417 protein-coding genes, 14 tRNA genes, 3 rRNA genes, 2 other RNA genes, 6 pseudogenes, 1 riboswitch and 1 other annotated feature (2 of these 444 only partly in view) are annotated in these 458,175 nt (G+C 55.3%); of the genes and pseudogenes, 233 read left to right on the forward strand and 209 right to left on the reverse strand.

Annotation, left to right across the window (positions count from 1 at the left end; genetic code table 11):
• From JZ655_RS00805 to JZ655_RS00815, 3 genes are all read right to left on the reverse strand, one after another.
• Positions 1-721 carry the 5' portion of a sugar phosphate isomerase/epimerase family protein gene (locus tag JZ655_RS00805; protein ID WP_040077906.1) on the reverse strand. 29 nt of this gene lie to the left of the window's left edge, so 721 of the gene's 750 nt are visible here — the first part of the coding sequence; its start codon is at positions 719-721; its stop codon lies beyond the left edge, outside the window.
• Between the two features lie 101 nt (positions 722-822).
• Positions 823-1,839 carry a LacI family DNA-binding transcriptional regulator gene (locus tag JZ655_RS00810; RefSeq protein WP_207292768.1) on the reverse strand — a complete coding sequence of 339 codons (1,017 nt, stop codon included), beginning with the start codon at positions 1,837-1,839 and terminating at the stop codon, positions 823-825.
• A 60-nt stretch (positions 1,840-1,899) separates the two neighbouring features.
• Positions 1,900-2,562, reverse strand: a complete 663-nt coding sequence (locus tag JZ655_RS00815) for an OmpA family lipoprotein (protein ID WP_040077908.1) — start codon at positions 2,560-2,562, stop codon at positions 1,900-1,902.
• Between the two features lie 216 nt (positions 2,563-2,778).
• On the opposite strand from JZ655_RS00815, the gene JZ655_RS00820 reads away from it, so the two are divergent.
• Positions 2,779-5,058, forward strand: coding sequence for a molybdopterin guanine dinucleotide-containing S/N-oxide reductase (locus tag JZ655_RS00820; RefSeq protein WP_242637327.1), 2,280 nt, complete (start codon positions 2,779-2,781; stop codon positions 5,056-5,058).
• On the opposite strand, the gene JZ655_RS00825 is transcribed toward JZ655_RS00820, so the two are convergent.
• Both JZ655_RS00825 and tag read right to left on the reverse strand, forming a co-directional pair.
• Positions 5,027-5,467, reverse strand: a complete 441-nt coding sequence (locus JZ655_RS00825) for an N-acetyltransferase (protein ID WP_046886262.1) — start codon at positions 5,465-5,467, stop codon at positions 5,027-5,029. The two genes, JZ655_RS00820 and JZ655_RS00825, sit on opposite strands and share 32 nt — an antisense overlap.
• Positions 5,445-6,026: a DNA-3-methyladenine glycosylase I gene (gene tag / locus JZ655_RS00830; protein WP_207292770.1), complete on the reverse strand. Its 582-nt coding sequence runs from the start codon at positions 6,024-6,026 to the stop codon at positions 5,445-5,447. The genes JZ655_RS00825 and tag overlap by 23 nt, the downstream gene beginning before the upstream one ends.
• A gap of 185 nt (positions 6,027-6,211) precedes the next feature.
• On the opposite strand from tag, the gene JZ655_RS00835 reads away from it, so the two are divergent.
• From JZ655_RS00835 to dppF, 11 genes are all read left to right on the forward strand, one after another.
• Complete coding sequence (locus JZ655_RS00835) at positions 6,212-6,916, forward strand: autotransporter domain-containing protein (RefSeq protein WP_207292771.1); 705 nt, start codon at positions 6,212-6,214, stop codon at positions 6,914-6,916.
• Positions 6,917-7,151: 235 nt separating this feature from the next.
• Positions 7,152-8,354: an L-lactate MFS transporter gene (locus tag JZ655_RS00840; protein WP_040077914.1), complete on the forward strand. Its 1,203-nt coding sequence runs from the start codon at positions 7,152-7,154 to the stop codon at positions 8,352-8,354.
• Positions 8,355-8,616: 262 nt separating this feature from the next.
• Positions 8,617-10,308 (forward strand): kdo(2)-lipid A phosphoethanolamine 7''-transferase, encoded by a 1,692-nt coding sequence (gene eptB, locus JZ655_RS00845; RefSeq protein WP_207292772.1) that lies wholly within the window; start codon positions 8,617-8,619, stop codon positions 10,306-10,308.
• A gap of 90 nt (positions 10,309-10,398) precedes the next feature.
• Positions 10,399-10,475: transfer RNA gene (locus tag JZ655_RS00850), tRNA-Pro, on the forward strand.
• 31 nt (positions 10,476-10,506) lie between these two features.
• Positions 10,507-10,641: non-coding RNA, RtT sRNA (locus JZ655_RS00855), on the forward strand.
• A 31-nt stretch (positions 10,642-10,672) separates the two neighbouring features.
• Positions 10,673-10,807, forward strand: a non-coding RNA gene (locus JZ655_RS00860) — RtT sRNA.
• 624 nt (positions 10,808-11,431) lie between these two features.
• A complete protein-coding gene (gene dppA, locus JZ655_RS00865; protein WP_207292773.1) occupies positions 11,432-13,039 on the forward strand; it encodes a dipeptide ABC transporter periplasmic-binding protein DppA in 1,608 nt (535 codons plus the stop codon).
• Positions 13,040-13,198: 159 nt separating this feature from the next.
• Positions 13,199-14,218: a dipeptide ABC transporter permease DppB gene (dppB, locus tag JZ655_RS00870; RefSeq protein WP_040077917.1), complete on the forward strand. Its 1,020-nt coding sequence runs from the start codon at positions 13,199-13,201 to the stop codon at positions 14,216-14,218.
• Positions 14,219-14,227: 9 nt separating this feature from the next.
• The gene (dppC, locus tag JZ655_RS00875) at positions 14,228-15,130 is read left to right on the forward strand and encodes a dipeptide ABC transporter permease DppC (protein ID WP_046886256.1); all 903 of its coding nucleotides are present in this window, start codon (positions 14,228-14,230) and stop codon (positions 15,128-15,130) included.
• A gap of 10 nt (positions 15,131-15,140) precedes the next feature.
• Positions 15,141-16,124, forward strand: a complete 984-nt coding sequence (gene dppD, locus JZ655_RS00880) for a dipeptide ABC transporter ATP-binding protein (protein WP_040077920.1) — start codon at positions 15,141-15,143, stop codon at positions 16,122-16,124.
• Entirely contained in the window at positions 16,121-17,134 is a 1,014-nt protein-coding gene (gene dppF, locus JZ655_RS00885; protein WP_046886255.1) for a dipeptide ABC transporter ATP-binding subunit DppF, read from the forward strand. Before dppD ends, dppF begins: the two co-directional genes overlap by 4 nt.
• Before the next feature lie 54 nt (positions 17,135-17,188).
• Here the strand turns inward: dppF and coaA are convergent, their stop codons facing one another.
• Positions 17,189-18,139, reverse strand: coding sequence for a type I pantothenate kinase (coaA, locus tag JZ655_RS00890; protein WP_207292774.1), 951 nt, complete (start codon positions 18,137-18,139; stop codon positions 17,189-17,191).
• Between the two features lie 306 nt (positions 18,140-18,445).
• Between coaA and JZ655_RS00895 the strand changes: the two genes are divergently transcribed.
• From JZ655_RS00895 to rpoC, 13 genes are all read left to right on the forward strand, one after another.
• A tRNA-Thr gene (locus JZ655_RS00895) sits at positions 18,446-18,521 on the forward strand.
• Positions 18,522-18,529: 8 nt separating this feature from the next.
• Positions 18,530-18,614, forward strand: a tRNA-Tyr gene (locus JZ655_RS00900).
• A 117-nt stretch (positions 18,615-18,731) separates the two neighbouring features.
• Positions 18,732-18,806, forward strand: a tRNA-Gly gene (locus JZ655_RS00905).
• 6 nt (positions 18,807-18,812) lie between these two features.
• Positions 18,813-18,888: transfer RNA gene (locus JZ655_RS00910), tRNA-Thr, on the forward strand.
• A gap of 118 nt (positions 18,889-19,006) precedes the next feature.
• Positions 19,007-20,191, forward strand: coding sequence for an elongation factor Tu (tuf, locus tag JZ655_RS00915; RefSeq protein ID WP_040078350.1), 1,185 nt, complete (start codon positions 19,007-19,009; stop codon positions 20,189-20,191).
• Between the two features lie 229 nt (positions 20,192-20,420).
• Positions 20,421-20,804, forward strand: coding sequence for a preprotein translocase subunit SecE (secE, locus tag JZ655_RS00920; RefSeq protein ID WP_003862342.1), 384 nt, complete (start codon positions 20,421-20,423; stop codon positions 20,802-20,804).
• 1 nt (position 20,805) lies between these two features.
• Positions 20,806-21,351, forward strand: a complete 546-nt coding sequence (nusG, locus tag JZ655_RS00925) for a transcription termination/antitermination protein NusG (protein WP_003862341.1) — start codon at positions 20,806-20,808, stop codon at positions 21,349-21,351.
• 155 nt (positions 21,352-21,506) lie between these two features.
• Entirely contained in the window at positions 21,507-21,935 is a 429-nt protein-coding gene (gene rplK / locus JZ655_RS00930; RefSeq protein WP_008503452.1) for a 50S ribosomal protein L11, read from the forward strand.
• Positions 21,936-21,938: 3 nt separating this feature from the next.
• On the forward strand, positions 21,939-22,643 hold the full coding sequence (gene rplA / locus JZ655_RS00935) for a 50S ribosomal protein L1 (protein ID WP_040077680.1): 705 nt from the start codon (positions 21,939-21,941) through the stop codon (positions 22,641-22,643).
• 289 nt (positions 22,644-22,932) lie between these two features.
• Positions 22,933-23,430 carry a 50S ribosomal protein L10 gene (rplJ, locus tag JZ655_RS00940; RefSeq protein WP_001207203.1) on the forward strand — a complete coding sequence of 166 codons (498 nt, stop codon included), beginning with the start codon at positions 22,933-22,935 and terminating at the stop codon, positions 23,428-23,430.
• Between the two features lie 66 nt (positions 23,431-23,496).
• The gene (rplL, locus tag JZ655_RS00945; protein ID WP_000028882.1) at positions 23,497-23,862 is read left to right on the forward strand and encodes a 50S ribosomal protein L7/L12; all 366 of its coding nucleotides are present in this window, start codon (positions 23,497-23,499) and stop codon (positions 23,860-23,862) included.
• Positions 23,863-24,181: 319 nt separating this feature from the next.
• The gene (gene rpoB, locus JZ655_RS00950; RefSeq protein WP_040077679.1) at positions 24,182-28,210 is read left to right on the forward strand and encodes a DNA-directed RNA polymerase subunit beta; all 4,029 of its coding nucleotides are present in this window, start codon (positions 24,182-24,184) and stop codon (positions 28,208-28,210) included.
• A gap of 76 nt (positions 28,211-28,286) precedes the next feature.
• The gene (rpoC, locus tag JZ655_RS00955) at positions 28,287-32,510 is read left to right on the forward strand and encodes a DNA-directed RNA polymerase subunit beta' (protein WP_040077678.1); all 4,224 of its coding nucleotides are present in this window, start codon (positions 28,287-28,289) and stop codon (positions 32,508-32,510) included.
• A gap of 59 nt (positions 32,511-32,569) precedes the next feature.
• On the opposite strand, the gene JZ655_RS00960 is transcribed toward rpoC, so the two are convergent.
• The 10 genes from JZ655_RS00960 to JZ655_RS01005 form a co-directional block, all read right to left on the reverse strand.
• Positions 32,570-32,887: a PTS lactose/cellobiose transporter subunit IIA gene (locus tag JZ655_RS00960; RefSeq protein ID WP_046887175.1), complete on the reverse strand. Its 318-nt coding sequence runs from the start codon at positions 32,885-32,887 to the stop codon at positions 32,570-32,572.
• 2 nt (positions 32,888-32,889) lie between these two features.
• Positions 32,890-33,195, reverse strand: coding sequence for a PTS sugar transporter subunit IIB (locus JZ655_RS00965; RefSeq protein WP_035890299.1), 306 nt, complete (start codon positions 33,193-33,195; stop codon positions 32,890-32,892).
• A gap of 180 nt (positions 33,196-33,375) precedes the next feature.
• Positions 33,376-34,917 (reverse strand): sensor domain-containing diguanylate cyclase, encoded by a 1,542-nt coding sequence (locus JZ655_RS00970; protein WP_207292775.1) that lies wholly within the window; start codon positions 34,915-34,917, stop codon positions 33,376-33,378.
• 327 nt (positions 34,918-35,244) lie between these two features.
• Complete coding sequence (gene thiH, locus JZ655_RS00975) at positions 35,245-36,378, reverse strand: 2-iminoacetate synthase ThiH (protein ID WP_207293796.1); 1,134 nt, start codon at positions 36,376-36,378, stop codon at positions 35,245-35,247.
• A complete protein-coding gene (thiG, locus tag JZ655_RS00980; protein ID WP_207292776.1) occupies positions 36,378-37,145 on the reverse strand; it encodes a thiazole synthase in 768 nt (255 codons plus the stop codon). Before thiG ends, thiH begins: the two co-directional genes overlap by 1 nt.
• Complete coding sequence (gene thiS, locus JZ655_RS00985; RefSeq protein WP_040077671.1) at positions 37,146-37,346, reverse strand: sulfur carrier protein ThiS; 201 nt, start codon at positions 37,344-37,346, stop codon at positions 37,146-37,148.
• Positions 37,330-38,085, reverse strand: coding sequence for a HesA/MoeB/ThiF family protein (locus JZ655_RS00990; protein WP_046887171.1), 756 nt, complete (start codon positions 38,083-38,085; stop codon positions 37,330-37,332). The genes thiS and JZ655_RS00990 overlap by 17 nt, the downstream gene beginning before the upstream one ends.
• Positions 38,078-38,713, reverse strand: a complete 636-nt coding sequence (gene thiE, locus JZ655_RS00995) for a thiamine phosphate synthase (RefSeq protein WP_207292777.1) — start codon at positions 38,711-38,713, stop codon at positions 38,078-38,080. The genes JZ655_RS00990 and thiE overlap by 8 nt, the downstream gene beginning before the upstream one ends.
• Entirely contained in the window at positions 38,713-40,608 is a 1,896-nt protein-coding gene (gene thiC / locus JZ655_RS01000; protein WP_207292778.1) for a phosphomethylpyrimidine synthase ThiC, read from the reverse strand. The genes thiE and thiC overlap by 1 nt, the downstream gene beginning before the upstream one ends.
• 80 nt (positions 40,609-40,688) lie before the next feature.
• Positions 40,689-40,797: riboswitch (TPP riboswitch) on the reverse strand.
• 53 nt (positions 40,798-40,850) lie between these two features.
• Positions 40,851-41,348 carry an Rsd/AlgQ family anti-sigma factor gene (locus JZ655_RS01005; RefSeq protein WP_040077665.1) on the reverse strand — a complete coding sequence of 166 codons (498 nt, stop codon included), beginning with the start codon at positions 41,346-41,348 and terminating at the stop codon, positions 40,851-40,853.
• Positions 41,349-41,444: 96 nt separating this feature from the next.
• Here JZ655_RS01005 and nudC point away from each other — a divergent pair, with 96 nt between their 5' ends.
• From nudC to JZ655_RS01035, 6 genes are all read left to right on the forward strand, one after another.
• Entirely contained in the window at positions 41,445-42,218 is a 774-nt protein-coding gene (gene nudC, locus JZ655_RS01010; RefSeq protein ID WP_207292779.1) for an NAD(+) diphosphatase, read from the forward strand.
• A gap of 40 nt (positions 42,219-42,258) precedes the next feature.
• Complete coding sequence (hemE, locus tag JZ655_RS01015; RefSeq protein WP_207292780.1) at positions 42,259-43,323, forward strand: uroporphyrinogen decarboxylase; 1,065 nt, start codon at positions 42,259-42,261, stop codon at positions 43,321-43,323.
• A gap of 9 nt (positions 43,324-43,332) precedes the next feature.
• Positions 43,333-44,004 (forward strand): deoxyribonuclease V, encoded by a 672-nt coding sequence (gene nfi, locus JZ655_RS01020; RefSeq protein ID WP_207292781.1) that lies wholly within the window; start codon positions 43,333-43,335, stop codon positions 44,002-44,004.
• A 41-nt stretch (positions 44,005-44,045) separates the two neighbouring features.
• A complete protein-coding gene (locus JZ655_RS01025; protein ID WP_040077660.1) occupies positions 44,046-44,636 on the forward strand; it encodes a YjaG family protein in 591 nt (196 codons plus the stop codon).
• A gap of 186 nt (positions 44,637-44,822) precedes the next feature.
• The gene (gene hupA, locus JZ655_RS01030; protein ID WP_002445246.1) at positions 44,823-45,095 is read left to right on the forward strand and encodes a nucleoid-associated protein HU-alpha; all 273 of its coding nucleotides are present in this window, start codon (positions 44,823-44,825) and stop codon (positions 45,093-45,095) included.
• Positions 45,096-45,106: 11 nt separating this feature from the next.
• A complete protein-coding gene (locus tag JZ655_RS01035; RefSeq protein ID WP_207293797.1) occupies positions 45,107-45,799 on the forward strand; it encodes a DUF1481 domain-containing protein in 693 nt (230 codons plus the stop codon).
• 47 nt (positions 45,800-45,846) lie between these two features.
• Here the strand turns inward: JZ655_RS01035 and purD are convergent, their stop codons facing one another.
• Positions 45,847-47,139, reverse strand: coding sequence for a phosphoribosylamine--glycine ligase (gene purD / locus JZ655_RS01040; protein WP_207292782.1), 1,293 nt, complete (start codon positions 47,137-47,139; stop codon positions 45,847-45,849).
• Between the two features lie 15 nt (positions 47,140-47,154).
• Positions 47,155-48,744, reverse strand: a complete 1,590-nt coding sequence (purH, locus tag JZ655_RS01045; RefSeq protein WP_046887164.1) for a bifunctional phosphoribosylaminoimidazolecarboxamide formyltransferase/IMP cyclohydrolase — start codon at positions 48,742-48,744, stop codon at positions 47,155-47,157.
• 560 nt (positions 48,745-49,304) lie between these two features.
• On the opposite strand from purH, the gene JZ655_RS01050 reads away from it, so the two are divergent.
• The 8 genes from JZ655_RS01050 to aceK all read left to right on the forward strand — a co-directional run bounded on the left by JZ655_RS01050 (position 49,305) and on the right by aceK (position 60,567).
• A 16S ribosomal RNA gene (locus tag JZ655_RS01050) occupies positions 49,305-50,846 on the forward strand.
• An 85-nt stretch (positions 50,847-50,931) separates the two neighbouring features.
• A tRNA-Glu gene (locus tag JZ655_RS01055) sits at positions 50,932-51,007 on the forward strand.
• Between the two features lie 183 nt (positions 51,008-51,190).
• Positions 51,191-54,096: ribosomal RNA gene (locus JZ655_RS01060) — 23S ribosomal RNA — on the forward strand.
• A 71-nt stretch (positions 54,097-54,167) separates the two neighbouring features.
• Positions 54,168-54,283 (forward strand): 5S ribosomal RNA (rrf, locus tag JZ655_RS01065).
• Together the 16S, 23S and 5S rRNA genes with 1 tRNA gene alongside form the textbook arrangement of a ribosomal RNA operon.
• Before the next feature lie 207 nt (positions 54,284-54,490).
• Entirely contained in the window at positions 54,491-55,420 is a 930-nt protein-coding gene (gene metA, locus JZ655_RS01070; protein WP_040077655.1) for a homoserine O-acetyltransferase MetA, read from the forward strand.
• A 270-nt stretch (positions 55,421-55,690) separates the two neighbouring features.
• Entirely contained in the window at positions 55,691-57,292 is a 1,602-nt protein-coding gene (gene aceB, locus JZ655_RS01075) for a malate synthase A (RefSeq protein WP_207292783.1), read from the forward strand.
• Between the two features lie 156 nt (positions 57,293-57,448).
• Positions 57,449-58,753 (forward strand): isocitrate lyase, encoded by a 1,305-nt coding sequence (aceA, locus tag JZ655_RS01080; RefSeq protein WP_207293798.1) that lies wholly within the window; start codon positions 57,449-57,451, stop codon positions 58,751-58,753.
• A gap of 56 nt (positions 58,754-58,809) precedes the next feature.
• The gene (gene aceK, locus JZ655_RS01085; protein ID WP_207292784.1) at positions 58,810-60,567 is read left to right on the forward strand and encodes a bifunctional isocitrate dehydrogenase kinase/phosphatase; all 1,758 of its coding nucleotides are present in this window, start codon (positions 58,810-58,812) and stop codon (positions 60,565-60,567) included.
• On the opposite strand, the gene JZ655_RS01090 is transcribed toward aceK, so the two are convergent.
• Together JZ655_RS01090 and iclR are read right to left on the reverse strand one after the other, a co-directional pair.
• A complete protein-coding gene (locus tag JZ655_RS01090; RefSeq protein WP_046885558.1) occupies positions 60,525-60,947 on the reverse strand; it encodes an ASCH domain-containing protein in 423 nt (140 codons plus the stop codon). The genes aceK and JZ655_RS01090 overlap by 43 nt on opposite strands.
• Complete coding sequence (iclR, locus tag JZ655_RS01095) at positions 60,948-61,772, reverse strand: glyoxylate bypass operon transcriptional repressor IclR (protein ID WP_207292785.1); 825 nt, start codon at positions 61,770-61,772, stop codon at positions 60,948-60,950.
• Positions 61,773-61,965: 193 nt separating this feature from the next.
• Between iclR and metH the strand changes: the two genes are divergently transcribed.
• The 5 genes and pseudogenes from metH to rluF all read left to right on the forward strand — a co-directional run bounded on the left by metH (position 61,966) and on the right by rluF (position 69,092).
• Entirely contained in the window at positions 61,966-65,649 is a 3,684-nt protein-coding gene (gene metH, locus JZ655_RS01100; protein WP_207292786.1) for a methionine synthase, read from the forward strand.
• A 182-nt stretch (positions 65,650-65,831) separates the two neighbouring features.
• Entirely contained in the window at positions 65,832-67,463 is a 1,632-nt protein-coding gene (locus JZ655_RS01105; protein WP_046885556.1) for a Na/Pi cotransporter family protein, read from the forward strand.
• Positions 67,464-67,558: 95 nt separating this feature from the next.
• Positions 67,559-67,852, forward strand: coding sequence for a type II toxin-antitoxin system CcdA family antitoxin (locus JZ655_RS01110; protein WP_207292787.1), 294 nt, complete (start codon positions 67,559-67,561; stop codon positions 67,850-67,852).
• Positions 67,852-68,168 (forward strand): annotated as a pseudogene (locus tag JZ655_RS21525) (CcdB family protein). Before JZ655_RS01110 ends, JZ655_RS21525 begins: the two are co-directional and overlap by 1 nt.
• Positions 68,169-68,222: 54 nt before the next feature.
• Positions 68,223-69,092 carry a 23S rRNA pseudouridine(2604) synthase RluF gene (gene rluF, locus JZ655_RS01120; RefSeq protein ID WP_046885554.1) on the forward strand — a complete coding sequence of 290 codons (870 nt, stop codon included), beginning with the start codon at positions 68,223-68,225 and terminating at the stop codon, positions 69,090-69,092.
• Here rluF and JZ655_RS01125 read toward each other — a convergent pair whose 3' ends face one another.
• From JZ655_RS01125 to rtcR, 3 genes are all read right to left on the reverse strand, one after another.
• Positions 69,093-69,365: a YjbD family protein gene (locus tag JZ655_RS01125; protein ID WP_207292788.1), complete on the reverse strand. Its 273-nt coding sequence runs from the start codon at positions 69,363-69,365 to the stop codon at positions 69,093-69,095. It abuts the gene before it with no gap.
• Positions 69,366-69,414: 49 nt separating this feature from the next.
• A complete protein-coding gene (panS, locus tag JZ655_RS01130; protein ID WP_046885553.1) occupies positions 69,415-70,359 on the reverse strand; it encodes a ketopantoate/pantoate/pantothenate transporter PanS in 945 nt (314 codons plus the stop codon).
• A gap of 111 nt (positions 70,360-70,470) precedes the next feature.
• Positions 70,471-72,045, reverse strand: coding sequence for an RNA repair transcriptional activator RtcR (rtcR, locus tag JZ655_RS01135; RefSeq protein WP_207292789.1), 1,575 nt, complete (start codon positions 72,043-72,045; stop codon positions 70,471-70,473).
• 438 nt (positions 72,046-72,483) lie between these two features.
• Here rtcR and JZ655_RS01140 point away from each other — a divergent pair, with 438 nt between their 5' ends.
• From JZ655_RS01140 to JZ655_RS01150, 3 genes are read left to right on the forward strand one after another with little or no spacing between them, the layout of a single operon-like run.
• Positions 72,484-73,611, forward strand: a complete 1,128-nt coding sequence (locus tag JZ655_RS01140) for a slipin family protein (RefSeq protein WP_207292790.1) — start codon at positions 72,484-72,486, stop codon at positions 73,609-73,611.
• Positions 73,612-73,615: 4 nt separating this feature from the next.
• Positions 73,616-74,842, forward strand: a complete 1,227-nt coding sequence (locus JZ655_RS01145; protein ID WP_207292791.1) for an RtcB family protein — start codon at positions 73,616-73,618, stop codon at positions 74,840-74,842.
• 4 nt (positions 74,843-74,846) lie between these two features.
• Positions 74,847-75,635, forward strand: coding sequence for a nucleotidyltransferase domain-containing protein (locus JZ655_RS01150; RefSeq protein ID WP_207292792.1), 789 nt, complete (start codon positions 74,847-74,849; stop codon positions 75,633-75,635).
• Positions 75,636-75,670: 35 nt separating this feature from the next.
• Here the strand turns inward: JZ655_RS01150 and lysC are convergent, their stop codons facing one another.
• Entirely contained in the window at positions 75,671-77,020 is a 1,350-nt protein-coding gene (gene lysC / locus JZ655_RS01155; RefSeq protein WP_207292793.1) for a lysine-sensitive aspartokinase 3, read from the reverse strand.
• A gap of 374 nt (positions 77,021-77,394) precedes the next feature.
• Between lysC and pgi the strand changes: the two genes are divergently transcribed.
• From pgi to psiE, 6 genes are all read left to right on the forward strand, one after another.
• Entirely contained in the window at positions 77,395-79,044 is a 1,650-nt protein-coding gene (gene pgi / locus JZ655_RS01160) for a glucose-6-phosphate isomerase (protein ID WP_207292794.1), read from the forward strand.
• 364 nt (positions 79,045-79,408) lie between these two features.
• Positions 79,409-79,651, forward strand: a complete 243-nt coding sequence (gene yjbE / locus JZ655_RS01165) for an exopolysaccharide production protein YjbE (RefSeq protein WP_040077635.1) — start codon at positions 79,409-79,411, stop codon at positions 79,649-79,651.
• A 63-nt stretch (positions 79,652-79,714) separates the two neighbouring features.
• Positions 79,715-80,353 carry a YjbF family lipoprotein gene (locus tag JZ655_RS01170; RefSeq protein ID WP_040077634.1) on the forward strand — a complete coding sequence of 213 codons (639 nt, stop codon included), beginning with the start codon at positions 79,715-79,717 and terminating at the stop codon, positions 80,351-80,353.
• Positions 80,350-81,087 carry a capsule biosynthesis GfcC family protein gene (locus JZ655_RS01175; RefSeq protein ID WP_207292795.1) on the forward strand — a complete coding sequence of 246 codons (738 nt, stop codon included), beginning with the start codon at positions 80,350-80,352 and terminating at the stop codon, positions 81,085-81,087. Before JZ655_RS01170 ends, JZ655_RS01175 begins: the two co-directional genes overlap by 4 nt.
• Entirely contained in the window at positions 81,087-83,183 is a 2,097-nt protein-coding gene (locus tag JZ655_RS01180) for a YjbH domain-containing protein (RefSeq protein ID WP_207292796.1), read from the forward strand. The genes JZ655_RS01175 and JZ655_RS01180 overlap by 1 nt, the downstream gene beginning before the upstream one ends.
• Before the next feature lie 223 nt (positions 83,184-83,406).
• Positions 83,407-83,817, forward strand: a complete 411-nt coding sequence (gene psiE / locus JZ655_RS01185; RefSeq protein WP_040077630.1) for a phosphate-starvation-inducible protein PsiE — start codon at positions 83,407-83,409, stop codon at positions 83,815-83,817.
• A gap of 86 nt (positions 83,818-83,903) precedes the next feature.
• On the opposite strand, the gene malG is transcribed toward psiE, so the two are convergent.
• The 3 genes from malG to malE form a co-directional block, all read right to left on the reverse strand.
• The gene (malG, locus tag JZ655_RS01190) at positions 83,904-84,794 is read right to left on the reverse strand and encodes a maltose ABC transporter permease MalG (protein ID WP_040078625.1); all 891 of its coding nucleotides are present in this window, start codon (positions 84,792-84,794) and stop codon (positions 83,904-83,906) included.
• Positions 84,795-84,808: 14 nt separating this feature from the next.
• Positions 84,809-86,353 carry a maltose ABC transporter permease MalF gene (gene malF / locus JZ655_RS01195; RefSeq protein ID WP_207292797.1) on the reverse strand — a complete coding sequence of 515 codons (1,545 nt, stop codon included), beginning with the start codon at positions 86,351-86,353 and terminating at the stop codon, positions 84,809-84,811.
• A gap of 123 nt (positions 86,354-86,476) precedes the next feature.
• Entirely contained in the window at positions 86,477-87,667 is a 1,191-nt protein-coding gene (gene malE / locus JZ655_RS01200; protein ID WP_046885542.1) for a maltose/maltodextrin ABC transporter substrate-binding protein MalE, read from the reverse strand.
• Positions 87,668-88,036: 369 nt separating this feature from the next.
• Here malE and malK point away from each other — a divergent pair, with 369 nt between their 5' ends.
• From malK to ubiA, 5 genes are all read left to right on the forward strand, one after another.
• Positions 88,037-89,146 carry a maltose/maltodextrin ABC transporter ATP-binding protein MalK gene (malK, locus tag JZ655_RS01205; RefSeq protein WP_207292798.1) on the forward strand — a complete coding sequence of 370 codons (1,110 nt, stop codon included), beginning with the start codon at positions 88,037-88,039 and terminating at the stop codon, positions 89,144-89,146.
• Between the two features lie 70 nt (positions 89,147-89,216).
• On the forward strand, positions 89,217-90,554 hold the full coding sequence (locus tag JZ655_RS01210) for a maltoporin (protein WP_154298841.1): 1,338 nt from the start codon (positions 89,217-89,219) through the stop codon (positions 90,552-90,554).
• A 113-nt stretch (positions 90,555-90,667) separates the two neighbouring features.
• Positions 90,668-91,594, forward strand: a complete 927-nt coding sequence (malM, locus tag JZ655_RS01215; protein ID WP_207292799.1) for a maltose operon protein MalM — start codon at positions 90,668-90,670, stop codon at positions 91,592-91,594.
• 179 nt (positions 91,595-91,773) lie between these two features.
• Positions 91,774-92,271, forward strand: coding sequence for a chorismate lyase (ubiC, locus tag JZ655_RS01220; RefSeq protein ID WP_207292800.1), 498 nt, complete (start codon positions 91,774-91,776; stop codon positions 92,269-92,271).
• A 13-nt stretch (positions 92,272-92,284) separates the two neighbouring features.
• Positions 92,285-93,154, forward strand: a complete 870-nt coding sequence (gene ubiA / locus JZ655_RS01225; protein ID WP_040077623.1) for a 4-hydroxybenzoate octaprenyltransferase — start codon at positions 92,285-92,287, stop codon at positions 93,152-93,154.
• Positions 93,155-93,208: 54 nt separating this feature from the next.
• Here ubiA and plsB read toward each other — a convergent pair whose 3' ends face one another.
• Positions 93,209-95,629: a glycerol-3-phosphate 1-O-acyltransferase PlsB gene (plsB, locus tag JZ655_RS01230; RefSeq protein WP_207292801.1), complete on the reverse strand. Its 2,421-nt coding sequence runs from the start codon at positions 95,627-95,629 to the stop codon at positions 93,209-93,211.
• Positions 95,630-95,783: 154 nt separating this feature from the next.
• On the opposite strand from plsB, the gene JZ655_RS01235 reads away from it, so the two are divergent.
• The 4 genes from JZ655_RS01235 (at position 95,784) to JZ655_RS01250 (ending at position 98,602) form a co-directional block, all read left to right on the forward strand.
• A complete protein-coding gene (locus JZ655_RS01235; protein ID WP_207292802.1) occupies positions 95,784-96,152 on the forward strand; it encodes a diacylglycerol kinase in 369 nt (122 codons plus the stop codon).
• 109 nt (positions 96,153-96,261) lie between these two features.
• Positions 96,262-96,870 (forward strand): transcriptional repressor LexA, encoded by a 609-nt coding sequence (gene lexA, locus JZ655_RS01240; RefSeq protein WP_040077619.1) that lies wholly within the window; start codon positions 96,262-96,264, stop codon positions 96,868-96,870.
• A 60-nt stretch (positions 96,871-96,930) separates the two neighbouring features.
• Entirely contained in the window at positions 96,931-98,250 is a 1,320-nt protein-coding gene (gene dinF / locus JZ655_RS01245; protein ID WP_207292803.1) for an MATE family efflux transporter DinF, read from the forward strand.
• Between the two features lie 142 nt (positions 98,251-98,392).
• The gene (locus tag JZ655_RS01250) at positions 98,393-98,602 is read left to right on the forward strand and encodes a CsbD family protein (protein ID WP_046885537.1); all 210 of its coding nucleotides are present in this window, start codon (positions 98,393-98,395) and stop codon (positions 98,600-98,602) included.
• Between the two features lie 63 nt (positions 98,603-98,665).
• Here JZ655_RS01250 and zur read toward each other — a convergent pair whose 3' ends face one another.
• On the reverse strand, positions 98,666-99,181 hold the full coding sequence (gene zur, locus JZ655_RS01255; RefSeq protein ID WP_207292804.1) for a zinc uptake transcriptional repressor Zur: 516 nt from the start codon (positions 99,179-99,181) through the stop codon (positions 98,666-98,668).
• Between the two features lie 112 nt (positions 99,182-99,293).
• Between zur and JZ655_RS01260 the strand changes: the two genes are divergently transcribed.
• The 4 genes from JZ655_RS01260 to pspG all read left to right on the forward strand — a co-directional run bounded on the left by JZ655_RS01260 (position 99,294) and on the right by pspG (position 102,738).
• On the forward strand, positions 99,294-99,782 hold the full coding sequence (locus tag JZ655_RS01260; RefSeq protein ID WP_207292805.1) for a cupin domain-containing protein: 489 nt from the start codon (positions 99,294-99,296) through the stop codon (positions 99,780-99,782).
• A 171-nt stretch (positions 99,783-99,953) separates the two neighbouring features.
• Entirely contained in the window at positions 99,954-101,279 is a 1,326-nt protein-coding gene (locus JZ655_RS01265; protein WP_207292806.1) for a conjugal transfer protein TraF, read from the forward strand.
• Between the two features lie 82 nt (positions 101,280-101,361).
• A complete protein-coding gene (dusA, locus tag JZ655_RS01270) occupies positions 101,362-102,357 on the forward strand; it encodes a tRNA dihydrouridine(20/20a) synthase DusA (RefSeq protein WP_207292807.1) in 996 nt (331 codons plus the stop codon).
• 138 nt (positions 102,358-102,495) lie between these two features.
• A complete protein-coding gene (gene pspG, locus JZ655_RS01275; RefSeq protein ID WP_040077608.1) occupies positions 102,496-102,738 on the forward strand; it encodes an envelope stress response protein PspG in 243 nt (80 codons plus the stop codon).
• Positions 102,739-102,923: 185 nt separating this feature from the next.
• Here pspG and JZ655_RS01280 read toward each other — a convergent pair whose 3' ends face one another.
• Positions 102,924-103,907, reverse strand: coding sequence for a quinone oxidoreductase (locus JZ655_RS01280; protein ID WP_207292808.1), 984 nt, complete (start codon positions 103,905-103,907; stop codon positions 102,924-102,926).
• A 66-nt stretch (positions 103,908-103,973) separates the two neighbouring features.
• On the opposite strand from JZ655_RS01280, the gene dnaB reads away from it, so the two are divergent.
• The 6 genes from dnaB to JZ655_RS01310 all read left to right on the forward strand — a co-directional run bounded on the left by dnaB (position 103,974) and on the right by JZ655_RS01310 (position 109,733).
• A complete protein-coding gene (gene dnaB / locus JZ655_RS01285) occupies positions 103,974-105,386 on the forward strand; it encodes a replicative DNA helicase (protein ID WP_040077606.1) in 1,413 nt (470 codons plus the stop codon).
• A gap of 145 nt (positions 105,387-105,531) precedes the next feature.
• The gene (gene alr, locus JZ655_RS01290; RefSeq protein ID WP_207292809.1) at positions 105,532-106,611 is read left to right on the forward strand and encodes an alanine racemase; all 1,080 of its coding nucleotides are present in this window, start codon (positions 105,532-105,534) and stop codon (positions 106,609-106,611) included.
• 117 nt (positions 106,612-106,728) lie between these two features.
• Positions 106,729-107,922 (forward strand): aromatic amino acid transaminase, encoded by a 1,194-nt coding sequence (tyrB, locus tag JZ655_RS01295; RefSeq protein ID WP_046885564.1) that lies wholly within the window; start codon positions 106,729-106,731, stop codon positions 107,920-107,922.
• Positions 107,923-108,118: 196 nt separating this feature from the next.
• Complete coding sequence (aphA, locus tag JZ655_RS01300) at positions 108,119-108,832, forward strand: acid phosphatase AphA (protein ID WP_040077604.1); 714 nt, start codon at positions 108,119-108,121, stop codon at positions 108,830-108,832.
• A gap of 128 nt (positions 108,833-108,960) precedes the next feature.
• The gene (locus JZ655_RS01305; RefSeq protein ID WP_040077603.1) at positions 108,961-109,377 is read left to right on the forward strand and encodes a secondary thiamine-phosphate synthase enzyme YjbQ; all 417 of its coding nucleotides are present in this window, start codon (positions 108,961-108,963) and stop codon (positions 109,375-109,377) included.
• Between the two features lie 2 nt (positions 109,378-109,379).
• Positions 109,380-109,733: an MmcQ/YjbR family DNA-binding protein gene (locus JZ655_RS01310; RefSeq protein WP_046885533.1), complete on the forward strand. Its 354-nt coding sequence runs from the start codon at positions 109,380-109,382 to the stop codon at positions 109,731-109,733.
• Positions 109,734-109,736: 3 nt separating this feature from the next.
• Here the strand turns inward: JZ655_RS01310 and uvrA are convergent, their stop codons facing one another.
• The gene (gene uvrA, locus JZ655_RS01315) at positions 109,737-112,559 is read right to left on the reverse strand and encodes an excinuclease ABC subunit UvrA (RefSeq protein WP_040077600.1); all 2,823 of its coding nucleotides are present in this window, start codon (positions 112,557-112,559) and stop codon (positions 109,737-109,739) included.
• 247 nt (positions 112,560-112,806) lie between these two features.
• Here uvrA and ssb1 point away from each other — a divergent pair, with 247 nt between their 5' ends.
• Positions 112,807-113,337: a single-stranded DNA-binding protein SSB1 gene (gene ssb1 / locus JZ655_RS01320; RefSeq protein ID WP_006177466.1), complete on the forward strand. Its 531-nt coding sequence runs from the start codon at positions 112,807-112,809 to the stop codon at positions 113,335-113,337.
• 70 nt (positions 113,338-113,407) lie between these two features.
• On the opposite strand, the gene JZ655_RS01325 is transcribed toward ssb1, so the two are convergent.
• A complete protein-coding gene (locus tag JZ655_RS01325) occupies positions 113,408-113,689 on the reverse strand; it encodes a YjcB family protein (protein ID WP_207292810.1) in 282 nt (93 codons plus the stop codon).
• Positions 113,690-114,235: 546 nt separating this feature from the next.
• Between JZ655_RS01325 and JZ655_RS21305 the strand changes: the two genes are divergently transcribed.
• The 3 genes from JZ655_RS21305 (at position 114,236) to JZ655_RS01335 (ending at position 117,526) form a co-directional block, all read left to right on the forward strand.
• Positions 114,236-114,496 (forward strand): hypothetical protein, encoded by a 261-nt coding sequence (locus tag JZ655_RS21305; RefSeq protein WP_242637290.1) that lies wholly within the window; start codon positions 114,236-114,238, stop codon positions 114,494-114,496.
• The gene (locus tag JZ655_RS01330) at positions 114,489-115,598 is read left to right on the forward strand and encodes a GGDEF domain-containing protein (protein ID WP_242637291.1); all 1,110 of its coding nucleotides are present in this window, start codon (positions 114,489-114,491) and stop codon (positions 115,596-115,598) included. Before JZ655_RS21305 ends, JZ655_RS01330 begins: the two co-directional genes overlap by 8 nt.
• 386 nt (positions 115,599-115,984) lie before the next feature.
• The gene (locus tag JZ655_RS01335; protein WP_207292811.1) at positions 115,985-117,526 is read left to right on the forward strand and encodes an EAL domain-containing protein; all 1,542 of its coding nucleotides are present in this window, start codon (positions 115,985-115,987) and stop codon (positions 117,524-117,526) included.
• Here JZ655_RS01335 and soxS read toward each other — a convergent pair.
• Positions 117,519-117,845: a superoxide response transcriptional regulator SoxS gene (gene soxS, locus JZ655_RS01340; RefSeq protein WP_040077595.1), complete on the reverse strand. Its 327-nt coding sequence runs from the start codon at positions 117,843-117,845 to the stop codon at positions 117,519-117,521. The genes JZ655_RS01335 and soxS overlap by 8 nt on opposite strands.
• Before the next feature lie 98 nt (positions 117,846-117,943).
• Here soxS and soxR point away from each other — a divergent pair, with 98 nt between their 5' ends.
• From soxR to JZ655_RS01360, 4 genes are all read left to right on the forward strand, one after another.
• On the forward strand, positions 117,944-118,414 hold the full coding sequence (gene soxR / locus JZ655_RS01345) for a redox-sensitive transcriptional activator SoxR (protein ID WP_040077594.1): 471 nt from the start codon (positions 117,944-117,946) through the stop codon (positions 118,412-118,414).
• A 260-nt stretch (positions 118,415-118,674) separates the two neighbouring features.
• Complete coding sequence (locus JZ655_RS01350; RefSeq protein WP_207292812.1) at positions 118,675-119,346, forward strand: glutathione S-transferase family protein; 672 nt, start codon at positions 118,675-118,677, stop codon at positions 119,344-119,346.
• Positions 119,347-119,648: 302 nt separating this feature from the next.
• Positions 119,649-120,998 (forward strand): guanine/hypoxanthine transporter GhxP, encoded by a 1,350-nt coding sequence (gene ghxP, locus JZ655_RS01355; RefSeq protein ID WP_040077592.1) that lies wholly within the window; start codon positions 119,649-119,651, stop codon positions 120,996-120,998.
• Between the two features lie 153 nt (positions 120,999-121,151).
• Positions 121,152-122,798, forward strand: coding sequence for a Na+/H+ antiporter (locus tag JZ655_RS01360; protein ID WP_046885529.1), 1,647 nt, complete (start codon positions 121,152-121,154; stop codon positions 122,796-122,798).
• Between the two features lie 19 nt (positions 122,799-122,817).
• Here JZ655_RS01360 and JZ655_RS01365 read toward each other — a convergent pair whose 3' ends face one another.
• A complete protein-coding gene (locus tag JZ655_RS01365; RefSeq protein WP_046885528.1) occupies positions 122,818-123,705 on the reverse strand; it encodes a LysR family transcriptional regulator in 888 nt (295 codons plus the stop codon).
• Positions 123,706-123,806: 101 nt separating this feature from the next.
• On the opposite strand from JZ655_RS01365, the gene JZ655_RS01370 reads away from it, so the two are divergent.
• Both JZ655_RS01370 and JZ655_RS01375 read left to right on the forward strand, forming a co-directional pair.
• A complete protein-coding gene (locus tag JZ655_RS01370; protein ID WP_207292813.1) occupies positions 123,807-124,217 on the forward strand; it encodes a CidA/LrgA family protein in 411 nt (136 codons plus the stop codon).
• Positions 124,210-124,899: an LrgB family protein gene (locus JZ655_RS01375; protein WP_207292814.1), complete on the forward strand. Its 690-nt coding sequence runs from the start codon at positions 124,210-124,212 to the stop codon at positions 124,897-124,899. The genes JZ655_RS01370 and JZ655_RS01375 overlap by 8 nt, the downstream gene beginning before the upstream one ends.
• A 26-nt stretch (positions 124,900-124,925) precedes the next feature.
• On the opposite strand, the gene JZ655_RS01380 is transcribed toward JZ655_RS01375, so the two are convergent.
• Together JZ655_RS01380 and JZ655_RS01385 are read right to left on the reverse strand one after the other, a co-directional pair.
• Positions 124,926-126,206: an ABC transporter substrate-binding protein gene (locus JZ655_RS01380; RefSeq protein ID WP_207292815.1), complete on the reverse strand. Its 1,281-nt coding sequence runs from the start codon at positions 126,204-126,206 to the stop codon at positions 124,926-124,928.
• A 108-nt stretch (positions 126,207-126,314) separates the two neighbouring features.
• Complete coding sequence (locus JZ655_RS01385; RefSeq protein ID WP_207292816.1) at positions 126,315-127,610, reverse strand: Gfo/Idh/MocA family protein; 1,296 nt, start codon at positions 127,608-127,610, stop codon at positions 126,315-126,317.
• Positions 127,611-127,657: 47 nt separating this feature from the next.
• On the opposite strand from JZ655_RS01385, the gene JZ655_RS01390 reads away from it, so the two are divergent.
• Positions 127,658-129,226, forward strand: coding sequence for a hypothetical protein (locus tag JZ655_RS01390; RefSeq protein ID WP_207292817.1), 1,569 nt, complete (start codon positions 127,658-127,660; stop codon positions 129,224-129,226).
• A 205-nt stretch (positions 129,227-129,431) separates the two neighbouring features.
• Here JZ655_RS01390 and actP read toward each other — a convergent pair whose 3' ends face one another.
• From actP to acs, 3 genes are all read right to left on the reverse strand, one after another.
• Positions 129,432-131,081, reverse strand: coding sequence for a cation/acetate symporter ActP (gene actP, locus JZ655_RS01395; protein WP_046885523.1), 1,650 nt, complete (start codon positions 131,079-131,081; stop codon positions 129,432-129,434).
• Positions 131,078-131,392: a DUF485 domain-containing protein gene (locus tag JZ655_RS01400; RefSeq protein ID WP_046885522.1), complete on the reverse strand. Its 315-nt coding sequence runs from the start codon at positions 131,390-131,392 to the stop codon at positions 131,078-131,080. Before JZ655_RS01400 ends, actP begins: the two co-directional genes overlap by 4 nt.
• Positions 131,393-131,524: 132 nt before the next feature.
• Entirely contained in the window at positions 131,525-133,483 is a 1,959-nt protein-coding gene (acs, locus tag JZ655_RS01405) for an acetate--CoA ligase (protein WP_207292818.1), read from the reverse strand.
• A gap of 419 nt (positions 133,484-133,902) precedes the next feature.
• Between acs and gltP the strand changes: the two genes are divergently transcribed.
• Entirely contained in the window at positions 133,903-135,216 is a 1,314-nt protein-coding gene (gltP, locus tag JZ655_RS01410; protein WP_046885520.1) for a glutamate/aspartate:proton symporter GltP, read from the forward strand.
• A 31-nt stretch (positions 135,217-135,247) separates the two neighbouring features.
• Here the strand turns inward: gltP and JZ655_RS01415 are convergent, their stop codons facing one another.
• The 3 genes from JZ655_RS01415 to fdhF form a co-directional block, all read right to left on the reverse strand.
• A complete protein-coding gene (locus JZ655_RS01415; protein ID WP_046885519.1) occupies positions 135,248-135,922 on the reverse strand; it encodes a tetratricopeptide repeat protein in 675 nt (224 codons plus the stop codon).
• Between the two features lie 115 nt (positions 135,923-136,037).
• Positions 136,038-136,190: a Hok/Gef family protein gene (locus tag JZ655_RS01420; RefSeq protein ID WP_040077580.1), complete on the reverse strand. Its 153-nt coding sequence runs from the start codon at positions 136,188-136,190 to the stop codon at positions 136,038-136,040.
• Between the two features lie 286 nt (positions 136,191-136,476).
• Complete coding sequence (fdhF, locus tag JZ655_RS01425; protein ID WP_207292819.1) at positions 136,477-138,624, reverse strand: formate dehydrogenase subunit alpha; 2,148 nt, start codon at positions 138,622-138,624, stop codon at positions 136,477-136,479.
• 243 nt (positions 138,625-138,867) lie between these two features.
• On the opposite strand from fdhF, the gene JZ655_RS01430 reads away from it, so the two are divergent.
• Complete coding sequence (locus JZ655_RS01430) at positions 138,868-139,599, forward strand: response regulator (protein WP_040077577.1); 732 nt, start codon at positions 138,868-138,870, stop codon at positions 139,597-139,599.
• Here the strand turns inward: JZ655_RS01430 and JZ655_RS01435 are convergent.
• From JZ655_RS01435 to JZ655_RS01460, 6 genes and pseudogenes are all read right to left on the reverse strand, one after another.
• Complete coding sequence (locus JZ655_RS01435) at positions 139,564-140,607, reverse strand: carbohydrate kinase family protein (RefSeq protein ID WP_207292820.1); 1,044 nt, start codon at positions 140,605-140,607, stop codon at positions 139,564-139,566. The genes JZ655_RS01430 and JZ655_RS01435 overlap by 36 nt on opposite strands.
• Complete coding sequence (locus JZ655_RS01440; protein WP_040077576.1) at positions 140,607-141,467, reverse strand: ketose 1,6-bisphosphate aldolase; 861 nt, start codon at positions 141,465-141,467, stop codon at positions 140,607-140,609. Before JZ655_RS01440 ends, JZ655_RS01435 begins: the two co-directional genes overlap by 1 nt.
• Before the next feature lie 10 nt (positions 141,468-141,477).
• Positions 141,478-142,163: pseudogene (locus tag JZ655_RS01445) on the reverse strand (D-lyxose/D-mannose isomerase).
• Between the two features lie 120 nt (positions 142,164-142,283).
• Positions 142,284-143,225 (reverse strand): ABC transporter substrate-binding protein, encoded by a 942-nt coding sequence (locus JZ655_RS01450; RefSeq protein ID WP_046885513.1) that lies wholly within the window; start codon positions 143,223-143,225, stop codon positions 142,284-142,286.
• Between the two features lie 31 nt (positions 143,226-143,256).
• A complete protein-coding gene (locus tag JZ655_RS01455; protein ID WP_040077573.1) occupies positions 143,257-144,252 on the reverse strand; it encodes an ABC transporter permease subunit in 996 nt (331 codons plus the stop codon).
• A gap of 2 nt (positions 144,253-144,254) precedes the next feature.
• The gene (locus JZ655_RS01460; RefSeq protein ID WP_040077572.1) at positions 144,255-145,769 is read right to left on the reverse strand and encodes a sugar ABC transporter ATP-binding protein; all 1,515 of its coding nucleotides are present in this window, start codon (positions 145,767-145,769) and stop codon (positions 144,255-144,257) included.
• Positions 145,770-146,081: 312 nt separating this feature from the next.
• Between JZ655_RS01460 and JZ655_RS01465 the strand changes: the two genes are divergently transcribed.
• Positions 146,082-148,364, forward strand: coding sequence for an ATP-binding protein (locus JZ655_RS01465; RefSeq protein WP_207292821.1), 2,283 nt, complete (start codon positions 146,082-146,084; stop codon positions 148,362-148,364).
• 69 nt (positions 148,365-148,433) lie between these two features.
• On the forward strand, positions 148,434-148,754 hold the full coding sequence (yjdP, locus tag JZ655_RS01470; RefSeq protein WP_207292822.1) for a DDRRRQL repeat protein YjdP: 321 nt from the start codon (positions 148,434-148,436) through the stop codon (positions 148,752-148,754).
• 122 nt (positions 148,755-148,876) lie between these two features.
• Here the strand turns inward: yjdP and phnP are convergent, their stop codons facing one another.
• The 15 genes from phnP to JZ655_RS01545 form a co-directional block, all read right to left on the reverse strand.
• Positions 148,877-149,635, reverse strand: coding sequence for a phosphonate metabolism protein PhnP (gene phnP / locus JZ655_RS01475; RefSeq protein WP_040077570.1), 759 nt, complete (start codon positions 149,633-149,635; stop codon positions 148,877-148,879).
• Between the two features lie 12 nt (positions 149,636-149,647).
• The gene (phnO, locus tag JZ655_RS01480) at positions 149,648-150,082 is read right to left on the reverse strand and encodes an aminoalkylphosphonate N-acetyltransferase (protein WP_207292823.1); all 435 of its coding nucleotides are present in this window, start codon (positions 150,080-150,082) and stop codon (positions 149,648-149,650) included.
• On the reverse strand, positions 150,075-150,626 hold the full coding sequence (phnN, locus tag JZ655_RS01485) for a ribose 1,5-bisphosphokinase (protein WP_154298836.1): 552 nt from the start codon (positions 150,624-150,626) through the stop codon (positions 150,075-150,077). Before phnN ends, phnO begins: the two co-directional genes overlap by 8 nt.
• Positions 150,623-151,759 carry an alpha-D-ribose 1-methylphosphonate 5-triphosphate diphosphatase gene (gene phnM / locus JZ655_RS01490; protein ID WP_207292824.1) on the reverse strand — a complete coding sequence of 379 codons (1,137 nt, stop codon included), beginning with the start codon at positions 151,757-151,759 and terminating at the stop codon, positions 150,623-150,625. Before phnM ends, phnN begins: the two co-directional genes overlap by 4 nt.
• Positions 151,756-152,436: a phosphonate C-P lyase system protein PhnL gene (gene phnL / locus JZ655_RS01495; RefSeq protein WP_207292825.1), complete on the reverse strand. Its 681-nt coding sequence runs from the start codon at positions 152,434-152,436 to the stop codon at positions 151,756-151,758. Before phnL ends, phnM begins: the two co-directional genes overlap by 4 nt.
• Before the next feature lie 9 nt (positions 152,437-152,445).
• On the reverse strand, positions 152,446-153,201 hold the full coding sequence (gene phnK, locus JZ655_RS01500) for a phosphonate C-P lyase system protein PhnK (protein ID WP_040077563.1): 756 nt from the start codon (positions 153,199-153,201) through the stop codon (positions 152,446-152,448).
• The gene (phnJ, locus tag JZ655_RS01505) at positions 153,198-154,043 is read right to left on the reverse strand and encodes an alpha-D-ribose 1-methylphosphonate 5-phosphate C-P-lyase PhnJ (protein WP_040077562.1); all 846 of its coding nucleotides are present in this window, start codon (positions 154,041-154,043) and stop codon (positions 153,198-153,200) included. Before phnJ ends, phnK begins: the two co-directional genes overlap by 4 nt.
• Positions 154,036-155,100 (reverse strand): carbon-phosphorus lyase complex subunit, encoded by a 1,065-nt coding sequence (locus JZ655_RS01510; protein WP_207292826.1) that lies wholly within the window; start codon positions 155,098-155,100, stop codon positions 154,036-154,038. Before JZ655_RS01510 ends, phnJ begins: the two co-directional genes overlap by 8 nt.
• Positions 155,100-155,684: a phosphonate C-P lyase system protein PhnH gene (phnH, locus tag JZ655_RS01515; RefSeq protein WP_040077560.1), complete on the reverse strand. Its 585-nt coding sequence runs from the start codon at positions 155,682-155,684 to the stop codon at positions 155,100-155,102. The genes JZ655_RS01510 and phnH overlap by 1 nt, the downstream gene beginning before the upstream one ends.
• Complete coding sequence (gene phnG / locus JZ655_RS01520) at positions 155,681-156,133, reverse strand: phosphonate C-P lyase system protein PhnG (protein WP_207292827.1); 453 nt, start codon at positions 156,131-156,133, stop codon at positions 155,681-155,683. The genes phnH and phnG overlap by 4 nt, the downstream gene beginning before the upstream one ends.
• Entirely contained in the window at positions 156,134-156,859 is a 726-nt protein-coding gene (phnF, locus tag JZ655_RS01525; RefSeq protein ID WP_207292828.1) for a phosphonate metabolism transcriptional regulator PhnF, read from the reverse strand. It abuts the gene before it with no gap.
• A gap of 20 nt (positions 156,860-156,879) precedes the next feature.
• The gene (gene phnE, locus JZ655_RS01530; RefSeq protein ID WP_207292829.1) at positions 156,880-157,659 is read right to left on the reverse strand and encodes a phosphonate ABC transporter, permease protein PhnE; all 780 of its coding nucleotides are present in this window, start codon (positions 157,657-157,659) and stop codon (positions 156,880-156,882) included.
• 158 nt (positions 157,660-157,817) lie between these two features.
• Positions 157,818-158,834, reverse strand: a complete 1,017-nt coding sequence (gene phnD, locus JZ655_RS01535; protein WP_207292830.1) for a phosphonate ABC transporter substrate-binding protein — start codon at positions 158,832-158,834, stop codon at positions 157,818-157,820.
• Positions 158,835-158,857: 23 nt separating this feature from the next.
• Complete coding sequence (phnC, locus tag JZ655_RS01540; protein WP_207292831.1) at positions 158,858-159,646, reverse strand: phosphonate ABC transporter ATP-binding protein; 789 nt, start codon at positions 159,644-159,646, stop codon at positions 158,858-158,860.
• 240 nt (positions 159,647-159,886) lie between these two features.
• Complete coding sequence (locus JZ655_RS01545) at positions 159,887-160,222, reverse strand: zinc ribbon domain-containing protein YjdM (RefSeq protein WP_040077554.1); 336 nt, start codon at positions 160,220-160,222, stop codon at positions 159,887-159,889.
• A 598-nt stretch (positions 160,223-160,820) separates the two neighbouring features.
• On the opposite strand from JZ655_RS01545, the gene crfC reads away from it, so the two are divergent.
• Together crfC and JZ655_RS01555 are read left to right on the forward strand one after the other, a co-directional pair.
• Positions 160,821-163,172, forward strand: coding sequence for a clamp-binding protein CrfC (gene crfC, locus JZ655_RS01550; RefSeq protein WP_207292832.1), 2,352 nt, complete (start codon positions 160,821-160,823; stop codon positions 163,170-163,172).
• Positions 163,169-164,047 carry a diguanylate cyclase regulator RdcB family protein gene (locus tag JZ655_RS01555; RefSeq protein WP_046885498.1) on the forward strand — a complete coding sequence of 293 codons (879 nt, stop codon included), beginning with the start codon at positions 163,169-163,171 and terminating at the stop codon, positions 164,045-164,047. Before crfC ends, JZ655_RS01555 begins: the two co-directional genes overlap by 4 nt.
• 31 nt (positions 164,048-164,078) lie before the next feature.
• Here JZ655_RS01555 and kdgT read toward each other — a convergent pair whose 3' ends face one another.
• The gene (kdgT, locus tag JZ655_RS01560) at positions 164,079-165,074 is read right to left on the reverse strand and encodes a 2-keto-3-deoxygluconate transporter (protein ID WP_040077550.1); all 996 of its coding nucleotides are present in this window, start codon (positions 165,072-165,074) and stop codon (positions 164,079-164,081) included.
• A gap of 653 nt (positions 165,075-165,727) precedes the next feature.
• Between kdgT and proP the strand changes: the two genes are divergently transcribed.
• Entirely contained in the window at positions 165,728-167,230 is a 1,503-nt protein-coding gene (gene proP, locus JZ655_RS01565; protein WP_046885497.1) for a glycine betaine/L-proline transporter ProP, read from the forward strand.
• A gap of 30 nt (positions 167,231-167,260) precedes the next feature.
• On the opposite strand, the gene JZ655_RS01570 is transcribed toward proP, so the two are convergent.
• The 15 genes from JZ655_RS01570 to JZ655_RS01640 all read right to left on the reverse strand — a co-directional run bounded on the left by JZ655_RS01570 (position 167,261) and on the right by JZ655_RS01640 (position 181,897).
• Entirely contained in the window at positions 167,261-168,214 is a 954-nt protein-coding gene (locus JZ655_RS01570; protein WP_207292833.1) for a nickel/cobalt transporter, read from the reverse strand.
• 485 nt (positions 168,215-168,699) lie between these two features.
• On the reverse strand, positions 168,700-169,038 hold the full coding sequence (locus JZ655_RS01575; RefSeq protein WP_023293487.1) for a 5-fold beta-flower protein: 339 nt from the start codon (positions 169,036-169,038) through the stop codon (positions 168,700-168,702).
• Between the two features lie 221 nt (positions 169,039-169,259).
• Positions 169,260-172,376, reverse strand: coding sequence for an HsdR family type I site-specific deoxyribonuclease (locus JZ655_RS01580; protein ID WP_207292834.1), 3,117 nt, complete (start codon positions 172,374-172,376; stop codon positions 169,260-169,262).
• Between the two features lie 115 nt (positions 172,377-172,491).
• The gene (locus JZ655_RS01585) at positions 172,492-173,667 is read right to left on the reverse strand and encodes a restriction endonuclease subunit S (RefSeq protein ID WP_207292835.1); all 1,176 of its coding nucleotides are present in this window, start codon (positions 173,665-173,667) and stop codon (positions 172,492-172,494) included.
• Complete coding sequence (locus JZ655_RS01590) at positions 173,664-175,220, reverse strand: type I restriction-modification system subunit M (protein ID WP_207292836.1); 1,557 nt, start codon at positions 175,218-175,220, stop codon at positions 173,664-173,666. Before JZ655_RS01590 ends, JZ655_RS01585 begins: the two co-directional genes overlap by 4 nt.
• Before the next feature lie 203 nt (positions 175,221-175,423).
• Positions 175,424-177,292: a DUF262 domain-containing protein gene (locus JZ655_RS01595; RefSeq protein ID WP_242637292.1), complete on the reverse strand. Its 1,869-nt coding sequence runs from the start codon at positions 177,290-177,292 to the stop codon at positions 175,424-175,426.
• Between the two features lie 70 nt (positions 177,293-177,362).
• Complete coding sequence (locus JZ655_RS01600) at positions 177,363-177,674, reverse strand: hypothetical protein (protein WP_207292837.1); 312 nt, start codon at positions 177,672-177,674, stop codon at positions 177,363-177,365.
• Positions 177,675-177,732: 58 nt separating this feature from the next.
• The gene (locus JZ655_RS01605; RefSeq protein ID WP_032165642.1) at positions 177,733-178,446 is read right to left on the reverse strand and encodes a helix-turn-helix transcriptional regulator; all 714 of its coding nucleotides are present in this window, start codon (positions 178,444-178,446) and stop codon (positions 177,733-177,735) included.
• Positions 178,447-178,548: 102 nt separating this feature from the next.
• Positions 178,549-179,298, reverse strand: a complete 750-nt coding sequence (locus JZ655_RS01610; RefSeq protein WP_000257250.1) for a YaaW family protein — start codon at positions 179,296-179,298, stop codon at positions 178,549-178,551.
• 143 nt (positions 179,299-179,441) lie between these two features.
• A complete protein-coding gene (locus JZ655_RS01615; protein WP_155025207.1) occupies positions 179,442-179,825 on the reverse strand; it encodes a hypothetical protein in 384 nt (127 codons plus the stop codon).
• A gap of 77 nt (positions 179,826-179,902) precedes the next feature.
• Positions 179,903-180,142 carry a DeoR family transcriptional regulator gene (locus JZ655_RS01620; protein WP_042080396.1) on the reverse strand — a complete coding sequence of 80 codons (240 nt, stop codon included), beginning with the start codon at positions 180,140-180,142 and terminating at the stop codon, positions 179,903-179,905.
• The gene (locus tag JZ655_RS01625; protein WP_057060184.1) at positions 180,121-180,585 is read right to left on the reverse strand and encodes a lecithin retinol acyltransferase family protein; all 465 of its coding nucleotides are present in this window, start codon (positions 180,583-180,585) and stop codon (positions 180,121-180,123) included. Before JZ655_RS01625 ends, JZ655_RS01620 begins: the two co-directional genes overlap by 22 nt.
• Positions 180,586-180,643: 58 nt before the next feature.
• On the reverse strand, positions 180,644-181,072 hold the full coding sequence (locus JZ655_RS01630; protein WP_026080582.1) for a DUF2787 family protein: 429 nt from the start codon (positions 181,070-181,072) through the stop codon (positions 180,644-180,646).
• Between the two features lie 47 nt (positions 181,073-181,119).
• On the reverse strand, positions 181,120-181,551 hold the full coding sequence (locus JZ655_RS01635) for a hypothetical protein (RefSeq protein ID WP_017382949.1): 432 nt from the start codon (positions 181,549-181,551) through the stop codon (positions 181,120-181,122).
• Complete coding sequence (locus JZ655_RS01640; RefSeq protein ID WP_207292838.1) at positions 181,544-181,897, reverse strand: hypothetical protein; 354 nt, start codon at positions 181,895-181,897, stop codon at positions 181,544-181,546. The genes JZ655_RS01635 and JZ655_RS01640 overlap by 8 nt, the downstream gene beginning before the upstream one ends.
• A 444-nt stretch (positions 181,898-182,341) precedes the next feature.
• Here JZ655_RS01640 and JZ655_RS01645 point away from each other — a divergent pair, with 444 nt between their 5' ends.
• On the forward strand, positions 182,342-183,613 hold the full coding sequence (locus JZ655_RS01645; RefSeq protein ID WP_207292839.1) for a site-specific integrase: 1,272 nt from the start codon (positions 182,342-182,344) through the stop codon (positions 183,611-183,613).
• Between the two features lie 72 nt (positions 183,614-183,685).
• A complete protein-coding gene (locus JZ655_RS01650) occupies positions 183,686-185,611 on the forward strand; it encodes a DUF927 domain-containing protein (protein ID WP_207292840.1) in 1,926 nt (641 codons plus the stop codon).
• 42 nt (positions 185,612-185,653) lie between these two features.
• Here JZ655_RS01650 and JZ655_RS01655 read toward each other — a convergent pair whose 3' ends face one another.
• Positions 185,654-186,841, reverse strand: coding sequence for a tyrosine-type recombinase/integrase (locus tag JZ655_RS01655; RefSeq protein WP_207292841.1), 1,188 nt, complete (start codon positions 186,839-186,841; stop codon positions 185,654-185,656).
• 376 nt (positions 186,842-187,217) lie between these two features.
• On the opposite strand from JZ655_RS01655, the gene JZ655_RS01660 reads away from it, so the two are divergent.
• Positions 187,218-188,747 (forward strand): SNIPE associated domain-containing protein, encoded by a 1,530-nt coding sequence (locus JZ655_RS01660; protein WP_207292842.1) that lies wholly within the window; start codon positions 187,218-187,220, stop codon positions 188,745-188,747.
• Between the two features lie 802 nt (positions 188,748-189,549).
• Here JZ655_RS01660 and JZ655_RS01665 read toward each other — a convergent pair.
• Positions 189,550-189,625, reverse strand: a tRNA-Phe gene (locus JZ655_RS01665).
• 169 nt (positions 189,626-189,794) lie between these two features.
• On the opposite strand from JZ655_RS01665, the gene JZ655_RS01670 reads away from it, so the two are divergent.
• A complete protein-coding gene (locus JZ655_RS01670; protein ID WP_040077547.1) occupies positions 189,795-190,640 on the forward strand; it encodes an AraC family transcriptional regulator in 846 nt (281 codons plus the stop codon).
• Positions 190,641-190,675: 35 nt separating this feature from the next.
• Positions 190,676-191,266, forward strand: a complete 591-nt coding sequence (locus JZ655_RS01675; RefSeq protein WP_207292843.1) for a LysE family translocator — start codon at positions 190,676-190,678, stop codon at positions 191,264-191,266.
• Here the strand turns inward: JZ655_RS01675 and JZ655_RS01680 are convergent.
• The 5 genes from JZ655_RS01680 to aspA all read right to left on the reverse strand — a co-directional run bounded on the left by JZ655_RS01680 (position 191,263) and on the right by aspA (position 196,856).
• The gene (locus JZ655_RS01680) at positions 191,263-191,838 is read right to left on the reverse strand and encodes a transcriptional regulator (RefSeq protein WP_040077545.1); all 576 of its coding nucleotides are present in this window, start codon (positions 191,836-191,838) and stop codon (positions 191,263-191,265) included. The two genes, JZ655_RS01675 and JZ655_RS01680, sit on opposite strands and share 4 nt — an antisense overlap.
• A gap of 46 nt (positions 191,839-191,884) precedes the next feature.
• Positions 191,885-193,591: a protein-disulfide reductase DsbD gene (locus tag JZ655_RS01685; protein WP_207292844.1), complete on the reverse strand. Its 1,707-nt coding sequence runs from the start codon at positions 193,589-193,591 to the stop codon at positions 191,885-191,887.
• Positions 193,567-193,890: a divalent cation tolerance protein CutA gene (gene cutA, locus JZ655_RS01690; RefSeq protein ID WP_207292845.1), complete on the reverse strand. Its 324-nt coding sequence runs from the start codon at positions 193,888-193,890 to the stop codon at positions 193,567-193,569. The genes JZ655_RS01685 and cutA overlap by 25 nt, the downstream gene beginning before the upstream one ends.
• A 113-nt stretch (positions 193,891-194,003) precedes the next feature.
• Complete coding sequence (locus JZ655_RS01695; protein ID WP_207292846.1) at positions 194,004-195,305, reverse strand: anaerobic C4-dicarboxylate transporter; 1,302 nt, start codon at positions 195,303-195,305, stop codon at positions 194,004-194,006.
• A 114-nt stretch (positions 195,306-195,419) separates the two neighbouring features.
• Positions 195,420-196,856, reverse strand: coding sequence for an aspartate ammonia-lyase (gene aspA, locus JZ655_RS01700; protein ID WP_040077541.1), 1,437 nt, complete (start codon positions 196,854-196,856; stop codon positions 195,420-195,422).
• A gap of 335 nt (positions 196,857-197,191) precedes the next feature.
• Here aspA and JZ655_RS01705 point away from each other — a divergent pair, with 335 nt between their 5' ends.
• A complete protein-coding gene (locus JZ655_RS01705) occupies positions 197,192-197,662 on the forward strand; it encodes an FxsA family protein (protein ID WP_040077540.1) in 471 nt (156 codons plus the stop codon).
• Positions 197,663-197,692: 30 nt separating this feature from the next.
• Here JZ655_RS01705 and yjeH read toward each other — a convergent pair whose 3' ends face one another.
• Positions 197,693-198,934, reverse strand: coding sequence for an L-methionine/branched-chain amino acid transporter (gene yjeH, locus JZ655_RS01710; RefSeq protein ID WP_207292847.1), 1,242 nt, complete (start codon positions 198,932-198,934; stop codon positions 197,693-197,695).
• Positions 198,935-199,112: 178 nt separating this feature from the next.
• Here yjeH and JZ655_RS01715 point away from each other — a divergent pair, with 178 nt between their 5' ends.
• The 3 genes from JZ655_RS01715 to JZ655_RS01725 all read left to right on the forward strand — a co-directional run bounded on the left by JZ655_RS01715 (position 199,113) and on the right by JZ655_RS01725 (position 201,577).
• Positions 199,113-199,406 carry a co-chaperone GroES gene (locus JZ655_RS01715; protein WP_003855929.1) on the forward strand — a complete coding sequence of 98 codons (294 nt, stop codon included), beginning with the start codon at positions 199,113-199,115 and terminating at the stop codon, positions 199,404-199,406.
• A gap of 39 nt (positions 199,407-199,445) precedes the next feature.
• Positions 199,446-201,092, forward strand: coding sequence for a chaperonin GroEL (groL, locus tag JZ655_RS01720; protein ID WP_040077537.1), 1,647 nt, complete (start codon positions 199,446-199,448; stop codon positions 201,090-201,092).
• A gap of 131 nt (positions 201,093-201,223) precedes the next feature.
• Complete coding sequence (locus JZ655_RS01725; protein ID WP_040077535.1) at positions 201,224-201,577, forward strand: DUF4156 domain-containing protein; 354 nt, start codon at positions 201,224-201,226, stop codon at positions 201,575-201,577.
• Between the two features lie 129 nt (positions 201,578-201,706).
• Here the strand turns inward: JZ655_RS01725 and yjeJ are convergent, their stop codons facing one another.
• On the reverse strand, positions 201,707-202,510 hold the full coding sequence (yjeJ, locus tag JZ655_RS01730) for a YjeJ family protein (RefSeq protein ID WP_242637293.1): 804 nt from the start codon (positions 202,508-202,510) through the stop codon (positions 201,707-201,709).
• Positions 202,511-202,620: 110 nt separating this feature from the next.
• On the opposite strand from yjeJ, the gene JZ655_RS01735 reads away from it, so the two are divergent.
• A protein-coding gene (locus tag JZ655_RS01735) for an IS3 family transposase (RefSeq protein ID WP_160435769.1) occupies positions 202,621-203,768 on the forward strand; the annotation gives its coding sequence in 2 pieces (ribosomal slippage) (positions 202,621-202,858 and positions 202,858-203,768; 1,149 coding nt in all).
• Positions 203,769-204,008: 240 nt separating this feature from the next.
• Here the strand turns inward: JZ655_RS01735 and epmB are convergent.
• Positions 204,009-205,037, reverse strand: coding sequence for an EF-P beta-lysylation protein EpmB (gene epmB / locus JZ655_RS01740; RefSeq protein ID WP_207292849.1), 1,029 nt, complete (start codon positions 205,035-205,037; stop codon positions 204,009-204,011).
• A gap of 40 nt (positions 205,038-205,077) precedes the next feature.
• Between epmB and efp the strand changes: the two genes are divergently transcribed.
• The 3 genes from efp to ecnB all read left to right on the forward strand — a co-directional run bounded on the left by efp (position 205,078) and on the right by ecnB (position 206,092).
• Entirely contained in the window at positions 205,078-205,644 is a 567-nt protein-coding gene (gene efp / locus JZ655_RS01745) for an elongation factor P (protein WP_040077524.1), read from the forward strand.
• Between the two features lie 60 nt (positions 205,645-205,704).
• On the forward strand, positions 205,705-205,836 hold the full coding sequence (locus JZ655_RS01750) for an entericidin A/B family lipoprotein (protein WP_072056347.1): 132 nt from the start codon (positions 205,705-205,707) through the stop codon (positions 205,834-205,836).
• A gap of 109 nt (positions 205,837-205,945) precedes the next feature.
• Positions 205,946-206,092, forward strand: a complete 147-nt coding sequence (gene ecnB / locus JZ655_RS01755) for a lipoprotein toxin entericidin B (protein WP_039055654.1) — start codon at positions 205,946-205,948, stop codon at positions 206,090-206,092.
• Between the two features lie 19 nt (positions 206,093-206,111).
• Here ecnB and JZ655_RS01760 read toward each other — a convergent pair whose 3' ends face one another.
• Positions 206,112-206,726 (reverse strand): helix-turn-helix transcriptional regulator, encoded by a 615-nt coding sequence (locus JZ655_RS01760; protein WP_207292850.1) that lies wholly within the window; start codon positions 206,724-206,726, stop codon positions 206,112-206,114.
• Positions 206,727-206,994: 268 nt separating this feature from the next.
• On the opposite strand from JZ655_RS01760, the gene sugE reads away from it, so the two are divergent.
• Complete coding sequence (sugE, locus tag JZ655_RS01765; protein ID WP_040077522.1) at positions 206,995-207,312, forward strand: quaternary ammonium compound efflux SMR transporter SugE; 318 nt, start codon at positions 206,995-206,997, stop codon at positions 207,310-207,312.
• Here sugE and blc read toward each other — a convergent pair.
• The 5 genes from blc to frdA all read right to left on the reverse strand — a co-directional run bounded on the left by blc (position 207,309) and on the right by frdA (position 211,216).
• Positions 207,309-207,839, reverse strand: a complete 531-nt coding sequence (gene blc, locus JZ655_RS01770) for an outer membrane lipoprotein Blc (protein WP_040077521.1) — start codon at positions 207,837-207,839, stop codon at positions 207,309-207,311. The two genes, sugE and blc, sit on opposite strands and share 4 nt — an antisense overlap.
• Positions 207,840-207,922: 83 nt before the next feature.
• Positions 207,923-208,282 carry a fumarate reductase subunit FrdD gene (gene frdD, locus JZ655_RS01775; protein ID WP_040077519.1) on the reverse strand — a complete coding sequence of 120 codons (360 nt, stop codon included), beginning with the start codon at positions 208,280-208,282 and terminating at the stop codon, positions 207,923-207,925.
• Between the two features lie 10 nt (positions 208,283-208,292).
• Positions 208,293-208,688, reverse strand: coding sequence for a fumarate reductase subunit FrdC (gene frdC, locus JZ655_RS01780; protein ID WP_040077518.1), 396 nt, complete (start codon positions 208,686-208,688; stop codon positions 208,293-208,295).
• Between the two features lie 10 nt (positions 208,689-208,698).
• A complete protein-coding gene (locus JZ655_RS01785) occupies positions 208,699-209,433 on the reverse strand; it encodes a succinate dehydrogenase/fumarate reductase iron-sulfur subunit (RefSeq protein WP_207292851.1) in 735 nt (244 codons plus the stop codon).
• Positions 209,426-211,216, reverse strand: coding sequence for a fumarate reductase (quinol) flavoprotein subunit (gene frdA, locus JZ655_RS01790; RefSeq protein ID WP_207292852.1), 1,791 nt, complete (start codon positions 211,214-211,216; stop codon positions 209,426-209,428). Before frdA ends, JZ655_RS01785 begins: the two co-directional genes overlap by 8 nt.
• Positions 211,217-211,525: 309 nt before the next feature.
• Here frdA and epmA point away from each other — a divergent pair, with 309 nt between their 5' ends.
• Positions 211,526-212,503 carry an elongation factor P--(R)-beta-lysine ligase gene (gene epmA / locus JZ655_RS01795; protein ID WP_040077514.1) on the forward strand — a complete coding sequence of 326 codons (978 nt, stop codon included), beginning with the start codon at positions 211,526-211,528 and terminating at the stop codon, positions 212,501-212,503.
• A gap of 38 nt (positions 212,504-212,541) precedes the next feature.
• Here the strand turns inward: epmA and mscM are convergent, their stop codons facing one another.
• The 3 genes from mscM to rsgA all read right to left on the reverse strand — a co-directional run bounded on the left by mscM (position 212,542) and on the right by rsgA (position 218,000).
• Complete coding sequence (mscM, locus tag JZ655_RS01800; protein ID WP_046885479.1) at positions 212,542-215,865, reverse strand: miniconductance mechanosensitive channel MscM; 3,324 nt, start codon at positions 215,863-215,865, stop codon at positions 212,542-212,544.
• Positions 215,866-215,881: 16 nt separating this feature from the next.
• Positions 215,882-216,850: an archaetidylserine decarboxylase gene (gene asd / locus JZ655_RS01805; protein WP_040077511.1), complete on the reverse strand. Its 969-nt coding sequence runs from the start codon at positions 216,848-216,850 to the stop codon at positions 215,882-215,884.
• Between the two features lie 97 nt (positions 216,851-216,947).
• Positions 216,948-218,000: a small ribosomal subunit biogenesis GTPase RsgA gene (rsgA, locus tag JZ655_RS01810; protein WP_040077510.1), complete on the reverse strand. Its 1,053-nt coding sequence runs from the start codon at positions 217,998-218,000 to the stop codon at positions 216,948-216,950.
• A gap of 107 nt (positions 218,001-218,107) precedes the next feature.
• Between rsgA and orn the strand changes: the two genes are divergently transcribed.
• From orn to JZ655_RS01830, 4 genes are all read left to right on the forward strand, one after another.
• A complete protein-coding gene (gene orn / locus JZ655_RS01815) occupies positions 218,108-218,653 on the forward strand; it encodes an oligoribonuclease (protein ID WP_207292853.1) in 546 nt (181 codons plus the stop codon).
• A 205-nt stretch (positions 218,654-218,858) separates the two neighbouring features.
• Positions 218,859-218,934 (forward strand) — tRNA-Gly (locus JZ655_RS01820).
• A 32-nt stretch (positions 218,935-218,966) separates the two neighbouring features.
• Positions 218,967-219,042, forward strand: a tRNA-Gly gene (locus JZ655_RS01825).
• Positions 219,043-219,074: 32 nt separating this feature from the next.
• Positions 219,075-219,150 (forward strand) — tRNA-Gly (locus JZ655_RS01830).
• A 268-nt stretch (positions 219,151-219,418) separates the two neighbouring features.
• On the opposite strand, the gene queG is transcribed toward JZ655_RS01830, so the two are convergent.
• Positions 219,419-220,558: a tRNA epoxyqueuosine(34) reductase QueG gene (gene queG, locus JZ655_RS01835; RefSeq protein WP_207292854.1), complete on the reverse strand. Its 1,140-nt coding sequence runs from the start codon at positions 220,556-220,558 to the stop codon at positions 219,419-219,421.
• Here queG and nnr point away from each other — a divergent pair.
• From nnr to hflC, 9 genes are all read left to right on the forward strand, one after another.
• A complete protein-coding gene (gene nnr, locus JZ655_RS01840; RefSeq protein ID WP_207292855.1) occupies positions 220,557-222,083 on the forward strand; it encodes a bifunctional ADP-dependent NAD(P)H-hydrate dehydratase/NAD(P)H-hydrate epimerase in 1,527 nt (508 codons plus the stop codon). The genes queG and nnr overlap by 2 nt on opposite strands.
• On the forward strand, positions 222,076-222,537 hold the full coding sequence (gene tsaE / locus JZ655_RS01845) for a tRNA (adenosine(37)-N6)-threonylcarbamoyltransferase complex ATPase subunit type 1 TsaE (protein WP_207292856.1): 462 nt from the start codon (positions 222,076-222,078) through the stop codon (positions 222,535-222,537). The genes nnr and tsaE overlap by 8 nt, the downstream gene beginning before the upstream one ends.
• 16 nt (positions 222,538-222,553) lie before the next feature.
• Entirely contained in the window at positions 222,554-223,888 is a 1,335-nt protein-coding gene (amiB, locus tag JZ655_RS01850) for an N-acetylmuramoyl-L-alanine amidase AmiB (RefSeq protein ID WP_207292857.1), read from the forward strand.
• A 9-nt stretch (positions 223,889-223,897) separates the two neighbouring features.
• Entirely contained in the window at positions 223,898-225,745 is a 1,848-nt protein-coding gene (gene mutL, locus JZ655_RS01855) for a DNA mismatch repair endonuclease MutL (RefSeq protein WP_207292858.1), read from the forward strand.
• On the forward strand, positions 225,738-226,688 hold the full coding sequence (miaA, locus tag JZ655_RS01860) for a tRNA (adenosine(37)-N6)-dimethylallyltransferase MiaA (RefSeq protein WP_207292859.1): 951 nt from the start codon (positions 225,738-225,740) through the stop codon (positions 226,686-226,688). The genes mutL and miaA overlap by 8 nt, the downstream gene beginning before the upstream one ends.
• Before the next feature lie 85 nt (positions 226,689-226,773).
• Positions 226,774-227,082 (forward strand): RNA chaperone Hfq, encoded by a 309-nt coding sequence (gene hfq, locus JZ655_RS01865; RefSeq protein WP_032616179.1) that lies wholly within the window; start codon positions 226,774-226,776, stop codon positions 227,080-227,082.
• 77 nt (positions 227,083-227,159) lie between these two features.
• Complete coding sequence (gene hflX / locus JZ655_RS01870) at positions 227,160-228,440, forward strand: ribosome rescue GTPase HflX (RefSeq protein ID WP_207292860.1); 1,281 nt, start codon at positions 227,160-227,162, stop codon at positions 228,438-228,440.
• Between the two features lie 64 nt (positions 228,441-228,504).
• The gene (hflK, locus tag JZ655_RS01875) at positions 228,505-229,758 is read left to right on the forward strand and encodes an FtsH protease activity modulator HflK (protein WP_046886389.1); all 1,254 of its coding nucleotides are present in this window, start codon (positions 228,505-228,507) and stop codon (positions 229,756-229,758) included.
• A 2-nt stretch (positions 229,759-229,760) separates the two neighbouring features.
• A complete protein-coding gene (gene hflC / locus JZ655_RS01880; protein ID WP_046886390.1) occupies positions 229,761-230,759 on the forward strand; it encodes a protease modulator HflC in 999 nt (332 codons plus the stop codon).
• 68 nt (positions 230,760-230,827) lie between these two features.
• Here the strand turns inward: hflC and JZ655_RS01885 are convergent, their stop codons facing one another.
• Positions 230,828-231,136 (reverse strand): hypothetical protein, encoded by a 309-nt coding sequence (locus tag JZ655_RS01885; RefSeq protein WP_046886517.1) that lies wholly within the window; start codon positions 231,134-231,136, stop codon positions 230,828-230,830.
• A 347-nt stretch (positions 231,137-231,483) separates the two neighbouring features.
• Here JZ655_RS01885 and JZ655_RS01890 point away from each other — a divergent pair, with 347 nt between their 5' ends.
• The 4 genes from JZ655_RS01890 to rlmB all read left to right on the forward strand — a co-directional run bounded on the left by JZ655_RS01890 (position 231,484) and on the right by rlmB (position 236,667).
• Positions 231,484-232,782, forward strand: coding sequence for an adenylosuccinate synthase (locus JZ655_RS01890; protein ID WP_040077496.1), 1,299 nt, complete (start codon positions 231,484-231,486; stop codon positions 232,780-232,782).
• A 183-nt stretch (positions 232,783-232,965) separates the two neighbouring features.
• A complete protein-coding gene (nsrR, locus tag JZ655_RS01895; RefSeq protein WP_040077495.1) occupies positions 232,966-233,391 on the forward strand; it encodes a nitric oxide-sensing transcriptional repressor NsrR in 426 nt (141 codons plus the stop codon).
• A gap of 38 nt (positions 233,392-233,429) precedes the next feature.
• Positions 233,430-235,871 (forward strand): ribonuclease R, encoded by a 2,442-nt coding sequence (gene rnr, locus JZ655_RS01900; protein ID WP_040077494.1) that lies wholly within the window; start codon positions 233,430-233,432, stop codon positions 235,869-235,871.
• 64 nt (positions 235,872-235,935) lie between these two features.
• A complete protein-coding gene (rlmB, locus tag JZ655_RS01905) occupies positions 235,936-236,667 on the forward strand; it encodes a 23S rRNA (guanosine(2251)-2'-O)-methyltransferase RlmB (protein ID WP_023334255.1) in 732 nt (243 codons plus the stop codon).
• Positions 236,668-236,752: 85 nt separating this feature from the next.
• Here the strand turns inward: rlmB and JZ655_RS01910 are convergent, their stop codons facing one another.
• Complete coding sequence (locus tag JZ655_RS01910; RefSeq protein ID WP_207292861.1) at positions 236,753-238,042, reverse strand: MFS transporter; 1,290 nt, start codon at positions 238,040-238,042, stop codon at positions 236,753-236,755.
• 193 nt (positions 238,043-238,235) lie between these two features.
• Between JZ655_RS01910 and JZ655_RS01915 the strand changes: the two genes are divergently transcribed.
• Positions 238,236-239,858 (forward strand): isovaleryl-CoA dehydrogenase, encoded by a 1,623-nt coding sequence (locus JZ655_RS01915; protein ID WP_207292862.1) that lies wholly within the window; start codon positions 238,236-238,238, stop codon positions 239,856-239,858.
• A 3-nt stretch (positions 239,859-239,861) separates the two neighbouring features.
• On the opposite strand, the gene JZ655_RS01920 is transcribed toward JZ655_RS01915, so the two are convergent.
• The 3 genes from JZ655_RS01920 to bsmA form a co-directional block, all read right to left on the reverse strand.
• The gene (locus tag JZ655_RS01920) at positions 239,862-241,787 is read right to left on the reverse strand and encodes a methyl-accepting chemotaxis protein (RefSeq protein ID WP_207292863.1); all 1,926 of its coding nucleotides are present in this window, start codon (positions 241,785-241,787) and stop codon (positions 239,862-239,864) included.
• 171 nt (positions 241,788-241,958) lie between these two features.
• Positions 241,959-242,246, reverse strand: coding sequence for a DUF1471 family protease activator YjfN (gene yjfN, locus JZ655_RS01925; protein ID WP_046886395.1), 288 nt, complete (start codon positions 242,244-242,246; stop codon positions 241,959-241,961).
• Positions 242,247-242,382: 136 nt separating this feature from the next.
• Positions 242,383-242,712 carry a biofilm peroxide resistance protein BsmA gene (bsmA, locus tag JZ655_RS01930; protein ID WP_207292864.1) on the reverse strand — a complete coding sequence of 110 codons (330 nt, stop codon included), beginning with the start codon at positions 242,710-242,712 and terminating at the stop codon, positions 242,383-242,385.
• Positions 242,713-242,850: 138 nt separating this feature from the next.
• Between bsmA and yjfP the strand changes: the two genes are divergently transcribed.
• Positions 242,851-243,582: an esterase gene (yjfP, locus tag JZ655_RS01935; RefSeq protein WP_207292865.1), complete on the forward strand. Its 732-nt coding sequence runs from the start codon at positions 242,851-242,853 to the stop codon at positions 243,580-243,582.
• 130 nt (positions 243,583-243,712) lie between these two features.
• Here the strand turns inward: yjfP and yjfY are convergent, their stop codons facing one another.
• Positions 243,713-243,988 carry a DUF1471 family protein YjfY gene (yjfY, locus tag JZ655_RS01940; protein ID WP_207292866.1) on the reverse strand — a complete coding sequence of 92 codons (276 nt, stop codon included), beginning with the start codon at positions 243,986-243,988 and terminating at the stop codon, positions 243,713-243,715.
• Between the two features lie 345 nt (positions 243,989-244,333).
• On the opposite strand from yjfY, the gene rpsF reads away from it, so the two are divergent.
• The 5 genes from rpsF (at position 244,334) to JZ655_RS01965 (ending at position 246,853) form a co-directional block, all read left to right on the forward strand.
• Positions 244,334-244,729, forward strand: a complete 396-nt coding sequence (gene rpsF / locus JZ655_RS01945) for a 30S ribosomal protein S6 (RefSeq protein WP_040077485.1) — start codon at positions 244,334-244,336, stop codon at positions 244,727-244,729.
• Between the two features lie 6 nt (positions 244,730-244,735).
• Positions 244,736-245,050, forward strand: a complete 315-nt coding sequence (gene priB / locus JZ655_RS01950; protein WP_006178996.1) for a primosomal replication protein N — start codon at positions 244,736-244,738, stop codon at positions 245,048-245,050.
• 4 nt (positions 245,051-245,054) lie between these two features.
• On the forward strand, positions 245,055-245,282 hold the full coding sequence (rpsR, locus tag JZ655_RS01955) for a 30S ribosomal protein S18 (protein WP_000135199.1): 228 nt from the start codon (positions 245,055-245,057) through the stop codon (positions 245,280-245,282).
• Positions 245,283-245,323: 41 nt separating this feature from the next.
• Complete coding sequence (gene rplI, locus JZ655_RS01960) at positions 245,324-245,773, forward strand: 50S ribosomal protein L9 (RefSeq protein WP_040077484.1); 450 nt, start codon at positions 245,324-245,326, stop codon at positions 245,771-245,773.
• A 150-nt stretch (positions 245,774-245,923) separates the two neighbouring features.
• Positions 245,924-246,853: a DMT family transporter gene (locus JZ655_RS01965; protein WP_207292867.1), complete on the forward strand. Its 930-nt coding sequence runs from the start codon at positions 245,924-245,926 to the stop codon at positions 246,851-246,853.
• A 42-nt stretch (positions 246,854-246,895) separates the two neighbouring features.
• Here the strand turns inward: JZ655_RS01965 and JZ655_RS01970 are convergent, their stop codons facing one another.
• Positions 246,896-247,537, reverse strand: a complete 642-nt coding sequence (locus JZ655_RS01970) for a LysM-like peptidoglycan-binding domain-containing protein (RefSeq protein WP_207292868.1) — start codon at positions 247,535-247,537, stop codon at positions 246,896-246,898.
• Between the two features lie 231 nt (positions 247,538-247,768).
• Between JZ655_RS01970 and bamJ the strand changes: the two genes are divergently transcribed.
• Entirely contained in the window at positions 247,769-248,389 is a 621-nt protein-coding gene (bamJ, locus tag JZ655_RS01975; RefSeq protein ID WP_040077480.1) for a BamJ family beta-barrel-assembly machinery protein, read from the forward strand.
• A gap of 307 nt (positions 248,390-248,696) precedes the next feature.
• On the forward strand, positions 248,697-250,106 hold the full coding sequence (gene cycA, locus JZ655_RS01980) for a D-serine/D-alanine/glycine transporter (RefSeq protein ID WP_040077479.1): 1,410 nt from the start codon (positions 248,697-248,699) through the stop codon (positions 250,104-250,106).
• A gap of 62 nt (positions 250,107-250,168) precedes the next feature.
• Here cycA and ytfE read toward each other — a convergent pair whose 3' ends face one another.
• Positions 250,169-250,831: an iron-sulfur cluster repair protein YtfE gene (gene ytfE / locus JZ655_RS01985; RefSeq protein ID WP_207292869.1), complete on the reverse strand. Its 663-nt coding sequence runs from the start codon at positions 250,829-250,831 to the stop codon at positions 250,169-250,171.
• Positions 250,832-251,074: 243 nt separating this feature from the next.
• On the opposite strand from ytfE, the gene JZ655_RS01990 reads away from it, so the two are divergent.
• Entirely contained in the window at positions 251,075-252,724 is a 1,650-nt protein-coding gene (locus JZ655_RS01990) for a methyl-accepting chemotaxis protein (protein WP_207292870.1), read from the forward strand.
• 7 nt (positions 252,725-252,731) lie between these two features.
• Here JZ655_RS01990 and JZ655_RS01995 read toward each other — a convergent pair whose 3' ends face one another.
• From JZ655_RS01995 to JZ655_RS02005, 3 genes are all read right to left on the reverse strand, one after another.
• The gene (locus JZ655_RS01995) at positions 252,732-253,697 is read right to left on the reverse strand and encodes a DMT family transporter (protein ID WP_046886402.1); all 966 of its coding nucleotides are present in this window, start codon (positions 253,695-253,697) and stop codon (positions 252,732-252,734) included.
• Between the two features lie 75 nt (positions 253,698-253,772).
• Entirely contained in the window at positions 253,773-254,597 is an 825-nt protein-coding gene (locus JZ655_RS02000; protein WP_207292871.1) for an AraC family transcriptional regulator, read from the reverse strand.
• Positions 254,598-254,678: 81 nt separating this feature from the next.
• Positions 254,679-255,527, reverse strand: a complete 849-nt coding sequence (locus tag JZ655_RS02005; protein WP_207292872.1) for an SDR family oxidoreductase — start codon at positions 255,525-255,527, stop codon at positions 254,679-254,681.
• 89 nt (positions 255,528-255,616) lie between these two features.
• Between JZ655_RS02005 and JZ655_RS02010 the strand changes: the two genes are divergently transcribed.
• Complete coding sequence (locus tag JZ655_RS02010; protein WP_040077471.1) at positions 255,617-255,997, forward strand: winged helix-turn-helix transcriptional regulator; 381 nt, start codon at positions 255,617-255,619, stop codon at positions 255,995-255,997.
• 33 nt (positions 255,998-256,030) lie between these two features.
• On the opposite strand, the gene JZ655_RS02015 is transcribed toward JZ655_RS02010, so the two are convergent.
• Positions 256,031-257,974 carry a bifunctional 2',3'-cyclic-nucleotide 2'-phosphodiesterase/3'-nucleotidase gene (locus JZ655_RS02015; protein ID WP_046886405.1) on the reverse strand — a complete coding sequence of 648 codons (1,944 nt, stop codon included), beginning with the start codon at positions 257,972-257,974 and terminating at the stop codon, positions 256,031-256,033.
• A gap of 189 nt (positions 257,975-258,163) precedes the next feature.
• Between JZ655_RS02015 and cysQ the strand changes: the two genes are divergently transcribed.
• On the forward strand, positions 258,164-258,904 hold the full coding sequence (cysQ, locus tag JZ655_RS02020; protein WP_046886406.1) for a 3'(2'),5'-bisphosphate nucleotidase CysQ: 741 nt from the start codon (positions 258,164-258,166) through the stop codon (positions 258,902-258,904).
• On the opposite strand, the gene JZ655_RS02025 is transcribed toward cysQ, so the two are convergent.
• A complete protein-coding gene (locus tag JZ655_RS02025) occupies positions 258,898-259,455 on the reverse strand; it encodes a YtfJ family protein (protein ID WP_040077468.1) in 558 nt (185 codons plus the stop codon). The genes cysQ and JZ655_RS02025 overlap by 7 nt on opposite strands.
• A gap of 328 nt (positions 259,456-259,783) precedes the next feature.
• On the opposite strand from JZ655_RS02025, the gene JZ655_RS02030 reads away from it, so the two are divergent.
• Positions 259,784-259,990, forward strand: a complete 207-nt coding sequence (locus tag JZ655_RS02030) for a DUF1107 domain-containing protein (RefSeq protein ID WP_012015808.1) — start codon at positions 259,784-259,786, stop codon at positions 259,988-259,990.
• A 66-nt stretch (positions 259,991-260,056) separates the two neighbouring features.
• Here JZ655_RS02030 and paeA read toward each other — a convergent pair whose 3' ends face one another.
• Together paeA and msrA are read right to left on the reverse strand one after the other, a co-directional pair.
• Positions 260,057-261,394, reverse strand: a complete 1,338-nt coding sequence (paeA, locus tag JZ655_RS02035) for a polyamine export protein PaeA (protein WP_207292873.1) — start codon at positions 261,392-261,394, stop codon at positions 260,057-260,059.
• A 193-nt stretch (positions 261,395-261,587) separates the two neighbouring features.
• Positions 261,588-262,229, reverse strand: a complete 642-nt coding sequence (gene msrA / locus JZ655_RS02040) for a peptide-methionine (S)-S-oxide reductase MsrA (RefSeq protein ID WP_040077466.1) — start codon at positions 262,227-262,229, stop codon at positions 261,588-261,590.
• A gap of 223 nt (positions 262,230-262,452) precedes the next feature.
• Between msrA and tamA the strand changes: the two genes are divergently transcribed.
• The 5 genes from tamA (at position 262,453) to JZ655_RS02065 (ending at position 269,125) form a co-directional block, all read left to right on the forward strand.
• On the forward strand, positions 262,453-264,186 hold the full coding sequence (gene tamA, locus JZ655_RS02045) for an autotransporter assembly complex protein TamA (RefSeq protein WP_207292874.1): 1,734 nt from the start codon (positions 262,453-262,455) through the stop codon (positions 264,184-264,186).
• Positions 264,183-267,959, forward strand: a complete 3,777-nt coding sequence (gene tamB / locus JZ655_RS02050; RefSeq protein ID WP_207292875.1) for an autotransporter assembly complex protein TamB — start codon at positions 264,183-264,185, stop codon at positions 267,957-267,959. The genes tamA and tamB overlap by 4 nt, the downstream gene beginning before the upstream one ends.
• Positions 267,960-267,961: 2 nt before the next feature.
• Entirely contained in the window at positions 267,962-268,306 is a 345-nt protein-coding gene (locus JZ655_RS02055) for a gamma-glutamylcyclotransferase family protein (protein ID WP_040077463.1), read from the forward strand.
• A 223-nt stretch (positions 268,307-268,529) separates the two neighbouring features.
• Entirely contained in the window at positions 268,530-268,781 is a 252-nt protein-coding gene (locus tag JZ655_RS02060) for an AbrB/MazE/SpoVT family DNA-binding domain-containing protein (RefSeq protein WP_040077462.1), read from the forward strand.
• A complete protein-coding gene (locus JZ655_RS02065; protein WP_207292876.1) occupies positions 268,775-269,125 on the forward strand; it encodes a type II toxin-antitoxin system ChpB family toxin in 351 nt (116 codons plus the stop codon). Before JZ655_RS02060 ends, JZ655_RS02065 begins: the two co-directional genes overlap by 7 nt.
• Positions 269,126-269,161: 36 nt before the next feature.
• On the opposite strand, the gene JZ655_RS02070 is transcribed toward JZ655_RS02065, so the two are convergent.
• Together JZ655_RS02070 and ppa are read right to left on the reverse strand one after the other, a co-directional pair.
• Positions 269,162-270,745: a methyl-accepting chemotaxis protein gene (locus JZ655_RS02070; RefSeq protein WP_207292877.1), complete on the reverse strand. Its 1,584-nt coding sequence runs from the start codon at positions 270,743-270,745 to the stop codon at positions 269,162-269,164.
• 254 nt (positions 270,746-270,999) lie between these two features.
• The gene (gene ppa / locus JZ655_RS02075; RefSeq protein ID WP_040077459.1) at positions 271,000-271,530 is read right to left on the reverse strand and encodes an inorganic diphosphatase; all 531 of its coding nucleotides are present in this window, start codon (positions 271,528-271,530) and stop codon (positions 271,000-271,002) included.
• Positions 271,531-271,839: 309 nt separating this feature from the next.
• Between ppa and ytfQ the strand changes: the two genes are divergently transcribed.
• The 5 genes from ytfQ to JZ655_RS02100 all read left to right on the forward strand — a co-directional run bounded on the left by ytfQ (position 271,840) and on the right by JZ655_RS02100 (position 278,032).
• Positions 271,840-272,796: a galactofuranose ABC transporter substrate-binding protein YtfQ gene (ytfQ, locus tag JZ655_RS02080; protein WP_046886414.1), complete on the forward strand. Its 957-nt coding sequence runs from the start codon at positions 271,840-271,842 to the stop codon at positions 272,794-272,796.
• 46 nt (positions 272,797-272,842) lie between these two features.
• Complete coding sequence (gene ytfR, locus JZ655_RS02085) at positions 272,843-274,345, forward strand: galactofuranose ABC transporter, ATP-binding protein YtfR (protein ID WP_040077456.1); 1,503 nt, start codon at positions 272,843-272,845, stop codon at positions 274,343-274,345.
• A gap of 13 nt (positions 274,346-274,358) precedes the next feature.
• Entirely contained in the window at positions 274,359-275,381 is a 1,023-nt protein-coding gene (gene ytfT, locus JZ655_RS02090) for a galactofuranose ABC transporter, ATP-binding protein YtfT (RefSeq protein ID WP_040077455.1), read from the forward strand.
• Entirely contained in the window at positions 275,368-276,369 is a 1,002-nt protein-coding gene (gene yjfF / locus JZ655_RS02095; protein ID WP_040077454.1) for a galactofuranose ABC transporter, permease protein YjfF, read from the forward strand. The genes ytfT and yjfF overlap by 14 nt, the downstream gene beginning before the upstream one ends.
• A gap of 94 nt (positions 276,370-276,463) precedes the next feature.
• Positions 276,464-278,032, forward strand: coding sequence for a methyl-accepting chemotaxis protein (locus tag JZ655_RS02100; protein ID WP_046886416.1), 1,569 nt, complete (start codon positions 276,464-276,466; stop codon positions 278,030-278,032).
• Here the strand turns inward: JZ655_RS02100 and JZ655_RS02105 are convergent.
• On the reverse strand, positions 278,007-278,360 hold the full coding sequence (locus JZ655_RS02105; protein WP_052452801.1) for a LysR family transcriptional regulator: 354 nt from the start codon (positions 278,358-278,360) through the stop codon (positions 278,007-278,009). The genes JZ655_RS02100 and JZ655_RS02105 overlap by 26 nt on opposite strands.
• A 250-nt stretch (positions 278,361-278,610) precedes the next feature.
• Positions 278,611-279,609: a class 1 fructose-bisphosphatase gene (gene fbp / locus JZ655_RS02110; protein WP_040077452.1), complete on the reverse strand. Its 999-nt coding sequence runs from the start codon at positions 279,607-279,609 to the stop codon at positions 278,611-278,613.
• Positions 279,610-279,808: 199 nt separating this feature from the next.
• On the opposite strand from fbp, the gene mpl reads away from it, so the two are divergent.
• The gene (mpl, locus tag JZ655_RS02115) at positions 279,809-281,179 is read left to right on the forward strand and encodes a UDP-N-acetylmuramate:L-alanyl-gamma-D-glutamyl-meso-diaminopimelate ligase (protein WP_046886418.1); all 1,371 of its coding nucleotides are present in this window, start codon (positions 279,809-279,811) and stop codon (positions 281,177-281,179) included.
• 47 nt (positions 281,180-281,226) lie between these two features.
• Here the strand turns inward: mpl and JZ655_RS02120 are convergent, their stop codons facing one another.
• The 3 genes from JZ655_RS02120 to yjgA all read right to left on the reverse strand — a co-directional run bounded on the left by JZ655_RS02120 (position 281,227) and on the right by yjgA (position 283,192).
• A complete protein-coding gene (locus JZ655_RS02120; protein ID WP_207292878.1) occupies positions 281,227-281,550 on the reverse strand; it encodes a DUF5862 family protein in 324 nt (107 codons plus the stop codon).
• A 247-nt stretch (positions 281,551-281,797) separates the two neighbouring features.
• Positions 281,798-282,121 carry a DUF5862 family protein gene (locus JZ655_RS02125; protein ID WP_052953290.1) on the reverse strand — a complete coding sequence of 108 codons (324 nt, stop codon included), beginning with the start codon at positions 282,119-282,121 and terminating at the stop codon, positions 281,798-281,800.
• Between the two features lie 519 nt (positions 282,122-282,640).
• Positions 282,641-283,192, reverse strand: coding sequence for a ribosome biogenesis factor YjgA (gene yjgA / locus JZ655_RS02130; RefSeq protein ID WP_040077448.1), 552 nt, complete (start codon positions 283,190-283,192; stop codon positions 282,641-282,643).
• A gap of 95 nt (positions 283,193-283,287) precedes the next feature.
• Here yjgA and pmbA point away from each other — a divergent pair, with 95 nt between their 5' ends.
• Both pmbA and cybC read left to right on the forward strand, forming a co-directional pair.
• On the forward strand, positions 283,288-284,640 hold the full coding sequence (pmbA, locus tag JZ655_RS02135; RefSeq protein WP_207292879.1) for a metalloprotease PmbA: 1,353 nt from the start codon (positions 283,288-283,290) through the stop codon (positions 284,638-284,640).
• A 51-nt stretch (positions 284,641-284,691) separates the two neighbouring features.
• Entirely contained in the window at positions 284,692-285,078 is a 387-nt protein-coding gene (gene cybC, locus JZ655_RS02140; protein ID WP_040077446.1) for a cytochrome b562, read from the forward strand.
• 70 nt (positions 285,079-285,148) lie between these two features.
• Here cybC and JZ655_RS02145 read toward each other — a convergent pair whose 3' ends face one another.
• Positions 285,149-285,304: a Hok/Gef family protein gene (locus tag JZ655_RS02145; protein WP_040077445.1), complete on the reverse strand. Its 156-nt coding sequence runs from the start codon at positions 285,302-285,304 to the stop codon at positions 285,149-285,151.
• A gap of 417 nt (positions 285,305-285,721) precedes the next feature.
• On the opposite strand from JZ655_RS02145, the gene JZ655_RS02150 reads away from it, so the two are divergent.
• The 10 genes from JZ655_RS02150 (at position 285,722) to JZ655_RS02195 (ending at position 294,390) form a co-directional block, all read left to right on the forward strand.
• On the forward strand, positions 285,722-286,060 hold the full coding sequence (locus tag JZ655_RS02150; RefSeq protein ID WP_154298914.1) for a PRD domain-containing protein: 339 nt from the start codon (positions 285,722-285,724) through the stop codon (positions 286,058-286,060).
• 11 nt (positions 286,061-286,071) lie between these two features.
• A complete protein-coding gene (locus JZ655_RS02155) occupies positions 286,072-286,434 on the forward strand; it encodes an SFCGS family glycine-rich protein (RefSeq protein ID WP_002437459.1) in 363 nt (120 codons plus the stop codon).
• A gap of 2 nt (positions 286,435-286,436) precedes the next feature.
• Positions 286,437-286,736 (forward strand): DUF4312 family protein, encoded by a 300-nt coding sequence (locus JZ655_RS02160; RefSeq protein WP_040077441.1) that lies wholly within the window; start codon positions 286,437-286,439, stop codon positions 286,734-286,736.
• A gap of 22 nt (positions 286,737-286,758) precedes the next feature.
• Positions 286,759-287,535: a DUF4311 domain-containing protein gene (locus tag JZ655_RS02165; protein WP_040077439.1), complete on the forward strand. Its 777-nt coding sequence runs from the start codon at positions 286,759-286,761 to the stop codon at positions 287,533-287,535.
• Between the two features lie 13 nt (positions 287,536-287,548).
• Entirely contained in the window at positions 287,549-288,190 is a 642-nt protein-coding gene (locus JZ655_RS02170; RefSeq protein WP_006179056.1) for a DUF4310 family protein, read from the forward strand.
• A gap of 42 nt (positions 288,191-288,232) precedes the next feature.
• Positions 288,233-289,366: an amidohydrolase/deacetylase family metallohydrolase gene (locus tag JZ655_RS02175; protein ID WP_207292880.1), complete on the forward strand. Its 1,134-nt coding sequence runs from the start codon at positions 288,233-288,235 to the stop codon at positions 289,364-289,366.
• Complete coding sequence (locus JZ655_RS02180) at positions 289,350-290,468, forward strand: DgaE family pyridoxal phosphate-dependent ammonia lyase (RefSeq protein WP_207292881.1); 1,119 nt, start codon at positions 289,350-289,352, stop codon at positions 290,466-290,468. The genes JZ655_RS02175 and JZ655_RS02180 overlap by 17 nt, the downstream gene beginning before the upstream one ends.
• Positions 290,465-291,205: a 2-dehydro-3-deoxy-phosphogluconate aldolase gene (dagF, locus tag JZ655_RS02185; protein WP_207292882.1), complete on the forward strand. Its 741-nt coding sequence runs from the start codon at positions 290,465-290,467 to the stop codon at positions 291,203-291,205. The genes JZ655_RS02180 and dagF overlap by 4 nt, the downstream gene beginning before the upstream one ends.
• A gap of 118 nt (positions 291,206-291,323) precedes the next feature.
• Positions 291,324-292,460 carry a lactonase family protein gene (locus JZ655_RS02190; protein ID WP_207292883.1) on the forward strand — a complete coding sequence of 379 codons (1,137 nt, stop codon included), beginning with the start codon at positions 291,324-291,326 and terminating at the stop codon, positions 292,458-292,460.
• A gap of 19 nt (positions 292,461-292,479) precedes the next feature.
• The gene (locus JZ655_RS02195; RefSeq protein WP_207292884.1) at positions 292,480-294,390 is read left to right on the forward strand and encodes a BglG family transcription antiterminator; all 1,911 of its coding nucleotides are present in this window, start codon (positions 292,480-292,482) and stop codon (positions 294,388-294,390) included.
• On the opposite strand, the gene nrdG is transcribed toward JZ655_RS02195, so the two are convergent.
• The 5 genes from nrdG to treR all read right to left on the reverse strand — a co-directional run bounded on the left by nrdG (position 294,387) and on the right by treR (position 301,775).
• On the reverse strand, positions 294,387-294,851 hold the full coding sequence (gene nrdG / locus JZ655_RS02200) for an anaerobic ribonucleoside-triphosphate reductase-activating protein (RefSeq protein ID WP_040077432.1): 465 nt from the start codon (positions 294,849-294,851) through the stop codon (positions 294,387-294,389). The two genes, JZ655_RS02195 and nrdG, sit on opposite strands and share 4 nt — an antisense overlap.
• 210 nt (positions 294,852-295,061) lie before the next feature.
• Positions 295,062-297,200 (reverse strand): anaerobic ribonucleoside-triphosphate reductase, encoded by a 2,139-nt coding sequence (gene nrdD, locus JZ655_RS02205; RefSeq protein ID WP_207292885.1) that lies wholly within the window; start codon positions 297,198-297,200, stop codon positions 295,062-295,064.
• A gap of 373 nt (positions 297,201-297,573) precedes the next feature.
• A complete protein-coding gene (treC, locus tag JZ655_RS02210) occupies positions 297,574-299,229 on the reverse strand; it encodes an alpha,alpha-phosphotrehalase (protein ID WP_207292886.1) in 1,656 nt (551 codons plus the stop codon).
• A gap of 54 nt (positions 299,230-299,283) precedes the next feature.
• Positions 299,284-300,702 (reverse strand): PTS trehalose transporter subunit IIBC, encoded by a 1,419-nt coding sequence (gene treB, locus JZ655_RS02215; RefSeq protein ID WP_046886521.1) that lies wholly within the window; start codon positions 300,700-300,702, stop codon positions 299,284-299,286.
• A gap of 125 nt (positions 300,703-300,827) precedes the next feature.
• Positions 300,828-301,775: a trehalose operon repressor TreR gene (treR, locus tag JZ655_RS02220; protein WP_207292887.1), complete on the reverse strand. Its 948-nt coding sequence runs from the start codon at positions 301,773-301,775 to the stop codon at positions 300,828-300,830.
• Between the two features lie 491 nt (positions 301,776-302,266).
• Here treR and mgtA point away from each other — a divergent pair, with 491 nt between their 5' ends.
• Positions 302,267-304,975: a magnesium-translocating P-type ATPase gene (mgtA, locus tag JZ655_RS02225; protein ID WP_207292888.1), complete on the forward strand. Its 2,709-nt coding sequence runs from the start codon at positions 302,267-302,269 to the stop codon at positions 304,973-304,975.
• Between the two features lie 203 nt (positions 304,976-305,178).
• On the forward strand, positions 305,179-307,563 hold the full coding sequence (locus JZ655_RS02230; RefSeq protein ID WP_207292889.1) for a beta-N-acetylhexosaminidase: 2,385 nt from the start codon (positions 305,179-305,181) through the stop codon (positions 307,561-307,563).
• A 36-nt stretch (positions 307,564-307,599) separates the two neighbouring features.
• On the opposite strand, the gene JZ655_RS02235 is transcribed toward JZ655_RS02230, so the two are convergent.
• On the reverse strand, positions 307,600-308,532 hold the full coding sequence (locus tag JZ655_RS02235) for a hypothetical protein (RefSeq protein WP_242637294.1): 933 nt from the start codon (positions 308,530-308,532) through the stop codon (positions 307,600-307,602).
• 41 nt (positions 308,533-308,573) lie between these two features.
• Here JZ655_RS02235 and JZ655_RS02240 point away from each other — a divergent pair.
• A protein-coding gene (locus tag JZ655_RS02240) for an IS1-like element IS1A family transposase (RefSeq protein ID WP_242637262.1) occupies positions 308,574-309,271 on the forward strand; the annotation gives its coding sequence in 2 pieces (ribosomal slippage) (positions 308,574-308,823 and positions 308,823-309,271; 699 coding nt in all).
• Between the two features lie 11 nt (positions 309,272-309,282).
• Here JZ655_RS02240 and JZ655_RS02245 read toward each other — a convergent pair.
• The 5 genes and pseudogenes from JZ655_RS02245 to pyrL all read right to left on the reverse strand — a co-directional run.
• Positions 309,283-309,837, reverse strand: a pseudogene (locus tag JZ655_RS02245) (lytic polysaccharide monooxygenase); the annotation flags it as partial.
• A 182-nt stretch (positions 309,838-310,019) separates the two neighbouring features.
• Positions 310,020-310,406 carry a 2-iminobutanoate/2-iminopropanoate deaminase gene (gene ridA, locus JZ655_RS02250; RefSeq protein ID WP_040077424.1) on the reverse strand — a complete coding sequence of 129 codons (387 nt, stop codon included), beginning with the start codon at positions 310,404-310,406 and terminating at the stop codon, positions 310,020-310,022.
• Positions 310,407-310,469: 63 nt separating this feature from the next.
• The gene (gene pyrI, locus JZ655_RS02255; protein WP_040077423.1) at positions 310,470-310,931 is read right to left on the reverse strand and encodes an aspartate carbamoyltransferase regulatory subunit; all 462 of its coding nucleotides are present in this window, start codon (positions 310,929-310,931) and stop codon (positions 310,470-310,472) included.
• A gap of 12 nt (positions 310,932-310,943) precedes the next feature.
• The gene (gene pyrB / locus JZ655_RS02260) at positions 310,944-311,876 is read right to left on the reverse strand and encodes an aspartate carbamoyltransferase (protein ID WP_207292890.1); all 933 of its coding nucleotides are present in this window, start codon (positions 311,874-311,876) and stop codon (positions 310,944-310,946) included.
• A 34-nt stretch (positions 311,877-311,910) separates the two neighbouring features.
• Entirely contained in the window at positions 311,911-312,015 is a 105-nt protein-coding gene (gene pyrL / locus JZ655_RS02265) for a pyr operon leader peptide (RefSeq protein ID WP_072039576.1), read from the reverse strand.
• On the opposite strand from pyrL, the pseudogene JZ655_RS21310 reads away from it, so the two are divergent.
• The 6 genes and pseudogenes from JZ655_RS21310 to JZ655_RS02290 all read left to right on the forward strand — a co-directional run.
• Positions 311,995-312,072, forward strand: a pseudogene (locus JZ655_RS21310) (hypothetical protein); the annotation flags it as partial. The gene pyrL and the pseudogene JZ655_RS21310 sit on opposite strands and share 21 nt — an antisense overlap.
• Positions 312,073-312,218: 146 nt before the next feature.
• Entirely contained in the window at positions 312,219-312,671 is a 453-nt protein-coding gene (locus JZ655_RS02270; RefSeq protein WP_207292891.1) for a YhcH/YjgK/YiaL family protein, read from the forward strand.
• A gap of 321 nt (positions 312,672-312,992) precedes the next feature.
• A complete protein-coding gene (locus JZ655_RS02275; RefSeq protein WP_207292892.1) occupies positions 312,993-313,901 on the forward strand; it encodes a dihydrodipicolinate synthase family protein in 909 nt (302 codons plus the stop codon).
• Positions 313,902-313,915: 14 nt separating this feature from the next.
• Entirely contained in the window at positions 313,916-315,883 is a 1,968-nt protein-coding gene (locus JZ655_RS02280; protein ID WP_207292893.1) for a YjhG/YagF family D-xylonate dehydratase, read from the forward strand.
• A gap of 350 nt (positions 315,884-316,233) precedes the next feature.
• Entirely contained in the window at positions 316,234-317,613 is a 1,380-nt protein-coding gene (locus tag JZ655_RS02285; protein ID WP_046886434.1) for an MFS transporter, read from the forward strand.
• 12 nt (positions 317,614-317,625) lie between these two features.
• Complete coding sequence (locus JZ655_RS02290) at positions 317,626-319,245, forward strand: glycoside hydrolase family 43 protein (protein WP_207292894.1); 1,620 nt, start codon at positions 317,626-317,628, stop codon at positions 319,243-319,245.
• A 4-nt stretch (positions 319,246-319,249) separates the two neighbouring features.
• On the opposite strand, the gene JZ655_RS02295 is transcribed toward JZ655_RS02290, so the two are convergent.
• From JZ655_RS02295 to argL, 3 genes are all read right to left on the reverse strand, one after another.
• Complete coding sequence (locus tag JZ655_RS02295) at positions 319,250-320,008, reverse strand: IclR family transcriptional regulator (protein ID WP_207292895.1); 759 nt, start codon at positions 320,006-320,008, stop codon at positions 319,250-319,252.
• A gap of 182 nt (positions 320,009-320,190) precedes the next feature.
• On the reverse strand, positions 320,191-321,195 hold the full coding sequence (gene argF / locus JZ655_RS02300; RefSeq protein WP_207292896.1) for an ornithine carbamoyltransferase: 1,005 nt from the start codon (positions 321,193-321,195) through the stop codon (positions 320,191-320,193).
• The gene (gene argL / locus JZ655_RS21570; RefSeq protein WP_242637295.1) at positions 321,165-321,260 is read right to left on the reverse strand and encodes a putative translational regulatory protein ArgL; all 96 of its coding nucleotides are present in this window, start codon (positions 321,258-321,260) and stop codon (positions 321,165-321,167) included. The genes argF and argL overlap by 31 nt, the downstream gene beginning before the upstream one ends.
• Positions 321,261-321,358: 98 nt before the next feature.
• On the opposite strand from argL, the gene rraB reads away from it, so the two are divergent.
• The 5 genes from rraB (at position 321,359) to JZ655_RS02325 (ending at position 324,944) form a co-directional block, all read left to right on the forward strand.
• Positions 321,359-321,784: a ribonuclease E inhibitor RraB gene (gene rraB, locus JZ655_RS02305; RefSeq protein WP_040077411.1), complete on the forward strand. Its 426-nt coding sequence runs from the start codon at positions 321,359-321,361 to the stop codon at positions 321,782-321,784.
• 45 nt (positions 321,785-321,829) lie between these two features.
• Complete coding sequence (gene miaE, locus JZ655_RS02310; protein ID WP_040077410.1) at positions 321,830-322,588, forward strand: tRNA isopentenyl-2-thiomethyl-A-37 hydroxylase MiaE; 759 nt, start codon at positions 321,830-321,832, stop codon at positions 322,586-322,588.
• 19 nt (positions 322,589-322,607) lie between these two features.
• Complete coding sequence (locus JZ655_RS02315) at positions 322,608-323,324, forward strand: topoisomerase II (RefSeq protein WP_207292897.1); 717 nt, start codon at positions 322,608-322,610, stop codon at positions 323,322-323,324.
• A 108-nt stretch (positions 323,325-323,432) separates the two neighbouring features.
• Positions 323,433-323,517 (forward strand) — tRNA-Leu (locus tag JZ655_RS02320).
• A gap of 164 nt (positions 323,518-323,681) precedes the next feature.
• Entirely contained in the window at positions 323,682-324,944 is a 1,263-nt protein-coding gene (locus JZ655_RS02325) for a tyrosine-type recombinase/integrase (protein WP_207292898.1), read from the forward strand.
• Positions 324,945-325,033: 89 nt separating this feature from the next.
• Here JZ655_RS02325 and JZ655_RS02330 read toward each other — a convergent pair.
• Positions 325,034-326,181 (reverse strand): IS3 family transposase gene (locus JZ655_RS02330; RefSeq protein ID WP_160435769.1). Its coding sequence is split into 2 segments (ribosomal slippage): positions 325,034-325,944 and positions 325,944-326,181, totalling 1,149 coding nucleotides; the frame shifts between segments, so codons are not numbered across the junction.
• Between the two features lie 72 nt (positions 326,182-326,253).
• On the opposite strand from JZ655_RS02330, the gene JZ655_RS02335 reads away from it, so the two are divergent.
• Genes JZ655_RS02335 through JZ655_RS21580 form a run of 6 tightly spaced genes read left to right on the forward strand, consistent with a single transcriptional unit; the run spans position 326,254 to position 333,425 of the window.
• Positions 326,254-326,901, forward strand: a complete 648-nt coding sequence (locus JZ655_RS02335) for a hydrolase (protein ID WP_207292899.1) — start codon at positions 326,254-326,256, stop codon at positions 326,899-326,901.
• A gap of 59 nt (positions 326,902-326,960) precedes the next feature.
• Positions 326,961-327,170 (forward strand): DUF1427 family protein, encoded by a 210-nt coding sequence (locus JZ655_RS02340; RefSeq protein ID WP_046886469.1) that lies wholly within the window; start codon positions 326,961-326,963, stop codon positions 327,168-327,170.
• Positions 327,167-327,424: a DUF1427 family protein gene (locus JZ655_RS02345; protein WP_046886470.1), complete on the forward strand. Its 258-nt coding sequence runs from the start codon at positions 327,167-327,169 to the stop codon at positions 327,422-327,424. Before JZ655_RS02340 ends, JZ655_RS02345 begins: the two co-directional genes overlap by 4 nt.
• A gap of 26 nt (positions 327,425-327,450) precedes the next feature.
• Positions 327,451-327,819, forward strand: coding sequence for a response regulator transcription factor (locus JZ655_RS02350; RefSeq protein WP_207292900.1), 369 nt, complete (start codon positions 327,451-327,453; stop codon positions 327,817-327,819).
• A gap of 56 nt (positions 327,820-327,875) precedes the next feature.
• The gene (locus JZ655_RS21575; RefSeq protein ID WP_425352460.1) at positions 327,876-330,458 is read left to right on the forward strand and encodes an ATP-binding protein; all 2,583 of its coding nucleotides are present in this window, start codon (positions 327,876-327,878) and stop codon (positions 330,456-330,458) included.
• An 18-nt stretch (positions 330,459-330,476) separates the two neighbouring features.
• Entirely contained in the window at positions 330,477-333,425 is a 2,949-nt protein-coding gene (locus tag JZ655_RS21580; protein WP_425352461.1) for a GAF domain-containing sensor histidine kinase, read from the forward strand.
• Here the strand turns inward: JZ655_RS21580 and JZ655_RS02360 are convergent.
• From JZ655_RS02360 to JZ655_RS02375, 4 genes are all read right to left on the reverse strand, one after another.
• Positions 333,417-334,034 (reverse strand): response regulator transcription factor, encoded by a 618-nt coding sequence (locus JZ655_RS02360; protein ID WP_207292901.1) that lies wholly within the window; start codon positions 334,032-334,034, stop codon positions 333,417-333,419. The genes JZ655_RS21580 and JZ655_RS02360 overlap by 9 nt on opposite strands.
• Before the next feature lie 198 nt (positions 334,035-334,232).
• Positions 334,233-334,619 carry a VOC family protein gene (locus tag JZ655_RS02365; protein WP_207292902.1) on the reverse strand — a complete coding sequence of 129 codons (387 nt, stop codon included), beginning with the start codon at positions 334,617-334,619 and terminating at the stop codon, positions 334,233-334,235.
• A gap of 1 nt (position 334,620) precedes the next feature.
• Entirely contained in the window at positions 334,621-335,778 is a 1,158-nt protein-coding gene (locus JZ655_RS02370) for an MFS transporter (protein ID WP_207292903.1), read from the reverse strand.
• Positions 335,775-335,957 (reverse strand): hypothetical protein, encoded by a 183-nt coding sequence (locus JZ655_RS02375; protein ID WP_207292904.1) that lies wholly within the window; start codon positions 335,955-335,957, stop codon positions 335,775-335,777. The genes JZ655_RS02370 and JZ655_RS02375 overlap by 4 nt, the downstream gene beginning before the upstream one ends.
• Before the next feature lie 86 nt (positions 335,958-336,043).
• Between JZ655_RS02375 and JZ655_RS02380 the strand changes: the two genes are divergently transcribed.
• Together JZ655_RS02380 and JZ655_RS02385 are read left to right on the forward strand one after the other, a co-directional pair.
• A complete protein-coding gene (locus tag JZ655_RS02380) occupies positions 336,044-336,814 on the forward strand; it encodes a DeoR/GlpR family DNA-binding transcription regulator (protein WP_207292905.1) in 771 nt (256 codons plus the stop codon).
• Positions 336,815-336,876: 62 nt separating this feature from the next.
• Entirely contained in the window at positions 336,877-337,485 is a 609-nt protein-coding gene (locus JZ655_RS02385) for an ATP-dependent Clp protease proteolytic subunit (RefSeq protein ID WP_040077345.1), read from the forward strand.
• On the opposite strand, the gene JZ655_RS02390 is transcribed toward JZ655_RS02385, so the two are convergent.
• From JZ655_RS02390 to JZ655_RS02455, 14 genes are all read right to left on the reverse strand, one after another.
• Entirely contained in the window at positions 337,482-337,913 is a 432-nt protein-coding gene (locus JZ655_RS02390; protein WP_207292906.1) for an IrmA family protein, read from the reverse strand. The two genes, JZ655_RS02385 and JZ655_RS02390, sit on opposite strands and share 4 nt — an antisense overlap.
• Before the next feature lie 11 nt (positions 337,914-337,924).
• Positions 337,925-338,404 (reverse strand): hypothetical protein, encoded by a 480-nt coding sequence (locus JZ655_RS02395; protein ID WP_207292907.1) that lies wholly within the window; start codon positions 338,402-338,404, stop codon positions 337,925-337,927.
• A gap of 53 nt (positions 338,405-338,457) precedes the next feature.
• A complete protein-coding gene (locus JZ655_RS02400; RefSeq protein ID WP_207292908.1) occupies positions 338,458-338,940 on the reverse strand; it encodes a coiled-coil domain-containing protein in 483 nt (160 codons plus the stop codon).
• A 10-nt stretch (positions 338,941-338,950) separates the two neighbouring features.
• Positions 338,951-339,652, reverse strand: a complete 702-nt coding sequence (locus tag JZ655_RS02405) for a hypothetical protein (RefSeq protein ID WP_207292909.1) — start codon at positions 339,650-339,652, stop codon at positions 338,951-338,953.
• Positions 339,653-339,675: 23 nt separating this feature from the next.
• A complete protein-coding gene (locus JZ655_RS02410) occupies positions 339,676-341,211 on the reverse strand; it encodes an SUMF1/EgtB/PvdO family nonheme iron enzyme (protein WP_207292910.1) in 1,536 nt (511 codons plus the stop codon).
• Entirely contained in the window at positions 341,201-342,382 is a 1,182-nt protein-coding gene (locus tag JZ655_RS02415; RefSeq protein ID WP_207293800.1) for an ABC transporter permease, read from the reverse strand. Before JZ655_RS02415 ends, JZ655_RS02410 begins: the two co-directional genes overlap by 11 nt.
• A gap of 31 nt (positions 342,383-342,413) precedes the next feature.
• Positions 342,414-343,100 (reverse strand): ABC transporter ATP-binding protein, encoded by a 687-nt coding sequence (locus JZ655_RS02420; RefSeq protein ID WP_242637297.1) that lies wholly within the window; start codon positions 343,098-343,100, stop codon positions 342,414-342,416.
• Complete coding sequence (locus JZ655_RS02425; RefSeq protein WP_207292911.1) at positions 343,100-345,055, reverse strand: vWA domain-containing protein; 1,956 nt, start codon at positions 345,053-345,055, stop codon at positions 343,100-343,102. Before JZ655_RS02425 ends, JZ655_RS02420 begins: the two co-directional genes overlap by 1 nt.
• 9 nt (positions 345,056-345,064) lie before the next feature.
• Positions 345,065-346,030 (reverse strand): hypothetical protein, encoded by a 966-nt coding sequence (locus JZ655_RS02430; protein WP_207292912.1) that lies wholly within the window; start codon positions 346,028-346,030, stop codon positions 345,065-345,067.
• 6 nt (positions 346,031-346,036) lie between these two features.
• Entirely contained in the window at positions 346,037-348,688 is a 2,652-nt protein-coding gene (locus JZ655_RS02435; protein ID WP_207292913.1) for a putative virulence factor, read from the reverse strand.
• Positions 348,688-351,690: a virulence factor SrfB gene (locus tag JZ655_RS02440; RefSeq protein WP_207292914.1), complete on the reverse strand. Its 3,003-nt coding sequence runs from the start codon at positions 351,688-351,690 to the stop codon at positions 348,688-348,690. The genes JZ655_RS02435 and JZ655_RS02440 overlap by 1 nt, the downstream gene beginning before the upstream one ends.
• Positions 351,691-353,106: an SrfA family protein gene (locus JZ655_RS02445; RefSeq protein WP_207293802.1), complete on the reverse strand. Its 1,416-nt coding sequence runs from the start codon at positions 353,104-353,106 to the stop codon at positions 351,691-351,693. It abuts the gene before it with no gap.
• 264 nt (positions 353,107-353,370) lie between these two features.
• The gene (locus JZ655_RS02450) at positions 353,371-354,588 is read right to left on the reverse strand and encodes a VWA domain-containing protein (protein ID WP_207292915.1); all 1,218 of its coding nucleotides are present in this window, start codon (positions 354,586-354,588) and stop codon (positions 353,371-353,373) included.
• Positions 354,589-354,839: 251 nt separating this feature from the next.
• A complete protein-coding gene (locus tag JZ655_RS02455) occupies positions 354,840-355,136 on the reverse strand; it encodes an SH3 domain-containing protein (protein ID WP_207292916.1) in 297 nt (98 codons plus the stop codon).
• A 201-nt stretch (positions 355,137-355,337) separates the two neighbouring features.
• Here JZ655_RS02455 and JZ655_RS02460 point away from each other — a divergent pair, with 201 nt between their 5' ends.
• Positions 355,338-356,459: a ribosomal protein uL16 3-hydroxylase gene (locus tag JZ655_RS02460; protein WP_207292917.1), complete on the forward strand. Its 1,122-nt coding sequence runs from the start codon at positions 355,338-355,340 to the stop codon at positions 356,457-356,459.
• Positions 356,460-356,508: 49 nt separating this feature from the next.
• Here the strand turns inward: JZ655_RS02460 and JZ655_RS02465 are convergent, their stop codons facing one another.
• Entirely contained in the window at positions 356,509-356,694 is a 186-nt protein-coding gene (locus JZ655_RS02465; protein WP_207292918.1) for a DUF2767 domain-containing protein, read from the reverse strand.
• Between the two features lie 193 nt (positions 356,695-356,887).
• Here JZ655_RS02465 and JZ655_RS02470 point away from each other — a divergent pair, with 193 nt between their 5' ends.
• The 3 genes from JZ655_RS02470 (at position 356,888) to foxA (ending at position 360,480) form a co-directional block, all read left to right on the forward strand.
• Positions 356,888-357,121, forward strand: coding sequence for a DUF2171 domain-containing protein (locus tag JZ655_RS02470; protein WP_040077340.1), 234 nt, complete (start codon positions 356,888-356,890; stop codon positions 357,119-357,121).
• Positions 357,122-357,269: 148 nt separating this feature from the next.
• Positions 357,270-358,250, forward strand: a complete 981-nt coding sequence (locus JZ655_RS02475; protein ID WP_207292919.1) for a helix-turn-helix transcriptional regulator — start codon at positions 357,270-357,272, stop codon at positions 358,248-358,250.
• 121 nt (positions 358,251-358,371) lie between these two features.
• On the forward strand, positions 358,372-360,480 hold the full coding sequence (gene foxA, locus JZ655_RS02480) for a ferrioxamine B receptor FoxA (protein WP_207292920.1): 2,109 nt from the start codon (positions 358,372-358,374) through the stop codon (positions 360,478-360,480).
• 37 nt (positions 360,481-360,517) lie between these two features.
• Here foxA and JZ655_RS02485 read toward each other — a convergent pair whose 3' ends face one another.
• Positions 360,518-361,933, reverse strand: coding sequence for an aminotransferase-like domain-containing protein (locus JZ655_RS02485; protein WP_207292921.1), 1,416 nt, complete (start codon positions 361,931-361,933; stop codon positions 360,518-360,520).
• A gap of 177 nt (positions 361,934-362,110) precedes the next feature.
• On the opposite strand from JZ655_RS02485, the gene JZ655_RS02490 reads away from it, so the two are divergent.
• Positions 362,111-362,302, forward strand: a complete 192-nt coding sequence (locus JZ655_RS02490) for a DUF1127 domain-containing protein (protein WP_040077337.1) — start codon at positions 362,111-362,113, stop codon at positions 362,300-362,302.
• Between the two features lie 24 nt (positions 362,303-362,326).
• Here JZ655_RS02490 and JZ655_RS02495 read toward each other — a convergent pair whose 3' ends face one another.
• A complete protein-coding gene (locus JZ655_RS02495; RefSeq protein WP_040078604.1) occupies positions 362,327-362,581 on the reverse strand; it encodes a DUF4282 domain-containing protein in 255 nt (84 codons plus the stop codon).
• Between the two features lie 103 nt (positions 362,582-362,684).
• Positions 362,685-364,076 carry a MocR-like pyridoxine biosynthesis transcription factor PdxR gene (pdxR, locus tag JZ655_RS02500; RefSeq protein WP_207292922.1) on the reverse strand — a complete coding sequence of 464 codons (1,392 nt, stop codon included), beginning with the start codon at positions 364,074-364,076 and terminating at the stop codon, positions 362,685-362,687.
• Positions 364,077-364,178: 102 nt separating this feature from the next.
• Between pdxR and JZ655_RS02505 the strand changes: the two genes are divergently transcribed.
• The gene (locus JZ655_RS02505; protein ID WP_040077335.1) at positions 364,179-364,655 is read left to right on the forward strand and encodes a carboxymuconolactone decarboxylase family protein; all 477 of its coding nucleotides are present in this window, start codon (positions 364,179-364,181) and stop codon (positions 364,653-364,655) included.
• Here JZ655_RS02505 and JZ655_RS02510 read toward each other — a convergent pair.
• Positions 364,645-365,544, reverse strand: a complete 900-nt coding sequence (locus JZ655_RS02510) for a LysR family transcriptional regulator (protein ID WP_207292923.1) — start codon at positions 365,542-365,544, stop codon at positions 364,645-364,647. The two genes, JZ655_RS02505 and JZ655_RS02510, sit on opposite strands and share 11 nt — an antisense overlap.
• Positions 365,545-365,644: 100 nt before the next feature.
• Between JZ655_RS02510 and JZ655_RS02515 the strand changes: the two genes are divergently transcribed.
• The 5 genes from JZ655_RS02515 (at position 365,645) to JZ655_RS02535 (ending at position 370,490) form a co-directional block, all read left to right on the forward strand.
• Positions 365,645-367,054 (forward strand): aldehyde dehydrogenase family protein, encoded by a 1,410-nt coding sequence (locus tag JZ655_RS02515; protein ID WP_207292924.1) that lies wholly within the window; start codon positions 365,645-365,647, stop codon positions 367,052-367,054.
• 134 nt (positions 367,055-367,188) lie between these two features.
• The gene (locus JZ655_RS02520; RefSeq protein WP_046886484.1) at positions 367,189-367,791 is read left to right on the forward strand and encodes a YcxB family protein; all 603 of its coding nucleotides are present in this window, start codon (positions 367,189-367,191) and stop codon (positions 367,789-367,791) included.
• Between the two features lie 110 nt (positions 367,792-367,901).
• Complete coding sequence (locus tag JZ655_RS02525) at positions 367,902-368,372, forward strand: MarR family winged helix-turn-helix transcriptional regulator (protein WP_040077330.1); 471 nt, start codon at positions 367,902-367,904, stop codon at positions 368,370-368,372.
• Positions 368,369-369,436 carry an HlyD family secretion protein gene (locus JZ655_RS02530; protein ID WP_207293803.1) on the forward strand — a complete coding sequence of 356 codons (1,068 nt, stop codon included), beginning with the start codon at positions 368,369-368,371 and terminating at the stop codon, positions 369,434-369,436. The genes JZ655_RS02525 and JZ655_RS02530 overlap by 4 nt, the downstream gene beginning before the upstream one ends.
• Positions 369,426-370,490 (forward strand): DUF2955 domain-containing protein, encoded by a 1,065-nt coding sequence (locus tag JZ655_RS02535; protein WP_040077328.1) that lies wholly within the window; start codon positions 369,426-369,428, stop codon positions 370,488-370,490. Before JZ655_RS02530 ends, JZ655_RS02535 begins: the two co-directional genes overlap by 11 nt.
• On the opposite strand, the gene JZ655_RS02540 is transcribed toward JZ655_RS02535, so the two are convergent.
• From JZ655_RS02540 to JZ655_RS02555, 4 genes are all read right to left on the reverse strand, one after another.
• On the reverse strand, positions 370,481-370,648 hold the full coding sequence (locus JZ655_RS02540) for a tautomerase family protein (protein WP_242637298.1): 168 nt from the start codon (positions 370,646-370,648) through the stop codon (positions 370,481-370,483). The genes JZ655_RS02535 and JZ655_RS02540 overlap by 10 nt on opposite strands.
• A gap of 129 nt (positions 370,649-370,777) precedes the next feature.
• A complete protein-coding gene (locus JZ655_RS02545) occupies positions 370,778-372,046 on the reverse strand; it encodes a DUF445 domain-containing protein (protein WP_207292925.1) in 1,269 nt (422 codons plus the stop codon).
• A gap of 4 nt (positions 372,047-372,050) precedes the next feature.
• Complete coding sequence (locus tag JZ655_RS02550) at positions 372,051-372,716, reverse strand: LysE family translocator (RefSeq protein WP_233801860.1); 666 nt, start codon at positions 372,714-372,716, stop codon at positions 372,051-372,053.
• Between the two features lie 45 nt (positions 372,717-372,761).
• Positions 372,762-373,505, reverse strand: a complete 744-nt coding sequence (locus JZ655_RS02555) for a helix-turn-helix transcriptional regulator (protein ID WP_046886487.1) — start codon at positions 373,503-373,505, stop codon at positions 372,762-372,764.
• Positions 373,506-373,622: 117 nt separating this feature from the next.
• Here JZ655_RS02555 and JZ655_RS21320 point away from each other — a divergent pair.
• Positions 373,623-373,745, forward strand: a pseudogene (locus JZ655_RS21320) (hypothetical protein); the annotation flags it as partial.
• A gap of 104 nt (positions 373,746-373,849) precedes the next feature.
• Positions 373,850-375,220, forward strand: coding sequence for an NAD-dependent succinate-semialdehyde dehydrogenase (locus JZ655_RS02560; RefSeq protein ID WP_040077323.1), 1,371 nt, complete (start codon positions 373,850-373,852; stop codon positions 375,218-375,220).
• A gap of 55 nt (positions 375,221-375,275) precedes the next feature.
• Here the strand turns inward: JZ655_RS02560 and JZ655_RS02565 are convergent, their stop codons facing one another.
• Entirely contained in the window at positions 375,276-375,821 is a 546-nt protein-coding gene (locus JZ655_RS02565) for a YfaZ family outer membrane protein (protein WP_207292926.1), read from the reverse strand.
• 546 nt (positions 375,822-376,367) lie between these two features.
• On the opposite strand from JZ655_RS02565, the gene JZ655_RS02570 reads away from it, so the two are divergent.
• Complete coding sequence (locus JZ655_RS02570; RefSeq protein WP_207292927.1) at positions 376,368-377,060, forward strand: hypothetical protein; 693 nt, start codon at positions 376,368-376,370, stop codon at positions 377,058-377,060.
• Between the two features lie 225 nt (positions 377,061-377,285).
• Entirely contained in the window at positions 377,286-377,765 is a 480-nt protein-coding gene (locus tag JZ655_RS02575) for an Hcp family type VI secretion system effector (RefSeq protein WP_207292928.1), read from the forward strand.
• A gap of 35 nt (positions 377,766-377,800) precedes the next feature.
• Here the strand turns inward: JZ655_RS02575 and yjiA are convergent, their stop codons facing one another.
• The 14 genes from yjiA to hpaG form a co-directional block, all read right to left on the reverse strand.
• Positions 377,801-378,754 (reverse strand): GTPase, encoded by a 954-nt coding sequence (gene yjiA, locus JZ655_RS02580; RefSeq protein WP_207292929.1) that lies wholly within the window; start codon positions 378,752-378,754, stop codon positions 377,801-377,803.
• Between the two features lie 10 nt (positions 378,755-378,764).
• The gene (locus JZ655_RS02585) at positions 378,765-378,968 is read right to left on the reverse strand and encodes a YbdD/YjiX family protein (RefSeq protein ID WP_003856610.1); all 204 of its coding nucleotides are present in this window, start codon (positions 378,966-378,968) and stop codon (positions 378,765-378,767) included.
• Between the two features lie 96 nt (positions 378,969-379,064).
• Entirely contained in the window at positions 379,065-381,218 is a 2,154-nt protein-coding gene (locus JZ655_RS02590; RefSeq protein WP_207292930.1) for a carbon starvation CstA family protein, read from the reverse strand.
• Positions 381,219-381,433: 215 nt separating this feature from the next.
• Positions 381,434-382,321: a helix-turn-helix transcriptional regulator gene (locus JZ655_RS02595; protein ID WP_207292931.1), complete on the reverse strand. Its 888-nt coding sequence runs from the start codon at positions 382,319-382,321 to the stop codon at positions 381,434-381,436.
• A 205-nt stretch (positions 382,322-382,526) separates the two neighbouring features.
• Complete coding sequence (locus tag JZ655_RS02600) at positions 382,527-383,039, reverse strand: 4-hydroxyphenylacetate 3-monooxygenase reductase subunit (RefSeq protein WP_207292932.1); 513 nt, start codon at positions 383,037-383,039, stop codon at positions 382,527-382,529.
• A 17-nt stretch (positions 383,040-383,056) separates the two neighbouring features.
• Positions 383,057-384,619: a 4-hydroxyphenylacetate 3-monooxygenase, oxygenase component gene (gene hpaB / locus JZ655_RS02605; protein ID WP_033144556.1), complete on the reverse strand. Its 1,563-nt coding sequence runs from the start codon at positions 384,617-384,619 to the stop codon at positions 383,057-383,059.
• A 177-nt stretch (positions 384,620-384,796) separates the two neighbouring features.
• Positions 384,797-385,723 (reverse strand): 4-hydroxyphenylacetate catabolism regulatory protein HpaA, encoded by a 927-nt coding sequence (gene hpaA, locus JZ655_RS02610; protein WP_207292933.1) that lies wholly within the window; start codon positions 385,721-385,723, stop codon positions 384,797-384,799.
• Positions 385,695-387,041 carry a 4-hydroxyphenylacetate permease gene (gene hpaX, locus JZ655_RS02615; RefSeq protein WP_207292934.1) on the reverse strand — a complete coding sequence of 449 codons (1,347 nt, stop codon included), beginning with the start codon at positions 387,039-387,041 and terminating at the stop codon, positions 385,695-385,697. Before hpaX ends, hpaA begins: the two co-directional genes overlap by 29 nt.
• 21 nt (positions 387,042-387,062) lie before the next feature.
• On the reverse strand, positions 387,063-387,860 hold the full coding sequence (hpaI, locus tag JZ655_RS02620) for a 4-hydroxy-2-oxoheptanedioate aldolase (RefSeq protein ID WP_046886498.1): 798 nt from the start codon (positions 387,858-387,860) through the stop codon (positions 387,063-387,065).
• A 9-nt stretch (positions 387,861-387,869) separates the two neighbouring features.
• Positions 387,870-388,673, reverse strand: a complete 804-nt coding sequence (hpaH, locus tag JZ655_RS02625) for a 2-oxo-hept-4-ene-1,7-dioate hydratase (protein ID WP_015572593.1) — start codon at positions 388,671-388,673, stop codon at positions 387,870-387,872.
• A 129-nt stretch (positions 388,674-388,802) separates the two neighbouring features.
• Positions 388,803-389,183, reverse strand: a complete 381-nt coding sequence (locus JZ655_RS02630; protein WP_040077311.1) for a 5-carboxymethyl-2-hydroxymuconate Delta-isomerase — start codon at positions 389,181-389,183, stop codon at positions 388,803-388,805.
• A 9-nt stretch (positions 389,184-389,192) separates the two neighbouring features.
• On the reverse strand, positions 389,193-390,044 hold the full coding sequence (hpaD, locus tag JZ655_RS02635; RefSeq protein ID WP_040077310.1) for a 3,4-dihydroxyphenylacetate 2,3-dioxygenase: 852 nt from the start codon (positions 390,042-390,044) through the stop codon (positions 389,193-389,195).
• A 1-nt stretch (position 390,045) separates the two neighbouring features.
• The gene (gene hpaE, locus JZ655_RS02640; protein ID WP_046886500.1) at positions 390,046-391,512 is read right to left on the reverse strand and encodes a 5-carboxymethyl-2-hydroxymuconate semialdehyde dehydrogenase; all 1,467 of its coding nucleotides are present in this window, start codon (positions 391,510-391,512) and stop codon (positions 390,046-390,048) included.
• Positions 391,509-392,786 (reverse strand): 4-hydroxyphenylacetate degradation bifunctional isomerase/decarboxylase, encoded by a 1,278-nt coding sequence (gene hpaG, locus JZ655_RS02645; protein ID WP_207292935.1) that lies wholly within the window; start codon positions 392,784-392,786, stop codon positions 391,509-391,511. Before hpaG ends, hpaE begins: the two co-directional genes overlap by 4 nt.
• A gap of 270 nt (positions 392,787-393,056) precedes the next feature.
• On the opposite strand from hpaG, the gene hpaR reads away from it, so the two are divergent.
• Both hpaR and tsr read left to right on the forward strand, forming a co-directional pair.
• Positions 393,057-393,497, forward strand: coding sequence for a homoprotocatechuate degradation operon regulator HpaR (hpaR, locus tag JZ655_RS02650; RefSeq protein WP_207292936.1), 441 nt, complete (start codon positions 393,057-393,059; stop codon positions 393,495-393,497).
• An 86-nt stretch (positions 393,498-393,583) separates the two neighbouring features.
• Positions 393,584-395,248 (forward strand): methyl-accepting chemotaxis protein, encoded by a 1,665-nt coding sequence (gene tsr, locus JZ655_RS02655; RefSeq protein ID WP_207292937.1) that lies wholly within the window; start codon positions 393,584-393,586, stop codon positions 395,246-395,248.
• Positions 395,249-395,286: 38 nt separating this feature from the next.
• On the opposite strand, the gene JZ655_RS02660 is transcribed toward tsr, so the two are convergent.
• Both JZ655_RS02660 and JZ655_RS02665 read right to left on the reverse strand, forming a co-directional pair.
• Positions 395,287-396,648 carry an MFS transporter gene (locus JZ655_RS02660; protein WP_207292938.1) on the reverse strand — a complete coding sequence of 454 codons (1,362 nt, stop codon included), beginning with the start codon at positions 396,646-396,648 and terminating at the stop codon, positions 395,287-395,289.
• A 213-nt stretch (positions 396,649-396,861) separates the two neighbouring features.
• Positions 396,862-397,776 (reverse strand): GntR family transcriptional regulator, encoded by a 915-nt coding sequence (locus tag JZ655_RS02665; RefSeq protein WP_207292939.1) that lies wholly within the window; start codon positions 397,774-397,776, stop codon positions 396,862-396,864.
• Positions 397,777-397,921: 145 nt separating this feature from the next.
• Here JZ655_RS02665 and JZ655_RS02670 point away from each other — a divergent pair, with 145 nt between their 5' ends.
• Positions 397,922-398,944, forward strand: coding sequence for a zinc-binding alcohol dehydrogenase family protein (locus JZ655_RS02670; RefSeq protein WP_207292940.1), 1,023 nt, complete (start codon positions 397,922-397,924; stop codon positions 398,942-398,944).
• Between the two features lie 80 nt (positions 398,945-399,024).
• On the opposite strand, the gene opgB is transcribed toward JZ655_RS02670, so the two are convergent.
• The 9 genes from opgB to JZ655_RS02715 all read right to left on the reverse strand — a co-directional run bounded on the left by opgB (position 399,025) and on the right by JZ655_RS02715 (position 406,489).
• Positions 399,025-401,316, reverse strand: coding sequence for a phosphatidylglycerol--membrane-oligosaccharide glycerophosphotransferase (gene opgB / locus JZ655_RS02675; protein WP_207292941.1), 2,292 nt, complete (start codon positions 401,314-401,316; stop codon positions 399,025-399,027).
• Between the two features lie 274 nt (positions 401,317-401,590).
• The gene (locus tag JZ655_RS02680; protein WP_207292942.1) at positions 401,591-402,073 is read right to left on the reverse strand and encodes a YjjA family protein; all 483 of its coding nucleotides are present in this window, start codon (positions 402,071-402,073) and stop codon (positions 401,591-401,593) included.
• A gap of 76 nt (positions 402,074-402,149) precedes the next feature.
• On the reverse strand, positions 402,150-402,887 hold the full coding sequence (gene dnaC, locus JZ655_RS02685; protein ID WP_040077299.1) for a replicative helicase loader DnaC: 738 nt from the start codon (positions 402,885-402,887) through the stop codon (positions 402,150-402,152).
• Positions 402,884-403,429 carry a primosomal protein DnaT gene (gene dnaT, locus JZ655_RS02690; RefSeq protein WP_207292943.1) on the reverse strand — a complete coding sequence of 182 codons (546 nt, stop codon included), beginning with the start codon at positions 403,427-403,429 and terminating at the stop codon, positions 402,884-402,886. Before dnaT ends, dnaC begins: the two co-directional genes overlap by 4 nt.
• A gap of 107 nt (positions 403,430-403,536) precedes the next feature.
• Positions 403,537-403,965 (reverse strand): organic hydroperoxide resistance protein, encoded by a 429-nt coding sequence (locus JZ655_RS02695; RefSeq protein ID WP_040077297.1) that lies wholly within the window; start codon positions 403,963-403,965, stop codon positions 403,537-403,539.
• A gap of 82 nt (positions 403,966-404,047) precedes the next feature.
• A complete protein-coding gene (locus JZ655_RS02700; protein WP_207292944.1) occupies positions 404,048-404,500 on the reverse strand; it encodes a MarR family winged helix-turn-helix transcriptional regulator in 453 nt (150 codons plus the stop codon).
• Between the two features lie 41 nt (positions 404,501-404,541).
• Positions 404,542-405,183 (reverse strand): TetR/AcrR family transcriptional regulator, encoded by a 642-nt coding sequence (locus JZ655_RS02705; RefSeq protein WP_207292945.1) that lies wholly within the window; start codon positions 405,181-405,183, stop codon positions 404,542-404,544.
• A 65-nt stretch (positions 405,184-405,248) separates the two neighbouring features.
• Positions 405,249-405,722, reverse strand: coding sequence for a threonine/serine exporter (locus tag JZ655_RS02710; protein ID WP_040077294.1), 474 nt, complete (start codon positions 405,720-405,722; stop codon positions 405,249-405,251).
• Positions 405,713-406,489: a threonine/serine exporter family protein gene (locus tag JZ655_RS02715; protein WP_046886512.1), complete on the reverse strand. Its 777-nt coding sequence runs from the start codon at positions 406,487-406,489 to the stop codon at positions 405,713-405,715. Before JZ655_RS02715 ends, JZ655_RS02710 begins: the two co-directional genes overlap by 10 nt.
• 365 nt (positions 406,490-406,854) lie before the next feature.
• Here JZ655_RS02715 and JZ655_RS02720 point away from each other — a divergent pair, with 365 nt between their 5' ends.
• On the forward strand, positions 406,855-407,589 hold the full coding sequence (locus JZ655_RS02720) for a helix-turn-helix transcriptional regulator (protein ID WP_040077291.1): 735 nt from the start codon (positions 406,855-406,857) through the stop codon (positions 407,587-407,589).
• Positions 407,586-408,221, forward strand: a complete 636-nt coding sequence (gene bglJ, locus JZ655_RS02725) for a DNA-binding transcriptional activator BglJ (protein WP_046886514.1) — start codon at positions 407,586-407,588, stop codon at positions 408,219-408,221. Before JZ655_RS02720 ends, bglJ begins: the two co-directional genes overlap by 4 nt.
• A gap of 32 nt (positions 408,222-408,253) precedes the next feature.
• Here bglJ and JZ655_RS02730 read toward each other — a convergent pair whose 3' ends face one another.
• The gene (locus JZ655_RS02730) at positions 408,254-408,712 is read right to left on the reverse strand and encodes a YbaK/EbsC family protein (protein WP_046886515.1); all 459 of its coding nucleotides are present in this window, start codon (positions 408,710-408,712) and stop codon (positions 408,254-408,256) included.
• Between the two features lie 329 nt (positions 408,713-409,041).
• Between JZ655_RS02730 and JZ655_RS02735 the strand changes: the two genes are divergently transcribed.
• On the forward strand, positions 409,042-410,385 hold the full coding sequence (locus JZ655_RS02735) for a PTS sugar transporter subunit IIC (RefSeq protein WP_040077289.1): 1,344 nt from the start codon (positions 409,042-409,044) through the stop codon (positions 410,383-410,385).
• A 314-nt stretch (positions 410,386-410,699) separates the two neighbouring features.
• Here the strand turns inward: JZ655_RS02735 and fhuF are convergent, their stop codons facing one another.
• Entirely contained in the window at positions 410,700-411,488 is a 789-nt protein-coding gene (fhuF, locus tag JZ655_RS02740; RefSeq protein ID WP_207292946.1) for a siderophore-iron reductase FhuF, read from the reverse strand.
• A gap of 151 nt (positions 411,489-411,639) precedes the next feature.
• On the opposite strand from fhuF, the gene JZ655_RS02745 reads away from it, so the two are divergent.
• A complete protein-coding gene (locus tag JZ655_RS02745; protein WP_040077286.1) occupies positions 411,640-411,870 on the forward strand; it encodes a DUF1435 domain-containing protein in 231 nt (76 codons plus the stop codon).
• Positions 411,871-411,898: 28 nt separating this feature from the next.
• On the opposite strand, the gene JZ655_RS02750 is transcribed toward JZ655_RS02745, so the two are convergent.
• The 4 genes from JZ655_RS02750 to rsmC all read right to left on the reverse strand — a co-directional run bounded on the left by JZ655_RS02750 (position 411,899) and on the right by rsmC (position 413,398).
• Positions 411,899-411,984: transfer RNA gene (locus JZ655_RS02750), tRNA-Leu, on the reverse strand.
• Between the two features lie 33 nt (positions 411,985-412,017).
• Positions 412,018-412,103: transfer RNA gene (locus JZ655_RS02755), tRNA-Leu, on the reverse strand.
• Between the two features lie 33 nt (positions 412,104-412,136).
• Positions 412,137-412,222, reverse strand: a tRNA-Leu gene (locus JZ655_RS02760).
• Positions 412,223-412,369: 147 nt separating this feature from the next.
• Positions 412,370-413,398: a 16S rRNA (guanine(1207)-N(2))-methyltransferase RsmC gene (rsmC, locus tag JZ655_RS02765; protein ID WP_207292947.1), complete on the reverse strand. Its 1,029-nt coding sequence runs from the start codon at positions 413,396-413,398 to the stop codon at positions 412,370-412,372.
• 101 nt (positions 413,399-413,499) lie between these two features.
• Here rsmC and JZ655_RS02770 point away from each other — a divergent pair, with 101 nt between their 5' ends.
• From JZ655_RS02770 to JZ655_RS02805, 8 genes are all read left to right on the forward strand, one after another.
• Positions 413,500-413,913, forward strand: coding sequence for a DNA polymerase III subunit psi (locus JZ655_RS02770; protein ID WP_207292948.1), 414 nt, complete (start codon positions 413,500-413,502; stop codon positions 413,911-413,913).
• Entirely contained in the window at positions 413,882-414,325 is a 444-nt protein-coding gene (gene rimI / locus JZ655_RS02775; RefSeq protein WP_040077283.1) for a ribosomal protein S18-alanine N-acetyltransferase, read from the forward strand. The genes JZ655_RS02770 and rimI overlap by 32 nt, the downstream gene beginning before the upstream one ends.
• Positions 414,326-414,341: 16 nt before the next feature.
• Complete coding sequence (yjjG, locus tag JZ655_RS02780; RefSeq protein ID WP_040077282.1) at positions 414,342-415,019, forward strand: pyrimidine 5'-nucleotidase; 678 nt, start codon at positions 414,342-414,344, stop codon at positions 415,017-415,019.
• Between the two features lie 90 nt (positions 415,020-415,109).
• A complete protein-coding gene (prfC, locus tag JZ655_RS02785; protein ID WP_046885054.1) occupies positions 415,110-416,699 on the forward strand; it encodes a peptide chain release factor 3 in 1,590 nt (529 codons plus the stop codon).
• Between the two features lie 304 nt (positions 416,700-417,003).
• Positions 417,004-417,621: a molecular chaperone OsmY gene (gene osmY / locus JZ655_RS02790; RefSeq protein WP_046885053.1), complete on the forward strand. Its 618-nt coding sequence runs from the start codon at positions 417,004-417,006 to the stop codon at positions 417,619-417,621.
• 126 nt (positions 417,622-417,747) lie between these two features.
• Positions 417,748-417,909: a DUF1328 domain-containing protein gene (locus tag JZ655_RS02795; RefSeq protein WP_046885052.1), complete on the forward strand. Its 162-nt coding sequence runs from the start codon at positions 417,748-417,750 to the stop codon at positions 417,907-417,909.
• Between the two features lie 136 nt (positions 417,910-418,045).
• Complete coding sequence (locus JZ655_RS02800) at positions 418,046-419,116, forward strand: patatin-like phospholipase family protein (protein WP_207292949.1); 1,071 nt, start codon at positions 418,046-418,048, stop codon at positions 419,114-419,116.
• On the forward strand, positions 419,113-419,895 hold the full coding sequence (locus tag JZ655_RS02805; protein ID WP_207292950.1) for a TatD family hydrolase: 783 nt from the start codon (positions 419,113-419,115) through the stop codon (positions 419,893-419,895). Before JZ655_RS02800 ends, JZ655_RS02805 begins: the two co-directional genes overlap by 4 nt.
• Before the next feature lie 97 nt (positions 419,896-419,992).
• On the opposite strand, the gene JZ655_RS02810 is transcribed toward JZ655_RS02805, so the two are convergent.
• The 6 genes from JZ655_RS02810 to JZ655_RS02835 are packed head-to-tail and all read right to left on the reverse strand — an operon-like array spanning position 419,993 to position 425,751.
• Positions 419,993-420,259 carry a DUF202 domain-containing protein gene (locus JZ655_RS02810; protein WP_207292951.1) on the reverse strand — a complete coding sequence of 89 codons (267 nt, stop codon included), beginning with the start codon at positions 420,257-420,259 and terminating at the stop codon, positions 419,993-419,995.
• Positions 420,256-420,645 carry a YidH family protein gene (locus tag JZ655_RS02815; protein ID WP_046885049.1) on the reverse strand — a complete coding sequence of 130 codons (390 nt, stop codon included), beginning with the start codon at positions 420,643-420,645 and terminating at the stop codon, positions 420,256-420,258. Before JZ655_RS02815 ends, JZ655_RS02810 begins: the two co-directional genes overlap by 4 nt.
• Positions 420,629-421,510, reverse strand: coding sequence for a MurR/RpiR family transcriptional regulator (locus tag JZ655_RS02820; protein ID WP_046885048.1), 882 nt, complete (start codon positions 421,508-421,510; stop codon positions 420,629-420,631). Before JZ655_RS02820 ends, JZ655_RS02815 begins: the two co-directional genes overlap by 17 nt.
• 55 nt (positions 421,511-421,565) lie before the next feature.
• Positions 421,566-422,432: an aldose epimerase family protein gene (locus JZ655_RS02825; protein WP_207292952.1), complete on the reverse strand. Its 867-nt coding sequence runs from the start codon at positions 422,430-422,432 to the stop codon at positions 421,566-421,568.
• 2 nt (positions 422,433-422,434) lie between these two features.
• Positions 422,435-424,195, reverse strand: a complete 1,761-nt coding sequence (locus tag JZ655_RS02830) for a sulfatase (protein ID WP_207292953.1) — start codon at positions 424,193-424,195, stop codon at positions 422,435-422,437.
• 14 nt (positions 424,196-424,209) lie between these two features.
• Positions 424,210-425,751: a PTS transporter subunit EIIC gene (locus JZ655_RS02835; RefSeq protein WP_207292954.1), complete on the reverse strand. Its 1,542-nt coding sequence runs from the start codon at positions 425,749-425,751 to the stop codon at positions 424,210-424,212.
• Positions 425,752-425,907: 156 nt separating this feature from the next.
• On the opposite strand from JZ655_RS02835, the gene JZ655_RS02840 reads away from it, so the two are divergent.
• The 5 genes from JZ655_RS02840 to deoD all read left to right on the forward strand — a co-directional run bounded on the left by JZ655_RS02840 (position 425,908) and on the right by deoD (position 432,556).
• Positions 425,908-427,131 carry an anaerobic sulfatase maturase gene (locus tag JZ655_RS02840; RefSeq protein ID WP_046885044.1) on the forward strand — a complete coding sequence of 408 codons (1,224 nt, stop codon included), beginning with the start codon at positions 425,908-425,910 and terminating at the stop codon, positions 427,129-427,131.
• 1,141 nt (positions 427,132-428,272) lie between these two features.
• Positions 428,273-429,052 carry a deoxyribose-phosphate aldolase gene (gene deoC / locus JZ655_RS02845; RefSeq protein ID WP_040077277.1) on the forward strand — a complete coding sequence of 260 codons (780 nt, stop codon included), beginning with the start codon at positions 428,273-428,275 and terminating at the stop codon, positions 429,050-429,052.
• A 54-nt stretch (positions 429,053-429,106) separates the two neighbouring features.
• Positions 429,107-430,429 carry a thymidine phosphorylase gene (gene deoA, locus JZ655_RS02850; protein ID WP_207292955.1) on the forward strand — a complete coding sequence of 441 codons (1,323 nt, stop codon included), beginning with the start codon at positions 429,107-429,109 and terminating at the stop codon, positions 430,427-430,429.
• Positions 430,430-430,482: 53 nt separating this feature from the next.
• Complete coding sequence (gene deoB / locus JZ655_RS02855) at positions 430,483-431,706, forward strand: phosphopentomutase (RefSeq protein WP_040077275.1); 1,224 nt, start codon at positions 430,483-430,485, stop codon at positions 431,704-431,706.
• Positions 431,707-431,836: 130 nt separating this feature from the next.
• Complete coding sequence (gene deoD / locus JZ655_RS02860) at positions 431,837-432,556, forward strand: purine-nucleoside phosphorylase (RefSeq protein WP_040077274.1); 720 nt, start codon at positions 431,837-431,839, stop codon at positions 432,554-432,556.
• A gap of 59 nt (positions 432,557-432,615) precedes the next feature.
• On the opposite strand, the gene lplA is transcribed toward deoD, so the two are convergent.
• Together lplA and JZ655_RS02870 are read right to left on the reverse strand one after the other, a co-directional pair.
• Positions 432,616-433,632, reverse strand: a complete 1,017-nt coding sequence (gene lplA / locus JZ655_RS02865) for a lipoate--protein ligase (protein ID WP_207292956.1) — start codon at positions 433,630-433,632, stop codon at positions 432,616-432,618.
• A 38-nt stretch (positions 433,633-433,670) separates the two neighbouring features.
• On the reverse strand, positions 433,671-434,315 hold the full coding sequence (locus tag JZ655_RS02870) for a YtjB family periplasmic protein (RefSeq protein WP_040077271.1): 645 nt from the start codon (positions 434,313-434,315) through the stop codon (positions 433,671-433,673).
• Positions 434,316-434,433: 118 nt separating this feature from the next.
• Here JZ655_RS02870 and serB point away from each other — a divergent pair, with 118 nt between their 5' ends.
• From serB to nadR, 3 genes are read left to right on the forward strand one after another with little or no spacing between them, the layout of a single operon-like run.
• Positions 434,434-435,402 (forward strand): phosphoserine phosphatase, encoded by a 969-nt coding sequence (gene serB, locus JZ655_RS02875; protein ID WP_207292957.1) that lies wholly within the window; start codon positions 434,434-434,436, stop codon positions 435,400-435,402.
• 11 nt (positions 435,403-435,413) lie between these two features.
• The gene (gene radA / locus JZ655_RS02880) at positions 435,414-436,796 is read left to right on the forward strand and encodes a DNA repair protein RadA (protein ID WP_046885038.1); all 1,383 of its coding nucleotides are present in this window, start codon (positions 435,414-435,416) and stop codon (positions 436,794-436,796) included.
• Positions 436,797-436,831: 35 nt separating this feature from the next.
• Positions 436,832-438,064 (forward strand): multifunctional transcriptional regulator/nicotinamide-nucleotide adenylyltransferase/ribosylnicotinamide kinase NadR, encoded by a 1,233-nt coding sequence (gene nadR / locus JZ655_RS02885; RefSeq protein WP_040077267.1) that lies wholly within the window; start codon positions 436,832-436,834, stop codon positions 438,062-438,064.
• A gap of 90 nt (positions 438,065-438,154) precedes the next feature.
• On the opposite strand, the gene JZ655_RS02890 is transcribed toward nadR, so the two are convergent.
• Positions 438,155-439,156, reverse strand: coding sequence for a zinc-binding alcohol dehydrogenase family protein (locus tag JZ655_RS02890; RefSeq protein WP_207292958.1), 1,002 nt, complete (start codon positions 439,154-439,156; stop codon positions 438,155-438,157).
• Positions 439,157-439,264: 108 nt separating this feature from the next.
• Here JZ655_RS02890 and JZ655_RS02895 point away from each other — a divergent pair, with 108 nt between their 5' ends.
• Entirely contained in the window at positions 439,265-440,164 is a 900-nt protein-coding gene (locus JZ655_RS02895; RefSeq protein WP_207292959.1) for a LysR family transcriptional regulator, read from the forward strand.
• Between the two features lie 76 nt (positions 440,165-440,240).
• Here the strand turns inward: JZ655_RS02895 and ettA are convergent, their stop codons facing one another.
• Entirely contained in the window at positions 440,241-441,908 is a 1,668-nt protein-coding gene (gene ettA, locus JZ655_RS02900; protein ID WP_040077264.1) for an energy-dependent translational throttle protein EttA, read from the reverse strand.
• Between the two features lie 219 nt (positions 441,909-442,127).
• Between ettA and sltY the strand changes: the two genes are divergently transcribed.
• Together sltY and trpR are read left to right on the forward strand one after the other, a co-directional pair.
• A complete protein-coding gene (sltY, locus tag JZ655_RS02905) occupies positions 442,128-444,065 on the forward strand; it encodes a murein transglycosylase (RefSeq protein ID WP_207292960.1) in 1,938 nt (645 codons plus the stop codon).
• A gap of 56 nt (positions 444,066-444,121) precedes the next feature.
• Positions 444,122-444,451, forward strand: a complete 330-nt coding sequence (gene trpR, locus JZ655_RS02910) for a trp operon repressor (RefSeq protein ID WP_040077262.1) — start codon at positions 444,122-444,124, stop codon at positions 444,449-444,451.
• Here trpR and yjjX read toward each other — a convergent pair.
• Positions 444,442-444,957, reverse strand: coding sequence for an inosine/xanthosine triphosphatase (gene yjjX, locus JZ655_RS02915; RefSeq protein WP_046885036.1), 516 nt, complete (start codon positions 444,955-444,957; stop codon positions 444,442-444,444). The genes trpR and yjjX overlap by 10 nt on opposite strands.
• Before the next feature lie 49 nt (positions 444,958-445,006).
• Here yjjX and gpmB point away from each other — a divergent pair, with 49 nt between their 5' ends.
• A complete protein-coding gene (gene gpmB / locus JZ655_RS02920) occupies positions 445,007-445,654 on the forward strand; it encodes a 2,3-diphosphoglycerate-dependent phosphoglycerate mutase GpmB (protein WP_207292961.1) in 648 nt (215 codons plus the stop codon).
• Here gpmB and robA read toward each other — a convergent pair.
• Positions 445,651-446,520, reverse strand: a complete 870-nt coding sequence (gene robA, locus JZ655_RS02925; protein ID WP_040077258.1) for an MDR efflux pump AcrAB transcriptional activator RobA — start codon at positions 446,518-446,520, stop codon at positions 445,651-445,653. The genes gpmB and robA overlap by 4 nt on opposite strands.
• A 213-nt stretch (positions 446,521-446,733) precedes the next feature.
• Here robA and creA point away from each other — a divergent pair, with 213 nt between their 5' ends.
• The 4 genes and pseudogenes from creA (at position 446,734) to creD (ending at position 450,731) form a co-directional block, all read left to right on the forward strand.
• A complete protein-coding gene (creA, locus tag JZ655_RS02930; protein WP_207292962.1) occupies positions 446,734-447,204 on the forward strand; it encodes a protein CreA in 471 nt (156 codons plus the stop codon).
• A 14-nt stretch (positions 447,205-447,218) separates the two neighbouring features.
• Positions 447,219-447,908, forward strand: a complete 690-nt coding sequence (gene creB, locus JZ655_RS02935) for a two-component system response regulator CreB (RefSeq protein WP_207292963.1) — start codon at positions 447,219-447,221, stop codon at positions 447,906-447,908.
• The gene (gene creC, locus JZ655_RS02940; RefSeq protein ID WP_207292964.1) at positions 447,908-449,332 is read left to right on the forward strand and encodes a two-component system sensor histidine kinase CreC; all 1,425 of its coding nucleotides are present in this window, start codon (positions 447,908-447,910) and stop codon (positions 449,330-449,332) included. The genes creB and creC overlap by 1 nt, the downstream gene beginning before the upstream one ends.
• 57 nt (positions 449,333-449,389) lie before the next feature.
• Positions 449,390-450,731: pseudogene (gene creD, locus JZ655_RS02945) on the forward strand (cell envelope integrity protein CreD).
• Positions 450,732-450,774: 43 nt separating this feature from the next.
• Here creD and arcA read toward each other — a convergent pair.
• Positions 450,775-451,491: a two-component system response regulator ArcA gene (arcA, locus tag JZ655_RS02950; RefSeq protein ID WP_040077250.1), complete on the reverse strand. Its 717-nt coding sequence runs from the start codon at positions 451,489-451,491 to the stop codon at positions 450,775-450,777.
• Positions 451,492-451,586: 95 nt separating this feature from the next.
• Here arcA and yjjY point away from each other — a divergent pair, with 95 nt between their 5' ends.
• The 7 genes from yjjY to JZ655_RS02985 all read left to right on the forward strand — a co-directional run.
• Positions 451,587-451,727 (forward strand): YjjY family protein, encoded by a 141-nt coding sequence (gene yjjY / locus JZ655_RS02955; RefSeq protein ID WP_085938930.1) that lies wholly within the window; start codon positions 451,587-451,589, stop codon positions 451,725-451,727.
• A gap of 398 nt (positions 451,728-452,125) precedes the next feature.
• A complete protein-coding gene (locus tag JZ655_RS02960) occupies positions 452,126-452,812 on the forward strand; it encodes a tRNA/rRNA methyltransferase (RefSeq protein ID WP_207292965.1) in 687 nt (228 codons plus the stop codon).
• A gap of 212 nt (positions 452,813-453,024) precedes the next feature.
• Complete coding sequence (thrL, locus tag JZ655_RS02965; protein WP_072039575.1) at positions 453,025-453,093, forward strand: thr operon leader peptide; 69 nt, start codon at positions 453,025-453,027, stop codon at positions 453,091-453,093.
• Positions 453,032-453,149, forward strand: a sequence feature (Thr leader region). Its footprint overlaps the gene before it by 62 nt.
• A 24-nt stretch (positions 453,150-453,173) precedes the next feature.
• Positions 453,174-455,636, forward strand: coding sequence for a bifunctional aspartate kinase/homoserine dehydrogenase I (gene thrA, locus JZ655_RS02970; protein ID WP_207292966.1), 2,463 nt, complete (start codon positions 453,174-453,176; stop codon positions 455,634-455,636).
• A gap of 1 nt (position 455,637) precedes the next feature.
• Entirely contained in the window at positions 455,638-456,567 is a 930-nt protein-coding gene (gene thrB, locus JZ655_RS02975; RefSeq protein WP_046885028.1) for a homoserine kinase, read from the forward strand.
• 3 nt (positions 456,568-456,570) lie between these two features.
• The gene (gene thrC, locus JZ655_RS02980; RefSeq protein WP_046885027.1) at positions 456,571-457,857 is read left to right on the forward strand and encodes a threonine synthase; all 1,287 of its coding nucleotides are present in this window, start codon (positions 456,571-456,573) and stop codon (positions 457,855-457,857) included.
• Between the two features lie 215 nt (positions 457,858-458,072).
• Positions 458,073-458,175, forward strand: partial view of a DUF2502 domain-containing protein gene (locus tag JZ655_RS02985; protein ID WP_207292967.1) — the 5' portion only. 191 nt of this gene lie beyond the right edge of the window; only the first 103 of its 294 coding nucleotides appear in the window; the start codon lies at positions 458,073-458,075; its stop codon lies beyond the right edge, outside the window.

The raw sequence follows: 458,175 nt of genomic DNA on the forward strand, positions 1-458,175 counted from the left end.
GACGGGTGACGGCCGTCAGATCCGGGCCTTCAAGCGGGAACTCGATCCCGCGAGGCGCATCGGCAGGCAGCCGATCCAGCAGCGCCAGCCAGCGGCAGTTTTCTGCTGCCGGGGGGACGGCACGAAAGTGATGTTGATGCGGCTCCGCCGCCTTCACGTGAATATAGCTCACCGCAGGCGCCAGGTGCTGCGCGGCCTCTTCCGGTGAATCACCTACCCACAGCCAGTTGCCCATATCGAACGTCAGGCTCACCGGAAGCGCCTGCACCCGGCAGGCGGCTTTAAAGCGCTGCATAGGGGCGAGCTGACCGAAATCAGTCTGATCGTTCTCGACCACCAGCGTCATGCCGCTCTCCTGCAGTAGCGGGCGCAGGGCTTCAAGCTGGTTTTTATCGCGAAAATGACCTAAAGAGACCTTCAGCCAGAGGGCATTAAGCGTACTGGCTTCGGCAAGGTAGCGCGGCAGCGCTGGGTTCAGCTCGCCTTCGGCGGTGAACAGGGAATCGGGAGCGGAGTAGCAGGCTAGCAGGCCCAGCAGCTCAATGGAGCGCGCCAGGGTAGGCAGCGCATTCAGTTCAGCGTCGTTGAACAGTTCGCGGCGGATCTCCACGCCGTCTGCGCCCGCTTTAGCAATGACAGGCAGTATGGCGCGCTGGCCCCCTGCTTCACGTATCCGGTCGGCGCCATAGGCGGCGGTGACGACAATAATTTTTCTGCCCACTGGCTGACTCCATCGCGTTATCGATACTATTACGCTAGATGGAACCGGTTCCAAAGAAAAGATCAGTATGTTGAATTTATGATCGTCATCACGAAGGGAGGTTAACGGGCGGTAGAGCCGCGAACAATCAGCTCGCCGGAGAAGTGCTGCTCGCGTACGGTATCACTGGCCCCTTCAATGCGGCGCACAACCTGTTCCACCGCGGCATAGCCAATCTGCCAGGTGGGCTGTTTAAGGGTGGTGATCCCCACGCCTGCCAGTTCTGCCCACTCCAGCTCATCAAAGCCCAGTAAGCCGATGTCGCGGCCCCAGTGCAGCCCAACACGGCGCAGAGAACGAGCCACCTGCAGGGTGAGGGCACCGTTAGCGGAGATCACCGCCTTGCGCATACCGCGATGGCGTGAGTGGAATTGACGCAGGGCGATGTCCATCTGGTCCCCTTCATGCAGGGGAATTTCCGCGTTTTCAGCAATGACGCCAGGATAGCGGGCCAGGGTAGCGCGGAAGGCCGCCAGGCGTTCGCGGCGAGTATTGACCATACCCAGCGGCTCGCTGAGGAATAGGATCGCTTCAAAGCCCTGTTCGATAAGATGTTCTGTCGCCGTCGTGGCGGCCTGCGTATTGTCCAGACCCACGACGTCGCAGGCAAATTCGGGAATTTTACGGTCGATAAGCACCATCGGCAGCGCTGACTGTTGCAGGCGGTTTAGCCCCTCTTCGCGCATGCCCACCGCGTTGACCACAATGCCTTCAACCTGATAACTGCGCAGCAGATCGAGATAGTGCAGCTCCTGGTCGAGTTCATTATTAGTGTTACAGACCAGCGGGGTGAACCCCTTTTCCCGACAGGCGGCTTCGATACCGCTCAGAACATTGACGGAGTAGGGGTTGGTGATATCGGCGATAATCAGGCCAATGAGCCGCGTACGGCCATGCTTCAGGCCACGGGCCATCAGGCTTGGACGATAGTTAAGATCGGCGATCGCCTGTTCAATACGGGCCAGCAGCGCGTCGGAAAGCAGATGCTTTTCACCGTTGAGGTAACGGGAAATACTGGTTTTACCGGTTTTGGCGGCTTTCGCCACGTCGCTGATAGTGGCCCGTGTTGATTTGCTCATCGCTGATTCCTTTGCCTGAAGTGAGAACACCTTAGCGCGAAAATCAACGATGGCAAGCCCTTACTGGATTGGGCTCAGGGTAATTTCTACGCGGCGGTTCTGCGCTTTGCCTTCCGCCGTGCTGTTACTGGCGATCGGATTTGCCGGGCCCATACCGTTGGTACGAATACGGTTCGCGGCGACGCCCTGGGTGATCAGCGCGCTGGCCACGGAATCCGCACGCTGCTGGGAGAGACGCATGTTCAGATCCTGGCTGCCGGTGCTGTCGGTGTAGCCAAGCACGTTAACCGCCGTTTTGCTGTACTCTTTCAGCACCATCGCCACGCCGGTCAGGGTATTCGCGCCAGCCGGTTTCAGCGTTGCGCTGCTGCTATCGAAGGTCACATTGTTTGGCATGTTCAGAATGATGTTATCGCCGCTGCGCGTCACGCTAACGCCTGTACCCTGCATTTTGTCGCGCAGTTTTGCTTCCTGCACGTCCATGTAATAACCGACGCCGCCGCCCAGCGCGGCACCGGCTGCTGCGCCAATTAACGCTCCTTTGCCGCGATCTTTCTTAGAGGAGGAGAGGGCGCCAACGCCCGCGCCTACCAGGGAACCGAGCCCGGCACCGATGCCGGATTTACCGGCTTCGCGTTCGCCGGTGTAAGGGTTTGTGGTGCAGCCTGAAACAGCCAGTGCGCCGCTGACCAGCGCGGCAATCATGAGTACGCGTTTTTTCATCTTATTTCCTTAATCCTTTTTATTCTTTGCCACGACGAGCGTGGCGGTTGATTATGACGCGCAGATATGTAGAAAATTCCAGGGATAACTCTGAATTATGTTTCTAATCATAAACAGCCTCGAAGAAGGCGATGAAAACCTGCAACAGGCAACCCGGGAGCGCACGCTTTGACCACTTCAATTAAAACCATTCTGACTGCGGCCCACTGGGGGCCGATGCTGGTAGAGACCGATGGCGACACAGTGTTGTCATCCCGCGGGGCGCTGCCCACCCCTTACCCGAACTCATTGCAGACGGTGGTGCGCGATCAGGTGCACAGTAAAACCCGCGTGCGCTGGCCGATGGTGCGGAAAGGTTTTCTCGCTTCGCCGGATAATCCGCAGGGGGTACGCGGGGAAGATGAATTTGTCCGTGTCAGCTGGGACGATGCCCTTGCATTGATTGATTCGCAGCATAAACGTATCCGCAACAGCTATGGCCCGTCCTCTATCTTTGCCGGATCGTACGGCTGGCGATCTAACGGCGTGTTACACAAGGCGGCGACGCTACTGCAGCGCTATATGAGCCTCGCCGGCGGCTATACCGGCCATCTTGGGGATTACTCCACCGGTGCCGCGCAGGCGATCATGCCGTATGTTGTAGGGGGAAATGAGGTTTATCAGCAGCAGACCAGCTGGCCGCTGGTGCTGGAACATACCGACGTGGTGGTGCTCTGGAGCGCCAACCCACTCAATACCCTGAAAATTGCCTGGAACGCCAGCGACGAGCAGGGTATCCCTTACTTCGATGCACTACGTAAGAGCGGTAAGCGCATCATCTGTATCGATCCTATGCGCTCCGAAACTGCCGATTTCTTCGGCGAGGCGGCAGAGTGGATCGCCCCGCATATGGGCACCGACGTGGCGATGATGCTGGGCATTGCGCATACCCTGGTTGAAAACAACTGGCACGACACGGCGTTTCTTGCCCGCTGCACCAGCGGTTATGACCAATTCGCCGATTACCTGACGGGGAAAACGGATGGCATCGCGAAAACGGCCGAGTGGGCGGCGGCGATTTGCGGCGTAAATGCCGGGAAAATTCGTGAATTGGCAGAACTCTTCCATAGCAACCGCACCATGTTGATGGCGGGCTGGGGGATGCAGCGTCAGCAGTTTGGCGAGCAGAAGCACTGGATGCTGGTCACTCTGGCAGCCATGATCGGCCAGATCGGCACGCCGGGCGGCGGTTTTGGTCTCTCTTATCACTTCGCTAATGGCGGTAATCCAACGCGTCGTGCGGCGGTACTGGCCTCGATGCAGGGCAGCGTACAGGGTGGCACCGATGCCGTAGAAAAAATCCCGGTAGCGCGCATCGTCGAGGCGCTGGAAAATCCGGGCGGTTTCTACCAGCACAACGGTATGGACCGGCACTTCCCGGATATCCGCTTCGTCTGGTGGGCGGGCGGCGCCAACTTTACGCACCATCAGGACACTAACCGATTAATCCGTGCCTGGCAGAAGCCGGAGCTGGTGGTCATTTCCGAGTGCTTCTGGACCGCAGCGGCCCGACATGCAGATATCGTTCTGCCGGCCACCACCTCGTTTGAACGCAACGACATGACCATGACCGGCGACTACAGTAATCAACACATGGTGCCCATGAAGCGCGTGGTGCCGCCGCGCGATGAGGCGCGTGATGATCTGGAGGTCTTTGCTGAGCTGAGCGAACGGTGGGAAGCGGGTGGACGTGCGCGATTTACGGAAGGCAAAACCGACCTGGAGTGGCTGGAGAGCTTCTATCAGATCGCAGCGCAGCGCGGTGCCTCACAGGGGGTGACCTTGCCGCCCTTTGCCGAGTTCTGGGAGGCGAATGCGATCGTCGAAATGCCCGAAAATGCGCAAAATGCACAGTTTGTACGTTTCGCCGACTTCCGTCGCGATCCTGAGGCGCATCCGTTAAAAACCGAAAGCGGCAAGATTGTGATCCACTCAGCACGTATCGCCAGTTTTGGTTACGCCGATTGTCCGCCGCATCCGATGTGGCTGGAGCCGGACGAGTGGCATGGCAACGCCGAGCCGCAACAACTGCAGATACTCTCTGCTCATCCAGCGCATCGCCTGCATAGCCAGCTGAACTACTCTTCACTGCGCGAACAGTATGCGGTTGCCGGGCGCGAGCCGGTCACGCTGCACCCCATCGACGCTCACGCGCGCGGCATTGCCGACGGGGATGTGGTGCGTGTCTGGAACCAGCGTGGGCAGGTACTGGCGGGGGCGGTCGTGAGCGAGGGTATCAAGCCCGGCGTGATCTGTATTCACCAGGGGGCATGGCCTGATCTGGAACGTAGCGCAGGGGGGATCTGTAAAAACGGTGCGGTTAACGTTCTGACGAAAGATCTCCCCAGCTCGAAGCTAGGGAATGGTTGCGCGGGGAATACGGCGCTGGCCTGGCTGGAGAAATATCAAGGGCCGGAGCTACCGCTTACGGCGTTTGATCCGCCTGCCAGCTCATAATCCACGTCGGGTGCTGGGTGTCTTCCTGCCAGGCGCTATCCATAATGCGAAAGCCCTGAGCATGGTAGAAATTCACCGCCCGGGTGTTTTTCTGATACACCTCCAGGCTCAGGGCCGGGTAGCGCTGTTTAACATGGTTGATCAGCGCCTTCCCGATGCCTTTACCCGTGTATGACGGCGCGACAAATAGCGCGCCGATATACTGAACATGCAGGACGCTGATAAATCCGCACACCTCATCTGCCTCGTCCCAGACCCAGGTCTCTGCCGATGGCAGATAAACATCCCGGACGATCGCTTCGCTCTCTTGCCAGTAGCTGGCCTCAATAAACGGATGGGCGAGGGTGGTACTTTCCAGCCATAAGCGCAGCAAGGGAGAGGTGTCATCACTCAGCCATGCGCGGATCATGCTGGCCTCCGGAATAACAAAAACAGCTCGTCACGTGGTCATTCACCATCCCGCTGGCCTGCATAAAGGCATAACAGATGGTGGTGCCGACAAATTTAAACCCGCGCTTTTTCAGCGCTTTCGATAAGGCGTCTGAGGTTGGCGTCGAGGCGGGGACCTCTGCCAGGGTCGTGGCCTGGGTCAGTTGCGGCTGATGGCCGACAAACGACCAGATAAAATCTGAAAATGCTTCGCCATTTGCCTCCATTGCCAGCAGCGCGCGTGCGTTACCGATAATGGCCTGAATCTTACCGCGATGGCGGATAATCCCTGCGTCCTGCACCAGCCGCTCAACGTCGTCTTCCGTCATCTCCGCCACCTTTTCCGGATCGAAATGGTGGAAGGCCTGGCGGTAATTCTCGCGTTTTTTCAATACGGTAATCCAGGAAAGACCGGCCTGCTGGCCCTCAAGGCAGATCATTTCAAAAAGATAGCGGCGGTCGGTTTCTGGTACGCCCCACTCTTTATCGTGATAGGCGATATAAAGCGGGTCTTCGCTTACCCAGCCACAACGTTGCATAGTCCATCTCCCTCATAGTGATTGAATCCACGAAAATTTCCATCGGCCCGGCTTGACGTGGTAGTTAAAAAGACAATAGTTAATACAGGGTTTAATGCGTTCTACGCCATGCCTGAAAACCCGCTTACCTATCTATTAACAATGACAAATATCGCCGAATTCGGCTCTCTTCTGGAGTCGCTTTGATGATGATAAAAAAAATCAGTGGCCGCCATGCCGCGACAGGCGTGGTGAGTTTGTTAGTCTGTCTGCTTTCAGGTAACACAGCATTTGCCTGGCAACAGGAATATATCGTTTCAGATAACGTAAATAATACTACTGAGCGCTACACATGGGATGACGATCACCAACCGCGTTATGAAGATATCCTCGCGGAGCGGATCCGCTCATCGCAAAATGCCCCGGCCGTGTCGGTCAATTTGGCCGACGCCTCTTCAGCGATGCCGGGAAGTACGATGAGCGTGGGGGTCAATATTCCTGTAGCACGCCGCATCACTACCGGGCCGATTGTCTCCTGGCGCTATGATGGCTCACCCTCCACCATGTATAACGAGTTTGGGGACAGCGTCAGCACGTCATCTCTGACCGATCCCCTCTGGCATGCCAGTGTCAGCACCCTGGGCTGGCGTGTAGACTCCCATCTGGGCGGCCTGCGGCCATGGGCGCAAATCAGTTATAACCAGCAGTTTGGCGATAACCAGTGGAAGAGCCAGGCGGGGTTCAGTAAAACCGCTGCATCGCAGCAGCCAGACAGCTGGATGGACGTCACCGTGGGGGCCGATATTCCGCTTTATCCCCATATGGCGGCCTACGCTTCGCTCTCTCAGTCTGCGAGCATGGTCTTAGGCGAGGATTACCTCTATACGCTGGGTGTTAGCGCTAAGTTTTAAAGTTGTTGTTTTTTTGTGCGTTAAATTCGTAAAAAGTGTACGGATGGCAGGCCTTGTAGCGATAGTAGGTACTAACGCAATTGGGCAGAATCGTATCGTCCAGGCCATTCATTCCCCATTTACGGCATTTCATTCCGTCTCCCCTGCATTTCATACCGTTTTCCCCCTATGGATGCAGGGTTTTGCGTATCGTTGTCAGCAGTGAATTTCCCCTTTTCCCTGCAGGACAACTGCCATGAATACATCAACCTCTAACCGCACTCGCTGGCTTACCCTTTTCGGTACAATCGTGACTCAGTTTGCGCTGGGATCGGTTTATACCTGGAGCCTGTTTAACAGCGCGCTGTCCGAGAAACTGGATGCGCCTGTCAGTCAGGTTGCTTTCTCGTTTGGCTTACTGAGCCTGGGCCTGGCGCTCTCCTCCTCCGTGGCCGGTAAATTACAAGAGCGTTTTGGCGTGAAGCGCGTGACCATGGCCTCCGGGATTATGCTGGGTGTCGGCTTCTTCCTGACGGCACATTCCAACAGCCTGCTGATGTTGTGGCTCAGCGCCGGGGTGCTGGTCGGGTTAGCGGACGGGGCGGGTTACCTGCTGACGCTGTCGAACTGTGTGAAATGGTTCCCCGAGCGTAAAGGGCTGATCTCTGCCTTTTCGATCGGCTCCTATGGTTTGGGCAGCCTCGGGTTTAAATTTATCGATTCCCAACTGCTGGCTTCAGTCGGCCTCGAAAAGACCTTTATGATCTGGGGCGCCATCGTGCTGGTGATGATTGTCTTCGGCGCGACGTTAATGAAAGACGCACCGCAGCAAACGGTGAAGTCGGTGAATGGGGTGGTGGAGAACGACTTCACCCTGGCGCAGTCCATGCGTAAACCGCAGTACTGGATGCTGGCGGTGATGTTCCTGACTGCCTGCATGAGCGGCCTGTATGTCATCGGCGTGGCGAAAGATATCGCCCAGGGAATGGTGAAGCTGGATGTGGCCACTGCGGCGAATGCGGTGACGGTAATCTCTATCGCTAATCTCTCGGGTCGCCTGGTGCTGGGGATCCTCTCTGACAAAATCGCCCGTATCCGTGTTATCACGCTCGGACAGGTCGTCTCTCTGGTGGGGATGGCGGCGCTGCTCTTCGCTCCGCTGAATGAAATCACCTTCTTCGCGGCCATCGCCTGTGTTGCTTTTAACTTCGGTGGCACCATCACGGTCTTCCCGTCGCTGGTCAGCGAGTTCTTCGGCCTGAACAACCTGGCGAAAAACTACGGTGTGATTTACCTGGGCTTCGGGATTGGTAGTATCTGCGGTTCGTTGATTGCATCGCTGTTCGGCGGCTTCTATGTCACCTTCTGCGTTATCTTCGCTCTGCTGATCCTCTCACTGGCGCTCTCCACCACCATTCGTCAGCCGCAGCGTGAAGTTTACTCCGAAGCGCATGCCTGAATAATCCCCTAAAGGCCGGAGCCTCCGGCCTTTGCTTCCCCGCCTTACTACAGAAACGGGTCAGATGAATGTCATCGGACTTGTTTTTTTGTAAATATCTGCAGCGATCACACTCTATGCTGCCACTTTTTCGTCTCCCTGTGGTCTACTCTACCGCGCTTGAGATGGTTTCCCTTAAAAACATCGTCAACGAAGACTCCGCCTGTGCACTGTTAATCTGTAAGTGAAGCAGCAATATTTTTCTTTTTTCCAGGTCATTTTAATGAAATATATCAAAGCGATGACGCAACAAAAGCTGAGCTTTTTGCTGGCGTTGTACATCGGTCTGTTTATGAATGGCGCCGTATTTTTCCGTCGGTTTGATGGCTATGCGCAAAACTTTACCGCCTTGAAAGGAGTTGCTGCGGTTGTTGAGTTGGCTGCTACGGTACTCGTCACCTTCTTCTTATTACGCTTGCTTTCGCTGTTTGGGCGACGGGTATGGCGGGTACTGGCCACGCTGGTGGTGTTGTGCTCGGCGGGTGCCAGTTACTACATGACGTTTATGAACGTGGTGATCGGCTACGGGATTATCGCGTCGGTGATGACCACCGATATTGACCTCTCTAAAGAGGTGGTTGGCTGGCACTTTATCCTCTGGCTGGTCTGCGTCAGCGTGTTGCCGCTGCTCTTTATCTGGAGTAACCGCTGCCGTTATACCTTGCTCCGTCAGCTGCGTACGCCAGGTCAACGTATCAGAAGTGTTGCGCTGGTGGTGATTGCCGGTTTGATGGTCTGGGGCCCGATTCGCTTACTGGACATTCAGCAGAAACACGTTGAGCGTACGACCGGTGTCGATATGCCGAGTTACGGCGGCGTGGTGGCGAACTCCTATCTGCCATCAAACTGGATCTCGGCGCTGGGGTTATATGCCTGGGCGCAGGTGGATGAGTCTTCCGATAATAAATCGCTGATTAACCCGGCGAAGAAATTTAGCTATCAGGCGCCAGCGGATATTGATGACACCTACGTGGTGTTTATCATCGGTGAGACGACCCGCTGGGATCATATGGGAATGCTGGGCTATGAGCGTGACACTACGCCGAAACTGGCCCAGGAGAAAAACCTCGTTGCCTTCCGCGGTTACTCGTGTGATACGGCCACTAAGCTCTCTTTGCGCTGCATGTTTGTGCGTGAAGGCGGGGCGGATGATAACCCACAGCGTACGCTGAAAGAGCAAAACGTCTTTGCGGTACTGAGTCAGTTGGGCTTCAGTTCCGACCTGTACGCCATGCAGAGTGAGATGTGGTTCTACAGCAACACCATGGCCGATAACATTGCTTACCGCGAGCAGATTGGCGCTGAGCCACGTAACCGTGGCAAACATGTGGATGACATGCTGTTGGTCGATGAGATGCAGCGCTCTTTACAGGGCAACCCGGACGGCAAACATCTTATTATCCTGCACACCAAAGGATCGCACTTTAACTATACCCAGCGTTATCCGCGCAGTTTTGCCAAATGGACGCCGGAGTGTATTGGGGTTGATAAAGGGTGTACCAAAGAAGAGATGATTAACTCTTACGATAACTCGGTCACCTATGTGGATCACTTTATCGATAGCGTGATCGATCAGCTGCGTGATAAGAAAGCGATTGTCTTCTACGCCGCCGACCACGGGGAGTCGATCAACGAGAAGGAACATCTGCACGGTACGCCACGTAAGATGGCTCCGCCGGAGCAGTTCCGCGTGCCGATGATGGTATGGATGTCTGATAAATATCTGGAAAACCCGGATAAGGCGAAGATGTTTGCCCATCTGAAACAGCAGGCGGATATGAAAGTGCCGCACCGCCATGTTGAGCTGTACGACACGATCCTTGGCTGCCTGGGCTATACCTCGAAAGACGGTGGTATCAACGAAAATAACAACTGGTGTCATGTCCCGGATACCGGCGTAAAAGCGGTTCAGTAAAGGGTTGGCGAGCGACTCGCCACCTTAAAGGCTTTTTTATTGTAAGGGATTGACGGAGCCGTACCTCAGCAGTAAGATGCGGCCCGCATTCGGTGATTGGCGCAGCCTGGTAGCGCACTTCGTTCGGGACGAAGGGGTCGGAGGTTCGAATCCTCTATCACCGACCAAATTCAAAAGCCTGCTCACTGAGCAGGCTTTTTTGCACCTGAGGCTTGCGAGGATGAGAACCTCCGGGGGGCAGAGGTTCGACTCGAGCGAAGCGAGAGAACGTTGCGTCAGCAACGGCCCGAAGGGCGAGCCACGGAGTGGCGAGTCATCCTCTATCACTGACCAAATTCAAAAGCCTGCTCACTGAGCAGGCTTTTTTGCACCTGAGGCTTGCGAGGATGAGAACCTCCGGGGGGCAGAGGTTCGACTCGAGCGAAGCGAGAGAACGTTGCGTCAGCAACGGCCCGAAGGGCGAGCCACGGAGTGGCGAGTCATCCTCTGGCACCGACCAAATTCAAAAGCCTGCTCACTGAGCAGGCTTTTTTGCTTCTGGCGCCTAAAGTTAGTTACGACAACAAACTAAAACGCTTGTTACCTTCCATTAACCCTGCCTGTTAACGTTTTTGTGACATATTCCATTGTATTTTTTTATATATAGATTGATCTTTTTTCGCGTTGCTTATGGATAACCTCAGCATTTTCCGCTGTGCGTTTTAACGTTCGCGGAATTTAGTGCTCAGATATTCACCATCCTGTAAGAAAATTTAACCCGTCTGAATAAATGTTAATCACTGGTCACAGCAGAATAAGAAGTGAGTTGTGCTGCATCATGGCGGGTAGCATAAATTTCCCTGCTGAAAATAGTGCCTCTGGGTTTTTTTAATCTTTGTTTGCTGATTCTCACACTTAGCGTAAATCCCCGTCACCTGTATTGACGTTTTCACATTCTGTTGACAGATTGTAGGGCACGAGGGGCATTTCAGGGAGAATCTGCGCTGCAACTCAGTTGCTCTTCTGAAAGGAATCTCCATCCCTTATAACGCCTTCGGGCATCACCGACCGGACCGGGTAAAAAATAAATTAAAGGTCAGGCGGCGTAACACAACAAAAAACATCACATTGGAGCAGAATAATAATGAGTATTTCCTTGAAGAAGTCAGGGATGCTGAAGCTTGGTCTGAGCCTGGTGGCAATGACCGTCGCGGCTAGCGTGCAGGCAAAAACCCTGGTCTACTGTTCTGAAGGCTCGCCGGAAGGCTTTAACCCACAGCTGTTTACCTCTGGTACCACGTACGACGCTAGCTCCGTACCTATCTATAACCGTCTGGTTGAATTCAAAACCGGTACCACGGAAGTGATTCCGGGTCTGGCAGAGAAGTGGGAAGTCAGCGAAGACGGCAAAACCTATACCTTCCACCTGCGTCAGGGTGTGAAGTGGCAGGACAGCAAAGAATTCAAACCAACGCGCGACTTTAATGCCGACGACGTTGTGTTCTCCTTTGATCGTCAAAAAAATGCCCAGAACCCGTACCATAAAGTTTCTGGCGGCAGCTATGAATACTTCGAAGGGATGGGCCTGCCAGACCTGATTAGCGAAGTGAAGAAAGTGGACGATAAAACCGTTCAGTTCGTCCTGACGCGTCCAGAAGCGCCATTCCTGGCTGACCTGGCCATGGACTTCGCCTCTATCCTGTCTAAAGAGTATGCCGACAACATGCTGAAAGCCGGCACGCCGGAAAAAGTCGACCTGAACCCGGTCGGTACCGGTCCGTTCCAGCTCCTGCAATACCAGAAAGACTCCCGCATTCTGTACAAAGCCTTTGAAGGCTACTGGGGCACCAAGCCGCAGATCGACCGTCTGGTCTTCTCCATCACGCCTGACGCCTCCGTACGTTATGCGAAACTGCAGAAAAACGAGTGCCAGGTCATGCCGTATCCAAACCCGGCTGATATTGCACGTATGAAGCAGGACAAAAACATCAACCTGCTGGAGCAGGCGGGCCTGAACGTGGGTTACCTTTCCTTCAACACCGAGAAGAAACCGTTTGATGACGTGAAAGTGCGTCAGGCGCTGACTTACGCGGTGAACAAAGAAGCGATCATCAAAGCGGTTTACCAGGGCGCTGGCGTTGCTGCCAAAAACCTGATCCCGCCGACCATGTGGGGCTATAACGACGACGTTAAAGACTACAACTACGATCCTGAGAAAGCGAAAGCCCTGCTGAAAGAAGCGGGTCAGGATAAAGGCTTTACCGTTGAGCTGTGGGCGATGCCGGTACAGCGTCCGTACAACCCGAACGCTCGCCGTATGGCCGAGATGATTCAGGCTGACTGGGCGAAGATTGGCGTTCAGGCCAAGATCGTGACCTATGAGTGGGGCGAATACCTGAAACGTGCTAAAGCGGGTGAACACCAGGCCGTGATGATGGGCTGGACGGGCGACAACGGGGATCCGGACAACTTCTTCGCGACCCTGTTCAGCTGCGCAGCGGCGAAAGATGGCTCCAACTACTCTCGCTGGTGCTACAAGCCGTTTGAAGACCTGATTCAGCCGGCGCGCGCTGCAGAAGATCACAACAAACGTATTGAGCTGTACAAACAAGCTCAGGTGGTTATGCACGACCAGGCGCCTGCCCTGATCATCGCGCACTCCACCGTGTACGAACCAGTGCGTAAAGAAGTGAAAGGCTACGTGGTTGATCCACTGGGCAAACACCACTTCGAAAACGTCTCTGTTGAATAATAAGTAGGGTATTCTCCCTCTCCTTTTGGGAGAGGGCAGGGGTGAGGGGCGTGCATGCATCCCCTCACCCTTAACCTCTCCAAAGGGAGAGGGAATTTACATTTGTGAGCAATACAGACCACATCCCCTGGTTGTGCGTCATTATAGAGAATCCGGGTTATGTTGCAGTTCATCCTCCGACGTCTGGGGCTAGTTATCCCCACGTTTATCGGTATCACCCTTCTCACCTTTGCCTTTGTCCATATGATCCCCGGCGACCCGGTAATGATTATGGCGGGCGAGCGTGGCATTTCTCCTGAACGTCATGCGCAGCTGCTGGCCGAACTGGGCCTGGATAAACCGCTGTGGCAGCAATATCTCCACTATATCTGGGGCGTGCTGCATGGTGATTTAGGCATCTCGCTGAAAAGCCGTCTCCCGGTGTGGGACGAGTTCGTGCCGCGCTTTAAAGCGACGCTGGAACTCGGCGTCTGCGCCATGATTTTCGCGACCGCAGTAGGCATCCCTGTTGGCGTGCTGGCTGCCGTTAAGCGCGGTTCAATCTTCGATCACACCGCGGTTGGCCTGGCGCTGACCGGCTACTCCATGCCTATCTTCTGGTGGGGCATGATGCTGATTATGCTGGTATCGGTGCAATGGAACCTGACGCCGGTATCCGGGCGAGTTAGCGATATGGTGTTCCTTGATGACACCAACCCTCTCACCGGATTCATGCTGATTGATACGGCAATCTGGGGGGAAGAGGGCAACTTTATTGATGCGGTAGCGCACATGATTCTGCCTGCGATGGTGCTGGGCACCATTCCCCTGGCCGTTATCGTGCGTATGACCCGTTCTTCAATGCTGGAGGTGCTGGGTGAGGATTACATCCGTACCGCGCGCGCCAAAGGTCTGACCCGCATGCGCGTTATCATCGTGCACGCACTGCGTAACGCCATGCTGCCGGTGGTAACCGTTATCGGTCTGCAGGTGGGAACGCTGCTGGCGGGGGCGATTTTGACCGAAACCATCTTCTCCTGGCCGGGCCTGGGACGCTGGCTGATCGACGCGCTGCAACGCCGCGATTATCCAGTGGTACAGGGCGGCGTACTGCTGGTGGCGACGATGATTATCCTCGTCAACCTGCTGGTCGATCTGCTTTACGGCGTGGTGAACCCGCGTATTCGGCATAAGAAGTAAGGGGCCATCATGTCACAAGTTACTGAAAATAAAGTGGTCGCAGCACCGGTTCCCATGACGCCGCTGCAGGAGTTCTGGCACTACTTCAAACGCAACAAAGGGGCGGTGGTAGGGCTGGTGTATGTCACTGTCATGATCCTGATTGCGGTCTTTGCGAACGTTCTCGCGCCCTATAACCCGGCGGATCAGTTCCGTGATTCGCTTCTGGCGCCACCGGTATGGCAGGAGGGGGGAACCTTTGCCCATCTGTTAGGTACCGATGATGTGGGCCGTGATGTCCTGTCGCGCCTGATGTACGGCGCACGTCTGTCGCTGCTGGTGGGCTGCCTGGTGGTGGTGCTGTCGCTGGTTATGGGCGTGGTACTCGGCCTGGTGGCCGGTTACTTCGGCGGTATCGTTGATAACATCATTATGCGTATCGTCGATATTATGCTGGCGCTGCCAAGTCTGCTGCTGGCGCTGGTATTGGTGGCCATCTTCGGCCCGTCGATCGGCAACGCCGCGCTGGCGCTAACCTTTGTGGCACTGCCTCACTATGTACGTCTCACGCGTGCGGCTGTGCTGGTAGAAGTGAACCGCGATTACGTCACCGCTTCCCGCGTAGCGGGTGCCGGTGCGATGCGTCAGATGTTCGTTAATATCTTCCCGAACTGCCTTGCGCCGTTGATTGTTCAGGCGTCGCTTGGTTTCTCTAACGCCATTCTCGATATGGCCGCTCTTGGCTTCCTTGGCATGGGTGCGCAACCGCCAACACCGGAGTGGGGCACCATGCTCTCCGATGTGTTGCAGTTCGCGCAAAGCGCCTGGTGGGTCGTCACCTTCCCGGGTCTGGCGATTCTGCTCACGGTGCTGGCATTTAACCTGATGGGTGATGGTCTGCGTGATGCACTTGATCCCAAACTGAAGCAGTAAGAGGCACGAGATGGCGTTATTAAATGTAAATGAATTATCGGTGCACTTCGGCGACGAAGGCACACCGTTTCGCGCCGTGGACCGCATCAGCTATAGCGTAAATCAGGGCGAAGTGGTCGGTATCGTAGGGGAATCGGGCTCCGGTAAGTCAGTAAGTTCACTGGCGATTATGGGACTGATTGACTATCCCGGCCGCGTCATGGCTGAAAACCTGGAGTTTAACGGTCAGGATCTGAAGCGTATCTCCGAAAAACAGCGCCGCCAGCTGGTGGGCGCTGAAGTGGCGATGATCTTCCAGGATCCGATGACCAGCCTGAACCCGTGTTACACCGTTGGTTTCCAGATTATGGAAGCCATCAAGGTGCACCAGGGCGGGAATAAGAAAACCCGTCGCCAGCGCGCGATCGACCTGCTTAACCAGGTAGGTATACCGGATCCGGCATCGCGACTGGATGTTTACCCGCATCAGCTGTCCGGCGGGATGAGCCAGCGTGTGATGATTGCCATGGCGATCGCCTGTCGGCCTAAGCTGTTAATTGCGGATGAGCCGACGACCGCGCTGGATGTCACTATTCAGGCGCAAATCATCGAGCTGCTGCTGGATTTACAGCAGAAAGAGAACATGGCGCTGGTGCTGATTACGCACGACCTGGCGCTGGTGGCCGAAGCGGCGCACAAAATCATCGTAATGTATGCAGGTCAGGTGGTAGAGACCGGAAGTTCGCACGACATCTTCCGCGCGCCGCGTCACCCGTACACTCAGGCTCTGCTGCGTGCTCTGCCGGAATTTGCGCAGGATAAAGCGCGTCTGGCCTCGCTGCCGGGCGTGGTACCGGGTAAATATGACCGTCCGCAGGGCTGTCTGCTCAACCCGCGCTGTCCGTATGCAACGGATAAGTGTCGCGTCGATGAACCCGCGCTGAACCTGCTGGCTGACGGTCGTCAGTCCAAATGCCACTACCCACTCGATGATGCCGGGAGGCCAACACTATGAGTACGCAACAGGCCGCCACGCAACAACCGCTGTTGCAGGCCATCGATCTAAAAAAACATTACCCGGTGAAGAAGGGACTGTTTGCCCCCGAGCGCCTGGTGAAAGCCCTGGACGGCGTGTCGTTCAACCTCGAGCGCGGTAAAACGCTGGCGGTAGTGGGTGAATCGGGCTGTGGAAAATCTACACTGGGTCGTCTGCTGACAATGATCGAAACGCCAACCGGCGGCGAACTGTACTATCAGGGCCAGGATCTGCTTAAGCACGATCCGCAGGCGCAGAAGCTGCGTCGCCAGAAAATCCAGATTGTGTTTCAGAACCCCTACGGTTCCCTGAACCCGCGTAAAAAAGTGGGACAGATTCTGGAAGAGCCGCTGCTGATTAACGCTTCACTGAGTAAAGAGCAGCGCCGGGAAAAAGCGCTGGCGATGATGGCGAAAGTGGGTCTGAAAACCGAGCATTATGATCGCTACCCGCATATGTTCTCTGGCGGCCAGCGTCAACGTATCGCCATTGCCCGCGGTCTGATGCTTGACCCGGACGTGGTGATTGCCGATGAACCGGTTTCCGCGCTCGACGTTTCTGTGCGCGCTCAGGTGTTAAACCTGATGATGGATCTGCAGCAGGAACTGGGGCTCTCTTATGTGTTCATTTCGCACGACCTCTCCGTGGTGGAGCATATTGCTGACGAAGTGATGGTGATGTATCTGGGGCGCTGCGTAGAGAAGGGGAGCAAAGACCAGATCTTTAACAATCCGCGTCACCCTTATACTCAGGCGCTGCTGTCAGCAACACCTCGCCTTAATCCGGACGATCGCCGCGAGCGTATCAAGCTGACCGGCGAGCTGCCGAGCCCGCTGAATCCACCGCCGGGCTGTGCGTTCAACGCCCGCTGTCGTCGTCGCTTCGGGCCCTGCACGCAGTTGCAGCCGCAGTTGAAGGACTATGATGGACAGCTGGTAGCCTGCTTCGCAGTCGATCAGGATGAAAACGGCGAGAAACCGCAGCCATAAGCGAAAAACAAAAAACCGGCGATCATCGCCGGTTTTTTTGTGCCTGTCAGGCTGCTATTTGCGCAGGCGAACCTGGTCCACCGCATGATTTTCACTTTTGGTGAGGATCAGGCTGGCGCGTTCGCGGGTAGGGAGGATGTTCTCTTTCAGGTTAACGTAGTTAATTTCGTTCCACAGGGCGGTCGCCACATTCACCGCTTCTTCTTCAGAAAGCTGGGCATAGTTGTGGAAGTAAGAGTCCGGATCGGTGAACGCCCCTTCGCGGAACTTCAGGAAGCGGTTGATATACCAGCTTTGCAGTAAATCTTCCGGGGCATCGACATAAATCGAGAAATCTACGAAATCAGACACGAAGACGTGATGCGGATCGTGCGGATAATCCATACCGCTCTGCAAGACGTTTAGCCCTTCCAGAATCAGAATGTCCGGCTGAGCGACCGTTTTGTCACCATCCGGGATGCGATCATAAATGAGATGCGAATAGACCGGGGCGGTGACGTTTGGCACGCCGGACTTGAGATCCGAGACAAATTTCACCAGACGGTGCATATCGTAGGAGAGCGGGAAGCCTTTTTTCTTCATCAGACCGCGCTCTTTTAATACCTCGTTCGGGTGGAGAAAACCGTCGGTGGTGATCAATTCTACGCTGCGGTGTTCTGGCCAGCGGCTCAGCAGGGCCTGTAACACGCGAGCCGTGGTACTTTTGCCCACCGCCACGCTGCCGGCGATGCTGATGATATAAGGAATACGTTGACCGTTGGTGCCAAGGAACTGCTCCAGTACGGCCTGTCGGCGCAAATTGGAGCTGATATAGAAGTTAAGCAAGCGCGACAGAGGTAAGTAAATCTCGGCCACTTCTTCCAGAGAGAGATCTTCGTTTATCCCCTTTAACCGCGCTATCTCCCCCTCGGTTAAGGTCATAGGGACGGAGTCGCGCAAAGCAGCCCACTGGCTGCGATTAAACTGGAGATAGGGCGTCATTAGCGTTTGCTCTTTTTTGCTCATAAGCATGCTTCTGTGAGCCTGTGATAGCGCTTCACGTAGTAGTTAATTTTGGACAATGGGCAGGAGGTTAACACCAGATGGGAGGAATAATAAGAAAAAATATAGGCGAGACATGCGTTACGCGGGGAGCATCACGGTAAGAAAAAAACGCTATGGAGCGAGTATTTCTGCTGAATAATTGACCCGATATGGGTGAAATTGCAGCGTTCACCGCATTCTTCGCGCAAAATGTGAGCGAAAGAATGTTTTAAGTGATTTTTTAGTTGCATGACTGCGCAGGTCTCCCTAAAATGCGCGCTACTTGATGCCGACTTAGCTCAGTAGGTAGAGCAACTGACTTGTAATCAGTAGGTCACCAGTTCGATTCCGGTAGTCGGCACCATCAAGTCCGGTGGGGTTCCCGAGCGGCCAAAGGGAGCAGACTGTAAATCTGCCGTCACAGACTTCGAAGGTTCGAATCCTTCCCCCACCACCACTTTCTGGCAGCGTTAACGCCGCCGGAGCTGGTTTAAAAAATAAATCAGCTCGAATAGAAAAAGAGAGAAATCTCTTTTTTTGTTACAGAAAGAACTGGGTAGCCGAGTTTCAGGATGCGGGCATCGTATAATGGCTATTACCTCAGCCTTCCAAGCTGATGATGCGGGTTCGATTCCCGCTGCCCGCTCCAATACGTGCTGATATGGCTCAGTTGGTAGAGCGCACCCTTGGTAAGGGTGAGGTCCCCAGTTCGACTCTGGGTATCAGCACCACTTCACTTCTCCCTCCCGTTTCTCTCTGTTTCAATATCAATGTATTCAACAGTTCAGGCATTCCGCCTGGTTGATGTGGTGATATCACCGATTTATCCGTGTCTTAGAGGGACAATCGATGTCTAAAGAAAAGTTTGAACGTACAAAACCGCACGTTAACGTCGGTACTATCGGCCACGTTGACCATGGTAAAACAACGCTGACCGCTGCAATCACTACCGTACTGGCTAAAACCTACGGCGGTGCTGCGCGCGCATTCGATCAGATCGATAACGCGCCAGAAGAAAAAGCGCGTGGTATCACCATCAACACTTCTCACGTTGAATATGACACCCCGACTCGCCACTACGCACACGTAGACTGCCCAGGCCACGCCGACTATGTTAAAAACATGATCACCGGTGCTGCGCAGATGGACGGCGCGATCCTGGTTGTTGCTGCGACTGACGGCCCTATGCCTCAGACCCGTGAGCACATCCTGCTGGGTCGTCAGGTAGGCGTTCCTTTCATCATCGTGTTCCTGAACAAATGCGACATGGTTGATGACGAAGAGCTGCTGGAACTGGTAGAGATGGAAGTTCGTGAACTGCTGTCTCAGTACGATTTCCCAGGCGACGACACCCCAATCGTTCGTGGTTCCGCGCTGAAAGCGCTGGAAGGCGAAGCAGAGTGGGAAGAGAAAATCATCGAACTGGCTGGCTACCTGGATTCTTACATCCCTGAGCCAGAGCGTGCGATTGACAAGCCGTTCCTGCTGCCAATCGAAGACGTATTCTCCATCTCCGGTCGTGGTACCGTTGTTACCGGTCGTGTAGAGCGCGGTATCATCAAAGTTGGCGAAGAAGTTGAAATCGTTGGTATCAAAGACACTGCTAAGTCTACCTGTACTGGCGTTGAAATGTTCCGCAAACTGCTGGACGAAGGCCGTGCTGGTGAGAACGTTGGTGTTCTGCTGCGTGGTATCAAACGTGAAGAAATCGAACGTGGTCAGGTTCTGGCGAAGCCAGGCTCCATCAAGCCACACACCAAGTTCGAATCTGAAGTGTACATCCTGTCCAAAGACGAAGGCGGCCGTCATACTCCGTTCTTCAAAGGCTACCGTCCACAGTTCTACTTCCGTACAACTGACGTGACCGGTACCATCGAACTGCCAGAAGGCGTTGAGATGGTAATGCCAGGCGACAACATCAAGATGGTTGTGACTCTGATCCACCCAATCGCGATGGACGACGGTCTGCGTTTCGCAATCCGTGAAGGCGGTCGTACCGTTGGCGCGGGCGTGGTTGCTAAAGTTCTCGGTTAATTGCTGATAACATTTGACGCAATGCGCAAAGAAAGGGCATCATTTGATGCCCTTTTTGCACGCTTTCGAACCAGAACCTGGCTCATCAGTGATTTTATTTGTCATAATCATTGCTGAGACAGGCTCTGTAGAGGGCGTAAGTCCGAAACTCATATAGAGCATTTCGGTTAGGTTCGCCTCGCGCTCGCGGGGTGAAAATGTTTGTAGAATTCTTCTGACAGGTTGGTTTATGAGTGCGAATACCGAAGCTCAAGGGAGCGGGCGCGGCCTGGAAGCGATGAAGTGGGTAGTTGTTGCCGTACTGCTGATTGTGGCTATTGTAGGCAATTATCTTTATCGTGACATGATGCTGCCGCTACGCGCGCTGGCAGTGGTTATTCTGATTGCTGCAGCGGGTGGTGTCGCGCTGTTGACGACCAAAGGTAAAGCGACCGTCGCTTTTGCCCGCGAAGCGAGAACCGAAGTCCGTAAGGTCATTTGGCCGACTCGCCAGGAAACTCTGCACACCACGTTAATTGTGGCTGCGGTTACCGCGGTAATGTCACTGATCCTGTGGGGACTGGATGGTATTCTGGTTCGCCTGGTATCCTTTATCACTGGCCTGAGGTTCTGAGATGTCTGAAGCCCCTAAAAAGCGCTGGTACGTCGTTCAGGCGTTTTCCGGTTTTGAAGGCCGCGTAGCAACGTCGCTGCGTGAGCATATCAAATTACATAATATGGAAGAGTTGTTTGGCGAAGTTATGGTTCCAACCGAAGAAGTGGTTGAGATCCGTGGCGGCCAGCGTCGCAAAAGTGAGCGCAAATTCTTCCCGGGTTACGTGCTTGTTCAGATGGTGATGAACGACGCAAGCTGGCACTTAGTGCGCAGCGTACCGCGCGTAATGGGCTTTATCGGCGGCACGTCTGACCGTCCGGCGCCAATCAGCGACAAAGAAGTTGATGCGATTATGAACCGCCTGCAGCAGGTGGGTGATAAGCCGCGTCCGAAAACGCTGTTTGAACCGGGTGAAATGGTTCGTGTTAACGACGGTCCGTTTGCTGACTTTAACGGCGTAGTTGAAGAAGTGGACTACGAGAAGTCCCGCCTGAAAGTTTCTGTTTCTATCTTTGGTCGTGCGACCCCGGTAGAACTGGACTTCGCTCAGGTAGAAAAAGCCTAAGCAGCGATCAAAAAAGCGGCGATCTAATCGTTGCACCAGGCGCGAGATTGGAATACAATTTCGCGCCTTTTGTTTTTATGGGCCTCGCCCGTAAGACGATTTTTATTCACGGGGAGCCTCCTTGAGGCGTTATTACCCAATCAGAGGATTTTAGAATGGCTAAGAAAGTACAAGCCTACGTCAAGCTGCAGGTTGCAGCTGGTATGGCGAACCCAAGTCCACCAGTTGGTCCAGCTCTGGGTCAGCAGGGTGTGAACATCATGGAATTCTGTAAAGCGTTCAACGCAAAAACTGAATCCCTGGAAAAAGGTCTGCCAATCCCAGTTGTTATCACTGTATACGCTGACCGTTCTTTCACTTTCGTTACCAAAACCCCTCCAGCAGCAGTTCTGCTGAAGAAAGCAGCGGGCATCAAGTCTGGTTCCGGTAAGCCGAACAAAGACAAAGTGGGTAAAATTTCCCGCGCTCAGCTGCAGGAAATCGCGCAGACCAAAGCTGCCGACATGACTGGCGCCGACATTGAAGCGATGACTCGCTCCATTGAAGGTACTGCACGTTCCATGGGCCTGGTAGTGGAGGACTAAGAAATGGCTAAACTGACCAAGCGCATGTCCGTGATCCGTGACAAAGTTGATGCGACCAAACAGTACGACATCAACGAAGCTATCGCTCTGCTGAAAGAACTGGCTACCGCTAAGTTCGTTGAAAGCGTTGACGTTGCCGTTAACCTGGGCATCGACGCTCGTAAATCCGATCAGAACGTTCGTGGCGCAACTGTACTGCCACACGGTACTGGCCGTTCCGTTCGCGTAGCTGTATTTGCTCAGGGTGCAAACGCTGAAGCTGCTAAAGCTGCCGGCGCTGAACTGGTAGGTATGGAAGATCTGGCTGATCAGATCAAGAAAGGCGAAATGAACTTTGACGTTGTTATTGCTTCCCCGGATGCAATGCGCGTTGTTGGCCAGCTGGGCCAGGTTCTGGGTCCACGCGGCCTGATGCCAAACCCGAAAGTTGGTACTGTAACTCCTAACGTTGCTGAAGCGGTTAAGAACGCTAAAGCAGGTCAGGTTCGTTATCGTAACGACAAAAACGGCATCATCCACACCACCATCGGTAAAGTGGACTTTGACGCTGACAAACTGAAAGAAAACCTGGAATCTCTGCTGGTTGCGCTGAAAAAAGCAAAACCAACTCAGGCGAAAGGCGTGTACATCAAGAAAGTTAGCATCTCCACCACCATGGGTGCAGGTGTTGCAGTTGACCAGTCTGGTCTGAGCGCTGCTGCAAACTAATACCTTTACGTGGGCGGTGATTTTGTCTACAATCTTCGCCCACGTTTGCTAACTATGGTTAGCAGGTAACCGAATTGTTCGTTGGAGCCTGGCCTATCCAGGCCTCCGTCGAAGACCGCAGGTGTTTCGCAAGAGACTTAATCCCCTGCGTAGACGGTGACAGAACGCTAAGATTATTTTTGGATACTCTGGCTTGTTTCTGCTCACCGTATTAAGACGCTCTTTCCGTTTGGGAGAGTGAAGTGAGTTCCAGGGCATGAGCCCTGGCAAACATCCAGGAGCAAAGCTAATGGCTTTAAATCTTCAAGACAAACAAGCGATTGTTGCTGAAGTCAGCGAAGTAGCCAAAGGCGCGCTGTCTGCAGTAGTTGCGGATTCCCGTGGCGTTACTGTAGATAAAATGACTGAACTGCGTAAAGCAGGTCGTGAAGCTGGCGTTTACATGCGTGTTGTTCGTAACACCCTGCTGCGCCGCGTAGTTGAAGGTACTCAGTTCGAGTGCCTGAAAGACACGTTTGTTGGTCCAACCTTGATTGCATACTCTATGGAACACCCGGGCGCTGCTGCTCGTCTGTTCAAAGAGTTCGCGAAAGCGAATGCAAAATTCGAGGTTAAAGCTGCAGCCTTTGAAGGTGAGTTGATCCCGGCATCGCAAATCGATCGCCTGGCAACCCTGCCGACCTACGAAGAAGCAATTGCACGCCTGATGGCAACCATGAAAGAAGCTTCGGCTGGCAAACTGGTTCGCACTCTGGCTGCTGTTCGCGATGCAAAAGAAGCTGCTTAATCGCAGTTATCTTTATAAAGCATTTGCTTACGTATAAACTTATTCTGATTTTCAGGAACAATTTAAATGTCTATCACTAAAGATCAAATCATTGAAGCAGTATCCGCTATGTCCGTAATGGACGTTGTAGAACTGATTTCTGCAATGGAAGAAAAATTCGGTGTTTCCGCTGCTGCTGCTGTAGCTGTAGCTGCTGGCCCGGCTGAAGCTGCTGAAGAAAAAACTGAATTCGACGTAATTCTGAAAGCTGCTGGCGCTAACAAAGTTGCTGTTATCAAAGCAGTACGTGGCGCAACTGGCCTGGGTCTGAAAGAAGCTAAAGACCTGGTAGAATCTGCTCCAGCTGCGCTGAAAGAAGGCGTGAGCAAAGACGACGCAGAAGCACTGAAAAAATCTCTGGAAGAAGCTGGCGCTGAAGTTGAAGTTAAATAAGCCAACCCTTCCGGTTGCAGCCTGAGCAATTAGGCTGATGGCTGGTGACTTTTTAGTCACCAGCCTTTTTGCGCTGTAAGGCGCCAGTAGCATTTCACACTGTTTGACTGCTGGTTTGCCTGACAATGCTTGTTTCTATCGACGACTTAATATATTGCGACAGAGTGCTCGCTCTGTGTAAATCGCGACGAAATGATTTAAGCGTGATAGCAACAGGTATTGCGGAAAGTATTCAATTTTCCGGTCCACAAAATGGTGTTGCACAAACTGTCCCTCCGTCGGACAGATGGGTCGACTTGTCAGCGAGCTGAGGAACCCTATGGTTTACTCCTATACCGAGAAAAAACGTATTCGTAAGGATTTTGGTAAACGTCCACAAGTTCTGGACATTCCATATCTCCTTTCTATCCAGCTTGACTCGTTCCAGAAGTTTATCGAGCAAGATCCTGAAGGGCAGTACGGTCTGGAAGCCGCCTTCCGTTCCGTGTTCCCGATTCAGAGCTACAGCGGTAATTCCGAGCTGCAGTACGTCAGCTATCGCCTTGGCGAACCGGTGTTTGACGTTCAGGAATGTCAGATCCGTGGCGTGACCTACTCTGCACCGCTGCGCGTAAAACTGCGTCTGGTGATCTACGAGCGCGAAGCGCCGGAAGGCACCGTAAAAGACATTAAAGAACAAGAAGTCTACATGGGTGAAATTCCACTCATGACAGACAACGGTACTTTCGTTATCAACGGTACTGAGCGTGTTATCGTTTCCCAGCTGCACCGTAGCCCGGGCGTCTTCTTCGACAGCGATAAAGGTAAAACACACTCTTCCGGTAAAGTACTGTATAACGCGCGCATCATTCCTTACCGTGGTTCCTGGCTGGACTTCGAGTTCGATCCTAAAGACAACCTGTTTGTCCGTATCGACCGTCGTCGTAAACTGCCTGCGACCATCATTCTGCGTGCGCTGCAATACACCACTGAACAGATCCTGGACCTGTTCTTTGAGAAAGTGGTCTTTGAAATTCGCGACAACAAGCTGCAAATGGAGCTGGTGCCTGAGCGTCTGCGTGGTGATACCGCATCGTTCGACATCGAAGCCGACGGCAAAGTGTACGTGGAAAAAGGCCGCCGCATCACCGCGCGCCATATCCGTCAGCTGGAAAAAGATGAAATCAAACACATCGAAGTACCGGTTGAATACATCGCTGGCAAAGTCGCGGCAAAAGATTACGTTGACGAATCGACTGGCGAACTGATCTGCCCGGCGAACATGGAGCTGAGCCTGGATCTGCTGGCGAAGCTGAGCCAGTCTGGTCACAAGCGTATCGAAACGCTGTTCACCAACGATCTGGACCACGGTCCGTACATCTCTGAGACAGTACGTGTCGATCCAACTAACGATCGTCTGAGCGCACTGGTAGAAATCTACCGCATGATGCGCCCGGGTGAGCCACCGACTCGCGAAGCGGCTGAAAGCCTGTTCGAGAACCTGTTCTTCTCCGAAGACCGCTACGATCTGTCCGCGGTTGGTCGTATGAAGTTCAACCGTTCTCTGCTGCGTGACACGATCGAAGGTTCCGGTATCCTGAGCAAAGAAGACATCATCGAAGTGATGAAGAAGCTCATCGATATCCGTAACGGTAAAGGCGAAGTGGATGATATCGACCACCTCGGCAACCGTCGTATCCGTTCCGTAGGCGAAATGGCGGAAAACCAGTTCCGTGTTGGCCTGGTACGTGTTGAGCGTGCGGTTAAAGAGCGTCTGTCTCTGGGCGATCTGGATACCCTGATGCCTCAGGATATGATTAACGCTAAGCCAATCTCTGCCGCAGTGAAAGAGTTCTTCGGTTCCAGCCAGCTGTCTCAGTTTATGGACCAGAACAACCCGCTGTCTGAGATTACGCACAAGCGTCGTATCTCTGCACTCGGCCCAGGCGGTCTGACCCGTGAACGCGCAGGCTTTGAAGTTCGAGACGTACACCCGACTCACTATGGTCGCGTATGTCCAATCGAAACGCCTGAAGGTCCAAACATCGGTCTGATTAACTCCCTGTCCGTGTACGCACAGACTAACGAATACGGTTTCCTCGAGACCCCGTATCGTAAAGTGACTGACGGTGTTGTAACCGACGAAATTCATTACCTGTCTGCTATCGAAGAAGGCAACTACGTTATTGCTCAGGCGAACTCCAACCTGGATGACGAAGGCCACTTTGTAGAAGATCTGGTTACCTGTCGTAGCAAAGGCGAATCCAGCCTGTTCAGCCGTGACCAGGTTGACTACATGGACGTTTCCACCCAGCAGGTGGTATCCGTCGGTGCGTCCCTGATCCCGTTCCTGGAACACGATGACGCCAACCGTGCATTGATGGGTGCGAACATGCAGCGTCAGGCCGTTCCAACTCTGCGTGCTGATAAGCCGCTGGTTGGTACTGGTATGGAACGTGCTGTTGCCGTTGACTCCGGTGTAACTGCGGTTGCTAAACGTGGCGGTCTGGTTCAGTACGTGGATGCCTCCCGTATCGTTATCAAAGTTAACGAAGACGAGATGTACCCGGGCGAAGCAGGTATCGACATCTATAACCTGACGAAATACACCCGTTCTAACCAGAACACCTGCATCAACCAGATGCCATGTGTCTCTCTGGGTGAGCCGGTTGAGCGCGGCGACGTGCTGGCAGACGGTCCGTCCACCGACCTCGGTGAACTGGCGCTCGGTCAGAACATGCGCGTAGCGTTCATGCCGTGGAACGGTTACAACTTCGAAGACTCCATCCTCGTTTCCGAGCGTGTGGTTCAGGAAGATCGTTTCACCACGATTCACATTCAGGAACTGGCATGTGTGTCCCGTGACACCAAGCTGGGGCCGGAAGAGATCACTGCCGACATCCCGAACGTGGGTGAAGCAGCGCTCTCCAAACTGGATGAATCCGGTATCGTTTACATCGGTGCGGAAGTGACCGGCGGCGATATTCTGGTAGGTAAAGTGACGCCGAAAGGTGAAACCCAGCTGACGCCAGAAGAGAAACTGCTGCGTGCAATCTTCGGTGAGAAAGCGTCTGACGTTAAAGACTCTTCTCTGCGCGTACCAAACGGTGTTTCCGGTACAGTTATCGACGTTCAGGTCTTCACCCGTGACGGCGTTGAGAAAGATAAACGTGCGCTGGAAATCGAAGAGATGCAGCTCAAACAGGCTAAGAAAGACCTGTCTGAAGAACTGCAGATCCTCGAAGCGGGTCTGTTCAGCCGTATTTATGCGGTGCTGGTTGCCGGTGGTGTTGAAGCTGAGAAGCTCGACAAGCTGCCACGCGATCGCTGGCTGGAACTGGGCCTGACCGACGAAGAGAAACAGAATCAGCTGGAACAGCTGGCTGAGCAGTACGACGAGCTGAAACACGAGTTCGAGAAAAAACTCGAAGCGAAGCGCCGTAAAATCACTCAGGGCGACGATCTGGCACCGGGCGTGCTGAAGATTGTTAAGGTTTATCTGGCCGTTAAACGTCAGATCCAGCCTGGTGATAAAATGGCAGGTCGTCACGGTAACAAGGGTGTTATCTCTAAGATCAACCCGATCGAAGATATGCCGCACGATGCTAACGGTACGCCGGTAGATATCGTACTGAACCCGCTGGGCGTACCGTCTCGTATGAACATTGGTCAGATCCTCGAAACTCACCTGGGTATGGCTGCGAAAGGTATCGGCGAGAAAATCAACGCCATGCTGAAGCAGCAGGAAGAAGTCGCGAAACTGCGCGAATTCATCCAGCGTGCGTACGATCTGGGCACTGACGTTCGCCAGAAAGTTGACCTGAACACCTTCAGCGATGAAGAAGTGCTGCGTCTGGCTGAAAACCTGCGTAAGGGTATGCCAATCGCGACGCCGGTCTTCGATGGTGCGAAAGAGTCTGAAATCAAGGAACTGTTACAGCTGGGTGGCCTGCCGACTTCCGGTCAGATCACACTGTTCGACGGTCGTACTGGCGAGCAGTTTGAGCGTCCGGTAACCGTTGGCTACATGTACATGCTGAAACTGAACCACCTGGTTGACGACAAGATGCACGCGCGTTCTACCGGTTCTTACAGCCTGGTTACTCAGCAGCCGCTGGGTGGTAAGGCGCAGTTCGGTGGTCAGCGCTTCGGTGAGATGGAAGTGTGGGCGCTTGAAGCATACGGCGCAGCATACACCCTGCAGGAAATGCTTACCGTTAAGTCTGATGACGTAAACGGTCGTACCAAGATGTATAAAAACATCGTGGACGGCAACCATCAGATGGAACCAGGCATGCCAGAGTCCTTCAACGTACTGTTGAAAGAGATTCGTTCGCTGGGTATCAACATCGAACTGGAAGACGAGTAATTCTCGCTCAAACAGGTCACTGGTGTCGGGTTAACCCCCGACACCAGATTGTGCTAACTCCGACGGGAGCAAATCCGTGAAAGATTTATTAAAGTTTCTGAAAGCGCAGACTAAAACCGAAGAGTTTGATGCGATCAAAATTGCTCTGGCTTCGCCAGACATGATCCGTTCATGGTCTTTCGGTGAAGTTAAAAAGCCGGAAACCATCAACTACCGTACGTTCAAACCAGAGCGTGACGGCCTTTTCTGCGCCCGTATCTTTGGGCCAGTAAAAGATTACGAGTGCCTGTGCGGTAAGTACAAGCGCCTGAAACACCGTGGTGTGATCTGTGAGAAGTGCGGCGTTGAAGTAACCCAGACCAAAGTACGCCGTGAGCGTATGGGCCACATCGAGCTGGCGTCTCCAACTGCGCACATCTGGTTCCTGAAATCTCTGCCGTCCCGTATCGGTTTGCTGCTGGATATGCCGCTGCGCGATATCGAACGTGTTCTGTACTTCGAATCTTATGTTGTGATCGAAGGCGGGATGACGAACCTGGAACGTAACCAGATTCTGACCGAAGAACAGTATCTGGACGCGCTGGAAGAGTTCGGTGACGAATTCGACGCGAAGATGGGTGCGGAAGCTATCCAGGCCCTGCTGAAGAGCATGGATCTGGAGCAAGAGTGCGAGCAGCTGCGTGAAGAGCTGAACGAAACCAACTCCGAAACCAAGCGTAAAAAGCTGACCAAGCGTATCAAGCTGCTGGAAGCGTTCGTTCAGTCTGGTAACAAACCAGAGTGGATGATCCTGACCGTTCTGCCGGTTCTGCCGCCAGATCTGCGTCCGCTGGTTCCGCTGGATGGTGGTCGTTTCGCAACGTCCGATCTGAACGATCTGTATCGTCGCGTTATCAACCGTAACAACCGTCTGAAACGTCTGCTGGATCTGGCTGCGCCGGACATCATCGTACGCAACGAAAAACGTATGCTGCAGGAAGCGGTCGACGCCCTGCTGGATAACGGTCGTCGCGGTCGTGCGATCACCGGTTCTAACAAGCGTCCTCTGAAATCTTTGGCCGACATGATCAAAGGTAAGCAGGGTCGTTTCCGTCAGAACCTGCTCGGTAAGCGTGTTGACTACTCCGGTCGTTCTGTAATCACCGTAGGTCCATACCTGCGTCTGCATCAGTGCGGTCTGCCGAAAAAAATGGCGCTGGAGCTGTTCAAACCGTTCATCTACGGCAAGCTGGAGCTGCGTGGCCTGGCCACCACCATCAAAGCCGCTAAGAAAATGGTTGAGCGCGAAGAAGCTGTCGTTTGGGATATCCTGGACGAAGTGATCCGCGAACACCCGGTCCTGCTGAACCGTGCACCAACTCTGCACCGTCTGGGTATCCAGGCCTTTGAGCCAGTACTGATCGAAGGTAAAGCTATTCAGCTGCACCCGCTGGTTTGTGCGGCTTATAACGCCGACTTCGATGGTGACCAGATGGCTGTTCACGTACCGCTGACGCTGGAAGCCCAGCTGGAAGCGCGTGCGCTGATGATGTCTACCAACAACATCCTGTCTCCAGCGAACGGTGAGCCAATCATCGTTCCTTCTCAGGACGTTGTACTGGGTCTGTACTACATGACCCGTGACTGTGTTAACGCTAAAGGCGAAGGCATGGTGCTGACTGGCCCGAAAGAAGCTGAGCGTATTTACCGCGCTGGCCTGGCCTCTCTGCATGCGCGCGTTAAAGTGCGTATCACTGAATACGAAAAAGATGCTAACGGCGAATTCGTTGCGACCACCAGCCTGAAAGACACGACCGTGGGTCGTGCGATTCTGTGGATGATCGTACCGAAAGGTCTGCCTTTCTCCATCGTCAACCAGGCGCTGGGCAAGAAAGCAATCTCCAAAATGCTGAACACCTGTTACCGCATTCTGGGCCTGAAACCGACCGTTATCTTCGCTGACCAGACGATGTACACCGGCTTTGCTTATGCAGCGCGTTCAGGTGCATCTGTTGGTATCGATGACATGGTGATCCCAGAGAAGAAATACGAGATCATCAGCGAAGCAGAAGCTGAAGTTGCCGAAATCCAGGAGCAGTTCCAGTCTGGTCTGGTAACCGCAGGCGAACGCTATAACAAAGTTATCGATATCTGGGCTGCGGCGAACGATCGTGTATCCAAGGCGATGATGGACAACCTGCAGACCGAAACCGTGATTAACCGTGACGGCGTCGAAGAGCAGCAGGTCTCCTTCAACAGCATCTACATGATGGCCGACTCCGGTGCGCGTGGTTCTGCGGCACAGATTCGTCAGCTGGCAGGTATGCGTGGTCTGATGGCGAAGCCAGATGGCTCCATCATCGAAACGCCAATCACCGCGAACTTCCGTGAAGGTCTGAACGTACTCCAGTACTTCATCTCCACGCACGGTGCGCGTAAAGGTCTGGCGGATACCGCACTGAAAACCGCGAACTCCGGTTATCTGACGCGTCGTCTGGTTGACGTTGCGCAGGACCTGGTTGTTACCGAAGACGATTGTGGCACCCTCGAAGGTATCACCATGACCCCGGTTATCGAGGGTGGTGATGTTAAAGAGCCACTGCGCGATCGCGTACTGGGTCGTGTTACCGCGGAAGACATTCTGAAGCCGGGTACCGCAGACATTCTGGTTCCACGCAACACGCTGCTGCACGAGCACTGGTGTGACCTGCTGGAAGCGAACTCTGTCGACTCCGTGAAAGTGCGTTCCGTTGTATCCTGTGACACCGACTTTGGTGTATGTGCACACTGCTATGGTCGTGACCTGGCGCGTGGCCACATCATCAACAAAGGTGAAGCAATCGGTGTTATCGCGGCACAGTCCATCGGTGAGCCGGGTACACAGCTGACGATGCGTACGTTCCACATCGGTGGTGCGGCATCTCGTGCGGCTGCTGAATCCAGCATCCAGGTGAAAAACAAAGGTAGCATCAAGCTCAGCAACGCGAAGTCTGTTGTTAACTCTTCAGGCAAGCTGGTTGTCACCTCACGTAACACCGAGCTGAAGCTGATCGACGAATTCGGTCGTACCAAAGAGAGCTATAAAGTACCTTACGGTGCTGTTATGGCTAAAGGTGATGGCGAGCAGGTTGCTGGCGGCGAAACCGTAGCTAACTGGGATCCACACACCATGCCGGTTATCACCGAAGTGGCTGGTTTCATCCGCTTCACCGACATGATCGACGGCCAGACCATTACGCGTCAGACCGACGAACTGACCGGTCTCTCCTCGCTGGTTGTTCTGGATTCTGCAGAACGTACCGCAGGCGGTAAAGATCTGCGTCCAGCACTGAAAATCGTTGATGCCAACGGTAACGATGTTCTGATCCCGGGCACGGATATGCCGGCTCAGTACTTCCTGCCAGGTAAAGCGATCGTTCAGCTGGAAGATGGCGTACAGATCAGCTCTGGTGACACCCTGGCGCGTATTCCTCAGGAATCTGGCGGTACCAAGGACATCACCGGTGGTCTGCCACGCGTTGCGGACCTGTTCGAAGCACGTCGTCCGAAAGAGCCGGCAATCCTGGCGGAAATCAGCGGTATTATCTCCTTCGGTAAAGAGACCAAAGGTAAACGCCGCCTGGTAATCACGCCGCTGGATGGCAGCGAACCGTACGAAGAGATGATTCCGAAATGGCGTCAGCTCAACGTGTTTGAAGGTGAACGTGTAGAACGTGGTGACGTGGTTTCCGATGGTCCAGAAGCACCGCACGACATTCTGCGTCTTCGTGGCGTACACGCGGTAACGCGTTATATCACCAACGAAGTACAGGACGTTTACCGTCTGCAGGGCGTTAAGATCAACGATAAGCACATCGAAGTTATCGTTCGTCAGATGCTGCGTAAAGCCACCATCGTGAACGCGGGCAGCTCCGAGTTCCTCGAAGGTGAGCAGGTTGAATACTCTCGCGTTAAGATTGCAAACCGCGATCTGGAAGCGAACGGCAAAAACAGTGCGACCTTCGCACGTGACCTGCTGGGTATCACCAAAGCGTCTCTGGCAACCGAGTCCTTCATCTCCGCGGCATCGTTCCAGGAGACCACTCGTGTGCTTACCGAAGCAGCCGTTGCGGGCAAACGCGACGAACTGCGCGGTCTGAAAGAGAACGTTATCGTGGGTCGTCTGATCCCGGCTGGTACCGGTTATGCGTACCACCAGGATCGTATGCGCCGTCGCGCAGCGGGCGAACTGCCAGCTGCACCACAGGTGACTGCAGAAGATGCTTCTGCAAGCCTGGCAGAGCTGCTGAACGCAGGTCTGGGCGGTTCCGACAACGAGTAATCGTGCCTTCAGCTAATAAAAAACCCGCTTCGGCGGGTTTTTTTTATATCTGGAAGGGGTTATTTGACTAACGGAATGCGCCGATAAAGTTCGATCATATCGCCCGCCAGATCCTGAATAACCATCGCGTTCATCAGATGATCCTGGGAGTGAACGGTAATCAGGTTGACCGGCAGTTTGCCTGTTCCTTCATCCAGCCCAATAAGCTGGGTCTGAATAACGTGAGCATGTTTCACGTATTCGCGTGACTCTTCCATTGCCTTTTCAGCGTCGTCAAAATCGCCTTTACGCGCCATTTGCAATGCCGTTAAAGCCGCACTGCGCGCCGCGCCCGCATTAACCAGCAGTTCCATGATCGTGGTTTCTAAATCTTCCATGATTACTCCAGTAGTTTCAGCGCTTTTTCCAGCACGACATCACCTTTCATCATGCCGTAATCCATCATGTCGATCACCGCGACTTTTTTACCCAGCGGCTCGGCCTGGGCCTGCAGTTTTGCTTGCTCGTATTTAACCTGTGGCCCCAGTAATACGATGTCAGCGGTAGCGATCTCATCTTTAAACTCAGCAACCGGCACGGCTTTAATGCTTACTTCGACCCCTTTTTTCTGCGCGGCGTCTTTCATGCGTTGAACCAGCATGCTGGTCGACATTCCCGCTGCACAGCATAAAACGATGTTCTTCATAGTCAGCCTCGATCTACATGTGTTTATTGATAATTATCCCGTGCCGTCTGCTTCAACAACCGCTTTACCGCGATTGTGTGTCTGGCATCACAAAGAAACGGGCAATTTTCTGAAACCGGTTACAAATTTTACAAAGGAGGGCAAATGCCCGTTAAAACGGGCATCTTATGAGGATAGTGGTCAGACGGAAGGTGTGCGAATGATGCGGTTTTTACCCGACTGTTTGGCTTTGTAGAGCGCTTCATCCACGCTACCCACAAACTGTGCCTGCGGCTCCTGGTGCCACTCGCCCAGTCCGGCGCTAAAGGTCACGCTGAGTCCCTCTTCACGCCAGTTGCGTTCGGCAACCCGTACGCGCCAGTTTTCCAGCAAGGCGCTCGCGGCATCATTCTGTTGCGCCGGGAAGAGTACGGCAAACTCTTCACCACCGTAGCGATAAACCGACACGCCATGGGGCTGCATTACCTGAATACCTTCCCGGGCCACATTACGTAGCACGATATCGCCGGTGAGATGCCCCCAGGTATCGTTAATAGTTTTGAAGTTATCAATATCAATTAACGCCATGGAGAACGGATGGTGATCGTTTATCAGGGCGGCGATATCGGTATCGAAGGCGCGTCGATTTTTGCAACCGGTCAGCGCATCGATGGTGGCTTGTCGCACCCAGGAGAGCTCCCTCTCCTTATTACTCTCTATGGCTTTGCTCAGCATTGCCTCCAGGCGCGGGGCCTGCTTCACGTCACCGGTTTTAATGGCGTTGATGATATTCATCAGCACGCTTCGCGAGGCATGACGCAGGTACAGGCCAAAGAGCAAAATAGTAATAGCCGCAAGGGCAAGCCCCCAGGCCACAATGTTGGTTTCATGACGGATCAGGGCATCGAGCGCCGCACTGGAGACCCGATAAATAACGAACCAGTCGGGATTCGTAAATGAGTAGTAATAATACCAGGCGTGAGTGGATTCATCGTAAATATGTCCCTCGCCGCTGGTCATCTGATCCATTAGCTTTTCGCTAACGTAGGATTTGAAGAGCACACCGGTGTCCGGATGCAGGATCACTTTCCCGTCTCGTTCCACGACAAAAAACTCCCCCTGCACCGGAGAGACCATCTGGCGCAGAGTAAAGCCCATAGATGCCAGGTCGAGGTGGAAGGCGAGCGTACCTTTCAGCCTGCCTTCCGGCGAGATCACCGGTTTGAAGAGGGTGACTGTGGGATGATGGGTGAAGAAGTCTTTATACGGGCGGGTATAGCGGCTAAAGGTGCTGGATTCAGCCTGTGCCATAAACCACGGGCGGGTGCGGGCATCGAAGGTCTCGCTCGTTTTATCAGCAATGATGGCCGGGGCTCGCAAATGGTGGCCCTGGACATCGGCCAGGGAGATGGACGAGACACTGGGCATCAGATTTTGCAAATGCATCAGCAGTTGCAAACCCTGCGTCGGATCGCCGGTGACCATCTTCTCAAGTTGCTCATTACGCGAGAAAAACGTAGCCGCTCGCCCCAGGATGTAATCATTTTCTCGCAGGATAGATTCCGTGTAATTCACCGCCAGGTTATGGGTGAAGTTACGGTTAATCTGATGATAGTCGTCCAGAAAATCTTTACGCTGAGTCCCTATAATAAACACCGCGATCAGCACAAAACTGAGCAGGATGCCCGCAAAGCTCACCATAATGGGAGTTGTAAAAGAAAGCTTTCTGTTTTGAAGCGCCATCAGTAATAAATCATTCCAGAATAAATAAAATGTTGAAACCCTGGCGTTATGGTTTCGCCCGGCCTGTGGTTGATAAGTATACTGCCGTTAATTAAAACGAGGATGATTTGGCTTAAGACCTGACTTATTAATTCAAATTTATTTGAAGATTTCAGCGTGCGCCGTGAATGACAAAGAGAAGGCAGGGCGAAAGAGGAAGAAAGTATTCGCCCTGGTCAATAAGGATTATTGACGCAGTGAAGATAAAAAAACGGACCTTTGTGAACAACGGCCCGTTGTGAGGATGTCGAGCAGTCTCGACACCATTTCATACTTTTACAGTGCGTTTCAGCGAGATTGCGAAGCGCGCCCCAGCCAGCTATCCCAATCCTTCCAGACCGGCTGCAACCCTTGCCCTGACAGGGCCGCCGCCACCTCTTCCGGACGGCGCCCATCGTGCGGCGCGAATTGCTCCAGCTCCGGATGATCGTCAGCGTATCCGCCTGGCTGGGTTTTTGAAAATGCGCTCACATTGTTAATGGCCAGCGGGACGACGCGATCGCGAAATGCCGGCGATTCACGCGTAGAGAGTGACAGCTCAACGTCAGGCGCCAACAAGCGAAAGGCGCAGATGGTCTGCACCAGCTGGCGTTCATCCATAATGGAGGCGGGCTGGATCCCCCCGGCACAGGGGCGCAGGCGCGGAAAGGAGATGGAGTAGCGGCTTTGCCAGTAATGCTGTTGTAGCCACAGCAGATGCTCCGCCACCATATAACAGTCAACTCGCCAGCTGTCGGAAAGACCTGTGAGCGATCCCAGGCCAATCTTGTCGATTCCGGCGCGACCAAGGCGATCCGGAGTCTCCAGCCGCCAGAAGAAGTCCTGTTTTTTCCCTTTCAGATGGTGTTGGGCATAGACCTTCTCGTGGTACGTCTCCTGATAAACCAGCACCCCGTCCAGGCCGAGAGCTTTAAGCTCTGCGTACTCCTCCTGGGAGAGCGGCTGGATCTCCATCTGTAAGGAGGAGAACTGGCGGCGAATGTCCGGGAAATGGCGGCGAAAATAGTCCATGCCCACCTTCGATTGATGTTCGCCCGTTACCAGCAGCAGATGTTCAAACCCCATCTCACGAATCGCGGCGCATTCACGGGCAATCTCCTGCGCATCCAGTGTTTTGCGCTTGATTCGGTTACTCATTGAAAAACCGCAATAAGTGCAGTCGTTGGCACACAAGTTCGAGAGATAGAGGGGCACGTAAAAGCTGACCGTATTGCCAAAACGCTGCCGGGTCAGGCGCTGCGCCCGCTGCGCCATGGGTTCCAGATAAGCATCGGCCGCCGGGGAGAGCAGGGCCATCATCTCTTCACGGCCGGGATGACGTGCCGCTAATGCCCGCTGGACGTCGGCAGCGGTTTTGCTGTGAATACGCAGGCGAATATCATCCCAGTCGAGCTGGCGCCAGCGATCGGTAAAGGTCTTCATCACCGCGCCTCCAGAAAGCCGGTGAGCGGGCTGGTGGCCTGCGCCAGCATACTGCGTGAACCGGGGCCAGACTGACGAGCCAGCAGGCCTGCTTCTACCGCCAGGCGGAAGGCGCGGGCCATCAGCACCGGGTCGTCGGCAACGGCAATCGCCGTATTGACCAGTACCGCATCGGCACCCATCTCCAGCGCCTGGGCGGCATGGCTTGGGACGCCGATGCCGGCATCTACCACCACCGGTACGGTGGCCTGCTCGATGATGATCTCCAGCATCGCGCGGGTCTCCAGCCCCTGGTTCGAGCCAATCGGCGCCCCCAGCGGCATGACTGCCGCACAGCCCGCCTCTTCCAGCCGTTTACAGAGCACCGGGTCCGCGCCGCAGTAAGGCAGCACGGTAAATCCTTGTTTTACCAGCATCTCTGCGGCTTTTAGCGTTTCGACAGGATCGGGTAACAACCAGCGGGCATCCGGATGGATCTCCAGCTTGAGCCAGCTTGTGCCCAGCGCTTCACGCGCCAGCTGCGCGGCAAATACGGCCTCTTCGGCGGTCTTGGCACCGGAGGTATTGGGCAATAGCGTCACCCCGGCCTCCAGCAGCGGGGCGAGGATTGCGTCGCTGTGGTTACGCAGATCCACCCGTTTCATCGCCAGCGTAACGAGCTGGCTGCCGCTTTCGCGGATAGCCTCCACCATCAGATGGGACGAGGCAAATTTTCCGGTTCCGGTAAACAGATGTGATTCAAAGGTTCTATCAGCAATACGTAACATTCAGCCTCCTGCGATGACCTGAAAAAGCAGGATGTGATCGCCTTCGCTCACCTGCTGATGTTCCCACCGCTCGCGCGGCAGGATCTGTTGATTAAGTGCCAGGGCCACGCCCGGCTTAAGCTGACGCAGCTGGTCTAGCAGGGCGGCAACCGTTAACCCCTCTACGCACTGCATCGGCTCATCATTAAACTGAATGCGCATGTTGCCCTCCACAGACGGTGCAGCCCTTGGCGCGCTGCAAGGCCAACTGCCGCCAGCTGCCGGCACGCGCATCGAACAGGCGTAGCGCGTTATGTCCGGTGTTGATTCCGCTAAGCAGTTTGATGGCTTCCAGCGCCTGCAGCGTACCCATTACCCCCACGACCGGGCCAAGCACACCCGCCGTGCGGCAGTTGCGTTCAGGCTCGGCATCGTCCGGCCACAGGCAGCGATAACATCCCTGCGCCCAGGGTGGCGTGAGTACCATCATCTGCCCACCAAAGCCGACGGCACTGGCGGTGATTAACGGCGTATCGAGCGACACGCAGGCAGCATTGATTGCCTGGCGGGTGGACATGTTGTCGGTACAGTCGAGCACCACGTCGGCCAGGGCGACTTCATGCTGCAGGCTCTGTCCGCTTAGCCGCGCCTGGTGCGCGATCAATTCGATATTTGGGTTCAACTGATGGAGCCGTTGACGGGTTATCTCTGCCTTGGGCTGGTTGAGATCGTCAGGGGTAAAAAGGATTTGCCGCTGCAGATTGCTGAGATGCACCTCGTCATCATCGGCAAGCACCAGCGTGCCGACCCCGGCTCCCGCCAGGTAAAGGGCCGCTGGCGCACCTAACCCGCCCAGACCGACAATCAGTACCCGGCTGGCAAGCAGCTTTTGCTGCCCATCAATGGCGATATCCTCCAGTAATATCTGGCGGCTATAGCGCATAAAGTCGCGATCATTCATCGCCCACTCCTGCCAGCTTCAGAAGCTGTGCGGTAACGGCTTGCCAGTCTGCAGCCTGGGTGATGGCGCTTACGACCGCGATACTGCCTACGCCAGTCTCCAGCACCGCCGGGGCGCGCTCGAGGCTAATACCGCCGATGGCTACGGTGGGGTAGTCCCCCAGGCGGGCAATATGGCGAGCCAACTGGGTCAGTCCCTGCGGTGCTGAGGGCATCTGTTTGGTTTGCGTGGGGAAGACGTGGCCCAGTGCGATGTAAGAGGGACGGGCGGCCAGCGCCACGTCGATCTCCATATCATCGTGCGTGGAGACGCCCAGACGCAGCCCTGCGTGGCGAATGGCATTCAGATCGGTGGTTTCCAGATCTTCCTGGCCCAGGTGCACACCATAAGCCTGATGCTTTATCGCCAGCCGCCAGTAGTCATTGATAAACAGGCGGGCATCATAGCGCCGCCCGAGCGCAATGGCGGCCACCACATCGGCCTCTACCTCGTCATCGCGCTTATCTTTAATCCGCAGCTGAAGGGTGCGAACCCCAGCATCCAGCAGGCGCTCAATCCACTCAAGGCTATCGACCACCGGATAAAGCCCTAGCCGGTAGGGCACCGTTGGGAAATCGGGCTGGTACATTATGCCTCCTCTTTTTTGAGGTAGATTTCGCCGCCTTTGGCGCGGAAGGTTTCTGACATGTCTGCCATCCCCACTTCGATGGTCTGCGCGGCAGCGTAGTCACGCACCTCCTGACTGATTTTCATTGAGCAGAATTTCGGGCCACACATGGAGCAGAAGTGCGCCACTTTGCCCGACTCCTGCGGCAGGGTTTCGTCGTGATAAGCGCGGGCGGTGAAAGGGTCGAGCGCGAGGTTGAACTGGTCTTCCCAGCGGAACTCGAATCGCGCCTTCGACATCGCGTTATCGCGGATCTGCGCCCCCGGGTGGCCTTTCGCCAGGTCTGCAGCGTGCGCGGCAATTTTGTAAGTGATAAGCCCCTGTTTCACATCCTCTTTGTTGGGCAAGCCAAGGTGCTCTTTCGGCGTGACGTAGCAGAGCATCGCGCAGCCGAACCAGCCAATCATCGCTGCGCCAATGCCCGAGGTGAAGTGGTCGTAACCCGGTGCGATATCGGTGGTCAGCGGCCCTAAGGTATAGAACGGCGCTTCGTGGCAGTGCTCCAGTTCTTCGGTCATGTTGCGGCGGATCATCTGCATCGGCACGTGACCCGGGCCTTCAATCATCACCTGCACGTCATACTCCCAGGCGATTTTGGTCAGTTCGCCCAGGGTGTGCAGCTCGGCGAACTGCGCTTCGTCGTTGGCATCGCGAATGGATCCAGGGCGCAAACCGTCGCCCAGCGACAGCGAAACATCGTACGCCGCGCAGATTTCGCAGATTTCGCGGAAGTGTTCGTAGAGGAAGTTTTCCTGATGATGGGAGAGGCACCACTTGGCCATGATGGAGCCGCCGCGCGAGACGATGCCGGTGAGGCGTTTGGCGGTCATCGGTACGTAGCGCAGCAGCACGCCAGCGTGAATGGTGAAGTAATCCACGCCCTGTTCGGCCTGCTCCAGCAGGGTATCGCGGAACGCTTCCCAGGTAAGGTCTTCGGCAATGCCGTTCACCTTTTCCAGTGCCTGATAAATCGGGACGGTACCAATCGGCACCGGACTGTTACGCAGGATCCACTCGCGGGTTTCGTGAATATAGCGGCCGGTTGAGAGATCCATCACCGTATCTGCACCCCAGCGCGTAGACCAGACCAGTTTCTCTACCTCTTCTTCGATGGAAGAGGTGACCGCAGAGTTACCGATGTTGGCATTAACCTTCACCAGGAAGTTGCGGCCAATGATCATCGGCTCTGATTCCGGGTGGTTGATGTTGGCAGGGATGATCGCCCGGCCCGCCGCCACTTCGTCACGCACGAATTCGGGGGTGATGTTCTCCGGCAGATGCGCACCAAAACCTTCGCCCGGATGCTGGTGGCGCAGGACTTCACTGCGAATGCGCTCACGACCCATGTTTTCGCGAATGGCAATGAACTCCATCTCTGGCGTGACAATGCCCTGGCGCGCATAGTGCAGCTGAGTGACACATTTGCCTGGCCTGGCTCGTTTTGGCGTCAGCAGGCCAGTGAAGCGCAGTTCATCCAGACCGTCGTCGGCCAGACGCTCGTTGGTGTAATGTGAACTGCGAACAGTCAGCGCTTCGCTGTCGTTACGCGCCTCAATCCATGGCTGGCGCAGCTTTGCCAGTCCCTTCTGTACGTCGATGGCAATATCGGTATCGCCGTACGGGCCGGAGGTGTCATACACCGGTACGGCCTCGTTTTCCTCGAACTGCGGATTTTCTTTGCTGCCACCAATAAGCGTTGGGCTAAGCTGAATTTCACGCATCGGGACGCGAAGATCGGCTTGCGAGCCGGTGATGTAAATACGCTTAGAGTTCGGAAACGCGGTGCCTTCCAGCGTGTCGATGAAGTGTTGTGCTTGTGCGCGTTGTTCGCGGCGGGTCAGTTTAGTTGCAGACATAGCTCATTCCAAAAGTGAAGGACATGGCTTGTCAGACGACGGATGAAGCAAGAGAGACGATCGCCCGGGGGCGATGCGACAGCAGATTGACTCTTGTTCCCTTCGCAGGTATTAGCCTGATCAGGTTCCGCGGATCCCGAATTAACGGTCTCAGCCCGGCTTTCGCTCTGGGCACTCCGACAAGAAAAAGCTTCTGCAGTGCAGAAGCGGTGTAGATAAATTACGCGCTAACGGCTAATAACTCAAGCAGGCCGGGCGATGTGATCTTCGTTGCTGGCGGTCAGATCGTTATCCAGTGCCAGTGCGATCAGCTTATCCTCTAGCGTGAAGCGCTCTTCCAGTGCTTCACCCAGGTCGGACAGCGCCTGCTGAAACTCAAGATAGTTATCATGATCGATAGCGTTCTCAAGCGTGGAATCGTAGTAATCCATTATCTGCTGGGTGTTAGCTTCCAGCTGCGGATAAATTTTGGTGGCGGCTAATACCGGGGTATCGCCTTCCATTTCACCGATAATACGTTCATAAATATTAAAATGACCGTCGGACAGGTAATCCACCAGGCTTTGACAAAAATCATCGAGTGCCTTCTCGTTCAGGCGCATAAACGACTCTTTGCCAGGCTTAATGCCAACCAGATTGTAGTAGGCAACAAGAAGATGCTTGCGCACGTGTAGCCAGCGATCGACCAGGTTATTACTACCTCCAACGCGCTCTGTCAGGCTTTCTAGCTGGTTTAGCATGTTTGACTCCGCAAGGTTAAGATTAAAAGCTGCCCACCCAAAAATGTAATGATAATGTTACCAACATGCCTGTGAAGCGAAGGTAGTGCAATAGATATGGATCGTATTATTGAAAAATTAGATCGCGGCTGGTGGATCGTCAGCCATGAACAAAAATTATGGTTGCCTGCCGGGGAATTACCACACGGTGAGGCAGGAAATTTCGATCTTGTGGGGCAACACGCACTGCAGATCGGCGAATGGCAGGGCGATCCTGTGTGGTTGATCCAACAACATCGCCGTCAGGATATGGGATCGGTTCGTCAGGTGATTGATCAGGATGTCGGCCTGTTTCAACTGGCGGGACGCGGTGTGCAACTGGCGGAATTTTATCGTTCACATAAGTTCTGTGGCTACTGTGGGCATACCATGCAGCCGAGCAAAACCGAGTGGGCAATGCTCTGTAGCCACTGCCGCGAGCGCTACTATCCACAGATTGCGCCGTGCATTATTGTCGCTATCCGGCGGGAAGACAGCATCCTGCTGGCGCAGCATGCCCGTCACCGTAACGGAATACATACCGTGCTTGCCGGGTTCGTTGAAGTGGGCGAAACCCTGGAGCAGGCGGTGGCGCGTGAAGTGATGGAGGAGAGCGGGATCACGGTTAAAAATCTTCGCTATGTCACCTCGCAGCCGTGGCCATTCCCCATGTCATTGATGACCGCGTTCATGGCTGACTATGACGACGGTGAGATCGTGATTGACCCGAAAGAGCTGCTGAACGCCAGCTGGTATCGCTATGACGATCTGCCCTTGTTACCCCCAGCGGGAACGGTGGCGCGTCGGCTGATAGAAGATACCGTGGCAATGTGTCGGGCCGAGTATGAATGACGTGATACACTGAGGCCATGACGCTTAAGGAACTGCAACAATGACCGAACTGAAGAACGATCGTTATCTGCGTGCGCTGCTGCGCCAACCCGTTGATATCACCCCGGTATGGATGATGCGCCAGGCTGGCCGTTATCTGCCAGAGTACAAAGCCACCCGTGCTCAGGCCGGCGATTTTATGTCGCTGTGCAAAAATGCCGAGCTGGCTTGCGAAGTGACCCTCCAGCCGCTGCGCCGCTATCCGCTTGATGCTGCGATCCTCTTCTCGGATATTCTGACCATTCCGGATGCGATGGGCCTTGGCCTCTATTTCGAAACCGGTGAAGGTCCACGCTTCTCTTCTCCGATTAAAAACAGAGCCGACATCGATAACCTGCCCATCCCGGATCCGGAGCAAGAGCTGGGTTATGTGATGAACGCAGTGCGAACGATTCGTCGTGAGCTGAAGGGGGAAGTGCCCCTGATTGGCTTCTCCGGTAGCCCGTGGACGCTGGCGACCTACATGGTAGAAGGCGGTAGTAGCAAAGCCTTTACCCTGATCAAAAAGATGATGTATGCCGATCCGTTAGCCCTGCACGCACTGCTCGACAAGCTGGCGAAGAGCGTCACCCTCTATCTCAATGCGCAGATTAAAGCGGGTGCCCAGTCGGTGATGATTTTCGATACCTGGGGCGGCGTGCTTACCGGTCGTGACTACCAGCAATTCTCGCTCTATTACATGCACAAAATTGTGGATGGCCTGCTGCGTGAAAACGAAGGTCGTCGCGTACCAGTAACTCTGTTTACCAAGGGCGGCGGACAGTGGCTTGAAGCCATGGCGGAGACCGGTTGTGATGCGCTGGGCCTCGACTGGACCACCGATATCGCCGATGCGCGTCGTCGCGTGGGCGACAAAGTCGCGCTACAGGGCAATATGGATCCTTCCATGCTCTATGCGCCGGCTGCGCGTATTGAAGAAGAAGTGTCGACTATACTTTCTGGTTTCGGCCAAGGTGAAGGCCACGTCTTTAACCTCGGCCACGGTATTCATCAGGATGTACCGCCTGAGCATGCAGGCGTATTTGTGGAGGCGGTGCACCGGCTTTCTGCGCAGTATCATATTTAAGGAGTGGTTATGGATCTCGCGTCGCTACGCGCTCAGCAAATTGAACTGGCCTCATCAGTGATTCGAGAGGATCGTCTGGATACGGATCCTCCGCAGTACATTGGCGGGGCAGATGTCGGATTTGAGCAGGGTGGCGAAGTGACGCGGGCGGCGATGGTGATACTGAAGTATCCGTCGTTAGAGCTGGTGGAGTACAAGGTTGCGCGTATTGCCACCACCATGCCCTATATTCCGGGCTTCCTCTCTTTTCGCGAATATCCCGCGCTGTTGGCAGCGTGGGAGCAACTCTCACAAAAACCTGACCTGCTGTTTGTAGATGGACATGGCATTTCCCACCCCCGTCGCTTAGGCGTCGCCAGTCATTTTGGCCTGCTGGTCGATGTCCCCACTATCGGAGTCGCGAAAAAGCGCCTGTGCGGTAAGTTTGAGCCGCTCTCTGCCGAACCGGGCGCCCTGGCACCGTTGATAGACAAAAACGAACAGCTGGCATGGGTCTGGCGCAGTAAAGCGCGCTGCAATCCGCTGTTTGTGGCAACCGGGCATCGGGTCAGTACCGACACCGCCCTGGCATGGGTACAGCGCTGCATGAGAGGCTACCGTCTGCCCGAGCCGACGCGCTGGGCGGATGCCGTGGCATCAGGCCGTCCGGCATTTGTTCGTTGGCAGGAAATTCAGCCCTGATTCAGGTACACTGCGGCTAATTTCCGATTAGAGATCTCATCATGTTACAAAACCCGATTCATCTGCGCCTTGAGAAGCTGGAGAGCTGGCAGCACGTCACCTTTATGGCCTGTCTTTGCGAGCGCATGTATCCCAACTACGCCGTATTCTGCAAAGAGACGGCGTTTGGTGAGGGGCAGATCTATCGCCGCATCCTCGACCTGGTGTGGGAGACGCTGACGGTGAAAGATGCGAAGGTGAATTTTGACTCTCAGCTCGAGAAGCTGGAAGAGGCGATTCCTGCGGCAGACGACTACGAAGTCTATGGCGTCTATCCGGCTATTGATGCCTGCGTGGCATTAAGTGAACTGATCCACTCCCGCCTAAGTGGCGAAACGCTGGAGCATGCCATTGAGGTCAGTAAGGCCTCTATCACGACGGTTGCGATGCTGGAGATGACCCAGGAAGGGCGTGAAATGACCGACGAAGAGCTCAGAGCGAACCCGGCGGTTGAGCAAGAGTGGGACATTCAGTGGGAAATTTTCCGCCTGCTGGCAGAGTGCGAAGAACGCGACATTGAGCTGATTAAAGGTCTGCGCGCAGACTTGCGTGAGGCGGGTGAGAGTAATATTGGTATAAATATTAACCAGTGAGACAACAAAACGTGATTTAACGCCTGTTTTGTCATGCCTGCACTCTTCCCTTCTGCCCCCCGTCTGGTCTACATTTGGGGGGCGAAAATAAGTGGCTATCGGTGCGTGTATGCAGGAGAGTGCTTTTTTGGCATTTTCGTCGCACTCGATGCTTAGCAAGCGATAAACACATTGAAAGGATAACTTATGAACAAGACTCAACTGATTGATGTAATTGCGGACAAAGCTGATCTGTCTAAAGTACAGGCTAAAGCTGCTCTGGAATCCACCCTGGCTGCAATTACTGAGTCTCTGAAAGAAGGCGATGCTGTACAACTGGTAGGTTTCGGTACCTTCAAAGTGAACCACCGCGCTGAGCGTACTGGCCGCAACCCGCAGACCGGTAAAGAGATCAAAATCGCCGCTGCAAACGTGCCGGCTTTTGTATCTGGTAAAGCACTGAAAGACGCAGTTAAGTAAGACGCGTGGCAGTGAACAGTTTTAACGAAGGGGCGGTTTCGCCCCTTTTGTCTGTCTGGCGCCAGGCCCTGGCTCTGGCAGGCGTGCTGTTGCTCTCTGCCTGTAGTCGCGACGCCTCTCTGCCGGCCTTTACCGCCAGCGGATATGCCGATAATCAGGGGGCAGTGCGTATCTGGCGTAAAGATTCAGACGACGACGTTCACCTGCTTTCCGCTTTCAGCCCCTGGCATAGTGGCAGTACCACAACCAGCGAATACCGCTGGCAAGGTGATACTCTCGCCCTTATCGAACTGAACATTTACAGCGCCACCCCGGAACATGTGCGGATACGTTTTGATGACCGCGGCGAGCTGAGCTTTATGCAGCACGAAACGGGGGGGCAAAAGCAGCAACTCTCCAGCGACCAAATCGCGCTCTACCGTTATCGTGCCGATCAAATCCGTCAGACCAGCGATGCGCTGCGTCAGGGGCGCGTGGTGCTGCGTCAGGGGCGCTGGCATAGCGATGGTACGGTGACAACCTGTGAGGGGCAGACGGTGAAGCCTGAACTGGAGTCCTGGGCCACCGAACATATTGAACGTCGTCAGCGTCACTCTTCTATGGAAGTCAGCATCGCGTGGCTTGAGGCACCGGAAGGTTCTCAGCTTTTACTGGTGGCGAACGAAGATTTCTGTACCTGGCAGCCGACGGAAAAGAGTTTTTAAGTCCCCTCTCCCTTGAGGGAGAGGGTTAGGGTGAGGGTGAGGGGGAATTACTCCCCCTGCTCACGCGCAATCGCACGATAACCGATATCCTGACGGCTGAAGCTGCCGTTCCAGTGGATATCTGCCATCAGCTCATAGGCGCGCTTCTGTGCCTCAGCAACGGTGTGTCCGAGTGCGGTCGCGCACAGTACGCGGCCACCGTTGGTTAAGACACGATCGTCGTCTGCCAGCGTCGTGCCGGCGTGGAACACTTTCGCGCCATCTATCGCTTCCAGCGGCAGGCCGTGGATCTCGTCACCGGTGTTGTAACTCCCCGGATAACCGCCCGCCGCAATCACCACGCCCAGAGAGGCACGCTCGTCCCACTCAGAGGTTTGCTCATCGAGTTTGCCTTCGCAGGCTGCCAGGCAGAGTTCGACCAGGTCCGATTTCATGCGCAGCATGATGGGCTGGGTTTCCGGATCGCCAAAGCGGCAGTTGAACTCAATGACTTTCGGGTTGCCCTGCTTATCGATCATCAGGCCCGCGTACAGGAAACCGGTATAGGTATTGCCTTCTGCGGCCATCCCTTTCACGGTAGGCCAGATGATGCGCTCCATGGTCCGCTGATGCACTTCGTCAGTGACCACAGGCGCAGGAGAGTAAGCGCCCATCCCACCGGTATTCGGGCCGGTGTCTGCGTTACCCACGCGCTTATGGTCCTGGCTGGTGGCCATAGGCAGCACATGCTCCCCATCAACCATCACGATAAAGCTCGCCTCTTCGCCGTCGAGGAACTCTTCGATGACGATACGATGGCCTGCGTCGCCAAAGGCGTTACCTGCCAGCATATCCTGTACGGCAGCTTCGGCTTCTTCGAGGGTCATCGCCACGATTACGCCTTTACCGGCGGCCAGGCCATCCGCCTTGATAACAATAGGGGCGCCTTTCTCACGCAGATAAGCCAGCGCGGGTTCGACTTCAGTAAAGTTCTGGTATTCCGCCGTCGGGATCTTATGCCGGGCAAGGAAATCTTTGGTGAAGGCTTTGGAGCCTTCCAGTTGAGCGGCGCCCTCGGTCGGGCCGAAGATTTTCAGGCCTGCCGCGCGGAAGGCGTCAACAACGCCAATTACCAGCGGCGCTTCCGGGCCGACGATGGTCAGATCGATCTTCTCGCTCTGAGCAAAGCTCAGCAGGGCGGGTATATCCGTCACACCAATCGCCACGTTCTGCAGCGTTGGCTCCAGCGCCGTGCCGGCATTGCCGGGGGCCACAAAAACGGTTTCGACCCGTGGAGACTGCGCGGCTTTCCATGCCAGGGCGTGCTCACGCCCGCCGTTACCAATTACTAATACTTTCATTGTCTGCTCCGGGAATTAATGACGGAAATGGCGCATGTCGGTGAAGATCATCGCGATGCCGTGCTCATCGGCTGCGGCAATCACTTCATCATCGCGGATAGAGCCGCCAGGCTGGATCACACAGGTGATGCCCACTGCAGCAGCCGCGTCGATACCGTCACGGAACGGGAAGAAGGCGTCGGACGCCATGGCGGAGCCTTTTACTTCCAGACCTTCGTCGCCCGCTTTGATACCCGCAATTTTAGCGGAGTAGACGCGGCTCATCTGGCCTGCGCCTATGCCAATGGTCATGTTCTCTTTCGCATAGACGATGGCGTTAGATTTAACGAACTTGGCAACCTTCCAGCAGAACAGCGCATCACGCAGCTCTTGTTCGGTAGGTTGACGTTTGCTCACAACGCGCAGGTCTTTTTCGCTTACCATTCCGAGGTCACGATCTTGTACCAGCAGACCACCATTAACACGTTTGAAATCAAGGCCCGGTACGCGCTCTGCCCACTGACCGCAAATCAGTACGCGCACGTTCTGTTTCGCGGCGGTAATTTTCAGCGCTTCTTCGGTGGCAGAAGGGGCGATGATCACTTCAACAAACTGGCGGGAGATAATGGCCTGTGCGGTTTCGGCGTCCAGCTCACGGTTAAAGGCAATGATGCCGCCAAACGCGGAGGTTGGGTCGGTTTTGTAAGCACGGTCGTAAGCATCCAGAATAGAGGTGCTTACCGCGACACCGCATGGGTTGGCGTGCTTCACAATCACGCAAGCTGGTTCGCTGAACTCTTTCACGCACTCCAGCGCGGCGTCAGTATCCGCGATGTTGTTGTAAGAGAGCGCCTTGCCCTGTACTTGTTGTGCGGTGGCAACAGAAGCTTCTTTTACTTCTTCTTCTATATAGAAGGCAGCCTGCTGGTGGCTATTCTCGCCATAGCGCATGTCCTGCTTCTTAATGAAGTTGAGATTCAGGGTGCGAGAGAAGCGGCCGGAAGGCTCGTTACTTTCACCATGATAGGCTGGCACCAGGCTACCAAAGTAATTGGCAATCATACTGTCGTAGGCGGCAGTGTGTTCGAAGGCTTTAATCGCCAGGTCGAAGCGCGTCTCAAGATTCAGAGAGCCTTCGTTGGCATCCATCTCTTTAATAATGGCGTCGTAGTCGCTGCTCTTCACCACGATGGCCACATCTTTATGGTTCTTGGCAGCGGAGCGCACCATGGTTGGGCCGCCGATATCAATATTCTCTACCGCATCTTCCAGCGAGCAGCCTTCACGGGCAACGGTCTGGGCGAACGGGTACAGGTTAACGACAACCATGTCGATCGGCGCGATCCCGTGTTGTTCCATAATACCGTCGTCCTGACCGCGACGGCCCAGAATGCCGCCGTGAACTTTCGGGTGCAGGGTTTTGACGCGTCCGTCCATCATTTCCGGGAATCCGGTGTAATCGGAGACTTCGGTTACCGGCAGACCTTTATCTGCTAACAGGCGAGCGGTACCGCCAGTAGACAGCAGCTCTACACCACGTGCAGAAAGCGCCTGAGCGAATTCGACGATACCGGCTTTATCAGAAACACTGAGCAGAGCGCGGCGGACTGGACGACGTTGTTGCATGGTAAATCCCCTGGATTTCACGATTACAGAGAGCGTTAGGTGAATTTTCTTTAGAAAAACTCAGCTAACACACCTTGCGGGGCGTTTTATTTAGCGCGAGCATTTTAACGAAAACGTTTGCGCACCGCTCGTCATTTTTCACTTTTTCGCTGCATTGTGGATAAGTCTGTGTGTAATCAGGTATAAAGCGGGGTTTTGCTGGGGAATGCAGCAGTCAGTCATTTTTATGTCATTTTTCTATTGCGGCCTGCAGAGAACTCCCTATAATGCGCCTCCATCGACACGGCAGATGTGAATCACTTCACACAAACAGCCGGTTCGGTTGAAGAGAAAAAATCCTGAAATTCAGGGTTGACTCTGAAAGAGGAAAGCGTAATATACGCCACCTCGCAACGGTGAGCTGAAAGCCGCGTTGCACTGCTCTTTAACAATTTATCAGACAATCTGTGTGGGCACTCAAAGTGACATGGATTCTTAATGTCTTCGGACAATAAATGAATACCAAGTCTCTGAGTGAACACGTAATTCATTACGAAGTTTAATTCACGAGCATCAAACTTAAATTGAAGAGTTTGATCATGGCTCAGATTGAACGCTGGCGGCAGGCCTAACACATGCAAGTCGAGCGGCAGCGGAAAGTAGCTTGCTACTTTGCCGGCGAGCGGCGGACGGGTGAGTAATGTCTGGGAAACTGCCTGATGGAGGGGGATAACTACTGGAAACGGTAGCTAATACCGCATAACGTCGCAAGACCAAAGAGGGGGACCTTCGGGCCTCTTGCCATCAGATGTGCCCAGATGGGATTAGCTAGTAGGTGGGGTAATGGCTCACCTAGGCGACGATCCCTAGCTGGTCTGAGAGGATGACCAGCCACACTGGAACTGAGACACGGTCCAGACTCCTACGGGAGGCAGCAGTGGGGAATATTGCACAATGGGCGCAAGCCTGATGCAGCCATGCCGCGTGTATGAAGAAGGCCTTCGGGTTGTAAAGTACTTTCAGCGAGGAGGAAGGCATTAAGGTTAATAACCTTGGTGATTGACGTTACTCGCAGAAGAAGCACCGGCTAACTCCGTGCCAGCAGCCGCGGTAATACGGAGGGTGCAAGCGTTAATCGGAATTACTGGGCGTAAAGCGCACGCAGGCGGTCTGTCAAGTCGGATGTGAAATCCCCGGGCTCAACCTGGGAACTGCATTCGAAACTGGCAGGCTAGAGTCTTGTAGAGGGGGGTAGAATTCCAGGTGTAGCGGTGAAATGCGTAGAGATCTGGAGGAATACCGGTGGCGAAGGCGGCCCCCTGGACAAAGACTGACGCTCAGGTGCGAAAGCGTGGGGAGCAAACAGGATTAGATACCCTGGTAGTCCACGCCGTAAACGATGTCGACTTGGAGGCTGTTCCCTTGAGGAGTGGCTTCCGGAGCTAACGCGTTAAGTCGACCGCCTGGGGAGTACGGCCGCAAGGTTAAAACTCAAATGAATTGACGGGGGCCCGCACAAGCGGTGGAGCATGTGGTTTAATTCGATGCAACGCGAAGAACCTTACCTACTCTTGACATCCACGGAACTTAGCAGAGATGCTTTGGTGCCTTCGGGAACCGTGAGACAGGTGCTGCATGGCTGTCGTCAGCTCGTGTTGTGAAATGTTGGGTTAAGTCCCGCAACGAGCGCAACCCTTATCCTTTGTTGCCAGCGGTCCGGCCGGGAACTCAAAGGAGACTGCCAGTGATAAACTGGAGGAAGGTGGGGATGACGTCAAGTCATCATGGCCCTTACGAGTAGGGCTACACACGTGCTACAATGGCGCATACAAAGAGAAGCGACCTCGCGAGAGCAAGCGGACCTCATAAAGTGCGTCGTAGTCCGGATTGGAGTCTGCAACTCGACTCCATGAAGTCGGAATCGCTAGTAATCGTAGATCAGAATGCTACGGTGAATACGTTCCCGGGCCTTGTACACACCGCCCGTCACACCATGGGAGTGGGTTGCAAAAGAAGTAGGTAGCTTAACCTTCGGGAGGGCGCTTACCACTTTGTGATTCATGACTGGGGTGAAGTCGTAACAAGGTAACCGTAGGGGAACCTGCGGTTGGATCACCTCCTTACCTTAAAGAACCTGCCTTTGTAGTGTCCACACAGATTGTCTGATAGATGTAAAGAAGCAAGGCGTCTTGCGATTGAGACTTTAGTGTCCCCTTCGTCTAGAGGCCCAGGACACCGCCCTTTCACGGCGGTAACAGGGGTTCGAATCCCCTAGGGGACGCCACTTGCTGGTTTGTGAGTGAAAGTCACCTGCCTCAATATCTCAAAACTAACTCAGTGAGTTATGTTTGAGATATTTGCTCTTTAAAAATCTGGATCAAGCTGAAAATTGAAACGACACACAGTTAATGTGTGTTCGAGTCTCTCAAATTTTCGCAATCAGAAGTGAAACATCTTCGGGTTGTGAGGTTAAGCGACTAAGCGTACACGGTGGATGCCCTGGCAGTCAGAGGCGATGAAGGACGTGCTAATCTGCGAAAAGCGCCGGCGAGGTGATATGAACCTTTGACCCGGCGATGTCCGAATGGGGAAACCCAGTGCAACTCGTTGCACTATCGTTAACTGAATACATAGGTTAACGAGGCGAACCGGGGGAACTGAAACATCTAAGTACCCCGAGGAAAAGAAATCAACCGAGATTCCCCCAGTAGCGGCGAGCGAACGGGGAGCAGCCCAGAGTCTGAATCAGCTTGTGTGTTAGTGGAAGCGTCTGGAAAGTCGCACGGTACAGGGTGAAAGTCCCGTACACGAAAACACACTTGCTGTGAACTCGAAGAGTAGGGCGGGACACGTGGTATCCTGTCTGAATATGGGGGGACCATCCTCCAAGGCTAAATACTCCTGACTGACCGATAGTGAACCAGTACCGTGAGGGAAAGGCGAAAAGAACCCCGGCGAGGGGAGTGAAAAAGAACCTGAAACCGTGTACGTACAAGCAGTGGGAGCACCCTAGTGGTGTGACTGCGTACCTTTTGTATAATGGGTCAGCGACTTATATTCTGTAGCAAGGTTAACCGTATAGGGGAGCCGAAGGGAAACCGAGTCTTAACTGGGCGTTAAGTTGCAGGGTATAGACCCGAAACCCGGTGATCTAGCCATGGGCAGGTTGAAGGTTGGGTAACACTAACTGGAGGACCGAACCGACTAATGTTGAAAAATTAGCGGATGACCTGTGGCTGGGGGTGAAAGGCCAATCAAACCGGGAGATAGCTGGTTCTCCCCGAAAGCTATTTAGGTAGCGCCTCGTGAACTCATCTTCGGGGGTAGAGCACTGTTTCGGCTAGGGGGCCATCCCGGCTTACCAACCCGATGCAAACTACGAATACCGAAGAATGTTATCACGGGAGACACACGGCGGGTGCTAACGTCCGTCGTGAAGAGGGAAACAACCCAGACCGCCAGCTAAGGTCCCAAAGTCATGGTTAAGTGGGAAACGATGTGGGAAGGCACAGACAGCCAGGATGTTGGCTTAGAAGCAGCCATCATTTAAAGAAAGCGTAATAGCTCACTGGTCGAGTCGGCCTGCGCGGAAGATGTAACGGGGCTAAACCATGCACCGAAGCTGCGGCAGCGACACTTAGGTGTTGTTGGGTAGGGGAGCGTTCTGTAAGCCGTTGAAGGTGTGCTGTGAGGCATGCTGGAGGTATCAGAAGTGCGAATGCTGACATAAGTAACGATAAAGCGGGTGAAAAGCCCGCTCGCCGGAAGACCAAGGGTTCCTGTCCAACGTTAATCGGGGCAGGGTGAGTCGACCCCTAAGGCGAGGCCGAAAGGCGTAGTCGATGGGAAACAGGTTAATATTCCTGTACTTGGTGTTACTGCGAAGGGGGGACGGAGAAGGCTATGTTAGCCGGGCGACGGTTGTCCCGGTTTAAGCATGTAGGCGGAGGTTCCAGGTAAATCCGGTTCCTTTTTAACGCTGAGGTGTGATGACGAGGCACTACGGTGCTGAAGTAACAAATGCCCTGCTTCCAGGAAAAGCCTCTAAGCATCAGGTAACACGAAATCGTACCCCAAACCGACACAGGTGGTCAGGTAGAGAATACCAAGGCGCTTGAGAGAACTCGGGTGAAGGAACTAGGCAAAATGGTGCCGTAACTTCGGGAGAAGGCACGCTGATGTGTAGGTGAAGCCCCTGCGGGTGGAGCTGAAATCAGTCGAAGATACCAGCTGGCTGCAACTGTTTATTAAAAACACAGCACTGTGCAAACACGAAAGTGGACGTATACGGTGTGACGCCTGCCCGGTGCCGGAAGGTTAATTGATGGGGTTAGCGGCAACGCGAAGCTCTTGATCGAAGCCCCGGTAAACGGCGGCCGTAACTATAACGGTCCTAAGGTAGCGAAATTCCTTGTCGGGTAAGTTCCGACCTGCACGAATGGCGTAATGATGGCCAGGCTGTCTCCACCCGAGACTCAGTGAAATTGAACTCGCTGTGAAGATGCAGTGTACCCGCGGCAAGACGGAAAGACCCCGTGAACCTTTACTATAGCTTGACACTGAACACTGGTCCTTGATGTGTAGGATAGGTGGGAGGCTTTGAAGCGTGGACGCCAGTCTGCGTGGAGCCATCCTTGAAATACCACCCTTTAATGGCTGGTGTTCTAACGTAGACCCGTAATCCGGGTTGCGGACAGTGTCTGGTGGGTAGTTTGACTGGGGCGGTCTCCTCCTAAAGAGTAACGGAGGAGCACGAAGGTTAGCTAATCCTGGTCGGACATCAGGAGGTTAGTGCAATGGCATAAGCTAGCTTGACTGCGAGAGTGACGGCTCGAGCAGGTGCGAAAGCAGGTCATAGTGATCCGGTGGTTCTGAATGGAAGGGCCATCGCTCAACGGATAAAAGGTACTCCGGGGATAACAGGCTGATACCGCCCAAGAGTTCATATCGACGGCGGTGTTTGGCACCTCGATGTCGGCTCATCACATCCTGGGGCTGAAGTAGGTCCCAAGGGTATGGCTGTTCGCCATTTAAAGTGGTACGCGAGCTGGGTTTAGAACGTCGTGAGACAGTTCGGTCCCTATCTGCCGTGGGCGCTGGAGAATTGAGGGGGGCTGCTCCTAGTACGAGAGGACCGGAGTGGACGCATCACTGGTGTTCGGGTTGTCATGCCAATGGCACTGCCCGGTAGCTAAATGCGGAAGAGATAAGTGCTGAAAGCATCTAAGCACGAAACTTGCCCCGAGATGAGTTCTCCCTGACTCCCTGAGAGTCCTGAAGGAACGTTGAAGACTACGACGTTGATAGGTCGGGTGTGTAAGCGTAGCGATACGTTGAGCTAACCGATACTAATGAACCGTGAGGCTTAACCTTACAACGCCGAAGCTGTTTCGGCGAAGAGACAGAGACAATTTTCAGCTGTGATACAGATTTAACAGAATTTGCCTGGCGGCTTTAGCGCGGTGGTCCCACCTGACCCCATGCCGAACTCAGAAGTGAAACGCCGTAGCGCCGATGGTAGTGTGGGGTCTCCCCATGCGAGAGTAGGGAACTGCCAGGCATCAATTAGAAGAACCCCGTACCTTAAGGTGCGGGGTTTTTTGCTTTGCAATCTTATCCATTTTATAACCCATCCGATCCTACCATTTACCTTCCTTGAAACTTTCTCACCTTTCCCATCCCTGACTCGACATTTCGACGATTCCTGGTTATTGTCAGCTATCTGGATGTCTAAACGTTTATACGTATGCTTTGAGGATGTAAGGTTATGCCAATTCGGGTGCAGGACGAGCTACCAGCCGTCAATTTCTTGCGTGATGAGAACGTCTTTGTAATGACGGCTTCACGTGCTACAGGTCAGGAAATTCGTCCTCTGAAGGTTCTTATCCTCAACCTGATGCCGAAAAAGATCGAGACTGAAAATCAGTTTCTTCGCCTGCTCTCCAACTCGCCGCTGCAGGTCGATATCCAGTTGCTTCGTATCGATGCGCGAGAGTCTCGCAATACACCATCAGAACACCTCAATAACTTTTATTGTAATTTCGACGATATCCGCAACGATAACTTCGATGGCCTGATTGTCACGGGAGCCCCGCTCGGCCTGGTGGAATTTAATGACGTTGCGTACTGGCCGCAGATCAAGCAAGTGCTTGAATGGGCAAAGGATCATGTCACTTCAACGCTTTTTGTCTGTTGGGCAGTACAAGCCGCGCTGAATATTCTCTACGGTATACCGAAGCAAACCCGTAGCGAAAAGCTGTCTGGCGTTTATGAACACCATATTCTTCATCCCCACGCACTACTGACGCGCGGGTTCGATGACACCTTCCTGGCGCCCCATTCCCGTTATGCCGATTTCCCGGCGGCGCTCATTCGTGATTACACGGATCTCGACATCCTGGCAGAAACTGAAGACGGTGATGCCTATCTGTTTGCCAGTAAAGACAAGCGAATCGCGTTTGTGACCGGCCATCCGGAGTATGATCCCGATACGCTGGCGGGCGAATATTTCCGCGACGTGGAAGCCGGTTTGTCGCCTGAGTTGCCGTACAACTATTTTCCAAAAAATGATCCACAGAACACGCCGAGAGCATCCTGGCGCAGCCACGGGAATTTGCTGTTTACCAACTGGCTCAACTATTACGTCTACCAGATCACGCCATACGATCTGCGCCACATGAATCCAACGCTGGAGTAATCTCCTGCCCGAAACGATCCTAAAGCGTTTCAGCACTCTTTCTCAGGCACCTTCGGGTGCCTTTTTTATTTCCGAAATACCGCTCACCTTCAGATATTTTTTAAAAAACATTCTAATCAAAGGCTTAAAGGCTGTTTTAAATTAAAATGGAAATTATTTTTGATTTTAAGAAAATTATAGATAGTCTTATCTTTGCTGAGCGAAAACCGAACAACGATCTTTCGCGCGCATTGGGAAACTGTTTTTGGATCTTTGAAGAGGAGCAACACAATGACTCAACAGGCAACCACAGACGCTGAACTGGCGTTTACTCAGCCGTATAGCGAGCGGGAGCAACAAATTTTGACGCCAGAGGCGGTCGAGTTCCTGACTGAGCTGGTGACGCGCTTTACGCCAAAGCGCAACAAACTGCTAGCTGCGCGCATCCAGCAGCAGCAAGAAATTGATAATGGCAGGTTGCCTGACTTTATTTCGGAAACAGCTTCCATTCGTGAAAGTGACTGGCAAATTCGCGGTATTCCTGCTGATTTGCAGGATCGTCGTGTAGAGATCACCGGCCCGGTTGAACGTAAAATGGTGATCAACGCCATGAACGCTAACGTCAAAGTCTTTATGGCAGATTTTGAAGACTCACTGGCACCGGACTGGCGTAAAGTAATCGAGGGACAGATCAATCTGCGCGATGCCGTAAACGGCACCATCAGTTATACCAACGAAGCGGGGAAAATTTACCAGCTCAAGCCTAACCCGGCAGTATTGATCTGCCGCGTTCGCGGCCTGCATCTGCCGGAAAAACATGTCACCTGGCGCGGGGAAGCGATTCCGGGCAGCCTGTTTGATTTCGCACTCTACTTTTTCCATAACCACAAAAGCCTGCTGGCCAAAGGTAGCGGCCCTTACTTCTATCTGCCAAAAACTCAGTCATGGCAAGAAGCTGCCTGGTGGAGCGAAGTCTTCAGTTATGCCGAGGATCGCGTCAATTTGCCGCGCGGCACCATTAAAGCCACGCTGCTTATTGAGACGCTGCCGGCCGTCTTCCAGATGGATGAAATCCTTCACGCCCTGCGCGACCACATCGTCGGGCTGAACTGTGGACGCTGGGATTACATCTTTAGCTATATCAAAACCCTGAAAAACTACCCCGACCGCGTCTTACCGGATCGTCAGGTAGTAACCATGGATAAAGCGTTCCTCAGTGCCTATTCACGCCTGCTGATCAAAACCTGTCACAGACGCGGCGCGTTTGCCATGGGCGGGATGGCGGCCTTTATTCCGAGCAAAGATGCCGAACGTAACAACCAGGTGCTGACCAAAGTGAAGGCAGATAAAGAGCTGGAAGCGCGTAACGGCCACGATGGCACCTGGGTGGCACACCCGGGCCTGGCTGACACCGCGATGGAGGTCTTCAGTCGCATCCTCGGAGAGAACCCAAACCAGCTGCATGTCACCCGCGCCGATGACGCGCCAGTCAGCGCCAGCCAATTGCTGGAGCCGAGTGACGGCGAGCGTACGGAAGAGGGGATGCGTGCCAACATCCGAGTTGCCGTGCAGTACATCGAAGCCTGGATCTCCGGCAATGGCTGCGTGCCCATCTACGGTCTGATGGAAGATGCGGCCACGGCGGAAATATCGCGCACGTCCATCTGGCAGTGGATTCATCATCAAAAAACACTCAGCAACGGCAAGCCGGTAACCAAATCCCTGTTCCGTCAGATGCTGGCAGAAGAGATGCAAAACATTCAGGAAGAGCTGGGAGAACACCGTTTCAGCAGCGGACGTTTTTCCGACGCGGCCCGCCTGATGGAGCAAATCACGACATCAGATGACTTAATCGACTTCCTCACCTTGCCAGGCTATCGCCTGCTGGCGTAAAGGCCCGGGCTGTATTGTTCGCCATTTTGGCGCGGGGCAGTGCTCAAAACCCCCTCGTACTATAAGTACGCGCCGGTTTCTGCGCTGCTCCCGTGGTCAAACTGTCTTCACTGATAACGCCTGGGAAGCCAGGAATATAATATGGAGCATCTGCACATGAAAACCCGTACCCAACAAATCGAAGAATTACAAAAAGAGTGGACCCAACCGCGCTGGGAAGGCATCTGCCGCCCGTACAGCGCAGAGGAAGTGGTGAAATTACGTGGCTCGGTCAACCCGGAGTGCACGCTTGCACAGCATGGCGCGGCGAAAATGTGGAAGCTGCTGCACGGGGGCGCCAAAAAAGGTTATATCAATAGCCTCGGCGCGTTAACCGGCGGCCAGGCGCTGCAGCAGGCAAAGGCCGGAATTGAGGCGGTCTATCTCTCCGGCTGGCAGGTGGCAGCAGATGCTAACCTGGCCTCAAGCATGTATCCGGATCAATCGCTCTACCCGGTGAACTCTGTCCCTTCGGTGGTGGATCGGATCAACAATAGCTTCCGTCGGGCGGATCAGATCCAGTGGGCGGCCGGGATCGAGCCCAACGATCCCCGTTTTGTAGATTACTTCCTGCCGATCGTTGCCGATGCGGAAGCCGGGTTTGGTGGTGTACTTAACGCCTTCGAATTGATGAAATCGATGATTGAAGCCGGTGCAGCGGCCGTTCACTTTGAAGATCAGCTCGCCTCGGTGAAGAAGTGTGGCCATATGGGGGGCAAGGTACTGGTTCCCACGCAGGAAGCCATTCAGAAATTGGTTGCGGCTCGTCTGGCAGCGGACGTGCTGGGCGTACCAACGCTGGTCATCGCCCGAACTGACGCAGATGCGGCAGATCTGATCACCTCGGATTGCGACCCCTACGACAGCGAATTTATCACCGGCGAGCGCACCCGCGAGGGGTTCTACCGCACCCATGCCGGCATTGAGCAGGCTATTAGCCGTGGTCTGGCCTACGCCCCCTATGCTGACCTGGTGTGGTGCGAAACCTCCACGCCAGACCTGGCGCTGGCGAAACGCTTTGCCGACGCCATCCACGCGAAGTACCCGGGCAAACTGCTGGCCTATAACTGCTCCCCGTCCTTTAACTGGCAGAAAAATCTCGACGATAAAACCATCGCCAGCTTCCAGCAGCGGCTCTCTGATATGGGCTACAAATACCAGTTCATCACCCTGGCGGGTATCCATAGCATGTGGTTCAACATGTTCGACCTGGCGCATGCTTACGCACAGGGAGAGGGCATGAAGCACTATGTTGAAAAAGTGCAGCAGCCTGAATTTGCAGCGGGTAAAGAGGGTTACACCTTCGTTTCACATCAACAGGAGGTGGGAACAGGCTACTTCGATAACGTCACCACCATCATCCAGGGTGGAACCTCCTCCGTGACCGCGTTAACGGGGTCAACCGAAGAAGCCCAGTTCTGATATTTTCCCCTCACCCTCTCTCCATGAGAAGAAGGTGAGGGGCACTGGAGAACGTTATGTCGCGTGGCCTGGAATTACTGATTGCACAAACCATTCTGCAGGGCTTCGACGCCCAGTACGGCCGTTTTCTGGAAGTGACCGCCGGTGCCCAGCAGCGCTTTGAAAATGCCGACTGGCATGCCGTGCAACAGGCCATGAAGCAGCGCATCCACCTTTACGATCATCACGTCGGCCTGGTAGTGGAGCAGTTGCACTGTATTACCGAGGGCAAAAGCACCGATGAGGCCTTCCTGCTATGCGTAAAGGCGCACTATACCCAGCTATTGCCGGATTACCCGCGCTTCGAGATTGCGGAGAGCTTTTTCAACTCCGTCTATTGCCGGTTATTTGACCACCGCTCGTTATCGCCTGAGCGGTTATTTATTTTCAGCTCTCAGCCAGAGCGCCGATTTCGCACCATCCCGCGCCCGCTGGCGAAAGATTTTTTGCCTGATAATGGCTGGGAAGCGCTGCTCCACCGGGTATTAAGTGATTTGCCACTGCGTTTACCCTGGCAGGATAAATCGCGCGATATCGGGTTTATCCATGCGCATCTGCGTGAATCATTCGGCGACGCGATACTCAGGCAGAGCCATTTACAGGTGGCGAACGAACTCTTTTATCGCAATAAGGCCGCCTGGCTGGTGGGGAAGCTGGTCATGCCCTCCGCCACGGTCCCGTTGCTGTTGCCCATTCATCGTAGCGATGCGGGCGAGCTGTTTATCGATACCTGCCTGACCACCCATGCCGAAGCCAGCATCGTGTTTGGCTTCGCCCGCTCCTATTTCATGGTGTACGCACCGTTGCCTGCGGCCCTGGTAGAGTGGCTGCGCGAGCTCCTGCCGGGAAAAACCACGGCCGAGCTGTATATGGCGATTGGCTGTCAGAAGCACGGCAAAACGGAAAGCTACCGCGAGTATGTACAGTACGTCAGCCGCGCGGATGAGCGATTTATTGAGGCGCCCGGGATTCGTGGCATGGTGATGCTGGTCTTTACCCTGCCGGGATTTGATCGGGTTTTTAAAGTCATTAAAGATCAGTTCGCGCCGCAAAAGGAGATGACCGCTGCGCATGTCCGCGCCTGCTATCAGCTGGTTAAAGAGCATGACCGCGTGGGGCGGATGGCCGATACCCAGGAGTTTGAAAATTTTGTTCTGGATAAGCGGCAGATAGACCCGGCTCTGATGGCGCTTCTGTTGCAGGAGGCCTCAGGCAAAATCACCGATCTTGGCGATCAGATTGCCATCAGCCATCTTTATATTGAGCGGCGTATGGTGCCGCTCAATATCTGGCTGGAGCAGGTTGAAGGGCAGGCGCTGCGCGATGCCATTGAAGAGTACGGTAATGCCATTCGGCAGCTGGCGGCAGCCAATATCTTCCCTGGAGACATGCTCTTCAAAAACTTCGGCGTCACCCGACACGGAAGGGTGGTGTTCTACGATTACGATGAAATTTGCTACATGACGGAGGTGAATTTCCGCGATATCCCGCCGCCGCGCTATCCCGAAGATGAGCTGGCCAGTGAACCCTGGTATAGCGTCTCGCCGGGGGATGTTTTCCCGGAGGAGTTTCGTCACTGGTTATGCGCTGACCCGCGCATCGGGCCGCTATTTGAAGAGATGCACGCCGACCTGTTCCGCGCCGATTACTGGCGCGGTTTGCAGTCACGCATTAAACAGGGGCATGTCGAGGATGTTTACGCCTACCGCCGCCGCCAACGGTTTTGTATTCGTTACGGCGTTTCGGCGGTCTCGACGACGGTGAACTCTTCATAAACCAGCTCCATCTCCGGCGACCAGCTGCCTTCGCGCTCGAAGAAGGCCTGGTGGGCCGATTGCCAGTAAGCCAGACTGAGATCGCCTTCGCCTTCCAGGGCCGCCAGTTCAGGGCTCATTTCGTTAAAGCGTATGATTCGAAGCGCCATGGTGCGAATGACGCAGACGGCATCGCCTTTACCGTTGAGTACAATATGCATGGCGCCGGGCGTGACGGGTGGCAGCTCTTGCTGATAACTGGCTAACGAGCCGCAGGTGCCGCGCTTCTTCCCGGCGACTACCAGGGCGGCCAGCTCATCGGCCATTTCGGGTGAATCGCCGAACGACCAGCAAAAAGCCTGAGGATATTTATCCTGCCAGTACGCTTTTAAATTGCTCATTCAGCGCACCCCTCCATAGGCCAGCGTCACCTCTTTCGCGGCTTTGATGACCAGCGCCCCCAGCTCGGTCACCCGATCGTCGGTCATGCGCGAAATGGGGCCGGAGATAGAGATGGCCGCAAACGGCTCGCGGTGCCCGTCAAAAATACAGGCCGCCAGACAGCGCAGACCCAGCGCATGCTCTTCGTCATCAAAGGAGTAACCGCGCTTGCGGGTCAGGGCCAGGTCCTCTTTCAGGTGCACGGGAGAGACCAGCGTGGCATGGGTATAAGCGTGCAGCCCTTTGCGGTGCAACAGCCCCGTCACCTGCTCTTCGCTCAACTGAGAAAGAAACGCCTTCCCTGCACCCGAGGCGTGCATCGGCAGTTTACCGCCAATGGGGGCTGACATACGCATCAGCTGTGTACACTGCACCTGGTCGATAATAATCGCCTGATGATCGCTCTGGTCCAGCACCGCCAGGTTCACCGTCTCGCCAGACTCTTCCATCAGTTTACGCAGGATAGGGTGGACGATGGCCAGCAGATTGCGCGTCTGCAAAAAGCTGCTGCCCACGATAAACGCGTGCGCGCCCACTGCCCAGTGGCCCAGCTCACCGACCTGACGCACAAAGCCCAACTGCTGCATGGTGGTGAGCAGGCGGTGCGTCGTAGAGTTCGGCAGGCCAGCCTGCTGTGCCAGCTCGGTCAGCGCGACGCTACTGTGTGATTCGGCAATCCACTCCAGCAGTTTTAACCCACGGGTCAATGACTGAACTTGCCCACTTTGCGGTGCGGCGTTGGCAGCAGGTTTTCTGCCGCGTTTGGCGGGAACGGTAGCGACCATGATGGGCTCCTTTTTCTGTATCGTGGAAATCATTTTCGTTTTATTTGCTGCTTTTGCAACCGCTTTCATTGCTGGTCGGAGGTGTGATGCTGAACTTGTCTCATGTTACCGCTGTGTGACTTTTCCACCCTGCAAGATTATGCCAGTATGGAATGCAGCCTTATGGCCTTGTTGAGCGTAGTCGGGAGCGAGTGTGAGTAGCAAAGTAGATCAACTGCGCGCGCAGTTAAATGAACGCATTCTGGTGCTGGATGGCGGCATGGGTACCATGATCCAGAGCTATCGTCTGAGTGAAGAGGATTTCCGCGGCGAGCGCTTCGCCGACTGGCCCTGCGATCTGAAAGGTAACAACGATCTGCTGGTGCTCAGTAAGCCTGAGATCATCGCGGCTATCCATTACGCCTACTTCGAGGCGGGTGCCGATATCGTTGAGACGAACACCTTTAACTCGACCACTATCGCCATGGCGGATTATGAGATGGAATCCCTGTCGGCGGAGATCAACTACGAGGCGGCAAAGCTGGCGCGCGCCTGCGCCGATGAGTGGACCGCCCGCACGCCAGAAAAACCGCGCTACGTTGCCGGCGTACTGGGGCCGACAAACCGCACCGCCTCTATCTCACCGGATGTTAACGACCCGGCGTTTCGCAATATCAGTTTCGATCAGCTGGTGGCTGCCTACCGTGAGTCGACCCGTGCGCTGGTGGAGGGCGGTTCCGATCTGATTCTGATTGAAACCGTTTTCGACACCCTGAACGCGAAAGCCGCTATTTACGCCGTTAAAGAGGAGTTCGAGGCGCTGGGCGTGGATCTGCCGATCATGATTTCCGGCACTATCACCGACGCCTCCGGGCGTACCCTCTCCGGGCAGACCACCGAAGCATTTTACAACTCACTGCGCCACGCCGACGCGCTCACCTTCGGCCTCAACTGCGCCCTGGGGCCGGACGAACTGCGCCAGTACGTGCAGGAGCTGTCCCGCATCGCAGAGTGCTACGTCACCGCGCACCCGAACGCCGGGCTGCCAAACGCCTTCGGTGAATACGATCTGGATGCCGACACCATGGCGGCGCAAATCCGCGAGTGGGCCGAGTCTGGCTTCCTGAATATCGTCGGCGGCTGCTGCGGTACCACACCGGAACACATCGCCGCCATGAGTAACGCGGTAGCCGGGCTGCCGCCGCGCAAGCTGCCGGACATCCCGGTTGCCTGCCGCCTCTCCGGCCTTGAGCCGTTGACCATCGGCGATGACAGCCTGTTTGTGAACGTCGGGGAACGTACTAACGTGACCGGTTCCGCGAAGTTCAAACGCCTGATCAAAGAAGAGAAGTACAGCGAAGCGCTGGACGTAGCGCGTCAGCAGGTAGAGAGCGGTGCGCAGATCATCGACATCAATATGGATGAGGGGATGCTCGACGCCGAAGCGGCGATGGTGCGCTTCCTGAATCTGATTGCCGGTGAGCCGGACATCGCCCGCGTGCCGATCATGATCGACTCCTCCAAATGGGATGTCATCGAAAAAGGGCTGAAGTGTATCCAGGGCAAAGGCATCGTTAACTCGATTTCGATGAAAGAGGGGGTTGAGAGTTTTATCCACCATGCGAAGCAGGTGCGTCGTTACGGCGCCGCCGTGGTGGTGATGGCCTTTGACGAAGTCGGCCAGGCCGATACCCGCGAGCGCAAAATTGAGATCTGCCGCCGCGCATACAAGGTTTTGACCGAAGAGGTGGGTTTCCCGCCGGAAGACATCATCTTCGACCCGAATATCTTTGCCGTGGCAACCGGCATTGAAGAGCATAACAACTACGCGCAGGACTTTATTGGCGCCTGTGAAGACATTAAACGCGAGCTGCCGCACGCGCTGATCTCCGGTGGCGTATCGAACGTCTCGTTCTCGTTCCGCGGTAACGACCCGGTACGTGAGGCCATTCACGCCGTGTTCCTCTACTATGCCATCCGCAACGGCATGGACATGGGCATCGTCAACGCCGGACAGCTGGCGATTTACGACGACCTGCCCGCCGAACTGCGCGACGCGGTAGAGGATGTGATCCTTAACCGCCGCGACGACGCCACCGAGCGTATGCTGGAGCTGGCGGAGAAATACCGCGGCAGTAAATCTGATGACGCAGTCAATGTTCAGCAGGCCGAATGGCGCGCCTGGGACGTGAAAAAGCGTCTGGAGTATTCACTGGTTAAAGGTATTACCGAATTTATTGAAATCGATACCGAAGAGGCCCGCCAGCAGGCTGCGCGCCCGATAGAGGTGATTGAAGGCCCGCTGATGGACGGCATGAACGTGGTGGGCGATCTCTTCGGCGAGGGCAAAATGTTCCTGCCGCAAGTGGTGAAATCCGCACGCGTAATGAAACAGGCGGTGGCCTACCTTGAGCCGTACATCGAAGCCAGCAAAGAGAAAGGCTCCAGCAACGGCAAAATGGTCATCGCCACGGTAAAAGGCGACGTGCACGACATCGGGAAGAATATCGTCGGCGTGGTTTTGCAGTGCAACAACTACGAGATTATCGACCTCGGCGTCATGGTCCCGGCGGAGAAAATCATCAAAACCGCGCGGGAAGTGAACGCCGACCTGATTGGCCTCTCCGGGCTGATTACCCCGTCGCTGGACGAGATGGTCAACGTGGCAAAAGAGATGGAGCGGCAGGGCTTTACCATTCCGCTGCTGATTGGCGGAGCAACCACCTCAAAAGCGCATACGGCGGTGAAAATCGAGCAGAACTACAGCGGGCCGACGGTATACGTGCAGAACGCCTCGCGCACCGTGGGCGTGGTATCCGCGCTGCTCTCCGAAACTCAGCGCGATGACTTTGTCGCGCGTACCCGTAAAGAGTACGAAACCGTGCGCATCCAGCATGGCCGTAAAAAACCACGCACGCCGCCGGTCACGCTGCAGGCGGCACGGGAAAACGATCTGGCGTTTGACTGGTCTGCCTATACGCCGCCGGTGGCACACCGTCTGGGCGTGCAGGAGGTTACCGCCAGCATCGAAACGCTGCGTAACTACATCGACTGGACGCCGTTCTTTATGACCTGGTCGCTGGCGGGCAAGTACCCGCGCATCCTCGAAGACGAGGTGGTGGGGGAAGAGGCGAAGCGCCTGTTCAAAGATGCTAACGACATGCTCGATACCCTGAGTGCGGAGAAAACCCTTAATCCGCGCGGCGTAGTGGGCCTGTTCCCGGCCAACCGCGTGGGCGACGACGTGGAAATTTATCGGGATGAAACCCGTACCCAGGTGCTGGCCGTCAGTCGCCATCTGCGTCAGCAAACCGAGAAAATCGGCTTTGCCAACTACTGCCTCGCCGATTTCGTGGCGCCGAAGCTTTCCGGAAAAGCAGATTACATCGGCGCCTTCGCCGTAACCGGCGGCCTGGAAGAGGATGCGCTGGCAGACGCGTTTGACGCGCAGCATGATGATTACAACAAAATCATGGTGAAAGCGATCGCCGACCGTCTGGCAGAGGCCTTTGCAGAGTATCTGCACGAGCGCGTGCGTAAAGTGCACTGGGGCTATGCGGCGAACGAGAACCTCAGCAACGAGGATCTGATCCGCGAAAACTACCAGGGTATCCGTCCGGCGCCGGGCTATCCGGCCTGTCCGGAACACACTGAAAAGGGCACCATCTGGAAATTACTGGACGTAGAGGCTCATACCGGAATGAAGCTCACTGAGTCCTTCGCCATGTGGCCTGGCGCGTCCGTTTCCGGCTGGTACTTCAGCCATCCCGACAGTAAATACTTCGCAGTGGCGCAGCTTCAGCGCGATCAGATTGAAGACTATGCCCGACGCAAAGGGATGAGCGTGTCGGAAGTGGAGCGCTGGTTAGCACCTAACCTCGGTTACGATGCCGATTAACCTGCCCGCTCGCAGCAGGGCTGCCTCACTCGGGACGCCCTGTGCCTGATCTGACTGTGCCAGAACTCACGTCACCTTTCCTTACAACTAACAGGGCGCTCATCGGGCGCCCTTTCTCTTTCTTACATTTAAACCCTTATACTGGAGTAAGGATGAATTAACGATAAGGAGAAACCACTTCCGTGCTGACTCTGTTACACCTGCTCTCTGCAGTGGCGCTGCTGGTATGGGGTACCCATATTGTCCGTACCGGTGTGATGCGCGTGTTCGGCGCACGTTTACGTACTGTTCTTAGCCGAAGCGTTGAGAAGAAGCCGCTCGCCTTTTGCGCGGGCATTGGCGTGACTGCTTTGGTGCAAAGCAGTAATGCTACGACTATGCTGGTCACCTCCTTTGTGGCGCAGGACCTGGTGGCGTTGACTCCTGCGCTGGTGATCGTGCTCGGTGCCGATGTGGGTACCGCGCTAATGGCGCGTGTCCTGACATTCGATCTCTCCTGGCTCTCGCCGCTGCTGATTTTTATCGGCGTTATCTTCTTTCTGGGGCGTAAGCAGACCCGCGCCGGGCAGCTCGGGCGCGTGGGGATTGGCCTCGGTCTGATCCTGCTGGCGCTGGAGCTGATTGTGCAGGCCGTTACGCCGATCACTCAGGCCAACGGTGTGCAGGTCATCTTTGCCTCCCTGACCGGCGATATCATGCTGGATGCGCTCATCGGCGCGGTCTTTGCCATTGTCAGCTACTCCAGCCTGGCGGCGGTGCTACTGACGGCGACGTTAACGGCCGCCGGTGCCATCTCTTTCCCGGTGGCGCTCTGTCTGGTGATTGGCGCTAACCTTGGCTCCGGCCTGCTGGCGATGCTCAACAACAGCGCCGCCAATGCCGCTGCCCGCCGCGTGGCGCTGGGCAGCCTGCTGTTTAAGCTGGTGGGCAGTTTGATCATCCTGCCGTTTGTTCACCCGCTGGCAAACCTGATGGATAACCTGCCGCTGCCGAAGGCAGAACTGGTGATCTACTTCCACGTCTTCTACAACCTGGTGCGCTGCCTGGCGATGGTGCCTTTCGCCGGGCCGATGGCGCGCTTCTGCGAACGGATGATCCGCGACGAGCCCGAGCTGGATTCGCGCCTCAAACCCAAGCACCTGGATACCTCCGCGCTGGATACGCCAGCGCTGGCGCTGGCCAATGCTGCCCGCGAGACGTTGCGGATGGGCGATGCCATGGAAACCATGCTCGATGGGCTGCAAAAAGTGATGCGTGGCGAACCGCGGGAAGAGAAAGCGCTGCGTAAACTCGCCGACGATATCAACGTGCTCTACACCGCTATTAAGCTCTATCTGGCTCGCATGCCGCAGGATGAACTGGCGGAAGAGGAGTCCCGCCGCTGGGCGGAGATTATCGAAATGTCGCTTAACCTTGAGCAGGCGTCCGATATTGTTGAACGCATGGGCAGTGAAATCGCCGACAAATCGCTGGCGGCCCGTCGCGCATTCTCCCTTGAAGGGTTACAAGAGCTGGAAGCGTTACACGAACAGCTGGTGAGTAACCTGAAGCTGGCCATGTCGGTCTTCTTCTCCGGAGATGTGCCCAGCGCCCGCCGCCTGCGCCGTAACAAGCACCGTTTCCGCATTCTTAACCGCCGTTATTCCCACGCTCACGTCGAGCGTCTGCATCAGCAGAACGTGCAAAGCATCGAAACCAGCTCCCTGCACCTGGGCCTGCTGGGGGATATGAAGCGTCTCAATTCGCTGTTCTGCGCGGTGGCGTATAGCGTGATGGAGCAGCCGGACGAAGATGATGAGCGGGATGAGTATTAATCTCTGAAAGCGCCTCGTAAAACCATGTTGCGAGGCGTGACACCTTTTAAAGCGCCATTTACGCTTAAAACCTTATGATTTTAAGGGAATAGAAAATGGTTGTTTATTACGCTACACTTCGCCAATTCATGCGCATTTCGATGGGGGTTCTCATGCGCACTACTTCTGGCAATAAAAAATCAGTTAATGTGTCTTTAGCACCAGAAATTCTTGAAGAGGCGCAACGTCTTAATCTTAATCTCTCCGCTGTACTCACGGCTGCACTTCAGGAGCAGTTTCGTGTGCATCAGCGCGCCGCGTGGTTAGAAGAAAATAAAGCCTCTATCGAGGCTATTAACCAGTGGGTAGAGGAAAACGGCTCCTTTAGTGACTTTCAGAGATCTTTCTGATGAAGCAATATTTTGCTTATGAGAATGAAGGTAGGGGTAAAACGGCATATCCCTGGCTAATCAATATGCAGCATCCCGTGGCCAATGTGATGAAGCACCTTCTGGTCGCCCCCCCGTTGAACTTAGCCATCTTCGAGGCGTTCAGCCACCTGCGAAAGTGTGCCCTGTCGTAGAGATAGCGGGTAAGCCCTGTGTGGTCATGATGCACATGATGGCAGGCATTTCACCAACAGAGTTGGGCAGGTGTGTCGCCGATCTTACGCAAAACCGGGCGTCATTGCGTGATGCGCTCGATTTTCTCATCAACGGTTACTAAGCCTTTTTTGTCAGCCGCAAGGTAAGGTATATTTCGCCCTTCACAGGAGAAACTATGCTGCCAGAACAATCAACCCGATTAAATAAATACATTAGCGAGAGCGGAATTTGCTCACGTCGCGAAGCAGACCGTTACATCGAACAGGGTAACGTGTTTATCAACGGCAAACGCGCCACCATTGGCGACCAGGTTACGCCCGGCGACGTGGTGAAAGTAAATGGTCAACTCATCGAGCCGCGTGATGCAGAAGACCTGGTATTTATCGCGTTGAACAAACCGGTTGGCATCGTTAGCACCACCGAAGATGGCGAGCGCGATAACATCGTTGATTTCGTCAACCACAGCACCCGCATCTTCCCGATTGGCCGCCTGGATAAAGACTCTCAGGGGCTGATTTTCCTCACCAACCATGGCGATCTGGTTAACAAAATCCTGCGTGCCGGTAACGATCACGAGAAAGAGTACATTGTGACGGTGAACAAAGCGGTCACCGATGAATTTATCCAGGGCATGGGCGCAGGCGTGCCGATTTTGGGCACCGTCACGAAGAAATGTAAGGTGAAGAAAGAGGGGCCATTCTCGTTTCGCATTACATTGGTACAGGGACTAAACCGCCAGATCCGTCGTATGTGCGAGCATTTCGGCTATGAAGTCACAAAGCTCGAACGCACGCGCATTATGAACGTCAGCCTGTCCGGTATTCCGCTGGGCGAGTGGCGCGACCTGACCGGCGACGAGCTGATTGAGCTGTTCAGGCTGATCGAAAACTCCTCTTCTGAAGCGAAGCCAAAGGCGAAAGCAAAACCGAAAACGCAGGCGATTAAGCGCCCGGTCGTAAAGGCGCCGCCTGCTGAAGAAAAAGGGCGGGGCAAGCCCGCGGGGAAACGCTTTACCCAGCCGGGCCGTAAAAAGAAAGGGCGCTAATTAGCGCCTTCCACGGGTTGATGTATTGGCTGACCAGGAGAAGGTCGCCTCTGCATCCGGTTTATAAGCCTGCTCTTTTTTCAGCTTGCGGGCTTTCTTCGCCGCGGCTTCACGCTGCGCCATCAGTTTATCGATGTACTCTTTTTTAACCTGATTGGTTTCGGCGTTCGTTAGCGTACGGCCATGCGCGATACGGGCGCGATCGAGTAGCGTTTTGAGTTCGCGCTGCTCGGCTTCTGTCATCTCTTTCTGGGTCAAACGGGGTGTCGCCATTGCGAAGCCTCCTGAAGGGGAGGCTTCAGTGTAAAGCAAGTGTCGCCAATTAACCCTGCTTTACCGCATCTTTTTTCGGTTGTTCATCAATCGCTTTGCCGGACCAGTAGCCCGCCAGCAGAGAGCCGGACAGGTTGTGCCAGACGGAGAACAGCGCGCCCGGCAATGCCGCCAGCGGTGAAAAGTAGATCTTGCCAAGCGCCGCCGCCAGGCCGGAGTTCTGCATCCCCACTTCAATGGCCAGCGTGCGGCAGGTGGATTCATCAAAGCCAAAGAGCTTACCGCCCCAGTAGCCACTCAGCAGCCCGATAATGTTGTGCAGCACCACCGCAATAATGACGACAAAGCCGACGGAGGCGATATGTGCAGCCGAGCCGGCCACTACGGCGCTGATAATAGCCAGAATACAGACCATCGAAAAGGCGGGCAGATACGGCTCAACCGCCTTTACCACGCGCGGGAAAAGATGGTGAATAACCAGACCCAGCGCAATAGGGATCACCACGATTTGCAGGATGCTGAGCAGCATTCCCATCACATCCACCTGAATATGCGCATCAACGTACAGGCGGGTTAACAGCGGGGTGGCGATCACGCCCACCAGGGTCGACACCGAAGAGATAGTCACCGAAAGTGCGACATCCCCTTTTGCCAGATAGATCATTACGTTAGAGGCGGTTCCGCTGGCAACGCTGCCCACCAGTACCATACCGGCAGAGAGGTCAGGCGGCATTTTAAACGCCATCGCCAGCAGCCAGGCGGCGAGCGGCATGATCAGGTAGTGCAGGAAAGTGCCCGCCGCGACCGGTGCCGGGCGCGACAGCACGCGCTTAAAGTCGTCGATTTTTAAATGGACGCCCATGCCGAACATAATCAGCATCAGCAGGGTTGTGATCCAGGGGCCAATGGCGGTGAAATGGGTGGGCGTGTAATACGCGAGTACAGAGAGCAGCAGTGCCCATAGCGGGAACAGCCTGGTGATAACGGCTAACATAGGTTTTCCTTGCGATTGTGTTGTGTTGTTTCTTTATAAAAAAAGCCGGGTTCGAGCCCGGCCATAGGTATTGTTTATCCTGCTAATGAATTTTATTCAAACAAATTCTCTTCATGATCCCGCGCGGAGGCTCTCCCAGCTCAGCCCAAAGCGGGCCAGGTATTTACGTAACCTGTCGGCATCGTTTGGATTCGCCTTTTTTAATCGCGAAACAGCAAAAAGCTCACGGCCCGCCTCGGAGAGTGAAGCACTGCGCCGACACACCTCCAGCACCGTCTCCAGCTGACGCTGCTCGAAGAGATCGATCTCAGGCAGTGGCGTTGTCGACGCTGTTTGCCAGCTGGCCTGCAGGCGCTCAATTTCCTCTTCTACCAGCATCAGGGTAATGCGTCCCTGTTCGGCAAGGGTCGCCATGCGCGCTATCGATGCGCTCAGTTCGCGGAAATTACCGCGCCACAGCGCGGAGGGAGAACTGGCGAAGCGCAGATAGCGCTCGCGCGCGTCTTTATCAAATCGTACCTGCGCCTGCGCTTCGGTCGAAAAACGGTGCAGTTCGTACTCTACGTTCGGCGCAATATCCTCCCGGCGCTGTGCCAGCCCCGGTAGCGCGAAGCTCCACATATTGATACGGGCGTAGAGATCTTCGCGAAAACGACCTTCTGCCACCCACTGGCGCAGATCCCGGTGCGTGCCCGCGATCAGCTGAAAATCACTCTGCACCTCTTTATCCGAGCCAAACGGGAAAAAGGTCTTCTCTTCAATGGCCTTTAACAGCATGGCCTGTTCGTCGAGGCCCAGTTCCGCAACCTCATCTAAAAACAGCACGCCGCCGTCGGCCTCACGTAATAGCCCCGTTCGGGCCGTCTGCGCGCCGGTAAAGGCCCCTTTCACATGGCCGAACAGCGTCGACATGGCGTTGTCGCCGCGCAGCGTGGCGCAGTTCACCGCGACTAATCTGCCAGAGACCCGATGGCGCGCCTGTTTAAGCTGATAAATGCGGTTGGCGAGAAACGATTTGCCAGCCCCCGTCGGGCCTGTCAGCAGTAGAGGCGCTGTAGAACGCAGCGCAACGCGCTCAATCTGATCGATAAGGGCGTTAAAAGTGGCATTGCGGGTGTCGATTCCGGCTTTCAGGAACGAAACGGACTGCTGCTGCTCGCGCTGAAAGCGGCTGGTTAAGGTCGTATACCGGCTCAAATCCAGGTCGATGATTGAGTAACTGCCCGCGGCGATGGCCTCTTCCGGCGCGCCTCTGGCGGCCGGACCGGTTTGCAACAGGCTGGCAGGGAGATATCGCGCTTCGGTCAGCAAAAACCAGCAAATTTGTGCCACGTGCGTCCCGGTGGTGATGTGCACCAGGTACTCTTCATTGTCCGTATCGAAGGGGTAGTGGGTCGCAAAGTCGAGAAACGCGGCGTACACCTCTTCAAAATCCCAGGGGTCTTTTATGATGACCGGGCAAGGGCGAACCTCGGTATGGGGTGAAAGAAGGGCGATATCTTCTGCGATCTGCTGAGCCATGCTCTGATCGTGCGGCTGATGAATGAGCTCCAGTCGGTCGACAGGAAAGTCTGGCTGCTGACACAGCCCGACGGTAGGCCGCCATTTGCGAAAGCGGTTTGCCCGTTTTCCGCGTTTATCCATCACCGTGCCGAGCACGCCAATCACTACCCGCCGTTTCTTCATGTTTATCCCAAAAGATAAAAGTCGATATCAAAAGATAAAAATTATCTGCAGATCATGCAATGTCAAAATAGACGATAAAAAATAAATATCCATTAATTCAGTTACATAAAAATTTATTCGCCATTTTCCTTTTGTTGGCACGCTTATGGCAATAACTCCTCTGTCAGTACGTTGAGCACGCAGGGGGTTAAGGCCCCGCCGGCGCACCAGGAACGGCGAACACTGTTTTCCCGGGGCGTTCCGTCAACCAATGACACCCAGGGGTTCGATTCCCCATTCATTTCCCCAATGAAAACTGGTTGTGACTCATAAATGGTAAAGAGGGGCGGTGTTTAGCCCCAAAGAAGGTGGCCGGTAACGGTGCTGGATCGCAGGCAAGAGGGATCTCCCCTGCGATTTCGCTCCTGCACCCGCCCCTGATTTTAAAAGGAAAATAAAATGATAAAAAAAATTACGGTACGCAAAGGTCAACTGGCGCTGCTGGCGAAGCGTGGCGATTACTACAAGGTACTTGAGGCGGGTGAACACCGCCTGCCATGGTTCAACACGCCGGACGTATTAGTGGTTAGCCGCGACGGCAGTGAAGTCCCGGCAGCACTCGCCGACTATTTACGCCGCTTCCAGCCAGCCTGGGTAGACACATACTGCCTGGTCGTGGAATTAACAGATAATGAAGTCGGGGTGTTGTACAGGAATGGCGTCATTGAGGAGGTGATCCCTCCCGCCTCCCGACGTCTGTTCTGGCAGGACGATGACGCGCTGAAGCTGGTGCGGTTCGACACGCGCCAGGTTCAGGTGCCCGACGACGTGATGGCTGCCGTATTGCAGCCCCGTCGTAACGGCGCGGTGAAAGGGCGTGACGCGATACAGGTGGTTCAGGTGCCCGCCTGGCACGTGGGGGTATTAAAAATCGATGGTGAAACCCAGCCGTTGCTAATGCCGGGCATGAGCGCCTGGTGGAAAGTGAATCATCTGGTCGAGGCGGAAGTGGTCGACACCCGTTTGCAGGTGCTGGAAGTGGCGGGGCAGGAGATCCTGACGAAGGATAAAGTGAACCTGCGCCTCAATCTTGCGGCGAACTGGCGTTATCGCGATGTGTTGCAGGCATTTGGCCAGCTTACCCGTCCGCTTGATCATCTGTACCGCGAATTACAGTTTGCTCTGCGCGAAGCGGTAGGTACCCGTACGCTGGACGAACTGCTCGAAGATAAGCAGGTCATCGACGAGGTGGTCAGCAAGCAGGTCGATGCCCGAATGGCACCCTTTGGGATCGATATCGCCTCTTTAGGGGTGAAAGACATTGTCTTACCGGGGGATATGAAAACCATCCTCTCCCGCCTGGTTGAGGCTGAAAAATCGGCGCAGGCTAATGTCATCCGCCGACGCGAAGAGACCGCCGCCACCCGTTCGCTGTTAAATACGGCGAAAGTGATGGAAAACAACCCGGTCGCTCTGCGCTTAAAAGAGCTGGAAACGCTGGAAAGAGTGGCAGAACGCATCGATAAAATCTCGGTGTTTGGTGGCCTGGGTCAAGTCCTGCACGGATTAGTGAATCTTAAGGGGTAGTGCAATGCAGCATCACGAATTTCAACTTTTGACGGCGCAGAACAGTGCGCCGGTAAAAATGTGGACCCATGGGGTTCCGGTCGAGCCCGAGGCGCAAGAGCAACTGCTGAACACTGCAAGAATGCCCTTTATCTTTAAACATCTGGCGGTGATGCCTGATGTGCATCTTGGTAAAGGGTCGACCATTGGCAGCGTCATCCCGACCAAAGGGGCCATTATTCCGGCGGCGGTGGGCGTCGATATCGGCTGTGGGATGATCGCCGTGCGCACCTCGCTGGTGGCCAGCGATCTGCCGGATAACCTGGGCGGATTGCGTAGCGCCATTGAGCAGGCGGTGCCGCACGGACGGACTAACATCCGTTCTCGTCGCGATAAAGGGGCCTGGGAAACGCCTCCTGCGGAAGTGGATACCCACTGGGCCGGGCTGGCGCCGCGCTTCAAACGGCTGACGGATAAATACCCTCAGTTGCTGAAAACTAACCATTATCAGCATCTGGGTACGCTGGGCACCGGTAACCACTTTATTGAAGTGTGCCTCGATGAACAGCAGCGAGTATGGGTGATGCTGCACAGCGGTTCGCGCGGCGTAGGAAATGCGATTGGCAACCTGTTTATCACCCTGGCCCAGAAAGATATGCAGCAACATCTCGCGCATTTGCCGGATAAAAACCTGGCGTATTTCCAGGAGGGGAGCCGCCACTATAACGACTACATCGAAGCCGTGGAGTGGGCACAGGATTTTGCGCGTCATAACCGCGAGGTGATGATGTCCCGGGTACTGAGCGCACTGTCACACATAATCGCCAAACCCTTTATGACTCAGCAAGAGGCGGTCAATTGCCACCATAACTACGTGCAGAAAGAGCACCATTTTGGTGAAGAAGTGCTGGTTACGCGTAAAGGGGCGGTGTCGGCGCAAAAGGGGCAATTAGGGATTATCCCCGGTTCCATGGGGGCGAAGAGCTTTATCGTGCGCGGGTTAGGCAATGAAGAGAGTTTTTGCTCCTGCAGCCACGGGGCCGGGCGTGTAATGAGCCGGACGGCGGCGAAAAAACGGTTCACCGTGGCGGATCAGATCCGCGCCACCGCCCACGTGGAATGTCGAAAAGACAGCGAGGTGATCGATGAGATCCCCATGGCATATAAAGACATCGAAGCCGTGATGGCGGCGCAATCGTCCCTGGTCGAAGTGGTCCATACCTTGCGTCAGGTGGTCTGTGTAAAAGGATAAAAAGATGGCAAATAACGGAGTCGATGCCGCCATGCGTGACCGCGTGCGGCAGCAGCTAGAAGAGGTCGAACAGCGCTTTAACGTGAAGGTGCTTTACGCCTGCGAATCGGGCAGCCGGGGCTGGGGCTTTGCCTCACCGGATAGCGACTACGACGTACGCTTTCTCTATGTGCATCAACCTGAATGGTACCTGCGCGTTGAGCCGCAGCGCGATGTGATAGAGCTGCCGATAGATGACGAACTGGATGTTTGCGGCTGGGAATGGCGCAAAGCGCTGGGCTTGCTCAAGGCGGCGAACCCCACCTTAATCGAGTGGCTCGATTCGCCGGTGGTCTATCAGCAGAACGACGCGGTATTAGCGGAGCTGCGAGCATTAGTCCCGCAGTGGTTTTCCCCGGTGCGGGCACGCTGGCACTACTACTCAATGGCACGGAAAAACTTCCGCAGCTATTTGCAGGGGGATGAGGTTCGGCTGAAGAAGTACTTTTACGTTCTGCGTCCGCTGTTAGCGGTGCGCTGGGTCGAAGCGGGCAGAGGGGTGCCGCCGATGCGATTTGCCGAGCTGTTGGCAGGAAGCGAGCTGGAGCCGCCGCTACGCCAGGAAATAGATGAACTCCTGGCCATCAAACAGCGCGCCGGTGAAGCGCAGTACGGCCCCCGACGGCCGCTTCTGCACGCGTTTTTGCAGCAAGAACTGGCGCGGGGTGAGGTGCCGCCTACGCTGCCTGATGGCCGTGAAGGCGACATAAAAACGCTGGATGCCCTGTTGATGAAAACAGTGCTGGCGAGCTAAAAAAAGCCCGGTTGCGATGGCACCGGGCTTTTTTATTATTCGAACAGGTTCTGGTGCAGCTTCTGCACGACCTGCTCCGCTTCGGCACCCGGTACCAGGAAACAGAGGTTATAGCTGGAAGCGCCATAGCAAATCATACGGATATTAAACGGATCCAATACCCCGAAGACCTCTTTACCCACGCCACAGGCGCGAGAGAGCTGGTTACCGATAATTGCCACCAGCGCCAGGTTCTCTTCGACTTCTACACGGCACAGCGAAGAGAGCTCCATCAGCAGCGACTGAGTCAGCAGCGTATCGCCGGTAGAGGTTGAGCCGGTGGTATCCAGCGTCAGGGCGATGCTTACCTCAGAGGTGGTGATCAAATCTACCGAGATATTATGGCGCGCGAGGATACCAAACACTTCTGCCAGAAAACCGCGGGAATGCAGCATATTCAGGCTGTGCAGGGTCACCAGGGTCTGCTTGCGACGCAGGGCCAGCGCGCGGAACAGCGGTGGGTTTTCGGTGTTTTTACACACCAGGGTTCCGCCGGCTTTTGGATCTTTACTTGAACCCACAAAGACCGGAATATCGCTGCGAACGGCCGGCAACAGCGTCGCCGGGTGCAGAACTTTCGCCCCAAAGGTGGCCATCTCTGCCGCCTCTTCGAAGGCGATAACATCAATACGTTTTGCTGCCGGTACTACGCGAGGATCGGTGGTGTAGATGCCTGGTACGTCGGTCCAGATATCGACGCGAGACGCGTGCAGCGCTTCGCCCAGCAGTGCGGCGGTGTAGTCGCTGCCACCACGGCCCAGGGTGGTAGTACGGCCTTTCGCTTCGCTACCAATAAAGCCCTGAGTAATGACCATGCCTTCCGCCAGGCGCGGGGCCAGCTGTTGCGCGGTAAGCTCTGCCAGCGCGGCAATGTCGGGCTCGGCGCGGCCAAAACGGTCGTTGGTGCGCATCACTTTACGCACATCAAACCACTGGGCCTGAACCTGACGTTCACGCAGAATTTCGACAAACAGCAGAGTGGACATCAACTCACCGTGGCTGACCAGTTCGTCGGTGAGCGCGGTAGAGGTCGCCAGCGAGGCGGCTTCTGCCAGGGTGGTGATGTTCTCAAGCAGACGTTCGATCTCCTCGCGAATCACGTTTGGATTCTGCATATGCTCAAGAATATCGAACTGAATTTGGCGCAAGGCGTCGAGTTTAACGAAGCATTCAGTCGCTTCCAGTCCTTCTGACAGCGCAACCAGCAGATTCGTCACGCCAGCGGATGCAGAGAGCACCACCAGGCGAGTATTCGGATCGGCCAGCACCACATCGGCGCTGCGGTTCATGGCTTGATAATCAGCCACACTGGTGCCGCCAAATTTAGCGACCACAAAACTCGTCATAACAACCTCGTGTCAGGGAATGAATAAAGCGACCGTGGCACAAGATTGAAACGAAAACAGGTGCAGCCGCAGATTACGGCCCTATAAATAAAATGCGGGGGAAGTCCTGTCAATGCTGGGATTATGCGGATTTTTCATGGGGGGGTACCCCTCAGTAACAGGACTTATAACAGGCCATTATTTTATCCTTCGTTTTTGCCCTTTCTGGACAACAATCCACCGCGTCAGGGAGAGAGTACAGCAGCTATACTTTCCGGGTCTTTTCACATGCGTTTGATGCAGACCAGGGCAATGGCATAAAAACCATCACAATTTCTGTTCGCAGGCGCTACAATCGACCGCAGTCACAATTCTCAATTCAGAAGAGTATTGCTATGAAAAACATCAATCCAACGCAGACTTCATCCTGGCAGGCTTTACAAAAGCACTTTGACGAAATGAAAGACGTTTCGATCGCGGACCTCTTCGCAAAAGACGCAGATCGTTTCAGTAAGTTCTCCGCGACCTTTGACGATCAGATGCTGGTGGACTTCTCTAAAAACCGTATCACTGAAGAGACGCTGGCCAAACTGCTGGACCTGGCGAAAGAGACCGATCTGGCCGGGGCGATCAAGTCCATGTTCTCTGGCGAGAAGATCAACCGCACCGAAGACCGTGCCGTGCTGCACGTGGCTCTGCGTAACCGTAGCAATACACCTATCATCGTTGACGGCAAAGATGTGATGCCGGAAGTGAACGCGGTGCTGGAAAAAATGAAAACCTTCTCAGAAGCCATTATTTCGGGTGACTGGAAAGGCTATACCGGTAAAGCGATCACCGACGTGGTGAACATCGGCATCGGCGGTTCCGACCTGGGTCCGTTCATGGTGACCGAAGCGCTGCGCCCTTACAAAAATCATCTGAATATGCACTTCGTCTCTAACGTCGATGGCACCCATATCGCGGAAGTGTTGAAGAAAGTGAACCCGGAAACCACGCTGTTCCTGGTGGCATCAAAAACCTTCACCACCCAGGAGACCATGACCAACGCCCACAGCGCGCGTGACTGGTTCCTGAAAACCGCGGGCGACAACAAACACGTGGCGAAACACTTCGCGGCGCTCTCTACCAATGGTAAAGCGGTTGGCGAATTCGGTATCGATACGGCAAACATGTTCGAGTTCTGGGACTGGGTGGGCGGCCGTTACTCCCTGTGGTCCGCCATTGGCCTGTCGATCATCCTCTCCGTAGGCTTCGACAACTTTGTTGAACTGCTCTCCGGCGCACACGCGATGGATAAACACTTCTCCACGACGCCTGCCGAGAAAAACCTGCCGGTGCTGCTGGCGCTGATCGGGATCTGGTACAACAACTTCTTCGGTGCGGAAACAGAAGCCATCCTGCCGTACGACCAGTACATGCACCGCTTTGCGGCCTACTTCCAGCAGGGCAACATGGAATCCAACGGTAAGTACGTTGACCGTAATGGCAACGCGGTGGATTACCAGACCGGCCCAATTATTTGGGGTGAACCGGGCACCAATGGTCAACACGCCTTCTATCAGCTGATTCACCAGGGCACCAAAATGGTACCATGCGATTTCATCGCCCCGGCTATCACCCATAATGCCCTGTCTGACCACCACCAGAAGCTGCTGTCTAACTTCTTCGCCCAGACCGAAGCGCTGGCGTTCGGTAAAGCGCGTGAAGTGGTAGAGCAGGAGTACCGCGACCAGGGTAAAGATCCGGCTCAGCTGGACCACGTGGTGCCGTTTAAAGTGTTCGAAGGCAACCGCCCAACCAACTCCATCCTGCTGCGCGAAATCACTCCGTTCAGCCTGGGGGCGTTGATTGCGCTGTATGAGCACAAGATCTTCACCCAGGGCGCGATCCTGAATATCTTCACCTTTGACCAGTGGGGCGTAGAGCTGGGTAAACAGCTGGCTAACCGCATCCTGCCTGAGCTGAGTGATGATAAAGATATCGCCAGCCACGATAGTTCAACCAACGGTTTGATTAACCGTTATAAAGCGTGGCGCGCGTAATAAATTAGTCATAAATGATGCCGGCGCCATGCCGGCATTTTTTTATCGGACTATTCTTGTTGTCCGTTACCTTACGCAAATTTCTATTATAAGTTTTATCTGAAAAGGCCAAATAGCCCAATAGTTATCAGGGTCTATTTTAGGAGTATACGCAGAACCCAACTCTCGCTGTATATTTTAATTAATTGAAATTAATGGTTTTTTAATTCATTAAATAGACTTTTTATTTCCCTGCATCCAATTATCTGAAAACCTTTCTGTTATTTCCCGCTGCGTCAATCCGTCTGCTTTAGTTGTGTATACTCGATCCCGCCTGAATTTCTTTTCAGGTAAATCTCCATTCATTCATTGAAGGGAAATTGATATGAAGAAAGTACTTTATGGCATTTTTGCCATATCTGCGCTTGCGGCGACGTCTGCCTGGGCAGCACCGGTTCAGGTCGGTGAAGCGGCGGGTTCGGCTGCGACGTCTGCGTCTGCGGGGAGTTCTACCGCAACCGCGACCAGCACCGTAGGCTCGGCCGTGGGTGTCGCGCTGGCGGCAACCGGTGGCGGTGATGGTTCCAATACCGGAACCACGACCACAACCACAACAAGCACCCAGTAATACCGGGTGTATTAACTCTAACCACACTTCGGTGTGGTTATTTCGCCCCTTCGGAGAAGAGTCGTGAAGCGACCTGCAATCATCCTGATTTGCCTGCTTTTACAGGCCTGCTCAGCCACCACTAAAGGGCTGGGCAACTCACTGTGGGAGAGTCTGTTCGGAACGCCGGGTGTTCACCTGACCGATGACGATATCCAGAACATGCCCTACGCCAGCCAATACATGCAGTTAAACGATGGCCCGCAACTGTTTGTGGTACTCGCTTTCGATGAAAACGGGCAGCAGAAATGGGTGACGCAGGATCAGGCCACCATTGTTACGCAGCATGGCCGCATAGTGAAAACACTGCTCGGCGGCGACAATCTGCTGGAGGTGAATAACCTCGCGGATGACCCGCTTATCAAGCCCAATCAAATTACCGACGGCGCAAGCTGGACGCGGACGATGGGCTGGACCGAACACAAACAGGTGCGCTATGCCACTGCGCGGTCGGTCTTTCGCTGGGATGGCAGCGACAGCGTAAAAGTCGGCAGCGACGAGACTCGCGTTCGCGTGCTGGATGAAGCCGTCACGACCGATCAGGCTAGCTGGCATAACCGTTACTGGGTGGACGACGAAGGGCAGATACGCCAGTCGTTGCAGTACCTGGGCGCCGATTTCTTCCCGGTGAAAGCGACCCTGATTAAGGCAGCGAAACAATGAACATCAAACTCTGCGTTGCGCTGTTAATGTGCCTGAGTGCGCCGCTGGCGTGGTCGGCGGGCACGGTTAAGGTCTATATCGCCGACAGCAAAGAACCCAAAACCTTATCCAATGCGGAACACCTGCTCTATCTGGTTGGACAGCCTCGTCTGGCAAACAGCTGGTGGCCGGGAGCCGTAATCAGTGAGCGTCAGGCCACGGTGCGTGCAGAGCAGCAGCACAAGGCGTTGCTGGCAAGGCTGACCGGGCTTGCTGGCCAGGCCTCTGGCGACGATACGGCGGCAATCAACGCCGTGCGCCAGCAGCTGGAGCAGATTGCCGTGACCGGACGTCAGCGGATAAATCTCGATCCTGATGAAGTGCGCATAGCGGAAAACGGCAATCCGACGCTGCTGGGGGAGTACAGCCTGTGGATCCCCGCCAAACCTGGCACCGTGACGGTGATGGGGCTGGTCAGCAGCCCGGGCAAAAAGCCGTTTACGCCGGGGCGCGATGTGACGAGCTATCTCGACGAGCAGAGCCTGTTAGCGGGTGCCGAGAAGAGCTATGCGTGGGTCGTTTATCCGGATGGCCGTACGCAGAACGTCCCGGTGGCCTACTGGAACAAGCGTCATGTGGAGCCCATGCCGGGCAGCGTGATTTTTGTCGGCTTTGCCGATCACTTCTGGACGAAGGCGTATGACGGTCTCAATACCGACATCCTTCACTCCCTGACGCATCGGATACCGGATTGATGAAAAAAACTTATCTCTACAGCGCCCTGGCGCTGTGTGTGAGCGCCGCCTGTCACGCAGAAACGTATCCGGCCCCGATCGGGCCGTCGCAGTCGGACTTTGGTGGTGTGGGGCTGCTGCAAACGCCTACCGCCCGCATGGCGCGGGAAGGGGAGATCAGCCTTAACTATCGCGATAACGATCAGTATCGTTACTACTCCGCCTCGGTACAGCTTTTCCCGTGGCTGGAAACCACCCTGCGCTATACCGACGTTCGCACCAAAAAATACAGCAGCGTAGAGTCTTTCTCTGGCAATCAGACTTACAAAGATAAAGCCTTCGACGTAAAACTGCGCCTGTGGGAAGAGAGCTACTTGATGCCGCAGGTCTCCGTCGGCGCGCGCGATATCGGCGGTACAGGTCTGTTCGATGCCGAGTACCTGGTGGCCAGTAAAGCCTGGGGCCCGTTTGATTTCAGCCTCGGCCTGGGCTGGGGATATCTCGGCACCAGCGGTAACGTCAGTAACCCGTTCTGTTCATACAGCGACAAATATTGCTACCGCGACAACAGCTATAAAAAGGCCGGTTCGGTCAATGGCGATCAGATGTTCCACGGCCCCGCTTCACTGTTTGGCGGCGTAGAGTATCAGACGCCCTGGCAGCCGCTACGCCTGAAGCTGGAGTATGAAGGGAATAACTACAGCGAAGATTTTGCCGGCAAGCTGGAACAGAAGAGCAAGTTTAACGTTGGCGCCATTTATCGCGTAACCGACTGGGCCGACGTGAACCTCAGCTATGAGCGGGGCAATACCCTGATGTTTGGCGTGACCCTGCGCACTAACTTCAATGATATGCGACCGTCATACAACGATAACGCCCGGCCGAAATACCAGCCGGAGCCGCAGGATGCCATCCTCCAGCATACGGTTGTTGCCAACCAGCTCACGCTGTTGAAATACAACGCCGGCCTCGCGGATGCGAAGATCCAGGTGAAGGGCGATACCCTGTACGTGACCGGCGAGCAGGTGAAATACCGCGATTCAGGAGAAGGGATCGAACGCGCCAACCGGATCATCATGAACGATCTTCCCGACGGGATCCGCACGATCCGCGTAACTGAAAACAGACTTAACCTGCCTCAGGTGACCACTGAAACGGATGTGGCAAGCCTGCAGCGCCATCTGGCGGGAGAGCCACTGGGACATGAGACCGAACTGGTTCAAAAACGGGTGGAGCCGATAGTGCCAGAGAGCACCGAGCAGGGCTGGTATATTGATAAACCGCGCTTCGATTTCCATATCGATCCGGTGCTAAACCAGTCCGTCGGTGGGCCAGAAAACTTCTATATGTACCAGTTGGGGGTGATGGCCACGGCGGATCTGTGGGTGACGGATCACCTCCTGACCACCGGGAGTCTGTTTGGCAACCTGGCGAATAACTACGACAAGTTCAACTACACCAACCCGCCAAGCGATTCGAAGCTGCCGCGCGTGCGTACACACGTACGTGACTATGTGCAAAACAACGCGTACGTGAACAACCTGCAGGCCAACTATTTCCAGTACTTTGGCAACGGCTTCTACGGCCAGGTGTACGGAGGCTATCTGGAGACCATGTATGGCGGCGCGGGGGCCGAAGTGCTTTACCGTCCTGTCGACAGCAACTGGGCGTTCGGTCTGGATGCCAACTACGTGAAACAGCGTGACTGGCGCAGCGCGCAGGACATGATGAAGTTCACCGATTACAGCGTGAAAACGGGCCATCTCACCGCCTACTGGACGCCGTCGTTTGCTCAGGATGTGCTGGTGAAAGCGAGCGTTGGACAGTATCTGGCGGGGGATAAAGGCGGCACGCTGGATATCTCGAAACACTTCGACAGCGGCGTGGTTGTCGGTGGCTATGCGACCCTCACCAACGTGTCGCCGGATGAGTACGGGGAAGGGGACTTCACCAAAGGGGTGTATGTCTCTATTCCGCTGGATCTCTTCTCATCGGGCCCGACCCGCAGCCGCGCGGCCATTGGCTGGACGCCGCTGACCCGCGACGGGGGGCAACAGCTTGGACGTAAGTTCCAGCTGTATGATATGACCAGCGATAAGAGTATTAACTTCCGCTGAGGCTCCTCACCCTAACCCTCTCCCCAGTGGCGAGGGTTCGGTTTTCTCCCTCTCCCTGAGGGAGAGGGCTGGGGTGAGGGCATGGTTTTCCCCCTCTCCCTCAGGGAGAGGGTCGGTGTGAGGGTAACAAACTCCGAATCGAGTAAAACATAAACAAAAAATATAGATCACCGTCACATTTTTGCGTTATACAGGAACCTCGCCCTGGAGAATGAGGTGCTGTATGACATCCCTGACCCGCCCGCGCGTTGAGTTCATCTCAACCATCCTCCAGACCGTGCTGAACCTCGGTCTGCTGAGCCTTGGTCTGATTCTGGTCGTCTTTCTCGGCAAAGAGACGCTGCATCTGGCCGATGTCCTGTTTGCCCCTGAACAAACCAGCAAATACGAGTTGGTCGAAGGGCTGGTGGTCTACTTTCTCTACTTTGAATTTATCGCCCTGATCGTGAAGTACTTCCAGTCTGGCTTTCACTTTCCGCTGCGTTACTTTGTCTACATTGGCATTACGGCGATTGTGCGGTTGATTATCGTTGATCATACCTCGCCGCTCGACGTGCTGATCTACTCGGCCGCCATTCTGCTGCTGGTGATCACCCTCTGGCTGTGCAACTCCAAACGCCTGAAGCGGGAATAAAAAAAAGGCGCTCCGAAGAGCGCCAACAACAGTCACAGTGAATTTAAGGCAATTTGAGGGATAACAGTGGCATAGAACAATGAAACTTAACCTTTCACTCCGCCTGCGGTCAGGCCGTTAACCAGCCAGCGTTGAGCCAGCAGGAATACAACGGTGATCGGAATGGCAGAGAGCACAGCGGCGGCGGCAAAGTCGCCCCACAGGTAGTTTTGTGGGTTCAGGTATTGCTGCATCCCAACCGCTAGCGTGTAGCTGTTTACATCACGCAGCAGCAGAGACGCGACCGGCACTTCGGTGATGGCCGCGATGAACGACAGAATAAACACCACCGCCAGAATCGGCACCGACAGCGGCAGCAGCACCAGACGGAATGCCTGCCACGGGGTTGCGCCATCGAGCGACGCCGCCTCTTCCAGCGAGTTGTCGATGGTTTCGAAATAGCCCTTAATCGTCCAGACATGCAGCGCAATCCCGCCCAGATAGGCGAAGATCACGCCGCCGTGGGTATTGAGGCCGATAAAGGGCACATACTGACCCAGACGGTCAAACAAGGCATATAACGCTACCAGCGACAGTACCGCCGGGAACATCTGGAAAATAAGCATCCCTTTCAGCAGCGTGGCTTTCCCCGGGAAGCGCATACGGGCAAAAGCATAGGCGCAGGTGGTGGAAAGGGTCACGATGCCGATGGCCGTAATGGTGGCCACCTTCACCGAGTTCCACAGCCATAACAGCACCGGGAACGGCGGCGGCGTCACGCGACCATCTGCATGTTCAACGCTGAAGCCCAGCGCCAGCTTCCAGTGCTCCCAGGAGATCTGTTCCGGGATGAGACTGCCGGTGGCGAAGTTCCCCGAACGCAGCGAAATAGCGATAACCATCAGCAGCGGGAACATGATCGCCGCGATAAAAATCAGCAGCCCCAGGTGGGTAATCAATAAACGTAACTTTTGCGATTTGGGTTGGACCATAGCCATATTCATTACCCTCCTTAGTCAAACTTCATGCGGGTTGCTTTCAGGTTCACGATAGCCAGCGCGCCCACCAGCAGGAAGATCAGCGTGGCAATCGCCGCCGCCAGACCAAAGTCCTGGCCACCGCCGCCCTCAAAGGCGATACGGTAGGTGTAACTCACCAGCAGGTCGGTATAGCCTGCCGGAGTGGTGGTGCCCAGGCGATCCGGGCCGCCGTTGGTTAACAGCTGGATCAGCACGAAGTTGTTAAAGTTAAAGGCGAAGCTGGCGATCATCAGCGGCGTGAGCGGCTTAATCAGCAGCGGCAGCGTAATTTTGAAGAAGTTCTGGAACGGGGTTGCACCGTCCATCGCCGAGGCTTCGTACAGATCGTCCGGAATCGCCTTCAGCAGCCCCATGCACAGAATCATCATGTACGGATAGCCAAGCCAGGTGTTGACGATAACAATCATGGTACGGGCGGTGGTCGGGTCGCTGAACCAGGCCGGTTTGATGCCAAACAGCGCGCTCAGCATCATGTTGATCTCACCAAAGCTCTGGTTAAACAGCCCTTTGAATATCAGAATCGAGATAAACGAGGGCACAGCGTAGGGCAGAATGAGCAGCACCCGGTAAATCGCTTTACCTTTGAGCGACTCCCACTGCACCAGACAGGCCAGCACCATGCCGACGGCCACGGTCAGGATCACGGTCAGTACCGAGAAGACTACCGTCCAGATGAAGATCGCGAAGAACGGTTTCTGGATACCTTCATCAGTAAAGACGCGGGTAAAGTTGTCCCAGCCGATGGTCACGGTATAGCCCGGGCTGAGCTTCTCATCACCCCAGGTGCCGTCGGCGTTTACCGCCTGATAAAAACCGACATCGTTATTCGGACGGTACTTCACGCCGCTCTGGTTGTTGGTCAGGGTGCCGTCATCGGCCCGGGTATACAGCGGCCGGGTGCCGGAGAACTGGCGCAGCGAGCTCATGGTCACTTTGCTCTCATCCGGCAGCATGGCGGTGAGCTGGGTCAGCGCCTGACGATTCTGGGTAATGACACGCAGATTAGCGCGTTCGCCTTCCGGCAGGGCCGCGGCCTCTTTCAGAGTTAGCTTTTGTTCACCGCCAAATTTAAAGGCATCAGAAACAAAGACCTTTTGGCTTTCCTGGTCAGTAAGCGCTAACTTCCATTGGTCACCGTCAGGATACAAGCCAAAATTAAAGCTCTTACCCGCCTGGTATGAGCGATCCATTAGCACCTGCTGGGCGCGCTCTTGCGCAAGCTGGTTGGTGCTACTGTAGTTAGTAAACGCGATCGCGATAGTACAGATTAACGGGAACAGGACAAACAGCCCCATCCCGGCCACGCCCGGATAGACATAACGCCACGCGTAGGCTTTTCGATTAGCGAAGATATAGAGGCCAACCGCGCTCAAAATCAGCGTCATGCCGGCAAACAGGTACTCCCCCTGGGCGTACATCAAAACAACAAGGTAACCCACCAGCAGGGCAAGCAGACCAATCACTGACCATTTCAGCGTGTCGCTTTGCCACCAGTGTTTCTTTTTAATGACATCCATGGGGTTCTTCCTCAACAGCGTTTTATCTTTTCTTCCTCTCCTGCGAGAGAGGGCCGGGGCGAGGGGTACAGATAGCGACAACCCTCGCCCTAACCCTCTCCCGGGGGAGAGGGAATTACGGCATTACTTGGTAATACGTCCCTGCGCATCTTTCAGCGCCGCATCGACAGTCTGACGACCGCTTGCCGCGTTGATGACCGCGGTACGGGTGGCGTACCAGAACGCTGCCATTTGCGGGATGTTCGGCATGATTTCGCCTTTCTGGGCGTTATCCATAGTGGCCGCAATACGTGGATCTTTTGCCAGCGTATCCTGGAAGGATTTCAGCGCCACGGCACCCAGCGGTTTGTCTTTGTTCACCATGTCCAGGCCGTCGTCGGTCAACAGGTAGTTCTCCAGGAACTCTTTCGCCAGCTCTTTGTTCGGGCTGGCGGCGTTGATACCGGCACTCAGTACGCCAACGAAGGTTTTAGACGGCTTGCCTTTGAAGGTTGGCAGCACCGCTACGCCGTAGTTGATTTTGCTCTTGTCGATGTTGGACCACGCCCACGGACCGTTGATGGTCATCGCGGTTTCGCCCTTATTGAAGGCGGCTTCGGCGATGGAGTAATCGGTATCCGCGTTCATGTGTTTGTTCTTGATCAGGTCAACGAGGAAGGTCAGACCCGCTTTCGCGCCTGCGTTGTCCACGCCGACGTCTTTGACGTCGTATTTGCCGTTTTCAAACTTGAACGCATAACCGCCATCGGCAGCAATCAGCGGCCAGGTGAAGTACGGCTCTTGCAGGTTGAACATCAGCGCGCTCTTACCTTTGGCCTTCAGCTCTTTATCCAGCGCCGGGATCTCTTCCCAGGTTTTCGGCGGGTTAGGTACGAGGTCTTTGTTGTAAATCAGGGAGAGCGACTCAACCGCCACCGGGTAGGCGATCAGCTTGCCGTTGTAACGCACGGCATCCCAGGTGAACGGGACCAGCTTGTCCTGGAAGGCTTTATCCGGCGAGACTTCCGCCAGCAGGCCAGACTGTGCGTAACCACCGAAACGGTCATGCGCCCAGAAGATGATGTCCGGGCCGTCGCCGGTCGCTGCAACCTGCGGGAATTTCTCTTCCAGCTTATCCGGGTGTTCGACGGTGACTTTGATACCGGTGTCTTTCTCGAATTTTTTGCCCACTTCGGCCAGGCCGTTATAGCCTTTATCGCCGTTAATCCAGATAACCAACTTACCTTCTTCGATCTTGGCCAGAGCCGGGGCGGAAATCATCATTGCTGCCAGGGCGGACAATGCGAAAACGCGTGCGCCAGTCTTGATATTCATATCTGCCATCCTTTTTATGATGTGCTGTGGATACAATGAGGTAGTTCAACGTGGCTCAGTCTCCTTATTTGACATCCTCTTTCCATCCTCCTTGACCCTACGCCCCACCCCCTCAATGTGTGATCTGCGTTGCATAAATTTGAGTTATGCGTACTGGCGCACATAAACAGGCAGTGAATTTTGCCGTCTGCATCACGATTTTCGCCTCCGCCCCCGCTCGCCGGGGGCAGAGCCTGCTCTTTCATCCTCCCGCCTCCTCCCCCATAAAAAAGCCAGGGGGTGGAGGATTCGCGACGCGACGCGTTACCGCATAGTCAGCCCATCTTGAATGTTTCTGTCGATGACGGGTTGTAACAAAGGGAGTAGGGGATGGCGAGCGTACAGCTGCGTAATGTAACGAAAGCCTGGGGCGACGTGGTGGTGTCGAAAGACATCAACCTGGATATCCAGGAAGGTGAATTCGTGGTGTTTGTTGGCCCGTCAGGTTGTGGTAAATCCACGCTGCTGCGCATGATTGCCGGTCTTGAAACCATCACCAGCGGTGATTTGTTCATTGGCGACACCCGTATGAACGATGTGCCGCCCGCTGAGCGCGGCGTGGGCATGGTGTTCCAGTCTTATGCCCTCTATCCCCATCTCTCGGTTGCCGAGAACATGTCTTTCGGCCTTAAGCTGGCCGGCGCGAAGAAAGAGATTATCAACCAGCGTGTGACTCAGGTTGCCGAAGTGCTGCAGCTGGCGCACCTGCTGGAGCGTAAACCGAAGGCGCTCTCGGGCGGCCAGCGTCAGCGCGTCGCGATTGGCCGTACGCTGGTGGCTGAACCGCGCGTCTTCTTACTGGATGAACCCCTGTCGAACCTTGATGCCGCGCTGCGCGTGCAGATGCGTATCGAGATTTCCCGTCTGCACAAACGTCTGGGTCGCACCATGATTTACGTCACCCACGATCAGGTCGAGGCGATGACGCTGGCCGACAAAATTGTGGTGCTGGATGCCGGTCGCGTGGCGCAGATAGGTAAACCGCTGGAACTCTATCACTATCCGGCAGATCGCTTTGTTGCGGGCTTTATCGGCTCGCCGAAGATGAACTTCCTGCCGGTGAAAGTGACGGCGACCGCCATCGAACAAGTTCAGGTTGAGCTGCCGAACCGCCAGCAGGTGTGGTTACCCGTCGAGAGCACCAACGTGACCGTTGGCGCCAACATGTCTTTGGGCATTCGCCCGGAGCACTTACTGCCTAGCCACATCGCCGATGTGACGCTGGAAGGTGAGGTGCAGGTAGTAGAACAGTTAGGCCACGAAACTCAGATTCATATCCAGATCCCCGCCATCCGTCAGAACCTGGTTTACCGCCAGAATGACGTGGTGTTGGTAAAAGAGGGTGCCACATTCGCTATTGGCTTGCCGCCAGAGCGCTGCCATCTGTTCCGTGAGGATGGCACCGCATGTCGTCGGCTGCATAAAGAGCCCGGCGTTTAAGCATTCCAAAAGAAAACACGTAACCGACAGGTGAAGTGTTCAAAGAAAAGCAATGATCTCAGGAGATAGAATAATGATTACTCTGCGCAAAGTCCCTCTGGCGGTCGCCATTGCGGCAGGCATCCTGTCTGCCCAGGCCGGCGCTGTCGACTTTAAAGGTTATGCTCGTTCTGGCATTGGCTGGACCGGGAGTGGCGGCGAACAACAGTGTTTCCAGGCAACGGGTGCGGGTTCTAAATATCGTCTTGGTAACGAATGTGAAACCTATGCCGAAATTAAACTGGGCCAGGAAGTGTGGAAAGAGGGCGATAAGAGCTTCTACTTCGACACCAACGTAGCCTACTCCGTTGCACAGCAGAACGACTGGGAAGCCACTGACCCGGCCTTCCGTGAAGCCAACGTGCAGGGTAAAAACCTGATTGAATGGCTGCCAGGCTCCACTATCTGGGCCGGTAAGCGCTTCTATCAGCGTCATGACGTTCACATGATCGACTTCTACTACTGGGATATTTCAGGTCCGGGTGCGGGTCTGGAAAATATCGATGTCGGTTTCGGTAAACTCTCTCTGGCGGCAACACGTTCCTCTGAAGCGGGTGGCTCTTCTGCCTTCGCTAGCAACAACATCTACGACTACACCACCCGTACAGCAAACGATGTTTTCGACGTTCGCTTAGCCCAGATGGAAATCAACCCGGGCGGTACGCTGGAGCTGGGTGTGGATTATGGTCGTGCAAACGAGCGTGATGACTACTATCTGGTTGATGGCGCATCTAAAGATGGCTGGATGTTCACCGCTGAACATACCCAGAGCATGCTGAAAGGCTTTAACAAATTCGTTGTCCAGTACGCAACGGATTCAATGACTTCTCATGGTAAAGGACTATCGCAGGGCGCAAGCATCGGAACTTCCGATGACATTAACTATGCCATGGATAATAACGGTCACCTGATACGACTCCTTGACCACGGTGCGGTCTCTCTGGGTGACAGCTGGGATCTGATGTATGTCGGTATGTACCAGGACATCAATCTGGACAGCAACAATGGGACTAAATGGTGGACTGTGGGCGTGCGCCCTATGTACAAATGGACCCCAATCATGAGTACCCTGCTTGAAGTTGGCTACGACAACGTTAAGTCTCAGGAAACAGGCGATACCAACAATCAGGTTAAAGTCACTCTCGCACAGCAATGGCAGGCGGGTGATAGCATCTGGTCTCGTCCGGCTATCCGTATCTTCGCCACTTACGCGAAGTGGGACGAAAAATGGGGTTATGCGCCAACAGGTAAAAACACTATCGCAGGCTATGCCCCTGGCATCGCTTATAGCGATACCTCGGCAAGAACCTTTAGCCGCGGTGACAACGACGAGTGGTCCTTCGGTGCCCAGATGGAAATCTGGTGGTAATAGCGTCTTAATCTGACGTACAGACCAAACGAGGGGCGAAAGCCCCTCAATTCCTTCGGGACGGCGCGCTATTGCCTGGCTACCGCTGAACCTGTGCTTTTGAGGTGATTACAATGAAAATGAAAAAAAGTCTCGTTGCCCTTTGTCTATCCGCAGGGCTGCTGGCCAGCATGCCTGCCGTTACCTTTGCTGACGTAAATTTCGTACCACAAAACACCACGGCGGCGCCGTCTGTACCGACCGCAGCATTGCAGCAGCTGGTCTGGACGCCTGTCGATCAGTCAAAACCAAAAACCGCCCAGCTTGCAACGGGCGGCCAGCCGCTGAACGTTCCCGGCATTTCTGGCCCGGTGCTGGCCTTTAGCGTGCCAGCGAATATTGGCGAAATCGCGCTCACCCTCACGAGCGAAGTGAACAAACAAACCAGCGTCTTTGCCCCGAACGTGTTGATCCTGGATCAAAACCTGACGCCAGCGGCGTTCTTCCCGTCTGACTACTTCCCGTACCAGGAGCCGGGCGTGATGAGCGCCGATCGTCTGGAAGGCGTGATGCGTCTGACCCCGGCGCTGGGACAGCAAAAACTCTACGTGCTGGTCTTCACCACCCCTCAGGATCTACAGAAAACGACCACGCTGCTCGATCCGGCTAAAGCGTATGCCAAAGGGATCGGCAACGCGATTCCGGACATCCCCGATCCTATCGCCCGTCATACCACCGACGGCACCGTGAAGCTGAAAGTGTCGACCAATACCGCCTCCAGCGTACTGGTTGGCCCACTGTTTGGCTCCTCCTCAAACGGCCCGGTGGCCGTAGGGAATACCGCCGCCCCGGCCACGGCCTATGCCGCGCCAGCGCCTGCCCCGGCGAAGAAAGCCGAGCCGGTACTGAACGACACCGAAGCTTACTTCAATAACGCTATTAAGCAGGCGGTAAACAGCGGCGATGTCGACAAAGCGCTGAAACTGCTTGATGAAGCAGAGCGTCTGGGCTCCACATCGGCCCGTTCCACCTTTATCAGCAGTGTAAAAGGCAAGGGGTGACCGTCTCCCCACAATGCTGATTTTGTCAGTAGTTTGGTGCGCCCTGTCGGGCGCACTTTTTTTGCGGATGCAGCCTGTTGCATCCCTGTTGCGATAATGATCGCTAAGTTGCGTTTGCCCCCCCTCTGTTGCCATTTCTGCGATACAATAGCCTTACGTTATGTAACGGAGAGTCTGGCATGTCACATCCTGCGCTAACGCAACTGCGTGCGCTGCGTTACTTTGAAGAAATTCCCCCTCTGGATGCGGCGCAACTCGACTGGTTGTTGCTGGAAGATTCCATGACCAAACGTTTTGAGCAGCAGGGCAAACAGGTCACCGTCACCCTCATCCAGGAAGGCTTTGTCACTGCCGATGCCGTGCAGGACGAACTGCCGCTTTTGCCACAAGAGCCGCGCTACTGGTTGCGAGAAATTTTACTCTGTGCCGACGGGGAACCCTGGCTTGCCGGGCGCACCGTGGTGCCCGAGTCGACCCTCACCGGACCGGAGCTGGCCCTGCAGAAGATGGGCAAGACTCCGCTGGGGCGCTATCTGTTTACATCATCAGAGCTCACCCGGGACTTTATTGAAATTGGTCGCAATGCCGATCTGTGGGGGCGTCGCTCACGCCTGCGCTTAAGTGGTAAACCGTTAATGCTGACGGAGCTTTTTTTACCGGCATCGCCGTTGTACTAAGAGGAAGAGAGATATGGAGTGGAGTCTGACGCAGAACAAGCTGCTGGCTTATCACCGCCTGATGCGCACGGATAAGCCGATTGGGGCGCTGTTGCTGCTGTGGCCAACCCTGTGGGCGCTGTGGGTGGCCACGCCTGGCCTGCCGCCGCTGTGGATCCTGGCGGTGTTTGTAGCCGGCGTCTGGCTGATGCGTGCCGCAGGCTGTGTGGTGAATGATTACGCCGATCGGAAATTCGATGGCCACGTGAAGCGCACCGCTAACCGCCCGCTGCCCAGTGGCGCAGTGACCGAGAAAGAGGCTCGCACGCTGTTTGTGGTGCTGATACTTATCTCCTTCCTGCTGGTGTTAACCCTCAACACCATGACCATCTTGCTTTCGGTGGCAGCGCTGGCGCTGGCGTGGGTCTATCCCTTTATGAAGCGCTACACCCATCTGCCGCAGGTGGTGCTGGGGGCGGCATTTGGCTGGTCGATCCCAATGGCCTTTGCCGCCGTCAGCGAGACCGTGCCGCTGAGCTGCTGGTTGATGTTTCTTGCCAACATTCTCTGGGCCGTGGCTTACGACACCGAGTACGCAATGGTTGACCGTGATGACGATCTCAAAATCGGTATCAAGTCGACGGCGATTCTGTTTGGCCGCCAGGATAAGCTGATTATCGGCATCCTGCAGGTGGCGGTACTGGCCCTGATGGTGGCGATTGGCTATCTGAACGGGCTGAACGGGGTATTTTATGCTGCCGTGGTGGCCGCGGGTGGGCTGTTTGTGTATCAGCAAAAGCTGATTGCGAATCGCGATCGTGACGCCTGTTTTAAAGCCTTCCTGAACAATAACTACGTGGGGCTGGTGCTGTTTTTAGGCCTGGCGGCGAGTTACTGGGCATAATGAAACGGCAGCCAGAAGGCTGCCGTTTTAACATTATCGACCTGCTTTTCAGCGCTATTCGCCCTGGGTAGCGCTCTCAATGGTTAAGCGCACATCCGAGGTAATCAGCTCTGCCAGCATCTGATAAACCTTCATTGTCTCTTCCGGCTCGGCATCACCGCTATCGCTAATATAGCCTTCGTCACGCAGCGTCAGCACCAGCGAGCTGAACACCGCCTTATCAAAGAACTCTGGCGCGTTAATGCCATGCAGCATCGACAGGCGCTGTGCCAGCGTGCGGCTCTCTTTCTCCAGCGTACCCCGATTAATAGACGGGTTCGCGCTCAGCAGCCAGAACGTAATGGCATAGCGTTGCAGCGTCTCACGCGCGCCTGCGGCCAACAGCTGCAAGGTCCGGGAGCGGGACGGATTAATCTGCAGTACGTCATCCTTCAACGTAATCAGCCCCTGGCGCACCAGCTCTTCGCTCTGCTGATCCAGTACGTTTGCCAGCTCGTCCTTATCCCAGCGCAGGAACAGCTCGGTTTTAAGCATCGGATAGAGCACTTCAACATGATGCAGCAGCGCCTGCCGCGTGATGTGGCGGTGCTGGGTGATAATGGCCGCCATCAGCGAAGGCAACATCAGCATATGGGCAATGTTGTTGCGATAGTAGGTCATCAGCACCGCCTGCTCGCGCGGCAGAATGATGATATCGCCGATGGTGTCTTTCTCTACCTCGAACTTATTCATCTGCAGCGCGTGGTCGATCAGATCGCTGGCGCTGACCGTTGGCACGGTGGAGTCCGGTGAATAAGGCACATTGCGCATCAGATTGAGGTAACAGTCGAGCTGTTCGGTCAGTTGCTCGCGGGTAAGCGAACGCTGACGCGACGCCAGCAACGCTGTACAGCACAGGTTCATGGCGTTAGCCGCACCCGCATTGTTAATACGCACCATCAGCTCTGCAGCGATACCGTTCACCGTTGGCGTCAGCCAGGCCGGACGTACGGCTTCAATCGGATCGATAGACTCACGCCACTCCGGAACATGGTTGTTCAGGTAGGTCATCAGCGGCATGGGTTCGCCAAAGTTCACATAGCCCTGGCCGAGATTACGCAGCTTGCTCAGCCCACGCAGCATCTGCGGCAGGCTCTCTTTCTCTTTGGTGGCACCGCGCAGCTCTTTAGCATAGGTTCCCACCTCCATCACATGCTCATAACCGATGTAAATCGGCACCAGGGTGATAGGACGCGTACCGCCGCGCAGCATCGCCTGAATCGTCATCGACAGGGTTCCGGTCTTCGGATCGAGCAGACGCCCGGTACGGGAACGACCGCCCTCAACGAAGTACTCAACGGAATAGCCGCGGCTGAACAGCTCGCCCAGATACTCGCGGAAGACGGTGGAGTAGAGCTTGTTGCCCTTAAAGGTACGGCGAATAAAGAACGCACCCAGGCGACGGAAAATCGGCCCTGCTGGCCAGAAGTTCAGGTTAATACCGGCTGCGATATGCGGCGGTACCAGGCCCTGATGATAGAGCACATACGAGAGCAGCAGGTAGTCCATGTGGCTGCGGTGGCAGGGCACATAGACAATTTCATGACCGTCGTGCGCCAGCTGACGCACCCGTTCGGCGTTATGAACGTTAATGCCCTGATAGAGGCGGTTCCACGTAAAGCTCAGGATACGATCGGAGAGGCGAATCATCTCGTAAGAGAAGTTCGCGGCGATCTCTTCCATTAGCGCAATGGCGTTTTGCTGCGCTTTTTCGTGGGAGATTTTTTTGCTGCGCGCTTCGTCTTCAACCGCACGGGCAATCGCTTTGGATGCCAGCAGTTTGTTGAAGAGATCCTGACGGGCAGGCAGACGTGGCCCTACAGCAGCCAGACGCTGGCGGGCAAAGTGCATACGCGCCACGCGCGCCAGCTTCTGCGCGATAATCTTATCGGTGCCGTGCTCATCCGCCATCCGGCGCAGAGAGACGGACGGCGAGAAGCGCACAAAGCTGTCGCGACCAAGCCAGGTCACGGCGAAGAACTTCTGCACGCCGTTCAGCATACGCAGCGGCGGGTTCTCTTCTCCTTTTTCGCGCCCCGGGCGACGGCCAAACATGACCGAGACCGGCACCATCTGCACATCCAGATTCGGGTTGCTGCGGTGCAGATCGAGGTAGTCGTGGAACAGCTTGATGGACTCTTCTTTCGGCGTGTAATAGGTGAACACGCGCGGCCCGCCGTGGATAAAGACATAGCGCGGCAGCAGGGTGCCGTCGATCTCCAGCGGCTCCAGCGGGTCAGGTAAATCATGCGCCAGGCACTGGGCGCGCAGCGTCAGCAAGTCGGCCTTAGAGTTATAAGGCAAAACGTACATAATAGGGCGCGAGGTATCGAGCCCTAATTCCGGCGCAGGATTTGCCGGGATAGACTTGCTTTTTACCAGGACGCTTAATGGTAAATTAAGTAATTTGTAGTAAATTCTTGGCCAGCCAGACATAAACGATGTAAAGCCTCTGGTTAAAAATGCAATTGCGGCGCAAGGATAACAGAATGCGCACAAAATTTCTGTTGTTACCCGTCATACTTCAGGCGGTATGGCAACGCTCTATAGCTATAGTTACTGACGCTATTTTTCAATAAAGGTTCTTTTGATGGCCAATAATACCACTGGGTTAACCCGTATCATTAAAGCTGCTGGTTATTCATGGAAAGGGATCCGCGCAGCCTGGATCAACGAGGCGGCCTTCCGCCAGGAGAGCGTTGCCGTGATTGCGGCAATCATTATTGCCTGCTGGCTGGATGTCGATCCTATTACCCGCGTGCTGCTGATTGGCTCGGTGATGTTGGTGATGATAGTCGAAATTTTAAACAGTGCGATTGAAGCGGTAGTGGATCGTATCGGGTCTGATTATCACGAACTTTCCGGGCGGGCCAAAGACATGGGCTCGGCGGCGGTATTGTTAAGTATCTTTGTCGCGCTCTTTACCTGGCTCTCACTGCTGTGGGGACATTTTCGATAAGCCTCGACAAAACGAATAAGTCTCTGGTTTTTTGTGCGGTTTATGGTTCCAAAATCGCCTTTGACTGTATATACTCACAGCATAACTGTATATACACCCAGGGGGCGGAATGAAAGCGTTAACGACCAGGCAGCAAGAGGTGTTTGATCTCATTCGGGATCATATCGGCCAGACGGGGATGCCACCCACGCGTGCGGAAATCGCGCAGCGTCTGGGATTCCGTTCTCCGAACGCCGCTGAAGAGCATCTCAAAGCCCTGGCACGTAAGGGCGTTCTGGAGATCGTCTCCGGCGCGTCTCGCGGCATTCGTTTGCTGGTTGAAGAAGAAGAGGGCCTGCCGCTGGTAGGCCGCGTAGCAGCGGGTGAGCCGCTGCTGGCGCAGCAGCACATTGAAGGTCACTATCAGGTTGATCCCGGTATGTTTAAGCCGAGTGCAGACTTTTTACTGCGCGTTAGCGGCATGTCCATGAAGGATATCGGCATTATCGACGGCGATCTGCTGGCAGTGCATAAAACGCAGGATGTGCGCAACGGCCAGGTGGTCGTGGCGCGTATCGACGACGAAGTAACCGTGAAGCGCCTGAAGAAGCAGGGCAACATTGTTCAGCTTCTGCCGGAAAACAGCGAATTCTCCCCCATCGTTGTTGACCTGCGTGAAAACAACTTCTCCATTGAAGGCTTAGCGGTTGGCGTTATCCGCAACGGCGACTGGCTGTAATCTCTTCCCGACAGGCTACGACTGTGTCGTAGCCTGTTCTCTTTCTCTCTGGTTATTCACATGTCTCTGCTGACTACCGCCGATAAGGCGTTATGGCGTCTTGCGCTGCCGATGATCTTCTCCAATATCAGCGTGCCGCTGCTGGGGCTGGTCGATACGGCGGTGATAGGTCATCTGGATTCCCCTGTCTATCTTGGCGGCGTGGCCATCGGCGCGACGGCGACCAGTTTCCTCTTTATGCTGCTGCTCTTCCTGCGCATGAGCACTACCGGTTTAACTGCCCAGGCCTATGGCGCAAAAGATCCGTTGCGTCTGGCACGTGCGCTGGTGCAGCCGCTGCTGATGGCGTTGGGGGCCGGGCTGCTGATTGTGTTACTGCGAACCCCGCTTATCGATCTTGCCCTGCATATTGTGGGGGGGAGCGACGCGGTGCTGCTTCAGGCACGGCGTTTCCTGGAAATACGCTGGCTCAGCGCGCCGGCATCGCTGGCAAACCTGGTATTGCTCGGCTGGTTGCTGGGGGTGCAATATGCCCGCGCCCCGGTGATCCTGCTGGTAGTGGGTAACCTGATTAATATCGTACTCGACCTGTGGCTGGTGATGGGCCTGAAGATGAATGTGCAGGGCGCCGCGCTGGCCACGGCGGTGGCAGAGTACGCCACGTTATTGATTGGCTTGTGGATGGTCTGGCGAGTACTGGCCCTGCGCGGCATCTCACTGGCGATGTTGAAAGCGAGCTGGCGCGGTAATATCCGCAAACTCATGGCTCTGAACCGCGATATCATGTTGCGCTCGTTGCTGTTACAGCTCTGCTTTGGCGCACTAACCGTCTTTGGCGCCCGGCTGGGGCCCGAAATCGTCGCCGTCAACGCGGTTCTGATGACCCTGCTGACCTTTACTGCCTACGCGCTGGATGGCTTTGCCTATGCGGTGGAGGCGCACTCCGGCCAGGCGTATGGTGCCCGCGAAAGTGGCCAGCTACGCGAGGTATGGCGCGCCGCCTGTCGTCAGGCCGGGCTGGTTGCACTGGGGTTTGCTCTCATTTATGCCTTAATGGGCGATCGCATCATCGCCTTACTCACCTCGCTGCCCGAACTTCGCGAACTGGCGAATCATTACCTGGTCTGGCAGATAATATTACCGGTGGTGGGGGTGTGGTGTTACCTGCTGGATGGCATGTTTATTGGCGCCACGCGGGGCGCTGAAATGCGCAACAGTATGGCGATCGCCGCCGCCGGGTTTGGCCTCACGCTACTCACATTGCCCTGGCTGGGTAACCATGGTCTATGGCTGGCGCTGGCCGTGTTTCTGGCTCTGCGTGGCCTGTCGCAGGCGCTTATCTGGCGCCATCACTGGCGTAATAATACCTGGTTTATGTAGCGGTTTCGTTTGGCGTAACGGTAAAAGATTCTGAATAGTGCCTCGTTCGCCGAAGCCTTAACTATAATAATTATCAAGTCCAACAGGAAATGAACGTAACGGACGATACGAAGGCTAATCACCGAACGATGAGGATGCGATTATGAATAAAGACGAAGTCGGCGGTAACTGGAAACAGTTCAAAGGTAAAGCTAAAGAACAGTGGGGTAAGCTGACTGATGATGATATGACTATCATCGAAGGTAAGCGCGACCAGCTGGTGGGTAAAATTCAGGAACGTTATGGTTATCAGAAAGACCAGGCTGAATCGGAAGTGAAAGACTGGGAAACCCGTAACGATTACCGCTGGTAAGCCGGTAATACCCGTAGTACAAGGAAGTACACCCAGGGCGGCCTCAGGCCGCCCACGTTGTTTTTAGCGCGGCTTCTTCTTCAACTGAATGGAGTGATCGTGCTGACATTCACTTTGATGGCTACACGCCTCAACTTCAACGCAATCCACGCACAGGCCGTGCGCTTCAATCACATTGTGCCACAGAGCGAAGCCCATCTTTGCCGCGAGAGTGTGCATAATGTCTTCAATGCCTTCCGCACTCTCTTCCTTCACGCTACCGCAGCGATCGCAGATAAACATGGCTGATGTGTGGGTCGGCTGATCGAACAGATGGCAAAGCACGTAGCTGTTCGTCGACTCCACCTTGTGGACAAATCCCTGTTCTAGTAAAAAATCCAGCGCACGATAGACCGTTGGCGGCTTCGCCTGCGGTTCACTGGCACGCAGCAGATCCAGCAAATCATAGGCGCTGATGGCCCCTTGCTGCAGACTGAGCAGGCGCAACACTTCAAGGCGCTGCGGAGTCAGGCGCACATTGCGTTGCGCACAGAGCTTTTCAGCCTGCGCCAGCAGCTCCTGCGTTGTGGTCTTTTCCATTAAGCACCTCAAAAACGTGGAATAACAAGTCATCACTTTACCATGTTCTGGTCAAAACACCGAGATCCGCGCCTTGTGCTATACCTGAGCCAATAAACAGAGGAATAAAACGATGAAAAAACCTGACTGTATACGGCATTGGCGCGACCTTGAGGGTCCCGATGATTCTACCTATCCCGACAGCGACGAGCGCTTTTCTATTGGTGCTCCGCTGGCGCGTGCGCTGGGACTGGGTCGGATAGGTATCCATCATGAGCGCCTGCCGCCAGGACGCCGTACTTCGTATCCGCATGCAGAAAGTGATGAAGAGGAGTTTGCGCATGTGCTGGAGGGGCACCCGCAGGTGTGGATAAATGGCTATCTCTGGGAGCTGGAGCCTGGCGACAGCGTCGGATTCCCCGCCGGGACGGGCATCTGCCACACCTTTATCAATAATACCGACGCGGAGGTTCGCCTGCTGGTCATTGGTGAAGCGAATAAAAAACACAACCGTATCTATTACCCGAAAAATGCCGTCTACGGCGCCACACGTGTAGATCGCTGGGTTGACCATCCACCGCAATTTTTTGGCCCTCACGATGGAAAACCTGGGCGAAAATAATTTCCTCTTCTATAAATATTGAGGGTCGTCACATATTAGAACAGGCCGGACAGGGAATTTAACTTAAGGAAATAGCAGGTCTTTTTGCACTTATTCACAGCAATAGTTTGCCCCTGTATGGGTGATAACAGACAGGGGTTGTTTAATAACAGACTATAAGACGAGAATACTGTGAAAAAACATTTTAAATTTTCGGTGGTTAGCATCGCTGTCTCCTTTTTTGTGGCAAATCAGGCGGGGGCAGCCAATACCTGGACAGAAGCTCGCGGCGACGCGATGGGTGGCACAGGCGTAGCATCGGCACATTATGGCAGCGCGGCGCTGATTAACCCCGCGTTGCTGGCACGCGCACAACAGGAAGATAACGTTACGATTATCCTTCCGACCGTTGGTGCGCAAATTAGCGATAAAGACAATTTGCAGGATGAAATTGATCACATTAACGATCGTGTCGATTATTACGATGATGTGGTTGATAACTTAACTCTGGAGAATATTCTGCTCGATCCGCGCGGAACCGCATTGCAGTTCCAGGGGGCGGCGGGCGAACTGGCGGATGAGCTCGATTACCTGCGCGGCAAAACTGCCCGTGCCAGCGCGGGGGCCGGACTCACCGTTGCTATTCCCACCCAGCAACTCTCCATGGCGTTTGTGGCGAAGGGTTATGCGCGCGGTCGCGTAAGCACCTCCATCGATCAGCATGATGTGGATTTTTTAAACTCAATTCGAAAAAGCGATCTTGATGATCTGCGCAGTCCTGTTTATCTGCAGGCGGGTAATGCGGCGCAGGAGGGATCCGACGCAATAACTAAACATCTGAACTCAACCGCATCGGGCAGAGTAGCTATTGTCTCTGATTACGGTATTGCGGTTGCTCGTCAGTTTGAGATGGGCGATGTGCCCGTGTCCTTAGGCGTGACGCCAAAGCTGCAAAAAACCTGGCTCTATAACTACACCACCTCTATTTATGACTACGACAGCAACGACTGGAACAGCAGTCGCTACCGTAATGACGACACCGGCTTCAACGTTGACGTGGGTATTGCCGCCGATCTGGGCGAGAACTGGACCCTGGGTCTGAGCGGGCAGAACCTTATCTCACGCGATATTGATACTCGAGATGTCCGCATCACCAATGGCTACACGGGTGAGGTGGTGAACTACAAAGATACCTACCAGATTCGACCGCTGGTTACCGCAGGGCTGGCCTGGCACACCGACCTGGTCACCATCAGCGCGGATGGCGATCTGACCGAAACCAAAGGCTTTAAATCGGAAGACACCTCGCAGTATGTGGGCGTGGGTGCCGAAGTGACGCCGCTGAGCTGGCTGGCGGTACGTGCGGGCTTCCGTGGCGATGTGAAAGGTAACGACAGCAATGTCTTTACCGGCGGTCTGGGCTTTGCGCCCTTTAACACCGTCCATGTCGATCTGACCGGTATTTACGGGGAAGATGAGACCTGGGGTGCCGGTGCGCAGCTCACCATGACCTTCTAAAGTAAACCGGAGGCGCTGCGCCTCCGGCTTCTCTTTGTGCTATAGTTACGCCCCCTTTTTACCAGATGCTTAAAACTTCGCCATGTCGTCAGAACTTCAGTCTGTTTACCCAGCCCACCGTTTCTCCATCGCGCCGATGCTCGACTGGACGGACAGGCACTGCCGTTATTTCCTGCGTTTGCTGTCGCGCAATACGCTGCTCTACACCGAAATGGTGACGACCGGCGCGATCATTCACGGTAAGGGTGACTATCTGGCCTACAGCGAAGAGGAGCATCCGGTTGCCCTGCAGCTGGGCGGCAGCGATCCGGTGGCTCTGGCTCACTGTGCAAAGCTTGCCGAAGCGCGCGGCTACGATGAGATCAACCTCAACGTCGGCTGTCCTTCCGACCGTGTGCAGAACGGTATGTTCGGCGCCTGCCTGATGGGCAATGCTCAGCTGGTTGCCGACTGCGTGAAAGCGATGCGCGATGTGGTCTCTATTCCGGTAACGGTTAAAACCCGTATCGGCATTGATGAACAGGACAGCTATGAATTCCTGTGTGATTTCATTAATACGGTTTCCGGCCGCGGTGAGTGCGAGATGTTTATCATCCACGCCCGCAAAGCCTGGCTCTCTGGCCTGAGTCCAAAAGAGAACCGCGAGATCCCGCCGCTGGACTACCCGCGCGTCTACCAGTTGAAGCGCGATTTTCCGCACCTGACCCTGTCTATTAACGGTGGTATCAAATCGCTGGATGAGGCGAAAGCGCATCTGGAGCACATGGATGGAGTCATGGTGGGCCGTGAGGCCTATCAAAACCCGGGCATTCTGGCCTCCGTTGACCGCGAAATTTTTGCTGTCGACGGCATCGACAACGATCCGGTCTCTGTCGTGCGGGCGATGTACCCCTACATTGAGCGCGAGCTCAGTCAAGGGACCTATCTTGGCCATGTGACTCGCCATATGCTCGGCCTGTTCCAGGGCATCCCGGGGGCGCGCCAGTGGCGCCGTCACCTGAGTGAAAACGCCCATAAAGCCGGAGCGGATATCGAGGTGCTCGAACAGGCGCTCCGCCTGGTGGCGGACAAGCGATAAATTTCGCTAAAAAATCGTCAAATAGACCACGCTCTGTCATTGTTGCAGGGCGTTTTTGTAGATAAATCAAAGCGCTAAAAACTGGCATGAATCTTGTAATGATGTGCATATCATAGTGACATTACCTGGGAGAGAGTCATGCTGGAATTGCTGTTTGTTGTGGGATTTTTTGTGATGCTCCTGGTCACAGGGGTATCCCTGTTGGGAATTATTGCCGCGCTGGTGGTGGCAACCGCAGTGATGTTTGTCGGCGGATTGTTCGCCCTGATGTTTAAAGTTCTGCCCTGGTTGTTACTGGCCGTGGCCGTCGTCTGGGCGATACGGGCGATAAAATCGCCAAAAGTCCCGAAGTATCAGCGCAATAACCGTTTTCGTTACTAAGGTATTGAGGGGTTCGTCACAACCCTGCAACTTTTCCGGCGGCGGGGCTTAGAACAGAATAGGATTTACTTATCAAATCTGTCACTATGACTGCCGTTAAAGAATTCATCGTGCTGTACCCTACATACAGCCGAACTAAAAAAAAGAAAGGGCTTCCTACGGGAAGCCCTAATTCTTTATACGCATCATGGAATTAACAGACTCGACCCCTGCGTTGCCCGACTCTCCAGTATCTCATGCGCGCGCTGCGCATCGCTTAGCGCATATTTCTGCGCCTTTGCAACATCGACTTTGATAACGCCGCTGGCAATCAGCGAGAAGAGCTCATTGCTGGCCTCCTCTAACTCTTCGCGGCTGGTGATGTAACCCTGCAGGGAAGGGCGGGTCACGTACAGCGAGCCCTTCTGATTCAGAATGCCAAGATTCACCCCTGTAACGGCCCCGGAGGCATTCCCGAAGCTCACCATCAGGCCGCGACGTTGCAGACAATCCAGCGACGCCTCCCAGGTATCTTTCCCCACCGAGTCATACACAACCCGCAGCTTTTTGCCGCCGGTGATCTCTTTGACCCGCTCAACAATGCTCTCTTCGCGGTAGTTAATCACCTGCCACGCCCCCGCCTGCTGTGCGCGCTGCGCTTTTTGCGCACTGCCGACGGTACCAATCAGCTTCGCCCCCAGCGCTTTTGCCCACTGGCAGGCAATTAGCCCTACGCCGCCTGCGGCAGCATGGAACAGAAACGGCTCGTCCGGCTTGATCTCATAGGTTTTGCGCAGCAGGTAGAAGACCGTCAGCCCCTTCAGGAATGATGCCGCCGCCTGCTCAAACGAGATAGCCCCAGGAAGGATGGCGGCTTTATCCGCCGGCACGTTATGCACCGAGCTGTAGGCCCCAAGGGCGGATTGCGCATACACGACACGATCGCCCTCCTTGATGTGTTTCACCGCGCTGCCCACTTTTACAACGACACCGGCAGCTTCGGTGCCCAGTCCGCTGGGCAGCGACGGGGGTGGGTACAAACCGCCCCGGATATAGGTATCAATATAGTTAATACCAATCGCTTTGTTCTCGACCTGAACCTCGTTATCGCCAGGCGGTGCGGGGGTAAACTCTACCGCCCTCAACACGTCCGGACCGCCATGTTTCTGGAACTCAATGCGTGTTGCCATGCTCCCTCCGTAAGAAAAATATGGTAATCTTTCGACCCACTCTTTATCTCGGTAACTCCATTCACTATGGCAGGAAACAAACCCTTCAACAAACAGACTGAACCTCGTGAGCGCGATCCACAACTCGCCGGGCTGAAAGTCCCGCCGCACTCGATTGAAGCGGAACAGTCGGTGTTGGGTGGGTTAATGCTGGATAACGAGCGCTGGGACGATGTCGCCGAGCGCGTTGTGACGGATGATTTCTATACCCGTCCGCACCGCCATATCTTTACTGAAATGGCGCGTTTGCAGGAGTCAGGAAGCCCCATCGATCTGATTACGCTGGCGGAATCGCTCGAGCGTCAGGGTCAACTGGATACCGTAGGCGGCTTCGCCTACCTGGCCGAGCTGTCAAAAAACACTCCAAGTGCCGCAAACATCAGCGCTTATGCCGACATCGTCCGCGAACGTGCAGTTGTTCGCGACATGATCTCTGTGGCCAATGAGATCGCCGAAGCCGGCTTCGATCCGCAGGGACGTAATAGCGACGAACTGCTGGATCTGGCAGAGTCTCGTGTATTCAAAATCGCTGAAAGTCGCGCAAACAAGGATGAAGGGCCGAAAAACATTGCGGAAGTGCTTGATGCCACCGTATCGCGTATAGAGCAGCTCTTCCAGCAGCCGCACGACGGCGTCACCGGGGTTAATACCGGCTATGACGATCTGAATAAAAAGACCGCCGGGCTTCAGCCTTCGGATCTGATTATCGTCGCGGCGCGTCCATCGATGGGTAAAACGACATTTGCGATGAACCTCGTCGAAAATGCGGCAATGTTGCAAGATAAACCGGTTCTTATTTTCAGCCTCGAGATGCCTTCTGAGCAGATTATGATGCGTTCTCTGGCGTCGCTTTCGCGCGTGGATCAGACCCGCATCCGTACCGGCCAGCTTGATGACGAGGACTGGGCACGCATCTCTGGCACCATGGGCATCTTGCTGGAAAAACGTAACATCTACATTGATGACTCCTCCGGCCTGACGCCAACGGAGGTGCGCTCCCGCGCGCGGCGTATCGCGCGTGAACATGGCGGGATCGGTCTTATCATGATCGACTACCTGCAGCTGATGCGTGTGCCGTCACTGTCCGACAACCGTACGCTGGAGATTGCCGAAATCTCCCGCTCGCTCAAAGCGCTCGCCAAAGAACTTCAGGTGCCTGTTGTCGCCCTCTCGCAGCTGAACCGCTCTCTGGAACAGCGCGCCGATAAACGCCCGGTCAACTCCGATCTGCGTGAATCGGGCTCTATCGAGCAGGATGCCGACTTAATCATGTTTATCTATCGTGATGAGGTGTATCACGAGAACAGCGATCTGAAAGGGATCGCGGAAATCATTATTGGTAAGCAGCGTAACGGCCCCATCGGCACCGTGCGCCTGACCTTTAATGGGCAATGGTCGCGCTTCGATAACTATGCGGGACCGCAGTACGACGACGAATAACTCTCCATCATTCTTCACGCCGCAGGGGCATTGACTGCGCCCGCTCACCCCGGTCACTTAGTTTACTCAGCTCCCGGGGATTCACGGGCTTGTCGCCTTCCTGCAACGCAAAGGATTTTAGAGAGTCTTTTATTAAGGAATTCACATGCAAGCGGCAACTGTAATCATTAACCGCCGCGCTCTGCGTCACAATCTGCAATGCCTGCGTGAACGGGCACCCGCCAGTAAACTGGTTGCAGTCGTGAAAGCGAACGCTTACGGACACGGTCTTCTTGAGACCGCGCGAACGCTCCCCGATGCCGATGCTTTTGGTGTCGCCCGCCTTGAAGAGGCCCTCCGCCTGCGCGCAGGGGGCATCTCTCAACCCATCTTACTGCTCGAAGGCTTTTTCAACGCCGCGGATCTGGATGTCATCGCAGCGCAGCAACTGCATACCGCGGTGCATAACGAAGAGCAGCTGGCCGCTCTGGAAGCCGCACAGCTCAGCACGCCAGTCACCGTGTGGATGAAACTGGATACCGGTATGCACCGGCTTGGGGTGCGTCCAGAGCAGGCTGAAGCGTTCTGGCAGCGTCTGAGTCAGTGCAAAAACGTGCGTCAGCCAGTCAATATCGTCAGCCATTTTGCCCGCGCCGATGAGCCCGAGTGTGGCGCCACGGAACAGCAGCTGGATCTGTTTAACACCTTCTGCGAAGGCAAACCCGGCCAGCGTTCCATCGCGGCCTCTGGCGGTATTCTGCTGTGGCCTCAGTCGCACTTCGACTGGGTGCGCCCGGGCATTATTCTGTATGGCGTGTCGCCGCTCGAAGACCAATCCTGCGGAGCGGACTTCGGATTTCAGCCGGTGATGTCTCTGGTTTCAACGCTTATTGCCGTGCGCGAGCACAAAGCCGGAGAGCCGGTCGGCTACGGTGGCACCTGGGTAAGCGAACGCGATACCCGTTTAGGCGTGGTGGCGATGGGCTACGGCGACGGCTATCCGCGTGCGGCGCCCACCGGCACCCCCGTACTGGTAAATGGCCGCGAAGTGCCGATTGTTGGCCGCGTGGCGATGGACATGATCTGCGTTGACCTGGGGCCGGCGGCTAACGAGCGCGCGGGCGATCCGGTGGTGATGTGGGGGTATGGCCTCCCGGTTGAGCGCATTGCAGAAATAACAAAAGTGAGCGCTTACGAACTTATTACGCGGCTCACCTCCCGCGTGGCCATGCACTACCTGGATTAAGACAGATCGGAGCGCGGTGAGATGCCGCGCCCCGATTCCCTTCACAAGGCTCGATCTTCTTTCGCTTCCGGTTTATTGTTGAAATCCCTGCCTTATAAAAATCCGGAGAACCATCGCGTGTTCCAGAAAGTAGACGCCTACGCCGGCGATCCCATCCTCTCCTTAATGGAGCGTTTTAAGGACGATCCCCGCAGCGATAAAGTGAACCTGAGCATCGGTCTTTATTACAACGAAGACGGCATTATTCCTCAGCTTAAGGCCGTAGCCGAAGCCGAAGCGCGCCTGAATGCGGTGCCGCACGGTGCCTCACTCTACCTGCCAATGGAAGGACTCAATACCTACCGCAATACCATTGCGCCGCTGCTGTTTGGTGCCGACCATCCGGTGTTGCAAAACAAACGTGTGGCTACCATCCAGACGCTGGGCGGCTCGGGGGCATTGAAAGTCGGTGCGGATTTCCTGAAAAAATACTTCCCGGATTCCGGCGTGTGGGTCAGCGACCCAACGTGGGAAAACCACGTCGCCATCTTTGAAGGCGCGGGCTTTACGGTAGACACTTATCCATGGTTTGACACGGAAACCAACGGCGTACGCGTTTCGGCGTTGCTGGAAAAGCTCACGACTCTGCCAGAACGCAGCATTGTGCTGCTGCATCCATGCTGTCATAACCCAACCGGCGCGGATCTCACAAACGAGCAGTGGGATGCGGTTATCGAGGTGCTGAAAGCGCGTAATCTGATCCCGTTCCTCGACATCGCCTATCAGGGCTTTGGCGCGGGAATGGAAGAGGACGCCTACGCCATTCGCGCCATTGCCAGCGCCGGGCTGCCCGCACTGGTGAGCAACTCCTTCTCCAAAATCTTCTCGCTCTACGGCGAACGCGTGGGTGGCCTGTCTGTGGTATGTGAAGATGCCGAAGCGGCCAGCCGCGTGCTTGGACAGCTGAAGGCGACGGTGCGCCGCATCTACTCCAGCCCACCGGCGTTTGGGGCGCAGGTCGTGGCAACCGTGCTGGGCGATGAGGCATTAAAAGCCAGCTGGCTTGCTGAAGTCGAAGCCATGCGTAGCCGTATCCTGACAATGCGTCAGACGCTGGTTGAGGTGCTAAAAGAGGCGGTGCCGGGACATAACTTCGATTATCTGCTTAAGCAGCGCGGTATGTTCAGCTATACCGGTCTCAGCGCGGCGCAGGTTGATCGTCTGCGAGAAGAGTTTGGCGTTTATCTTATCGCCAGCGGCCGCATGTGCGTAGCGGGGCTGAATACCCATAACGTCCAGCGCGTTGCACAGGCCTTTGCTGCTGTAATGTAAGCACTTACTTACCATGCCCTCTCTCGCTGAGTGAGGGCATCGGGTCACGCTTAACACTCTGTGATCGTCTTCTTTTTTCTTCATATTCATAAGTAAATACTCCTTTCCTTCACCGCTTTCAGGGGTTATGGTCGGAGAGTTTTTTGACCATCCACTCAAATTAAAAGAATAAATGTCTGAATATTCAGGGGAAAACATGCGCAAGATCACACTGGCGCTCAGCGCCGCCTGCTTACTCTTCTCTCTTAACAGTTCCGTTGTTGCCCGCGCCTCCGCGCCCACGCCGTTATATAACGGCACTACCGCCGCAAAACTGGCGGAACAAGCCCCGATTCATTGGGTTTCTGTTGCCCAGATTGAAAATAGCCTGCTGGGTCGTCCGGCGATGGCGGTGGGCTTTGATATTGATGATACCGTCCTCTTTTCCAGCCCCGGCTTCTGGCGCGGTAAAAAAACATACTCGCCTGAGAGTGAGGCGTACCTGAAAAATCCCGAGTTTTGGGAAAAGATGAATAACGGCTGGGATGAGTTCAGTATTCCAAAAGAGGTGGCTCGCTCGCTGATTGCCATGCACGTAAAACGCGGCGATAGCATCTATTTCGTGACGGGTCGTAGCCAGACCAAAACCGAGACCGTCTCTAAAACCCTGCAGGGCCTTTTCGGCATCCCGGCCGCCAACATGAATCCGGTGATTTTCGCGGGCGATCAGCCAGGCCAGAACACCAAAACCGAGTGGTTGCAGCAAAAGCAGATCAAAGTGTTCTATGGCGACTCGGATAACGATATCTCCGCGGCCCGCGACGTGGGCGCCAGAGGTATCCGCGTGCTGCGCGCCTCTAACTCCACCTATCGACCATTACCGATGGCAGGGGCGTTTGGCGAAGAGGTCATTGTTAATTCGGAATATTGATCGCTGCCCGGTGCGGTCAGCGCACCGGGCATTTGATCATTTTTTAGCCTGATCGGGCTCTTCGGGTTTTACCTTTTGCCGTATTGCTGCACACTTAGAAGGACAATTCTTTCAATACGGAGCCGTTCATGTGGTATCAGCAAACCCTGACCTTAAGCGCGAAACCTCGCGGATTTCATCTGGTGACGGACGAAGTCATCGGGCAACTTCGCGACCTGAGCCGTATTAACGTCGGGCTGCTGCATCTGCTCCTGCAACACACTTCCGCCTCCCTTACCCTCAATGAAAATTGCGATCCCACGGTGCGTGCCGATATGGAACGACATTTTCTGCAAACTGTGCCAGACAATGCCCCTTATGAGCATGACTACGAAGGCGATGACGACATGCCTTCGCACATCAAATCGTCTCTGATGGGCGTCTCGTTAATGCTGCCGCTGCATAAAGGGCGGATACAGTTGGGCACATGGCAGGGAATCTGGCTGGGGGAACATCGCATCCACGGCGGCTCGCGCACGATTATCGCCACCATCACGGGGGAATAAAGATGACCATTTCGGAGATATTACAGTACTGCATGAACAAAACCGGCGCGGAGCAGAGCGTGCACAGCGACTGGAAAGCCACCCAGATTAAAGTGGCGGATGTCCTGTTCGCGATGGTGAAAGAGGTCGAAGGGCGACCGGCGGCGTCACTGAAAACCAGCCCGGAACTGGCAGAACTGCTGCGTCAGCAACACAGCGATGTCCGTCCCAGTAAACATCTGAATAAAGCACACTGGAGCACCGTCTATCTCGATGGTTCGCTACCGGATTCGCAAATTTACTATCTGGTGGATGCCTCGTATCAGCAGGCAATTGAGTTGCTGCCGGAAGCGACCCGACAGCAACTTTCAGTGTGATGACTACAGCATCGGCTTAAGGAAACGCGCGGTGTGCGAGGCTTCGCACTCCGCGACGGTCTCTGGGGTACCGGAGACCAGGATCTCACCGCCGCCGCTACCGCCTTCCGGACCGAGGTCTACAATCCAGTCCGCGGTTTTGATCACGTCAAGGTTGTGCTCAATGACCACAATGGTGTTGCCCTGATCCCGGAGCTGATGCAGTACGTCGAGCAACTGCTGGATATCCGCAAAGTGCAGACCGGTGGTCGGCTCATCGAGAATATACAACGTCTGACCGGTACCACGTTTAGAGAGTTCACGCGCCAGCTTCACGCGCTGAGCTTCACCGCCGGAAAGGGTGGTTGCCGACTGCCCCAGGCGAATATAGGTCAGACCCACATCCATCAGCGTTTGTAGTTTACGCGCCAGCGCCGGTACGGCATCGAAGAACTCACGCGCCTCTTCGATGGTCATATCCAGCACTTCGTGGATGGTCTTGCCTTTGTACTTAATCTCCAGCGTTTCGCGGTTATAGCGTTTGCCTTTGCACTGATCGCAGGGGACGTAAATATCCGGCAGGAAGTGCATTTCAACCTTGATCACGCCGTCGCCCTGACAGGCCTCGCAGCGGCCGCCGCGAACGTTAAAGCTGAAACGTCCAGGCGTATACCCACGCGAACGTGATTCCGGCACACCAGCAAAGAGTTCACGCACGGGCGTGAAGACGCCGGTATAGGTCGCCGGGTTGGAACGTGGCGTTCGCCCGATAGGGCTCTGGTCGATATCGATCACCTTATCGAAGTGTTCCAGACCTGAAATTTCGCGATACGGTGCCGGCTCCGCCAGGGTCGCGCCGTTAAGCTGCGTCTGTGCAATAGGGAACAGCGTATCGTTGATCAGCGTCGATTTACCGGAACCGGATACCCCGGTGATGCAGGTAAACAGCCCAACCGGCAGCGTCAGCGTCACATCTTTCAGGTTATTGCCGCGCGCGCCGGTCAACTTAAGCACTTTTTCCGGATCCGCCGGAACGCGCTGTTTTGGCACGTCGATTTTACGCTTACCGCTCATGTACTGGCCGGTCAGCGATTCGGGCACCGCCATGATGTCGTTCAGGGTACCTTCTGCCACGACCTGGCCACCATGTACACCCGCACCGGGGCCAATATCGATCACGTGGTCGGCAGCGCGAATGGCGTCTTCGTCGTGCTCGACCACAATCACCGTGTTGCCGAGGTTACGCAGGTGAATAAGCGTGCCCAGCAGACGTTCGTTATCGCGCTGGTGCAGGCCGATGGAGGGCTCATCCAGTACGTACATCACCCCAACCAGCCCTGCGCCGATCTGGCTGGCCAGACGGATACGCTGGGCTTCACCGCCGGAGAGGGTCTCTGCGGAGCGAGAAAGCGTCAGGTAGTTCAGACCCACGTTCACCAGGAATTTGAGGCGATCGCCAATCTCTTTCAGCACTTTTTCCGCGATTTTTGCTCGCTGACCGGAGAGCTTCAGGTTGTTGAAGAAGTCCATCGCGTGGCCGATGCTCATGTCTGAGATGGTCGGCAGCGGGGTATTTTCAACAAAGACGTGGCGCGCTTCACGACGCAGACGTGTGCCGTCACAGGTGGCGCAGGAGCGGTTGCTGATGAACTTCGCCAGCTCTTCTCGCACCGCGCTGGATTCTGTCTCTTTGTAGCGGCGCTCCATGTTGTGCAGCACCCCTTCAAAAGGATGGCGTCGCACGGAAGTATCACCGCGGTCGTTCATGTACTTGAACTCGATGTTCTCTTTAGCGGAACCGAACAGGATCACTTTGTGCACGTTTGCGCTCAGGCTGGCCCAGGGGGCTTCAACGTCGAACTTATAGTGCTCAGCCAGCGACTTCAGCATCTGGAAGTAATAGAAGTTACGCTTATCCCAGCCGCGTATCGCGCCGCCAGCCAGCGACAGCTCCGGATTCTGGATCACGCGGTCCGGATCGAAGTACTGCTGCACGCCCAGGCCGTCACAGGTTGGGCAGGCGCCAGCCGGGTTGTTAAACGAGAACAGACGCGGCTCAAGCTCGCGCATGCTGTAACCGCAAATCGGGCAGGCGAAGTTGGCGGAGAAGAGCATCTCTTCCGCTTTGGTATCGTCCATATCTGCCACCACCGCCGTACCGCCGGAGAGATCCAGTGCGGTTTCAAACGACTCGGCCAGACGCGTTGCCAGATCTTCACGCACCTTAAAGCGGTCGATAACCACTTCGATGGTGTGTTTCTTTTGCAGCTCTAGCTTTGGCGGATCGGAGAGATCGCACACTTCTCCGTCAATACGGGCGCGGATGTAACCCTGGTTGGCCAGGTTTTCCAGCGTTTTTGTGTGCTCGCCTTTACGCTCTTTGATAATGGGAGCCAGCAGCATCAGGCGTTTGCCCTCTGGCTGCGCCAGTACGTTATCCACCATCTGACTGACGGTTTGCGCGGCCAGCGGCACGTCGTGGTCCGGGCAGCGTGGCTCACCAACGCGGGCATACAGCAGACGCAGGTAATCATGGATTTCCGTGATTGTCCCTACCGTCGAGCGCGGGTTGTGCGAGGTAGATTTCTGCTCGATTGAGATGGCCGGCGATAGCCCTTCAATATGGTCTACATCCGGCTTCTCCATGAGCGACAGGAACTGACGCGCATAGGCTGAGAGTGATTCAACGTAACGACGCTGCCCTTCGGCATATAAGGTGTCGAAAGCCAGAGAAGATTTGCCAGAACCCGACAACCCGGTCACGACGATCAGTTTGTCGCGAGGGATGACGAGGTTGATATTCTTGAGATTGTGGGTGCGGGCGCCCCGAACTTCGATCTTATCCATTCACCTTTCCCGGTTGGAACACGGAATGCCTGGTTTGTTTGAAGGACAACCGGCATAAACGGCTAATTATGACACAAATTAACCTGTTTGAATATACAGTATTGGAATGCAAATTCCGGCGGGTTGTGTAACAATGTCAAGCTCGCGAGAGTTTTCTGGACCCGCCACGCAACTATGCAAATTGACGCGTGGAAATGGTACACTCGCGCGTTTACACTATTAAGAAACGTATTCAGGAGACACGATCATGGCCAGCAGAGGCGTAAACAAGGTGATTCTCGTCGGTAATCTGGGCCAGGACCCGGAAGTACGCTACATGCCGAGTGGTGGTGCAGTTGCCAACATTACGCTGGCTACTTCCGAATCCTGGCGTGATAAAGCGACCGGTGAGATGAAAGAGCAGACCGAATGGCACCGTGTCGTGCTGTTTGGCAAGCTGGCAGAAGTGGCCGGCGAATATCTGCGTAAAGGTTCTCAGGTCTACATCGAAGGCCAGCTGCGTACCCGCAAATGGACCGATCAGTCCGGCGCAGAAAAATACACCACTGAAGTGGTGGTGAACGTGGGCGGCACCATGCAGATGCTGGGTGGCCGTCAGGGCGGCGGCGCACCGGCGGGTGGCGGTCAGAACCAGCAGCAGGGCGGTTGGGGTCAGCCTCAGCAGCCGCAGGGCGGAAACCAGTTCAGCGGCGGCGCACAGTCCCGTCCGCAGCAGCAATCTGCTCCGGCACCGTCCAACGAACCGCCAATGGATTTTGACGACGACATTCCGTTCTGATTATCCGCATTTGCGATGCACATAAAAAAACCCAGACCATGTCTGGGTTTTTTATCGCTTATTTTCAGCATCAGGTGTACATCATCGGCCAGTCTGGCGGGGTATGGCTCATTGCCTCTACCATGATCTCTTTTACGTTATTCCAGATCACTGCCGCATCGATCAGCGTGATACCCAGTAACCCCGTCGCAAACCAGCAGGCAGCAGCGACACCCAGGAAGGTGCTAATCACCGCCAGCCCCGCGTAATCTGCTTTCCGGAACTGGATATTCAGCGTGCTGGCCAGAAACATCAGTACAGCGCTAAACAGCGGCCAGCGCAAAAGCACTACGCCGGTAGTAAGGGTTGCCATAAAACCGATCCTCAAAATGAACGTCGCCGGAAATAGCGATATTGCTCACAGAGGTGGCAAACTGGCTATCGGCAGACTTAGACACACAACAATGAAACAGCGTTTCTCGTTACACAAGATGTGTGAAATATATCACATTTGTTCTTTTATTCGCCAGTAGCGGAGCGCAAAAAAACGGCATCTTTTTAGCCATTTTAATTGCATGGTTATTAGGGCCAAATAAATATATCTTCGCTTGCTAAGCGACCTGTTTCACAGGTGTTTCCAGCGAATTCATCATGATAGATAAACTTGCACAGCAATAAGCAATTTGTGCAATATTTACAGGTATTAAAGTATGGATTATGCTTGAACGGACAAAAAAATTTACTCGTAATAAATAATTCAGGTATTTGAATTTTCTGGCTTTTATTATTTAACTGTTATTTTTTCAATACACACGCGTCCTTAAATGGCATCGAAAAGCAAATAATTAAGGTATTGCTTTTCCAATCCTGACTTATTCGTTGCGGTCATTCTCTCTTATTTAATGAGCGCGAATAAACGATGAATGAATCATATCGCGAGATCGTTAATGACAGTACGGTGGCCCTGCGCACGCTGGCAAAACTTATGCCCCAGTTGTCTTCGCAATCAACGTTGCTGGAGTTGCTTGAGACAATTAACCACGCCTTTGGCGCCCGCCTGAGCTGGATTACCGTCGATGATGAGAACGGCCTACAGCAGATAGTCAGTGCTGGCGAGCACCCTGTTGCAGCGACATCACCGCGCGTGGCGTGTCATTTACTGGAAAGACAACATGGGTAAACACCTCTTTTCTGACCGCCATCCCGGTTATACCCAGCTGCAAAGCGGCGTACTTTGCAAAATCACCCCTCACGGTCACCTCTGTAGCGGCTATTTTTTCCTCGGTTTTTCTGATCCGCAGACGCCACTCTCTGTGCTGAAAGATATCGTGGTGATCCTGGTGGAAAAGCTGAAAGACTATTTTGTCGAAATTATTGCGCGCGAACGTACCGCCATTGAGATGCAGCGGGTCGTCACCCAATACCAAACCCTTTTCGAACGTGCCCCAGTGCTGATGAATTCATTCGATCGCCGTAGCCGCTACGTGCTGTGGAACGCCGAGTGTGAAAAGGTCTTTGGCTGGAAAATGGCCGAGCTCAATGAGCATGCCGATCCGCTGGCGCTCTTCTATCCCGATCCTGAGGTTCGCCGGCGGGTGCGTGAATCCGTCAATACGGTCCCGCTAAATGATATATACGAATGGCACCCGGTACGCCGGGATGGGGCACAGCTGACCATTCTCTGGTCGAATATCTTATTGCCGGACGGTTCAATCCTTAACATTGGGCTGGATATTACTGAGCGTAAGCGCGTCGAGAAACAGCTGGAGAAAAAGGCGACCACCGATGATTTGACCGGCTGCTTTAATCGATCGGCTATTCTTCAGCAGCTCACCACCGCGCTCGAGGTCAGTCATGGTCTCGCAGCCGAAACTCCCTTTTGCGTGGTGATGTTTGATTTGGATTTCTTCAAACAAATCAACGATCAATGGGGCCATCTGGTCGGCGATCGGGCGCTGGTACACTTTTGCGAACGCATCCGCGAGATGACCCCGGCCGACGCCGCACTCGGGCGGGTGGGCGGAGAAGAATTTCTGCTCTTGATGCCAGGCACGCACAGCGACGCGGCGCTGCAGCTCTCACTCATGCTGCATCAGACGCTGTTGACCCGGCCGTTACAGGTGGGCACCAGGGCGCTCACGCTCTCCTTCAGTGCGGGGATAGTAGAGGTGATGGGCGGTGGACATGATACTTCCTCATTACTCATTCGCGCCGATAAAGCACTTTATGATGCCAAGCGGGCAGGAAGAGGAAAAACAATCGTCGCCGTTGATTATTTATAAATCACTCAACTCTGTTGAATGGGTAAATAGCCAGAACTGACATCACCCGATTGTGCTTTTTTCATGCTGTCAGTAGTTTGACTTAATCAGCGATCCGCTGTGGCGTAATCGAAAAAATCTGCCGTCGGTGCTGGAAAATTATTTAACTTAATAAAAACTGAACGCATACTTTTAGTTTGGCTTACGGACAAATATTATCGTCATAACCAAATATTAGGATTTTGATGATAAAAGTCAGTTGCTAACTTCGCATGATTCATGCAACGTAATCACCTGTTTATCAAAGCATCCGGCCTTCAATACTACAGGCACATTAAAAGCATGGATATAGGGCGGAAACGAATCATAGCGCGCGCGGCAAGGTGCTGAGAGGTGTGGGGATCATCATGGTAGTTTTACTACCGGTGATGCTTGCGCTTTGGTTTGCCCAACTGCGTGCTGTTTCAGAAACCCGTAATCAATTGCGCTCTTTCGCACAGCTTGCCTTAGATAAAACTGAACTCGTCATTCATCAAGTGGATTTAGCGCGCAATGCCGCTGAACACTATCAGGGTAATGTTTGCTCGCCTGCTCACCGCCAGTATATTTTGAATATTGTTCGCGGGCGTCTCTATATTGCTGATTTAATCTATGCCGAAGGGCGTGAATTTCGCTGTTCCACCGTATTGACGCCCGCCACAGCATATACCATCCCACACGCCAATTACACGCGTAAGCCTGATGTTGCTATATATTATTTCCGCGATACGCCCTTCTTTGCGGGATATAAAATGACGTATATGCAGCGCGGCAATTATGTGGTGGTGGTGAATCCGCTCTCATACAGTGAAGTAATGTCAACCGATCACTCCCTGGCGTGGGGTATATTTGATACGGTCACCAATGCTTTTTTCTCGGTCAGTGAAAACGCGGATAAAAATTTATTAAAAACGCTGACTGGCGATAAGGAAACCACGTTTCAGGAGGATGGCCGTTTTTACACCATCGTTCATTCAGAAAAGCGCCCCGTTGCGGCAATTGTTTCAACTACCAATCAGCGTTTCTACGATGTGCTTTACCACGAAGCCACATTAACGCTGCCGCTGGGAATGATCTGTAGCGTCATCATATTATTAGTCTGGTCGCGAACTCGCCGTGAATTAAATTCGCCGGGGCGTTTATTGCACCGGGCGTTAAATAATCGCCAGCTTTGCGTGCATTATCAGCCAATTATCGATATCAAAAATAACGAGTGTGTAGGCGCGGAAGCGTTACTGCGTTGGCCCGGTTTTAGCGGCCCGGTGATGAGCCCGGCGGAATTTATTCCTCTGGCAGAAAAAGAGGGGATGATCGAGCGCATCACCGACTACGTGGTCGAAGAGGTCTTTAACGATCTCGGCCATTTTCTGGCGTCCAGACCGCACCTCTACGTCACCATTAACCTCTCGGCTTCAGATTTCCACTCCTCACGGCTCATCGCCATGATTAGCGACAAGGCTCGCCACTATTCTGTACGCGCGCAGCAAATTAAAATTGAAGTGACCGAACGCGGTTTTATCGACGTGCCCAAAACGACCCCGGTGATTCAGGCCTTCCGGCAGGCGGGTTACGAGGTGGCGATCGATGATTTCGGTACAGGTTACTCTAACCTGCACAATCTCTACTCGCTGAATGTCGATATTCTCAAAATTGATAAGACCTTTATCGACACTCTCACCACCAACAGTACCAGCCATCTGATTGCCGAGCACATTATTGAAATGGCACAAAGCCTGCGTCTGAAGACCATCGCCGAAGGGGTGGAGACGGCAGAGCAGGTCGCCTGGCTACACAAACGCGGGGTGCAATACTGTCAGGGCTGGCACTTCGCAAAGGCGATGCCACCCCACGAGTTTATGACCTGGCAACAGCAGCCTATTGCGGGGCTGGTTGCCCGGCCTGTTAGTTAAGCTGGTGGCGATAGTCGCTGGGGGTACGATCGAACTCCCGGCGGAAAACGCGGGAAAACGTCTGCTGCGACACATATCCGAGATCCATCGCGATATCAAAAATCGGCCGCTGAGTAGTGCGTAGTGCCTGCGCGGCCATCAGCAATCTGCGCTGGCGGATATACTCACCCAACGTTTGACGCATAACATTGCGGAACATTCTCTGCAGGTACCATTTCGAGTAACCCGATTTTTTGGCGACCACATCAATGTTTAATGGCTGGTCGATGTGATCATCAATCCATTCAATAAGTGTCTCAATAATCTGTTGATGCGACATAAAGCTGCCTCTCTCTGGATACACCTGTATCTGTTGATTCGTCGTTTTGTCTGCGGGCGAGTATAATTCCTCAAGTTAACTTGAGGTAAAGAGGTTTTATGGAAAAGAAATTACCGCGTATTAAAGCGCTATTGACGCCGGGCGAAGTGGCGAAGCGTAGCGGGGTGGCGGTATCAGCGCTCCATTTCTATGAAAGCAAAGGGTTAATTAAAAGCATCCGGAACGCCGGGAATCAGCGGCGCTATACGCGTGATGTGTTGCGTTACGTTGCGATCATCAAGATTGCTCAGCGTATCGGCATCCCGTTGGCGACGATTGGTGATGCGTTAGGCGTGCTGCCGGAAGGGCATACGCTGAGCGCGAAGGAGTGGAAAGCGCTCTCCTCCCAGTGGCGTGATGAACTGGATCGACGCATTCATACGCTGGTCGCGCTGCGCGATGAGCTGGACGGCTGTATCGGGTGTGGTTGTTTGTCGCGAAGCGATTGTCCGTTGCGTAACCCTGGCGACAAACTGGGCCAACAGGGTACCGGCGCACGCCTGCTGGAAGAGGATCCGCAGGGTCTGTAAAAAACTAAAGCGCCATAAAGGCGCTTTAGTTTATTCCCGGTCTTTGTCTTTCTCTCTATCCCGCTTATTTCACAGGGGGGTTTCCCCCGACATCAACACCCCTCAGTCGAGCCGTTGCGAGGTTCCGGTTTGTGCTGACACTTTAAGTCTATCCAGGGACGGGAGCTTCGCCAGCGTAAAAGGGTAAAAACTCGGCGAAATATTTTCGCCAGGTTGTGCAATTTTCTATAGTTAGTTTGTATGAATATCAGGAGCTGCCCATGATTACGGTTCACCACCTAAACCAGTCCCGATCACAGCGGGTACTTTGGGCTCTTGAGGAGCTCTCTCTGCCTTACCAGATTGTTCGCTATCAGCGTGAGAAAACCATGCTGGCGCCGCCTGCGTTGAAAAAAATCCACCCTCTGGGCAAGTCCCCGGTGGTGGAAGATAACGGTCTGATTCTGGCGGAGTCGGGCGCGATTCTGGAGTATCTGCAGGAAACCTATGACAGCGCGTCGCAGCTCAAGCCCGACAACCCAGAGCAGCGACTGAACTACCGCTTCTGGCTGCATTATGCGGAAGGTTCGCTCATGCCACTGCTATTAATGAAGCTGGTGTTTGCCAGCCTCGGTAAACCGCCGGTGCCCTTTGGGCTGCGTTCGCTGGGAAAAGTGCTGGGGCAAGGGGTGCAGAAAGCGTATCTCAATAAACAGCTCGAAACCCACGCCCGGTATCTGGAGTCATATCTGGCACAAAACAGCTGGTTTGCCGGCGATCGCCTTAGCATGGCTGATATTCAGATGAGTTTTCCGGTCATCGCGCTGCTGGCGCGCGGCGGTATTAACGATCTCCCGCATCTGCAGGCATGGAAGAAAAAAGTTGAAATGAGACCGGCCTGGCAGCGCGCCATACAACAAGGCGGCCCGTTCGAACTCCCTGGCGAGTCGTAAACCTGTAACCCTATTGCGCATAAACGATAACGTTTGCGCATCCGCTGGTTATTTCTTCATCGTCAAAAGTGAATTTTAGCGAAAAACAGCAAAGTTCAGTTGAAAAGCCCGGTCTTTAGGCTGGATAATCGTTTGCCTTAATTTCACCACCCGTTTTTAAGCGCGGAGCTAAACGTTTGCTTTTTTTGTGACGCCCCTTTTTTCGTCGCAAACGCAGCACAAGGATATGACGTTTCGCTGGCAGTGGAGTGTCCACCACGCTTAACAACGAACGATAAAAAAATCTTCAGGGGATGTTTTCTATGTCTACGCCATCTGCGCGTAATGGCGGTTCGCTTGACGCCATGTTTAAAATTTCTGCTCGCGGCAGCACCGTGCGTCAGGAGGTTCTGGCCGGTCTGACGACCTTCCTCGCGATGGTTTATTCCGTCATCGTGGTACCGGGTATGCTGGGCAAAGCGGGCTTCCCGCCGGCGGCGGTCTTCGTGGCGACCTGTCTGGTTGCGGGCGTTGGCTCCATCGTGATGGGGCTGTGGGCCAATCTGCCGCTGGCGATTGGCTGCGCCATTTCACTGACCGCTTTTACCGCGTTCAGCCTGGTGCTGGGACAGCAGATTAGCGTTCCCGTAGCACTGGGTGCCGTGTTCCTGATGGGGGTGCTCTTTACGGTTATCTCCGCCACCGGTATTCGTAGCTGGATCTTGCGCAATCTGCCGCAGGGCGTGGCGCACGGCACCGGTATCGGTATCGGCCTGTTTCTGCTGCTCATCGCCGCGAACGGCGTGGGTCTGGTAATCAAGAACCCGCTGGACGGCCTGCCGGTTGCGCTGGGCCACTTCGCCAGCTTCCCGGTGATCATGTCCCTTATTGGCCTGGCGGTGATCATTGGTCTGGAAAAACTGAAAGTGCCGGGCGGCATTCTGCTGACCATTATCGGTATCTCCATTGTGGGGCTGATTTTCGACCCGACGGTGCACTTCTCCGGTATTTTCGCCATGCCATCCCTGAGTGATGACAAAGGTAACTCCCTGATTGGTAGCCTGGATATTGTGGGCGCGCTGAATCCGGTGATCCTGCCAAGCGTGCTGGCGCTGGTCATGACCGCTGTGTTTGATGCCACCGGTACCATCCGTGCCGTAGCGGGCCAGGCCAACTTGCTGGATAAAGACGGTCAGATTATCGATGGCGGCAAGGCGCTGACCACCGACTCCCTGAGCAGCGTCTTCTCAGGCCTGGTGGGGGCGGCTCCGGCGGCGGTTTATATCGAATCCGCAGCGGGTACGGCGGCGGGCGGTAAAACCGGTCTGACGGCCATTACCGTGGGCGTGCTCTTCCTGCTGATCCTATTCCTCTCTCCGCTCTCTTACCTGGTACCGGCTTACGCAACGGCGCCAGCGCTGATGTATGTAGGTCTGCTGATGCTGAGCAACGTCGCGAAAATCGACTTTGCCGATTTCGTGGATGCCATGGCGGGGCTGATTACTGCCGTCTTCATCGTGCTGACCTGCAACATCGTGACCGGCATCATGATCGGTTTCGCCTCGCTGGTGATTGGCCGTCTGGTCTCGGGAGAGTGGCGTAAGCTGAACATCGGTACCGTGGTGATCGCCGTGGCGCTGGTGACCTTCTACGCGGGTGGCTGGGCCATCTAATTTGATCTTTCTTGCTAAAACGGGTGGCTCAGGCCGCCCGTTTTTTATTTTCGGACCCCATCGCGTTGTCAATTGCGTTACTCTGAAGAAGATAGACTTAAGGCACGACGCCTTACGATTGACTAAAACAGACACATCGCAAACAGGGAACGCATGGAAATTTTCTTCACCATATTGATCATGACCCTTGTGGTCTCACTTTCCGGGGTAATAACCCGCGTATTACCCTTCCAGTTACCGCTGCCGCTGATGCAAATCGCAATCGGTGCGCTGCTGGCGTGGCCCACGTTTGGGCTGCACGTTGAGTTCGATCCTGAGCTGTTTCTGGTTCTCTTTATCCCGCCGCTGCTTTTTGCCGATGGCTGGAAAACCCCGACCCGTGAGTTCCTGGAACACGGTCGCGAGATTTTAGGTCTGGCGCTGGCGCTGGTGGTGGTCACCGTCGTGGGTATTGGCTTCCTGATTTACTGGGTAGTCCCCGGTATTCCGCTGATTCCGGCCTTCGCGTTGGCGGCCGTGCTCTCACCCACCGATGCCGTGGCCCTGTCAGGGATCGTCGGAGAAGGGCGAATTCCAAAGAAAATCATGGGCATTTTGCAGGGCGAGGCGCTGATGAACGACGCCTCTGGCCTGGTGGCGCTGAAATTTGCCGTCGCCGTAGCGATGGGCACCATGATCTTTACCGTCGGCGGCGCGACCATGGAGTTCCTCAAGGTGGCGATTGGCGGTATTTTGGCGGGCTTCGTGGTCAGCTGGCTTTATGGCCGTTCACTGGGCTTCCTCAGCCGCTGGGGCGGGGATGAGCCGGCAACGCAGATTGTGCTGCTGTTCCTGCTGCCATTCGCCTCATACCTGATTGCCGAACACATCGGCGTGTCGGGCATCCTGGCGGCCGTGGCGGCGGGGATGACCATTACCCGCGCCGGCGTGATGCGCCGGGCGCCGCTGGCGATGCGTCTGCGTGCTAACAGCACCTGGTCGATGCTGGAATTTGTCTTTAACGGCATGGTCTTTCTGCTGTTGGGTCTACAGCTGCCGGGCATTCTTGAATCCTCGCTGGTGGCGGCAGAGGCGGACCCTAATGTCGAAACCTGGATGCTCTTTACCGATATCGTGCTGATCTACGCCGCGCTGATGCTGGTACGTTTTGGCTGGCTGTGGACCATGAAACGGTTTAGCGTGCGTTTCCTGAATAAAAAACCGATGGAGTTCGGTTCCTGGACCACGCGCGAATTGCTGATTTCGACCTTCGCCGGAGTACGTGGGGCGATCACCCTCGCCGGTGTGCTCTCTATTCCACTGTTGCTGCCCACCGGCGATGTCTTCCCGGCGCGTTATGAGCTGGTGTTCCTGGCGGCTGGGGTAATTCTGTTCTCGCTGTTTGTCGGCGTGGTGATGCTGCCTATTCTGCTGCAGCACATGGAGGTGGCTGACCACGTTCAGCAGCACAAAGAAGAGCGTATTGCCCGTGCGGCCATCGCCGAGGTCGCTATCGTGGCGATCCAGAAGATGGAAGAGCGCCTGGCGGCAGATACCGAAGAGAATATTGATACTCAACTGCTCACCGAAGTGAGTTCTCGCGTCATTGGTAATCTGCGTCGCCGCGCCGATGGCCGTAACGATGTAGAGAGTTCAATGCAGGAAGAGAGACTGGAACGTCGATTCCGTCTGGCGGCGCTGCGTTCAGAGCGTGCTGAGCTGTACCACCTGCGCGCCACGCGCGAGATCAGTAACGAAACGCTGCAAAAGATGCTTCACGACCTCGATTTGCTGGAAGCGCTGCTGGTTGAGAACCCGTAGTCTTTTGCCCCTCATCCGTTCAGGGTGAGGGGCTCCAGAATCCTTCGCAACACTGCAGCCACGCCCGTGCGCTGTGGGATAAATAGACCCCTTCACGCCAAATCATCCCCAACTGCCAGTGGAGATCGCTCTCCAGCGGGATCCAGCGCAGCGTATTTTTGTCCAGCCGCTCGCAGATGGGCTGCGGCAGAATCGCAATGCCTACCCCGGCCTGCACCATGGCGGCCAGAAAATCCCACTGCCCGCTGCGCACGGCAATGCGGGGTTTCACGTCGTGTTGATTAAAGAGCTGCATTAACTGGCGGCTAAGGGCGAAGTCTTCGTTATAAATGAGCAGTGGATGCCCGGCCAGCAGCTCCGGTTTAACCTTGTCAATCTTAAGCCAGTCACCCGAGCGTGGCACCAGTACGCACAGCGGGTGGCTGAACAGCGGCAGGGTCGCGAGGCCGCTCTCCTCTTCAACGGGGAGGGCGGTCATCGCCAGATCCAGCTCGCCGTTAATCACCGCCTGCTGCACGGTTAGCCCGCCAAACTCGGCGATTTTAAGCTCCACGCCCGGATAGCGCTGACGGAACAGGCTGATGGGCCCGGCCATCATCATTCCGACCATCGGCGGAATGCCCAGACGCAGTAAGCCTTTGTTCAGGTGATTGATATCACTGAGTTCAGCTTCGAGTTGCCGAAACTCGGCCAGAATCGCCAGCCCACGCTCGAACACCACCCGGCCGGTATCAGTGAGCAGCAGCTTGCGTCCGTCGCGAATGAGCAAATTACAGTTGAGTTCATCTTCGAGGTTTTTCAGCATCTTGCTGATGGTGGGTTGGGTGACAAACAACTTCTCCGCTGCGCGAGTAAAACTCTGCTGGCGTACCACTTCGACAAAATAGCGCAGCGTTCTGATGTCCATAACTATTCCTCGAAACTATACATTCGATGATTTTAATTCATTTCAGTGGATTAGGTGTGCTCACTATACTGGCGCTCCGTCTCATTTTTGAGGAATAAGCCATGGCCGTGGCGTTAAGTCGTGTTACGCCTGCCGTTGTGCAACGACTCCAGGTGCCCGTACAGTTACTGCTGTATGCCGCGCTGTTCGTTTTTGCGGAGTATCTGGTGAACTGGCTGCATCTGCCGCTACCTGCCAACCTGGTGGGCATGTTACTGATGTTGACCCTGATCCTCTGTCGCATTATCCCCCTGAAGTGGGTACGCGCGGGGGCCCGCTGGCTGCTGGCGGAGATGCTCCTCTTCTTTGTCCCTGCGGTGGTGGCGGTGGTGAATTATGCCCAACTGCTGATGGTGGACGGCTGGCGTATCTTTGCGGTGATTGCCCTCAGTACGCTGATGGTATTGGGCGCCACCGCGTGGGTGGTAGACAGGGTCTATCGCTTTGAGATCAGCAGGCTGAAAGATGAGTAATTTTCAGATAAGCCTCTTCTGTCTGGTGATTACGCTGGTGATCTATTTCGCCAATAAACGCCTCTATCGCCGCTTTCATAAATTGCCGCTAATGCCGCTGGTCTTCACGCCGATCCTGCTGGTGTTGATGCTGATCCTGGGCCATATCTCCTGGCAAAACTATATTGGCGAATCGCACTGGCTGCTGTGGCTGCTTGGGCCGGCGACCATTGCTTTTGCGGTACCGGTTTACGACAACCTGGCGGTGATTAAGCGCCACTGGATGTCGCTCACCGCGGGCGTCATCACCGCGACGGTGGTGGCCGTCACCAGTTCAGTCTGGCTGGCGCGGCTGTTCACGCTCTCTGACGAGATCCAGCGTAGCCTCGCGGTGCGCTCGGTCACGACCCCTTTTGCTCTGGCCGCGGCGAAACCGCTCGGCGGACAGCCCGATCTGGTGGCGCTGTTTGTTGTCGTCACTGGGGTGTTTGGCATGGCGGTAGGCGATATGCTGTTTTTACGCCTCTCCATCCGCGAGGGGATGGCGAAAGGGGCTGGCTTCGGTGCCGCCTCCCACGGAGCGGGCACCGCCCGATCCTATGAGCTGGGTCAGCAGGAGGGGGGGGTCGCCAGTCTGGTGATGATGCTCTCTGGCGTAGTGATGGTACTGATTGCGCCGCTGGTGGCGTGGGTTATGTTTTAGGCCGCCGTTGCCAGCGGCCTAATGGATTAGCGATTCAGACGGCGCACAATGCGTTCAACCTGCTGGCGAAACTCGGCCGCAACCTGGGCAGGCGTGAGCTGGCCCTGGTCTAGCTTTTCACGCGCCGAGGTGAACTGATCGATGATTTGTAAATCCTCGATATACGGGGTGGCGACCACGGTGGTGTGCAGCGCCTGGGCCTGGCGCAAACCGGCAATCACCGGATCGTTCGGGTCAATAATCCCCTTCCCGGTGAGCAGCGTTTCTGCCGATTTGTTCAGCGGAATACCGCGCTCCAGCCCCAGTGCTTCTACCGACTGCGGATCGTTGAGCAAGAAATTGATCAGTAAAGCGGCCTCTTTCGGATGTTTTGTGGATTTCGCCACCGACAGCATCTGCGCAGTTTTAAAGTAAGCGCCAGACTCTTTTGCGCCAGGCTGCATCACGTAATCTCCCAGCACCAGCTTCGCCGGTGGCGTCATGTTGTTGGCAAACATCCGGATCGTGATATTCCAGGTGAACAGGCCGCCCCATTCGCCGTTAATCCAGGGCTTCATCTCATAGAGATTCCCCTTGCCGTAGGCAGAGAGCGTTTTTGGCGAGGGCAGGACATGCTCGTCACTTAAGCGCTTCAAAAAGCTAAACGCTTCCGCCCACTGGGCATCGTCCCAGCCGAACGACCCGTCGCGGTTAAACATCGGTTTTTGATACTTCTGCATCATCCAGGTATTCAGCAGCAAGATGACATCCTGATCCACCATCGCGTAGGGATAGGCGTTATTGCCCAATTTTTGCTGGAACACTTTTCCGGCGGCAAAAAACGCATCCCAGTCTTTGGGATAAGCCAGCCCGGCCTTTTGCCAGGTGACGTCGTTGTAGTAAAAGACCGGCGCGTTGACCGAGATAGGCAAGCCGTTAAGTTTGCCTTTCACCGTGGTGGAGGCGAGATCGTTGGCGGAATACTGACCTAAATCCAGCGTATCTTTGAGTTTATAGAGGTCGTAATACCCTTCGCCGTTTTTAGAAAAGATACTTAGCCACGGCCAGTTGGTTTGCATGACGTCCGGTTCGGTGCCGCTGGCCATTTGCGTGGTCAGGCGCGCGAGGTGCCCGTCCCAGCCGGTGTATTCGGCCTTCACGTGGATATGGGGATAGGTTTTCTCGAAGGCTTCCAGCGCCTTCAGCGTGGCCTGATGGCGGCTGTTTCCCCCCCACCAGGACATACGTAATTCAACGGGCTGTTGCGCCCAGGTGGAAGTACAGGAAAATAACAGCGATGCGATGACACCTGATACGAGTTTATTCATTTTTGTCTCCGGGACAGAGGCAGCATTATTGTTATTAAACAGGTGAGTAACTGCACAATACTGACCAGCAGTTTCGGCGCAGCCTCCTGCCGCGCCGTTGAGAAGCACTTAAGATTTAGTAAGACGAGAGACCAGCTCAAACTCCGTAAAGTTCACCGGTCGCTGCAGCTGCATAGAGAGATTGCCCGCAATGCCGGTGAGGATAGACATCGCCCCGGCGCGGTGATCGGCTGCACGCTGCAGGGGATCGTTGCCCGGCTCGCCAAACAGATCGGCCAGCATGGCGTTATCGCCGCCGCCGTGCCCCCCTTCGCCCAGGCTGAATTCTGCCTTCCACGGCTCGGCGAACATCGGGAAGACGGTGATGTCGCACTGCTCCAGGCTCCCCTCGTTTTCGCGTTTACCCCCGGCGTTAACGTAAGATTTCTCAATGATTTTCATCTCCAGACGACCTTCGGTGCCGTTGAAGACCACGTTGAGCCCTTCCCATGGCAGATAGGCGTTCAGTGAATAGGTAAGCTGGACCTGATTCTGATACTTCACCAGCACCGACATAGTGTCTTCGATGGTGATGCCATCACTGAATACGCTCTGATCGCGGAAGTAGTTATCTTCATGTTCGGCATCCAGATAGAGCGCTTTAAGCTGGGCGTTATCTGCCATATGCAGCGCGAATGGGTCATCTTTCGCTTCGGCGAAGCCGTGGGCGCGGGGATAGAACCGGGTCACGCCGCGTTTTTCTGCGTTCTCTTTACCGTAGAACTGCAGGCTACCTTCGGCGTAGACCCGCTCCGGATAGCTGCCCAGCCAGAAGTTCATCAGGTCGAAGTGGTGGGTGGATTTATGCACCAGCAGGCCACCGCTGTTGCGCTTTTCGCGGTGCCAGCGACGGAAATAATCCGCGCCGTGTTCGGTGTTAAGCAGCCATTCGAAGTGAACGGAGGTGACCTTGCCAATCCCCCCCTGCATCAGCAGCTCGCGCACTTTGCTGTGGTGCGGCGCGTAGCGGTAGTTAAAGGCCACGCGCACGCTGCGGCCCGTCTCCTCAATGGCATTAAGAATGCGCAGCGCACGTTTCTCATCGATGGTCATCGGCTTTTCGGTGATCACATCGCACCCGGCGTGCAGGGCGCGAACGATATAGTCATCGTGGGTGCGGTCCATTGTGGTCACGATGATGCTGTCCGGGCGGGTTTCGCGGATCATCTCTTCAAACTGCTCCGCTTTCCAGGTAGAGACCGGCGCGACCCCTTCGTTCTGGAGTAACTGGTTCGCATAGTCCATGCGCGTCTGGTTGGTATCGCAAAACGCGACCATCCTGGCATTTTCACGCCAGGCTCCCCCAATGGCAGAGATATATAAACCCGCACGACCTCCCGTTCCGACCAGCGCATATTTTTTCATGGCATCCTCGATTAAGATAAGAAAATAAATATCAGCAAGGTGGCGCAATGAAACGTATTCCACATCAATTGATGGAGCTGAATAGCACCTTTATTTGGCACTGGCCCTGGTTTATTCAGGGAGTGGCAAGCGCAAAGCAGCATGGTTTCACCGGCATCATCCTGCACCAACAGGAACTGCTCTCTCTTCTTGCGACGCCCTCGCCGTTAAGCGCGAAACTTAACGTCGAGAACTTAATTCATCAGCAAAATTACGCGCTGCAATATTTAAAACGTGTCGATCGTTACCTGGCGGAAAATAATTTAACGTTCTGGCTTCAGGGAGAGGCCGCGCCGAACGACGACATTATTAAGCGTAAATTTCCTGAACTGAGCTTTGATGAAAAAAGCACGCCCGATTTCTGGCACCCTTTCTATGCGTCAATTCTGCATCCGTTATTAGCCTCTTTGCCCCATCTCAGCGGCCTGATTCTTAGCCTCACCACCCCCGATTTTCAGACCACCCGCTGGCAGCAGAGCCTGCATGATGTCTGGAGCCTACTGCGCGGGCAGGGCAAGAAACTGATCCTGCGTGATTTCATTGATGACAGCTGGCCGCGACAGCAGCTGTCCGGCATCCTGGCCCGTTTATCAGACGATGTACGCGCCTCGATTAAAGCCACGGAGCTGGATTACCACCCCGGTTTTGCCAACCATCCCCACATCGCCACGCTGCCGGGGCATAAAAAGTGGATCGAATACGATCTTTTCGGCACCGGATATGGCTGGACCGCGCTGCCCTGCTATCTGGCCGATGAGATCAGTGGGCGTCTGAGCTGGGCGCTAAGCGCGGCTGAAAACGAAATCGAAGCCATTACCTCACGGGTGAGCTGGCAGTGGCTACCGGATAGCCGGGTGATGGACTCGGCTAACGCCATCAATCTCTTCGGTCTGTCTGCCGCAAACCAGCAGGACGATGCCGCACAGACCACGCCGTTTGAGCGCTGGGCAGAACAACAGCAGCTCGGTTTTCGCTCCCTGCAGGACAAGCATCAGCTCGCGGCCATTTTGCATGCCAGCTACGACTGGCTTTGTAAGACGCCAAACTTCCTTGGGCGGCGACTGCACTATCAAAGCCAAATCCCGGAGAGCGTGGCCCAGGCGCAACAACTGCTGCATATGGACACCCGCAGTGCCAACTGGCTGCATGCCTGGCAACCGCTGATGCCAGCCGACGATCCCGCGCTTGGCAAAGAGCAGCGAGAGCGGGTCGCGCTGGAAAAAGAGGCCGCCTGCTTTATCGCGTCGCGCACGGTGCAAAACCTGCGTGAGTTGATGCCGCGTATCGCCTGCCCGAACGACACCCTGGAGATCCTGCTGGCCGCCTGGCGTAGCGCAGAAATCTACAGCCAGATGTTCTCCCGCGTGGCGGCGGCTGTCACCGATGTGCTGTGGCTTGACCATTACGGTGCAAACAGCCTGCCCGCGACGACCCTGCAGCGACATCAACAACATCTGCACGAATACGCCGAGACGCTGGCGCACTGGCTGGCGCATCCTCCCGCCGGTGGGCCGCTGTTCCTGCCGCTCCTGCTTAGCCCGGCGCGTCTCACGCAATTTGCCGAAAGCTTGCGTTAAAGCATAAAAACTGTGGCCAGGGTTGTCTGTACTGGCCGCAGAGGGAAAGGGGGGGTTTGAGGTAAAAACGGGAAAAGTGTGATGGCCTTTACGAAACAGAGATAAAGCCTGTGAAGTGGGTCGGCTTTTTTTGTTTTGGTGACGTGATTAACGTCACCTGAAGAGGGGAAAACTGTGATCCCCGACCAGAGGCCGGGGAGCCATTTTAGTGTGCGCGGCCCTGCTCAACGCCGAGACCGGTTTGTGAACGGATAAACTGGGCGCGGAATTTCTCGCGCTCAAGATTCCCTTCCGCTGAGTTGTCAGTGGCAGAGAAGACCCAGATACCGATGAAGGCCACCGCGATAGAGAAGAGCGCCGGATATTCATACGGGAAGATGGCGCTTTCATGTCCGAGGATCTGTACCCAGATGGTCGGGCCAAGGATCATCAGGATCACCGCCGTCAGCAGGCCAAGCCAGCCGCCAATCATCGCGCCACGCGTCGTCAGTTTTGACCAGTACATGGAGAGCAGAATGATAGGGAAGTTACAGCTCGCTGCGATGGAGAAGGCCAGGCCGACCATGAAGGCGATGTTCTGGTTTTCAAACAGGATCCCCAGCAGGATGGCGACCACCCCCAGCACCAGTACCGTGATTTTGGACACTTTCAGCTCATCGCGCTCGCTCGCCCCTTTACGCCAGACGTTGGCATACAGGTCGTGAGAAACCGCAGACGCGCCCGCCAGCGTCAGGCCGGCGACCACCGCCAGAATGGTGGCGAAGGCCACGGCGGAGATAAAGCCGAGGAACAAGTTACCGCCCACGGCATCGGCCAGGTGCACCGCCGCCATGTTGTTGCCGCCAATCAGTGCGCCCGCTGCGTCTTTGAAGGCCGGGTTCGCCCCCACCAGCATGATCGCACCAAAACCGATGATAAAGGTCAGGATGTAGAAGTAACCCATAAAGCCGGTGGCGTAGAAGACGCTCTTACGCGCTTCACGTGCATCGCTCACGGTGAAGAAACGCATCAGGATGTGCGGCAGGCCTGCGGTACCAAACATCAGTCCCAGCCCTAACGACAGGGCGGATATCGGATCTTTCACCAGTCCACCGGGGCTCATGATCGCTTCACCTTTCGGGTGGACCGCCATCGCTTCGGTAAACAGGTTATTGAAGCTAAATCCAACGTGCTTCATCACCATAAAGGCCATAAAGCTGGCACCAAACAGCAGCAGCACGGCTTTGATGATCTGAACCCAGGTGGTGGCGAGCATGCCGCCAAACAGCACATACATCACCATCAGTACGCCCACCAGCACCACGGCAATGTGGTAGTTGAGGCCGAACAGCAGCTGGATAAGCTTACCTGCCCCCACCATCTGGGCGATGAGGTAAAGGGCGACCACCACCAGCGAGCCGCAGGCGGAAAGCGTGCGGATAGGACCTTGCTTCAAACGATAGGATGCCACGTCGGCAAAGGTATAACGCCCGAGGTTACGCAGACGCTCGGCGATCAGGAACAGAATAATCGGCCAACCGACCAGGAAGCCGAGAGAGTAAATCAGCCCGTCGTAGCCGGAGGTGTACACCAGCGCGGAGATCCCGAGGAAGGAGGCGGCAGACATAAAGTCACCGGCAATCGCCAGCCCGTTCTGGAAGCCGGTAATGTTACCGCCTGCGGTGTAGTAGTCGTTACGGGAGCGAACGCGTTTTGATGCCCAGTAAGTGATGTAGAGCGTAAACACCACAAAAAGAAGGAACATCACAATGGCTTGCCAGTTGGTGGGCTGGCGTTCAACCGCACCGGTAATGGCATCCGCAGCGTTTGCCGCAAAGGGAAGGGTGGCGGCGAGCGCCGTCAAAACTCTCTTCATGATGCTTTTACCTCGCGCAGTACGGCCTTGTTCAGACGGTCAAATTCGCCGTTAGCGCGCCAGACATAGACGCCCGTCAGCACAAACGAAATTACAATCACGCCAATGCCAATCGGGATCCCGCGCGTGACGCTGGTGCCCGCATGCAGTGGCGTGCCGAGCCAGTGCGGCGCGAACGCAATCAGCAGAATAAAGCCGACATAGATAATCAGCATAATGATGGACAGCATGAAGGCAAACCGTTGCCGTTTTTCCACGAGCTCCCTGTAGTGCGCACTATTCTCTATCTGCTGACAAATATGGTCATTCATCACAGAGTCTCCAAAGGTAAGGTTGGTTTGTTTTTGTTCCCTCTCCCTGAGGGAGAGGGTTAGGGTGAGGGTGAAGGAAGGAGCGGTCTGATGCCCTCACCCCGCCCCTCTCCCACGGGGAGAGGGAGAAAATTATGAAGGCATTGCGATGGTCTGCTTCTCTTCGAGCAGTTTTTCCACCACGCCAGGATCCGCGAGCGTTGAGGTATCGCCAAGATTACTGGTATCGCCTGCGGCGATTTTGCGCAGAATGCGGCGCATAATCTTGCCGGAACGGGTTTTCGGCAGGGAGTCTGTCCAGTGCAGCACATCCGGCGTGGCAAGCGGGCCGATCTCTTTACGTACCCAGTTGCGCACCTCGGCATAGAGCTCCGGCGTTGGCTCTTCGCCATGATTTAACGTGACATAGGCATAAATCGCCTGGCCTTTAATATTGTGGGGGATGCCGACGACAGCGGCTTCCGCGATCTTCGGATGCGATACCAGCGCCGATTCGATTTCCGCCGTGCCCAGACGGTGGCCTGAGACGTTCAGTACGTCATCCACGCGGCCGGTGATCCAGTAGTAACCGTCTTCATCGCGACGGGCACCGTCACCGCTGAAATACATGTTTTTAAAGGTAGAGAAGTAGGTCTGCTCGAAGCGGTCATGATCGCCAAACAGCGTACGCGCCTGGCCTGGCCAGGAGTCGGTGATCACCAGGTTGCCCTCAGTAGCCCCCTCCAGCGCATTGCCTTCGTTATCCACCAGCGCAGGCTGGACGCCAAAGAAAGGACGCGTCGCAGAGCCCGCTTTCAGCTCGGTCGCACCCGGCAGCGGGGTGATCATGAAACCGCCGGTTTCGGTCTGCCACCAGGTGTCGATGACCGGGCATTTTTCATTACCAATCTTCTTCCAGTACCACTCCCACGCTTCCGGGTTGATGGGTTCACCCACGGAGCCCAGGATACGCAGCGAGGAACGATCGGTCCCTTCAATCGCTTTATCACCTTCTGCCATCAGGGCACGAATCGCGGTAGGGGCGGTATAGAGAATATTCACTTTATGCTTATCCACCACCTGGCTCATGCGCGCCGGGGTTGGCCAGTTTGGCACCCCTTCGAACATTAGCGTAGTGGCGCCACAGGCCAGCGGACCATACAGCAGATAGCTGTGGCCGGTGACCCAGCCTACGTCAGCAGTACACCAATAGATGTCGCCCGGATGGTAATCAAAGACATATTTGAAGGTGGTCGCCGCATACACCAGGTAGCCGCCGGTGGTATGCAGCACCCCTTTCGGCTTGCCGGTGGAGCCAGAGGTATAAAGGATAAACAGTGGATCTTCCGCGTTCATCTCCTCAGGCTGATGCTGGTCGCTGGCTTGCTCAATCAGATCGCTCCACCAGAGATCGCGGCCCGCCTGCCACTCAATGTTGCTACCGGTGCGTTTGAACACCACTACGTTGCTTACGCTTGTGACGTTCGGGTTTTTCAGGGCGTCATCGACGTTCTTTTTCAGCGGAATGGTACGGCCGGCACGTACGCCCTCGTCGGCGGTGATCACCAGTTTTGAGCTGGAGTCGATAATGCGGCCGGCAACCGCTTCCGGCGAGAAACCGCCAAAAATCACGGAGTGCACGGCACCGATGCGGGCGCAGGCCAGCATGGCAACCGCAGCTTCGGGCACCATTGGCATATAGATAGCGACCACATCGCCTTTTTTGATGCCCTGAGAGAGCAGCACGTTGGCAAAGCGGCAGACGTCGCGATGCAGTTCGCGGTACGTGATGTTTTTGCTCTGCGAGGCGTCGTCGCCTTCCCAGATAATGGCCGTCTGGTCGCCGCGCTCGGCGAGATGGCGATCGAGACAGTTCGCGGCCAGGTTCAGGGTGCCGTCTTCATACCATTTAATCGAGACGTTACCCGGCGCGAAGGAGGTGTTCTTTACCTTCTGATAAGGGGTCATCCAGTCGAGGATTTTTCCCTGCTCACCCCAAAAGATTTCAGGGCTGGAGACAGACTGTTGGTACTTCTCCTTGTACTGCTCCGGATTGATCAGGCAGCGGTCCGCAATGTTTGCGGGAATGTCGTGTTTGTGGATTTGGCTCATGGCTTTTTTCTCCTTGTAAGATGTTAATAATATGTCGCAAAAACGTTAATAGTAGGGGCTTTGCCAGCTTTGTTTACTATTTGGGCGACAGATCACGCAATAATTCAGGAGTTCAAAAAACGACCGAATAACACTTTATCTTAAAATAATTGCCCTCAATGATTATTTACATTTATGGATAAAAAAGCGTTTTTATAACAAAAGGTTATTAATCATCACTGGTGGAAATTAGCGTCATAAAGCATTTTGTCAGTCAAATGCCTCGTTCTTAAAGGCTTGCGCAGCATGGCATGCAAATGATACTGATACGCCGCGTTAAAAAACCCCATAAATGAACGCAACACAATTCATACCCTTTCAGTATGTGTCGTCCTCACGCTTTCGCGAGGCCGATCACTTCATTGAGGAAGTCTGTTTTTATGAAAAATTTGAAAGTCAGCCTGGCCTGGCAAATTTTGCTGGCCCTTGTGCTGGGTATCTTGTTGGGTAGTTATCTGCATTATCACAGTGACAGCCGCGAATGGTTGATCGCCAACTTGCTGTCGCCGGCAGGCGATATCTTTATTCATCTGATCAAGATGATTGTGGTCCCAATCGTTATCTCGACGCTGGTGGTAGGTATTGCGGGCGTGGGTGATGCGAAACAGCTGGGACGTATCGGGGCAAAAACCATCCTTTATTTCGAAGTGATCACTACGGTGGCTATCATTCTTGGCATCACGCTGGCAAACGTATTCCAGCCTGGTGCGGGTATTGATATGTCGCAGCTGGCAACGGTGGATATTTCGAAATACCAAAGCACAACGGCCGACGTGCAAAGCCATTCCCATGGCCTGATGGGCACGATCCTCGCGCTGGTTCCCACCAATATCGTGGCCTCCATGGCGAAGGGCGAAATGCTGCCAATTATCTTCTTCTCCGTCCTGTTTGGCCTGGGTCTGGCATCGCTGCCTTCTACCCACCGCGAGCCGCTGGTCACCGTGTTCCGCTCCATCTCCGAAACCATGTTCAAAGTTACCCACATGGTGATGCGTTATGCGCCGGTAGGGGTGTTCGCGCTGATCTCCGTCACCGTGGCCAACTTCGGTTTTGCCTCCCTGTGGCCGCTGGCGAAGCTGGTGATCCTGGTACACTTCGCCATCCTGTTCTTCGCGCTGGTGGTGCTGGGCATCGTGGCGCGACTGTGCGGGTTAAGCATCTGGATTTTGATTCGTATCCTGAAAGATGAGCTGATTCTGGCCTACTCTACCGCCAGCTCCGAGAGTGTACTGCCGCGTATCATCGAGAAGATGGAAGCCTATGGCGCACCGGCGTCGATTACCAGCTTCGTGGTGCCGACCGGCTACTCCTTTAATCTCGATGGCTCAACGCTGTACCAGAGTATTGCCGCGATCTTTATCGCCCAGCTGTACGGTATCGACCTCTCGCTGTGGCAGGAAATCGTGCTGGTACTGACCCTGATGGTGACCTCGAAAGGGATCGCGGGCGTGCCGGGCGTCTCTTTTGTTGTGTTGCTGGCCACGCTGGGAAGCGTGGGGATCCCGCTGGAAGGACTGGCGTTTATCGCCGGTGTTGACCGTATTCTCGACATGGCGCGTACCGCGCTGAACGTGGTGGGGAATGCTCTGGCGGTACTGGTTATCTCTAAATGGGAACACAAATTCGACCATAAAAAAGCGCTGGCGTATGAACGCGAGGTGCTGGGCCGTTTTGATAAGACTGCCGATCGGTAATGCCGCTTCCGCCCTCTTGCGAGGGCGGAATTTACTCCCCGCTTAACGCCTCAAACTCTTCGCAGCCGGTATCAAACCCTTCAGTACAGCTCAGATTAAACCAGTACAGCGCTTTCTGTTTATTTGGCGTGATAAAGCCTTTCTCTCCCTGCTGAAATACCTTCCCTGCCCAGTACTCGGCATAACCGGTGCGCGAAAGGGTAGAGCTGCGCTTAAACCAGTCTGCAGCCTGAACATCATCCTGCGCCACTTCCACACCGTTCGCGTAGATCAGCCCCAGCAGCAGTTGGGCATCCACGGCGGCGTCATCTTCGGTATTGGCTGCCGCTTTTTGCAGCAAGGTAAGCGCCTGCGGATAGTCGGGGGTTCCGGCTTCGGTATTGACCAGCAGGCGCGCCAGCATCACGGTGCCGGGCATACTGCCAGCCAGCATTGCCTGCTGGGCCAGCCCTTTTGCCTGCGGGTAATCGCCGTGCTTGAACTTGATCTGCGACAGCAGCGCCATGGCATCAACATCGCCACCGGTGGCCGCTTTTTCGGCCCACACCTCAGCCTGTTTATCGTTACCGGAGCTGTACCAGGTCTCTGCAAGGAGATACTGGGCGCGACTGTCGCCCGCCTCGGCCTGAGCCTGGTACTGGCTACCAATCTCATCGGCGCAGGCCAGGGAAGAGGAGAGCAGCAGCAGGTAGAGAAGATGTTTCATCTGTTCATTTCTTTTAAGGAGATTGCGCGCAGTATAAGCGGGGTACGAGAAGAAAAAAAAGGGTGCGTTAAGGCACAACATCCCACAATCGGGCGGGAAACCCCGCCCGCTGAAGTTAGCCTGCACCGCAGGCTAATTTAGCCGCCACTTCATGTTGCCCACTCTTTATTGTGAGTTCGCATAATGCACCGCGATTAATAAAGGTGAATAACACAATTGTCAGGCAAATAATTAATATGATGCCCAACGCATACTTTAATGGCGTCATGCCTTTTACTCCTTGCAAAGAAAAGAATAAGAGGCTACCAACAACTTGTTGGGAGTTGAGAGGTAGCCTCGGTTAATGGAAACATTACCGGGGCTTTTCACTTTCTGTCTCTCAACACGGCTTAAGACAGAAAGCCTTAAGCACCCGCCGTTATTCTTATTCGTATGAAATAAAAAGCAAAGATGTAAATACATATCGGGTTAATTACATTCTCTGGAAGGAAGGCCGCATAATAATATTCACAGAAATGAGTTTCTGTGAATATTATAAAAGTGGAATAAATAAATTATCCCGCAGCGCTTTCACGAAGTCGGTTTTTAAGCTGCTTATATTCCTCTTGTACATCGCGTTCGGCCGCCGCCTGATCGGCAATTGGCTCAACCCTTACGGCACAATATTTATACTCCGGCGTTTTTGTTATCGGGCTCAGGTTTTCCGTCACCAGTTCGTTGCAGGCCCCAATCCACCATTGATAGGTCATATACACCGCGCCTCGGTTTGGCCGTTCGCTGACCTGCGCCCGGGTCATTACGCGTCCTTTGCGCGATTGCACCCAGACCAGCGCCTCATCTTCAATGCCTAACCGGGCGGCATCGGCGGTATTGATCTGCACGTAGCCGGGTTCGTCCGCCAGGGCAGAGAGGGCGGCGCAGTTGCCGGTCATGGAGCGGCAGGAGTAATGGCCTACCTCGCGTACGGTAGAGAGCACCATCGGATACGCAGCGCTCAGCGTATCTATCGGTGCCGACCAGTCGCAGGTGTAGAACTGCGCCAGCCCGTTCGGGGTATCGAAGGATTCGGCAAAGAGCCAGGAGGTTCCTTGATCGTGGGCGGACTCATCCCGGCACGGCCACTGGATATACCCCAGCTCGCCCATTTTTTCGTAGGTGGCGCCGGTAAAGTTGGGGCAGAGATAGCGCAGTTCATCCCAGATCTGCTGCGTGTTGTCATAGTGCATGGGATAACCCATTCGGGTCGCGATCTCGCTGATGATCTGCCAGTCCGTTTTCAAATCCCACTGGGGCTCCACCGCCTTGAAAAAACGCTGGAATCCCCGATCTGCTGCGGTGTAGACCCCTTCATGTTCGCCCCAGGACGTAGACGGCAGTATGACGTCGGCGGCGGCGGCCGTTTTGGTCATAAAGATATCCTGCACAATGACCAGATCCAGCGCCGCGAAAGCTTCACGCACCGCCGACAGTTCGGCATCAGTTTGTAAGGGATCTTCGCCCATGATGTACGCGGCCCGCACCTCACCCTGCGCAACGCGATGCGGCAGCTCGCTTATCCGATAGCCGGGCCGCTCGGGCAGATGCTCAACGCCCCAGGCCCGGGCAAATTTTTCGCGATTTGCCGCGACGGTTACCGGCTGATAGCCCGGATAGACATCCGGCAGGGCGCCCATATCGCAGGCCCCCTGAACATTATTTTGCCCACGTACCGGATTAACGCCCACGTGCGCCTTGCCGAGATTGCCCGTCAGCATCGCCAGGCTGGTGAGGGCACGTACAGTCTCCACGCCTTGCCAGAACTGCGTTACCCCCATGCCCCACAGCAGGGTGGCGGTTTTTGCCCCGGCATACATCCGCGCGGCCTGACGGATATCCCGGGCGCTGACGCCGGTGATGGCTTCTACCGATTCCGGCGAATAGTTTTCGACAACGTTTCGATATTCGTCGAAACCTTCCGTTCGTGCGGCGATAAAGCTCGCGTCATACAATTTCTCGGTAATGATCACCTGCCCGATAGCATTGAGCAGGGCGATATTCGAACCATTTTTCAGCGCGATATGCAGGTCGGCGATGCGGGCAGTCTCTATCCGCCGGGGATCGCAGACAATAATTTTCGCGCCGTTCTGTTTCGCCTGAATGATGTGATTCGCCACGATTGGGTGTGAATCGGCCGGGTTGTAGCCAAAAATAAAGACCAGATCGGTATTATCGATCTCATTGATGGCATTGCTCATGGCGCCGTTACCCACCGACTGGTGCAGACCTGCAACCGAGGGGCCGTGTCAGACGCGCGCGCAGCAGTCGACGTTATTGGTGCCAATAACGGCGCGGGCAAATTTCTGCATCACATAGTTGGTTTCATTCCCGGTACCGCGAGACGAGCCCGTCGTCTGGATGGCATCCGGCCCGTATTGTTCTTTGATGGCGCTCAGGCGCCGGGCAACATAGTCCAGCGCCTCGTCCCAGCTTACGGCGACGAGCTTACCGCCGCGGACAGGGCGGATCATGGGGGTTTTCAACCGCGGGGTCAGGATCCCGGTATCGTTAATAAAGTCCCAGCCGTAGTAGCCCTTCAGGCACAACGTTCCTTGATTGGTCTTACCCTGTGCGGGCTCGGCCCGAACGATTTTGCCGTTATCGACCACCAGCGTTAACTTGCAACCGGAGGCGCAATAGGGGCAAACCGTGATGACGTTTTTCATCGGTACCGCTCCAGATAATCGAATTCATGGTTATTATGCAGGCCCATAAGACCTATTTTTATTGTGGAAATACCCTGACTTTACGGCGGATCCCTGGTCAATACCCTGATAGAAAACAGTCATTCGACAAAATCCCTGCGGGATGTGATGTCGCCTGAAATTTCGATACACAAAAGTCGAAACGGCTGGAGCCAGTGGCAGAATCGGCCAGACTGAAAGTGATCTTCCTGACGGAACTATGCGATGAAACCCGCGATCCTGGTCGTTGATGACGATACCGCCGTGTGCGAACTGCTGCAGGATGTGCTGAACGAGCATGTCTTTACGGTGCATGTGTGCCATACCGGCCATGAAGCCCTGCGCCTGGCGCAGAGCGACGCCTCCATCGCGCTGGTGCTGCTGGATATGATGTTGCCTGACATCAACGGGTTGCAGGTTTTACAGCAGCTACAAAAACAGCGTCCGGCGCTTCCGGTCATCATGCTTACCGGCTTAGGCAGCGAATCTGATGTGGTGGTGGGGCTGGAGATGGGGGCCGACGACTACATCGGTAAGCCTTTCAATCCCCGGGTGGTGGTGGCCCGGGTCAAAGCGGTGTTACGTCGTACCGGGGCGCTGGCCGCCGAGCCGGTCGCCGTTCGTCACGGCGGTATCAGCTTTAACGGCTGGACGCTGGATACCCAACGCTGCGAACTGAGCGACGCCCAGCGCAGCGTAGTGCCGCTTACCCAGGGAGAGTACAGCCTGCTGCTGGCGCTGACGCAAAACGCCCGCCGGGTGCTGAGCCGTGAACAGCTGCTGGAGCTGACGCATAGCGAAAGCGCCGACGTGTTTGATCGCACCATCGATGTGCTGATTATGCGTCTGCGGCGCAAAATTGAGGTGAATCCACATCAGCCGCTGCTCATTAAAACCATCCGCGGGCTGGGCTATGTCTTTTCAGCCGATGTGCTGGACGGCGACCGCGCCGCTTAACCCCTGACGATGCTCATCAATAAACTGCTGTAACTCCGGCAACGTTTTCGCACCGTCGATAGCATTGGCCGCCAGCAGGCTGGCGCGAGCGCAGGCGTGGGCCAGCAGGATACTCTCCTCCAGCGGCCGCGACTCATGACAACCGTATAAAAAACCGGCGCAAAACGCGTCGCCCGCTCCCACGCTACCGATGATCTCTGATTGCGACAGCCGCCAGGAGGGGATCCAGCGCCCCTCCTGACCGGACTCTTGCCCCCATGCGCCTTCCGGGCAGTGAATTACCAGCCGCTCGTTGACCCCTGCCGCCAGCAGCCGCGCAGCCGCCTGGGCGATATTGGCCAGATCGGGCGTATCCTGGCTGTCGCGCATCTCCAGCCCGCTGAACTCCCCCGCTTCCAGCTCGTTAATGACCAGATAATCAAGGTGACACAGGGCAGGGCGCACCAGCGGCTGATAGCGTGGGTCGCCCTTGCGGGAGACCAGGTCGAGGGAGGTTTTGAAGCCCCGATCGCGCATTTGCGCCAGCAGGCGAGCCCCGCGGGTGCCGAACGACGCGTCCGGCATGTCCAGGCTATCCAGCAGTAACAGATAGCCTAGGTGAAAGATTTTCAGGCTGTCGTCGAGCCGCTCGAAGGCCGGAAGATCCAGCAGACGATTGGCGCCGGGAGAGTGGAAAAAGGTGCGCTGGCCGCTGGGGTCGGTCATGACCTGCGACATGGATGTGGGGGCGAAGCTGGTGCGCTCTACCCGCTGGCGGTTGACGTGATACTGGTCGAGCATCGCCATAATGTAATCGCCGTCGTTATCTTCGCCAATCAGCCCCACCGCCTGCAAAGGCAGACCTGTGTGCATTTTTGCCAGCGTAAGCAGGACGTTGAGCGGAGCGCCTCCGGTGGCGCGCTCGCTGTGGGTGATCTCTGCCAGCCAGCCGCGCTCTGGCCAGTCGACGACCTGGTGAACATGATCCACCAGCATATTGCCTGCGGCGATAATGCCCTTGCGTTCCATCAGGCTTGCCCCGCGCTGCCGAAGATGCGCATCTGCTCAGCCACGGTGTCGGTGATCGCCTCTTCAATGCCCAGCAGCAACTCTGCGAACTCGTCATAAATCGGCTGTCGGTTGGCCATCCGCTGCTCGACCGAGGTCAACGCCGCCTGCGACATACCGGTATAGAAATTGATTTTATGAATTCCCAGTTCGATGGCGCGGCGGAAATCTGCATCGCTAATGCCGGAACCCCCATGCAGCACCAGCGGCAGACCGGTCTGCTGGCGAATGGCGTCGAGCCGGGCGAAATCCAGCTTCGGCTCACCTTTGTATTTGCCATGCGCATTGCCGATCGCCACCGCCAGGGCATCGATACCGGTTTGATCGACGAAATCACGGGCGAGCCGCGGATCGGTAAAGAATGCTTCATCCGCATGACCGTAGAGCGCGCCCCCTTCATCGCCTCCCACCGCTCCCAGTTCGGCCTCTACCGACACCCCAACCGCATGGCACATTTTCACCACTTCGCGGGTCTGGCGAATATTCTCCTCGTAGCTGAGGGTGGAGCCGTCGAACATCACCGAACTGAATCCTAAGCGCAATGCCCGCACTACCGCCTCAAAATGGAGGCCATGATCGAGGTTAAGTACCACAGGGATATCATGTCGGGCAGCTTCGAACCTCACCGCTTCCACCAGCGAGTCGAGGGAGAGATACTTAAAATGCACTTCGGCGATGTTGATAATAAACGGGGAGTTTTCTTGCCTGGCGGCGGCAAACAGCGCCCGCAGGAAATGGGAGTCGAGAACGTTAAACGCCCCCAGGGCATAGCGATGCTCACGGGCGTGAGCCAGCCCGTCGGCGAGAGAGATTAATGGCATGGTTCACTCCTTACAGGCGAAACAGGTTGTACTCGTTGCACAGCACCAGCACGGCGGGCTCGTCCTCTTCGACAGGGTTGTAGCGGGCTAATGGCTGCAAAAAGTGGTTATCGTGTTCATCGTCATTGACCGATGACACCTCGCCAACCAGCACATCGCCAAAGCCGCGCTCGCCCCAGAAGCTGTGATACAAACCCGGCGTCAGGCAGATGCTCTCGCCAGGCGTCAGGCGTAGCTGGCTTCCCGGTGCATGAGTCTGGATGTTGCCGTCGATAACCACCGTCACGTCGGTGTTTTCGGTCTCTTCGTGCCCGTCCGCATTCCACAGCTCGATAATTAAATTTCCCCCACCGCGGTTAACGATGTCTTCGCGTTTTCGCCAGTGGAAGTGCATGGGGGTAACTTGCCCGTCGCGGACGTGCATGATTTTTTCGGCGTAGCACTTCTCATAAGGCACGCCGTTGGGTGAACCGTTGCGCAGGGTAAACAGCGTCAGCCCCTGGGCGTAAAAGTTATTGCTGCCAAAGGTCGTCACGTCCCAGCCCAGTTTCAGGTCGAATACTTCACGCCAGGCGTGGCGATCCAGCTGTTGCCACTGGGTGGGGGGAAGCTGGCGAAAGGGGGTAAATGCACATTGTGCATAGAGAAAAATTGCCGCGTGTGGCCGAGGATTTCGTTTATGTCGGAGCGTTTCATGGGGACTCCTTGAATGATGTGCTGTCCCCCTCACCCCGACCTTCTCCCTCAAGGGAGAGGGAGGAAAGCTCCTGCGGCCTTCAGGCGGGAGAGGGTGAGGGGAAACAGGCCGCACAACGGTTACTTCACCGTCCAGCCTTTGTAATTACCCACACTGTTCTTATCAATCATCGTGACCGGGATCAGCACCGGCTCTTTTGGCGCCGGTTTGCCCTGCAGGATGTCATAGCCAATCTCGACCGCTTTGGCCGCCATCACCTGCGGGTCCTGCGCCGGGGTTGCCACGAACAGCGAGTTCTCCCGCTTCAGCGCCTCTTCCGCATCCGGGCTGCCATCCACCCCTACGATAAAGAACTCCTTACGCTGTGCCTGTTTTGCTGCCAGATCGGCGCCGATCGCCGTAGGATCGTTTATCGCGAAGACCCCATCAATCTTCGGATTAGCCGCCAGCAGGGAGGTCATCACCTCCAGCCCGCCTTCGCGGCTCCCTTTGGCGTTCTGGTTATCGGAAAGCACTTTGATATCCGGATGACGCTTGAACTCGGTCTGGCAGCCTTCCACGCGGTTTTGTACCGCAGAGACCGGCGGCCCGTTGATGATCACCACATTGCCTTTGCCTTTCAGGCGATCAGTAATGTATTTGCAGGCCATCTCCCCCGCCTGGGTGTTATCGGAGGTGATGGTCGCGTCGGCACCTTCTGCCGCCACGTCAACCGCGACCACAATAATTCCCGCCTCCTTCGCCCGCTTCACCGCCGGGCCGATACCCTTAGAATCTGCGGCGTTGAGAATGATCATGTCGACCTTCGCCGCAATAAAGTTATCAATCTGCGACACTTGTTGACCGAGGTCGTAGCCGCTGGAGACCAGCGTCACTTTCACGTTGTCCCCCGCCAGTTTGCGCGCTTCCAGCTCGGCGCCTTTGGTGATCTGTACAAAGAACGGGTTGGCGAGGTCACCTACCGTCACGCCGATGGACTTCAGTTCTTTCGCCTGCACAAACGGCGTTGCGGCAAGCAGTGCGCCGGCACAGAGCGCGGTAACAAGAGGTTTTAAACGCATACTTTTTTCCTCGATTCGTAGGGTATTGTTGTTATGCACTTTGATGGTGTCGGGTACGGTATTTATCGATCAGCACTGCAATGATGATCACCGCCCCTTTGATCACCAGTTGCCAGAAATAAGAGACCCCCATCAGGGTCATACCGTTATTAAGCGTGGCGATAATCAGCGCCCCCACCAGAGTGCCGGTGATGGTGCCAATGCCCCCCACAAAGCTGGTTCCGCCGAGGATCACCGCCGCGATGGCGTCCAGCTCATAGCCGGTGCCCAGGTTGCCGTTGGCGCTGTAGAGGCGGGAAGCGCTCATCACGCCACCCAGGCCAGAGAGCAGGCCGCTCATGCCGTAGACAAACAACAGCACCATCCATACCTTGATGCCGGTTAAGCGCGCCGCCTGCATGTTGCCGCCGACTGCGTAGATGTGTACCCCCAGGGTGGTGCGGCGCAAAATAAACCAGCAGACGACGATTACCGCCAGCGCGATCACCACCAGCCAGGGCACCGGGCCGAGATAGTTATTGCCGATCCACTCGAAGTTGATATTGGAGTTGATCACCGTCGTACCGTCGGCCAGCAGATAGGCCGCTCCGCGCAGCGCGGTATAGGTACCCAGGGTGACAATAAAGGGCGGCAGTCCGGCAAAGGCCACCAGCGCGCCGTTAAACAGCCCCAGCACCATGCCGAGCATCAGCGCCGCCGGCACCGACAACATGGCGAACTCCGGGATTAGCGAGACCACCATCGCCGCTACCGCGGTGGTACCCAGAATCGAGCCCACCGAGAGGTCAATGCCGCCGGTCAAAATAATGAAGGTCATTCCCGCTGCCAGCACGATGTTGATCGACGCCTGGCGGGTAATATTCAGCAGATTACTCTCGGTAAAGAAGTTGGGGGCGATAAAACCAAATACCGCCACGATCAGAATCAAAATCGGCAAAATGCCGATGGTTTGCATCAGATCGCCCATTAGCATTTTTTTGGCGGAGGCCGATTTGGCCACCTGCTGCGGAGTGTTGGAGTGCGTCATGGTTATACCGCCCGTTGATGAGAGTCGTTAACGCCGGTTGCCAGCGTCATGATGTTTTCTTGCGTGATATCCCCGCCGTGCAACTCACCCGCAATGCTGCCTTCACGCATGACATACACCCGATCGCTCATTCCCACCACCTCGGGTAGTTCGCTGGAGATCATCAGGATCGCCACCCCTTTGCGGGCCATCTGGTTCATGATCCGGTAGATCTCACTTTTGGCACCGACGTCCACGCCGCGCGTAGGTTCATCGAGGATCAAAATGCGCGGGCCGATAGCGACCCAGCGGGAGATAAGCAGTTTTTGCTGATTGCCGCCCGACAGGCCACCCGCCCGCACCTGTGAGTGGGGGACGCGGATATTGAGCAGGGCGATGGCATCGTCCGAGATCGACTGGGCTTTTTTGCGGTTTAACATTCCCCAACTGGCATCGCGCTCGAGCGTCGCCATGGTGATGTTCTCCTGGGCTGCCAGTTCCAGGAACAGCCCCTGTTCTTTGCGGTTTTCGGTTAAAAAGCCGATGCCCTGGTCGATGGCTGCGCGAGGGGAGTGAATGACCACCGGCTCGCCGTCTACCTCAATCATGCCGCCGGTGGCCTTGCGCACCCCGAAGATCAGCTGCGCCAGCTCGGAACGCCCCGCCCCGACAAGCCCGGCCAGACCCACGATTTCTCCGGATCTTACCTGCAGGCTGCACGGCTGTACTTTGCCGCTGTCGGTCAGGTGATGAACGTTGAGCCGCGGGCTGCCGAGAGGGATATCCCGTTCTTTGTTAAACAGATCGCTGAGAGGCCGGCCCACCATCATGCGCACCAGCTCCGGGGCGTTAAGCCTGTCGCGGGTCAGGCTACCTACGTATTGCCCGTCGCGCAGCACGCTGACGCGGTCGGAAAGCTCGTACACCTCTGCCATGCGGTGGCTGATGTAGATGATCGCCATCCCTTCATCGCGCAGGCGCATAATGAGTTCGAACAGGCGGTGAGTTTCGCGTGAGGAGAGGGCGGCGGTGGGTTCGTCCATCACCAGGATGCGGCTATTGCGGTGCAGGGCGCGGGCAATCTCCACCTGCTGCTGCTCGGCGATGGTCAGCCTCATCACCAGGTCGGTGGCTTTGAACTGGGCGCCGAGACGGTCAATTACCGCCTGCGCCTGGGCGGCCATCTCTTTGCGCTGCACCAGCCCCCCGCGTGACAGTTCGCTGCCGAGGAAGATGTTTTCCGCCACGGTGAGGTTGGGGGCCAGCTGCATCTCCTGGTAGATCAGGGTAATGCCTGCGGCCAGCGCATCCTTCGGCCCTTTGATATGAAACGGCTGACCATCAATCAGGATCTCACCGCTGGTGGCGGTATAGGCGCCTGCGAGGATCTTCATCAGCGTGCTCTTCCCGGCGCCGTTTTCGCCCATCAGGGCATGGATTTCGCCGGGGAAGACCGTCAGATCCACACCCTTAAGCGCATGGAAGTTGCCAAAGGTTTTGGCAATGTTGCGCATCTCTAAGACCGGGGTCCTGCTCATGGCGGCTCTCCTGAGGGGGTAGATATCCGCACTTCATCACACCCTGATAAATGCAAAATGTCAGAAGCCATTCATATTTGTCATAGTTATGAATAAGTAATGTGGATCACATTTCCCCTCACCCTAACCCTCTCCCCGCAGGGGAGAGGGGACCGCGCGGTGCATGCTTTTCCCCAAAGGAGCCGCACGGTGCATGCCTTTCTCCCTCGCCCCACCGGGGAGAGGGGACCGCACGGTGCATGCCTTTCCCCCTCGCCCCTCTGGGGAGAGGGCCGGGGTGAGGGGACAAAAAACGCCGAGGAACCTAACCCTATGTCATCACGCCGCCCCTCGTTTTTTGCCAGCGCCCGCGGCCGCCTGTTGATCTTCAATCTACTGGTCGTTGCGGTAACGCTGATGGTAAGCGGGGTGGCGATACTCGGGTTTCGCCACGCCAGCCAGATTCAGGAACTGGTGCAGCAGCAGACGCTGGACGACATGACCGGCAGCATGAATCTGGCGCGGGAGACGGCGAATGTGGCCACCTCCGCAGTACGTTTATCGCAGGTGGTAGGCGCGCTGGAGTACAAAAGCGAAGCGGAACGGCTGAAGCAGACGCAAACGGCGCTGCGCCGCTCGCTGGAGACGCTGGCAGCGGCGCCGCTGGCCCGCAAAGAGCCTGCGCTGGTGGCGCGAATTATTGAGCGCAGCAATGCGTTGCAGCAAAGCGTCACCGGGATGCTGGAGCGCGGCCAGCGCCGCCATCTGGAGCGCAATGCGTTATTGAGCGCACTCTGGCAGAGCCAGAGTTATTTACGACACCTGCAGGATATTAACCGCCGCTTTGGCGGTAACCAGCCGGATGGGCAGTTACTGAGCGAGATGGCGCGGTTACTGATCGCGGCCATCGAAACCCCCTCTCCCCGGGCGACCATACAGCAACTGGAAGCGGTGATGGCCTCGCTGCCGCATACCGCCGCGCAGCCTCTGGTTAATTTTGTGCTGCCGGACTTTAACGCCGAGTTACGCAGACTGGCTCCCTTATCCAGGCAACTGGAGGAGAGCGATCTGGCCATTAGCTGGTATATGTTCCACATCAAGGCGCTGGTAGCGATATTGAACAGCGACATTAATCTCTATGTGGAGCAGGTGGCGGCGGCCTCCGAACTGCGTACTCGCCAGAGCCACCAGGAGCTGCGCTCAATCAGCCTGTTTATCACGGCGTTTGCCCTGCTGGCGCTGGTGATCACCGGTTTTGCCGGCTGGTACATCTATCGCAATCTGGGGTCGAACCTGACGGCGATCTCCCGGGCGATGTCACGCCTTGCTCATGGTGAGCAGGAGGTGTCGGTACCCGGTCTGCAACGCCGGGATGAACTGGGGGAACTGGCGCGTTCGTTCAGCGTCTTTGCCCGAAATACCGCGTCTCTGCAGCACACGACCCGGTTGCTGAAGGAGAAGAGTGGCCAGATGGAGATTGACCGTATCGAACGTCAGGGGCTGGAAGAGGCGCTGCTGCATAGCCAGAAGATGAAGGCCGTCGGGCAACTGACGGGCGGACTGGCGCATGATTTTAACAATCTGTTGGCGGTGATTATTGGCAGCCTGGAGCTGATTGACCCTGCATCGCCAGAGGCGTCACGGGTGGGGCGCGCCCTGAAGGCGGCGGAGCGCGGGGCGCTCCTCACGCAGCGATTGCTGGCCTTTTCGCGTAAGCAGTCGCTGCATCCACGGGCGATAGAGATGAAACCGATGCTGGAAAACCTCGGGGAGCTGATGCGCCACTCGCTGCCCGCCACGCTTTCGCTGGACATCGAAGCCCAGCACCCGGCATGGCCGGCGTGGATCGACGTCAGTCAGCTGGAAAACGCCATTATCAATCTGGTGATGAACGCACGCGATGCGATGGAGGGGCAGAGTGGCGTGATTAAGATCCGCACCTGGAACCAGCGCGTGACCCGTAGCGACGGGCGGCGACAGGACATGGTGGCGCTGGAGGTTATCGATCATGGCTGCGGCATGTCACAGGCGATCAAAGCCCAGGTATTTGAGCCCTTCTTCACCACCAAACAGACCGGGAGCGGCAGCGGGCTGGGGTTGTCGATGGTCTATGGCTTTGTGCGTCAGTCTGGCGGGCGGGTCGAGATCGAGAGTGCGCCGGGCCAGGGCACCGTCGTCAGGCTCCAGCTGCCACGGGCTACCCAGCAGGCAGCGATCCACAGCGAAACGACGCATGCTGAAGCGGCACCGCACAGTGACCGGCTGATACTGGTGCTGGAGGACGAAGCCGATGTGCGTCAGACGTTGTGCGAACAGCTGCATCAACTGGGCTATCTGACCTTGGAGGCTGAAACCGGCCAGCAGGCACTGCGGATGCTGGAGGCCTCGCCGGATATTGAGATCTTTATCAGTGATTTAATGCTGCCTGGCGCGTTAAGCGGCGCAGAGGTGATCAACCATGTTCGCGTCCATTTCCCCCACCTGCCGCTGCTGCTGATGAGCGGCCAGGATCTGCGCCCGGCCCATAACCCTGCGCTGCCCGACGTGGAGCTGTTGCGTAAACCTTTTACCCGCGCTCAGCTGGCGCAGGCGCTGCGGAAGGTGACGCTGAATTGAGATTCCTCCGCTACTCGCGTTATTGGCCTTTCATTACCGTAAAGCCAGCCCCTTTGCGAGACTGGCTCTATGAAACGTTACTCTACCGCCCTGATATTTTGCCTGCTGTCTTTCACCAGTCAGCTGGCGCATGCCGATATTGTTGATGACGCCATTGGCAATATTCAGCAGGCGATCAACGACGCCTATAACCCTAATAGCAACCGCAACAATGATGACGACGATCGTTATGATCAGAGACGGCGTAGCGACAGCCGTCAGTATGACGAGCGCCGCAGACAGCTAGAGGACCGTCGCCAGCGCCTGGATGAGCGTCAGCGCCAGCTTGATGATGACAGGCGCCGCTTAGAGGATGATGAGAGCAGGCTGGAAGAGGATTATGATCGGTGACATTGTGCGGTCTGATGCCCTCACCCCGACCCTCTCCCACGGGGAGAGGGAGGAAAACCGTTCCGGCCCTCTCGTACGGGAAGAGGGAGGAAATCGGTTCCGGCTTTCCTGAAGGGAGAAAACTAGTCCAGCGCCAGCACCATCCCGTCATACCCTGCTTCAAACCCTTCCGGTAGCGGGTTATCCATCATCCACACGTCGAATTGATGACTAATGTGGGTGAGGATCACCTGCGGACAGCCAATGACCTCATTTAGCGCAATCACGGTATTTAAATCGCAGTGGTTGCGCGGCGCTTCATCGCGCGGTGCGTGGCTGCAGTCGATGATAATCACCTGCGGTTGGTTATTGAGTAAGAACTTGACCGTTTTCTCGGGCAGCGTGCTGGTATCCGAAAGCCACGCTACGCGGCTATGGGCGCTCTCCAGCAGGTAGCCAAACGTGAGTTTTGAGTGGTTAAGCGGCAGGGGCGTGACCCGCAGCCCCTGGAGTTCAAAAACCACAAAGGGCTCAAGCGTATGGCTAAAATCCAGCAGCCCAGGGTGTTTAAACAAATCGTCGCAGCCGGCGTCGTCCGGCGGGCCGTAGACCGGTATGGTCGCGCCCACGCCCCAGCGAAGCGGGAACAGCCCCTGAACGTGATCCATATGGTAATGGGTGAGGAGAAATTGCTGGAAGCTGCCCGCGGGCCAGTCATCCATCAGCTGCGGGATCCCCGCATCCAGCAAGGTCACTGCGTCGTTGAATTTGACCACCGCGCTACAGGGACGGCGGCGGTACTCCTCCTGCAAGCGCGCCCGACGACACGCCATGCAGTCGCAACCAAACACCGGTACCAGCTGGGCACCACCGGTGCCTGTCAACGTAATCGTCAAACTCATCACTCACCCTCTCTACAGCGGTTTGGTGAAGCGAAAATGGCTCTGCGTATAGCCTTCACGAAGGTAAAAACGGTGAGCGTCGGTGCGCTTCACGCTGGTGGAGAGCTCTGTCAGTTCCGCTCCCGCCTGGCGGGCAACCTCCTCGGCCCAGGCCAGCAGCTGACTGCCCACCTTCAGGCCGCGCGCCTGCGGCATCACCACCAGCTCCTGGATCTCGCCGATCCAGCGGGCGTGATGCAGATGAAACTGCATATGCAGGCCGATCATGCCGATGACCTGCCCGTCCAGTTCGGCCAGTTGATAGCGCATATTGTGATCCTGAAGATTGGCAAGAAAACCGGCGTGAAACGCCTGGTGATCGAACTCGGCCTGCTTCAGTTCGCAGACCAGGGCGTAAACTGTCTGGGCGTCGTCGGCGGCGGCGGGGCGAAGATGGCAGTCAGGCATGCAGTTTCTCCTTTTGACGGATAAGCGATAAAAAGGTACCGACTGACTGTAGCAAACTTCCGTCGTTGTTGAGGAGATGGCAGTCCGCTGGGGTATAGCGCGCCGCGCGCGCCAGTCGCTGCTCTATCTCATGATCCGACTCGCGTCCCCGGCTTTGCAGTCGGCTACGCAGAATCTCTGGCGACACCTGCAGGCAGACGGGCATCAGCGCCGCTTCATAGCGGGCACGGGCCTGCGGCAGGTGGGCGCGTGAGCCATTGACCAGCACGTCAAACCCGGCATGTAGCCACAGGTCAATCTCAATACCGACCCCGTAATAGAAGCCGTTGGCGTGCCAGCTCAGCGCCAGCAGATTTTGCCCGGCGCGGGTAAAAAATTCCTGCTCGCTGAGGGCAATATGATTTTCACTCCCGGCGTTGGCCGCGCGAGTAATGTAGCGATGCGCCACCAGCAGTTGGGTATGTTCTTGCTGCCGTAACGCCGACAATAAGCTGTCTTTACCGGAGCCCGAGGGGCCCATTAACCAGATAAGTCGTCCCATCAGAACACCCGTTTACCCTGACGCCAGACGTGGTCGATATGGATGTGCTCGCCCTTGCGATGCGCGAGCACCAGATCCGCCCGTTTGCCCTCGGCAATTTCGCCCCGATCGTGAAGATTGAGCGCCGTTGCCGGGTTTTTTGTCACCAGGCGAATGGCCTGAGACAAGGTGAAACTATTGCCTTCGTCATCCGCCACGCGAAAAGCCGCGTCCAGCAGGCTCGCTGGGTAGTAATCGGAAGAGAGAATATCCAGCAGGCCAAGGGATGCCAGTTTGCTGGCCGCCACGTTGCCGGAGTGCGAGCCGCCGCGCACGATGTTAGGTGCCCCCATCAGCACATTCATGCCGTGCTGGCGCGAGGCGTCTGCCGCTGCAAACGTGGTAGGAAATTCGGCGATCACGCTGCCAAGTTGATGAGATTCGCGTACATGCTCGGGCGTGGCGTCGTCGTGGCTGGCCAACGCGATGTAACGATCCCGGCACAATGCGGCTATGGCGAGGCGATTCGGCTGCGACCACCGTGCTGCAAGCTGAAGCTGTTCTTCTTCGTAGCGGGCCATCTCTTCGTTGTTCAGAGAATATTTGCCCTGGTAGTACTCACGGTATTTTTCAATATTGGCGAACTGACGCTGGCCGGGCGAGTGATCCATCAGCGAGACCAGCGAAACCGGCTCGCGCTCTACCAGCTTTTCAAAGAGCGGCAGGGTGGTGTGGTGCGGCAGTTCGCAGCGCAGATGCAGACGGTGCTCGGCACGGTTGAGGCCGCGTTTCTGCGTCTCTTCCACGGCGTTGATCATCTTCTCCAGATTCTCAAGACGATCGCCACCGTCGCGCACGTCGCCAATCGCCACCGCGTCCAGCACCGTGGTGATGCCGCTGGCGACCATCAATGCGTCGTGGCTGCTCATCGCCGAATGGGCGGGCCAGTCGACTTTCGGGCGCGGGGTGAAAAATTTATCCAGATTATCGGTATGCAGCTCAATCAGTCCCGGCAGCAGCCAGCCGCCGTCGCCATCCATCGCCTCAGGGGAGCGGCTCTGGGTTTCGGCAAAGGCGCGGATGATGCCCTCCTGAATTTCAACCGAGCCATCAACGACCTCATTTTCCAGCACCAGTTTGACGTTATTAATAATCATGCGTGGGTCCCCATCGGGTGCAATCTGTCTGCGACGCGATCGCGTACGGCGTCGTCGTGGAAGATCCCGACGATCGCTGCGCCGCGCGCTTTGGCCTGTTCGATCAGTTCAATTACTGCTGCGCTGTTTTTGTTGTCGAGCGAGGCGGTGGGTTCGTCGAGCAACAAAATGGGATAATCGACGATAAACCCCCGGGCAATGTTGACGCGCTGCTGTTCGCCGCCGGAAAAGGTCGAGGGGGCAAGGTGCCACAGGCGCTCCGGCACGTTCAGGCGCGTTAGCAGGCTGGCGGCTTTGGCGGCGCAGGTTTCACGCGGCACGCCCAGATCCAGCAGGGGCTGCATCACCACATCCAGAGCTGAGATCCGCGGGATCACCCGCAGGAACTGGCTGACCCAGCCGATCGTTGAGCGACGCACCTCCAGCACTTTGCGCGCCGGAGCCTGCACCAGATCCACCCACTCGTTGTGATGGCGAATATGAATGTGGCCTTCGTCCGGCAGGTAGTTGGCATACAGGGAGCGCAGCAGGGTCGATTTTCCGCTGCCGGAGTGGCCATGCAGCACCACGCATTCGCCGTTGCTGACCTCCAGCGAGGCGTTTTGCAGTACCGGCAGGCGCACGCCGCTTTGCTGGTGGAGCACAAAGGTCTTACTCACGTTTTCTACGCGGATCATGTTGGCCTCTTAGTTCTGCAATACCGATGACACCAGCAGCTGGGTGTACGGATGATGGGGATCGTCAAGTACGCGGTCGGTTAACCCACTTTCCACCACCTGACCCTGTTTCATCACCAGCAGACGGTCCGCCAGCAGGCGCGCAACACCCAGATCGTGGGTGACAATTACCACCGCAAGGTTCAGCTCCACCACCAGGCCGCGCAGCAGGTCGAGCAGGCGCGCCTGTACCGAGACGTCCAGCCCGCCCGTTGGCTCATCCATAAACACCAGCTTCGGATGGGTCACCAGATTGCGGGCGATCTGTAACCGTTGCTGCATCCCACCGGAAAAGGTGGTGGGCAGGTCGTCGATGCGCGAGGCGGGGATCTCTACCTCCTCCAGCCAGTGCTGCGCCGTAGCGCGGATGTTGCCGTAGTGGCGCGCGCCGGTCGCCATCAGCCGTTCGCCGATATTGCCCCCCGCCGAAACCTGACGGCGCAGGCCGTCCATCGGGTGCTGATGCACCACGCCCCACTCGGTGCGCAGCAGGCGGCGGCGCTCGGCCTCGCTCATGCCGTACAGCGAGGCGCCTTCGTAGAGAATGTCGCCGTTGTGCGGCGTCAGGCGCGCGGAGATCGATTTCAGCAAGGTGGTTTTGCCGGAGCCGGACTCGCCGACAATCCCCAGCACTTCCCCCGGCCACAGTTCGAATGACACGTCGCTAAAGCCTTTGCCCGGCGCGTAAAGGTGGGTCAGGTTGTTAACCGAAAGCAGCGGTTTCATTGGCTTTTCGCCTCGCTCTGTTGGCGGCAGTAGTCGGTGTCGGAGCAGACAAACATCCGTTTGCCGGTGTCGTCCAGCACCACTTCATCCAGATAGCTGTGCTGCGAGCCGCAGATAGCGCACGGCTCGTCCCAGGCCTGCACCGTAAACGGGTGGTCGTCAAAATCGAGACTCTCCACGCGGGTATACGGCGGGACGGCATAGATGCGTTTTTCGCGCCCGGCGCCAAACAGCTGCAGGGCGGGCATCATGTCCATCTTCGGGTTATCGAATTTCGGGATCGGCGACGGGTCCATCACGTAGCGTCCGTTCACCTTCACCGGGTAGGCGTAGGTGGTGGCGATATGGCCGAAGCGCGCGATATCCTCGTACAGCTTCACCTGCATCACGCCGTACTCTTCCAGCGCGTGCATGGTGCGGGTTTCGGTTTCACGCGGCTCGATAAAGCGCAGCGGCTCCGGGATCGGCACCTGGAAAATCAGGATCTGATCTTCGGTGAGCGGCGTTTCTGGGATGCGGTGACGGGTCTGGATCAGCGTCGCGTCTTCGGTTTTTTCAGTGGTGTTCACGCCCGTGACGCGCTTAAAGAAGTTGCGAATCGACACCGCATTGGTGGTGTCGTCCGCCCCCTGGTCGATAACCTTCAGCACGTCCGCTTCGCCGATCACGCTGGCGGTGAGCTGAATGCCGCCGGTCCCCCAGCCGTAGGGCATCGGCATTTCGCGGCCGCCGAACGGCACCTGATAGCCCGGAATGGCCACGGCTTTCAGGATGGCGCGGCGGATCATGCGTTTGGTTTGCTCATCCAGATAGGCAAAGTTATAGCCGCTTAAGTTAGCCATTTCTGCGCTCCCGTTGCAGGCATTTCAGCAGTTCCAGTTCGGCCTGGAAGTCGACGTAATGGGGCAGCTTGAGGTGCGAGACAAAGCCTGCGGCTTCGACGTTATCCGCGTGGGCCAGCACGAACTCTTCGTCCTGCGCCGGGCCGGCGGCGTGCTCACCGTAGTCTGGTGCCTGCAGGGCGCGGTCAACCAGCGCCATTGCCATTGCCTTGCGCTCGCTCATGCCGAACACTAGCCCGTAGCCACGGGTAAAGTGCGGGTCATCATTTTCCGGTGCGACAAAGCCGTTAACCATTTCACACTCGGTAACCAGCAGTTCGCCGACGTTTACTGCAAAACCGAGCTCTTCCGGCACGATTTCGATGTCGAGGTAACCGCTGCGGATCTCCGCCGCGAACGGGTGGTTGCGCCCGTAGCCGCGCTGAGTGGAGTAGGCAAGCGCCAGCAGATACCCCTCGTCGCCGCGCATCAGTTGCTGCAGGCGCGACGATCGCGAGCACGGATAGACCGGCGGCGTGCGGGTAATGTCGTCAGGTAACGTGCCGGAATCTTCTTCCGCTTTTGCGAGGCCCTGCTTCGCCAGCAGGCTAAAGACGTGCGGAGAGGCTTCCTGCGCGGCATCGGAGGTGGCAAGCGACGGTACGTCGCCGTTCGCCAGCAGGGTGAAATCGAGCAGGCGGTGGGTATAGTCGTAGGTGGGGCCAAGCAGCTGACCGCCGGGAATATCTTTATAAACGGCCGAAATGCGGCGTTCCAGACGCATCTCCGGGGTACTCACCGGCTCGCTTACCGCCAGCTTCGCCAGCGTGGTGCGGTAGGCGCGCAGCAGAAAAATCGCTTCGACGTTATCGCCACTGGCCTGCTTCAGCGCCAGCGCCGCCAGTTCGCGATCCGCGATGCCCCCTTCGGTCATCACCCGATCGACGGCCAGGTTTAACTGCTGTTCTATCTGGGCGACGCTCAGCTCGGGAAGCTGTTCATCACCCCGTCGTCTCTGCTCTTGCAGCATGTGGGCGGCGGCAATCGCCTTCTCGCCCCCCTTGACGGCAACGTACATCAGCACACCTCCACGTGGGTGGTTCGCGGGATGGCCAGCAGGCGCTCGCCGCAGGTGAGGATCAGGTCGATACCCAGCGGGAACGGGTGCGGACGCTCGGTCAGCTCATGAATAATGCACTCCGGCAGCTGCGGGGCGACCATGCGCTCCTCGGCAATGCCTGCCCCGGTCAGGCGCAGCATGCGGCCACCGCTCAGGCTGGTGACCTGCAAAATCAACGTGGCGCTGGCCTCTGGCGCCACGGCAGTGCCTTCGCTCAGGGCGTTGAGCTGCTCGTGGCTGATCTGCTCGTCGGCCACGGCGAAGACCGCCTGCTGGGGCTGTTCAACCAGTGGCGCGTTGGTGTGAAAACGCAGGTTCTGACAGGCGATGTCGTTGGTCAGCGCACCGGAGAGCCACACCGGGGTATCGTTGTCGGCCAGCGTCAGCAGCACGCTGGTGGTGGCGAGGTTCAGCGGCAACCAGCCCTGCGCAAGCTGATGCAGCGAGACGATGACGCCCGGCTCGCTCATGGCTTTCAGCAGGCGACGAAAACTTTGTTGGGCATCCTGGACGGCGAGGGTAAAAGCGGGTTGAAGCGTCATGCGTTATCTCCGCGAACGAGCGTAAAGAAGTCGACCCGGCTGGTGTTAACTTCAGCCTGACGCGCAGCAAGGCGTGCGGCGCGGTCAGCTTCCAGCGGGGTAATCAAGGTTTCCATCAATGACTGGAAATAGGGTTGTTCTTGCAGCAGGGCGTCGATAACGGCGCACTGCTCGGCATGATGTTTGTTACGCCCCAGCTGATAGCTGTAACCCAGAGTACCGCTGGACAGGCGCACAACAGCACGGGTGAGGGTGGCGTCACCGGCAAAAAAGCGTTCTCCGGTGCCGCCCATGCGCGCCTGGATCTGCACCAGGCCACTCTCCGGTGCGCGGATCAGTTCATAGGTCGGCGTGAGGGCAAGGGCAGAGACGCGCGCCTGCAACGCCCCGGGGTCGCTATGTGCCAGGACGCGCATCCAGTGCTGACGGGTGGCGGTATCGAAGTGCATTCAGTGCTCCATGGTGAATTCAATCATGTCGGCGCGGGTCAGGCTGACGGAGTACTCCGTCGCGTTGATCTCGCCGTCACGGTGGTTGAGGGTGCGCACGCAGAGCAGCGGAGCCATGTTGGGGATCTCCAGCACCTTGCTCTCTTTTGCCTGCGCGCGGCGGGCGCTGATGCGCGTCTGGGTGCGCTTGAGCGCGATGCCCGTGGCCTCCTGCAGAAAATCATGCAGCGAGCCATTGGCGAAATGCTGCAGCACTGGCCAGAGGGAGAGGTCGGCAAAGTAGTGATCGATCTGGCACACCGCCACGCCGTTGACCCGGCGCAGGGTGCGCAGGTGTACAACGTTTTCACCCTCGGTAATGCCCAGTGCGTCCGCCACGTGGCTGGAGGCCGGACGTAATACTGAGAGCAGTTTTTCGCTGGTGGGGTGGCTGCCCTGGTCGAGCAGGTTCTGGCTAAAGCGCGCCTGCGCGTTAAGCGGGTAGTCGAACGGGCGCATCAGCACCAGCACGCCGACGCCCTGGCGGCGCTGTACCCATCCGCGCTCCACCAGTTGGTCAATGGCGCGGCGCAGGGTGTGGCGATTCACTTCGTAGCGGTCGGCAAGCTGCTGCTCGGCGGGCAGATAGTCCCCGCAGCGGTAGTGGGTGCGAAGTTCCACTTCGAGCTTTGCCGCAATCTCTTGCCAACGGGTTGGGTAACTGGTCGGATGTCTGGATAAGTGCATAGAAATCAAAGCCTCGCTTCTCAGATGAAGTGCTTACGCAAACGTTGAGAGAGGAAATCCAGCAGGCTGACGGTGATGATGATGAGTACCATCAGGGCGCAGGTTTGCTGGAACTGGAAACCACGAATCGCTTCCCACAGGGTGACGCCGATACCGCCTGCGCCAACCATGCCGACCACGGTGGCCGAGCGAACATTGGATTCAAAGCGGTAGAGGGAGTAGGAGATCAACAGCGGCATCACCTGCGGCAACACGCCATACAGAATCTCTTCAATTTTGTTGGCGCCGGTGGCGCGGATGCCTTCGACCGGGCCAGGCTCGATGGCTTCCACCGCCTCGGAGAGCAGCTTGGAGAGCACGCCGGTGGTGTGAATAAACAGCGCCATTACGCCGGCAAAGGGACCGAGACCGACGGCGACCACGAATAGCATGGCGAAGACCATTTCGTTAATGGCGCGGCAGGCGTCCATCAGGCGGCGCATCGGCTGGTACACCCACCATGGCACGATGTTTTCGGCGCTCATCAGGCCAAACGGGATGGAGAGGATGACCGCGAGGGCGGTGCCCCAGACGGCGATTTGCAGGGTGATGGCCATTTCGCCGAGGTAGTCCTGCCACTGGCTGAAGTCCGGCGGGAAGAAGTCGGCGGCGAAAGTGGCCATGTTGCCGGAATCTTTCACCAGCAGCAGCGGGTCCATTTCCGCGCCCTTCCAGGAGATAACAAGCACCGCCAGCAGGATGGCCCAGCTGATCAGCGAGAACCAGCTGCGCTTTGGCGGTGGGAGAGGGATGGTTTGCATGGTAACTCCTTTATCTGTTCTCCCTCTCCCTGTGGGAGAGGGCCGGGGTGAGGGCATCAGCGTGTGCATTTCCCCCTCACCCTAACCCTCTCCCTCAAGGGAGAGGGGACTGTCCGGTGCGGTTTTTACCCTCTCCCACAGGGAGAGGGAGAAAAGATTTACTGCACCGCTTTATTCACGCTGGTCATCGCGCCGAGCGCGGCGGTCAGGCGGTCGAGATCGTCCAGCTGTGCCTGAATTTCAGACACTTTGCTGCTCTTCTCTTCCTCCTTCAGACCCTTGTTGTCCTTCACGCCCTGCATCTGTTTAAACAGCGCCAGCTGGCGAATCGGGACCAGCTGCAGGTCGCTTGAGGCGCGGAACGGTGCCCAGCCCAGCCTCTCCAGAACGGCTTTTTCTTCCGGCGTTTTGCCGTAGGTCATAAAGAAGTCGTACACCTTGTCCTTGGTGCTTTCTGAGAGGTTTTTACGCCACACGATCGGGTCGCCCGGGATCAGCGGTGATTTCCAGATCACCTTCAGTTCTTTCAGCTTGTCCGGCGCGGAGGTCTTCAGCTTGTCGAGGTTTTCGGTGTTGTTAGTTGCCACGTCCACCTGCTTGTTGGCCACGGCCAGGGCGTTGGTTTCGTGCCCGGCGTTGACGGTGCGTTTGAATTCGTTGGTTGAAATATTGTTTTTGGCGAAGACGTAATAGCCCGGCACCAGGAACCCGGAAGTGGAGTTCGGATCGCCGTTGCCAAAGGTCAGCTCTTTACGTTTGGCGAGCATGTCGTTGAGGTTATTGATCGGGCTGTCTTTGTTCACGATCAGCACGCTCCAGTAGCCCGGAGAGCCATCTGCCGCCACGGTCTGCGCAAAGACCTGGCCGTTGGCGCGGTCTACCGCTTCCATCGCGGAGAGGTTGCCGTACCAGGCGATGTCGACTTTGTTAAAGCGCATCCCCTGGATGATGCCCGCGTAGTCCGGGGCGAAGAAGGCGTTCACTTTGATCCCCAGTTTGGTTTCCATATCTTTCAGGAACGGTTCCCACTGAGGTTTCAGGTTCTGCTGTGATTCCGTCGAAATAATGCCAAAGTTCAGCGCTTTTTCCTGCTCCTCGGCATACGCCGGGCTTAACAGGGTGCTGATGCTGAACAGGCTGGTGAAGGCCAGCGCGGCAACGGCTTTGTAGCTCATGTACTTTCCTCGGATCGGGTGAATTAAGCAGCCTGAGCGCGCTCTTCGACGCGGTTAATGCTGCGGTAGAGATGGTCAAAGCGTTCGTTATCGAACTGATGGCTTGCGCCATCAAAGAAGACATGTCCCTGACGCAGGGCGACGATGCGCTCGCAGTAGCGCAGGGCATAGTCCACCTGGTGTAGCGTGACCACCACGGTGATGCCGTCGTTCTGGTTGATGTCGCGCAGGGTCTCCATCACGATGCGCGCCGATTCCGGATCCAGTGAGGCGATGGGTTCGTCGGCCAGAATGATTTTCGCTTTCTGCATCAGGGCACGGGCAATGGCGACGCGCTGCTGTTGTCCACCGGAGAGGGTGGAGACGCGCTGGTGGGCGAAGTGGGTCATGCCGACGCGGGTCAGCGCCTGCAGGGCTTCTTGTTTCTGGGAAGGGGAGAACCAGCGCAGACAGGTGCGCCAGAACGGGGTGCTGCCGAGCGCGCCAATCAGCACATTCTCCAGCACCGTCAGGCGGTTCACCAGGTTGAACTGCTGGAAGATGTAGCCTGTCTGGGCGCGACTTTTACGGATGTCACGCGCCAGGCTGCCGGCGCGCTGGACGGTGTTGCCCAGCAGCTCGACGTGGCTTTCCGGCGTTTTATCGCAGGTAATGAGGCCGCTCAAATGGCGCAGCAGGGTCGACTTTCCTGAACCGGAAGGCCCCAGCAGCGCCACCATTTCGCCCTGCTGGACGGTCAGATCAACGGCATGGAGCGCCTTATTATGGTTAAAAGACTTACTCAGTTTTTCGACGCGAATGACAGTGTGCATGTGTCGGGCCTCACGATAAATGTGGCCTCATGCTGGCGGATCAATGTGACATTTAGGTTAAGTGCTGGTTGCGGGAGTTTGAAGAGTTGAAGCGATGGCGATGACAGGCGATTGCCTCTGCACAAGTGCCGGCGAAGGAGAGGCAGAGGCTTAACGGCATAATCGTTACCTCAGGTAAGAGAAGCCCGTTACGTGTCGTTCTCGTCCGCCCGGTAAGCGAAGCCTCACCGGGCGGAGAAATCAGTTCTTTTTGACGAACTCAGATTTCAATTTCATAGGGCCAAAGCCGTCGATTTTGCAGTCAATGTTGTGATCGCCTTCAACCAGACGGATGCCCTTCACTTTGGTGCCGATTTTCAGCATGGAAGAGCTGCCTTTTACTTTCAGATCTTTAATTACGGTTACGTTATCGCCATCGGCCAGCAGGTTGCCGTTCGCATCTTTCACGATCAGTGCGTCACTGTCTGGTGCCGGTTCGGCATCGTTCCACTCGTGGGCGCATTCCGGGCAAATAAACAGACCGTTGTCTTCGTAGGTGTACTCGGAATTGCATTTTGGGCAATGAGGTAGCTGCATGATGGACTCCTGAAATAGTGCGAAGCGGCGGGAGTGTGCCCGCCAAAAACCGACGTATTGTCGAAAAAGGCGGCAAGTATAACGTAAAACCTTACTGTTGTCGGTGACATTGTTTTTATCAAGAAATTTAAAAAAAGTATGGCGGATGACATTTTCTGTCAGTCAATTAAGCGATGCTAACTCCCACATCCAACGGAGTAACGGCCATGATTGAATTAATCAGAATTTTATTGCGGCAAATTGCTACGTACTGCCATTTCGGATAAGGTAAGAGCAGCTTTGCTATTTTTTAGATTTCCCGAACTACCCACACTTTGTTTGGGTAGGGCTCTCCTCCCTCTCATTTTGGGTAGGGGAAATAATAATGATATATCCTGACCTTTCTTAAATTTGAGCTACGCTCTTACTCTTTCGGTTTCCCTGACCGAGGGGCTCGCTCCGTTGTTAATGCATTTTTTAAATATAAAATTTCAACAGCATCAATCGCTTATATTTTAGTGGGGATATTTTCCACATGTAATCAATAAAACCGATCCTTCATTATTAAAATTATTCGGTTTAATAAAATTAAGAAATTTGCGTTAAGGGAAGTTATTGCATGCACACACAAACAATATTTGAATTGAGCCAGGAAGCGGAACGGCTACTGCAACTCTCTTTGCAAAACCTTGAAACCTTAAAAGCGATGCCTGTCGCGATAATGGACAGTACTACCACGGCGTTGACGGGTGAAAGCAATAATGTCTTGCCGCTGCATTTCAGCGCCCGGGGTTTAGACGCCCAGCAGTCGATGCTGAACAATGAACTGCGCAAAATTACCCGGCTGGAGATGGTGCTGGCGATTGTTGGCACCATGAAGGCCGGGAAATCGACCACCATCAATGCCATCGTCGGTACGGAAGTGTTGCCAAACCGCAACCGCCCGATGACGGCCCTCCCCACGCTTATTCGTCATACGCCGGGCCAGAAGGAGCCAGTGCTGAACTTTTCGCACGTCGCGCCGATCGATACCTTAATTAAGCAACTGCAAATAAAGCTGAGTAATTGCGATCGCGGCAAGCTGGCGCAACAGCTGGAAATTGATAAAGACATGAATGCCCTGCTGGGGCGTATTGAAAAAGGGGAGGCGTTTGAAAAACGTTATCTTGGCGCCCAGCCCATCTTCTATTGTCTGAAAAACTTAAATGATCTGGTGCGCCTTTCCCAGGCGCTGGAAACCGACTTTCCCTTCTCTGAATATGCAGCTATCGAACACATTCCGGTGATTGAGGTGGAGTTTGTTCATCTGGCCGGGCTGGATGCGCATCTCGGACACTTAACACTTCTTGATACCCCCGGGCCGAACGAGGCCGGGCAACCGCATCTGCAGAAGATGCTGGCAGAACAGATCTCCCGCGCCTCGGCGGTGCTGGCGGTGATGGATTACACCCAACTTAAGTCGATCTCCGACGAAGAGGTGCGTCAGGCCATTTCGGCGGCAGGGAGATCAGTGCCGCTCTATGCGCTGGTCAATAAATTCGACCAGAAAGATCGTAATAGCGATGACGAAGAGCAGGTGCGGGCAATGATCTCCGGCACCCTGATGAAAGGGTATATCTCTCCGGGGCAGATTTACCCGGTCTCTTCCATGTGGGGATATCTGGCAAACCGCGCGCGTCACGAACTGGATCAACGCGGTAAATTGCCGGATCACCAGAGCCAGCGCTGGGTACAGGATTTTGCCGAAGCGGCGCTTGGCCGCCGCTGGCGCACCGCCGATCTCGACGACATTGAGCATGTTCGTCACTCTGCCGATCTGCTGTGGGAAGATTCCCTGTTTGAACAGCCGATCCGCAAGCTGATTTATGCCGCTTATGCTAATGCTTCGCTGTATGCCCTGCGTTCTGCATCGCATAAGTTATTAAACTACGCGCAAAATGCCCGTGAATATCTCGATTTTCGCTATCAGGGGCTGACGGTAGCCTTTGATGAGCTACAGCTCAATATCACCCGTCTGGAAGAGGACATGGCCCTGTTACAGCGTCGTCAGGAGTCGGTCAGCGATGAGGTGAGGCATGAAGTCGAAGAGGCGCTCTGCACGGCAGAGGGGTTTATTAACGGGCAGAAGGGGCAAATCCAGCAGGCGATAAGTCAGGTCTTCAGCAGCGATAATCTGCGCGATCTAACCGGCTATGACCTGCGTTTGCGTAGTGATGATCCTGCAGCCGCGGAGCTACTGGTGCTGGAAGATGAAGGCCAGGCGCAGATTGTGCTCAGTAAAATCCGCTCCTCCTGCGAAATGATTCTGCTGGCGGCGCAAGAGCGTATCAGCCGTGAACTGGCTCTGCGTTTCGATCAGCTTGAATCCACCCTGGCGCGCTCGCTGAATGATGCCATGCGCCCCATTGAGACACGTATCAAAGAAGAGTTGAGCCACGCCGGTTTCCGGGCGCGGATCAGCTTCCCGGCCTTCCAGGCCAGCCAGCTTAACTTTAATACCCGCGGCCTGTTTAACGACGTGATTGCCCGTGAGAACCTTCCTGCGAGCCAGGTGGCAGGCACGAGTAGCGTGCGTGAAACGGTCTCTCGCTGGCTGAATAATCCTGGCTGGGGTTGGGATGACTACGTCGTGACACATACCCGTTACGTGATCAACGTGGCTGAGCTGCATGACAAAATTAATCACCATATTGAGCAGTTTTGTGCACAAATCCGTAAAGCTTTGGCCGCGCAGGTCGATGTCTCTGTTACGGCAGGCATGGCGACTTTCTTTGCGGAATTTTCGCTATGTCTTGCAGGATTACAAGAAAGCTTGCGTGATAGCCTCGCGGTGCGCCAGCAGAATGAGCATGCTACCCGGTCGCTCACTCAGCTGCTTTCACAGTGTATCTCCACCGCGACGTGGATTCAGGAAGATACCCGACTGTTACGCGATGATATTCAAACTCTATTCGCGGCAGAGCAACCATGACAAAACAACTACTGGACGGTCCCGGGCGGACGCTGGAGTGTATCCATCCCAAATTTATGGTCGATTTGGTGCAAGGGGTGGATGCCACGCGTCAAACCCCGCTCGTGCCACAGCAACAGCAGTTTCGTGAACGTTTAACCCAGGAGATCATGACGCAGACTCAGCTTCGTCCATGGGCGATGGCGGGAATGTTCAGCGAAAATGCTGCGCTGCGGCTTGGGCTGGCAGAGAAACTGGCGGGCATGTTTGACCCCGGCCATCTTGCGCTTACCCGCATGACACAGAAACTGGACGCATTACGCCAGCACACGGGTCTGCGCAATGCGCCCCCGCCAGGCTTGTTGCAGCAGTACGATACCCTCTCTTCTCATTTCCAGCAGCGTGCGGTCTGGAAAGTCAAAGCGTTAGGCCAGCGCGGCTTAACGGTGCAGGCCGGTGAGCATACCGAACAGATCTTTACCCGCTGGCGGGCCGGCCATTACGACGGCTGGTCCCTGGCCGGGCGCGGTTATGTGGCGCTGGAAGAGTTGCGCTGGGGAGCGTTTGGCGACGCCTGCCGGCTGGCCAATGCCGACGTGAGCGCCATGCTGAAAGATGAGCTGCAAAATCAGGTGGCGAACTACCTGGCGCTGGGCATTAATGCGGCACCAGCCACGCGCCATTTTTACCATCAATGGCTTGCCACACCGGCGTCTCCGGGTCTGATCGATCATAAAGATATGCTGGGCTGGCTGGGCGACTGGTGTGATGTGGACCGTCATCCGGTCTGCTGGTCGGTGACGCAAAGCTGGCAAAACGTGGCGCTGGGGATGCCGAGACTCTGTTCGGCGACAAGACTGGCGAAAGCCATGGTAGAAGAGGTCTTCGCAGAGTAAAAACCCTCTCCCGTGGGAGAGGGTCAGTCACTTAGTGGTGCAGCGATTCCACTCTTTGTTCTTCAGCTTCCGGCGCCGGGATGTTACCGAAGCGTCTGGCGTACAGTGCAGTGATGATTGGCACCAGAATCGCGGTGACGATCACGCTGGCCGCAACCAGTGCGGTAGCGGATGCGGCAACCGGTTCAAAGGCCGGGTTAATCTGCGCGATGATGACCGGGTTAGCCACCGCAGCGCCCGCGGCGGATGATGCCGCCACCCCCGCAGTCCCGTTGCCACCGCCAATGACGCGGTCGGCAATAATCAGCGGAATACCGGTGATGATGATCACCGCCACGCCCAGCACGATACCCAGCAGGCCGGTCTGAAGGATCACGTTCAGGTTGATGGTGTTACCCAGGGCGAAACCGAAGAAGGGAATCAGTACCGGCGTTGCTTTGCTGAAGAAGTCACGCAGGTCGTGGTCCAGGTTACCGAGGGCGAAACCGATCAGGAATGGCAGGATGGCGCCAACAAAATGGTGCGCTTCAAACGAGGCCAGACCTGCGGAGCCGAGGATCAGCATGGTCATCAGCGGGCCGGACTCCAGCGACATCAGAACGAAAGCACCGGACTCCTCTTTGGTGCCATACTGGTTCATCAGACTGGCGTAGAGACCGCCGTTGGTCATGTCCATGGCAGAGACGATGGCAAGTACGGAGAGACCCGCAAAGAAGCCCGTCTGGATCCCATTTTCTGGGATGAACATCGCGCAGAGCATCGCCACAATCCATGCAACGGCAATTTTAGTCAGTACCAGCGTGCCGGACTTACGTAATACCGTTCCGGTTGCACGTAAATTAATGGAAGCACCGATACAGAAGAACCATACCGCCAGGATCGGCACCGTACCGGTAATCATACCTTTAGTGAATCCACCGAAATAAGCCCCGGTGTTAGGCGCTAAGGTATTTAAAATGGCACCCAGCACCAGCGGAACCAACATCATCCCACCGGGAATGCGCTCAATCGCGGCTTTAATTTTCATCGTGTACCCTCGCATCTCATCACGCATCGCCGGCGGACAAGTTAGAAACCAATAATTTAATGAATTCAACGCATTGAGGGCTTTGTGCGCCTGGCAATCCGTTATTCATACAGCAAACATAATTCGGTTTGGGTTTTGGCCTTCGACTGAAAGCATTTAAACCCTGTTGACCAGACTTATGATGCGATCGATGGAATGGCGATTCAATGAAAATAAAACAGTGTTTTAGTTATCTGGATCACATATTTTTCGGAAACCGATCGGCGCCCTTTTGATTATTAAAATTGCTGTAAATTGGATGTGAAGAAATGTCGTTTATTTTTTGTTTTCGTGCGAATAATAACTTAAGGAATGATATTTAAGAGGTGGGGGTTGAGACGTATCTCAATTGAGAAAATTGACCTTTCATTACGTAGGCTTAAGGTCGCTAAATATATATGTGAAGTTGATCACAAATATAAACGCTGGTAGGGTAAGGAGGTCATTAACTGCCCAGACAGGCGTCAACAGGTTCGGTTGTACTGACTTTGAACGTCAGTGTAAGTAAACCTGCTACGCTTGAAAGAGGAGAATGCGCACGATGCGCTTCCCGGGTCCACAAGGTGCTCTTAAAGCACTGTGGTAAGGACAGGGCTTAGTCTACGAGGTTAGCAATGCTTAAAAGGAAAAAGGTTAAACCCATCACCCTGCGTGACGTCACTATCATTGACGACGGTAAATTGCGCAAGGCGATAACCGCGGCTTCGCTCGGTAACGCAATGGAATGGTTCGATTTTGGCGTGTATGGCTTTGTGGCCTACGCGTTAGGTAAAGTGTTCTTCCCCGGCGCCGATCCTAGCCTGCAGATGATTGCAGCGTTAGGTACGTTCTCCGTTCCCTTCTTAATCCGCCCGCTGGGTGGTCTGTTCTTCGGGATGCTTGGCGATAAATATGGTCGCCAGAAAATACTCGCGATTACCATTGTTATCATGTCCGTCAGTACCTTCTGTATTGGCTTGATACCGTCGTACGCCAGTATTGGTATCTGGGCGCCCATTCTGCTGCTGCTGTGTAAGATGGCCCAGGGCTTCTCGGTCGGTGGTGAGTACACCGGCGCGTCAATCTTTGTGGCTGAGTATTCGCCGGACCGTAAGCGTGGTTTTATGGGAAGCTGGCTGGACTTTGGCTCCATCGCAGGCTTTGTGCTGGGTGCGGGTGTCGTGGTCCTGATTTCCACCGTGGTGGGTGAAGCGAACTTCCTGGAGTGGGGCTGGCGTATCCCGTTCTTCCTGGCGCTGCCGCTCGGGGTGATTGGTCTCTATCTGCGTCACGCGCTTGAAGAGACTCCGGCTTTCCAGCAGCATGTCGAAAAGCTGGAGCAGGGCGATCGCGAAGGATTGCAGGAAGGGCCTAAAGTCTCGTTTAAAGAGATTGCCACTAAACACTGGCGTAGCCTGCTGACCTGTATTGGTCTGGTGATCTCCACCAACGTGACCTACTACATGCTGTTGACCTACATGCCGAGCTATCTGTCGCATAACCTGCACTACTCGGAAGATCACGGCGTACTCATTATCATCGCCATCATGGTGGGGATGCTGTTTGTGCAGCCGATTATGGGCCTGCTGAGTGACCGTTTCGGTCGTCGACCGTTCATTATTCTCGGCAGCGTTGCTCTGTTCGCGCTCTCGATTCCGGCCTTTATCCTGATCAACAGTAACGTGCTGGGGCTGATTTTCGCCGGTCTGCTGATGCTGGCGGTGATCCTGAACTGCTTTATTGGCGTGATGGCATCCACTCTGCCGGCGATGTTCCCGACGCATATTCGTTATAGCGCCCTGGCGGCAGCGTTTAACATTTCAGTGCTGATTGCCGGCCTGACGCCGACCCTGGCGGCCTCGCTGGTAGAGAGCACGCAGAACCTGATGATGCCTGCCTACTACCTGATGGTGATTGCGGTCATTGGTCTGGCGACCGGTCTGACCATGAAGGAGACGGCGAACCGTCCTCTGAAAGGCGCTACACCGGCGGCATCGGATATTGCGGAAGCGAAAGAGATCCTGCGCGAACATTACGATAACGTCGAGCAGAAGATTGAAGATATTGACGCCGAAATTGAGGCGTTACAGAAAAAGCGTTCTCGCCTTGTTGATCAACATCCGAGAATTAATGAGTAATAAAAAACCCGGCGCAAGCCGGGTTTTTTATTAGCAGCCAGCGGCGATAAAGTCGCCGTCCGCGCTGATGGGGATCACCGTTAAAAAGAGCACGACGGCAAACAGAATAAGCACCACGCCTCCGGCTATCCTGGCTGCGGGCGCCAGCCAGCGTAACGACGCAGGGCTATCAAACAGCGCCACGGTGCGCTCACGGGCATAACGTACCGCCAGGGACAGGCCCATAATGGATAACGCGGTACCAAGCGACATGGTCATGACCGCTGCCATTCCCCAACTGACAATCCCCAGCGCATTCGAGAACAGCAAAATCATGATGGCGCCGCTGCAGGGCCGCGCACCAATCGCCAGAATCACACCCAGACGCGTTTTCCAGTCGCCTTGCGTCATCCCGGCCCCTACGCCGTGATGGCCGCATCCGCACTGGTCACTGTGTTCGTGCAGCGGTTTGATGGCAAAGAGGGTCATTTTGCGGGGCAGCAGGCTTTTTAGCGCCTGATAGATGATGAAGGCACCGAATGAACCGATCATCACGGCGCTGATTTTCTCGACGTACCAGCGGCTGGTGCTCAGATCGCCGGACGCCATATTCAGGCCGACGGCGAGGATGAACACAAACAGAATGGCGCTGACGCCCTGCATCAGGCTCCCGAGAAACGGCACCATGCGAGATGCCCGATGGCTCTCGGTATTGGTGCTGAGCCAGGTGGTTACGATAAATTTGCCATGCCCGGGGCCGATAGCATGCAGCACGCCATAAAAAAAGGCCCCCGTCAGTAGCCATAGCCCGCCGCTGAACTGATGGTTATTCAGTTGCAGCAGATACATCACCAGATAACGATGCAGCGTGATTTGGGTGGCGAGGCACCACTGGATAAAGCCGTTCCAGTGAGTGTGCAGCGTGAAGCCAGCAAAGAGGACTATCAAGGCCAGCAACCCTGCCGTGGGCAATCGCCAGTCGCGCGTTAGACGGTATGTATTCATAAGGAAGCCTGCGGGTGAGTGTGGCTGAATTATAGCAAGCGCAGAATGAGGGGAGGATGGGTATTTCGTGATGGCTTGCCAGGGACTTATGTAGAAAGCGTGGAATCGCGTGTCAGCCAGAAAGCAAAAAACCCGCCATAGGCGGGTTTTTCTAAATAGTGGTGCCCGGACTCGGAATCGAACCAAGGACACGGGGATTTTCAATCCCTTTAAAAGAGCCCAAACGATCCATCAGCACTAACAGTTTTTTACTGGTTTACCTTGAGAAAAATGTTTAAGTTTGGTTCTTCATGACTTAAGTATTGCTTAAATACGGCGTTTCGAAGCTACCAGAATCCTACCATTATGAGCCTATACCCATAGAAGAGAAATTATCTCCCGTTCTCGCGATTCAATGACTAAAAATCAGACGGTGCAGGCTTTTAGATACTGATATTATATCTTTTGGGTAAAGTATTAATCTCTGTTGAGATAGGCTCTTAGCCTTAAAATAGCCGAGCAGCAAACGCCAAAACAACAATACTGACATTACCATTAACTGTCGCAATGGTTCTGAGTCGGTCGTCTTTAAGTGTTTTACCATCAAATGTTGCGATGGTGCGGAGTCGATCGTCTTTCAGGGTCTTTCCATCAAAGGTAGCGATGGTGCGGAGTCGGTCGTCTTTCAGGGTTTTACCGTCAAAAGTTGCGATGGTTCTGAGCCGGTCGTCTTTCAGGGTTTTACCGTCAAAAGTTGCGATGGTCCTGAGTCGATCATCTTTCAAGGTCTTGCCATCAAAGGTCGCGATAGTCCTGAGTCGATCGTCTTTTATAGTTACGCTCATAAGCATTCTCCTGTGATACGTCCGTTCAGCACTTTACCATCCAAAATAAAGCACTGGTTTCTATAAGTTCTGGACGCTAATCATTTGAATATGCGTTTAAAATCCATCCAGTTAGCATTAACATTAACCAGCGCTTCATCGATCATAACAGGTCTGATGCAGGTTAAAAGATACAATCTTACCTATAAATTGCGGTAGCGCATTGCTCTGTTATCTGGCATCTAGAGGTGCCCTCCAACCCCTTTAAATTTTTCGATAAACGCCCCAATTTTCTGGAATACAGTCTGCTTTTTCGTTTTGTACTGAGGATTCAACGGACTGAGCTTTGGTAGCGTCTCGTTTAACTCCGTCCCATTTTCGGTAGCATATTCCCGTTTTAGTGATGTGCGGATATAGCGCCTTGCAGCCTCTTCATTGAGGTTTTCTTCCTTAATCAACGCCTCTGCTTCCCGCTGCTGTTCACGCTGAGCATAGGTAAAGAATGCATCAATGATACTGGCCTTGTCCGGCATGTCATCAAGGTTAGTTTGCTGAATAAAGTCAACAATCAGACCTTCTTTGGCACGGTTGCCCAGACTTGAGCGGATTAAGCGTCTGACCTCTTCAGTCAGGGCATCTTTACCTTTTTTCTCTCTGTTGTGGTCGAAAATCAGGCCAAGAATGTAGTCCAGGTTAATTTCCTGCGACTTCAGCAGGTCAATTTCAAACACCACGTCATCCCAGTCTGTGGTTGATTTATCCCTGTCGTTTGCTGCTTTTTCGCGTCGCTGCCAGTCCCGGATATCATTGTATGCTGAGCGATAGTCCTGAACTTTACGTTCTGCCGGGAGACGAATAGTTTGTAATTCAGCAAATTTTTCATCATCCACATAGTGCTCTGCTTTAAAGGTTTCTACCGCTTCCGGGTCACTAATATCAACCTTCTGCAGCGCTTTCAGTGTGGCAAATTCATCATAGTTTTGCAGGATGTTTTCTGCCCGCAGATATTCACCAAACAGTTTGACGAAGGCTTTTTTCTCTTTTTCACTGTCGATACTGGCAGGGTCAGGGAAGCGCTGCTCCAGCTCCGAAACAACAGCCATAAAACCTCGTTTAGCCTCACCGGTTGCCGCATCGGTAAAGCCCTGCATGTACTCTTCGTAGCTTTTTTCCAGCACCACATTCTTGGTGTTTTTGTCGCCAAAAAGTGTGATGGCATCAATGGTCGGACGCTCCAGGTCCCTGAAGGTCACGATATTGCCGAAGGTTTTGGTTGCATCATAGATACGGTTGGTGCGTGAGAATGCCTGCATCAGACCGTGATAACGCAGGTTTTTGTCAACGAACAGAGTATTGAGCGTCGGAGCATCAAAGCCAGTTAAGAACATTCCCACCACGATGAGAAGGTCAATATCCTGATTTTTCACCCGTTGAGCTAAATCGCGGTAGTAGTTCTGGAAACCGTTACTGTCGGTGCTGAAATTGGTTTTAAAGTGGTTGTTATAGTCATCAATGGCTAAATCCAGGAATTCCTTCGCGCTGCTGTTCATCGCGCTGGTATCAAAGCTTTCGTCAGTAATATCACCAATAGCGCTTTGCTCTTCATTTGCAGCAAAGGAGAAGATGGTTGCCACCCGAAGGCATTTATAGCTGCCAGATTTCTTCTCTGCTTCTTCCTGTAGCATTTTAAACGTCGTGTAATAAGCTTTCGCCGCGTCCACGCTGCTAACTGCTAACATGGCGTTAAAGCCCTTAGCTCCCGGGAAGGTTCGGTGCGTTTTCTGCCGGAAGTTATTGAGAATGTATTGCGTTATTTCCTGGATACGCAGGGGGTGCAAAAATGCCTGTTGGTTTTCAGCCGCGCTGAGTTTTTTCTCGTCTGTTTCCGTTTCAAGAGACTTAAACTGTGGGCGGACATCGTTATAGTCCACCTTAAACTTCAGCACTTTTTCATCACGAATCGCATCAGTAATTACGTAAGAATGTAATTCACGCCCGAAGACGCTGGCGGTGGTTTCTGCCCCCAGTGCATTTTCCGGGAAAATAGGCGTACCGGTAAAACCAAACTGATAAAAGCGTCTGAATTTCTTTTTGAGGTTTTTCTGGGCTTCACCAAACTGGCTGCGGTGACACTCATCAAAGATAAACACCACCTGCTGCTGATAGACGGGCAGGTCAGCTTCGGCTTTCATCAGGTTATTGAGTTTCTGAATGGTTGTGACGATGATTTTGTTATCGTCCTTATCCAGGTTTCTTCTGAGGCCTGCTGTATTATCCGAACCATTGACACTGTCCGGAGAGAAGCGCTGGTACTCCTTCATGGTCTGGTAATCGAGGTCTTTCCTGTCGACCACGAAGAAGACTTTATCAATAAAGTCCAGTTCCGTAGCCAGACGTGCGGCCTTAAAGCTGGTCAGGGTTTTTCCTGACCCTGTGGTATGCCAGATAAACCCGCCGCTTTCGGGTTTTGACCAGTTCTTCGCTTTAAAAGAGCTGTTAATTTTCCAGAAAATGCGCTCGGTGGCGGCAATCTGATAGGGACGCATGACCAGCAGCGTCTGGCTGCTGTCAAACACGCTGTAATTAAACAGAACATTCAGCAGAGTATGCTTCTGGAAGAAAGTGGCGGTAAAGTCCTTCAGGTCCTTAATCAAAGTGTTATCCGATTTCGCCCAGTTCATGGTGAAATCAAAGCTATTTTTATCCCGTTTAGTGGTACTGGCAAAGTACCGGGTATCAGTCCCGTTGGAAATCACGAAGAGTTGCAGGTATTTAAACAGGGAGTTATCGCTGTTAAAGCTTTCCTTGCTGTAACGGTGTATCTGGTTAAAGGCTTCACGAATCGCCACGCCACGCTTTTTGAGTTCGATTTGCACCAGCGGCAGGCCGTTAACCAGAATGGTGACGTCATAACGGTTAGCGTGTGAGCCGGTCTGCTCAAACTGCTGAATGACCTGCACCTTATTGCGCAGCAGGCTCTTTTTATCTATCAGATAGATGTTTTCCAGACGACCGTCATCAAACGTGAAATCACAGATATAGTCGATATGGATTTTACGGGTTTTGTCCAGGCTGCTGTCACTGGGGCTGTCCAGATACTGCTCTGCGAAACGCCGCCATTCACTTTCGTTAAACACCACACCATTAAGACGCTGAAGTTGGTCCCGCACATTCGCCAGCATCGCAGTCGGTGACTTAACGGAGATAAACTCATAACCCTGATTAAGAAGGTCCCGAATCAGTTCACGCTCTAGGTCTGATTCGCTCTGGTAGCTTTCACTTGATTCCCAGGCTTTGGTGTATTTCTCAAGAACAATAAAGTTATTGGATTCAGCGATGGTGTGTGTCTGTTGTGTCATGGTGTATCCTGTGCGTCATCGGGCAAAGTCCGGAAGGGGGTTAGAGCATCTTCCGGCATTCGTAAAGCCTGATATCGGGCGGGTGAAAACAAACTCTGCTGGTATCAATAGTCTGTCAGTTACTGGTGGCGTCTGGCTTTGGAAAATTGAGCAGCAAATTACGATAGTATTCGTACTGTTTCCGCCGCAACTCTATTTCACGGGGAAGGCCTCCGGTGACCGAACGGGTCAAGACTTCAAATCTATCTAGAATCTCAATAATACGATCCTGCTCGGCAAGTGATCTATTAATATCGCTTGCGAAAGGAACCGGGACGATAATTTTCTTAATCATAGGAACTGTAATTTGTGGGATTCCACCATCGGTGCCCCCAATAGGCGTCATATCTAAAACATAATTAAGATATCGTGTTCTAACTAAATGCTTATTGGCGACTAATGCTATCAAGCGAATAATAGGGGTGAACTTTGCCTCCCTGACTGTATGATATCCAACCTTTGCCCCTCGCGCTGAAATTGTCACCGCATCACTGTCGATTTTGTACGAATCAGTGTAACCATATAACGCCTTTTCATCCGTGGCGTTTGCGTAAACTGGATAAGGGTGTTCATTTGTTGGTCGTGTTTGGCCTTTAACACAATTTTCAGGGACATCTCCTCCAGCAGAAATCAATGTACAAATATCACCCAGCGCTTTAAATTCTACCTCTTCTTCTGCAAAACTCAGCATTCGGTCGCGATAGTAGTAGAACTGTTTTTTCCGTGCAGTTAGCTCATTAGTAAGTTCAGTGATGAGGTCCGTAAATTTATCCAAAATTCTGACAATTTCAGACTGTATTGTGAGAGACTTTTCAGGGTCGTCTGGGCAAGGAATTGGAATTTGAAAATTTTCCAATGTTGAGAGCACGATGTATGTCATAGCTGCGCTATTAGTTTTTTCTTCTAGGTATTTCTTAAAGCTTTGGCTGAGGACGAAATATAAAAAACGCACATTCACATTATCTGCAAAGTTTGTTAGTACATAAGTGCGTTGATATGCTTCGAACTTACCAATGTAATGTTTTATATCGCCAACATTCGCATTTCCTGCTATTAATAATGCCTCTGTATTCCAGCGGTATTTATCTATTCGGCTTGTCTCTTTGGCTGTCGTGAAAAACATGAATTCACCATCGTCAACAGCTGCATTTGCATTTAGTTTTCCTGTTTCAATTTTGCAGACACTGCCTAAAGTTTTCCACTCAACTTCAACCCCATACATTAGTTTTTCAAGATAACTTAGCTCACTCATTTCTGCACCTCGTCACCTTCAATCTCAGCCACAATTGAGTCGATGTCCTTGCGTAACCGATCGATTTTACCGACGGTGATTTTCAGTTCGGCATTAAGTTCTGTGATATCTACAATTTCGCGGGTATCCAGGGCTTCTACGTAGCTACTGACTGAAAGGTTATAGCCATTGGCAGCAACTGTTTCATGAGGGACAGTTTTCGCAAGATGGTCAGTATCCGCTTTGCTGGCAAAGACCTGCATAATCTGTTTGATATGGCCATCAGTCAGGATATTGTTATTGGTTTCTTTCTTAAACAACCCGCTGGCGTCAATAAACTGAACGCGGGTATCTGTTTTGTGCTTTGACATCACCAGAATGTTAACGGCAATGGTAGTGCCGAAGAACAGGTTAGGTGCCAGAGAAATCACCGTTTCAACATAGTTGTTGTCGACCAGGTACTGTCGGATTTTCTGCTCTGCACCGCCACGGTAAAAAATACCGGGGAAGCAAACTATTGCTGCACGCCCTTTAGCAGACAGGTAGTTCAGCGCATGTAGGACAAATGCAAAGTCCGCTTTTGATTTCGGGGCCAGTACACCAGCTGGAGCAAAGCGCTCATCGTTAATCAGGGTCGGGTCGTCACTGCCAATCCACTTAACCGAGTACGGAGGGTTAGAGACAATCGCATCGAACGGTTTTTCATCGCCAAAGTGAGGCTCAGTCAGGGTATTCCCCAGTCTGATATCAAATTTGTCGTAGTTGATGTTGTGCAGGAACATGTTCATACGCGCCAGGTTAAAGGTTGTATGATTTATCTCCTGACCATAAAAACCTTCTTCAATGATATGGTTATCAAAGTGCTTCTTCGCCTGAAGCAGCAGTGAACCAGAGCCAGCGGCAGGGTCATAGATTTTGTTGACGTGAGTCTGACCGTGCATCGCAAGCTGAGCAATCAGCTTGGAGACGTGCTGAGGTGTGAAGAACTCCCCTCCAGACTTACCGGCATTTGCCGCATAGTTAGAAATCAGGAACTCGTAGGCATCACCGAAAAGGTCAATCTGGTGCTCATTAAAATCCCCGAGCTTTAGCCCTTCAACGCCTTTCAGAACGGCGGCAAGACGGCTGTTTTTGTCTTTAACTGTGTTACCCAGTCGATTGCTGGTCGTATCGAAATCGGCGAACAGGCCTTTGATGTCAGCCTCGGACGGATAGCCGTAGGCAGAGCTTTCAATAGCGACGAAGATACTGTTTAAATCAGCATTCAGCCTGTCGTTGGTGTTCGCTTTAGCGGCAACGTTGCAGAACAGCTGGCTCGGGTAGATGAAATAGCCTTTAGTCCTGATGGCATCGTCTTTGATGTCATCGGTAATGATGCTGTCATCAAGTGCTGCATAATGTATGCTCTCATCCCCTGCTTCCATGTAGCTGGAAAAATTCTCACTGATGAAGCGGTAGAAAAGTGCACCGAGTACATACTGTTTAAAATCCCATCCATCTACTGAGCCCCTGACATCATTGGCAATGGCCCAGATTTGACGGTGTAGCTCTGCACGCTGCTGAAGGCTTGTCATCTTGTATCCTGTTGTATGATTCTTAAGTACTGTTATTGGCCCGATTTTATCGCAATTTCATATGGATGACAGGCTTTGTATGTCATGCGTTGCACTGAGAGTTCGTTTGCCCGGTTGTGTAGCCAACGCTCTTTCAGTCAGGCCAGTAGAAACGTTGCGCTGATGATAAATACTGAAGCCCCAATACTATCGGGGCTGAACGTTCAGTCGGTGAGAATTTCTTCATCCGTATCCATTGTGGATGGTGATGAATCTATTTTTGTTGTAAGAAATACCCGATTCAGCAGTCTTTGCTTCAGGGCGTTTCTTCGCTCATTGTAGAATTCCGGGAAGCGACTGAACTCAATATTTTCATCTGAAACTAACAACATTGATGGCGTATAGTTGTTTGATGAATGAGATAGCCATTGTTTCAGGGATGTATCCTGTTTACTTATATTCTGAGAGTGATTCAGTAAATGAAGATTAGGTATGGTGTCCCAGTGCTCCGGATTTTCATAAAAGCTGAGGTTTTCTGGTGTATTCGCAACATAATCTAATTTTTCAAGATATTTCTTTGAAAAATGATTTCTTGGGTGAAGGTGATCAATATGAAACACCTCGGTCGGATTCATTTCAGGGAACAGAAGATGCAATAGTGCGCGGCAACGACCTTCGCCATATCTGATATTGAGAAGGCTTTCGATGTATTCGTCGTCAAATCTAAGGTCTTTATTCGAGCCTTTATATCTGTCAATAATCTTCTCAAGAGGAAAATGAATATCTGAAAGACTATTCTTCATTACATCTCTGATACTCGTGAGTAGCGCATCGGCCTGGCTTCCAAAGATCCCTTTCAGAAGTACCATGTAAAACCACTGGCTAATTACTGAGCGTTCATTGTGGTTTTTATTCAGGAGATTAATCGTTGTATATAATGGATGTCCACTGTTTTGCTTTTTGTAAAGCCAGTAGACCACAGGAATGACTGCATTTTTAGATATCAAAGACTGTGGATTGATGCCGAATCGCCTGATAAGAATAAAAGACTCCTTGATACAGGATTTTATTTCAGACCATTGCTGTTGTATCTTACCGACCTCCTCTGAAGTGAAGTTTTTTACTTTGAACCGGACGTCAGAGTCAATAAGCATCAGGCTGGTTTTTAAGAACCAGTCTCTTTCAATATAAAACCCCATCTCGTTGTTCTGATAAATATTTTTTGTCAGTTCATCCAGTTCTCTTCTGAAATCCCCCTGCCAGTGCGCTACCGCTATTGACATCAGTAAGTCGGAGAACTCAAGTTTTGTCCCCCCGCTGTTCGTGCGGATGAAAACATCCAGCACATGATCAATGTCCTGACTGCTTTCATTGAAGTAGTGGATAAGATTTTCAGTTCTTATCTTGGTATAAAGTCTCAGTAATGTTTTTCTGGAAAATTCACTGGAAATGAGTCCTCTTTTTTCGAGTTCTGGTTCGACAACGTTAAATAAAATATCATCCGGAGAATCATGTTGCTCGTATTTGAATATTTCGTGCAGGCAGAACCAGTGATGTTTGTTGTCTGTAAGTGAATCAGCGTATTGCTTCTCGGTGAGGAACCTGAAGTTGTACTTCATCATGAGTTCGTCGTCTGACTTAAGTGGCGCTGTTAAATCGACGTAAAGCTTTCTGGGTGGCAGGATGCGATCATCCTGTGCCGAAGGCCACCACATCCGGGGCTGTTTATACGCATACGTTCCACACAATCCAATATATAATGATGTGAGACGCTGCTGACCATCAATCACCGCCTTGAAATCATGAAATCCAGCATTTGTTGCTACGCAGGGGTTTTCTTCATTAAATCGCTGACAGTATTCTTTCAGGAATTCATAGAATTTGTAATCGTTTTTAATACTGGCACTACGGATATCCCACATCATGAAAGAGTTTATCGGGTAGTCTCGCATGATGGAATCAAACAGCAAACATATTTGACTGCTGCTCCAGACGAACTTCCTCTGAATTGCAGGCAGAAGATAGTGGCGTAAATTAATTGAATCTATCGCTTGTTTTATCGTTATTGCTTTTTCATACTGGCCAGCCATCATAAACCTCATATGTTATATTAGCTGGCCTATTTTAATTTATTGCGTGTCGGTAGTACAGTCTTTGTACAAACTAATTTATGCAATGGAAAAGCTGACGGCTCGGTTTGTGTTTTTCATTCGGGTAGACTCGCATTGCGGATGTACAAAGTGATGAAACCTGTCTTGCTATATTTTTACCGAAGTTAACAAGTAGGCCGTGCTTTATTTTTTCACCCTCTGCCCTGATGCTGATGACAAAGCTGAACTGATATACGATTACCTCAATGAGGTCATTGCCAAATGTTATGATGGCGGCGTTGTTTATTTCATATTCATAATCCCTCAGGTCAGTGTTAAGTCTTGCTGTTGCATCTACAAGTGCGTATTCTTTATCGATAATCATAACTTTCTCACTTATCATGTTAATGTGATTTAATCATCACTAATAATATGTTGTGATTTTAATTACGATTATTCGTCTGTTTACTCCCGTAATGCATTATCTGATGAATAATGTTCATGTGGGGTAAGGCTTCCATAAAGTCAGACTGTTCAATCAGCGAAATGAGTGTGTTATCGATCTCAAACGTTGTATCCGGTAATACCTCAACCAGCCTGATTCGGGACAGGGAAATAACGAACACGCCCGATGACGTACATCCGGCAAGAAACCACTCCGCATGGCTGCAAAGCAGACGGTAGGGATGAACGGTATGGCTGACGTTTTCGTCGGTTCTGATACGCACCTGGGTCTGGTTAAGTATGGCGAGCGTCAGTCTGCTGAAATCACCGAAAAGGGTGGGTTTCTGGCGCGGCTCCGGTAGCATAATCCTGTATGGCGAGGGACGTTCCCCGTCAAGCATCAGGCTCAGTAGTTTGGCATCCATCGCGGGTAACAGACGGTCAAGATGCAGCAACCTCGCCAGTATCTTCATATCCCGTTCCGTGCGGCGACGAAAGTAATGTGAGGCAAGCTGATACACGCCGTTGCTCTGTTCAATATCAAGGTAGGTCAGACGGACGTTGAAATCCCGTCGCAGCGTTCGCGTCGTCACTCCAAATTCTTCTGCCAGCGTCCCGATATGCAGCTTTTCACCCTGAAACAAACGGCTCAGGATGATGGAAAGGCGGGTTGCCAGTCTGTCATGTTCGTTTTCTTGTGTTATCAGCGTCATACATCATTTCCGAATTTAGCCGGGAAATGATGCCAGCAGTAGCGGACAGGATTTGTCCGCCCTCTGAAGTTTTTTAAAGTCTGAATACCTTAAATGTAAGTGCTAAACGTCAGTATTCTCAGGTGAATAAAGATGCTTCTGGCGCATGTAGGCAATAAAAATGCAGGATGGTAGCGTCACCCGGTATGCGGGACCGGCTAAATCAATCAGCAGCCAGAGAGAACTGAGCACCCAGCCCACGGGACCGGCAAAAGCGCCCATGGTACGCGTCAGCATGGCATTTCCTGCAACGGTCAGCCCTCTGCCTAACAGGGCTTTCGCCACACCATTTGTGACAACAAGTGCCATCTGGTAGGCCGCAAACCCGGATGTTTTTATCCCCGCCTGGATTGCCATGGTCAGCAACTCCGGCGTGGGGTTGCTGTAGCCTGTCTGCAATTCTTCCGCCACGGTCTTTAGCTGATCGGGCGTCATCTTCTCAAGGCTTTTCTCCAGGATCTTCATCAGCAGATTCATTTCAATGGTTTCAACACTGGATTTGTTGTTGTAGTTCACCTTCATTTTATCGCAGGCATCGGTAAGAATTTCCCGGTACAGCACCCCTTTACCCCAGCGGAGCAGCGTGGCAAAGCTGTTCGCCCCAAACGTCTGAACCTCGGCGGCAATGGCATCCCAGTAGCGCGGGTGGTTGGGCTTGTGTTTTTTATACTGAGGATCGTAAGTCAGCGTTTCCGTGATGCGTGCCAGTCCGTCTTTCGGATCGCAGATAAGCACAGAAACCAGTAAATCCAGATCGTCACGATGGCAGTGGCGCAGAAACTCAAGGTCGGGGTCGTGTCGGTAGGTAGCCATATTTCACCTCATTGCAGATATTGGACCTGACAGTTTAATTACTCCCCCCGGACAGGATGTGTCCGGCTGATCAAGAAAAAGTAAAAAAAAACCTGCCCGAAAGCAGGTTTCTGTTCACCGGATGGAGGTATAACGCGTCGGGATTACTTTCCGCGCCATTCCTTTTCCACTTTATCCGCAAAAGCATCGCACTGCCGGGCATATTCCGGGTTATAGAGCAGCTCCGACTGCGAAAGTTGCATGGCGGTCATGCTGCCGTTACGGGCATTTGATTCGAGCCAGGTTCTGCCATAGGTCTTGTTCATCACCTGAAGTACCCTGTTGAATACCGGTCCGTTGATGCGGGCATTGAGATTGACGCCTTTTAACTGAAGGCCGCTGTCGCTGGTCTGGGTCAGGCGGGTGGAGTACATCGCGCAGAAGGTCGAATTGGTAATCATCTGAGCGTCAGCCTGCTCGTCGGCGAACGCGCTGTGGCTGAAGGCGGAAAGCAGAATTGCGGCGGTTAACAGTTTTAAAGTTTTCATCATGTTCCCTTATGGATTGAAAAGCGGAGACAGCCTGCCATACGGGGTGGTCAGGAGATGTCCGGCAGAGAAAAAAGTCAGGGTTTCAGCGAGGGAGCCAGTCGCCAGCGGTGAGGGCCAGCGGATTCCAGCACAAAGGCCAGTTGAGCGAGGTCCCGTCTTGCTGTGCGGGGAGAGACGTCAAACTGCCGGATGATGTAGCGAACAGATATTGTCTGACCGTAAAACAGCACCATGGTCAGCCGGATAAGCCGTTCTCCCTGTCCGGTGACACGTTGCCTGCAACGGCTGGCTTTCATCGTTGCCATACGCGCCATCGGTCCCCTTTCTGAAAAGAATCGAGATGTCTGGCAAGCCAGATATCAGGGCACGAATCGCCGGTAACGCAGCGGGCAGTAAACCGGTGGCAGTTAAAGTCGAGCAGGCTATAAGGATAGCGCTGACCCACTGCCGCCTTTGCCCGTTCAGCGGCCCGCGCACAACCCCGTGGTGTCAAATCCATACAGTCGGTATACACAGAGATAGCGGAGTTCCAGCCATCGAGCCGGTCAAGAAACTCACGAGCATTACTTCGGATAACAATGCCGTCGCCGTCAAGATGAACAATGTCGCCATTACCCACATAGATACCGCTGTGTGCGGCAAGGCCAAAAAGCAGTTCGCACTGCACGATACCACCGTAAGCCGGTTCATCGACGCAGGACAGAATGCAGTTATCGATAAATGAATCCACGAAGTTCAGCAGCAGAAGCCGGTACATAACATTCAGTTCCTTACTACGGGGGAGAGGGGGGATGCGTGGGAAACCGGGTGAATACTCAGCTTTCCCACAACGTACGGACCGTGAAAACCCCCATATCGTGGTAAGCCATAAAGTTACTTTCCCATAGCGACCAGAACTCACGGGCGTCGACATGAGAGATATCGCCACAACGGGAAAGCCACGTGTATTGTTGCGTCCAGCTCACATCGACATCTTTTTCAAGCTCAGGCCATGGATGCCCTGCATAGTGAAAATCGGTGACGTAATCGAGCTGCCAGTCTTCTCCGGCAGGGATGAGGCGTATTTCGACCGGATGCCAGCCGCCCTTTTCCGGTGAGTATTCAGGGTCACGGAAGTTAATGGTTAATCCGGTGATGGGGTGACGATGAGGCGGTTTTTGCGCAACGATACCCAGAAGCAGTTGGGTGAACGACCGGGAGAGCGGCAGCACATAGCCGCCCTGCAATATAGCGGGTGATGACATAGTGAATTTCCTTTTTAAGGGGTATGGAACACAGAAAAAGCGGGGGATTAGTCCTGGCTGATTGCGGCAAGCTGCGTCAGACGGTGCTGCCAGTCGGCATAGCAGCGGTGCATAAAGAGTCTGCTGCTGTCCGCTTCGATAAGGCAGATATCCGGACTTCTGAGCACGGCAGCAAGAAAACCTGCGTTATTGGTGCTGCCTTGACCAAACAGTGGGCGAAATACACGGGACGGAAAGCTGTCCTGCTGCTGTTCCAGAATGGCGTGAATCGCATCAAGCGCTACCCATTCACGGGAGAACAGGCCTCCTTCGCCATTGGCGGTTAAGCGCAGGGCAAGGCTTCCGGTTTCACCCTCTTTACCCAGCTCATACGTCAGCAGTCCCTTGCTATGGGGGCTGATTTTCTCTGCTTCCCCGCTGTAGAACACGGTATAGCTTTCGATGACGGCGGCTTCGGTAGCGATTTTTTTCTTACTCATGGTTCAGCGCCTCAATCAGGTTCTGGAGTTGAGTGATAATGGTCGTTTCTGGGAATACCAGATAGATACCCTGTCCGTTATCACAGACGATACCGAGAAGCAGATACCAGCCATCATCAAGTGCGGTGACGTATTCCGGGTTAGCCAGTGCCACTGCCAGCAGCGGGTCTTCGGGGAGGGTGTCATCGTGGTTGAGATGCCAGAGCAGGGTTCCCGTTTCGTTCCAGAAATCGGTAAACAGGTCGATATCATCGACGGGGCCGAGGATTTCATTGCTGAGGGCTTCCAGCGCGGAGGCGGGCAGGTTGAGAAGGGGAAGACTGGTGGGGGTAGTGAGTTTGAACATGATTATCTCCATTTGATTGATTTCAAATGGATAATATGTGCCTGTTTTGTGGCGTGTTACGGCGAAGTATGGAAAAAGGTTTTGACATCGTGGATTTTTTCCAGTTACATTTATCCCGCCTTCAGTGCAGGTCTGTTCATGGCCAGTAAGCATTAAGGAGTCCAGCGCGGCTACCCCGATGAACCATCAGGTGAGTCGTTGACTGGTACAGCGGTCAATGATGTATGCAGGTTATATCCTGCCATCTTTCGCTGTTCTGAGCCTTCACAGTGATGTGTTGTTTCGGGGCGTTTTATCAGTGCCCTGCTCGAACCTGTAAGAAATTACGGGACCACAAGCGTCTTATGGCGCCAATGGTATCTGCTGGTGAATCCAGTGGATTAACACACGAAATTCAACGGGATCTCTGATCCTTTTGTTTAATTTTTCGCGTGGATTCGGGCTATGCAACACATTGTCAAAGTAGTATTTACAACCCTTCTCTTGATTTGCAGCACCCTTGCGTATGCACAGCGTTTAACCGTTCCCGCATACATGGAGGACGCTGTGTCCTGTACAACACAACCTATAAGCCAGTCCCTTATTCAGAGCGTTCAGGCTGAATGCATTCAGAAGGGCAAAAGTCGTGAACTGAGCGACAGCAGAACTACGGGTTTTAAGGCGCTGGTCAGTAAACGAGGCAAGGTCATGTTTGCCGCCCGTTTCAGTTGTGGCGGGAGTAACGTATATCGCCGTCTGGGTGATTATCCGGCACTTACCATCACGCAGGCGCGGTCAGCAGCACAAAAACTAATTGCAGATATGCGGGCAGAGTACCAGCTACGTGGTGCTAACCTGTTCGTTTCGCATAATTTGCTGTTCAGTGGTCTGCTGGATCGCTTCGAACATGATGTTCTGGACGCTGGTGGAAAGCGTTCTGCCGATACCGATCGTTCAAAAATCCGTAACTATCTGCTTCCCCTTCTTGGGCATTTTAAGATTCATGATATCGATGAGGGCGTTATCGGGCGTTATCTCAATGGCCTGAGCAATCTGAAACCAGCCACACGTAATCGTCATCTGGCTCTGCTGAAAGCCATTTTTGGTTATGGTCGCAGAATGAAGCTGGTGACGACGTTACCCACTGAGTTTATCCGGATGCTGCCGGAAACCACGTCCCGTCGCAGGGCGATGAGCCATGAGGAATTTCAGCGCTGGTTTAAGGCCTGCGAGCAAAAACACCACAAGGAACCCGATAGTGCAGCGGTCATGCTGCTGATGTTTCTGGGCTTAACCGGGCTTCGACTGGGGGAAACTCGTCACCTTCGTCTGGAGGATGTGGAATGGTCACGTAAGGTCATTACGCTCAGACAGACCAAGAACGGCAGGCAGCGTCATGTTCCGGTGTGTGATAAAGCCTTTGTGCTGCTGACCGAAGCGCGTCAGTTCCTGGGGGATAGCGGTTGGGTTTTCCCTGGACAAAACACGGATAATCCGGTTGCAGAACCCCGTCGCCTACAAAAAACACTTTGTGAAACAGCGGGTATCCCGTCCTATACCATCCATGAGTTGCGCCATTCTTTTGCGACAATCCTTGTCGAAAGTGGCGCGGATATCCACATGGTCAAGGAGCTGCTGGGCCACAGTACGATTAAAGTCACTGAGATCTATGTTCATTCCAGTCCGGAGCGATATCACGCTGTCGTCAATCAGGCAATGGGCGTTGTTAATTCGTAAACAGAACCATCGCAGCAGGCTGATGCGTTCTGGCTTACGCCTGCTGTTCATATTGTATTTAAGGAAACAGTCATGAGTGGCGATAAATTAACCAAACTGGCAGATGGTATTGAGACTGATATCGATCTGTCACTTAGTCAGTTCCTTGCGAAAAAGTCGCTGAATGAGGCGCGTGCGGTAGAAATCCTGGACAAAGCAATAGAAATTGAACTGGATGAAGATGAGCCGTCACAGAGCGGAAGTACTGCTGGACTTCCTGCGGGCTACTATAACGGTAGCTCGGGTAGCTTTTTCGCCAGAGGGAAAAAGGTTGTACATATCAGTTCTACACCCATCATCCCCTGCGCCAGATGCTGCTCTAAAAACAAACAGCACAACATGAGTGTTGACCTGATGACCATTAATTACATCGGGGAAAATGTCGTGGCGTCAGTATCGCTGGATGAGCTTGCAAGAAACCCGGAACAGGTCATTGCCGCTCTGGCGTCCAGAGGCTTTGGTGTAACGACATCTGTCCATGCCCGGGCTTACTTTGAGAAATTCATTCATGCGTGCATGAAGATGGCGCTGCCAATGTATCTGGTGGCAGAGTCTATGGGTATGGTCGAAGGAGAAGCTGCCTTTTTGCATGGTGATATGCCGGTTGCCAGGGGGATCTCCGGTTTTGATTACCTTGTTACTCATAAATCGGTTTTTTCAGGCATTCGCATGTCAGGGTCGTTAGCAGAATGGAAAACGCTTATTGAAGAGAATGTTTACGGATGGCCCCAGTTGTTTGCGCTCAGCAGCTCGTTTGCATCAATGCTACTTGGGATGGCCGGGATGGATGTGGCGTTGTTTCATTTTTATGGTGGTTCGACAACGGGGAAAACGGTAGTTCTTCAGGTGGGAATGTCTGTACATGCCCATGGCGGTGAGCCCGGTAGTCATCCGGACGTCGCTATTCTGCGATGGAATACAACAGATAATGCACTGGAAATCAACCTCAGTGAGTTTTCTGGGTTAGTTGCCTGTATTGATGAAATGGGCGCTTACAATGATCGAAAATTCTCATCATTGTTGTATAACATGACCTCGGGTCGCTCAAAAAATCGCCTGGATAAGTCGCTCACAGGAAGAAAACCCGTATTGTGGAAGACGTTCATTCTGTCCTCCGGCGAAATGTCTATACCGGAAAAGCTGGCTTCCCGCAATGAACAGCTTCAGGGAGGGCAGGAACATCGGGCTATCAGCCTGAATATTCTGCCGGAAGACGCTGCAAAAGAAGGTGAACCCGTCGGAGAGGTACGTCGCCGCGCTGATATCCTCAAAGCTGAACTGGCGGAACAGTATGGTACGGCGGGGAAAGCCTTCATTGCCTGCTTTTTGTCGCAGCAGAATGATGATGGTAGCTTGATGTCATACAGTGAATTATCCGAACAGATAAAGGAGACGACGGAAGAATGTTGCAAGATGCTCGCGGAGGATCTGCAGTCAGACGGATATGTTCTTTCCGATATTCAGCACCGGGCGTTAAAACGCTTTGCTATTTGCCTTGTTGCTGGCGGTATGGCTGCGGAGTGGGGCATCCTGCCATTTGAACCGCAAATGATTAACGATTCGGTGATGAGCGCGGTTCGCCGCTGGCTGGATGATGGACTGAACCAGTACAACCCGGTTAAAGAAGCATTAAGCGCCATTCAACTGGAACTTATCAAACGACAGGCCGCGCATTTTGTACCGCTACAGGATAAAGAGGCCTATATACCCAGCAATCACTGGGGGTATACACATCCTAAAACTCAGGATTTGATGATTTTTGCGCCTGTATTTGACGACTGGTGCAGGCGACATAACCGTAAATCCGCAGAGGTAGCTAAGCTCCTTTCTGCCAAAAATTATCTTGAGCCGGAAAGTAAAGGGCATTACAAAAAACGTGTTCAGAACAGTGATGTTGAAGGCGTTTTCTACCAGATAAAACGATCGTTTCTCCACTGTAATATTTCAGCCGAGTTCTGATGGTATGCAAAAAAAGCAGGGGCATTTGCCTCTGCTTCTCTGTTATCGCAAGGACGGTAGCTGAGCTGTTATCCTTTCCGCCAGTAGCTGGCTGGTGTTCTGTAAGCGCTGAGGATGAAGATGCGCATACCGTTGTGATGACTGACTGCTGCGATGCCCCAGCTGAGACTGAACGTCATACAGTGTTCCACCGTAGGAAACGATCAGTGCGGCAACCGAATGGCGACAGGTATGAATACACACCTTTTTGTCAAAAATGCCCGCCCGACGAACGATCCGTTGAAAGGCTTTAACCGGATTATTCAGCGGCATTCCCTGCTTTTTGCCGATAAACAACCATGGATTTCCCCGCTGCGTTGGCAGTGTTCTGATAACGTCCAGTGCCAGTGAGTTAAGATGAACAATCCGCCCATAGCCATTCTTGGTTTGGGGTAGCCATAAGGTGCGTTTTACCGGGTCAAGGTGTTCCCACTTTGCCAGACGTAGTTCATCGCGCCGAAGCCCGGTGAGCAGCAACAGTTTGACATAGCGGGCAGCGACGGGGCTGATATCTTTATCGGCGGAGAGGAAAATACGACGAATTTCGTCCTCGGTGAAATAGCGTTGCCGGGTGTTGTTTTCCCTGAGAAGCTGTACCACCCTTGCCGGATGAACAGAGGTAAGGCTTTGTCTCCCGGCCCAGGTAAACACCGCTTTAATGAGTACGATGACACGGTTACAGGTGGCTGCTGACAGTGACATACTTAGCGTTTGCTGAAGCCGAAGAACGGCGCTGGGTGTGATATCGCTCAGCAGCATCTGACCAATGGCGGGGCGGATATGATCCCGGTAGCGCTGAACATCCTTGCCCCAACTACGTTTCGCGGATTTTGCCCAAACCAGATAATGCTGGTTAAAGAGTTCATCAAATGTCATCTCTTGTCTCTTGTTTTCACGTTCCTGCTTAGGGTCAGTCCCGGTGGCAAGCGAGCGTTTATGCTCTATGGCAATCTTGCGTGCTAAGGTGACATCGACCTCAGGCCAGTGGCCAATGGCGATGGCGCGTTTTCGTCCATGATAGAGGTAGCGGAGCAAGAATTTTTTACGTCCTTCACCTTTGCTGACCAGACACTTCAGACCCGAAATCTCGGTATCGCTGTATTCGGCATCGGTACTGCGTGAGTCTGATGAGTTTGGGGGAAGGGATTTAATGAGCTGACTGGTAAAACGGAAACGTTTCGGACTGGACATATTAGCTCCTGTGACTGGTGTAAAGAACGTCAGGGTTGACCCATCCCCGGCACGGCGCTGTTAATGGCTGAGTTGATTTTCTGGTGTGGCAAAGGGAATACAGGTGCCACATGAGATGAATGAAGACGAGAAATGCAGAAAGAGCAGGTTTTACGGTCTGATTCTGGTCTTAAGGGGAAAGATTGCCGTTAGGGAAGAGTTCACAGAAATAATATGTGTTTCAGCCGGGTACAATTACATGCCATAAGGACCAGTAGCATTGCCTATTCGTTGTACTTAGTGTTTTCAGGATAGAATACATGAACATGACACCATGATAGTCATGGCAACATTTGGTACTATTTCCTTACTTTTATAATGGGAAAGGATTTTTTAAATGGTCTTGGGACTAGCGATAGCGGTAGGTATTCTTGTTGTTTTATTCGTGATTATGATTACGATGCATATTTTATTGAAGAAAAAACATACAATCGATCTTTTACGTTATAGCAAGATTGTTGATCTTGAAGAAGAAGCACGAAAAATGAAAAAGGCTATGGATGATGAAGAAAAGTCCAGCCGCAATGCTATTGATAAAGAAGTGAAAGACAAGCGTACTGAAATAGATAGTGAAGTGAATGAAAAACGCCAGGCGATAGATAAAGAGGTTAAAGATAAATATGCAGATATACAGAGGCGTGAAAAAATAGCGAGAGAGCTCATTGTGTCTCAGGAGCAAGAGCTAACCGACTTAAAAAAATCGTATAATGAGAAACGCCAGCTCCTGTTGGATCTCTCTGCAAAATTAGCAGAAGTTAGTGATTCTGTTGATATGATTGATTATGGTATGTATAAACCGCGTTTCGACTATCATGATTCCAAAGCTTTCCAGGAAGCCATTAGTTACAATAAAGAAAGGCAGAAAAGTCTAATTCGACAAGATGCTGCTTGTGACTTTAATACCAGCTGGGAGGTGAATGGTAGTAAGTCGGAAGGTAAAAAAATGATCAAGCGTTATGTGAAATTGCTAGTCAGAGCATTCAATAGCGAGTGTGACGCCGCAATAGGAAAAATCAAGGCAGGAAATGTTGAACAACTAAAAAAACGTATTGAAAGCGCTTTTGATGCACTCAATAAATTTGGACAATCAATGAATATAAGTATCACTTATGATTATCTGAATTTGCGGCTGGAAGAATTACTGCTTTGCCACGAAAAAGAACTTAAAATTCAGGATGAGAAAGATATTCTTAGAGAAGAACGTGAGTTGCAACGAGAGGAAGAGAAAGCACAGCGTGAATATGAGAAAGCTATTCGCGATGAGCAAAAGGCAGAGAAAGACTTCCAGAAGGCAATGGAAAGAGCAAGAAAAGAGCTTGAAAAGGCAAATGCTGAAGAAAAATCCCGTATCGAAGCCAAAATTGCTGATCTCGAACTTCAGGTTGAAGAGGCAAGGGCCTTGTCTGAACGCGCTAAATCTCAGGCTCAGTTAACCCGAAGCGGCCATGTCTATGTAATTTCTAATATTGGAGCGTTTGGAGAGAATGTCTATAAAATTGGTTTAACAAGACGACTTGAACCTGAAGAGCGTGTTAATGAACTGGGTTCTGCATCAGTGCCATTTAAATTTGATATCCATGCTTTGATTTACTCTGATGATGCTCCAGCACTTGAAACTAGCTTGCATAATGAATTTTCTTCGCACCGAATAAATATGGTTAACAATCGAAAGGAATTCTTTAAGATTAAACTATCAGATATTGAGAGTAAGGTTAAATCACTTGGTTTTGATGCGTCATTTACAGAGTATGCACTTGCTCCTGAATATCGTAGTACGCTCTCTATTTTGAATGAAAAAGACAAAGCAAAATCAATTGCAGATACAGTAGAGGATAAGGTTGGAGAATTGTTCCCGGAAATGGCTTAAAGGATTTTTAAATTCATATTAAAGGCTAGGCAAACCCGTTTCGGCGAGTTTGTCTAGGTAATTTAGTTTATGCGGTTATATATAGCATTTATATAATAACTCTGATTAAATCTGATGATTTCAAGTCTCATCGAGCCAGCAGCTGCATCGCGCTCACGTTATTTCTTCTTTTGAATATAAGCATCCAGTTTAACCAAACCATTCGCTTATATAGAATATCCAGAGAACGGTTCAAGTATGAGCTAAGGTCAATGTCGGCTCATCGCTCAGAGTGGACACTCAAATTTAGCAGTCCAATATGTTTAACTCAATTATCCTTCTACTGGTAAATCAGCCTACTATGACGTGGAAAGCGGGGGATTTTGCTGATGCGAAGAATCATAAGGGGAAAAACAGGAATATTACAGGTGGAGTAGATGGTGGAAACACCCGACTGACAAGGGGAGTTGATGACGCTGAGCTTTTCCCCCTTACCTGAAGAGGAGTCTCCCCGGTCTTCCCCCGGGGGGAGGGACAGGTAATTTGTTGTTAAATAAAGTAAATCATGGAATCCCCCATTTCCCCCGTATTCTCTGCTTCATTATGAATAATCTTAGAGAAAGGAACCGTAGAGGACCGTAGAAAGACCGTAGCAGTGGGGTAAGGAAGAGGCACATCAGAGGGTGTTGAGGTGTCTAAAAGTAACGAACATCTGCGAAAATGGCGAGAAATCCAGCAAACAAATAACGTGTTGCAACGACCAGAAATCTACCGTAGCCAGAAAAGGAAAAAGCCCCGCTTTGCAGCGAGGCCTTATGAATATTGGTGCCCGGACTCGGAATCGAACCAAGGACACGGGGATTTTCAATCCCCTGCTCTACCGACTGAGCTATCCGGGCAACGGGGCGCATTAAACCGCAATCGCGTAACGCCGTCAACCCTATTTCGGGAAAAGCTGTTCAACTGCTTAAGATTACGGCAATCTGGCGGTTTGCGCGTCGCATTTGCACAAATCTTCCAGACAGGCGCGCAAGGCCAGGCAATGCTGGCGGTGAAAGAGGGGGAAGTATGGCGAAAGACTGGCTTGAGCTACGTCAGCATGCAGAAACGGGTATCGAAACGATTAAGGCGCACTTTGAAGGGCACGCCTTCGATCCGCACTGGCACGACAGTTATCTGGTGGGGATTACTCTCTCCGGCACGCAGCAGTTTCACTGCCGTCGCGAGCGTTATCATAGCCGTCCGGGCGATGCGTTTCTGCTGGAGCCGGGGGAGATCCACGACGGCGATGCGCCCGTAGAAGGCGGCTTTACCTACCTGACCTTTTATCTGGATGAACGATGGCTGACTAACACCCTGCAGGGGTTGTATGAATCTACGCCTGGCAGCTATTCGCTGCACTTTCCGCAGACGCTGACGCGCGAGCCACATCTGGCGCTCGCCATCGGTGAAACGTTCTCGAGCCTGCATAACGATGAGATGAAAATCGTGCAGCAGAGCAGCATGGATACCCTGCTGGCGCAAATCACCGCCCACTGCCACTGGCGTAAAAAAGTCCCTTCCCAGATACAAAGTGCCGCTATCGCTCACCGGGCGAGAGATTATCTCTTCGCGCATATGGGCGAAAATATCGGTTTAACCGATCTGGCACGTGAAACAGGCACTGACCGTTTTACTTTGACGCGCAGCTTTAAACGCGAGTTCCACCTGGCCCCACACGCCTGGCTTATCCAGCTGCGTCTGGCGAAAGCGCGTCAGCGTCTGGCACAGGGCGAGCAGCCGGTTGATGTAGCCGCGGCGCTGGGCTTTTCCGATCAAAGTCATCTGGGACGCTGGTTCCAGCGAGCCTATCGCATCACGCCTGCCCACTACCGGCGTTTGTGCACAAACCTTCCAGATCTTTCTAAAAAATAGCGGCACAGTCAGAGCTCTATAATAAGGAGCCACCTGTGAATTTAATGCCATTTCTGCTATTTGCTTTCGTCGCCTCGATTACCCCCGGGCCGACCAATATTCTAGTGTTTACACATAGCCAGCAACATGGCGTTAAATCCACGCTTCCTGCGCTGGTGAGCGCCTGCGCTGCGGCCAGCGCGATTGTCCTGATCTCCGGTGCCGGAGCCGGGGAGATCCTGCGCCAGTCTCCGCTGATACGACAGCTGATGAGCTGGGCCGGGGTGCTCTGGCTAAGCTGGATGAGCTGGCAGTTGTTTCGCGCGCCGGCGACTGATATTTCCGGACGCTCGCCTGTGCGGTTTACCCCGCGAGCGGCTGCGCTGCTGCAGGTGGTGAATCCCAAAACCTGGATGATGGCGCTGGCGGTGGTCACGCTTTTTGCCCCGGCCGGGCGGAATGGGTTGCACGATGTGGCGCTCATGGCCTTCTGGTTTTTACTGATTTCTATCGCCTGCCTGATGTGCTGGGCATGGCTGGGAAAGGCGGTGACCCGTCTCTTTCGCACCACCGTTGCGATGGTGCGCTTTCAGCAGCTGATGGCATTGTGCCTGTTTATTTCAGCCTGGGCGGGAATACTGGCTTAAGTGAGCGCCCCGCCTTTGCGGCACTGAGCAAAGTGCAGGATATCCTCTGCCAGGCGTTGTGCGGTATCGACATCGGCCTGGCTACGGTTGACCATCATACGGCTCAGGCACCCCTCCAGCACCAAATCCATCTGCTTTGCGACCATCGCCGGATCGTCCACTTCCAGGGTGGTAAGCAGCTCATGAGTAAAATCATGGGAAGCGCGCTTTTGCTGATCGGCCAACTGATGGATAGGGTGGTCTGGATCCGGGAAGAAGGTACAGGCGGCAATAAACAGACAGCCGGGATAGCGGTGATTACGCACGCACTCAGCGAGCGCGTTATAGCGCGCCAGCAATTTTTGCTCGGCGCTGAGCTCGTCGTTGAGCCGCAATTGCGTGCGCCAGGTATCGACCTGCTGGCTAAGATAGCGCAGCGCATCGTATAGCAACGCCTCTTTATCAGGCCAGAAGCGCATCAGCTCATCCAGCGGATAATCCACCCGTTCGGCGACCATCTCCAGCGTCGTGCTGGCTATTCCCTGGATCTCAAGTAATTGCAGGGTTTCTCCCAAAACATCTTCGCGTTGCATGATTATCTCCTCTGCATACCGTCGAACGTCCCGTCTACAGTGTCGTTTACGGTTGTCGATCGCGCAAATGTGCGCTGAAAGCCGTGGCATCCATAAATCCGGTCACTCTCTGGGCCGCCTGCTCCTCGCCCTCTCCGTTAAAGAACAGAATCGTCGGCAGGCCAAGCACGTTTAATCTCTTCAGCAGGGCCTTATCTTCTGCGTTATTGGCCGTCACGTTTGCCTGAAGCAGAACCGTCTCTTTTAGCGCATGTTGCACCTGCGGATCGCTAAAGGTGTATTTTTCGAACTCTTTGCAAGCCACGCACCAGTCTGCATAGAGATCGAGCATGACCGGTTTGCCGTTGGCCTGTGCCAGCGCGCGTTGCAGCTCATCTACATTGCGTACTGGCGTGAAGTTAAGGTGGGCCTGAGATTGCGTCACGTTGACGCCAAATGCCCAATCCTGCAGAGGACGTACGCTTACCAGCGCGGCGGCCAGAAGGAGGATTTGCACTACGCGCATCCATGCTTGTTTTGCTGACAAACTGGTAATAAAGGCCCACAAGAAGAAGGCGACGCCGAGCATCGACCAGAGACGTAATCCCCAGGCGTCGCCGACAACGCGCTCCAGCAGGAAAACCGGCAGCGCCAGGATCACAAACCCGAACGCGGTTTTCACCTGCGTCATCCAGGGACCGTTTTTAGGTAATAGTCGGTTGCCGAACAGGGTCACCAGGATCAGCGGCAATCCCATACCCAGCGCGTAGAGATAGAGCGTGCCGCCACCGAGCCACAAATTACCGCTCTGGGCGATATAGAGCAGAATCGCGCTCAGCGGGGCGGTCGTGCAGGGGGAGCAGATGAGCCCGGCGATAGCGCCCATGGCAAAAACGCCTCCCGCAGAGCCGCCCTGCTGGCGATTGCTCATTAACGTTAAGCGGGTTTGTAGCGATGAAGGCAATTGCAGGCTGAAGAGACCAAACATCGACAGCGCCAGCAAAGTAAAGAGCACCGAGAGGCCGATCAGAACGTACGGATGCTGAAGCGCAGCCTGGAACTGCAATCCCGCTGCAGCCACGACCAGACCAAGGGCGGTATACGTCAGGGCCATCCCCTGCACGTAGATAAATGCCAGCAGTAATGCCCGGCCCGTGGAGAGACGCGTTTTACCGCCAAGGACAATGCCCGAAATAAGCGGGTACATCGGCAATACGCAGGGCGTAAAGGCGATGCCAATGCCGATCAGCAGCGCCCACAGCGCGGAGAAGGGCAGCTCGCTTTTCGGCGCGGGGTCAGGCCCATTTGTGGCAGGTGCGGAAGGCGCAGAAGGCGCTAAGGCGGCAGCTTGCACCTCACTCAGCGGCACCACTTTGGTTTCGGGTGGATAACACAAACCGGCATCGGCACAGCCCTGGTAGGTGACGGTGAGGGTCGCCCCTTTCCCGGCCTGGTTAATGGTCACCGGTACGGTGAGCTGTTGCCGGTAGATCTCACTTTTACCGTAAAATTCATCTTCATGCCACTCCCCTGCGGGCAGCGTTGGCGCACCGATAGTGGCCTGAGCAGGGGTGATGCTGATCTGTTTGCGATAGAGGTAAAACCCCGGCTTCACACTCCAGTTCAGGTTCAGTTCATGTTGGTTTTGCTGAAAATCAAAAACGAACGCCTGGTCGGCAGGAACGAAGTTTGAACGGCCGGGTGCATCAAACAACCCGGCAAAAACTGAGGTGCTGCACAGCAGCAGGATCAGCGTAAGGAAGCGTTGAGCCATGATAGATAATCGTTATCACCGTGGGAGACTGGCAACACCAGTAACTCCGGGGTCTGGTAAGGGTGGTGAGACTTAAGACAATCGAGGAGCGCCTGCTGGAGTGAGACTCGGGATTTCAGCAGCATCTGCACTTCGTACTCATGCTCCAGCTTGCCCTCCCAGTAATAGAGCGAGGTGGCGCCAGGCAGAATAGTCACGCAGGCGGCAAGCTTTTCAGCCAGGACTTTAGCGGCCAGATCCTGGGCAGTGGCTTCATCGGGTGCGGTGCAGAGAACAACAACAGCGTCAGACATGTTCACAGGTCGACCTCGTTATCGCGAAAAAAACCACTATAGCATGCCGGGCAGTGAAGAATTGATGAATCGGGCCGCTAAGCGGCCCGACTTTAATGATTTTTACAGCGAAAAGCCTTTTACAACAGCATGCCGCCGAAGATGAAACCGAGGATGACGCAGAGGGAAATCGCCACCACACCCGGGATGAGGAAGGCATGGTTAAATACATATTTACCGATACGTGTAGAGCCTGTGTCATCCATCTCTACCGCCGCCAGCAGGGTGGGATAGGTCGGGAGGACGAACAGCGCAGACACGGCGGCGAAAGAGGCGATAGCGGTCAGCGGAGTAACGCCCAGCATCAGCGCCGCGGGCATCAGGGCTTTGGTGGTTGCCGCCTGGGAGTAAAGCAGGGTGGCGGCGAAGAACAGAACGACCGCCAGCAGCCATGGATAGCTATGTAACAGATCGCCCGCTACGGTCTGGATATCACTGATGTGGGCTTTGACAAAGGTGTCACCCAGCCAGGCCACGCCCAGTACGCATACGCAGGCGCTCATCCCTGATTTGAAGGTGCTGGCATTGAGCACTTCGCTGGTATCGATTTTACAGGTAATGCTGATAAGCGTGGCGATGGTCAGCATAAAGACCACAATCGCTTCGTTACGTGGCAGTACCGGATTCTCAATCAGACCTACGGTATCGCTGATGGCAGTAGCGTAGAACATCACCGCCACGATCCCGATCAGGAACAGCAGTACGGAACGTTTTGCGTGCGGCTTCAGTTCGAAAACCTGGCTCCCGCGCAGTTTGACTTCCCCCTTCGCCAGGCGCTCCTGGTAAACCGGATCGTCTTTCAGTTCGGCGCCGAGGAAGTTACAGAGGACGGCGGTGATCATCACGGCGATCAGCGTCACCGGAATACAGATCGCCAGCAGGGTGAGATAGCTGACGCCCATTGGTTCAAGGATACCCGCGAAGAAGACCACCGCAGCGGAGATGGGTGATGCGGTGATCGCAATCTGAGACGCCACCACAGCAATGGAGAGCGGGCGAGACGGACGAATCCCTTGCTCTTTTGCCACTTCGGTAATAACGGGCAGGGTGGAAAAAGCGGTATGGCCCGTGCCGGCGAGAATGGTCATAAACCAGGTGACCAGCGGTGCCAGGAAGGTAATGTATTTTGGATGGCGGCGCAGCATACGCTCGGCGAGGCTTACCAGGTAGTCCATCCCACCGGCCACCTGCATGGCAGCAATGGCGGCGATAACGGCCATGATGATTTCAATGACGTCAAAGGGAATTGCGCCGGGTTTGATTTGAAAAATGAGGGTAAGAACAAGGACGCCGAGCCCACCGGCGAAACCGATACCGATCCCTCCAAGCCTTGCGCCAAGGTATATCGCCAACAGCACGATGACGAGTTCTGCTCCAAACATAGGTGCCTTCCTTGTTTATTAACAAGTTGATATTGAATTGTTGTGGTTTGGTAAACCCCAAAAAGAAAAAAGGCACGTCAATTGACGTGCCTTCATGAATTTTAACCTGAACTGTTATTGTTCACTTTCATCAGTATATCTTTTCGCTTTGTAGGCCGGGTGCATTAAGTTTTGCGCCGAGAAGATATCATCCAGTTCGGCTTCTGTCAGCAAGCCACGCTCAAGTACGACCTCTCGCACGCTCTTACCTGTTTCAGCACAAATCTTACCGACGATATCGCCGTTATGGTGGCCAATGAACGGGTTGAGGTAGGTCACGATGCCGATGGAGTTATAGACGTAGCTTTCACATACCGCTTTGTTGGCGGTAATGCCGTTAATGCATTTTTCCAGCAGGTTATAACAGGCGTTGGTCAGAATATGAATGGACTCAAACATCGCCTGGCCGATGACCGGCTCCATTACGTTCAGCTGCAACTGACCTGCTTCAGAGGCCATGGTAACGGTGATGTCATTACCGATCACTTTGAAGCAGACCTGGTTAACCACCTCTGGCACCACCGGGTTCACTTTAGCCGGCATGATAGAGGAGCCAGCCTGCAACTCTGGCAGGTTGATCTCATTCAGGCCAGCACGCGGGCCGGAAGAGAGCAGGCGCAGGTCATTACAAATTTTAGACAGCTTAACGGCCAGACGCTTCAGGGCGCTATGCACCATGACGTAGGCGCCGCAGTCGGAGGTAGCTTCAATCAGATCTTCTGCCGGGCTGACCGCAAGGTTGGAGACTTCTGCCAGCTTCTGTACCGCCAGCTGCTGGTAGCCATCCGGCGTATTCAGGCGTGTACCGATAGCGGTGGCGCCCAGGTTCACTTCCAGCAGCAGCTCGGAAGTGCGCATCAGGTTTTTGGTCTCTTCGTTCAGCAGCACGTTAAATGCGTGGAATTCCTGGCCGAGGGTCATTGGCACCGCGTCTTGCAGCTGGGTGCGACCCATTTTCAGAATGTCCTGGAACTCGACCGCTTTGTTCTGGAAACCTTCGCCCAGTTGATTAATGGCATCCACCAGTTTCACCACAGAGGCGTAGACCGCAATACGGAAGCCGGTAGGGTAGGCATCGTTGGTGGACTGGCATTTGTTAACGTGGTCGTTCGGATTCAGGTACTGGTACTCACCTTTCTGGTGACCCATCAGCTCCAGGCCGATGTTGGCCAGTACCTCGTTAGTATTCATATTAACGGAAGTGCCCGCGCCGCCCTGGTAGACGTCCACCGGGAATTGGTCCATGCACTTGCCGTTGTTCAGCACCTCATCGCAGGCGGCGATGATCGCGTTTGCAACGCTTTTAGGAATGGTTTGCAGCTCTTTATTTGCCAGCGCTGCCGCTTTCTTCACCATTACCATGCCGCGTACAAACTCAGGGATATCACTGATTTTGCTGTTGCTGATGTAGAAGTTTTCAATCGCTCTCAGAGTATGAATACCGTAATAGGCATCCGCTGGAACTTCCCTGGTACCCAACAAATCTTCTTCGATACGAATGTTGTTTAACATGTGAACCTTCTTTTCAAGCTGCCGATTGATTGCACTAAACACACAGTATATCTGTGGTTATGTCTATTTACTGACCGACGATTATCCCAATGAGCGACCAGATATCCGAGATCATATGCTGATGATAGCGAAATGCCGTAATCTGGATCACTTATTATCGACCCTGTTGCATGATAATTATCAATTTGTGAAATGAGTCACCGCTTTAATGTTTCCAAAAAAAATATCCGTGCAAACCGATTGAATTTTGGCTAACCGCCCTCATTTCGAACAGACGCGAATCGCGAAAATGTTCAGACAGGGGCCACAGGGCCTCTGCCACACAGGAGAAGCCAGTGCGCTGGATACCGTTAGTTGCTATTTTTCTTTATGTTTATATTGAGATTTCGATTTTTATTCAGGTCGCCCACGTCTTTGGCGTCCTGCTGACCCTGATTCTCGTCATCTTTACGTCGGTGATTGGGATGTCTCTGGTACGGAACCAGGGTTTCAAAAATTTCCTGTTAATGCAGCAAAAGATGGCCGCAGGCGAGAGTCCGGCGGCAGAAATGATCAAAAGCGTCTCGCTGATTATTGCGGGCCTGCTGCTGTTACTGCCCGGATTTTTCACCGATTTCCTGGGGCTGCTACTGTTGCTGCCGCCGGTGCAAAAACATCTGACCATGAAGCTGATGCCGCACCTGCGCTTTAATCGTATGCCGGGTGGTGGCTTTAGCGCGGGGACGGGCGGGGGCGAAACCTTTGACGGTGAGTATCATCGCAAGGACGATGAGCGCGATCGTCTTGACCATAAAGACGACCGCTAAGAAAAGCGCCCGGCATTGCCGGGCGCTTTTTTATGCTGTGCGGCCGCGCGCGGGTAAAAAGCACCACAGCCCCGCCAGCATGACAATGGCATACAAACTCTTCCAGCCCACCATCGCCAGCAACAACAGACAGAGCACGCCGCCCACAACCGCCAACGCCTTATAACGTCCTTTCAGCAGCCGCGCGCCTGCCAGCATACAGAGCAGGTAGATCATAATGAAGATACCGTTGGCATAGACGATAAGGGCATCCAGATTAATGTTAAGCCAGTAGATGCCCAGCGTACTCAGCACACAGCAGCCCAGTACGGCATTAAGGGCATTCAGCGGTAGATGACGCTGAGAAAGTCTTGCCAGCGGGCTGGTGGGTTTGTAGAGCGCCTGCGACCAGACCAGACGCGCAAAACTCTGAATGTAGATATTTAGACTGGCAAAGCAGGCCAGATAGCCAATCACGCAGGCGACCCACAACGCTTTTGTGCCAAACAACTGCACCACAATACCGGGCAGCGACGCCGCCGCCGCTTTATCTTCCCCAAAGGCGTTGAAGTGCAACACCAGCACCGTACAGGCCCAGTAGACCGTGCCGGCCAACAGCAGGCCGATCATCAGTGCGCGCGGGAAATCTCGCTCGGGCTGTTTAAACTCTGACGCCAGGTGCGCAAAGGCTTCCAGCCCGACAAAACACCAGAACATCACCGACAATGCGGCAAACAGCGGGGGCAATTCCACTTCGCCGATGGATGGGAAGGGGATTTCGTGCAGCTGGATATTGCCCGCCCACCAGATAGCGACAATCAACGCCACAATAAGCAGCGCAATCAACGTTTGTAAGTTAGCGCTGGAGCTGGCACCCCGTGAACCCACCCACCAGACAATCGCCAGCGTCCCCAGCTCGGCAAACAGCAACTGCTCATCGTGCCAGCCAAAGAGCGCCTGACCGAAACCAGCGGCAATGTGCAACGCAGCGGGCAGACCTACCGGAATCACGGATAAGAATAGCCACCCCGTTACCCGTTCAAGACGAGGGCCAAACGCCATGCCGACAAAATGCGCTACGCCGCCGGCGCTGGGAAAGTGACGACCCAGAATCGCAAAGACAATCGCCACCGGGAACACCAGCACGATTAAGAGCGGCCACGCCCACAGGCTATTATCGCCTGCAACCAGCGCCGTAAGAGCGGGTACGGCAAAGACGCCTGTTCCTAATAAAGAGGTCGAGAGCAAGCCGACGCCTTGCGCCAGGCCCAACTCCTGTTTGAGTCCACTCATCTACTTCGTCCTGCCACCATCAAAAGAGAGGCGATGGTAACACTTTCGCAAATTTTTTTTCGACTCCCCCTTGAAGGGGGAAAAACCTATCCCCATCTCTCAGGGCACTAGCCGGAAAACCGGATACGGGCCGGCGTCATCCATAACTGATAAAGACTTTCTCAAAGGAGAGCTATCAATGAGTATTCGTCCGTTACATGATCGTGTGATCGTCAAACGTAAAGAAGTTGAAACCAAGTCTGCAGGCGGCATCGTTCTGACCGGTTCTGCAGCAGCAAAATCAACGCGTGGCGAAATCATCGCTGTCGGTAAGGGCCGCATCCTGGAAAACGGAACTGTGCAGCCACTGGACGTTAAAGTTGGTGACATCGTCATTTTCAACGATGGCTACGGCGTGAAATCCGAGAAGATCGACAATGAAGAAGTGTTGATCATGTCCGAAAGCGACATTCTGGCAATTGTTGAAGCGTAATTTACGCACGAAACTGTACGAATTTGAGGAAATAAGAACATGGCAGCTAAAGACGTAAAATTCGGTAACGACGCTCGTGTTAAAATGCTCCGCGGCGTGAACGTACTGGCAGATGCAGTTAAAGTCACTCTGGGCCCGAAAGGTCGTAACGTAGTGCTGGATAAATCCTTCGGCGCGCCAACCATCACTAAAGATGGTGTTTCTGTTGCACGTGAAATCGAGCTGGAAGACAAGTTCGAAAACATGGGCGCGCAGATGGTGAAAGAAGTTGCCTCTAAAGCGAACGACGCTGCAGGCGACGGTACCACCACCGCGACCGTACTGGCGCAGGCTATCATCACTGAAGGTCTGAAAGCCGTAGCTGCGGGTATGAACCCAATGGATCTGAAACGTGGTATCGATAAAGCTGTCGCTTCCGCTGTTGAAGAACTGAAAGCGCTCTCCGTACCGTGCTCTGACTCTAAAGCGATTGCTCAGGTTGGTACCATCTCCGCTAACTCCGACGAAACCGTAGGTAAACTGATCGCAGAAGCGATGGACAAAGTCGGTAAAGAAGGCGTTATCACCGTTGAAGACGGTACCGGTCTGGAAGACGAACTGGACGTGGTTGAAGGTATGCAGTTCGACCGCGGTTACCTGTCCCCATACTTCATCAACAAGCCAGAAACTGGCGCTGTTGAACTGGAAAGCCCGTTCATTCTGCTGGCTGACAAGAAAATCTCCAACATCCGCGAAATGCTGCCAGTGCTGGAAGCCGTTGCGAAAGCAGGCAAGCCGCTGCTTATCATTGCTGAAGACGTTGAAGGCGAAGCGCTGGCGACCCTGGTGGTTAACACCATGCGTGGCATCGTGAAAGTGGCTGCGGTTAAAGCACCTGGCTTCGGCGATCGCCGTAAAGCGATGCTGCAGGATATCGCTACCCTGACCGGCGGTACCGTTATCTCTGAAGAGATCGGTATGGAGCTGGAAAAAGCGACCCTGGAAGATCTGGGTCAGGCTAAACGTGTTGTGATCAACAAAGACACCACCACCATCATTGATGGCGTGGGTGAAGAAGCTGCGATTCAGGGCCGTGTTGGTCAGATCCGTAAGCAGATCGAAGAAGCGACTTCTGATTACGACCGTGAAAAACTGCAGGAGCGCGTAGCGAAACTGGCAGGCGGCGTTGCAGTAATCAAAGTGGGTGCTGCGACCGAAGTTGAAATGAAAGAGAAAAAAGCACGTGTTGATGATGCTCTGCATGCAACCCGCGCTGCAGTAGAAGAAGGCGTTGTTGCTGGTGGTGGTGTAGCGCTGGTGCGCGTTGCCGCTAAACTGGCTAACCTGACTGCTCAGAACGAAGATCAGAACGTGGGTATCAAAGTTGCGCTGCGCGCAATGGAAGCACCTCTGCGTCAGATCGTGTCTAACGCCGGTGAAGAACCGTCTGTTGTGACTAACAACGTGAAAGCGGGCGAAGGTAACTACGGTTACAACGCAGCTACTGAAGAATACGGCAACATGATCGACTTCGGTATTCTGGACCCAACCAAAGTGACCCGTTCTGCGCTGCAGTACGCGGCCTCTGTTGCTGGCCTGATGATCACCACCGAGTGCATGGTGACTGACCTGCCGAAAAGCGACGCGCCTGACTTAGGTGCTGCTGGCGGTATGGGCGGCATGGGTGGTATGGGCGGCATGATGTAATTGCCCTGCACCTCGCAGAAATGAAGAAACCCCCAGTCAGAAATGGCTGGGGGTTTTTCTTTTGGTCATCTTTTTAGTATAAGGTTTACACAGGGCAACGGTTGTCCATCTTATTAAAATCGAGGAATAACATGCGCGTAAAAGTCTGTGCAGGGATCGTAGGGGCAGCGTTGCTGCTGGCGGGTTGCAGTTCCGGTAATGAGTTATCTGCGGGTGGGCAGAATGTCCGCTTCGTAGAAGATAAACCCGGGAGTGAATGTCAGCTGTTGGGCACGGCCAATGGCAAACAGAGCAACTGGCTTTCTGGGCAGCACGGGGAAGAGGGCGGCTCAATGCGTGGTGCGGCGAATGCGCTGCGTAACCAGGCAGCTGCAATGGGCGGTAACGTGATTTATGGCGTGAGCAGCCCGACGCAGGGGATGTTATCAAGCTTTGTCCCGACGGCCAGTGAGATGAACGGCCAGGTGTATAAGTGCCCGAACTGATATTATCGGAGCAAAAGCATTAATATCTTGTCTGGACGCTCTGGTTCGCCCTCTCATAAATGAGAGGGAAACCTGAGCAAACGGAGGGAAAGATTACCGTTTTCTACATCCTTGTAGACGCTCAAATTCTTATGCGTTGAGCATCGCCGCCTTCACTTCCACACAGAAATCATGCAGAGGCTGCATGCACTCCTCCATGGTAAGAAGCTGGTTTGGTTCTGACGGAATGATTTTGGCAAAAGTCTGGCATATCGGATGCTGTTCCTGAAGGGCTTTCACGCCAGGCGACATCACCGCAACCCGGTGAAGAATACTCTGCAATTGCTCCGTATTAGGTTCGGCCTCTGTCTTAAGGATGGTACCCGCCAATATTTTTTTGCACTCTTCATGTTCAAAGCAAAACAGAACGGCAATATAGTGCGTGAACAAATCTAGCTTCCATTTCTCATGTTCAACTTTTCGGAAGTTAAGATTAGTCATATCTGACAGATCAACAAAATACAGCATGACAAAATCAAGCAATGAAGTAACCAGTTGTATGGTTTGCTTGTCATTTGTTGTATTGAGCGATTGTTGAATAGCGAAGACGATAAACTCAATTTGAGTATCATCTATTTCAATACACTCGATTTGTTCATTTTGCAACATAGCGACGAGCTCGAATTTTTCATCTTTCTGCTTCGGCGCCATAGACATAATGACTTTAGAAATGTCCGGGTTATTGACTTCCATGACATCAATATTGGGGACGTTAGCCATCAAACTGTCTCTTTCAGCGATAAGCTTTTCTTTATAACTTTCCCCACGCTCAGCGAGGCGCTGCGATACTTTTGCTATACGAAAGCGTAGGATCAAAAGTAAATCGATCAACTGATTCAACTGGAAAAAGAAAGTATGTTCAACATTATCGATATCTCTGATTTTGAACGCCATGAGGGCAAAGCGTTCATTGCTTTTAATCGATCCTGTATTAATCCCTTTGAATCGCCACGGGTTTAACAGACACCTCAGAGTCATTTAAGATGACTTAAAGAGAGGTGCCCATGAGCGGTAAGCGTTATCCCGAAGAGTTTAAAATTGAAGCGGTAAAACAGGTTGTTGATCGCGGCCATTCTGTTTCCAGCGTGGCAACACGTCTCGGTATCACCACCCACAGTCTTTATGCCTGGATAAAGGCATATGGCCCGGATTCCTCAACCAATAAAGTCCAGTCAGACGCTCAGGCTGAGATCCGACGCCTCCAGAAAGAGCTGAAGCGGGTTACCGACGAACGGGACATATTAAAAAAAGCCGCGGCGTACTTCGCAAAGCTGTCCGACTGAGGTACGCCTTTATCCGTGACAACACCTATTGCTGGCCTGTCCGACTGCTTTGTCGGGTGCTGGATGTGCATCCGAGTGGTTTTTACGCCTGGCTTCAGCAGCCGGATTCACGGCGGCATCATGCTGACCTGAGGCTGACGGGGCTGATAAAGCAGTTCTGGCTGGAGTCGGGTTGCGTTTATGGTTATCGCAAGATCCACCTCGACCTGCGGGATACCGGACAACAGTGCGGAGTTAACCGTGTCTGGCGACTGATGAAGCGTGCCGGGATAAGGGCTCAGGTCGGGTACCGTAGCCCACGGGCACGTAAGGGTGAAACCAGCATCGTGACGCCCAACAGGCTCCAGCGGCAGTTCAACCCGGAAGCACCGGATGAGCGTTGGGTAACGGACATCACCTACATCCGGACTCACGAAGGCTGGCTGTATCTGGCTGTGGTTGTTGACCTGTTCTCGCGCAAAGTTATTGGCTGGTCAATGCAGCCCCGGATGACAAAGGATATTGTCCTGAATGCACTTCTGATGGCCGTGTGGCGACGTAATCCTCAAAAGCAGGTGCTGGTTCATTCTGATCAAGGCAGTCAGTACACAAGCTATGAGTGGCAGTCGTTCCTGAAATCACACGGGCTGGAGGGCAGTATGAGCCGTCGCGGTAACTGTCATGACAACGCAGTCGCAGAAAGTTTTTTCCAGCTACTGAAACGTGAACGGATAAAGAAAAAGATCTACGGAACGCGAGAAGAAGCTCGCGGTGATATTTTTGATTACATCGAAATGTTTTATAACAGTAAGCGTCGGCATGGTTCGAGTGATCATATGCCACCAACTGAATACGAAAAACAATATTATCAGCGGCTCGGAAGTGTCTAGATTATCTGTGGCGATTCAGTTATGGACAATAACGCAGCGCCTTCAGGCTCTTCGGGCGTGATTTTGAAATTACCGAAATGGGTTATAGTACTTTTTGTTATTTTGATAGTCGCTGAGCTAATTTCCCTCATTATCAAACATTTTAAAATGTTATTTTAAGCTTATGGATATTTTAAGTTTAGAATTAGAGGGATTTGGAGTCTTGTCCGGATAGAAAGGGATACCCGGACAACTATGATTTTAATGTTGCTTAAGGCCTAGATCGAGTGTCGTCTTACTAGGCTCTCCGCCTATTTCTCGCGTCAATTTGGGTACCAGATACCCAGAGATACTGGCCATCAACTCGCGCATTATCGCCCGCGCTTCACTATCACTCACCATAAAATGAGCCCCTCCCTGAACCTTGTCCAAAACATGGAGATAGTAAGGGATGATTCCGGCATCAAACAGTTTGTTGCTTAGGGCCGCTAGCGTAAACGCGTTATCATTGACACCACGCAACAAGACGCTCTGGTTGAGCAGTGTCACACCCGCTTTTCTTAGCCGTGCCATTGCTTGACTGAATTCTTCATCAATCTCATTGCCGTGGTTTATATGGTTCACGAGCAAGATCTGTAACGATGAGGCTGTAAAGCGGGCAACTAGCGGTTCTGTAATACGTGCCGGGATAACAATCGGCAAACGGCTATGAATCCGCAGCCGCTTAATATGTGGAATGCTCTCAAGCTGCGTCATCAGCCAATCCAGCTCATGGTCTTTCGCCATAAGCGGATCGCCGCCGGAGAAAATAATCTCATCCAGCTCCGGATGCTGGGTAATGTAATCCAGTGCACCTTGCCAGTTGCGCTTGTTGCCCTGATTATCAGCGTAAGGGAAGTGGCGACGGAAACAGTAGCGACAATTTACCGCGCAACCTCCTTTTACAAGCAGCAAAGCCCGATTGCGGTATTTGTGCAGCAAACCCGGCACGACGCTGTTCTGCTCGTCGAGGGGATCGGTGCTATATCCCGGGGTAGAAATAAACTCTTCTTGAGAAGTAAGTACCTGTCTTAAAAGAGGATCGTTAGGATTGCCTTTCTCCATTCGCGCAACAAACGCGCGGGGGACACGCAGCGCAAAGAGGCGTCTTGCCTCTCTACCTGCAAGCAATGTTTCATCGGCGTCCAAATCTAAAAGACGAAGCAGTTCATCAGGACTGGTGATTACATCGGCAAGTTGCGATAACCAATCTTCTCTGGATGGGGTATTTAGGGTTACAATATGCGCCATTTTGTGGCTTAGCTACCAATTAACAATTTCAGAGGGCCTTATGGCGACTTACTATAGCAACGATTTTCGTGCCGGTCTCAAAATCATGATGGACGGCGAACCGTACGCGGTTGAAGCCAGTGAATTCGTTAAACCCGGCAAAGGTCAGGCATTCGCACGTGTTAAACTGCGCCGCCTGCTGACGGGTACCCGTGTTGAGAAAACCTTCAAATCCACCGACTCTGCAGAAGGCGCAGATGTTGTCGATATGAACCTGACTTACCTGTACAACGATGGTGAGTTCTGGCACTTCATGAACAACGAAACCTTCGAGCAGCTGTCCGCTGATGCAAAAGCTATCGGTGATAACGGCAAATGGCTGCTGGATCAGGCTGAGTGCATCGTGACCCTGTGGAATGGCCAGCCAATCGCTGTCACTCCGCCGAACTTCGTTGAACTGGAAATTATCGAAACCGATCCAGGCCTGAAAGGTGATACCGCAGGTACAGGTGGCAAACCCGCTACGCTGTCTACTGGCGCAGTGGTTAAGGTTCCGCTGTTCGTACAGATCGGTGAAGTTATTAAAGTGGATACCCGCTCTGGCGAGTACGTATCCCGCGTCAAGTAATGCACTCTTGATCGAAGGCGCAGCGTTTGCTGCGCCTGATTTTTTTGAGGTTCAGGGAAGATGAAACGTAAAATCGCTCTCGTCTTGATGATGACTATCGCAGGCACTTTGCTGTGCGGATGCAATACCGCGCGCGGTGTTGGTGAGGATATTCAGGGCCTGGGCCACATCATTTCTCGCGCTGCCAGTTAATCTCTTCTCATTTATTCCTAAAAATTTTCCCTTTTCCGTCGAATGGCGCGATTTTGGCTATGCTTAAGTGGCTATACAAAAATAACTTTGGCTTAAAAAGGAAGAAATTATGGTTAAGAAAACAATTGCAGCGATCTTTTCTGTTCTGGTGCTTTCATCAGTTTTAACCGCCTGTAATACCACCCGTGGGGTTGGTGAGGATATTTCTGACGGTGGCAGCGCAATCTCTGGCGCCGCAACGAAAGCACAACAGTAATGCTGAACGGTACGGGGCTTCAGGTCACCGTACCGTCCAGTTGATGTTCAGGTAGTGATAAAAACGGCGAATACCGCGTATCCATATGTAGTTTCATACGAATATTTCGTTTGTAGGTGTACACGGTTTTGCCGTTAATACTCAGCTTGCTGGCAATCTTTTGATTACTGTCCCCCTCCATCCATAGCGATAACACTCTCTCTTCCTGTTTGGTCAATAATGGCGTCGCCATATACGCAGGCTCACATACTTCGTGAGTGGTGAGCGCGTCGTTAATGGTTTCGGATAGGGTGTCCAGAGCCGTGTTTTTTTGTAATGATGCCCAAACTGGGAAGCGCTGCATAAATGCAGACATCTCTGGCGCTTCGCCCGTATGCAAAGAGATAAAAGGAACATTTTCACTGGCCGCCATCAGAGGAGAGAGCTGCTCAAGATGGTGTATATCTGACTGAAAACCGTTTAAATCAGCAATAACCAGTGCCGGTTTCCACTGCAAGATATGCTCTTTGGCAAGAAAGAGGTTATTAAGACTGGTAACTAACAGGGAGTGTGGAAACAGCCCTGAATGATTGAGCCACTCTTCTAGCCCGGTGCGGGTGAAGTGACATCGGTCAATCAAAAGTATTTTGAACATATTATTTTCGCAATCGGTAAGAGGTGGCTACGATCTGCTCTCGGCAAGCCCCCCATCATAGGGAAATCCGATGAGTGGTAAATGCCTGAACTTCGTAGCTAACAGCGCCTATTTCTTGCTTTTAAGCTCTCATTTATTCGCTGAATAAATATATTGAATTGTGAACCCATGCTCTTCACAATGAGAATGACCTACCTTTATGGGACGACCCATAAAGGCTTTCGCATCGGGGACGGCCCCATACTGTTTTCTAAGTTAAGGAGCCCCTATGTCCTGGATTATTCTTTTTATTGCCGGCTTGCTGGAAGTGGTATGGGCCATTGGCCTGAAATATACCCATGGTTTTACCCGCCTGACTCCAAGCATCATCACTGTCTCCGCCATGATTATCAGTATTGTTTTGCTCTCCTGGGCGATGCGTTCGCTACCGGTAGGGACGGCCTACGCGGTGTGGACGGGTATCGGCGCGGTGGGCGCTGCTATCACAGGGATTTTGCTTCTGGGCGAGTCAGCGAGCCTGGCACGAATTGCCAGCCTCGCGTTGATCGTTGCCGGAATCATTGGGCTAAAACTCAGCACCCATTAGTGTGGCTGTTCAATCCACATTAATTTGCTGACGTCGAAACCCTGACGGGTCGCAACATCGAGGAGCTGCTGTTTCATCTCTGCCGTGACCGTTGGCGTACGAGACAGCAGCCAAAGATAGTTGCGATCCGGTCCGCATATCAGCGCATGCTGATAGTCTCGATCCAGTCCAATGACATTATACCCACCATAGAAGGGGCCAATGAAAGAGACTTTCAGCGCCCCTCTGCTCGGCGAGCCAGTAAAATAAGCTTTCCCTTTCACCTGCTGCCACATTCCACGCTCAGCGTTATAGCCCCGGTTGATGACCTGGATACCGCCGTCGCGCATCGGGCTATAGTTTGCCGTTACTTTCTCTAATCCGCGTTCAAAACGGTGGTCGTAGCGGGCGATCTCATACCAGGTACCCAGGAAACGTTGGGCGTTAAAATTATTCACGACGGTGACGCCAGGCGGCGGGGTAGGGGTACTACAGGCAACAACCAGAAACGCAGCGGCAATAGCAGCGAAAGCAGGCAGGATGCGCATAGAGATGTCCTGAGAGGTTTTTTGTTAAGTGTAGAACCTGGCGAGAAATTTGCTCTCCTGCCGCGACAGGAGAGCGAGGATAATTACATAAATACGACAGCCACCAGCGTGACAACGGTCAGGATCGCCGCCAGACCATAAAATACCCACTTACCGTTTGGCACATGGATTTTCAGGTCGTGCATGGCATGATGGATACGGTGTAACCCACACCATAGCGGCAGAACGATCATCAGGAAGATGAAGACGCGACCGATGAAGCTGTGGGCAAAAGCGAGTACTCGCTCATAGCTCAGGGCATCACCGGGATACAGTCCCAGCGGCAGCATAATTCCCACCAGCAAGATGATCGCAGGCGCGATAATGGCGCACCACATGCCGCCTGCGCCAAATAGCCCCCAAAAGAGAGGTTCATCAGATCGTTTTGGATTTTGATTGATCATACTGGCCTCCTTACCAGAACAGGGCAACGCCAAGGATCACCACAGTCACAACGGCTGTGACTACCCAAAGCCCTTTGATCACAGGCTCTGGCCCCATTTTTTCGCCTTTGACGATAATATTGGCCGCTTTAGGCGCCAGCTCAAACCAGGTTTTGGTATGTAGCAGCGCGGCCGCCAGCACAATGATATTTAGCAGCACCACTATGGGGTTTTGCAGGAAACCCACAAATCCGGCCCAGGATTCCGGACCGTGCTTCAGGGCAAACAGGCCGTACATCAATTCAATGCTGAACCACACCGCGGGGACTGCCGTACCTTCGCGCAGCATGTAAAAGCGATAAAACGGCAGATTTTTCCACCAGGTGGACGGCACTGGCCGTATATAGGCTTTGCGTTTAGTCGTCATTACGCACTCCTTAGCGTGGTTTCAGGGTGGCGATAAGAAAGTCTTTCGAGCTTTCAACTTTACCCTGCTGGATAGCGGCGGCCGGGTCGACGTGCTTCGGACAGACTTCCGAGCAGTAACCCACAAACGTACAGGTCCAGACGCCGTTCTGGCCATTGAGCTGTGCCATACGCTCTTTTTTACCGCGATCGCGGCTGTCTTCGTTATAGCGGTGTGCCAGCGTGATGGCGGCCGGGCCGATGAACTCCGGGTTCAGGCCAAACTGTGGGCAAGCAGCGTAACAGAGGCCGCAGTTGATGCAGCCGGAGAATTGATGGTATTTCGCCATCTGTGCCGGCGTTTGCATATTCGGCCCCTGATCCGGGGTGCGTGGGTTACCAATGATGTACGGTTTAATTGCCTCCAGGCTTTCGATAAAGTGGGTCATATCGACAACCAGGTCGCGCTCGATCGGGAAGTTGCCCAGGGCTTCTACCTTGAGGCCTTTAGGGTAATCTCGCAGGAAGGTTTTACAGGCAAGCTTCGGCACTTTATTGACCATCATGCCGCATGAACCGCAAATCGCCATGCGACATGACCAGCGGTAGCTCAGGTCCGGGGCCAGATTATCTTTTATGTAACCGAGCGCATCCAGCAGGGAGGTTTGCTCGTCATAGGGCACTTCATAGAAAGCGCTGTGTGGTGCGGAATCCACTTCCGGGTTGTAGCGCACCACTTCAACTTTCAGCGTTTGCATCTCAGCCATTCGCCGTCTCCTTCTTATCGGCTGCTTCCGCTTCTGCACCGTACACACGCTTCGCCGGTGGCAGCGTAGTAATCTTCACATCGCTATAGTCCAGACGCGTTGTGCCGTCTGCATCGCGATAAGCGAGGGTATGCTTGAGGAAATTGACATCGTCGCGCTCGGTGCAGCCTTCATCCAGACGCTGATGCGCGCCGCGTGACTCTTTGCGCGCCATTGCAGAGTGAGCCATACATTCGGCTACGTTCAGGCCGTGGCCCAGCTCGATGGTGTACAGCAGGTCGGTATTGAACACGCTGGAGGTGTCGGTAATACGTACGCGTTTAAAACGCTCCTGGAGCTCCGCCAGCTTGTCGATGGTTTTCTGCATGAGCTCAGGTGTACGGTAGATGCCGCAGCCCTCTTCCATGGAGAGGCCCATCTCATCGCGGATCTTCGCCCAGTTTTCACTGCCTTCCTGGTTAACGAGCGCTTTCAGGCGTTTTTCGACATCCGCAGCCTGTGCATCCAGCGCGGCACTATTGGCCTCGCCTGAGGTTGCTGCTCGCGCCATCGCTTTTTCGCCTGCCATGCGGCCAAAGACTACCAGTTCGGCCAGCGAGTTGGACCCCAGACGGTTTGCCCCGTGCAGGCCTACAGAAGAGCATTCGCCCACGGCAAACAGCCCCTGAATACGGGTTTCACACTGCTGATCGGTTTCAATGCCGCCCATGGTGTAGTGTGCTGTCGGGCGTACTGGGATGGGCTCTTTCACGGGGTCCACGCCCACGTAGGCTTTCGCCAGTTCACAAATGAACGGTAGGCGTTCAAGTAACTTTTTCTCGCCCAGGTGACGAAGATCCAGCCAGACCACATCGCCGCGCGGCGTCGGAACCGTGTTGCCTTTACGCCACTCGTGCCAGAATGCCTGAGACACCTTATCGCGTGGGCCAAGCTCCATATATTTATTCTTCGGCTCGCCGAGTGGAGTCTCAGGGCCCATGCCGTAGTCTTGCAAATAACGGTAGCCATCTTTATTGATCAGGATCCCGCCTTCACCGCGGCAACCCTCCGTCATCAAAATGCCCGAACCCGGCAGGCCGGTAGGGTGATATTGCACAAATTCCATGTCACGCAGCGGCACGCCGTGGCTGAGCGCCATACCCATGCCATCGCCGGTAACGATGCCGCCATTGGTGTTATAGCGATATACCCGGCCTGCACCCCCGGTCGCCATCACCACCGCATTCGCGCGGATCTGCACCAGCGTGCCTTCCATCATATTCATCGCCACCAGGCCGCGCGCTTGCCCGTCATCGACCAGAATATCCAGCACGAAGTGCTCATCGAAGCGGTGAATTTGTGGGAACTGGAGGGAGGTCTGGAAGAGGGTGTGAAGCATATGGAAGCCGGTCTTGTCGGCGGCAAACCAGGTGCGCTCAATCTTCATGCCACCAAAACGGCGCACATTGACGCTGCCGTCCGGGCGGCGGCTCCACGGGCAACCCCACTGTTCCAGTTGCGTCATCTCGGTTGGGCAATGATGTACGAAATAATCGACGACATCCTGCTCGCAAAGCCAGTCGCCCCCGGCGACGGTGTCGTGAAAATGGTACTCAAAGCTATCATGATCCTGCGCAACGGCGGCAGAACCGCCTTCCGCGGCAACCGTATGGCTGCGCATGGGATAAACTTTGGAAATCAGAGCGATTTTGGCGTTCGGATTGGCCTGCGCTGCAGCAATTGCAGCGCGTAATCCTGCTCCGCCAGCGCCAACGATGGCGAGATCGGCTTGAAAGGTTTGCACGACATTCCTCCAGATATTGTTATTTCGCATCACGGCGACCATCAAGAGGGTTCTTTTCCGAATGGGCGGATGCAAAAACGATTCCACTGCTCCTTTATGGGTAAAGCAGTATAGCCGCACAGACGTGAGGGAAATTTGACGTGTTCGATTTTTTTGCGGTTCTACCGCGCGATTTATCATCGTGATTGATGAATTGCGACACGCAATTAATGTCCTAAATAAAAAATGGCTATTTCACTGTGCAAAATTTGTCTCCGCTCGGGGTAACGAGTAGACTTCGTCCCCTTGTCTGAAATCGGAGAAAATCTCATGAGCGAAACGGCCACCTGGCAGCCGAGCGCATCCATCCCAAACCTGTTAAAACGCGCAGCAATTATGGCGGAAATTCGCCGTTTCTTTGCCGATCGCGGTGTGCTGGAGGTGGAGACGCCCTGCATGAGTCAGGCGACGGTGACTGATATTCATCTGGTCCCGTTTGAAACCCGTTTTGTTGGACCTGGCCACTCTCAGGGGATGAACCTCTATCTGATGACCAGCCCGGAATACCACATGAAGCGCTTGCTGGCGGCGGGTTGTGGCCCGGTATTCCAGCTATGTCGTAGTTTCCGTAATGAAGAGATGGGACGTCATCACAACCCTGAGTTCACCATGCTGGAGTGGTACCGTCCGCATTACGATATGTATCGCCTGATGAACGAGGTGGATGATCTGCTGCAGCAGGTTCTGGAGTGTGCAGAAGCCGAAACGCTCTCTTATCAGCAAGCATTCCAGCGCTATCTGGAGATTGATCCTCTTTCAGCGGATAAAACCCAGCTACGTGAAGTGGCAGCCAAACTCGATCTGAGCAATGTGGCGGACACAGAAGAAGATCGCGATACCTTACTGCAGCTGCTGTTTGCCTTTGGCGTTGAGCCACAGATTGGTAAAGACCGCCCGACTTTCGTCTATCACTTCCCGGCAAGTCAGGCCTCGCTCGCGCAGATCAGCACCGAAGATCACCGCGTTGCGGAACGTTTTGAGGTCTATTACAAGGGCATTGAGCTGGCGAATGGCTTCCACGAATTAACCGATGCTCGTGAACAGCAGCAACGTTTCGAGCAGGATAACCGCAAGCGCAATGCCCGCGGTCTTCCGCAGCAGCCTATTGATACTAACCTGCTGGACGCATTAACAGCCGGTCTTCCGGACTGTTCCGGCGTCGCGCTGGGCGTAGACCGTCTGGTGATGCTGGCGCTGGGCGCCGAGCAACTGGGCGACGTGATTGCCTTTACGGTCGATCGCGCGTAATTCTTTTTCACCCTCTCCCGCAGGAGAGGGTGAAGGCGTTACAAACTTCCCGCCGGACGGGAACGCGCCGCCGACGTCAAGGTTCTTCCCGTCTTACGCCCATCCAGACTTTCCAGACGCATCTGGAAAGGCGGGAACGGCATTTCCAGGCCATGCTCGCGGAAGCCAGCGAGGATCAGCTGGTGGATTTCATGACGCAACGGCATACGATGGCCCATTTCAGCGGCATAAATGCGCAGTTCAAAGATCTGTATCCCCTGCTGAAGGTCAACAAGGAAGACTTCCGGTTCCGGTGTGTTGATCACCAGCGAGCAGCGATCGGCCGCCGTATAGAGGATCTTTGTCACCTCTTCGCTGTCAGCATCGGAAGGGGCGGGCACGGTTAAGACCACACGCGTCACCGAATCCGACAGTGACCAGTTGATAAACTGCTCGGTGATGAACGCTTTATTCGGCACGATGATCTCTTTGCGATCCCAGTCGCTGATGGTGGTCGCGCGGGTATTGATCTTCGTAATACTGCCCGTCAAATCGCGGATCGTCACGGTATCGCCGATACGAATCGGTTTTTCGAACAGGATGATCAGGCCAGAAATGAAGTTGGCAAAAATCTCCTGCAAACCAAAGCCGAGCCCCACACCCAGTGCGGCGACCAGCCACTGCAGTTTCGACCACTCAATACCAATCATCGAGAAACCGACCAGCCCACCCAGCAGCAGGATCAGGTATTTGGTGATGGTGGTAATGGCGTAGCCGGTGCCTGGCGTGAGATCCAGATGCTGCAGCAGGGCGAGTTCCAGCAGGGCAGGGAAGTTCCGTACCAGTTGGGTGGTGATAATCAGCACCAGAATTGCGATCAGAACGGCGCCAAGCGTGATCGGTTCAAGGCTCTCAACGCCCTGGACGGTTGAGGTGGCATCCCACAGGGAGATGTTCTCAAGGAAGCCAAACGCCGAGTGAATTTCAGACCACAACACGATCACTGACAGCAGGGCAATCAGCATCAGAATGGAACGCACCAGACGCAGAGACTGGGTACTGATGGCATCAAGGTCCAGCTCAACCTCATCAATCTCCGCGGTGCCTTCAGTGCTGGTGGTATGCTGCGGTTCGTCCTCACCACGGGCGCGCTGAGCAAGAATTTCCGCGCGGCGATGTTTAGCCCGATCGAAAGCCAGACGCCGCCGCTGAATCAGCATCCAGCGACGGATAATATGATACACCACCAGCAGCAAGAACCAGATGGCGACCGAGGTCTCAAGACGGGCCAGCAGGGCCTGTGCGGTAGCCAGATAGCCTACGGCAGAGGCCAGAATGGCAACCAGCGGAGCGCTGAGCAGCATATTCCAGAGCAGACGGTTAAACATATTGTCGCCGCTGCCGGTTTTATCGACATAGAGCGGGATCCCCGCACGCTTCAGGCTCAGGGTAACTATCGCCAGCGCACCACAAATCAAAATAAAGCACAGGCGGCCAAGCGAGCCAGAGAACTCTCGGTCGCTCAAGTTATCGAACATGATCAGCGCCATGATGAGCGGCACAATCAGCCCGATGCTCATCAGGTAGTAACGCATCGCTCGTGTGACGCGGTGACGCGGCCAGGCGAAGTGGGTAATAAAAAGCCCATTGGGTCTGGCAAATGTGGCGCAGATCATAACGACCCATAGCAGCGGTACCGTGGCGGTTACCCCATCGCCGATCGCTACGGCCAGCGGATAAGGCCAGGCTTCACGCAGACCATAACCCAGCGTCATCCACAGCACCGGCAGGGGTGATGCCACCAGGATAGACCAAAACACGGTGCGCAGAGTGAGCCAAAAATGGTCTTGCGTCACTTTCCCGACTTTAGCGCTAGAACGTTCCAGGAAGCGAGTAAAGTGGCGGCGGGAGTAGATACTGCATCCGACCAGAATCAGCGCCCCCAGCAGCGGGAATATGGTCTCCTTGCTGGTCAGCATCATGATGCTGGCTTTGCCGAGTTGATTGACAGTATCCAGCGAGATGAGGCGCCGTAAATCCTGCACAATTTCAATCGGCCAGGAGATGGTCATTGGGCGTACGTCAGACGTCCAGAACAGATAGCGGTGGGTCGCCTCGTTCACCTCTTTCAGCGCATCTTCGAGCTGGCTGTTAGACACCTTCAGCTTGGTTAGCTCCAGAATCAGGGTATCACCACCCTGTAAAAGCGAGTTCAGCAGTTCGCGCTGAGTACGCAACTGGGCTTCCAGAATGCGGTTCTGCTCGGCTGTCAGCGGCGCGCCGTCGGCCTGGCGGATCTGACGTAGCTGCGGCTGTTTGTTGAGTTGATCCTCATAGCGCAAACGCTGCACTCGCAGCTGCGCCAGCTCGGTATCAAGCTGCTGGGGTTTCGGCATTTCAGGCAGACGTGCCACCTGGGCACGCAGGGCTTCACCAAGCAGATTCGACGATCCCAGCCACTGAGACTGTTCGCGCAGGGTATTTAGCGCCTGGCGTACCTGTAAAGTTTGATTGGTGGCCTGACGCTGCTGCGATGCGACCAGATCCATCCGCTGGGCCTGCTGGTTAAGGGCAGCCGACAGCTCACGGTTCACTTTGAACTGGGCGATCAGGTCCGGTGGCAAGTTGGCGCTGTTTTCAGCCAGCAGTTCTGTGCTCTCCAGCGCGCGTTCTGCTTCGCGCTGGCGCTGGCTGTTTAACTGATTACGTAGGGCCTGTAAGTAGCCATCAAGCTGTTGGCTCTGCTTCTGCGCAAGCTCAGAGCGCATGCGCGCCAGTTCCTGACGGTTATTCGCAGACAGCTGTGCCAGCTCAAGTTCATCCACCAGCGCTTTGAGTTTGGCGGACTCGGCCTGAATGGCGATATTTTGCGCCTGACTCTGGGCTGTGTTGCCGGCTTGTGTTCCTACGCGTCGCTCAACGTCATTAAGCTGTCGGCGGGCGTCGGTTTGCTGTTGCGGCAGTTGGTTCAGGGAGTCGCCGATTTCACGGGCGCGCTCTTGCTCTTGCTGCGCCTGACGGCTTTTTTCCAGCAGTTGGCTACTGACCTGCAGGATCTCCTGATTGAGGGCGTCGGTGGTCATTCCCACTGGCACCTCACGCGGTTCATCGCGCAGATTATTCAGCTGAGAGCGTAACGTCTGAGAGAGTTTGGGGAAGTTATCGATAACCTGCTGATATTGCTGAGCGCGCTCGAGGGAACCTTTACGCTCCTCGAGGGCGTTCAGTGCGGTCTGGAGTGCCTCAACGGCTTCAGGCTGCGCGGGTTTAGCCGCTTTCGCCTGCTCCAGCTCCTGGGTTATCTGTTTGGCATCAGGGGCCGTCGCAGCGTACGCCCCCGTACTGAGGCACCAGGCCATCAGAAAAATGATAATCGGGCGCACGTCAGCGGTCCTTTAATTAGCTTTCAGCTTTCTTATCGTCAACAAGCGGGCTGGCGTCAAGTTCAGCGGCAATCTCTTCCTCAGCAAGCGGGGCAGGTTCCGCGTCCGGCGTAACGAAGGTCTCGGTAGAGAGGGCTAACGGTTGACCAATCTTCGTTACGGAGAGGCTCTGCAACGACTCGACCAGATCCACCTTGCCCGGTGCGAACAGGTTGATAACGGTCGAGCCGAGCTTGAAGCGACCCATCTCCTGGCCTTTCAGCAGAGCGACGGAACCTTCGCTTTCACCTTCAGGCCATGTCCAGCGCTTGATCACGCCTTCACGCGGTGGCGTGATGGTGCCAGCCCAGACGGTTTCAATGCTGCCCACAATGGTCGCACCGACTAAAATCTGCGCCATGGGGCCAAATTCAGTATCAAACAGGCAAATGACGCGCTCGTTACGGGCGAACAAATTCGGTACGTTCTGCGCGGTCAGGTGGTTGACGGAAAAGAGGTCGCCCGGTACGTAGATCATTTCGCGCAGAATACCGTTACAAGGCATATGCACACGGTGGTAGTCGCGCGGTGACAGATAAGTGGTTACGAAAGAGCCATTGCGGAACTTGTCAGCCATCAGGTAGTTACCTGCCAGCAGTGCTTCCATGCTGTAGTTATGGCCTTTCGCCTGCAAAATCTTATCTTCTTCGATTTTACCTAACTGGCTGATGACCCCATCGGCAGGCATGACCAGGACATTTGGGTCGGTATTCAGTGGGCGAACTTCGTCGCGCAGCGGGCGAACAAAGAAGTCGTTAAAGGTGCGGTAGCTGGCTGTATCCGGCTTCTGCGCCTCTTTCATGTCGACCTTGTAATATTTTACGAACAGGTCGATTACCAGCTTTGTCAGCCAGCCCGCTCGTTTGCTCGCGCCCCAGCCCGCCAGGCGAGTGAGCCACAGTTTTGGCAGAATGTATTGAAGCGAAAGTTTAAATGAGTTTAACAAGGTAGCCTCCAGGCCATTGTTTTGTCGTTCCTGATCCGGCTGTTAACAGCCGGAACCTGAAAATGGGGGACGATTTTAGCGACGCTAAGCTTAGTTGTCAGTCATCAGATTCAGAAAAGCTTTTACGCGTTTTTACCTGAGACATGCTTTCGAGAATGCGGTGATAGTTTTCGAAACGGGTTTCCGCAATGTCACCGTTTTCGACCGCTTCGCGAATTGCGCAGCCAGGGTCGTTATCATGCTTGCAGTCGCGGTATTTACAAGCGCCTAAATAGTCATGGAATTCGACAAATCCGTTAAAGATTTGTTCCGGTTCGAGGTGCCATAAACCGAATTCGCGCACGCCAGGCGAGTCAATCACGTCGCCGCCGTGAGGGAAGTGATACAGGCGTGAGGCGGTAGTGGTATGTTGGCCAAGTCCGGAGACATCCGAGACATCATTGGTCAGGATCTCTTTCTGCAGCCCCAGTAAGTTATTTAGCAGGCTCGATTTACCCACGCCTGATTGCCCGGCAAAGATACTGATACGGTCAGTCAACGCTTCTTCCAGCGGTAACAGTCCATCTTTTTTATGGCTGGAGACCATCAGTACCCGATAGCCAATCTTGCGGTAAATATCCATTTGTTCGTTCACGAACGCCATGCCTTCGTCGTCGAGCAGATCGATTTTATTCAGTACGATCAACGGCTCAACTTGCAAGGTTTCGCAGGCCACCAGATACCGGTCGATGATATTCAACGACAGCTCAGGCAAAATGGCCGAAACGATGACGATCTGATTGATATTGGCGGCGATCGGCTTAACGCCGTCGTAGAAATCAGGGCGCGTCAGCACCGACGTGCGCTCATGTACCGCCTCTACGATGCCTTTTACCAGCACCCCTTCCGCTGCCACTTTACCTGGACGCCAGACGACGCGATCGCCGGTAACCAGTGAACGGATGGTGCGACGAATATTGCAGCGGTGCACGCTGCCGTCTTCAGATTCCACATCGGCGTGCATACCAAAGCGGCTAATAACCGTGCCTTCAGCCGTATCGCCAAACAGGTTGTCATCGTAGTCGGCTTTCTCCGCAGTGGTTTTAAGACGACGCTGGTGATTGGCTTTCACCCGGCGCTGCTGCCCCTTGGAGAGTTTATTTTTACTCAATCGTGCTGGCTCCTGGTCGCCCGTAACGGGCAAAACCTCTATGATACACACTAATCAATACTAGTTAACCTGCCGCGGCGGGTTATGCGAGAAGGGTGGAAAATAACATGAGCGCGGATGAAAATAACCTGATTTGGATCGATCTTGAGATGACCGGGCTGGATCCCGAGCGCGATCGCATCATTGAGATCGCAACCCTGGTCACCGATGCGAACCTCAATATCCTGGCGGAAGGACCGACCATTGCGGTTCATCAAAGCGACGAACAGCTGGCGCTGATGGATGACTGGAACGTGCGCACCCATACCGGCAGTGGGCTAGTGGATCGTGTCAAAGCCAGTACCCAGGGCGATCGCGAAGCGGAACTGGCCACCATTGAATTTCTGAAACAGTGGGTACCTGCGGGTAAATCGCCGATATGTGGCAATAGCATCGGGCAGGATCGCCGTTTTCTTTTTAAATATATGCCCGAACTGGAATCGTACTTCCATTACCGCTATCTGGACGTCAGCACTTTGAAAGAGCTGGCGCGTCGCTGGAAACCTGAAATCCTGGATGGCTTCAAGAAGCAGGGCACGCACCAGGCAATGGACGATATTCGTGAGTCAGTGGCGGAGCTGGCATACTATCGCGAACACTTTATTCAGCTCTGATTCAGGGCGTTGCCGGGTAGTGCTTGTGCCTTACCCGGCCGTCAGAAGGGCTACATGGTGTAAAAACGCGCAAAGCGATGAATATTCCATCACTTGAACTGAATTTCTAAAAAAACGCTTTGAGGGGGGTTGCAGCTAAAAGGATTTCTCGTATAATGCGCCTCCCGTAACGACAGGATTTATTCGTTACGACAGCAACAGATTTGCGGGAATAGCTCAGTTGGTAGAGCACGACCTTGCCAAGGTCGGGGTCGCGAGTTCGAGTCTCGTTTCCCGCTCCAAAATTTGTTCGCTACGCAGTAAGACCACCCAAGCGGGAATAGCTCAGTTGGTAGAGCACGACCTTGCCAAGGTCGGGGTCGCGAGTTCGAGTCTCGTTTCCCGCTCCAAAATTTGTTCGCTACGCAGTAAGACCACCCAAGCGGGAATAGCTCAGTTGGTAGAGCACGACCTTGCCAAGGTCGGGGTCGCGAGTTCGAGTCTCGTTTCCCGCTCCAAATTTTCTCTCCTCTTAGATATCCACAGCGAGAACCCTCGCCGCGGGTGATTTGTATTGTTTCTGAAAAACTTTCCTCAACAGACTTATCCACAGGTTTGGCCGATTTCCGTCAATATGTAAAAACTTCGCCTGGTGAATAGTATCTTTATAACTCACTGAAATTTGGCAATAAAATTTCATTTCAAAATGTTATGGCGATCTCTTGACCTGTAAGCTACCCATGATGATTCCTCGGTTTTTAATTTTATTCACAGGGTGTGAATATATCACGCATCCCGCGGTAACCCTTTTTCGATCACCCTTACAAGGCGTTGTTTTTGCGGTTGCTGCACTTCGATAACGCACGCATTTCGCTTCTCAATCTGCTGCGCAATCGCCCATTCGATGTGTTCATCGAGAAGTGGGTGCTCACCTCTACGGCTTTCCAGCGCCTGAATATTCGCCTCGCTCCAGGGGGCATTGCCCAGCGCCACTGCGACATTTCGCAGCCAGCGCAAATGGCCGATGCGGCGAATAGCCGAACCTTCCGTCACCTTTAAGAACCAGGCTTCGCTCCAGGCAAACAGCTCGACAAGCGGTGGGGCATGTAGCGCCTTACGCGGGCTGAAATCATCTTCATCCGTTAACTGTGAATAGCGGTTCCAGGGGCAGATCAGCTGGCAATCATCGCAGCCGTAAATACGGTTGCCGATAAGCGGTCGGAACGCTTCAGGGATGGCCCCTTCCAGTTCAATGGTGAGATAAGAGATACAGCGGCGGGCATCCACCGTGTAGGGCTCAACAATCGCTCCCGTAGGGCAAATGGTCATGCAGGCCACACAGCGACCGCAGCCCTCTTCAACCGGGCTATCCACCGGGAGAGGGAGATCGATCAGTAACTCACCTAAAAAAAAGAACGAACCGGCATCACGGCTCAGGATAAGTGAGTGCTTACCAGTCCAGCCGAGACCGGCTTTTTCCGCAAGCGGGCGCTCAAGAATAGGCGCAGAGTCGACAAAGGGTCTAAAATTCAGCGAATCGCAATGCTGCTGAATGATTTCGCCCAGTTTTTTTAGTCGGTTACGCAGAAGCTTATGATAATCACGCCCCAGGGCATAACGGCTCACGTAACCTAATGTCGGATCTTTCAGCGTGCGGGCAAATGCCGCATTAGCGGGAAGGTAGTTCATGCGTACGCTAATGACGCGCAGGGTACCCGGTAAGAGTTCATGCGGACGGGCACGCATCATGCCGTGTCGCGCCATCCACTCCATTTCGCCGTGGTATTGTTTATCCAGCCATGCCTGCAGTTTTGGCTCGCTGGCAGAGAGATCGGTATCCGTGATGCCGACTTTCTGAAAGCCAAGCTCGGCGCCCCACTGTTTAATATTTAGCGCTAACTGATTGAGATCGAGGGGCTGTGACATGACGGACCATACTGTGAAGAAAAACCCCGCAAGTATACCACATTCCATCTGGCCTGCGGATGACCTCCGTCGCGCCGAAAAAGAGGCTGCTGATAGCCTTGGCATTACCCTTTATGAGCTGATGCAGCGCGCGGGCGAGGCGGCGTTTACCGTGGCGCGTGAAGCCTGGCCGGATGCAGCACACTGGCTCATCCTTTGCGGGCACGGCAATAACGGCGGCGATGGCTACGTGGTGGCCCGGCTGGCGCTTGCCGCCGGGTTTAGCGTCACGCTGCTGGCATTAGAGAGCGACCACCCTTTACCAGAAGAAGCCCAGGCGGCAAGGGACGCCTGGCTTAACGCGGGCGGTGTCATTCATGCTCCCGACGTATGCTGGCCAGAAGAGGTCGATCTGATCATTGATGGGCTGCTTGGTACCGGGCTTCGCAGCGCGCCGCGCGACCCGGTTGCCGCGCTGATTGACCATGCTAATGCGCATCCCGCGCCCGTGATGGCGCTCGATATTCCCTCGGGATTACTGGCTCAGACGGGGGCCACACCTGGTGCGGTCATTCAGGCTGCCCGGACGGTGACCTTTATCGCGCTAAAACCCGGTCTGTTGACGGGCAAAGCGCGGGACGTAGTCGGCAAGCTTCACCATAACGCCCTCGGGCTAGACGCGTGGCTGGCAGGGCAGGAGACGGCAATGACCCGCTTTGAGGCCAGTCAGTTGTCAGACTGGCTGGCACCGCGTCGGGCGACCTCGCAAAAAGGGGACCACGGTAAGCTGGTGATTATCGGTGGCGATCACGGTACGGCGGGGGCGATACGGATGACGGGTGAGGCTGCCCTGCGTGCAGGTGCAGGTCTGGTACGCGTGCTGACGCGCGCAGAGAACATCGCGCCTATTATCACTGCCCGGCCAGAGCTGATGCTGCATGAACTGACCGCGCACTCACTGGAAGAGAGCCTAGCCTGGGCGGATGTCGTGGTGATTGGACCCGGGCTCGGCCAGCAAGCATGGGGCAAACAGGCGCTGCAGAAAGTTGAAAACGTCCGGAAACCGATGCTCTGGGATGCCGACGCGCTGAACCTTCTGGCAATCAATCCGGATAAACGTCACAATCGCATCCTGACGCCACACCCTGGCGAGGCCGCGCGGCTGCTAAATTGCAGCATCGCAGAAATTGAAAGCGATCGCTTACTTTCTGCGCAACGTCTGGTACAACGTTACGGTGGTGTTGTCGTTTTAAAAGGGGCGGGAACCGTTGTAGCCTGTGAATCAGGCGCGCTGGGCATTGTTGATGCCGGCAATGCGGGCATGGCGAGCGGCGGTATGGGTGATGTACTCTCCGGTATTATCGGCGCGTTGCTCGGACAAAAACTTCCCCTTTACGATGCCGCCTGCGCGGGTTGTGTAGCCCATGGCGCAGCAGCCGACAAATTTGCCGTTCACTACGGCACGCGCGGTATGCTGGCCACCGATCTTTTTGACACGCTGCGGCGTGTTGTAAACCCGAATGTGATTGATGTAGAAAATGACTAATCGAGTGATTCCATTACCTGACGAGCAGGCCACTTTAGCACTGGGTAAACGTCTGGCAGAGGCTTGCCAGGGCGCAACGGTGATTTATCTGTATGGCGATCTGGGCGCGGGGAAAACGACCTTTAGCCGCGGTTTTTTACAGGCGCTAGGCCACAAGGGTAACGTAAAAAGTCCCACTTACACCCTGGTTGAGCCCTACACGCTTGAAAATTTAATGGTTTACCATTTCGATCTGTACCGTCTTGCGGATCCCGAGGAGCTGGAATTTATGGGGATCCGCGACTATTTTGCCAACGACGCCATTTGCCTGGTGGAGTGGCCGCAACAAGGTGCGGGTGTCTTGCCTGACCCGGATGTCGAAATCCACTTAGATTACCAGGCGCAAGGGCGTGAGGCTCGCATCAGCGCAGTCTCCTCATCAGGCAGTTCCCTACTGGCGCGTTTAGCCGGTTAAGCGAAGGGATGACGGGATGTTTAATCGCGTTAAAAATTGGTTATTAGCAGCAACGGTATTGCTTTGTGCACAAGCCGGAGCGGCCACACTTTCGGATATTCAGGTGTCGAATGGCGATAGCCAGGCGCGGATTACCTTCAGTTTTATGGGCGATCCTGAATATGCTTTTTCACAGCCTGATAGCCGCAGCGTGGCGCTGGATATCAAACAGACGGGCGTGATTCAGGGGCTGCCGCTGCAATTCAGTGGTAACAATCTGGTGAAAACCATCCGTTCGGGAACACCGAAGGATGCCCAGTCGCTGAGGCTGGTGGTCGATCTTACGGAAAAGGGTAAAACCCTGGCGGTGAAGCAGCAGAACGGTGCGAACTACACCGTGGTCTTCACCATCAAAGCCGATACGCCGCCACCGCCACCACCGCCGGTTGTCGCGAAACGCGTGGAGACCCCCGCTTACACGCCACGGCCCGCAGAGCCTGCCCGTAACCCATTCAAATCGGGCAGCGATCGTATCACCACCGTGACCAGCAGTAATACCGCGACCCGGCCTGCGTCCAGTGCGCGTCGTGCCGTCACGGGCGATAAAGTGATTATTGCTATCGATGCCGGCCACGGTGGGCAGGATCCAGGGGCGATAGGCCCTGGCGGTACGCGTGAGAAAAACGTCACTATCGCTATTGCCCGTAAGCTGCGTACGCTGCTGAATAATGACCCGATGTTTAAAGGCGTGCTCACCCGTGACGGCGACTATTTCATCTCTGTGATGGGGCGCTCTGACGTCGCGCGTAAACAGAATGCGAACTTCCTGGTCTCTATTCATGCTGATGCCGCGCCAAACCGGAGTGCGACGGGGGCTTCGGTCTGGGTGTTGTCCAACCGTCGCGCCAACAGCGAAATGGCGAACTGGCTGGAAGAACATGAGAAACAGTCCGAGCTGTTAGGCGGGGCGGGCGATGTGCTGGCAAACAGCCAGTCCGATCCTTACCTTAGCCAGGCGGTTCTCGATTTACAGTTCGGCCATTCTCAGCGCGTCGGGTATGATGTAGCCACTAACGTACTGAGCCAGTTAGACGGTATCGGAGCCCTGCATAAGCGTCGCCCTGAGCATGCGAGTTTGGGCGTACTGCGCTCGCCTGATATCCCTTCCATTCTTGTAGAGACCGGGTTTATCAGTAACAACGGCGAAGAGCGTCTGTTAGGCAGCGACAGTTATCAGCAACAAATTGCCGAGGCGATTTATAACGGGCTGCGCAAGTATTTCGATGCCCATCCACTCCAGTCTGCGCCGCAGGGTGGTGTCGGACAGACCGCCAGTGCCGAACTACCGGGCGGGATAACCGCCACTAACTAAGGAGCATTCATGCCGATTCAGGTTCTGCCGCCGCAGCTTGCGAACCAAATCGCCGCCGGCGAGGTGGTAGAGCGCCCGGCATCGGTCGTGAAAGAGCTGGTTGAAAACAGCCTTGATGCGGGGGCCACCCGCATTGATATCGATATTGAACGCGGTGGGGCCAAGCTGATCCGCATTCGCGATAACGGCTGTGGCATCAAAAAAGAGGAGCTGGCGCTTGCGCTGGCGCGTCACGCCACCAGTAAAATTGCCTCGCTTGACGATCTTGAAGCCATAATCAGCCTCGGTTTTCGTGGTGAAGCCCTGGCCAGTATCAGCTCCGTCTCCCGCTTAACGCTGACCTCACGTACGGCTGAGCAGCAAGAAGCCTGGCAAGCCTATGCGGAAGGACGCGACCAGGACGTGACGGTAAAGCCTGCGGCTCACCCGGTGGGAACCACGCTGGAAGTATTAGATCTCTTTTACAACACGCCGGCGCGTCGCAAGTTTATGCGCACTGAAAAAACCGAATTCAGCCATATCGATGAGGTCATTCGCCGAATCGCGCTGGCACGTTTCGACGTGACTCTCAACCTAAGCCATAACGGTAAAGTGATGCGGCAATACCGCGCTGTCGCACAAGGCGGACAGAAAGAGCGCCGTCTTGGTGCCATCTGCGGTACGCCATTTCTTGAACAGGCTCTGGCCATCGAATGGCAGCACGGGGATCTAACCCTGCGCGGCTGGGTGGCCGATCCTAAAGTAAGCAGCGCCGCGTTTGCCGAAATTCAGTACTGTTACGTCAATGGCCGTATGATGCGCGACCGGCTGATCAACCACGCCATCCGTCAGGCCTGTGAAGACAAGCTGGGCGCCGATCAACAGCCTGCTTTTGTACTCTATCTGGAGATCGACCCACATCAGGTAGACGTCAATGTTCATCCCGCCAAACATGAAGTGCGTTTTCATCAATCCCGGCTGGTGCATGATTTCATCTATCAGGGCGTATTGAGCGTGCTGCAACAACAGGCCGAGCCTGCATTACCGTTGGCAGACGAGCTCGTTGCACCCCGTGCGATACCTGAAAACCGGGCCGCTGCAGGACGTAACCAATTCGCCGAGCCGGTGGTGGCCAAAGCGCCATCTGCACCGGGGTATGCGGCCAGCGACAAAGCGTCGCGCGCGACGGGAGCAAACTACCCGCATGCGCATACGGGATACCAGAAACAGCAGGGAGCCAATTATCGCAAGCTGTTGGAAACTCCACCGGTTGAAAGACGTAGCGCCGATGTCGCGCCGACGGCCGACACGCTGGAAGGACATAGCCAGAGTTTTGGCCGCGTGTTGACGATAGTCGCCCCGGATATCGCTCTTCTGGAGCGCGACGGTAAGCTGGCGTTGCTGGCACTGCCGGTGGCGGAGCGCTGGTTGAAACAGACGCAGTTAACCCCTGGCGAACATCGCGCCTGTGCGCAACCGCTATTAATCCCGGTGCGTTTAAAGATAACCCCGGAAGAAACCCGGGTATTACAGCGTTTCCAGCCCCTGTTGGCAGAAATGGGCATAGAAACGGCAGTAGAGGCCCAGCATGTGACCCTTCGCGCGGTGCCTTTACCCTTACGCCAACAAAATTTACAAAACTTGATTCCTGAACTGATAGGCTACCTGGCGCAGCAAACGACCTTTGATGCAGCCAATACGGCACAGTGGATCGCACGCCATCTGGCCAGCGATCATCCTGTGTGGAGTATGGCGCAGGCCATCACCGTGCTGGCGGAGGTAGAACGCCTCTGCCCGCATCTGGTGAAAGCGCCGCCGGGCGGTTTATTACAACCTGTTGATTTACAATCGGCGAAGAACGCCCTGAAAGATGAGTGATGTAAGTAAGACTGGCCTGCCTAAGGCGATTTTTTTGATGGGGCCTACGGCCTCGGGCAAGACGGCGTTAGCCATTGAGCTTCGTAAAGTTTTGCCAGTAGAGTTGATCAGCGTGGATTCCGCCCTCATCTACAAAGGGATGGATATCGGCACGGCAAAGCCCAGCGCCAAGGAGCTGCGTGCGGCTCCACACCGTTTATTAGATATTCTTGACCCGGCCCTGGCGTACTCGGCGGCAGATTTCCGCCGCGATGCGCTGGCAGAGATGGCCAGGATCACCGAGGCGGGGCGCATTCCGCTTCTGGTGGGCGGAACTATGCTCTATTTCAAGGCGTTACTTGAAGGGTTATCGCCGTTGCCATCGGCAGACCCGGCGGTAAGAGCAAAGATTGAGCAGCAGGCAGCAGAGCAGGGATGGGGCGCGTTGCACCAACAACTGGAACAGATCGATCCGGTTGCTGCGGCACGTATTCATCCAAATGATCCGCAAAGGCTTTCCCGGGCACTGGAAGTTTTTTTCATTTCGGGTAAAACTTTAACGGAACTGACGCAAACGTCAGGAGAGGCTCTGCCGTATCAGGTGCATCAGTTCGCCATCGCCCCGGCGAGCCGTGAACTGCTCCATCAGCGAATTGAGCAGCGTTTTCATCAGATGTTAGCTTCAGGTTTTGAAGCAGAAGTGCGGGCGCTTTTTGCCCGTGGAGATTTGCATACGGACATGCCTTCCATTCGTTGTGTCGGTTATCGCCAGATGTGGTCATACATTGAAGGCGAAATATCTCATGATGAAATGGTTTATCGAGGTGTTTGCGCCACGAGACAGTTAGCGAAGCGCCAAATTACCTGGTTGCGCGGTTGGGAAGGTGTTCATTGGTTAGACAGTGAAAAACCGCAACAAGCGTTCAACGAAGTATTACAGGTTGTTGGTGCTATCACAGACTGAATGTGTACAATTGAGACGTATCGTGCGCAATTTTTCAGAGTCGCAAGATTCTAAGTACAAAACAAGCATATAAGGAAAAGATAGAATGGCTAAGGGGCAATCTTTACAAGACCCGTTCCTGAACGCACTGCGTCGTGAACGTGTTCCAGTTTCTATTTATTTGGTGAATGGTATTAAGCTGCAAGGTCAGATTGAGTCTTTCGATCAGTTCGTGATCCTGTTGAAAAACACGGTCAGCCAGATGGTCTATAAGCACGCGATTTCTACTGTTGTTCCGTCTCGCCCGGTATCTCATCACAGCAATAACGCAGGCGGCGGTTCCAGTAACTACCATCATGGCAGCAACGCGCAGGGTTCTTCAGCGCCTGCGCAGGACAGTGAAGAGACCGAATAAGGTTTCTGGCTGTTTTTTCCACGTCGGGGAGCCAGGTTTTCTGTGTTCCCCGCTGATCTTTTTTAAGGGGTTTACGCTTGTTTGACCGTTATGATGCCGGTGAGCAGGCGGTGCTGGTACACATCTATTTTTCGCAAGACAAAGATATGGAAGACCTCCAGGAGTTTGAATCTCTGGTCTCTTCCGCCGGTGTCGAAGCAATGCAGGTGATTACCGGTAGCCGTAAAGCGCCGCACCCAAAGTATTTTGTTGGTGAAGGTAAAGCAGTTGAGATTGCGGATGCCGTAAAAGCGACTGGTGCTTCAGTCGTGCTTTTTGATCACGCCCTGACCCCAGCCCAGGAACGTAACCTGGAGCGCCTGTGCGAATGCCGTGTTATCGACCGTACGGGTTTGATTTTAGACATCTTTGCCCAACGTGCACGTACCCATGAAGGGAAATTGCAGGTTGAGCTGGCGCAGTTGCGCCACCTGGCCACGCGTCTGGTGCGCGGCTGGACACACCTTGAAAGACAGAAAGGCGGGATCGGTTTGCGTGGCCCGGGTGAAACCCAGCTCGAAACCGACCGTCGCTTATTGCGTGGCCGTATAACCCAGATCCTCTCACGGCTGGAAAGAGTCGAGAAGCAGCGTGAGCAGGGGCGACGTTCCCGAATGAAAGCCGATATCCCAACGGTTTCGCTTGTCGGTTATACCAACGCCGGTAAATCCACCCTGTTTAACCAGATCACCGAGGCCCAGGTTTACGCCGCAGACCAACTTTTTGCGACCCTGGACCCAACGCTGCGCCGCATTAACGTGGCGGATGTGGGGGAAACCGTACTGGCGGATACCGTAGGGTTTATCCGTCATTTGCCACACGACCTGGTGGCGGCGTTTAAAGCCACCCTGCAGGAGACGCGTCAGGCGACCCTGCTACTGCACATAATTGATGGCGCGGATGTCCGCGTGCAGGAAAACATCGATGCAGTTAATACCGTGCTTGAAGAGATAGACGCGCATGAGATCCCATCGCTGCTGGTGATGAATAAGATCGACATGCTGGATGACTTCGAGCCCCGTATTGACCGTGATGAAGAGAATAAGCCGATTCGGGTCTGGCTTTCTGCCCAGACCGGTGTTGGTGTGCCACTGCTTTTCCAGGCTTTAACAGAACGTCTCTCCGGTGAGGTGGCTCAGCATACGCTGCGCCTCCCGCCACAGGAAGGCCGACTGCGCAGCCGTTTTTATCAGCTTCAGGCGATAGAAAAAGAGTGGATGGAGGATGACGGCAGCGTGGGGATGCAGGTGCGTATGCCGATCGTTGACTGGCGTCGCCTCTGCAAACAAGAACCTGCGCTGGTGGACTACGTCGTCTGACCAGAAAAGGTTTACACAAGGCCTGAAAAAATTCGCCCTTGCATAACAAATATGGAGCATATACATGGCGTGGAATCAGCCCGGTAATAACGGACAAGACCGCGACCCGTGGGGAAGCAGCAATAATCAAGGCGGCAACTCTGGGGGAAATGGCAACAAAGGTGGTCGCGAGCAGGGGCCGCCGGATCTGGATGATATCTTCCGCAAGCTGAGCAAAAAGCTCGGTGGTCTTGGCGGCGGTAAAGGCACTGGCGGCGGTACTGGTCAGGGGCCGCGTCCTCATATGGGTGGCCGTGTGGTCGGGATTGTTGCCGCCGCTGCGGTAATCATCTGGGCAGCCAGCGGGTTCTACACCATTAAAGAAGCGGAGCGTGGCGTGGTTACCCGTTTTGGTAAGTTCAGCCATCTGGTTGAGCCGGGCCTGAACTGGAAACCCACCTTTATTGATAACGTCACTGCGGTGAACGTTGAATCGGTGCGTGAGCTGGCAGCCTCTGGCGTGATGCTGACATCTGACGAAAACGTGGTGCGCGTTGAGATGAACGTGCAGTACCGCGTGACCGATCCGAAGAACTACCTGTTTAGCGTCACCAGCCCCGACGACAGTCTGCGTCAGGCGACCGACAGCGCTCTGCGTGGCGTTATCGGAAAATACACCATGGACCGCATTCTGACCGAAGGTCGTACCGTTATTCGTAGCGATACCCAGCGTGAGCTGGAAGAGACCATCCGTCCTTACAACATGGGTATCACCCTGCTGGACGTCAACTTCCAGGCTGCGCGTCCGCCGGAAGAGGTGAAAGCGGCGTTTGACGATGCGATTGCCGCTCGTGAAAACGAACAGCAGTACATCCGTGAAGCTGAAGCGTACACCAACGAAGTTCAGCCGCGTGCTAACGGCCAGGCACAGCGTATTCTGGAAGAGGCTCGCGCGTACAAGACCCAGACCATCCTTGAAGCTCAGGGTGAAGTGGCTCGTTTCGCGAAGATTTTGCCGGAGTATAAAGCTGCACCGGAAATTACCCGTGAGCGTCTCTATATTGAGACCATGGAGAAAGTGCTGAGCCATACCCGTAAAGTGCTGGTTAATGATAACAAAGGTGGCAACCTCATGGTTCTGCCGCTGGATCAGATGCTGAAGGGCGGTAACGCGCCTGCGGCGAAAGATAGCAATAGCGGTGCAAACAGCATGCTACGTCTGCCACCGTCTTCATCAGGTAATTCCAGTGCGAATACAACCTCTACGAACGAGGGTGACATCATGGACCAACGCCGTGCTAACGCGCAGCGTAACGACTACCAGCGTCAGGGGGAATAACGATGCGTAAGTCAGTTATTGCGATCATTGTCATCGTGCTGGTCGTGCTTTATACCTCTATCTTCGTCGTGAAAGAGGGCGAGCGTGGGATCAAGTTCCAGTTCAGCAGCGTTGTGCGCGACGGCGACAAAAAGCCACTGATCTATGAGCCAGGTCTGCACTTCAAGGTGCCTTTCATTCAGTCCGTTAAGACGCTTGATGCGCGTATCCAGACCATGGATAACCAGGCCGATCGCTTCGTGACGAAAGAGAAAAAAGACCTGATCGTTGATTCCTATATCAAATGGCGTATCAGCGACTTCAGTCGTTACTTCCTGGCCACCGGCGGCGGTGACGTCTCCCAGGCGGAAGTGCTGCTGAAACGTAAGTTCTCTGACCGTCTGCGTTCTGAGATTGGTCGTCTGGATGTGAAAGACATCGTGACCGACTCCCGTGGTCGTTTGACCTCGGAAGTGCGCGATGCGCTGAACTCCGGCTCTGCAGGCACCGAAGATGAAGTAGAAACCCCGGCGGCGGATGACGCGATTGCCAAAGCCGCTGAGCGCGTTCAGGCTGAAACCAACGGCAATGTGCCGGTGATCAACCCGAACAGTATGGCTGCGCTGGGTATCGAGGTGGTGGATGTGCGTATTAAGCAGATCAACCTGCCGACCGAAGTCTCTGAGGCTATCTACAACCGTATGCGTGCTGAGCGTGAAGCGGTCGCCCGTCGTCACCGTTCACAGGGTCAGGAAGAGGCTGAAAAGCTGCGCGCAGCCGCAGACTATGAAGTCACCAAAACCCTGGCTGAAGCAGAACGTCAGGGCCGTATTCAGCGCGGTGAAGGCGATGCCGAAGCGGCGAAGCTGTTTGCGGATGCGTTTAGTCAGGATCCAGACTTCTACGCCTTTATCCGTAGCCTGCGTGCTTACGAAAACAGCTTTAAGAGCAACCAGGACGTTATGGTTCTGAGCCCGGATAGCGATTTCTTCCGGTATATGAAATCACCGGCTGCAAACTAACAGGTTCAGCAGCTGATGAAATAAAAATGGCGCCTCATTGAGGCGCCATTTTTGCTTAAGGTTAAATCTTAAGCGGTAGGGCTAACGTTAGCTCTGAAGAGCTTTGTGAAGAAAGAACCTGTTTTAGGCAGTGCTGACAACGAAGTTTCGATAAAACCGCCAATGGTTGAACCCAGAGACGTTCCCACTTCTGTACCCAGATCCGGCGCAAAAATACCCAGATTGACTCTACCGATCAGCGGCAGATCAACGTTGAGCATATCGCTGGCCGTTGACCACAATGCGGTGCCAAATTGCCCGCCCAGCGTTGCCAGACCATCTTGCAGCCAGCCTGCGCCGCTAACGAGTTCGAGCTCCATTACGGTTAATTCTTTCATGATAATCATCCTAATTATGTTGTTATTACGCGACCCTCCGGTTGCGCATGAGGGATGGTGACAACTTTTAAAATATCCAGCAATACGATGAGATTATGAATTTTATTTCACATCTTGAATCACATATTACGGCGGTCACAGATGAAATAGCCGCACAGAGACACAGGACAATACGATGCGCCTGAGGCTGACTAGTGATCAAAGCCAGCTGATTACACAACATATTGAGGTAATCGTTTAACTCTCTGCAAATCGGCCCATATCGCCGAAATTTGTATACAAAAAAAGCTGAACATCAACAAAACCGATGGTAGAATCCATTTTTAAGCAAACGGTGATTTTGAAAAATGGGTAACAACGTCGTCGTACTGGGCACCCAATGGGGTGACGAAGGTAAAGGGAAGATCGTTGATCTCCTGACTGAACGCGCTAAATATGTTGTACGCTACCAGGGCGGTCACAACGCAGGTCATACTCTCGTAATCAACGGTGAAAAAACCGTCCTCCATCTTATTCCATCAGGCATTCTTCGTGACAATGTGACCAGCATCATCGGTAACGGTGTTGTGCTGTCTCCTGCTGCCCTGATGAAAGAGATGAAAGGCCTGGAAGACCGTGGTATCCCGGTGCGTGAGCGCCTTCTCCTCTCTGAAGCATGTCCGCTGATCCTCGACTATCATGTCGCGCTGGATGTGGCACGTGAGAAAGCACGTGGTGCGAAAGCGATTGGTACTACTGGTCGTGGTATCGGTCCAGCCTACGAAGACAAAGTAGCCCGTCGCGGTCTGCGCGTTGGCGACCTGTTTGACAAAGCCACCTTCGCTGAAAAGCTGAAAGAGGTGATGGAATATCACAACTTCCAGCTGGTGAATTTCTATAAAGCTGACGCTGTTGACTATCAGAAAGTGCTCGACGACGTGATGGCGATTGCCGACATCCTGACCGGTATGGTTGTTGATGTCTCCGATCTGCTGGATCAGGCGCGTAAACGTGGCGACTTCGTGATGTTCGAAGGCGCACAGGGTACGCTGCTGGATATCGACCACGGTACCTATCCGTACGTCACCTCCTCTAACACCACCGCAGGTGGCGTGGCGACCGGTTCTGGCCTGGGTCCGCGTTATGTGGATTACGTTCTGGGGATCATCAAAGCTTACTCCACTCGCGTGGGTGCAGGTCCGTTCCCGACCGAGCTGTTTGATGAAACCGGCGAGTTCCTTTGCAAGCAGGGTAACGAGTTTGGCGCGACCACTGGTCGTCGTCGTCGTACCGGCTGGCTGGACGCTGTTGCAGTGCGTCGTGCAGTACAGATCAACTCCCTTTCTGGCTTCTGCCTGACCAAACTGGACGTCCTGGACGGCCTGAAAGAGGTTAAAATCTGTGTGGGCTACCGCATGCCAGATGGCCGCGAAGTGACCACCACGCCGCTGGCGGCAGATGACTGGGAAGGCATTGAGCCAATTTACGAAACCATGCCGGGCTGGTCCGAAACCACCTTCGGCGTGAAAGAGCGTAGCGGCCTGCCACAAGCAGCGCTGGACTACATCAAGCGTATTGAAGAACTGACCGAAGTGCCGATCGATATTATCTCTACCGGCCCGGATCGTAGTGAAACGATGATTCTGCGCGATCCGTTCGACGCATAAGACGCGTTTCTGCAAGCCTGTTGGGTAACCTGCAGGCTTGCAACCCCGGTTTTTGTCCCCTCTTTCCCGCTTTTCACCCCGCTTCAGTTTAAATAAATTAGCCGCTTACCATCTGGCTGGTTTATCATCAATAGTGAATATCTCTGCGGTTATACCGCGTTTTGCCCTTTTCCTGAGGTTGATGTGCAGTTAACAAGTTTCACCGATTACGGATTACGTGCGCTGATCTATATGGCGTCATTACCCGAAGGACAGATGACCAGTATCTCTGAGGTGACAGAGGTCTACGGCGTGTCCCGTAATCATATGGTCAAAATAATCAATCAACTTAGCCGTGCCGGATATGTTGCTGCCGTCCGCGGGAAAAATGGCGGGATCCGCCTCGGCAAACCGGCACAGAGTATTCGTGTTGGGGATGTGGTACGAGAGCTGGAGCCTTTGTCGCTGGTGAACTGCAGCAGCGCGTTCTGCCATATCACACCCGCTTGTCGCCTGAAACAGGCTCTTTCTACGGCCGTGCAAAGTTTTCTCAAGGAACTGGATAACTACACGCTGGCCGATTTGGTTGAAGAGAATCAACCGCTTTATAAATTATTGCTGGTGGAATGAAGAGAATATCCACCGGAGATGACAACGGAGGAACCGAAATGTCACAAGATCCTTTCCAGGAACGCGAAGCCGAAAAATACGCGAATCCTATCCCCAGCCGCGAGTTCATCATTGAACACTTAACTAAACGCGAAAAACCCGCCAATCGTGAAGAACTTGCCGTTGAACTCAATATTGAAGGTGAAGAGCAAATAGAGGCTCTTCGCCGCCGCCTGCGCGCCATGGAGCGTGACGGGCAACTGGTCTTTACGCGGCGCCAGTGCTACGCACTGCCTGAACGTCTCGATCTGCTGAAAGGGGTGGTGATTGGCCACCGCGACGGCTTCGGGTTCTTGCGCGTTGAAGGCCGCAAAGATGATCTCTATCTCTCATCTGAACAGATGAAGATGTGTATTCATGGCGATCAAATCCTGGCGCAACCGCTGGGTGCAGACCGTAAAGGCCGCCGGGAAGCGCGCGTAGTGCGCGTGCTGGTACCAAAAACCAGTCAGATCGTAGGCCGTTACTTTACCGATGCGGGCGTGGGCTTTGTCGTACCCGATGACAGCCGCCTGAGCTTTGACATTCTGATCCCGCCGGAAGAGGTGATGGGCGCGCGCATGGGCTTTGTGGTGGTGGTTGAACTTACCCAGCGTCCAACCCGCCGTACCAAAGCGGTAGGTAAAATTGTTGAAGTGCTGGGCGATAACATGGGTACCGGCATGGCCGTTGATATGGCGCTGCGCACCCATGAGATCCCTTACGTCTGGCCAACCGCCGTTGAAGAGCAGATCAAAGACCTGAAAGAACAGGTGCCAGAAGAGGCCAAGGCTGGACGCGTCGATCTGCGCGACCTGCCGCTGGTCACTATCGATGGTGAAGATGCCCGCGACTTCGATGATGCCGTCTACTGTGAGAAAAAACGGGGTGGCGGCTGGCGTTTATGGGTCGCTATCGCGGACGTAAGCTACTACGTCCGGCCGAATACGCCACTGGATAACGAAGCGCGTGGCCGCGGTACGTCGGTCTATTTCCCGTCGCAAGTGGTCCCGATGCTGCCGGAAGTCCTCTCAAACGGTCTCTGCTCGCTGAACCCGCAAGTTGACCGTCTGTGCATGGTCTGTGAGATGACCATCTCCACGAAGGGGCGCCTGACAGGCTACAAATTCTACGAAGCGGTGATGAGCTCGCACGCACGTCTGACCTACACCAAGGTCTGGCATATGCTGCAGGGCGACCAGGAGCTGCGCCAGCAGTACGCGCCGCTGGTGAAGCATATTGAAGAGCTTCATAACCTCTATAAAACCCTGGATCAGGCTCGTGAAGAGCGCGGCGGTATCTCATTTGAAAGTGAAGAAGCTAAATTCATCTTCAATGCCGAGCGCCGTATCGAGCGTATTGAGCAGACTCAGCGTAACGATGCGCACAAACTGATTGAAGAGTGCATGATCCTCGCTAACATCTCGGCTGCACGTTTTGTTGAGAAAGCGAAAGAGCCTGCGCTGTTCCGAATTCATGATAAGCCAACGACGGAAGCGATCACCTCTTTCCGTACCGTGCTGGCAGAGCTGGGCCTTGAGCTGCCGGGCGGCAATAAACCAGAGCCGCGCGATTATGCGGAACTGCTTGAATCCATCAGCGATCGTCCGGATGCCGAGATGCTGCAAACCATGCTGCTGCGCTCGATGAAACAGGCGATCTACGACCCAGAAAACCGGGGACACTTCGGCCTGGCGCTGCAGTCATATGCGCACTTCACCTCGCCGATTCGCCGTTATCCGGATCTTTCGCTACACCGCGCCATTAAGTATCTGCTGGCGCAGGAGCAGGGTCACAAAGGCAAGACCACTGAAACCGGTGGCTATCACTATTCCCTGGAAGAGATGCTGCAGCTGGGGCAGCACTGTTCTATGACGGAGCGCCGTGCCGATGAAGCGACCCGTGAGGTCTCTGACTGGCTGAAATGTGATTTCATGCTGGATCAGGTGGGCAACGTCTTTAAAGGGGTAATTGCCAGCGTGACTGGCTTTGGCTTCTTTGTCCGACTGGATGAGCTGTTCATTGATGGCCTGGTGCATGTCTCCAGTCTGGACAATGACTACTACCGTTTCGATCAGGTAGGCCAGCGTTTGATTGGCGAATCCGGCGGCCAGACCTATCGCCTTGGCGATCGCGTTGAAGTGAAAGTTGAAGCCGTTAATATGGACGAGCGTAAAATCGACTTCAGCTTGATCTCCAGCGAACGCGCGCCACGCAATGTGGGTAAAACCGAGCGTGAGAAGGCGAAAAAAGGCGGAAATGGCAAAGCAGGCGGTAAACGCCGTCAGGCCGGTAAGCGTGTGAACTTCGAGCCTGATAGTGCCTTCCGTGGTGAGAAAAAACAGAAGCCAAAAGCGGCAAAGAAAGAGGCGCGTTCAGAGAAGAAGCCTTCCGCGAAGACGCAGAAAATAGCTGCTGCGACCAAAGCGAAGCGCGCAGCGAAGAAAAAGCAGGCGGAGTAATATTCCCCTCATCCTGACCCTCTCCCTCTGCGGAGAGGGGAAATGTACATTACGAGAACCATCAATGAGTGAAATGATTTACGGCATCCACGCGGTGCAAGCCTTGCTGGAGCGCGCACCGGAGCGTTTTCAGGAAGTTTTTATTCTGAAAGGACGTGAAGATAAACGTCTGATGCCGCTGATTCATGCCCTGGAAGCACAGGGCGTGGTGATCCAGCTGGCGAACCGTCAGTTCCTGGATGAGAAAAGCGAGGGTGCGGTGCATCAGGGCATTATCGCCCGCGTGAAACCGGGTCGGCAGTATCAGGAGAACGATCTGCCGGATCTGATCGCCGAGCTGGATAATCCGTTCTTCCTGATCCTCGATGGCGTCACCGATCCCCATAACCTGGGCGCTTGCCTGCGTAGTGCCGATGCGGCGGGCGTGCATGCGGTGATCGTTCCCAAAGATCGTTCAGCACAGTTGAACGCCACGGCCAAGAAAGTAGCCTGTGGCGCGGCTGAGAATGTGCCGCTGATCCGCGTAACCAACCTTGCACGCACCATGCGTCTGCTGCAGGAAGAGAACATCTGGATCGTGGGCACTGCCGGTGAAGCCGACCATACGCTCTATCAGAGCAAAATGACGGGCCGTCTGGCGCTGGTGATGGGTGCAGAAGGGGAAGGCATGCGCCGTTTAACGCGCGAGCATTGCGATGAGCTGATCAGCATTCCGATGGCGGGTAGCGTGTCGTCACTGAACGTCTCCGTTGCGACGGGCATCTGCCTGTTTGAAGCGGTACGTCAACGCGGGTAATAAACAGCAAGGCCGTCCTGGGGACGGCCTTGCGTGTTTTTTCCCTTTCCCTGTAAGGGCGGGAGGGCATCAGACAGTGATCACCTCACTCCTCCAATGACCGCAAGTGGTCATCCTTCCTGAGCGTCATGAGAGCCGCGATACTCACCACCGCCGTTGCCATCACGTAGTAAGCCGGAATATCCAGGTTCCCCGTCTCTTTAATCAGCCCGGTAATGATCAACCCGGCGCAGCCCGAAAAAATCGCATTCGACAGCGAGTAGGCCAGACCGAGCCCCGTATAGCGAACGCGGGTCGGGAACATCTCAGAGAGCATGGCCGGCCCCGGTCCTGCCAGCATGCCCACCAGGCCGCCCGCAATCAGCACCACGAGAGCTTTCACCACCAGCGTGCTGGACTCCGCCTGCAAAATCTTAAGTAGTGGCAGGGCGAGAAGCAGTAACAGCACGGTGGCAACCACCATTACCGTCCGGCGGCCAACCCGGTCGCTCAGCATCCCAGCCGGGATAATGGTCAGGGCAAAGCCAATATTCGAAATCACCGCAATCAACAGCGCCTGGTTAAAGCCCGTATGCAGAGCGGACTGCAGATAAGCGGGCATAATCACCAGATAGGTATATCCCGCCGCCGACCAGACCATCACACGACCAATCCCCATGACAATGGCTTTTAGCGTGGCGCCGGTTTCAGCCTGCTGTACCTCCGCCTGCGCCTGCTGCTTCACAAAGCTTGGCGTCTCTTCCATGCTGACCCGCAGGCATAACGCGACGGCACCCAGCGGCAGGGCGATAAAGAACGGGATCCGCCAGCCCCAGTCGTACAACGCCTCGGGCGTAAGTAGCGCCGACAGCAGCGCCACAATACCGGCCCCCGCCAGCAGACCCAGCGCAACGGTAAACGACTGCCAGGCACCGTACAGCCCACGCTTGCCACGAGGGGCAAACTCGGTCATCAGCGACACCGCGCCGCCATATTCGCCACCCGCAAACAGCCCTTGCAGAATGCGCAGCCCGGTAATGATCAGCGGTGCGGCAATGCCGATACTGGCATACACCGGCACCAGGCCGATGGCCGCCGTCGCCAGGGTCATCATAATTAAAACGATGATCAGCGTAGGTTTACGTCCGATACGATCGCCAAGGCGTCCAAAAACCACCGCGCCCAGCGGGCGGAAGAAAAAGGCGATGGCGAAAGAGGCATAGGTAAGGATTAGGCTCGTCAGCCCGCTTTCCCCCTCCAGTTGAAAGAAGTTTTTCGCGATGACCGTCGCCAGGAAACCATAGACCGCGAATTCGTACCATTCGATAAAATTGCCAATAGAACCGGCAATCAATGCACGTTTATGTGCGTCCGGCGTATGTTGTGAAGCGTGCATAATCACTCTCTTCTGGAAGGTGGGAATAAATTATTCTATATAAATCGCGGTTTGAAATAGTTTATTCGTACGTTATGTGAGCTGATTCACGAATGATTTCAACGATCTCCTTGCCTTGTGACCCTCCTCCCATGCAGCCGCGGCCAGCTCTGTCCATACTTAGCCTCACTTGCCATTGAAGGAGGGAGACACAATGCACTGGCAGACGCATACCGTTTTTAATCAGCCTTCGCCGCTGAGTAATAGCAACCTGTTTCTTTCAGATCGCGCCCTGTGCGAGGCGGTGAACCGGGAGGGGGCGGAGTGGGATGGGGAACTGCTCGCCAGTATCGGCCAGCAGCTGGGCACGGCAGAGTCGCTGGAGCTAGGGAGGCTGGCTAACGCCAATCCACCGGAACTGCTCCGCTACGACGCCACCGGGGCACGGCTGGATGATGTGCGTTTCCATCCCGCCTGGCATTTGCTCATGCAGGGGCTGTGCGCCAACCGGGTGCATAACCTGGCGTGGGAAGAGGACGCGCGGCGGGGCGCGTTTGTGGCCCGGGCGGCACGTTTTATTCTGCATGCACAGGTAGAAGCTGGGACCCTGTGCCCCATCACCATGACCTTCGCCGCCACGCCGCTATTGCAGCAGAGCCTGCCGAACGCTTTTCACGACTGGCTAAACCCGTTGATGAGCGATCGCTACGACCCTCATCTGGCGCCGGGTAACCAGAAGCGCGGCCTGCTGATAGGCATGGGAATGACGGAGAAGCAGGGCGGCTCAGATGTGCTGAGTAACACTACCCGGGCGGAAAAGTGCAGCGACGGTAGCTATCGGCTGGTGGGTCATAAATGGTTCTTCTCGGTACCGCAAAGCGATGCCCATCTGGTGTTAGCCCAGGCGAAAGGGGGCCTGTCCTGTTTTTTTGTACCGCGCTTTTTACCTGACGGGCTGCGTAACCACGTGCGGCTGGAACGGCTGAAAGAGAAGCTCGGTAATCGTTCAAACGCCAGCACTGAAGCCGAAATGCTGGATGCCACCGGCTGGCTGCTGGGAGAAGAAGGTGAGGGGATTCGCCAGATCCTGAAGATGGGCGGCCTGACTCGCTTTGATTGTGCGCTGGGTAGTCACGGTTTGATGCGCCGCGCCCTGTCGGTGGCGCTCTATCACGCCCATCAACGCCAGACCTTTGGCAAGACGCTAATAAATCAGCCTCTGATGCGGGATGGACTCAACCGGATGGCGTTGCAGCTCGAAGGGCAGACGGCGCTATTGTTCCGTCTGGCACGGGCATGGGATCGCCGCAGCGATGAGCAGGAAGCGCTGTGGGCAAGGTTATTTACCCCGGCGGCAAAATTCAGCGTCTGCAAGGCGGGCATTCCCTTCGTGGCAGAGGCGATGGAGGTGCTGGGCGGTATCAGCTATTGCGAAGAGAGCGAGCTGCCGCGCATTTATCGCGAGATGCCGGTTAACAGTATCTGGGAAGGGTCGGGAAATATCATGTGCCTGGATGTTTTGCGCGTGCTGGCAAAACAGCCTGGCGTCATGGATCTGCTGGCCGACGATTTTGCTGAAGTAAAAGGGCAAGATCGCCATTTCGATCGTAGCTGGCGCCAGCTTCAGCAACGTCTACGCAAACCGCAGGAGGCGCAGGGCAGGGAGATAACCCGGCAGATCTTCATGCTGGGCGCAGGGGCACAGATGTTGCGCCATACCTCGCCGCCCATCGCGCAGGCATGGTGCCGTGAAATGCTCGATGCCCGTGGTGGCTCCCTGCTCAGCGAGCAGGTTCAGGACGACCTGCTCTTACGCGCCACGGGCGGTGTGGCCTGATAACTACAGACGGAACAGACTCACCAGCTCGCTGAGGTGTGAGCCCTTTTCCCGCAGGGTCTGGGCCGTCTGTTCGCTGCGCGAGACGCGATCGGCGTTGATATGGGATGCTTCGCCGATATGGGTCATCGCCAGGTTCACCTGGCCAATCCCTGCTGACTGCTCATGGGAGGCGTGATTGATCTCGGTGACCAGCTGGTTGATGTTGTCGATATGCGTAATGATGCTCTCCATCGCCTGGCGGGTCTGTTCTGAAAGCGCATGCCCTTCGCTCACTTTACTGAGCGTATCGCCAATCAACTGCTCGATCTCCTTCACGGCGTTGGCGCTACGTGCCGCCAGGGCACGCACTTCCTGCGCGACAACCGCAAAGCCTTTGCCATGTTCCCCCGCACGAGCCGCTTCTACGGCCGCATTTAGCGCCAGGATATTGGTCTGGAAGGCGATGCTCTCAATCACGTGGGTAATAGCTTCGATACGTTTCGATGCGTCGCGAATATCATCCATGGTTGAGACGGCGTTGCTGACGGTCTCGCCGCCCTGATGCACCGCGCGTGACGTTTCACCCACCAGTTGCTGAGTCTGTTCCATATTGGCGGCGTTTTGCTGCACGGTGGCGGCCAGCTGTTCCATGCTGGCGGACGTTTCTTCTACGCTGCTGGCCTGCTTGTTGATCTGCTCAGAGATCTCACCGGTATCAGAAGCCAGCGCAGTAGTGCCCTGGTGGATCTCTCCTGCGGCTTCCCTTACCTGGCGTACGATTTTTTGTAACCCGCCGCCGATGCCGTTGATGGCCGCGATCAGCTGGCCGACCTCATCCTGTCGCGTGGCGGGAAGCGTAGCGCGCAGATCCCCGGCGGCATATTGCTCTGCCAGGCCAATCACATCGCGAAGTGGACGCGAGAGCCAGCGGCGAATAATCATCACGAACAGCAGGGCGAACAGGGCGGAAAGGACAACACCAGCGATTAAAAACTGATTACGCAGGGTCGTGACGCTGGCCAGCAGCACGCGCTTGTCCACTTCACCTACAATCGTCCAGTTCCAGCCCGGTAGTGGGTTCCAGGCCATAATCAGGGTGCGTCCATCGGCACTCTGGCGCTCCAGGGTGCCAGATTGATCGCCCAGCAGTTGCTGTTGGATGCCATTATCCCACTCCGGCAATTTCCCCTCATTGGTGCTATGGAAGAGATATTGGCCATGGTTCTTGCCATTACTACGATCCAGGACGAAGAAATGACCACTCTCGCCCAGGCGGCGGCTGAGGATCTTTTCGCGCATGACGTTCCAGGAGTGCGTGATATCGACTCCGACGAAGAGGATAGCGATCACTTGTCCATCGGCACCCTTCACCGGTTGATACTGCGTGATATAGCGCTTTCCGAAGAGCAGGGCCAGGCCGCGATAGACCTCACCTTTGGTTACCGCAGCATAGGCCGGACTGGCAACATCCAGCACCGTACCCATCGCTCTGTCGCCATTCTCTTTACGCAGCGAGGTCGCCACGCGCACAAAATCATTTCCGCTGCGGACAAACAGGGTAGAGATAGCCCCCGTGCGCGCAAGGAAATCATCCGGCGTCGCGTTGTTTTCATGCAGCTCGGACTCACCACCCTTTAGCAGCGGCACGTTCAGGCCGTTAATGGTGCGGCTCTGGCTGGCATCAATGTTCAGCGGCTGGGGCAGAAAAGTTGTGAACAGGCGGGTATAGCTCTCCACCTCTTCAGTGAGGCTGGTATTAAACATCTGCACCATATCCACCACGCCCGTGGCCTGGTTATGCAGATCTTCAACAGCTAAGATTTCGAGTTTTTTACTGGTGTTGTAACTCAGGAGAAAAGTGAACAGCAAAAAGAGTGTGGCAACACTCAGGCCGGTAAGCAGCGATAGCTTTGTGCCAAGGCCTGCACGGCGAAAAAAAGTGATCATAAATTGCTCAGCATTGAAAAGGTATGGCTCTTCAACGGCAGGGCAGGGCTAACATTTACGGGGAAGATGTAACAGCATGTTACGGAAACGTCTCAATGTAGTAACGACAAGGATAACTGATTTGTAAATATTGAAAAGGCACTAATTTTTAGTGGCTTTTCAAAGACTTTATCACGCGTACAGAATGGCTTGTACCCGCCAGCGATCAACATGAACATCTTCCTGCATCCGGATGATTCGATACCAGGACGCGCCTTGCTCATCGGCTTTCAGGGCGATGACACGTTCGACGTCCTGCTGGCTTCCGGAAATATCATTCACGGAGATCAACCCAATTTCATTCAGTCCTGTCACACAATCTGCGCTGGCAAAATCCGCCGACTGTGCCGTCGTGCTCAACAGCCCTGCTGAGAGCAACAGTGAGGATAAAGCAAGAGTTCGTTTCATCGTTAGCTCCATTCTACGTGTCCCCGGTATCCGCCGGGCAATCCTTCGCAAATAAACTCACTTCCATTGTCACAGTCACGGAGTTTATTGTGGACAGGAAAACGTCTATGGACGCAAAGCAGTGTAAATGTCGTTTAAATACCTTCAGTTATTTACGATACAAAATGGCCTGCGAATACCATTGTCCCGTAATAACGGTTTCATCGACGAGGATGATGACGTAATAATCTGCTTTCGCTGCGGCGGCCTGGGCTTTAATTGCATTTTCCACATCCATCGGCGAACCGCGCTCAAGGGCGGTGATGGTTCCCATACGCTGTAATCCTTCCGTTTGATTACGGCGAATTTCCTGGGGGTGGTCAGCCACTGGCGGAGCGGGTTGGGGCGTGCCTTGTAACACGCTACAGCCGCATGACAGCAACACCAGCAATAAAGCGACAAACTTTCGCATAACCCTATCTAGTTTCCTGATAGCCATAGTGTAGATGCCCGGTAATTTCATTTTGGGGGAATGTTCCCAAACTGTTATCTGTAACGTAAATTTCGAATGAAAATGGTGTGAAAGCGTAATCCACTTCTCAACATTATGAATCACCCCCCGAGTAAAGGATCCTCAATGATTGAAGTTAAAACAGAACAGCCTGGAGATTATGAAATTTTACAGGCTTTTCCGGCAGGGTTAGGTGAACAGCCTTTGCCGACGATCATTTTTTATCATGGTTTTACCTCCTCTAAGCTGGTGTACAGCTACTTTGCCGTGGCACTGGCGCAGGCAGGGTTTCGCGTAGTGATGCCTGATGCCCCGGAGCATGGCGCACGGTTTAACGGCGATGAGCAGGCGCGGTTAGGGAAGTTCTGGTCCATTTTGCACGGCAGTCTTACCGAGTTCAGCGGGTTACGTGACACGATCTGTCAGACCGGGTGGGTCGCTGGCGACCGTCTGGCCGTGGCGGGAGCGTCGATGGGCGGGATGACGGCGCTGGGCATTATGACCCGCCATCCGGAGGTGAAATGCGTGGCCAGCCTGATGGGATCGGGGTACTTCACCACGCTTGCCCACTCGCTCTTTCCACCGCAGGATGAACAGACTCGGGAGGCCGTGCTGGCGCCATTAGCCCACTGGGAAGTGACCCGGGCGCTGCCCCGGCTGGCAGACCGCCCACTGCTGCTGTGGCACGGCGAGGCGGACGATGTCGTGCCGGCGACGGAGACGTTTCGTTTACAGCAAGCCTTACAGCGCGATGGACTGGATGGCAACCTCACCTGCCTGTGGGAGGCAGGTGTCCGTCATCGCATCACGCCCACGGCGCTGGATGCCACCGTCAGGTTCTTTGAAACGCACCTCTGAGTCTGACGAAGCAGTAAGCACGGCCTGAATACGTATCAAGGATAAAAATAAAAAAAGCCCCCGAACCGGGGGCGAATGAAAGGATGACGTTATTCTCGTTGTTGGCTTTCCTGGTGCTAGCGTTAATGCATTACTGATAGATGTCTGCGCTGGCGTGCATATTCCCGTTGCTGCCCGGCTCCCGGGTAAGTATGACGTGATAATAGCGGGCATTCTGCACATCGGCCTCTTGATTAAGGGCTTGATCTGCTTCACTTTCAGTGGCGAAGTTATGGTTGATATAAATCACGCCTAAGCTCTGCACATCATCCATGTTTCTGGCCTGTCGGCCGTCGATCTGAATGGCTGCCATGGCGTTTGCACTCAGCAAAAGCGCAGCCAGAACCGCTACAGTGATCTTTTTCATGATATGCGCTCCACGACGACATGCTGTGAATCGGTTGTTTCTCTCTCCTTCTGATCCTCGGTTGAGGTTTGATTAAAGTGTAATCTCTTCTGCGGGGGGCATTGACGACCATTTCTGATGCTGTTGTTCAAAAAAACACCGCAATCGAGGCTGTTCAATGTTAAATCACCCACTTAGACCCGCTTTGCCCTTTGTGCGAATTATTTGTGCAATCACCTTGTGTTTAGCGGGGGTCGCAAGTATTATGACGCGTCAATTTTTCAGCCGACCTTTAACACGTTCCTTGCCTCCCCGGGCCTCGGCTGACCCAGACAGGAGGCTGAATAATCCGTAAGGAGCAATTCGATGCGTCATTACGAAATCGTTTTTATGGTCCATCCTGACCAGAGCGAACAGGTTCCGGGTATGATCGAACGCTACACTGGTGCAATCACTGCAGCAGAAGGCAAGATCCACCGTCTGGAAGACTGGGGCCGCCGTCAGCTGGCTTATCCGATCAACAAACTGCACAAAGCTCACTACGTTCTGCTGAACGTTGAAGCTCCGCAGGAAGCGATCGATGAGCTGGAAACTAACTTCCGCTTCAACGATGCCGTTATCCGCAGCATGGTTATGCGTACCAAAAACGCAGTGACCGAAGCATCTCCGATGGTTAAAGCGAAAGACGAGCGCCGTGAGCGTCGCGATGATTTCGCAAACGAAACCGCAGATGATTCTGATGCTGGGGATTCTGAAGAGTAATTTCTGATGACCAACCGTCTGGTGTTGTCCGGTACCGTGTGCAGGACCCCCCTTCGTAAGGTCAGCCCATCAGGAATTCCTCACTGCCAGTTCGTGCTTGAGCATCGTTCAGTGCAGGAGGAAGCCGGTTTTCACCGGCAGGCGTGGTGCCAAATGCCCGTTATTATTAGCGGACACGAAAACCAGGCCATTACTCACAGTATAACGGTCGGTAGCGCAGTAACCGTTCAGGGGTTCATCTCTTGCCACAAGGCAAAGAACGGCCTGAGCAAGATGGTTCTGCATGCCGAGCAGATTGATTTGATAGATTCTGGAGACTAGCCATATGGCACGTTATTTCCGTCGTCGCAAGTTCTGCCGTTTCACCGCGGAAGGCGTTCAAGAGATCGACTATAAAGATATCGCAACGCTGAAAAACTACATCACCGAAAGCGGTAAGATTGTCCCAAGCCGTATCACCGGTACTCGTGCAAAATACCAGCGCCAGCTGGCTCGCGCTATCAAACGCGCTCGCTACCTGTCCCTGCTGCCGTACACTGATCGTCATCAGTAATCGGGCACGGTCCATTAATACGACTTTAAGAGGATAAGGTAATGCAAGTTATTCTGCTTGATAAAGTAGCAAACCTGGGCAGCCTGGGTGATCAGGTAAATGTTAAAGCGGGCTACGCTCGTAACTTCCTGGTTCCACAGGGTAAAGCTGTTCCAGCTACCAAGAAAAACGTAGAGTTTTTCGAAGCACGTCGTGCTGAACTGGAAGCCAAACTGGCTGACGTTCTGGCGGCTGCTAACGCTCGCGCTGAAGAAATCAACGCACTGGGCACCGTTACCATCGCGTCTAAAGCTGGCGACGAAGGTAAACTGTTCGGTTCCATCGGTACCCGCGATATCGCTGATGCAGTTTCTGCAGCAGGCGTTAAAGTGGCTAAGAGCGAAGTTCGTCTGCCGAACGGCGTTCTGCGTACCACTGGTGAGCACGAAGTTGACTTCCAGGTTCACAGCGAAGTATTCGCTAAACTGGTTGTTAACGTAGTAGCTGAGTAATTTTTTACTCTGCTCACGTCGAAGCGCCGGCCTTGTGCCGGCGTTTTGCTTTTTAGCGTCACGTACCACGCTTTAGCGCTTTAAGGGTCGCTATTCTCTGCGCATTCTCAGATAATAAAATGAAACGCCATTTTATTTATGAGATCTGTCATGAATACCCCTCTGCCCACGCCCGTCTTTGCCCGCAAAAATGTTGCCTATGCCTGCGCGACCCTCTGCTGTCTGCTGTGGGGAAGCTCCTACCCGGCCATTAAAAGCGGCTATGAACTCTTCCAGATTGCGACCGACGATATCCCCTCTAAGGTGGTGTTCGCTGGCTATCGTTTTCTCTTTGCTGGCCTGCTGCTGTTGCTCTTTGCGCTGGCGCAGCGCAAACCGATCGCCCGCCTGAGCCCACGCCAGTTTGGACAGCTCTCTCTGCTTGGCCTGACGCAGACCACCATTCAGTACATCTTCTTTTACGTAGGGCTGGCGTTCACCACCGGTGTTAAAGGCTCGATCATGAACGCCACCGGCACTTTCTTTAGCGTGCTGCTGGCGCACTTTATCTACCACAACGATAAACTCAGCTATAACAAGACGCTCGGCTGTATCCTGGGTTTTGCCGGGGTGATGCTGGTGAACTTCAGTAGCGGCCTGCAGGATTTTAGCTTCGTCTGGCACGGTGATGGTTTTGTCGTGCTGGCCGCCTTTATCCTCTCCGCCGCCACGCTGTATGGCAAACGCATCTCACAAACCGTGGATCCGACGGTAATGACTGGCTGGCAGCTGGCGATCGGCGGCGCGGTTTTGTTAGCGGGAGGGTATGCGACGGGCGGTACGCTGGAGTTACACAGCTTCAGTGCGCTGGCGATTCTGGGATATTTAACCTTGCTCTCCTCGGTCGCCTTTGCGCTCTGGAGCGTGCTGCTGAAGGTGAACCGCGTCAGTATGATCGCCCCCTTTAACTTTGTGGTGCCGGTGGCCGGGACGTTGCTCTCAGCTCTGTTCCTTGGAGAGAATATCCTGGAGATCAAATACGCCGTGGCGCTGGTGCTGGTCTGTTCGGGGATCTGGTGGGTCAACAAGCGTAGCGCATAAGGCGCTGGCGGCCGGGCGGCGAATTGCGCCCGGCCTGAGGCGTTATTTCACACGTAAAAACGAGCCGTCCGGCTGGCGGGTAAACAGCACTTGCTGGCCATTCCCTGCGTCAATCGTCAGCCCTGTCACCACGCCGCTGGCGTTCTGACGAATCTGTACCATCTGACCATTCTGCAGGTTACTCAGCGGCTTACCTGCCCCCTCTACCTGTGCCATGGAATAGACATCGGTTGGCGGTAAATTATGGTCGCGGAATAGCTGCGCCAGGGTTTTACCCGGCTCTATCCGGTAGCTGCGCCACTGCTGATCAATGCCGGTCGCCTGCTGCGGCTGAGAGGTCGCCGGCGCTGCCGCCTGCTCCTGCGGCTGTTCTTCCTGAATCGGCTCGGGCTCTGCCGGTGCGACCAGCCCCGGATCGTTCGACGGCGTCACCAGCTGAGTTTGCATCGGCTGGCTCTCCGACTGAGGTTGCGATTGCGACTGCATATCAAGCTGTGCGTCCCGGCTCACCGGCGTTGTATCGCCATTGTCACCGGAGGGCAGCAGGAACCCGATAATCATCAGCAGCAGGCCGAGTATGATGCCCCGACGGTGCATCGGCGGCAGCGGGTCCATGAGGCGAAGATCGTCCGGCGCATGCCAGATCCTCGCCAGGGTAGGTTTCAGTTCAAATCGCCCGGGCATGGCTCTCCTCCTGCTCCGCGTCTTTAATCCTGTTCCGGGAAGTATAGTTTGCTAACTGCCTGAAGGGCGTAGCAAAGTGGGCTTCCGTGACACACATTCGGGAATAATCCTGATTCACGCTATTGTTTCTGTTTCGCCGCGATTTGTCATCTTTACTTAAGACAAAGTTTTACCCGTCGGAGCGTGGCTGCTATGCTGCCTGCTACTTTAAATGTGATGGAAGGAAAACCCATGACCACCCCGACTTTTGACACAATCGAAGCGCAGGCGAGCTACGGTATCGGTTTGCAGGTAGGCCAGCAGTTGAGCGAATCTGGTCTGGAAGGACTGTTACCTGAAGCGCTGGTGGCGGGTATTGCCGACGCGCTGGAAGGCAAGCAGCCTGCCGTGCCGGTAGATGTGGTGCACCGTGCGCTGCGCGAAATCCACGAGCGTGCTGATGCCGTACGTCGTGCACGTTTCGAAGAGATGGCGGCAGAAGGCGAGAAGTACCTGCAAGAGAACAGCCAGCGTGAAGGCGTGAACAGCACCGAATCCGGCCTGCAGTTCCGTGTTATCACCCAGGGCGAAGGCGCTATCCCGGCACGTACTAACCACGTTCGCGTTCACTACACCGGTAAACTGATCGACGGCACCGTTTTCGACAGCTCCGTTGCTCGTGGTGAACCGGCTGAATTCCCGGTTAACGGCGTGATCCCAGGCTGGATTGAAGCGCTGACCCTGATGCCGGTAGGTTCTAAATGGGAACTGACTATTCCGCAGAACCTGGCCTATGGTGAGCGTGGCGCAGGCGCGTCTATTCCGCCATTCAGCACCCTGGTCTTCGAAGTCGAGTTACTGGAAATCCTGTAATCGTCATGCGTTTTTCCTCTCCCTCCGCGGGAGGGGAAAATAGCGTAAAAACCTATAGTTAGAACTTAATCAACATTTAATGTTGCAAACGCGAATTTTGAGTGTATTTTTGTGAGCTGTTTCGCGCTGTATGAGTGATATGACACTCACTTTCAACATATTATTAACATAATATCTAAATCATAGTATTCATCCCGCCGAATCTTACCTAATATCGATGAGTCCTTAACAAGGGGTCGTCGCATTTTGACGCAATAAAAGGCCAGAAGAGCCTAAACAACACAGACAGGCAATACAGGAAAATTACATGGTAGATCAGGCAAAAGTCATTGCTACAGAAGAGGCATCGACTGAACAATCGCTTCGGCGAAATCTTACAAACCGTCATATACAGCTTATTGCCATTGGTGGTGCTATTGGTACCGGGCTGTTTATGGGCTCCGGTAAAACCATCAGTCTTGCCGGGCCGTCGATCATCTTTGTCTATATGATCATCGGTTTCATGCTGTTTTTTGTGATGCGTGCGATGGGCGAATTGCTGCTCTCGAACCTTGAGTACAAATCTTTTAGTGACTTCGCTTCCGACCTGTTAGGGCCGTGGGCGGGCTATTTTACCGGTTGGACTTACTGGTTCTGCTGGGTTGTTACCGGCATGGCAGATGTGGTCGCCATCACGGCCTATGCGCAGTTCTGGTTCCCCGGCCTGTCGGACTGGGTCGCCTCGCTGGCGGTGATTGTGCTGCTGCTGGGGCTGAACCTCGCGACCGTGAAGATGTTCGGTGAGATGGAGTTCTGGTTTGCGATGATCAAGATTGTCGCCATCGTGGCGCTGATCGTGGTCGGGCTGGTGATGGTGCTGACGCACTTCCAGTCACCAACCGGCGTTGAAGCCTCCTTCGCGCATCTGTGGAATGACGGCGGCTGGTTCCCGAAAGGGATTAGCGGCTTCTTCGCAGGGTTCCAGATAGCGGTCTTCGCCTTTGTGGGCATTGAGCTGGTGGGTACCACCGCCGCAGAGACCAAAGACCCGGAGAAATCCCTGCCGCGCGCGATCAACTCTATTCCGATCCGTATCATTATGTTCTACGTATTCGCGCTGATCGTGATTATGTCGGTCACCCCGTGGAGCTCAGTGGTGCCAACCAAGAGCCCGTTCGTCGAACTGTTCGTGCTGGTGGGTCTGCCGGCGGCGGCGAGCCTGATTAACTTCGTGGTCCTGACCTCTGCGGCCTCATCCGCGAACAGCGGCGTCTTCTCCACCAGCCGTATGCTGTTCGGCCTGGCGCAGGAGGGGGTGGCCCCGAGCGCCTTCGCTAAGCTCTCTAAACGCGCTGTGCCGGCGAAAGGCTTGACCTTCTCCTGCATCTGCCTGCTGGGCGGCGTGGTCATGCTGTATGTGAACCCAAGCGTTATCGGCGCCTTCACCATGATCACCACCGTGTCGGCGATTCTGTTTATGTTCGTCTGGACGATCATTCTCTGCTCGTACCTGGTGTACCGCAAACAGCGTCCAGAGCTGCATGCCGCTTCCAAATACAAGATGCCGCTGGGCAAACTGATGTGCTGGGTCTGTATGGCGTTCTTTGTCTTCGTGCTGGTATTGCTGACGCTGGAAGATGATACCCGCCAGGCGCTGATTGTTACGCCGCTTTGGTTCATTGTTCTGGGGCTGGGCTGGATTTTCATCGGCAAGAAACGCATGGCAGGCGTGCGTTAAAAAAAGGCCACCTGCGGGTGGCCAAACTAAACACTCTATCAAGGCGCTCTCAGGCGCCTTTTTTATTCGCCTGCGAGGGCACGCGGGAACAAGACGTTGTTTTCCAGACTGATGTGCTCCATCAGATCGTCAATCATTTCGTTAATACCGTTGTACATGGCGCGCCAGGTTGTACAGGCATCAGCAGGCGGCGTAACGTTATTGGTGGCGTGTTTGATCACTTCCAGCAGCTCGCCGGCTTCATCGTGTTCGCTCTCCATCACGCTGATTGGCCCCATCGCCTGGCTGCCCATCCCTTGTTTAATCATCGGAAAGAGGATCTGCTCTTCTTTCATCATATGGCTGGAGAGTTCCTGGTGCAGCATGGTCAGGTATTTGGCCAGCCCGCGCGGTACAGAGGCTTTGTCCGCATGCACGCGTTCTACTTTGGTCGCCTGTAGAATCAACTCCGGCAGCTGTTCACGATGGCGGTCATGATACCGCACGATGATATGGTCGATGATCTCTGCCAGCGGGGCGCTGCGCCAGTTTTTATCGACAGGCTGCTCGGCCAGTTCCGCCAGCTCGCTCTCGATAACCTCCACGTCCAGCGCCTTACGGGAGGCGGCACGCGCCAGCGTTTGCTTACCGCCACAGCAGTAATCCATATCATATTTACGGAACAGCGCCGAGGCGCGTGGGATAGAGAGCGCAAGCTCACCTAAAGGTTGGTCGCGGAAGGCCATGGAAGTTACCTCGTCATCAGGAATATAAGGTGCATTTTAAATACATCTTTTATCGCAGGCTATAACCCTTTAGAGGAAGGGGTAAAAAAGAGAGTTAGATCACAAAAAAATACCGGTTTTAACTCCTTGAATGAATGCAGGAAACCAGTTTAGAAACTTTTTAAAGGCGTGGAGAGCGTAAATAAGCGGCGGAGGTTGCCGATATACCCTCCCAGACAATACCTGCAAATATAAAGGCTACGCATGTTTAAACGAATAAAAGTCATTACCCTGCTGATTTCAGTGCTGCTGGCACTCGGGATCATACAGCTGATCTCTGCGGGCATTTTTATCAATGCCCTGAACAACGATAAAGAAAACTTCACGGTTTCTCAGGTCTCCAGCCAGAACGTGGCAGAGTTTACTGACGCGTGGATCAGCCTCAACCAGGCACGCGTGACGCTGAACCGCGGCATGCTCCGTCTGCAAAGCAGCGTAGCGACGCAGATCAACGGCGGGCAGCTGAATGAGCTGGTCAGCACAGCGAAAAATCTGCTGGCAGATGCCCAGGCCCATTACGACAAATACTATGCGTTGCCGGAAACGCCGGGTCTGGATGACAAGCTGTCCAGCCAGCTGGAAGAGCAGTACCGCATCTACTCCGCGACTCTGGCGCAGATGAACGTTCTGCTGGCGCAGGGCAACCTGGAAGAGATGTTCAAACAAAACGCGGAGCAGAAGCAAACCGCGATGCAGAAAGTCTACCGTGAATGGCGTGAGGCGCAGGCCGCGCTTACCGACAAGGGAATTAAGGATAACGAGAGCGACTATAAGCGCATCCTGTGGATCCTCTCTACAATGATGGCGCTGGTCATCGCGACGATTATCTCCAGCTGGATTGCGATGCGCCGCGTGCTGTTGCTGCCGCTGCAGGACGTGATTGATCATATCCGTGCCATTGCGGCGGGAGATTTGACCCAGTCTATCGATCCGTCAGGTAAAAACGAGATGGCGGTGCTGGCGCGCAATGTACACGAGATGCAGACCTCGCTCTCTCGCACCGTTGGTGTGGTACGTGAAGGTGCCGATACCATCTATACCGGTGCGGGCGAAATCTCCGCGGGCAGTAACGATCTCTCTTCCCGTACTGAGCAGCAGGCTGCCTCTCTGGAAGAGACCGCCGCCAGCATGGAACAGCTGACCGCAACGGTGAAGCAGAACGCCGACAACGCTCGTCAGGCTTCCCGACTGGCACTGGACGCCTCCTCTACCGCGAAAAAAGGCGGCAGCGTGGTGGAAGGCGTGGTGCGCACCATGGATGAGATTGCCACCAGCTCCAGCAAAATTGCGCAGATCACCAACGTGATTGACGGCATCGCGTTCCAGACCAATATCCTGGCCCTGAACGCCGCGGTAGAAGCCGCCCGTGCAGGTGAGCAGGGTCGCGGTTTTGCGGTTGTCGCCGGGGAAGTACGTACGCTGGCAAGCCGTAGCGCTCAGGCAGCAAAAGAGATCAAAGCCCTGATCGATGACTCTGGCGAGCGCGTCAGCGCAGGCTCGGCGTTAGTCAATGAAGCCGGCACGACCATGGCGGAGATCGTCAATGCCGTGACGCGCGTCACCGACATTATGGGCGAAATCGCCTCGGCGTCTGATGAGCAGAGCCGTGGCATTGACCAGGTAGGTCAGGCGGTTGCCGAAATGGATCGCGTGACTCAGCAGAACGCCTCGCTGGTAGAGGAGTCTGCCGCCGCCGCCGCCGCGCTGGAAGAACAGGCCGCACGCCTGAACGAAGCCGTGGCGGTATTTAAAATCGCCCGTGTTCAGACGCTGAAAACCCCAGCCACCAAAGCCGCTACGCCGAAGGCAAAACCGGTTGCTACGGTTTCTGAAGCGAACTGGGAAACCTTTTAATCGCTAATTAGCCTTGCGAAACCGGAACGACCGTTGGTTTTTCCGGTTTCGCGCTTACCGCAACCACCACGCCCACTACCAGCAACGCGATCCCGCCCAGCGTCAATAATGGCGGCAAACTCTGGCGCATCAGGAAGGTATAGAGTAACCCCGCCAGCGTTTCAAAAACGATTAACGGGCCGAGGATCACCGTCGGCAACTTCTGGCTGGCGACGTTCCAGCACAGCGCACCGACCCAGGAACAAAGCACCGCAATCGCCACCATTAGCCCTACAAACAGCCCCGGCCGGGGTCCAAACGGCAGGTCAAACGCCGGCAGTTCGACATTCAGCCACAGGCAAGCCGCGATATAGCCCAGCAATGAGACCGGTAGCGTCACCAGCGCCTGCGCAGTGGCCCACATCATCGGATGTTTATCCGGGTTCTCCCGCAGCCAGCGGGCATTGCGCAGGGCATACCACGCCCAACAGACCACCGACAAAAACGCCAGAATGATGCCAGAGACGTAACGCCAACCGCTGGCGTTTACCAGACCATGTCCCAGCTCGGCGACGTTGACACACACCAGTCCCAGCGCAATACAGATCAGCGCTGGCACCATTTTTGACCATGCCAGTTTGCCATCGCGCTGGCTATATAGAAGATTGGCGAAGACCGGGATCACCACCGGCAAGGTGCCAATGATCATGGTCGAGACCGGCGCCCCGGTGCGCTGAATGGCGCTTGCCAGGCAGAGGTAATAGATCAGGTTGCCCATCATGGTGAGGGCGAGGGCGGTGAGCCAGTCCCGGCGGGTAAGTTGGCGCAGGCGGGCGCGTCCCAACCAGGCGAGCGGTAGGGCGATTAACCCCAGCGCCAGGTAACGCCCCATCGACTGCAGCATCGCCGGGTATTCGGGTACGATTAACGGGCCGACAAAAATCAGCCCCCACATCAAGCCTGCAAGCAAGGCATACAACACACCGCTAATCATTTTGTTATCCACATCTTAGAAACCTGCGGTAAGTGTAGAAAGGGAGGCGCGGAGAGTATTGTACGAGGTTGCGCATTAGCGCCTCGCCACCTGCTTCTGATAGCGAACCGGGGTGATGCCATAACGGCGGGTAAAGGCCCGGGTCAGGTGCGATTGATCGGTTAAACCGGTGGCGGCGGCCACTTCAGCGGCGGGCATGCCGTGGGTAAGAAAAGCCTTGGCGCGCCACAGGCGAATGGCCATCAGCATCTGGTGCGGGGTGACGTGAAAATGGGCCTTAAACTGGCGCTGGAAATGATACGGGCTGAGCGCCACCACCTGCGCCAGTTCGTCCAGGGTCAGGGCGTGCATATAGTTGTCGTGCAGATATTCACGCACTCGCTCAAATCGGTGCGCCCCCTCCTGAATCTGCGGTGCATGGCGTGCCAGCGGCTGGAAAGTCTCAATCAGATCCAGCAGAAACCCTTTCTGAGCCAGCGGATCGTCGGTATGCCACAGGGCGTAGATAAGCTGGCCGATTTGCCGGGAGCGTAGCGGATCGTAACGGGTAACATCGCTAAACCACCAGTGACGTACGCCGGTTACCTCTTCCAGCAGGTCGGGTTCAAGATAAACCATACGGTAACGCCAGCCGCCATCGGTCGCGGACTCGCCGGTATGGATCTCATCCGGGTTCATGGTGACGACAGATTTCTCAGGGGCGAGGTAGTGGGAGCCGCGATAACGAAAGCGCTCGGCACCGGTTTCGATAGTGCCGATACCAAAGGCTTCATGGGTATGGGGTTCAAAGGCATAGCGGGAGATATGGGCATGGTAAAGCTCCACGCCAGGTAGCTGCGCCAGATGGCGAAAGCGGGCGCTGTCTCTCTCATCAATAAACTGTTCAGGTACGCCTTGCACAGCCACACTCCTCACGGGTCATTCTTTCATTATCAGAGATGACCCGTGGGGATGCTACAAAAAATAACCTGTCTTTAACAATTACAGAATCGCTTTGACGCTCTCCGCCAGCGGCGTGGTCGGGCGGCCAATCAGCGCACTCAGGGTATGGCTGTCGTCAAATAGGCCCCCTTTTGAAGCGCCTGTGTCAGAGTCTGCCAGCATCTCCGCCAGCCCGGCCGGAAGACCCACGCTCTTCAGCGCGGCAGAAAAATCGGCTTCGCTAAGATTCTGGTACTTCACGCTCTTCCCGCTCTGTTTGCTCAGTTCGGCCGCCAGTTCGCTCAGGGTCCAGGCGTTATCACCCGCCAGTTCGTAGACTTTTCCGGCATGGCCCTCTTCGGCGATCACTTTGGCTGCGGCCGCTGCGTAATCTGCACGGGTGGCAGAGGCGATTTTGCCATCCCCCGCTGAGCCAATAAACACGCCATGCTCCAGGGCAGGCGGCGCGCTGGCAAGATAGTTTTCGGTATACCAGCCGTTACGCAGCAGGGTGAACGGAATACCCGATTCGGCCAGCGCTTTTTCGGTGGCGACGTGCTCAACGTGCAGGCCCAGTGGGGAGGTGTCAGCATGCAGCAGACTGGTATAGGCAATAAATTTTACGCCCGCCGCTTTGGCGGCGTTAATGACGTTCTGGTGTTGTGATGCGCGCTGGCCCACTTCGCTGGAGGAGATCAGCAGCAGCTTCTCTACGCCCTGCAGCGCGGAGGTGAACGCCGCCTGGTCGGCGTAATCCGCCTGTCGCACGTCAAGGCCTTGCTGGCTCAGGGCCCCGGCTTTCGCCGGATTACGCACAATCGCCACAATTTGACTGGCTGGAACGGTTTTCAACAGCTGCTCGATAACATGGTGGCCAAGCTGGCCGGTAGCACCGGTAATTGCGATCATGATGAAGATCCTTCGTTTCAGGAGAGTGTTATGGCACACTAGCACCAACGCTAACTTTTAGTAAGTACGTACAAAAAGGTAAGTATCAAATGGGTCAACAAACGCTCACCGAGCAAATGCGTGATGGCAATCTGTTTGCCGAACAGTGTCCGTCGCGGGAGGTGCTTAAGCACGTTACCAGCCGCTGGGGTGTTTTGATTCTGGTGGCGCTGCGTGAAGGGACCCACCGTTTTAGCGATCTACGACGCAAAATGGGGGGCGTCAGCGAAAAGATGCTCGCGCAGTCACTGCAGGCGCTGGAGCAGGACGGCTTTCTCAATCGGGTGTCGTTTCCGGTAGTGCCTCCGCATGTGGAGTACAGCCTGACCCCGCTGGGGAGTGAGGTGAGTGAGAAGGTGGCCGCACTGGCCGACTGGATTGAGCTGCATACCCCGGAGGTGATCGGAAACCGGGAAGGGCGCGCAGCCTGAACCCCGGCAGCATAATGCTGCCGGGACAGGGCATTACTTACCTAAATCCAGCTGATAGAGGGCAAAGCCGATCTCGTCATTGCCGACTTTATGCATCGGATACTGGGCTTTCTCTTTGATGAATGCCGCCGCTTTCTCCGACGGTGAGGTTTCAAAGCGAATATCCAGCTTCACATCGCTGTGAATCGGAGCCAGGCGCCAGTTGTTGTCGGCGGCCGGATGGATTGCACCCGACTGCTTCGACTGTTCGCCAATCCACGCCGCCAGTACCGAGCGGTTCTCATCCGGTGAAGCAAAGGCGATATGGCTATCGCCCGTTCCGGCAAATTTCCCGCCGTAGGCACGATAGTTATTGGTGGCGACCAGGAAAGTGGCATTGGGATCGATTGGCTTGCCGTTGAAGGTCAGATGCGTAATACGCTCTGCCTGCGGGTTAATGGTCTGGCATTCGCCGTCATATTTCGCTGGCTGAGTCACATCAATCTGGTAATCCACCCCATCGATCACGTCGAAGTTATAGGTGCGGAAACCGTCCCAGTTAATCAGAGACTGCGGTTTTGTGCTGGTCGGGTCAATCTGGTTAAACTGCCCGGCAGAGCACTCCAGCCACTCCTTCACCTCTTTGCCGGTGGCTTTTACCACCACAAGGGTGTTGGGATAGAGATAGAGATCGGCGGCATTGCGGAAGGTGAGCTGGCCTTTTTCCACCTCAACGTAACTGGCCGGGTCGTTTTTACGCCCGCCCACTTTAAACGGCGCGGCGGCAGAGAGCACCGGCAGCTTCGCGAGGTCCGGGTCGCCCTGAATAAAGCGCTCGGTATAAGCTTTTTGCGCCATGTTCACCACCTGCACGGTGGGGTCGTCCTGCACCAGTGCCAGGAAGCTGTACATATTGTCGGAGGATTTCCCCACCGGCTTGCTAACGAACTCGCGGGTCGCGTCGTGATCGTGCTTCAGTACCTGCACCAGATCCTTATCTTCGCCTACCAGCGCCTTTTTCGCGGCGGCATCGTAGATGGGGCGCGCTTCCGCTTTCGAGGTGGTGACCTGCCATTTACCGCTGTCGTTATTCAGCACCAAATCCACCACCCCCAGGTGATCGCCCCACATCCCCGGCATGACGGCCGGAATGCCGTTCAACGTCCCTTTGGCGATGTCCGCCCCTTTAATACTGGCGAAATCTTTCCCCGGGAAGACCGCGTGCGCGTGACCAAACAGGATGGTGTCGACGCCCGGCACTTCGCTCAGGTAGTAAACCGAGTTCTCTGCCATCGCCTGGTACGGGTCGGCTGACAGCCCGGAGTGGGCGACTACCACCACCAGGTCAGCGCCTTTTTCGCGCATCTCCGGCACATATTTGCGCGCGGTTTCGGTGATGTCATTCACCGTAACTTTGCCGCTCAGGTTGGCTTTATCCCAGGTCATGATCTGCGGTGGGACAAAACCAATATAGCCAATCTTCAGGGTCTGCTTTTTGCCATCCTGATCGACCACCTCAGTCTCTTTAATCAGGTAGGGGGTAAACAGCGGCTTTTGGGTCTTAACGTCGATGATATTGGCATTAACGTACGGGAATTTGGCGCCAGCGAGGGCCATATGCAGGTAGTCCAGCCCGTAGTTGAACTCATGATTCCCGAGGTTGCCTACGGCGTAATCAAGGGTGTTCAGGGCCTTATAGACCGGGTGAATATCCCCTTTTTTCAGCCCTTTTGCCGCCATGTAATCACCGAGCGGACTACCCTGAATTAAGTCTCCGTTGTCGACCAGTACGCTATTTTTCACTTCGCCACGGGCGGCGTTGATCAGGCTTGCGGTACGTACCAAGCCAAATTTCTCTGTCGGGGCATCTTTGTAGTAATCGAAGTCCATCATGTTACTGTGCAGATCGGTGGTTTCCAGAATACGTAGATCTACCGTCGCTGCCTGTACACTCGCGGCAATCAGCGTCGCCAGGAGCGTTGCACTAAACTTAATCATTGAGGGGTCCTTTTTTCGATCCAGGCCACAAAAGAATATGTATGTATATTTTTTTGCTTACAGAATTGTGAATCCTGCCAGAAAAAAGGACCGCGAAACCGGAATTGCTTCACAGATAGCGGATTTATTCACAATACGATATAAATAAAACAAAGAGTTATACCCACTGTGATAACAAAGAGGTGGAGAATGTTAGATAAAATTTGTCAGCTCGCACGGGAGGCGGGGGATGCCATCATGCAGGTCTATGATGGCAAGGTGCCGCTCGATGTCGTGAGCAAAGTGGATGACTCGCCGGTGACGGCGGCGGATATTGCGGCGCATAGCGTGATTCTACAAGGCCTGCAGGCGCTGACGCCGGAAATCCCGGTACTCTCTGAAGAGGCACCGCAAAGCTGGGAAGAACGCCAGCACTGGCAACGCTACTGGCTGGTGGATCCGCTGGATGGGACGAAAGAGTTCATCAAGCGTAATGGTGAGTTCACCGTCAATATCGCCCTGATTGAAAAGGGTAAAGCGGTGCTCGGCGTGGTATATGCGCCGGTGCTGAAGGTGATGTACAGCGCGGCTGAAGGCAAGGCGTGGAAAGAAGAGTGCGGCGTGCGCAAGCAGATTCAGGTGCGGGATGCCAGGCCGCCGCTGGTGGTGATCAGCCGTTCGCACAGCGACAACGAACTGCAGGAGTACTTGCAACAGCTGGGTGAGCATCAGACCACGTCCATTGGCTCGTCGCTGAAGTTCTGTCTGGTGGCAGAAGGGCAGGCACAGCTCTATCCCCGCTTCGGGCCAACCAACATCTGGGATACTGCCGCAGGCCATGCGGTGGCCGCCGCCGCCGGCGCGCATGTTCACGACTGGCAGGGTAAGCCTCTCGACTATACCCCGCGTGAATCGTTCCTTAACCCGGGGTTCCGGGTGTCGCTCTATTGATCGAGCAACTTGTGCAGCAGGGCAGTGACCTGCTGCACCTCATCCTGGCTTAAGCCTCCGTCTTTTGCCCACTGGATGCGTCCCGCTTTATCCAGCACCACAACCGCCGAGCCCTCCTCCTCTAACTGCCACGCTCCGCGTACCACGCCGTTGCTGTCCACGATGAACTGTGACCAGGGGTAGAGCTTTTTATTGCTCTCCAGGCTGCTGCGCACAAACATGCCGGAGCCGGGAATGGCATCATCGGTGTTGACAATGGTGGTCGTTTGATAGCGGTCATGTGGCAAATTTGCGGTCTTGATCGCTTCAATAAGTGTGGCATTTTTCTCTTTTGCGGAGGTGCGACCGGCAATATGCATGACAACTCTCACTTTTCCTGCGAGCTGCGCGCTATTCCAGCTTTTATAGCTAAACTTATTATTGTCGAGGATCAATTCTCCCCGGTCGGCAACGCCCACCGGCGGCACACGTTGCCCCTTTTCAAAATTATGTGCACTGGCCATCAGCGGAAGCATCAGGCAGGCGACTGCCAGAACGTTACGTAGGGTCATGGTTTTTCCTTTTTTATAAATTGCAGGTGATCCGACCACTTGGTCATACGTTTTTAATGATATGTGCGATCGTCTCTGTTTACCCGCAATCTCGGTGCCAGATTGCGGTGGAACGCACATAACTGGACAAAAACGACGGCTTATACTGCCTGTAGGTAAGCTTTGCAAAGAAAATTCTGAATAACTGTCATCAAAAGGTAAATAAACTTATGCACACTGGGTATCACTGATTTTCTGGTCTATAGTCATTGGGCATCAAAATTTGCGCTCTGGAAAGTCGGGCTGAATGTGGCACCGCAAGGGCGTATGATTCGCAGGAGAAATTAAAATGAAAATTTTCCAACGCTACAATCCGCTTCAGGTAGCGAAATACGTAAAAATCCTGTTCCGTGGACGGTTGTATATCAAGGATGTTGGCGCTTTTGAGTTCGATAAGGGCAAGATCCTTATCCCAAAAGTGAAGGACAAACAGCACTATTCTGTGATGTCCGAAGTCAACCGTCAGGTTATGCGTCTGCAGACTGAGATGGCTTAACCAACGTGCTATGCAGTAATAAAGAAACGGCTCCCGATGGGAGCCGTTGATGTTTCTGGGACAGCGTTATTCCGACACTTTCTCTTGTGCATCCGGCAGCTTCGGTACCAGCACGGTCGGTTTGTTATCGATGCGGGTTACCAGCAGCTGATCGATACGGTAGTTGTCGATATCCACCACTTCGAATTTAAAGCCTGAGAACTTCACCGAGTCGGTACGTTTCGGGATCTTACGCAGCATAAACATCATAAAGCCGCCGATGGTCTCGTAGTTACCGGACTGCGGGAACTCATCAATGTCCAGAACACGCATTACATCTTCAATCGGCGTGCCGCCATCGATCAGCCATGAGTTCTCGTCACGCTGAACAATCTGCTCTTCCAGCCCCTGGCCCACCAGGTCGCCCATCAGCGTGGTCATCACGTCGTTCAGCGTGATAATCCCCACCACCAGCGCATATTCGTTCATGATGACCGCGAAGTCTTCGCCCGCGGTTTTGAAACTTTCCAGCGCTTCAGAAAGGGTCAGGGTATCGGGAACGATCAGCGTATTACGGATCTGCACGCCACTGTTCAGCGCCAGGCTCTGGTTCGCCAGTACGCGGTTCAGCAGGTCTTTAGAGTCCACGTAGCCGATGATGTGGTCGATATCTTCATTACAGACCAGGAACTTAGAGTGCGGATGTTCCGCTACTTTTTGTTTCAGGCTCTGCTCGTCTTCATGCAGATCGAACCAAATCACGCTTTCACGTCCGGTCATAGAGGACGGCACGGTACGGGATTCCAGTTCGAACACGTTCTCAATCAGCTCGTGCTCCTGTTTACGCAACACGCCAGCCAGCGCACCCGCTTCGACCACCGCGTAAATATCGTCGGAGGTGATGTCGTCTTTGCGCACCATCGGCAGTTTAAAGATGCGGAAAATCATATTCGCCAGGCCGTTAAAGAACCACACCAGCGGACGGAACACATACAGACAGAAGCGCATCGGGTTGATGATACGCAAAGCCACGGCTTCAGGCGCAATCATACCGATGCGTTTCGGTGTCAGGTCAGCGAAGAGAATGAACAGACCCGTCACCAGCGAGAACGAGAGAATAAAGCTCAACTGCTCTGAGAGTTCAGGCGAGAAGTACTTTGAGAAGAGAGTGTAAAAGACCGGGGAGAAGGCTGCATCGCCGACGATACCGCCCAGAATTGCTACCGCGTTAAGGCCAATTTGCACCACGGTAAAGAACATACCGGGGTTTTCCTGCATTTTTAAAACGCGATGTGCATTGATGTTACCGTCATCGGCAAGCAGTTTAAGTTTGATTTTACGGGATGCGGCCAGTGAAATTTCTGAAACTGAGAAAAATGCACTCACGGCAATCAGACAAAGTATTACTAAAATACTGTTTAACATATCTTATCCGGCTTTTCGCCAGATCCTCGGAAGGGAAGTTAAGTTTCGTTTGAAGAGATAGTGAAAACCGGTCCGAAGCGGTAGGCCGGTTGTTTCAGCGGCTAGTATAGCGTAAAGCACTGTAAACCCGCCAGAGATCACTTTTTGACCCAACCTTGCAGCAGGCAGGCAAGGTCGGGTCAAGGCAGAACGGTTAGGCCAGCTGAGGAGGCAGGCAGACACCAATACCGCCGATACCGCAGTAGCCGTACGGATTTTTGTGCAGGTACTGCTGATGGTCATCTTCCGCGTAGTAGAACGGCGTGGCCGTCGCGATTTCGGTGGTGACATGACGGGTATCATGGGCATCGATCATCGCTTGCTGGAAGCGTGCCAGGCTGTCACGTGCCGCGGCATCCTGCTCCGGAGTCAGCGGGTAGATCGCCGAGCGGTACTGCGTACCGTGGTCATTACCCTGGCGCATGCCCTGAGCGGGATCGTGATTCTCCCAGAAAACCTGCAGCAGTTGTTCGTAGCTGATCACTGCAGGATCGTACACTACGCGCACCGCTTCAGCGTGCCCGGTCTGGCCGGAGCAGACTTCGCGGTAGGTCGGATTAGGGGTATAGCCACCGCTGTAGCCTGCTGCGGTACTGTAGACGCCGGGCAACTGCCAGAAGAGGCGCTCAACGCCCCAGAAGCAGCCCATGGCGAAGATCGCGATCTCCATGCCGTCCGGGACGTTAGTCATGGAGTGGCCGTTAACGGCGTGCAGGGTGGCGACAGGCATTGGGGTGTTACGTCCCGGTAATGCATCCGCCTGAGCAACAAGGTGCTTTTTATCAAATATACTCACGGTGTGGCCTCCGGGGTAAAGGTGTTGGGGTTAAGGTTGTCACGACGCGTTTAATTGAACACAATAATTACGCTGAATGAGTCTAGATTTAAACATAAGAAATATTAGGGTGCTCAGCCATTTTTCAACCCACTAAACGGGTTTTGGGCTCTATGCCGTGATACGCCGCGGAGCGGCACTTCAAATGCTTCCAGGGTGGAAACAAGGATATTCAGGAGAAAACGTGCCAAAGATCCGCCAGTTATGTTTGGTCAGTTTATTGCTGACAAGCGGAGTCGCCAGCGCGGCGAATGTCCGTTTGCAGGTTGAAGGGTTAACCGGTGCGCTGCAAAAAAACGTGCGAGCGCAGCTTTCGACCATCGAAAGTGATGAAGTCACGCCAGACAGGCGCTTTCGCGCACGCGTGGACGATGCCATCCGCGAAGGGTTAAAAGCGTTGGGTTATTACGAACCCACCATCGAATTTGATCTTCGCCCGCCGCCGGCTAAAGGGCGCCAGGTGCTGATTGCCCGCGTCTCGCCGGGCGAGCCGGTAAAAATTGGCGGCACCGACGTGGTGCTGCGCGGTGGAGCGCGTGACGATCAGGATTACATTAAGTTATTGCACGATCGTCCGGCTATCGGCACGGTGCTGAACCATTCCGACTACGAAGGTTTCAAAAAAAATCTCACCCGTGTCGCCTTGCGCAAAGGTTACTTCGACAGCCAGTTTAATAAGAGCCAGTTAGGCATCGCCCTGGACCGGCATCAGGCTTTCTGGGATATCGACTACGACAGCGGCCAACGCTACCGTTTTGGCGATGTCACCTTTGAAGGGTCGCAAATCCGCGACGAATACCTGCAAAACTTAATCCCCTTTAAAGAGGGGGATTTCTATGAGTCAAAAGACCTGGCCGAACTGAACCGGCGTCTTTCCGCTACCGGCTGGTTTAACTCAGTAGTGGTGGCACCCGAGTTCGACAAAGCTCGTCAGAGCAAGGTATTACCGCTGCACGGCGTGGTCTCACCCCGCACCGAAAACACCATTGAAACCGGGGTAGGTTACTCCACGGACGTCGGGCCGCGCGTTAAAGCGACCTGGAAAAAACCGTGGATGAACTCCTACGGCCACAGCCTAACCACCAGCGCCAGCATCTCGGCCCCGGAGCAGCAACTCGATTTCAGCTATAAAATGCCGCTGCTGAAAAACCCGCTGGAGCAATATTACCTGCTGCAGGGCGGATTCAAGCGTACCGATCTGAACGACACCGAGGCAGACTCCACCACCCTTGCCATATCGCGCTACTGGGATCTCTCCAGCGGCTGGCTGCGGGCGATTAACCTGCGCTGGAGTCTCGATCACTTTACCCAGGCGAACGTGACTAACACCACGATGCTGCTCTACCCGGGGGTCATGATTAGCCGTACACGCTCCCGCGGCGGCCTGATGCCGACGTGGGGGGATTCTCAGCGTTACTCGGTGGATTACTCCAATAGCGCCTGGGGCTCCGACGTGGACTTTGTGGTCGTGCAGGCCCAGAACGCCTGGATTCGCACCCTCTACGATCGCCACCGCTTTGTGGTCCGCGGTAATCTGGGCTGGATCGAAACCGGCGATTTCGACAAGGTGCCGCCCGACCTGCGTTTCTTCGCCGGTGGTGACCGCAGTATTCGCGGCTATAAATACAAATCCATCGCGCCGGAAGATAACGAAGGCAAGCTGATCGGGGCCTCGAAGCTGGCCACCGGCTCGCTGGAGTATCAATATAACGTGACAGGTAAGTGGTGGGGGGCGACCTTCATCGACAGCGGCGAAGCGGTGAGTGACATTCGCCGTAGCGATTTTAAAACCGGCGCCGGGGTTGGCGTGCGCTGGGAATCGCCGGTGGGGCCGATCAAGCTCGACTTTGCCGTGCCGATAGGTGACAAAGACAACCACGATCTGCAGTTTTATATCGGTCTGGGGCCAGAATTATGAGTTTATGGAAGAAGATAAGCCTCGGCGTACTGATTTTTATTCTGCTGCTGCTGGGGACGGTGGCCTTCCTGGTGGGCACCACCAGCGGCCTGCATGTACTGTTTAAGGCGGCGAACCGCTGGGTACCGGGGCTGGAAATTGGCCAGGTGACCGGCGGCTGGCGCGATCTGCATTTGAGGAACGTGCGTTATACCCAGCCGGGCGTGGCTGTAAATGCGGGCGATTTTCACCTTGCGGTGAAGCTGGGCTGTTTGCGCGACAGCAAACTTTGCGTCAATGACCTCTCGCTTAAAGACGTCAACGTGGCGATTGATTCAAGCAAAATGCCGAAATCGGCGCCGCCAGAAGAGGAGGACAGCGGCCCGCTGAACCTCTCTACGCCGTATGAAATCGCCCTTTATCGGGTGGCGTTGAACAACGTTAACGTCAAAATCGACGATACCACGGTCTCGGTGATGGACTTCACGTCCGGCCTGCGCTGGCAGGAGAAAAACCTGACCCTGACCCCGACCTCGTTACAGGGGCTCTTGATTGCCCTGCCAAAAGTGGCCGACGTGGCGCAGGAAGAGATTGTCGATCCAAAAATTCAGAAGCCGCAGCCGGAGGAAAAACCGCTTGGCGAGACGCTGAAGGATCTCTTCTCAAAACCGGTTCTGCCGGAGATGACCGACGTTCATCTGCCGCTCAATCTTAATATCGAAGAATTTAAGGGCGAGCAGCTGCGCCTGACCGGTGACACCGACCTGACCGTCTTTAACATGCTGCTTAAAGTCAGCAGCATTGACGGCAACATGAAGCTCAATGCGCTGGATATCGATACCAACCAGGGGAGCGTGAATGCGACCGGCAATGCGCTGCTGCGTGATAACTGGCCGGTAAATATCACCCTTAATAGCGCCCTCAATATCGATCCGCTCAAAGGCGAGAAGGTGAAGCTGAAGGTAGGCGGTGCCCTGCGCGACCAGCTGGAATTTGGCGTTAATCTCTCTGGCCCGGTGGATATGGTGCTGCGCGGCCAGACCCGCCTTGCCGAAGCCGGCCTGCCGCTCAATCTGGAGCTGGTAAGCGAGCAACTCTACTGGCCATTCACCGGTGAGAAGCAGTACCAGGCCGATGATCTGAAGCTGAAGCTCAGCGGCAAAATGACCGATTACACCCTGTCGTTCCGCACGGCGGTGAAGGGCGAAGGTTTACCGCCCGAGACCATTACCCTTGATGCAAAGGGCAATGAGCAGCAGGTTAACCTCGATAAGCTCACCGTGGCGGCGCTGGAAGGCAAAACCGAACTGACGGCACTCCTCGACTGGCAGCAGGCTATCAGCTGGCGTGGTGAGCTGAAGCTGGCAGGTATTAATACGGCAAAAGAGTTCCCGGAGTGGCCATCGAAGCTCGACGGGCTGATCAAAACGCGCGGCAGTCTGTACGGCGGGACCTGGCAAATGGACGTGCCGGAGATCAAGCTGGCCGGCAACGTGAAACAGAACAAGGTCAAAGTTGATGGTTCCCTGAAGGGCAACAGCTATCTCCAGTGGACTATCCCGGGGCTGCACGTGGCGCTGGGACGTAATAACGCGGATATCAAAGGCGAGCTAGGGGTAAAAGACCTCAACCTCGACGCCACTATTGATGCGCCCAATCTGGATAACGCCCTGCCAGGGCTAGGCGGTACGGCCAAAGGACTGGTGAAAGTGCGCGGTACGGTAGAGGCGCCGCAGCTGCTGGCGGATATCACCGCCAATAACCTGCGCTGGCAAGAACTCTCCGTGGCCCGCGTGCGCGTAGAGGGCGACGTAAAATCCACCGATCAGATTGCCGGTAACCTGAACCTGCGCGTTGAGCGCATTGCTCAGCCGAGCGTCAATCTGAGTCTGGTGACCCTGCAGGCCAAAGGCAGCGAGAAGCAGCACGATCTCCAGCTGCGGGTGCAGGGTGAGCCGGTTGCCGGCCAGCTGCATCTGACCGGCAGCTTTGACCGTCAGGCGCAGCGCTGGAAAGGCACGCTGGATAACACCCGCTTCACCACCCCGGTGGGGCCGGTGGCGCTCTCCCGCTCTGTCGCGCTGGATTACCGCAACGCGGAACAAAAAATCAGCATTGGCCCGCACTGCTGGACCAACCCGAACGCCGAGCTGTGTCTCCCTCAGGCCGTTGATGCCGGTGCCGAAGGTCGCGCGGTCGTGAATCTGAACCGCTTCGACCTGGCGATGCTGAAACCCTTTATGCCCGAGACGACGCAGGCGAGCGGCGTATTCAGCGGTAAAGCGGATGTGGCGTGGGATACCACCAAACCGGGCCTGCCACAGGGCAGCGTGACGCTTGCCGGACGAAACGTGAAGGTGTCGCAGGAGGTCAATGGTGCACCGCTGCCGCTGGACTTCAGTACGCTCAACCTGCGTGCCGATCTGCACAACAACCGCGCCCAGCTGGAGTGGTTAATTCGTCTGGTCAACAACGGCCAACTCGATGGTCAGGTGCAGATAAGCGATCCACAGGGGCAGCGTAATCTGGGCGGCAACGTCAATATTCGCAACCTCAACCTGGCGATGGTCAACACCATCTTCTCACGCGGCGAAAAGGCGGCGGGGATGCTGAATGCCAACCTGCGCCTGGCGGGGAATGCGCAGAGCCCGCAGCTGTTTGGCCAGATGCAGCTGAACGGCGTGGACATCGACGGTAACTTTATGCCGTTTGATATGCAGCCAAGCCAGCTCGCGATGAACTTCAACGGCATGAGTTCGACGCTTGCCGGGGTCGTGCGCACGCAGCAGAGGCAGATCAACCTGAGCGGCGATGCGGACTGGAGCCAGCTTGATAACTGGCGCGCGCGGGTGGCCGCGAAGGGCAGCAAGGTGCGTATCACGGTGCCGCCAATGGTGCGGCTGGATGTCTCGCCGGACGTGGTATTTGAAGCGACGCCGAGCCTCTTCACCCTCGATGGTCGTGTGGATGTGCCCTGGGCGCGAATCGTGGTGCACGACCTGCCAGAGAGCGCGGTGGGCGTCTCCAGCGACGAGGTGATGCTTGATAACAATCTGCAGCCCAAAGAGGCGCAGAGCGCGGGCATCCCGATTAACAGCAACCTGATAGTCCACGTAGGCAACAACGTGCGTCTGGATGCCTTTGGCCTGAAGGCCCGCCTTACCGGCGACCTGAAGGTAGCCCAGGATAAGCAGGGGCTGGGGCTTAACGGACAGATCAATATTCCGGAAGGGCGCTTCCATGCCTACGGCCAGGATCTGCTTGTGCGTAAAGGCGAGCTGCTCTTCTCTGGCCCGCCGGACCAGCCGCTGCTGAATATTGAAGCGATCCGTAATCCGGAGTCGACAGAAAATGACGTGATTGCCGGAGTGCGGGTAACCGGCACCGCCGACGAACCGAAAGCGGAGATCTTCTCTGACCCGGCGATGTCGCAACAGGAAGCGCTCTCTTACCTGCTGCGCGGCCAGGGGCTGGACAGCAACCAGAGCGACAGTGCTGCTATGACCTCAATGTTAGTTGGCCTGGGGGTTGCACAAAGTGGGCAGGTTGTGGGTAAAATCGGCGAGACGTTTGGCGTAAGCAATCTGGCGCTGGACACCCAGGGGGGCGGTGACTCCTCGCAGGTGGTGGTCAGCGGCTATGTTCTGCCGGGTCTGCAGGTAAAATACGGTGTGGGGATCTTTGACTCCTTAGCGACTCTCACGTTACGCTATCGCCTGATGCCTAAGCTATATCTGGAAGCGGTGTCTGGCGTAGACCAGGCACTCGATCTGCTCTATCAGTTTGAGTTTTAGCAATGCGAATATTTGTCTACGGCAGTTTACGAACCAAGCAAGGCAACAGCCACTGGATGACCAACGCCCAGTTGCTGGGTAATTACAATGTCGAGAACTACCAGTTGTACAGTCTGGGCCACTATCCAGGCGCGGTTCCGGGAAACGGAACGGTACAAGGTGAGGTCTACCGCATTGATAATGCCACGCTAGCCGAACTTGATGCCTTGCGCACCAGGGGCGGTGAATATGCACGCCAGTTGATCCAGACGCCATACGGGAGTGCATGGATGTACGTGTACCAACGTCCGGTCGAAGGCTTAACGCTGATTGAAAGCGGCAATTGGTTAGACAGAGACCAGTACTGACCCCGCTTGAAGATTGAAATGAACAACGCCACCCTCGGGTGGCGTTGTTTTTTGCGATGGCACTCGCGATTGGCCGGGAAACGGCTCACCTCATTGTAAATTCTTGCGTAACGCTTTCCCGAATGTTGAACAAGACACTTTTTCTGCTGGCGCGCACAAAAAACCTCGCGTAAAACGGATAATATCTTCTCAGGAGTTATACTTTGTATAATCTGGAGGGGTTATGCGTATTACGATTAAGAAATGGGGAAATAGCGCTGGGGTCATCATCCCCGGCGCCATCATGAAAGAACTTAACATGCAGGTGGGACAGAGTATGGAAGCTCAGGTCGTTGATAATCAGGTGGTACTTAAACCTCTCAGTAAGCGTTACACCCTTGAAGAACTGCTGGCGCAGTGCGATCCGAACGCGGCGCCCGCCACGGAAGATGAACTGTGGGGCAATGCAGGGCCGATGGGCAATGAAGTATGGTGAGGGCGTTGACGTACGATCGGGGCGATATCGTGCTGGTCAACTTTTCTCCTGCAAACGGCCATGAACAGCAAGGCGCTGGTCGGCCAGCGCTGGTGCTTTCCCTCAGTACGTTTAATCAGACCGGTATGGTGCTGGTGGCCCCCATTACGCAGGGCGGTAGTTATGCCCGCTACGCCGGGTTTGCCGTGCCTGTAAGCTGCGAAGAGGGGGATGTGCAGGGGGCCGTGCTGGTTAATCAGCTCCGGATGATGGATCTGCATGCCCGGCAGGCGAAAAAGATCGCCATCGCAACGGATGAGGTCGTAGAGGATGCCCTGCTGCGTCTGCAGGCCATTATCGACTGACTCAGGTAAATGCCACCCTCGGGTGGCGTTGTTTTTTTAATTCCCTTCCTGGCGCAGCTTAAAGATCTGCACCGTGTCCAGCAGCTGCTCCGCCTGGCGGTGCATGGCCCTGGCCGCGGCTGAGGACTCCTGCGAGAGCGTCGCATTCTGCTGCGTGGCGGTGTCCATATGGGTGACTGCCACGTTGACCTGGTCGATCCCGTTGCTCTGTTCATGGCTGGCATGAGAAATCGCCTCGATCAGCTCGCTCACTTTACTCACGCTGTGCAGGATATCTGCCATTGCCGCGCCGGCCTCTTTCACCTGGCCGTTCCCTTCGTCGATGCGACTGACCGAGCGGTCGATCAACACCCGAATCTCTTTCGCCGCAGCCGCGGAGCGTTGCGCCAGGGCACGCACTTCCGCCGCCACCACCGCAAAGCCTCGCCCTTCGCTACCGGCACGGGCGGCTTCGACGGCGGCGTTCAGCGCCAGAATATTGGTCTGGAAGGCGATACTGTCGATCATGCTAATAATGGTGTTGATTTCGCTGGAGAAGTTATGAATCTCGTTCATGGTCTGTACCGCGCGTTCCACCGCTTGCTCACCCTGCCGGGCTACCTGATGGGCGCTACGGGCGAGATCGCTGGCAGTCTGCGAATTCTCTGCGTTGCTCTTCACCACCGACGTCAACTCCTCCATCGAGGCGGCTGTCTGCTCCAGCGCGCTGGCCTGGGCTTCATTTCGCGAAGAGAGCTCATGGCTACCGCTGGCAATTTGTGCTGAGGCGGTGGCGATGGTCTCGGTGCCGCTACGCACGCCAGAGACAATGCGCGTCAGATTGACGTTCATCTCCTGCAGTGCGCGCATCAGTTCGGCGGTCTCATCGCGACCGGCAATGGTAAAGCGTGACTGCAAATCGCCGGCCGCCACGGTGCGGGCAATGCTCACTGCCTGTGCCAGCGGGCGGGTAATACTGCGAATCAGCCACCAGGTTACCAGCAGTCCTGCCGCGAGCGTCAACGCCATGGCCAGCAGGAGCATCCAGCGCGTCTCCTGAAAGCGCGCCTGGTTCTGGGCAATGGTGTGCTGGTGGAGCGCTTTTGCGTGGGCCAGCGTTTGGGCAACCACCTCGTCGATCCTTTTTGTCGGCTCGCGGTCAATGCCGGTCACCTGTTTATCCACCTCCTGTGCGCTGGTCACATCACCCACCCGATAGGCGTTCAGCGCCGACAGATACTGCTGCTGCAGCCCGGCGTGGATCGCCCGTGTCGCCAGCACCTGCTGATTATCCATCCCGATTTTCGGCAGCAGTTCGCTCAGGTGCGTTAAGAGCGCCTGGGTGTTCTGGCTCTCGCGAATAAAGGCCGCTTTATATTTATCGAACGCCGCCTGCCCCTGAGCCCCGCGCAGCAGGGTGTTCTTCCACTCCTGAACCTGGATCTTGAACTGCACCTGCGCATTACGCGCGGTATCAATGCTCTCGGTAATGGTCTGTTCCATCGTCATAATCTGTTCATTCTGCGTCAGGCTGTTGCTGTTTATCGCCAACCCACGCAAACCGATAAATAACGTCGCAAGCAGGAGCAGCGAGGCCAGCAGCCCCAGTCGTTGGCCGATGGTGAGTGTGTTGAGTTTCATCTGTAGCGGGGATTCCCTGTAGGTAATAAAGCGATCGCGATCACGTCCCGAAGATATCGACCCGCATCAGGCAGACTTTATGGCAGTAACCCGGCATTAGGGCAGGGGGAAAGCGTTATCTAATTAATACTGATAGGGAAAAGTGCTTTGTGACAATTTCGTGACATTTCACTTTGGCGGGGGGCGGAGGCGAGGCTCAGGTATACAGGCAAAAAAAAACCCCGACGTATCGGGGTCTTATAATCAGGAAAGCATTACTTCTTCGCTGCGCGCTCGAAGGAGGCAACGATCTCAGCTTTCGCCGCTTCTGCGTTGTCCCAGCCGTCAACTTTAACCCATTTGCCTTTCTCGAGATCTTTGTAGTGCTCGAAGAAGTGGGAGATCTGCGCTTTCAGCAGCTCTGGCAGGTCGTTCACATCTTTAATGTGATCGTACTCTTTGCTCAGTTTGGTGTGCGGTACAGCAACCAGCTTCGCATCTTCGCCCGCTTCGTCAGTCATTTTCAGCACGCCAACCGGACGGCAGCGAATCACTGAGCCTGGCTGCAGTGGGTACGGCGTAGGGACCAGAACGTCAACCGGGTCACCATCCAGAGACAGGGTGTTATTGATGTAGCCGTAGTTGCACGGATAGAACATCGCGGTAGACATGAAACGGTCAACAAACAGTGCGCCGGTGTCTTTGTCGATTTCGTATTTGATCGGATCGGCGTTAGCCGGGATTTCGATAACTACATAGATGTCTTCTGGCAGTTCTTTACCCGCAGGGACGTTGAGTAAGCTCATGTCTGTGTCCTTTAAAATGATTGGCAAACAAGTGGCGAGTATTATAGCCAACTCACGCTGAATGTCTTTGCCTGTTTTCGTCTCTTCTGCCTGCTCAGGGCCCTTTTCAGCCTCTTCTCATGACAGGAATGTCCATAAACTCAGCCGCATTTTTAATGGTTCGATGAAAGCGATTACAAACTTGTGATTAACGTTTTATTCACTTTTCCGAAGTGTGATGTAACGCAATCTGTAACACCTGCCATTGGCTATAGTTTGTTCGCAGAACACCTTTTACCCAACAATAAACTACCCTACGAGGACGTTCTTATGTGGAAGCGCTTACTTCTCGTCACAGCAGTTTCGGCAGCCATGTCGTCTATGGCAATGGCCGCCCCTTTAACCGTAGGATTCTCGCAGGTCGGCTCTGAGTCCGGCTGGCGCGCCGCTGAGACCAGCGTCGCCAAAAGCGAGGCGGAGAAACGCGGCATTACGCTGAAGGTTGCCGACGGCCAGCAAAAGCAGGAAAACCAGATCAAAGCTGTGCGTTCGTTTATTGCGCAGGGCGTTGACGCCATCTTCATCGCGCCGGTGGTGGCGACCGGCTGGGAACCGGTTTTGAAAGAGGCAAAAGACGCTGAAATTCCGGTCTTCTTGCTCGACCGATCAGTGGACGTCAAAGACAAATCTCTCTATATGACCACCGTCACCGCCAACAACGTTCTGGAAGGACAATTAATAGGCGAATGGCTGATCAAAGAGGTCAACGGCAAGCCCTGTAACGTAGTGGAGCTGCAGGGGACCGTGGGCGCCAGCGTCGCCATCGATCGTAAGAAGGGCTTCGCCGAGGCCATCGCCAAAGCGCCAAACATTAAAATCATCCGCTCTCAGTCCGGCGACTTTACCCGCAGTAAAGGTAAAGAGGTCATGGAGAGCTTTATCAAAGCGGAAAACAACGGCAAGAACATCTGCATGGTTTACGCCCATAACGATGACATGGTGATCGGGGCTATTCAGGCCATCAAAGAGGCGGGTCTGAAGCCAGGTAAAGATATCCTCACCGGCTCCATCGACGGCGTACCGGATATCTATAAAGCGATGATCGACGGTGAAGCCAATGCCAGCGTCGAGCTGACGCCGAACATGGCGGGCCCGGCCTTCGACGCGCTGGAAAAATTCAAGAAAGACGGCACCCTGCCAGAGAAAGTCACCATCACCAAGTCCACTCTCTATCTGCCTGATACTGCAAAAGAAGAGTTAGAGAAAAAGAAAAATATGGGCTACTGAGTCTTTACTTCCCTCTCCCCCGTTGGGGAGAGGGTGAGAGAACACTATGACAACTGACCAACATCAGGAAATCCTTCGCACTGAGGGGCTCTGTAAATACTTCCCCGGCGTCAAAGCGCTGGATGGTGTCGACTTTAGTCTGCGTCGCGGGGAGATCATGGCGCTGCTGGGTGAAAACGGCGCCGGCAAATCGACCCTCATCAAGGCGCTGACCGGGGTCTATCATGCCGACCGGGGTACCATCTGGCTGGAAGGGAACGCCATCTCTCCGAAAAATACGGCCCATGCCCAGCAGCTGGGGATTGGCACGGTCTACCAGGAGGTGAATCTGCTGCCGAACATGTCGGTGGCTGATAATCTGTTTATTGGTCGGGAACCAAGACGCTTTGGCCTGCTACGCCGCAAAGAGATGGAGGCGCGCGCCACCCGGCTGATGGAATCTTATGGCTTCTCGCTCGACGTGCGCGAGCCGCTCAACCGCTTTTCCGTGGCGATGCAGCAAATCGTCGCCATCTGCCGTGCTATCGACCTCTCGGCGAAGGTACTGATCCTCGACGAGCCCACCGCCAGCCTCGATACCCAGGAGGTCGAAATGCTCTTCACCCTGATGCGCCAGCTGCGTGATCAGGGGGTAAGCCTGATTTTCGTCACCCACTTCCTCGATCAGGTATATGCGGTGAGCGACCGCATTACCGTGCTGCGTAACGGAAGCTTTGTCGGTTGCCGCGAAACCCGCGAACTGCCGCAGATCGAGCTGGTGAAAATGATGCTGGGGCGCGAACTCGACACCCATGCGTTGCAACGCGCGGGCCGCACGCTGTTAAGCGATAAACCCGTGGCGGCATTTAAGGACTACGGTAAAAAAGGGACCATTGCGCCGTTCGATCTGGAGGTTCGTCCCGGTGAGATCGTCGGCCTGGCGGGGCTGTTAGGCTCCGGACGCACCGAAACCGCTGAAGTGATTTTTGGCATTAAGCCTGCCGATAGCGGTACGGCCCTGATCAAGGGCAAGCCGCAGACCTTGCGATCTCCCCATCACGCCTCCTGTCTGGGGATTGGCTTCTGCCCGGAAGATCGTAAAACCGACGGCATTATTGCCGCTGCCTCGGTACGGGAAAATATCATACTGGCGCTGCAGGCCCAGCGCGGCTGGCTGCGCCCGATCCCACGTAAAGAGCAGAACGCCATTGCTGAGCGCTTTATCCGCCAGCTAGGGATCCGCACCCCCAGCGCCGAGCAGCCCATTGAATTCCTCTCCGGCGGTAATCAGCAAAAAGTGCTGCTCTCCCGCTGGCTTCTCACCAAACCGCAATTCCTGATCCTTGATGAGCCCACGCGTGGCATCGACGTGGGGGCGCATGCGGAGATCATTCGCCTGATCGAAACCCTGTGTGCCGACGGGCTGGCGCTGCTGGTCATCTCGTCCGAGCTGGAGGAGCTGGTGGGTTACGCCGATCGCGTCATCATTATGCGCGATCGCAAGCAGGTGGCAGAGATCCCGCTGGATGCGCTTTCCGTTCCGGCAATTATGAATGCCATCGCGGCATAAGGAGACCAGCGTGATGTCTCGTACAGTCCCCCAAACCGGGCAGCCCAAACGCCGTTTTTCCTGGCCCACCGGCATGCCGCAAATTATCGCGCTCCTGCTGGTATTGGTGGTCGATAGCCTTGTGGCGCCGCATTTCTTTCAGATTGTGTTGCAGGATGGCCGTCTGTTCGGCAGCCCGATTGATATTTTAAACCGCGCCGCGCCGGTGGCGCTGCTGGCCATCGGGATGACGCTGGTGATCGCCACCGGCGGCATTGACCTGTCGGTCGGGGCGGTGATGGCGATCGCGGGCGCGACCGCCGCCTCAATGACCGTGGCCGGGCATAGCCTGCCGGTGGTGCTGCTGGTGACGCTGGGCACCGGCGTGCTGGCAGGACTATGGAACGGTGTGCTGGTGGCGATCCTCAAAATCCAGCCCTTCGTGGCAACCTTAATCTTGATGGTGGCTGGACGCGGAGTGGCGCAGTTGATCACCTCTGGGCAGATCGTCACCTTTAATGCGCCGAACCTGGCCTGGATCGGCAGCGGCTCGCTGCTCTTCTTCCCGACTCCGGTGATCATTGTGGTGGTCACGCTGATCGCCTTCTGGCTCTTCACCCGCAAAACGGCCCTCGGCATGTTTATCGAAGCGGTGGGGATTAACATTCGCGCGGCAAAAAACGCCGGAGTCAGTACCCGCCTGATGGTGATGCTGACGTACGTGCTGAGCGGCGTCTGTGCAGCCATTGCCGGGGTGATTGTCGCGGCAGATATACGCGGTGCCGATGCGAATAACGCCGGCCTCTGGCTGGAGCTGGACGCCATTCTGGCGGTGGTCATTGGCGGCGGCTCGCTGATGGGCGGGCGCTTTAACCTGCTGCTGTCGGTAATTGGTGCACTGATTATTCAGGGGATGAACACCGGGATCCTGCTGTCGGGATTCCCGCCGGAGCTCAATCAGGTGGTGAAAGCGGTGGTCGTGCTCTGTGTGCTGATCGTCCAGTCACCGCGCTTTATCAGTATAATTAAGGGGATGCGTGGTCATGATAAAACGTAACTTACCGCTAATGATCACCCTCGGCGTCTTTGTGCTGGGGTATCTCTACTGCCTGACGCAATTCCCCGGCTTTGCCTCTACGCGGGTCATTTGCAACATCCTGACGGATAATGCGTTTCTTGGCATTATTGCGGTGGGGATGACCTTTGTGATCCTCTCCGGCGGGATTGATCTTTCGGTCGGCTCGGTGATCGCCTTCACCGGCGTTTTTCTCGCTAAGGCGATCGGCTTCTGGGGGATCTCACCGCTGCTGGCGTTCCCGCTGGTGCTGATCATGGGCTGTGCCTTCGGCGCTTTTATGGGGCTGCTGATCGACGCCCTGAAGATCCCGGCCTTTATCATCACCCTGGCGGGGATGTTCTTCCTGCGCGGCGTCAGTTATCTGGTCTCTGAAGAGTCGATTCCCATTAACCACCCGATCTATGACACCCTCTCCAGCCTGGCGTGGAAAATCCCCGGCGGCGGACGGCTCAGCATTCTGGGCCTGGTGATGCTGGGGGTGGTGGTGATCGGGATCTTCCTCGCGCACCGGACCCGCTTTGGTAACGAAGTTTATGCCATTGGCGGTAGCGCGACCTCAGCCAACCTGATGGGGATCTCCACCCGTAGCACCACCATTCGTATCTATATGCTCTCTACCGGGCTGGCGACGCTGGCGGGGATCGTCTTCTCCATTTATACCCAGGCGGGCTACGCGCTGGCGGGGGTTGGGGTGGAACTGGACGCCATTGCCTCTGTCGTTATCGGCGGTACGCTGTTGAGCGGCGGTGTCGGGACGGTACTGGGGACGTTGTTTGGTGTGGCAATCCAGGGGCTGATCCAGACCTATATCAACTTCGACGGCACCCTGAGTTCGTGGTGGACCAAGATTGCGATTGGCATTCTGCTGTTTGTCTTTATCGCTCTGCAGCGTGGCCTGACCGTACTCTGGGAGAACCGCCAGAGCTCACCGGTCACCCGGGTGGGCACCCCAGGAGCCAGGCAGTAACCTGCTGAATTTGCGCAAAAGTATAAACTTTTTCCGGTAGCGGCCGATAACCTTTCTTTCTGTCCAGATATATCTCGCTACCGGAAATAACATCATGCTTAAAACGCTATCGATTCGTACCGGCTTGCTTTCGTTACTGGCCGTTATGACCCTTCTGCTGCTGCTTGTCAGCGGTATTGGCATTTATGCCCTCACACAGAGTTCCTCCTCTTTGCAGCGCATCAACCACCTACAGGGTGAACAGCTAGTCCAGCTGAACGCGGGCTACACCCTGATCCTGCGCGCGCGCAACGAAGCGGGTCAGGCGGTTCGCATGATGGAGGTGGGGTTACTGGATGATGCCGCCAAATCGGTGAAAAACATCAACGCTGAATTCGCCCAGGCACAGAAAACATTAAAAGCCGTGATCGACGGTGGCGTGACCGATCCGCAGGGTGACGCGCTATTAAAGCGCGTTGCAGTGAGCTTTGCTGCCTATAAAGAGAAGGGGATCGCCCCGATGCAGGCTGCGCTGAATGAGCAGAGCGCCGATGCTTACTACGATCTGCTGGAAAACAGTCTGGTACCGGTGGCGCGTCAGTTTAATAACGACATGCAGGCTTTTCAGGCCTGGAGCGAAACCCGCGGCAAAGCTGAAGTGGCGGCGGTGCAGGCCAGTAAAAATCGGGTGATGATCCTCATCATCGTAGCCGCGCTGCTGACTGCGGGTATTATCGTGCTGGCCTGGCTGGCATTGCGCCATATGCTGCTGAAACCCCTCTCAAGCTCGATTGCCCAGTTAGAGCATGTGGCGGCAGGCGATCTGACCCACGCCCTGAATGCCCCGGCCAGCCAGGAGATTAACCGCCTGAATGCTGCCATCGAAATAATGCGTCAGTCCCTGATGGAGTCGGTGCTGCGGGTGCGCGATGCCAGTGCGCAGATTGATACCGGCAGCCGCGAACTGACTGCGGGCAACAACCACCTGGCCCAGCGGACCGAATCGACCGCGACCTCGCTCGAGCAGACGGCGGCCAGTATGGAAGAGATCACCGCTACGGTGCGGCAAAACGCCGATAATGCCGATCAGGCCCACCAGCTGGCGCAGACCGTCTCCGATACCGCTGACCGCGGTAGCGAGATGGTCTGTTATGTAATAGAGAAGATGCGCGATATCGCCGGCAGTTCTGACCGTATTGCCGATATTCTTAGCGTTATTGACGGTATCGCATTCCAGACCAATATCCTGGCGCTGAACGCCTCGGTGGAAGCGGCTCGTGCGGGTGAGCAGGGCCGGGGCTTTGCGGTCGTGGCGGGGGAAGTACGCAATCTGGCGAGCCGTAGCGCCGATGCCGCCAAAGAGATCCGCTTGCTTATTAGTGATTCTCAGTCACACGTGAACGAGGGCAGCGAGCTGGCGCAGCAGGCGGGCGAGACCATGGATGAGATTGCCAACGAAGTGATGCGAATGACAAAGCTGATGCGCGAAATCGCCAGTGCTTCGCAGGAGCAGAGCCGGGGCATTGAGCAGGTCAATATTGCCGTTAGCCAGATGGATGAAACCGCACAACAAAATGCGGCGCTGGTGCAGCAATCCTCTGCGGCGACGCGCTCGCTGGAAGAGCAGTCCCGCGAACTTATCGAAGCGATGTCATCCTTTAAACTGTCGATGCAGCAGGCATAGTACGCAGGCGTTCCGCCGCGACAGGCGGCGGAACGCCCTCTACAGTTGCCACTTCCCCCGCCAGATTCTGATGAATCAGGCTCAGCAATTTCTCCAGTTCGTTGGTCAGGCGCAGCGCTTCCGCGGTCGGTTCCAGAAACAGCCCTTTGCGCGTGAACAGCGGCTCGCTAAACAGCAAGCCAAACCGTTTTAATGCCAGGCTTACCGCAGGGCGGGACATTTTTAACCGTAATGAGGCCTTCGCCATGCTGCCGCAGCGAACCACTTCGATAAAAACAGGAATTAAATTCAGATCGATACCCGTCGATGAGCGTGAGAGATTTTTCATTAGCAGCCGGTTCCAACAAAGCGTATTTACCGGGGCAATAATGCGGGGAAGTTACCCGTAATAATAGCGAGATTTTTATATGTATTTATACTCGTTAAAATATAAATCAGCGTGAAGAATTCACTCAACGCAAAGCGCGTTGTGTTTCTTTTTGCAGGGTAATCAAAGAAGTATCTGTTTAATGCGTGCGAAAGAAATCGCGCGGGGTGCTGACAAATAAAGGGGCTGTCGCCCCTTTTAACATTCTGCGTTACGCATCCGGGAATTCCCGAATAAAGCGTTCAACATCGTCAACCATATGGTCATTACCGACGAAGAACGAGCGACGCTGGTGCAGGCTCTCGGGCTGAATGTCCAGAATTCGCTCTTTGCCATCGCTGGCCTTACCGCCCGCCTGCTCTGCAAGGAAGGCCATCGGGTTGCACTCATACAGCAGACGCAGTTTCCCTTCCGGATGGCTGGCGGTGCTTGGGTAGAGGTAAATCCCGCCCTTCAGCAGGTTGCGGTGGAAATCCGCCACCAGAGAACCGATATAGCGCGAGGTATAAGGACGCTGCGTCGCTTTATCCTCTTCCTGGCAGAACTTAATGTACTTCTTCACGCCGTTCGGGAATTTAATGTAGTTCCCTTCGTTGATAGAGTAGGTGCTACCTTTCTGCGGGAAGCGCATACGCTCCTGGCAGAGACAGAATACGCCCAAAGACGGGTCGTAGGTAAAGGCGTGCACACCGCAGCCGGTGGTGTAGACCAGCATGGTGGAGGAGCCGTAAACCACATAGCCTGCGGCCACTTGGCGATTGCCCGGCTGCAGGAAATCCTCTTCGGTGACCGGAGTGCCTACCGGGGTCACGCGACGATAAATAGAGAAGATCGTCCCGACGGAGACGTTAACGTCGATGTTGGAGGAACCATCCAGCGGATCCATCAGCACGACATATTTTGCGTGTTCACACCCTTCGAAGACCACGATCTCGTCTTCTTCTTCAGAGGCGATACCCGCCACGATGTCGCGCGCGCGCAGTGCAGCTTTCAGTTTTTCGTTCGCGAACAGATCAAGTTTCTGTTGAACCTCGCCCTGAACGTTTTCAGCACCGCTGGCACCCAGGATATCGACCAGACCGGCCTTGTTGATATCGCGATGGATGATCTTGGCGCCCAGCTTTATTGCCGACAACAAAGCAGTGAGCTCACCAGTAGCATGAGAGAACTCGTGCTGCTTTTCGACAATAAATTCACCTAACGTTTTCATAACACTTTCCCTGCATCATATGTTGAGTAAAGCGATCGGATGATGATAAAGCGGTAAAACTCCAACAATCTTAACAAATATTCAAATAGTAGCGCAGAGGTGAATCGCGCCAGCAAATTACAGATTTACCTGAAATGCGTTTCTCACCTGTTAGACATATGAGTAAAATGTGCGCCACATTGAAGAAGGATAGTGACGTATGCGCATTCATATATTGGGGATTTGTGGCACTTTCATGGGCGGACTGGCCATGCTGGCGCGCTCGCTTGGCCATGAAGTGACGGGTTCGGACGCCAATGTGTATCCGCCGATGAGCACGCTTCTGGAGAACCAGGGCATTGATCTCATTCAGGGCTATGATGCCAGCCAGCTCGATCCGCAGCCGGATCTGGTGATCATTGGTAATGCCATGACGCGCGGTAACCCCTGCGTTGAAGCCGTGCTGGAACGCAACATTCCTTACATGTCAGGGCCGCAATGGCTGCACGACTTCGTGCTGCGCGATCGCTGGGTAGTGGCCGTTGCCGGTACACATGGCAAAACCACCACCGCCGGGATGGCTACCTGGATTCTGGAAGCCTGCGGCTACAAGCCGGGCTTTGTGATCGGCGGTGTGCCGGGTAATTTCGACGTTTCTGCCCGCCTGGGCGAGAGCCCATTCTTTGTGATCGAAGCGGATGAATATGACTGCGCGTTCTTTGATAAGCGCTCCAAGTTTGTTCACTACTGCCCGCGTACCCTGATCCTCAATAACCTTGAGTTTGATCACGCGGATATTTTCGACGACCTGAAAGCGATACAGAAGCAGTTCCACCATCTGGTGCGCATCGTGCCTGGCCAGGGACGTATCATCTCGCCGGAGAGCGATATCAACCTGAAGCAGACGCTGGCGATGGGCTGCTGGAGCGAGCAAGAGCTGGTTGGCGAGCAGGGCAAATGGCAGGCGAAAAAGCTGACCACCGACGCCTCGGAGTGGGAAGTGCTGCTCGACGGTGAAAAAGTGGGCGCAGTGAAGTGGGGCCTGGTTGGCGAACACAACATGCACAATGGCCTGATGGCGATTGCCGCCGCCCGCCACGTGGGTGTGCTGCCTGCGGATGCGGCGAACGCGCTGGGTTCCTTCGTGAATGCCCGTCGTCGCCTTGAATTGCGCGGCGAAGCCAATGGCGTGACGGTCTATGACGATTTCGCGCATCACCCAACCGCGATCCTGGCGACGCTGGCAGCCCTGCGCGGCAAGGTTGGCGGTACCGCGCGTATTCTGGCGGTGCTGGAGCCTCGCTCTAACACCATGAAAATGGGGATCTGCAAAGACGATCTCGCGCCGTCGTTAGGCCGCGCCGATGAGGTGTTCCTGTTGCAGCCGCAGCATATTCCGTGGCAGGTCGCGGAAGTGGCCGAGGCCTGCATTCAGCCGGCGCACTGGAGCGCGGATGTGGATACCCTGGCAGAGATGGTGGTGAAAACCGCGCAGCCGGGCGATCACATTCTGGTGATGAGCAACGGCGGGTTCGGCGGGATCCATCAGAAGCTGCTGGACGGGCTGGCGAAGAAGGCGTCCGCAGAGTAAGTCACGGTAAAAATGACCCTGCCTCAGGCAGGGTCATCATAAATGACTTAAATTGAGCCAAATGCCTGACCCGCCGGACCAAAGGTTGCGCGATAGTCATGCAGCGTATCGGCAATGACTTCACGGCCCATCATAAATCCACCTACAGCGCCAAACAGTGCGCCGCAGACGACACCAATGACCGCGGTTACCGCCTGGTTGATGCCCCCCACAAGTAATCCACCGGCACCACTGACTTTCCCACCAACGGCCACGCCAGTGGAAATGCCGTCAAAAATACCCCAGACAGCCCCTTCGAAACGCTGTTCAGCGGTTAATTCACCTGCGGCGGCGCTAACAACCTGCATTTCGATAATATTAATTTCACGCATTTTCTATCTCCATTGATAATTGATTTATTCCTGAGTGAAAAACAAATCACAAAGCATTTTTAGTTGGCCCAGTAATTTGCGGAAAAAAGATTAGCAACTAATACATTGAATGAGAAGAGAGTGCGTGTTGCTTCATATATGAAATATGAGTATGAATTGGGGGATTTTATATTTATTTAATGGGATGTATTTACAACGATAACCAGATGCACGGGGATGACCCCGTGCACTGAAACACGAGACGCGCTTAAATAGTACCAAATGCCTGACTTGCAGGACCAAAGGTCGCGCGATAGTCATGGCAGGTCTCAGCGATAGCTTCGCGACCCACCATAAATCCACCGACAGCACCAAACAGTGCGCCGCAAACGACACCAATGACTGCACTGACGGCCTGGTTGATACCGCCTATGACTAATCCACCCGCACCGCTGACCTTCCCGCCTACGGCCACGCCAGTGGAAATGCCATCAAAAAACCCCCAGACAGCCCCTTCGAAACGCTGGTCAGCGGTTAATTCACCTGCGGCGGCGCTAACGACCTGCATTTCCATGATGTTAAGTTCACGCATTATTTATCTCCATTGATAATTGATTTCATCCTGAGTGAAACACAAATTACAGCGCGTATTTTAATAAACCCCGTAATTTGCCGAAAAAATGTTAGCAACGAATGGAAGTGATGAGAAGGAGTGTGATTTTATTTCACGTATGAAATATGAATATGAAGTGTGGAGATAGAGGCTTTATATCAGCAGTTCTTATATTTATAATGGTCTACAGAGTGCATTTATTGGATGGTAAAGCACACTAATATTATTTTACATCTCAGAATAAGAAGTAATAATCGGTGCCTTGTTATTCTCATCCTTAAGTTAATTTCCCAGCTATAAAAGATTATATGAAAAAAATTGCCTGGGTCTCTTAATGTATGGTCAGGGGTTAATTGCTCGCCAGCACTGATAGTGACTGTTTACTGAAAAATGGTCGATGTGATTTCTGAATTATTCGGTTGTATCGTCTTATTGCAAAGGTGAATTAAGTCAGTGAATAAAGCGGTACAGGAAACGCCTGCACCGCTTTAATGCTTATCACTCTTCGTTTTCGGCCAGCTCGCGCAGATACTGGAAAATCAGACGCGCAGACTTCGGCGGCTTATTCCCTTCTTTCTCTTTCTTCGCGTTACGGATCAGCGAGCGCAACTGCTGGCGATCCGCCTCCGGCCACAGATTCAGAACTTCCGGTACCGCGTCATCACCTTGTTCAATCAAACGATCGCGGATCTGCTCCAGTTTATGGAACAGGGCAACCTGCTGGTTGTGGCGATTTTTCAGCTTATCAAGAGCCTGGCGGATAGGATCAACGTCGCGCTGGCGCAACATTTTGCCAATCAGCTGCAGCTGGCGGCGACGGCCTTCTTTTTTGATTTTTTGTGCCAGTTCAATGGCGGCACGCAGGTCCGGGTCGAGCGGGATCTTATCCAGCGCGTTCTTACCCAGATCAACCATTTCTGCGCCAAGCTGTTTTAACTCTTCGGCGTCGCGTTTAATTTCACTTTTACTGACCCAGATGATCTCATCATCTTCGTCTTCGATGTCATCACCGGGAACGTCGTCGAGCCAGTCGTCGGGCTGCTTAGTCATGTCAGGCTCCTTAAAAAAAGAGGCTAATGTTACCAGTTAAGACGCGTACTGAGAAACGGTTCTCTGTTAGACTTCAGCTAACTACACCTTACATTATGGCATTTACGATGAAAGTGATCTCACAAGTTGCAGCGCAGCGTAAAGCACTGGAAGACGCAGTATCCACGGCGCTGGAGCTGGCTTCAGGGAAATCCGACGGGGCAGAAGTCGCCGTCAGCAAAACCACCGGCATCAGCGTAAGCACCCGCTATGGTGAAGTGGAAAACGTTGAATTTAATAGCGATGGTGCGCTGGGCATCACCGTTTATCATCAAAACCGCAAAGGCAGCGCCTCCTCTACTGACCTGAGTCCGGACGCCATCGCCCGTACTGTTCAGGCAGCGCTGGATATTGCCCGTTACACATCGCCGGATCCTTTCGCCGGCGTCGCGGATAAAGAGTTACTGGCCTTTGATGCACCGGATCTCGATCTCTTCCACCCGGCAGAAATCTCGCCGGACGAAGCGATCGAACTGGCAGCCCGCGCCGAACAGGCCTCGCTGAAAGCCGATAAACGCATCACCAATACTGAAGGCGGCAGCTTTAACAGCCACTACGGCATTAAAGTTTTCGGCAACAGCCACGGCATGATGCAGGGCTATAGCTCGACGCGTCACTCCCTGTCGAGCTGCGTGATTGCCGAAGAGAACGGCGACATGGAGCGCGATTACGCCTACACCATTGGCCGGGCTTTCGGCGATTTACAGACGCCGGAATGGGTGGGTGAAGAGTGCGCACGCCGCACGCTGTCTCGCCTGGCGCCGCGTAAACTTTCTACTATGAAAGCGCCGGTGATCTTCGCCAACGAAGTCGCTACCGGTCTGTTTGGTCACCTGGTGGGGGCGATCGCCGGCGGTGCGGTCTACCGCAAATCCACTTTCCTCCTCGATTCGCTGGGCAAACAGATCCTGCCGGAGTGGCTCACCATTGAAGAGCATCCACACCTGCTGAAAGGACTGGCCTCAACGCCGTTCGACAGTGAAGGGGTACGCACAGAACGCCGCGATATCATCAAAGAGGGGATTCTCACCCAGTGGCTGCTCACCAGCTACTCGGCACGTAAACTCGGGCTGAAAAGCACCGGCCATGCGGGCGGCATTCATAACTGGCGCATAGAAGGGCAGGGGCTGAGCTTCGAGCAGATGCTGAAAGAGATGGGCACCGGGCTGGTGGTCACCGAGCTGATGGGGCAGGGCGTCAGCGGTATTACCGGTGATTACTCCCGTGGCGCGGCCGGTTTCTGGGTAGAAAATGGCGAGATTCAGTTCCCGGTGAGCGAAATTACCATCGCCGGAAATCTAAAAGATATGTGGCGCAATATGGTCACGATCGGAAACGATATCGAAACACGCAGCAATATTCAGTGTGGTTCAGTACTGTTACCAGAGATGAAAATTGCTGGTGAGTAAAACAAGCGCGCCCGGCGCGCTTTTTTAATAACAAAAAAAAGGAAGTGAGCAATGCGTAAAAACCTGTTAGCTATCCTGGCGGCATCATCGCTGGTGTTGAGTTCATCTGTCTTCGCAGCCGATCTGGAAGACAACATGGATACCCTCGCTGAAAATCTGAAAGTGGTGCAAAAAACCGATAATGCGGATGAAATGAAAGCCGCATTAACGAAGATGCGCGCCGCCGCGGTCGATTCGCAGAAAGCGACACCGCCAAAGCTGGAAGACAAAGCTCCCGATAGCGCAGAGATGAAAGATTACCGTCAGGGTCTTGAGACGCTGGTCGGTCAGATCGATGGTGCACTGAAACTGGCTAACGAAGGCAAAGTGAAAGAGGCCCGGGCCGCTGCGGATGCGTTTGCCGCCACCCGCAATGAGAACCACAAAAAATTCCGTTAAATGGGTGCCTGAGCTGTACGTCTTCTCCCCGTGTGCGGAGGCGCGCGAAACGCCTCCGCATGTTTGCTCCTTACTTACCGGAGCGACAATCCAGTCGCGCTACCACTTCGAAAGATCCGTTACGAAAACCGATCTCGCACAGTGTTTTCCTCGTTGCCAGTGTTAAGATGATTATTGTCAAAGAAATAATCATCAGAGCCCTGATAATGGGGTCTCTGCGTTTCATGGATGCCTCCTTGCTTTTATGCGGGCGAGGTAGCAAACGTCACGTGGTGAGACGTAATGTTTCGGGCCCCCGCCCTGATTTTATGTCAGGCGGGGCTTTCCACTTTCCGTCTCTTGCCTGAGACGGTCAGTCTCAAGCACCCGCAGCCACTCTATCCCATCCCCATAAGAAAACCTTATCTGCGTCACATTTCTACGAGGCTGCTCGTAAACTTTTCCACTTCGCTTTCCGTTATCTCCCGTTGAATAGCGTGATGCGCATCACGTAAACCCCGGGTTTTATCTCCATTTCACCCATTTCTGTGGCACAGATCACTGGTGCCGCCCGCCTTTCCACTTCGAAGTGGAAAACAACTCGCTACAAACTCTCCACCTGCAACGTTAGTTTTATTCCAGAGCCATTAACGGGGTAAGACGAGTGATAAACGGAGCGGTAATGAACGACGTTGAGGACCAGGCAGCGAAAACTGAACAGCTCGCTGACACCATGCTAGAGCAGGTTTTTGCCCTGCTTGGCCGCCACACCATCATCCCCAATGACGTGCAAAAGCAGATGCTGACCTCCCACGTTCGCGCCATGGCGCACCGGTCAGTGACCGGCGAACCTTTACCGGAGGTCGAAGCGGACCTGTTTGATGAAATTTCACCTGATTCAATGCGGCTTGCCCGTGAAGTGGTAGCGCAGTTTGGCAACCTTCCTGATGAAGAGGCCTGGCTGCTCTCCGTTCACTTCGAAGTCGCGAAAGACAACCTTTAAGGAGCAACACAATGGAACAAATTACTGTGGTTATTGGCGATCGTCTGGGTAAAGGCCAGAAAGTGGCGGCAGGTGTAGAGAAAGCGGGCGGTCGTGCAGTGGTTGTGCCGGGCGTTGCGGCGGATATGAAGCTGGGCGACGTCATGAAAGCGGAAAACGCGACCTTCGGGATCTCTTTCTGCGGCAGCGGCGGCGCGGGTGCCATCACCGCGCAGACCAAATATGGCTACAAAGCGAAATACGGCATGCGTTCCGTGGAAGAGGGCGTGACCGCCATCAACGAAGGCTGCAACGTACTGGGCTTTGGCTTTATGGATAAAGAAGAGCTGGGCGAGCGTCTGGTTCAGGCGTGGCAGAAGAAGCACGGCGCATAAACATGAAAGAGCAATTCACCACCACGGTGAGAGTGAAAGGCAAGGGCGAGGCCAAAGCGCGCGCCTTTGCCGACGCGCTGAACCACGTTCAGGCCGCGGTGATGAAAGCATCGCCGCATATCTTACTGCGTATTGAGCCACAGGACGTGCAGGTTGTTCAGGCGCAAGAAGCGGTGCGGAAAGAGGCGTTTCTGTTCTTCTTTCTGCGCCGGGAAAGACGCACCTACAGCGTGGAGCTGGATGTGACCGTCAACGTGACTGCCATCAATCTGGACCAGGTGGACTTTGTCACGCAACGCTGATTCTTACTAATAGGGCAGACTAATGTTCCTGATAATTTTAATAAAATCGCTCATCATCGGCGGCCTGGTTGGCGTCGGCGTAGGCGCCGGGGCTGCACGCATGTTTCATGCGCCTACCACACAGGGTATGGGCGCGTTTCGTACGTTGGGGGAACTGAACTCCTGTGAAGGAGATCCGGCGTCTCACTTCTCCTTTGGGTTAGGCTTCTTCTTTAACGCCTGGGCCTCTTCCGTCGCAGCAGGCTCCTTCACGCAGGACGTTGACCATCGCATCATCCCGAACTGGGGCGCGGCTGCGCTGATGATCAAAAACCGTAACGTCGGCGAGACGCTGCACGACCCACGCAAAATGGCGATTGCCTGCGGCGTGATCGGCATGCTCGTCGTGACCTTCCTTAACCTTACCGCCTCTTCCGTTCCCGCCGCGCTTCAGGTCACCGCCGTGAAGGTGCTGGTCCCTGCGGCCAACCTGCTGGTGAATACCGTGATGCCGGTGATCTTCTGGCTGGCGGCCATCGACGCGGGTAAAAAATCCGGCTTCTGGGCCACCGTGTTTGGCGGCGCGGCGCAGCTGATCATGGGTAACGCCGTACCGGGTCTGGTGCTGGGTATCCTGATTGGTAAAGGCGTTGAAGAGAGCGGCTGGAACCACGTCACCAAGGTGATGATGGTGGCTATCGTTCTGCTGTTCGTACTGAGCGGCTTCTTCCGCGGCTTCGACATGAAGATGATCGAATCCTTCCATCTGACCGTGCCGAACTGGCTCGACATGATCCACAACTCGCTCAGCGGTAAATAACAGGAGCCTCTAAATGGAACAAAATAAAGGTTTTTGGTATGCCGACTGGTCGTTCCCGATCTTTGTTGGCCTGCTCTCCTCCGGCGTCTTCGCCGGGACGCACATGTACTACCTGTACGGCATCGGCGCCTTTAACGAAGTGGCCTTCGTGGCGATGCTGAAAGCGGGCATGGATACCGGCGTGTACGGCGCGGTCGCCGCGTTTGGCGCCAGCTTCCTGTTCGCGCGCATCATTGAAGGGTCGCTGGTCGGTATCCTGGATATCGGCGGGGCGATCCAGACCGGCGTAGGCCTGGGTGTACCGGCGCTGCTGCTGGGCGCGGGGATTATGTTCCCGGTGACCAACTTTATTGCCGCCCTGATAACCGGTCTGGTGATTGGCCTGGCGATTGGCTACGTCATCATTCTGGCGCGTAAGTTCACCATCAACCAGAGCAACTCCACCTACGGCGCAGACGTGATGATGGGCGCGGGTAACGCCTCCGGCCGCTTCCTTGGTCCATTGATTATCCTCAGCGCCATGACCGCCTCCATTCCGATTGGCGTGGGTTCTCTGCTGGGCGCACTGCTGTTTTACATCTGGCAGAAGCCGATTACCGGCGGCGCCATCCTCGGTGCGATGCTGTTGGGCTGGCTGTTCCCGGTCGCCCTTTAATACCCGCGGGCGCTTCGGCGCCCGCTCCTTCAGGAGATACGCATGTTTGATTTACTCCTGCGCCGTGCGCGCCTTACCGACGATACCCTGACCGATATCGCCATTCAGGACGGGAAAATCGCGGCGCTGGGCGAAATTGACGCTCCCGCACGTAAAATGGTCGAGCTGAACGGCGATGTGTTTGTCAGCGCCGGCTGGATCGATTCTCACGTTCACTGCTACCCGAACTCTCCCATTTACCACGACGAGCCGGACAGCGTCGGCATCGCCACCGGCGTCACCTCGGTGGTAGACGCAGGCAGTACCGGGGCCGACGACGTTGACGATTTCTACGCGATTACCCGCAAGGCCACAACCGAGGTCTTTGCCCTGCTGAACATCTCCCGCGTTGGGCTGATCGCCCAGAATGAACTCGCCAATATGGCGAATATCGACGCCGGGGCAGTGAAGCAGGCGGTAACACGCCACCCCGATTTTATCGTTGGCCTGAAGGCGCGCATGAGCAGCAGCGTGGTGGGCGACAACGGCATTACGCCGCTGGAGCGCGCGAAAGCCATTCAGAAAGAGAACGGCGATCTGCCGCTGATGGTGCACATCGGCAACAACCCGCCGAACCTCGATGAAATTGCCGAACTGCTGAGCAGCGGCGATATCATCACCCACTGCTACAACGGCAAGCCGAACCGCATTCTGACCCCCTCTGGCGAGCTGCGCGCGTCTATCACCGCCGCCCTGAAGCGCGGCGTGCGACTCGACGTCGGCCACGGCACGGCGAGCTTTAGCTTTGAAGTGGCGAAACGCGCCATCGCGATGGGCATTCTGCCGCACACCATCAGCTCGGATATCTACTGCCGCAACCGCATCAACGGCCCGGTCGGCTCACTGGCGAGCGTGATGTCGAAATTCCTCGCCATCGGCATGTCGCTGCCGCAGGTGATCGCCTGCGTGACCGAAAACGCCGCCGACGGCCTGCGCCTGACGCGCAAAGGGCGCATTCAGCCGGGTCTCGATGCCGACCTGACGCTCTTCACCGTTAAACGTCAGCCGACGCTGTTGACCGATGCTGAAAACGACAGCCTGCAGGCTGAACATATTCTGGTGCCGCTTGCCGCCATCCGCGCGGGCAAGGGCTACATGACCGAACAAGGGAGCACGGAACATGCCTTCGATTTATGAGAAGTACAATTTAAAGCAGGTTATCAACACCTCTGGCCGCATGACGGCGCTGGGTGTCTCCACGCCGCGCCCGGAAGTGGTGCAGGCGGCGATGGACGGCATGAATCAGTACTTCGAAATGAAAGACCTGGTGAACAAAACCGGGGAGTACATCGCGAAGCTGCTGGACGTGGAAGGGGCGACGGTGGTTTCGTGTGCGTCTGCGGGTATCGCGCAATCCGTGGCGGCGGTGCTGGTCAAAGAGAGCGACTGGCTGCTGGAAAACCTGCACATCACCCCGATTGAGAACAATGAGATCGTCCTGCCGAAAGGGCACAACGTCAACTTCGGCGCGCCGGTCGGCACCATGGTGGCGCTGGGCGGCGGCAAGCTGGTGGAAGCCGGCTACGCGAACGAGTGCTCCGCCGATCAGCTGGCAGCGGCGATCACCCCGCGTACGGCGGCGATCCTCTATATTAAATCTCACCACTGCGTGCAGAAAAGCATGCTCAGCGTCGAGCAGGCGGCGGTGGTCGCCCGTAAACACGATCTGCCGCTGATCGTTGATGCCGCCGCGGAAGAAGATCTGCATGTCTATTACCGCTCCGGCGCGGACCTGGTGATCTACAGCGGCGCGAAGGCAATCGAAGGCCCGACCAGCGGCCTGGTGATCGGCAAAACCCAGTACGTCGAGTGGGTGAAACGCCAGACGGCGGGCATTGGCCGCGCCATGAAGGTGGGTAAAGAGGGGATCCTCGGCCTGACCTGCGCCATCGAACACTACCTGACGGCGACGAAAGAGAGCGGGGCGGAGATGGTGGCGAAGATGACGCCGTTTATCGATGCCCTTAACACCCTGAACGGCGTCACGGCGCGCGTAGTCTGGGACAGTGCCGGACGTGATATCGCCCGCGCAGAAATTAAGTTTGACGAAGCCATTACTGGCGTCGGCACCGGTGACCTTGTGCACGCCCTGAAGCAGGGCGAATACGCCATCTACTTCCGTGGTTACAAGGCCAACGAAGGGATTATCGAGGCGGACGTGCGCAGCGTGAATGCTGACCAGCTGAATATTGTGTACCGCCGCATTAGCGAAGTAGTAGGACAGGAGAAAAACGCATGAAACTGACCCCCAATTTTTACCGTGACCGCGTCTGCCTGAACGTGCTGGCAGGCTCCAAAGCCAACGCCAGCGCCATCTACGAGGCGGCGAAAGGCCACGTTCTGGTGGGCGTGCTCTCCAAAAATTATCCGGACGTAGACAGCGCGGTCGCCAACATGCGCGAGTATGCCGCGCTTATCGATAACGCCCTTTCCGTGGGGCTAGGGGCGGGCGATCCGAACCAGTCTGCAATGGTGAGCGAAATCTCCCGTCAGGTGCAGCCGCAGCACGTTAATCAGGTCTTTACCGGCGTCGCCACCAGCCGTGCGCTGCTGGGGCAGAGCGAGTCCGTGGTGAACGGCCTGGTCTCGCCAACCGGCACCGTCGGCATGGTCAAGATCTCCACCGGCCCGCTGAGCAGCGCGGCACCGGATGGGATCGTCCCGGTTGAAACCGCCATTGCCCTGCTGAAAGATTTCGGCGGCAGCTCCATCAAATACTTCCCGATGGGCGGTCTGAAGTGCCGCGACGAGTACCAGGCGGTAGCGGAAGCCTGCGCCCGTCACGACTTCTGGCTCGAGCCGACCGGCGGCATTGATCTGGAAAACTTTGAGGCGATCCTGCAGATTGCTCTGGACGCGGGCGTGAGCAAGATCATTCCGCATATTTACAGTTCGATTATCGATAAAGCCAGCGGCGATACGCGCCCGGAAGATGTGCGCACGCTGCTGGAGATGACGAAGAAGCTGGTTAAGTAGTCTTTACCCCTCACCCCGGCCCTCTCCCCAAAGGGGAGAGGGTGTCATCGTCCCCTCTCCCCTTTGGGGAGAGGGTTAGGGTGAGGGGCACAAACCGCACAACCCCAAAGGAGCCACCATGCACACCCGCAACCTGCTCGTCGCTTCACTCTCGTTACTCGCTACTACCGCCGTCGCCCAGACGCAGTACGCCTGGGTGGGAACCTACAACCCGAACGGTGAAGGGCTGTACCGCTTTACCCTCGACCCGCAAACCGGCGCGCTCGCGAACAAAACGCTGGTGAGCAAACTGCCGAACGCCGCGCAGCTGACCGTCTCGCACGACGGCAAAACGCTCTATCTGGCAAGCGAGGTGGAGCAGGGCGTAGTGCAGGCGCTGCGCATCGGTGATAAGGGCGATCTGAGCGAGTTAAATCAGGTGGCTTCCGGCGGCGCGGGGCCGGTCTATCTCTCCCTGACGCCGAACGGTCAGCATCTGCTGGTGGCGAACTACGTGAGCGGGTCAATCGCCGTTTTACCGGTGAAGGCAGACGGCAGCCTGGGTGAGGCCACGGATACCCACCAGGATAGCGGGGAACCCGGCGCGGCTAAACCCGAGGCGGCAGTGGAAGGCAGCTTCGCCATTAGCGATCACAATGGTCCCCATGCGCACATGATCGCCGCCGATCCGAGCGGGAAGTTCGTGTTCTCTACCGATCTGGGGCTGGATCGGATCTACCAGTATCGTTTTGACGAGCAAACCGGCAAGCTGACGCCCAACGATCCGCCGTTTATCAATGCCTCCTCGAAAGGGGCCGGGCCGCGCCACTTCGTCTTCACGCCAAAAGGTGATGCCCTGTGGCTGATTAACGAAGAGGCCTCGACGCTGACCCATTATGCGCTGAACAGCAACGGCCAGCTCAGAGAGGGCAAAACCCTCTCCGCCCTGCCGGAAGGTTACAAAGGCACCAGTTTTGCCGCCGGGCTGGCATTAAGTGCTGATGGAAAGCAGCTCTACGTGGCTAACCGATTGCATAACAGCATCGGGCACTTTACCGTAACAGCCGATGGCACGCTGACGCATCAGGACGACGTCTGGACGCGGGGTGATTATCCGCGCACCCTCACGCTTGATAAGCAGGGACGCTGGCTGTACGTCATGAATCAGCGCAGCGATAACATTACCCGTTTCCGCGTGGCGCAGGACGGCAAGCTCCGCTTCGAGCCGGACTATACCCCGGTCGGCAGCCCATCCCAGATGGTCATTTCACCTTAAGCTGTAAGAGGACATCCCCGTGCGATTCCCGAACCAACGTTTAGCGCAACTTTTCGATCTGTTGCAAAACGAGACGCTGCCGCAGGACGAACTGGCGCAGCGGCTGTCGGTCTCCACGCGAACCGTCCGTGCTGATATCACCGCCCTGAACGCGCTGCTGGCGAGCCACGGCGCGCAGTTTATTCTGAGCCGTGGCAATGGCTATCAACTCAAAATTGACGACGCCGAGCGCTATCAGCAGCTGCAGTCATCCCACCCGCGCGCGCTGCGTATTCCGCGAACCGGGCCGGAGCGGGTGCACTACCTGGTGGTGCGTTTTCTTACCTCGGCTTTTTCCCTCAAGCTGGAAGATTTGGCTGACGAGTGGTTTATCAGCCGTGCCACCCTGCAAAGTGACATGGTTGAAGTTCGGGAATGGTTTACCCGCTATAACCTGACGCTGGAGACGCGTCCGCGCCACGGTATGAAGCTGTTTGGCAGCGAGATGTCCATTCGCGCCTGCCTGACCGATTTGCTGTGGGAACTGGCGCAGCAGGACGGCCTGAATCCGCTGGTCACCGAGGTGGCGTTGAACGCGGGCGTTCCGGAACAGCTGGTGGCCGTACTCCACGATACTCTGACCCGCCATCACATCCGCCTTACCGATGAGGGGGAGCTGTTTGTCCGCCTCTACTGCGCGGTGTCGGTACGTCGCATCAGCGAAGGCTACCCGCTGCCGGAGTTCAGCGCGGAAGATGTGGAAGAGAACGTGCGGGATGCCGCAAAGGATATTGCCGCGGCGATAGCGCTTCTGGCGGATAAAGCGCTGGCCCCCTCCGAAGAGAACTGGCTCTGCGTGCACCTTGCGGCGCGCCAGATCCAGGATATCGCCCCCAGCGCCATCAATGCTGACGACGACGAAGCGCTAGTTAACTATATTCTGGGTTATATCAACACCCACTATAACTACAACCTGCTCAGCGATGCCCAGCTGCATGCGGATCTGCTCACGCACATCAAGACCATGATCACCCGGGTGCGTTATCAGATCATGATCCCCAACCCGCTGCTGGATAACATCAAACAGCACTACCCGATGGCATGGGATATGACCCTGGCCGCCGTGTCGAGCTGGGGCAAATATACTCCATATGTCATCAGCGAAAACGAAATTGGTTTTCTGGTGCTGCATATCGGCGTGGGGCTGGAGCGTCACTACAATATCGGCTACCAGCGCCAGCCGCGGGTGCTGCTGGTGTGTGATGCCGGTAACGCGATGGTGCGAATGATCGAAGCGGTGCTGCAGCGCAAATACCCGCAGGTGGAGGTAACCCGCACCGTGACGCTGCGCGAGTACGAGCAGAGTGAGGCCATCGCCGAAGACTTTGTTATCTCTACCGCGCGTATCAGCGAAAAGGCCAAGCCGGTGGTGCAGATCGCCCCCTTTCCGACCGATTATCAACTGGAGCAGATTGGCAAGCTGGTGCTGGTGGACCGCACCCGCCCGTGGATGCTGGAGAAGTATTTCGACGCCGCTCATTTCCGCATTATTGACCAGCCCATCGACCAGCAGACGCTGTTCCGCCAGCTGTGTGAACAGCTTCAGTCAGAAGGCTTTGTTAACAGAGAATTTCTCGACTCGGTGATTGAACGTGAAGCCATCGTCAGCACCATGCTGGGCGATGGCATAGCGCTGCCGCACTCGCTGGGTCTGCTGGCGCAAAAGACCGTGGTCTATACGGTGCTGGCCCCGAAGGGGATCCAGTGGGGGGATGAAACCGCGCACGTTATCTTCCTGCTGGCCATTAGCAAAAGCGAGTACGAAGAGGCGATGGCGATCTACGATATTTTCGTCACCTTTTTACGCGAGCGGGCGATGGCGCGGCTGTGCGGCTGCGGTGATTTTGCGGCATTTAAAACGGTGGCGGTGGAGTGCCTGAGCCGCTTTTAACGCAGATGATGAACGACCTGGTTGCTGCTGCCGCGCCAGATCAGCGCCGGGTCTTTTAAATCCTGCACAAATTTGCCGTCCACCAGCACGTTAATTAGATCCACCACTTCCCGCTGGGCGTCGTTCAGCTCATCCAGCTTATAGCCCGTCCAGACCCAGATGTCTTTGCCGCTGCACTCGCGGCGGATTCGCTTCACCAGCTTCAGGATCTCTGGCACGTTCTGCGGGTGAAGGGGGTCACCGCCGGAGAGGGAGATCCCCTGGCGGTGAATGCGCGTGTCGTTCAGATCCTTGATGATCTGATCTTCCATCTCTGCCGTAAATGGCATGCCTGAGTTCAGGCGCCAGGTGCTTTTGTTGTAACAGCCGGGGCATTCGTGAACGCAGCCTGCCACAAAGAGCGTGCAGCGGGTGCCGGGGCCGTTGACGATGTCGACGGGGTAGTACTGATGATAATTCATAGGTTTAACCTGATGCTCTTACCCCTCACCCCGCCCTCTCCCCATAGGGGAGAGGGAGAAAGACCGCACCGTACAGTCCCCTCTCCTCACAGGGGGAGAAAGACCGCACCGACAGTCCCCTCTCCTCACAGGGGGAGAGAGACCGCACCGACAGTCCCCTCTCCCCTATGGGGAGAGGGTTAGGGTGAGGGGAAATAATTCGGTAAAAACTCAACCGAGCTGCCCATTCCCCAAATGCTTCACGCGGCGCTTCACCTCTTCCTGCTTCCCGGCGTTGAACGGACGCGCATCCGGGCTGCCAAGATAGCCACACACACGGCGGGTGACGGACACCCGGGCGGCATCGTGGTTACCGCATTTCGGGCAGGTGAAGCCTTTGCTGGTGCACTCAAACTCACCGGTGAAGCCGCACTCATAGCACTCGTCGATTGGCGTGTTAGTACCGTAATAGGGCACATGCTGATAGCTGTAATCCCACACGTCTTCCAGCGCCTTCAGGTTGTGCTGAATGTTCGGGTACTCGCCGTAGCAGATGAAGCCGCCGTTGGCGATGGGCGGGTAGGCCGCTTCGAAGTCGATCTTGTCGTACGGGTTCACCTTCTTCTCCACGTCAAGGTGGAAGCTGTTGGTGTAATAACCTTTATCAGTTACGCCGTCTACCACGCCAAACTCCGCGGTATCCAGGCGGCAGAAGCGGTCGCAGAGGTTTTCGCTTGGGGTGCTGTAGAGGCTAAAGCCGTAGCCGGTTTCGTCTTTCCACTGGTCAACCGCGTCGTGCAGACGCTGCACAATCGCGACCCCTTTGGCGCGCAGGGCCGCGCTGTCATACATGTGCTTGTCGCCAAACAGCGCGTTAATGGTTTCGTGAATGCCGATATAGCCCAGCGAAATAGAGGCACGGCCGTTTTTAAAGATCTCCGCGACGTCGTCATCCGCTTTCAGGCGCACGCCGCACGCCCCTTCCATATACAGAATGGGGGCGACACGGGCTTTGACCCCTTCCAGACGGGCGATACGGGTCATCAGGGCCTTACGCGCCAAAGTCAGACGGCTCTCCAGCAACGACCAGAACGCCGATTCATTACCCTTCGCCTCCAGCGCGATGCGCGGCAGATTAAGGCTAATCACGCCCAGGTTGTTACGCCCGTCGTGGATCTGCTCGCCGTTTTCATCTTCGTACACGCCAAGGAAGCTGCGGCAGCCCATTGGCGTTTTGAACGAGCCGGTAACCTTAACCACCTGGTCATAGTTGAGGATGTCCGGGTACATGCGCTTACTCGCGCACTCCAGCGCCAGCTGTTTGATATCGTAGTTGGGATCGCCAAACTTATGGTTCAGGCCGTCGCGAATGGCGAAGACCAGCTTCGGAAACACCGCCGTTTTGCGATTTTTACCGAGGCCCGAGATGCGGTTGCGCAGAATAGACTGCTGGATCAGACGCGACTCCCAGCTGGTGCCCAGACCAAATCCGAAGGTGACAAACGGCGTCTGACCGTTAGCGGTGTGCAGGGTGTTCACCTCATATTCCAGCGACTGGAAGGCGTCATAGCACTCTTTCTCGGTGCGGGAGTGCGCGTAGCCCTCTGCATCCGGGATCTGCCACTCATGGGCGACTTTGCGGTGCTTCTCAAAGCTTGCCGTTACGAACGGGGCCAGCACTTCGTCAATGCGGTTGATGGTGGTACCGCCGTAAATATGGCTGGCCACCTGGGCGATGATCTGTGCGGTGACAGCGGTGGCGGTAGAGATGGATTTTGGCGGCTCAATCTCGGCATTGCCCATCTTGAAGCCCTGGGTCAGCATCCCTTTCAGATCGATCAACATGCAGTTGAACATCGGGAAGAAGGGAGAGTAATCGAGATCGTGATAGTGGATCTCGCCGCGCTCATGCGCCTGCACCACGTCACGCGGCAGCAGGTGCTGACGGGCATAGTGTTTGGCCACGATCCCGGCCAGCAGATCGCGCTGAGTGGGGATCACTTTGCTGTCTTTGTTGGCGTTTTCGTTCAGCAGGGCCGGGTTGGTCTGCTCCACCAGGCCACGGATCTCCTGGTTCAGGCGGCCACGCTTCTCGCGCTGGATATCACGGTCATGGCGATACTCGATGTAAGCGCGCGCCAGCTGCTTATAGGGGCCGGACATCAGCTGGTTTTCCACCGCCGTCTGAATCTCATTGATATCGACCTGGCTGCGGCCGTTCATCTGGTTACAAACGACGTCTGCGACGGTGGCGCAATAATCTGCGTCATCGACTCCCGCTGCTTTAGCTGCACGCAGAATAGCTTCCTGAATGCGCTCTGATTTGAACGGCACTTTACAGCCATCACGTTTCATCACATGCGGTGTCATGATCACTCCATTTTATCTATTTATAACTACCGGTTATCCACAGAGGTGGAGAAGTATGCACTGGGCGCAATGGCACAGGGCCCAGCGACTTCCCGCGTTACCCACAGTTGTTATCCACAATTTCTTGTCATCTTGTTGTTGAAAGCGTAGACGCCTAATACAAGATGTTGGGTTGGCGTGCATTTTAAGTGCTACATATAGTGATTTGCATCAAACATGTTTGCGATTTATTTGATTCAGGACAAAGCAAAAAGACGAGCGTACAAATGGCGGGCGTTAGGACGATTGTAAATATGCAGAGAATAAAGCTGATTAAATATTCAACAAAAACAGCATAATAAGCCGGGGTAATTATTACGCCCGGCCTTCTGGTTTATGACTGCAGCCACCATACCGCTTCAAACGGGCGCAGCGTCATGGCAGCAGGATGGCTGGCCGTTTCGCTATAGTTGCTTATCACCGTCTGCCATTCCCCCTCTGCGGCCTCGGGCTGCCAGGACTGGCATGTCCGGCTCATGTTGGCGACCACCATCAATGTTTGTCCCTGCCACTGACGGCGATAACACCAGAGGGAGGGATGTTCGGGCAGCAGGTCCTGATAATCGCCCCAGGTCAACACTGGCATCGCTTTGCGCAGGGCGATAAGCCGCTGGTAGGTATAAAACACCGAATCGGGATCGTTAAGCGCCGCCTGCACGTTGATGTCGCGGGTGTTATCGCACAGGGCAATCCAGGGTTCGCCCCCGGTAAAGCCCCCATTGAGGCTGGCATCCCACTGCATCGGGGTTCGGCTATTGTCGCGGGATTTGCTCGCCAGAATCGCCAGCAGCGCGTCCGCATCGTGTCCGGCGGTGCGCAGTCCGGCAAACATATTGTGGCTCTCTACGTCGCGATAGTCGGTAATGCGGGTAAAGTGCGGGTTGGTCATCCCAATCTCTTCACCCTGGTAAATGTATGGCGTGCCCTGCATACCGTGCAGCACCATCGCCAGCATCTTCGCCGCCGGGACGCGATACTCGCCCTCGTCGCCAAAGCGGGAGACGATGCGCGGCTGATCGTGGTTACACCAGAACAGCGCATTCCACGCCCGGTTGTGCATCCCCTGCTGCCAGTAGCGGAAGAGGGCTTTGAGCGCCACGTAATCGGGTTGTGCCAGGGTCCATTTCTCGCCGTTGGGATAATCCACTTTCAGGTGGTGGAAATTAAAGGTCATGGACAGTTCGCGCCCGTCCAGCGCGGCATACTGCTGGCAGTGCTCTAGCGTGGTGGAGGACATCTCACCCACCGTCATCAGGTTACGCGGCGTAAAGACGTCGCGGCTCATCTCCTGCAAGTAATCATGAATGCGCGGCCCGTCGGTATAGAAACGACGCCCATCGCCCAGCTCGTCGTCCGGGAAGGCCTGGTCCTTCGACACCAGGTTAATGACGTCGAGGCGCAGCCCGTCCACGCCGCGATCGGCCCAGAACGCGCAGACTTTTTTTAGCTCGTTACGCACCGCCGGATTTTCCCAGTTGAGATCGGCCTGCTCAGGGGCAAACAGATGCAGGTAGTACTGCTCGCTCTCCGTATGCCAGCGCCAGGCATTGCCGCCAAATTTAGAGCGCCAGTTATTGGGGAGCTGATCCGGGGTGCCGTCGCGCCAGATATAAAACTGTCGGTACGGACTCGCTTTGTTGAGCGACTCGCGAAACCAGGCGTGCTGCGTGGAGGTATGATTGAAGACCATATCCAGCACGATGCGAATGCCGCGGGCGTGGGCGCCGGCGACCAGCTCATCAAAATCATCCAGCGTGCCGTAAGTCGGGTCGATGGCGGTATAGTTCGCCACGTCGTAGCCGTTATCCACCTGCGGGGAGATATAAAACGGGGTGAGCCAGATGGCATCAACGCCCAGCGTTTGCAGATAGTCGAGACGCTGCGTCACCCCGCGCAGGTCGCCGGTGCCGGAGCCGGTGGTGTCCTGGAAACTTTTTGGATAGATCTGGTAGATAACGCCGTTTTGCCACCAGTGGGGAAGGGTAGTCATAATACGTTCCTGCAAATGCAAATGCGAAGGGGCGCAAGGGCGCCCCGAAAAGAGTTAAATAATCTGCAGCGTGCCCTGGCGGAACTTGCGCTGATACATCACGGTGGTTAACGCCATTGGCACGATAATGGCCACCGCCATCGCCAGCGCGAACACCTGCCAGAAGTCTGGCTGAATGGAGAGGATACCCGGCAGCCCGCCCACGCCGATGCCGTTCGCCATCACGCCGTTCAGGCCGCACAGCAGCGCCGCCAGACCTGAGCCGATCATGGCGCACAGCATTGGGAAGCGGTACTTGAGGTTGATGCCGTACATCGCCGGTTCAGTGACCCCCAGATAGGCAGAGATGGCCGCCGGAACCGAGATTTCGCGTTCGTTATGTTTGCGGCTCACCAGAATAATGCCGGTCACTGCCGAAGCCTGTGCGATGTTCGACAGGGCAATCAGCGGCCACATCGGGGTACCGCCCATGCTTTGAATCATCTGCATATCAATAGCGAGGGTGGTCTGGTGCACGCCGGTAATAACCAGCGGCGCATACAAGAAGCCAAACAGCGCGGCGCCCACCGGGGCGAAGCTGCCGATCATCAGGTGACGCATCGCCCAGGCGACGCCGTCGCCGATCATCCGGCCAAACGGGCCGATAAAGGCATGCGCGAGGAAGACCGCCAGAATCAACGACGTGACCGGCACCACCACCAGATAGAGGTAATCGGGCACCATGCGTTTTAAACGGGCTTCAATCATGCCCAGCGCCAGACCAGCCAGCAGTGCCGGGATCACCTGCGCCTGATAGCCTACTTTGGCGATGGTGAATAGGCCGAAGTTCCAGACTTCCGGCACCTGCTGACCCAGTAAGTAAGCGTTCATTAACTGCGGAGAGACCAGCGTGATACCCAGCACAATCCCCAGAATGGGCGTCCCCCCCATCTTGCGCACCGCCGACCAGCAGATGCCCACCGGCAGATAGAAGAAGATGGCTTCGCCGATCAGCCACAGAAAGTCATTGATGCTTTGCAGCGTCGGGTAGAGCTGCACCAGGGTCTTGCCGTCGCTCATCGGCACATCGCCAATCACGTTGCGGAAGCCCAGAATCAAGCCGCCGCTGATCAACGCAGGCAGCAGCGGGAAGAAGATTTCGGCGAAATGTGAAATGAGCTGTTCATGCCACTTCATATTCTGTCGCGCCGCTTTTTTGGCCTGCTCTTTATCCGCTGACGCGTGGCCGGTCGTGGCGAGCAGGGCTTTGTAGTAATCGCCCACCTCGGTACCAATCACGACCTGGAACTGCCCGGCGTTAGTGAAGCACCCTTTCACCATCGACAACTCTTCAATGGCCTTCGGGTTGGCTTTGGCCGGATCGTTCAGCACGAAGCGCAGGCGGGTAATACAGTGGCTGACGGTGGCGATGTTTTCACGTCCACCAACCAGTACGATCAGCTGATCAATATCGTCTTGTTTTACTTTACTCATCATGAAGCCTCATGACACAGGTGTAGGGAAGGAACTGCACGCAAGGCTACTCTTTAAGCAGACGCGCGAAAACGGGAACGTTCCCGAAACCCGGCGAAGATCACAATAAACCGTAACGGAAGGGATCAGGAGAGGGTGGCGGGAATGGTAATTCGTCGGGGTTCGCTGCGGCCGGTGATCTGCTCGATCAGCTGTAAGGCGGCCTGACGACCCGATTCGGCGTAGCCGGGATCGACGGTGATGATCTCCGGGTGCAGGAACTTCATCAAGGGGGTGTTGCCCACGCTGGCCAGCTGTAGGTTATCGATGCGCTGCTCTTGTAAGTACTTACTTGCTCCCAGCGCCAGGGTATCAGTGGCGCAGACCAGGGCGGTGGTTTGCGGCGTAAGCACGGCGGCCACCTGTTCATAGCCCTGCTTCATGCTCAGCCCCGGCAGCGAGGCCACGGCAGGCAACGCCCGTTTTTTACAGAAGGAGAGATAAGCGTCATACCGGCGCTGGCCGGTGGTGATATCGCTGTGCGGCACCCCCAGATAGCTAATGTGGCGATGGCCGCCCTCATACAGGCGCTGCATCAGCGTCAGGATCGCCCCTTCGTCGTCATAGCAGACCGAGGCAAACCCGGCGGCATCGCGCGCCATCAGCACCAGCGAGGATTGCCACGGCGCGAGCATCTGCTCTTCTATGCCGGAAAAACCAAACAGCACCACGCCGTCGATATTGCGGCGCTGCAGCATGCCGAGGTGCTCTTCCACCATCTGTGGCGAAAACTTACTCTCCATCATGATGGGGTCGTAACCCTGCTCATAAAAGGCCGGCAGCATAGTCTGCACCGCCAGGTTTTCCGAGAGAGAGTCGAGACGCGTGACGATGATCGCCACCACTTTATCGCTCTGCCCACGCATGGCACGCGCGGAACGAGAAGGGGAGAAGCCATGCTGTTCCATCACCGCCTCGACGCGTTCACGGGTACGCTGGCTGACACCGCTTTCGTTATTCAGCACGCGTGAAACGGTCGATTTGCCCACGCCGCTTAAGCGCGCGATGTCTTTGATGGTCAGGCGGTTCTGCATGCTCTGTTCCCTGTAATACGACAATGAAGTGATCAATAAGCCTAACAGTCTACCCCATTGGGCTCGTTTAATGGCCTGTTTGGGTCCGGGCCGCGTTGTGCGTCTCCAGACTGGCCGTAATAAGTCGGCCCTGTGGAATAGGTTCTAATTCGGGCAGGGGGATCCGCAATGGGCAAAGTCTGGTTTACGTTTGGTTTAGTCCCCGGCAATTATCATACCGCCCGAAATGTCACTCACGGTATGGTTAAAACCCTATACTGCGCGTCGGCTTACTTTTTTTCTTACCGGAGGCTTTATGGATCCCGATCCCACCCCTCTCCCCCGACGGAGAGCCCCTTCACGCCGGTAAGCCTGTTTTCACTGCCTTACCGGATGCGTAAGGCAGTGACGTCTAAAAACGTCCCTGCATAAAACAGATCGCCTCTCAGGCGCGGCCTTGTCACGTCTGAAGGATATTCTGCACCCGCTGTTGCGGGTGCGGGGGACTGACTATGTTCAAAAATTTAACCCAACTGCTGTTCAGCCAACTGAGCCGCCACCTGCCGCGTCGTCTGGTACAGCGCGACCCGATGATGACTGGCAAACAGCTGGCCGATGCCACCCTGCCAGATAGCCTTTCTGCCCACTGCCTGCGCGTGGCGGCGATGGACGAAGAGACGCTGTGGCACACCTTTGGCAGCCACCCGGAAGGGCTGAATCCTGCCGAGGTGGCCGCCGTGCGCGAAGCCCATGGCGACAACCAAATTCCGGCGCAACAGCCGGCCCCCTGGTGGCGGCACCTCTGGTCCTGCTACCGCAATCCGTTCAATCTGCTGCTCACGCTGCTGGGGGTCATCTCCTACGCCACGGAAGATCTCTTTGCCGCCGGGGTGATCGCCCTGATGGTGGCCATCGCCACGCTGTTGAACTTTGTGCAGGAGGCGCGCTCGACCAAAGCCGCCGATGCCCTGAAAGCGATGGTCAGCAATACCGCCACGGTGTTGCGCGTCATTAATGATAAAGGCGAGAACGCGTGGTGTGAGTTGCCCGTCGATCAGCTGGTGGCCGGGGATATTGTGAAGCTGGCCGCCGGGGATATGATCCCGGCGGATTTACGCCTGTTGCAGGCAAGGGATCTGTTCGTGGCCCAGGCTTCGCTCACCGGGGAATCGCTGCCGGTAGAGAAGGTTGCCTGCAGCCGCAACCCGCAGCAAACCCATCCGCTGGAGTGCGATACCCTCTGCTTTATGGGCACCACGGTGGTAAGCGGTACAGCACAAGCGATGGTGATCGCCACCGGCGGCAATACCTGGTTCGGCCAGCTTGCCGGGCGCGTCAGCGAGCAGCAGAGTGAACCCAATGCCTTCCAGCAGGGGATTGGCCGCGTCAGCATGCTGCTGATCCGCTTTATGCTGGTGATGACCCCCATCGTGCTGGTGATCAACGGTTACACCAAAGGCGACTGGTGGGAGGCGGCGCTGTTTGCTCTGTCAGTGGCCGTGGGCTTAACCCCGGAGATGCTGCCGATGATTGTCACCTCCACGCTGGCGCGCGGGGCGGTGAAGCTTTCAAAGCAAAAAGTGATTGTTAAACACCTCGACGCCATTCAGAACTTTGGCGCCATGGATATCCTCTGCACCGACAAAACCGGCACCCTGACGCAGGATAAAATCGTGCTGGAGAACCACACGGATATCTCCGGCAAAAGCAGCGAGCGCGTGCTGCACAGCGCCTGGCTGAACAGTTACTACCAGACCGGGCTGAAAAACCTGCTCGACGTGGCGGTACTGGAAGGGGTGGACGAAACCGCCGCGCGGACGCTCTCTGCCCGCTGGCAAAAAGTGGACGAGATCCCCTTCGACTTTGAACGCCGTCGTATGTCGGTGGTGGTCAGCGAGCAGGAGGATGTGCATACGCTTATCTGCAAAGGGGCGTTGCAGGAGGTCCTCGCGGTCTCGACCCACGTGCGTCATAACGGCAACGTAGTGCCGCTGGATGAGAGCATGCTGCGCCGCATCGCCCGGGTGACCGATACCCTGAACCGTCAGGGGCTGCGGGTGGTGGCGGTGGCGACAAAACGGCTGCCTGCGCGCGAGGGGGATTACCAGCGTATCGATGAATCGGATCTGATCCTCGAAGGCTATATCGCCTTCCTCGATCCGCCGAAAGAGACCACCGCTCCGGCGCTGAAGGCGCTGAAGGCTTCCGGCATCACGGTAAAAATCCTCACCGGCGACAGCGAGCTGGTGGCCGCCAAAGTGTGCCGCGACGTAGGGCTGGACGCGGGCGACGTGGTGACAGGCAGCGATATCGAACGGCTTTCAGACGATGAACTGGCCGCGCTGGCTAAACGTACCACCCTGTTTGCGCGCCTGACGCCTATGCACAAAGAGCGCATCGTTACCCTGCTGAAGCGCGAAGGGCACGTGGTGGGCTTTATGGGGGATGGTATTAACGACGCCCCGGCGCTACGGGCGGCCGACATCGGTATCTCCGTGGACGGCGCGGTCGATATCGCGCGGGAAGCGGCAGATATTATCCTGCTGGAAAAAAGCCTGATGGTGCTGGAAGAGGGGGTCATCGAAGGACGCCGCACCTTTGCCAACATGCTGAAATACATCAAGATGACCGCAAGCTCCAACTTCGGTAACGTCTTTAGCGTGCTGGTTGCCAGCGCCTTCCTGCCGTTTTTACCGATGCTGCCGCTGCACCTGCTGATTCAGAACCTGATGTATGACGTGTCGCAGGTCGCGATCCCGTTCGATAACGTCGACGAGGAGCAGATCCGCAAACCCCAGCGCTGGAATCCGGCGGATTTGGGACGCTTTATGCTCTTCTTTGGCCCGATCAGTTCGATCTTCGACATCCTGACCTTCTGCCTGATGTGGTTTGTGTTCCATGCCAACGTGCCGGAAGCGCAGACGCTATTCCAGTCCGGCTGGTTTGTGGTCGGGCTGCTGTCGCAGACGCTGATTGTGCATATGATCCGTACCCGCCGCATCCCGTTTATCCAGAGCCGTGCGGCCTGGCCGCTGATCCTGATGACCGGGCTGGTGATGCTGCTGGGCATTGCGCTGCCGTTCTCGCCGCTGGCGAGTTATCTGCAGTTACAGGCGCTGCCGCTGAGCTACTTCCCGTGGCTGGTGGCGATCCTGGCCGGGTACATGGTGTTGACCCAGATGGTTAAAGGGTTCTATAGCCGCCGTTATGGCTGGCAGTAAGCGTTTTAACAATAAATGGCAACCCCGGTTGCCATTTTACTCTTTCCACGCAGCACATTGCGGTAAGCACTCCTCAAACAGACCCCTATTTTTTCCTAAATTAGACAGGCTGTGATCTACGTCATCCTGTTAGCTTGACCCCTAATATGGGTAATGTTAACAAAATGTTTTACTTTTTTTGGCCCGTCAAATAAGGAACTTTCATGTTACGGTACAGCCTCTTAACCGCCGGGCTTATGCTCGGCGCGTCTGCGTTTGCCTCCCCGGTGGGCGATCTTCCCCTGATGCCCTGGCCGGCAAAGGTAGAGCATCCCGCCACGCAGGGCGCGCTGGTGCTGACCAATCAGGTCGCGGTCAAGGTCAGCGGAGACGATCTCAGCGATGCCGTGACCCGTCTGCGCGATCGCATTGCGCTGCAAACCGGCTGGACGTTACAGCCGCAGCCCGCCAACCCGGATAAGCCGACCATCACCATTACCGTTGCCCGCAAGGTGGACGCGCTGCCAAAGCCGGACAGCGATGAGAGTTACAAACTGACCGTCAACGCGAATGGCGTGGCTATTACCGCAAATACCCGCTTCGGCGCGCTGCGGGCGATGGAAACCCTGTTGCAACTGATTCAGAACGGCCCGGAAAACACCGCGCTGCCGTGGGTCTCGATTGAAGATGAGCCGCGCTTCCCCTGGCGTGGCCTGCTGCTCGACTCTGCCCGTCACTTTATTCCGCTGGAGGCGATCAAACGTCAGATCGACGGCATGGCGGCGGCGAAACTTAACGTGCTGCACTGGCACCTCACCGACGATCAGGGCTGGCGCTTTACTTCGAAGCGTTATCCAAAGCTGACCCAGCTCGCCAGCGACGGGCTGTTCTATACCCCGGAGCAGATGCGTGAGGTGGTCAAGTACGCCGCCGCGCGGGGGATCCGCGTGGTGCCTGAAATAGACATGCCAGGCCACGCCTCGGCAATTGCGGTGGCCTATCCTGAGCTGATGAGCGCCCCCGGCCCGTATGAGATGGAGCGTCACTGGGGCGTGCTGAAGCCGGTACTCGATCCGACCAAAGAGGCGACTTATACCTTCGCGGCGGCGATGGTCAGCGAACTGGCGGCGATCTTCCCCGATCCTTATCTGCACATCGGCGGGGATGAGGTGGACGACAGCCAGTGGAAAGCCAATGCCAGGATCCAGCAGTTTATGCGCGACAACAAGCTGGCCGACAGCCACGCGCTGCAGGCGTATTTCAACCGCAAGCTGGAGACCATCCTCGAGAAAAATCAGCGCCAGATGGTGGGCTGGGACGAAATCTTCCACCCGGATCTGCCAAAAAGCATCCTGATCCAGTCCTGGCAGGGGCAGGACGCACTGGGGGAAGTGGCGAAGCAGGGGTATAAGGGCATCCTCTCCACCGGTTTTTATCTCGATCAGCCACAAAGCACCGCTTATCACTACCGCAACGAAGTGGTGCCCGAGGGGCTCAATAATGTGGATGTGATCACCGACAACGACAGCGCCCAGAGCTGGTCATTTAGCATGCCGCGTCTGAAAGGCAAGCCGGTAGAGGGCAGCTTTACGCTGATGACCGGCGAGAAAGGCTGGCGCGGATTTATCGATTTCAACGGTAAATCCCGTCGGGCGGTAAACGACATTGAGTGGCGCGCCGACAATCAGGTGAGCTTCACGGTGGATACCTGGATGGGGGAAACCCGCCCGGTTATCACCGTTACGGATGATAAGCTCAGCGGCTACTTCCTGGTGGGCAATGTACGCTATCCGGTGACCGGTGCCCGCCTGGATGCGGTGCCGAAGGGGATCACGCCCGCCGTTCCGGATACCGCGCAACAGGCGAACCTGCTGGGTGGCGAAGTGGCGTTGTGGGCCGAGAACGTGGCCGCGCCGGTGCTGGATATCAAGCTCTGGCCGCGGGCGTTTGCGGTGGCGGAGCGGCTATGGTCGGCGAAAGAGGTGACGGACATCGACAACATGTACACCCGCCTGCAGGCGATGGACACCTGGAGCACCGTCTCTGCAGGCCTGCAGCAGCATAGCCAGCAGCAGACGCAGTTTATCCGCCTGGCAAATAATACCGATACCGTGGCGCTGCAAATTCTCGCCCAGGCGCTGGAGCCCGCGCAGTATTACACGCGCCAGCACCTGAAGTTCCAGGCAGGCAACTACCATCAGTTCGAGCCGCTGAACCGCTACGCGGATGCCCTGAGTGCGGAAAGTCATACCGTGCGTCAGATGAACAAGTGGGCGGAACGTCTGGTGAGCGATGCCGAAGACAACGAAAGCGCCGACGCGCTGCGGCATGTCTTTACCCGCTGGCAGAGCAACACCAGCGATGCGCTGGCGCTCAGCGAAAGCAACTATCAGTTAAAAGCGCTGAAGCCGGTGATTCAGGAGGTGGATAAGTTGTCGTCCATTGGCCTGCGGCTCACCGATCTGGTGGCGCGACAAGGGACGCTGGATGATGCCGAGATTGCCTCAATTCAGCGCGAACTGGATGGTGCGGCACAGATTCAGGATGAGGTGGTGATCGCGGTAGTCTATCCGCTGGAAAAACTGCTGCGCGCGACGCGCAATCAGTAAAAAAATCCCTCTCCCGGGTGGGAGAGGGAAGGGGTGTTATTTTTTCAGCACCCAGGCCTGCTGCCAGTGTGAACCGACACCCGGTTCATACTGGTTAGCCGCTTTCTTGTACTGTACGCAGTAGCCGCTATAAGGGAACGGTTTGCACTGGTAGGTTTTGCCGTTTTTCGGCTGCAGAACAACGGTGCCCGCAGTGTAGCTGCTCAGGTTTTCCGGGAAGCGGTAGTCATACTGGCCCGCAGTACCGGTATCGGCGCTGGCTGAATCCTCTTCCAGCATCATGTTGACAACGTCCTGCGCAAACAGGGTGCCGTCTTTATTGGTCGCGTAGTATTTCAGCATGTGGTGGCCAGCTGTCACGTTAGTCAGGTTCATGGTGACATCCTGATTGGCGTTGTTCATATCCTGCTTCAGATAGCCTTTCTCCGCGCCCTGATGGTTCATCACGTGCGCTTCCAGATTCACATCACCCTGGGTGTTAACGTGGAAGGAGACGGTCGCGTTGCCGTTAACGATTTTGCTGTACTGGACATTGCTCACGGCAATGTTTTCGTCCACCTGAGCCTGCTGCTCTTCATAAGAGATGGCTACGGATCGCAGGGCGCTGCCCTCTCTCACGTACACGCTGTTTGCGCCGTGAACCGGGTTCACATCGCCGCCTTCATCTTTCATCCCTACGCGGACATCGTTCTGCTCAGCGTTGATTTTCTGCGCCAGGTCGTAAGACCACTGGTTAGCATCGCCCTGGGCGTCAGAGGAGATGGTCATTTCGGTGCGCATGGAGACCACTTCACCGTTGGCATCGAAGAAGCGCGCAATCACTTTATCGCCAGCGTTCAGGTTATTACCGGAAATTTGGCCGTTGAGGGTTTTCGCCCACTCAGACACGACCGCTGGGGTTTCGTCCGGCGTCTGGCTGCCGCCATTTCCGAAATCAACGTCGATAGCCTGATAGGGTGATGCTGCCAACTTACTGATTTAGTGTATGATGGTGTTTTTGAGGTGCTCCAGTGGCTTCTGTTTCTATCAGCTGTCCCTCCTGTTCAGCTACTGACGGGGTGGTGCGTAACGGCAAAAGCACCGCCGGACATCAGCGCTATCTCTGCTCTCACTGCCGTAAAACATGGCAACTGCAGTTCACTTACACCGCTTCTCAACCCGGTACGCACCAGAAAATCATTGATATGGCCATGAATGGCGTTGGATGCCGGGCAACCGCCCGCATTATGGGCGTTGGCCTCAACACGATTTTACGTCACTTAAAAAACTCAGGCCGCAGTCGGTAACCTCGCGCATACAGCCGGGCAGTGACGTCATCGTCTGCGCGGAAATGGACGAACAGTGGGGCTATGTCGGGGCTAAATCGCTCCAGCGCTGGCTGTTTTACGCGTATGACAGGCTCCGGAAGACGGTTGTTGCGCACGTATTCGGTGAACGCACTATGGCGACGCTGGGGCGTCTTATGAGCCTGCTGTCACCCTTTGACGTGGTGATATGGATGACGGATGGCTGGCCGCTGTATGAATCCCGCCTGAAGGGAAAGCTGCACGTAATCAGCAAGCGATATACGCAGCGAATTGAGCGGCATAACCTGAATCTGAGGCAGCACCTGGCACGGCTGGGACGGAAGTCGCTGTCGTTCTCAAAATCGGTGGAGCTGCATGACAAAGTCATCGGGCATTATCTGAACATAAAACACTATCAATAAGTTGGAGTCATTACCGCCTGATAGAAGCTATTTGTGGTATCGGCAATTTCCCATACCGCGTAAATAACCTGGTAACCCGTACGTTCCGGAACATTACAATTCATATTCTGGGTAACGGCTGGCGCCTGGCCATTTCCATTAACGGTACAGAATGGCGTGGATTCAAATTGCGCGCGGGTCAGTGGCTTATTTGGATCCCAGTTTTGTTTGGTGATGTAATAACGCCAGTTGGTGGTTTTATGCGGGGCGGTGTGATACCAGGTAAAGGTATGCGCGCCGGCGGTCATTGGGGTTTTGGTCCAGGCGTTCAGGCTCTGGCGATCCAGCTGAGAGTACTGGGAGATGCCCGCACTGGCGAGCTGACCATCAGGCGGCAGGGCGCCGTTCGGGAAGCCGGAGGTGCGTTCCACACTCTGCGGTTCATATTGTACGGTGCCACAGTCAACGTTCTGACCCAGTTTGCACATATAAGCACGACTGGCCGGAGACTGGACATAACCGTGAGCTAAAGCCGATGAAGCAACCGTGAGTGTGGCAAGTGCCAACGCAATTTTAGACAGTTTCATTTATTATTCCATTAAAAGAGAGTAATGCTTTTGGGTGCAGTTAGTGTTGCGCGGAATAAAAATGAAGTCATGGAATGGCGGGACGAAAAATAATAGTGAAAAAACTTGAAGGCTATTTTCGGCTGTGTATCGGGGAAATAAAAAAAGGCAGCCTGGGCTGCCTTAATATTAAAAAACAAGCGTTAGCGGCGTACGGCGATCGCTTCGATCTCGATCTTCACGTCTTTCGGCAGACGGGCCACTTCCACACAAGAGCGCGCCGGGAAGGTCGCATTGTGTTCGGTGAAGAAGGCTTCATAGGTGGCGTTAACGGTAGCGAAATCGTTGAGATCTTTAACGAAAACGGTCGTTTTCACGATATCGCCCACTTTCAGGCCTGCGGATTCAACAATCGCTTTCACGTTTTCCAGCGACTGGCGCGCCTGCGCGGCCACGTCTTCCGGCACTTCGCCATTTTTCGGGTTCACCGGGATCTGGCCTGAGGTGATGATCATGCTGCCCAGATCAACGCCCTGAACATACGGGCCGATAGCGGCTGGTGCATTTTCCGTCGCGAGTACTTTGGTCATGTTTTCTCCTGAATAACAGCGTGATAAAAACGGATTCCCGGCCATTATACACGTCATTGCGGATTAACCGGCCAGCACCACCGTATGGGAAAACTCTTTTTCGCAATATTTGCACTTCAGCGCGATATCGTTGGCGCGTTTTTTTACCGCAAAGCTGGAGTTAACCGGCTCCGCGTGGCTAATGCAGTTGCTGTTCGGGCAGACCAGTACGCTCTCGATACGCTCTGGCAGGCTCGGACGGGATTTGCCCACCACTTCGTAGTCGTCGATACGGTTCACCGTGGCGTCTGGCGCATACAGCGAGAGCTGGTTGACCTGCTCGTCGGTGAGGAAGGTGTTCTCGATTTTAATCAAATCCTTACGCCCCATCTCGCCGGACGGCAGGTTCAAACCGATGGTGATGCGCTGGTCGGTTTCGGTCAGCTTGAACAGGGTCAGCAGCTTAAAGCCCACCTGCGCGGGGATGTGGTCAATCACGGTGCCACGCTTGATGGCTTCAACCTGGAGTTTGTTATCGTGTGTCATGGTCGTCTCCCCTTACAGAGCTAAATCGCTATTCAGAACCAGTGCCAGTAACGCCTGGCGGGCAAAGATGCCGTTGCCGGCCTGCTGGAAGTACCAGGCGTGCGGCGTTTTATCGACGTCGGTGGTGATCTCATCAATGCGCGGCAGCGGGTGCAGCACTTTCATGTTGGCGCGTGCGCCCTCCAGGTCGCTGGCGCGCAGAACGAATTGCGCTTTCACGTTGGCGTATTCGGAGGGATCCAGGCGCTCTTTCTGCACGCGGGTCATATAGAGAATATCCACTTCGCCCATCACCTCTTCGATGCTGGCGTGCAGGCTCCACTTAATGCCTTTCTCGTCGAGCATATCCAGAATGTACTGCGGCATCGCCAGCGCGTCCGGGGCGATAAAGTAGAAGCGGTTGCCGGTAAACTTCGCCAGCGCCTGGGTGAGAGAGTGGACGGTGCGGCCATACTTCAGGTCGCCGACCATGGCGATGTTCAGATTTTCCAGCCGCCCCTGGGTCTCCTGAATGGTGAAGAGATCCAGCAGGGTCTGGGTGGGGTGCTGGTTAGCCCCGTCACCGGCGTTCAGCACCGGAATACCGCCAGAAAACTCGGTTGCCAGGCGCGCGGCCCCCTCCTGCGGGTGGCGCATCACGATGGCGTCCACGTAGGTGCTAATGACCGAAATGGTATCGGCGAGGGTTTCGCCCTTTTTGCCCAGCGAAGTATTACTGCTGTCGGAGAAGCCCACTACGCTGGCGCCCAGGCGGTGGATTGAGGTCTCGAACGACAGGCGCGTACGGGTGGAGGCCTCGAAGAAGCAGCTGGCGATGACCTTGTGCTTCAACAGCTCCGGCTGCGGGTTGGCTTTCAGTTTTGCCGCGGTTTCCAGCACCAGCTCCAGCTCTTCGCGGTTAAGGTCGTTTATGGAAATGATGTGTTTTTGATAAAGCGGATTCATGTTTATCTCCTGACGCCGGGCAAAAAAAAGCCCCTCAAATGAGGGGCTCTGGGAATAGGGATAGCTGCGGGAAGAAAAACGGCAGGCCAGCGTCTGTTTTGAGACGCGGTAAAACATTATGTCGTACACACTGAACCATGCTTCCTCCCGGCAAATTGTGGGGCATTATACGCAGCCTGAAGGCGGGATCAAGCGATAAATTCACGCTTTAAGCAAAGCAAACGGTTTGCATTGCATGGTTATGCGCTGCGGCAAATCCCGGCCAAAAAGTAGTGGTATGGCAGCCAAATTTCTCGTATAAAAGTTTAAAATGAAACGGTGTTTTATATTGAGGATTCAACCATGATCGTTGGCAATATTCACAACCTCCAGAGCTGGCTGCCTGCGGAACTGCGTCAGGCGATTGAGCACGTAAAAACGCACGTTAACGGGGCAACCCCGACCGGTAAACATGATATCGACGGCAACCGTCTTTTCTTCCTTGTCTCGGAAGATATGACCCAGCCCTTTGCTGAGCGCCGCGCGGAGTATCATGCCCGTTATCTGGATATCCAGATTGTCCTGAAAGGCCAGGAGGGGATGACCTTCAGCACCCTGCCAAACGGCACCCCGGATACTGACTGGCTGGCGGACAAAGATATCGCTTTCCTGCCGGAAGGGGAGCAAGAGAAGACGGTAGTCCTGAACGAAGGTGATTTTGTGGTCTTCTACCCTGGTGAAGTGCACAAGCCGCTCTGCGCGGTGGGCGCGCCGGGGCAGGTGCGTAAGGTGGTTGTGAAGATGCTGGTGGGGTAATTCTCTTCCCCTCACCCTAACCCTCTCCCCAGAGGGGAGAGGGGATTGTACCGGGCCGTCTTTTCTTCCTCGCCCTTTTGGGGAGAGGGTTTAAAAGTTCCCTCACCCTGAAGCAGAAGGTGTAAAAGTTCCCTCTCCCTGTGGGAGAGGGTTAGGGTGAGGGCACCAGACCGCACCCTTTAGAATGTGATCCAGCTTAAATTTCCCGCACTCCCTCATCTCATCCCATTGTCCTGCGCTTTTTCTGCGTCATAGTATGATCGTTAAATAAACGAACGCTGTTCTATAATGCAGAACAAAACGATCAAGCAAGGAGATCCCATGCAGCAGACCGCGCAGTTTTCGGGAATTATTCCGCCTGTCTCCACCCTTTTCACCCCGGACGGCATGCTCGATAAAGCGGGCACCGCCGCGCTGGTCGACGACATGATCAACGCCGGGGTGGATGGCCTGTTTTTCCTCGGCAGCGGCGGGGAGTTTACCCAGCTCAATACCAACGAGCGCAAAGCGATCGCCGAGTTTGCCATTGCGCATGTGAACGGCCGCGTACCGGTACTGATTGGCACCGGAGGCACCAACGCCCGCGAAACCCTTGAGCTGAGTCAGCATGCCCAGCAGGCAGGGGCGGACGGGATCGTGGTCATCAACCCGTATTACTGGAAAGTCTCAGAAGCCAACCTGATTCGCTACTTCCAGCAGGTGGCAGACAGCGTCACCCTGCCGGTGATCCTCTACAACTTCCCGGCCCTGACCGGGCAGGATCTCACTCCTGCGCTGGTGAAAACCCTGGTGGACTCGCGCAGCAATATCGTGGGGATCAAAGACACCATCGACTCCGTGGCCCATCTGCGCAGCATGATCCTTACCGTGAAGGCGGCCCATCCGCACTTTGTGGTGCTCTGCGGCTACGATGACCATCTGTTCAATACCCTGCTGCTTGGGGGCGATGGCGCCATTTCGGCCAGCGGTAACTTTGCCCCGCAGGTGTCGGTCAACTTGCTGCAGGCATTCCGCGATGACGATCTGGCCCGGGCGGCGCAGTACCACCAGACCATGCTGCAAATTCCGCAGATGTATCAGCTGGATACGCCGTTCGTGAACGTGATCAAAGAGGCCATCTCCCTCTGTGGTCGCCCGGTATCAACCTACGTGCTGCCGCCTGCCGGGCCGCTGGATGAGGCGCGCAAAGCGCAGCTGAAATCGCTGCTACAACAGCTCAAACTCTGCTGAGCCGGACGGTCACGATGTCGATTGAAACGATTTTTACGCCGCAGGATCACGCCTTCTACTCGGTGAAAACCCACGCCGCCGGGCCGCAGGGGGCGCTGCCGCTGACCCCGCAAATGCTGATGGAATCACCCAGCGGTAACCTGTTCGGCATGACGCAAAACGCCGGGATGGGGTGGGATGCCAATAAGCTGACCGGCAAAGAGGTGCTGATCATCGGCACCCAGGGGGGGATCCGTGCGGGCGACGGACGCCCGGTGGCGCTGGGCTACCACACCGGCCACTGGGAGATTGGCCTGCAAATGCAGGCGGCGGCGAAAGAGATCACCCGTAACGGTGGCATCCCGTTTGCCGCCTTTGTCAGCGACCCCTGCGATGGCCGCTCGCAGGGCACCCACGGCATGTTCGACTCCCTGCCATACCGTAACGATGCCGCTATCGTCTTTCGGCGGCTTATCCGCTCGCTGCCCACGCGCCGGGCGGTGATTGGCGTCGCCACCTGTGATAAAGGGCTGCCCGCCACCATGATTGCGCTGGCTTCTATGCACGATCTGCCCACCATTCTGGTGCCGGGCGGGGCCACGCTGCCGCCGACGCACGGGGAAGATGCCGGTAAGGTTCAGACCATCGGCGCGCGCTATGCCAACCACGAGCTGTCGTTGCAGGAGGCCGCCGAGCTGGGCTGCCGCGCCTGCGCGTCACCGGGGGGCGGCTGTCAGTTTCTTGGCACCGCAGGCACCTCGCAGGTGGTGGCCGAGGCCTTAGGGCTGGCGCTGCCCCATTCGGCGCTGGCTCCCTCTGGCCAGGCCGTCTGGCTGGAGATATCGCGCCAGTCCGCCAGGGCGGTGAGCGAGCTGGATACCCGCGGCATCACCACCCGCGACATCCTGACGGATAAAGCCATCGAGAACGCGATGGTGATCCACGCGGCCTTTGGCGGCTCCACCAACCTGCTGCTGCACATTCCGGCCATCGCCCACGCGGCGGGCTGCACCATTCCGGATGTGGAACACTGGACGCGCATCAACCGTAACGTCCCGCGGCTGGTGAGCGTGCTGCCGAACGGCCCGGATTATCACCCCACGGTGCGGGCGTTTCTTGCCGGGGGCGTGCCGGAGGTGATGCTCCACCTGCGTGCGCTGGGCCTGCTGCATGAAGATGCGATGACGGTCACCGGCCAGACGGTGGGTGAAAACCTTGACTGGTGGCAGGCCTCCGAGCGCCGGGCGCGCTTCCGCCAGTGCCTGCGTGAGGAAGACGGCGTGGATCCGGATGACGTGATCCTGCCCCCGGCGCGTGCCAAAGCGCGCGGCCTCACCTCGACGGTGGCTTTCCCGGTGGGCAACATCGCCCCGGACGGCTCGGTAATCAAAGCCACGGCCATCGATCCCTCAGTGGTCGGGGAAGACGGTGTTTATCGTCATACCGGATGGGCGCGGGTGTTTGTCTCGGAAGCGCGGGCCATTAAAGCGATTAAAAACGGCGAAATTGCCGAGGGCGACATCATGGTGGTGATAGGCGGCGGCCCCTCCGGCACCGGGATGGAAGAGACCTACCAGCTCACCTCGGCGCTGAAGCATGTCTCCTGGGGTAAGACGGTCTCGCTGATCACCGATGCCCGCTTTTCGGGCGTTTCAACCGGGGCCTGTTTCGGCCACGTGGCCCCCGAGGCGCTGGCGGGCGGGCCGATTGGCAAGCTGCGCGATAACGACATCATCGCCATCGAGGTCGATCGCCTTCGCCTGACCGGGAGCGTGAACTTTATCGGCACGCTGGACGACCCCCTTACCCCGGCGCAGGGGGCGGCGGTGCTGGCCCTGCGCGCACCGCATCCGGAACTGCACGCCCACGATTTTCTGCCGGACGACACCCGCCTGTGGGCGGCACTGCAGTCGGTGAGCGGTGGCACCTGGAAAGGCTGTATTTACGACGTAGATAAAATTATCGAGGTTATTAACGCCGGTAAAAAAGCGCTCGGACTTTAGGTTCTGAAATAAAAAAGGCTGTCTGCGAATAGAAATTCGCGGACGGCTTTTTGCTGTCTGAAATATATTTAGATTAACGCAAGAATAATTTAATAACTTACTAAAATATAAGATAAAAATATTCTACCTGGTGCGCTGATAACGACCGGAATCACAAAAGCAAAATATCATAATTCATAAACCAGAAATGACCATTGCCGGAAAAATAAGCCCCTTATTACACTTTATTAACACGAGTTTGTAATTAATCAGATGACCAAAGGGTGTATTCCTGTCGATGCGCCGGGGCACTTTTTCCCTGGCTCAGGTCCCTGACGTCGGTACCGTTCCACTTTGCGTTGGGGGTAAAGATGCAGTTAACCATGAAAGATAAAATTGGCTACGGGCTGGGTGACACCGCCTGTGGTTTCGTCTGGCAGGCCACCATGTTCCTGCTGGCCTATTTCTACACCGACGTGTTTGGCCTCTCGGCGGGGATAATGGGCACGCTGTTTTTAGTCTCTCGCGTGCTGGATGCCGTGACCGACCCGCTGATGGGGCTACTGGTGGACCGCACCCGCACGCGCCACGGCCAGTTCCGCCCGTTTCTGCTGTGGGGGGCGATCCCCTTTGGCCTGGTCTGCATGCTCACCTTCTACACGCCCGAGTTTTCGGCCAATGGCAAAATCATCTACGCCTGCGTTACCTACATCCTGCTGACGCTGGTCTACACCTTCGTTAACGTGCCCTATTGCGCCATGCCGGGGGTGATCACCGCCGATCCGAAAGAGCGTCATGCCCTGCAGTCGTGGCGCTTCTTCCTGGCGGCGGCGGGATCGCTGGCGATCAGCGGTATCGCGCTGCCGCTGGTGGGGATCATCGGCCGCGGTGACGAACAGCTCGGCTACTTCGGTGCCATGTGCGTACTGGGGCTCTGCGGCGTGGTGCTGCTCTACGTCTGCTTCTTCACCACCAAAGAGCGCTACACCTTTGAGGTGCAGCCGGGGGCGTCGGTCTCGAAAGATCTTAAGTTGCTGCTGGGCAACAGCCAGTGGCGCATTATGTGTGCCTTTAAAATGATGGCGACCTGTTCCAACGTGGTGCGCGGCGGGGCCACGCTCTACTTCGTGAAATATGTGATGGACCATCCGGAGATGGCGACCCAGTTTCTGCTGTACGGCAGCATCGCCACCATGTTTGGCTCGCTCTGCTCATCCCGGCTGCTGGGCCGCTTCGATCGCGTTAAAGCCTTCAAGTGGATCATCGTGGCCTACTCCCTGATTAGCCTGCTGATCTTCTTTACGCCAGCCGAGCACATCGCGCTGATCTTTGCCCTGAATATCCTGTTCCTGTTTGTCTTTAACACCACCACGCCGCTGCAGTGGCTGATGGCCTCGGACGTGGTGGATTACGAAGAGAGCCGCAGCGGCCGCCGCTTGGACGGGCTGGTGTTCTCGACCTATCTCTTCGCCCTGAAGATTGGCCTGGCCATTGGCGGCGCGCTGGTAGGCTGGATCCTGGCCTGGGTGAACTACTCCGCCAGCAGCAGCGTGCAGCCGGTGGAAGTGCTCTCCACCATCAAAATCCTGTTCTGCGTGGTGCCGGTCATTCTCTACGTGGGCATGTTCATCATGCTCTCTTTTTACAAGCTCACGGACGCGCGCGTGGAGGCTATCAGTCAGCAGCTGATCAAGCACCGGGCGGCCAGAGGCGACGATCTTCCGGCGGCCACCACCGCAGCATCGCATTAAGCAGGAGGCACCATGTACACCATTAACAACCCCATTCTGACCGGCTTTAACCCGGACCCGTCGCTCTGCCGGCAGGGCGAGGATTACTACATCGCCACCTCCACCTTCGAGTGGTTCCCTGGCATGCGCATTTACCACTCCCGGGATTTGAAAAACTGGCGGCTGGCGAGTACCCCGCTGGACCGCGTGTCGCTGCTGGACATGAAAGGCAACCCGGACTCCGGCGGGATCTGGGCGCCGTGCCTGAGCTACGCCGACGGGCAGTTCTGGCTGCTCTACACCGACGTTAAAATTGTCGATTCACCCTGGAAAAACGGGCGCAACTTCCTCGTCACCGCCCCCTCCGTCGAGGGGCCGTGGAGCGAGCCGATCCCGATGGGCAACGGCGGCTTTGATCCGTCCCTGTTCCATGACGACGATGGACGCAAATACTACCTCTACCGCCCGTGGGGGCCGCGCCACCACAGTAATCCGCATAACACCATCGTGATGCAGGAGTACTTCCCCGAGACCCACACCCTGTCGCCGGAGCGTAAAACGCTCTTCACCGGCACGCCGCTGGGCTACACCGAGGGGGCGCACCTTTATCGTAAAGAGGGCTGGTACTATCTGCTGGTGGCGGAGGGGGGCACCAGCTACGAGCACGCGGTGGTGGTGCTGCGTTCCCGCACGCTGGAGGGGCCCTACGAACTGCACCCGGAGGTCTCGATGATGACCAGCTGGCACCTGCCGGAGAATCCGCTGCAAAAGAGCGGCCACGGCTCGCTGCTCCAGACTCACACCGGAGAGTGGTTTATGGCCTACCTCACCAGCCGCCCGCAACGCAGGCCGGGTATCCCGCTGCTGGCAAGCGGCGGGCGCGGCTACTGCTCGCTGGGGCGCGAGACGGGCATCGCCCGCATCGCATGGCGCGACGGCTGGCCGTACGTGGAAGGGGGCAAGCACGCGCAGCTCAGCGTGCCGGGGCCGCAGATGGCAGAGAGCAACGTGGCCGCGCCCGCCACCTGGCGGGATGACTTTGACAGCGCGACCCTCGACCCGGAGCTGCAGACCCTGCGCATCCCGTTCGATGCCTCGCTCGGCTCCCTGAGCGCCCGCGCTGGCTGGCTGCGGCTGTACGGCAACGACTCCCTGAACTCGACCTTTGTGCAATCTACCGTCGCACGCCGCTGGCAGCATTTCACCTTTACGGCCGAGACGCGCATGGAATTTTCGCCGCGCCACTTCCAGCAGAGCGCCGGGCTCACCTGTTACTACAACAGCAAAAACTGGAGCTACTGCTTTGTCGATTACGAGGAGGGGCAGGGGCGCACTCTGAAGGTGATTCAGCTCGATCAGAACCAGCCGCTCTGGCCGCTGCACGAGCAGCCCATCCCGGTGCCGGACGATGCACAAAGCATCTGGCTGCGGGTGGAGGTCGATCGTCTTGAGTATCACTACAGCTACTCCTTCGACGGTGAAACCTGGCACAGCGTTCCTATCTCCTTCGAGGCGTGGAAGTTGTCAGATGACTATATTGGCGGGCGCGGCTTCTTTACCGGGGCCTTTGTCGGGCTGCACTGCGAGGATATCAGCGGTGACGGTTGCCACGCTGATTTCGACTACTTTAGCTACACGCCAGAAGAGGCGTAACGCCTCAGGCCGGGCAGCCGAGGGCTCGTGACAGCTGCTGTCCGGCCTCCTGCAACTGCTCGCGGAAGCGGGCCAGCTCCGCGTCGTCCACCCGGGAGGTGAGGGTAGAGAGGCTTAGCGCGGCAATGACGCGTGATTCATGGTTGCGCACCGGCACCGACACGCAGCGCACTCCCTGTTCGTTCTCTTCGCTGTCCAGGGCGTAGCCCTGCGCACGGGTTTCGGCCAGCGCCGCCAGCAGTGCCTCGCGGCTGGCAAGGGTCGCCGGGGTAAAGGTGGCGTAGTCGTACCCTTCCAGCAGGGCATTCAGCTCCGCCTCGCCGAGCCAGGCAATCAACACTTTCCCGATGGCGGTGGCATGCACCGGCAGGCGACGGCCAATGCGCGAATAGGCGATGGCCGCGAGCTTGCCTTCAATCTTCTCGATATAGACCCCTTCGCGCCCGTCCAGGATTCCCAGGTGGGTGGTCTGCCCGGTGCGATCGGACAACGCCTGCAGCCAGGTTTTCGCCTTCTGGCGGATGTCGATGGTGCTCACCACAAAATGACCGCGCTCGACCAGCTTCATGCCGGGGCGATATTTACCGTTCTCCGGGTTCTGATCGATATAGCCATGCAGTTGCAGGGTTTTGAGCAGCGAGTGAAGCGTGCTTTTACTCAGCCCCATCTGTTTGCTGATGTCAGTGATCTTCAGCTCCGTGGCCTGCTCGTTAAAGAGGTCGAGGATCTGTAAGGCACGTTCAACAGATTGAATAATAGGCATAATCAGGCATCGCTCGCGCTGGAAACAGGCGAAAAAAGTACCTGTTTTTCGCTGAAAAATCAATCGAATGGCGCCAAGGTAAAAGCAAAAGCCAACGTAAGTTGGCTTTTTATTATTTGCTCCCTCTCCCTGTGGGAGAGGGCCGGGGTGAGGGCATCAGACCGCAGAGGACAAACCTGAGATCACTCCCCCAGCGTCGCCACCATCACCGCCTTAATGGTGTGCATGCGGTTTTCCGCCTGGTCAAACACGATACTCGCCGGGGATTCAAAGACCTCATCGGTCACTTCCATGCCGCCGTGCAGATCAAACTCCTTCGCCATCTGCTGGCCCAGGGTGGTCTGGTCATCGTGGAAGGCGGGCAGACAGTGCAGGAACTTGACGTTCGGGTTGCCGGTCAGCGCCATCATCTGGCTATTCACCTGATAACCGCGCAGCAGAGCAATCCGCTCCGCCCACTTCTCCTTCGGCTCGCCCATCGACACCCAGACGTCGGTATAGATAAAGTCGGCCCCTTTCACACCGGCTGCCACATCTTCGGTGAGGGTGATCTTACCGCCGTTCTTCTCGGCCAGGGCGCTGCACTCGGCTATCAGGCTCGCTTCCGGCCAGCAGGCTTGTGGCGCCACCAGGCGCAGGTCCAGCCCCATAAGCGCTGCCGCTTCGAGCATCGAGTTACCCATGTTATTACGGGCATCGCCGGTATAGACCAGCACCATCTCGTTAAACGCCTTGCCCGGCAGATGCTCCTGCATGGTCAGCAGGTCCGCCAGCAGCTGCGTAGGATGGAACTCATTGGTTAGCCCATTCCACACTGGCACGCCGGCAAACCGCGCCAGGGTTTCGACCACTTCCTGGCCATGACCACGATATTGTATGCCGTCATACATGCGGCCCAGCACCCGCGCGGTGTCTTTAATTGACTCTTTATGCCCAATCTGGCTGCCGCTTGGGCCGAGATAAGTGACGCGAGCGCCCTGGTCAAAAGCGGCAACTTCGAAAGAGCATCGGGTACGGGTTGAGTCTTTTTCGAAGATGAGCGCGATGTTTTTGCCAGTAAGCTTTTGTACTTCAGTCCCTTTTTTCTTATCGGACTTCAGCTGCGCCGCCAGGGCGAGCAGCCCGGTAAGCTGGGCAGGGGTAAAGTCGAGCAATTTCAGGAAGTGTTTTTTAAACAGTTCAGACATTTTATCCTCACATGGCAGAGGCCACCTATTGAATTAAAATTCAATTTATCTATATGAATATTCATTTGCAACCCTGTTTCACAAATCTTTCGTCGAAAGGTGGAGGCAAACACATCCGTGTGTGAAAATAGAAGTACTGCCGCACTTTAAAGAGGATTGAGCCATGGCAAACCCGGAACTACTGGAAGAGCAACGCGAAGAGACGCGCCTGATTATTGAAGAGCTGCTGGAAGATGGCAGCGATCCGGATGCGCTGTACACCATTGAGCACCATTTCTCTGCGGATGATTTTGAAGCGCTGGAGAAGCTGGCGGTGGAGGCGTTCCGTCTGGGTTATGAAGTGACCGAGCCGGAAGAGCTGGAAGTGGAAGAGGGCGACACCGTCATTTGCTGCGATATCCTGAGCGAAGGCGCCCTGAAAGCTGAGCTGATCGACGCGCAGGTAGAACAGCTGATGGACCTGGCCGAGCGCTTTGAAGTGGAGTACGACGGCTGGGGCACCTACTTCGAAGATCCGAACGGCGAAGAGGGTGAAGAAGGCGACGACGAAGATTACGTCGACGAAGATGACGACGGCGTGCGTCACTAATAGCGTATTAGCGGCAGTGCACACTGCCGCTTTCAAGGTTCAAACATGGATTACCCGCAGATACTTGCTCCCGTTCTTAACTTCCTCCCGTGCCCCACCCCGCAAGCGTGGATAGACAAAGCCCGCGACCCGGCCAACCTGCCGCTGTTGCTTACCGATCATATGGTGTGCGAACTGAAGGCCGCCCAGACCGCACTGCTTCTGGTACGTAAATACGTCGCCGATGAAAGCGGTGCCGACGCGCTGCTGGCGTGGCTTAAGCCCTACGAAGCCTTCACCTTTCGCGACGGGCCGGAACCCGACTTTATTGCCCTGCATAAGCAGATAAGCAAAAGCGTGATGCCCAAAACCGACGACCCCTGGGGCCAGGCGCTTATCGACAGCATGGTGTTGTTAATTAAAGAAGAGTTGCACCATTTCTGGCAGGTGCGCGAGGCGATGGTCACGCGTAACATCCCGTACGTCAAAATCACCGCCAGCCGCTACGCCAAAGGGATGCTGAAAGCCGTGCGCACCCACGAGCCGCTAACGTTGATCGACAAATTGATCTGTGGGGCCTATATCGAGGCGCGCTCCTGCGAGCGCTTTGCCGCGCTGGCCCCCTTCCTCGACGACGACCTGCAGAAGTTTTACCTGTCTTTGCTGCGCTCTGAGGCGCGCCATTATCAGGACTATCTGCACCTTGCGCAGCAGGTGAGTGACGAAGACATCACTCCACGCATTAAGCACTTTGGCGATGTCGAGGCTACGCTTATCACGTCTGCAGATAGCGAGTTCCGCTTTCATAGCGGCGTGCCGGTTTAATTGATAAGGACAATGGATAATGAAAAAGGGGTTAGGTATTGCGGCAGCCGTCGTGCTGGGCATGGTAGTAGCGGGCTGGATCTTTCGCGACCAGCAGCCCACCACGGAACAGCAGCTCGACACCGCGCTGGGCAGCATGCCGGTGTGGCAGGTGATTAAAGAGCAAGACCCGGCGTTCCGCAAAAAAGTGCAGGACGAGATGATCGCCCTGCAAAAGGCGGGCAAGAACGAGCAGCAGATTATCGACACCATCCAGCCGCAGATTTTGCATCTGCAGATGGCGCGCCTGCAAAACGCCCCGGACGCCAACGTGGTGGAGTATATGAAGATCAATATGGAGCAGACCGCCGCCATGCAGAAGGTGAGCGACGATAGCTGCTTCCGCTTCCTGTACCCGGAGGTGAAAGGGGGCGTGAACCCGATGCGCCTGCTGAGTAAAGAGCTGATGCAGCGCCGCATGGAGGCAGATGCCACCATGATGCGTGCCGCCTTCGGCCCGAACAAGCACACCGTGACCCCGGAAGAGGTAAAACGCGCCGAGACCGACGTGGTGCCGATTGTGCAGAAGCTGGCCGAGAAGTACGGCCAGGACTTCGAACTGCTGCAGGCGCCGAACAAGGCGCTGGGCAAAGAGAAGGTAAGCTGCGAGCTGGTGCAGGACCTGTGGAACAACGTGCTGACGCTGCCAGAGAAGAACGCCGCCGGGCTGATCCGCTATGCGGTGTCGGACCTGTAAGAGCGGTTACGCTGGTTTTTTCAACACTTAGCGCAGGTTTAGCGCGCCGCCGCTTGCATGGCGGCGCGTGACAGGTATAATCCACAACGTTTCCGCATCCCCTTCAGTGCCGAAGTGGCGAAATCGGTAGACGCAGTTGATTCAAAATCAACCGTAGAAATACGTGCCGGTTCGAGTCCGGCCTTCGGCACCATTAGTACTTCCAAGACCATCCGAGAAAGTCCAATTTTCCCTTAAAAATCAATGCTTGCAGCGATTTTTACGTCCTGAGTCGTCCGAGGTTGTCCGTTGAAATCCGGATGTCATTGGGGGCATAATTGGGGGCATCTTAACTTCGATTAGAAATGTGCCCCCAAAATGAAGCTCAACGCCAGGCAGGTAGAGACCGCAAAGCCCAAAGACAAAACCTACAAAATGGCCGATGGCGGCGGTTTGTATCTCGAAGTTTCGGCTAAGGGGTCTAAATACTGGCGCATGAAATACAGACGCCCCTCTGACAAAAAAGAGGATCGCCTTGCTTTTGGTGTTTGGCCTACTGTGACGCTTGCTCAGGCAAGAGCCAAGCGCGACGAAGCTAAAAAGCTGTTAGTACAGGGCATTGACCCAAAAGCCGAACAGAAAGAAGCTCAGGCCGAGAATTCGGGTGCATATACTTTCGAAACCATTGCTCGCGAATGGCATGCCAGTAACAAGCGCTGGAGTGAAGACCATCGATCGCGCGTTCTTCGCTATCTTGAGCTTTATATCTTCCCTCATATCGGTTCGTCCGACATTCGCCAGCTCAAAACCAGCCACCTGTTAGCCCCGATTAAAAAAGTTGATGCCAGTGGCAAACATGACGTCGCACAGCGTCTTCAGCAGCGTGTGACGGCCATTATGCGTTATGCCGTAAAGAACGATTACATCGACTCTAACCCGGCCAGTGATATGGCTGGTGCTTTATCAACAACCAAAGCACGACACTATCCTGCTTTACCCTCTAGCCGGTTCCCTGAGTTTCTTGCTCGTCTTGATGCATATCGTGGCCGTGTAATGACGCGGATCGCGGTTGAGCTTTCTCTGCTAACTTTTGTACGTTCCAGCGAGTTACGCTTTGCTCGTTGGGAAGAGTTTGATTTCGATAAATCTCTTTGGCGTGTACCTGCAAAGCGAGAAGAAATTAAAGGCGTGCGTTACTCATACCGTGGCATGAAGATGAAAGAGGAGCATATCGTTCCGCTTAGTCGGCAGGCGATGATTTTGTTAGCCCAGTTAAAGCAGATTAGTGGTGATAAAGAGCTGCTTTTTCCGGGGGATCACGATGCAACTAAGGTCATGAGTGAAAACACGGTAAATAGTGCGTTGCGTGCGATGGGGTATGACACGAAAACTGAGGTTTGCGGGCATGGATTCAGGACGATGGCGCGTGGTGCGCTCGGTGAGTCAGGGTTATGGAGCGATGACGCGATAGAACGGCAGTTGAGCCATTCAGAGCGTAATAATGTGCGTGCAGCTTATATTCATACTTCTGAGCACTTGGATGAGCGTAGGCTGATGGTGCAATGGTGGGCTAACTACTTGGAAGAGAGTAGAGTCAAAATGATTACACCATATGATTACGGTAAAAAATATAATAATTAAATAAGGTGGTTGTTTTCTAATTTAAGTGGAGGTCTTCTAGCCTCCACTTAACAAAAATTTATACATCTTCTTGAATCGCCACAGATAATCTAGACACTTCCGAGCCGCTGATAATATTGTTTTTCGTATTCAGTTGGTGGCATATGATCACTCGAACCATGCCGACGCTTACTGTTATAAAACATTTCGATGTAATCAAAAATATCACCGCGAGCTTCTTCTCGCGTTCCGTAGATCTTTTTCTTTATCCGTTCACGTTTCAGTAGCTGGAAAAAACTTTCTGCGACTGCGTTGTCATGACAGTTACCGCGACGGCTCATACTGCCCTCCAGCCCGTGTGATTTCAGGAACGACTGCCACTCATAGCTTGTGTACTGACTGCCTTGATCAGAATGAACCAGCACCTGCTTTTGAGGATTACGTCGCCACACGGCCATCAGAAGTGCATTCAGGACAATATCCTTTGTCATCCGGGGCTGCATTGACCAGCCAATAACTTTGCGCGAGAACAGGTCAACAACCACAGCCAGATACAGCCAGCCTTCGTGAGTCCGGATGTAGGTGATGTCCGTTACCCAACGCTCATCCGGTGCTTCCGGGTTGAACTGCCGCTGGAGCCTGTTGGGCGTCACGATGCTGGTTTCACCCTTACGTGCCCGTGGGCTACGGTACCCGACCTGAGCCCTTATCCCGGCACGCTTCATCAGTCGCCAGACACGGTTAACTCCGCACTGTTGTCCGGTATCCCGCAGGTCGAGGTGGATCTTGCGATAACCATAAACGCAACCCGACTCCAGCCAGAACTGCTTTATCAGCCCCGTCAGCCTCAGGTCAGCATGATGCCGCCGTGAATCCGGCTGCTGAAGCCAGGCGTAAAAACCACTCGGATGCACATCCAGCACCCGACAAAGCAGTCGGACAGGCCAGCAATAGGTGTTGTCACGGATAAAGGCGTACCTCAGTCGGACAGCTTTGCGAAGTACGCCGCGGCTTTTTTTAATATGTCCCGTTCGTCGGTAACCCGCTTCAGCTCTTTCTGGAGGCGTCGGATCTCAGCCTGAGCGTCTGACTGGACTTTATTGGTTGAGGAATCCGGGCCATATGCCTTTATCCAGGCATAAAGACTGTGGGTGGTGATACCGAGACGTGTTGCCACGCTGGAAACAGAATGGCCGCGATCAACAACCTGTTTTACCGCTTCAATTTTAAACTCTTCGGGATAACGCTTACCGCTCATGGGCACCTCTCTTTAAGTCATCTTAAATGACTCTGAGGTGTCTGTTAAACCCGTGGCGATTCAAACTGCCAGATGATCTTCATCGACCAGCAGCCGCAGATGGCGTTTGGCGTGCAGTCTATTGATCGTCAGGTTCTGAAAAACAACGTAGTAGGGCTGGCTAAGTCGGCCAAAGTCTTCAACATCCCGACCATCATCACTACCGTTGAAACCGAAAGCTTCTCGGGTAACACCTTCCCGGAGCTGCTGGACGTCTTCCCGGGGAAAGAGATCCTTGAGCGTACCTCCATGAACTCCTGGGATGACCAGAAAGTGCGTGATGCCCTGAAAGCTAACGGCAAGAAGAAGGTGGTGGTATCCGGTCTGTGGACCGAAGTGTGCAACAACACCTTCGCTCTGTGCGCCATGCTGGAAGGTGACTACGAGATTTATATGGTGGCGGACGCCTCGGGCGGCACCTCTAAAGAGGCGCACGACTACGCGATGCAGCGCATGATCCAGGCCGGTGTGATCCCGGTAACCTGGCAGCAGGTGATGCTGGAGTGGCAGCGTGACTGGGCGCGTAAAGAGACCTACAACGCGGTGATGGATATCGTGCGTGAGCACTCCGGCGCCTACGGCATGGGTGTGGACTACGCCTACACCATGGTGCACAACGCGCCATCTCGCCAGAAGAGCGAGCACGAAACCCTGGCGCCAGTACCGGCTCCGGTTCGCTAAGTTTTCAGCGGCAGGCTGGGCCCTCATCCGGCCTGCTTCTGACCTCTCTGGAGTTCATCATGAGTACTGGGTTAATTTCCCTCGCGGCAGGCGTGCTTATCGGCCTGCTTTACGCGCTGCTGAAAGTGCGATCTCCCGCGCCGCCCGCGCTGGCGCTGATTGGCCTGCTGGGGATGCTGGCAGGTGAGCAGGCGACCCGTCATTTTCTGCATGCCGATGAGACGGCACAAAAAGCGCCCGTTACCCTCTCAACAGGAGCCTCGTCATGAAAGCCTGGGTTGTTTCCCTGCTGTGTGGAATGTTGGCAGGCGTGATTTATGCCGCTATTGATGTACACTCCCCGGCGCCCCCTGTTGTCGCGCTGATGGGGCTGTTTGGCATGCTGGTGGGTGAACAGCTGATCCCGATCGGCCGCCGTTTGCTGAGTCGTCAGTTGACGTTGACGTGGTTTCGTCATGAGTGTGTACCCAAAATTAGCGGCACTGCGCCTCCTCCGCGTCCCGGCGACGGTAGCGAGGGATAATCACGTCCAGTTTGAGGAAAGCCAGCATGCCGCAGCACATAGCTATCATTGATGATGAACGCTCTGTCCGCAGTGGGTTAAGCAACCTGCTGCAGTCTGAGGGGTATGCCACCGAGACCTTTGACTCCGCAGAGGGGTTTCTCAGCCATCCTACCATTCTGGCGGAGATCGCCCTGGTGGTTGCCGATATCCGGCTGCGGGGCATGACCGGCATCGAAATGGTAGAGAAGCTACAGCTGCTCGCCTCCGTCCCGCCGCCTGTCATTCTTATTTCTGGTCATGCAGATGACAACATGCAGCGCTACGCTATGCATTCAGGAGCCGTGGCGTTTCTGCCCAAACCGATAAACATTGATGTTCTGCTGGCGCACATCGCGCACGCCCTGCAGACCTGAAAACCCTGTACCGCACCCCCACGAGAACCATTAATGAAGAAAAATAAGGAACGTGGATGAACAACCCATCGCTGCCTGCCCCTGAGAATCTCTCTGAGGGGCAGGCTTTTGTGCTTAAAGAAGACGTCATTTTTACGCCGCTGGGGCAGGAGGGTAGCCTCTGCTGGCTGAACGCACGCCTGCCTGCCTCCGGCGGTGTGTTTATCATCGCGACCGCCGTCAGTGATGAGGAAGAGGCCAGCGCAACGCGCCTGCTGCGCAATGAGTTTGCCCTGCGTGAGTACCTGAGCGACGACTGGGCCGTGCGCCCGGTGGCCAGCACGCAATATCACGGACGCTTTGCCCTGGTTTATGCCCCCTTCGCCTTTGTGCTGCTGACCCGCAGGGTCGGCACGCCGATGGCCGGCATGCAGCACTTTCTCGATCTGGCGATCCGCATCTGCCTCCCCCTGCGCAACCTGGTGCACGGGGATATCAAGCCCGGCAATATTTTTATCGATGACGAACATCGCTGTCGACTGGGGGGCTTTGGCCTGTCGTCCGGTGGCGCAGAGGATCTCAGCCAGACGCGGCTGTCGGTGACCGGCGGCACCCCCGCCTATATGTCACCGGAGCACACCACCCGCACCCACAGAGCGGTGGATAGCCGCAGCGATCTCTATAGCCTCGGCGTCGTACTCTACGAACTGCTGACCGGCAGCCTGCCCTTTGAGCTGGGGGGCCAGGATCAGGGCAAGTGGGCTCACTACCACATCGCCTCTGAGCCCCGGGCGCCGGGGGCCATCTTGCCCGGTATTCCGGCCATGCTCTCGGCTATCGTCCTTAAGTTGCTGGCGAAAAGACCCGAGCACCGCTATCAGACCGTGGACGGGCTGATAGCCGATCTGCGCCGCTGCCAGGCGACCCTGAGCGACGACGGGGATATCGCGGCCTTTACCCCCGGCCTGCAGGATCGCTCCCCAGCCTTTTATCTGACCGATACCCTCTACAATGCCCATCCCCAGGCGGCGGAGCTGCTTAACGCCTTTGATCGGGTGTGCCGCGATAACCTGGCCGGGCTGGTGACCATCAGCGGCCCATCGGGGATTGGTAAATCGTCGCTGATCGCCTCGGGGCTGAAGGCGCTCCAGCACCGCAACGTGCTGCTGGCAGTAGGCAAGGTGGATCAGTTTTCTCCCGCGCTACCCTATGCGGCGCTCACCTCGGCGTTTCGCGCCCTGGCGCTGCATCTGCTGGGCTTGTCCACCGAGGAGGTGGCCCAGTGGAAAGTTCGCCTGTCGCGCGATCTGGAGGGCTACGAAACCTTAGCCGTCGGCTTGGTGCCGGAGCTGGGCCTGCTGCTGGATAACAAACCGCGTTTCTCCAGCGATACCTTTTCGACCGATGCCCGGGCGCGCTTTAGCCAGATGGTGCTGGCGCTGGTGAAAGCTTTTGCCAGCCAGGGCTGCCCGCTGGTGCTGCTGCTGGATGATATCCACTGGATAGATCCCGCCAGCCTGCAGATCCTGCAGGACCTCCTGACCAGCGGCAGTACCCTCCCCATGCTGATGGTGGTGGCGTATCGGGATGACAGCGCGCATGAGCTGTCGCTGGCCAACTTGCAGCGCGCATCGCGCAACACCGTCGAGCTACGCCCGGAGGCGCTGTCGGTGAAGGCGGTCTCGCGCTGGCTGGCCGATATCTTCCATACCCGCTCGGCCAGCACCGCCGATCTGGCGGGGCTGATTCACGAAAAAACCGGCGGTAATCCGCTGTTTGTACATGAGTTTTTCCGCCGCATCGTTGATGACGGGCTGGTGACGCACAATAAGTACCAGGACCGGTGGTGCTACGATCTTGAGGCCATCCGCGCCCGGCACTACACCGAAAACGTGGTCACGCTGGTGTTACAGCAGCTGGAAGAGATGCCGGAAGAGACCCGCCATCTGCTGGGGAGCATCGCCTGCCTGGGCGGCAGCGGCGAGCTGGAGATGGTCTGCCGCGTGGTGGGGATGTCTGTCGCGGAGATCCGCTATGCCCTGCACCCGGCAGTGACTGCGCAGCTGATCGCCCTGAGCGACGGGGACTATGCCTTTATTCACGACCGGGTCCAGGAGGCCGCGTTTGCGCTGCTGGATAACGAAGAGAAGAGCCGCCTGCACCTGACCACCGCCTGCGTGCTGGCGGAGTCGGCACGCCAGGCGGCAGGCAACGAGATCCTGTTCCGTGCCGTCCACCACGTCACGGCGGCGCTGGACTGCATTCAGCCCGCCCCCGAGCGGCAGAAGTTCCGTGAGCTGAGCCTGCTGGCTGCCCGCCGCGCCAGGCGCTCGGGCGATTACCGGTCGGCCCTGAGCTATATTCAGACCGCCCGCGCGCTGGGTAACGCCGGGAGCGTGCGCGATGTGGCGCTGGATCTCGAAGAGGCCGGGTGCGAGTTTGCCCTGGGCAATCTCGATATCACCCGCAGGCTGTGCGATCGCATTCTGGGTGCCCCGGGCGGGTTAACGGAAAAAGCGCTGGCGGCCAACCTGCTGGCGGAAGTGTATATGCGTCAGTCCGACAACCGGCTGGCGCTGGAGGCGGCGCTCTGCTGGCTGGCGGTCTTTGGTATTCACGTTAGCCGCTATCCCGATGACGCCGAGTGCGACGAGGCCTGACATAGCCTGTGCCGCCGCGTGGGGGACAATCCGGATCGCCATTTTCGCGAACTGGCGCGCAGGGATGACGACGAAACCGACGCGGTGATGAACCTGCTCAACAGCGCCAGCCTGTTCGCCAGCTTTACCCACCCGCGGCTGCACTTTCTTTTACTGTGCCGGATGATGGCGCTCACGCTCGATCGCGGTATTACCGGCGCCTCTACCACGGCGATGGCCTGGTTTGGCGTGCTGATTGGCCAACGTTACGCGGAGTATCGCCTCGGGTTCCAGTACGGTACCCTGGCGCGGGAGCTGGTCAACCGTCACGGCTACGACGCCTTTGAAGCCAAAACCCTGCTGGCACTGGACCAGCTCAGCGTCTGGACGCAGCCGCTCTCTTACACCATTGAGTGCGCCAAAGCCTGCTTTACCTCTGCCGTGACCCACGGTGACATGACGATGGCCTGCTTTGCCGCCTGCCATCAGGTGATCAACTTCCTGACCCGGGGCGATCACCTCGACGCCGTGCTGACCAGCATTGAGCGTGGCCTTGCTTACGTGCGCAAAACCCATTTCCAGGATGTGGAGGCCACCCTGCTGATTCAGCGCCACTATGTGGAACATCTGCGCACTCCGGTGGAGGGGCAGTGGAGCGCGGCGCAGGTCTTGCCGGAATCTTTGCTGCCCGCCGCGCCGGGACAGGCGTCGGAACAGACCTCAACCATGCTGTTCTGGTTCTGGCTCTACCGGGGCATGGCCCATTTCGCCTGTCGCGAATACCCGCAGGCGGCGGAAAACCTCGAAAAGGCCGGGCAGTTTGCCTGGTCTGCGCCGGGGCATATTCACCTGCTGGATTACCACCTCTACAGCGCGCTGGCGCTCTCGCAGCAGCTGACGCCGGAGACCTTCTCGGCCGATCTTCGCCGCCAGATCCATCTCCACTATGACAAGATCGCCCTCTGGGCACGCATCAATCCGGGCACCTTTGCCGATAAAGAGGCGCTGATCTACGCCGAGATCGTACGCCTTGATGGCATGAACAGCATCGCCCTGGAGCAGTATGAGAAGGCGGTGCGCCTGTCGCGCGAGGCGGGCTTCAGCCCGTATAACGCCATGGCCCACGAGCTGGCAGGGCGATTTGCTCACGCCTGCGGTTACCCGACCGCCGCCGACGCCCACTTCCGTGGCGCGTTAACGGCCTGGGGGCGGGCCGGGGCGCAATCCAAAATGCGTCAGCTGGAGCAGGATTTCCCCTATCTGCTCGCCCCCGGACAGGCGAACGCCTGGGACACGGTGGCCTTTGCGCGCAATGAAGAGATCCGCGATCTGCAAAGCGTAATCAAGGCGTCGCGCGCGCTGTCGGAGGAGATCAACCTCGAACGGCTGATCGAAACCCTGATGACCATTCTGCTGGAGCGTGCTGGCGCCCAGCGCGGCTTGCTGATCCGCGTGGGCGAGAACACCATTCCGGAGATCGAGGCCAGCGCCATCACCTCGACGGACGGCGTGCGGGTGCGGATCATGAAAGACGTGCCGACGGCCTCCGATATGCCACTCACTGTGCTGGCGGCGGTGATCCGCACCGGCCAGGAGATCCACACCGGCAAGCCGGAAGCGTTTCACCCCTTTAGCCAGGATCCTTATCTGGTCACCTCTGGCGCGGCGGTGATGTGCGTGCCGATGTTTAAACAGGCGCGGCTGGTGGGGGTGTTGTACCTGGAAAACCGCCTGATGCCGGAAGTCTTTACCGTTGAACACTCCCGCGTGGTAAGCCTGCTGGGGGCGCATGCGGCCATCTCGCTGGAGACCGCCCGCCTGTACGCCGAGCTGGTGGAGGAGAACATTCAGCGCCGCCGGGTCGAGAAGGAGCTGCGCGCCAGCCAGACCTCACTCATGCTCGGCGAGCAGATTAGCCACACCGGAAGCTGGCGCTGGGAGCTGCAGCAGGATCTGATGTTTATGTCCGAAGAGTATGCGCGCATCCTCGGCCTGCCTGAAAAGCAGAAGATGATCTCGATGGCGGAGTTCCTGACCTTTGTTCATCAGGATGACTATCCGCGCATCAGTACCCTGGTCACCGAGAGTGTGCGCGACGGCCTGACCATGCGCGCCGAGTTCCGAATTATTCGCGCCGACGGCGCCACCCGCACCATTCTGGGGATTGGCGATCCGGTGGGCGTGGGGAGCGAGGTGAACGAATATTTCGGCATCATCACCGATATCACCAGCCAGCGTATGGCCGAAGACGCCATGCGCGTGGCGCAGGCCGATTTAGCCCGCGTCTCGCGTGCCACCACCGTCGGGCAGTTGTCCTCCTCTATCGCGCATGAGATCAACCAGCCGCTGATGTCTATCGTCTCTAACGCCGGGGCGAGCCTGCGCTGGCTCAATCGCGATCCGGCCCGGCTGGATAAGGCGCGGATGGGGCTGGAGGAGATCATCTCCGAGGGGGAGCGGGCAGGGGAGATCATCCGCAGCCTGCAATCCCTTACCCGCCGGCAAGATCCCACCTTTGCCCGCCTCGATCTGCACCATGCGATCCGCCATATCATCACCCTGTCGCGCAGCGAACTGGAGCAGCGCCGTATCAACGTCAGCTATGAACTGGCGGCGGAAAACAGCTTTATCATGGGCGATAGCGTGCAGATCCAGCAGGTGCTGCTGAACCTGGTGATGAACGCCGTGGAGGCGATGGCGGACGTCACGGAGCGGCCGGGCACTCTGGTTCTCTCGACCTCGAACCCCGAGGAGGGGCTGGTGAGATGTGAAATTGCCGACAGCGGGACCGGTATTGAACCGGCGCTGATGGAGCGCATTTTCGACTCATTCTGGTCCACAAAAGCGCAGGGGATGGGGATGGGGTTGACCATCAGCTACAGCATTATTGAACGCCACCGGGGCAAGCTGACGGCCCGCCACCGCGATCCCCACGGCAGCGTGTTTGCCTTTACGCTGCCCTTGGCAAGCGGCGAGGCGTTACTCTGACGGCAGGCTTATGGTCAGGCGCTCTGCGGCCCTGACCAGGTCTGCCAGCGAGCGGGCCTGCATCTTATCCATCACCCGGCGGCGGTGGACTTTGACCGTGATTTCGCTCACCCCCAGCTCGGCGGCAATCTGCTTGTTCAGCAAGCCGCTGATGGCCAGCTGCAGCACCTCTTGCTCGCGCGGGGTAAGGGAGAGATGGCGCTGCTTCAGGGAGTACTGCTCGCGTAGCTGGAGCGCGTTGTCCTGCGCCAGCTTTAGCGCGTCGCCAATCGTATTCAGCAGGTCGTTCGATGCCACCGGCTTGGTGAGGAACTCATAGGCCCCGCCTTTCATCGCCTTCACGGTCATCGGGATGGTGCCATGGCCAGTAAGATAAATAATCGGAATTTCGCGCCCGCTGGCCTTCAGGGCATCTGCCACTTCAAAGCCGCTGATGGCGGGCATCTGCATATCCAGCACCACGCAGGAGGGGAGATCTTCGAAAGGGTGTTGCAGAAAAGATTCCGCCGAGGAGAAGGCAATCGCATTCAATCCGGCAGATTCCAGCAGCCCGACCACGGACCGCCGGACAGCATGATCATCATCGACGACGTAGACAATGTGTTCCATTAATAACCCCAATGTTTCAGCCTGATAAAGATGAGAGGATTTCGTACAGCGTGAAAACCGCGCCTTTATCGATGCTGGTCAGGCGGCAGTTTTATGAACGCATTAATTTTAACACATTAATTATCATTATCATTTAACAATATGATAACCGTATGAATGTCGGGGAAGAGATAATTTTGGCGTGTAAAAAAGGGGGAATTACTCCCCCACCAGCTCAATTCTGTTGCCGTCCGGGTCGGCGATAACCGCTTCATAAAATCCGTCGCCGGTCATTCGCGGAGGGCTGAGTAGGGTCCCGTTAAGACGCGCCTGCGCCGCCATCCGATCCACATCGGCTTTGCTGCCCACGTCCAGGGCAATGTGCGCCCAGCCGATAAACTCCGCATGCGGCGGAGCATCCGGCAGATCCGGCACCGTCATCAGTTCAACGGTGGGGCCGTCGGCCAGAGTAATAAAGTGCGAGGCAAATCCCGGCCGGTTTTTACTGAGATAGCGGTCGTTGCTGCGCCCGTTAAATACCTGCTGCCAGAAGGCGACCTGGGCCTCCAGGTTGCGGGTCCAGAGTGCGACATGTGCAATTTTCATCTTATCCCTCACGTTGCGCGTGTTGACCTGAGGTGACCGTCAGGGAAAACCCTGCCACGACCAGCATCAGGGCCATAATGATCATAAAGGCCTGAGTTAACGAGGTGGCGTAGGCAACATAGCCAATTACCGCCGGCCCGGCCAGGACACCGAGATAACCCAGGGTGGTGATGGCTGGCACTGCCACCGACTGCGGCATCCGGTTCTGGCGACCCACGGCCGAGAACATCACCGGCACAATATTGGCGCAGCCTGCGCCAATCAGCACGTAGCCCAGCAGCGCCAGCTGCCACACCGGCACGAGGGTTACTATCGCGAAGCCGAGGGCCGCGACGAGGGCGCCGCCCACCACCGCACGCGGTGCGCCAATGCGGGCGATGAGCTTATCCCCGGTTAAACGCAGCAGGGTCATCGCCACCGCGAAGCAGGTAAAGCCCAGCCCACCCAGCGACTCCGGTACGCGACGCACCTCCGTCAGGTAGACCGCGCTCCAGTCGAGCACCGTCCCCTCGGCGAGAAAGACCGCGAAGCAGACGGCGCCAATCAGTAACACCACGCCACGCGGTATCGCAAAGGCCGGGCCAGAGGCCGGGTTAGCCCAGGGTAATAACCCTTTCAGGCTGGCGGCGAGCATGATCGCCACGCTCAGAATAATGATCAGGCAGGCGAGCGGCGCGCTGGCCCCGAGCGTCAGCAGCAGGGTCATCGCACCGGCGCCGGCGATACCGCCCACGCTGTACATCCCGTGAAAGCCCGACATCACCGGGCCAGGCGCGTCGCGCTCAACGATAATGGCCTGAATATTCATCGCGCAGTCGGTCACCCCCACCCCCACGCCAAACAGCAGCAGCGCGGCGGCCAGCAGCGGCGGACTGGTGATCATCGCCAGCAGCGGCGTGGTCAGAATCACCATAGCCAGCGCGGTCACTATCACCTTGCGGCAGCCGTAACGGCTGGTGAGCATCCCGGTAAGCGGCATCGCCACCAGCGCCCCCATCCCCAGGCAGAGCAGCAGGGAGCCCAGGGTGGCTTCGTTAACGCCGGTATTGGCTTTGGCATAGGGCACCAGCACCGCCCAGGTGGCGGTGACGTAGCCGGCAATAAAAAAGACGATCCGGGTGGCGAGGCGGTGAACCGGGCCTGTGGTCTGCAAACTCATTTAACATCCTTATTGGGTCGGGGGAGGGCCGGGCTGGCGCTACGTAAAAGGGGGGAGCCGGACGCGTCGCGCCCTACGCGCTCTTCGGCGCGGGCACCGGGGGCGGCAGGTTCAAACAAGAAGCCATCGTGCGGCCTGGTGGCGGGCACTTGTTGGCGGTAATCATCATCGCGCTTCATGGTGACGCTCCAGTGATTGACAGGGTGAGCCTCTATGCAACATCATGCTCACTATTGCTCGATTTAAAAAATTAACAAGGCTCTTTATGCTCGATTATGCAGCTTTTCCGGAACAACGACAAGATCGGATCCGCCAGATCCTGCAACAACAGGGCAGGGTGGTATGCGCCGAGCTGGCGAAGCAAATGAAGGTCTCTGAGCACACGATTCGCCGGGATTTACACGAACTTAGCAAAGAGGGGATCTGTAAAAAGGTTTACGGCGGCGCGGTATTACAGCTGGCCGACGCGGGCACGTTTATCGGCCGCGAACAGCAGAATCATGCCAAAAAAGAGCAGATCGCGCAGAAAGCGGCAACCCTGGTGAAGGCGGGAAGCTGCCTCTTTATGGATACGGGCACCACCAACCTGGCGCTGGCCAGAGCCCTTCCGGCCGATCTGGCCCTGACCGTGGTGACTAACTCCCCGGCCATTGCCGCCGAACTGCTGCGCCACCCCCTGTGCGAGGTGATTATCACCGGCGGGCAGATCCAGCGCGCCTCAGGCGGAACGGTGGACAGCACCGCCACGCGGCAAATCCAGGGCATGATCTTCGATCAGGCTTTTATCGGCGGCTGCGCCATGGATCCGGAGATGGGGCTGACCGGCTTCGATTTTGCGGATTGTGCGTTTAAAAAAGCGGTGATCGCCCAGAGCAATCAAACCCTGGTGGCACTCACCACCGATAAAATTCCGGGCGTAGCGCGCTTTGTGGTGGCGACATGCAGCGATATCGACGTGCTGGTGGTGGAGGCGGATCTGGAGAGCGACGTCATCGCTGCGTTTGCCGCGCAGGAGGTGCGGATCGTCAGCGCCTGATGCCATGCGACACGAAACGGGCTACACTCAGTTTTTAGCGCTAAAAGCCGAGGAAGAGAGCCATGTATTACGCACAGAATAAAGATCATGATGAGACGACCAAAGAGAACGAAACCGGCAGCAGCGCGCTGATTCAGCAGAAGATGTTGGCGTCACGTTCGATCGTGATCTCCGGGGAGATCAACCAGGCGCTGGCCGAGAAAGTGGTGAGCCAGCTGATCCTGCTGCAAAGCATCAATAACGATCCGATTAAGATCTACATCAACAGCCAGGGCGGCCACGTGGAGGCGGGAGATACCATCCACGACTTCATTAAATTTATCCGCCCGGAAGTGCACGTGATTGGCACCGGCTGGGTCGCCAGCGCGGGCATCACCATCTTCCTCGCCGCTAAAAAAGAGCATCGTTATACCCTGCCCAATACCCGCTTCATGATCCACCAGCCGCTGGGTGGAGTACGTGGGCAGGCAACGGATATCGAGATCGAAGCGCGGGAGATCATCCGCATGCTGGAGCGCGTGAATAAGCTGATTGCCGATGCCACCGGGCAGCCGCTGGAGAAGGTGAAAAAGGACACCGACCGTAACTTCTGGATGTCGCCGTCTGAAGCGCTCGATTACGGCATCGTGGGTAAAATCATTACCCACTTTGATGAGCTGAAGCTGGATTAACCCTGCTTATCCGCCTGCGTATTGATAAGCCTGAAGGGCTTAAAATCGCGGATCTGCAGATCGCTCAGCGGTAGCGGCTGTTTCTGCTGGCCAGAAACCCGCGCCAGGGAGGTGAAGCGCACGGTGAGGTCATCTTCACACACGGCTTCACCTTCCAGAAAGGTCGTCTGATAGCGGGTGGCTTCGGCATCGCCGAAGGCATCCACATTCAGCGTATCGGACGCGATGACCACCCCCTTCGCATTAACCAGCTCAACGCCTATCTCCAGCGGGCCTGTCTCCTCCATGCCGCTATCCAGCATAAAGGTGGCGCTGCACATCCCCTGATTTGCCCAGACGGTGTTTGAGTGCCAGATTTCCAGCGCGCTGGCGGGCGCCGCGGTGACCAGGCAGGCGAGCAGGGTACCTACTTTCAGTTGTTGTTTCATAACCTCTCCCGTCATTCGTCGGCAAAGCCGTAGGTACCGTCGTCGCCCGTGTCCGTTTCCTGCACCAGGTTTTCACCCCGGTAGGTCTGGGTTATGAAGCCGCCGTTGGTACAGGCTTTTCGCATCAACAGCCTGGCGTTTTTATAGACCTTCAGGCCGGTGAATTCCCAGCCTTTGCCCATGCCGCTGTACACCACGTAGCTGTAAACGCCGTTAATGAAGCGGTAGTAGAAGGCGCCCCCGCCTGAGAACGGGATCTGTCCTGCGCGAACCTGGGTTTTATCGCCTTCGATTTTTGGGAGTGTCATTTCGACTTTTTCAATCGACCCATAATAGTAGGTGGGCACGTTATTATTAAGGCGCACGACAACCCCTTTGCCGTTGGATAAGTCACAGTTGAACAGCAGCTCCGGGTCGGGCGGCGCCGCAACGGCAGAGTTCATCAGCGTCGCCGTAGCCAGCAGGGAGAGGGCAATCAATTTTGTTTTCATGGCGTTGTCCTGGAAAGGAGAAAACCTGCCGGGTGATACCCGGCAGGGGCGCATTACTGGGTTGCCAGCATGGCTTGCAGATCGGTCAGCTGACCCTGCAGTTTTTGCAGCTCCATCTGTTTTTGCATTTCAGAGTCACTCGGACGGTTTTGCGCCGCTTTGATGCTTTTTTCCAGGTCGGCGACCTGCTTCTGCGCATCCGCACGACCGGCGGTTTTGCTTTTCAGCTGCGCCACCAGATTATTCAGCGAGCGTTGTAACGCCTGTTGAGACTGACGTTTGCTGGCAACGCTGGCGTTGCTCTGCGCTTTCTCTTTCTCAATGGCTTCGTTAACCGCTTTGAATTCCGCATTCAATACCTGTTCGTGCGCCAGCGTGCTCTGTTTCGCATCCACGCGCTTATCCCAGGTGCCGGAATAGTTGCAGTTGAATTTGGTGATGATACTGACATCGCCCGTGGTCGGGTCACAGTCACGCGCGTTGGTCGCACAGCCACTTAGTAGCAGCGCGCCTACGGCCAGCAGTAGATAACGCATCACTCTCTCCTTAACCCACTTTCAGCGCGGTACGCTGGGTATACAGGCTGTCCAGCTCACCCTGCAGCGAGCCGATCTTGTCGCGCATCAGCGCAATTTTGCTGTCCAGGTTTTCAGTGTCGCTGCCGGATTTACTCATGCTCGCAGAGACGTCTTTCCACTGTTTCTCATGCTTTTTCATATCCGTGATGGTGTTCCGCAGGTAGGCGATATTGGCATCCACCCCTTTGATTTTTTTCTGCACTTCGTCTTTTTTCACGGATTTAGCGGCCATCTCTTTTTCGATGCTGGCCAGCGTCTGCTTGTCGGAAGCGATAACCGATTTCGCTACGTTCGTGGCGCTCTGGATACGGGCATTTTCGCTTTCCACATCTTTGATCGCCGCGTCTAACTGCAGCTCTTTCGAGGCATACTTTTTACGCTGATTGTCCAGATAGGCGTTGGCACCCATCCCCACGCCGCAGCCTGCTACCGCCGCCGCCGCCATACACACAGCTTTGTTACTGGAGTTACTGACGGCACACGCCAGCGCACCCAGCGCCGCGCCGCCGGCGCAAGCCTGCCAGCCAGATTTGTTAAAGAACTCCACATCCTGGTTGTTGGCGAGACGTGGATCGACGCCGCCACCGCTGCTGCCTGTGCTCTGACAACCCGCCAGTACCACCAGAAGTCCGGCAACCATTGCTGTGCGTAACGCTTTAAAAGTGATCATTAACTGCTATCTCCTTGTCAGAATTATTTATTTTTTTTACATGCCATCAACCACGCATCACGCGCGACTTTGCCATCTTTCCAGTAGCCCTGAAGGTTCTGCCAGTAGGTGTCCAGGTAGCCATTCAGGTTTGTTTTTCCGCGTGCAGCCATCTGCTGCTGGACCACAGCGATTTGCGGGTCAATGAGTGATTTGTTGTAGGTCGTGCCCATATCGACCAGCGTGTCAGCGTAATAACTGGAGATGAAATCCAGTGCTTTTTGGTGCTGGCCAAGCTGTTCCTGCCGGCGTGAGCAGTTAGCGTCCAGTTGGCTGTCTGCGGCGCAGGTTTTGCTGTAGAGCTGATTCAGACGATCAAGAAACTCCCCATCATCTTTCATCTTGGTGCAGAGGAACGCGCCCAGTTGCAGCGAGGTGCGAATAGCCTGGTCGCGCTGTTCATCGCGCAGCTGACCGTTGGCGCGCAGTTCGGCACGCAGTTTCTCCAGCTCCTTTTTCAGCCCGTCATCCTGCACTTTGGCAGAGAGGGCGTTCAGGTTTTGCAGTGAATCCGGTGCCTTACCTTTTGCATCTGTTTTTTGCTCGCTGCCCAGCGCCTGCCACTCTTTCTCAATCTCTTTCACGCGATCGCGGGAGGTGAGGGTGGTCGAGACCATCACCAGGCGCACGCCGGTGGTTTTACTGACGTTCTCGCCGCTTTCGCTGTAATAAGGCTCTTCACCGCGTAGAGCGCTGCGGATATCCCCCTGGGTCGTGACGTAGCTACCGCCGCGCACCACATAGCCGCCCGCCTTACCATGCAGGCGATCCAGCTTGTTCAGGCGGAAGGGTTCAAACATCATCTCCGCAACGTTACCGAGGATGTCATGCAGGCCGAGCGGGTTGGGTTTTAACAGGCCCGTCAGCTGCAATTTGCCGTTGGCCGACTGCGCTCCCGCATACCAGACGTAGCCATTCAGCCCCTCCGGCATCGGGAAATGCACATCGCGAAATTCTGAGGGTGAGACCGCCAGCCCGCCACGGGCTGCAAATTCCCACTCGGTTTCGGTTGGCAGGCGCAGGAAGCCCGGCTGGCCATCGTCTTTTGGCAGCGCGGCGAGTTTCTCTTTCCGCAGCCAGAGGTTGTATTGATTGGCGAAGGCCATTGCGTCCATCCAGCCAATGTTCACTTTTGGCAGGCGGCCTTTCATGTCGGCCTTTGGGCACTCCCCTGAGAGGGCGCGGAACTGAAGGTCGCTCAGTTCATACTTTGCCATCAGGTAATAACGGCCTTTGTTCTTCTGGTCCGGGAAGCTGCCGGCAATATGCTCCTGGCGCGCTTGCTCTACGTAACCCCATTCATCGCCCTCCTGACCGAGGGTGATATTGTAATCTTCCAGGGGCTTGTTCTGCGGAATGGCGACCTTGCGGAAAGCCATCGCGCCATCGCACGGCATGGGCAGTATCACATCGTCTGCCAGCGGCTTCGGGTTCCAGAATTTTTCATCCCAGGTGGCCTGCACGGCGCAGGAGTAACCCAGGCCCATCAGCGTCAGGCCCAGTGCCAGTTTAAATTTCACGTAAACTCTCCGCAGGTTCAATCTTCAGGGCGCGTATGGCCCCGATAGCGGCAACGCTGAGTGCAACGACCAGCACGCACAGTAGCGCTGCCAAAAAATGAAGGGGTTCGAGGTGGCAGACAAACGCCCGATCAGGTAACGATGCGCCAAGCACCCGGTTAAACAGCGCGCTGCCCAGCAGGTAGAGCACCAGCCCGGCACCGAAAGCTACGCCCGTCAGGCACAGGGCCTGAATCACAATGAACAGTGTTACCGCGCGTCGACGGAAACCGAGCAGCCGCAGCACCGCCATGTCTTTACGTTTGCGATCGATGTTGGCAATAAAGGCGCCGATCAACGAGGCGATGCAGCCGGTCGCTGAGATCCAGGCGATCACCCCAAAGATGACGCCCAGCACGCGATCGATGGCACGTACGGCTTCGATCTGTGCCGACTGGGTGACCGCTTCAATGTGTTGTGCTTCCAGCCAGCGAGCCAGCGCGGAGACATCATCCAGTGAGCGGGCGTAAACGCGGGCACGCGAGAAGCGCGTGCGCTCTCTGGGCGGCTTGCCTGCGCTTACTTGCAACAGCGGTACCTGGTAGCCGTCGCGGTAATCCTCCAGCGCGACCAACAGCGGCAGGGTGATAAAGGCGCCAGCCCGGGCAAAGCGGGCGTCATCCAGTATGCCGCTAACCGTCAGGGCGAAGGCGGCACGCTGGTTTTGACCGTCAATTTTACGGCTGACCATCAGGCGAAATGTCTCTCCAGGCTTCAGGTCGAGCCGACGAGCGGCGCTGGCGCTGAGCACCACCTCACGATCCTGACGCGGTACGGCAACGCCCGCCAGCAGCGGATCTCCGGCGCCGGTGGGGATCACCTCGGCGCCGGCCACAAAGTGCTGCCCATCGCGCACCAGATCCGCCTGGGTATTCAGCGATCGGGTCAGTGGGATCGAAAAGCCCACTTCCGGGCGTTCAGCCAGCCGTTCCAGCCAGTTAAAATCGTAATTACCGTTGCCGGTGATCCGCACCTCCCGGGTACGAGGATCCTCCAGAAGCTGGTGGCGTAGCTGGCTGACGATGCCATTTTTCAGCCCAAAAAGCAGAAGCAGCGGGGCAATCACGGCGATAAGCGAAAAGATGATGCACAGGGCAACTTTACGATCGTGGATCAGATCGCGGAACGCCATGCGCCATAGCAGCCCACGTTCAGGCGGCCGGTCAAGCGGGCAGGAAGACACTTTTCCCCTCCTCAATGCTGGCGGTATAGCGTTTAAGGCCATAGTGATCCACGCGTTGCCAGTCGTGACTGACGACGATCGCCGTCATCTCCAGGCTGTGCACCATTTCGACGATCAGCGCAAACAGACGGCTGGCGTTATCGGGATCCAGCGCGGCGGTCGGTTCATCTGCCAACAACAAACGCGGCTGGTGGGCGATGGCGCGAATAAATGCCACGCGCTGGCGCTCACCGATAGAGAGCCGGGAAGGCAGGCTCTTTAGCAGGTGACGCACGCCAAGGGTGTCGATGGCTGTCTCCAGCCAGGGGGAGTGGGTGGCCATGCCCGCCAGCCGTCGCGCCAGAGTGATGTTCTCCATCACCGGTAGCCACGGCAGCAGCCCGCCATGTTGCAGCATAAACCCCAGTTCGTGGGCACGAATGGCAGCCAGCGTGGGCTCGTCCTCGGCCAGCAACGGGGCAGCAATATCTCGCTCACCCAACTGATAAACCCCAAGGGAGCCCGGACGCAAAATTGCGCCGGTCATCTCCAGCAGCGTGCTTTTACCACAGCCGCTGGGACCAGTGAGCGCCGCCACTTCACCGGGCCGGAGCGTTAGCTCCGGCAGCGAGACGTAGAAGCCCTGCGGCCCGCCCCGGCGGATGTCCATATCACGAATGTGAAGCATCAGGGCAGGTTCTCCAGCGGAACCGGATAGACGTTATCGCGCGGGTCGCTGTCGGGTGCCAGAGCAACCCAGCGATCGGCATCTTCGTTATAGCGCTGGTAGTAGTTGAGCTTGGTATTCAGGCGGCGGATAAAGCGCTCCTGTTCCAGTCCATCCCAGCTCTTCCAGGTCTCTTCATCCAGGCTCAGTACTTCACTCAGATACGGCAGGCTTTCGATGTATTCTCCCAGCAGGCCCATTTCACCAAGGCGGGTCGCATTTTTGCCTTTTGCCTGGTTAGGATCGTTGCCCATGGTGGCGGCCAGCGATCGCAGGCTGGCGAACATATCGTCCGGGGAGATCATCCCTTCGTTGGCGGCGTTGACGATCTTCTTCATCACGTCGCTCAGATCGCTCAGCTCGCTTTTGGTCAGCAGGACGCGCACTTCAGTCGCCGGGATATTCTGATTTACCAGATCGCGATCGCTGATCCAGGATTTGAACACCGGCGGGGCCTGCGTCCCCTGTTTTTCGCCCAGGTAAGCCAGACGCATCGCTTTACTCAGCTTCTCGGCATCGCTTAGCAACGGATCGGCTTTCTTGCCCGCGTATTCCGGGCTGGCACCCAGAGCGCTGCCTGCCGTCTCTTCACCACTCCAGGCCGTTTTGATCTGGCCGGCGATGGCGCTGGAAAGACTATCCACAATGGTACCAAAGCTATTCACGTCGCCGGAATCGATCGGGTAATAGAGCGGCTTATGCAGGAACGGATTGAGGGTCAACTCCTGATACTGGGCCGCGGCGGAAGCGTGGTTTTTCTTACCGCCCGGTGTTTTCAGGTGCAGGGTATAAAGCGCCACCCCGCGGTATGCTGCCTCCTGGCGCACCTGCTCCGCACCCAGGTGGGTGGAGGAGAGGCTGTCGGTACCGTCGAGCGCACCCGCATCGGTGATTAACACCACATAGCGTGCGCCGAACTGCGTCCAGTCCACTTTATCCAGCGCGGTCATCACGCCGCCGTAGGCGTCTTCATCAACTTTGCTGCTGGAGACCGTGGCCTGCTTTAGGTCATGCACTTTGGCGAGGAAATCTTTGCCATCTTTTACCGTGTTCGGATCGACATACATTTTGGCGTCGTATTCCAGACCTGGCACCGCTTTTACGCTGGAGCGGTAGGCAACCAGGCCAAATTTCACTTTGTCCTGAAGTTTCTCTTTTTCGATCTGTTTGTAGATCTTGTCGATCGCCTCTTTGGTGCGATCAATGTACGGCCCCATTGAGATAGTCGAGTCGATTACGAAGACCACCGATGCCGAGAAGCCCTTCATCATGTTCTTCTCATCGGTCGCTTTAGCCGGCGCGGCGGTGCTCGCTTTCTCAGTGACCGAGGCCACGTTCAGCACCCGCACCTGGAAACCGGTATCGGTAAAGACATCATCGGAACCAAGCACCGGCAGCAGGTAGAAGTTTTTCAGCTGATCGACCATGTAGTCGGGTTCACGAGCCAGCACCTGCGGCACCGGCTTATGCTGATTCAGACTGGCGACCATCGGCTCCAGCGCTGCCGCGGGTTTAGGGTTGTTTAGCAGCGACTCCACGTCGCTTTTCTCTTTGAAGAACAGCATCGGGTGGCGCCCGGCGGGGTTGGTAAAGGCCAGCGTGAGCTGGACTTTCCAGTCGACGGTGCAGGCGGCTTTCATCCAGCCAGAAACATGGCCGAAGCTGTCTGGCCCAACCTGCAGCCACTCGTCCTGGCCCTGCTTTTCACGTTGATAGACATAAAAGCGGCTGAACGCGGGCTGCTCTTTGCCTGCTTCGCCCGCTTTAGCAGCCAACTGGCAGCCCGGATAAGTAAGCACGCGCTGGAACAGGGTGTGTTTCCCTTCCTGCAGCAGCGGCTGCGTGTCGGCGCCCCAGGCGGGCAGACTTAACGCCGCCGCGCACAGCAGGCCGCTGAACCCATGACTTTTTCTCATTATTTCGTCCTATTTTTTCAGCTCAGCTAAACGGGCTTTCGCTTCGGCGTTTTGCGGATCCTGATTCACCACCGCTTCGTACCAGTAGCTGGCCGTTTGCGGGTCGGGGCTGAAGCACCCGTCCGCCTGGGCGGATTTCGGGTCATACTCCTGGGCGTAGCGCATCGCCATCTGCGTATCGCCAGACTGCGCTTTATAGGCATACAGGCGTTGGGCGATATCGCAGCGTTTGTCGGCTTTGGCTTTGGTAATCACATCCAGCAGTTGGGCGCTGCTTGGCTGGCTACGCAGGCAGCCTTTTACGAACTCCATGTCATTGCCACTGCTCATCTGCTCATCCCCACAGGGACCGCTGATTTTCGCTACCGGGGCGGCGGCAGGTGCGGGGGCGGAGGCGTCGGCAGTTGCAGGTTTATGCATAAACCACCATCCGGCAGCAGCGGCGGCCAGCAGCAGGGCAACCACGGCGAGGATAATGGCGATCGGCGCTTTCCGTTTTGCCGGGGCCGCGGGCGGTGCGTCGACTACCGGTTCTGGCGCCGGCGCTGGCGGCTCGATCGCCGGCTCGGGCTGAACCGGTGGGGCAACGTCCAGGGTTTGGCTATTCTCTGCCAGCGGATTTTCTCCCCCTGCCTGCGAGCTCAGCAAACCGTCTGTGATAGCCAGGATACCCATATCCCGGGTACTGCTGTCTTTAATGGCGATACGATACGCCGCCTGGCGGTTAGCCAGCAGCGGGTCAATAAACGACGGACCGACCTGCACGGCAGGAACGTCGTCCATCACGCTCAGTGCAGGCAGGCCGAGGAACATTTCGCTGCTCACCCATCCGCCGCGGCTGTCGAGATACAGGTTGTCCTGGTTACGCAGGATGGAGATCTCAACGCCCTCGGTGCCCCCTTTCCAGCCTTTAAGGAGCAGAGTGGCGTAGCCAGGGTTGACGGGCTCTAAGGGTTTTAGTTCGGGTTTGATCACGTCCGGTTACTCCTGTGAACGCTGAATAAGGTGAAGAATGGCTCCCAGCTTTTCGTTCTGCGCCACGCTGATTTCACGGCCGGCGGAATGTCCGGCATTCTCGGTGATGAGTGCTTCCAGACCGATCAGCCAGTCGAGGATGAAATAGCCGCTGTAGTTCAGCTGCTGCGGCGTGAGGCTGACCAGCCGCTCGTCATCCTTCCACACTACGCTGTCGCACTGGGCAGGGCGGGTGAAGATAGGCTGATCGGGCTGGTTCTGGCGGGTCGGGCGCTTCTTCTCCGGCACGCTTTGATAGCCGAGCCAGGTCATAAAGTCGCTCATCACGTGCAGCACGCGAGAGACCTGGCGATCCACCATCCGATCGCGACGCACGCCGTCCTGCTCGGTGTTCTGCATCACGCTAACCAGCGCGTCTTCGGCACGCAGGCGCAGCAAACCGGTGATCAGTTCATCCACCAGCTCCTCGGCGGTGGCGCGCGGCAGGCCTATATAATTGAGCATCGCCGGAGTTTCCGGCAGGCCGCGCAGGTGGTTGATCCAGTGCTGCACGCTCTGACGGGCAAAGGCAACTTCGTGGCTATGGGTCTTAATGCCCGAGATACCGTCATCAAGGCCATCTCCAAGACCGATATCAAAGATATCTGCCTCTTCCTGGACTTCAGGCAGGGTGACCTGCTGCATGTACAGCGCATGGAGTGAGCGGCGAGTTGGCACCAGCCGTGCCAGCAGTTCACCGTGCATGCCGTTGCGTTTTTTCACCGCCGCCACAATCTCCTGCGCGATGCGGGCTTTCTTCGCTACCTCTTCTTCACCATCGGGCTGATACCAGTTGCCCAGACCGCCTTCCACCAGATCGTGACGGCTCTCTTCGAGCTGCTCGGCAATGCGTTCAAGCTTGTTCTCCGGACGCGCAACCTGGCTCAGGTAGTTCGCCATTCGGCTCATCCCACCGTCGTTAAGGTTGAGCATCGCGTCCCAGGCCTCGGCCGGCGAGGCGATGTAGCGATTTACGGCTTCGTCTTCGAGGAAGGTTTTACGCATCAGCGTCAACTGATCGGCATTCTCTTCGCTGAAGGCGACTTCGCTACCGCCGCTCACCCGGATAAACGGCGTTTGCATGCCCGGTTTACGCACCAGGAAGGTGTTGTTGAAGGTTTCACCCTTCTTCCACTCGGACATCCAGCTGTATTTGCCGAATTTCTCCAGCATCGCCATTTTGATCATTCCGCCCTGTCCCCAGTACTGACGAAGCAACGCTTCTTCGTGAGACAGTGCGCTGGTGATGCGGTTATCGAACATGGTTAAAGCCCAGACCAGCCCCGGTAAGCGGCGGCTGCGCACATCGGCATCGGCGCCCTGGGTGCGGCAGATCCACTCGTCCAGCGCATCGCCGACGTCCTTCACGTCAGACTGCTTGGCGGAGGCGGTACAGAGCACCAGAACGTTCATCTCCTGGTTTTCGGTATAACGCTCAAAGAGGTAGGCCACTTTACCGCGCAGGATCAGCTCAGCCAGACGGCTACCGCCTTCGCTCTCTGCCGACTGGGCACCGAAGGCATCGATCGACATACGGCCGCGATAACCCGGGAAATCAAGCAGATCCACGTGATCAAACAGCGGTTCGGTAGTCGGTGCGGAGAGTGGAACGTGCAACTCGGCCGTGAGCACTGTCAGTTCGGCCAGCGAGATGGCGACAGGCGAGGCCAGTTGGCCTTCCTGCAACGGGCAGACTTCAATGCGTTGGTCGTTCGGCTGATTAAGGTGTTCCAGCATATCGACATTCATGATGCTGTTTTTCTGGATCAGCAGGCCGTTCTCTTCTACCACCAGCGTGCTTAGCGGCGCGCGTACTTCCTGTACGCCACCCAGACGTTGCAGCGTCTGGGCAAAATGGCCATACGCCTGAGTTAGTTCGGGCACCTCTCCCCAGAGCACCGAGAAGAGTTGCGCGCGATCGTCAGTGGTCAGCCACGGCGCAAGATTCACCGCCTGTGGCCAGTAATGCAGGGCGAAGCGGCTTTGGGTTTTTCCAGCATGGCGGATGAGGTAGTCCCAGAAGGAGACGACGTCATCTTCTGTAACGCCCGGAACCCGCGTTGGGCGACGACGTTTTTCCAGCGTTGCCAGCAGGTCACGGATCCGTCCTTCGTCATACTCCCAGTCGAACTTCTCCTGGTTGAAGTCATGCACAAAGGCGTTGGCGAGGATTTTCGCCATCTCCACTTCGCTAAAGAGCTGCAGTTTGACCGGCCAGTTTTTATCGTCTTCGTGCTTCAGACGACTAAAGCGTGTTACCAGACCGGTTGCCTCTTTCCCGCCGCCTGGCGGGTTAATATGGGTCAGAAAGTCGAGCTGATGTCCGCCGAGCTGGGTGCCCAGCTTGCCATTCTCACCTGCGGCAAGCGCCGAAATCAGGTATGACTTGCCCGCCTGCGACAGGCCAAAGAAGCCGATAGTCATCGGTCGCGCCGCCGCCTGCGCCAGTCGACGCGCTTTGTTGCGACTGCGGCGCAAATTTAGCGTCAGTCGGTCGGCTTCGGTGTTCAGACGTGGTGCGTCATGGCGGACGGAAGCAATCCAGTCGATAGCCTGACCGGCGCCTTGCTCAACGCCCTGCCAGCCCTGAACGATCTTTGCAGAATTAAGGGTACTCATTAGCTTTTGATACTCCCGCTATCCAGCCAGTAGTGCGTCTCGCTGAGACCGTTACCGACCATTGTGTTCAACTGGAATGCCACGTCTTTGCGGTTATAGTTGCGACGGGCATTTTCCATCTCGAGGGATTCAATACGGAATTTCTCCGGACTGACCGCCTCGACGCCGTTGCGTGGGCGACCCTGCTCGGCGGTGAGTTCGATACGCATCATGGCGTCGCCTGCCAGCTCGCTGGCGAGGTTAGGGTTGGTAATTTTCAGCGTATAGAGTGCAGACGCCGGCCAGCGCTCGTTATCAAGCTGACGGAAACCAATACGCACTTCGCCGCGCGCTTCAAAACCCTGCCCCTGCGGCAGCTGGAACTCCGGCGCATCCAGGTCGATATCCCGATAAAAGACGTTGCTGTCCTTGATCAGGTTGTTACCGTCCAGCATGCCGAGATAACGAATGGTGGAGTACGGCACAAAGTTGGCGGTGCGGAAGAAGAAGTTGCTCAGGCGAGAGTTCTCGGCCAGCAGATACAACATCGCCCCCACGGACGCGGTGGATTTCGGATCGTCGATGCAGCCTTTCTTGTTGAAGGGATACCAGCCGCCGGTTTCATAGCCATGCAGCGGCAGAACGCGCGATGGCGGCACCGGCTGGAGCTGGCGAATCAGCGCCTGAATTCCCGGCAGGCGTGACGGTCGGCCCGTCAACAGCAGCACGTCGCAGTTGTAGTGCCAGAGCACTTCGCACAGGGCGCGCAGGCTGTGGCAGATATTCATGCGGCCACTGCGTGGGTTGATGAATTCGTTGTGCAGGCTGGCCAGATCGATCTCCAGCGCCACGTCCAGAATGGAGAATGGCGCTTCGCTGGAGAGCTGGCCCAGGCGTACCACATCATTCACGTAATCCTGCACTTTCTGCGTTGGCGTGTTCTCTGTCAGCAGATCGCGGAAGGTGTAATTAAGCAGCTCACGGCCGTTTTCCGGCGAGTACTCTTCGTAGCGATGCAGGATTGCCAACGCCAGCGGGGCAAAGATCTGCAGCGTCAGTTGCTGGCGCAGGACCTGCTTGCCGGCCTCGATGGATTCGCTGCCAAAGAGTTGCGACATCATCGACTCTGCCGACAGATCGCTATGGCCTACCTTCATCATCGCGGCTTTTACCGCAGGCTGCAGGTACAGGCGAATGACATCCAGCAGGATATCGTCCCCCGCGACCTTGAAGCCTTCGCGGAAAAGCTGCTTCGGCGTGATACGCACGTTGATCCCTTCGCCGTCATCCAGCATATAACGGGAAATCACCAGGTCGGTGGTGCCGCCGCCAATGTCGATGGAGGCCACCTTCAGGCTACGGGCTTCGTTGGCGGCCTGTTGGTTATCCGGGCGACGGGTCGCGGCAAAGAACTCGTCGGTTCGGCCGCCGAAGTAGGTCTGGGTTTCGTTGTAGAGGTAAACCAGCTGTCCGCAGGTGGCTTCGTCCCATTTCACATGCACGCCTGGGCGCGGATGTTTTAGCTGCGCGGTCTCTTCACTTTCGTCATCCATCTCTTCCCAGCCCAGCGCTTTCCACACCAGGCGGATGGCGTCCAGCATGCACTGTTCGAAGATGGCGCGCTCAGGTTTTGGCATCGCCGGTGGCACGGTCATGATGACATTTCGCAAGCGACGTGGGGTGCTGGCGTGGTTCATCTTCAGACGCTGCGCCGGGCTGTTTATCTGCATTAGCGCCTGGCTCAGCACTTCGGAGAGCATCATGGTCATGAGCGAGCTGCGGCTGTAAACCGGGGAGAAGACCGGCATCCGTTCATCTTCTGGCAGGCGAATCAACAGCTTGCCCTGATCATTGAGCATGTACAGCAACGGCGCTGCGGTTGCGAGCGGCTCACGATCGGATTTCACAAAGGCCTGGCTAAAGCGCCAGCCGGGAGAATAGGGCTGATCGTCCCAAAGATAGCGTTTTGGACTGGAGATCCCGGTTGAGCCCTCTGTCCCCAGGCGCTGCGCCGCCATGCGGAAGGCTTCGTCCCCGACGCGGCCAATGGTCGGCCATGTGAAGGCGTCGCTGCGCCCGCTTTTTAGCGAGAAGTCCTGCTTACCGAACTCGGCCTGGGCGAACTCCAGACGGCTGTCGAAGGGTTCGTTATAGACATTTTGCGGATGGCTCAGGTCACGAAGTTGCAGCTGATAGAGCTGAGATAGCCCTTTATTGTCATCCCGATGTTCTTCTATCAGGATGCCACAGCTGCGGGAGTTGCCGATGTCCAGCACCAAATCCACCGGAATGGCCGAGTCGCGGATCTTCACGTCGTTGACCTGCACTTCCGGGATAGCGACAGTGGCACTCAGGATATTCAGCAGATTGAGATAGTGCGCCTGATGCTCTTTCTGCAGCAGTTTTTCATCAATGTCTTCCGCGTGCTGGCGCAGCACATCGCGCGCCTGGGTACTGAACACCTCACGCAGCCACTCATCTATCCAGGGGAGCGTCAGGAAATCGCCCATCTCATGGGGATGCAGTGCCAGGGCAAAACCGGCCCCGGTGCGCACATCATCTTCGCTCGGTGCCAGGTACTGGGTGTTCTCACGATCCGGGAAAATTTTAGTATCGAAGATCAGGATGGCGCGCCAGGTGTTGCCCTTCTCGTCGGGCTCTGCCAGCTCGTGGAACTGGACCCGCGCCCAGTTGGTTGGTCCGTGTGCAAAGGCACGTGGCGGATTGAAGCGGAAGAAGGGCAGCGGTAGCCATAACCCCTGGTAGAGCCGCAGCGACTCTTCTGTCGTCAGGGAGTAATCCGATTCGGCAAAACGCGGCGCGGCGTTATCTGCCGCCGGGATTTGAAGCTTATCTTCACGTTCGTTATAGACCAGGCGCAAAATGGCGCCATCGCCATTCTGGCGCAGAAATTCACCGTACTCTTTACGGGCAGGCAGTGTAAAAGCGAAGTCCAGGAACTGGATGCCGCTGTCACGAATAAGTTTGACCTGTTTTTTAAAATCAGTAAGTTCAGCGAGCATTTACTTACTTGCCTCCTGCTTCATCGAAATAGGGAAAAGGGTGTTGGCGTCGTAACGGCCCTTACAATCCGCAATGTTCTGCGCACCAGGCGCACACTGGACTTCGGGCATTTGATATACCGATCCATCGGAGCACTGCGCTTCACCCTGGTTGTTGATGGCCAGATTGCCGGACTGGATGGCCGCGTTGACTGCACCGCGACAGGTCACCCCATCGCCGCGCACCATCTGTACTTCGCCCTGACCATCTTTGATCTGGTAATTCAGGCTCAGCGGCTTACCGGTGCGCTGGTCCTGAATGCCAGCACCGGCGTGCCAGCGGCCGTTTAAGAAGTCGGTACTCCCCTGTGCCAGTGCCCCGGTTGGAATGGTCAGCGGCGCATTGACACCCGGCTGGCCATCTCCTGAGGGAACCTCCGGCGGGGTAACGCCCGCAGCGGCGTCCGGGGTAGGTGGCGTGGGTGGCTCACCTGCGTTATCAGGTGCGGCGGGATTTACGGGCGGCGCGTTTTCTGTGGGGGCGCCATCGGGCAGAGCCGGTGCCGTCGGTGTTTCACCGTTAACCGACGCCTCGCCGTGAGTTGGCGTCTTCATCGCCGGGAGTGAAGCATCTGGCAGACCCGTGCCATTGCCGTTCAGGCTCAGGCCGCTCCCCTGCGAGCTGGTGGTTCCGTGTAGGCCGGTCTTGACGGTTGGCGTGTTCAGATGGGCATCCGGCAGGCCAGGCAGCGTGGCGGAAAAGCCAGGGATATGCACGCCCGGAACACAGCTACGTAGCAGCAACAGGATCAGCAACGCCAGAAGCAGTAAAGGAAGCAACCAGCGTAGCCACGCAGGTAACGTCCACCACCACCCCCGACGCGTTACGCGACGCTCGGTAACCGGCTCCGTTACCAGAGGCGCCGACGCCGCAACCGGGGCGGTAGCGGTAGGGGGTAATGGAACCGGTGGGCGCAGGCAGTCGAGCGGGTCGATACGTGACTGATGACGGGCATTAACGAAACCCCAAAAGCTGATGACAGGTTTGCCGCCCACCAGCCAGACCTGATTCTGGTCGGGAAACTGCATTGCTTTTTCAAGCAGTTGGCCGAACAGGCGTTGTTCCGGATTGGCATGCTGGCTGTATTCAGCGCTGAGCTGGCGTAAGACAGCGTGGCTCTGCTCCAGTTGGCCGAGGGCAGCCTGACGCTCGCTCTCGGTGGCGGCAGACCAGGGGATCACATCTCCGGCGGCAGGGGCGTACCAGTCGATACGATCGCCGTGCTCGTTAACCTGCGGAATTGCCAGCGTATCGGCAACGGCGCTCTGTTTTCTCAGGCGCAGCGTCTCGCGCAGTTGCAGCGCAGAAATATGTACTGCCTGACCGTTCTCACCCATTGACTGGTATTTATCGAGCCTGTCACTGCACAGGAACATCTCTTTCACGTTGGCATACCCTTGCTGGTAATTATTCGGGTTAACTCTGCTTTTATTGGTACGTACGGCATTCTCGGCGATAACAAATCGTCAGCGACCGTAATCACATTTGAAGGTATAAATTGAGCAGAAAAATTATCGGCAGGTGACAGAAAACCTTTAGCCATAAATTAAATTTTTGGCGGCGGTTACGGTCAAATGCGCGAAAAACATTTTTGGTTTCTCGCCGAAACGCTGCTGGCATTCATTAATGTTTTTGATGAATTAATCGCAGCCCTCCGGGATATATTCTTTTATTGCCTGGCTCATCATTTCATTAAATTCGTGGGTATTATTGACGGCATAAACAGCACCGCCGGTATTGCTGGCAATACAGTTTCCGGCACCGGTATTCATAATATCGACCACGTTTACCTGCAAACGGGGCTTCTTCAGCTTGAGCTGACGCGCGACCTCACAGGGATCGCCGCCGCAGGTCTCTTCCCCATCGGTAATCAGCACAATAATGGCATCGCGATCTACGCCATCAACCAACTTGCCGGCCTTTTCCAGCGCTTCGGCCAGTGCGGTTTTGCCCACCGGCTGAATCTTATCAATAGCTTGTTTCAATACATTACGCTGGGCAAAAGGTAAGGCCGGAGAAACAAATACTTGCTGGCAGGTTGCTGCCGAGACCAGGCTAATATCCATATCTTTGGGCACTTCATCGATCACCTGTTTTGCCGAGCGGTGTGCAAGGCTAATACGGCGTGGCTCACGCTCAATATTCTTCACCGGCTTATCCTGCATCAGGCGGCGTAGTTCATCCGGTGTGGCATCCATACTGATAGCCATTGAGCCTGAAGCATCAAAAATTAGCACCATTTCAGGGGCTTGCTGCTTGGCCCTCTCTGCCGGGCAGATCTGTTTTACCGGCAGCGGAGCGGGTGCAGCAGGAGCGGGCGGTTTAGCCGCAGGCACGCAACCGCGCAGTAAAAATAACGCCAACAGCGCTAACAGCAATAACACTAACAGCAGTAACCACAGCCCGCGGCGACCCTTATTGACCACCGGAGCCGCTGGCATAACGGGAGCGGTGGGACTTTCGCTCCAGGCCGTAATCACCGGCTGACCATCAATCACCCAGACGCCGCGTTCATCGGGCTGACGAGCGGCAAGAGAGAGGACCTGCATAACCTCGGCAGGCGCCGCGTTAGCCGCCGCAAGCCGGTGATAAAGCTGCTCTATCACCACCAGCTTTTGCTGCAGCAATGCCTGCGCTTTCTCTTTTTCTGCTACGGGAAGGGCGGTGAGTGATACAGGTTGACCATTAATATCGCTGTACCATTCAATTGCCCCATCTGAGGCCTGATGCGGACGTGCAAAAAGATTTTTGTAGCCAGACGGGAGATGCTGTTCGACCAGAGAAATTAACGCGGGGTAGAGGTTGATATAATTTTGCCCAGAGGCGCTATGCTTAACCGTCCTTGTAATTCTGATCATGGAAATCGCTGCGCCATCTGCACTAAATCACAGATTAAAATTATACAGATGAAAAGATAATTCTTAATTCTAATTATGATTGCTGCGATAAATAACTACTAATATTTATAGGCATTGGGAATCATTTTATTAGAAATAAAATTTACATGCGTTTTGCAACCCCTAAATTATAAGGGGGGGGCGACCTTTAATTTGGCTTTAGGTCTAAACCAGGAGGTCTGTCGCCCATCATGCGTTCTCCTTTAAGCGTGCTAGCGCACCTCAAACGCCACCGCCATCCACTTCACTTTCGTGCTTTCCGGGAAATCCGGACAGGAATCGAGCCGCGTACAGGCGCCCGTCCAGACAAAGATATTCTCGTCGATACGGTACCAGTGGGGGTTCCCTTCAACTGCATCGCCCACGACCGCGGCGCACACATCGATACGGCTGCCAGCGGGGAGGTCCTGGGCCACCGGCGCAAAGACGGAGGGGGTGCCCAGGCGGGCATACACTGGCATGGTGGTTTTCACACTACCTGTTACGGCGACTTCAGTGACATCACTCATCTCAGACCTCCTGACAACGTAAGCATCTTTAAACGATATAATCCGTGGTAAACGGGGGCGATAACCATAAAGCGTGAAGCTGTCAGGATGTGTCATGTAAAAGGCTGACACAGAGTTTCGTGCGTCATTGACCCACGACAAGGCAGCCAGCCGCCACCTCTTCCTATAATCAGGCCCGTTTGTCTATCACTGGTGCGACGCATGGCTTACCAACTCAACCTGAACTGGCCGGAATTTTTAGAAAAATACTGGCAGAAACAACCCGTCGTTCTGAAGAACGCTTTCCCCCTCTTTATCGACCCGATTACCCCGGATGAACTGGCCGGGCTGGCCATGGAGCCGGAGGTAGACAGCCGTCTGGTGAGCCATAAAGAGGGAAAATGGTCTGCCAGTAATGGCCCCTTTGAACACTTTGATGGCTTAGGCGAAACCGGCTGGTCGCTGCTGGCGCAGGCGGTTAACCACTGGCATCTGCCTGCCGCCGAGCTGGTGCAACCGTTTCGCGTATTGCCGGACTGGCGTCTGGACGACCTGATGATCTCCTTCTCGGTGCCGGGCGGCGGCGTGGGTCCCCATATCGATCAGTACGACGTGTTTATCATCCAGGGGATGGGCAGCCGCCGCTGGCGCGTGGGCGACAAATTGCCGATGCGCCAGTTCTGTCCGCATCCGGCGCTGCTGCATGTCGATCCTTTCGAGCCGATCATTGATGAAGATCTGGCCCCGGGCGATATCCTCTATATTCCGCCGGGCTTCCCGCACGACGGTTTTACCCATGAAACGGCGCTGAACTACTCGGTAGGCTTCCGGGGGCCGAATGGTCGGGATCTGATCAGCAGCTTTGCCGATTACGCCCTGGAGAACGATCTGGGCGGGGAGCACTACAGCGATCCGGATCTGACCTGCCGCGAGCACCCGGGCCGGGTTGAAGCCTATGAACTGGAACGCCTGCGCCAGATGATGATAGAGATGATTAGCCGGCCGGATGATTTTACCCAGTGGTTTGGCAGCTTTATCTCCACGCCACGCCATGAGCTGGACATTGCCGCCGTAGAGCCGCCTTACACCCCGGAAGAGGTGCTGGATGCGCTGCAGGGGGGCGAGACCCTCACCCGTCTCAGCGGGCTGCGCGTACTGAATATCGCCGACCGTTTCTTTATTAACAGTGAACAGCTGGACACCGTCGATGCTAAAGCCGCTAATGTCCTGTGCCGCTATACCGGGTTCGGCAAAAAAGAGCTGGGAGAGGCACTGCATAACCCGGCCTTTATCGCCGAGCTGACCGGGTTGATTAACCAGGGTTACTGGTACTTCGACGAGTAACCCCACCGGGCGTTTGACACCGGCGGCGCAAATAGCGCCGCCGCTCAGGTTACACAAGGATATGACACGCCTTCCAGTAACTCAGGAGACGATCGTCATCGTTCTCCTGCTCCGCTTTTCTCCGCATGGCTCGCGCCAAGTTAGCCCGGGAGATCTCCTGGTTTTTTTGTACGACATCGATTACCGCTTCGCCAAGCGCCAGGGATATTTCGGTACGATTTCGCTCAATTACCATATATGTCTCCATGTCGTGTGCGAGTAATTAATTATGCGACATAATCACCTACCTAAAATATTTATCAGGGAATTCTTATCTTGCTGAGGCGGAATATTGTTTCGAGATGCTAATGGCGCTGTTAATACCGTTTTTATGGTCTACAGTTATTAGCGTGACACAACCCGCATAAACATGATGAGGAGAATTCAGAATGGTAAATAAGAGCGAAATCAAGGATCATGCACAGGTTGTCGCCAGCTGTGGTACCCACGTAGGCGTAGTGGACCATCTCGACGGCGAGCGTATTAAACTGGCAAAAAGCGACCCGGAATCCGGTGGCAAACACCATTACATTCCGCTGGAGTGGGTAGCAAAAGTGGATGATAATAAAGTCGTCCTGACCCAGGATCATAAAGCGGTCTTTGCCGGCTGGCAAGAAGCTTAATTAATACCTCGCACTCCAGTGTGATATTTTAGCCCCGGTTTAATCCCGGGGCTTAATATATTTTATAAGCTGTTAAAAACGGCCTGCATTGCCGTTACGTTGAAGGAGTGATACTGTTTTACTTTATTATCTTCCTTCAGGCGCAGGTATGTCGAAAACAACGCTCAAGAGCCCAGGCCCGGTAGGGGGAAAAACATTTTCCGTTGCCGACTTTAACGTTTTTGGCGAGCGCTATGGCATTGACTACCACTTCCCCCTTCTGACCGACGTCAGCGCCAGCGCCAGCCCTGTCCTGCATGGAAACGTGGAAGAGATGGTCTTGCCGTCCGGTATCTCTCTTACCCACTCTGATGTGCGCGTACTGCAACCTTATGAAACCACCTCCCGCCACAGCAGCCCGCTGTATGTCCTGGTGGTGCTGGAAGGGTACGTGACCCTGCGTCTCAACGATGAGATTTTTAGCCTGAGCCCCGGCATCGCCTTTAGCGCCACGCTCAGTGAACAGCAGGTGATGACGGCCCGCCACGACGCTGATATTACGCTCAAAACGCTCTCTTTTGGTGTCTATCCCCATGAAGCCCTGCGCGAGAGCTTGCTGGCTTCGCTGCTGGAACAGTGGGCGCGCCTGAGCGTGCCGGCTTTCGTCTGGCAGGTGCCCGAGTTCGTCCTGACCGGTATCCAGCATGCTCAGCAGCGTGAACGCAGTTCCCTGTCTCGTCATCTGCTGCTGGAGGGGGTGATGTATCAACTGCTGGGCCATGGCCTGCACCTGCGGGAACAGCAGGGAAGGGTGGGCCAGGCCCCAACGCACGGGGAGCAGGCCCGACTGGAGCAAGTCCGCCGACGCATTGAACAGGCGCCCGAACAGGAATATACCCTCGCAGCCCTGGCTAACCAGGCGGCAATGAGCCCCAGCAGCCTGCGTAGCAAATTCCGCCAGACCTATGGCTGCACGGTCTTCGACTACCTGCGCGACTGCCGCCTGGCGCTGGCGCGTCGCTGTCTGCTGGAAGGGCATAGCGTGCAGCAGGCGGCGTGGATGTCCGGCTATCAGCACGCCACCAATTTCGCCACCGCTTTCCGCCGTCGTTACGGCATCTGCCCCGGCAGTGTGCGCAGCGGCTGTTAATCCGCTTTTCTCCCAATCGCAAACGCTTTACGTGCGTTTTGTCATTGCGCATACATAACCTGGCAGCGCGCATAGCTGTTTGCGAGATGAAAAAGGTAATAATTCTTATTAACAATTAGAAATGCCTTTGGAGATTTTCATGTTCGCTAAATCGCGCTTAGCCCTGCTGGTGGGATGCGTTACCGGCAGCGTTGCTTTCCCTTTACTTGCTCAGGAGACGCCGAAAAACGATACCGTGGTGGTCACCTCGCAAATGCAGAGCGGCGCTACCAAACTGGAGACCCCGGATATCGAAACCCCGCAGGCGGTATCCATTGTCACCCGCGAACAGTTTGAAGAGCAGGGAGCCACCAGCGTACGTCAGGCGGTGAGCTACACGCCGGGGGTGTACAGCAACCAGATTGGCGCCTCCAACCGCTTCGACTACATCGTGCTGCGTGGTTTCTCCGACGGCAGTCTGGATAACGTCTATCTTGACGGGCTGAAGATGATGGGCGATACCAACTCCCACAGCTCGCTGGTGGTCGACCCCTGGTTCCTTGAAAATATCGAAGTGGTGCGCGGCCCGGCATCGGTGCTGTATGGTCGTTCATCGCCGGGCGGGATTGTCGCCCTCACTTCGCGCAAACCCTCCTTCGATACAGGTGGGGAGGTGAAACTCTTCGCCGGAAACAATAACCAGCGCGGGGCGATGTTCGACGTCACCGGTCCCCTGGACGACAACGACCGCGTGGCGGCGCGCCTGAGCGGAATGACCCGCTACGCCGACTCCCAGTTCGATCCGCTGAAAGAGGAGCGTTACGCGCTGATGCCGTCCGTGACCTGGCGGAGCACCGATAACACCCGCCTGGATCTGATGGCCTATCTCCACCGCGACCCGGAAGGGGGCAGCCACTCCGGCCTGCCTTATGACGGAACCGTGGTGCCGCACGCCGGCCAGCGCATCTCAAACACCTTCTTCGAGGGTGAAGACGACTACGACAAGTACGACCGCCGCGAGAACATGGTGGGCTACAACGTTGAACATCTGTTTGATAACGGCTGGACAGTGCGCCAGAAGCTGCGTTATCTGCACACCAAAGTGAAGCTGAATCAGGTCTATGCCTCAGGCTGGCTGAACGATACCGAGCTGAACCGCGGCTACTCCGGCTCCGATGAGAAGATGAACGCCATCACCCTGGATAGCCAGGTTGACGGCAGCTTCGATACCTGGGCGCTGAACCACCGCGTATTGATTGGTCTCGACTATCAGGATCGCAGCAACAATACCACCGGCTACTATGGCAGCTTCCCGCCGATCGACGCCTTTAATCCGGTGTATGGCGCGGGCCCGATTGACATCTCCATGTATAGCCAGGAGAAGCATAAGCTGCGTCAGACTGGCTACTACCTGCAGGATCAGATTTCCCTCGATCGCTGGCGCCTGACCCTGGGGGGCCGTTACGACCAGGTGAGCGTGTCGAATATCGATAAGCTGAACAACACCCGCAGCAACCTGGATAAGAACAATTTCAGCAGCCGCGCGGCGTTGCTGTATCTGTTTGATAACGGTGTTGCGCCGTACATTAGCTATTCCACCGCCTTTACCCCGACCAGCTTTGCTGACGAGAACGGCAACGTGCTGGATCCGATGAAGGGCAAGCAGTGGGAAGCGGGTGTGAAGGTGGAGCCGGAGGGGATGAACAGCCAGTTCAGCGCCTCGGTATTCCGCATCAATCAGAAAAATATCGCCACCAAAGAGGAGCCAACCGATCCGTACCGCTCCATCGGCGAGATTGAATCTGAAGGGGTGGAACTGGAAGCGGTAGGACAGATCACCGACAACCTGCGCCTGCAGGCGGCTTATACCTATACCGATATTCGCTACAAGAAGAGCAGCCCGGAAGAGGAGGGCAAACGCGCGGTCTACGCCCCACGCAATATGGCCAGCACCTGGCTGAGCTATGACGTGAAAAGCGGCCCGCTGGATGGCCTGACCCTCGGCTCTGGCGTGCGCTATGTGAATGGCGTCACCAGCGACCGTCTGAACACCCATACCTTACCCTCGTATACGCTGGTGGATATGGCGGTGGGCTACGACTTCTCGAAGCTGGGGTTAAAAGGCTTTAGCGCGCAGCTAAACGTCAATAACCTGACGGATGAAGACTACGTGGCGTCCTGTAACTCACTCTCATATTGCTACTTTGGCGCCGAGCGAAGCATTGTGGGTAGCGTCTCCTGGAAGTTTTAACCGCCTGACGCACCGATCTGAGCCCCAGGGATGGGGCTTACTCCTCCATCGCCATATTCACCGCCTCACCCATCTGCTCGACCGCCATACGATGTTTCTCGTTCGGCGGCAGGGCGCAATTGATGCGCAGGCAGTTACGGTACTTACCCGACGCCGAAAAGAGCGACCCTGCCGCAATCTGAATATTAAACCGGCTAAGCTCGCGGGCGACGCAGACCATATCCACGTGTTCTGGCAGCTCTACCCACAGCATATAGCTCCCCTTCGGCCGGGTGACGCAGATCCCGCACGGGAAAAATTGCCGCACCCAGCAGGTGTAGGTCTCGATGTTTTGTTGATAAATCTGGCGCATCCGGCGCACGTGGCGATGGTAGTACCCCTCGCGGATAAAGGCGGCCAGCGCCAGCTGGCTTGAGGGGACATTGGTGCCGCTCGCGGCATATTTCATGTGCATCACCCGATCGTAATAGCGACCGGGGGCAATCCAGCCCACGCGCAAGCCAGGCGCCACGGTTTTGGTAAAGGAGTTGCACAGCAGCACCCGGCCATCGATGTCAAGAGAGTGAATCGAGCTGGGGCGCGGGTACTCGTATGCCAGCTCGCCGCAGATATCATCTTCAAAAATAACAATATCGTGGCGCTGGGCCAGCGCAAGCAGCTGGCGTTTACGGGCCTCCGGCATGATAAAACCGAGCGGATTGTTGCAGTTGGGCACCACAATCACCCCTTTGATCGGCCACTGCTCCAGGGCCAGCTCCAGCGCTTCAACGCTGATCCCGGTCCCGGGATCGGTGGGGATCTCGATGGCTTTGATACCGAGTCCCCGCAGCATCTGCATCGTGCCGTAGAACGAGGGAGATTCAAGGGCCACGATATCGCCAGGCTTGCAGATCGTCAGCAGCGCCAGGGAGAGCGCGCTATGGCATCCGCTGGTGATGATCAGATCGTCGGCGGTCACGACCGATCCGGCATCCAGCATCAGCCGTGCGATCTGCTCGCGCAGTTCCCGGCGCCCCGGTAGCTCGTCGTAGCTGAGGATCTCGTTGACGTTGTGCTGAACGACCCGGCTAAGCTCTTTCCACAGAGGTTTGAGGGTTGGCTGGCTCAGATCCGGCTGCCCGCCGCCAAACGCCGTGATACCTGTTTTGGTGCGCCCCTCCATCAGGGTCAGTATCTCATCCCAGTGGGTCACCTCTACCGGGCGCTGCACCGGACGAGACATGGCCGGAACCGGGGGCTGCGCTTTACGGTGGGCAACAAAATAGCCTGAGCGCGGCTGGGGGGTAATCAACTGCAGATTTTCGAGGATCTGGTAGGCCTGCTGCACGGTGCTGATACTGACGCCATGCTCCTGGCTCAGGGCACGCACCGAGGGCAGGCGCTCGCCGCTGCGATACAGCCCTTGTTCAATGCGTTCTGCCAGCAGGTTGGCCAGGTGTTGATAGCGCGTCATAGCTGTATCCTTTGTTATCACCATACAGAATTCAATAGCAGTACAGATCGGGGCAAAAATTGCCATTCAGATCCTGTTTTAACGGATCTGTATGTTAAACAAAAGTTATTTTTGAATCTGTATTGCCGGGTGTGAAATCCGTGATGATAACGGCTCTGACAACCTGAGGAGCGCAATATGGAATTCTATGAAAACCGGGCAAAAAGACCGTTCTACCTGTTCATCTGGATGGGAAAGTTGCTTGTCCGCTGGTATCGCATTAACCAGACGCGGCGCATTCTGAACCGGCTGAGTGATGAACATCTGCGGGATATTGGTCTGTCGCGGGCGGATTTGGGACGTTATGGGCAGGATGGCCGGATGAAGTGACATCTCATCCGGCGGGTCACAGCATTACTCGGCGGTAGGTTTACCGGTATTTTCAGCAATGCGGCGCAGGTATTCGTTATTTTTGAACGCGACCATAATCAGTTCAAACGTGACGCGGCAGCCGATCAGGCTAAACAGCATGCCGAAAAAGCCGGCAATCAGGCTGCCGGTGAACATGGAGTAGAGCCCGCCGATCAGGATGAACAGCATGACGATCCAGTAGAAGAAGACCAGTACGCGCGGTGTGAGCAGGTAGTCAAATCCCAGAAGTTGTTTCATTTTTAATCCTTGATAATGTTTATTTTGCGCGCTGATTATAAAGTCCTTCGCCGTGATGTACAGGCCTGATATCCCCTTAAAATAGTGCGAAATCAGGGGGTTGCTATTTTAAAAGTTCGAGTGTTTGCGCCCTGGGCCGCGAAATTAACGCCACCGCCTCGTCCCAGGAGCGCACGTTGTTATAGCCCATGACCAGTCCGTAGCGCTTGCCCGAACCGCGATACCACTCCGACAACGCATTCACCTGCAGCTGCTGCTCTTGCCAGCAGCGGGCGATCTCGCGGTCGTTATTGCCTGCGGTGAGGAACGCCACGATGTGCATCCCGCCGTCGTTTTGCTCGGTGAAAAAGCGATCGCCATACACCTCCTGCAACGCCGCGATCATCCAGTCGCGCCGCTGTTGATACAGGGCGCGCATCTTTTTCAGATGGCGAAAGAAATGGCCATCATTAATAAATGCGGTGAGGATCTTCTGCGTCAGCACCGGCTGACCGCTGGCGACAATATCCGCGCAGTCGGTAAAGGCGGGTACCGTACTGGTGGGCATCACCACGTAACCGAGACGCAGCGAAGGCATCACCGTTTTGCTGAACGAGCCCATAAAGATCACCCGATCGTGTCGATCAAGGCTCTTCAGTGAGGGCAGCACCTTGCGGGTATAGTGAAACTCGCCGTCGTAGTCATCTTCGATGATCCAGGCATCATTTCGGGTCGCCCAGTCGAGTAACTGCTGCTTGCGCGGCAGCGACAGCGTGACCGCCAGCGGGCTCTGATGCGAGGGGGTGACGATAGCAAAGCGGGCATCCGCATGATGGCGCAGCAGATAATCGGTATCCATGCCCGCGCGATCCACCGGTACGGTATGCAGGTTTGGCACAATACGCTTTAGTAGCTGTTGGCCCATAAAATAGCCCGGATCTTCAAACAGCACCTTATCGCTACGGCTGGCAAGCGTGTCGAGGATCAGACGCAGGCTGCCGCTGTAGCCGCTGGTGATCAGCACCTGTTCGGCACTGAAGGAGAGTCCCCGGGAGATATTCAGATAGCTGGCAATCGCCTGGCGCAGTGGATACCAGCCCATCACCGGCGGATTCAGCATCTCTTCCTGGCGCATGGCGCGGGTCGCTTGTCCTGCCAGTAGCAACCACTTTTTATAGGGAAAGCTGTCCAGCGACGGGATACCCGGGCGTAAAAAACCGGCCCGTTCGCGCTGGGCAATAAGCGAGGCCGGCAGCGTGCCGGTTACGGCCTCTGACGACGGGGAGGGGCTGGCGGGCAGGATCAGATCCGGATTCACCCGCGTACCGCGTGCCCCCTGGCTTACCAGATACCCTTCGCCGCTTAAAATGGCGTAGGCGGTTTCAACGGTTTTACGCGCCACCTTCAGCTCTGCCGCCAGTACGCGGATAGCCGGAACTTTATCGCCAGGTTTCAGGATACCGCGCGTAATATTGTCCCGGTAGCGGGTATAAATCTGCTGATATCCCGGCTTCATGTCCTACCTCTTTTAACGGTTTTTGTATCTTTTGACTATGTCATAAACGGCGTACATTTGCCTCATCGCAATGACTATGCCGCCCCAAAAAGAGGAAAGAAAATGAGCACTCGCGTTAATCATCACACAGCCACACCTGCCCTCAGTAAAGCCCTGTCCGATCTGAGCATGGCGGTGGCCAAAACCTCGCTCGACCCGGCCCTGAAGCATCTGATTGATATTCGTGTTTCACAGCTGAACGGCTGTACGTTCTGTCTGGATATGCACTCGAAGGAGGCGAAAATCGCCGGTGAGCGTGAACTGCGCCTTTATCACCTTGCCGCCTGGCGTGAGTCTCCGCTGTTCAACGCCCGCGAAAAAGCGGCGCTGGCCTTTACCGAAGCGCTGACCCAAATCAGCGCCCACGGGGTGAGCGACGCGCTGTACCGCAGCGTGGCGGAGCACTTCTCTGACGTGGAGATTTCCGAACTGAATTTCGCCATCGTGGCCATCAATGCCTGGAACCGCTTAGGCATCACCTCCCGCATGGTGCCCGGCGCGCTGGATGAGGCCTATGGTCTGAAAAAGGCTAACCTGTAACCCCGTGTTCGCGGATCATCGACACCAGCGCCCGCAATCCCGGCGGGATATGGCGATGACCGGGATAGTAGAGACGCAGCCCAGCGAAAGGCTGCGTCCAGTCGTTTAGCGCGGTGATCAGCTCACCGCGGTTCAGCTCTTGCTGAATATAGAGTTCCGGTAAAAATCCCACCCCCAGCCCTGCTTTTACCGCCCGGATCGAGGCAAACAGATCCGAGGTGGCAAAGCGCGCCGGCACTGCGAGGGCGAGCTGTTCTCCGCGTCGCGCCAACTCCCAGCGATAGCTCCCGCCGTGGGCCATGCGCATACCAATCCCCTGATGCCGCAGCAGATCGTCCGGCACCGTTGGGGTGCCGTGGCGGGCGAAATAGTCCGGCGTGGCGGTCACCACCTGGCGAATATCGGCGGTAAGGGGGATAGCGATCATGTCCTGGGGAACCGACTCCGCCAGGCGGATGCCGGCATCGTAACCCTCGGCCACGATGTCGATCATTCGCGCTTCACTTACCGTTTCGACCCGCATTTTCGGGTAGCGCTGCATATAGTCAATCAGCAGGGCATCAAGAAACAACGCGCCCACGTTGTTCGGCACGTTCAGGCGCAACGTACCGGCGGGTTCACCGGTATCGCTATGGATCTCCTCGCTGGCCTGGCGAATTTCCTGTAACGCCGGGCCAATGCGCGCCACATAGCGCTGCCCGGCGTCGGTAAGCGCCACGCTGCGGGTCGTGCGGTTGAAGAGTCGGGTCTGCAGGCGGCTCTCCAGCCCGGCCACCGCATTGCTTACCGCCGTGGCGGACATCCCCAGCTCCTGCGCCGCCGCGCGAAAACTGCCGCGACGGACAACCGCCATCACCACTTCCAGCTCTGTCAGTCCTGAACGATGCATACATTATCATGAAAATCGAAATAACCTTTGCAGCATAGCGTGGATTATCGAAACGACGTAGTCGTGCCAGACTGGCTCTACACCGTCTGAGGAGGTTTTTATGCGCAACATCGAACAGATCTACATTAACGGCGAGTTTGTGACCCCGCACGGCAGCGAACGGTTTGATCTCTGGAACCCGGCCACCGCCCGGGTGTTCGGGCAGGTACGGCTTGCGGACAGTCAGGATGCCGAACGCGCCATTGCGGCGGCAAAAGCGGCGTTTCCGGCGTGGGCAAACACCCCTAAAGCGACGCGAATTGCGGCTCTGCAGCGGATGTACGCCGCCGTGGCGGCCCGACAGGACGCGCTGCTGGAGGCGGTGATCGAGGAGTATGGTGCCCCTGCCGCCCGCTCGGCCTGGATGGCGCGCTACCCGGCGGAGGTCATCGCCCAGGCCATCGAGGCGCTGGAGGCGATTGATTTTACCACCCGCGCCGGGGCGGCCACCGTACAGCTGATGCCGCTTGGCGTGGCAGGACTGATCACCCCCTGGAACAGCGACGCCGGATTTATCTGCGGCAAGCTGGCGGCGGCGCTGGCCGCCGGCTGTACGGCGGTGATCAAGCCGAGCGAGATGAGCGCCTGGCAAACGCAGATTGTCACCGAAGCCCTGCACGAGGCCGGCCTGCCGCCGGGGGTATTTAATATCGTCACCGGACGCGGCGACACGGTAGGTGACACTATAAGCCGCCACCCGGACGTGGCAAAAATCTCCTTTACCGGATCGACGCAGACCGGCAAAGCGATCCTGCGTAATGCGGCCGACAGCTTTAAGCGGGTGACGCTGGAGCTGGGAGGCAAATCGCCAACGTTGATCCTGGAGGATGCGGATCTGGCGCAGGCGATCCCCCTGGCAGTACAGGCCGGGTTTATGAACAGCGGCCAGGCCTGCGTGGCGGGTACGCGTATCCTGGTGCCCGCGTCGCGTAAAGCGGAGATCGAAAGCGCGCTGGCGCAGGCGGTCGCAGCGGTAAAATCTGGCGATCCGCGCCATCCCGATACCGAAATCGGCCCCATGGTGAGTGAAAAGCAGTGGCTGCGGGTGCAGGGGTATATCCGCAAGGGCATTGACGAGGGGGCAAGGGTGCTGGTGGGCGGTGAAGGACGCCCGGAAGGAACAGAAAAGGGCTGGTTTGTGCGTCCGACGCTGTTTAGCGACGTTCATAACCAGATGACGATTGCCCAGGAGGAGATCTTCGGGCCGGTGCTCTGCATTATTCCTTATCGCGATGAGGCTGAAGCGATCGCCATAGCCAACGATACGCACTATGGCCTGAGTGCGATGGTGCTGGGCGGCGCGCGCGCCGGGTCGGTGGCGCAGCAGATAGAGGCGGGGCGGGTGCTGGTCAATACCCTTACCCATGAACCCAAAGCCCCCTTCGGCGGGTTTAAACACTCCGGCGTAGGGCGTGAAATGGGAACCTGGGGAATACGCGCCTATATGGAGCCGAAATCAATCCTGGGGTAAGGGCTTCCCCCGCCAGGGGCAGGATAAATACCCGCCTGTTTATCCCGCGCCCCTGCGTTTCAGCGTGCTATCCTCCTCCCCGGCTTTGCGCAGTTAAGGCCAGTAGGAAATCGTTATTACGCAGAGGGGGAGAGATGATTAAAAGCAGAATGGCATTTTCTTTTTCGCTGTCCGTTTTAGAACGGACCCGCGCCAGTCAGCTCATTAACGCGCATAAAGACGAACTGATTTTGCCCTATGACCGCGTTTTTCTTATTAAGCGGGCGGCGATACTGCTGCTGGCTGCCGCCGCGCTATTTACGCTTCTTCTGCTTATCACGCTCAGTATAACTCGCTCACCAGACACAGCGTTTATGGAAAGGATGAGACACAGCAGCATGGTGCTTCTCGGCCTTTTCTGCACCGGGGGCCTGTTACTGAAAATTTATGAACTGCTCATTAATAAAATCATGGCCAGCCGTGAGCCGCAGGAGCAGGAAGATGACGAAACCCAGCATAAGGTTAAGCTAAACCGCTATTTCATCGAACACATTACCCGGGTGGCGAGCGGCAAAACCTACTGGGAAAATATCAAGGAGAGCTATAGAAAAGGGGGCTTTATTTTCATCCATTTGAGAAGTAATCAATGCGTAGTGATACCTGAGCGCATTTTTGCCTCCCCCGATGAGGCCGCACAAACCTACGACTTTATTGCGGCACAGATTGCACGCCACCGGCAACGGCTTATGACGCCGTAACTCCCTGAATCGCTATCACCGGTTCGCAATTCCTGCGCTTATCAACCTCGTTTCTTGATACTTACCCTGATAACCATTATCGTGGCGCGGTGTGAAGCGAGGTTCCCCCCATGAGTGAAGAAGATCTGTTCTGCCGTCGGCCTATGGGCATGCGCATGGCCATGATTGTGCGTCAATGGCGCGCAGTGATTGACGATGCCATTCTCGAGACCGGGTTAACCCAGTCAAGCTGGACGGTAATGATGCAGCTAAAACAGCTGGGGGATAACGTCTCGGTAAGCGAACTGGCGGAGGTACAGGGCATTGAACTGCCGCCGCTCATGCGCACTCTCACACAGCTGGAGAAGCAGGGTTATCTGCTGCGCGTCACATCGCCTTATGACAAGCGCATCCGGCTACTGACGCTGACACCCGAGGGGAAAGCGGTTCTGGTCACGCTCAGCCAGGTGATCGAAACCTTTCAGGCGCGCGTGTCACAGAACATTGCGCCAGAACATCTCGATATTTTCAGCGCCACACTGAACCAAATCGCCTGCAATTTGCGGACAATCCGCGAAGAAGATAACAAGACTGAAAAATAATGACTCCTGAACAAAAGTTTGCCCGCTGGGTAAGGGTGAGTATTGCCTCTTTCCTGCTGATGTTTGTCTATTTCATCGTGGCGGATATCTGGATCCCGCTGACGCCAGACTCCACCGTGATGCGCGTGGTGACGCCGGTCTCTGCCCGCGTCCCGGGCTACGTGGCGGCGGTGCATGTCCACAACAACAGCCAGGTGAAGAGAGGCGATCTGCTGTTTGAACTCGACCCAACGCCGTTCCGCAATAAAGTGGAAGCGGCGCAGATTGCGCTGGAGCAGGCCCGCCTTGCTAATCAGCAGCTGGATGCACAAATTGTCGCCGCCCAGGCCAGCCTGAAAACGGCGCAGCTCACTGCGCGTAACGACAAGGTGACCTTCGATCGTTATCAGCGTCTGAGCAGCATGCAGAATGTGTCGCAGTCGGATCTCGATAAAGTGCGCACCACCTGGCAGAGCAGCGAGCAGTCGGTTGCCACTCTTGAAGCCACCCTCCATCAGCTGCGCATTGAGCGCGGCGAACGCGATGAGGCCCGCAACGTGTCGCTGCAAAAGTACCGTAACGCACTGGAAGAGGCCGAGCTTAACCTTGGCTGGACGAAGGTCTACGCGGAAAACGACGGGACCGTCAGCAACCTGCAGCTAAGTCCGGGGTATTACGCCTCGTCCGGCTCGGCGGCGCTGGCGCTGGTCAACAACCAGACCGATATCGTGGCCGATTTTCGCGAGAAAAGCCTGCGTCATACCCACCAGGGGACCGATGCCGCAGTGGTGTTCGATGCCTTTCCGGGGCAGGTGTTCCGCGCCCACGTAACCAGCAGCGATGCCGGTATTCTGGCGGGGCAGGAGGCAGTTAACGGTGAGCTTTCCGCGCCGGAGACCTCTACCCGCTGGGTACGCGACGCGCAACGTATGCGTATTCACGTGGCGCTGGACGAGGCCTTGCCAAAGCATCTGCCCACCGGCGCGCGTGCTACCGTGCAGCTTTATAACAGCGAAGGGCCGTTTGCGCGCTTCTTCTCTGGCGTACAGATTCACCTGGTAAGCTTGCTGCACTATGTCTATTAATACCCTCGCGCGGGTGTTCACCCCGCACGGCAACATCGTTTACACCGCTAATGATTTTCGTCAGACGCTACGCGTCGTGCTGGCGGGGGTGATTGCCCTTAGCGTGTCGAGCTTTTACAACACCAGCTATGGCGTCTTTTTTGTGGTCTACCCGATCATGTTGCTGTCGCTGGTGCCGGTCTTTAATCGCCACGTTGCGAAACAATTTATCTTCAGCGCCTCGCTAAATTGCGTCGAAATGGTGCTGATTATCGGTTATCTATCACAATGGCCGCTGATCATGACCGCGGTCGTCTTTGCGCTGTATGTGATGCGATTTCGCTTTATGAGTAAGGGGCCGCTGTTCCTGTTTGGCTCAATGGGCGTGGTGTGCCAGAGCGTGATGCTCAACTTTATGAGCTATCCCACCACGGACTGGCATACGCTGCTCTTTTCCAACATCGAGGCCAGCGTGATGGCGGTGTGCCTGAGCGCGCTGATGAACTACCTGCTGCCGGACGTTGAGCCACGCAAGCCGCCACCGTTGATCGAGAAAGACGACGCCCGCGTGCGCCATGAGTCTTTGCTTTCCGGCACCGTGGCGACCCTGATTTTTGTGGTGTTTCAGATCAGTGACCTTAGCGACTCTCTCTCCGCGCTGATGGCGGGTATCTTGATCCTCTTTCCGATGAACTATCGCGGCGCGGTGATGAGCTCCATCTGGCGCGTGGTGGGCGTTGTGATGGGGTGTCTGTACATTCTGGTGGTGCAGCTGGTGCTGTACGATCACAGCAGCCATATGCTGTTGATGATGCCGCTGATTGCCCTCGGGCTGGCGTTTGGCGCCCGGCTGCACGTGATGGAGAAGGTGGGGGCGGGGGTCGGTTTCTCCATTACCACCACCATCGGCATTATGTTTGGTCAGAACATGCACCCGGATAGCGATCTGGTCTTCAGCGACCTCTACCGCATCGTCTCGGTGACCGTGGCGCTGGTGGTGACCCTGACGCTGGTCTTTCTGGTGCACCGGGTTCTGAACTGTTTCGCCCCCACCCGCTACGTGATTCAGGGTTGATACAGTATGCCGCCGCTGAAGCTCCAGTCTTCAGCGGCCGTAAACTGTATCACGACCATCACGTCGGCTTCTGCAATGCCCATCTGCTGGCTCAGCTCTGAGGCCAGCCGGCGATAAAAGGCGGCTTTTTGCGCCTCACTTCGCGGTTTTCCCGCCACGATATGACGCGCTACAGACCGACCGCGGCCTGCTGCCCGACGCCGGAGAGCTGGGAATGGCGCTGTATACGTGCGACCGATCCACCAATGCCGCGGTGAGTAGTATGCACGCGCTGATCCTCAGAGCGCTTAATGGATAAACGTCGGTATTTGCGAGAGAAGGAACAGGATAAGACCAATGGTCCCGCCCACGAGGGTGCCGTTGACGCGGATAAACTGCAGATCTTTGCCGATGTTTAACTCAATCTGGTGCGACATGTCTTTGGCATCCCAGCCTTTTACCGTGTCGCTGATATGGCGGGTAAGGAAGGTGGCGAACTCTGGCGCCACGCGGTGCGCGGCCTGTTCCAGGTGCTCATTGAGCGAGTTGCGCAGGTTGCTATCGGCAACCAGGGTCTCACCAAACCACAGTCCGGCGTTGGCGATGCGCTGTTTAACCCGGGAGTCCTCGCTCTGCATGTCGCTCTTCAGCCATTGACGCAGGTCGCCCCACATCTCACCCAGGTAGCGGTTAAAGGCCTCGTCGTTCTTGAGATAGGTTTTGATGTTCTCGGCTTTGGCGGCGGTTTCCGGGTCGTTTTTCAGGTTTTCAACCAGCTTCAGCACCGCCCGGTCAAAGGCCTGGCGGATCTGGTGGGTGCGGTCGTGGCTCACGTCATCCAGAATGGCATTGACCGCGTTCGACACCACTTCGGCGCTCTGATCTCCCAGCCACTCGGTAGGGAGAACCATTGCTTTGCGTGGGTGTTCGGTCTTCAGCCAGTGGACAATTTGCGCGGCGATAAAATCTCGGGTGCTGTCGCGCTGTAACAGGGTGATCAGGCGATTAATCACCGCATCCAGCAGCACCTGGTGGCGGCCATTCTTCGTCATGCTCTCCAGCATGGCGGCGCTGGTTTCGCTAAAATCGACCTTATCGAGCGCCTTATGGACGGCGCGTTTGAGCATCCGCCGAATGCGCCCATCATCGGTCAGTTCCAGGAAACCGCTCATTACCTGCATGATATGCAGCCCCACGCGCTGCGCGTTATCCGGCTGGCTGAACCAGTTGCCAATCAACAGGGCCGGTTCGTGACGGCGAATGAGGGTGAGGAGCGACTGGGTATCAAGAAACTTCTCCTGCACGAACTGCCCGAGATTGTCGCCGATCCGGTCCTTATTGCGCGGAATAATCGCCGTATGGCGGGCAATAAACGGAATGGGCACCCGGCGAAACAGGGCAACGACCGCAAACCAGTCTGCCAGCGCCCCCACCATCGCCGCTTCAGCAATGGCTTTGACGCCGCGCACCCAGAAAGTTTGCGGCAAAAAGAGGGTGGCGATAAAGGTCGCGGCGGCGATCAGCAGCAGCGACAGCGCCAGCAGCTTGGCGCGTTTGAGTTCAGCTAATTTTTCCATAGGGTTAAGGATAGAGTGAAGCGGGAAGAAGATGCAAAAATCGGACGATAATCCCGGCGCCGAAGAGCAGCAGTATCGCGCCCGCCGTACGCTCGATTTTCCATACGTTGTTGCACAGACGCGCTTGTACCGCAGGCAGGGCGAGACAGGAGACCAGGGCCAGATCCCACGTCAGCACCACCATGACCATCCAGATACCGCTCACCGACTGCTGCACCAGGGTGACATCTGGCCCCAGCAGAGCGGTCATGAGTGCCAGATAGAAAAGGGCATTTTTCGGATTTAACAGCGCCGACCCCAGCCCCAGCAGGAGCTGCCTGCGCCAGGAGGGGTAGCGTTGCGCTGTGCCGGATAACCTGAGTGGCCTCGCCGGGCTACGCACCAGCAGCCAGCCGAGCCACAGCAGATAAAGCGCGCCCAGTAGCTCAATCAGCGTAAAGAGCAGCGTGAACTGACGCAGCGCGTGGGATCCCAAAATCACCAGCAGTATGTACAGCCCATTGCCTGCGGCGATGCCTACGCATAACCCGGCGCTACCGCGTAGGCGGTGGCGGGCGGCAAACCCTATCAGTAAAAAGAAATCAGGACCCGGGCTTAACAGCGCCACGAAATGGGCCAGCGCCAGGGCGAGAAACGCGGAGGGAAAAAGTGTGCTAAGCAGTTCCATCATGACCTCATCAATAAATACTAAGGTCATCCTGGAGTGAGGCGCGAGTTAATTATTGTCAGATATTGATCGACCCGTCGCGTACTGGCGCGGCGTGGCGGCGGTATAGCGGACAAAGGTTTTATGGAAATGACTCTGATCGGCAAAACCGCTCTGGTAGCTGACGTCGGCAATGTCATCTCCGGCACGCAGCCGCGCTTTAGCGAACTCAATACGTGAAACGTTCAGAAAGGCGCCGGGCGTCAGGCCGGTATCTTGCTTAAAGGTTCTGATTAAGGTCTCTTTGCGTAGCGAAAAGCGCCGGGCGAAGGCGTCCAGCGAGGGCGGGGCGTGCAGGCTGTGGCGCAATGCGTCTTGCAACGCAAGGCTGGTAGGGCGCAGGGATCCGCAGGCGGTGGGCTGTGTGGCAAGGGTTGTTAGCAGGCGCGTAATGGCCGTGGGCGATAGCGTATTGACGATCTCGAGATAGAGGCTGAACAGCGCGTCGCTGCGGATCACCTGCTGCCGCGGCTGGATGTCGGTATCAAGATAGAGCATGTGGTAGCTGCGAGGCTGTCCCGCCAGCGGATTGCAACTGTGCGGCATATGGGCGGGGATGACAATCAAATCGCCAGGCTGAAGGATCAACGCTTCACCCTCGCACGTGCAGCAGGTCTGCCCTTCAAGGATGGCGCCAATGGAGAGTTGCGCATGGCTGTGACTTTTATAGGCCTGGGTGCTCTGCCAGGTGCTGCGCAGCTCAACGCCGGGCCGGCGGAGGAAGGTCTGATTGACGTGGCGAGTCTGAGTCATAAAGGGTGCCTGTGCGGGGGCGTAGAGGGGTGTTATAGCATGGGAGGGGGGAGGTGTCCTGCTGTCCCTTGTTCTCTGGCGTTGCCAGCCGGATATTTTTGCGAGCACGCTTTGGGATTTGCGAGGCCGTTAAAAACGCAGGCCTCGGTGCGTATCGATGCGGAGGTCAGAGCGTGGTTAAAAGGTCCCAGGAAAGGGTACCAAACCCGGTTTTACGCGACACGATGCTGGCCAAAATAACCCACGCCACCTCGATGTAGTGCTGCGAATATACCGAACTTTACCTTCAACCCCAGCCATTTTGACTACCCTTATAAGCCTCTGCGTTAAAAAAGGAGGCAATAATGGCTTATCAAACAGTGAATCCTGCTACCAACAAGCTCATCAAGGAATACCCCTCCCATACCGATGCCGATATCGAAGCGGCGCTGAAGACGGCGGACGCGCTTTATCACTCCGAGTGGGCGAAAGGCAGTATCGATAAACGCCTGCCGGTGCTGCATAAACTGGCGGATCTGATCGATGCGCGAACCGAAGAGCTGGCGAAGATTGCCAGTACGGAGATGGGTAAACTCATTGAGCAGAGTCGCGGCGAGGTGAAGCTCTGTGCGCAAATTGCCCGCTACTACGCTGATAACGCGAAGCAATTTCTTGCACCGGTGAAATACCCTTCCGAGATGGGCGAAGCCTGGGTTGAGCATCACCCGATTGGCGTGGTGATGGCCGTGGAGCCGTGGAACTTCCCGTTCTACCAGCTGATGCGCGTGCTGGCGCCGAACCTGGCGGCCGGTAACCCGGTGCTTGCCAAACATGCCAGCATCGTGCCGCACTGTGCCGAAGCCTTTGCCCACCTGGTGCGCGAAGCCGGTGCGCCGGAAGGGGCATGGACTAACCTCTTTATCTCTTCAGATCAGGTGGCGAACATCATCGCCGACGATCGCGTGCAGGGCGCAGCGCTGACGGGCTCGGAAAAGGCCGGTAGCGTGGTGGCCGCTCAGGCGGCGAAGCACATCAAAAAATCGACCCTCGAACTGGGCGGTAATGACGTGTTCGTGGTACTGGACGATGCGGATGTGGAGAAGGCGGTGAAAATCGGGGTTAACGCCCGTATCGCTAACGCCGGGCAGGTCTGTACCGCTGCAAAACGCTTTATCCTGCACGAAGGCATCGCTGAGCAGTTCCTGCAAAAATATACCGAGGCTTTCAAACAGCTGAAGGTTGGCGACCCGCTTGACGAGAGCACCACTCTGGGGCCGCTGTCGTCCAAAGACGCGCTGGAAACCCTGACCAAACAGGTGGACGAGGCGGTGAAAAATGGCGCGACGCTGCATCTGGGCGGCAAGCCCGTATCGCGCGAGGGCTGTTTCTTCGAGCCGACGATCCTGACCAATATCACCCGCGATAACCCGGCGTACTTCGAAGAGTTTTTCGGCCCGGTGGCGCAGATTTACGTGGTGAAAAACGACGACGAGGCGGTTGCCCTCGCCAACGATTCCCACTACGGCCTGGGCGGAGCGGTGTTTAGCAAAGACACCGAGCGCGCTAAAAAGATGGCTTCGCGTATCGAAACCGGGATGGTGTGGATCAACTGGCTCACCGATACCGCAGCCGAGCTGCCGTTTGGTGGCGTGAAGCGTTCCGGTTACGGACGCGAGCTGTCGGACCTGGGGATCAAAGAGTTTGTGAACCAGAAGCTGGTGGTCATTCGCCGGTAAGGCATCAGCCAAAAAAAACCTGCCATCCGGCAGGTTTTTTTGTTTTTAGGGCGCTTTAGAAGCTCACGCCGCCGCCGACATAAGCGCCGTCGATCAGGGTGTGGCCAGGGCGGCCATCTTTGCCGTCAACGCTCACGTGGCGATAGCCCACTTTCAGCGTGACGGGTTTGATTGGCGTCCAGCTTACGCCACCGTTGGCTTCAACGTAGTTCTTCACGCTGTTGTTCAGCCCTTCCGGTGCGGCATACCCTTCACCGAAAACGTGGATGCTGTCAGTCAGCGCCACGTTTACGCCACCGCCAATCGGGAACGCAACGCCGTTATCGCCTTTTTTCGGGCCGATGTAGATCGCTTTTGCGCCTGCGTTCAGCATGACCGGACCCACTTCCAGGTTATAACCTGCGCCTACGCCACCGGTCTGCGTACCGTCGTCAGTGTTTTTCAGCCAGTTGCTTTCGGCATAGAGGCCGGACGAGGATTTACCCATTTCCAGATTGAGGTTGGTGTAGTTTTTACCCTGCTCAATGCTGCCGCCCATCGCCAGTGCGGAACCTGATACCGCAGTCATCGCGGCAAGAATAAAAATATTCAGTTTTTTCATGTGGTTTTCCTCGTCATCAAATTAATCTGAGGGCACCATAGCAAGCGATGTTTATGACTGCAAATGTGATGGTGATCGAGGTTTTATGCTGTTTTTGTTAATGGATTAACCTTTTTGTGTTTGTAAAAGGTTGGTTTGTTCTGGCGTCAATGCGTAATGGTTCGGCGTTTAGTCCAGGTTTAATTTTTTTCTAAACGGACATTGAACAGGGAAGGAATAGTGATTCGGGACGCATTAATTAAGCCGCTAATAATTTCTATAAAGTGTTTCATTTGTCATATATAACAACGTAAGTTTACATTTCTTTGGTTAAAATCAACTCACTATTTTGTCACCTCTACGTATAGATAGTGCGAATATTGGACGCAGATTTCATTTGGCCAAAAATTGCGTGTAAAACGTTTGTGAGTCTTAGGTTGTATAAGCCGGTTTATTGTCTTTTTAAATTCTGATCGCGATCGCAAATGAAACTCTCCTTATCCATTTACTCGAAAACAGGCAGTACATACACTTTTTGCAGGATGTCATTATTGGCAAGGAGCGTCCATGTATTACCGGAACGACGTCATCAGTTATTTGCAGTCTAATAAGATTCTCGCAGTGAAACTTGATCATGCGGTTGCAGGCGTAAAGATGGCGGTAACGAATCAAATCGAAACAATGGGTGCCGGTGCAACGCGGGCATTATATTACACATCATGCTTTACGGATGAGTATCAGGATGTGTGTAAAAGACAGCAAACTGAAGACCGGAGATTTTTATATGGAGTAGTTAATCTTTTGCAACGAAAAGATGTTGTTTATGAATTGCTCAAAGTATATTTTGAGGAAATATTTAAAAATAAAACTGCTGAACAATTAGACAGAATCAAAAAGATGTTGATGGCTGCGAATGTTCATATTGCTGCTAGCTCTCTTTCCAGAGTCGGGTTCGCATTAGCTACGGCAACCTCCGTCGCTGTGGGCATGGGTCTTCGACTTGAAATGAGTGTCCTTGTAGGACGTATAGCTGGTATAGCTACAGTGGGGGTGAGTCTATATGGCATTGTTCAAAAGGCCGCCGATAGCGCTCGTAGACTCGAATTCTCTTGTCCTGCTTATTACGCGACATTATATACGCAAGAGTTAGAAATGATGTATTTCTTGATTGAACCTCTATTTCAGCGTGCGGGTGCATTAAAAGCACATTGGGCTTCAGACGAGGAAGTTGCAGATATCATTGTAAGGATGATTCGGTAGGACAATGATATACATTAAAAGAATGCTCCTTTGGTTAGGTCGACAACTGTTTGCATTATATGCGCCACAATTATGTGTGATCGTGTTTGCATTGTCATATATACATTTTTTTCGCGAGGGCCCACTCTGGCCTATTGGTCTCTTTGCGATTTTAATAATTTATATATTTGCACGTTATGTAAAGTGGTAAAGCGTTAACCTTCAACATTTTACTAAGGAAATAATATGTCTGCCCCCGCACACTTATGGCTAGAAGATGAAAACGGCTCTCCCATTGTCGGTAGCTGTTTAATGCCTCTGCGCTTAGGCTCCATTGAATTAAAGTCTTTCTCTCACAGCGTAACCATTCCCGTTGATCCCAACTGGGGCAAGCTCACCAGTACACGGGTTCACAGCCCTATTATTGTCGTCAAAGAGTTCGACCAGACAACCCCGATCCTTTATCGCGCGGTGTGTGAGGGGCGCACGTTGAAGAGAGCAATCTTCAGGATGTACCGTATTCTGGAGTCCGGCATTGAGGCTGAATATTTCACTATCACGCTGGATAACGTAAAGCTGATAACGGTTTCGCCGTACCTGTCGCCTAATGGTCTGAGCAGCACGCACCTGGAGACGCTGGAATTACGTTATGAGTCGATAACCTGGAAGTATACGGAAGGCAATATTATCTATCGCGATAGGTGGAACGCTCAATGTATAAGCTAGTGCCCCTCTGCAAAGGGAGAAGGGCACTAGTGTGTTTACTTACGCAGCCCCGCAAATGCCGCCCGAATCTCCTCTTCCGGCAGCGCAATGCCAATAAACACCATCACGCTGTGCGGCGCTTCTTCGCCCCAGGGTCTGTCCCAGTCGGCGCTATAGAGTCGCTGCACGCCCTGGAACAGCAGACGGTTCGGCTCCCCGTCGATCCATAGCATGCCTTTATAGCGCAGCAGCTTGTCCGCGAACGACAACAGCAGGTTCTCCATCACTCGGGAGACTTCGCTGATATCCACCGGGTAATCCAGTTCTACCACAATCGACGAGACGTCATTTTGCTTGTCGCCCATAAAGTGAAAGCGCGGTTTTGAGGTGACGTTCTCTTCCAGCATAAAGCCGTTGGTGTTGAACAGTTGTGCCAGGTCAATATCGCCGTGCGTCACGGTGTAAATCGGGGCGCGTGAGTTAATGCGCGTCAACCGCTCGCGCAGTTTCTCGCTGTCGCCTGCCACGTCGGTTTTGGTGAGCAGGATACGGTCCGCGTAGCCTACCTGCGACTGGGCGATGGTGAACTGGTTCATCTGCTCGTCGGCATGCACTGCATCCACCAGAGCGATCACCCCGTCGAGCAGATAGCGCTGGCAGAGGATCTCATGCGAGAAGAAGGTCTGGATAATCGGGCCGGGATCGGCCATGCCGGTGCACTCAATCACCAGGCGGTCGAAGTCGATCTCCCCGCGATCGCGGCTATCGAGTAGATCCAGCAGGGCGTCTTCGAGTTCGTTAGAGCGGGTGCAGCAGATGCAGCCGTTGGTGAGGGTTTTGATCTGGGTGGCGCGATCGCCAATCAGTTGATCGTCAACGGACACTTCACCAAATTCGTTCTCGATGACGGCGATTTTGAAACCGTGCTGTTCGTTGAGGATGTGGCGCAGCAGGGTCGTTTTACCGGCGCCAAGAAAGCCGGTGAGCAGAGTAACGGCAATCGGGGTCATGGTCTCTCCTTTAGCAGCAGCGAACGCCGCCTTCTCCACTTCCGCCGTAGCGCGCTTCTTGTCGCTCGCGGAAGAATTCGGTGTAGGTCATGTACGGCTTATCCGGGTGGTTGGTCTTCATATGTTCAACGTAGTTGTCATAGTCCGGAATGCCAATCAGCATTTTCGCCGCCTGACCGAGGTATTTTTTTGCTTCGCCTAAATTACCAAACATTATGCCTTCCAGACAAAAAAGCCCGGCGAGGGAGAAAAGAGCGCGCCGGGCAGTCCCCTCTCCCTTGAGGGAGAGGGTTAGGGTGAGGGGGAAGGTTTAATGGTGTGAAGAGGTCTTCACGCCGCCTTCCGGTACCGGCACGTATGGGGTCTCTTTATCCGTACGACCGTCGGTATTACGCACTTTCATCCAGGTTTTGATGCCGTAGAAGATAATGCTATACACCACCACCAGGAACAGAATACTCAGACCTGCGTTGGTATAGTTGTTCACCACGATATGGTTCATGTTGGCAATCTGCTGCGCGGTCAGATCCGCGCCGCCAGCGGCAATCTTCTCTTTGTACTGGTTAGCCATAAAGAAGAAGCCTTCCAGCTGTGGGTTGGAACTGAAGAGCTTCAGGCCCAGCGCCCAGGTCGTGCAGAGCAGCAGCCAGCAGGCCGGTACTACCGTCACCCAGATGTATTTGGTGCGCTTCATCTTCACCAGTACCACGGTGCCAAGCACCAGCGCCACGGCCGCCAGCATCTGGTTAGAGATACCGAACAGCGGCCACAGGCTCTTCACGCCGCCCAGTGGATCGACCACGCCCTGATACAGCAGGTAACCCCACAGACCGACGCAGCCCGCGGTACCCAGAACGCCCGCCACCAGGGAATCGGTTTTCTTCAGGAACGGCACGAAGTTACCGAGTAAATCCTGCAGCATAAAGCGGCCTGCACGGGTACCCGCGTCCAGCGCGGTGAGGATAAACAGCGCTTCAAACAGAATACCGAAGTGGTACCAGAAGCCCATGTCCGCCCACGGCAGCACTTTGTGGAAAACGTGGGCGATACCCACAGCCAGCGTCGGTGCGCCGCCAGCACGGTTCAGTACCGATGGTTCGCCGATGTCTTTCGCGGTCTGCATGATCTGCTCAGGCGAGATCACAAAGCCCCAGGAGCTGACGGTTGCCGCCGCATGTGCGCTGGCCTCTCTCAGCTGCGCCATGATCATTGCGGTATTTTCGCCGCCCATCTCATGCAGGTTTGGCATGGTGATGCCCAGACCGGCTGGCGGGGTGTTCATCGCAAAGTAGAGACCCGGTTCGATAATGGAGGCTGCAACCAGCGCCATGATCGCCACAAAGGACTCCATCAGCATCGCGCCATAACCGATAAAGCGCGCGTCAGTTTCGTTAGCCATCAGCTTCGGCGTGGTGCCGGAAGCGATGAGTGCGTGGAAGCCAGACACGGCGCCACAGGCGATGGTGATAAACAGGAACGGGAACAGCGCCCCCTTCCACAGCGGACCGGTACCATCGATGTACTGGGTGACCGCCGGCATTTTCAGCTCAGGGTTGATGATCACAATCCCGATCGCCAGGCCCACGATAACGCCGATTTTCAGGAAGGTGGCCAGATAGTCACGCGGGGCCAGGATCAGCCAGACCGGCAGCAGGGCGGAGATGAACGCATAGCCAATCAGCGCAAAGGTAATGGTGGTGTCTTTGAAGGTCAGTGCCGGGCCCCAGTAAGGGTCGTGGGCGATGATGCCGCCAAAGTAGATTGAGGCCACCAGCAGCACGATACCAATCACCGACACCTCGCCTACGCGGCCAGGGCGCAGGAAGCGCATGTAAATGCCCATAAAGAGCGCAATTGGTACGGTAGAGCAGACGGTAAAGACGCCCCACGGACTTTCAGCCAGCGCTTTCACCACGATCAGGGCCAGCACCGCGAGGATGATGATCATAATCAGGAAGCAGCCGAACAGGGCGATAGTCCCCGGCACGCGGCCCATCTCTTCTTTGATCATCTCACCCAGCGAGGAGCCGTTACGGCGCGAGGAGATAAACAGCACCATAAAGTCCTGCACCGCGCCTGCCAGCACTACGCCTGCGAGCAGCCAGAGGGTACCCGGCAGGTAGCCCATCTGCGCGGCCAGTACCGGGCCGACCAGCGGACCCGCGCCGGCGATCGCGGCAAAGTGGTGGCCAAACAGCACGTAGCGGTTAGTTGGCACGTAGTTCAGGCCGTCATTATTAATGACCGCCGGGGTAGCGCGCGTAGGGTCGAGCTTCATGACCTTCTGCGCGATGTATAAGCTGTAGTAGCGGTAGGCCACTAAATAGACAGAGACGGAGGCGACCACGATCCACAGGGCGCTAACGTGCTCGCCCCGGCGTAGTGCAACCACTGCCAGACAGAAAGCGCCGAGGATCCCGAGGAGCGCCCAGGGCACGTGCTTAAGTAGTTTTTTGGTATCCATAATAAGACCTGGTTTTTTAGCTGAAAAAAGGGTCAGGGTATGTTGTAGATGTAGTGAGTAATGCTACGGCGATCGTGCCAGATCCCCGCGCGCGTAAAGGACGGTAAATGCGTGAGTGGTTAAATGGGGCGATGAACGGTCAAAAAAGAGGGCGAGCGGTTGAGGCTCGCCGTGTGGGAAGGAGAGAGTGTGATAAGGATCACGCAGCCTGCGGGTCAGGTTTCGGGCGTCAGGTAGCTCTCCAGCGTTTTGACCATCTTTTGCTTAAGCCACGCGGGCTCCAGTACCTGAATATTGGGCAGCCAGTAGAAAATCAGCGGCAGGATCTGATTCTCGTGTGCCGCCATGCAGCGAATAGTGGTGCCCTGAGCGTGATCTTCCAGAATCTCTTGCTGCGGCAGCAAATTGCGGCGGCGAAAGTAGTGCGAGATAGTATTGTTAATAAATATTTTCACTTCGAAAGTATCTTCCGCAACCCACGGGCTAAGGTTCTTTTCCAGCAGCGCTATCGCGTGTTCTTCAGGGCTAAAAGTGGCATTCTGAATATCGAGCCATTTAATCTGGCTTAAAGAAAACGATTTCAAACGGCCATTTTCAGTCGCCTGCAAATACCAGATGTTCTTTTTGTTAATCAGTTTATAGGGGTGAACAGTACGATTTTTGTCTTTATAAACGATCTTGCAAACATTACGATTTTTAATCGATTTCTCAATCGACGGTAAATATCGTCGGATATCGTTTTCGACCGAATGTTCGGCATCATTGTTAAGGATTTGAATATAACTCTCGTCGACGCGTGACTCCAGTTTTTGCCAGAACTCCGTGCCTCTGTCCGGAAAAAAGCTATCGGCATTCAGGAAGTTAGCGATGGTGTGGTGCAACCCCTGTCCGGCTGAGTTTTGTACTGCGTGGATTAAGCGGTATTGTCCGCCTCCGGTATGTTCAACAATAGGGGAGAGCGCATTGAGGTCCCGATAGACTGTCCGCTCAGTAATATTAAATTTGTGCATCAGGGCATGTCGGCTAACCACACCGTGTAAATGCAGCTCCATCAGAATATCGACCAGCCTCTCCGCTGATCGACTCCTGCTCGGAATTGTCATAATAAAGTTCCCGTAAACTAAAGCATTGCTGTGAATTATGCCCACGCTGCTGACAAAATATGTCAGCCGTGTCAATGACATGAAAATTTCTCTTATGGATATATATAACGGCGTGATTTGCGATAAACATTAATGCTTTTTGTGCAGGAGAGGAAAAGAGAGGAAATTTTGCGCTGGTCATCAAAGAATGCCAGCGCAGAGAGGGTTAAAGCGCGGCTTCCAGTGCCATCATGACCGGGTGGAAACGGCGTTTAAAGTAGATGAGCCCGTGGCCCTCTTCAGCCAGGACAATATTTTTGATCACCACCAGATAGACCAGATGGGTACCGATGGTCTGTACCTGGCTGATTTCGCCTTCAAGGCTTGCCAGCGCCCCTTTTAGTAGCGGCTGACCCAGCAGCCCTTTCTGCCAGCAGGAGAGGCTGAACCGCTCTTCCATCGCCATGCCAGTCATCCCGGCGAAGTGGCGGGCCATCAGCTCCTGTTCATGGTTTAGCACGTTAATGCACAGTTTGCCGTTACCCTGAAAGACCGGGTTCATGGCGCTATTGGCATTGAGGCACACCATTACGGACGGTGGCGTATCAGTAACCGAGCAGACCGCCGTCGCGGTAATGCCACAGCGTCCCGCCTCACCCTCAGTGGTGACAATGTTGACCGCCGCCGACAGGCTGGCCATCGCGTCGCGAAAACGCAGGCGTTGTTCATCTAATTGCATTGAAACCTCCCGCTGCGTTATTTCAGCAGCTTGTCCAGCATGTTGATATCGGAGTTGTTGTGCAGGTGCGGCACGGTCCAGCCGTGCTGGTCGTACTCGGACATGCAGCGGTCGACCATCGCCATCATCTTGTCCATGTTGCCGGAGCTTTGCGCCTGGCGCAGGCACTGCAGGCGGATCTCATCCTGGCTGCCGGAGTAGTTGATCTCATACAGCTCGTGGCGGCCACCGAATTCGCTGCCGATGGCATCCCACATCAGTTTCAGGATCTTGATGCGCTCGACGTGATCCATACCGTTGGAGCCACGCACGTACTTCGCCAGATACTGGTCGATCTGCGGGTTGTTGAGATCCCGGGCGCTGGACGGCAGGTAGATCAGGCCGCTGGTGACGTTGCGCTCAATAATATTTTTGATTTTGGCGTAGGCCATTGGGGCCATCACGCGGTAGGTCTGGAGCGCCGCGTGGTCCGGCAGGTACGCACCGTTGACCCACGGGGTCGCCTCCGAGCACATGGAGTCGCTCAATGCCCAGAACATGTTGCGCCAGGCCACTACTTCGCCAAGATCGGCCTGCACGCCGCGAAACTCTAGGGTGCCGGTACACTCCAGCGATTTTTTCAGCAGGGCGGTGATGAAATCGAGCTTCACCGCCAGACGTACGCAGGCCTGCAGCGGGTACATGCGGGCAAATCCTCCCTCCATGGTCCAGCGGCGGCAGCGATCGAAATCGCGGTAGATCAGCACGTTCTCCCACGGGATCAGCACATGATCCATCACCAGGATCGCATCGTTCTCGTCGAAGCGGCTGGAGAGTGGATAGTCATACGGCGAGCCGGTGGCACCGGCCACCATCTCGTAGGAGGCGCGGGAGATCAGCTTCACGCCCTCGGCATCCATCGGCGCGACGAACATCAGCGCGAAGTCCGGGTTTTCGCCCATCACCTGTGCGGAGCCAAAGCCGATCATGTTGTAGTGGGTCAGCGCCGAGTTGGTTGCCACCACTTTCGCGCCGCTGACGATGATCCCCGCGTCGGTCTCTTTCTCCAGCTTGATGTAGACATCTTTAACCTCGTCCGCCGGTTTGTGGCGGTCGATCGGCGGGTTGACGATGGCGTGGTTAAAGTACAGGCCGGTCTCCTGAATGCGGGTGTACCAGTTACGGGCGTTCTGCTCGAACTGGCCGTAGAACGCCGGGTTAGCCCCCAGCGCGCAGCCGAAAGCCGCTTTGTAGTCAGGCGTGCGGCCCATCCAGCCGTAGCTCAGGCGGGACCACTCGGCGATGGCATCACGCTGCTGGCGCAGGTCATCGGCGCTTTTCGCCACCCGGAAGAATTTGTGGGTGTAACCGCCGCTGCCGGTGTCGGTGCCCCAGCAGAGGGTATCCTGCATCTCAGGCTTGTGCAGCGCGTCGTACATCTGTGCGATAGACGCCGCCGCGTTACGAAATGCCGGATGGGTAGTGACGTCTTTAACGCGTTCGCCGTAGATATAAATCTCGCGGCCATCCTGCAGGCTTTTTAAATACTCTTCGCCGGTGAGCGGGCGTTTGGCATCGGCGCGGAAATCTTCAGGCTTCATAGGGACCTCGTATCGGAAGATGTTTGTTAAATTTATGTTTTGTTTTTGTTGTTTAATTGAAGCTTGAGAGGGAGGGAACGTGAAGGGACGATTGGGACAACGGCGGGTACTTTTCGGGTGAGATCGGGTTTTGTGATCGCTGTCCCCTCACCCTAACCCTCTCCCCAAAGGGAACAGTTACACCCTCTCCCCTTTGGGGAGAGGGCCGGGGTGAGGGGTAACCGGTACTTTCTGCGCCCGATACGCGCTCGGTGAACACCCAACTAACCGATTGAAAAATCTAGCAAAATAGGCCGGGTCTTTAAAGCCGAGCTTCCAGGCCACCTCGTTCACCGCGCTGTCGGAAAAAAGCAGCAGCCGTCTGGCCTCGCGCAGCTGACGGTCGAAGATCAGCCGTTTTGGCGGGCGGTTGGCGAAGCGGCGGCAGATATCCGTCAGGCGCGATCCGGTGAGATGCAGCTCGCTGGCGTATTCCGGCACCGTCCAGTGCTGGTGGTAATGCGCGTCAATCAGCTGGGTAAAGCGCTGGAAAAGCTTTAGCTCGCCCCGCATGCCGCTTGAAGCATGGTCGTCGAGCTTCGCGTTGCGCAGCAGCAACGTAAAGACCGCCTGGGCTAAAAGTACCAGCGTATGCTCGCGGCCGGGCAGCTGCGCGGTGGATTCGCGCTTTATCAACTGCCAGTAGTGTTTTAGCGCCAAAAGCTCGTCCGGTTTATCGGCCAGCGAGAGGCAGATCCCCGGCAGGCCGAACGCCTCCCGGGTGCCGGGATAGAGCACCTCCAGCAGCGGCCAGATCAGATCCTCGCGTACCGTCAGCACGTGGCCGTCGCTGTCCGATTCGGTGATGAACGCATGTGGCACAGACGGCGGCGTGAGGACAAACAGCGGGGCCTGCACCGAGTAGCGGTGATCGTCAAGCTGCAGCTCAATCTGTCCAGTATCGAGAAAGTGCATCTGAAAATACTGGTCGTGCCGGTGCGCCTGCATGTCGCGGCCAAAGAAGGCCGCCATGCGAGAAAACGACTGATAGTGCACATCGTCGGTGCCCAGGCTTTCGTCATACTCTTTGCTGATATCAATGTTGGCGATAGGGCTCTGGCACATGGTCGTTCCTCTGTTGATCCTGCTGCGTCATCGGAATACGGGTCAGCACGAGCGCGCCAACCACCAGCAGCCCGGCGACAAACCACAAACCTGAGCTAAAGCTGCCGGTCGCGTCGCGCAGAATGCCGATCAGCAGCGGACTGACGGCCGATCCGACGTTACCGATGGCGTTGATCACCGCCAGCGCCACCGCCCGGGACTGCAGGCTAATGACCCGATCCGGGGTGGTCCAGAAGATCGCCATAGCGGTAAAGGATCCGGTTGAGGCCATAATGATGCCAAGCAGCTGGATCAGGCCGTGATCCGTTGCGGAGGCCAGCATCCAGCCCGCCGCGGCGAACAGGTACGGCAGGATGGTGTGCTTTTTTCGCTCTTTTAGCCTGTCGGAGCGGCGGCTCCACCAGATCATCCCGAGGATGGTACAGAACTGGGGGATCGCCGCCAGCAGGCCGATCACGATATTGCTGCTGCCAGTGTTGAAGCTCTGGAGGATCTGCGGCGTCCAGATGTTGATGGCGCTCAGGGTGTTGGTCAGACAGAAGTAGGCCAGCGTGTAGAGCAGCACCGCCGGGGTTAACACCTCGCGCAGCGTCGAGCGCGGGGTGGAAGGGTGCGCAATGGCCAGCTCCTGCTCACGGGCGATCATTGTTTTCAGCGCCCGCTTTTCGTCCTCGTCCAGCCAGCTCGCCTGGTCCGGTGTGTCGTTAAGATAAAACCAGGTCACCACCCCGAGCACCACGGAGGGCAGCCCCTCCAGCAGGAACAGCCACTGCCAGCCTTTCAGGTTCCACAAGCCGTCCATCGCCAGAATATAGCCGGAGAGGATCGAGCCGAGCATCATGGTGACCGGCATAGCGATCATAAACAGCGCGTTGGCGCGGGCGCGATGGTATGCCGGGAACCACCAGGTAAGATAGACCAGGATCCCCGGCAGGAAGCCGGCTTCGGCAATCCCCACCAGCATGCGCAGGCCGTAGAGGGTTTCCGGGCTGGTGGCGAACATCGTACAGGTGGAGGCGATGCCCCATACCACCATGATGCTGGCGATCCAGCGGCGCGCACCTACCTTCGCCAGCATGATGTTGCTCGGGATCCCGCACAGGACATAGGTGACGTAAAACAGCGTGGCGGCCAGGCCAAACATGGTAGAGGTCAGGCCCAGATCCTTGCCCATCGTCAGCCCGGCAAAGCCGATGTTGATGCGGTCAAGGAAGGAAAAGACAAACAGAATAAAGAGAAACACGATCAAACGACGGAACAGCTTGTTAATGGCACGATGTTCAACGGCTTTTTCATCTTGCAGGGTAGAGGTCGTCATGCTGCGCTCCTGATCTTACCTTTAGTAGACGGATTTATTGTTATTTACTGACGTAACCGGTTTATCGATAAAGCGTGCGGCCAGCGCTTCGGCGCTGCGGGCGAGTAGAGTAGTGTCGACGCCAACCGCGACGAACAGCGCCCCGAGCTCGAGATAGCGTTTTGCCAGCGCCTCGTTCGCCATCAGAATGCCGGGGGCTTTCCCCGCCTCGCGGATTTGCGCGATGGCCCGTTCGATGGCGGCCTGCACCTCGGGGTGTTGCGGGTTACCAGCAAAACCCATGTCGGCGCTGAGATCTGCCGGGCCAATAAACACGCCGTCGACGCCTTCCACGTCGAGGATCTGCGGCAGGTTTTTCAGCGCCTCGCGAGTTTCGATTTGCACCAGTACGCACATGGCGTCGTTGGCCTGTTGCAGGTAATCCGGGATGCGGTTCCAGCGTGATGCCCGCGCCAGCGCGCTGCCGACCCCACGGATACCCGCAGGCGGATAGCGGGTAGCGCTCACCGCCAGACGGGCTTCGTCGGCGTTCTGCACCATCGGCACCAGCAGCGTTTGCGCCCCCACGTCCAGCAGCTGTTTGATCTGCACCGGATCGTTCCATGACGGGCGTACCACCGGCTGGCTGGCATAGGGGGCGATGGCCTGCAGCTGGGTTAAAACCGTCTGCACGCTGTTCGGGGCGTGCTCTCCGTCGATCAGCAGCCAGTCGAAGCCTGCGCCCGCCAGCAGTTCCGCGCTGTAGCTGCTGGTCAGTCCCAGCCACAAACCGATTTGCGGTGTTCCGGCTTTCAGTGCCGTTTTGAATGCGTTTTGCATAGTCGTCTCCTAGACAAAGCGGCAGCTGATGGACCCCATGTTGCCGTAGTCCACGTGGAAGGTGTCGCCCCGGCTGGCGGCAACCGGGCGGGTAAAGGAGCCGCCGAGGATGATCTGGCCGGGTTCAAGCTGAACGTCGTACGGCGCGAGCTTGTTCGCCAGCCACGCCACCCCGTTCGCCGGGTGGTTAAGCACGCCTGCGGCGACGCCGGTCTCTTCGATGACGCCGTTGCGATAGAGCAGAGCGGAGATCCAGCGCAGATCTAGTTCGTCGGGCTTAATTGGGCGGCCGCCGAGGATCACCCCCGCGTTGGCGGCGTTATCGGAGATGGTGTCGAACACCTTGCGCGGGCGCTGGGTTTCAGGATCAACGTTGTGACAGCGGGCGTCGATCAGTTCCAGGGCGGGGATCACGTAGTCCGTGGCGTTGTAGACGTCGAAGATCGTGCAGTTTGGGCCGCGCAGGGGTTTTGCCAGCACGAAGGCCAGCTCCACTTCAATGCGCGGGACGATAAAGCGATCGACGGGGATGTCGCTGCCATCGTGGAAGAACATATCGTCCAGCAGCGCGCCATAGTCCGGCTCGCTAATCTGCGAGCTGGCCTGCATCGCTTTGGAGGTCAGACCGATCTTATGGCCCTTCAGCACGCGGCCCTCGGCAATTTTCAGGCTCACCCATTCGCGCTGAACAGCGTAGGCGTCTTCTATGGTGATCTCCGGATACTCCAGCGAGATCGCGCGGATCTGCTCCCGGGACTGTTCCGCCTGATGCAGGCGGTGGGCGATCAGGGTGTGGGTATGTTTGTCGAGCATGGCGATATCCTGTTGTATTGTTTTCTCCCTCTCCCTGTGGGAGAGGGCCGGGGTGAGGGCGTCAGGCCTCAGAGCTATCCCCTCACCCTAACCCTCTCCCAAAGGGAGAGGGGACTGGCTGTGCCGCTATTATTTAAACAACGCGTGCACGTTGTTTTGCTTGTAATTGAGCGTCGGATGCAGCTCCTCTATTTCAAACGACAGTGCCAGATAGCGTGCTTCCATCAGCCCGGCGAAATGGTCTTTAATCAGCGCAAACAGCATCTCGCCCACCTGTTGACGGCTTTCCAGGCTGCGCCCCGCGCCAATCTTCAGCGTCATGTGCACGAAGGCATAATCGTGTTTCCCGTCGGCCATCTGCCAGGTGTCCAGCCAGTGGGCGCGGCTGCGGATACCGCCGATCGGAAAGATACCCGTGGCGGCCAGCGCCGCGTTCACCCTGGCAAACAGCCCCGGCAGGTCGGCCTGCTCGCGGATGTTGTCGGTACATTCAGCAATAAAGTGCGGCATGATGGCTCCTTACGCGGGCAGCGGGAAAACGGCGTTAACCTGACCGGTACCGGAGCTGGCGAACAGCTCGGTGAGGAACTCCACTTTGCCGTCGTATTTGTCCCAGCCGAGCATCCCCAGCAGCATCACCGTGTCGTGCATGTTGCCCTCGCCGTAGCAGTAATCGGCGTATTCCGGCAGCATGCTGCAAAACTCTTTGAACTGGCCCTCGCGCCACAGCTTGACCACGCGCTCGTCCATCTGACGGTCAAACTCGCGGGTGTAACTGTTCATCCCTTCTTCCGCGCGCTGGTCGTCGATGAAGCGGTGCGAGAGTGAGCCGCTGGCAAGTACCGCCACGGTGCCGTCATATTTTTCGATGGCGCTGACGATGGCCTCGCCGAGCCTGCGGCTGTCGGCAAAATCGTGAACGGTGCAGAACGCCGAAATGGAAACCACTTTGAAGTGCTTATCCGCGTTCATGTAGCGCATTGGCACCAGCGTGCCGTACTCCAGCTTCAGGCTCGGGATGTTGTGCGCTTTGGCGCGCACGCCGAGCTTCACCGCCTCGTCGGCGATCAACTGCCCGAGTTCCGGGTTGCCGTCGTAGTCGTAGGTCATGTCGCGGATAAAGTGCGGCAGCTCGTTGCTGGTGTAGACGCCGGAAAAATGGTCCGCACAGTTAATGTGATAGGCGCTGTTCACCAGCCAGTGGGTGTCGAAGACGATAATGGTATCGACCCCCAGCTCGCGGCAGCGCTTGCTGATCTCTTTATGCCCGTCAATGGCCGACTGGCGGCAGCCGTGGTTTTTGCCCGGCAGTTCGGAAAGGTACATCGACGGCACGTGGGTGATTTTTGCCGCTAACGCTAAGGTGCCCATATCAGATACCCCACTTTGGAATCGGATGGTTGCCCATCGAGATGCAGACGTTTTTCATCTCGGCGAACACTTCAAAGCTGTACTCGCCGCCCTCGCGCCCGGTGCCGGAGGCCTTCACGCCGCCAAACGGCTGGCGCAGGTCGCGCACGTTCTGGGTGTTGACAAACACCATGCCCGCTTCGATGTTGCGCGCCAGGCGCAGCACTTTGCTGACGTCCTGGGTCCAGATATACGACGCCAGGCCGTACTCCACGTCGTTGGCCAGGCGCAGCCCTTCCGCTTCGTCCTTAAACGGCAGCAGGCAGGCCACCGGCCCGAAGATCTCCTCCTGGGCCACCCGCATCCGGTTATCGACATCCGCCAGCACCGTCGGGCGCAGGAAGTTGCCGCCTTTCAGGTGCGCAGGCAGATCGGTGGGTTTATCCGGCCCGCCCGCCAGCAGGGTCGCCCCTTCCTCAATACCGAGGCGGATATAGCCGGAGACTTTTTCCCAGTGCTGGGCGCTAATCAGCGCGCCAACCTGGGTGTTTGGATCGGTCGGGTCGCCCACCCGCAGGCGGCTGGCGCGTTCGGCGAAGCGTTTAACAAATTCCGGGTAGATGCTCTGCTGAATGAAAATGCGCGAACCGGCGGTGCAGCGCTCGCCGTTGATCGAGAAGATGGTGAACAGGGCAGCGTCCAGGGCGCGTTCGATGTCGGCATCGTCAAAAATCAGCACCGGCGATTTGCCGCCCAGCTCCATTGAGTATTTTTTCAGCCCGGCGTTTTTCATGATGTTGCGCCCGGTGGCGGTGCCGCCAGTGAACGAGACGGCACGCACGTCGTGATGGCGCACCAGCGCATCGCCGGCCGTCGCGCCATAGCCCTGCACCACGTTCAGCACCCCCGCCGGGATACCCGCCTCCAGCGCCAGCTCGCCTAAGCGGTCGGCGGTCAGCGGGGAGAGTTCAGACATCTTCAGTACCGCAGTGTTACCCAGCGCCAGGCACGGCGCGACCTTCCAGGTGGCGGTCATAAAGGGCACGTTCCACGGCGAGACCAGCGCGCACACGCCCACCGGCTGCACCAGGGTGTAGTTGAGCATGGTGTCATCGACTGGATAGGTTTTGCCGTTCATCTGCTGGCACACCTCGGCGAAGAACTCGAAGTTGTGCGAGGCGCGTGGGATCAGTACGTTTTTGGTCTGGTGGATCGGCAGGCCGGTGTCGGCGGTCTCCATGGCGGCGATCGCCGGGACGTTCTCGTCGATCAGCTCCCCCAGCCGGCGCATCAGGCGCGCGCGCTCTTTCATCGGCAGGTTGGCCCATTTCGGGAAGGCTTCTTTCGCGGCGGCGACCGCCTGATGGATTTCCGCTTCACCGCCGGAGGCCACTTCCGCTAAGACCTCTCCGGAGGCCGGGTTGGTGGTGTGGAAGTAGTCGCTACCCGCCACGTTTTTGCCGTTGATCCAATGGTTTATCTTTTTCATTTTGTTGTCTCCTCGCTGACAATCCGGTTGACCAGGCGACCTACGCCTTCCACTTCCACCACCACTTCATCGCCCGGGACCACGTCGGAGAGTCCCTTCGGCGTGCCGGTGGCAATCATGTCGCCCGGCTGCAGGGTCATAAATTCACTCAGATACGCGATCAGGAACGGGATGCTGAAGATCAGATCTGCCGTCGTGCCTTCCTGTCGCAGTTCGCCGTTGACGAAGGTGCGCAGGGTGAGGTTGTGCGGATCGGGAATGGCGGCTTTCGGCACGATGTTCGGGCCGATCGGCGTTAGCCCGTCGCGGCTTTTCACCCGCAGGTTGGGGCGGTAGTAGTTTTCGAGATAGTCGCGGATGGCGTAATCGTTGCAGAGGGTGTAGCCCGCAACAAAGTCCATCGCGTCGGCCTCACTGACCTTACGCGCGGTTTTGCCGATGACCACCACCAGCTCCGCCTCATAGTGCATGTACTCGACGTTGTTCGGGCGCACCGACGTCTGGTTATCACCGTTAAGGGTGTTCGGCGCTTTAATAAACACCAGCGGCTCGGTGGGCGGGGTGAAGGCCAGTTCGCTGGCGTGATCGGCGTAATTCAGCCCGAGGGCAAACAGCGTGGCATGCGGGGGGGTGGCCGGTGTAATGGCGACGTCGCGCTCATCCACTACCGGGTTTTCCAGCGGCGGGAAACCTTCAGCCAGAATGCGCACGCGATCGCCGGGACGGATCTCGGCGCGGGTGTGCGGGGTACCCAGCAGAATGGCGTCACCGGGTTGGAGGGTGGCGAATTCGCTCAGGGCGCTCAGCAGTTCGGCGGCATTGCGCTCGAGATCGCCGGTGTTCCAGTGGTCAGCTTCGCGGCCATTGATTTCGGTGATGATGTTCAGGTTATCGATATTATCAACGTCGGCCAGTTCACCGAGCGGGCAAAAGCCGTCGCGGCATTTCGCCTTGATGGCCGGGCGGTAAAAGCTCTCTTCCGGCAGGCTCACGTCGTTCGCCAGCGCATAACCGGCGATGTAGTGCTGCGCCTCGTCTACCCGCACGCGGCTGGCGGTTTTGCCAACAATCAACGCAACCGTCGCCCCGCTCAGCACCTTTTCACCGGCGGGGTGGGGGATCGGCTCACCGGCCTGAATCACCGTATTGTGCGGTTTGATAAACCATACCGCTGTTTTAGGCGGTGTGTTGTAGGGGGGCTGTCCAAATTTCTCTTGCCAGGCGGCAAGCTGGCTGCGGTGGTTGAGGGCGACTGCGAAAACCGTACCTTTCATTGCTCTCTCCTCAGGCTCTGTTGCCCGGTTTTGAGTTCGTTAATATATTAATGAATAGGTTTTAGGCTTTCGTTCGGACATTGGCAAACGGAAGTGAAATATTTGTGATATCAATAACAATAAATTTACATATTTATAATAATTGTGTTTATATACAGTGAGTTAATGTTTTTATCTGTTTTCTGGTAGACTTTTTTCTTCACGTGAAGGCGGCAGTCAGAGTCCGTCGGAGACGATTGTTAGCTTGTTAATGATTTTAAGGGAGGTGCTATGCACAACTCACTCACCATTGCTTTGCTTCAGGCCAGGGAAGCGGCGATGGCCTGGTTTCGCCCCATCGTCAAACGCCATAATCTGACGGAGCAGCAGTGGCGCATCGTGCGCGTGCTGGCTGAAAACCCGAATATGGATTTCCACGATCTCGCCTTTCGAACCTGCATTCTGCGCCCCAGCCTGACCGGCATCCTCACCCGGATGGAGAGCGTAGGGCTGGTGTTGCGATTAAAACCGGTGAATGACCAGCGCAAACTCTATGTTTCGCTTACCAAAGAGGGGCAGGCGCTGTACGCCCACGCCCAGGCCGAAGTGGAAGAGGTGTATCAGCAGATCGAGGCGGAATTTACCGCAGAGAAGATGCAGCAGTTGACCGGACTATTGCGGGAGTTTATTGCGCTGGGTCAGCAGCGCTCCGCCAGGCAGGATGAAGAGTAAATTCTGCAAACGATCAGGACGATTTTCGTAAAGTTTTCCCTTACCAGGCCGAAAATTCTGTTATCTGTCTGGTGGAAAGAGAAAAAATGTTAAATCGTATTAAGATTGTTACTAGCTTGTTGATAGTATTGGCTATTTTTGGCCTTTTACAACTCACATCCGGTGGTCTTTTCTTTAATGCCCTGAAGCATGACAAAGAAAACTTCACCGTTCTGCAAACCATTCGTCAGCAACAATCCACGCTTAACGGCAGTTGGGGCGCGTTGCTGCAAACCCGTAATACCCTGAACCGTGCGGGTATCCGCTACATGATGGATCAGAATAATATCGGCAGCGGCGCGACCGTGAACGATCTGATGCAGATTGCTGCGGCTTCCCTGAAGCAGGCGGAAAAAAACTGGGCTGACTACGAAGCTCTGCCGCGCGACCCGCGTCAGAACGACGCCGCAGCGCTGGAAATTAAACGTAACTACGACATCTATCATGGCGCACTGGCCGAGCTGATCCAGTTGCTGGGCGCGGGTAAAATTAACGAATTCTTTGACCAGCCGACTCAGGGTTATCAGGACGCTTTCGAGAAAGAGTACGTTAACTACCTGCAGCAGAACGACAAGCTGTACCAGACTGCGGTGGATGACAGCAACAGCTCTTACAGCCAGGCGATTTGGGTGCTGATTAGCATTCTGGTTGCGGTGTTGGTGGTGATTGTTGGCGTGTGGCTGGGTATCCGTCAGGCCCTGATCTCCCCGATGAACCGTCTGATCGACAGCATTCGTCATATCGCCAGCGGCGATCTGGTGAAGCGCATCGATGTGGAAGGGACTAACGAGATGGGTCAGCTGGCTGAAACGCTGCGTCATATGCAGGGTGAGCTGGTGCGTACCGTCGGCGACGTGCGTAATGGCGCGAACGCGATTTACAGCGGCGCGAGCGAAATCTCCATGGGTAACAACGATCTCTCTTCCCGTACTGAACAGCAGGCCGCTTCTCTGGAAGAGACCGCCGCCAGCATGGAAGAGCTGACCGCCACCGTGAAGCAGAACGCCGAGAACGCCCGTCAGGCGAGCCATCTGGCATTGAGCGCCTCTGAAACCGCGCAGAAAGGCGGCAAAGTGGTGGATAACGTGGTGCAGACCATGCGTGATATTGCCGGTAGTTCGCAAAAAATTGCCGACATCATTAGCGTGATCGACGGCATTGCCTTCCAGACTAACATCCTGGCGCTCAACGCCGCCGTTGAAGCGGCGCGTGCGGGCGAGCAGGGCCGTGGTTTTGCGGTTGTTGCTGGCGAAGTACGTAACCTGGCCCAGCGCAGTGCGCAGGCCGCGCGTGAGATCAAGAGTCTGATTGAAGACTCCGTGAGCCGCGTGGATCTGGGCTCTACCCTGGTAGAGAGCGCCGGTGAAACCATGGGTGAAATCGTTAATGCCGTGACCCGCGTTACGGACATCATGGGCGAAATTGCCTCGGCCTCTGATGAGCAGAGCCGCGGTATCGACCAGGTAGGTCTGGCCGTTGCGGAGATGGATCGTGTGACTCAGCAGAACGCCTCGCTGGTGGAGGAGTCCGCCGCCGCCGCCGCCGCGCTGGAAGAGCAGGCGAGCCGTCTGACGCAGGCCGTAGCGGTCTTCCGCATTCAGCAGGAGCAGCAGAAAGCGCGCGCTAACGCGTCGCTGAAACCTGTTGCTGCCCCGGCGATGGCGCGTAAAACCGCAACCGCTGATGCTGGCGACAACTGGGAAACCTTCTGATAAACCACGCGCCCCGTTCCGGGGCGCGTATTTCAGACTTACGCCTGACGAGGATCGTCGATCGGTTTGCGGACCAGGAAGATATAGGCCAGCGCCCCCAGCGCGGTGACGCAGCCGCAGATAATAAGCGCCAGGCGGAAGGAGTGGGTCGTATCCACGATAAATCCGGTCACGATGGGCGCAAAGGACGCACAGATAAAGCTGGCAAAGTTTTGAATGCTACCTACCGAGGCCGTCATGCGCGAAGCGACGGCGACATGAATCAATCCCCAGCACGATGTACCCGCAAAGTGGATGCAGAACAGCGCCATCCCAATCAACAAAACAGCACTCATCGGCGTGGTTGCCTGCGGTACCACGAAGGTAAAGGCCGCTGAGCAGAGCATACCGATAACAATACTGATTTTACGGCTCCGCACCGGCGCCATCCCCCGCTTGACCAGCCAGTCGGTGGCGAAGCCGTTAGTTAACATCCCTGCCGCCCCAAAGATAAACGGAATGGCCGCCATCAGACCGGTGCTTTTCAGATCGAGGTTATAAGCCGTTTGCAGGTAACCTGGCAGCCAGGCGAGGTAGAGCCAGGCGGTGTAGTTGATGCCGCTGAAGCCGAGCATCATCCCCCACATGGTACGATTGCGGAACAGGCTCCGCCACTCAGCAAAAGTGAGCGGATCGCGGCGGGCGTTGACGCTGCCCGCATTCAGGTAAGCCTCTTCCTGGCCGCTCAGCGATAACTCTTCACGGTTGCGATAGAGCATGTACCAGCCGATGGCGAGGAAAATCCCCAGCACGCCGATAGTGATAAACATACCGCGCCAGCCCATGACCAGCATCATCGCGGCCAGGATAGGGGGGCTCATGGCCACGCCGATAGTGGATGCGGCATTGAAGATGCCCATAGGGCGGCCACGCTCGTTGATGTTAAACCAGTCGTTAATCACTTTAACGCCGCAGGGGTTCATGGGCGCTTCGCCAATTCCCATCCCGATGCGTACCAGCACGAACTGGGTAAAGTTCTGCACCATGCCGGAGAGCGCCTGGAAGAGCGACCAGAAAAACATCCCTATCCCCAGCATAAGACGTGGGCCCTTGCGGTCCAGCAGCGGGCCGCAGGGTAGCTGTGCGATACCGTAGGCCAGCGAGAAAATAGAGAGCAGGGCGCCGATTTCGGTCGCGTTTAGCCCCAGCTCTTCTCGAATGGTGAGGTTTGCCACCGACAGCGAGCTGCGGTCAAGGTAGTTAATCACCGCCGCAAAAAATAATAACAGCATGGCGGTCGTCTGAATGCGTTTAATACGCGGAGAACGCGCTACGGCACCCACCGGCGGTACGGGAATATCCCGCGTTTTTTCTTTGTTGAAGGTGGTTTGCGGGTCGAGAGTAATATTGTTCTTTTCCACACCTGACTCCTGAAATATTTTTGATTATTTCTCTTTTTTTTATAAATAAGAGGAATATTGATAACGACAAGTGATGTAAATTTAAATTCACTGTCACTCACGGGAAATAACACCAGGTCGACTTCTCGTGAGCATAGGCAGCCTTTTTTTTCTCGCGCAGGCCTTTTATCGGAAGCGTGCTGCCCTTAATAGTTTGTCGTTTTTAATCGGTACTTAATAAAAGACCGTCGCGCTCTGTTGCAAGGAGCGAATCATGGACTGTTTTGCAGTGGAGAGGTGGTTACGCAACGCCAGGTTGGCATCCAGATCGTTGCGGCAGATAAGCGCGCTGAGAATGGTCATGTGCTCGTCAATGGCGATGATGTTGCGCTGTTTGAGGTCGCTTTCATCCCACTGGTAGTGGAAATGGAAGATCACGGAGATGATCTCCAGCGACTGGTTGAAAAAGATGTTATTGGCGGCGCTGAGCAGCAGCGAGTGAAAGTCGCGATCCAGCAGGGAAAACGTGCGAAAACTGTCGCCAATACTGTCGCGCAGGGCGCGGTGCTCCTCCAGCAGGGTTTTCGCCTGTAGCCAGCGCGGATCGTTGTCTGGCAGATTCAGAAAGTGCTGCAGGGCGTGGGTTTCCAGCATCTCGCGCAGTTCAAACAGCTGCTCGGCATAGGACTGGTCGAACTGCTTCATACTCCACTGGCCGCGTTTGTCGCTCTCAATCAGGTTGTAGCGGCTAAACTTAAGTAAGTACTCCCTAACTACCACAGGGCTGACCCCGGCGGCGCGAGCAAGTTGCAGCTCGGAAAAGGATTCGCCTGCGCGCAGCTGGCGCTGGTTAATCATTGAAAAAAATGCCTGCTCAAATAATCGGTTTTGTTCGGCCAGCGGGGCCGCGTCGCAGGTGAAGCCATCCTCGCTGGTGGGCTGACGGATAATCACATAGTCATTGTTCACCTGGGCCAGTACGCCGCGGGTGCACAGGTGAGACTGGATGTGACGAACGGTGGTGCGACTAATGTTATACATCTCTGCCAGCGCGCTTTGCGACGGCAGCGGCGAGGGAATATGCCCCCGTGATATATCGTCGATGACCTGGTTAATCACGTTATGACGCAAATTTTGTGAGCGGCTCATACGGGCTCCTTTTGTCGTTGGAGGGGCATTAAAACCCTATTTAAAACGGCTTTATGCGCGTGATTTCACATTTCAGCTTTTTGCCTGCCCGTTATTTCTTATTTTCATCAATATCTGAATCCACAAAAAAACGGGAGGCAAAAAAATGGCAACAATGAATACGCTGGTGTGTCAGGAACCAAAAAAACTTATTTGGGCGCAGCGAGACATTCCCGTGGCGGGCGAAAACGAAGCGCTAATAAAAATAAAAACCGTCGGGATTTGTGGCACCGATATTCACGCCTGGGGTGGGAATCAACCCTTTTTTAATTACCCCCGGGTGTTAGGCCATGAAATATGTGGCGAGGTCATTAGCGTGGGGGAAAATATTCGTACGCTGCGCCCGGGGCAACAGGTGGCGGTGATCCCCTATGTGGCTTGTCAGCGCTGTCCCGCCTGCCTGAGCGGCAGGACCAACTGCTGCGAGGCGATTTCGGTCATTGGCGTGCATCAGGATGGCGGCTTCTGCGAGTATCTCGCCGTACCCGTTACTAATTTGCTGCTGGCAGAGGGCATCGACCCCGAAGCGGCGGCGTTGATTGAGCCTTTCGCCATCAGCGCCCATGCGGTCCGCCGTGCGGCCGTACAGCCCGGCGATGCGGTGCTGGTGGTAGGGGCCGGGCCCATTGGGCTGGGGGCGGCGGCGATTGCCCATGCGGATGGCGCCCGGGTGGTCGTTGCGGATACCAGCATTTCCAGGCGTGAACATGTTGCCGGATCTCTTGGCCTGTCGACGGTTGACCCTGTGGCGGCGGACTTTACCGACCAGCTACGGGCGCACTTTGACGGGGCGCTGGCGCAGACGGTGATCGACGCTACCGGCAACCCGCACGCCATGAACAACAGCGTGAACTTGATTCGTCACGGGGGGAGCATTGTTTTCGTCGGCCTGTTTAAGGGCGATCTCTGTTTTTCGGATCCCGAATTTCACAAGAAAGAGACCACCCTGATGGGCAGCCGGAATGCCACCGCAGAGGATTTTGCAAAGGTCGGCAGGCTGATGGCGGAGGGCAAGCTGAGCGCAGACATGATGTTGACGCACCGCTACGCTTTTCACGAGCTGGCAGAGAGTTACGAACCGGGGGTGATCAATAATCGTCAGCTGATTAAAGGGGTGATTGCCTTTTAACGTCTTGCCATACAGCGCCCGGGGTGGTGTTGGGCGCTGTTTTTTTATTGCCGCGCAGGAGAGGCAGTCCTCTCCTGCGGTTAGCCTTCGGCGTTGACGATTTTAATCTCCACCATCCCAATCCCCAACTGGCGCGGAGAGTGACCGAGGATATTGCCCTCGTTAGTGGACTGCGGATCCGGCGGTACAATGACCAGGGTGCTGCTGCGTGAAGGGTTGTCGAAATGCAGCGTGGTGGTGGTCACCTCGTTGCCGAGCTTCAGGGTCTGCTCGCTCTGGCCAATCCTCACCGGGATAGGGCGATTAGCATTGGGGCCAAAGGCCTTAGCGGTGATGACCAGGTCAAACTTCGCCGGCAGGGGCTGGTTATATTCAATCTTCACTTCGTCGCCCAGTTGGGCATTAGACCAGCGGCCCCAGGATTCCGGACGCGAGATGCCGCTGAACTGCTTCACCTCTTCTGGCGCACCGGCGACGTTAAAGACAAAGCTGTCGGCTTTGTAGCGAATGTCGTTATCGGCCACCTTCAGCATCTCGACGTTGCGGTTATAGCGATCGGTGCTGATGACCGTATCCTTAAACGCCGTTTTACCCTGCCACTGAGGCTTGTCCACACGCTGAATGCTCTGCTCCCCACCCAACTGGCCCTGGGAGACGCACCAGTCGGTAGAGAGCGCCAGCGGCTGTGACCAGAGCTGGCCCATCTTGTAGCAGCGATCGACCCAGACGAAGTTATCGCGCGGAGCAAAATCTGCCAGCTGGTAGCGTAGCGGTGCGGAGTATTCGCTCTCTGGCAGCGGCTCGACGCGCTTATCTGAGACGCGCAGCAGCAGCGGCAGGCGGAAATGGCTGCCGGAGAAGGCCATCATATTTTTATCGCTATCGACGGTGAACGCTTTTAGCTCTTTCGGGAAGTTCCACAGGCGGATGACATCCGGTTTCCAGGCCAGCACTTTCTCTTTCATATTGAGGAAAATTTCTGACAAGGATTGCCCTGACAGGCTGCTGCGGCCCAGACCGATGAAGTTATCGCCGCCGAGAATATCCAGCACCGTAGCGCCGTTATCCATGGTGTTGCGCTTCACGGCGAGCGTCTCCTGCTGCGGCTTATCGCCGCGCAGCACGAAGAACAGATTGCTGCGATCTTGTTTATTCAGCTCGTCCCAGGCGGTATTTTTCATCGCCAGATGATCGGAAGAGACCACAATCACCGTGTTTTTAAAGTACGGCGAGGCTTTGATTTTCTCGATCAGCGCTGCAATGTGCTCCTGGCTACAGCCAACGGCACTAAACGACTGGTTCGGTTTGCCATCAATGGCATAGCTCTTGCGCTGGCAGGTGCGGGAGATAAAGCCATCCGGGTGATGGGTATCCACCGTCAGGGCGAATAGCGAGAAACGCTTACCGGACCTGGACAGCGCTTCGAATTTTTTCCATGTCTCGTCCAGGACCGTATCATCGTAAAAGCCCCAGTCGTTGCGATAGCTCGGGTCGGCGACGGTGGTTTTTAACTCCTCGGCCCCGTAGAGATGGTCGAAACCGTGAGATTTCAAAAAGACATCTTTCCCGGCAAAGCGCAGGTTGGCGCCCTGCATAAAATAGTTCTCATAGCCGGAGTTTTTCAGGATGTCGCCCAGGCAGATATTTTGCGGGAAGAAACTCGATACCGAGGCCGAGGCATTGCCCTCAAACGGAGCGAACAGCGGGATACCGCACTGGGAGGCCACCATGCCCGCAATGGTGTAATCGGTACCCGGCAGCTGAGCGGTATGGCTGAAATCAATCCCTTCATTTTTGATCGCCCCTAACTCCGGCGCCAGATCCGGGAAGGCGTCGTTGTCAAAGTAGGTGCGCTCCAGGCTTTCGCCATAGATATAAACGAGGTTCAGTTTGGGGTTGGGGATGGTTTTTGCGGGCTCTTTGTACCAGGCGGCAAAATCGGGGTCACCGTCGCGAGACTGGGATTTTACCAGCTCGGTGATCTGATTAAATGCCGGGCTGGCATCCACAGAGCCCAATGCCAGTACCAGCGCCAGCAGACTATAGCCAAGATGGTGCGGATGGTGGCGACGACGGCGCAACACCCAGCCCAACAGACCAAACACCAAGACCAGTGTGGTAGCGATCCCGATACCGGGAAGTATGTACTTACTAACCCCTGCGCCTGTAAGACTATTGGTCAGGGTATAAAGAACGGCATCGTTAATGCCATCGCCAGTAAAGTAATCGCTGGCGTACAGGGTAATATTTAAAACAACAAAAAGTCCCAGCACCAGCAGCGTGGCAATAAACCACCAGGTGTTGCGGCCCGCTTTCCAGGCATAAACCATTACCGAAGCGAGAAACAGGGCAAAAGAAAGTAACTCTGACAACAGCTTATCCTCAACGATTGCAGCCGCGGGTTAACAAACCAACTGTCTATTTTTTGGGTAATACAATGTAATTGCGATGCCATGTAGCTGCAATTCTAGTGTCATCAAATTGTGCTGTTGTTAGGATTTGGTTTAGATATTGCAAACTTTGAGCGCCGTCTCATCCCTCGATACGGGGGCTCAGGCAATGTCAGGCAGGGGAAATAAAGCGTGCACGCCGCGAGGTGAGCGTAAGCTGTTAATCGCGGCGTGATGTCGTCAAAAAGGGGGAGGTTCAGGAGAGGAAGTTAAGTCCCTGCTTCAATACTAAATCGCAGGCTTTGGTTTTGACCTTTTTACCCAGCGCGGAGTCGCCCAGCGTGTTCAGATTCAGCTGCTGACCATTCTGTGCATTCAGTAGACCCTGAATACCGTCCATAAAATTGGTATCTTCTTTCTGCTCTTGCGTATCCAGACCCAGCTTACCCAGAACCTGGTTTTTAATATTCTGCGTGTCGGTGACCGACGCTAGTTTCTGTTTCGCACAATACTCCAGGATCCCGGCGGCGTTGTTCATGGTACCCGCGCTCAGGCTCTGGTTACTGTTGCCCAGCAGGCCGGTCAGGGTACCGGCTGAGAGGCCGCCGCTTTCTGAACCGCTGCTTTTGGAAAGTTCGCTGGCGGCACTGGAGAGCGAATCCTGCCAGGATGCGGCGTGGGCGGAACCCAGAACTAACGTGGCGCTTAATACGGCGCTGAGAAGAGATGCTGTTTTCATAAGACTTACTCAAAGAGTTGGGGCGGAAGTGGGGCCAGTATAAACCCCACGGCCAGACACTTCCCGGGTAGATTTCTTAATACTCCTTCCCGGTGACACGGCTACGGTAACTCTCCCAGTCAAATATCACGTACAGGCTGTTGCCGAGCTTCATGCGATCCATAACGCGTTCACCCAGCAGACGGGTCATCTCATCGATGTTGTGGTTGGTCAGCATGCCGGTGGGGCGCTTGGAGGAGGAGCGGCGATCGACAATCTGGTTGATGATCACTTTCTCATAACGGGATTCGGTCTGGACGCCAATTTCATCAATGACCAGCAGGTCGACGTTGCTCAGATCGTTGAGTAACTGCTCTTCACTGGTTTCGCGATTGCTGAAGGTGTCTTTCATTGCCGACATAATATCGGCTACGGTGATGATCAGCACCGACTTACCGCGCAGCAGCAACTCGTTGCAGATGGCCGCAGCAAGATGATTTTTGCCGGTGCCGGGTTTGCCGCTAAAGATAAAGCTCGCGATATTCCCGTCGAACTCTTCCACGTACTGACGCGCCTGCGTCAGCGCCGCCAGTTGCCCCTGGCTCTCTACCTTATAGTTTTCAAACGAGCAGTTCTGATGCAGCGGGCGAATGCCGGAGCGGTTAAAAGTGCGCTGCATTTTCATGGCCCGGTTTTCGCGGGCCAGCGCCGCGGCGCGGATCTCACCTTGCTCTTTTTGCCACGCCAGAAGCTCTTCGCCGGTGGTAAACGCCGGTTTCACGTTCGCCGGCATGATCTTCTGCAGGCGTTTCATCAGTTCGCCGAACTCTTTCATTTGGCACCTCGGAATCCGTGGGGGATCTGTTTATCCGGTTCTGAAAATGAATTGATATCGCGTCTGGACTGGCCGCCATTGCTGGCGCGGTTGATCTGTACGCTGCGCGCCAGTTTTTGTTGCCATTGAATATGGTGAAAAACTTTGCCTTCAGCCTGCCAGTAAGCTGTAAACGCCGCCAGCTCTTCCGGCGTGACGGGCTGGGTGAGGGCAATGCCCCACAAGGCCGCCTGACGCTGAAAATCGGGATCCGGCTGCCAGCCGGCATACATGGCAAATTTGCCCATCGGTACGGCGACCGGGGCGCTGGTAGGTTCTTCGAAAAATTGCGTATCCAGGGTGACATCGCTGGCCGGGCGGGCAACCCGCGCTTCGGTTTCCAACAACTGCGCCAGACGTTCCGGGGTAATGGCGTAAAAAGCAGGCGCATTATCGACAAAGACCGCGATGGCGCCGCCTTCGGCATTGGCCAGCACGCCACGAGGATCGTGCGTGAGGGCATCAAGGCCAGTGACGCGGGTTGTCAGGATTCTGGAGGACATAGCACTTTCTCAACTGGATTACTGCGGGCGTGATTGCAGCACATAGTAGCACAGAGAGAAGGGGGGATGAATGTGCCCTTATCCAGAGGATAAGGGCAGCCAGCGGATTACGCGATGATGTTGAGAGTCACATCAATGTTGCCGCGCGTTGCGTTGGAGTAAGGGCAGACAATGTGGGCCGCATCGACCAGTTTTTTCGCTTCTGCCTGATCCATACCTGGCAGGTGAATGTTCAGTTTGGCTTCAATCCCGAAACCGGTCGGCAGCGGACCGATACCCACTTCGCCTTCAATAAAGGCCTCTTTCGGCATGCTGATTTTGTCACGACCCGCAACAAACTTCATGGCACCGAGGAAGCAGGCGGAGTAACCCGCAGCAAACAGCTGCTCTGGGTTGGTGGCTTCGCCGCCCGCGCCGCCCATCTCTTTGGGTACGCCCAGTTTAACATCCAGAACGCCATCGGAAGAGGTAGCACGGCCGTCACGGCCTCCGGTAGCGGTCGCTTTGGCGGTGTAGACAACTTTTTCTAAAGACATGGCAGGTTCCTTATCTTGTGTTTTGCTTGTTATTTAATAGCGAGCGATTTAGTTACGTGTGGCAAACATATAAACTATAGCTTCACGCGCGGTGAAGCTGATGACGTAATTGTTCCAGCTGCTGTTTCAGGACGGATAGCGTGTCGACATCACACTGGGCTGCGCAGCCTACGGCATTGGGAATACCCAGCGCCTGCTGTTGCAGGTCAGTACCTGCTTCAGTAAGGGTGACGGCCACCTGACGCTCATCCTGGCGCGAGCGCTGGCGAACGATTAAGCCCGCAACCTCAAGACGCTTTAACAGCGGCGTTAAGGTGGCGGAATCCAGAAAGAGACGTTCACCAATATCCGACACGGTAATGTCATCCTGCTCCCACAACACCAGCATCACCAGATATTGCGGGTAGGTGAGATTAAGCGGCGCCAGCAGTTGCCGATAGAGCTTGTTCAGCGCCAGGTTCGCCGAATAGAGGGCGAAACAGAGCTGGTTATCCAGCAACAGCGCAGCGGTGTTATCAGTGGGTGTCGTTTTCATGTCTTCAATATAGATAGTGCGCAATTTAATTGCAAGCGATTTTATGGGCAGGTATAACGCAGGGCGACCTGGACCGCCATCTTACGGTAGTGCTCACGTTGGGCCTGCTCGTCTGCCCCCTCTTCAAAGAGTAGGGTAAAGGTGTAACTGTTCGCCACATAATGAAAGCTAAAACTGCTGATCAAACGGTGCAGATCCCGGGCATCCACGCTCTGGTTAAACAGCTGTTTTGCTTTGCCGCGCGTGAGGATGGCCTCCAGCAGTTCCAGTGCGCTGCGGTTGACCTGCCGCAAATAGCTGGATTGCTGCATAAAGCGGCCACGCTGCATATTCTCCATGCAGATGATGCGAATATAGTCCGGGTGATCGGCGTGGTAATCGAAGGTGGTCTCCACCAGATGCGCCAGCGCTTCGACGGGAGGCATGCCATCGAGGCTCAACTGTCTTTCACTGGCGCGGATCTGGGTATAGACATACTCCAGCACCAGCAAATAGAGATTCTCTTTATTTTTATAATGGTAAACCACCATGCGCTTGGTGGTACCTGCCTTCTCGGCAATCTGCTCCATACGCGCGCCGTTCAGGCCGTATTCGGCGAACAGGGCGATGGCGCTGAGGAAAATTTTGTCTTTCAGGCTGGATTCGTCAGTGATTTCGCCAGCTTCGCTGTCAGGGTATGCCACATCGCTTCCTTTTATTGCCGGGTGGGTCAGGCGATTATCTCTGGGGCCGACCGGGAACACAAATTTCATACCCGAGGACGTTTTCGATATAACCACAAACCGGGGATCGACAGGCCAATGGAGAGCGCGCCGACAATCGAGGAGGCCTTCAGGAAGTTTGTCAGCAACATAATCATCTGGGGCTCGCTGTAACCGAGATGGCTAATTTTGACCGCCGAGATCATCGCCGTGTAGGCCGAAATGCCGGGAAACATCGGAATGACCGCGGCGACGGTAAACACCTTCGGATGGGCCAGATACCAGCGCGACCACTGGATGCCAATGCTGCCGACCAGAATCGCGGCGATAAAGGTTGCCCATTCAATATTGAGTCCGGCTGTCATCATCACCATTCGTGAACCATGCCCGATAGCCCCCAGTAAGGCGCACCAGGCCAGCGCACGCTGGGGGACGTTAAAGACCATGGCAAAGCCGACAGCCGGAATTGCCGCCAGCAGCATATCCTGCGCTAACGCCAATAAGAACGTGATTACGCCCATCCGCGAAGTCCCCATAAGGTCATGGCCGTCACGACGCCAATACAGGTGGCAAGCGTGAGTAAGCTGGCGATTGCCCAACGGGCAAGGCCGGTATTGATATGGCCTTTGAACATGTCGGCCACGGCGTTGATCAGCGGAAAGCCAGGCACCAGCAGAAGCACGCTGGCGGCCATCGCGATAGTGGGTGTACTGGCGAAGCCGGGTAGCCGCAGCAGCAGGCCGGAGACGGTTGTTGCCACAAAGGCGGTGATGCAGAAGTTGATCTGCGGGTGAATCTGTCGGTGGGTAAGGACCTGACGCACATACATCGCCAACGCGCTGGCGGCAAAGGTAATGGCAGCCCCGTCCCAGCCGCCTTTATTGAGCACGCAGAAACAGGCGCAGGAGAGCCCCACCATCAGCACTACCAGCCAACGGGGGTAGCGGAGCGGTTTAATTTGGTTAAAGCGCTTTTCAACATCTTTGCCATCCAGCAGCTTGTGCTCGGCCATGATGACGATATGTTGTACCTCGGTCACCACGTGCATGTTGATTCCACGATCGTGATTTTTGCGCGTAGAGGTGAGGCAGTGGCCCTCTTTGATGGTGGTCAGCACAATGGCATTGGAGGAGATGGCGCTTTCGACGCTGTCCATGCCCAGCGCCAGCCCCAGGCGGGTGGACAACTCCTCAACAAGCGTGCTTTCCGCACCGTGCTGTAATAAAAACAGACCGCACTGAATACACAGCCGCGTCGTTGCGCGCTGCGATGACTGATCTACCTGCATGGATTACCCTGACGATGGTGATGCCTGAAAGCCCGTAATGGTTACTTTTACAACACATCGCTGTAACGCCGGTGCTGAGGCAGATCAAACTTTCGGCTATCGGTATTTTATTTTTCGCGTTATTAATGGCGTTATTAATTCTGGATTTTTATATGATTAATCTATCCATTCCGCTTTTTGTTATATTTAGAATTTCTAACTTCACCTTTTTAAAATGATCAGTGATAGTACATTATCAAATTCGGCAGGGTGTGCGATATTGTAAGCGACTTTTGCGGTGTATAAAAACAGGATGCACTACTTTATCGAGGATGCGATAAAGATAACGGCGTTTGATCAACGTCAGGAAAGGACTCAAAACAAAAATGACGCCAATAAGTTGTCAGCACGCAATTATTATCAGTAAATTACCGGTAATGCAAACGGGCTTAGGTTGTATTATCTCACGTAATTTGCCTGATTATGAAGTTTCCTATTGCCGCTCTCAGGAAGAGCTTACACTTCTTCAATTACGTCGGGCGAATGTTGTTATTGCCGATATCTCCGGGGATCAACGTAACCCGCGTCGAATTTGCGAAGAATATTATTCTTTGCAGAATCATTACCGTGATATTCACTGGATATTTTTAGTTTCACGCCGGGTCTATCCCTGTGCGGTAGAGCTTCTGTTACGACCAGAGAGTTCATTGCTTTCAGATATCGAGCCCATTGAGGGCGTGATTAACGCCATTCGTGGCGGAAGCCAGAGTGCAGAACGCATTAGCCAGACGCTGCTAAAACCGGAGCTGGAGGAACTCGACGAAAGTCGGGATGAGGTGATGTTGACTCACTCTGAACGCAAGGTGTTACGCCTGCTTGGAAAAGGCTGGGGCATAAATCAAATTGCCGCCTTGCTTAAAAAAAGCAACAAAACGGTCAGTGCCCAAAAAAATAGCGCCATGAGGCGACTGTCATTACGCAGTAATGCCGAAATGTACGCGTGGATTAACAGTAACAAGGGAATGAAAGAGCTGAATCTTTTTTCAGCCTATGGAGAACAGGACGAATGGAAAAGAGCGCCGTTAAGAGACCTATCGCTATCGTCGAAAAGTGCACAATGAGTGCCGTTGGTCTGGAACATCTGTTTTCCAGCCCGACTCTTAAAAATTATCATCCCTCTATTTTCAGCGATATTGCGCAATTTAATGAAGCACTTGAGACTATTCCATTTTCAGCACTTATCTATTCGCTTTCCGATTCGCGAAATGAGCGCCGTTATTGTCTGGAATGTTTAAAGTCGCTGGCCGCCAATCATAGCCATATTCAGCGTATTGTTCTGGCGTCTGATACCAAAGAGGCCAGTCTTATCAACCATCTCTCCCCGTCGCATTTGCACGGTATTGTGATTAAATCGGAATCGGTCAAAGCGTTACAGGAGCAGTTAGGTGCGCTGTTAAGCGAAACGCGGCGGAGCAGTGACAGTATTCATAATCACTGGAACCTGCATCGTGGACGCTTACTGAGCCCGACAGAGCGCGCCATTCTGCAATTTATGTCCAGCGGATATTCAATCCCGGAGATTGCCACGCGTCTGGATCGCAATATCAAAACCATTCGCGCACATAAGTTTAACGCCATGGTTAAGTTGGGTGTTCACTCCGACATGGGATTGCTGAATGCTGCCGACATCCTGAGCCACTTCCCGATGCCGGATCGTCGTAATCCACAAAGTTTTATGCTTTATCACTCCTGAACATGACGCCAGAGGTTTCTCTGGCGCCCTGCTTACTGACAGACATCCACCCAGGTGGCATCCGTCAGCGTGGCCATTCTCTCCGGTGAAATGCGAACGGCACTGTGAATGGCCCCCGCAGCGGGTAACACCTCTTCAAACTCCCGCAGAGAGACATCGCAGTAGACTGCCAGCGGATTTTCCAGCCCAAAAGGGCAAACGCCGCCTACAGGATGGCCGGTTACGGTCACGACTTCGTCGCTGCTGAGCATGCGTGCTTTGGCGCCAAAGGCCTCTTTTAATTTTTTGTTATCCAGGCGGGCGTCACCTTTTGCCACCACTAAAATCACCTCGTTTTTAACCTTTAGTGAAAGGGTTTTGGCGATCTGGCCGGGGGCAACGTTGTGTGCCGCCGCAGCCAGCGCAACGGTAGCGGTACTCTGGCTGAGCTCGATGACTTCAATGTCCGGAGCATTGTCGGCAAAAAATTGCCTTACAGACTGCAAACTCATTGTTTTCTCCTGCGAAATAGTCTGCGTAATCTTTCATATCAAATTATGCTCTGTAAATATCCCTTAAGTAACAAAAATCCCGTATCAGTGATTTCTGGATCGCCTTCACATTCACGGAAACCGGTTACAGTAACCGGTTGCAGTTGCCGTATGCAGAGATTAATACTGAATAGGTAACTCCCCCTGTATCCAATAATAAGAGTCGACTATGAAACCTATCCGTTTGAGCAGTACCGCTGGTAGACGAACCAGCAAGGTGGTGAAAGTGGTTTATGGAACACCGTGCGGCGCGCAGGCGCCCGAAACGAACCTGTGACAGGAGAGCCGTTATGTCTGCCAACCATGCTGCGTTTAACCTGATATTCCGTTTTGTCGAAAATTATGTCAGTCCTGTTGCCGGGCGTATCTCTGCCCAACGCCACGTTATGGCCATCCGCGACGGCTTTATCTCAGCCATGCCGTTTATGATTGTGGGGTCGTTCCTGCTGGTGTTTGCCTATCCGCCATTCTCGCCAGATACCACCTGGGGCTTTGCCCGCGCCTGGCTTGATATGGCAAAACAGTTTGAAGGCCAAATCCTGACCCCGTTTGATATGACCATGGGCATTATGTCCATTTACATCTGCGCGGCCATTGCCTACAACCTGGGCAAGCATTACGTTAACTCGCATCAGCTTGACCCGTTCATGTGCGCCATGCTCTCCTTAATGGCGTTTTTACTCATCGCCGCGCCTAAAACGAAAGGAGCGATGCCGGTAGACAGCCTTGGCGGGACGGGGATTTTTACGGCCATCCTTGTCGCGATCTACTGCGTGGAGATGATGCGTTTCCTGAAAGCGCACAACATTGGTATTCGCCTGCCTGACCAGGTGCCGCCAATGATCAAAAACTCCTTCGATCTGCTGATTCCCGTCCTGGTGGTGGTGTTAACGCTCTATCCGCTGAGCCTGTTTATTCAGTCGCAGTTCGATATGCTCATCCCGCAGGCCATTATGGCTATCTTCAAACCGCTGGTGTCGGCTGCCGATTCGCTGCCTGCCATTCTGCTGGCGGTGCTGATTGGGCACCTGCTCTGGTTTGCAGGGATCCATGGGGCTGCCATCGTCTCTGGCATGCTGCAGATGTTCTGGCTCACTAACCTCGGGATGAACCAGACGGCGCTGGCACAGAGCGCACCGCTGCCGCACATCTTTATGGAGGCGTTCTGGACCTTCTTTATCGTGATTGGCGGCTCGGGCGCAACCATGGGACTGGTCTTCTGCTACTTACGTAGCCGGTCTGCGCATTTACGCTCTATTGGGCGTTTGAGCGTGGTGCCAAGCATCTTCAACATTAACGAACCGGTGATTTTTGGCACCCCTATCGTAATGAACCCCGTTTTCTTTATCCCCTTCCTGCTGGCACCTATGGTCAATGCGGTACTGGCATGGGCGGCAATGAAACTGGATCTGATTGGACGCGTGATATCGGTGGTCCCCTGGACGGCCCCGGCTCCGGTTGGCGCGGCATGGGCACTGGGCTGGGATTTCAGGGCCGCCGTACTGGTGATACTGCTGGCGCTGGTTTCTGCCATTATTTATTACCCGTTCTTCAAGGTGTACGAGAAACAGCTGCTCGCGCAGGAGGCTGAAGAGGCGCAGCGCGCGGAAGAGGAGAGCCAGCAGGTGGCTTAGGTAAAAGCAAACCGGCAACTGAGGTTATAATGCCGATCGGTTAAGCACGGTGGAATCGTTCCGTTCACTAAGGCATCTCTGCTTTATGCCGGTTCCTCTGCGGCCTGACCGGGGCACGGGTGTTGACTCCCCGCTGAAATCGGCGAACCGGAGACCGGATGACAAGGGCTGGACGCCATGGATGGCGGCCAGAGGCGAAGCGAGACAGGGACGTCGAGTTGAGCCGACCGCAGGCAGGAGGTCGGGAGGTGAGCGCAGTGCGAAGCACCGATTTCGTTACGGGGCCGTGGGGAAGGGCATCCGCCCGCAAAAACCTACTTCAGCGTGCAATCGCCGCACTGCTGCACATCGGGCAGGCGGTTACGCTGACAGCATGTACGACGCACTAGCAAACCGTCGCGCAGAACAACGGTGCGGAAAAGGGGGTTATCGCTGTCATCAGAAAGCGAGCGGTCCATGAAACAGGCGTGACGCAGTGCGTCAATTTTCTCTTCCCCCAGCAGCGGTTTCATCTCATTCAGATACCAGTTGATCAGGTAACCGGTATTGCTCCAGATGAGTTTCGCGTTTATCTGTCCGGTCTCTTCCAGCGCCTCAATGACCGGAACCAGCGCCCGTGTAATCAACACTTCCATTCGCTGCTGAGCTGAAAGCCGCGACGTCTGCTTATCCTCATGGACGTCGATCCAGAAGCAGGCGGCACGCCCGGTTTCATGGAATTCCACATGGAAATGTTCGGGAGAGACATCCAGCGCCGTATCCTGCGCAAGCAGCGCTAACATCAGCGGCGGCACCATCAGTCCGACATACCACTGCGCCCACAAAGAGAGGAGCGGCTTGTTTTCGCGCGTCAGGCTGGGTTGATTACGGTAGATGTGATCCGAATAGGCGGCCAGCAGCGATTGCAGCTCAACCGGACGGCGCCACTGCGCCAGCGTCATACTGCTGTGCGGGGGAGCTTCATCCAGTTTAATGAACTCCAGCAGATGCTCACGCGTCTGGGCGATGGTGTTATGCAACGCATCCGCAAGCGCCGACCTCCCGGTGGGGAGAGGTGCGCGCCAGAGAATATTTTCAACGGCTTGTGCGGACTGTATGGCCATAAGCGGACTGGATAAAAATCTAAATGATAATGATTGCCAATCCTAACTATAGATAAAACCGATCGCAAGGGATTTTACTCCCACCCGTGCTGACAAATGAGAAATATTACCATATGATATTGGTTATCATTATCAGTATGCGGGACAGACTATGTTAAGCAGAGCATTGGGGAGTGGGTGGGGGATATTACTGCCGGCGATGATTATCGCCACGCTGGCCTTTGTCGATCTGCCTATGGCGATCTGGAAAGGGATTATCGTCACTGGGTTACTGCTGACATCGGTCATGATCTGGCATAAAACATTACGGCACTTTGTGTTGCTGCCATCGTGTGTTGCGCTAATCAGTGGGATGTTGGTGCTGATGATGAATCTGAAGTGAAGGGTACTGCAAGAGAGAAGGTAAGATTTGGTGCGAGGGGGGGGACTCGAACCCCCACATCCTAAGGACACTAACACCTGAAGCTAGCGCGTCTACCAATTCCGCCACCTTCGCACAGTCATCTTACTTTTTTTGATATCGCCTCGTTGGTGCGAGGGGGGGGACTCGAACCCCCACATCCTAAGGACACTAACACCTGAAGCTAGCGCGTCTACCAATTCCGCCACCTTCGCACAGTCATCTTACTTTTTTTGATATCGCCTCGTTGGTGCGAGGGGGGGGACTCGAACCCCCACATCCTAAGGACACTAACACCTGAAGCTAGCGCGTCTACCAATTCCGCCACCTTCGCAAACCATCGATACTTTAAAAGTATCGTAACCACGGAGGCGCATTCTAGATGTTTTAAGAAGGACGTCAACAGAAAAATGCGTAGGGGCAGCGTGAACGGTGCAAAAATGGGCTTTAACGGTGCCCGGCTTACGCCGGGCAGGAGACGTTATTTTTTCGCCTGGCGTGTCATGATGGCGCGATAAATTTTAAACCGGCCGGTCTGGGCTAACACTTCATGGAAGCCAAAGGTTTCATCCAGGATTTTTGGGTAAGGTAGGAAGGCGTTCGCGACGATGCGCAGTTCGCCGCCGCTGTTCAGATGGCGCACCGCTCCACGAATCAGGGTCTGGGCCGCTTCAAGACTGGTTTCGATACCATCGTGGAAAGGCGGGTTTGAGATGATCATATCGAAACGACCGTTCACGTCCGAGAAGACGTTGCTGGCGAACACTTCACCTTCAATACCATTGGCGGCAAGCGTCGCACGGCTGGCTTCAATGGCCGGCGCGCTCACGTCACACAGGGTTAAGCGCACCTTAGGCGAATGGCTGGCAAGCACCGCGGAGAGCACCCCTGCACCACAGCCCACGTCCAGCACTTTACCTTTGGTATGTGGCGTCAGGGTTGAAAGCAGCAGTTTGCTTCCTACGTCCAGATCGTCACGGCTGAAGACGCCCGGCAGGGTTTTGATGGTGAGCGTATCGAGGGCGTATTCCCCCCAATATTTTTCGGCATCGAACGCCGGTTTTTTGTCCAGACGGCCATGATAGAGGCCGCAACGACGGGCGCTGTCAATTTTAGTCAGCGTGACGTACTCTTCCAGCATCGGTTCGGCGCTACGCACGCCGCTGCGGTTCTCGCCGACGATGAAGATATCGCAGCCCACCGGAAGCAGTGAGAGCAGGTTCATCAACTGGAACTGGGCTTCCGGCTTATTTTTTGGCCAGTAGTAGATCAGGGTGTCGCAGTCAGCCACATCGTTCTGCTCCGCGACCAGGCTAAAGCGCGCACGCTCGCCCATCTGACGGCTTAAAACCTGCCAGTGGTGATACTGCTGAGTGTGCGCACGGCTGTCGGCACAATCGAAACGGGCAGGCAGGTCATCCTGCATATCTCCGGCAAACAGAATACGGCTTTGTTCGAAATCATCACTGTGACGCAGCAAGACTTCACTTGCCGGGGTAAATGCAGACATAGTTGTTCCTCAATAATCAGTGGCGGCGATTATAGTTGTTTGTTGGCGCAGATTCGACGAGTTTGGTATATTTGCGCGCCTGACAGACAGGAGTTTTCGCAATGACATCCCGACGAGACAGGCAATTACAGCAGCTGGGCATTACCCAGTGGGCGCTGCGCCGCCCGGCGGCATTGCAGGGCGAAATCGCCATCTCCCTCCCTGCGCATGTGCGCCTGGTGATGGTGGCAAATAACCTGCCCGCGCTGAGCGAGCCTTTCGTGACCGATGTCCTTCGCGCCCTGAAGCTGACGCCCGATGAGGTGCTACAGCTCACCCCGGAGCGCGTGGCGATGTTGCCAGAAGGGAGTCGCTGTAACAGCTGGCAGCTCGGCGTGACGGAAGCGATGGCGCTTAACGGCAGCAATCTTGCTACCCCAGCGCTGGACGAACTTAAAGCCAACCCGGCCGCCCTCAGCGCGCTGTGGCAACAAATCGGCGAACATGAACACAATTTCTTCCCTCACGACGACTGATTTAGCGCAGGCGTTTGCCATTGAAAAACGCGCCCACGCCTTTCCGTGGAGTGAAAAAACCTTCGCCAGCAACCAGGGTGAGCGGTATCTGAACTATCGCATGGATGTCGATAGCACTATGGCGGCTTTCGCCATCACGCAGGTTGTTCTGGATGAAGCGACGCTGTTTAACATTGCAGTCGATCCTGCTTTTCAGCGCCGTGGCCTGGGCAGGGCGCTGCTTGAGCACCTTATTCGCGAGCTGGAAACACGAGACGTATTCACGCTGTGGCTGGAAGTACGTGCATCGAACGTCGCCGCCATCGCCCTGTATGAAAGCTTAGGCTTCAACGAGGCGACGATTCGCCGTAACTATTACCCCACTGCAGAAGGACGTGAAGACGCCATCATCATGGCTCTACCGCTTGGATAACTAAAAAGGTTGTAAAATGAACTGGGACTGGATTTTCTTTGATGCCGACGAAACGCTGTTTACTTTCGATTCGTTTGGCGGCTTACAGCGGATGTTTCTGGATTACAGCATCACCTTTACCGCTGAGGATTTTCAGGATTACCAGGCGGTGAACAAACCTTTGTGGGTCGATTACCAGAATGGCGCCATCACTGCGTTACAGCTGCAACATCAGCGTTTTGACCTCTGGGCCGGCCGCCTGAACGTCAGCCCTGGCGTACTGAATGATGCCTTCCTTAATGCGATGGCTGAAATCTGCGCTCCGCTGCCGGGTGCCGTCTCTTTGCTGGATTCATTGAAAGGCAAAGCGAAGCTGGGGATTATCACCAACGGCTTTACGGCACTGCAGCAGATCCGCCTCGAACGCACGGGTCTGCGTGACTACTTTGATGCGCTGGTGATCTCAGAAGAGGTCGGCGTACCAAAACCGGATCCGCGTATTTTTGACTATGCGCTGGAGCTTGCCGGTAATCCGGATCGCGCCCGCGTACTGATGGTGGGCGATACCGCAGAGTCTGATATTCGCGGCGGCATGAACGCCGGGCTGGCTACCTGCTGGCTAAATGCGCACGGTCGCGCGCTGCCTGAAGGCATCGAACCGACCTGGACCGTTACCTCGTTGAGCGAACTGGAGCAGCTCCTGTGTAAACACTGATTGCCTCCCCCCCGTTGATGGGTAAAATAGCCGCAATTTTTCGTATTCATCATGCGTGGCGCTTCGCCGTGCTTACTTAGAAGATTAATTATGACGTTGTCTCCTTATTTGCAGGAGGTGGCCAAGCGCCGCACTTTTGCCATTATTTCTCACCCGGATGCCGGTAAAACCACCATCACCGAAAAGGTGCTGCTGTTCGGACAGGCGATCCAGACCGCCGGTACCGTAAAAGGTCGCGGCTCTAGCCAGCATGCAAAATCTGACTGGATGGAGATGGAAAAGCAGCGTGGTATCTCTATTACCACCTCCGTGATGCAGTTCCCCTATCACGACTGCCTGGTCAACCTGCTGGACACCCCGGGCCACGAAGACTTCTCCGAAGATACTTACCGTACTCTGACGGCGGTGGACTGCTGTCTGATGGTGATCGACGCCGCGAAAGGTGTTGAAGACAGGACCCGTAAGCTGATGGAAGTGACCCGTCTGCGCGATACGCCGATCCTTACTTTCATGAACAAACTCGACCGTGACATCCGTGATCCGATGGAGCTGATGGATGAAGTGGAGAACGAGCTGAAGATCGCCTGTGCGCCTATCACCTGGCCGATTGGCTGCGGGAAGCTGTTCAAAGGGGTGTATCACCTCTATAAAGACGAAACCTACCTCTATCAGACCGGTAAAGGCCACACCATCCAGGAAGTCCGTATCGTGAAGGGGCTGGATAACCCGGATCTGGACGCGGCGGTTGGCGAAGAGTTGGCAGCGCAGCTGCGCGATGAGCTGGAGCTGGTCAAAGGTGCTTCTCACGAGTTCGATAAAGAGCTGTTCCTGAGCGGGGATATCACCCCGGTCTTCTTTGGTACCGCGCTGGGTAACTTTGGCGTAGACCATATGCTCGACGGCCTGGTGGAGTGGGCGCCGAAGCCGATGCCACGTAAAACCGACACCCGTGAAGTGGAAGCGCAGGAGGAGAAATTCACCGGCTTCGTATTCAAAATTCAGGCCAACATGGATCCGAAACACCGTGACCGCGTCGCCTTTATGCGCGTGGTGTCCGGCAAGTACGAAAAGGGCATGAAACTGCGCCAGGTACGTATCGGTAAAGACGTGGTGATCTCCGACGCGCTGACCTTCATGGCGGGCGACCGTTCGCATGTAGAAGAGGCGTATCCGGGTGACATCATTGGTCTGCACAACCACGGTACTATCCAGATTGGCGATACCTTCACCCAGGGTGAAATGATGAAGTTCACCGGTATTCCGAACTTCGCTCCGGAACTGTTCCGCCGTATTCGTCTGCGCGATCCGCTGAAGCAGAAACAACTGCTCAAAGGGCTGGTCCAGCTCTCCGAAGAGGGTGCGGTACAGGTATTCCGCCCTATCGCCAACAACGATCTGATCGTAGGGGCGGTGGGTGTACTGCAGTTCGACGTGGTGGTTGCCCGTCTGAAGAGCGAGTACAACGTGGAAGCGATTTACGAATCGGTCAACGTCGCGACCGCCCGTTGGGTAGAATGTGCCGATGTGAAGAAATTCGAAGAGTTCAAGCGCAAAAACGAAGTTCAACTGGCGCTGGATGGAGGTGATAACCTCACCTATATCGCGCCAACTATGGTGAACCTGAACCTCACTCAAGAACGTTACCCTGACGTACAGTTCCGCAAAACCCGCGAGCACTAATCCCCTCTCAGAGCACGGCTGTCGCCGTGCTCTGCTTAATTCCCTGCCTTATTAACTCCTTGCGGAATGTTCTTAAATCACCGCGATTTGCTTTTGGTTGTTCATTTTTTCCTCGATTCTGAAAGCGGCGTTAAAATTGTGATCTATATTTAACTCAGTGTTTAACACCGGGTGTGGATGAAAGCTCTGTTCAATGCGTGTTGATAAGTCTCTCATCCTCACCCTGTGTTCTCTCACAATATTAAAGACTGAATCTAAGGGATATTCGTCGCTCGAATAACGAGTAGATAACAGGAGTACATCGATGAATATGAAAAGTGTGAAGATTTCAAAAACCCTGCTGGCCGTCATGTTGGGCAGTGCCCTGGTAAGTGGTTCCGCGCTGGCGGAAGAGACCACCACGGACAAGGCGCAAAACAGCGCGAGCAGCGCAGGTGAAAAAATCGATAGCTCTATGAATAAAGTCGGTAATTTCATGGATGACAGTGCTATCACGGCTAAAGTTAAAGCGGCATTGGTGGATCACGATAATATCAAGAGCACCGATATCTCCGTGAAAACGGAAAAAGCTGTCGTCACCCTGAGTGGCTTCGTTGAAAGCCAGGCACAAGCCGAACAGGCTGTGAAAGTGGCGAAAGAGGTTGAGGGTGTCTCCTCAGTCAGCGACAAACTGCATGTACGTGATGGTAAAGAGCAGGGCGTTAAAGGCTATGCAGGCGATACTGCAACCACCAGCGAAATCAAAGCTAAACTGTTAGCAGATGACATCGTTCCGTCACGTAAAGTGAAAGTTGAAACTACCGATGGCGTGGTTCAGCTCTCCGGTACGGTTGACTCTCAGGCGCAGGTAGACCGCGCTGAAAGCATCGCGAAAGCGGTTGATGGCGTGAAAAGCGTTAAAAACGACCTGAAATCGAAATAAAAAATCTAAATTCGCCCTTCTGGCTGAGGCCAGAAGGCGAGATCAGAATTACACCTGTAGATATCGCGTGAGCATCTGAGCGCTCAGATTTAGCGGTCGACATTAACTATGGTAAAGGAGAGGCTTATGTTTCGTTGGGGCATTATATTTCTGGTTATCGCGTTAATTGCCGCCGCTCTTGGTTTTGGCGGACTGGCGGGTACCGCGGCTGGCGCGGCGAAAATTGTCTTCGTTGTCGGTATTGTTCTGTTCCTGGTCAGCCTGTTCACCGGACGACGCCGTCCGTAGCAACAGCTAATCCGTAGCACGGATATACCGGAGCATCTTAAAAGCCAGTCCTTGCGACTGGCTTTTCCCGTTTGAGGAACAGGCCACGTTTGCGTTACTGTGTCCTGACACAATAATTAAAAACAGGAAGGCAGAGGTGGGTCAGCGAATTCCCGTTACGCTCGGCAATATTGCGCCGCTGGCGATAAAACCCTTTCGCCCGGGGCAGATAGCATTAGTCTGCGAAGGCGGGGGGCAGCGTGGCATCTTCACAGCAGGGGTGCTGGATGAGTTTATGCGCGCGCAATTTAACCCCTTCGATCTCTATTTCGGCACCTCTGCGGGTGCGCAAAATCTCTCTGCCTATGTCTGTAATCAGCCCGGTTATGCCCGCAAGGTCATTATGCGCTACACCACCTCGCGGGAGTTTTTTGACCCGGTACGTTTTGTGCGGGGAGGAAATCTGATCGATCTCGACTGGCTACTGGACTCTACCTCTCGTCAAATGCCGCTGGCGATGGACACCGCCGCGAGGCTGTTTGATACCGGTAAGTCTTTCTGGATGTGCGCAAGTCGCAGCGATGACTATACGCCGGGCTATTTTTCCCCGCTGAAAGAGAACTGGCTGGATATTATCCGCGCCTCGAGCGCCATACCGGGTTTCTATCGCAATGGCGCCACGCTGGATGGCATTAACTATCTGGACGGCGGCGTTAGCGATGCCATTCCGGTGCAGGAGGCGGCCCGGCGTGGAGCACAGACAATCGTGGTGATCCGCACGGTTCCCTCCCAGATGTACTACACCCCCCAGTGGTTTAAGCGCATGGAGCGCTGGCTTGGGGAGAGCAGCCTGCAGCCGCTGATGAATCTCGTACATCATCATGAGATGACTTATCACGCGATCCAGCAATTTATCGATAAGCCGCCGGGAAAGGTGCGCGTCATCGAAATCTATCCGCCCAGGCCTTTAAGCAGTATGGCGCTGGGCAGTCGTCTGCCCGCGCTGCGGGAAGATTACAAAACAGGGCGCCAGTGTGGGCGTTATTTTCTGGCTACCCTCGGCAAGCTGCTGGCGGAAAGTCCACCGCTGCGCCGCCATACGCGGCTTATCCCCCCGGCTACGGTGGTGGTACCGCCTGCAACCGTGGCCAACGATGCCGTTACCACGCCGCTGGTTGATATTCCCCAGGCGAACGATACGCTGTTTGATAACGAGGATTTAGCGTGAGTTACCGCTTTGTAGACACCCATTGCCATTTCGATTTTCCCCCGTTTACTGGCGATGAGACGGCCAGCATCGAGAGGGCGGCAAAGGTGGGCGTGGAGGCGATCATCGTGCCCGCTATTCAGGCAGCGCGCTTTGAGCAGGTATTGCAATTAGTAGGCGGGCATCCGGCTCTGTATGCTGCCCTCGGCCTGCATCCTATCGTGATCGAAACCCATCAGGAGCGCGATCTGGAGGCGCTGGAAGCGGCGCTTCAGGCCAGGCCTGAAAAGCTGGTGGCCATCGGCGAGATCGGCCTCGATCTGTATCGCGCTGATCCCCAGTTTGCGCGCCAGGAAGCGATCCTCGAGGCCCAGTTAAAACTGGCAAAACGCTATGAGCTACCGGTGATTCTTCACTCCCGCCGTACTCACGATAAGCTGGCTATGCACCTTAAGCGGCAGGATCTTCCGCGTACCGGGGTGGTGCACGGCTTTGCCGGCAGCCTGCAGCAGGCGCAGCGGTTTATCGACATGGGTTACAAAATTGGCGTCGGCGGCACCATTACCTACCCGCGTGCCAGTAAAACGCGTGATGTGATGGCGCAGCTGCCACTCTCCGCGCTATTGCTGGAGACCGATGCGCCTGACATGCCGCTTAACGGTTTTCAGGGGCAACCGAATCGCCCCGAGCAGGCGGCCCGGGTCTTCGCCACTCTCTGCGAACTGCGAAATGAACCCCCAGAGGCGATCGCCGGGGCGCTGCTGGATAATACCCGCGCGCTCTTTGATCTGCCGCTTTAGAAAGAGTGGTTGCCGTTATACTCATGAGCCTCTTCTGCCTGCGGATGCTGAGGGGGCTGGCGGGTTTACAAGACGATGTTTTTGTTAGCGATTGCGTTCAATCTCTCAGCCCAGCCGCTAATAATAAGAGCGTGCCAGCCGTCACCACGATCAGAGAAATAAAAGCGTATTTCCCGCGACCAAGCCCGCAAAAAAGCGATACCGAGCCACCCATCAAGAGTGTGCCTGCGATTGCATAAAGCACTTCTCCATATTTTCCCCAACCCCGCAGACACAACAGCGCAGGAATAATCATCGACCAGCCTGTTCTTCGCCAGGAAAGTTCGGTCCTTTCCGGCTGAAGGCCGGGATCGCCAGTCGTCATGGTTTTCCCTGCCAGAGCAAGATCCCAAGTGAAACAGAAAGCACAACCATCAAAGCAGAAAGGATTACGAGTGCACGGGTATAAGGTAAATTTGTCGCCAGCCGCATGGCATACTCATTACGTCGCCAGCGGCGCCATGCCATAAATCCCATCAGGGACGCACTTAGCAGAAGCGTTGTCGAGATAGCTATACGTAACTCTCCGGATGAGAGTTGAGGAGAAAATTGTTCAATTCCTACGGCGCCAGCCATCAGCGCAAGTGCCGTGCGGATCCAGGCAAGAAAAGTTCGTTCGTTTGCGAGAGTGAAGCGGTAGTCTGGCGTTTTACCCGCCAGCCACCATTTACCTCTGGGTCGTACGGACGAGACGTTATCCTGTTGACTCACGTTTAATCCTTTCTTTAATTAGCAATTCTTTTATCGACAGTCCGGTTGATGCACTGTCTCGTAGGTTATGGCGTGTCACTTCAGTACATAAGAATTCAATGATGAATAGCTGCGAAATACGCGTAGCAATGGAGTCGCCCTGATAGGGGCCTGCACTGCCGCAGGTTAATAGCCAGGTTTCTGCAAGTTCAGTCAGCGGTGACTGGGGGCTATGCGTGATTGCCAGACGCTGTGCTCCCGCTTTCTTTGCCAGCCTGAATGCGTTGACCACTTCCGGCGTTTCACCGGAATGGGAGAAGGCGATGACCAGATCGTTGGGCTTCAGGTTGGCAAGCTTTAGCGTCATGGTGAAGCGATCGGTATAGGCTTCAGAATCAATACCTTGACGGTTCATTTTGTCTCTCGCTTCCATGGCTGAAAGCCCTGAAGCGCCAAATCCGACAAACAGAACGCGGTTGGCCGTCAATAAGCGCTCCACCACTGGATTAACGACTTTCATATCAAGCAGGCCGATAGTCTCATTGAGGGTGGTTGCCACTGTCATTGAGATCTTCTGCGCTACGTCATTGCGCGTGTCATCCAGAAAAATATCCGGTGAGGTGGGCAAAAGCTGGTCGGTCTCTTCCAGCAACTCGCGCTTCAGGGCTGATTTCAGTTCCAGCAACCCGGTATAACCGATCTTCTTACAAAAACGCACGATCGTGGCTTCGCTGACTGAGATAGCTTCTGCCAGTTTACGCACCGGCATCTGTGCCACCGCTGCGGGCTGCTCAAGAATAAAGCGGGCAATATGTTGGTCAGTTTCACTCAATCCCGACATGATATTGCTGATATAAACCCGAACATTCTCGCGATTAGCGCTCATCGCTACACCTGACCTTAAGCATGATGAATAAGCGGATATTTTGGCAATACCCCGCTCATGCGTCCACCGCAAAACGTAGCTTCACTCTGAATGCCTCGTTTTCATTCGGCTTAAGCTGTCGTATCCCACGCTTGTGAGTTATATCCCCTTTGAATCCTGGGCAATCGGTCGTACCCGCCAGGGGTTCAATGCAGAGTAAATCGGCACCGGGAACTCCCCACAGTGCCAGCCAATCTTGTGTGCCCGTCTCCAGCGACATCACCACGTTACCTTCAGGATTACGGATAAAAATCTGCCGCTGCTGGCAGTTCCCGAAGTAAACGGCCCCTTCGCGAAATGAGGACGGCTCAAGCGGAAAGGTCCCGGTGGTCTGGAATTGCTCTTCTGTGATTAGCGTTCTGTTCCGGGTAAGGAATGGCCCCCGCACCGGATTATCTGCAAACTCAACATGCCAGCCAGGCTGGCTGGCTATCGGTAAGGCAAAGCCCGGATGCCAGCCAATGGAGTACCAGAAAGGGCGATCGTCATCATTAAAAATCTGCTGCGATACGCAAATCCCCTCCCTTTCAAGAGTAACTTCATACCTGATACGCCATCGCCAGGGCCATTGTTTCATTGTTTCGGTCGTTGCCATGGCCTCGAGAAGAACATGGTTGTTACCTTTACTGAGACAGGAAAATGTCTGGTGACGTAAAAAACCGTGTGGCGCTAAGGCCAGGAAGTGCCCGTTAACCCTGATTCCGCCCTGAACAAGTCCTCCTACAACAGGAAAAAGCTGTGTGGCGGAATGATTCCAGACGTCAGCTTGTGGTTGCCACAGCCATTCCCCCCCTGTCTGTTTATCACGCAGGCTGCAAAGTTCCCCGCCGAGTGCATTGACTGAGACCTGAAAGCGGTCATTGCCAATCGTCCAGACATTCATGGTTATTCCGTCCTCAACAGCAACCGGGCCTGATAAACCAGCGCCTTATGACGATCGCCCGTAAAGCAGGCATCTATGAGCGCAAACAGATCCTGTTCAACCAACACATGCCCTGCCGGGAAATGGGTGAGTATGGCTTCGGCAGCCAGACCCTGTTCCTTTGCCGCAGTAAGGATGAAGCGCAATGCTTCTTCCACACCATGATGTTCACAGCGATACTCTTTGCCAGTCCATAAGGTCTGCTTTGCCCAGCGCTCGGCAAAGGCACGTTCTCGCTCAGGCATTAATGGGTCTAACTCAAAACGCGTGTAAAGCTCAGAGGGTGCGTCATGACGCCGCATCTCTTCAGCAATGGCGCTGGCAAACTGAAGCGTCCGTTTCTCGTCGTGCAGAGAGTGCATCTGTCGGGGATCGTTTTTCAGATCGAAGAACTTATCTCCAAAACGCCATGGGTTAAGGTAGCCAAAGGTTGCAGGGATCTGCATGACCTGAGCCCCCAGGGTGAAATCGAAACCGGGATGGATACGGATATCAGTGAGTTCGCTAGTTTTAAACATGCTGTCGATACGCGTTGGCATCAGGGTATATTCGTACAGGTTCTCCTTGCCGGCCTCGCGAGGGCATCGCATGTAAACGTAATTGCCATCAGTAATGTTGATGTGCCCACCGAAATAGCCAAACATTGCATAATCCCTGATCGGGGTATCATCTTGTACGGCAGGAAGAAGAGGTTTACCGGTCATAGATGGTGGACGGGTAACGTCAAAGTAGTCCAGCAGGGTAGCCGGGATATCCACGGTTTGCGCCAGCGCGCTACGGCGTACGCCCTCTGCCTTACAGCGCGGATCGCGTATAAAGAACGGCGTATTGGCGATTTCATTGTAAACCGGCATGATATTTTTGCCCCACCACTGGTGTTCACCCAGCAGGAAGCCATGATCGGTGCAGACGATAAATAGGGTATCTTCCCAGAGATTGAGCGCCTTAAGCTTATCCATAACCTGCCCGAGGTAGTCATCACACATTGTGATGAGCGCCTGGTAAAATTTTCGGACCTTATCGTCGTCTTTACCGCCTGGCGAACCGCAGTAGTAAGGCACCCAGCCATCGAACTCATCCGGCGTGCAACCGTACTGCGCGAGATATTTTTCGGGCACAAAGAATGGCTCATGGGGATCGAAACACTCTATTTGCAGGAACCAGTTATCCTGGTGCTGATTCACATCGAGGAACTCCAGGCCAGCGCTGATGGTGCGATGCGTGAAATGCTCTTCCTGCGTGGGCATTGCGGCACGATTGATAAGATCCTGAGTCATTCGGCCACTGCGGCGACGAAGCGTCTCTTCATCCTCCATGCCCTGCCAGTTAATCGCCGGTTTCTCAACCTGACCTTTCCAGCAATCGCCTTCCTGACCCCGGATAAATTCAAAGGTGGAATAACGCGTATGGTAGGTTGCGCCGCCATCACGCCAGTAATGTTTGTGGTCGGTTACCATATGGGTGTGGACACCGGCCTGCTTCAAAGCCTGAAACGTCGAGAAATCGAAGGGCTCTATAGGACCCCAGCTGCGATGAAGGAAATTGTAACGGCCGGTGTGAAGTTCACGCCGGGCAGGCATACAAGGCATGCTGCCAACGTAGAAATTATCAAACTGTACAGATTCGTTTGCCAGCCGGGTAAAGTTAGGGGTGATGGCATCGCCCCCATAGGGGGCGAGATGGTTACGCGTCAACGTATCAAACATTAACATTACAGCTTTCATAAGACGTCTCTTCTTTATGAACCGATAAACTCTTCTACTTCATTCTTAATCAGGGTTACATGCGGGCCGTAGACTACCTGTACCCCCTCTCCACGGACGAAGGCGCCACGGCTACCTAACTGTTTGAAGGCTTCTACCGTTACCCGCTGCGGATCTTTTACCGTGATGCGCAGGCGCGTAGCGCAGCAGTCCACATCCACAATATTTTCACGTCCACCTAAAGCCTGAACGATGCCTTCAGCTCTCTCGTTACCGGCAAGCGTGGATGCCGGTTGTTCCTCTTCCGATTCCTCTTCACGGCCCGGCGTTCTGAGCTGTAACCACTTAATCAACGCGCGGAAGCTGAAGTAGTAGAGACAGAACATGACGAGCCCAAGCGGCAGCATCAGTACCCAGTTTGTCTTTGCATTGCCCTGCAGTACACCAAACAACAGGAAGTCAATGAGCCCACCAGAGAAGGTCTGACCGACGGTAATTTGCAGGATATGCGTCAACATAAACGCCACGCCAGTCAGAACAATATGTACGCCATAGAGCAGTGGCGCACAGAACATGAACGCAAATTCAAGCGGCTCGGTGATACCGGTGACAAAGGCAGTCAGCGCAGCGGACAGCATCAGGCTGGCGACCTTTTTTTTGTTCTCTGGACGTGCGGAATGGTAAATAGCCAGCGCTGCACCCGGTAAACCAAACATAAAGTCGGCGAAGCGGCCCGCCATGAAGCGTGAAACGCCGATGTAATATTGCGTGACAGAGGGATCGGCCAACTGAGCAAAGAAGATTTTCTGCGTGCCTTGTACTAGCTGCCCGTTGACCATTTGTTCCCCACCTACGCTGGTTAGCCAGAAAGGCAGATAAAACAGGTGATGCAGACCAAGCGGAATGAGGCATTTGAGGATCATGCCGTAGATGAGTGTACCGACGTAGCCAGTCTTTTCGACCAGCCCGCCAAGGTGGGTAATGCCTATCTGAATATGCGGCCAGATCCAGAAAAGAGCCACCCCGAGGAAGATGGCGAAGAAAGAGGTTACGATAGGGACGAAACGTGAACCGCTAAAGAAGGCCAGCAGATTAGGAAGCTGCGTTTTCCCGAAGCGTTTCTGCACCCAGAACGCCAGGAGCCCACTCAGGATACCTCCCATGACCCCAGTCTGTAAGGTCGTGATACCCATTACGCTTGCCTGACCTGCCGCCGCCAGATTCTCTGTCGCCAGTGTGCCTGACAGTAACAGTGAGGCATTGATCGCCTTGTTCATCACGATAAAGCACAGCACTGCAGCAAGACCGGCGGTGCCTTTATCACTTCGGGCCATACCTACGGCTATCCCTACAGCAAACAGCAGGGACAGATTATCGAAGACCACGCTGCCGCATAGCTTCATGACCGTAAAGATCGCCTGAATAATCTCGCTGTTCAGTACAGGATAGGTAGCTATGGTAACCGGATTAGTGAAAACGCCGCCGAACCCCAGAAGCAGGCCTGCCGCGGGCAGGACAGCAATCGGCAGCATAAACGATTTACCCAGATTTTGTGCTCCGGCAAACAGTTTGCTCATAAAGACCCCTGATGTTGGTGTTATGAAGTTTATATTTCATGTTATATTTGTTTTTGAGAAATATATGTTTCGATCCTTTTTGTACAAAGTCAAAACACGTCAGCAAAAGAGTGAACTCTGTCACTAAATTTCCCGGCGTGATTTTCAGGAGTGCATATGAACAAACCCTTTCACCTTATGGCTAAGTCAGTCAGTTTTCAGTGCAATATCGCCTGCGACTACTGTTTTTATCTGGAGAAAGAAGAGGGAACACTCAAACCTCGTAAAGCTGCCCGTCATATGGACGATAGCACTCTGGAGGCTTATGTCCGGCAGTACATCGAATCAAACCCAGCCCCGGAAGTAGAGTTTACCTGGCAGGGTGGGGAGCCCACCCTTGCCGGTATCGCCTTTTATCAAAAGGCTCTGGAATTGCAAAAAAAGTTTGCTGGCACGAAACGCATTACCAACAGTATTCAGACTAACGGCGTGCTAATTGACGAGCAGTGGGCTGAATTTTTGGCGAGAAATCGCTTCCTGGTGGGACTCTCCATAGACGGGCCGGCATGGCTACACGATCGGTATCGTAAGACTCGCAGCCAGCAATCGGTCTTTGATAAGGTGCTACGCGCTATGAGGCTGCTACAAAAGTATCGCGTTGAGGTGAATGTACTCACAGTCGTGAACAATGTAACGGCCGAGCACCCGCAAGAAATCTACGATTTCCTGACTCAGGAGTTGAAAGCGGAATTTGTTCAATTCATTCCTGCCGTAGAACAACGCGCTGTTGATAAAAAATACGGTGAATTATTGTATCCGCAGACGCTCAAAGGTTCTGTCACCGAGTGGTCGGTCTCAGGTGAACAATACGGACAATTTATGAAGGGGGTGTTTGATCGCTGGGTGCGAAAGGATGTCGGTCGGGTGTACGTTCAGATGTTTGACAGCGCTTTGGCTGCCTGGCTTGGAGAGAAACCGTCGTTGTGTGTCATGCAGTCATCGTGCGGGTTCGGTCTGGTGGTAGAGCAAAACGGTGATGTCTACAGCTGCGACCACTATGTCTATCCTGAACATCGGCTGGGAAACGTCAGGCGAGATAATCTGGCCAGGATGGTCGCCAGTAAACAACAGCGCAAATTTGGTCTGGCAAAAACAGAGGTTAGTGCAGAGTGTATGCGTTGTGAGTGGCGCTTTGCCTGCCATGGCGGCTGCCCAAAACACCGTATCCATAAGAGTGGAGAGCGCTGGCACAATCATCTTTGCGCGGGCTATAAAGCCATTTTTAGCCACATGGATCCTTACATGCGGTATATGGCTGATCAAATAAAAGCTCAGCAACCACCGGCCAGGGTTATGCAGGTTATTGATTCGATTGGCGCCTCTGAATCCATATCGAAATAATCAATTCTGACGAAGAGGAGCGTCTCACTCTTATCTCTGTAATGTCACGGAAGAGGTTATTTTAACGTGCCGGGTCGGTCACCTTTGTGGATAAAATAACAGCCCCTTCATTTGTGTAGCCCGTCGGGAATAGTCTCTTTACACCTGCGAACACGAACGACCAGTAACACGGCATCGACTACTTCAACGTCCCGACTACATGGCAACGCGTCCCGAATATTACCCGCTTGCTCTCAGCGAGACGGGTTCCATAACGTTCATTTTATAGCCAGTCGGGCCGCTCACCTTTTCCAGAACGCTATTATCAATAAAGCCAGCGTGTGCGTAGAGATCAACACTGCGCACCGGTGATTTTAGGGTGCAAAGAACAGCCGTACGACAGCGAGTTATAACAAATGACGGCACTGGCGTGTTTCTTGTGACTATTTTACCATTTTTCGACATCAGGGGTGTCATGTTTGCTGGCTACACAAAGATGGTTGCCCGCATCCCGTCGTCAAACATTCGCGGCGTTCTGCCGATAATTATCTTCTGTCAAAGTGGACGTTAATGGCTGGGTGTCCGCTTCTTACCGTATTTTTCTCAGATGTAAGGTCTGTTTTCTCTACCGATCTTCATACCTATAAAAGCTTTCGACAGCATTAGAACGGTACAAGGTTTAAGACGACGATAGATTGTTTTTTGTGTTATAATTATAACATTCTGTTCGCCGTCGTTTACCAGCATGTTAGATGGAAGAGGCTGCTAAAAGCCAATGAGCCGCGAGAAGGCATAGTCAAAGCCTCCTTCTTCCGGTTCCAGCTATTTTGGCCGTTATAGAAGGCTTGTCACACTTAGCTGGCAACGTTATTGCAGGCCACTGAATAGGATGAGGGGCATAACTGCATCCTTAATCTGACTGTCTGGCATGAGCCACCTGGAGAGAGCGTGTGGCGGCTGGTTTTTAAAAACTACGCGTCTGCCTGACGTCGTCCTCAGCCGTCAGGGTGAGATTGTTTGAACTGGATCTCATTACAGTAATGCAAATTTGTATGCAGTTTTCATTAACTGTGATGAATGTCGAAGTGTATATGCGGGCGGATGTTAGAATATTCACAGACCCGCAAGGTGAAATTTTACGGCAAAGCCGTTGGAGACTGATATGACCGATTTAACCGCAAGCAGCCTGCGCGCGTTGAAACTGATGGATCTGACTACCCTGAATGACGACGACACTAATGAAAAAGTGATCGCCCTGTGTCATCAGGCCAAAACCCCGGTGGGGACTACCGCTGCCGTCTGTATCTATCCACGTTTTATCCCGATTGCGCGTAAAACGCTGAAAGAGCAGGGCACGCCGGAAGTTCGCATAGCGACCGTTACCAACTTCCCGCACGGGAACGACGACATTGAGATCGCGCTGGCCGAAACCCGCGCCGCCATTGCCTACGGTGCTGACGAAGTGGATGTGGTCTTCCCGTATCGTGCGCTGATTGCTGGCAACGAGCAGGTCGGTTTTGACCTGGTGAAAGCCTGTAAAGAGGCCTGTGCCGCGGCAAACGTGCTGCTGAAAGTGATCATCGAAACCGGCGAGCTGAAAGAAGAGGCGCTGATTCGTAAAGCGTCTGAAATCGCGATCAAAGCGGGCGCCGATTTCATCAAAACCTCTACCGGTAAAGTGCCGGTGAACGCAACCCCGGAAAGCGCGCGCATCATGATGGAAGTGATCCGCGACATGGGTGTGGAAAAAACCGTCGGCTTCAAACCGGCTGGTGGCGTGCGTACCGCAGAAGACGCCCAGCAGTTCCTCGCCATTGCCGATGAACTCTTTGGCGCAGAGTGGGCGGATTCCCGTCACTACCGTTTCGGCGCATCCAGCCTGCTGGCAAGCCTGCTGAAAGCGCTGGGTCATGGCGACGGTAAGAGCGCCAGCAGCTACTAAGTATGAATTGCCGGGTGACGCGTTGCGCTCCCGGCCTATTTTCGGGAGGTTACCGTGTTTCTCGCACAAGAAATTATTCGTAAAAAACGTGATGGTCAGGCCTTAAGCGACGAAGAGATCCGCTTCTTTATCAACGGCATTCGCGATAACACCATCTCTGAAGGGCAGATTGCCGCCCTCGCGATGACCATCTTCTTCCACGATATGTCTATGCCTGAGCGCGTGTCGCTGACCATGGCGATGCGGGATTCAGGAACGGTGCTGGACTGGAAAAGTCTTAATCTTAACGGCCCGATCGTCGATAAACATTCCACCGGCGGAGTCGGTGACGTCACCTCCCTGATGCTGGGCCCGATGGTGGCAGCCTGCGGCGGTTACATCCCGATGATCTCCGGGCGTGGCCTGGGTCATACCGGCGGTACGCTCGACAAACTGGAAGCCATTCCAGGCTTCGATATCTTCCCGGATGACAATCGCTTCCGCGATATTATTAAAGACGTTGGCGTGGCGATTATTGGCCAGACCAGTTCGCTTGCGCCAGCGGACAAGCGTTTCTACGCCACCCGCGACATCACCGCCACCGTGGACTCCATCCCGCTGATTACCGCCTCTATTCTGGCGAAAAAGCTGGCGGAAGGGCTGGATGCGCTGGTGATGGACGTGAAGGTGGGTAGCGGCGCCTTTATGCCAACCTATGAGCTCTCTGAAGCGCTTGCCGAAGCGATCGTTGGCGTCTCCAACGGCGCGGGCGTGCGTACCACCGCACTGCTGACCGATATGAACCAGGTGCTGGCCTCCAGCGCGGGTAACGCCGTCGAAGTGCGTGAAGCGGTGCAGTTCCTGACCGGAGAGTACCGTAACTCACGTCTGCTCGACGTGACCATGGCGCTGTGCGTCGAGATGTTAATCTCCGGCAAGCTTGCCAAAGACGATGCAGAGGCGCGGGCGAAGCTGCAGGCGGTGCTGGACAACGGCAAAGCGGCCGAGATCTTTGGCCGGATGGTTGCCGCGCAAAAAGGGCCAACCGACTTCGTCGAAAACTATGCCAAATACCTGCCGACGGCGACGCTCAGCAAAGCCGTGTATGCGGATACCGAAGGCTTCGTCTCAGCGATGGACACCCGCGCGCTTGGCATGGCGGTCGTCTCGATGGGTGGCGGTCGCCGTCAGGCCTCGGACACTATTGATTACAGCGTCGGTTTCACCGACATGGCCCGCCTGGGTGACAGCGTTGACGGGCAACGTCCGCTGGCGGTGATCCACGCGAAAGATGAAGCCAGCTGGCAGGAAGCGGCGAAGGCGGTGAAAGCGGCAATTTGCCTTGACGATAAAGCGCCGGAAACCACGCCGACGGTCTATCGCCGTGTCACTGAATAGCGGTATACTGATCTGATCACTCATTTTTGAAGCACTACGTACGGAGAACAATTATGAAACGTGCATTTATTATGGTGCTGGACTCATTCGGCATCGGCGCAACCGAAGATGCAGAACGTTTTGGTGACGTGGGTTCCGATACCCTGGGTCACATCGCTGAAGCCTGCGCAAAAGGCGAAGCGGACAACGGTCGTAAAGGCCCTCTGACTCTGCCAAACCTGACCCGCCTGGGCCTGGTGAAGGCCCACGAAGGCGCGACGGGTAAAATCGCCGCCGGTATGGACGGTAACGCGGAAGTGGTGGGCGCCTATGCCTGGGCACACGAGCTCTCTTCCGGTAAAGATACCCCGTCAGGCCACTGGGAAATCGCCGGTGTGCCAGTTCTGTTCGACTGGGGCTATTTCTCCGATCACGAAAACAGCTTCCCGCAGGAGCTGCTGGATAAACTGGTTAAGCGCGCTAACCTGCCGGGTTATCTCGGTAACTGCCACTCCTCCGGTACCGTGATTCTGGACCAGCTTGGCGAAGAGCATATGAAAACCGGTAAGCCGATTTTCTATACCTCCGCTGACTCCGTGTTCCAGATTGCCTGCCACGAAGAGACGTTTGGCCTGGATAAACTTTACGAGTTGTGCGAAATCGCCCGTGAAGAGCTGACCGAAGGCGGCTACAACATTGGCCGCGTCATCGCGCGTCCGTTTATCGGCGACAAAGCGGGTAACTTCCAGCGTACCGGCAACCGTCACGATCTGGCCGTAGAGCCACCGGCACCGACCGTGCTGCAAAAACTGGTCGACGAGAAAGACGGCCAGGTGGTTTCCGTGGGTAAAATCGCAGATATCTACGCCAACTGCGGCATCACCAAAAAAGTGAAAGCCACCGGTCTGGACGCGCTGTTTGATGCCACCATCAAAGAGATGAAAGAGGCGGGCGATAAGACCATTGTCTTCACTAACTTCGTAGACTTTGACTCCTCCTGGGGCCACCGTCGCGACGTTGCAGGCTACGCCGGTGGGCTGGAGTTATTTGACCGTCGTCTGCCTGAGCTGATGGAGCTGGTGGGTGAGGACGACATTCTGATCCTGACCGCTGACCACGGCTGTGACCCAACCTGGACCGGTACCGACCACACCCGTGAGCACATTCCGGTGCTGGTGTACGGCCCGAAAGTGAAACCAGGCTCTCTGGGACACCGTGAAACTTTCGCGGATATTGGCCAGACCATCGCGAAATACTTTGGTACGTCCGACATGGAATATGGCAAGGCCATGTTCTGATGTGACAGGGGTGCGGCCTGATGCCGGCACCCCGGCCCTCTCACATAATAAACAAGGGTGCGGTCTGATGCCCTCACCCCAACTCTCTCCTACAGGGAGAGGGAAAATCTCAATGAAAAGGAACTGAAAGATGGCAACTCCTCACATTAATGCAGAAATGGGTGATTTCGCTGACGTCGTATTGATGCCGGGCGACCCGCTGCGCGCTAAGCACATTGCTGAAACTTTCCTGGAAGATGTGCGTGAAGTGAACAACGTTCGCGGCATGCTCGGCTTCACCGGTACCTATAAGGGCCGCAAAATCTCTGTTATGGGTCACGGTATGGGCATCCCATCCTGCTCCATCTACACCAAAGAGTTGATCACCGATTTCGGCGTGAAGAAGATCATCCGTGTGGGCTCCTGCGGCGCCGTGCGTATGGACGTGAAGCTGCGCGATATCGTGATCGGTATGGGCGCCTGCACCGACTCCAAAGTCAACCGTATGCGTTTCAAAGATCACGACTTTGCCGCCATCGCGGACTTCGATATGGTGCGTAACGCGGTAGACGCGGCGAAAAACCTGGGCGTGGATGCGCGCGTGGGCAACATCTTCTCCGCAGACCTGTTTTACTCTCCGGACGGTGAAATGTTCGACGTGATGGAGAAGTACGGCATTCTGGGCGTGGAAATGGAAGCGGCGGGCATCTACGGCGTCGCGGCGGAATTTGGTGCAAAAGCGCTGACCATCTGCACCGTGTCTGACCACATCCGTACCCACGAGCAGACCACTGCCGCTGAGCGTCAGACCACCTTTAATGACATGATTAAAATCGCGCTGGAATCGGTTCTGCTGGGCGATAAAGCCTAATCATCTCGTCCTCCCTCTCCCTTTGGGAGAGGGCTGGAATGCGGTTATCAGACCGCCCGTTACCGTACTGCCCTCGCAATCCACGTCGATAACTCCCGCAACTCTTTCTCTTGCTCCGGGAAATCCCCTAACAACGCATTGCACGCCTGCTGCAGGATATCGGCCCGGTACAGACAGCCCTGTAAACGCGCCGCCAATGCTTCCAGTGGGGCCGGATTCAGGCTATCGGTAAAGACCTGCGTGCGGGTGATATGCCCTTTTTCAACATCGAAATGCAGCTCTACGCCGCCCCAGGTAAAGCGCTCATCCAGCAGATGGGAGAATGCTGGCGCCTGGCCGAAATTCCACTCCCAGCTGCTCTGGCGCGCAAAAGTCTCAGCGAAATTGGGCAGATCCGGCGTTTTGTCTGGTGAGATCACCTCTGCTTCCACGCGCTCGCCGTAATAGGCGAAAAAGGCCTCGCGCACGGCGTCGCAAATCTGCTGATGAGTGATCCCCGGCAGCAGCTCCACCAGATTCGCCACGCGGCCACGCACCGAGGTAATCCCCTTAGCCTGTAGCTTTTTCTTGTCCGGATTGAGGTAATTTGCCAGACGGCTCAGATCGGCATTCAATAGCAGCGTGCCGTGGTGGAAGCCCCGATCTTTGGTCTCCCGGTAGGCAGATCCGGACACTTTGCGGTCGCCCTCCGCGGTTTTCACCACCAGATCGTTACGACCCGAGGCTTCTGCTGTCACGCCCAGCGAATTGAGCGCATTGAGCACGATGGCGGTCGAGATCGTTTTGTCATACTCCGGTTTACCCGCCATAAAGGTAAAGCAGGTGTTACCCAGGTCGTGAAACACCGCGCCGCCGCCGCTGCTCCGGCGCGCCAGGCGCACGTTGTCCTCTTCCATGCGCCGGGTGTTGCACTCCTTCCAGGGGTTTTGCGCCCGACCAATGACTACCGTATCGGCGTTACGCCACAGGAACAGCACACGCTGGGTGGCGGGCATCTGGCGGAAGATGCACTCTTCCACCGCAAGGTTAAACCAGGGATCGTATGAATCTGAGATAAGCAGGCGTAATGTAGACATGCAGATTTCCTTTTCTGAAAGGGGAGTCAACTGTACCACTACTCTTTCTTTTCGCTCTCTTCCTCTTCCGGCACCGATTTACTGGCGGTCAGCAGGAAGGGCGATTGTTGCCAGCGGGTACGTTTCCCTTGCAACAGGGTTCGCGTCAACACCACGCCGATTGCCAGCGACAGCAGCAACATCAGGCGCAGAATGTTAGTGGTGTTATCCACCTGCTTGGCCTCGGTTGCCAGCGTGTGGGTATCGAGGGTCAGGCGCAGGTAACCCAGCGGACCGTTTTTCCCCTGGATCGGCTCAACAATCTGCTGGTTAAAATATCCGCCCGCTTTTTTGCCATCCAGCGCCAGTCGGTCACGCACCTCGACGTGCTCGCCGGAGCGGGCAACCAGTTCGCCAGATTCGTCGTAAATGCTGGCATCCAGGATGCGGCTCTCTTCGGTTAACACCCGCAACACCTGGCTGATACGTTTTTCATCGGGCGTTTCGGTACGCATCATCGGGGCGACATTCAGCGATACCTGTCGCGCCAGCGTGCGGGCCAGCTCTTCAAGCTGGGGATTCCGTTGTCGTTGATGGTTCTGGCTGAACCACGACGCTCCCTGCATCAACGCCACTAACAGGGCGAGACAGGAGAGGACAATCACGGCACGGTGAAGCCGGAATTTCAGTTTTGCGCGAGCCATATTCCACCTGCTGAAAATTTTCGGCTTAATGTTGCCAGAAGTGATGGTTACAAGGTAGCCTCATGCGTTATTTTCCCCCTGGATGATTCCCGGCGCGAACGATTTTACAGGAGCTTTAATGCCAAACATTACCTGGTGCGACCTGCCTAATGATGTCTCTCTCTGGCCAGGATTGCCGCTCTCTCTCAGTGGCGATGAGGTAATGCCACTGGATTACCACGCTGGCCGTAGCGGCTGGCTGCTGTACGGACGCGGCCTGGATAAACAGCAACTGACGAAATATCAGCGCAAGCTGGGCGCGGCGATGGTTATCGTTGCGGCCTGGTGCGTAGAAGATTATCAGGTCATCCGTCTGGCGGGCTCCTTAACGCAGCGCGCCACGCGCCTGGCACATGATGCCGGGATGGACGTTGCGCCGCTGGGGAAAATCCCGCATCTGAAAACGCCGGGCCTGCTGGTGATGGATATGGATTCAACGGCTATCCAGATTGAGTGTATCGACGAGATCGCCAAACTGGCGGGGACCGGCGAAATGGTGGCAGAAGTCACTGAGCGCGCGATGCGCGGTGAGCTGGACTTTACCGCCAGCCTGAAACAGCGCGTAGCCACCCTGAAAGATGCCGATGCCAATATCCTGATGCAGGTGCGTGAAACGCTGCCGCTGATGCCAGGGTTGACGCAGTTAGTGCTCAAGCTGGAGACGCTCGGCTGGAAAGTGGCTATCGCGTCTGGCGGCTTTACCTTCTTTGCTGACTATCTGCGCGATAAACTGCGTCTTGACGCGGTGGTGGCGAACGAACTGGAGATCCGGGACGGTAAACTCACCGGCCAGGTGATCGGCGATATCGTGGATGCCCAGTACAAAGCGAACACCTTGCTGAGTCTGGCAGAGAAATACGCCATACCCTTCGAGCAAACCGTGGCTATCGGCGACGGCGCGAACGATCTGCCGATGATTAAAGCGGCAGGGCTGGGCGTGGCATACCATGCCAAGCCGAAAGTTAATGAAAAGACGGAAGTGACTATCCGTCATGCTGACCTGATGGGGGTGTTCTGCATCCTCTCCGGTAGCCTGAATCAGAAATAACGAGGTAAACCGTGGCGAAAGCTCCAAAACGCGCATTTGTCTGTAATGAATGTGGTGCGGATTATCCGCGCTGGCAGGGGCAGTGCAGCGCCTGTCATGCCTGGAACACCATCACCGAAGTGCGTGTGGCCGCTTCGCCAACCGTTGCCCGCAACGAGCGCCTGACGGGTTATGCGGGTAATGCGGGCGTTTCGAAGGTCCAGAAGCTGTCTGAAATCAGCCTGGAAGCGCTGCCGCGTTTCTCTACCGGTTTCAAAGAGTTTGACCGCGTGCTGGGCGGCGGCGTTGTGCCGGGAAGCGCCATTCTAATTGGCGGGAACCCGGGCGCCGGGAAATCCACGCTGTTGTTACAGACGCTGTGCAAACTGAGCGAACAGATGAAAACCCTGTACGTCACCGGGGAAGAGTCGCTGCAGCAGGTGGCAATGCGCGCCCACCGTCTGGGTCTGCCCACCGGCAACCTGAACATGCTGTCGGAAACCAGCATCGAGCAGATCTGCATGATCGCTGATGAAGAGCAGCCGAAGCTGATGGTGATCGACTCCATTCAGGTGATGCACATGGCCGATGTCCAGTCCTCGCCGGGCAGCGTGGCCCAGGTGCGTGAAACTGCAGCCTACCTGACGCGCTTTGCCAAAACGCGGGGTGTGGCCATTGTGATGGTGGGCCACGTGACCAAAGATGGCTCGCTGGCCGGGCCAAAAGTGCTTGAGCACTGTATCGACTGTTCGGTACTGCTGGATGGCGACGCCGATTCCCGTTTCCGTACTCTGCGCAGCCATAAAAACCGCTTTGGCGCGGTCAACGAGCTGGGGGTCTTTGCCATGACCGAACAGGGGCTGCGTGAAGTGAGCAACCCGTCGGCCATCTTCTTAAGCCGCGGCGATGAAGTGACTTCTGGCAGTTCGGTGATGGTGGTCTGGGAAGGGACCCGTCCGCTGCTGGTGGAGATTCAGGCGCTGGTGGATCACTCCATGATGGGCAACCCGCGCCGCGTGGCGGTGGGGCTTGAGCAAAACCGCCTGGCCATTCTGCTGGCGGTGCTGCACCGTCACGGTGGTTTGCAGATGGCGGATCAGGATGTCTTTGTCAACGTCGTGGGCGGCGTGAAGGTCACTGAGACCAGCGCTGACCTGGCATTGTTGCTGGCGATGGTCTCGAGCCTGCGTGACAGGCCGCTGCCGCAGGATCTGGTGGTCTTTGGTGAAGTGGGTCTGGCCGGGGAGATTCGCCCCGTACCGAGCGGCCAGGAGCGTATCTCCGAGGCCGCAAAACATGGCTTCCGTCGGGCCATTGTGCCGGCAGCCAACGTACCGAAAAAATTGCCTGAAGGGATGAAAGTCTTCCCGGTTAAAAAACTCTCTGATGCGTTAAGCGTTTTTGACGACTTATAATTATGCATTCGATGTTGCAGGAGGCACCGTAATTTATGTCGTCATTTGACTATATCAAGACCGCGATTCGCCAGAAGGGCTGTACGTTACAGCAGGTGGCGGAAGCCAGCGGCATGACCAAAGGCTATCTAAGCCAACTGCTTAACGCCAAAATCAAAAGCCCCAGTGCGCAAAAACTTGAAGCGCTGCACCGTTTTCTGGGGCTCGAATTCCCGCGCCTTCAGAAGAACATTGGGGTGGTGTTCGGCAAGTTTTACCCCCTGCATACGGGCCATATCTATCTGATTCAGCGCGCCTGTAGCCAGGTGGATGAGCTGCACATCATCATGGGCTACGACGATAAACGCGACCGTGAGCTGTTTGAGGCGAGTGCGATGTCCCAGCAGCCGACGGTGTCGGATCGTCTGCGCTGGCTGCTGCAGACCTTTAAGTATCAAAAAAATATCCGTATCCACGCTTTCAACGAAGAGGGGATGGAGCCGTATCCCCACGGCTGGGACGTCTGGAGTAATGGCATCCGGGCGTTTATGGAAGAGAAGGGGATTCAGCCGAACTCGATCTACACCTCTGAAGAGTCTGACGCATCCCAGTATCTGCAGCATCTGGGAACCGAAACGGTGCTTATCGATCCTAAACGGACGTTCATGAACATCAGCGGCGCGCAGATCCGCGAAAACCCGTTCCGCTACTGGGAGTACATTCCCACCGAGGTTAAGCCATTCTTCGTGCGTACCGTGGCGATTCTGGGCGGTGAGTCGAGCGGTAAATCGACGCTGGTGAACAAGCTGGCAAACATCTTTAACACCACCAGCGCATGGGAGTACGGGCGGGATTACGTCTTCTCACATCTGGGCGGTGATGAGATGGCGCTGCAGTATTCCGATTACGATAAAATTGCGCTTGGGCATGCTCAGTACATTGATTTCGCGGTGAAATATGCCAATAAGGTCGCTTTCATCGATACCGACTTCGTTACTACTCAGGCGTTTTGTAAGAAGTACGAAGGGCGTGAGCACCCGTTCGTACAGGCGCTGATTGATGAGTATCGCTTCGACCTGGTGATCCTGCTGGAGAACAACACGCCGTGGGTTGCAGACGGTATGCGTAGCCTCGGCAGTTCCGTGGACAGGAAAGAGTTCCAGACCATGCTGGTGGAGATGCTTAACGAGAATAACGTTGAGTTTGTGCACGTTGAAGCGTCGGATTACGACACCCGTTTCCTGCGCTGCGTAGAACTGGTGAAGGCGATGATGGGGGAGCAGGGGTAGATTGCTTTTCCCTCACCCCCGCCCCTCCCACGGGGAGAGGGAGCGTGAAATCCCCTCTCCCTTAGGGAGAGGGTTAGGGCAGCAGACCGCTCAATACGCCACAACCACTTTTCCGCGCATATGCCCTTCCAGCACTTTACGGTGCGCCTCGGTGATGCTCTCTACGCTCAGACCATGCAGCGTCTCGCTGAGGGAACTCTCCACCACACCTTCATCCACCAGCTTCGCCACTGCGTTTAAAATCTCGCCCTGACGTGCCATATCTGCGGTCTGGTACATGCTGCGGGTATACATAAACTCCCAGTGCAGGGCAGCGGATTTGGACTTCAGCTTGTCCTGATTCAACGGATGCGCGTTCTCAACGATGGTACAGATATGCCCCTGCGGCGCAATCAGCTCACTGACTGCATCCCAGTGGCCATCGGTATCATTAAGAATAAAGATGTAATCGACGAAGTTAATCCCCTGTTTCGCCAGTTCACCTTTTAGATCGCGGTAGTTCACCACCATATCCGCACCGCGATCCCGACACCACTGCGCGGAATCCTCACGCGATGCGGTGGCAATCACCTTCACCTTGCTGTTGTGCTTCGCAAACGGGATCGCCAGCGAGCCGACCCCGCCCGCGCCACCGATAATCAGCAGTGTTTTATCCGCGTCGGCATCCTGCACGTTGAGTCGTTCAAACAGTCCCTCCCAGGCGGTGAGTGCCGTCAGGGGCAGGGCGGCAGCAGCGGCCCAGTCGAGGCGGGTGGGTTTATGGCCAACAATGCGTGCATCAATCAGTTGGTGCGTAGTGTTGCTGCCTGGACGGGTAATATCGCCGGCATACCAGACCTCATCACCTTCTTTAAAACCCGTGACGGCGCTTCCTGCGGCTTTGACTATGCCGCTGGCATCCCAGCCGAGAATACGCGGTTCCTGCAGGCCGTTTTTAGCTATCCCGGCATGGACTTTGGTATCGACCGGGTTAATGGAGACGGCCTTCACTTCAACCAGGAGATCGTGCTCACCCGGCTGCGGCATTGGCGGGATGATTTCAATAAAAGCGGCGGGGTTCGCTGGGTTAACGGCAATGGCTTTAACTGACATGGTGATCTCCTCATTGGAATGTGCTGTGTTGAGGCTAGTCTATTAAGCCATCAGTTGCGTGATAAGATAGACAATCAAGAACGAAGTGTTCGCATAAGGTGAACAATCATGTTTAAACAGCTGCAGGATATGGCGCTCTTTGCGCTGGTAGCGGAGTTGGGCAGCTTTACCTCGGCTGCGCTAAAGGCGGGCCTGCCGAAGTCGAGCGTCAGTCAGCGCATTAGCCAGCTTGAGCAGCAGGTAGGGATCCGCCTGCTCAACCGAACGACCCGCAAACTCAATCTGACGTTTGCCGGGGAGCATTACCTGGTTCACTGTCGGGAGATGCTTGCCGCCAGTGAACGCGCCGAGTATGCCATTCAGCGGCTACGGGATAACCCCAGTGGGCGGCTGCGCATCACCTGCCCGGCGGGTCTCGGCGCGACGTTGCTGGCCCATTTGAATGCCGAATTTCAGCGCCGCTATCCGGACGTTTCGCTGGATGTGTCCATCTCTGACGACGTGGTGGATTTGGTTGAGTCGGGCTTTGACGTCGCGTTGCGCACCGGCAAGCCGCAGGACTCCTCCCTGATTGGCCGCATGATTGGCCACTGTCCTCGTTACATGCTGGCCTCGCCGGACTATCTGGCGAGCCGGGTTCCGCTCACCCATCCCAGCCTGCTTGTAGAGCACCGCTGTATTACTCATAAAGCCTGGTCAGAGTGGTTGCTGCAAAGCGAGAGCGAAGATTACCGCTATCTGCCGGATAATGCCCATCTGACCGATAACCTGGTCTACGCCCGGGAGTGTGCTATCGCCGGGGCCGGGATCACGCTGCTCCCCGCGTTCCTGCTGGAAGGTAAGATTGAGACAGGGGCGCTGGTAAAAGTGCTGCCGGAGTGGAACGTCGAGGGAAACGACCTGTGGCTGGCCTATCCGAGCCGCAAACTGAACTCGCCTGCGCTAATGAGTTATATCGAGTTTGCAATGCAGTTTGATGAGGTGAAGCGGTTTTACGTGGGGGTGTGAAAAGACGGCCTGATGCCCTTCCCGCGGGGAGCCGGAACAAATATAAAAAACGGCAACCGAAGTTGCCGTTTTGCTTTTATTTCGCGATACGCTTGTACTTGATACGCTTTGGCTCCAGCGCATCAGCGCCCAGCGTGCGTTTCTTGTACTCTTCGTATTCGGTGAAGTTACCTTCGAAGAATTCCACTTTACCCTCGTCCTGGTAGTCCAGAATGTGGGTCGCGATACGGTCGAGGAACCAACGGTCGTGCGAGATAACCATCGCGCAGCCCGGGAACTCCAGCAGGGCGTTTTCCAGCGCGCGCAGGGTTTCGATATCCAGGTCGTTGGTCGGTTCATCGAGCAGCAGCACGTTTCCGCCTACCTGCAGCAGTTTCGCCAGGTGCAGACGACCACGCTCACCACCGGAGAGCTCGCCCACGCGTTTACCCTGGTCGGTGCCTTTGAAGTTAAAGCGGCCAACGTAGGCGCGGCTTGGCATCTCGGTGTTGCCGATACGCATGATATCCAGACCGCCGGAGACCTCTTCCCACACGGTTTTACTGTTATCCATCGCGTCACGGAACTGGTCAACGGAGGCCAGCTTCACGGTCTCACCCAGGGTGATAGAGCCGCTGTCAGGCTGTTCCTGACCGGACATCATACGGAACAGGGTGGATTTACCCGCGCCGTTCGGACCGATGATGCCGACGATCGCCCCTTTCGGCACGGAGAAGCTCAGATCGTCAATCAGCAGGCGGTCGCCGTAGGATTTACGCAGGTTGCTGACTTCCACCACTTTATCCCCCAGACGTGCTCCAGGCGGAATAAAGAGTTCGTTGGTTTCGTTACGTTTCTGGTATTCGGTGTTGTTCAGCTCTTCGAAGCGTGCCAGACGGGCTTTGCCCTTAGACTGACGGCCCTTCGCACCCTGACGCACCCACTCCAGCTCTTTCTCGATAGACTTGCGACGCGCCGCTTCAGCAGAGGCTTCCTGCGCCAGACGCTGGTCTTTCTGCTCCAGCCAGGAGGAGTAGTTACCTTCCCATGGAATACCTTCGCCACGGTCCAGCTCCAGGATCCAGCCCGCCACGTTGTCGAGGAAGTAACGGTCGTGGGTAATGGCCACGACGGTACCTTCGAAGTCGTGCAGGAAGCGTTCCAGCCAGGCCACGGATTCTGCATCCAGGTGGTTAGTTGGTTCGTCGAGCAGCAGCATGTCTGGTTTTTCCAGCAGCAGGCGGCACAGCGCCACGCGGCGGCGTTCACCACCGGAAAGCTTCTCGACCTTCGCATCCCAGTCTGGCAGACGCAGGGCATCTGCCGCGCGCTCCAGCTGCACGTTCAGGTTATGGCCGTCGTGCGCCTGAATGATCTCTTCGTACTTGCCCTGCTGAGCAGCCAGCTTGTCGAAGTCCGCATCGGGCTCGGCGTATTTTGCGTACACCTCGTCCAGCCCTTTGAGAGCGTTAACCACTTCGGCAACCGCCTCTTCCACGGATTCACGTACGGTGTGTTCCGGGTTCAGCTGCGGCTCCTGCGGCAGGTAGCCGATCTTGATGCCAGGCTGCGGACGGGCTTCGCCTTCGATGTCTGTATCGATGCCGGCCATGATGCGCAGCAGGGTGGACTTACCGGCACCGTTGAGACCCAGAACCCCGATTTTCGCGCCCGGGAAGAAGCTCAGCGAGATATTTTTGAGAATATGACGTTTCGGCGGTACGACTTTGCCGACACGATGCATGGTATAAACGAATTGAGCCACGTTGGACTTCGCCTCTTTTATCGTGATGAGAATAGCTGCGAAGTGTAGCCTTTTTCCCGCCCTAATCCCAGCCACCGACGCCTGGAGTGTTAAAACGCGCAGAAAAGGTAAAAAAGTGTCCGCAACGTGGCGCGCTGCCGGATGCCTGGTTAGCATAAGTGGGTGACGCTTTTACGCGGCAAGATGCTGCATTTAATGATGAATCAAAAGGAAGAGCTTGTGGAAAAAGCCAAACAGGTGGTCTGGCGTCTGCTGGCTGCCAGCGTATGCGTGATGACGATAAACCACGTGGCTCGCGCCGATTCACTGGATGAACAACGTAACCGCTATGCGCAGATCAAGCAGGCCTGGGACAGCCGCCAGATGGACACCGTCCAGGCGCTGATGCCCAGCCTCAAAGACTATCCGCTGTACCCCTACCTGGAATATCGTCAGCTGACTGACGATTTGATGAACCAGCCGACCGTCGCCGTCGCCAACTTCATCCAGGCCAACCCAACGTTGCCGCCTGCGCGTACCCTGCAGTCACGTTTTGTGAATGAACTGGCGCGCCGGGAAGACTGGCGCGGATTGTTGGCTTTCAGCCCGGAAAAACCGGGCACCACAGAAGCACAGTGCAACTACTACTACGCCAAATGGGTTACGGGTCAGCAGGACGAGGCCTGGGCGGGGGCGAAAGCGCTGTGGCTGTCCGGAAAAAGCCAGCCAAACGCCTGTGATTCCCTCTTCGGCGCCTGGCGTGCCTCCGGCAAACAAGATCCGCTGGCCTGGCTCGAACGCATTCGCCTGGCAATGAAAGCTGGCAACACACGTCTGGTGACCACCCTTGCCGGGCAGATGCCGTCGGAGTATCAAACTATCTCCTCTGCGGTTATCCAGTTAGCGAACAATCCAGACACGTTAATGGATTTTGCCCGCACGACCGGCGCGACCGATTTCACGCGTCAGATGGCGGAGGTGGCCTTTACCAGCGTGGCGCGGGAGGATGCGGAAAACGCCCGCCTGATGATCCCGTCGCTGGCAGAGGCGCAGCAGCTCAACGAGGAGCAGACGCAAGCGCTACGGGACATCGTTGCCTGGCGTTTGATGGGCAATGATGTTACCGATGAACAGGCACGCTGGCGTGATGATGCCATCATGCGCTCGAACTCTACCTCGCTGGTGGAGCGCCGTGTCCGTATGGCGCTGGGAAGCGGCGATCGCCGGGGGTTGAATACCTGGCTGGCGCGTCTGCCAATGGATGCGAAAGAGAAAGACGAGTGGCGTTATTGGCAGGCCGATCTGCTGATGGAGCGTGGCCGGGAGGAAGAGGCGAAGACGATCCTGCATTCCCTGATGCAGCAGCGCGGTTTCTATCCGATGATCTCCGCTCAGCGTCTTGGTGAAGAGTACACCTACAAGATCGATAAAGCGCCGACAACGATCGACCCGGCGCTGGTGCAGGGGCCAGAGATGGCGCGCGTACGCGAGTTAATGTACTGGAACCTGGATAATACCGCGCGCAGTGAGTGGGCCAATCTGGTGACCAGTCGTACCCAGGATGAAAAAGCGCAGCTGGCCCGCTATGCCTTTAACAATCACTGGTGGGATCTTAGCGTGCAGGCCACGATCGCCGGCAAGCTGTGGGATCATCTCGAGGAGCGTTTCCCGCTGGCCTATAACGATCTCTTTGCGCAGTACGTCACTGGCAAAGCGATCCCACAGAGCTACGCGATGGCGATCGCCCGCCAGGAGAGCGCCTGGAATCCAAAAGTACGTTCGCCGGTAGGTGCCAGTGGCCTGATGCAGGTGATGCCCGCCACGGCAACGCATACGGTGAAGATGTTTAATATCGCGGGTTACAGTAGCTCTGCGCAACTGTTGGAGCCGGAGATGAATATCAATATCGGCACCAGCTATCTGCAGCATGTTTATGAGCAGTTTGGTAACAACCGTATCTTCGCCTCAGCGGCCTATAATGCCGGTCCTGGACGCGTACGCACCTGGCTGAATAACAGCGCAGGGCGTATCGACGCGGTCGCCTTCGTTGAAAGCATTCCGTTCTCTGAAACCCGCGGCTATGTGAAAAACGTGCTGGCTTATGATGCCTACTATCGTCACTTCATGGGGCAGAAAGATACCCTGTTGAGTGAGAGTGAGTGGCAGCGACGTTACTGATCGCGGTGGGTTATGTTATGCTTGTACTCGTTTAAGAGTACAACAGGCGGCATAACATGACCCAGCATTCCCCGTATTCCTCGGCAATGGCCGAACAACGCAACCAGGAGTGGCTTCGTTTTGTGGAGCTGCTTCGTCAATCTTATGAGCAAGACTTGCACTTACCGCTGCTGCAGTTAATGCTCACCCCCGACGAGCGCGAAGCGCTGGGCACGCGGGTGCGTATTATCGAAGAGCTTCTGCGCGGTGAAATGAGCCAGCGCGAGCTGAAAAGCGAACTTGGCGCCGGTATTGCCACCATCACCCGAGGCTCAAACAGCCTGAAATCGGCTCCCGTAGAGCTTCGTCACTGGCTCGACTCTGTTCTACTGGGCGATCAGCGATAGATAGCGTTGTGGAACGGACTCAACGCCAGGATCACCGCCTGGTGATAGACGCTCGCGCGCGTGAGTGCCCCGGCAGTAAAGACACCGATCGCCCCCTCTTTACGACCAATCTCATCGATGCCGGTGTAGTGCGACATCACCGGCCCGAGCGCTTCACCTTCTTGCACTTTTCTTAAAATCTTCTCGGGTAACGGCAGGGTTGCCGAGCGGGCTTCGCCGCGCTGATCCCGGCTTTCGATCACCACCCAACTGAATGTCGCCCCTTCGTCGATACCGGCTTCAATGGCGACCCAAAAATCGGCATCCGGTACCGCGGCTTTGGCATTGGCAATGCGATTACGTGCGCCAGCCCGTGTTTCTTCACTGCCGAAAGGCTGTTCCGGGACGCCGCTCTCGACGCTGACGGCGTCAATGTGGCACGATCTTTCGCCGTAGATCTCTTCAAAAGCCTTTAGAATTGCCTGAATTTTGGCAGGATTAGTGGTAGCAGAGACAACATGGTGCATAATTGAACTCGATTCAAAAAAAACTGATCGCAGTATAACGGAAAATAACATGTTACAGGTTTACCTTGTTCGCCACGGTGAAACGCAGTGGAACGCCGAGCGACGTATTCAAGGCCAGTCAGACAGTCCTCTCACCTCCAAAGGGGTGGAACAAGCGTGGCAAGTAGCGGAGCGTGCAAGAACGTTGGGGATCACCCACGTCATTGCCAGCGACCTGGGCCGCACTCAACAAACGGCGCGCATTATCGCAGATGCCTGCGGATGCGAGATCACCCTGGACTCTCGCCTGCGCGAACTGGACATGGGTGTGCTGGAGCAGCGTCACGTCGACTCCCTGACAGACGAAGAGGAGAGCTGGCGTCGAACGCTGGTTAACGGTACGGAAGATGGACGTATTCCTGAAGGTGAGTCCATGCTTGAGCTGAGCCAGCGTATGCACGCGGCGCTGGCAGAGTGCCTGAAGCTGCCGGAGGGGAGTCGTCCTTTGCTGGTAAGCCATGGTATGGCGCTGGGCTGCCTGGTGAGTACTATTCTAGGACTGCCGGCTTACGCTGAGCGCCGCCTGCGTCTGCGCAACTGCTCGCTTTCCCGTATCGACTATCAGGAAAGCCCGTGGCTGGCGTCGGGATGGGTGGTGGAGATGGCAGGGGACATTTCGCATCTGGATGCCCCTGCACTGGACGAACTGCAGCGTTAACGACGAATCGGAATCAGGTATTCGCAGCGCAGGTCGATTGGGCGTTCGTCCGGCTTCACATCGGTGGCCGGGTAGTAACGCTCAATGTCCTGCCCTTTACGGCGGTTCAGATTGAGCATAGGCATGCAGGTGCCGTAAACCGTCAGAATGAAATCCTGCACCCCGGTTCCCAGCCCTTCATAGGTGAACATCACATACTCACCGCCTTCCACTACCACCGGTTTGGCATCATGGACATGGCCGTTGGCCATCTCTGGCGTCAGCGCGGTAGTGTAGAACACCTCTTGTTCGTCATCTTTTTCCTGGCTCGGACGCGTTTCGTTCAGGCCATACAGCAGCGGCGGGATGGCCGGGGCATGGCTCAGGAAGTCACGCCAGAACTGTACGCGCATCTGATGACGAAACTCTGAAATCTGCTCCAGTGAGCAGGAGTAGCTCTGCGTCGTGCCGATAAGGTGCGTTTCAGGCAAGGTAATGAATTCATGTTTAGGCATAGTGAATTCACCCATGCGCAGCGGCGGTCGCATCCCAAAGGAGTTCCAGTCCGGCGAGCGGCGATAGAGCGCCGGCGTGAGCGAGAACTGCTTTTTAAAGGCTCGGGTAAAGGTTTGCTGCGAGTCGAAACGGTATTGCAGCGCGATGTCCAGAATCGGACGCGCGGTAAGGCGAAGCGCGACGGCTGATTTAGAGAGCCGACGAGCGCGGATATAGGCACCGATAGCGTGGCCGGTGACATCTTTGAACATCCGTTGTAAATGCCACTTGGAATAACCCGCTTTTGCCGCCACATTATCAAGTGACAAAGGTTGGTCCAGGTGGCCTTCCAGCCAGGTAAGCAGATCGCGAATAATTCCAGACTGATCCATATACTATCCTCATCCTTAAAACAGCAAGAGCCCTGCTAACAGGTTAGCGGATAATAGCATTTTTTGATGTTTAAGCATTCGGTGTTTTTTTTGCGCATTGATGCGTTTTAACCAGCGGATAAGAGAACTATTTTCTAATCCTGTGATCTTGCTACCTTTTTCTACTCACGTGTTGAATAATTACGCAACGCAATTTTCTGATATGGTAACAATATGAAATACAAGAGTTTGATCGCTTTCACGCTCCTTTTTGCTGGCGCTCATGCCGCGCAGGCTGAGCAAATTGGTTCCGTTGACACCGTTTTTAAAGTCTTTGGCCCTGACCACAAAATCGTGGTTGAAGCCTTCGACGATCCTGATGTGAAGAATGTGACTTGCTACATCAGTCGGGCGAAGACGGGCGGCATCAAGGGTGGCCTGGGGCTGGCTGAAGATACCTCCGATGCGGCCATTTCTTGTCAGCAGGTGGGCCCTATTGAGCTCAGCGACAAGATCAAAAAGGGCAAGACAGAAGGGGATGTGGTCTTCCAGAAACGCACGTCATTGGTCTTCAAAAAACTGCAGGTCGTGCGTTTTTACGATGCAAAACGCAACACGCTGGCCTACCTGGCTTACTCCGATAAAGTGGTAGAAGGATCGCCGAAAAACGCGCTCAGCGCGGTGCCAATTATGCCGTGGCATTAATATAAGGACGCAGCATGCAGCAACCGTTGATATGGCTGGTTGAGGATGAAGCCAGCATTGCCGACACCCTCATTTATATGCTTTCGCAGGAGGGGTTTAGGGTCAAAGCGTTTGCCAGGGGTCTGCCTGCGCTGGAGGAAGCCCGGCATCAACTTCCGGCGCTGGCAATCCTTGACGTTGGTTTGCCTGATATCAGCGGTTTTGAGCTGTGCCGCCAGCTGCTGGCGCAGCATCCTCTGCTGCCGGTGTTATTTCTCACTGCCCGCAGTGATGAGGTGGATAAGCTGCTGGGTCTGGAGATGGGGGCCGATGACTACGTGGCGAAGCCCTTCTCACCACGTGAAGTGTGCGCCCGGGTCCGGACTATTCTGCGGCGCTTGCAGAAATCCTCCACACCTGCAGAGATCGTACACATCGGACAGTTTGCGCTTAATGAGCCCGCGGCGCACATTAGCTGGTGCGGCAAACCGCTACAGCTGACCCGCTATGAATTTTTACTCTTGAAGACGCTGCTGCGTGCTCCTGGACGCGTCTACTCACGGCAGCAGCTGATGGACATGGTCTGGGGAGATGAGGGCGACAGTTTTGACCGCACCGTAGATACTCACATCAAAACCTTGCGCGCCAAGCTGCGGGCTATCAATGGCGACTTGTCACCCATTTGCACCCATCGTGGGCTCGGCTACAGTCTGGGTCTGAATTAATGCGCATCGGAATGCGGTTGTTACTGGGTTATTTTTTGATTGTGGCCATCGCCGCCTGGTTTGTGCTCTCCATCTTCGTACAAGAGGTCAAACCCGGGGTGCGCCGCGCCACCGAAGGGACGCTCATCGATACCGCCACGTTACTGGCCGAAGTCGGGCGCGACGACCTGCTGTCGGGCGACCCGCTAAACGGCAAGCTGGCCCAGGCATTTTCCCGGCTCGCTGCGCGCCCGTTTCGCGCCGATATTGGCGGGATTCATAAAGTCCGTAACGAGTATCACGTCTACATGACCGATGCCCAGGGGCGAGTGGTGTTTGACTCCGCTGGCAAAGCCGTGGGGCAGGATTATTCGCGTTGGAATGATGTCTGGCTGACGCTTCGCGGTGAATACGGCGCCCGGAGCACGCAGAGCAACCCCGTAGATCCCGAAAGCACAGTAATGTATGTGGCCGCTCCGGTAACTGAGAACGGCAAAATTATTGGCGTACTTAGCGTTGGCAAACCCAATAGCGCGATGGCACCGGTGATCAAGCGCAGTGAGCGCCGTATTCTGTGGGCCGGTGGCGCTTTGCTGGGTATTGCCCTGATGATTGGCCTGGCGGTGGCCTGGTGGATTAACCGTTCGATAAGCGCGCTGTCACGCTATGCCGATTCCGTCAGCGGCGACAACCCGCTACCGCTGCCCGATCCCGGAAGTAGCGAGCTTCGCAAACTGGCGCAGGCGCTGGAGAATATGCGTATGCGTCTGGAAGGTAAAAATTACATAGAGCAGTATGTTCATGCCCTGACCCATGAGCTGAAGAGTCCCCTTGCCGCCATACGCGGCGCGGCAGAAATCTTACGGGAATTGCCCCCGCCGGATGTCGCTGCGCGCTTTACGGATAATATCCTGGTGCAAAATGCGCGGATGCAGACGCTGGTCGAAAAGCTGCTGGCGCAGGCGCGGCTGGAAAACCGTATCGAAATTAGCGCTACGGCTGTTTCGGTGGATGCACTGTTCCGCCGCCTCCTTGATGCCCGTGCTGCACAGATTCAGGCGAAAAAGCTTAACGTCATCTGCCCGACATCATCGCTGATGGTTCAGGGTGATGAGGAGTTGCTGGAGCAGGCGCTGGGGAATTTGCTGGATAACGCGATGGATTTCTCGCCGCCAGAAGGAACCCTTGCGATTACGGCCCGCGAAGCGCATCAGCGGGTTATGCTGTGCGTGACGGACAGCGGCAGTGGGATCCCTGACTACGCCCTGCAGCGCGTATTCGAGCGCTTTTACTCCTTACCGCGGGAAAACGGCCTTAAGAGTAGTGGGCTGGGGCTGGCCTTTGTGCAGGAAGTGGCGCGCCTTCATCAGGGAGAGATCCATCTTCACAACCGCAAAGAGGGTGGGGTAGAGGCCGTACTGGAACTTCACCGTCCCTTCACATAACTTCAAATTACCCGCACAGAGCTGCCGTACGCTTTCTCCATCACAAAGGAGAAGGTCATGAAAAAATCCCCCCTGTTCTGGAAAATTACTACCCTTATCGGCTGCATTATGCTGCTGCTCGTTCCCTTGCTGATGGTCAGTAACCTGACCGATGAGCGCGCCAGCTATCGCGAGGAGGTGGAGAGTGCGCTGCGCCAGAGTACCAGTGGTTCACAGCAGCTGGTCGGCCCGTTGATCGCTATACCGGTTACCGAGGTCTTTTACAAATTCGAGGGGGATAAAAAAGTTGAGCATAAGCGCAGCTTCCTCCATTTTTTGCTGCCAGGAATCCCTGGTGGTTGACGGAAATCAGCAGGTTGAGTCCCGGAATATCGGCATTTATGACGGTCAGATTTGGCATACCGATCTTAAGCTTCAGGCGCGGTATAACACCGAAAAACTGGCGCAACTGACAGGCGAAACGCTGACATTGGGGCAGCCGTTTATTGTGGTCGGCGTAGGGGATGCCCGAGGTATTGGCGCGGTGAAAGTATCGCCCGTCAACGGCGAAACGCTCACCGTTGAACCCGGCTCGGGTGTGGCCGGGCAGCTGCCGGGCATTCATATTCCGTTGAGCGGTAAAATTCTGGAAGAGAAAACGATCGCCCTGGAGATGTCACTCAGTCTGAACGGTACAGGAAGCTTCTCGGTGGTGCCCGTAGGGCGCAATAGCCAGCTTAACCTGACGAGTAACTGGCCGCATCCCGGCTTTATGGGTGACTACCTGCCCGTAAAGCGTGACATCACTGCCTCGGGGTTCCAGGCACACTGGGAAAGTAGCTGGTTTGCGAACAACCTTGAAAGCCTGTTCAGCGAGAAAGCCCTCCCGCAATGGCACAGCGTCCCTGCGTTTAGCGTCACGGTGGCGACGCCGGCGGATCAATATCAGCTGACGGACCGTGCTATCAAATATGCGATTTTGCTTATTACCCTGACGTTCATGGCCTTTTTCGTCTACGAAACCCTGACCAGGCTGCGTCTGCATCCGATGCAGTATCTGCTGGTTGGCCTGTCGCTAGTGCTCTTTTACCTGGTTTTGCTGGCCTGCTCAGAGCATGTAGGATTCACGCCGGCATGGGTCATTGCCAGCCTGCTGGGAGCAATGATGAACGGCATTTACTTACAGGCGGTGCTCAAAAGCTGGAAGCGCGGCGTCGTTTTCGTCATCGCGTTATTGATGCTGGATACGGTGATGTGGTTCCTGCTGCGTTCTGAAGATAGCGCACTGCTACTGGGTTCAGGCGTACTGGTGCTGGCGCTGTTTGCGGTGATGTACCTGACGCGTCATCTGGACTGGTATGCGTTTTCAACCGTAAAACCGCGTGAGCCAGATGAGGATTCAATACGGCTATGGAAATAAAAAAAACGGCGCGAGATGCGCCGTTTTTACGTCTTTTGCTGGATTATTCCTGCAAATCACCGCAGAAACGGTAACCTTCACCGTGGATAGTGGCGATGATTTCCGGGGTATCCGGCGTGGATTCGAAATGTTTACGAATGCGACGAATAGTGACATCGACGGTACGGTCGTGCGGCTTCAGCTCACGGCCGGTCATTTTCTTCAGCAGTTCTGCACGAGACTGAATTTTGCCCGGATTTTCGCAGAAGTGCAGCATAGCGCGGAACTCACTGCGTGGCAGTTTATACTGATCGCCATTCGGGCTAACCAGGGAGCGGCTATTGATATCTAATTCCCAACCGTTGAACTTGTAGCTGTCTACGCTGCGGCGCTCTTCGCTGATTGTGCCCAGGTTCATGGTACGGGACAGCAGGTTGCGCGCACGAATGGTCAGCTCGCGAGGGTTGAAAGGTTTGGTGATGTAGTCATCCGCACCGATCTCCAGGCCGAGGATTTTATCCACTTCATTGTCGCGGCCTGTCAGGAACATCAGCGCCACGTTCGCCTGCTCACGCAATTCGCGCGCCAGCAGAAGGCCGTTTTTCCCGGGCAGGTTGATGTCCATAATAACCAGGTTGATATCATTTTCAGAAAGGATCTGATGCATCTCTGCGCCATCGGTCGCTTCAAAGACATCGTAGCCTTCTGCTTCGAAAATGCTCTTTAACGTGTTGCGTGTTACCAACTCGTCTTCAACGATAAGAATGTGCGGGGTCTGCATGTTTGCTACCTAAATTGCCAACTAAATCGAAACAGGAAGTACAAAAGTCCCTGACCTGCCTGATACATGTCGCAAATTAACATGACCGGCGTAACGTGACTAAAGTACGTAATTGCGTTCTTGATGCACTTTCCATCAACGTCAACAACATCATTAGCTTGGTCGTGGGTGCTTTCCCTCTGGACCCGACAGTGTCAAAAACGGCTGTCATCCTAACCATTTTAACAGCAACATAACAGGCTAAGTGACACCGGACACCCAATAAAACTACGCTTCGTTGACATATATCAAGTTCAATTGTAGCACGTTAACAGTTTGATGAAATCCTCGTAGCGGATTGCTAGCCTTTGTCACAAATTTTCAATAAACCAACTAGTTGCGCTGATTGATTGATAAACGAGGCGAATCCAATGTCCTGCAACATCTTGTAATGATATTATCATTAATAAACATGAGGATAACCAGCTTTTTTTAACATTATCGCTGAAGTTTCGTTCATAAATAGTTTAGCGATTTTAATTTGTTATGAAACGCTATTTCGGTGATTCGTGTTGCAATTTTGTAAATTCGTGCTGCGTAATATGTTGATGGACATCACATTTTTACGCGCTAACTGCCTAAAAAGAGAGCATTAATGCATTTGTCTATCGTGCTGGTAGCCCCGGCAAGAGCGGAAAATATCGGCGCTGCCGCACGCGCTATGAAGACCATGGGGTTTACCGATCTGCGCATCGTAGCCAGCGAAGCGCACCTGGCAGAGGGTGCCCGTCGCGTTGCCCATGGTTCGGGGGAAATACTCGATAATATAACCACTTACGAAACGCTTGAGGCCGCGCTGCACGATGTTTCCTTTACCGTCGCGACCACCGCTCGCAGCCGTTCAAAATTCCATTACTATGCGACGCCCGCCGAACTGGTGCCGCTGATGCAGGAAAAAAGCCAATGGATAAATCGGGCGGCGCTGGTCTTTGGGCGGGAGGATTCGGGTCTCACTAATGAAGAACTGGCGCTTGCCGATGTGCTGACAGGGGTGCCTATGGTGGCCGATTACCCTTCACTCAATTTGGGTCAGGCGGTGATGGTTTACTGTTATCAATTAGCTTCCCTAATGCAAATTCCCGCAGCGCCTGTCGACCAGGCAGATGAAAATCAACTTCAGGCATTGCGTGCCAGGGTAGAACGTCTTTTATCGACGCTGAATGTGGCAGATGATCAAAAAATGGCTGACTGGATAGCCCAGCGCATTGGCTTGCTTGAGCAACGAGACACGGCAATGTTGCACCGATTGCTGCACGATATTGAAAAAAAACTGGCAGAGTAAAATTCTGTTATCACTTTTTGTTATGGATAAAGCTCCGGGTTTGAGGAGGTATTTCGGTCCGATCTGGAATGAAATAAACCCATCAGCAGCGAGACGTAAAAACTCCCTGTCAGGGGCTTAAAATAGAAATTCGTTGACTTAGCCGCCCGGATACTTTAACCAATATAGGGATACAGCACAGACAGATAATAATTACAGAGTACACAACATCCATGAAACGCATCAGCATCACCACCATTACTACAACCACCATCATTACCACAGGTAACGATGCGGGCTGACGCGTACAGGAAAAACAGAAAAAAGCCCGCACCTGAACAGTGCGGGCTTTTTTTTCGGCCAAAGATTATGAGGTAATACCATGCGAGTGTTGAAGTTCGGCGGTACATCAGTGGCAAATGCAGAACGTTTTCTGCGGGTTGCCGACATCCTGGAAAGCAATGCCAGGCAGGGGCAGGTAGCAACGGTGCTCTCTGCCCCGGCCAAAATTACTAACCATCTGGTGGCGATGATTGAAAAAACCATCGGTGGCCAGGATGCGCTGGCGAATATCAGCGACGCCGAACGCATTTTCGCCGAGCTGTTGCAGGGCCTGGCCGATGCCCAGCCCGGTTTTCCCCTCGCGCAACTGAAAGCGTTTGTTGAGCAAGAGTTCGCGCAGATCAAACACGTACTGCATGGTATCAGCCTGTTAGGGCAATGCCCGGACAGCATCAATGCGGCGCTCATCTGCCGCGGTGAAAAACTCTCTATCGCTATCATGGCAGGCGTACTGGAAGCGCGTGGCCATAACGTCACCGTGATCGATCCGGTGGAAAAGCTTCTCGCCGTAGGTCACTACCTCGAATCTACCGTTGATATTGCCGAATCAACCCGTCGTATCGCTGCAGGGAAAATTCCTGCCGACCACATGATCCTGATGGCGGGCTTCACCGCCGGAAATGAGAAAGGCGAGCTCGTCGTGCTGGGGCGTAATGGTTCTGATTACTCTGCCGCGGTACTGGCGGCCTGCCTGCGCGCCGACTGTTGTGAGATCTGGACTGACGTCGATGGGGTCTATACTTGCGATCCGCGCCAGGTGCCGGATGCGCGCCTGCTGAAGTCAATGTCTTACCAGGAGGCGATGGAGCTCTCCTACTTCGGCGCCAAAGTGCTCCACCCGCGTACCATCTCTCCGATTGCCCAATTCCAGATCCCCTGCCTGATTAAAAATACGGGTAATCCGCAGGCACCTGGCACGCTGATTGAGGCGAGCAGCGATGAAGATGGCCTGCCGGTGAAAGGCATTTCTAACCTGAACAACATGGCGATGTTCAGCGTCTCTGGTCCCGGAATGAAAGGCATGGTCGGTATGGCGGCCCGCGTGTTTGCCGCCATGTCGCGCAATGGCATCTCGGTGGTACTGATCACCCAATCCTCTTCTGAGTACAGCATCAGTTTTTGCGTCCCTCAGAGCGACTGTCTGCGTGCACGCCGGGCGCTGGAAGAGGAGTTCTATCTGGAGCTGAAAGAGGAGTTGCTTGAGCCGCTCTCCATTCAGGAGCGTCTGGCCGTTATCTCGGTTGTAGGCGATGGCATGCGTACCCTGCGCGGCATCTCCGCGAAGTTCTTTGCCGCACTGGCTCGCGCCAATATCAACATCGTGGCCATTGCGCAGGGCTCTTCTGAGCGTTCAATCTCCGTGGTGGTGGATAATGACGATGCGACGACCGGTGTGCGCGTTACCCACCAGATGCTGTTCAACACCGACCAGGTGATCGAAGTGTTCCTGATCGGTGTAGGCGGCGTCGGCAGCGCGCTGTTGGAGCAGGTCAAGCGCCAGCAGACGTGGCTGAAGAACAAACATATCGATCTGCGCATCTGTGGCGTGGCGAACTCAAAAGCGCTGCTGACCAACGTGCATGGCCTGAATCTGGAAAACTGGCAGGCTGAACTGGCCGAAGCCAAAGAGCCCTTTAACCTTGGGCGCCTGATCCGCCTGGTGAAAGAGTACCATCTGCTCAACCCGGTCATTGTCGACTGTACGTCGAACCAGGTTGTCGCCGATCAGTACGCCGACTTCCTGCGCGAAGGCTTCCATGTGGTCACCCCGAACAAAAAAGCCAACACTTCGTCGATGGCCTATTACCATCAACTGCGCCACGCAGCGGCAAAATCGCGACGCAAATTCCTTTACGATACCAACGTCGGGGCAGGGCTGCCGGTTATCGAAAACCTGCAAAACTTGCTGAATGCCGGCGATGAACTGCAACGTTTCTCCGGGATCCTCTCAGGCTCGCTCTCGTTCATTTTCGGTAAACTCGACGAGGGCATGAGCCTCTCTGAAGCTACCCGATTAGCCCGTGAGATGGGCTACACCGAGCCGGATCCGCGTGATGATCTTTCTGGTATGGATGTGGCGCGTAAGCTGCTGATCCTCGCCCGTGAAACCGGGCGCGAACTGGAGTTGAGCGACATAGTGATCGAACCTGTGCTACCCGCATCCTTCGATGACAAGGGCGACGTGGCTGACTTTATGAGCCGGTTGTCGCAGCTGGACGATCTCTTTGCTGCTCGCGTAGCGAAAGCCCGTGATGAAGGTTGCGTATTGCGCTATGTTGGCAATATCGAAGAGGACGGCGTTTGTCGGGTGAAGATTGCAGAAGTGGACGGTAACGATCCGCTGTTCAAAGTTAAAAACGGCGAGAATGCGCTGGCATTTTACAGTCACTATTATCAGCCATTGCCGTTAGTGCTTCGCGGTTATGGCGCAGGGAATGATGTGACAGCGGCGGGGGTGTTTGCCGATCTGTTGCGTACCCTGTCATGGAAGTTAGGAGTTTAAGATGGTTAAAGTTTATGCCCCGGCTTCCAGCGCCAATATGAGCGTCGGGTTTGATGTTCTGGGGGCGGCTGTTACGCCAACAGAGGGCTCTCTGTTGGGCGATATCGTCACTGTCGAAGCGGCTCAGACGTTTAGCCTGCAAAATGTAGGGCGTTTTGCCAGCAAGCTGCCAACGGAACCGCGTGAAAACATTGTGTACCAGTGCTGGGAACGTTTTTGTCAGGAGATAGGGAAAACCGTTCCGGTGGCTATGACCCTTGAAAAGGGGATGCCGATTGGCTCAGGTCTGGGCTCCAGCGCCTGCTCCGTCGTTGCGGCCCTGGTCGCGATGAACGAACACTGCGGCAAACCGCTGAACAATACCCGTCTGCTGGCGCTGATGGGCGAGCTGGAAGGACGCATCTCTGGCAGCATTCATTACGACAACGTGGCCCCTTGTTTCCTGGGCGGCATGCAGTTGATGATTGAAGAGAATGGCATCATCAGTCAGCAGGTCCCCGGCTTTGATGAGTGGCTATGGGTGCTGGCCTATCCGGGCATTAAAGTTTCGACCGCCGAAGCGCGTGCCATTCTGCCGGCGCAGTATCGTCGTCAGGACTGTATCGCGCATGGTCGTCACCTGGCAGGCTTCATTCATGCCTGTTATACCCGTCAGCCTCAACTGGCGGCGAAATTGATGAAAGACGTAATAGCCGAGCCGTACCGCACCAGGCTGCTGCCAGGGTTTAACGAGGCGCGTAGCGCCGCCCTGGAGATCGGCGCGGTCGCGTGCGGTATTTCCGGCTCCGGTCCGACGCTGTTCGCACTGTGCGATAAGCCGGATACCGCGCAGCGCGTCGCGGAGTGGCTGGGTAAAAATTACCTGCAAAATCAGGAAGGCTTTGTTCATATTTGCCGTCTGGACACGGCGGGCGCACGAGTACTGGGATAATCGATGAAACTCTACAATCTTAAAGATCACAATGAGCAGGTCAGCTTCGCGCAGGCGGTGACTCAGGGGCTGGGTAAAAACCAGGGGCTCTTCTTTCCGCACGATCTGCCTGAATTTAGCCTGACCGATATTGATGCGATGCTGGAGATGGATTTTGTCAGCCGCAGCACCAAAATTCTCTCCGCGTTTATTGGCGACGAAATTCCGCAGGAGCTGCTGGAAGAGCGCGTTCGCGCGGCGTTTGCCTTCCCGGCGCCGGTGAGCCAGGTGGAGCCGGACGTAGGGTGCCTGGAGCTGTTCCACGGCCCGACCCTGGCATTCAAAGATTTCGGCGGCCGTTTTATGGCCCAGATGCTGACGCACATCAGCGGCGACAAGCCGGTAACCATTCTGACCGCGACCTCCGGTGATACCGGTGCGGCCGTGGCGCATGCGTTTTATGGTCTGAAAAACGTCCGCGTAGTCATTCTCTATCCGCAGGGCAAAATCAGCCCACTGCAGGAAAAACTGTTCTGCACCCTCGGCGGCAATATTGAAACCGTCGCTATCGACGGGGATTTCGATGCCTGCCAGGCGCTGGTAAAACAGGCCTTCGATGACGAAGAGCTGAAAACGGCGCTGGGCCTGAACTCGGCAAACTCCATCAACATCAGCCGTCTGCTGGCGCAGATCTGTTACTACTTCGAAGCCGTGGCGCAGCTGCCGCAGGAAGCGCGTAATCAGCTGGTGGTCTCTGTTCCGAGCGGTAACTTCGGCGACCTGACGGCAGGCCTGCTGGCAAAATCGCTCGGGCTGCCGGTGAAGCGCTTTATCGCCGCCACCAACGCGAACGATACGGTGCCGCGCTTCCTGAAAGAGGGCAAATGGACGCCAAACGCGACGCAGGCGACGCTCTCGAATGCGATGGACGTTTCCCAGCCTAACAACTGGCCACGCGTGGAAGAGCTGTTCCGTCGCAAGATCTGGCGTCTGGGCGACCTGGGCTACGCCTCTGTCACCGATGAAACCACTAAAGAGACCATGCGCGAACTGAAGCAACTGGGATACACCTCCGAGCCGCACGCGGCGGTGGCGTATCGCGCCCTGCGCGATCAACTGAACCCGGGTGAATATGGTCTGTTCCTTGGCACGGCGCATCCGGCGAAGTTTAAGGAGAGCGTGGATGAAATTCTGGGTGAATCGCTGCCGTTGCCAAAAGAGCTGGCGGATCGTGCCGATTTACCGCTGCTCTCCCACACGCTGCCGGCAGACTTTGCCGAGCTGCGTAAGTTGATGATGACGCGCGCGTAGAAGCCCTTAGCAGTGACACAGGCCCGGAAAGGCGAGATCGCCTTTTCGGGCTTTTTTGTGAAGAAATTATGGAGAAAAATAGCAGTAAAAAAGCAGAAATTCCCAATAAATGCGGTAACTTACAGAATAGGATTGCAGAGAATAACATCCTCTTAACTCCTCGCGTAATCTCCTTACATCGGCCCACGCTGGGCAAGCTGAATAAGGAGTCACCCATGTCTACACTGAAACCTGCTCTCATCGCGCTTTCACTGATGCTGGTCGCTCCCATGGCGGTACAGGCATCGGAAATCACGCTGTTACCTGCGGTAAAACTGC

Source organism: Leclercia pneumoniae (genome assembly GCF_017348915.1).
GTDB lineage: Bacteria > Pseudomonadota > Gammaproteobacteria > Enterobacterales > Enterobacteriaceae > Enterobacter > Enterobacter pneumoniae.

What these genes read in the sequence shown, in the direction of transcription:
- JZ655_RS00810 (WP_207292768.1), bottom strand. Translation starts at nt 1,839, where the DNA reads ATGAGCAAATCAACACGGGCCACTATCAGCGACGTGGCGAAAGCCGCC.
- JZ655_RS00815 (WP_040077908.1), bottom strand. Translation starts at nt 2,562, where the DNA reads ATGAAAAAACGCGTACTCATGATTGCCGCGCTGGTCAGCGGCGCACTG.
- JZ655_RS00820 (WP_242637327.1), top strand. Translation starts at nt 2,779, where the DNA reads ATGCTGGTAGAGACCGATGGCGACACAGTGTTGTCATCCCGCGGGGCG.
- JZ655_RS00825 (WP_046886262.1), bottom strand. Translation starts at nt 5,467, where the DNA reads ATGATCCGCGCATGGCTGAGTGATGACACCTCTCCCTTGCTGCGCTTA.
- tag (WP_207292770.1), bottom strand. Translation starts at nt 6,026, where the DNA reads ATGCAACGTTGTGGCTGGGTAAGCGAAGACCCGCTTTATATCGCCTAT.
- JZ655_RS00835 (WP_207292771.1), top strand. Translation starts at nt 6,212, where the DNA reads ATGATGATAAAAAAAATCAGTGGCCGCCATGCCGCGACAGGCGTGGTG.
- JZ655_RS00840 (WP_040077914.1), top strand. Translation starts at nt 7,152, where the DNA reads ATGAATACATCAACCTCTAACCGCACTCGCTGGCTTACCCTTTTCGGT.
- eptB (WP_207292772.1), top strand. Translation starts at nt 8,617, where the DNA reads ATGAAATATATCAAAGCGATGACGCAACAAAAGCTGAGCTTTTTGCTG.
- dppA (WP_207292773.1), top strand. Translation starts at nt 11,432, where the DNA reads ATGAGTATTTCCTTGAAGAAGTCAGGGATGCTGAAGCTTGGTCTGAGC.
- dppB (WP_040077917.1), top strand. Translation starts at nt 13,199, where the DNA reads ATGTTGCAGTTCATCCTCCGACGTCTGGGGCTAGTTATCCCCACGTTT.
- dppC (WP_046886256.1), top strand. Translation starts at nt 14,228, where the DNA reads ATGTCACAAGTTACTGAAAATAAAGTGGTCGCAGCACCGGTTCCCATG.
- dppD (WP_040077920.1), top strand. Translation starts at nt 15,141, where the DNA reads ATGGCGTTATTAAATGTAAATGAATTATCGGTGCACTTCGGCGACGAA.
- dppF (WP_046886255.1), top strand. Translation starts at nt 16,121, where the DNA reads ATGAGTACGCAACAGGCCGCCACGCAACAACCGCTGTTGCAGGCCATC.
- coaA (WP_207292774.1), bottom strand. Translation starts at nt 18,139, where the DNA reads ATGAGCAAAAAAGAGCAAACGCTAATGACGCCCTATCTCCAGTTTAAT.
- tuf (WP_040078350.1), top strand. Translation starts at nt 19,007, where the DNA reads ATGTCTAAAGAAAAGTTTGAACGTACAAAACCGCACGTTAACGTCGGT.
- secE (WP_003862342.1), top strand. Translation starts at nt 20,421, where the DNA reads ATGAGTGCGAATACCGAAGCTCAAGGGAGCGGGCGCGGCCTGGAAGCG.
- nusG (WP_003862341.1), top strand. Translation starts at nt 20,806, where the DNA reads ATGTCTGAAGCCCCTAAAAAGCGCTGGTACGTCGTTCAGGCGTTTTCC.
- rplK (WP_008503452.1), top strand. Translation starts at nt 21,507, where the DNA reads ATGGCTAAGAAAGTACAAGCCTACGTCAAGCTGCAGGTTGCAGCTGGT.
- rplA (WP_040077680.1), top strand. Translation starts at nt 21,939, where the DNA reads ATGGCTAAACTGACCAAGCGCATGTCCGTGATCCGTGACAAAGTTGAT.
- rplJ (WP_001207203.1), top strand. Translation starts at nt 22,933, where the DNA reads ATGGCTTTAAATCTTCAAGACAAACAAGCGATTGTTGCTGAAGTCAGC.
- rplL (WP_000028882.1), top strand. Translation starts at nt 23,497, where the DNA reads ATGTCTATCACTAAAGATCAAATCATTGAAGCAGTATCCGCTATGTCC.
- rpoB (WP_040077679.1), top strand. Translation starts at nt 24,182, where the DNA reads ATGGTTTACTCCTATACCGAGAAAAAACGTATTCGTAAGGATTTTGGT.
- JZ655_RS00960 (WP_046887175.1), bottom strand. Translation starts at nt 32,887, where the DNA reads ATGGAAGATTTAGAAACCACGATCATGGAACTGCTGGTTAATGCGGGC.
- JZ655_RS00965 (WP_035890299.1), bottom strand. Translation starts at nt 33,195, where the DNA reads ATGAAGAACATCGTTTTATGCTGTGCAGCGGGAATGTCGACCAGCATG.
- JZ655_RS00970 (WP_207292775.1), bottom strand. Translation starts at nt 34,917, where the DNA reads ATGGCGCTTCAAAACAGAAAGCTTTCTTTTACAACTCCCATTATGGTG.
- thiH (WP_207293796.1), bottom strand. Translation starts at nt 36,378, where the DNA reads ATGAAGACCTTTACCGATCGCTGGCGCCAGCTCGACTGGGATGATATT.
- thiG (WP_207292776.1), bottom strand. Translation starts at nt 37,145, where the DNA reads ATGTTACGTATTGCTGATAGAACCTTTGAATCACATCTGTTTACCGGA.
- thiS (WP_040077671.1), bottom strand. Translation starts at nt 37,346, where the DNA reads ATGCGCATTCAGTTTAATGATGAGCCGATGCAGTGCGTAGAGGGGTTA.
- JZ655_RS00990 (WP_046887171.1), bottom strand. Translation starts at nt 38,085, where the DNA reads ATGAATGATCGCGACTTTATGCGCTATAGCCGCCAGATATTACTGGAG.
- thiE (WP_207292777.1), bottom strand. Translation starts at nt 38,713, where the DNA reads ATGTACCAGCCCGATTTCCCAACGGTGCCCTACCGGCTAGGGCTTTAT.
- thiC (WP_207292778.1), bottom strand. Translation starts at nt 40,608, where the DNA reads ATGTCTGCAACTAAACTGACCCGCCGCGAACAACGCGCACAAGCACAA.
- JZ655_RS01005 (WP_040077665.1), bottom strand. Translation starts at nt 41,348, where the DNA reads ATGCTAAACCAGCTAGAAAGCCTGACAGAGCGCGTTGGAGGTAGTAAT.
- nudC (WP_207292779.1), top strand. Translation starts at nt 41,445, where the DNA reads ATGGATCGTATTATTGAAAAATTAGATCGCGGCTGGTGGATCGTCAGC.
- hemE (WP_207292780.1), top strand. Translation starts at nt 42,259, where the DNA reads ATGACCGAACTGAAGAACGATCGTTATCTGCGTGCGCTGCTGCGCCAA.
- nfi (WP_207292781.1), top strand. Translation starts at nt 43,333, where the DNA reads ATGGATCTCGCGTCGCTACGCGCTCAGCAAATTGAACTGGCCTCATCA.
- JZ655_RS01025 (WP_040077660.1), top strand. Translation starts at nt 44,046, where the DNA reads ATGTTACAAAACCCGATTCATCTGCGCCTTGAGAAGCTGGAGAGCTGG.
- hupA (WP_002445246.1), top strand. Translation starts at nt 44,823, where the DNA reads ATGAACAAGACTCAACTGATTGATGTAATTGCGGACAAAGCTGATCTG.
- purD (WP_207292782.1), bottom strand. Translation starts at nt 47,139, where the DNA reads ATGAAAGTATTAGTAATTGGTAACGGCGGGCGTGAGCACGCCCTGGCA.
- purH (WP_046887164.1), bottom strand. Translation starts at nt 48,744, where the DNA reads ATGCAACAACGTCGTCCAGTCCGCCGCGCTCTGCTCAGTGTTTCTGAT.
- metA (WP_040077655.1), top strand. Translation starts at nt 54,491, where the DNA reads ATGCCAATTCGGGTGCAGGACGAGCTACCAGCCGTCAATTTCTTGCGT.
- aceB (WP_207292783.1), top strand. Translation starts at nt 55,691, where the DNA reads ATGACTCAACAGGCAACCACAGACGCTGAACTGGCGTTTACTCAGCCG.
- aceA (WP_207293798.1), top strand. Translation starts at nt 57,449, where the DNA reads ATGAAAACCCGTACCCAACAAATCGAAGAATTACAAAAAGAGTGGACC.
- aceK (WP_207292784.1), top strand. Translation starts at nt 58,810, where the DNA reads ATGTCGCGTGGCCTGGAATTACTGATTGCACAAACCATTCTGCAGGGC.
- JZ655_RS01090 (WP_046885558.1), bottom strand. Translation starts at nt 60,947, where the DNA reads ATGAGCAATTTAAAAGCGTACTGGCAGGATAAATATCCTCAGGCTTTT.
- iclR (WP_207292785.1), bottom strand. Translation starts at nt 61,772, where the DNA reads ATGGTCGCTACCGTTCCCGCCAAACGCGGCAGAAAACCTGCTGCCAAC.
- JZ655_RS01110 (WP_207292787.1), top strand. Translation starts at nt 67,559, where the DNA reads ATGGTTGTTTATTACGCTACACTTCGCCAATTCATGCGCATTTCGATG.
- rluF (WP_046885554.1), top strand. Translation starts at nt 68,223, where the DNA reads ATGCTGCCAGAACAATCAACCCGATTAAATAAATACATTAGCGAGAGC.
- JZ655_RS01125 (WP_207292788.1), bottom strand. Translation starts at nt 69,365, where the DNA reads ATGGCGACACCCCGTTTGACCCAGAAAGAGATGACAGAAGCCGAGCAG.
- panS (WP_046885553.1), bottom strand. Translation starts at nt 70,359, where the DNA reads ATGTTAGCCGTTATCACCAGGCTGTTCCCGCTATGGGCACTGCTGCTC.
- rtcR (WP_207292789.1), bottom strand. Translation starts at nt 72,045, where the DNA reads ATGAAGAAACGGCGGGTAGTGATTGGCGTGCTCGGCACGGTGATGGAT.
- JZ655_RS01140 (WP_207292790.1), top strand. Translation starts at nt 72,484, where the DNA reads ATGATAAAAAAAATTACGGTACGCAAAGGTCAACTGGCGCTGCTGGCG.
- JZ655_RS01145 (WP_207292791.1), top strand. Translation starts at nt 73,616, where the DNA reads ATGCAGCATCACGAATTTCAACTTTTGACGGCGCAGAACAGTGCGCCG.
- JZ655_RS01150 (WP_207292792.1), top strand. Translation starts at nt 74,847, where the DNA reads ATGGCAAATAACGGAGTCGATGCCGCCATGCGTGACCGCGTGCGGCAG.
- lysC (WP_207292793.1), bottom strand. Translation starts at nt 77,020, where the DNA reads ATGACGAGTTTTGTGGTCGCTAAATTTGGCGGCACCAGTGTGGCTGAT.
- pgi (WP_207292794.1), top strand. Translation starts at nt 77,395, where the DNA reads ATGAAAAACATCAATCCAACGCAGACTTCATCCTGGCAGGCTTTACAA.
- yjbE (WP_040077635.1), top strand. Translation starts at nt 79,409, where the DNA reads ATGAAGAAAGTACTTTATGGCATTTTTGCCATATCTGCGCTTGCGGCG.
- JZ655_RS01175 (WP_207292795.1), top strand. Translation starts at nt 80,350, where the DNA reads ATGAACATCAAACTCTGCGTTGCGCTGTTAATGTGCCTGAGTGCGCCG.
- JZ655_RS01180 (WP_207292796.1), top strand. Translation starts at nt 81,087, where the DNA reads ATGAAAAAAACTTATCTCTACAGCGCCCTGGCGCTGTGTGTGAGCGCC.
- psiE (WP_040077630.1), top strand. Translation starts at nt 83,407, where the DNA reads ATGACATCCCTGACCCGCCCGCGCGTTGAGTTCATCTCAACCATCCTC.
- malG (WP_040078625.1), bottom strand. Translation starts at nt 84,794, where the DNA reads ATGGCTATGGTCCAACCCAAATCGCAAAAGTTACGTTTATTGATTACC.
- malF (WP_207292797.1), bottom strand. Translation starts at nt 86,353, where the DNA reads ATGGATGTCATTAAAAAGAAACACTGGTGGCAAAGCGACACGCTGAAA.
- malE (WP_046885542.1), bottom strand. Translation starts at nt 87,667, where the DNA reads ATGAATATCAAGACTGGCGCACGCGTTTTCGCATTGTCCGCCCTGGCA.
- malK (WP_207292798.1), top strand. Translation starts at nt 88,037, where the DNA reads ATGGCGAGCGTACAGCTGCGTAATGTAACGAAAGCCTGGGGCGACGTG.
- malM (WP_207292799.1), top strand. Translation starts at nt 90,668, where the DNA reads ATGAAAATGAAAAAAAGTCTCGTTGCCCTTTGTCTATCCGCAGGGCTG.
- ubiC (WP_207292800.1), top strand. Translation starts at nt 91,774, where the DNA reads ATGTCACATCCTGCGCTAACGCAACTGCGTGCGCTGCGTTACTTTGAA.
- ubiA (WP_040077623.1), top strand. Translation starts at nt 92,285, where the DNA reads ATGGAGTGGAGTCTGACGCAGAACAAGCTGCTGGCTTATCACCGCCTG.
- plsB (WP_207292801.1), bottom strand. Translation starts at nt 95,629, where the DNA reads ATGTCTGGCTGGCCAAGAATTTACTACAAATTACTTAATTTACCATTA.
- JZ655_RS01235 (WP_207292802.1), top strand. Translation starts at nt 95,784, where the DNA reads ATGGCCAATAATACCACTGGGTTAACCCGTATCATTAAAGCTGCTGGT.
- lexA (WP_040077619.1), top strand. Translation starts at nt 96,262, where the DNA reads ATGAAAGCGTTAACGACCAGGCAGCAAGAGGTGTTTGATCTCATTCGG.
- dinF (WP_207292803.1), top strand. Translation starts at nt 96,931, where the DNA reads ATGTCTCTGCTGACTACCGCCGATAAGGCGTTATGGCGTCTTGCGCTG.
- JZ655_RS01250 (WP_046885537.1), top strand. Translation starts at nt 98,393, where the DNA reads ATGAATAAAGACGAAGTCGGCGGTAACTGGAAACAGTTCAAAGGTAAA.
- zur (WP_207292804.1), bottom strand. Translation starts at nt 99,181, where the DNA reads ATGGAAAAGACCACAACGCAGGAGCTGCTGGCGCAGGCTGAAAAGCTC.
- JZ655_RS01260 (WP_207292805.1), top strand. Translation starts at nt 99,294, where the DNA reads ATGAAAAAACCTGACTGTATACGGCATTGGCGCGACCTTGAGGGTCCC.
- dusA (WP_207292807.1), top strand. Translation starts at nt 101,362, where the DNA reads ATGTCGTCAGAACTTCAGTCTGTTTACCCAGCCCACCGTTTCTCCATC.
- pspG (WP_040077608.1), top strand. Translation starts at nt 102,496, where the DNA reads ATGCTGGAATTGCTGTTTGTTGTGGGATTTTTTGTGATGCTCCTGGTC.
- JZ655_RS01280 (WP_207292808.1), bottom strand. Translation starts at nt 103,907, where the DNA reads ATGGCAACACGCATTGAGTTCCAGAAACATGGCGGTCCGGACGTGTTG.
- dnaB (WP_040077606.1), top strand. Translation starts at nt 103,974, where the DNA reads ATGGCAGGAAACAAACCCTTCAACAAACAGACTGAACCTCGTGAGCGC.
- alr (WP_207292809.1), top strand. Translation starts at nt 105,532, where the DNA reads ATGCAAGCGGCAACTGTAATCATTAACCGCCGCGCTCTGCGTCACAAT.
- aphA (WP_040077604.1), top strand. Translation starts at nt 108,119, where the DNA reads ATGCGCAAGATCACACTGGCGCTCAGCGCCGCCTGCTTACTCTTCTCT.
- JZ655_RS01305 (WP_040077603.1), top strand. Translation starts at nt 108,961, where the DNA reads ATGTGGTATCAGCAAACCCTGACCTTAAGCGCGAAACCTCGCGGATTT.
- JZ655_RS01310 (WP_046885533.1), top strand. Translation starts at nt 109,380, where the DNA reads ATGACCATTTCGGAGATATTACAGTACTGCATGAACAAAACCGGCGCG.
- uvrA (WP_040077600.1), bottom strand. Translation starts at nt 112,559, where the DNA reads ATGGATAAGATCGAAGTTCGGGGCGCCCGCACCCACAATCTCAAGAAT.
- ssb1 (WP_006177466.1), top strand. Translation starts at nt 112,807, where the DNA reads ATGGCCAGCAGAGGCGTAAACAAGGTGATTCTCGTCGGTAATCTGGGC.
- JZ655_RS01325 (WP_207292810.1), bottom strand. Translation starts at nt 113,689, where the DNA reads ATGGCAACCCTTACTACCGGCGTAGTGCTTTTGCGCTGGCCGCTGTTT.
- JZ655_RS21305 (WP_242637290.1), top strand. Translation starts at nt 114,236, where the DNA reads ATGAATGAATCATATCGCGAGATCGTTAATGACAGTACGGTGGCCCTG.
- JZ655_RS01330 (WP_242637291.1), top strand. Translation starts at nt 114,489, where the DNA reads ATGGGTAAACACCTCTTTTCTGACCGCCATCCCGGTTATACCCAGCTG.
- JZ655_RS01335 (WP_207292811.1), top strand. Translation starts at nt 115,985, where the DNA reads ATGGTAGTTTTACTACCGGTGATGCTTGCGCTTTGGTTTGCCCAACTG.
- soxS (WP_040077595.1), bottom strand. Translation starts at nt 117,845, where the DNA reads ATGTCGCATCAACAGATTATTGAGACACTTATTGAATGGATTGATGAT.
- soxR (WP_040077594.1), top strand. Translation starts at nt 117,944, where the DNA reads ATGGAAAAGAAATTACCGCGTATTAAAGCGCTATTGACGCCGGGCGAA.
- JZ655_RS01350 (WP_207292812.1), top strand. Translation starts at nt 118,675, where the DNA reads ATGATTACGGTTCACCACCTAAACCAGTCCCGATCACAGCGGGTACTT.
- ghxP (WP_040077592.1), top strand. Translation starts at nt 119,649, where the DNA reads ATGTCTACGCCATCTGCGCGTAATGGCGGTTCGCTTGACGCCATGTTT.
- JZ655_RS01360 (WP_046885529.1), top strand. Translation starts at nt 121,152, where the DNA reads ATGGAAATTTTCTTCACCATATTGATCATGACCCTTGTGGTCTCACTT.
- JZ655_RS01365 (WP_046885528.1), bottom strand. Translation starts at nt 123,705, where the DNA reads ATGGACATCAGAACGCTGCGCTATTTTGTCGAAGTGGTACGCCAGCAG.
- JZ655_RS01370 (WP_207292813.1), top strand. Translation starts at nt 123,807, where the DNA reads ATGGCCGTGGCGTTAAGTCGTGTTACGCCTGCCGTTGTGCAACGACTC.
- JZ655_RS01375 (WP_207292814.1), top strand. Translation starts at nt 124,210, where the DNA reads ATGAGTAATTTTCAGATAAGCCTCTTCTGTCTGGTGATTACGCTGGTG.
- JZ655_RS01380 (WP_207292815.1), bottom strand. Translation starts at nt 126,206, where the DNA reads ATGAATAAACTCGTATCAGGTGTCATCGCATCGCTGTTATTTTCCTGT.
- JZ655_RS01385 (WP_207292816.1), bottom strand. Translation starts at nt 127,610, where the DNA reads ATGAAAAAATATGCGCTGGTCGGAACGGGAGGTCGTGCGGGTTTATAT.
- JZ655_RS01390 (WP_207292817.1), top strand. Translation starts at nt 127,658, where the DNA reads ATGAAACGTATTCCACATCAATTGATGGAGCTGAATAGCACCTTTATT.
- actP (WP_046885523.1), bottom strand. Translation starts at nt 131,081, where the DNA reads ATGAAGAGAGTTTTGACGGCGCTCGCCGCCACCCTTCCCTTTGCGGCA.
- JZ655_RS01400 (WP_046885522.1), bottom strand. Translation starts at nt 131,392, where the DNA reads ATGAATGACCATATTTGTCAGCAGATAGAGAATAGTGCGCACTACAGG.
- acs (WP_207292818.1), bottom strand. Translation starts at nt 133,483, where the DNA reads ATGAGCCAAATCCACAAACACGACATTCCCGCAAACATTGCGGACCGC.
- gltP (WP_046885520.1), top strand. Translation starts at nt 133,903, where the DNA reads ATGAAAAATTTGAAAGTCAGCCTGGCCTGGCAAATTTTGCTGGCCCTT.
- JZ655_RS01415 (WP_046885519.1), bottom strand. Translation starts at nt 135,922, where the DNA reads ATGAAACATCTTCTCTACCTGCTGCTGCTCTCCTCTTCCCTGGCCTGC.
- JZ655_RS01420 (WP_040077580.1), bottom strand. Translation starts at nt 136,190, where the DNA reads ATGACGCCATTAAAGTATGCGTTGGGCATCATATTAATTATTTGCCTG.
- JZ655_RS01430 (WP_040077577.1), top strand. Translation starts at nt 138,868, where the DNA reads ATGAAACCCGCGATCCTGGTCGTTGATGACGATACCGCCGTGTGCGAA.
- JZ655_RS01435 (WP_207292820.1), bottom strand. Translation starts at nt 140,607, where the DNA reads ATGGAACGCAAGGGCATTATCGCCGCAGGCAATATGCTGGTGGATCAT.
- JZ655_RS01440 (WP_040077576.1), bottom strand. Translation starts at nt 141,467, where the DNA reads ATGCCATTAATCTCTCTCGCCGACGGGCTGGCTCACGCCCGTGAGCAT.
- JZ655_RS01450 (WP_046885513.1), bottom strand. Translation starts at nt 143,225, where the DNA reads ATGCGTTTAAAACCTCTTGTTACCGCGCTCTGTGCCGGCGCACTGCTT.
- JZ655_RS01455 (WP_040077573.1), bottom strand. Translation starts at nt 144,252, where the DNA reads ATGACGCACTCCAACACTCCGCAGCAGGTGGCCAAATCGGCCTCCGCC.
- JZ655_RS01460 (WP_040077572.1), bottom strand. Translation starts at nt 145,769, where the DNA reads ATGAGCAGGACCCCGGTCTTAGAGATGCGCAACATTGCCAAAACCTTT.
- JZ655_RS01465 (WP_207292821.1), top strand. Translation starts at nt 146,082, where the DNA reads ATGTCATCACGCCGCCCCTCGTTTTTTGCCAGCGCCCGCGGCCGCCTG.
- yjdP (WP_207292822.1), top strand. Translation starts at nt 148,434, where the DNA reads ATGAAACGTTACTCTACCGCCCTGATATTTTGCCTGCTGTCTTTCACC.
- phnP (WP_040077570.1), bottom strand. Translation starts at nt 149,635, where the DNA reads ATGAGTTTGACGATTACGTTGACAGGCACCGGTGGTGCCCAGCTGGTA.
- phnO (WP_207292823.1), bottom strand. Translation starts at nt 150,082, where the DNA reads ATGCCTGACTGCCATCTTCGCCCCGCCGCCGCCGACGACGCCCAGACA.
- phnM (WP_207292824.1), bottom strand. Translation starts at nt 151,759, where the DNA reads ATGATTATTAATAACGTCAAACTGGTGCTGGAAAATGAGGTCGTTGAT.
- phnL (WP_207292825.1), bottom strand. Translation starts at nt 152,436, where the DNA reads ATGATCCGCGTAGAAAACGTGAGTAAGACCTTTGTGCTCCACCAGCAA.
- phnK (WP_040077563.1), bottom strand. Translation starts at nt 153,201, where the DNA reads ATGAAACCGCTGCTTTCGGTTAACAACCTGACCCACCTTTACGCGCCG.
- phnJ (WP_040077562.1), bottom strand. Translation starts at nt 154,043, where the DNA reads ATGGCTAACTTAAGCGGCTATAACTTTGCCTATCTGGATGAGCAAACC.
- JZ655_RS01510 (WP_207292826.1), bottom strand. Translation starts at nt 155,100, where the DNA reads ATGTACGTTGCCGTCAAGGGGGGCGAGAAGGCGATTGCCGCCGCCCAC.
- phnH (WP_040077560.1), bottom strand. Translation starts at nt 155,684, where the DNA reads ATGACGCTTCAACCCGCTTTTACCCTCGCCGTCCAGGATGCCCAACAA.
- phnG (WP_207292827.1), bottom strand. Translation starts at nt 156,133, where the DNA reads ATGCACTTCGATACCGCCACCCGTCAGCACTGGATGCGCGTCCTGGCA.
- phnF (WP_207292828.1), bottom strand. Translation starts at nt 156,859, where the DNA reads ATGCACTTATCCAGACATCCGACCAGTTACCCAACCCGTTGGCAAGAG.
- phnE (WP_207292829.1), bottom strand. Translation starts at nt 157,659, where the DNA reads ATGCAAACCATCCCTCTCCCACCGCCAAAGCGCAGCTGGTTCTCGCTG.
- phnD (WP_207292830.1), bottom strand. Translation starts at nt 158,834, where the DNA reads ATGAGCTACAAAGCCGTTGCCGCGCTGGCCTTCACCAGCCTGTTCAGC.
- phnC (WP_207292831.1), bottom strand. Translation starts at nt 159,646, where the DNA reads ATGCACACTGTCATTCGCGTCGAAAAACTGAGTAAGTCTTTTAACCAT.
- JZ655_RS01545 (WP_040077554.1), bottom strand. Translation starts at nt 160,222, where the DNA reads ATGCAGCTACCTCATTGCCCAAAATGCAATTCCGAGTACACCTACGAA.
- crfC (WP_207292832.1), top strand. Translation starts at nt 160,821, where the DNA reads ATGCACACACAAACAATATTTGAATTGAGCCAGGAAGCGGAACGGCTA.
- JZ655_RS01555 (WP_046885498.1), top strand. Translation starts at nt 163,169, where the DNA reads ATGACAAAACAACTACTGGACGGTCCCGGGCGGACGCTGGAGTGTATC.
- kdgT (WP_040077550.1), bottom strand. Translation starts at nt 165,074, where the DNA reads ATGAAAATTAAAGCCGCGATTGAGCGCATTCCCGGTGGGATGATGTTG.
- proP (WP_046885497.1), top strand. Translation starts at nt 165,728, where the DNA reads ATGCTTAAAAGGAAAAAGGTTAAACCCATCACCCTGCGTGACGTCACT.
- JZ655_RS01570 (WP_207292833.1), bottom strand. Translation starts at nt 168,214, where the DNA reads ATGAATACATACCGTCTAACGCGCGACTGGCGATTGCCCACGGCAGGG.
- JZ655_RS01575 (WP_023293487.1), bottom strand. Translation starts at nt 169,038, where the DNA reads ATGAGCGTAACTATAAAAGACGATCGACTCAGGACTATCGCGACCTTT.
- JZ655_RS01580 (WP_207292834.1), bottom strand. Translation starts at nt 172,376, where the DNA reads ATGACACAACAGACACACACCATCGCTGAATCCAATAACTTTATTGTT.
- JZ655_RS01585 (WP_207292835.1), bottom strand. Translation starts at nt 173,667, where the DNA reads ATGAGTGAGCTAAGTTATCTTGAAAAACTAATGTATGGGGTTGAAGTT.
- JZ655_RS01590 (WP_207292836.1), bottom strand. Translation starts at nt 175,220, where the DNA reads ATGACAAGCCTTCAGCAGCGTGCAGAGCTACACCGTCAAATCTGGGCC.
- JZ655_RS01595 (WP_242637292.1), bottom strand. Translation starts at nt 177,292, where the DNA reads ATGATGGCTGGCCAGTATGAAAAAGCAATAACGATAAAACAAGCGATA.
- JZ655_RS01600 (WP_207292837.1), bottom strand. Translation starts at nt 177,674, where the DNA reads ATGATTATCGATAAAGAATACGCACTTGTAGATGCAACAGCAAGACTT.
- JZ655_RS01605 (WP_032165642.1), bottom strand. Translation starts at nt 178,446, where the DNA reads ATGACGCTGATAACACAAGAAAACGAACATGACAGACTGGCAACCCGC.
- JZ655_RS01610 (WP_000257250.1), bottom strand. Translation starts at nt 179,298, where the DNA reads ATGGCTACCTACCGACACGACCCCGACCTTGAGTTTCTGCGCCACTGC.
- JZ655_RS01615 (WP_155025207.1), bottom strand. Translation starts at nt 179,825, where the DNA reads ATGAAAACTTTAAAACTGTTAACCGCCGCAATTCTGCTTTCCGCCTTC.
- JZ655_RS01620 (WP_042080396.1), bottom strand. Translation starts at nt 180,142, where the DNA reads ATGGCGCGTATGGCAACGATGAAAGCCAGCCGTTGCAGGCAACGTGTC.
- JZ655_RS01625 (WP_057060184.1), bottom strand. Translation starts at nt 180,585, where the DNA reads ATGTACCGGCTTCTGCTGCTGAACTTCGTGGATTCATTTATCGATAAC.
- JZ655_RS01630 (WP_026080582.1), bottom strand. Translation starts at nt 181,072, where the DNA reads ATGTCATCACCCGCTATATTGCAGGGCGGCTATGTGCTGCCGCTCTCC.
- JZ655_RS01635 (WP_017382949.1), bottom strand. Translation starts at nt 181,551, where the DNA reads ATGAGTAAGAAAAAAATCGCTACCGAAGCCGCCGTCATCGAAAGCTAT.
- JZ655_RS01640 (WP_207292838.1), bottom strand. Translation starts at nt 181,897, where the DNA reads ATGTTCAAACTCACTACCCCCACCAGTCTTCCCCTTCTCAACCTGCCC.
- JZ655_RS01645 (WP_207292839.1), top strand. Translation starts at nt 182,342, where the DNA reads ATGCAACACATTGTCAAAGTAGTATTTACAACCCTTCTCTTGATTTGC.
- JZ655_RS01650 (WP_207292840.1), top strand. Translation starts at nt 183,686, where the DNA reads ATGAGTGGCGATAAATTAACCAAACTGGCAGATGGTATTGAGACTGAT.
- JZ655_RS01655 (WP_207292841.1), bottom strand. Translation starts at nt 186,841, where the DNA reads ATGTCCAGTCCGAAACGTTTCCGTTTTACCAGTCAGCTCATTAAATCC.
- JZ655_RS01660 (WP_207292842.1), top strand. Translation starts at nt 187,218, where the DNA reads ATGGTCTTGGGACTAGCGATAGCGGTAGGTATTCTTGTTGTTTTATTC.
- JZ655_RS01670 (WP_040077547.1), top strand. Translation starts at nt 189,795, where the DNA reads ATGGCGAAAGACTGGCTTGAGCTACGTCAGCATGCAGAAACGGGTATC.
- JZ655_RS01680 (WP_040077545.1), bottom strand. Translation starts at nt 191,838, where the DNA reads ATGCAACGCGAAGATGTTTTGGGAGAAACCCTGCAATTACTTGAGATC.
- JZ655_RS01685 (WP_207292844.1), bottom strand. Translation starts at nt 193,591, where the DNA reads ATGGCTCAACGCTTCCTTACGCTGATCCTGCTGCTGTGCAGCACCTCA.
- JZ655_RS01695 (WP_207292846.1), bottom strand. Translation starts at nt 195,305, where the DNA reads ATGTTTGGAGCAGAACTCGTCATCGTGCTGTTGGCGATATACCTTGGC.
- aspA (WP_040077541.1), bottom strand. Translation starts at nt 196,856, where the DNA reads ATGTTAAACAACATTCGTATCGAAGAAGATTTGTTGGGTACCAGGGAA.
- yjeH (WP_207292847.1), bottom strand. Translation starts at nt 198,934, where the DNA reads ATGAGTGGACTCAAACAGGAGTTGGGCCTGGCGCAAGGCGTCGGCTTG.
- JZ655_RS01715 (WP_003855929.1), top strand. Translation starts at nt 199,113, where the DNA reads ATGAGTATTCGTCCGTTACATGATCGTGTGATCGTCAAACGTAAAGAA.
- groL (WP_040077537.1), top strand. Translation starts at nt 199,446, where the DNA reads ATGGCAGCTAAAGACGTAAAATTCGGTAACGACGCTCGTGTTAAAATG.
- JZ655_RS01725 (WP_040077535.1), top strand. Translation starts at nt 201,224, where the DNA reads ATGCGCGTAAAAGTCTGTGCAGGGATCGTAGGGGCAGCGTTGCTGCTG.
- yjeJ (WP_242637293.1), bottom strand. Translation starts at nt 202,510, where the DNA reads ATGGCGTTCAAAATCAGAGATATCGATAATGTTGAACATACTTTCTTT.
- epmB (WP_207292849.1), bottom strand. Translation starts at nt 205,037, where the DNA reads ATGGCGCATATTGTAACCCTAAATACCCCATCCAGAGAAGATTGGTTA.
- efp (WP_040077524.1), top strand. Translation starts at nt 205,078, where the DNA reads ATGGCGACTTACTATAGCAACGATTTTCGTGCCGGTCTCAAAATCATG.
- JZ655_RS01750 (WP_072056347.1), top strand. Translation starts at nt 205,705, where the DNA reads ATGAAACGTAAAATCGCTCTCGTCTTGATGATGACTATCGCAGGCACT.
- ecnB (WP_039055654.1), top strand. Translation starts at nt 205,946, where the DNA reads ATGGTTAAGAAAACAATTGCAGCGATCTTTTCTGTTCTGGTGCTTTCA.
- JZ655_RS01760 (WP_207292850.1), bottom strand. Translation starts at nt 206,726, where the DNA reads ATGTTCAAAATACTTTTGATTGACCGATGTCACTTCACCCGCACCGGG.
- sugE (WP_040077522.1), top strand. Translation starts at nt 206,995, where the DNA reads ATGTCCTGGATTATTCTTTTTATTGCCGGCTTGCTGGAAGTGGTATGG.
- blc (WP_040077521.1), bottom strand. Translation starts at nt 207,839, where the DNA reads ATGCGCATCCTGCCTGCTTTCGCTGCTATTGCCGCTGCGTTTCTGGTT.
- frdD (WP_040077519.1), bottom strand. Translation starts at nt 208,282, where the DNA reads ATGATCAATCAAAATCCAAAACGATCTGATGAACCTCTCTTTTGGGGG.
- frdC (WP_040077518.1), bottom strand. Translation starts at nt 208,688, where the DNA reads ATGACGACTAAACGCAAAGCCTATATACGGCCAGTGCCGTCCACCTGG.
- JZ655_RS01785 (WP_207292851.1), bottom strand. Translation starts at nt 209,433, where the DNA reads ATGGCTGAGATGCAAACGCTGAAAGTTGAAGTGGTGCGCTACAACCCG.
- epmA (WP_040077514.1), top strand. Translation starts at nt 211,526, where the DNA reads ATGAGCGAAACGGCCACCTGGCAGCCGAGCGCATCCATCCCAAACCTG.
- orn (WP_207292853.1), top strand. Translation starts at nt 218,108, where the DNA reads ATGAGCGCGGATGAAAATAACCTGATTTGGATCGATCTTGAGATGACC.
- nnr (WP_207292855.1), top strand. Translation starts at nt 220,557, where the DNA reads ATGACGGACCATACTGTGAAGAAAAACCCCGCAAGTATACCACATTCC.
- queG (WP_207292854.1), bottom strand. Translation starts at nt 220,558, where the DNA reads ATGTCACAGCCCCTCGATCTCAATCAGTTAGCGCTAAATATTAAACAG.
- tsaE (WP_207292856.1), top strand. Translation starts at nt 222,076, where the DNA reads ATGACTAATCGAGTGATTCCATTACCTGACGAGCAGGCCACTTTAGCA.
- amiB (WP_207292857.1), top strand. Translation starts at nt 222,554, where the DNA reads ATGTTTAATCGCGTTAAAAATTGGTTATTAGCAGCAACGGTATTGCTT.
- mutL (WP_207292858.1), top strand. Translation starts at nt 223,898, where the DNA reads ATGCCGATTCAGGTTCTGCCGCCGCAGCTTGCGAACCAAATCGCCGCC.
- miaA (WP_207292859.1), top strand. Translation starts at nt 225,738, where the DNA reads ATGAGTGATGTAAGTAAGACTGGCCTGCCTAAGGCGATTTTTTTGATG.
- hfq (WP_032616179.1), top strand. Translation starts at nt 226,774, where the DNA reads ATGGCTAAGGGGCAATCTTTACAAGACCCGTTCCTGAACGCACTGCGT.
- hflK (WP_046886389.1), top strand. Translation starts at nt 228,505, where the DNA reads ATGGCGTGGAATCAGCCCGGTAATAACGGACAAGACCGCGACCCGTGG.
- hflC (WP_046886390.1), top strand. Translation starts at nt 229,761, where the DNA reads ATGCGTAAGTCAGTTATTGCGATCATTGTCATCGTGCTGGTCGTGCTT.
- JZ655_RS01885 (WP_046886517.1), bottom strand. Translation starts at nt 231,136, where the DNA reads ATGAAAGAATTAACCGTAATGGAGCTCGAACTCGTTAGCGGCGCAGGC.
- JZ655_RS01890 (WP_040077496.1), top strand. Translation starts at nt 231,484, where the DNA reads ATGGGTAACAACGTCGTCGTACTGGGCACCCAATGGGGTGACGAAGGT.
- rnr (WP_040077494.1), top strand. Translation starts at nt 233,430, where the DNA reads ATGTCACAAGATCCTTTCCAGGAACGCGAAGCCGAAAAATACGCGAAT.
- rlmB (WP_023334255.1), top strand. Translation starts at nt 235,936, where the DNA reads ATGAGTGAAATGATTTACGGCATCCACGCGGTGCAAGCCTTGCTGGAG.
- JZ655_RS01910 (WP_207292861.1), bottom strand. Translation starts at nt 238,042, where the DNA reads ATGCACGCTTCACAACATACGCCGGACGCACATAAACGTGCATTGATT.
- JZ655_RS01915 (WP_207292862.1), top strand. Translation starts at nt 238,236, where the DNA reads ATGCACTGGCAGACGCATACCGTTTTTAATCAGCCTTCGCCGCTGAGT.
- JZ655_RS01920 (WP_207292863.1), bottom strand. Translation starts at nt 241,787, where the DNA reads ATGATCACTTTTTTTCGCCGTGCAGGCCTTGGCACAAAGCTATCGCTG.
- yjfN (WP_046886395.1), bottom strand. Translation starts at nt 242,246, where the DNA reads ATGGAGCTAACGATGAAACGAACTCTTGCTTTATCCTCACTGTTGCTC.
- bsmA (WP_207292864.1), bottom strand. Translation starts at nt 242,712, where the DNA reads ATGGCTATCAGGAAACTAGATAGGGTTATGCGAAAGTTTGTCGCTTTA.
- yjfP (WP_207292865.1), top strand. Translation starts at nt 242,851, where the DNA reads ATGATTGAAGTTAAAACAGAACAGCCTGGAGATTATGAAATTTTACAG.
- yjfY (WP_207292866.1), bottom strand. Translation starts at nt 243,988, where the DNA reads ATGAAAAAGATCACTGTAGCGGTTCTGGCTGCGCTTTTGCTGAGTGCA.
- rpsF (WP_040077485.1), top strand. Translation starts at nt 244,334, where the DNA reads ATGCGTCATTACGAAATCGTTTTTATGGTCCATCCTGACCAGAGCGAA.
- priB (WP_006178996.1), top strand. Translation starts at nt 244,736, where the DNA reads ATGACCAACCGTCTGGTGTTGTCCGGTACCGTGTGCAGGACCCCCCTT.
- rpsR (WP_000135199.1), top strand. Translation starts at nt 245,055, where the DNA reads ATGGCACGTTATTTCCGTCGTCGCAAGTTCTGCCGTTTCACCGCGGAA.
- rplI (WP_040077484.1), top strand. Translation starts at nt 245,324, where the DNA reads ATGCAAGTTATTCTGCTTGATAAAGTAGCAAACCTGGGCAGCCTGGGT.
- JZ655_RS01965 (WP_207292867.1), top strand. Translation starts at nt 245,924, where the DNA reads ATGAATACCCCTCTGCCCACGCCCGTCTTTGCCCGCAAAAATGTTGCC.
- JZ655_RS01970 (WP_207292868.1), bottom strand. Translation starts at nt 247,537, where the DNA reads ATGCCCGGGCGATTTGAACTGAAACCTACCCTGGCGAGGATCTGGCAT.
- bamJ (WP_040077480.1), top strand. Translation starts at nt 247,769, where the DNA reads ATGACCACCCCGACTTTTGACACAATCGAAGCGCAGGCGAGCTACGGT.
- cycA (WP_040077479.1), top strand. Translation starts at nt 248,697, where the DNA reads ATGGTAGATCAGGCAAAAGTCATTGCTACAGAAGAGGCATCGACTGAA.
- ytfE (WP_207292869.1), bottom strand. Translation starts at nt 250,831, where the DNA reads ATGGCCTTCCGCGACCAACCTTTAGGTGAGCTTGCGCTCTCTATCCCA.
- JZ655_RS01990 (WP_207292870.1), top strand. Translation starts at nt 251,075, where the DNA reads ATGTTTAAACGAATAAAAGTCATTACCCTGCTGATTTCAGTGCTGCTG.
- JZ655_RS01995 (WP_046886402.1), bottom strand. Translation starts at nt 253,697, where the DNA reads ATGATTAGCGGTGTGTTGTATGCCTTGCTTGCAGGCTTGATGTGGGGG.
- JZ655_RS02005 (WP_207292872.1), bottom strand. Translation starts at nt 255,527, where the DNA reads ATGATCGCAATTACCGGTGCTACCGGCCAGCTTGGCCACCATGTTATC.
- JZ655_RS02010 (WP_040077471.1), top strand. Translation starts at nt 255,617, where the DNA reads ATGGGTCAACAAACGCTCACCGAGCAAATGCGTGATGGCAATCTGTTT.
- JZ655_RS02015 (WP_046886405.1), bottom strand. Translation starts at nt 257,974, where the DNA reads ATGATTAAGTTTAGTGCAACGCTCCTGGCGACGCTGATTGCCGCGAGT.
- cysQ (WP_046886406.1), top strand. Translation starts at nt 258,164, where the DNA reads ATGTTAGATAAAATTTGTCAGCTCGCACGGGAGGCGGGGGATGCCATC.
- JZ655_RS02025 (WP_040077468.1), bottom strand. Translation starts at nt 259,455, where the DNA reads ATGACCCTACGTAACGTTCTGGCAGTCGCCTGCCTGATGCTTCCGCTG.
- JZ655_RS02030 (WP_012015808.1), top strand. Translation starts at nt 259,784, where the DNA reads ATGAAAATTTTCCAACGCTACAATCCGCTTCAGGTAGCGAAATACGTA.
- paeA (WP_207292873.1), bottom strand. Translation starts at nt 261,394, where the DNA reads ATGTTAAACAGTATTTTAGTAATACTTTGTCTGATTGCCGTGAGTGCA.
- tamB (WP_207292875.1), top strand. Translation starts at nt 264,183, where the DNA reads ATGAGTTTATGGAAGAAGATAAGCCTCGGCGTACTGATTTTTATTCTG.
- JZ655_RS02055 (WP_040077463.1), top strand. Translation starts at nt 267,962, where the DNA reads ATGCGAATATTTGTCTACGGCAGTTTACGAACCAAGCAAGGCAACAGC.
- JZ655_RS02060 (WP_040077462.1), top strand. Translation starts at nt 268,530, where the DNA reads ATGCGTATTACGATTAAGAAATGGGGAAATAGCGCTGGGGTCATCATC.
- JZ655_RS02065 (WP_207292876.1), top strand. Translation starts at nt 268,775, where the DNA reads ATGGTGAGGGCGTTGACGTACGATCGGGGCGATATCGTGCTGGTCAAC.
- JZ655_RS02070 (WP_207292877.1), bottom strand. Translation starts at nt 270,745, where the DNA reads ATGAAACTCAACACACTCACCATCGGCCAACGACTGGGGCTGCTGGCC.
- ppa (WP_040077459.1), bottom strand. Translation starts at nt 271,530, where the DNA reads ATGAGCTTACTCAACGTCCCTGCGGGTAAAGAACTGCCAGAAGACATC.
- ytfQ (WP_046886414.1), top strand. Translation starts at nt 271,840, where the DNA reads ATGTGGAAGCGCTTACTTCTCGTCACAGCAGTTTCGGCAGCCATGTCG.
- ytfR (WP_040077456.1), top strand. Translation starts at nt 272,843, where the DNA reads ATGACAACTGACCAACATCAGGAAATCCTTCGCACTGAGGGGCTCTGT.
- ytfT (WP_040077455.1), top strand. Translation starts at nt 274,359, where the DNA reads ATGTCTCGTACAGTCCCCCAAACCGGGCAGCCCAAACGCCGTTTTTCC.
- yjfF (WP_040077454.1), top strand. Translation starts at nt 275,368, where the DNA reads ATGATAAAACGTAACTTACCGCTAATGATCACCCTCGGCGTCTTTGTG.
- JZ655_RS02100 (WP_046886416.1), top strand. Translation starts at nt 276,464, where the DNA reads ATGCTTAAAACGCTATCGATTCGTACCGGCTTGCTTTCGTTACTGGCC.
- JZ655_RS02105 (WP_052452801.1), bottom strand. Translation starts at nt 278,360, where the DNA reads ATGAAAAATCTCTCACGCTCATCGACGGGTATCGATCTGAATTTAATT.
- fbp (WP_040077452.1), bottom strand. Translation starts at nt 279,609, where the DNA reads ATGAAAACGTTAGGTGAATTTATTGTCGAAAAGCAGCACGAGTTCTCT.
- mpl (WP_046886418.1), top strand. Translation starts at nt 279,809, where the DNA reads ATGCGCATTCATATATTGGGGATTTGTGGCACTTTCATGGGCGGACTG.
- JZ655_RS02120 (WP_207292878.1), bottom strand. Translation starts at nt 281,550, where the DNA reads ATGCGTGAAATTAATATTATCGAAATGCAGGTTGTTAGCGCCGCCGCA.
- JZ655_RS02125 (WP_052953290.1), bottom strand. Translation starts at nt 282,121, where the DNA reads ATGCGTGAACTTAACATCATGGAAATGCAGGTCGTTAGCGCCGCCGCA.
- yjgA (WP_040077448.1), bottom strand. Translation starts at nt 283,192, where the DNA reads ATGACTAAGCAGCCCGACGACTGGCTCGACGACGTTCCCGGTGATGAC.
- pmbA (WP_207292879.1), top strand. Translation starts at nt 283,288, where the DNA reads ATGGCATTTACGATGAAAGTGATCTCACAAGTTGCAGCGCAGCGTAAA.
- cybC (WP_040077446.1), top strand. Translation starts at nt 284,692, where the DNA reads ATGCGTAAAAACCTGTTAGCTATCCTGGCGGCATCATCGCTGGTGTTG.
- JZ655_RS02145 (WP_040077445.1), bottom strand. Translation starts at nt 285,304, where the DNA reads ATGAAACGCAGAGACCCCATTATCAGGGCTCTGATGATTATTTCTTTG.
- JZ655_RS02155 (WP_002437459.1), top strand. Translation starts at nt 286,072, where the DNA reads ATGGAACAAATTACTGTGGTTATTGGCGATCGTCTGGGTAAAGGCCAG.
- JZ655_RS02160 (WP_040077441.1), top strand. Translation starts at nt 286,437, where the DNA reads ATGAAAGAGCAATTCACCACCACGGTGAGAGTGAAAGGCAAGGGCGAG.
- JZ655_RS02165 (WP_040077439.1), top strand. Translation starts at nt 286,759, where the DNA reads ATGTTCCTGATAATTTTAATAAAATCGCTCATCATCGGCGGCCTGGTT.
- JZ655_RS02170 (WP_006179056.1), top strand. Translation starts at nt 287,549, where the DNA reads ATGGAACAAAATAAAGGTTTTTGGTATGCCGACTGGTCGTTCCCGATC.
- JZ655_RS02175 (WP_207292880.1), top strand. Translation starts at nt 288,233, where the DNA reads ATGTTTGATTTACTCCTGCGCCGTGCGCGCCTTACCGACGATACCCTG.
- JZ655_RS02180 (WP_207292881.1), top strand. Translation starts at nt 289,350, where the DNA reads ATGCCTTCGATTTATGAGAAGTACAATTTAAAGCAGGTTATCAACACC.
- dagF (WP_207292882.1), top strand. Translation starts at nt 290,465, where the DNA reads ATGAAACTGACCCCCAATTTTTACCGTGACCGCGTCTGCCTGAACGTG.
- JZ655_RS02190 (WP_207292883.1), top strand. Translation starts at nt 291,324, where the DNA reads ATGCACACCCGCAACCTGCTCGTCGCTTCACTCTCGTTACTCGCTACT.
- nrdG (WP_040077432.1), bottom strand. Translation starts at nt 294,851, where the DNA reads ATGAATTATCATCAGTACTACCCCGTCGACATCGTCAACGGCCCCGGC.
- nrdD (WP_207292885.1), bottom strand. Translation starts at nt 297,200, where the DNA reads ATGACACCGCATGTGATGAAACGTGATGGCTGTAAAGTGCCGTTCAAA.
- treC (WP_207292886.1), bottom strand. Translation starts at nt 299,229, where the DNA reads ATGACTACCCTTCCCCACTGGTGGCAAAACGGCGTTATCTACCAGATC.
- treB (WP_046886521.1), bottom strand. Translation starts at nt 300,702, where the DNA reads ATGAGTAAAGTAAAACAAGACGATATTGATCAGCTGATCGTACTGGTT.
- treR (WP_207292887.1), bottom strand. Translation starts at nt 301,775, where the DNA reads ATGCAGAACCGCCTGACCATCAAAGACATCGCGCGCTTAAGCGGCGTG.
- mgtA (WP_207292888.1), top strand. Translation starts at nt 302,267, where the DNA reads ATGTTCAAAAATTTAACCCAACTGCTGTTCAGCCAACTGAGCCGCCAC.
- JZ655_RS02230 (WP_207292889.1), top strand. Translation starts at nt 305,179, where the DNA reads ATGTTACGGTACAGCCTCTTAACCGCCGGGCTTATGCTCGGCGCGTCT.
- ridA (WP_040077424.1), bottom strand. Translation starts at nt 310,406, where the DNA reads ATGACCAAAGTACTCGCGACGGAAAATGCACCAGCCGCTATCGGCCCG.
- pyrI (WP_040077423.1), bottom strand. Translation starts at nt 310,931, where the DNA reads ATGACACACGATAACAAACTCCAGGTTGAAGCCATCAAGCGTGGCACC.
- pyrB (WP_207292890.1), bottom strand. Translation starts at nt 311,876, where the DNA reads ATGAATCCGCTTTATCAAAAACACATCATTTCCATAAACGACCTTAAC.
- pyrL (WP_072039576.1), bottom strand. Translation starts at nt 312,015, where the DNA reads ATGGTTCAGTGTGTACGACATAATGTTTTACCGCGTCTCAAAACAGAC.
- JZ655_RS02270 (WP_207292891.1), top strand. Translation starts at nt 312,219, where the DNA reads ATGATCGTTGGCAATATTCACAACCTCCAGAGCTGGCTGCCTGCGGAA.
- JZ655_RS02275 (WP_207292892.1), top strand. Translation starts at nt 312,993, where the DNA reads ATGCAGCAGACCGCGCAGTTTTCGGGAATTATTCCGCCTGTCTCCACC.
- JZ655_RS02280 (WP_207292893.1), top strand. Translation starts at nt 313,916, where the DNA reads ATGTCGATTGAAACGATTTTTACGCCGCAGGATCACGCCTTCTACTCG.
- JZ655_RS02285 (WP_046886434.1), top strand. Translation starts at nt 316,234, where the DNA reads ATGCAGTTAACCATGAAAGATAAAATTGGCTACGGGCTGGGTGACACC.
- JZ655_RS02290 (WP_207292894.1), top strand. Translation starts at nt 317,626, where the DNA reads ATGTACACCATTAACAACCCCATTCTGACCGGCTTTAACCCGGACCCG.
- JZ655_RS02295 (WP_207292895.1), bottom strand. Translation starts at nt 320,008, where the DNA reads ATGCCTATTATTCAATCTGTTGAACGTGCCTTACAGATCCTCGACCTC.
- argF (WP_207292896.1), bottom strand. Translation starts at nt 321,195, where the DNA reads ATGTCTGAACTGTTTAAAAAACACTTCCTGAAATTGCTCGACTTTACC.
- argL (WP_242637295.1), bottom strand. Translation starts at nt 321,260, where the DNA reads ATGAATATTCATATAGATAAATTGAATTTTAATTCAATAGGTGGCCTC.
- rraB (WP_040077411.1), top strand. Translation starts at nt 321,359, where the DNA reads ATGGCAAACCCGGAACTACTGGAAGAGCAACGCGAAGAGACGCGCCTG.
- miaE (WP_040077410.1), top strand. Translation starts at nt 321,830, where the DNA reads ATGGATTACCCGCAGATACTTGCTCCCGTTCTTAACTTCCTCCCGTGC.
- JZ655_RS02315 (WP_207292897.1), top strand. Translation starts at nt 322,608, where the DNA reads ATGAAAAAGGGGTTAGGTATTGCGGCAGCCGTCGTGCTGGGCATGGTA.
- JZ655_RS02325 (WP_207292898.1), top strand. Translation starts at nt 323,682, where the DNA reads ATGAAGCTCAACGCCAGGCAGGTAGAGACCGCAAAGCCCAAAGACAAA.
- JZ655_RS02335 (WP_207292899.1), top strand. Translation starts at nt 326,254, where the DNA reads ATGATCTTCATCGACCAGCAGCCGCAGATGGCGTTTGGCGTGCAGTCT.
- JZ655_RS02340 (WP_046886469.1), top strand. Translation starts at nt 326,961, where the DNA reads ATGAGTACTGGGTTAATTTCCCTCGCGGCAGGCGTGCTTATCGGCCTG.
- JZ655_RS02345 (WP_046886470.1), top strand. Translation starts at nt 327,167, where the DNA reads ATGAAAGCCTGGGTTGTTTCCCTGCTGTGTGGAATGTTGGCAGGCGTG.
- JZ655_RS02350 (WP_207292900.1), top strand. Translation starts at nt 327,451, where the DNA reads ATGCCGCAGCACATAGCTATCATTGATGATGAACGCTCTGTCCGCAGT.
- JZ655_RS21575 (WP_425352460.1), top strand. Translation starts at nt 327,876, where the DNA reads ATGAACAACCCATCGCTGCCTGCCCCTGAGAATCTCTCTGAGGGGCAG.
- JZ655_RS02360 (WP_207292901.1), bottom strand. Translation starts at nt 334,034, where the DNA reads ATGGAACACATTGTCTACGTCGTCGATGATGATCATGCTGTCCGGCGG.
- JZ655_RS02365 (WP_207292902.1), bottom strand. Translation starts at nt 334,619, where the DNA reads ATGAAAATTGCACATGTCGCACTCTGGACCCGCAACCTGGAGGCCCAG.
- JZ655_RS02370 (WP_207292903.1), bottom strand. Translation starts at nt 335,778, where the DNA reads ATGAGTTTGCAGACCACAGGCCCGGTTCACCGCCTCGCCACCCGGATC.
- JZ655_RS02375 (WP_207292904.1), bottom strand. Translation starts at nt 335,957, where the DNA reads ATGAAGCGCGATGATGATTACCGCCAACAAGTGCCCGCCACCAGGCCG.
- JZ655_RS02380 (WP_207292905.1), top strand. Translation starts at nt 336,044, where the DNA reads ATGCTCGATTATGCAGCTTTTCCGGAACAACGACAAGATCGGATCCGC.
- JZ655_RS02385 (WP_040077345.1), top strand. Translation starts at nt 336,877, where the DNA reads ATGTATTACGCACAGAATAAAGATCATGATGAGACGACCAAAGAGAAC.
- JZ655_RS02390 (WP_207292906.1), bottom strand. Translation starts at nt 337,913, where the DNA reads ATGAAACAACAACTGAAAGTAGGTACCCTGCTCGCCTGCCTGGTCACC.
- JZ655_RS02395 (WP_207292907.1), bottom strand. Translation starts at nt 338,404, where the DNA reads ATGAAAACAAAATTGATTGCCCTCTCCCTGCTGGCTACGGCGACGCTG.
- JZ655_RS02400 (WP_207292908.1), bottom strand. Translation starts at nt 338,940, where the DNA reads ATGCGTTATCTACTGCTGGCCGTAGGCGCGCTGCTACTAAGTGGCTGT.
- JZ655_RS02405 (WP_207292909.1), bottom strand. Translation starts at nt 339,652, where the DNA reads ATGATCACTTTTAAAGCGTTACGCACAGCAATGGTTGCCGGACTTCTG.
- JZ655_RS02415 (WP_207293800.1), bottom strand. Translation starts at nt 342,382, where the DNA reads ATGGCGTTCCGCGATCTGATCCACGATCGTAAAGTTGCCCTGTGCATC.
- JZ655_RS02420 (WP_242637297.1), bottom strand. Translation starts at nt 343,100, where the DNA reads ATGCTTCACATTCGTGATATGGACATCCGCCGGGGCGGGCCGCAGGGC.
- JZ655_RS02425 (WP_207292911.1), bottom strand. Translation starts at nt 345,055, where the DNA reads ATGAGAAAAAGTCATGGGTTCAGCGGCCTGCTGTGCGCGGCGGCGTTA.
- JZ655_RS02435 (WP_207292913.1), bottom strand. Translation starts at nt 348,688, where the DNA reads ATGAGTACCCTTAATTCTGCAAAGATCGTTCAGGGCTGGCAGGGCGTT.
- JZ655_RS02440 (WP_207292914.1), bottom strand. Translation starts at nt 351,690, where the DNA reads ATGCTCGCTGAACTTACTGATTTTAAAAAACAGGTCAAACTTATTCGT.
- JZ655_RS02445 (WP_207293802.1), bottom strand. Translation starts at nt 353,106, where the DNA reads ATGTTCCTGTGCAGTGACAGGCTCGATAAATACCAGTCAATGGGTGAG.
- JZ655_RS02450 (WP_207292915.1), bottom strand. Translation starts at nt 354,588, where the DNA reads ATGATCAGAATTACAAGGACGGTTAAGCATAGCGCCTCTGGGCAAAAT.
- JZ655_RS02455 (WP_207292916.1), bottom strand. Translation starts at nt 355,136, where the DNA reads ATGAGTGATGTCACTGAAGTCGCCGTAACAGGTAGTGTGAAAACCACC.
- JZ655_RS02460 (WP_207292917.1), top strand. Translation starts at nt 355,338, where the DNA reads ATGGCTTACCAACTCAACCTGAACTGGCCGGAATTTTTAGAAAAATAC.
- JZ655_RS02465 (WP_207292918.1), bottom strand. Translation starts at nt 356,694, where the DNA reads ATGGTAATTGAGCGAAATCGTACCGAAATATCCCTGGCGCTTGGCGAA.
- JZ655_RS02470 (WP_040077340.1), top strand. Translation starts at nt 356,888, where the DNA reads ATGGTAAATAAGAGCGAAATCAAGGATCATGCACAGGTTGTCGCCAGC.
- JZ655_RS02475 (WP_207292919.1), top strand. Translation starts at nt 357,270, where the DNA reads ATGTCGAAAACAACGCTCAAGAGCCCAGGCCCGGTAGGGGGAAAAACA.
- foxA (WP_207292920.1), top strand. Translation starts at nt 358,372, where the DNA reads ATGCCTTTGGAGATTTTCATGTTCGCTAAATCGCGCTTAGCCCTGCTG.
- JZ655_RS02485 (WP_207292921.1), bottom strand. Translation starts at nt 361,933, where the DNA reads ATGACGCGCTATCAACACCTGGCCAACCTGCTGGCAGAACGCATTGAA.
- JZ655_RS02490 (WP_040077337.1), top strand. Translation starts at nt 362,111, where the DNA reads ATGGAATTCTATGAAAACCGGGCAAAAAGACCGTTCTACCTGTTCATC.
- JZ655_RS02495 (WP_040078604.1), bottom strand. Translation starts at nt 362,581, where the DNA reads ATGAAACAACTTCTGGGATTTGACTACCTGCTCACACCGCGCGTACTG.
- pdxR (WP_207292922.1), bottom strand. Translation starts at nt 364,076, where the DNA reads ATGAAGCCGGGATATCAGCAGATTTATACCCGCTACCGGGACAATATT.
- JZ655_RS02505 (WP_040077335.1), top strand. Translation starts at nt 364,179, where the DNA reads ATGAGCACTCGCGTTAATCATCACACAGCCACACCTGCCCTCAGTAAA.
- JZ655_RS02510 (WP_207292923.1), bottom strand. Translation starts at nt 365,544, where the DNA reads ATGCATCGTTCAGGACTGACAGAGCTGGAAGTGGTGATGGCGGTTGTC.
- JZ655_RS02515 (WP_207292924.1), top strand. Translation starts at nt 365,645, where the DNA reads ATGCGCAACATCGAACAGATCTACATTAACGGCGAGTTTGTGACCCCG.
- JZ655_RS02520 (WP_046886484.1), top strand. Translation starts at nt 367,189, where the DNA reads ATGATTAAAAGCAGAATGGCATTTTCTTTTTCGCTGTCCGTTTTAGAA.
- JZ655_RS02525 (WP_040077330.1), top strand. Translation starts at nt 367,902, where the DNA reads ATGAGTGAAGAAGATCTGTTCTGCCGTCGGCCTATGGGCATGCGCATG.
- JZ655_RS02535 (WP_040077328.1), top strand. Translation starts at nt 369,426, where the DNA reads ATGTCTATTAATACCCTCGCGCGGGTGTTCACCCCGCACGGCAACATC.
- JZ655_RS02545 (WP_207292925.1), bottom strand. Translation starts at nt 372,046, where the DNA reads ATGGAAAAATTAGCTGAACTCAAACGCGCCAAGCTGCTGGCGCTGTCG.
- JZ655_RS02550 (WP_233801860.1), bottom strand. Translation starts at nt 372,716, where the DNA reads ATGATGGAACTGCTTAGCACACTTTTTCCCTCCGCGTTTCTCGCCCTG.
- JZ655_RS02555 (WP_046886487.1), bottom strand. Translation starts at nt 373,505, where the DNA reads ATGACTCAGACTCGCCACGTCAATCAGACCTTCCTCCGCCGGCCCGGC.
- JZ655_RS02560 (WP_040077323.1), top strand. Translation starts at nt 373,850, where the DNA reads ATGGCTTATCAAACAGTGAATCCTGCTACCAACAAGCTCATCAAGGAA.
- JZ655_RS02565 (WP_207292926.1), bottom strand. Translation starts at nt 375,821, where the DNA reads ATGAAAAAACTGAATATTTTTATTCTTGCCGCGATGACTGCGGTATCA.
- JZ655_RS02570 (WP_207292927.1), top strand. Translation starts at nt 376,368, where the DNA reads ATGTATTACCGGAACGACGTCATCAGTTATTTGCAGTCTAATAAGATT.
- JZ655_RS02575 (WP_207292928.1), top strand. Translation starts at nt 377,286, where the DNA reads ATGTCTGCCCCCGCACACTTATGGCTAGAAGATGAAAACGGCTCTCCC.
- yjiA (WP_207292929.1), bottom strand. Translation starts at nt 378,754, where the DNA reads ATGACCCCGATTGCCGTTACTCTGCTCACCGGCTTTCTTGGCGCCGGT.
- JZ655_RS02585 (WP_003856610.1), bottom strand. Translation starts at nt 378,968, where the DNA reads ATGTTTGGTAATTTAGGCGAAGCAAAAAAATACCTCGGTCAGGCGGCG.
- JZ655_RS02590 (WP_207292930.1), bottom strand. Translation starts at nt 381,218, where the DNA reads ATGGATACCAAAAAACTACTTAAGCACGTGCCCTGGGCGCTCCTCGGG.
- JZ655_RS02595 (WP_207292931.1), bottom strand. Translation starts at nt 382,321, where the DNA reads ATGACAATTCCGAGCAGGAGTCGATCAGCGGAGAGGCTGGTCGATATT.
- JZ655_RS02600 (WP_207292932.1), bottom strand. Translation starts at nt 383,039, where the DNA reads ATGCAATTAGATGAACAACGCCTGCGTTTTCGCGACGCGATGGCCAGC.
- hpaB (WP_033144556.1), bottom strand. Translation starts at nt 384,619, where the DNA reads ATGAAGCCTGAAGATTTCCGCGCCGATGCCAAACGCCCGCTCACCGGC.
- hpaA (WP_207292933.1), bottom strand. Translation starts at nt 385,723, where the DNA reads ATGTGCCAGAGCCCTATCGCCAACATTGATATCAGCAAAGAGTATGAC.
- hpaX (WP_207292934.1), bottom strand. Translation starts at nt 387,041, where the DNA reads ATGACGACCTCTACCCTGCAAGATGAAAAAGCCGTTGAACATCGTGCC.
- hpaI (WP_046886498.1), bottom strand. Translation starts at nt 387,860, where the DNA reads ATGCAAAACGCATTCAAAACGGCACTGAAAGCCGGAACACCGCAAATC.
- hpaH (WP_015572593.1), bottom strand. Translation starts at nt 388,673, where the DNA reads ATGCTCGACAAACATACCCACACCCTGATCGCCCACCGCCTGCATCAG.
- JZ655_RS02630 (WP_040077311.1), bottom strand. Translation starts at nt 389,183, where the DNA reads ATGCCGCACTTTATTGCTGAATGTACCGACAACATCCGCGAGCAGGCC.
- hpaD (WP_040077310.1), bottom strand. Translation starts at nt 390,044, where the DNA reads ATGGGCACCTTAGCGTTAGCGGCAAAAATCACCCACGTGCCGTCGATG.
- hpaE (WP_046886500.1), bottom strand. Translation starts at nt 391,512, where the DNA reads ATGAAAAAGATAAACCATTGGATCAACGGCAAAAACGTGGCGGGTAGC.
- hpaG (WP_207292935.1), bottom strand. Translation starts at nt 392,786, where the DNA reads ATGAAAGGTACGGTTTTCGCAGTCGCCCTCAACCACCGCAGCCAGCTT.
- hpaR (WP_207292936.1), top strand. Translation starts at nt 393,057, where the DNA reads ATGCACAACTCACTCACCATTGCTTTGCTTCAGGCCAGGGAAGCGGCG.
- tsr (WP_207292937.1), top strand. Translation starts at nt 393,584, where the DNA reads ATGTTAAATCGTATTAAGATTGTTACTAGCTTGTTGATAGTATTGGCT.
- JZ655_RS02665 (WP_207292939.1), bottom strand. Translation starts at nt 397,776, where the DNA reads ATGAGCCGCTCACAAAATTTGCGTCATAACGTGATTAACCAGGTCATC.
- JZ655_RS02670 (WP_207292940.1), top strand. Translation starts at nt 397,922, where the DNA reads ATGGCAACAATGAATACGCTGGTGTGTCAGGAACCAAAAAAACTTATT.
- JZ655_RS02680 (WP_207292942.1), bottom strand. Translation starts at nt 402,073, where the DNA reads ATGAAAACAGCATCTCTTCTCAGCGCCGTATTAAGCGCCACGTTAGTT.
- dnaC (WP_040077299.1), bottom strand. Translation starts at nt 402,887, where the DNA reads ATGAAAGAGTTCGGCGAACTGATGAAACGCCTGCAGAAGATCATGCCG.
- dnaT (WP_207292943.1), bottom strand. Translation starts at nt 403,429, where the DNA reads ATGTCCTCCAGAATCCTGACAACCCGCGTCACTGGCCTTGATGCCCTC.
- JZ655_RS02695 (WP_040077297.1), bottom strand. Translation starts at nt 403,965, where the DNA reads ATGTCTTTAGAAAAAGTTGTCTACACCGCCAAAGCGACCGCTACCGGA.
- JZ655_RS02700 (WP_207292944.1), bottom strand. Translation starts at nt 404,500, where the DNA reads ATGAAAACGACACCCACTGATAACACCGCTGCGCTGTTGCTGGATAAC.
- JZ655_RS02710 (WP_040077294.1), bottom strand. Translation starts at nt 405,722, where the DNA reads ATGGGCGTAATCACGTTCTTATTGGCGTTAGCGCAGGATATGCTGCTG.
- JZ655_RS02715 (WP_046886512.1), bottom strand. Translation starts at nt 406,489, where the DNA reads ATGCAGGTAGATCAGTCATCGCAGCGCGCAACGACGCGGCTGTGTATT.
- JZ655_RS02720 (WP_040077291.1), top strand. Translation starts at nt 406,855, where the DNA reads ATGACGCCAATAAGTTGTCAGCACGCAATTATTATCAGTAAATTACCG.
- bglJ (WP_046886514.1), top strand. Translation starts at nt 407,586, where the DNA reads ATGAGTGCCGTTGGTCTGGAACATCTGTTTTCCAGCCCGACTCTTAAA.
- JZ655_RS02730 (WP_046886515.1), bottom strand. Translation starts at nt 408,712, where the DNA reads ATGAGTTTGCAGTCTGTAAGGCAATTTTTTGCCGACAATGCTCCGGAC.
- JZ655_RS02735 (WP_040077289.1), top strand. Translation starts at nt 409,042, where the DNA reads ATGTCTGCCAACCATGCTGCGTTTAACCTGATATTCCGTTTTGTCGAA.
- fhuF (WP_207292946.1), bottom strand. Translation starts at nt 411,488, where the DNA reads ATGGCCATACAGTCCGCACAAGCCGTTGAAAATATTCTCTGGCGCGCA.
- JZ655_RS02745 (WP_040077286.1), top strand. Translation starts at nt 411,640, where the DNA reads ATGTTAAGCAGAGCATTGGGGAGTGGGTGGGGGATATTACTGCCGGCG.
- rsmC (WP_207292947.1), bottom strand. Translation starts at nt 413,398, where the DNA reads ATGTCTGCATTTACCCCGGCAAGTGAAGTCTTGCTGCGTCACAGTGAT.
- JZ655_RS02770 (WP_207292948.1), top strand. Translation starts at nt 413,500, where the DNA reads ATGACATCCCGACGAGACAGGCAATTACAGCAGCTGGGCATTACCCAG.
- rimI (WP_040077283.1), top strand. Translation starts at nt 413,882, where the DNA reads ATGAACACAATTTCTTCCCTCACGACGACTGATTTAGCGCAGGCGTTT.
- yjjG (WP_040077282.1), top strand. Translation starts at nt 414,342, where the DNA reads ATGAACTGGGACTGGATTTTCTTTGATGCCGACGAAACGCTGTTTACT.
- prfC (WP_046885054.1), top strand. Translation starts at nt 415,110, where the DNA reads ATGACGTTGTCTCCTTATTTGCAGGAGGTGGCCAAGCGCCGCACTTTT.
- osmY (WP_046885053.1), top strand. Translation starts at nt 417,004, where the DNA reads ATGAATATGAAAAGTGTGAAGATTTCAAAAACCCTGCTGGCCGTCATG.
- JZ655_RS02795 (WP_046885052.1), top strand. Translation starts at nt 417,748, where the DNA reads ATGTTTCGTTGGGGCATTATATTTCTGGTTATCGCGTTAATTGCCGCC.
- JZ655_RS02810 (WP_207292951.1), bottom strand. Translation starts at nt 420,259, where the DNA reads ATGACGACTGGCGATCCCGGCCTTCAGCCGGAAAGGACCGAACTTTCC.
- JZ655_RS02820 (WP_046885048.1), bottom strand. Translation starts at nt 421,510, where the DNA reads ATGAGCGCTAATCGCGAGAATGTTCGGGTTTATATCAGCAATATCATG.
- JZ655_RS02825 (WP_207292952.1), bottom strand. Translation starts at nt 422,432, where the DNA reads ATGAATGTCTGGACGATTGGCAATGACCGCTTTCAGGTCTCAGTCAAT.
- JZ655_RS02830 (WP_207292953.1), bottom strand. Translation starts at nt 424,195, where the DNA reads ATGAAAGCTGTAATGTTAATGTTTGATACGTTGACGCGTAACCATCTC.
- JZ655_RS02835 (WP_207292954.1), bottom strand. Translation starts at nt 425,751, where the DNA reads ATGAGCAAACTGTTTGCCGGAGCACAAAATCTGGGTAAATCGTTTATG.
- JZ655_RS02840 (WP_046885044.1), top strand. Translation starts at nt 425,908, where the DNA reads ATGAACAAACCCTTTCACCTTATGGCTAAGTCAGTCAGTTTTCAGTGC.
- deoC (WP_040077277.1), top strand. Translation starts at nt 428,273, where the DNA reads ATGACCGATTTAACCGCAAGCAGCCTGCGCGCGTTGAAACTGATGGAT.
- deoB (WP_040077275.1), top strand. Translation starts at nt 430,483, where the DNA reads ATGAAACGTGCATTTATTATGGTGCTGGACTCATTCGGCATCGGCGCA.
- deoD (WP_040077274.1), top strand. Translation starts at nt 431,837, where the DNA reads ATGGCAACTCCTCACATTAATGCAGAAATGGGTGATTTCGCTGACGTC.
- lplA (WP_207292956.1), bottom strand. Translation starts at nt 433,632, where the DNA reads ATGTCTACATTACGCCTGCTTATCTCAGATTCATACGATCCCTGGTTT.
- JZ655_RS02870 (WP_040077271.1), bottom strand. Translation starts at nt 434,315, where the DNA reads ATGGCTCGCGCAAAACTGAAATTCCGGCTTCACCGTGCCGTGATTGTC.
- serB (WP_207292957.1), top strand. Translation starts at nt 434,434, where the DNA reads ATGCCAAACATTACCTGGTGCGACCTGCCTAATGATGTCTCTCTCTGG.
- nadR (WP_040077267.1), top strand. Translation starts at nt 436,832, where the DNA reads ATGTCGTCATTTGACTATATCAAGACCGCGATTCGCCAGAAGGGCTGT.
- JZ655_RS02890 (WP_207292958.1), bottom strand. Translation starts at nt 439,156, where the DNA reads ATGTCAGTTAAAGCCATTGCCGTTAACCCAGCGAACCCCGCCGCTTTT.
- JZ655_RS02895 (WP_207292959.1), top strand. Translation starts at nt 439,265, where the DNA reads ATGTTTAAACAGCTGCAGGATATGGCGCTCTTTGCGCTGGTAGCGGAG.
- trpR (WP_040077262.1), top strand. Translation starts at nt 444,122, where the DNA reads ATGACCCAGCATTCCCCGTATTCCTCGGCAATGGCCGAACAACGCAAC.
- yjjX (WP_046885036.1), bottom strand. Translation starts at nt 444,957, where the DNA reads ATGCACCATGTTGTCTCTGCTACCACTAATCCTGCCAAAATTCAGGCA.
- gpmB (WP_207292961.1), top strand. Translation starts at nt 445,007, where the DNA reads ATGTTACAGGTTTACCTTGTTCGCCACGGTGAAACGCAGTGGAACGCC.
- robA (WP_040077258.1), bottom strand. Translation starts at nt 446,520, where the DNA reads ATGGATCAGTCTGGAATTATTCGCGATCTGCTTACCTGGCTGGAAGGC.
- creA (WP_207292962.1), top strand. Translation starts at nt 446,734, where the DNA reads ATGAAATACAAGAGTTTGATCGCTTTCACGCTCCTTTTTGCTGGCGCT.
- creB (WP_207292963.1), top strand. Translation starts at nt 447,219, where the DNA reads ATGCAGCAACCGTTGATATGGCTGGTTGAGGATGAAGCCAGCATTGCC.
- creC (WP_207292964.1), top strand. Translation starts at nt 447,908, where the DNA reads ATGCGCATCGGAATGCGGTTGTTACTGGGTTATTTTTTGATTGTGGCC.
- arcA (WP_040077250.1), bottom strand. Translation starts at nt 451,491, where the DNA reads ATGCAGACCCCGCACATTCTTATCGTTGAAGACGAGTTGGTAACACGC.
- JZ655_RS02960 (WP_207292965.1), top strand. Translation starts at nt 452,126, where the DNA reads ATGCATTTGTCTATCGTGCTGGTAGCCCCGGCAAGAGCGGAAAATATC.
- thrA (WP_207292966.1), top strand. Translation starts at nt 453,174, where the DNA reads ATGCGAGTGTTGAAGTTCGGCGGTACATCAGTGGCAAATGCAGAACGT.
- thrB (WP_046885028.1), top strand. Translation starts at nt 455,638, where the DNA reads ATGGTTAAAGTTTATGCCCCGGCTTCCAGCGCCAATATGAGCGTCGGG.
- thrC (WP_046885027.1), top strand. Translation starts at nt 456,571, where the DNA reads ATGAAACTCTACAATCTTAAAGATCACAATGAGCAGGTCAGCTTCGCG.